General features: G+C 64.1%; 436 protein-coding genes, 9 tRNA genes, 7 pseudogenes and 1 riboswitch (1 of these 453 only partly in view). Of the genes and pseudogenes, 168 read left to right on the top strand and 284 right to left on the bottom strand.

Going from position 1 to position 454,580, the window contains the following annotated elements:
* The 3 genes in view from DW352_RS04850 to mazG are tightly spaced (at most 36 nt apart) and all read left to right on the top strand, a layout consistent with a single transcriptional unit that may run on beyond the window.
* A protein-coding gene (locus DW352_RS04850) for a bifunctional salicylyl-CoA 5-hydroxylase/oxidoreductase (RefSeq protein ID WP_115689038.1) crosses the window boundary here: on the top strand, positions 1-432 show its 3' end. The gene continues 1,887 nt to the left of window position 1, outside the view; the window shows 432 of its 2,319 coding nt (coding positions 1,888-2,319); the start codon falls outside the window, past its left edge; it ends in the stop codon at positions 430-432.
* Positions 433-455: 23 nt separating this feature from the next.
* On the top strand, positions 456-896 hold the full coding sequence (locus tag DW352_RS04845) for an acyl-CoA thioesterase (RefSeq protein WP_115689036.1): 441 nt from the start codon (positions 456-458) through the stop codon (positions 894-896).
* Between the two features lie 36 nt (positions 897-932).
* Complete coding sequence (gene mazG, locus DW352_RS04840; RefSeq protein WP_115689034.1) at positions 933-1,742, top strand: nucleoside triphosphate pyrophosphohydrolase; 810 nt, start codon at positions 933-935, stop codon at positions 1,740-1,742.
* A gap of 240 nt (positions 1,743-1,982) precedes the next feature.
* On the opposite strand, the gene hflX is transcribed toward mazG, so the two are convergent.
* The 9 genes from hflX to dusB all read right to left on the bottom strand — a co-directional run bounded on the left by hflX (position 1,983) and on the right by dusB (position 13,503).
* Positions 1,983-3,356 (bottom strand): GTPase HflX, encoded by a 1,374-nt coding sequence (hflX, locus tag DW352_RS04835; protein WP_115689032.1) that lies wholly within the window; start codon positions 3,354-3,356, stop codon positions 1,983-1,985.
* Positions 3,357-3,614: an RNA chaperone Hfq gene (hfq, locus tag DW352_RS04830; protein ID WP_115689030.1), complete on the bottom strand. Its 258-nt coding sequence runs from the start codon at positions 3,612-3,614 to the stop codon at positions 3,357-3,359.
* A 252-nt stretch (positions 3,615-3,866) separates the two neighbouring features.
* A complete protein-coding gene (locus DW352_RS04825; RefSeq protein ID WP_115689028.1) occupies positions 3,867-4,724 on the bottom strand; it encodes a D-amino-acid transaminase in 858 nt (285 codons plus the stop codon).
* Between the two features lie 137 nt (positions 4,725-4,861).
* Complete coding sequence (gene ntrX / locus DW352_RS04820; RefSeq protein ID WP_115689026.1) at positions 4,862-6,232, bottom strand: nitrogen assimilation response regulator NtrX; 1,371 nt, start codon at positions 6,230-6,232, stop codon at positions 4,862-4,864.
* 4 nt (positions 6,233-6,236) lie between these two features.
* Complete coding sequence (locus tag DW352_RS04815) at positions 6,237-8,474, bottom strand: sensor histidine kinase NtrY-like (protein WP_115689024.1); 2,238 nt, start codon at positions 8,472-8,474, stop codon at positions 6,237-6,239.
* 174 nt (positions 8,475-8,648) lie between these two features.
* On the bottom strand, positions 8,649-9,680 hold the full coding sequence (locus DW352_RS04810; RefSeq protein WP_115689022.1) for an LLM class flavin-dependent oxidoreductase: 1,032 nt from the start codon (positions 9,678-9,680) through the stop codon (positions 8,649-8,651).
* 193 nt (positions 9,681-9,873) lie between these two features.
* Positions 9,874-11,316 (bottom strand): nitrogen regulation protein NR(I), encoded by a 1,443-nt coding sequence (gene ntrC, locus DW352_RS04805; protein WP_115689020.1) that lies wholly within the window; start codon positions 11,314-11,316, stop codon positions 9,874-9,876.
* A 7-nt stretch (positions 11,317-11,323) separates the two neighbouring features.
* Positions 11,324-12,475, bottom strand: a complete 1,152-nt coding sequence (locus DW352_RS04800; RefSeq protein WP_115689018.1) for a two-component system sensor histidine kinase NtrB — start codon at positions 12,473-12,475, stop codon at positions 11,324-11,326.
* Entirely contained in the window at positions 12,472-13,503 is a 1,032-nt protein-coding gene (dusB, locus tag DW352_RS04795; RefSeq protein ID WP_115689016.1) for a tRNA dihydrouridine synthase DusB, read from the bottom strand. The genes DW352_RS04800 and dusB overlap by 4 nt, the downstream gene beginning before the upstream one ends.
* Before the next feature lie 184 nt (positions 13,504-13,687).
* Here dusB and DW352_RS04790 point away from each other — a divergent pair, with 184 nt between their 5' ends.
* Positions 13,688-14,866 carry a bifunctional 2-C-methyl-D-erythritol 4-phosphate cytidylyltransferase/2-C-methyl-D-erythritol 2,4-cyclodiphosphate synthase gene (locus DW352_RS04790; protein WP_115694240.1) on the top strand — a complete coding sequence of 393 codons (1,179 nt, stop codon included), beginning with the start codon at positions 13,688-13,690 and terminating at the stop codon, positions 14,864-14,866.
* Between the two features lie 2 nt (positions 14,867-14,868).
* On the top strand, positions 14,869-15,393 hold the full coding sequence (locus DW352_RS04785; RefSeq protein WP_115689014.1) for a CinA family protein: 525 nt from the start codon (positions 14,869-14,871) through the stop codon (positions 15,391-15,393).
* A 12-nt stretch (positions 15,394-15,405) separates the two neighbouring features.
* On the opposite strand, the gene DW352_RS04780 is transcribed toward DW352_RS04785, so the two are convergent.
* The 3 genes from DW352_RS04780 to DW352_RS04770 all read right to left on the bottom strand — a co-directional run bounded on the left by DW352_RS04780 (position 15,406) and on the right by DW352_RS04770 (position 18,202).
* Positions 15,406-16,194, bottom strand: a complete 789-nt coding sequence (locus tag DW352_RS04780; protein ID WP_115689012.1) for a hypothetical protein — start codon at positions 16,192-16,194, stop codon at positions 15,406-15,408.
* A gap of 80 nt (positions 16,195-16,274) precedes the next feature.
* Positions 16,275-17,462 (bottom strand): globin-coupled sensor protein, encoded by a 1,188-nt coding sequence (locus tag DW352_RS27150; protein ID WP_210209931.1) that lies wholly within the window; start codon positions 17,460-17,462, stop codon positions 16,275-16,277.
* Positions 17,463-17,743: 281 nt separating this feature from the next.
* A complete protein-coding gene (locus tag DW352_RS04770; protein WP_115689008.1) occupies positions 17,744-18,202 on the bottom strand; it encodes a hypothetical protein in 459 nt (152 codons plus the stop codon).
* Positions 18,203-18,216: 14 nt separating this feature from the next.
* On the opposite strand from DW352_RS04770, the gene DW352_RS04765 reads away from it, so the two are divergent.
* The gene (locus tag DW352_RS04765; protein ID WP_342634895.1) at positions 18,217-18,879 is read left to right on the top strand and encodes a TspO/MBR family protein; all 663 of its coding nucleotides are present in this window, start codon (positions 18,217-18,219) and stop codon (positions 18,877-18,879) included.
* Between the two features lie 50 nt (positions 18,880-18,929).
* On the opposite strand, the gene dctP is transcribed toward DW352_RS04765, so the two are convergent.
* The 10 genes from dctP to DW352_RS04715 all read right to left on the bottom strand — a co-directional run bounded on the left by dctP (position 18,930) and on the right by DW352_RS04715 (position 27,890).
* Positions 18,930-20,063 (bottom strand): TRAP transporter substrate-binding protein DctP, encoded by a 1,134-nt coding sequence (gene dctP, locus DW352_RS04760; RefSeq protein WP_115689006.1) that lies wholly within the window; start codon positions 20,061-20,063, stop codon positions 18,930-18,932.
* Positions 20,064-20,068: 5 nt separating this feature from the next.
* Positions 20,069-21,046 carry a Bug family tripartite tricarboxylate transporter substrate binding protein gene (locus DW352_RS04755; RefSeq protein ID WP_115689004.1) on the bottom strand — a complete coding sequence of 326 codons (978 nt, stop codon included), beginning with the start codon at positions 21,044-21,046 and terminating at the stop codon, positions 20,069-20,071.
* 46 nt (positions 21,047-21,092) lie between these two features.
* Complete coding sequence (locus tag DW352_RS04750) at positions 21,093-21,440, bottom strand: cupin domain-containing protein (protein WP_115689002.1); 348 nt, start codon at positions 21,438-21,440, stop codon at positions 21,093-21,095.
* Between the two features lie 94 nt (positions 21,441-21,534).
* Positions 21,535-21,996, bottom strand: a complete 462-nt coding sequence (locus tag DW352_RS04745) for a type II toxin-antitoxin system RatA family toxin (protein WP_115689000.1) — start codon at positions 21,994-21,996, stop codon at positions 21,535-21,537.
* Positions 21,996-22,946, bottom strand: coding sequence for a lipoyl synthase (gene lipA / locus DW352_RS04740; protein WP_115694238.1), 951 nt, complete (start codon positions 22,944-22,946; stop codon positions 21,996-21,998). Before lipA ends, DW352_RS04745 begins: the two co-directional genes overlap by 1 nt.
* An 80-nt stretch (positions 22,947-23,026) precedes the next feature.
* Entirely contained in the window at positions 23,027-23,824 is a 798-nt protein-coding gene (locus DW352_RS04735) for an ABC transporter permease (protein WP_115688998.1), read from the bottom strand.
* 4 nt (positions 23,825-23,828) lie between these two features.
* The gene (locus DW352_RS04730; RefSeq protein WP_115688996.1) at positions 23,829-24,689 is read right to left on the bottom strand and encodes an ABC transporter permease; all 861 of its coding nucleotides are present in this window, start codon (positions 24,687-24,689) and stop codon (positions 23,829-23,831) included.
* A gap of 25 nt (positions 24,690-24,714) precedes the next feature.
* The gene (locus tag DW352_RS04725) at positions 24,715-25,779 is read right to left on the bottom strand and encodes an ABC transporter ATP-binding protein (RefSeq protein ID WP_162826780.1); all 1,065 of its coding nucleotides are present in this window, start codon (positions 25,777-25,779) and stop codon (positions 24,715-24,717) included.
* 23 nt (positions 25,780-25,802) lie between these two features.
* Complete coding sequence (locus DW352_RS04720) at positions 25,803-26,840, bottom strand: ABC transporter substrate-binding protein (protein ID WP_115688994.1); 1,038 nt, start codon at positions 26,838-26,840, stop codon at positions 25,803-25,805.
* A 66-nt stretch (positions 26,841-26,906) separates the two neighbouring features.
* The gene (locus DW352_RS04715; protein ID WP_115688992.1) at positions 26,907-27,890 is read right to left on the bottom strand and encodes an isopenicillin N synthase family dioxygenase; all 984 of its coding nucleotides are present in this window, start codon (positions 27,888-27,890) and stop codon (positions 26,907-26,909) included.
* On the opposite strand from DW352_RS04715, the gene DW352_RS26680 reads away from it, so the two are divergent.
* Positions 27,853-28,734, top strand: a complete 882-nt coding sequence (locus DW352_RS26680) for a GntR family transcriptional regulator (RefSeq protein WP_210209930.1) — start codon at positions 27,853-27,855, stop codon at positions 28,732-28,734. The two genes, DW352_RS04715 and DW352_RS26680, sit on opposite strands and share 38 nt — an antisense overlap.
* A gap of 2 nt (positions 28,735-28,736) precedes the next feature.
* Here the strand turns inward: DW352_RS26680 and DW352_RS04700 are convergent, their stop codons facing one another.
* The 9 genes from DW352_RS04700 to eno all read right to left on the bottom strand — a co-directional run bounded on the left by DW352_RS04700 (position 28,737) and on the right by eno (position 38,553).
* Positions 28,737-28,979, bottom strand: coding sequence for a GlsB/YeaQ/YmgE family stress response membrane protein (locus DW352_RS04700; RefSeq protein ID WP_115688988.1), 243 nt, complete (start codon positions 28,977-28,979; stop codon positions 28,737-28,739).
* A 12-nt stretch (positions 28,980-28,991) separates the two neighbouring features.
* Positions 28,992-30,044, bottom strand: coding sequence for a cysteine synthase A (gene cysK / locus DW352_RS04695; RefSeq protein WP_115688986.1), 1,053 nt, complete (start codon positions 30,042-30,044; stop codon positions 28,992-28,994).
* Positions 30,045-30,165: 121 nt separating this feature from the next.
* Complete coding sequence (gene lpdA / locus DW352_RS04690) at positions 30,166-31,593, bottom strand: dihydrolipoyl dehydrogenase (protein ID WP_115688984.1); 1,428 nt, start codon at positions 31,591-31,593, stop codon at positions 30,166-30,168.
* Between the two features lie 166 nt (positions 31,594-31,759).
* Positions 31,760-33,124, bottom strand: a complete 1,365-nt coding sequence (locus DW352_RS04685) for a pyruvate dehydrogenase complex dihydrolipoamide acetyltransferase (protein WP_115688982.1) — start codon at positions 33,122-33,124, stop codon at positions 31,760-31,762.
* Positions 33,125-33,133: 9 nt separating this feature from the next.
* Positions 33,134-34,549, bottom strand: coding sequence for a pyruvate dehydrogenase complex E1 component subunit beta (locus DW352_RS04680; RefSeq protein WP_115688980.1), 1,416 nt, complete (start codon positions 34,547-34,549; stop codon positions 33,134-33,136).
* A 54-nt stretch (positions 34,550-34,603) separates the two neighbouring features.
* A complete protein-coding gene (gene pdhA, locus DW352_RS04675; RefSeq protein WP_425374650.1) occupies positions 34,604-35,524 on the bottom strand; it encodes a pyruvate dehydrogenase (acetyl-transferring) E1 component subunit alpha in 921 nt (306 codons plus the stop codon).
* A gap of 396 nt (positions 35,525-35,920) precedes the next feature.
* Complete coding sequence (locus tag DW352_RS04670; RefSeq protein WP_115688976.1) at positions 35,921-36,238, bottom strand: FtsB family cell division protein; 318 nt, start codon at positions 36,236-36,238, stop codon at positions 35,921-35,923.
* Positions 36,239-36,352: 114 nt separating this feature from the next.
* On the bottom strand, positions 36,353-37,156 hold the full coding sequence (locus DW352_RS04665) for a hypothetical protein (protein ID WP_115688974.1): 804 nt from the start codon (positions 37,154-37,156) through the stop codon (positions 36,353-36,355).
* Positions 37,157-37,269: 113 nt separating this feature from the next.
* Positions 37,270-38,553, bottom strand: coding sequence for a phosphopyruvate hydratase (gene eno, locus DW352_RS04660; RefSeq protein WP_115688972.1), 1,284 nt, complete (start codon positions 38,551-38,553; stop codon positions 37,270-37,272).
* A 155-nt stretch (positions 38,554-38,708) separates the two neighbouring features.
* On the opposite strand from eno, the gene queF reads away from it, so the two are divergent.
* Positions 38,709-39,167: a preQ(1) synthase gene (gene queF / locus DW352_RS04655; protein ID WP_115688971.1), complete on the top strand. Its 459-nt coding sequence runs from the start codon at positions 38,709-38,711 to the stop codon at positions 39,165-39,167.
* Here queF and DW352_RS04650 read toward each other — a convergent pair.
* Genes DW352_RS04650 through DW352_RS04640 form a run of 3 tightly spaced genes read right to left on the bottom strand, consistent with a single transcriptional unit; the run spans position 39,164 to position 42,112 of the window.
* Positions 39,164-40,321, bottom strand: a complete 1,158-nt coding sequence (locus tag DW352_RS04650) for an MFS transporter (RefSeq protein ID WP_115688969.1) — start codon at positions 40,319-40,321, stop codon at positions 39,164-39,166. The two genes, queF and DW352_RS04650, sit on opposite strands and share 4 nt — an antisense overlap.
* 17 nt (positions 40,322-40,338) lie before the next feature.
* Positions 40,339-41,217, bottom strand: coding sequence for a 3-deoxy-8-phosphooctulonate synthase (gene kdsA, locus DW352_RS04645; RefSeq protein ID WP_115688967.1), 879 nt, complete (start codon positions 41,215-41,217; stop codon positions 40,339-40,341).
* Positions 41,218-41,251: 34 nt separating this feature from the next.
* Positions 41,252-42,112: a VOC family protein gene (locus DW352_RS04640; RefSeq protein WP_115688965.1), complete on the bottom strand. Its 861-nt coding sequence runs from the start codon at positions 42,110-42,112 to the stop codon at positions 41,252-41,254.
* Positions 42,113-42,267: 155 nt separating this feature from the next.
* On the opposite strand from DW352_RS04640, the gene DW352_RS04635 reads away from it, so the two are divergent.
* On the top strand, positions 42,268-42,981 hold the full coding sequence (locus tag DW352_RS04635; protein WP_115688963.1) for an MIP family channel protein: 714 nt from the start codon (positions 42,268-42,270) through the stop codon (positions 42,979-42,981).
* Between the two features lie 66 nt (positions 42,982-43,047).
* Here DW352_RS04635 and DW352_RS04630 read toward each other — a convergent pair whose 3' ends face one another.
* From DW352_RS04630 to tpiA, 3 genes are all read right to left on the bottom strand, one after another.
* Positions 43,048-44,676, bottom strand: a complete 1,629-nt coding sequence (locus tag DW352_RS04630; protein ID WP_115688961.1) for a CTP synthase — start codon at positions 44,674-44,676, stop codon at positions 43,048-43,050.
* Between the two features lie 181 nt (positions 44,677-44,857).
* The gene (gene secG, locus DW352_RS04625) at positions 44,858-45,256 is read right to left on the bottom strand and encodes a preprotein translocase subunit SecG (protein ID WP_115688959.1); all 399 of its coding nucleotides are present in this window, start codon (positions 45,254-45,256) and stop codon (positions 44,858-44,860) included.
* A gap of 122 nt (positions 45,257-45,378) precedes the next feature.
* Positions 45,379-46,131: a triose-phosphate isomerase gene (gene tpiA / locus DW352_RS04620; protein ID WP_115688957.1), complete on the bottom strand. Its 753-nt coding sequence runs from the start codon at positions 46,129-46,131 to the stop codon at positions 45,379-45,381.
* Between the two features lie 187 nt (positions 46,132-46,318).
* Between tpiA and DW352_RS04615 the strand changes: the two genes are divergently transcribed.
* The 10 genes from DW352_RS04615 (at position 46,319) to DW352_RS04570 (ending at position 56,956) form a co-directional block, all read left to right on the top strand.
* On the top strand, positions 46,319-48,229 hold the full coding sequence (locus tag DW352_RS04615; protein WP_115688955.1) for a SurA N-terminal domain-containing protein: 1,911 nt from the start codon (positions 46,319-46,321) through the stop codon (positions 48,227-48,229).
* A gap of 13 nt (positions 48,230-48,242) precedes the next feature.
* Complete coding sequence (gene trpE / locus DW352_RS04610; RefSeq protein ID WP_115688953.1) at positions 48,243-49,760, top strand: anthranilate synthase component I; 1,518 nt, start codon at positions 48,243-48,245, stop codon at positions 49,758-49,760.
* A gap of 54 nt (positions 49,761-49,814) precedes the next feature.
* Positions 49,815-50,321: a cupin domain-containing protein gene (locus DW352_RS04605; RefSeq protein ID WP_115688951.1), complete on the top strand. Its 507-nt coding sequence runs from the start codon at positions 49,815-49,817 to the stop codon at positions 50,319-50,321.
* Between the two features lie 67 nt (positions 50,322-50,388).
* Positions 50,389-51,033, top strand: a complete 645-nt coding sequence (locus DW352_RS04600; protein ID WP_115688949.1) for an anthranilate synthase component II — start codon at positions 50,389-50,391, stop codon at positions 51,031-51,033.
* Positions 51,034-51,043: 10 nt separating this feature from the next.
* Positions 51,044-52,072, top strand: a complete 1,029-nt coding sequence (trpD, locus tag DW352_RS04595; protein ID WP_115688947.1) for an anthranilate phosphoribosyltransferase — start codon at positions 51,044-51,046, stop codon at positions 52,070-52,072.
* Between the two features lie 54 nt (positions 52,073-52,126).
* A complete protein-coding gene (gene trpC / locus DW352_RS04590; protein WP_115688945.1) occupies positions 52,127-52,939 on the top strand; it encodes an indole-3-glycerol phosphate synthase TrpC in 813 nt (270 codons plus the stop codon).
* Between the two features lie 164 nt (positions 52,940-53,103).
* A complete protein-coding gene (gene moaC, locus DW352_RS04585; protein ID WP_245434452.1) occupies positions 53,104-53,541 on the top strand; it encodes a cyclic pyranopterin monophosphate synthase MoaC in 438 nt (145 codons plus the stop codon).
* Positions 53,542-53,723: 182 nt separating this feature from the next.
* The gene (locus tag DW352_RS04580; RefSeq protein ID WP_115688941.1) at positions 53,724-54,932 is read left to right on the top strand and encodes a molybdopterin molybdotransferase MoeA; all 1,209 of its coding nucleotides are present in this window, start codon (positions 53,724-53,726) and stop codon (positions 54,930-54,932) included.
* A 138-nt stretch (positions 54,933-55,070) separates the two neighbouring features.
* Positions 55,071-55,778, top strand: a complete 708-nt coding sequence (gene lexA, locus DW352_RS04575; protein ID WP_115688939.1) for a transcriptional repressor LexA — start codon at positions 55,071-55,073, stop codon at positions 55,776-55,778.
* 191 nt (positions 55,779-55,969) lie between these two features.
* Positions 55,970-56,956 (top strand): SphA family protein, encoded by a 987-nt coding sequence (locus tag DW352_RS04570; RefSeq protein ID WP_115688937.1) that lies wholly within the window; start codon positions 55,970-55,972, stop codon positions 56,954-56,956.
* Positions 56,957-56,992: 36 nt separating this feature from the next.
* Here DW352_RS04570 and DW352_RS04565 read toward each other — a convergent pair whose 3' ends face one another.
* The gene (locus tag DW352_RS04565; protein WP_342634894.1) at positions 56,993-59,230 is read right to left on the bottom strand and encodes a ComEC/Rec2 family competence protein; all 2,238 of its coding nucleotides are present in this window, start codon (positions 59,228-59,230) and stop codon (positions 56,993-56,995) included.
* A gap of 276 nt (positions 59,231-59,506) precedes the next feature.
* Positions 59,507-61,204, bottom strand: coding sequence for a glutamine--tRNA ligase/YqeY domain fusion protein (locus tag DW352_RS04560; RefSeq protein ID WP_115688933.1), 1,698 nt, complete (start codon positions 61,202-61,204; stop codon positions 59,507-59,509).
* Positions 61,205-61,332: 128 nt separating this feature from the next.
* Between DW352_RS04560 and gltX the strand changes: the two genes are divergently transcribed.
* From gltX to DW352_RS04535, 5 genes are all read left to right on the top strand, one after another.
* On the top strand, positions 61,333-62,754 hold the full coding sequence (gene gltX, locus DW352_RS04555) for a glutamate--tRNA ligase (RefSeq protein ID WP_115688931.1): 1,422 nt from the start codon (positions 61,333-61,335) through the stop codon (positions 62,752-62,754).
* 204 nt (positions 62,755-62,958) lie between these two features.
* On the top strand, positions 62,959-64,263 hold the full coding sequence (gene gltA / locus DW352_RS04550) for a citrate synthase (protein ID WP_115688929.1): 1,305 nt from the start codon (positions 62,959-62,961) through the stop codon (positions 64,261-64,263).
* A 318-nt stretch (positions 64,264-64,581) separates the two neighbouring features.
* Positions 64,582-66,765: a TonB-dependent siderophore receptor gene (locus DW352_RS04545; RefSeq protein WP_245434322.1), complete on the top strand. Its 2,184-nt coding sequence runs from the start codon at positions 64,582-64,584 to the stop codon at positions 66,763-66,765.
* Positions 66,766-66,795: 30 nt separating this feature from the next.
* The gene (locus DW352_RS04540; RefSeq protein ID WP_115688925.1) at positions 66,796-67,947 is read left to right on the top strand and encodes a PepSY-associated TM helix domain-containing protein; all 1,152 of its coding nucleotides are present in this window, start codon (positions 66,796-66,798) and stop codon (positions 67,945-67,947) included.
* Complete coding sequence (locus DW352_RS04535) at positions 67,944-68,132, top strand: hypothetical protein (RefSeq protein WP_115688923.1); 189 nt, start codon at positions 67,944-67,946, stop codon at positions 68,130-68,132. Before DW352_RS04540 ends, DW352_RS04535 begins: the two co-directional genes overlap by 4 nt.
* Before the next feature lie 152 nt (positions 68,133-68,284).
* Here the strand turns inward: DW352_RS04535 and DW352_RS04530 are convergent, their stop codons facing one another.
* The 19 genes from DW352_RS04530 to ilvD form a co-directional block, all read right to left on the bottom strand.
* On the bottom strand, positions 68,285-69,262 hold the full coding sequence (locus DW352_RS04530; protein ID WP_210209929.1) for a Bug family tripartite tricarboxylate transporter substrate binding protein: 978 nt from the start codon (positions 69,260-69,262) through the stop codon (positions 68,285-68,287).
* Positions 69,263-69,652: 390 nt separating this feature from the next.
* Positions 69,653-70,699 (bottom strand): beta-ketoacyl-ACP synthase III, encoded by a 1,047-nt coding sequence (locus DW352_RS04525; protein ID WP_245434321.1) that lies wholly within the window; start codon positions 70,697-70,699, stop codon positions 69,653-69,655.
* A gap of 87 nt (positions 70,700-70,786) precedes the next feature.
* Complete coding sequence (gene lpxB, locus DW352_RS04520) at positions 70,787-71,977, bottom strand: lipid-A-disaccharide synthase (protein ID WP_115688921.1); 1,191 nt, start codon at positions 71,975-71,977, stop codon at positions 70,787-70,789.
* The gene (locus DW352_RS04515; RefSeq protein ID WP_115688919.1) at positions 71,974-72,843 is read right to left on the bottom strand and encodes an LpxI family protein; all 870 of its coding nucleotides are present in this window, start codon (positions 72,841-72,843) and stop codon (positions 71,974-71,976) included. The genes lpxB and DW352_RS04515 overlap by 4 nt, the downstream gene beginning before the upstream one ends.
* A complete protein-coding gene (gene lpxA, locus DW352_RS04510) occupies positions 72,840-73,655 on the bottom strand; it encodes an acyl-ACP--UDP-N-acetylglucosamine O-acyltransferase (protein ID WP_115688917.1) in 816 nt (271 codons plus the stop codon). Before lpxA ends, DW352_RS04515 begins: the two co-directional genes overlap by 4 nt.
* Positions 73,652-74,110 carry a 3-hydroxyacyl-ACP dehydratase FabZ gene (gene fabZ / locus DW352_RS04505; protein ID WP_115688915.1) on the bottom strand — a complete coding sequence of 153 codons (459 nt, stop codon included), beginning with the start codon at positions 74,108-74,110 and terminating at the stop codon, positions 73,652-73,654. Before fabZ ends, lpxA begins: the two co-directional genes overlap by 4 nt.
* Before the next feature lie 13 nt (positions 74,111-74,123).
* Positions 74,124-75,179: a UDP-3-O-(3-hydroxymyristoyl)glucosamine N-acyltransferase gene (gene lpxD, locus DW352_RS04500; RefSeq protein WP_115688913.1), complete on the bottom strand. Its 1,056-nt coding sequence runs from the start codon at positions 75,177-75,179 to the stop codon at positions 74,124-74,126.
* Between the two features lie 37 nt (positions 75,180-75,216).
* Entirely contained in the window at positions 75,217-77,637 is a 2,421-nt protein-coding gene (gene bamA / locus DW352_RS04495; protein ID WP_115688911.1) for an outer membrane protein assembly factor BamA, read from the bottom strand.
* A 161-nt stretch (positions 77,638-77,798) separates the two neighbouring features.
* Entirely contained in the window at positions 77,799-78,944 is a 1,146-nt protein-coding gene (gene rseP, locus DW352_RS04490) for an RIP metalloprotease RseP (RefSeq protein ID WP_115688909.1), read from the bottom strand.
* A gap of 53 nt (positions 78,945-78,997) precedes the next feature.
* Positions 78,998-80,224 carry a 1-deoxy-D-xylulose-5-phosphate reductoisomerase gene (gene dxr, locus DW352_RS04485; protein ID WP_115688907.1) on the bottom strand — a complete coding sequence of 409 codons (1,227 nt, stop codon included), beginning with the start codon at positions 80,222-80,224 and terminating at the stop codon, positions 78,998-79,000.
* A gap of 8 nt (positions 80,225-80,232) precedes the next feature.
* Positions 80,233-81,075 (bottom strand): phosphatidate cytidylyltransferase, encoded by an 843-nt coding sequence (locus DW352_RS04480; RefSeq protein WP_245434320.1) that lies wholly within the window; start codon positions 81,073-81,075, stop codon positions 80,233-80,235.
* Between the two features lie 16 nt (positions 81,076-81,091).
* Entirely contained in the window at positions 81,092-81,847 is a 756-nt protein-coding gene (locus DW352_RS04475; RefSeq protein ID WP_115688903.1) for an isoprenyl transferase, read from the bottom strand.
* A gap of 9 nt (positions 81,848-81,856) precedes the next feature.
* Entirely contained in the window at positions 81,857-82,420 is a 564-nt protein-coding gene (frr, locus tag DW352_RS04470) for a ribosome recycling factor (RefSeq protein ID WP_115688901.1), read from the bottom strand.
* A gap of 66 nt (positions 82,421-82,486) precedes the next feature.
* Positions 82,487-83,200, bottom strand: a complete 714-nt coding sequence (gene pyrH / locus DW352_RS04465; RefSeq protein WP_115688899.1) for a UMP kinase — start codon at positions 83,198-83,200, stop codon at positions 82,487-82,489.
* 51 nt (positions 83,201-83,251) lie between these two features.
* Entirely contained in the window at positions 83,252-84,175 is a 924-nt protein-coding gene (tsf, locus tag DW352_RS04460; protein WP_115688897.1) for a translation elongation factor Ts, read from the bottom strand.
* A 78-nt stretch (positions 84,176-84,253) separates the two neighbouring features.
* Positions 84,254-85,243 carry a 30S ribosomal protein S2 gene (locus DW352_RS04455; RefSeq protein ID WP_115688895.1) on the bottom strand — a complete coding sequence of 330 codons (990 nt, stop codon included), beginning with the start codon at positions 85,241-85,243 and terminating at the stop codon, positions 84,254-84,256.
* A 257-nt stretch (positions 85,244-85,500) separates the two neighbouring features.
* Complete coding sequence (locus DW352_RS04450) at positions 85,501-87,198, bottom strand: methyl-accepting chemotaxis protein (protein ID WP_115688893.1); 1,698 nt, start codon at positions 87,196-87,198, stop codon at positions 85,501-85,503.
* Between the two features lie 169 nt (positions 87,199-87,367).
* Positions 87,368-88,192: a tetratricopeptide repeat protein gene (locus DW352_RS04445; protein WP_115688891.1), complete on the bottom strand. Its 825-nt coding sequence runs from the start codon at positions 88,190-88,192 to the stop codon at positions 87,368-87,370.
* Positions 88,179-89,903 (bottom strand): dihydroxy-acid dehydratase, encoded by a 1,725-nt coding sequence (gene ilvD / locus DW352_RS04440; RefSeq protein WP_115688889.1) that lies wholly within the window; start codon positions 89,901-89,903, stop codon positions 88,179-88,181. The genes DW352_RS04445 and ilvD overlap by 14 nt, the downstream gene beginning before the upstream one ends.
* A gap of 380 nt (positions 89,904-90,283) precedes the next feature.
* On the opposite strand from ilvD, the gene DW352_RS04435 reads away from it, so the two are divergent.
* Positions 90,284-90,865, top strand: coding sequence for a DNA-3-methyladenine glycosylase (locus tag DW352_RS04435; protein WP_115688888.1), 582 nt, complete (start codon positions 90,284-90,286; stop codon positions 90,863-90,865).
* A 92-nt stretch (positions 90,866-90,957) separates the two neighbouring features.
* Here the strand turns inward: DW352_RS04435 and DW352_RS04430 are convergent, their stop codons facing one another.
* Positions 90,958-91,668 carry an NAD-dependent epimerase/dehydratase family protein gene (locus DW352_RS04430; protein ID WP_115688886.1) on the bottom strand — a complete coding sequence of 237 codons (711 nt, stop codon included), beginning with the start codon at positions 91,666-91,668 and terminating at the stop codon, positions 90,958-90,960.
* A gap of 181 nt (positions 91,669-91,849) precedes the next feature.
* Entirely contained in the window at positions 91,850-94,714 is a 2,865-nt protein-coding gene (locus tag DW352_RS04425; protein WP_115688884.1) for a valine--tRNA ligase, read from the bottom strand.
* Positions 94,715-94,978: 264 nt separating this feature from the next.
* Here DW352_RS04425 and DW352_RS04420 point away from each other — a divergent pair, with 264 nt between their 5' ends.
* The gene (locus DW352_RS04420) at positions 94,979-96,178 is read left to right on the top strand and encodes an MFS transporter (RefSeq protein WP_162826778.1); all 1,200 of its coding nucleotides are present in this window, start codon (positions 94,979-94,981) and stop codon (positions 96,176-96,178) included.
* Between the two features lie 65 nt (positions 96,179-96,243).
* Here the strand turns inward: DW352_RS04420 and DW352_RS04415 are convergent, their stop codons facing one another.
* From DW352_RS04415 to DW352_RS04405, 3 genes are all read right to left on the bottom strand, one after another.
* Positions 96,244-96,957 (bottom strand): PopZ family protein, encoded by a 714-nt coding sequence (locus tag DW352_RS04415; protein WP_115688880.1) that lies wholly within the window; start codon positions 96,955-96,957, stop codon positions 96,244-96,246.
* Between the two features lie 200 nt (positions 96,958-97,157).
* Entirely contained in the window at positions 97,158-98,594 is a 1,437-nt protein-coding gene (locus DW352_RS04410) for a TolC family outer membrane protein (RefSeq protein WP_115688878.1), read from the bottom strand.
* A gap of 178 nt (positions 98,595-98,772) precedes the next feature.
* Positions 98,773-99,423 carry a protein-L-isoaspartate O-methyltransferase family protein gene (locus tag DW352_RS04405; protein WP_115688876.1) on the bottom strand — a complete coding sequence of 217 codons (651 nt, stop codon included), beginning with the start codon at positions 99,421-99,423 and terminating at the stop codon, positions 98,773-98,775.
* Between the two features lie 152 nt (positions 99,424-99,575).
* Between DW352_RS04405 and DW352_RS04400 the strand changes: the two genes are divergently transcribed.
* The 4 genes from DW352_RS04400 (at position 99,576) to DW352_RS04385 (ending at position 102,921) form a co-directional block, all read left to right on the top strand.
* Positions 99,576-99,649, top strand: a tRNA-Cys gene (locus tag DW352_RS04400).
* Between the two features lie 186 nt (positions 99,650-99,835).
* A tRNA-Asn gene (locus tag DW352_RS04395) sits at positions 99,836-99,910 on the top strand.
* Between the two features lie 349 nt (positions 99,911-100,259).
* Positions 100,260-101,852 carry a carboxylesterase/lipase family protein gene (locus DW352_RS04390; RefSeq protein WP_162826777.1) on the top strand — a complete coding sequence of 531 codons (1,593 nt, stop codon included), beginning with the start codon at positions 100,260-100,262 and terminating at the stop codon, positions 101,850-101,852.
* 226 nt (positions 101,853-102,078) lie between these two features.
* Complete coding sequence (locus tag DW352_RS04385) at positions 102,079-102,921, top strand: DUF3313 domain-containing protein (protein WP_245434451.1); 843 nt, start codon at positions 102,079-102,081, stop codon at positions 102,919-102,921.
* A gap of 19 nt (positions 102,922-102,940) precedes the next feature.
* Here DW352_RS04385 and DW352_RS04380 read toward each other — a convergent pair whose 3' ends face one another.
* The 3 genes from DW352_RS04380 to DW352_RS04370 form a co-directional block, all read right to left on the bottom strand.
* Positions 102,941-103,177, bottom strand: coding sequence for a hypothetical protein (locus DW352_RS04380; protein WP_245434318.1), 237 nt, complete (start codon positions 103,175-103,177; stop codon positions 102,941-102,943).
* A gap of 127 nt (positions 103,178-103,304) precedes the next feature.
* Complete coding sequence (locus tag DW352_RS04375; protein ID WP_115688870.1) at positions 103,305-103,592, bottom strand: GCG_CRPN prefix-to-repeats domain-containing protein; 288 nt, start codon at positions 103,590-103,592, stop codon at positions 103,305-103,307.
* 102 nt (positions 103,593-103,694) lie between these two features.
* Complete coding sequence (locus tag DW352_RS04370; RefSeq protein WP_115694234.1) at positions 103,695-104,030, bottom strand: hypothetical protein; 336 nt, start codon at positions 104,028-104,030, stop codon at positions 103,695-103,697.
* Positions 104,031-104,207: 177 nt separating this feature from the next.
* Between DW352_RS04370 and DW352_RS04365 the strand changes: the two genes are divergently transcribed.
* Together DW352_RS04365 and DW352_RS04360 are read left to right on the top strand one after the other, a co-directional pair.
* Positions 104,208-104,918 (top strand): response regulator, encoded by a 711-nt coding sequence (locus DW352_RS04365; RefSeq protein WP_115688868.1) that lies wholly within the window; start codon positions 104,208-104,210, stop codon positions 104,916-104,918.
* 11 nt (positions 104,919-104,929) lie between these two features.
* Complete coding sequence (locus DW352_RS04360; protein WP_115688866.1) at positions 104,930-106,270, top strand: ATP-binding protein; 1,341 nt, start codon at positions 104,930-104,932, stop codon at positions 106,268-106,270.
* Positions 106,271-106,305: 35 nt separating this feature from the next.
* On the opposite strand, the gene DW352_RS04355 is transcribed toward DW352_RS04360, so the two are convergent.
* Together DW352_RS04355 and DW352_RS04350 are read right to left on the bottom strand one after the other, a co-directional pair.
* Positions 106,306-107,028 (bottom strand): OmpW/AlkL family protein, encoded by a 723-nt coding sequence (locus DW352_RS04355; protein ID WP_115688864.1) that lies wholly within the window; start codon positions 107,026-107,028, stop codon positions 106,306-106,308.
* 142 nt (positions 107,029-107,170) lie between these two features.
* The gene (locus DW352_RS04350; protein WP_115688862.1) at positions 107,171-107,797 is read right to left on the bottom strand and encodes a helix-turn-helix domain-containing protein; all 627 of its coding nucleotides are present in this window, start codon (positions 107,795-107,797) and stop codon (positions 107,171-107,173) included.
* A 301-nt stretch (positions 107,798-108,098) separates the two neighbouring features.
* Between DW352_RS04350 and DW352_RS04345 the strand changes: the two genes are divergently transcribed.
* Positions 108,099-109,433 carry a nicotinate phosphoribosyltransferase gene (locus tag DW352_RS04345; protein ID WP_115688860.1) on the top strand — a complete coding sequence of 445 codons (1,335 nt, stop codon included), beginning with the start codon at positions 108,099-108,101 and terminating at the stop codon, positions 109,431-109,433.
* A gap of 112 nt (positions 109,434-109,545) precedes the next feature.
* On the opposite strand, the gene DW352_RS04340 is transcribed toward DW352_RS04345, so the two are convergent.
* The 8 genes from DW352_RS04340 to DW352_RS04305 all read right to left on the bottom strand — a co-directional run bounded on the left by DW352_RS04340 (position 109,546) and on the right by DW352_RS04305 (position 118,354).
* Complete coding sequence (locus tag DW352_RS04340) at positions 109,546-110,733, bottom strand: M24 family metallopeptidase (RefSeq protein WP_115688858.1); 1,188 nt, start codon at positions 110,731-110,733, stop codon at positions 109,546-109,548.
* 94 nt (positions 110,734-110,827) lie between these two features.
* Positions 110,828-112,009 carry a cobalamin-independent methionine synthase II family protein gene (locus DW352_RS04335; protein ID WP_115688856.1) on the bottom strand — a complete coding sequence of 394 codons (1,182 nt, stop codon included), beginning with the start codon at positions 112,007-112,009 and terminating at the stop codon, positions 110,828-110,830.
* 144 nt (positions 112,010-112,153) lie between these two features.
* On the bottom strand, positions 112,154-112,864 hold the full coding sequence (locus tag DW352_RS04330; RefSeq protein WP_115688854.1) for an ABC transporter ATP-binding protein: 711 nt from the start codon (positions 112,862-112,864) through the stop codon (positions 112,154-112,156).
* Complete coding sequence (locus DW352_RS04325) at positions 112,857-113,630, bottom strand: ABC transporter ATP-binding protein (RefSeq protein WP_115688852.1); 774 nt, start codon at positions 113,628-113,630, stop codon at positions 112,857-112,859. The genes DW352_RS04330 and DW352_RS04325 overlap by 8 nt, the downstream gene beginning before the upstream one ends.
* Positions 113,627-114,664 carry a branched-chain amino acid ABC transporter permease gene (locus DW352_RS04320; RefSeq protein WP_210209927.1) on the bottom strand — a complete coding sequence of 346 codons (1,038 nt, stop codon included), beginning with the start codon at positions 114,662-114,664 and terminating at the stop codon, positions 113,627-113,629. Before DW352_RS04320 ends, DW352_RS04325 begins: the two co-directional genes overlap by 4 nt.
* Positions 114,657-115,523 (bottom strand): branched-chain amino acid ABC transporter permease, encoded by an 867-nt coding sequence (locus tag DW352_RS04315; protein ID WP_342634893.1) that lies wholly within the window; start codon positions 115,521-115,523, stop codon positions 114,657-114,659. The genes DW352_RS04320 and DW352_RS04315 overlap by 8 nt, the downstream gene beginning before the upstream one ends.
* Before the next feature lie 187 nt (positions 115,524-115,710).
* On the bottom strand, positions 115,711-116,922 hold the full coding sequence (locus DW352_RS04310) for an ABC transporter substrate-binding protein (RefSeq protein ID WP_115688848.1): 1,212 nt from the start codon (positions 116,920-116,922) through the stop codon (positions 115,711-115,713).
* Positions 116,923-117,118: 196 nt separating this feature from the next.
* A complete protein-coding gene (locus DW352_RS04305; RefSeq protein WP_115688846.1) occupies positions 117,119-118,354 on the bottom strand; it encodes a GGDEF domain-containing protein in 1,236 nt (411 codons plus the stop codon).
* 315 nt (positions 118,355-118,669) lie between these two features.
* Between DW352_RS04305 and DW352_RS04300 the strand changes: the two genes are divergently transcribed.
* The 3 genes from DW352_RS04300 (at position 118,670) to sseA (ending at position 121,355) form a co-directional block, all read left to right on the top strand.
* Positions 118,670-119,704: a cysteine synthase A gene (locus DW352_RS04300; RefSeq protein ID WP_115688844.1), complete on the top strand. Its 1,035-nt coding sequence runs from the start codon at positions 118,670-118,672 to the stop codon at positions 119,702-119,704.
* 13 nt (positions 119,705-119,717) lie between these two features.
* Positions 119,718-120,434 carry an alanyl-tRNA editing protein gene (locus DW352_RS04295; RefSeq protein WP_115688842.1) on the top strand — a complete coding sequence of 239 codons (717 nt, stop codon included), beginning with the start codon at positions 119,718-119,720 and terminating at the stop codon, positions 120,432-120,434.
* A 66-nt stretch (positions 120,435-120,500) separates the two neighbouring features.
* Positions 120,501-121,355, top strand: coding sequence for a 3-mercaptopyruvate sulfurtransferase (sseA, locus tag DW352_RS04290; protein WP_115688840.1), 855 nt, complete (start codon positions 120,501-120,503; stop codon positions 121,353-121,355).
* Between the two features lie 94 nt (positions 121,356-121,449).
* Here sseA and DW352_RS04285 read toward each other — a convergent pair whose 3' ends face one another.
* The 6 genes from DW352_RS04285 to DW352_RS04260 form a co-directional block, all read right to left on the bottom strand.
* The gene (locus tag DW352_RS04285; RefSeq protein ID WP_115688838.1) at positions 121,450-121,671 is read right to left on the bottom strand and encodes a ribbon-helix-helix domain-containing protein; all 222 of its coding nucleotides are present in this window, start codon (positions 121,669-121,671) and stop codon (positions 121,450-121,452) included.
* Positions 121,672-121,767: 96 nt separating this feature from the next.
* Positions 121,768-122,094 carry a helix-turn-helix domain-containing protein gene (locus DW352_RS04280; RefSeq protein WP_115688836.1) on the bottom strand — a complete coding sequence of 109 codons (327 nt, stop codon included), beginning with the start codon at positions 122,092-122,094 and terminating at the stop codon, positions 121,768-121,770.
* A gap of 269 nt (positions 122,095-122,363) precedes the next feature.
* Complete coding sequence (locus tag DW352_RS04275; RefSeq protein WP_115694232.1) at positions 122,364-123,149, bottom strand: amino acid ABC transporter ATP-binding protein; 786 nt, start codon at positions 123,147-123,149, stop codon at positions 122,364-122,366.
* 11 nt (positions 123,150-123,160) lie between these two features.
* Positions 123,161-124,321 (bottom strand): amino acid ABC transporter permease, encoded by a 1,161-nt coding sequence (locus DW352_RS04270; RefSeq protein WP_115688834.1) that lies wholly within the window; start codon positions 124,319-124,321, stop codon positions 123,161-123,163.
* Between the two features lie 17 nt (positions 124,322-124,338).
* The gene (locus DW352_RS04265) at positions 124,339-125,532 is read right to left on the bottom strand and encodes an amino acid ABC transporter permease (RefSeq protein WP_115688832.1); all 1,194 of its coding nucleotides are present in this window, start codon (positions 125,530-125,532) and stop codon (positions 124,339-124,341) included.
* An 80-nt stretch (positions 125,533-125,612) separates the two neighbouring features.
* Entirely contained in the window at positions 125,613-126,623 is a 1,011-nt protein-coding gene (locus tag DW352_RS04260; protein WP_115688830.1) for an amino acid ABC transporter substrate-binding protein, read from the bottom strand.
* 232 nt (positions 126,624-126,855) lie between these two features.
* Here DW352_RS04260 and metC point away from each other — a divergent pair, with 232 nt between their 5' ends.
* Complete coding sequence (gene metC, locus DW352_RS04255) at positions 126,856-128,040, top strand: cystathionine beta-lyase (protein WP_115694231.1); 1,185 nt, start codon at positions 126,856-126,858, stop codon at positions 128,038-128,040.
* Positions 128,041-128,058: 18 nt separating this feature from the next.
* Here the strand turns inward: metC and DW352_RS04250 are convergent, their stop codons facing one another.
* From DW352_RS04250 to DW352_RS04225, 6 genes are all read right to left on the bottom strand, one after another.
* On the bottom strand, positions 128,059-128,388 hold the full coding sequence (locus DW352_RS04250; RefSeq protein ID WP_115688828.1) for a lipid-A-disaccharide synthase N-terminal domain-containing protein: 330 nt from the start codon (positions 128,386-128,388) through the stop codon (positions 128,059-128,061).
* 66 nt (positions 128,389-128,454) lie between these two features.
* Positions 128,455-129,186, bottom strand: coding sequence for a glycosyltransferase family 2 protein (locus DW352_RS04245; RefSeq protein ID WP_115688826.1), 732 nt, complete (start codon positions 129,184-129,186; stop codon positions 128,455-128,457).
* Positions 129,187-129,230: 44 nt separating this feature from the next.
* The gene (locus DW352_RS04240; protein WP_115688824.1) at positions 129,231-130,085 is read right to left on the bottom strand and encodes a phosphatase PAP2 family protein; all 855 of its coding nucleotides are present in this window, start codon (positions 130,083-130,085) and stop codon (positions 129,231-129,233) included.
* The gene (locus tag DW352_RS04235) at positions 130,082-131,806 is read right to left on the bottom strand and encodes an ArnT family glycosyltransferase (protein ID WP_115688822.1); all 1,725 of its coding nucleotides are present in this window, start codon (positions 131,804-131,806) and stop codon (positions 130,082-130,084) included. The genes DW352_RS04240 and DW352_RS04235 overlap by 4 nt, the downstream gene beginning before the upstream one ends.
* A gap of 75 nt (positions 131,807-131,881) precedes the next feature.
* Positions 131,882-133,936 (bottom strand): penicillin-binding protein 1C, encoded by a 2,055-nt coding sequence (gene pbpC, locus DW352_RS04230; RefSeq protein WP_115688820.1) that lies wholly within the window; start codon positions 133,934-133,936, stop codon positions 131,882-131,884.
* Positions 133,933-139,128, bottom strand: coding sequence for an alpha-2-macroglobulin (locus DW352_RS04225; protein WP_115688818.1), 5,196 nt, complete (start codon positions 139,126-139,128; stop codon positions 133,933-133,935). The genes pbpC and DW352_RS04225 overlap by 4 nt, the downstream gene beginning before the upstream one ends.
* A 384-nt stretch (positions 139,129-139,512) precedes the next feature.
* Here DW352_RS04225 and DW352_RS04220 point away from each other — a divergent pair.
* Positions 139,513-139,589, top strand: a tRNA-Arg gene (locus DW352_RS04220).
* Positions 139,590-139,765: 176 nt separating this feature from the next.
* Entirely contained in the window at positions 139,766-140,137 is a 372-nt protein-coding gene (locus DW352_RS04215) for a hypothetical protein (RefSeq protein WP_115688816.1), read from the top strand.
* Between the two features lie 23 nt (positions 140,138-140,160).
* Here DW352_RS04215 and DW352_RS04210 read toward each other — a convergent pair whose 3' ends face one another.
* The 5 genes from DW352_RS04210 to DW352_RS04190 all read right to left on the bottom strand — a co-directional run bounded on the left by DW352_RS04210 (position 140,161) and on the right by DW352_RS04190 (position 144,857).
* The gene (locus tag DW352_RS04210) at positions 140,161-141,783 is read right to left on the bottom strand and encodes an ABC-F family ATP-binding cassette domain-containing protein (RefSeq protein WP_115688814.1); all 1,623 of its coding nucleotides are present in this window, start codon (positions 141,781-141,783) and stop codon (positions 140,161-140,163) included.
* A gap of 109 nt (positions 141,784-141,892) precedes the next feature.
* Positions 141,893-142,198, bottom strand: coding sequence for an ETC complex I subunit (locus DW352_RS04205; protein ID WP_115688812.1), 306 nt, complete (start codon positions 142,196-142,198; stop codon positions 141,893-141,895).
* Between the two features lie 112 nt (positions 142,199-142,310).
* The gene (locus tag DW352_RS04200) at positions 142,311-142,673 is read right to left on the bottom strand and encodes a helix-turn-helix transcriptional regulator (protein WP_115688810.1); all 363 of its coding nucleotides are present in this window, start codon (positions 142,671-142,673) and stop codon (positions 142,311-142,313) included.
* Positions 142,674-142,762: 89 nt separating this feature from the next.
* Positions 142,763-144,151 (bottom strand): porin, encoded by a 1,389-nt coding sequence (locus DW352_RS04195; protein ID WP_115688808.1) that lies wholly within the window; start codon positions 144,149-144,151, stop codon positions 142,763-142,765.
* A gap of 612 nt (positions 144,152-144,763) precedes the next feature.
* Positions 144,764-144,857 (bottom strand) — tRNA-Ser (locus DW352_RS04190).
* Between the two features lie 148 nt (positions 144,858-145,005).
* Between DW352_RS04190 and DW352_RS04185 the strand changes: the two genes are divergently transcribed.
* The 3 genes from DW352_RS04185 to DW352_RS04175 all read left to right on the top strand — a co-directional run bounded on the left by DW352_RS04185 (position 145,006) and on the right by DW352_RS04175 (position 148,814).
* The gene (locus DW352_RS04185; protein ID WP_115688806.1) at positions 145,006-146,739 is read left to right on the top strand and encodes a class I SAM-dependent methyltransferase; all 1,734 of its coding nucleotides are present in this window, start codon (positions 145,006-145,008) and stop codon (positions 146,737-146,739) included.
* A gap of 80 nt (positions 146,740-146,819) precedes the next feature.
* Positions 146,820-147,077 (top strand): DUF3551 domain-containing protein, encoded by a 258-nt coding sequence (locus tag DW352_RS04180; protein WP_115688805.1) that lies wholly within the window; start codon positions 146,820-146,822, stop codon positions 147,075-147,077.
* A 60-nt stretch (positions 147,078-147,137) separates the two neighbouring features.
* Positions 147,138-148,814 (top strand): tetratricopeptide repeat protein, encoded by a 1,677-nt coding sequence (locus DW352_RS04175; RefSeq protein WP_115688804.1) that lies wholly within the window; start codon positions 147,138-147,140, stop codon positions 148,812-148,814.
* On the opposite strand, the gene DW352_RS04170 is transcribed toward DW352_RS04175, so the two are convergent.
* The gene (locus DW352_RS04170; protein ID WP_115688803.1) at positions 148,811-149,110 is read right to left on the bottom strand and encodes an SEL1-like repeat protein; all 300 of its coding nucleotides are present in this window, start codon (positions 149,108-149,110) and stop codon (positions 148,811-148,813) included. The two genes, DW352_RS04175 and DW352_RS04170, sit on opposite strands and share 4 nt — an antisense overlap.
* A gap of 339 nt (positions 149,111-149,449) precedes the next feature.
* The gene (locus DW352_RS04165; RefSeq protein ID WP_245434449.1) at positions 149,450-150,091 is read right to left on the bottom strand and encodes a glutathione S-transferase family protein; all 642 of its coding nucleotides are present in this window, start codon (positions 150,089-150,091) and stop codon (positions 149,450-149,452) included.
* A 367-nt stretch (positions 150,092-150,458) separates the two neighbouring features.
* On the opposite strand from DW352_RS04165, the gene DW352_RS04160 reads away from it, so the two are divergent.
* Positions 150,459-150,734 (top strand): hypothetical protein, encoded by a 276-nt coding sequence (locus DW352_RS04160; RefSeq protein ID WP_115688801.1) that lies wholly within the window; start codon positions 150,459-150,461, stop codon positions 150,732-150,734.
* 848 nt (positions 150,735-151,582) lie between these two features.
* Here DW352_RS04160 and gatB read toward each other — a convergent pair.
* Positions 151,583-153,052 (bottom strand): Asp-tRNA(Asn)/Glu-tRNA(Gln) amidotransferase subunit GatB, encoded by a 1,470-nt coding sequence (gatB, locus tag DW352_RS04155; protein ID WP_115688800.1) that lies wholly within the window; start codon positions 153,050-153,052, stop codon positions 151,583-151,585.
* Positions 153,053-153,260: 208 nt separating this feature from the next.
* On the opposite strand from gatB, the gene DW352_RS26675 reads away from it, so the two are divergent.
* Complete coding sequence (locus DW352_RS26675; protein ID WP_162826776.1) at positions 153,261-153,410, top strand: hypothetical protein; 150 nt, start codon at positions 153,261-153,263, stop codon at positions 153,408-153,410.
* A gap of 22 nt (positions 153,411-153,432) precedes the next feature.
* Here DW352_RS26675 and DW352_RS04150 read toward each other — a convergent pair whose 3' ends face one another.
* A complete protein-coding gene (locus tag DW352_RS04150) occupies positions 153,433-154,335 on the bottom strand; it encodes a LysR family transcriptional regulator (protein ID WP_115694230.1) in 903 nt (300 codons plus the stop codon).
* A gap of 117 nt (positions 154,336-154,452) precedes the next feature.
* Between DW352_RS04150 and DW352_RS04145 the strand changes: the two genes are divergently transcribed.
* Positions 154,453-155,895, top strand: coding sequence for an MFS transporter (locus tag DW352_RS04145; RefSeq protein ID WP_115688799.1), 1,443 nt, complete (start codon positions 154,453-154,455; stop codon positions 155,893-155,895).
* A 1-nt stretch (position 155,896) separates the two neighbouring features.
* Here the strand turns inward: DW352_RS04145 and gatA are convergent, their stop codons facing one another.
* The 4 genes from gatA to dmeF form a co-directional block, all read right to left on the bottom strand.
* The gene (gatA, locus tag DW352_RS04140) at positions 155,897-157,372 is read right to left on the bottom strand and encodes an Asp-tRNA(Asn)/Glu-tRNA(Gln) amidotransferase subunit GatA (protein ID WP_115688798.1); all 1,476 of its coding nucleotides are present in this window, start codon (positions 157,370-157,372) and stop codon (positions 155,897-155,899) included.
* Entirely contained in the window at positions 157,365-157,670 is a 306-nt protein-coding gene (locus tag DW352_RS04135; RefSeq protein WP_210209926.1) for a hypothetical protein, read from the bottom strand. The genes gatA and DW352_RS04135 overlap by 8 nt, the downstream gene beginning before the upstream one ends.
* Before the next feature lie 3 nt (positions 157,671-157,673).
* Positions 157,674-157,961: an Asp-tRNA(Asn)/Glu-tRNA(Gln) amidotransferase subunit GatC gene (gene gatC / locus DW352_RS04130; protein WP_115688796.1), complete on the bottom strand. Its 288-nt coding sequence runs from the start codon at positions 157,959-157,961 to the stop codon at positions 157,674-157,676.
* 69 nt (positions 157,962-158,030) lie between these two features.
* Complete coding sequence (dmeF, locus tag DW352_RS04125; protein ID WP_115688795.1) at positions 158,031-159,062, bottom strand: CDF family Co(II)/Ni(II) efflux transporter DmeF; 1,032 nt, start codon at positions 159,060-159,062, stop codon at positions 158,031-158,033.
* Between the two features lie 159 nt (positions 159,063-159,221).
* Between dmeF and DW352_RS04120 the strand changes: the two genes are divergently transcribed.
* Positions 159,222-159,800, top strand: coding sequence for a DoxX family protein (locus DW352_RS04120; protein ID WP_245434316.1), 579 nt, complete (start codon positions 159,222-159,224; stop codon positions 159,798-159,800).
* A 36-nt stretch (positions 159,801-159,836) separates the two neighbouring features.
* On the opposite strand, the gene DW352_RS04115 is transcribed toward DW352_RS04120, so the two are convergent.
* Positions 159,837-160,913 (bottom strand): NAD(P)H-dependent flavin oxidoreductase, encoded by a 1,077-nt coding sequence (locus DW352_RS04115; RefSeq protein WP_115688792.1) that lies wholly within the window; start codon positions 160,911-160,913, stop codon positions 159,837-159,839.
* A 190-nt stretch (positions 160,914-161,103) separates the two neighbouring features.
* Here DW352_RS04115 and DW352_RS04110 point away from each other — a divergent pair, with 190 nt between their 5' ends.
* Together DW352_RS04110 and ruvX are read left to right on the top strand one after the other, a co-directional pair.
* Complete coding sequence (locus DW352_RS04110; RefSeq protein WP_162826775.1) at positions 161,104-161,505, top strand: hypothetical protein; 402 nt, start codon at positions 161,104-161,106, stop codon at positions 161,503-161,505.
* 2 nt (positions 161,506-161,507) lie between these two features.
* Positions 161,508-161,972 carry a Holliday junction resolvase RuvX gene (gene ruvX, locus DW352_RS04105; protein ID WP_115688788.1) on the top strand — a complete coding sequence of 155 codons (465 nt, stop codon included), beginning with the start codon at positions 161,508-161,510 and terminating at the stop codon, positions 161,970-161,972.
* Positions 161,973-162,039: 67 nt separating this feature from the next.
* Here the strand turns inward: ruvX and DW352_RS04100 are convergent, their stop codons facing one another.
* Positions 162,040-162,480 carry a hypothetical protein gene (locus DW352_RS04100; protein ID WP_115688786.1) on the bottom strand — a complete coding sequence of 147 codons (441 nt, stop codon included), beginning with the start codon at positions 162,478-162,480 and terminating at the stop codon, positions 162,040-162,042.
* A gap of 240 nt (positions 162,481-162,720) precedes the next feature.
* Here DW352_RS04100 and DW352_RS04095 point away from each other — a divergent pair, with 240 nt between their 5' ends.
* From DW352_RS04095 to rpmG, 11 genes are all read left to right on the top strand, one after another.
* Positions 162,721-163,674, top strand: coding sequence for an aspartate carbamoyltransferase catalytic subunit (locus tag DW352_RS04095; RefSeq protein WP_115688784.1), 954 nt, complete (start codon positions 162,721-162,723; stop codon positions 163,672-163,674).
* A 9-nt stretch (positions 163,675-163,683) separates the two neighbouring features.
* Positions 163,684-164,985 carry a dihydroorotase gene (locus DW352_RS04090; RefSeq protein WP_115688782.1) on the top strand — a complete coding sequence of 434 codons (1,302 nt, stop codon included), beginning with the start codon at positions 163,684-163,686 and terminating at the stop codon, positions 164,983-164,985.
* Positions 164,982-165,566 (top strand): glycerol-3-phosphate 1-O-acyltransferase PlsY, encoded by a 585-nt coding sequence (gene plsY, locus DW352_RS04085; RefSeq protein WP_115688780.1) that lies wholly within the window; start codon positions 164,982-164,984, stop codon positions 165,564-165,566. Before DW352_RS04090 ends, plsY begins: the two co-directional genes overlap by 4 nt.
* A gap of 57 nt (positions 165,567-165,623) precedes the next feature.
* Entirely contained in the window at positions 165,624-166,760 is a 1,137-nt protein-coding gene (dprA, locus tag DW352_RS04080; RefSeq protein WP_115694229.1) for a DNA-processing protein DprA, read from the top strand.
* Positions 166,761-166,787: 27 nt separating this feature from the next.
* Positions 166,788-167,963, top strand: coding sequence for a lytic murein transglycosylase (locus tag DW352_RS04075; RefSeq protein ID WP_115688778.1), 1,176 nt, complete (start codon positions 166,788-166,790; stop codon positions 167,961-167,963).
* Positions 167,964-168,428: 465 nt separating this feature from the next.
* Positions 168,429-171,161 carry a type I DNA topoisomerase gene (topA, locus tag DW352_RS04065; protein ID WP_115688777.1) on the top strand — a complete coding sequence of 911 codons (2,733 nt, stop codon included), beginning with the start codon at positions 168,429-168,431 and terminating at the stop codon, positions 171,159-171,161.
* 149 nt (positions 171,162-171,310) lie between these two features.
* A complete protein-coding gene (locus DW352_RS04060; protein ID WP_115688775.1) occupies positions 171,311-171,652 on the top strand; it encodes a type II toxin-antitoxin system PrlF family antitoxin in 342 nt (113 codons plus the stop codon).
* On the top strand, positions 171,649-172,170 hold the full coding sequence (locus DW352_RS04055) for a type II toxin-antitoxin system YhaV family toxin (RefSeq protein ID WP_210209925.1): 522 nt from the start codon (positions 171,649-171,651) through the stop codon (positions 172,168-172,170). Before DW352_RS04060 ends, DW352_RS04055 begins: the two co-directional genes overlap by 4 nt.
* Before the next feature lie 113 nt (positions 172,171-172,283).
* A complete protein-coding gene (gene rnr, locus DW352_RS04050; protein WP_115688773.1) occupies positions 172,284-174,581 on the top strand; it encodes a ribonuclease R in 2,298 nt (765 codons plus the stop codon).
* Positions 174,578-175,336 carry an NUDIX hydrolase gene (locus DW352_RS04045; protein ID WP_115688771.1) on the top strand — a complete coding sequence of 253 codons (759 nt, stop codon included), beginning with the start codon at positions 174,578-174,580 and terminating at the stop codon, positions 175,334-175,336. Before rnr ends, DW352_RS04045 begins: the two co-directional genes overlap by 4 nt.
* Before the next feature lie 139 nt (positions 175,337-175,475).
* A complete protein-coding gene (rpmG, locus tag DW352_RS04040; protein WP_115688769.1) occupies positions 175,476-175,643 on the top strand; it encodes a 50S ribosomal protein L33 in 168 nt (55 codons plus the stop codon).
* A 449-nt stretch (positions 175,644-176,092) separates the two neighbouring features.
* Here rpmG and DW352_RS04035 read toward each other — a convergent pair whose 3' ends face one another.
* The gene (locus DW352_RS04035; RefSeq protein WP_115688767.1) at positions 176,093-177,466 is read right to left on the bottom strand and encodes a PleD family two-component system response regulator; all 1,374 of its coding nucleotides are present in this window, start codon (positions 177,464-177,466) and stop codon (positions 176,093-176,095) included.
* Positions 177,467-177,485: 19 nt separating this feature from the next.
* Positions 177,486-177,857, bottom strand: coding sequence for a response regulator (locus tag DW352_RS04030; protein WP_115688765.1), 372 nt, complete (start codon positions 177,855-177,857; stop codon positions 177,486-177,488).
* A gap of 120 nt (positions 177,858-177,977) precedes the next feature.
* On the opposite strand from DW352_RS04030, the gene DW352_RS04025 reads away from it, so the two are divergent.
* On the top strand, positions 177,978-178,280 hold the full coding sequence (locus DW352_RS04025; protein ID WP_162826774.1) for a DUF3572 domain-containing protein: 303 nt from the start codon (positions 177,978-177,980) through the stop codon (positions 178,278-178,280).
* On the top strand, positions 178,277-179,524 hold the full coding sequence (locus DW352_RS04020) for a DNA polymerase IV (RefSeq protein ID WP_245434315.1): 1,248 nt from the start codon (positions 178,277-178,279) through the stop codon (positions 179,522-179,524). The genes DW352_RS04025 and DW352_RS04020 overlap by 4 nt, the downstream gene beginning before the upstream one ends.
* Positions 179,525-179,768: 244 nt before the next feature.
* Here DW352_RS04020 and fabF read toward each other — a convergent pair whose 3' ends face one another.
* Together fabF and DW352_RS04010 are read right to left on the bottom strand one after the other, a co-directional pair.
* Complete coding sequence (gene fabF, locus DW352_RS04015; RefSeq protein WP_115688759.1) at positions 179,769-181,034, bottom strand: beta-ketoacyl-ACP synthase II; 1,266 nt, start codon at positions 181,032-181,034, stop codon at positions 179,769-179,771.
* A 208-nt stretch (positions 181,035-181,242) separates the two neighbouring features.
* Positions 181,243-182,106: a cell envelope integrity EipB family protein gene (locus tag DW352_RS04010; RefSeq protein ID WP_115688757.1), complete on the bottom strand. Its 864-nt coding sequence runs from the start codon at positions 182,104-182,106 to the stop codon at positions 181,243-181,245.
* Between the two features lie 166 nt (positions 182,107-182,272).
* On the opposite strand from DW352_RS04010, the gene DW352_RS04005 reads away from it, so the two are divergent.
* From DW352_RS04005 to DW352_RS03985, 5 genes are all read left to right on the top strand, one after another.
* On the top strand, positions 182,273-182,740 hold the full coding sequence (locus DW352_RS04005; RefSeq protein ID WP_115688756.1) for a RidA family protein: 468 nt from the start codon (positions 182,273-182,275) through the stop codon (positions 182,738-182,740).
* Positions 182,741-182,747: 7 nt separating this feature from the next.
* Positions 182,748-183,503 carry a glycerophosphodiester phosphodiesterase family protein gene (locus tag DW352_RS04000; protein ID WP_115688754.1) on the top strand — a complete coding sequence of 252 codons (756 nt, stop codon included), beginning with the start codon at positions 182,748-182,750 and terminating at the stop codon, positions 183,501-183,503.
* 88 nt (positions 183,504-183,591) lie between these two features.
* On the top strand, positions 183,592-184,815 hold the full coding sequence (locus DW352_RS03995; protein WP_115688752.1) for a GNAT family N-acetyltransferase: 1,224 nt from the start codon (positions 183,592-183,594) through the stop codon (positions 184,813-184,815).
* A gap of 137 nt (positions 184,816-184,952) precedes the next feature.
* Entirely contained in the window at positions 184,953-185,381 is a 429-nt protein-coding gene (locus DW352_RS03990; protein ID WP_115688750.1) for an HIT family protein, read from the top strand.
* A gap of 51 nt (positions 185,382-185,432) precedes the next feature.
* A complete protein-coding gene (locus DW352_RS03985; RefSeq protein ID WP_115688748.1) occupies positions 185,433-186,149 on the top strand; it encodes an MgtC/SapB family protein in 717 nt (238 codons plus the stop codon).
* A gap of 145 nt (positions 186,150-186,294) precedes the next feature.
* Here the strand turns inward: DW352_RS03985 and DW352_RS03980 are convergent, their stop codons facing one another.
* From DW352_RS03980 to clpS, 5 genes are all read right to left on the bottom strand, one after another.
* Entirely contained in the window at positions 186,295-187,233 is a 939-nt protein-coding gene (locus tag DW352_RS03980) for a D-2-hydroxyacid dehydrogenase (protein WP_115688746.1), read from the bottom strand.
* Between the two features lie 16 nt (positions 187,234-187,249).
* On the bottom strand, positions 187,250-187,594 hold the full coding sequence (locus DW352_RS03975) for an AzlD domain-containing protein (protein WP_115688744.1): 345 nt from the start codon (positions 187,592-187,594) through the stop codon (positions 187,250-187,252).
* Positions 187,591-188,319: an AzlC family ABC transporter permease gene (locus DW352_RS03970; protein WP_115688742.1), complete on the bottom strand. Its 729-nt coding sequence runs from the start codon at positions 188,317-188,319 to the stop codon at positions 187,591-187,593. Before DW352_RS03970 ends, DW352_RS03975 begins: the two co-directional genes overlap by 4 nt.
* A gap of 302 nt (positions 188,320-188,621) precedes the next feature.
* The gene (clpA, locus tag DW352_RS03965; RefSeq protein ID WP_115688740.1) at positions 188,622-191,033 is read right to left on the bottom strand and encodes an ATP-dependent Clp protease ATP-binding subunit ClpA; all 2,412 of its coding nucleotides are present in this window, start codon (positions 191,031-191,033) and stop codon (positions 188,622-188,624) included.
* 47 nt (positions 191,034-191,080) lie between these two features.
* Positions 191,081-191,416, bottom strand: a complete 336-nt coding sequence (gene clpS, locus DW352_RS03960) for an ATP-dependent Clp protease adapter ClpS (protein WP_245434448.1) — start codon at positions 191,414-191,416, stop codon at positions 191,081-191,083.
* Positions 191,417-191,789: 373 nt separating this feature from the next.
* Here clpS and DW352_RS03955 point away from each other — a divergent pair, with 373 nt between their 5' ends.
* The 3 genes from DW352_RS03955 to DW352_RS03945 all read left to right on the top strand — a co-directional run bounded on the left by DW352_RS03955 (position 191,790) and on the right by DW352_RS03945 (position 196,414).
* On the top strand, positions 191,790-193,085 hold the full coding sequence (locus DW352_RS03955) for a pilus assembly protein (protein ID WP_115688738.1): 1,296 nt from the start codon (positions 191,790-191,792) through the stop codon (positions 193,083-193,085).
* A 198-nt stretch (positions 193,086-193,283) separates the two neighbouring features.
* The gene (locus DW352_RS03950; protein WP_115688736.1) at positions 193,284-194,654 is read left to right on the top strand and encodes a TadE/TadG family type IV pilus assembly protein; all 1,371 of its coding nucleotides are present in this window, start codon (positions 193,284-193,286) and stop codon (positions 194,652-194,654) included.
* Positions 194,655-194,923: 269 nt separating this feature from the next.
* Complete coding sequence (locus DW352_RS03945) at positions 194,924-196,414, top strand: TadE/TadG family type IV pilus assembly protein (RefSeq protein WP_115688734.1); 1,491 nt, start codon at positions 194,924-194,926, stop codon at positions 196,412-196,414.
* Between the two features lie 78 nt (positions 196,415-196,492).
* Here the strand turns inward: DW352_RS03945 and DW352_RS03940 are convergent, their stop codons facing one another.
* Positions 196,493-196,822 (bottom strand): phasin family protein, encoded by a 330-nt coding sequence (locus DW352_RS03940; protein ID WP_115688733.1) that lies wholly within the window; start codon positions 196,820-196,822, stop codon positions 196,493-196,495.
* A 271-nt stretch (positions 196,823-197,093) separates the two neighbouring features.
* On the opposite strand from DW352_RS03940, the gene DW352_RS03935 reads away from it, so the two are divergent.
* Positions 197,094-198,767, top strand: a complete 1,674-nt coding sequence (locus DW352_RS03935; protein WP_115688731.1) for a D-alanyl-D-alanine carboxypeptidase — start codon at positions 197,094-197,096, stop codon at positions 198,765-198,767.
* 143 nt (positions 198,768-198,910) lie between these two features.
* Here the strand turns inward: DW352_RS03935 and DW352_RS03930 are convergent, their stop codons facing one another.
* The 3 genes from DW352_RS03930 to DW352_RS03920 form a co-directional block, all read right to left on the bottom strand.
* Positions 198,911-199,615, bottom strand: a complete 705-nt coding sequence (locus DW352_RS03930) for a DnaJ domain-containing protein (protein WP_115688729.1) — start codon at positions 199,613-199,615, stop codon at positions 198,911-198,913.
* A 3-nt stretch (positions 199,616-199,618) separates the two neighbouring features.
* Entirely contained in the window at positions 199,619-200,320 is a 702-nt protein-coding gene (locus DW352_RS03925) for a vWA domain-containing protein (protein WP_115688727.1), read from the bottom strand.
* 139 nt (positions 200,321-200,459) lie between these two features.
* On the bottom strand, positions 200,460-201,380 hold the full coding sequence (locus DW352_RS03920) for a division plane positioning ATPase MipZ (RefSeq protein ID WP_115688726.1): 921 nt from the start codon (positions 201,378-201,380) through the stop codon (positions 200,460-200,462).
* Between the two features lie 149 nt (positions 201,381-201,529).
* On the opposite strand from DW352_RS03920, the gene panC reads away from it, so the two are divergent.
* Positions 201,530-202,381 (top strand): pantoate--beta-alanine ligase, encoded by an 852-nt coding sequence (gene panC, locus DW352_RS03915; protein WP_115688724.1) that lies wholly within the window; start codon positions 201,530-201,532, stop codon positions 202,379-202,381.
* Between the two features lie 106 nt (positions 202,382-202,487).
* Here the strand turns inward: panC and DW352_RS03910 are convergent, their stop codons facing one another.
* The 6 genes from DW352_RS03910 to DW352_RS03885 all read right to left on the bottom strand — a co-directional run bounded on the left by DW352_RS03910 (position 202,488) and on the right by DW352_RS03885 (position 207,717).
* The gene (locus tag DW352_RS03910) at positions 202,488-202,925 is read right to left on the bottom strand and encodes a DUF1489 family protein (protein WP_115688722.1); all 438 of its coding nucleotides are present in this window, start codon (positions 202,923-202,925) and stop codon (positions 202,488-202,490) included.
* 11 nt (positions 202,926-202,936) lie between these two features.
* Positions 202,937-204,880, bottom strand: coding sequence for an acetyl/propionyl/methylcrotonyl-CoA carboxylase subunit alpha (locus DW352_RS03905; protein ID WP_115688720.1), 1,944 nt, complete (start codon positions 204,878-204,880; stop codon positions 202,937-202,939).
* A gap of 219 nt (positions 204,881-205,099) precedes the next feature.
* A complete protein-coding gene (locus tag DW352_RS03900) occupies positions 205,100-205,945 on the bottom strand; it encodes a hypothetical protein (protein ID WP_162826773.1) in 846 nt (281 codons plus the stop codon).
* Between the two features lie 19 nt (positions 205,946-205,964).
* Positions 205,965-206,927, bottom strand: a complete 963-nt coding sequence (locus DW352_RS03895; RefSeq protein WP_115688716.1) for a Bug family tripartite tricarboxylate transporter substrate binding protein — start codon at positions 206,925-206,927, stop codon at positions 205,965-205,967.
* A 115-nt stretch (positions 206,928-207,042) separates the two neighbouring features.
* Complete coding sequence (locus DW352_RS03890) at positions 207,043-207,378, bottom strand: GYD domain-containing protein (protein ID WP_115688715.1); 336 nt, start codon at positions 207,376-207,378, stop codon at positions 207,043-207,045.
* Positions 207,379-207,516: 138 nt separating this feature from the next.
* Complete coding sequence (locus DW352_RS03885; RefSeq protein ID WP_115694225.1) at positions 207,517-207,717, bottom strand: hypothetical protein; 201 nt, start codon at positions 207,715-207,717, stop codon at positions 207,517-207,519.
* Between the two features lie 534 nt (positions 207,718-208,251).
* Between DW352_RS03885 and DW352_RS03880 the strand changes: the two genes are divergently transcribed.
* Positions 208,252-208,455, top strand: a complete 204-nt coding sequence (locus DW352_RS03880; RefSeq protein WP_115688713.1) for a hypothetical protein — start codon at positions 208,252-208,254, stop codon at positions 208,453-208,455.
* A 23-nt stretch (positions 208,456-208,478) separates the two neighbouring features.
* On the opposite strand, the gene DW352_RS03875 is transcribed toward DW352_RS03880, so the two are convergent.
* From DW352_RS03875 to DW352_RS03865, 3 genes are all read right to left on the bottom strand, one after another.
* On the bottom strand, positions 208,479-208,715 hold the full coding sequence (locus DW352_RS03875; RefSeq protein ID WP_115688711.1) for a hypothetical protein: 237 nt from the start codon (positions 208,713-208,715) through the stop codon (positions 208,479-208,481).
* A 153-nt stretch (positions 208,716-208,868) separates the two neighbouring features.
* On the bottom strand, positions 208,869-209,597 hold the full coding sequence (locus DW352_RS03870) for a transporter substrate-binding domain-containing protein (RefSeq protein WP_115688709.1): 729 nt from the start codon (positions 209,595-209,597) through the stop codon (positions 208,869-208,871).
* A 50-nt stretch (positions 209,598-209,647) separates the two neighbouring features.
* On the bottom strand, positions 209,648-210,343 hold the full coding sequence (locus DW352_RS03865) for an SDR family NAD(P)-dependent oxidoreductase (protein WP_115694224.1): 696 nt from the start codon (positions 210,341-210,343) through the stop codon (positions 209,648-209,650).
* A 202-nt stretch (positions 210,344-210,545) separates the two neighbouring features.
* On the opposite strand from DW352_RS03865, the gene DW352_RS03860 reads away from it, so the two are divergent.
* The 3 genes from DW352_RS03860 to DW352_RS03850 all read left to right on the top strand — a co-directional run bounded on the left by DW352_RS03860 (position 210,546) and on the right by DW352_RS03850 (position 212,261).
* Entirely contained in the window at positions 210,546-211,022 is a 477-nt protein-coding gene (locus tag DW352_RS03860) for a RidA family protein (protein ID WP_115688707.1), read from the top strand.
* 669 nt (positions 211,023-211,691) lie between these two features.
* Positions 211,692-211,871 (top strand): BrnT family toxin, encoded by a 180-nt coding sequence (locus tag DW352_RS27560; RefSeq protein WP_342634892.1) that lies wholly within the window; start codon positions 211,692-211,694, stop codon positions 211,869-211,871.
* A gap of 57 nt (positions 211,872-211,928) precedes the next feature.
* Entirely contained in the window at positions 211,929-212,261 is a 333-nt protein-coding gene (locus tag DW352_RS03850; RefSeq protein WP_245434314.1) for a BrnA antitoxin family protein, read from the top strand.
* A 131-nt stretch (positions 212,262-212,392) separates the two neighbouring features.
* Here the strand turns inward: DW352_RS03850 and DW352_RS03845 are convergent, their stop codons facing one another.
* Both DW352_RS03845 and DW352_RS03840 read right to left on the bottom strand, forming a co-directional pair.
* Positions 212,393-212,611: a hypothetical protein gene (locus DW352_RS03845; protein WP_115688703.1), complete on the bottom strand. Its 219-nt coding sequence runs from the start codon at positions 212,609-212,611 to the stop codon at positions 212,393-212,395.
* Positions 212,612-213,763: 1,152 nt separating this feature from the next.
* The gene (locus DW352_RS03840) at positions 213,764-215,371 is read right to left on the bottom strand and encodes a carboxyl transferase domain-containing protein (RefSeq protein WP_210209924.1); all 1,608 of its coding nucleotides are present in this window, start codon (positions 215,369-215,371) and stop codon (positions 213,764-213,766) included.
* 157 nt (positions 215,372-215,528) lie between these two features.
* Between DW352_RS03840 and DW352_RS03835 the strand changes: the two genes are divergently transcribed.
* Both DW352_RS03835 and DW352_RS03830 read left to right on the top strand, forming a co-directional pair.
* The gene (locus DW352_RS03835; RefSeq protein WP_115688701.1) at positions 215,529-216,263 is read left to right on the top strand and encodes a DUF1236 domain-containing protein; all 735 of its coding nucleotides are present in this window, start codon (positions 215,529-215,531) and stop codon (positions 216,261-216,263) included.
* A gap of 172 nt (positions 216,264-216,435) precedes the next feature.
* The gene (locus DW352_RS03830) at positions 216,436-216,618 is read left to right on the top strand and encodes a CsbD family protein (RefSeq protein ID WP_115688699.1); all 183 of its coding nucleotides are present in this window, start codon (positions 216,436-216,438) and stop codon (positions 216,616-216,618) included.
* 77 nt (positions 216,619-216,695) lie between these two features.
* Here DW352_RS03830 and DW352_RS03825 read toward each other — a convergent pair whose 3' ends face one another.
* Both DW352_RS03825 and DW352_RS03820 read right to left on the bottom strand, forming a co-directional pair.
* Complete coding sequence (locus DW352_RS03825) at positions 216,696-217,400, bottom strand: endonuclease/exonuclease/phosphatase family protein (RefSeq protein ID WP_245434313.1); 705 nt, start codon at positions 217,398-217,400, stop codon at positions 216,696-216,698.
* Complete coding sequence (locus DW352_RS03820; protein ID WP_245434312.1) at positions 217,397-219,469, bottom strand: VTT domain-containing protein; 2,073 nt, start codon at positions 219,467-219,469, stop codon at positions 217,397-217,399. The genes DW352_RS03825 and DW352_RS03820 overlap by 4 nt, the downstream gene beginning before the upstream one ends.
* Before the next feature lie 238 nt (positions 219,470-219,707).
* Here DW352_RS03820 and DW352_RS03815 point away from each other — a divergent pair, with 238 nt between their 5' ends.
* The gene (locus DW352_RS03815; protein ID WP_115688695.1) at positions 219,708-220,190 is read left to right on the top strand and encodes an NUDIX hydrolase; all 483 of its coding nucleotides are present in this window, start codon (positions 219,708-219,710) and stop codon (positions 220,188-220,190) included.
* Here the strand turns inward: DW352_RS03815 and DW352_RS03810 are convergent.
* On the bottom strand, positions 220,187-221,860 hold the full coding sequence (locus DW352_RS03810) for an MFS transporter (RefSeq protein ID WP_210209923.1): 1,674 nt from the start codon (positions 221,858-221,860) through the stop codon (positions 220,187-220,189). The genes DW352_RS03815 and DW352_RS03810 overlap by 4 nt on opposite strands.
* A 185-nt stretch (positions 221,861-222,045) precedes the next feature.
* Here DW352_RS03810 and DW352_RS03805 point away from each other — a divergent pair, with 185 nt between their 5' ends.
* Positions 222,046-222,510, top strand: a complete 465-nt coding sequence (locus tag DW352_RS03805) for a MarR family winged helix-turn-helix transcriptional regulator (protein ID WP_162826772.1) — start codon at positions 222,046-222,048, stop codon at positions 222,508-222,510.
* 91 nt (positions 222,511-222,601) lie between these two features.
* Here DW352_RS03805 and DW352_RS03800 read toward each other — a convergent pair whose 3' ends face one another.
* The 5 genes from DW352_RS03800 to DW352_RS03780 form a co-directional block, all read right to left on the bottom strand.
* A complete protein-coding gene (locus tag DW352_RS03800) occupies positions 222,602-223,540 on the bottom strand; it encodes an ABC transporter permease (RefSeq protein ID WP_115688689.1) in 939 nt (312 codons plus the stop codon).
* The gene (locus DW352_RS03795; protein WP_115688687.1) at positions 223,530-224,492 is read right to left on the bottom strand and encodes an ABC transporter ATP-binding protein; all 963 of its coding nucleotides are present in this window, start codon (positions 224,490-224,492) and stop codon (positions 223,530-223,532) included. Before DW352_RS03795 ends, DW352_RS03800 begins: the two co-directional genes overlap by 11 nt.
* Before the next feature lie 7 nt (positions 224,493-224,499).
* Positions 224,500-225,666, bottom strand: a complete 1,167-nt coding sequence (locus DW352_RS03790) for a COG1470 family protein (protein ID WP_115688685.1) — start codon at positions 225,664-225,666, stop codon at positions 224,500-224,502.
* Positions 225,667-225,962: 296 nt separating this feature from the next.
* Positions 225,963-226,649 carry a glutathione S-transferase family protein gene (locus DW352_RS03785; protein ID WP_115688683.1) on the bottom strand — a complete coding sequence of 229 codons (687 nt, stop codon included), beginning with the start codon at positions 226,647-226,649 and terminating at the stop codon, positions 225,963-225,965.
* 224 nt (positions 226,650-226,873) lie between these two features.
* Positions 226,874-227,284, bottom strand: a complete 411-nt coding sequence (locus DW352_RS03780) for a rhodanese-like domain-containing protein (protein ID WP_115688681.1) — start codon at positions 227,282-227,284, stop codon at positions 226,874-226,876.
* A 133-nt stretch (positions 227,285-227,417) separates the two neighbouring features.
* Here DW352_RS03780 and DW352_RS03775 point away from each other — a divergent pair, with 133 nt between their 5' ends.
* Together DW352_RS03775 and DW352_RS03770 are read left to right on the top strand one after the other, a co-directional pair.
* Entirely contained in the window at positions 227,418-227,834 is a 417-nt protein-coding gene (locus DW352_RS03775; protein WP_115688679.1) for a YccF domain-containing protein, read from the top strand.
* 80 nt (positions 227,835-227,914) lie between these two features.
* A complete protein-coding gene (locus DW352_RS03770; RefSeq protein WP_115688677.1) occupies positions 227,915-228,607 on the top strand; it encodes a DUF599 domain-containing protein in 693 nt (230 codons plus the stop codon).
* A 3-nt stretch (positions 228,608-228,610) separates the two neighbouring features.
* Here DW352_RS03770 and DW352_RS26670 read toward each other — a convergent pair whose 3' ends face one another.
* Positions 228,611-228,781, bottom strand: coding sequence for a hypothetical protein (locus DW352_RS26670; protein WP_162826771.1), 171 nt, complete (start codon positions 228,779-228,781; stop codon positions 228,611-228,613).
* Positions 228,782-229,015: 234 nt separating this feature from the next.
* Here DW352_RS26670 and DW352_RS03765 point away from each other — a divergent pair, with 234 nt between their 5' ends.
* Complete coding sequence (locus tag DW352_RS03765; RefSeq protein WP_115688675.1) at positions 229,016-230,944, top strand: hypothetical protein; 1,929 nt, start codon at positions 229,016-229,018, stop codon at positions 230,942-230,944.
* A 12-nt stretch (positions 230,945-230,956) separates the two neighbouring features.
* Positions 230,957-232,531 (top strand): pyruvate, phosphate dikinase, encoded by a 1,575-nt coding sequence (locus DW352_RS03760; protein WP_115688673.1) that lies wholly within the window; start codon positions 230,957-230,959, stop codon positions 232,529-232,531.
* Here the strand turns inward: DW352_RS03760 and DW352_RS03755 are convergent.
* Positions 232,528-233,445, bottom strand: coding sequence for a LysR family transcriptional regulator (locus DW352_RS03755; protein ID WP_115688671.1), 918 nt, complete (start codon positions 233,443-233,445; stop codon positions 232,528-232,530). The two genes, DW352_RS03760 and DW352_RS03755, sit on opposite strands and share 4 nt — an antisense overlap.
* Positions 233,446-233,551: 106 nt before the next feature.
* Here DW352_RS03755 and DW352_RS03750 point away from each other — a divergent pair, with 106 nt between their 5' ends.
* Complete coding sequence (locus tag DW352_RS03750; RefSeq protein ID WP_115688669.1) at positions 233,552-233,980, top strand: DoxX family protein; 429 nt, start codon at positions 233,552-233,554, stop codon at positions 233,978-233,980.
* Between the two features lie 31 nt (positions 233,981-234,011).
* A complete protein-coding gene (locus DW352_RS03745; protein ID WP_115688667.1) occupies positions 234,012-234,830 on the top strand; it encodes a DODA-type extradiol aromatic ring-opening family dioxygenase in 819 nt (272 codons plus the stop codon).
* A gap of 4 nt (positions 234,831-234,834) precedes the next feature.
* On the opposite strand, the gene DW352_RS03740 is transcribed toward DW352_RS03745, so the two are convergent.
* Positions 234,835-235,557 (bottom strand): class II aldolase/adducin family protein, encoded by a 723-nt coding sequence (locus DW352_RS03740; RefSeq protein WP_162826770.1) that lies wholly within the window; start codon positions 235,555-235,557, stop codon positions 234,835-234,837.
* 163 nt (positions 235,558-235,720) lie between these two features.
* Here DW352_RS03740 and DW352_RS03735 point away from each other — a divergent pair, with 163 nt between their 5' ends.
* On the top strand, positions 235,721-237,334 hold the full coding sequence (locus DW352_RS03735) for an FAD-dependent monooxygenase (RefSeq protein ID WP_115688663.1): 1,614 nt from the start codon (positions 235,721-235,723) through the stop codon (positions 237,332-237,334).
* A gap of 6 nt (positions 237,335-237,340) precedes the next feature.
* On the opposite strand, the gene DW352_RS03730 is transcribed toward DW352_RS03735, so the two are convergent.
* The 6 genes from DW352_RS03730 to DW352_RS03700 form a co-directional block, all read right to left on the bottom strand.
* Positions 237,341-238,660 (bottom strand): MFS transporter, encoded by a 1,320-nt coding sequence (locus DW352_RS03730; RefSeq protein WP_162826769.1) that lies wholly within the window; start codon positions 238,658-238,660, stop codon positions 237,341-237,343.
* A 639-nt stretch (positions 238,661-239,299) separates the two neighbouring features.
* The gene (gene recJ / locus DW352_RS03720) at positions 239,300-241,117 is read right to left on the bottom strand and encodes a single-stranded-DNA-specific exonuclease RecJ (RefSeq protein ID WP_115688657.1); all 1,818 of its coding nucleotides are present in this window, start codon (positions 241,115-241,117) and stop codon (positions 239,300-239,302) included.
* A gap of 325 nt (positions 241,118-241,442) precedes the next feature.
* Positions 241,443-242,435: a class II fructose-bisphosphatase gene (gene glpX / locus DW352_RS03715; protein WP_115688655.1), complete on the bottom strand. Its 993-nt coding sequence runs from the start codon at positions 242,433-242,435 to the stop codon at positions 241,443-241,445.
* A 66-nt stretch (positions 242,436-242,501) separates the two neighbouring features.
* Entirely contained in the window at positions 242,502-243,815 is a 1,314-nt protein-coding gene (locus DW352_RS03710; RefSeq protein ID WP_115688653.1) for a homoserine dehydrogenase, read from the bottom strand.
* A 9-nt stretch (positions 243,816-243,824) separates the two neighbouring features.
* Positions 243,825-245,042, bottom strand: a complete 1,218-nt coding sequence (locus DW352_RS03705; protein ID WP_115688651.1) for an LL-diaminopimelate aminotransferase — start codon at positions 245,040-245,042, stop codon at positions 243,825-243,827.
* A gap of 194 nt (positions 245,043-245,236) precedes the next feature.
* Entirely contained in the window at positions 245,237-245,578 is a 342-nt protein-coding gene (locus DW352_RS03700; RefSeq protein WP_210209922.1) for a hypothetical protein, read from the bottom strand.
* A gap of 209 nt (positions 245,579-245,787) precedes the next feature.
* On the opposite strand from DW352_RS03700, the gene phaC reads away from it, so the two are divergent.
* From phaC to DW352_RS03685, 3 genes are all read left to right on the top strand, one after another.
* A complete protein-coding gene (gene phaC, locus DW352_RS03695) occupies positions 245,788-247,620 on the top strand; it encodes a class I poly(R)-hydroxyalkanoic acid synthase (protein WP_115688649.1) in 1,833 nt (610 codons plus the stop codon).
* 72 nt (positions 247,621-247,692) lie between these two features.
* Positions 247,693-247,926, top strand: a complete 234-nt coding sequence (locus DW352_RS03690) for a type II toxin-antitoxin system Phd/YefM family antitoxin (protein WP_115688647.1) — start codon at positions 247,693-247,695, stop codon at positions 247,924-247,926.
* Positions 247,923-248,324 carry a type II toxin-antitoxin system VapC family toxin gene (locus tag DW352_RS03685; protein WP_162826768.1) on the top strand — a complete coding sequence of 134 codons (402 nt, stop codon included), beginning with the start codon at positions 247,923-247,925 and terminating at the stop codon, positions 248,322-248,324. Before DW352_RS03690 ends, DW352_RS03685 begins: the two co-directional genes overlap by 4 nt.
* Positions 248,325-248,342: 18 nt before the next feature.
* On the opposite strand, the gene DW352_RS03680 is transcribed toward DW352_RS03685, so the two are convergent.
* Complete coding sequence (locus tag DW352_RS03680; protein WP_115688643.1) at positions 248,343-249,218, bottom strand: MBL fold metallo-hydrolase; 876 nt, start codon at positions 249,216-249,218, stop codon at positions 248,343-248,345.
* A gap of 99 nt (positions 249,219-249,317) precedes the next feature.
* On the opposite strand from DW352_RS03680, the gene DW352_RS03675 reads away from it, so the two are divergent.
* The 8 genes from DW352_RS03675 (at position 249,318) to DW352_RS03640 (ending at position 255,941) form a co-directional block, all read left to right on the top strand.
* On the top strand, positions 249,318-249,656 hold the full coding sequence (locus DW352_RS03675) for an ArsR/SmtB family transcription factor (RefSeq protein WP_245434311.1): 339 nt from the start codon (positions 249,318-249,320) through the stop codon (positions 249,654-249,656).
* 44 nt (positions 249,657-249,700) lie between these two features.
* Positions 249,701-250,240, top strand: a complete 540-nt coding sequence (locus DW352_RS03670) for a rhodanese family protein (protein ID WP_115688641.1) — start codon at positions 249,701-249,703, stop codon at positions 250,238-250,240.
* The gene (locus DW352_RS03665) at positions 250,237-251,022 is read left to right on the top strand and encodes a sulfite exporter TauE/SafE family protein (protein WP_115688639.1); all 786 of its coding nucleotides are present in this window, start codon (positions 250,237-250,239) and stop codon (positions 251,020-251,022) included. The genes DW352_RS03670 and DW352_RS03665 overlap by 4 nt, the downstream gene beginning before the upstream one ends.
* A 444-nt stretch (positions 251,023-251,466) precedes the next feature.
* The gene (locus tag DW352_RS03660; RefSeq protein WP_115688637.1) at positions 251,467-252,390 is read left to right on the top strand and encodes a formylglycine-generating enzyme family protein; all 924 of its coding nucleotides are present in this window, start codon (positions 251,467-251,469) and stop codon (positions 252,388-252,390) included.
* Positions 252,387-252,698 carry an HdeA/HdeB family chaperone gene (locus DW352_RS03655; protein WP_162826767.1) on the top strand — a complete coding sequence of 104 codons (312 nt, stop codon included), beginning with the start codon at positions 252,387-252,389 and terminating at the stop codon, positions 252,696-252,698. Before DW352_RS03660 ends, DW352_RS03655 begins: the two co-directional genes overlap by 4 nt.
* An 11-nt stretch (positions 252,699-252,709) precedes the next feature.
* Positions 252,710-253,003, top strand: a complete 294-nt coding sequence (locus DW352_RS26665) for an HdeA/HdeB family chaperone (protein ID WP_162826766.1) — start codon at positions 252,710-252,712, stop codon at positions 253,001-253,003.
* Positions 253,004-253,069: 66 nt separating this feature from the next.
* Positions 253,070-254,863, top strand: a complete 1,794-nt coding sequence (locus tag DW352_RS03645) for an arylsulfatase (protein ID WP_115688632.1) — start codon at positions 253,070-253,072, stop codon at positions 254,861-254,863.
* Between the two features lie 70 nt (positions 254,864-254,933).
* The gene (locus tag DW352_RS03640; protein ID WP_115688630.1) at positions 254,934-255,941 is read left to right on the top strand and encodes an HAD family hydrolase; all 1,008 of its coding nucleotides are present in this window, start codon (positions 254,934-254,936) and stop codon (positions 255,939-255,941) included.
* Positions 255,942-256,240: 299 nt separating this feature from the next.
* On the opposite strand, the gene DW352_RS27270 is transcribed toward DW352_RS03640, so the two are convergent.
* The 7 genes from DW352_RS27270 to DW352_RS03605 form a co-directional block, all read right to left on the bottom strand.
* Positions 256,241-256,378 (bottom strand): DUF3768 domain-containing protein, encoded by a 138-nt coding sequence (locus DW352_RS27270; RefSeq protein ID WP_245434310.1) that lies wholly within the window; start codon positions 256,376-256,378, stop codon positions 256,241-256,243.
* A gap of 163 nt (positions 256,379-256,541) precedes the next feature.
* Entirely contained in the window at positions 256,542-257,807 is a 1,266-nt protein-coding gene (locus tag DW352_RS03630; RefSeq protein ID WP_115688626.1) for a PepSY-associated TM helix domain-containing protein, read from the bottom strand.
* Positions 257,808-257,898: 91 nt separating this feature from the next.
* Positions 257,899-260,073 (bottom strand): TonB-dependent siderophore receptor, encoded by a 2,175-nt coding sequence (locus DW352_RS03625; RefSeq protein ID WP_425374649.1) that lies wholly within the window; start codon positions 260,071-260,073, stop codon positions 257,899-257,901.
* A gap of 431 nt (positions 260,074-260,504) precedes the next feature.
* Positions 260,505-261,437, bottom strand: coding sequence for a FecR family protein (locus tag DW352_RS03620; protein ID WP_115688622.1), 933 nt, complete (start codon positions 261,435-261,437; stop codon positions 260,505-260,507).
* An 80-nt stretch (positions 261,438-261,517) separates the two neighbouring features.
* Positions 261,518-262,030, bottom strand: a complete 513-nt coding sequence (locus DW352_RS03615) for an RNA polymerase sigma factor (protein ID WP_115688620.1) — start codon at positions 262,028-262,030, stop codon at positions 261,518-261,520.
* A gap of 359 nt (positions 262,031-262,389) precedes the next feature.
* Complete coding sequence (locus tag DW352_RS03610; protein WP_115688618.1) at positions 262,390-262,728, bottom strand: DUF3768 domain-containing protein; 339 nt, start codon at positions 262,726-262,728, stop codon at positions 262,390-262,392.
* A 219-nt stretch (positions 262,729-262,947) separates the two neighbouring features.
* Positions 262,948-264,177, bottom strand: a complete 1,230-nt coding sequence (locus tag DW352_RS03605; protein WP_115688616.1) for a tyrosine-type recombinase/integrase — start codon at positions 264,175-264,177, stop codon at positions 262,948-262,950.
* Positions 264,178-264,822: 645 nt separating this feature from the next.
* Between DW352_RS03605 and DW352_RS03600 the strand changes: the two genes are divergently transcribed.
* Positions 264,823-266,175, top strand: a complete 1,353-nt coding sequence (locus DW352_RS03600; protein WP_115688614.1) for a zinc metalloprotease — start codon at positions 264,823-264,825, stop codon at positions 266,173-266,175.
* A 1-nt stretch (position 266,176) separates the two neighbouring features.
* Here the strand turns inward: DW352_RS03600 and DW352_RS03595 are convergent, their stop codons facing one another.
* On the bottom strand, positions 266,177-267,511 hold the full coding sequence (locus DW352_RS03595; protein ID WP_162826765.1) for a hypothetical protein: 1,335 nt from the start codon (positions 267,509-267,511) through the stop codon (positions 266,177-266,179).
* Between the two features lie 1,053 nt (positions 267,512-268,564).
* Here DW352_RS03595 and DW352_RS03590 point away from each other — a divergent pair.
* Both DW352_RS03590 and DW352_RS03585 read left to right on the top strand, forming a co-directional pair.
* Positions 268,565-268,846 (top strand): ribbon-helix-helix domain-containing protein, encoded by a 282-nt coding sequence (locus DW352_RS03590; protein WP_115688610.1) that lies wholly within the window; start codon positions 268,565-268,567, stop codon positions 268,844-268,846.
* The gene (locus DW352_RS03585; protein ID WP_115688608.1) at positions 268,846-269,157 is read left to right on the top strand and encodes a type II toxin-antitoxin system RelE/ParE family toxin; all 312 of its coding nucleotides are present in this window, start codon (positions 268,846-268,848) and stop codon (positions 269,155-269,157) included. Before DW352_RS03590 ends, DW352_RS03585 begins: the two co-directional genes overlap by 1 nt.
* A 126-nt stretch (positions 269,158-269,283) precedes the next feature.
* Here the strand turns inward: DW352_RS03585 and DW352_RS03580 are convergent, their stop codons facing one another.
* The 3 genes from DW352_RS03580 to DW352_RS26660 form a co-directional block, all read right to left on the bottom strand.
* Complete coding sequence (locus DW352_RS03580) at positions 269,284-270,207, bottom strand: DUF6236 family protein (protein WP_115688607.1); 924 nt, start codon at positions 270,205-270,207, stop codon at positions 269,284-269,286.
* 870 nt (positions 270,208-271,077) lie between these two features.
* Complete coding sequence (locus tag DW352_RS03575; protein ID WP_115688605.1) at positions 271,078-271,293, bottom strand: hypothetical protein; 216 nt, start codon at positions 271,291-271,293, stop codon at positions 271,078-271,080.
* 114 nt (positions 271,294-271,407) lie between these two features.
* Positions 271,408-271,596 (bottom strand): hypothetical protein, encoded by a 189-nt coding sequence (locus tag DW352_RS26660; RefSeq protein WP_162826663.1) that lies wholly within the window; start codon positions 271,594-271,596, stop codon positions 271,408-271,410.
* A gap of 78 nt (positions 271,597-271,674) precedes the next feature.
* Between DW352_RS26660 and DW352_RS03570 the strand changes: the two genes are divergently transcribed.
* Entirely contained in the window at positions 271,675-272,364 is a 690-nt protein-coding gene (locus tag DW352_RS03570) for a S1 family peptidase (protein ID WP_245434309.1), read from the top strand.
* A gap of 52 nt (positions 272,365-272,416) precedes the next feature.
* Here the strand turns inward: DW352_RS03570 and DW352_RS03565 are convergent, their stop codons facing one another.
* Entirely contained in the window at positions 272,417-273,574 is a 1,158-nt protein-coding gene (locus DW352_RS03565) for a recombinase family protein (protein WP_162826764.1), read from the bottom strand.
* 231 nt (positions 273,575-273,805) lie between these two features.
* Here DW352_RS03565 and DW352_RS03560 point away from each other — a divergent pair, with 231 nt between their 5' ends.
* Positions 273,806-274,480, top strand: coding sequence for a nitroreductase (locus DW352_RS03560; RefSeq protein ID WP_115688599.1), 675 nt, complete (start codon positions 273,806-273,808; stop codon positions 274,478-274,480).
* A gap of 97 nt (positions 274,481-274,577) precedes the next feature.
* Here the strand turns inward: DW352_RS03560 and DW352_RS03555 are convergent, their stop codons facing one another.
* On the bottom strand, positions 274,578-275,207 hold the full coding sequence (locus DW352_RS03555; RefSeq protein ID WP_245434308.1) for a DUF4142 domain-containing protein: 630 nt from the start codon (positions 275,205-275,207) through the stop codon (positions 274,578-274,580).
* Between the two features lie 253 nt (positions 275,208-275,460).
* Here DW352_RS03555 and DW352_RS03550 point away from each other — a divergent pair, with 253 nt between their 5' ends.
* On the top strand, positions 275,461-276,027 hold the full coding sequence (locus DW352_RS03550; RefSeq protein ID WP_115688597.1) for a hypothetical protein: 567 nt from the start codon (positions 275,461-275,463) through the stop codon (positions 276,025-276,027).
* 222 nt (positions 276,028-276,249) lie between these two features.
* On the opposite strand, the gene DW352_RS03545 is transcribed toward DW352_RS03550, so the two are convergent.
* Positions 276,250-276,591, bottom strand: a complete 342-nt coding sequence (locus DW352_RS03545) for a hypothetical protein (RefSeq protein WP_245434307.1) — start codon at positions 276,589-276,591, stop codon at positions 276,250-276,252.
* A 303-nt stretch (positions 276,592-276,894) separates the two neighbouring features.
* On the opposite strand from DW352_RS03545, the gene DW352_RS27265 reads away from it, so the two are divergent.
* Positions 276,895-277,215: a hypothetical protein gene (locus DW352_RS27265; protein WP_245434306.1), complete on the top strand. Its 321-nt coding sequence runs from the start codon at positions 276,895-276,897 to the stop codon at positions 277,213-277,215.
* A 17-nt stretch (positions 277,216-277,232) separates the two neighbouring features.
* Here the strand turns inward: DW352_RS27265 and DW352_RS03535 are convergent, their stop codons facing one another.
* The 5 genes from DW352_RS03535 to DW352_RS03515 form a co-directional block, all read right to left on the bottom strand.
* Positions 277,233-277,529: a hypothetical protein gene (locus tag DW352_RS03535; RefSeq protein ID WP_115688593.1), complete on the bottom strand. Its 297-nt coding sequence runs from the start codon at positions 277,527-277,529 to the stop codon at positions 277,233-277,235.
* Positions 277,510-278,178 (bottom strand): acyl-homoserine-lactone synthase, encoded by a 669-nt coding sequence (locus DW352_RS03530; RefSeq protein WP_115688591.1) that lies wholly within the window; start codon positions 278,176-278,178, stop codon positions 277,510-277,512. Before DW352_RS03530 ends, DW352_RS03535 begins: the two co-directional genes overlap by 20 nt.
* 85 nt (positions 278,179-278,263) lie before the next feature.
* Positions 278,264-279,001 (bottom strand): LuxR family transcriptional regulator, encoded by a 738-nt coding sequence (locus DW352_RS03525; RefSeq protein ID WP_115688589.1) that lies wholly within the window; start codon positions 278,999-279,001, stop codon positions 278,264-278,266.
* A 13-nt stretch (positions 279,002-279,014) separates the two neighbouring features.
* Complete coding sequence (locus DW352_RS03520; RefSeq protein ID WP_115688587.1) at positions 279,015-279,431, bottom strand: helix-turn-helix domain-containing protein; 417 nt, start codon at positions 279,429-279,431, stop codon at positions 279,015-279,017.
* A 105-nt stretch (positions 279,432-279,536) separates the two neighbouring features.
* The gene (locus DW352_RS03515; protein WP_115688585.1) at positions 279,537-280,094 is read right to left on the bottom strand and encodes a recombinase family protein; all 558 of its coding nucleotides are present in this window, start codon (positions 280,092-280,094) and stop codon (positions 279,537-279,539) included.
* Positions 280,095-280,357: 263 nt separating this feature from the next.
* Here DW352_RS03515 and DW352_RS03510 point away from each other — a divergent pair, with 263 nt between their 5' ends.
* Both DW352_RS03510 and DW352_RS03505 read left to right on the top strand, forming a co-directional pair.
* Positions 280,358-280,921: a hypothetical protein gene (locus DW352_RS03510; RefSeq protein ID WP_115688583.1), complete on the top strand. Its 564-nt coding sequence runs from the start codon at positions 280,358-280,360 to the stop codon at positions 280,919-280,921.
* A 32-nt stretch (positions 280,922-280,953) separates the two neighbouring features.
* Positions 280,954-281,277, top strand: coding sequence for a hypothetical protein (locus DW352_RS03505; RefSeq protein ID WP_115688581.1), 324 nt, complete (start codon positions 280,954-280,956; stop codon positions 281,275-281,277).
* Positions 281,278-281,289: 12 nt separating this feature from the next.
* Here DW352_RS03505 and DW352_RS03500 read toward each other — a convergent pair whose 3' ends face one another.
* Positions 281,290-282,237, bottom strand: a complete 948-nt coding sequence (locus DW352_RS03500) for a MobA/MobL family protein (RefSeq protein WP_115688579.1) — start codon at positions 282,235-282,237, stop codon at positions 281,290-281,292.
* A gap of 269 nt (positions 282,238-282,506) precedes the next feature.
* On the opposite strand from DW352_RS03500, the gene DW352_RS03495 reads away from it, so the two are divergent.
* Positions 282,507-284,486, top strand: coding sequence for a type IV secretory system conjugative DNA transfer family protein (locus DW352_RS03495; RefSeq protein ID WP_115688577.1), 1,980 nt, complete (start codon positions 282,507-282,509; stop codon positions 284,484-284,486).
* A 143-nt stretch (positions 284,487-284,629) separates the two neighbouring features.
* Positions 284,630-285,892 (top strand): annotated as a pseudogene (locus tag DW352_RS03490) (type IV secretory system conjugative DNA transfer family protein); the annotation flags it as partial.
* A gap of 34 nt (positions 285,893-285,926) precedes the next feature.
* On the opposite strand, the gene mobQ (DW352_RS27260) reads toward DW352_RS03490, so the two are convergent.
* Entirely contained in the window at positions 285,927-287,186 is a 1,260-nt protein-coding gene (gene mobQ, locus DW352_RS27260) for a MobQ family relaxase (RefSeq protein ID WP_115688573.1), read from the bottom strand.
* Between the two features lie 242 nt (positions 287,187-287,428).
* Between mobQ (DW352_RS27260) and DW352_RS03480 the strand changes: the two genes are divergently transcribed.
* The 3 genes from DW352_RS03480 to DW352_RS03470 are packed head-to-tail and all read left to right on the top strand — an operon-like array spanning position 287,429 to position 289,606.
* Positions 287,429-288,208: a 2OG-Fe(II)-dependent halogenase WelO5 family protein gene (locus DW352_RS03480; RefSeq protein ID WP_115688571.1), complete on the top strand. Its 780-nt coding sequence runs from the start codon at positions 287,429-287,431 to the stop codon at positions 288,206-288,208.
* 18 nt (positions 288,209-288,226) lie between these two features.
* The gene (locus DW352_RS03475; RefSeq protein WP_115688569.1) at positions 288,227-288,862 is read left to right on the top strand and encodes an alanyl-tRNA editing protein; all 636 of its coding nucleotides are present in this window, start codon (positions 288,227-288,229) and stop codon (positions 288,860-288,862) included.
* Between the two features lie 12 nt (positions 288,863-288,874).
* Positions 288,875-289,606, top strand: a complete 732-nt coding sequence (locus DW352_RS03470; RefSeq protein WP_115688567.1) for an alanine--tRNA ligase-related protein — start codon at positions 288,875-288,877, stop codon at positions 289,604-289,606.
* A gap of 32 nt (positions 289,607-289,638) precedes the next feature.
* Here the strand turns inward: DW352_RS03470 and DW352_RS03465 are convergent, their stop codons facing one another.
* The 8 genes from DW352_RS03465 to DW352_RS03425 all read right to left on the bottom strand — a co-directional run bounded on the left by DW352_RS03465 (position 289,639) and on the right by DW352_RS03425 (position 297,076).
* Positions 289,639-290,409 (bottom strand): response regulator transcription factor, encoded by a 771-nt coding sequence (locus DW352_RS03465; protein ID WP_162826761.1) that lies wholly within the window; start codon positions 290,407-290,409, stop codon positions 289,639-289,641.
* Positions 290,410-290,474: 65 nt separating this feature from the next.
* Positions 290,475-291,176, bottom strand: coding sequence for a DNA methyltransferase (locus DW352_RS03460; RefSeq protein WP_115688563.1), 702 nt, complete (start codon positions 291,174-291,176; stop codon positions 290,475-290,477).
* Complete coding sequence (locus DW352_RS03455; RefSeq protein ID WP_115688561.1) at positions 291,173-291,385, bottom strand: hypothetical protein; 213 nt, start codon at positions 291,383-291,385, stop codon at positions 291,173-291,175. The genes DW352_RS03460 and DW352_RS03455 overlap by 4 nt, the downstream gene beginning before the upstream one ends.
* Positions 291,382-291,573: a hypothetical protein gene (locus DW352_RS03450; RefSeq protein WP_115688559.1), complete on the bottom strand. Its 192-nt coding sequence runs from the start codon at positions 291,571-291,573 to the stop codon at positions 291,382-291,384. The genes DW352_RS03455 and DW352_RS03450 overlap by 4 nt, the downstream gene beginning before the upstream one ends.
* Before the next feature lie 230 nt (positions 291,574-291,803).
* Entirely contained in the window at positions 291,804-292,115 is a 312-nt protein-coding gene (locus DW352_RS27610) for a hypothetical protein (RefSeq protein WP_425374648.1), read from the bottom strand.
* A gap of 756 nt (positions 292,116-292,871) precedes the next feature.
* A complete protein-coding gene (locus tag DW352_RS03440) occupies positions 292,872-294,710 on the bottom strand; it encodes a Z1 domain-containing protein (RefSeq protein WP_115688555.1) in 1,839 nt (612 codons plus the stop codon).
* Positions 294,711-294,733: 23 nt separating this feature from the next.
* Positions 294,734-295,870: a site-specific DNA-methyltransferase gene (locus DW352_RS03435; RefSeq protein ID WP_245434305.1), complete on the bottom strand. Its 1,137-nt coding sequence runs from the start codon at positions 295,868-295,870 to the stop codon at positions 294,734-294,736.
* Between the two features lie 402 nt (positions 295,871-296,272).
* Positions 296,273-297,076 (bottom strand): hypothetical protein, encoded by an 804-nt coding sequence (locus DW352_RS03425; RefSeq protein WP_162826759.1) that lies wholly within the window; start codon positions 297,074-297,076, stop codon positions 296,273-296,275.
* Between the two features lie 314 nt (positions 297,077-297,390).
* Between DW352_RS03425 and DW352_RS03420 the strand changes: the two genes are divergently transcribed.
* Complete coding sequence (locus tag DW352_RS03420; protein WP_115688549.1) at positions 297,391-298,473, top strand: tyrosine-type recombinase/integrase; 1,083 nt, start codon at positions 297,391-297,393, stop codon at positions 298,471-298,473.
* A gap of 22 nt (positions 298,474-298,495) precedes the next feature.
* On the opposite strand, the gene DW352_RS03415 is transcribed toward DW352_RS03420, so the two are convergent.
* A tRNA-Leu gene (locus DW352_RS03415) sits at positions 298,496-298,580 on the bottom strand.
* Positions 298,581-298,756: 176 nt separating this feature from the next.
* Positions 298,757-298,999 (bottom strand): FliM/FliN family flagellar motor switch protein, encoded by a 243-nt coding sequence (locus tag DW352_RS03410; protein WP_115688547.1) that lies wholly within the window; start codon positions 298,997-298,999, stop codon positions 298,757-298,759.
* Between the two features lie 70 nt (positions 299,000-299,069).
* Here DW352_RS03410 and lipB point away from each other — a divergent pair, with 70 nt between their 5' ends.
* Positions 299,070-299,807 (top strand): lipoyl(octanoyl) transferase LipB, encoded by a 738-nt coding sequence (lipB, locus tag DW352_RS03405; protein ID WP_210209921.1) that lies wholly within the window; start codon positions 299,070-299,072, stop codon positions 299,805-299,807.
* Here lipB and DW352_RS03400 read toward each other — a convergent pair.
* A complete protein-coding gene (locus DW352_RS03400) occupies positions 299,774-300,199 on the bottom strand; it encodes a tautomerase family protein (protein ID WP_115688543.1) in 426 nt (141 codons plus the stop codon). The genes lipB and DW352_RS03400 overlap by 34 nt on opposite strands.
* Positions 300,200-300,278: 79 nt before the next feature.
* On the opposite strand from DW352_RS03400, the gene DW352_RS03395 reads away from it, so the two are divergent.
* The gene (locus tag DW352_RS03395) at positions 300,279-301,148 is read left to right on the top strand and encodes a LysR family transcriptional regulator (RefSeq protein WP_245434304.1); all 870 of its coding nucleotides are present in this window, start codon (positions 300,279-300,281) and stop codon (positions 301,146-301,148) included.
* A 10-nt stretch (positions 301,149-301,158) separates the two neighbouring features.
* On the opposite strand, the gene DW352_RS03390 is transcribed toward DW352_RS03395, so the two are convergent.
* The 6 genes from DW352_RS03390 to DW352_RS03365 all read right to left on the bottom strand — a co-directional run bounded on the left by DW352_RS03390 (position 301,159) and on the right by DW352_RS03365 (position 308,056).
* Complete coding sequence (locus tag DW352_RS03390; protein WP_115688541.1) at positions 301,159-301,458, bottom strand: acylphosphatase; 300 nt, start codon at positions 301,456-301,458, stop codon at positions 301,159-301,161.
* Positions 301,455-301,919, bottom strand: coding sequence for a gamma-glutamylcyclotransferase family protein (locus DW352_RS03385; RefSeq protein WP_115688539.1), 465 nt, complete (start codon positions 301,917-301,919; stop codon positions 301,455-301,457). Before DW352_RS03385 ends, DW352_RS03390 begins: the two co-directional genes overlap by 4 nt.
* 288 nt (positions 301,920-302,207) lie before the next feature.
* Positions 302,208-303,059 (bottom strand): SDR family oxidoreductase, encoded by an 852-nt coding sequence (locus DW352_RS03380; RefSeq protein ID WP_115688537.1) that lies wholly within the window; start codon positions 303,057-303,059, stop codon positions 302,208-302,210.
* Positions 303,060-303,123: 64 nt separating this feature from the next.
* A complete protein-coding gene (locus DW352_RS03375) occupies positions 303,124-305,127 on the bottom strand; it encodes an acetyl-CoA carboxylase biotin carboxylase subunit (protein WP_115688535.1) in 2,004 nt (667 codons plus the stop codon).
* A gap of 58 nt (positions 305,128-305,185) precedes the next feature.
* Complete coding sequence (locus DW352_RS03370) at positions 305,186-306,481, bottom strand: MgtC/SapB family protein (RefSeq protein WP_115688533.1); 1,296 nt, start codon at positions 306,479-306,481, stop codon at positions 305,186-305,188.
* A gap of 54 nt (positions 306,482-306,535) precedes the next feature.
* Entirely contained in the window at positions 306,536-308,056 is a 1,521-nt protein-coding gene (locus tag DW352_RS03365) for an acid phosphatase (protein ID WP_115688531.1), read from the bottom strand.
* A gap of 228 nt (positions 308,057-308,284) precedes the next feature.
* Here DW352_RS03365 and DW352_RS03360 point away from each other — a divergent pair, with 228 nt between their 5' ends.
* From DW352_RS03360 to DW352_RS03350, 3 genes are all read left to right on the top strand, one after another.
* Positions 308,285-309,448 (top strand): cytochrome-c peroxidase, encoded by a 1,164-nt coding sequence (locus tag DW352_RS03360; RefSeq protein ID WP_115688529.1) that lies wholly within the window; start codon positions 308,285-308,287, stop codon positions 309,446-309,448.
* A gap of 167 nt (positions 309,449-309,615) precedes the next feature.
* A complete protein-coding gene (locus DW352_RS03355; RefSeq protein WP_115688527.1) occupies positions 309,616-310,275 on the top strand; it encodes a peroxiredoxin in 660 nt (219 codons plus the stop codon).
* A 135-nt stretch (positions 310,276-310,410) separates the two neighbouring features.
* Positions 310,411-310,818, top strand: a complete 408-nt coding sequence (locus DW352_RS03350; protein WP_115688525.1) for a PaaI family thioesterase — start codon at positions 310,411-310,413, stop codon at positions 310,816-310,818.
* A gap of 2 nt (positions 310,819-310,820) precedes the next feature.
* Here the strand turns inward: DW352_RS03350 and DW352_RS03345 are convergent, their stop codons facing one another.
* On the bottom strand, positions 310,821-311,714 hold the full coding sequence (locus tag DW352_RS03345; RefSeq protein ID WP_115688523.1) for a DMT family transporter: 894 nt from the start codon (positions 311,712-311,714) through the stop codon (positions 310,821-310,823).
* A gap of 157 nt (positions 311,715-311,871) precedes the next feature.
* On the opposite strand from DW352_RS03345, the gene DW352_RS26655 reads away from it, so the two are divergent.
* The 3 genes from DW352_RS26655 to DW352_RS03335 all read left to right on the top strand — a co-directional run bounded on the left by DW352_RS26655 (position 311,872) and on the right by DW352_RS03335 (position 313,015).
* Positions 311,872-312,042 (top strand): hypothetical protein, encoded by a 171-nt coding sequence (locus DW352_RS26655; protein WP_162826758.1) that lies wholly within the window; start codon positions 311,872-311,874, stop codon positions 312,040-312,042.
* Between the two features lie 114 nt (positions 312,043-312,156).
* A complete protein-coding gene (locus tag DW352_RS03340; RefSeq protein ID WP_115688521.1) occupies positions 312,157-312,447 on the top strand; it encodes a hypothetical protein in 291 nt (96 codons plus the stop codon).
* A gap of 82 nt (positions 312,448-312,529) precedes the next feature.
* Entirely contained in the window at positions 312,530-313,015 is a 486-nt protein-coding gene (locus tag DW352_RS03335) for a hypothetical protein (protein WP_162826757.1), read from the top strand.
* 24 nt (positions 313,016-313,039) lie between these two features.
* On the opposite strand, the gene DW352_RS03330 is transcribed toward DW352_RS03335, so the two are convergent.
* Both DW352_RS03330 and DW352_RS03325 read right to left on the bottom strand, forming a co-directional pair.
* Positions 313,040-313,222 carry a hypothetical protein gene (locus DW352_RS03330; RefSeq protein WP_115688517.1) on the bottom strand — a complete coding sequence of 61 codons (183 nt, stop codon included), beginning with the start codon at positions 313,220-313,222 and terminating at the stop codon, positions 313,040-313,042.
* A 71-nt stretch (positions 313,223-313,293) separates the two neighbouring features.
* Positions 313,294-313,683 carry a carboxymuconolactone decarboxylase family protein gene (locus tag DW352_RS03325; RefSeq protein ID WP_115688515.1) on the bottom strand — a complete coding sequence of 130 codons (390 nt, stop codon included), beginning with the start codon at positions 313,681-313,683 and terminating at the stop codon, positions 313,294-313,296.
* A 137-nt stretch (positions 313,684-313,820) separates the two neighbouring features.
* Here DW352_RS03325 and DW352_RS03320 point away from each other — a divergent pair, with 137 nt between their 5' ends.
* A complete protein-coding gene (locus DW352_RS03320) occupies positions 313,821-314,510 on the top strand; it encodes an aspartyl/asparaginyl beta-hydroxylase domain-containing protein (protein WP_115688513.1) in 690 nt (229 codons plus the stop codon).
* A gap of 11 nt (positions 314,511-314,521) precedes the next feature.
* Here the strand turns inward: DW352_RS03320 and DW352_RS03315 are convergent, their stop codons facing one another.
* Entirely contained in the window at positions 314,522-314,944 is a 423-nt protein-coding gene (locus DW352_RS03315) for a hypothetical protein (RefSeq protein ID WP_115688511.1), read from the bottom strand.
* Positions 314,945-315,226: 282 nt separating this feature from the next.
* Here DW352_RS03315 and DW352_RS03310 point away from each other — a divergent pair, with 282 nt between their 5' ends.
* Entirely contained in the window at positions 315,227-316,099 is an 873-nt protein-coding gene (locus DW352_RS03310; protein ID WP_115688509.1) for a hypothetical protein, read from the top strand.
* A 57-nt stretch (positions 316,100-316,156) separates the two neighbouring features.
* Here DW352_RS03310 and DW352_RS26650 read toward each other — a convergent pair whose 3' ends face one another.
* Complete coding sequence (locus DW352_RS26650) at positions 316,157-317,122, bottom strand: Bug family tripartite tricarboxylate transporter substrate binding protein (RefSeq protein WP_162826756.1); 966 nt, start codon at positions 317,120-317,122, stop codon at positions 316,157-316,159.
* Positions 317,123-317,347: 225 nt separating this feature from the next.
* On the opposite strand from DW352_RS26650, the gene DW352_RS26645 reads away from it, so the two are divergent.
* Positions 317,348-317,698 (top strand): hypothetical protein, encoded by a 351-nt coding sequence (locus tag DW352_RS26645; protein WP_162826755.1) that lies wholly within the window; start codon positions 317,348-317,350, stop codon positions 317,696-317,698.
* Between the two features lie 252 nt (positions 317,699-317,950).
* On the opposite strand, the gene DW352_RS03300 is transcribed toward DW352_RS26645, so the two are convergent.
* From DW352_RS03300 to DW352_RS03250, 12 genes and pseudogenes are all read right to left on the bottom strand, one after another.
* Positions 317,951-318,937, bottom strand: a complete 987-nt coding sequence (locus tag DW352_RS03300) for a Tle-like phospholipase domain-containing protein (protein WP_115688505.1) — start codon at positions 318,935-318,937, stop codon at positions 317,951-317,953.
* A gap of 158 nt (positions 318,938-319,095) precedes the next feature.
* Positions 319,096-320,187 (bottom strand): M23 family metallopeptidase, encoded by a 1,092-nt coding sequence (locus tag DW352_RS03295; RefSeq protein WP_115688503.1) that lies wholly within the window; start codon positions 320,185-320,187, stop codon positions 319,096-319,098.
* Positions 320,099-320,455, bottom strand: a complete 357-nt coding sequence (locus tag DW352_RS26640; protein WP_162826754.1) for a hypothetical protein — start codon at positions 320,453-320,455, stop codon at positions 320,099-320,101. Before DW352_RS26640 ends, DW352_RS03295 begins: the two co-directional genes overlap by 89 nt.
* Positions 320,456-320,701: 246 nt before the next feature.
* Positions 320,702-320,854 (bottom strand): PIN domain-containing protein, encoded by a 153-nt coding sequence (locus tag DW352_RS27140; RefSeq protein WP_210209920.1) that lies wholly within the window; start codon positions 320,852-320,854, stop codon positions 320,702-320,704.
* Positions 320,855-321,145: 291 nt separating this feature from the next.
* Positions 321,146-321,424, bottom strand: a complete 279-nt coding sequence (locus DW352_RS03280) for a ribbon-helix-helix domain-containing protein (protein WP_162826753.1) — start codon at positions 321,422-321,424, stop codon at positions 321,146-321,148.
* A gap of 117 nt (positions 321,425-321,541) precedes the next feature.
* Positions 321,542-321,679: pseudogene (locus tag DW352_RS03275) on the bottom strand (carboxyl transferase domain-containing protein); the annotation flags it as partial.
* 18 nt (positions 321,680-321,697) lie between these two features.
* Positions 321,698-321,997, bottom strand: coding sequence for a hypothetical protein (locus DW352_RS03270; RefSeq protein WP_115688497.1), 300 nt, complete (start codon positions 321,995-321,997; stop codon positions 321,698-321,700).
* Between the two features lie 358 nt (positions 321,998-322,355).
* Positions 322,356-322,550: pseudogene (locus DW352_RS03265) on the bottom strand (carboxyl transferase domain-containing protein); the annotation flags it as partial.
* A gap of 39 nt (positions 322,551-322,589) precedes the next feature.
* A pseudogene (locus DW352_RS27670) lies at positions 322,590-322,706 on the bottom strand (hypothetical protein); the annotation flags it as partial.
* A 50-nt stretch (positions 322,707-322,756) separates the two neighbouring features.
* Entirely contained in the window at positions 322,757-323,800 is a 1,044-nt protein-coding gene (locus DW352_RS03260; RefSeq protein ID WP_115688495.1) for an SIR2 family protein, read from the bottom strand.
* A 25-nt stretch (positions 323,801-323,825) separates the two neighbouring features.
* Positions 323,826-324,119 (bottom strand): hypothetical protein, encoded by a 294-nt coding sequence (locus DW352_RS03255; RefSeq protein WP_115688493.1) that lies wholly within the window; start codon positions 324,117-324,119, stop codon positions 323,826-323,828.
* Between the two features lie 178 nt (positions 324,120-324,297).
* Positions 324,298-325,824: an acyl-CoA carboxylase subunit beta gene (locus tag DW352_RS03250; RefSeq protein ID WP_115688491.1), complete on the bottom strand. Its 1,527-nt coding sequence runs from the start codon at positions 325,822-325,824 to the stop codon at positions 324,298-324,300.
* Positions 325,825-326,052: 228 nt separating this feature from the next.
* On the opposite strand from DW352_RS03250, the gene DW352_RS03245 reads away from it, so the two are divergent.
* The 4 genes from DW352_RS03245 (at position 326,053) to DW352_RS03230 (ending at position 329,635) form a co-directional block, all read left to right on the top strand.
* The gene (locus DW352_RS03245) at positions 326,053-327,738 is read left to right on the top strand and encodes a tetratricopeptide repeat protein (RefSeq protein ID WP_115688489.1); all 1,686 of its coding nucleotides are present in this window, start codon (positions 326,053-326,055) and stop codon (positions 327,736-327,738) included.
* Between the two features lie 119 nt (positions 327,739-327,857).
* Positions 327,858-328,379 (top strand): Dps family protein, encoded by a 522-nt coding sequence (locus tag DW352_RS03240; RefSeq protein WP_115688487.1) that lies wholly within the window; start codon positions 327,858-327,860, stop codon positions 328,377-328,379.
* Positions 328,380-328,401: 22 nt separating this feature from the next.
* On the top strand, positions 328,402-328,800 hold the full coding sequence (locus DW352_RS03235; RefSeq protein WP_115688485.1) for a DUF4260 domain-containing protein: 399 nt from the start codon (positions 328,402-328,404) through the stop codon (positions 328,798-328,800).
* A gap of 181 nt (positions 328,801-328,981) precedes the next feature.
* Entirely contained in the window at positions 328,982-329,635 is a 654-nt protein-coding gene (locus DW352_RS03230) for a PilZ domain-containing protein (protein WP_115688483.1), read from the top strand.
* A 9-nt stretch (positions 329,636-329,644) separates the two neighbouring features.
* Here the strand turns inward: DW352_RS03230 and DW352_RS03225 are convergent, their stop codons facing one another.
* The 3 genes from DW352_RS03225 to DW352_RS03215 form a co-directional block, all read right to left on the bottom strand.
* Positions 329,645-329,941: a hypothetical protein gene (locus tag DW352_RS03225; protein WP_210209919.1), complete on the bottom strand. Its 297-nt coding sequence runs from the start codon at positions 329,939-329,941 to the stop codon at positions 329,645-329,647.
* A 185-nt stretch (positions 329,942-330,126) separates the two neighbouring features.
* Entirely contained in the window at positions 330,127-330,774 is a 648-nt protein-coding gene (locus DW352_RS03220) for a nitroreductase family protein (protein WP_245434302.1), read from the bottom strand.
* Between the two features lie 70 nt (positions 330,775-330,844).
* A complete protein-coding gene (locus tag DW352_RS03215; RefSeq protein ID WP_115688479.1) occupies positions 330,845-331,804 on the bottom strand; it encodes a hypothetical protein in 960 nt (319 codons plus the stop codon).
* 107 nt (positions 331,805-331,911) lie between these two features.
* Positions 331,912-332,059, top strand: a riboswitch (FMN riboswitch).
* Between the two features lie 81 nt (positions 332,060-332,140).
* On the opposite strand from DW352_RS03215, the gene DW352_RS03210 reads away from it, so the two are divergent.
* Entirely contained in the window at positions 332,141-332,608 is a 468-nt protein-coding gene (locus tag DW352_RS03210; RefSeq protein WP_115688477.1) for a 6,7-dimethyl-8-ribityllumazine synthase, read from the top strand.
* Positions 332,609-332,720: 112 nt separating this feature from the next.
* On the opposite strand, the gene DW352_RS03205 is transcribed toward DW352_RS03210, so the two are convergent.
* Complete coding sequence (locus DW352_RS03205; RefSeq protein ID WP_115688475.1) at positions 332,721-333,506, bottom strand: ATP12 family chaperone protein; 786 nt, start codon at positions 333,504-333,506, stop codon at positions 332,721-332,723.
* Between the two features lie 227 nt (positions 333,507-333,733).
* Between DW352_RS03205 and DW352_RS03200 the strand changes: the two genes are divergently transcribed.
* A complete protein-coding gene (locus tag DW352_RS03200; RefSeq protein ID WP_115694215.1) occupies positions 333,734-334,120 on the top strand; it encodes a hypothetical protein in 387 nt (128 codons plus the stop codon).
* Positions 334,121-334,126: 6 nt separating this feature from the next.
* Here the strand turns inward: DW352_RS03200 and DW352_RS03195 are convergent, their stop codons facing one another.
* On the bottom strand, positions 334,127-334,822 hold the full coding sequence (locus DW352_RS03195) for an HAD-IA family hydrolase (protein WP_115688473.1): 696 nt from the start codon (positions 334,820-334,822) through the stop codon (positions 334,127-334,129).
* A 109-nt stretch (positions 334,823-334,931) separates the two neighbouring features.
* On the opposite strand from DW352_RS03195, the gene DW352_RS27135 reads away from it, so the two are divergent.
* The 4 genes from DW352_RS27135 (at position 334,932) to DW352_RS03170 (ending at position 340,658) form a co-directional block, all read left to right on the top strand.
* A complete protein-coding gene (locus DW352_RS27135) occupies positions 334,932-335,477 on the top strand; it encodes a hypothetical protein (RefSeq protein WP_162826752.1) in 546 nt (181 codons plus the stop codon).
* A 371-nt stretch (positions 335,478-335,848) separates the two neighbouring features.
* Positions 335,849-337,654, top strand: coding sequence for an FAD-dependent oxidoreductase (locus tag DW352_RS03180; protein ID WP_115688469.1), 1,806 nt, complete (start codon positions 335,849-335,851; stop codon positions 337,652-337,654).
* Positions 337,624-339,468, top strand: coding sequence for a 2-oxoacid:acceptor oxidoreductase subunit alpha (locus DW352_RS03175; RefSeq protein WP_162826751.1), 1,845 nt, complete (start codon positions 337,624-337,626; stop codon positions 339,466-339,468). The genes DW352_RS03180 and DW352_RS03175 overlap by 31 nt, the downstream gene beginning before the upstream one ends.
* 134 nt (positions 339,469-339,602) lie before the next feature.
* The gene (locus DW352_RS03170) at positions 339,603-340,658 is read left to right on the top strand and encodes a 2-oxoacid:ferredoxin oxidoreductase subunit beta (RefSeq protein WP_115688466.1); all 1,056 of its coding nucleotides are present in this window, start codon (positions 339,603-339,605) and stop codon (positions 340,656-340,658) included.
* An 8-nt stretch (positions 340,659-340,666) separates the two neighbouring features.
* Here DW352_RS03170 and DW352_RS03165 read toward each other — a convergent pair whose 3' ends face one another.
* Positions 340,667-341,149 (bottom strand): hypothetical protein, encoded by a 483-nt coding sequence (locus DW352_RS03165; RefSeq protein WP_115688464.1) that lies wholly within the window; start codon positions 341,147-341,149, stop codon positions 340,667-340,669.
* Positions 341,150-341,250: 101 nt separating this feature from the next.
* Here DW352_RS03165 and DW352_RS03160 point away from each other — a divergent pair, with 101 nt between their 5' ends.
* Positions 341,251-342,198: an aldo/keto reductase gene (locus DW352_RS03160; protein ID WP_115688462.1), complete on the top strand. Its 948-nt coding sequence runs from the start codon at positions 341,251-341,253 to the stop codon at positions 342,196-342,198.
* Between the two features lie 44 nt (positions 342,199-342,242).
* Here the strand turns inward: DW352_RS03160 and DW352_RS03155 are convergent, their stop codons facing one another.
* From DW352_RS03155 to DW352_RS03140, 4 genes are all read right to left on the bottom strand, one after another.
* Positions 342,243-343,427: a GGDEF domain-containing protein gene (locus DW352_RS03155; protein ID WP_210209918.1), complete on the bottom strand. Its 1,185-nt coding sequence runs from the start codon at positions 343,425-343,427 to the stop codon at positions 342,243-342,245.
* 128 nt (positions 343,428-343,555) lie between these two features.
* A complete protein-coding gene (locus DW352_RS03150) occupies positions 343,556-344,086 on the bottom strand; it encodes an SRPBCC family protein (RefSeq protein ID WP_115688460.1) in 531 nt (176 codons plus the stop codon).
* 204 nt (positions 344,087-344,290) lie between these two features.
* Complete coding sequence (locus DW352_RS03145) at positions 344,291-344,752, bottom strand: SRPBCC family protein (RefSeq protein ID WP_115694213.1); 462 nt, start codon at positions 344,750-344,752, stop codon at positions 344,291-344,293.
* Positions 344,745-345,074 carry an ArsR/SmtB family transcription factor gene (locus DW352_RS03140; protein ID WP_115688458.1) on the bottom strand — a complete coding sequence of 110 codons (330 nt, stop codon included), beginning with the start codon at positions 345,072-345,074 and terminating at the stop codon, positions 344,745-344,747. The genes DW352_RS03145 and DW352_RS03140 overlap by 8 nt, the downstream gene beginning before the upstream one ends.
* 72 nt (positions 345,075-345,146) lie before the next feature.
* Between DW352_RS03140 and DW352_RS03135 the strand changes: the two genes are divergently transcribed.
* On the top strand, positions 345,147-346,022 hold the full coding sequence (locus DW352_RS03135; protein ID WP_245434301.1) for a formate/nitrite transporter family protein: 876 nt from the start codon (positions 345,147-345,149) through the stop codon (positions 346,020-346,022).
* 54 nt (positions 346,023-346,076) lie between these two features.
* On the opposite strand, the gene DW352_RS03130 is transcribed toward DW352_RS03135, so the two are convergent.
* The 7 genes and pseudogenes from DW352_RS03130 to DW352_RS03100 all read right to left on the bottom strand — a co-directional run bounded on the left by DW352_RS03130 (position 346,077) and on the right by DW352_RS03100 (position 352,302).
* Entirely contained in the window at positions 346,077-346,538 is a 462-nt protein-coding gene (locus DW352_RS03130; protein WP_162826750.1) for a hypothetical protein, read from the bottom strand.
* Positions 346,539-346,580: 42 nt separating this feature from the next.
* Positions 346,581-347,660 (bottom strand): annotated as a pseudogene (locus DW352_RS27255) (RluA family pseudouridine synthase); the annotation flags it as partial.
* 676 nt (positions 347,661-348,336) lie between these two features.
* Positions 348,337-348,696 carry a hypothetical protein gene (locus tag DW352_RS03120; protein ID WP_162826749.1) on the bottom strand — a complete coding sequence of 120 codons (360 nt, stop codon included), beginning with the start codon at positions 348,694-348,696 and terminating at the stop codon, positions 348,337-348,339.
* Positions 348,693-350,018: a replication-associated recombination protein A gene (locus DW352_RS03115; protein WP_115688448.1), complete on the bottom strand. Its 1,326-nt coding sequence runs from the start codon at positions 350,016-350,018 to the stop codon at positions 348,693-348,695. The genes DW352_RS03120 and DW352_RS03115 overlap by 4 nt, the downstream gene beginning before the upstream one ends.
* A gap of 37 nt (positions 350,019-350,055) precedes the next feature.
* On the bottom strand, positions 350,056-350,430 hold the full coding sequence (locus DW352_RS03110; protein WP_210209917.1) for a hypothetical protein: 375 nt from the start codon (positions 350,428-350,430) through the stop codon (positions 350,056-350,058).
* 5 nt (positions 350,431-350,435) lie between these two features.
* Positions 350,436-351,830, bottom strand: coding sequence for a DegQ family serine endoprotease (locus tag DW352_RS03105; protein ID WP_425374632.1), 1,395 nt, complete (start codon positions 351,828-351,830; stop codon positions 350,436-350,438).
* A 58-nt stretch (positions 351,831-351,888) separates the two neighbouring features.
* Positions 351,889-352,302, bottom strand: coding sequence for a winged helix-turn-helix transcriptional regulator (locus DW352_RS03100; protein ID WP_115688442.1), 414 nt, complete (start codon positions 352,300-352,302; stop codon positions 351,889-351,891).
* A 128-nt stretch (positions 352,303-352,430) separates the two neighbouring features.
* Between DW352_RS03100 and DW352_RS03095 the strand changes: the two genes are divergently transcribed.
* Positions 352,431-353,447 (top strand): zinc-binding alcohol dehydrogenase family protein, encoded by a 1,017-nt coding sequence (locus tag DW352_RS03095; protein ID WP_115694212.1) that lies wholly within the window; start codon positions 352,431-352,433, stop codon positions 353,445-353,447.
* Positions 353,448-353,496: 49 nt separating this feature from the next.
* Here DW352_RS03095 and DW352_RS03090 read toward each other — a convergent pair whose 3' ends face one another.
* The 46 genes and pseudogenes from DW352_RS03090 to DW352_RS02865 form a co-directional block, all read right to left on the bottom strand.
* The gene (locus DW352_RS03090) at positions 353,497-354,348 is read right to left on the bottom strand and encodes a c-type cytochrome (protein ID WP_170153514.1); all 852 of its coding nucleotides are present in this window, start codon (positions 354,346-354,348) and stop codon (positions 353,497-353,499) included.
* Positions 354,349-354,545: 197 nt separating this feature from the next.
* Entirely contained in the window at positions 354,546-355,661 is a 1,116-nt protein-coding gene (locus DW352_RS03085; protein ID WP_115688440.1) for a cache domain-containing protein, read from the bottom strand.
* 227 nt (positions 355,662-355,888) lie between these two features.
* Positions 355,889-356,317: a 50S ribosomal protein L17 gene (rplQ, locus tag DW352_RS03080; protein WP_115688438.1), complete on the bottom strand. Its 429-nt coding sequence runs from the start codon at positions 356,315-356,317 to the stop codon at positions 355,889-355,891.
* A gap of 149 nt (positions 356,318-356,466) precedes the next feature.
* Positions 356,467-357,483, bottom strand: coding sequence for a DNA-directed RNA polymerase subunit alpha (locus DW352_RS03075; protein ID WP_115688436.1), 1,017 nt, complete (start codon positions 357,481-357,483; stop codon positions 356,467-356,469).
* A gap of 121 nt (positions 357,484-357,604) precedes the next feature.
* Positions 357,605-357,994 (bottom strand): 30S ribosomal protein S11, encoded by a 390-nt coding sequence (gene rpsK, locus DW352_RS03070; protein ID WP_115688434.1) that lies wholly within the window; start codon positions 357,992-357,994, stop codon positions 357,605-357,607.
* Between the two features lie 56 nt (positions 357,995-358,050).
* Positions 358,051-358,425, bottom strand: a complete 375-nt coding sequence (gene rpsM / locus DW352_RS03065) for a 30S ribosomal protein S13 (RefSeq protein ID WP_115688432.1) — start codon at positions 358,423-358,425, stop codon at positions 358,051-358,053.
* 335 nt (positions 358,426-358,760) lie between these two features.
* Positions 358,761-359,328, bottom strand: a pseudogene (locus DW352_RS03060) (adenylate kinase); the annotation flags it as partial.
* Positions 359,325-360,656: a preprotein translocase subunit SecY gene (gene secY, locus DW352_RS03055; protein WP_115688428.1), complete on the bottom strand. Its 1,332-nt coding sequence runs from the start codon at positions 360,654-360,656 to the stop codon at positions 359,325-359,327. The pseudogene DW352_RS03060 and the gene secY, both read right to left, overlap by 4 nt.
* Positions 360,657-360,823: 167 nt before the next feature.
* On the bottom strand, positions 360,824-361,357 hold the full coding sequence (gene rplO, locus DW352_RS03050) for a 50S ribosomal protein L15 (protein WP_115694210.1): 534 nt from the start codon (positions 361,355-361,357) through the stop codon (positions 360,824-360,826).
* Positions 361,358-361,480: 123 nt separating this feature from the next.
* The gene (gene rpmD / locus DW352_RS03045; protein WP_115688426.1) at positions 361,481-361,675 is read right to left on the bottom strand and encodes a 50S ribosomal protein L30; all 195 of its coding nucleotides are present in this window, start codon (positions 361,673-361,675) and stop codon (positions 361,481-361,483) included.
* 6 nt (positions 361,676-361,681) lie between these two features.
* The gene (rpsE, locus tag DW352_RS03040; RefSeq protein WP_115688424.1) at positions 361,682-362,260 is read right to left on the bottom strand and encodes a 30S ribosomal protein S5; all 579 of its coding nucleotides are present in this window, start codon (positions 362,258-362,260) and stop codon (positions 361,682-361,684) included.
* A 12-nt stretch (positions 362,261-362,272) separates the two neighbouring features.
* The gene (gene rplR / locus DW352_RS03035; RefSeq protein WP_115688422.1) at positions 362,273-362,641 is read right to left on the bottom strand and encodes a 50S ribosomal protein L18; all 369 of its coding nucleotides are present in this window, start codon (positions 362,639-362,641) and stop codon (positions 362,273-362,275) included.
* A 12-nt stretch (positions 362,642-362,653) separates the two neighbouring features.
* Positions 362,654-363,187: a 50S ribosomal protein L6 gene (gene rplF / locus DW352_RS03030; RefSeq protein WP_115688420.1), complete on the bottom strand. Its 534-nt coding sequence runs from the start codon at positions 363,185-363,187 to the stop codon at positions 362,654-362,656.
* A complete protein-coding gene (gene rpsH / locus DW352_RS03025; RefSeq protein ID WP_115688418.1) occupies positions 363,187-363,585 on the bottom strand; it encodes a 30S ribosomal protein S8 in 399 nt (132 codons plus the stop codon). Before rpsH ends, rplF begins: the two co-directional genes overlap by 1 nt.
* 13 nt (positions 363,586-363,598) lie before the next feature.
* The gene (gene rpsN / locus DW352_RS03020) at positions 363,599-363,904 is read right to left on the bottom strand and encodes a 30S ribosomal protein S14 (RefSeq protein ID WP_115688416.1); all 306 of its coding nucleotides are present in this window, start codon (positions 363,902-363,904) and stop codon (positions 363,599-363,601) included.
* A gap of 47 nt (positions 363,905-363,951) precedes the next feature.
* Positions 363,952-364,617, bottom strand: coding sequence for a 50S ribosomal protein L5 (rplE, locus tag DW352_RS03015; protein WP_115688414.1), 666 nt, complete (start codon positions 364,615-364,617; stop codon positions 363,952-363,954).
* A complete protein-coding gene (rplX, locus tag DW352_RS03010; RefSeq protein ID WP_115688412.1) occupies positions 364,610-364,936 on the bottom strand; it encodes a 50S ribosomal protein L24 in 327 nt (108 codons plus the stop codon). Before rplX ends, rplE begins: the two co-directional genes overlap by 8 nt.
* On the bottom strand, positions 364,936-365,304 hold the full coding sequence (rplN, locus tag DW352_RS03005; protein WP_115688410.1) for a 50S ribosomal protein L14: 369 nt from the start codon (positions 365,302-365,304) through the stop codon (positions 364,936-364,938). The genes rplX and rplN overlap by 1 nt, the downstream gene beginning before the upstream one ends.
* Positions 365,305-365,359: 55 nt before the next feature.
* The gene (rpsQ, locus tag DW352_RS03000) at positions 365,360-365,611 is read right to left on the bottom strand and encodes a 30S ribosomal protein S17 (protein ID WP_115688408.1); all 252 of its coding nucleotides are present in this window, start codon (positions 365,609-365,611) and stop codon (positions 365,360-365,362) included.
* Positions 365,612-365,621: 10 nt separating this feature from the next.
* Positions 365,622-365,834 carry a 50S ribosomal protein L29 gene (rpmC, locus tag DW352_RS02995; protein ID WP_115688406.1) on the bottom strand — a complete coding sequence of 71 codons (213 nt, stop codon included), beginning with the start codon at positions 365,832-365,834 and terminating at the stop codon, positions 365,622-365,624.
* A gap of 4 nt (positions 365,835-365,838) precedes the next feature.
* Complete coding sequence (rplP, locus tag DW352_RS02990; protein ID WP_115688404.1) at positions 365,839-366,252, bottom strand: 50S ribosomal protein L16; 414 nt, start codon at positions 366,250-366,252, stop codon at positions 365,839-365,841.
* 18 nt (positions 366,253-366,270) lie between these two features.
* Positions 366,271-366,975 (bottom strand): 30S ribosomal protein S3, encoded by a 705-nt coding sequence (rpsC, locus tag DW352_RS02985; protein ID WP_115688402.1) that lies wholly within the window; start codon positions 366,973-366,975, stop codon positions 366,271-366,273.
* Positions 366,976-366,985: 10 nt separating this feature from the next.
* Positions 366,986-367,372 carry a 50S ribosomal protein L22 gene (gene rplV, locus DW352_RS02980; RefSeq protein WP_115688400.1) on the bottom strand — a complete coding sequence of 129 codons (387 nt, stop codon included), beginning with the start codon at positions 367,370-367,372 and terminating at the stop codon, positions 366,986-366,988.
* A 25-nt stretch (positions 367,373-367,397) separates the two neighbouring features.
* Positions 367,398-367,676 (bottom strand): 30S ribosomal protein S19, encoded by a 279-nt coding sequence (rpsS, locus tag DW352_RS02975; RefSeq protein WP_115688398.1) that lies wholly within the window; start codon positions 367,674-367,676, stop codon positions 367,398-367,400.
* Positions 367,677-367,686: 10 nt separating this feature from the next.
* Complete coding sequence (gene rplB, locus DW352_RS02970; protein WP_115688396.1) at positions 367,687-368,520, bottom strand: 50S ribosomal protein L2; 834 nt, start codon at positions 368,518-368,520, stop codon at positions 367,687-367,689.
* A gap of 12 nt (positions 368,521-368,532) precedes the next feature.
* Positions 368,533-368,832, bottom strand: coding sequence for a 50S ribosomal protein L23 (locus DW352_RS02965; protein ID WP_115688394.1), 300 nt, complete (start codon positions 368,830-368,832; stop codon positions 368,533-368,535).
* Entirely contained in the window at positions 368,829-369,449 is a 621-nt protein-coding gene (rplD, locus tag DW352_RS02960; protein WP_115688392.1) for a 50S ribosomal protein L4, read from the bottom strand. The genes DW352_RS02965 and rplD overlap by 4 nt, the downstream gene beginning before the upstream one ends.
* Position 369,450: 1 nt before the next feature.
* Positions 369,451-370,185 carry a 50S ribosomal protein L3 gene (gene rplC / locus DW352_RS02955; RefSeq protein ID WP_115688390.1) on the bottom strand — a complete coding sequence of 245 codons (735 nt, stop codon included), beginning with the start codon at positions 370,183-370,185 and terminating at the stop codon, positions 369,451-369,453.
* A 16-nt stretch (positions 370,186-370,201) separates the two neighbouring features.
* Positions 370,202-370,510: a 30S ribosomal protein S10 gene (gene rpsJ, locus DW352_RS02950; protein ID WP_115688388.1), complete on the bottom strand. Its 309-nt coding sequence runs from the start codon at positions 370,508-370,510 to the stop codon at positions 370,202-370,204.
* 133 nt (positions 370,511-370,643) lie between these two features.
* Complete coding sequence (gene tuf / locus DW352_RS02945) at positions 370,644-371,834, bottom strand: elongation factor Tu (RefSeq protein WP_115688386.1); 1,191 nt, start codon at positions 371,832-371,834, stop codon at positions 370,644-370,646.
* A gap of 41 nt (positions 371,835-371,875) precedes the next feature.
* Positions 371,876-373,954 (bottom strand): elongation factor G, encoded by a 2,079-nt coding sequence (gene fusA, locus DW352_RS02940; RefSeq protein WP_115688384.1) that lies wholly within the window; start codon positions 373,952-373,954, stop codon positions 371,876-371,878.
* A gap of 30 nt (positions 373,955-373,984) precedes the next feature.
* Positions 373,985-374,455 carry a 30S ribosomal protein S7 gene (rpsG, locus tag DW352_RS02935; protein ID WP_115688382.1) on the bottom strand — a complete coding sequence of 157 codons (471 nt, stop codon included), beginning with the start codon at positions 374,453-374,455 and terminating at the stop codon, positions 373,985-373,987.
* A gap of 11 nt (positions 374,456-374,466) precedes the next feature.
* Positions 374,467-374,838 carry a 30S ribosomal protein S12 gene (rpsL, locus tag DW352_RS02930; RefSeq protein ID WP_115688380.1) on the bottom strand — a complete coding sequence of 124 codons (372 nt, stop codon included), beginning with the start codon at positions 374,836-374,838 and terminating at the stop codon, positions 374,467-374,469.
* Positions 374,839-375,340: 502 nt separating this feature from the next.
* Positions 375,341-376,924, bottom strand: coding sequence for an alpha-amylase family glycosyl hydrolase (locus DW352_RS02925; protein WP_115688378.1), 1,584 nt, complete (start codon positions 376,922-376,924; stop codon positions 375,341-375,343).
* 343 nt (positions 376,925-377,267) lie between these two features.
* Positions 377,268-381,470 carry a DNA-directed RNA polymerase subunit beta' gene (gene rpoC / locus DW352_RS02920; RefSeq protein WP_115688376.1) on the bottom strand — a complete coding sequence of 1,401 codons (4,203 nt, stop codon included), beginning with the start codon at positions 381,468-381,470 and terminating at the stop codon, positions 377,268-377,270.
* A 165-nt stretch (positions 381,471-381,635) separates the two neighbouring features.
* Positions 381,636-385,754: a DNA-directed RNA polymerase subunit beta gene (rpoB, locus tag DW352_RS02915; RefSeq protein WP_115688374.1), complete on the bottom strand. Its 4,119-nt coding sequence runs from the start codon at positions 385,752-385,754 to the stop codon at positions 381,636-381,638.
* A gap of 460 nt (positions 385,755-386,214) precedes the next feature.
* Entirely contained in the window at positions 386,215-386,595 is a 381-nt protein-coding gene (gene rplL / locus DW352_RS02910; RefSeq protein ID WP_115688372.1) for a 50S ribosomal protein L7/L12, read from the bottom strand.
* A 45-nt stretch (positions 386,596-386,640) separates the two neighbouring features.
* Positions 386,641-387,159, bottom strand: a complete 519-nt coding sequence (rplJ, locus tag DW352_RS02905) for a 50S ribosomal protein L10 (protein WP_115688370.1) — start codon at positions 387,157-387,159, stop codon at positions 386,641-386,643.
* Between the two features lie 630 nt (positions 387,160-387,789).
* A complete protein-coding gene (locus DW352_RS02900) occupies positions 387,790-389,955 on the bottom strand; it encodes a xanthine dehydrogenase family protein molybdopterin-binding subunit (RefSeq protein ID WP_115688368.1) in 2,166 nt (721 codons plus the stop codon).
* Between the two features lie 4 nt (positions 389,956-389,959).
* The gene (locus DW352_RS02895) at positions 389,960-390,424 is read right to left on the bottom strand and encodes a (2Fe-2S)-binding protein (protein ID WP_245434300.1); all 465 of its coding nucleotides are present in this window, start codon (positions 390,422-390,424) and stop codon (positions 389,960-389,962) included.
* Positions 390,425-390,707: 283 nt separating this feature from the next.
* Entirely contained in the window at positions 390,708-394,232 is a 3,525-nt protein-coding gene (locus tag DW352_RS02890; protein WP_162826748.1) for an autotransporter domain-containing protein, read from the bottom strand.
* Positions 394,233-394,501: 269 nt separating this feature from the next.
* The gene (gene rplA / locus DW352_RS02885; protein ID WP_115688362.1) at positions 394,502-395,203 is read right to left on the bottom strand and encodes a 50S ribosomal protein L1; all 702 of its coding nucleotides are present in this window, start codon (positions 395,201-395,203) and stop codon (positions 394,502-394,504) included.
* A gap of 6 nt (positions 395,204-395,209) precedes the next feature.
* Complete coding sequence (rplK, locus tag DW352_RS02880; RefSeq protein ID WP_115688360.1) at positions 395,210-395,638, bottom strand: 50S ribosomal protein L11; 429 nt, start codon at positions 395,636-395,638, stop codon at positions 395,210-395,212.
* Between the two features lie 104 nt (positions 395,639-395,742).
* The gene (gene nusG, locus DW352_RS02875) at positions 395,743-396,300 is read right to left on the bottom strand and encodes a transcription termination/antitermination protein NusG (protein WP_115688358.1); all 558 of its coding nucleotides are present in this window, start codon (positions 396,298-396,300) and stop codon (positions 395,743-395,745) included.
* 11 nt (positions 396,301-396,311) lie between these two features.
* Complete coding sequence (secE, locus tag DW352_RS02870) at positions 396,312-396,506, bottom strand: preprotein translocase subunit SecE (protein WP_115688356.1); 195 nt, start codon at positions 396,504-396,506, stop codon at positions 396,312-396,314.
* Between the two features lie 113 nt (positions 396,507-396,619).
* A tRNA-Trp gene (locus DW352_RS02865) sits at positions 396,620-396,695 on the bottom strand.
* 257 nt (positions 396,696-396,952) lie between these two features.
* Between DW352_RS02865 and DW352_RS02860 the strand changes: the two genes are divergently transcribed.
* Together DW352_RS02860 and DW352_RS02855 are read left to right on the top strand one after the other, a co-directional pair.
* Positions 396,953-397,753, top strand: a complete 801-nt coding sequence (locus tag DW352_RS02860) for a siderophore-interacting protein (protein ID WP_115688354.1) — start codon at positions 396,953-396,955, stop codon at positions 397,751-397,753.
* Between the two features lie 251 nt (positions 397,754-398,004).
* Positions 398,005-399,810, top strand: a complete 1,806-nt coding sequence (locus DW352_RS02855) for an ABC-F family ATP-binding cassette domain-containing protein (RefSeq protein WP_115688352.1) — start codon at positions 398,005-398,007, stop codon at positions 399,808-399,810.
* 73 nt (positions 399,811-399,883) lie between these two features.
* On the opposite strand, the gene DW352_RS02850 is transcribed toward DW352_RS02855, so the two are convergent.
* The 6 genes from DW352_RS02850 to DW352_RS02825 all read right to left on the bottom strand — a co-directional run bounded on the left by DW352_RS02850 (position 399,884) and on the right by DW352_RS02825 (position 414,895).
* Complete coding sequence (locus tag DW352_RS02850) at positions 399,884-400,756, bottom strand: FkbM family methyltransferase (protein ID WP_115688350.1); 873 nt, start codon at positions 400,754-400,756, stop codon at positions 399,884-399,886.
* A 57-nt stretch (positions 400,757-400,813) separates the two neighbouring features.
* A complete protein-coding gene (locus DW352_RS02845) occupies positions 400,814-402,874 on the bottom strand; it encodes an O-linked N-acetylglucosamine transferase, SPINDLY family protein (protein ID WP_115688348.1) in 2,061 nt (686 codons plus the stop codon).
* Between the two features lie 164 nt (positions 402,875-403,038).
* Positions 403,039-411,132 (bottom strand): beta strand repeat-containing protein, encoded by an 8,094-nt coding sequence (locus DW352_RS02840; RefSeq protein ID WP_115688346.1) that lies wholly within the window; start codon positions 411,130-411,132, stop codon positions 403,039-403,041.
* Positions 411,133-411,576: 444 nt separating this feature from the next.
* Positions 411,577-412,302, bottom strand: a complete 726-nt coding sequence (locus tag DW352_RS02835; protein WP_115688344.1) for a hypothetical protein — start codon at positions 412,300-412,302, stop codon at positions 411,577-411,579.
* A 77-nt stretch (positions 412,303-412,379) separates the two neighbouring features.
* Positions 412,380-413,615 (bottom strand): tyrosine-type recombinase/integrase, encoded by a 1,236-nt coding sequence (locus DW352_RS02830; protein ID WP_115688342.1) that lies wholly within the window; start codon positions 413,613-413,615, stop codon positions 412,380-412,382.
* 1,061 nt (positions 413,616-414,676) lie between these two features.
* A complete protein-coding gene (locus DW352_RS02825) occupies positions 414,677-414,895 on the bottom strand; it encodes a hypothetical protein (protein ID WP_115688340.1) in 219 nt (72 codons plus the stop codon).
* 488 nt (positions 414,896-415,383) lie between these two features.
* On the opposite strand from DW352_RS02825, the gene DW352_RS02820 reads away from it, so the two are divergent.
* Together DW352_RS02820 and DW352_RS02815 are read left to right on the top strand one after the other, a co-directional pair.
* Positions 415,384-415,644: a type II toxin-antitoxin system ParD family antitoxin gene (locus DW352_RS02820; RefSeq protein ID WP_115694209.1), complete on the top strand. Its 261-nt coding sequence runs from the start codon at positions 415,384-415,386 to the stop codon at positions 415,642-415,644.
* Entirely contained in the window at positions 415,641-415,940 is a 300-nt protein-coding gene (locus DW352_RS02815; protein ID WP_115688338.1) for a type II toxin-antitoxin system RelE/ParE family toxin, read from the top strand. Before DW352_RS02820 ends, DW352_RS02815 begins: the two co-directional genes overlap by 4 nt.
* Positions 415,941-415,971: 31 nt before the next feature.
* On the opposite strand, the gene DW352_RS02810 is transcribed toward DW352_RS02815, so the two are convergent.
* A complete protein-coding gene (locus DW352_RS02810) occupies positions 415,972-421,584 on the bottom strand; it encodes a DUF3320 domain-containing protein (protein ID WP_170153513.1) in 5,613 nt (1,870 codons plus the stop codon).
* Between the two features lie 185 nt (positions 421,585-421,769).
* Between DW352_RS02810 and DW352_RS02805 the strand changes: the two genes are divergently transcribed.
* Both DW352_RS02805 and DW352_RS02800 read left to right on the top strand, forming a co-directional pair.
* Positions 421,770-424,427 (top strand): PD-(D/E)XK nuclease family protein, encoded by a 2,658-nt coding sequence (locus tag DW352_RS02805; RefSeq protein WP_115688336.1) that lies wholly within the window; start codon positions 421,770-421,772, stop codon positions 424,425-424,427.
* A complete protein-coding gene (locus DW352_RS02800; RefSeq protein ID WP_115688334.1) occupies positions 424,428-427,601 on the top strand; it encodes a UvrD-helicase domain-containing protein in 3,174 nt (1,057 codons plus the stop codon).
* 53 nt (positions 427,602-427,654) lie between these two features.
* On the opposite strand, the gene DW352_RS02795 is transcribed toward DW352_RS02800, so the two are convergent.
* Positions 427,655-428,152 (bottom strand): hypothetical protein, encoded by a 498-nt coding sequence (locus tag DW352_RS02795; protein WP_115688332.1) that lies wholly within the window; start codon positions 428,150-428,152, stop codon positions 427,655-427,657.
* Positions 428,153-428,178: 26 nt separating this feature from the next.
* Positions 428,179-428,835 carry an SOS response-associated peptidase gene (locus DW352_RS02790; protein ID WP_162826747.1) on the bottom strand — a complete coding sequence of 219 codons (657 nt, stop codon included), beginning with the start codon at positions 428,833-428,835 and terminating at the stop codon, positions 428,179-428,181.
* Between the two features lie 91 nt (positions 428,836-428,926).
* On the opposite strand from DW352_RS02790, the gene DW352_RS02785 reads away from it, so the two are divergent.
* The 3 genes from DW352_RS02785 to DW352_RS02775 all read left to right on the top strand — a co-directional run bounded on the left by DW352_RS02785 (position 428,927) and on the right by DW352_RS02775 (position 430,022).
* On the top strand, positions 428,927-429,145 hold the full coding sequence (locus DW352_RS02785; protein ID WP_162826746.1) for a hypothetical protein: 219 nt from the start codon (positions 428,927-428,929) through the stop codon (positions 429,143-429,145).
* A 309-nt stretch (positions 429,146-429,454) separates the two neighbouring features.
* Positions 429,455-429,640 (top strand): hypothetical protein, encoded by a 186-nt coding sequence (locus DW352_RS02780; protein WP_162826745.1) that lies wholly within the window; start codon positions 429,455-429,457, stop codon positions 429,638-429,640.
* Between the two features lie 103 nt (positions 429,641-429,743).
* Positions 429,744-430,022: a helix-turn-helix transcriptional regulator gene (locus DW352_RS02775; RefSeq protein WP_115688324.1), complete on the top strand. Its 279-nt coding sequence runs from the start codon at positions 429,744-429,746 to the stop codon at positions 430,020-430,022.
* Here the strand turns inward: DW352_RS02775 and DW352_RS02770 are convergent.
* On the bottom strand, positions 429,991-430,536 hold the full coding sequence (locus DW352_RS02770) for a recombinase family protein (RefSeq protein ID WP_115688322.1): 546 nt from the start codon (positions 430,534-430,536) through the stop codon (positions 429,991-429,993). The genes DW352_RS02775 and DW352_RS02770 overlap by 32 nt on opposite strands.
* Positions 430,537-430,805: 269 nt before the next feature.
* Between DW352_RS02770 and DW352_RS02765 the strand changes: the two genes are divergently transcribed.
* From DW352_RS02765 to DW352_RS27605, 4 genes and pseudogenes are all read left to right on the top strand, one after another.
* The gene (locus DW352_RS02765; RefSeq protein ID WP_115688320.1) at positions 430,806-431,096 is read left to right on the top strand and encodes a hypothetical protein; all 291 of its coding nucleotides are present in this window, start codon (positions 430,806-430,808) and stop codon (positions 431,094-431,096) included.
* Positions 431,093-431,239 carry a hypothetical protein gene (locus DW352_RS26630; RefSeq protein WP_162826744.1) on the top strand — a complete coding sequence of 49 codons (147 nt, stop codon included), beginning with the start codon at positions 431,093-431,095 and terminating at the stop codon, positions 431,237-431,239. The genes DW352_RS02765 and DW352_RS26630 overlap by 4 nt, the downstream gene beginning before the upstream one ends.
* A gap of 20 nt (positions 431,240-431,259) precedes the next feature.
* On the top strand, positions 431,260-431,622 hold the full coding sequence (locus DW352_RS02760) for a hypothetical protein (protein WP_115688318.1): 363 nt from the start codon (positions 431,260-431,262) through the stop codon (positions 431,620-431,622).
* 114 nt (positions 431,623-431,736) lie between these two features.
* A pseudogene (locus DW352_RS27605) lies at positions 431,737-433,238 on the top strand (type IV secretory system conjugative DNA transfer family protein).
* Here DW352_RS27605 and mobQ (DW352_RS02750) read toward each other — a convergent pair.
* Positions 433,132-434,379: a MobQ family relaxase gene (gene mobQ, locus DW352_RS02750; protein ID WP_115688314.1), complete on the bottom strand. Its 1,248-nt coding sequence runs from the start codon at positions 434,377-434,379 to the stop codon at positions 433,132-433,134. The pseudogene DW352_RS27605 and the gene mobQ (DW352_RS02750) sit on opposite strands and share 107 nt — an antisense overlap.
* A gap of 335 nt (positions 434,380-434,714) precedes the next feature.
* Here mobQ (DW352_RS02750) and DW352_RS02745 point away from each other — a divergent pair, with 335 nt between their 5' ends.
* Genes DW352_RS02745 through DW352_RS02735 form a run of 3 tightly spaced genes read left to right on the top strand, consistent with a single transcriptional unit; the run spans position 434,715 to position 437,327 of the window.
* A complete protein-coding gene (locus DW352_RS02745; RefSeq protein WP_115688312.1) occupies positions 434,715-436,436 on the top strand; it encodes a metallophosphoesterase in 1,722 nt (573 codons plus the stop codon).
* A 23-nt stretch (positions 436,437-436,459) separates the two neighbouring features.
* On the top strand, positions 436,460-436,840 hold the full coding sequence (locus DW352_RS02740) for a hypothetical protein (protein WP_115688310.1): 381 nt from the start codon (positions 436,460-436,462) through the stop codon (positions 436,838-436,840).
* Complete coding sequence (locus DW352_RS02735) at positions 436,827-437,327, top strand: hypothetical protein (RefSeq protein ID WP_115688308.1); 501 nt, start codon at positions 436,827-436,829, stop codon at positions 437,325-437,327. Before DW352_RS02740 ends, DW352_RS02735 begins: the two co-directional genes overlap by 14 nt.
* Before the next feature lie 68 nt (positions 437,328-437,395).
* On the opposite strand, the gene DW352_RS02730 is transcribed toward DW352_RS02735, so the two are convergent.
* Both DW352_RS02730 and DW352_RS02725 read right to left on the bottom strand, forming a co-directional pair.
* On the bottom strand, positions 437,396-438,061 hold the full coding sequence (locus DW352_RS02730) for a DNA methyltransferase (RefSeq protein WP_115688306.1): 666 nt from the start codon (positions 438,059-438,061) through the stop codon (positions 437,396-437,398).
* Positions 438,058-438,252 (bottom strand): hypothetical protein, encoded by a 195-nt coding sequence (locus DW352_RS02725; protein WP_115688304.1) that lies wholly within the window; start codon positions 438,250-438,252, stop codon positions 438,058-438,060. Before DW352_RS02725 ends, DW352_RS02730 begins: the two co-directional genes overlap by 4 nt.
* Positions 438,253-438,424: 172 nt before the next feature.
* On the opposite strand from DW352_RS02725, the gene DW352_RS02720 reads away from it, so the two are divergent.
* Entirely contained in the window at positions 438,425-439,981 is a 1,557-nt protein-coding gene (locus tag DW352_RS02720; protein WP_115688302.1) for a hypothetical protein, read from the top strand.
* Positions 439,982-440,009: 28 nt separating this feature from the next.
* Here the strand turns inward: DW352_RS02720 and DW352_RS02715 are convergent, their stop codons facing one another.
* Positions 440,010-440,561, bottom strand: a complete 552-nt coding sequence (locus DW352_RS02715; protein ID WP_162826741.1) for a hypothetical protein — start codon at positions 440,559-440,561, stop codon at positions 440,010-440,012.
* A gap of 238 nt (positions 440,562-440,799) precedes the next feature.
* Here DW352_RS02715 and DW352_RS02710 point away from each other — a divergent pair, with 238 nt between their 5' ends.
* The 8 genes from DW352_RS02710 to DW352_RS02680 all read left to right on the top strand — a co-directional run bounded on the left by DW352_RS02710 (position 440,800) and on the right by DW352_RS02680 (position 445,548).
* Positions 440,800-441,000, top strand: coding sequence for a hypothetical protein (locus DW352_RS02710; RefSeq protein WP_115688298.1), 201 nt, complete (start codon positions 440,800-440,802; stop codon positions 440,998-441,000).
* Positions 441,001-441,024: 24 nt separating this feature from the next.
* Complete coding sequence (locus DW352_RS02705) at positions 441,025-442,077, top strand: protein rep (protein WP_115688296.1); 1,053 nt, start codon at positions 441,025-441,027, stop codon at positions 442,075-442,077.
* Between the two features lie 49 nt (positions 442,078-442,126).
* On the top strand, positions 442,127-442,432 hold the full coding sequence (locus tag DW352_RS02700) for a hypothetical protein (RefSeq protein ID WP_162826740.1): 306 nt from the start codon (positions 442,127-442,129) through the stop codon (positions 442,430-442,432).
* 55 nt (positions 442,433-442,487) lie between these two features.
* Positions 442,488-442,808, top strand: a complete 321-nt coding sequence (locus DW352_RS02695; protein WP_115688292.1) for a copper transporter family protein — start codon at positions 442,488-442,490, stop codon at positions 442,806-442,808.
* A 2-nt stretch (positions 442,809-442,810) separates the two neighbouring features.
* Positions 442,811-443,368: a hypothetical protein gene (locus tag DW352_RS02690; RefSeq protein WP_115688290.1), complete on the top strand. Its 558-nt coding sequence runs from the start codon at positions 442,811-442,813 to the stop codon at positions 443,366-443,368.
* A complete protein-coding gene (locus DW352_RS02685) occupies positions 443,365-444,096 on the top strand; it encodes an FtsK/SpoIIIE domain-containing protein (protein ID WP_115688288.1) in 732 nt (243 codons plus the stop codon). Before DW352_RS02690 ends, DW352_RS02685 begins: the two co-directional genes overlap by 4 nt.
* Before the next feature lie 141 nt (positions 444,097-444,237).
* A complete protein-coding gene (locus DW352_RS26620; RefSeq protein ID WP_162826739.1) occupies positions 444,238-444,429 on the top strand; it encodes a hypothetical protein in 192 nt (63 codons plus the stop codon).
* Between the two features lie 72 nt (positions 444,430-444,501).
* On the top strand, positions 444,502-445,548 hold the full coding sequence (locus DW352_RS02680) for a tyrosine-type recombinase/integrase (protein ID WP_162826738.1): 1,047 nt from the start codon (positions 444,502-444,504) through the stop codon (positions 445,546-445,548).
* Positions 445,549-445,570: 22 nt separating this feature from the next.
* Here the strand turns inward: DW352_RS02680 and DW352_RS02675 are convergent.
* Positions 445,571-445,644: transfer RNA gene (locus DW352_RS02675), tRNA-Gly, on the bottom strand.
* 88 nt (positions 445,645-445,732) lie between these two features.
* Positions 445,733-445,817, bottom strand: a tRNA-Tyr gene (locus DW352_RS02670).
* Between the two features lie 158 nt (positions 445,818-445,975).
* Between DW352_RS02670 and rlmB the strand changes: the two genes are divergently transcribed.
* The gene (rlmB, locus tag DW352_RS02665; RefSeq protein ID WP_115688284.1) at positions 445,976-446,836 is read left to right on the top strand and encodes a 23S rRNA (guanosine(2251)-2'-O)-methyltransferase RlmB; all 861 of its coding nucleotides are present in this window, start codon (positions 445,976-445,978) and stop codon (positions 446,834-446,836) included.
* Here the strand turns inward: rlmB and DW352_RS02660 are convergent.
* A complete protein-coding gene (locus DW352_RS02660; protein ID WP_115688282.1) occupies positions 446,833-447,411 on the bottom strand; it encodes a TetR/AcrR family transcriptional regulator in 579 nt (192 codons plus the stop codon). The two genes, rlmB and DW352_RS02660, sit on opposite strands and share 4 nt — an antisense overlap.
* 140 nt (positions 447,412-447,551) lie before the next feature.
* Between DW352_RS02660 and DW352_RS02655 the strand changes: the two genes are divergently transcribed.
* On the top strand, positions 447,552-448,109 hold the full coding sequence (locus tag DW352_RS02655) for a DUF308 domain-containing protein (RefSeq protein WP_115688280.1): 558 nt from the start codon (positions 447,552-447,554) through the stop codon (positions 448,107-448,109).
* A gap of 127 nt (positions 448,110-448,236) precedes the next feature.
* Here DW352_RS02655 and DW352_RS02650 read toward each other — a convergent pair whose 3' ends face one another.
* Both DW352_RS02650 and DW352_RS02645 read right to left on the bottom strand, forming a co-directional pair.
* Complete coding sequence (locus DW352_RS02650; RefSeq protein WP_162826737.1) at positions 448,237-448,872, bottom strand: hypothetical protein; 636 nt, start codon at positions 448,870-448,872, stop codon at positions 448,237-448,239.
* Between the two features lie 2 nt (positions 448,873-448,874).
* Positions 448,875-449,258 (bottom strand): hypothetical protein, encoded by a 384-nt coding sequence (locus tag DW352_RS02645; RefSeq protein ID WP_115688276.1) that lies wholly within the window; start codon positions 449,256-449,258, stop codon positions 448,875-448,877.
* 181 nt (positions 449,259-449,439) lie between these two features.
* On the opposite strand from DW352_RS02645, the gene DW352_RS02640 reads away from it, so the two are divergent.
* The 4 genes from DW352_RS02640 to DW352_RS02625 all read left to right on the top strand — a co-directional run bounded on the left by DW352_RS02640 (position 449,440) and on the right by DW352_RS02625 (position 452,230).
* Positions 449,440-449,718, top strand: coding sequence for a hypothetical protein (locus DW352_RS02640; RefSeq protein WP_162826736.1), 279 nt, complete (start codon positions 449,440-449,442; stop codon positions 449,716-449,718).
* Positions 449,719-450,020: 302 nt separating this feature from the next.
* Positions 450,021-451,610: an MFS transporter gene (locus DW352_RS02635; protein WP_115688272.1), complete on the top strand. Its 1,590-nt coding sequence runs from the start codon at positions 450,021-450,023 to the stop codon at positions 451,608-451,610.
* Positions 451,611-451,773: 163 nt separating this feature from the next.
* Positions 451,774-451,845: transfer RNA gene (locus tag DW352_RS02630), tRNA-Thr, on the top strand.
* A gap of 181 nt (positions 451,846-452,026) precedes the next feature.
* The gene (locus DW352_RS02625) at positions 452,027-452,230 is read left to right on the top strand and encodes a cold-shock protein (protein WP_115688270.1); all 204 of its coding nucleotides are present in this window, start codon (positions 452,027-452,029) and stop codon (positions 452,228-452,230) included.
* A gap of 116 nt (positions 452,231-452,346) precedes the next feature.
* On the opposite strand, the gene DW352_RS02620 is transcribed toward DW352_RS02625, so the two are convergent.
* Positions 452,347-452,772: a hypothetical protein gene (locus tag DW352_RS02620; RefSeq protein ID WP_115688268.1), complete on the bottom strand. Its 426-nt coding sequence runs from the start codon at positions 452,770-452,772 to the stop codon at positions 452,347-452,349.
* Between the two features lie 170 nt (positions 452,773-452,942).
* Between DW352_RS02620 and DW352_RS02615 the strand changes: the two genes are divergently transcribed.
* A complete protein-coding gene (locus tag DW352_RS02615) occupies positions 452,943-453,911 on the top strand; it encodes an MBL fold metallo-hydrolase (RefSeq protein WP_115688266.1) in 969 nt (322 codons plus the stop codon).
* A 57-nt stretch (positions 453,912-453,968) separates the two neighbouring features.
* On the opposite strand, the gene DW352_RS02610 is transcribed toward DW352_RS02615, so the two are convergent.
* Positions 453,969-454,439 (bottom strand): DUF992 domain-containing protein, encoded by a 471-nt coding sequence (locus tag DW352_RS02610; protein WP_115688264.1) that lies wholly within the window; start codon positions 454,437-454,439, stop codon positions 453,969-453,971.
* Positions 454,440-454,580 lie beyond the last annotated feature (141 nt).

Below are 454,580 nucleotides of genomic sequence, written 5' to 3'. Positions count from 1 at the left end.
CGCCTATCGTGCCACGACTGGACCGAAGGCGGTAACACGCCGGAAGACGCCGCGATCTTCTCGCAGATGTTCAAGGATGCCGGCGCCGATCTGGTCGACTGCTCGTCGGGTCAGGTCGACAAGGCCGAGCAACCGGTCTACGGCCGTCTGTTCCAGACACCGTTCGCCGACAAGATCCGCAACGAGATCGGCATCGCCACCATCGCCGTCGGCGCCATCTTCGAGGCCGATCACGCCAACTCGATCATCGCCGCCGGCCGTGCCGACCTGTGCGCTGTCGCACGGCCGCATCTCGCCGATCCGGCATGGACATTGCACGAAGCGGCCAAGATCGGCGTCAAGACGGTGCCGTGGCCGAAGCAATACTATTCGGGCAAGGCGCAGTACGAGACCAACATCGAGCGCGCGGCCGCCACGCAGCCGCAACGATGACGGTCCACGCGTAAGGAGCCCTGGTGGCCAAATTTCGCGTCAAGCGGCTGGTGCGGTTCGGACATTGCGATCCGGCCGGGATCGCTTATTTCCCGGCCTATATCGACATGCTGGTCGGCGTGGTCGAGGATTTCTGGATCGCGCTCGGCTTTCCCTGGACCGACCAGCTCGGCCACCGCAACATCGCCAATCCGACGGCGCATCTGTCCTGCGACTTCATCCGCGCTTCGCGGCAGGGCGACGTGCTCACCTTCACGATGACGCTGGAGCGCATCGGCAATTCCTCGCTCGCGCTCGGTCACAATGTGACGCGCGGCGAGGAAGTGGTGTGGACCTGCAAGCAGGTGCTGGTCGCCATGGACACCAAGTCCGGCACGGCGATGCGCTGGCCGGACGATATCCGCGCGGCCCTGAAGAACTTTGCCGAGGCGCCCGACGTTCCTGGGGACCCCACGGGCGCCTAGAGCGACAACGACAGGCCGCGGGTGTAGCGTCGCGCCATGAAGCCCTCCCGCGACATTTCCCGTCTCATCGAGATCATGGCCGCGCTGCGCACGCCGGTGACCGGCTGCCCGTGGGACCTCGAGCAGACCTTCGACACCATCGCGCCCTACACGCTCGAGGAAGCCTATGAGGTCGCGGACGCCATCGCGCGTGGCGACATCGAGCACCTCAAGGATGAGCTCGGCGATCTCCTGCTGCAGGTCGTGTTCCACGCGCGGATGGCGCAGGAGCAGGGTCTGTTCGCCTTTGACGATGTCGTCGAGGCCATCACCACCAAGATGATCCGCCGCCACCCGCACATCTTCGCCGATGCAGACGGCAAGACCGCCGAGGCGGTGAAAGGCCTGTGGGAGCAGATCAAAGCGGAAGAGAGAGCCGCGCGCGGCGAGAAGGCGCCGACCGGCGCGCTCGCCGGCGTACCGGTCGGCCTGCCCGCCCTCACCCGCGCCTTGAAGCTGCAGAACAAGGCCGGTCAGGTCGGTTTCGACTGGAACGATCCGCGCGCGGTGCTCGACAAGATCCGCGAGGAAGCCGACGAGATCGAAGCCGCGCTCGACGAGAACGACGAGGCGCATGCCGCGACGGAAGTCGGCGACCTGTTGTTCGCCGTGGTCAACCTCGCGCGCCACCTCAAGGCCGACCCAGAAGGCGTCCTGCGCGGCACCAATCTCAAATTCGAGCGGCGCTTCGGCTCTATCGAAAAGGCGCTGGCGGCGCAGGGCAAAGCCCCGCAGGACGCGACTTTGGCGGAAATGGATGCGCTGTGGGATGCGGCGAAGGCAGCGGAGAAGGCGGCCGAGAAGTAGCGGCCTGATCGAAGGCCGCACTGCCAATCGCTGTGTTCTCGTCGCTCGATTCCATTCCCGCGGTCATTGCCGGGCTCGACCCGGCAATCCATGAGGTCGTGCGGCAAAACGAGACGAACGTATGCCCTCATGCGGAGGCAATTCATCATGGATGCCCGGGTCAAGCCCGGGCATGACCGGAGCGGATGGCACCCGTCGAATGGTTCGGTCGAGCGATAGCATCGCCGGATCAATGCCGTTTTAGGCCGCCGTCACCGCGTACCTCCGGCGCACCATCTCGGCGTTCTTCGGGTCGGCGCGCACGGTCACGGCAAGGCGGCCGTCCTCGCCCATGTCCTTCGACAGCACTTCGGAATGGCGGTAGAGCCAGCTCAAACCGGCGCCGTCGGCCGGATCAAGCGAGAGCGAGAGCGTCTGACGTCCTTCGCCGAGCCGCGCTTCGATCGCGTCGGTCAGATGGTCGATGCCCTCGCCGGTGACGGCCGACACGACGATCGGCTGGCGGTCCGGCGGCTGCCGTTCGGCAAGATTGATCAGCCGGTCGCGGCCCTCGGCATCGAGGCGATCGACTTTATTCCAAACCTCGATCATGCGCGGATCGTTCGGCGCAATGCCCAGCTCTTCGAGCACCTTCGCCACGTCGAGCGACTGCGCCGCCGCATCCTCGTGCGACATGTCGCGCACATGCAGGATGACGTCGGCCTCGATTACCTCTTCCAAGGTGGCGCGGAACGCCGCGACCAACATGGTCGGCAGATCGGAGATGAAGCCGACCGTGTCCGACAGGATCACACGGTTGCCATGGGGTAGATCGACCGCGCGCAAAGTCGGATCGAGCGTCGCGAACAGCATGTCGGCCGACAGCACCGTCGCCTGCGTCATGCGGTTGAACAAGGTCGACTTGCCGGCATTGGTGTAGCCGACGAGCGCCACGATCGGATACGGCACGCGCTTGCGGCTTTCCCGATGCAGCGTGCGCGTGCGCTTGACCTTCTCAAGCTCCTGCTCGATGCGCGAGATGCGCTCGTCGAGCATGCGTCGATCCGCTTCGATCTGCGTCTCGCCCGGACCGCCGAGGAAGCCGAAGCCGCCACGCTGGCGTTCGAGATGCGTCCACGCGCGCACGAGCCGCGTCTTCTGATAGCTCAGATGCGCAAGTTCGACCTGCAGCGAACCTTCCTTGGTGCGCGCGCGGCGGCCGAAGATTTCGAGGATGAGACCGGTCCGGTCGATGACCTTGGTATTCCAGGCCTTCTCGAGGTTGCGCTGCTGGACCGGCGAGACCGGACAGTCCATCACCACGACGGACGCCTCCAGGCTCTTCACCAGGCCGGCGATCTCGTCGACTTTGCCTTTCCCGATATAGGTCGCTGGCCGGATCTCGTTGAGCGTCACGAGACCCGCCTCGACGACATTGAGATCGATGGCGTGCGCGAGACCGACCGCTTCGGCGAGGCGTGCTTCGGGCGTGCGCACGTCCGCAGCCGCGCGGCTGGTATCGCCGCGCGGGCTCGCCTTCAGCCACGGCTCGATCACGATAGCGCGGCCCGTCTCCTCGCCCGTCGTTGTCGGGCTTAGACGGTCGGCACGCTGATCACGACGACGTGGTTCCAATTACGCCTTGTCCCCGGCCCCTTCCTCACCGCCTTCGAACAGCGAGATCGGATGGCCCGGCATGATGGTCGAGATGGCATGCTTGTAGACGAGTTGGGAATGTCCGTCCCGTCGCAGCAGCACGCAGAAGTTATCGAACCATGTAACAACGCCCTGAAGCTTCACACCGTTCACAAGAAAGATGGTGAGCGGGATTTTTGCTTTGCGGACGTGATTGAGAAAAGTGTCTTGCAAGTTCTGCGCACGTTCGGCGGCCATGGCCGTTGTTCCATTTTTTCGCTCGCGTCTTGGGGCGCGAGACGTTTCGTTGCCCGGATCACTTTGCGTGCGCAACATTGCGCACGTCGCCTTTGCCCCACGCAAAAGCGGTTCAAGTTCCGGGGATTGCTATTAGATGGCAGGAGCGCGCGGGGCGCAAGCACAAGTTGGCAATCGGTCGATCAAGTCTCTGAATTAATTAGAAATCTTCTCTTTCTCCGTGAGAGGCAAGGGCTGCTCGCGCGCGTCGCCTTACACAATTTCGGCGTACCGGTGGTAATCTTTTCGCAGCGCGGTTGCGACCAGACCGGGCGCACCGTTGCCGACCGGCTTGCCGTCAATGCTGACCACCGGCATGACGATCTGGCTCGCCGATGTCACGAAAGCCTCACGCGCGGCATAGGCCTCCTCGACTGTGAAGGCCCGTTCCTCGAACTTGAGGCCCTGCGCCTTCACCAGATCGAGCACCACCGAGCGGGTGATGCCGGGCAAAATGTCGCGGCCGAGCGGACGGGTGATGAGTACGCCGTCACGGCTAACGATCCACGCATTGGACGAAGCGCCCTCGGTGACGTTGCCCCGCGCGTCGACGAGCCAGGCCTCGCGTGCGCCCTGGTCGCGCGCCGCCTGTTTGGCGAGCACGTTCGGCAGCAGCGCCACCGACTTGATATCGACCCGCTGCCAGCGGATGTCCGGCGCGGTGACGACCGCGATGCCCTCTTCCGCGACACGCTCCAGGCGCGACAGATCGTTGCTGCGCGCGGTCACGACCACCGACGGCCGCGTCCCATCCGGCGGAAACGGAAAGTCGCGCGGCGCGACGCCGCGGGTGACCTGCAGATAAACGATACCGTCGTGTACCCGATTACGACGGACCGTCTCGCGCATCACCAGACTGAGCGCGGCCGCCGACATCGGGCGCGCAATGCGCAGTTCGCTCAGCGAGCGATCGAGCCGGGCCATGTGGCGGCGCTCGTCCACGAGGCGCCCGCCGCGCACTTCGCAGACCTCGTAGACCCCGTCGGCAAACTGATAGCCGCGGTCCTCGATCGAGACGGCGGCTTCCTCGCGCGGCAGATAACGCCCGTTGACATAGGCGATGCGGGACATGGTGACTTACTTCCGTGACGTATTTGTCCGATGCGGCCCTTCACCACGCGCGTCTCCGCGCAAGTGGGGACCCAGCGCTGGAGTCCCGCTTGCGCGGGAATGAGCGGAGTTCGTGGCAATGCCGCGCATACTTACAATTATCCGATTCCGAGCGCCTTGAGCTTGCGGTGCAGGGCCGAGCGCTCCATGCCGACGAATTCGGCGGTGCGCGAAATGTTGCCGCCGAAGCGGGAAATCTGTGCCACCAGATATTCGCGCTCGAACACCTCGCGCGCGTCGCGCAGCGGCAGGCCCATGAGCTGCTCGCCGCCATTGCCGTTCGGCATCGACGGCACCATGGAGCCGACATCCGGCGGCAACATGCCGGCATCGAGCACGGCGTCGGGATCGCCGCCGGCCAGGATCATCAGACGCTCGATGTTGTTGCGGAGCTGGCGCACATTGCCCGGCCAGTTGTGCGACTGCAGCACCGCCATGGCATCGTCGCCGATGCGCCGCTTCGGCAGGCCGGTCGCCTGCGAGATCTGGTCCATGAAGTAGTCGACGAGGTCCGGAATGTCCTCGCGCCGCTCGGCCAGAGGCGGCACGCGGACCGGCACCACCGACAGCCGGTGATAGAGGTCCTCGCGGAATTTGCCCTCCCCGATCAGCGCCTCGAGATTGCGCGAGGTCGACGACACGACGCGCACGTCGACCGCGATCTTTGCGTTGCCGCCGACGCGCTGGAAGGTCTGATCGACCAGCACGCGCAAGATCTTGTTCTGCGTCTCGCGCGGCAGGTCGGCGACGTCGTCGATGAACAAGGTGCCGCCATGCGCCTCTTCCAGCGCGCCGGTCTTGCGGCCTTCCGAGCCGTTGGTCTGATCGACGCCGAACAGCTCGACCTCCATGCGCTCCGGCGTGATCGCGGCGGCGTTGATGACGATGAACGGCCCGCCGGCGCGCGCGGAGAGCTGATGAATGGTGCGCGCCGCGAGCTCCTTGCCGGCGCCGGAGGGGCCGACGATCAGGATGCGGCTGTTGGTCGGCGCCACGCGTTCGATCGCCTGGCGCAGCTGCGAGATCGACGCCGAACGGCCGACCAGCGAACTCGGCCCCGGCGCCAGTTGCTTGAGCTGCTTGACCTCGCGCTTGAGCCGCGACGTCTCCAGCGCGCGCTCGGCGACCAGCAGCAGCCGGTCCGCCTTGAACGGCTTCTCGATGAAGTCGTAGGCGCCGTGCTTGATGGCGGCGACCGCGGTCTCGATGTTGCCGTGGCCCGAAATCATGACGATCGGCAGTTCCGGGTGCTCCTGCTTGATGGCATCGAGGAGCTGCAGACCGTCGAGCTTGGAGCCCTGCAGCCAGATATCGAGAAAGACAAGGCTCGGCCGCCGCGTCGCGACCGCGGCCAGCGCCTCGTCGCTGTTGCGGGCCGTACGGGTCGCATAACCCTCGTCCTGCAGAATGCCGGCGACCAGGTCGCGGATATCGGCTTCGTCGTCGACGATCAGAATTTCAGCGGACATATCGTCACTCGTTCACGGTCTTCTGTCGTTCAGGCTCTTCCGCCTTGTCGGCGGCTGCGAATTGCACGCGCACCCAAGCACCGCGCTGGCCGGGAATTTTGTCGGCGGCATCCCGCAATTCGATGATGCCGCCATGCTCTTCGACAATGCGGCCAACAATGGCGAGACCGAGGCCGGTGCCCTTCTCGCGCGTCGTCACATAGGGTTCGAGCAGGCGCGAGCGGTTTTCCTTCGGCAAACCGATGCCGTTATCCACAACGTCGATGACGATGTTGTCGCCTTCGCGCGCGGCATAGACCCGAATGGAGCCCTTGCCAAGCTCCTCCGGCGGCACTGCCGCAATGGCCTCGGTCGCGTTCTTGATGATGTTGGTCAGCGCCTGCGAGATCAGCCGGCGATCGAAGCGCGCGGGCATCTGCTCCTCGGCGATCTCGGCCTCGATGTCGATATCGGCATTGCCGACGCGCATCAGGAACACCGCCTCGCGCACCGTATCGGCGACGTCCTCGGCGGCGATCACCGGCTTGGGCATGCGCGCGAAGCGGGAGAACTCGTCGACCATGCGGCGGATGTCGTCGACCTGCCGCACGATGGTGTCGGTGCACTGGTCGAATATCGCGCGGTCCTCGGTGATCAGCTTGCCGTATTTGCGTTTGATGCGCTCGGCCGACAGCTGGATCGGCGTCAGCGGGTTCTTGATCTCGTGCGCGATGCGGCGGGCAACGTCCGCCCAGGCCGAAGTGCGCTGCGCTGCCACCAGATCGGTGATGTCGTCGAGCGTGACGACGTAGCCGTGATGCGCCTCGCTCGATTGTTCGCTGGTCACGCGCACCGAGAGATTGCGCTCGCGGCCGTGGCGCGTGATGGTGAAATGATCCTGCGCCGGCCCGCCGACCTGCGCCGCCTCCATGATCGTGGCAAGCTCCGGCAGCACCTCCGACAGCGGCCGGCCGAGCACTTCCGCCTCGCTGCGGCCGATCAGCCTTTCGGCCGACCGGTTGAGAATGCTGATATGGCCTTCGGCATCGACGCCGATGACGCCCGCGCTGGCGCCGGCGAGCACGGCCTCGGTGAACCGGCGGCGGCTGTCGATCTGATCGCGCGCGCGCATGATGTCGTCATGCTGCGTGCGCAGCTCCTGCGTCATGCGGTTGAAGGTCTCGCCGAGTTGCGCGAGATCGCCCTCGGACTGACGCACCGGCACGCGCACGAACAGATTGCCGGTGGAGACCGCATTGGCCGCGCCGATCAGACGCCGGATCGGCGCCACCAGCCGGTTGGCGAAGTTCAAACCGATCCACACCGCCGACAACAGCACGATGAGCGCAATCACGGTGTACATCAACGCGAAGGCCACCTGCACGCCGACCCGGCGCGCCTCGATCGCGGCATATTCGGTGACGCTGGCGCGCGTCGCCTGCAGCTGCGGCACCACGCGCGGGTCCAAGAGACGCGTCACGTAGAGCCAGCGGTTCTCGTATTTGTCCACCTTGATGACGGCGGCGACATAATTCGTATCCGGCAGCAGCACGATCTGCGGATCGGTGGTGCCGATCTTCGGCAGCGCGTCGCGCGGCGGCAGCGCGAACGTCTGCGTCGTGCTCACGTCGGCGCGCGCGACGACATCGAGGTCCTGATCGAGCATGATGACGGCGGCCAGTCCGCGCACCTGCGCCTGGAAGGTCAGAAACTGGCGCAACTTGTCCGGATCCTGATCGAACAGCGGCTTGGTGCGCGCCACGTCGAAGGCCAGCACCATGATGTCGGAGCGCACGATCTGCGCGTGGTCGCGCAAATAGGCCTCGGCGACGATCAGCGAGTTTTCGATCGCCGCGCGGGTCCGCGTCGAGAACAGCCGGTCGAGGCCGCGGTCGAGCGTCACGCTCGCCACGATCGCCACCAGGATCGCCGGTGCCGCAGCGATGATCGAGAACAGGCCGACGATGCGCACGTGCAGCCGCGCCGCCGCGCGCCCCGTGCGCCGCGCCTGAACAACCTGCCAGACTTCCTTGATGATGACGCCGAGGAGCAGCAGCACCGTCGCCGCGTTGACGAGGAGCAGCGTCACGACAACGTTGTGCGTCGGCGAGATCGGCGTCAGGTCGGCGAGAACGATGAAGGTGATGAAGGCCGACAGCAGCGCGAGGCCGACCGCCAACGGACCCAGCAGACGGCCCTCGCCTTTCCGCGCGGCATTACCGGCGAGCGCATTGTCGGCGGAGGCAGCCTGTTCGACGCTCATGGACAGCCTTTGGACACCCGGCGGAAATGACGGGCCCACGGCCCAAAGGGATCGCGCCGTCGGGGATTCCCGGCCCCGCCGACACTGAGGCATTTATACAACAATGTTGCCGAATTGAGACGATTCCGCGGCGCCCCACAACAACCAACCCACGGCAGTAGTTCGTGAAAAGAACTACCCGAGCATGTCCCGCACCAGCGGGATGACTTTGCGGCCGTAAAGCTCGATGGATCGCATCATTTTCTCATGGGACAGCGGCCCGGCGCTGTATTTCATGTCGAAACGGGCGGCACCGAGCGCCTTTGCCGTCGCGGCGATCTTGCGGGCCACGGTCTCCGGCGATCCGACGTACAGCGAGCCGTGCTCGATCTCCCGCTCGAACTCGGGCCGGCCCATCGGCGGCCAGCCGCGTTCGGCGCCGATCTTGTCGCGCATGCGCTTGTAGAAGGGGAAGAGCGCATCCTTCGCCTCAGCATCGGTCTCGCCGACGAAGCCATGCGAGTGCACGCCGACGGCCAAGTCCGGCTTGCCCGTCTCCTTGAGCGCGCGGCGAAAGAGGTCGGCATAAGGCACGAAGCGCTTGGGGTCGCCGCCGATGATGGCCAGCATCATCGGCATGCCGTAGTGGGCCGCGCGCATCACGGATTCCGGCGTGCCGCCCACACCGATCCAGGTGGTCAAATGGCCGGACTCGGTCTTGGGAAAGACGCTCTGGTTCGCGAGCGGCGCGCGCAGCTTGCCCTGCCACGTGACCGGCTTCTCGGTGAGGACAGCGGCGTACAGATCGAGCTTCTCGTTGAACAGCGCCTCGTAATCATCGAGGTCGAAGCCGAACAACGGAAAGGACTCGATGAAGGAGCCGCGGCCGAGGATGACCTCCGCACGCCCATTCGACAGGGCGTCGAGCGTGGAAAAGCGCTGAAAGACCCGGATCGGATCGTCCGACGACAGCACCGTCACTGCCGAACCGAGCCGGATGCGCTTGGTGCGGCTCGCAATCGCGGCAAGCACCATCTCGGGTGATGATACGGCGAAGTCACCGCGATGATGCTCACCGACGCCGATGAAATCGACGCCCACCTCGTCGGCGAGCACGGCCTCGTCGACCAGATTGCGGATCACCTGCGCGGCGGAAAGCGGCTTGCCGTCAGGACCGTCGGTGATATCGCCGAAAGTATCGAGGCCGAGTTCGATCGGTGTCGTCATAGGCGTTCATCCTGCCTGCGTGGGCCGCATTCGACGCGCCCACGGCGTCACGGCCGGGCATAGCCCGTCAAAGACGGGCATGCACGCCCTTATGTCCCGGGCATCTACGCCTTCCTTGTATCAAAGACGTGGATGCCCGGCACAAGGCCGGGCATGACGAGAAATAGACCAAGGATGGCGCCGCGATGATAGATCAGGTTCCGCCGCGATACACTTGAATGTCGAGATCGCGGATTTTCTTGCGCAGCGTGTTGCGGTTGACCCCGAGCAGGTCCGCCGCGCGGATCTGATTGCCGCGCGTCGCGGCCAAAGCCGCCGTCAACAACGGATATTCGATCTCGCGCAACACGCGATGATAGAGACCCGCCGGCGGCAAGCCGTCCTCGAAGCCGGAGAAGTAGGTCGACAGATGCCGCTCGACCGCGGCGCCCAAGCTCTCGTCCGGCCGCGGCTCGTCGCTGCCCACCGGCAGCACCGGCTGGGCCAGCTCGGAGTCGATCACCGCAGCCGTGATCGTCTCCTGCGGATAGAGCGCCGCCAGACGGCGGGCGAGGTTCTCCAGTTCGCGCACATTGCCCGGCCAGCGGTGACGCTTAAGCCGGTCGAGCGCGGCCTGGTCGATCTGCTTGGGCGGCAGCCCCTCGCGTTCGGCCTGGGCGAAGAAGTGGCGAATGAGATCCGGAACGTCCTCCGTGCGCTCGCGCAGAGGCGGCAGCCGCAGCGGCACGACGTTGAGGCGGAAGAACAGGTCTTCGCGGAACAACCCCTGCTGGATGAGCTGGCGCAGGTCTTTGTTCGTCGCGGCGACGATGCGCACATCGCTCTTGATCGGCGTGCGGCCGCCGACGGTCGTGTACTCGCCCTGCTGCAAGACGCGCAGAAGGCGCGTCTGCGCCTCCATCGGCATGTCGCCGATTTCGTCGAGGAACAACGTGCCGCCTTCGGCCTGCTCGAAGCGGCCGGCGCTGCGCGTGTTGGCGCCGGTGAAAGCCCCCTTCTCGTGACCGAATAGTTCGGACTCGATGAGATCGCGTGGGATCGCCGCCATGTTGATGGCGACGAAGGTGCCGGCGCGGCGCTTGCCGTAATCGTGCAGCGCGCGCGCCACTAGTTCCTTACCGGTGCCGGACTCGCCGGAGATCATCACCGTCAGATCGGTCTGCATCAGCCGCGCCAGCACGCGGTAGATTTCCTGCATCGCCGGCGAGCGGCCGACCAACGGAATGGAATCGAAATCCTCGCTCTTGGGTGCCGGCGCCCGTTTGTCCTTCGGCTCCGAAAGCGCGCGGCCGACGATGCCGATCAACTCCTTCAGATCGAAGGGCTTCGGCAGATACTCATAGGCGCCGCGCTCGGACGCGCGAATAGCCGTCATGAAGGTGTTCTGCGCGCTCATGACGATGATCGGCAGATCGGGTCGCGCCTTGCGGATGCGCGGGATCAGGTCGAAGGCATTCTCGTCCGGCATCACCACGTCGGTGATGACGAGATCGCCATCGCCTTGCGTCACCCAGCGCCACAAGGTGGCGGCGTTACCGGTCGAGCGCACTTCATAACCGGCGCGCGACAAGGCTTGATTGAGGACGGTGCGGATCGCGGCATCGTCATCGGCAACGAGAATGCTTCCCGTCGGCATGGTCGTGTTACCTCACGGGCTCTGAACCGGCCGGAACGTCGTCGGATGCGCCGCCCTCCCCGGTGTAAATGGGCATCAAAACGCGGAAGACGGTGCGGCGCGGCTGCGATTCACATTCGATGATGCCGCCATGGTCGTTCACGATCTTGGCGACCAAGGCGAGGCCCAGCCCGCTGCCGGTGCGCTTGGTGGTCACGAACGGATCGAACAGATGCGGCATGAGATCGTCGGGCACGCCGGGGCCGTTGTCCTTGACGCAGAACTCGAGCGGCAACGACACGCGGGCACGGCTGCCCGGCACCGACAGGCGCACGCCCGGCCGGAACGCGGTGGTGAGTTGGATCTCGCCGTCGGTCGCGGTCTCGCCGATCGCCTCGGCGGCATTCTTTACGAGATTGAGGAAGACCTGCACCAGTTGATCGCGGTTGGCGAGCACCGGCGGCAGCGACGGGTCGTATTCCTCGACGAATTTGATGTGGCGGGCAAAGCCCGTCTGCGCCAGCCGCTTCACGTGATCGAGCACGACGTGGATGTTGACCGGCTCGCGCTCGACCGGCCGCTCGTCGGCGAACACTTCCATGCGGTCGACCAGCTTCACGATGCGATCGGTCTCGTCGCAGATCAGCTTGGTGAGCGAACGATCGTCGTCGGCCGCCGACTGTTCGAGCAGTTGCGCCGCGCCGCGGATGCCGGACAGCGGATTCTTGATCTCGTGCGCCAGCATGGCGGCGAGCGCGATCACCGAACGCGCGGCGCCGCGATGGGTGAGCTGCCGGTCCATTTTGTCGGCGATGGTGCGCTCCTGCAGCATCACCACGACGTGGTCGACATATTCCGGCAGCGGCGCGACATGCAGGTCGACCAGACGCTCGCCGGGATTACGCGGTGTGGCGAGATCGACCTTGTATTCGTTCACGGCGGCGCCGCGTTGGCGCACCTGCTCGACCAAGGTGAGCAGCGGCGAGCCGAACGGCACCAGGTCGCGCAGCAGATGGCGCCGCAGCACCGCGACCGAGCTGTCGAAAAACTGCTCGGCGGCGACATTGGCGTCGGCGATCTTGCCGTCGGGCGCGACGGTGATCACCGGATGCGGCAGCGCGTTGAGCATGGCGTCGGCCGGGGAGCCGACGGCGGGAGACAAGGCATGGGCGCGGCTCATGCGGCGGCCCTCCAGGAAAAGTCGTCATAGGCTTCGGCGAGGAGCCCGCGTGCCTGTGCCGGTTCCTCGGCGGTAAGCACGCGGGATCGATGATGCTTGAGAACGTCGGCGGCGGCGCCGGCGCTGGCGGCGGCACAGTCAAGCGCCCACCCCAGATGCTTGCGCGCATGACGGCGGCCGATGCGCACGCCGTGATGCGTGATCATTTCGTCGTACAGCGTCTGGATCAGGTTGAGTTGCTCGGACAGCGACGGGTCGTCGCCGCGTTCGCCGGTGGCGAGAAAGCGCGCGACCTGCCCCGGAACCCAGGGCCGGCCCTGCGCCGCCCGGCCGATCATCACGGCATCGGCGCCGGATGACTCCAGGGCCGCGACTGCATCGTCGAACGAACGGATGTCGCCATTGACCACGACCGGCACGCCGACGGCTTCCTTGACCGCGCGCACGGCGGACCAGTCGGCGCTGCCGGTATAGAACTGGCAACGGGTGCGGCCATGCACGGTGATCATCTGCACGCCGGCGGCTTCCGCACGGCGCGCCAGGTCCGGCGCGTTGAGCGAGGAGGCGTCCCAGCCGAGCCGCATCTTCAGCGTCACCGGGACTTTGACCGCGCCGACAGTCGCCTCGATCAGCGTCAGGGCATGGTCGAGATCGCGCATGAGCGCCGAGCCGGAGGCACCGTTGGTGACCTGCTTCGACGGACAGCCCATGTTGATATCTATGATGTGCGCGCCCTGCGCTTCGGCGATGCGGGCGCCTTCGGCCATCCAGTGCGCCTCGCAGCCGGCAAGCTGGACGACGTGGATGGCAACGCCCCGCCCTTCGCTGCGGACCGCCGCCTCACGCTCGCCGCGGGCCAGACCTCCGCAGGCGGTCATTTCGGATACCACCAATCCGGCCCCCAGCCCTTCGGCCAGGCGGCGGAACGGAGCATCGGTAATGCCGGACATCGGCGCCAAAACGACCGGGTTTGGCACCGGAATAGTTCCGATTTGCAACGGCGACGCACAATTCAAGGTTGTTTTCATCCAAATCCCATACTTGCACACAGTTTAGGCGCAAGCGCTACGATGCCCAGAGTTTAGCCATTTTCCTGGGGTGCGCAAGTGTTGCACTGCGAAAAAATGTTCATGCTTAAGAATCAAGCAGTCACGCATTCGGTTTGCGTCAGAACAAGATCAGGGTAAAGCCTTGGCCGAAAAGGAGTACGGCATGGCGCGAATAGCGGCTGTGGTGGTGGCTGCCGGCAGCGGGATACGGGCCGGCGGCGACAAACCCAAGCAGTTTCGAACGATCGGTGGCGAAACCGTGCTGCGGCGCACGCTATCCGCCCTGCTCGACGTTGCGGCGATCGACGTCATCCAACCTGTGATCCGGCTTGAAGACACGAGCCTCTTTAAGGCGGCGACCGAGGCGTTGCCGCCCGCGAAATTCAACGCCCCTGTCGGCGGCGGTGCCACGCGCCAAGAGTCCGTCCGCGCCGGCCTCGAAGCGCTGGCGTCACAGGCGCCGGATGTCGTGCTGATCCACGACGCCGCCCGCCCCTTCGCAAGCCGCGCGCTCATCGAACGCGCCATCGCCGCGGCGGAGAAGACCGGCGCCGCCATTCCTGGCCTCGCCGTCACCGACACCATCAAGAGCGTCGACTCCCATAGCCTCGTCGGCGAGACGCTCGACCGCTCGTCCTTGCGCGCCATCCAGACGCCCCAGGCCTTCGCCTTCGCCCCGCTCCTCGAAGCACATCGGCGCGCGCACCGCGAGGGCCGCAACGACTTCACCGACGATGCCGCCCTCGCCGAATGGGTCGGCATGCAGGTCGTCGTCTTCGACGGCGAAGCCGGCAACATCAAGATCACGCATCCGGAGGATTTTATGCGCGCGGAGTCCATGCAAGCGGCCCAGCTCAGCGACGTGCGCACCGGCACCGGCGTCGACGTGCACGCCTTCGGCCCTGGCGATCACGTCATGATCGGCGGCGTCAAGATCGCCCATACGCAAGCGCTCACCGGCCACTCCGATGCCGACGTCGGCCTGCATGCGCTGGTCGACGCCATTCTCGGCGCACTCGCCGACGGCGATATCGGCTCGCATTTTCCGCCCAGCGATCCGCAGTGGAAGGGCGCTTCCTCCGACCGCTTCTTCACCTTCGCGGTCGACCGCGTGAAGGCGCGCGGCGGCATGATCGCGCATCTCGACCTCACCATCGTCTGCGAGGCGCCGAAGATCGGCCCGCACCGCGACGCCATCCGTGCGACTGTCGCCAACCTCGCCGGCATTGACCTGTCCCGCGTGGCGGTGAAGGCGACTACCAGCGAAGCGCTCGGCTTTACAGGCCGCCGTGAAGGTATCGTCGCCTATGCGACGGCGACGGTGCGTCTGCCCTGGAGCTGACGATGATCGACGACGAGATGCGCCAAGCGGCGATCGCCCTGCTCGACTTGTGCAAGCAGAAGCAGCTGACGGTCGCCACGGCGGAGTCCTGCACCGGCGGCCTTGTCGCCGCCGCGCTCAGCGAGATCGCCGGCTCGTCGGCTGTCCTCGACCGCGGCTTCGTCACCTACTCGAACGAAGCCAAGCAGCAGATGCTCGGTGTCACGCCCGCGACGATTGACGTCTACGGCGCCGTAAGCACCGAGTGCGCCGCCGAGATGGCCAACGGCGCGCTCGCACATGCGCAGGTCGACCTTGCCGTATCGATCACCGGCATTGCCGGTCCGACCGGCGCGACACCGGGCAAGCCTATCGGCCTCGTCTATTTCTGCGCGGCTTCTCGCAGCGGCCGCGTTATCGCCCATGACCGCAAGTTCGGCGACATCGGCCGCTCCAACGTGCGCCACGCTTCGGTGCTGCAGGCCTTGGCAATGCTGCATGAGCTCGCAGAAAAGGAAGAGCCGCGACCGCCGGCCGGCGCCAGTTAATTGCCGCCCCGGCTACTTCGACACTCTGGCGAGGCGGCCCATCTCGTTGCGCAGCATGTTGCCGAGCCGTTTGCCCCGATTGCGCAGCATGCGCAGCAGACCGCTGTCGACGAAATATTGCAGGATGATCAGGTCGCGCGTTTCGACCTCCGGCCCGACCGGATCGACCGAATGCCACGTGTTGTCGCCGACGGCGAAAGCCATGCCGCTATTGGGCGCAAAGCGCCCCTGCCCGGCCCGACGAAAACTGCCATCCGCCATCTTCTCATGAACCACTGTGCCGATGTGCTGCAGCGTGTCGTCCGGCGGCAGATAAATGAGAACGGTGATGCCCTTCCAATGGGTATCCGTATGTGGCGGGATCGAATACCCCGACACGTCGCGCGTCAGCACCGGCACGGGAAACATGCCGACGTCGGCGAAATCCTCGCCGAAGCGCCTTTCAAGGCCGGGCGCCAGGCGCCGCATGAAGGCATCCTGCAACGCGCTCGAGCATAGGCTCCGACCGACCAGATCCCATAGCGCACGATCTTCGCGCGGCAGAAGCCGCGTGTATTCAGGAAACAGATCGATCTTCACCCGCGTCGGGCTGCCGTCCGCCCGGTTGCTGTCCTTGCTGCGCCCCGACATCGGCCGATATTCGGTCAAGGACGGCAAGCTGGCGACGATCTGCTGATAGATGTCGTCGGGAAAGAAGCGATCCAATTCTAAATGCAAGAACGGGTCATCGACCGCCCGTGCTTCATTCACCCGCTCGACCGCAAACGCAGTAACGCGATCGAGCTGCCGCTGGTCCGCCATCGCTTCTCCTCCAACTCCACCCGGGAGTTAGGGGAGGCGTGCCGGCGGAAACATTGACGCACGTCAATGAAGGCGCGGCTCTAGCCCCAGGCCATCCGGCGCACTGGACGCTGTGCCGTGCGGGTCTCGCGCCGCCGTACGGACTTGCGCTCGTCCTGCTGATGCGACACCTCGTCCATCCGGGACAAGGTCGACGCCACCTGCTGCAGGCCTTCCGCCTGCTGCGTACCCGCCGTTGCAATCGCCGAGATGACCGCAGCAACTTCCTTGATGGAGTCGACAATCTCATTGAGCGCCGCGCCGGCGCCATTGACGAGCGTGACGCCGTCTTTCACCTGGCTGTTGCTCTTGCTGATCAGATCCTTGATGTCCTTGGCCGCGTCCGAAGAGCGTTGCGCGAGACTGCGCACTTCCGACGCCACGACGGCGAAGCCCTGCCCCGCCTCTCCCGCACGCGCCGCCTCGACGGCCGCGTTGAGCGCCAGAAGATTGGTCTGCCGGGCGATCTCGTCGATGACTCCGATAATATCGGAAATCTGCCGCGATGACCCCTCGATCAACGACATGGCCTCGACCGCCTTGCCGACGACCTTGCCACCGCGGTCCGCCGCCTCGCGGGTCCCGCGTGCCAATTCATTCGCCTGCTGGGCGTTGCCTGCCGTTTCCTTGACGGCGCCGGATATCTCGCCGAGCAGGCGATCGACCTCCGCGGCGTGGTTCTGCAAGGCGGCGGCGCTGCGCGCCTCGCTCTCGCGGCGCAACTCCTCGAGGTTCTCGATATAGGTCGAGATCGCCAGATCCATGTCGAGCATCACGGCCTTCATCAAGACGCCGACCGCCGCGGCGGTGCTTTCCGTCTTCTTCCGGCCACCCAGGAATCCGGACGGCCTGGTATCGGCCCAAATCGCGTTGATCAGATGTTCGACGAGCAACCCGTAACCGCCGATGTACCAGCTTGGCTTGATGCCGAGATGCGCATGGGTTCGCCCGATCTGCTGCGCGCTCTGAAGATAGGCATCGCCGAGGCGGCCGCCGCTGATGTTGCCCCAATGGGCGATCTGCGCCTGCTTGGCCCGCTCCATCTGCGCGGCATCGGCGAAGAAGCGCTTCAGCTCCGGAAACCGCGCCATGTGCTGATAGAAGGCATCGAGCGCCTGCGGCAGATGCCTGTCGACCGAGGGCTTGAGCGTGCGCAACGCCGCGAGCGCTTCTTCATCGAGTTTGAGAAAGTTGAGGCGATCGTTGATCGAATCGACCTTGGCTCGCATTGCACGAAGTCCCATGACCCTAAATTGCTGGGCTATGCAATGGGCCAGTCGTGGTATGCGATTGGTTAATTCGCCTCGTGCGGCGTGGAAATTAAGCGCTTGCGATCTCCCGCGGATAGATTCGTGCCGCCGCCACACGCGGACGGACAGGCGGACATCCGGCAAGGCGTGACGTCCACGCCTTGCGCTTAGCGGGAGGCCCCCGGGCATGGCGTGGGCGCGCACGAGGCCAGCGCGACGCGATTCGGATCGCGCGCGTTGACCGCGCTCTGCCGCCGCGCTCAGGCGCTGAGCTGCGACTGCTCTTTCTGTTCGGCGGCCGGCCTCTCCCGGGTAACCTCGGGATGCGCCTCGCGCTCGGCATGGGCACCGGCCGGCAACTGCAGCACGGTCGCGCGCTGCCCAAGGCACAGGCGTGTCACCAATACTACCTTACCGTTGGGAAATTCGAGCGCGTCATGATGCGTGTCGGGCCGATCCATCTGCACCTGACGGAAGCGTGCCACGCGTTGCCCCGTATTGCCGAAACCGAACCGCGGCAGCAGCCTGCGGAAAACGTGTTCGATCTGCACGTCATCTTCAAAGGCGAGCTCGGTACCAGGACGCAGACATACCGCCACGAGCGGTTCTTCTTTGGCAGTAAAGCCCCGCGTGAACGAGCCGGTGAAGGCGGTCGAAACCAACTTGTCGCCAACGCTTGCGGGGCGGCTGGCGACACCATGGAGACTGTAGTCGCACATCGAAGGCACTCCTCTTGCTGCATGCAGCAGAGCTGTTGCCCCCCGAGATGTGCGAGTTGAGTGCGGCATATTGGCGTTCTTATGTCGCAGGTCTTGAATCTTTTGCGCACAAGAAGGAACCATCGCGCCATGGCCCACGTTGTCAGAAACGCCCCATGACGATGTTATCCGCCGAACAGAATGCACGCCCGCCCAAGCCGTCGTACGGCAAAAACATTGCCTACGGCGTATTGGCCTTGGCAGTGGTCGCGGCAACGTCGATCGCCGGTCAGATTGCGACGTACCCCAATATCGCGGGGTGGTATGCCGGTCTTACGAAGCCGGCGTTCAACCCGCCAAATTGGGTCTTCGCGCCGGTATGGACCGCGCTCTACGTATTGATGGCCTTCGCGTTTTGGCGCGTTCTCCGTCTGCCGGCTTCGGCCCAACGGACCGCGGCCATCGTGCTGTTCCTTATTCAGCTGGTGCTAAACGCGGCCTGGTCATGGATGTTCTTCGCGGCGCACAGCCCCTTGCTGGGGCTCATCAACATCGTCGCGCAATGGCTGTTCATCGTCGCGACGATCAGCGCATTTCGAAAAGTCGATGCCGTCGCAGCGCTGTGCCTCGTGCCGCTTGCCGCGTGGGTCGCCTTCGCGTTCTTGCTCAATAGCGCGGTGTGGTGGCTCAACGGGTAGCACCCTAGGTCACAATTCAGTCTCGCGATCGCGACGATCGAGGCTATGGCCTAGCGGTTGATGCCCTGCACCGGCGACGCGATCGCTGCGTGCATGAGATCGTTCGGTGTTTTACCGCGATACTGATTCGCCAGCCGCGCAATGTCGGCAATCATTGCTCGCGCCGGCCGGCCCGCGGCCTCCTCCCGATCGATAAAGGCAGAGACGACGGGACGTGTCGCCACGACCACCCGCTCGTGCTCCACGGGATCGAGATAGATAAACCGCAGACCGTTTGCCTTGAAACGCTCGCGGGCCCGCGCGCCCGCGACGCCATAGAATACCTGCGTTTCCGCCTGCGCCTCGGCGCGTAGCCAGGCGTTCACGACGGTCCGCAGATCCTGCGGCATCGCGTCCCAGAAGGACGCGCTCATGCCGAACTCCAAATTCTGGCGCACCAGACCGAGCGCGGTTCGATAGCGGGCCACGGCGCCAATGCCGAAAACCTCGGCCGAGCCGTCGGCGAGATGCATGGCATCGATGCGTCCCTCGCTGAGCGCCGGGTTCATCTCGAGCGAGGACAGCGTGACCGGTTCGGCGCCAAGCGCCCACATGACATCCGCCTCGACGCCTTCGGTCGTGCCGACGCGCAGCCCCTTGAAGTCGTCGCGCGAGCGGATCGGCGCCATGCTGAACAGGTGATAGGCGCCGGACGCCTTCATGCGCCCCATGAGGATGCCCTGCCGCTCGACGTCCGGCCGGAAGTAACGGTCGTAAAGCTGCTCCGCGATGAGCGTCGCCGTCTCGGAGTCGTCGAACAGACTGGGCAGTTGCAGCCCCTGCGCCATCGGATAGGCCGCCGCGTCCCAACCGGAATAGATCGGCGCCAGATGGCTGCGGCCATCGTTCAAGGCGGCGACGCCATCGCGGTCGCGATGCACACTGGCGCCCCAATGATCCTCGATCACGATCTTGCCTCGGGTCATCGCCTCGAGGACGCGGAAGGATGGCTTGAGTACATCGACCACGGCCGACGCCATCGCCGGCGGATGGCCTGTGACGATCATGCGGATCGGCGGACCGGCGTAGCGGATCGGATAATCGACCGTGTCGACAAAGTCGCCGTTCAGCCAGGCGCGCGCCACGCTCGCTTGGTCGCGCGCTTCCTCAAACGTCGGCTCGCTCTTGGCCGTGATCGGTTGCATGCGCGTCAGTTCTGGCCAATGCCGAGCTTCTTGACCAACGGCGCCATCACCTTGGCCTCGGTCCCGAGAGATGCCTGCAGCGCGGCGCCGGTCGAGCTCTGCGGCTCGAGCCCGGCCGCTTCCAGCCGCTTGATCACGTCCGGATCGCGCAACGACGTCAGCATCTCGCGATGCAGATAATCGAGCACGGCCGGCGGCGTGCCTTTGGGCGCGAACAAGGCCAAAGTCGGCGCATAGGCATATCCCTTGACGCCAGCCTCATCGACGGTCGGTACATCGGGTAGCGTCTTCGTGCGCTCAAGATCGCCGACCGCGAGCGCGCGAACCTTGTTGGACTGGATGAACGGCAAGGCCACCGAGGTGGCGATCCAGAAAGCATTCACCTCATTGGTCGAGACCGCCTGCGTCGCCTGCGCACCGCCGCGATAAGGCACATGCAGCAAATCGATGCCGGCGGCGGCCTTGAGCTGTTCCATGGCGAGATGCTGCGGACTGCCGACGCCGACCGACGCATAAGTCAGCTTGCCCGGCTGCTTCTTGGCGAGCGCAATGAACTCGGCCAGCGACTTGACCGGCAGATCCGGATTGACGATCAGCACACTCGGAAAGCGCGCCAGCAGCGTCACCGGCGCGAAATCCTCGAACGGGTCGAAGCCCAGTTTGGTGCCCATCGCCGGCAGAATCGTGTGCACGCCGTTGTTGAACGCGCCCACCGTATAGCCGTCCGCCGGCGCACGCGCGACGCGATGCGCACCGATGCCGCCGCCGCCGCCGGCGACGTTCTCGACCACCATCGACTTGCCAGTGCGGGCGGAGAAGTTCTGCGCGATAACGCGTGCGACGAGGTCGGACGCCGTCGCCGCCTGTAGCGGCACGATGAGCGTGATGGGCCTCGTCGGAAAATCGGATTGCGCCCAAGCCGGGCCGCCGATCAGGACGACCGCGCTCAACGCAAGAACAAGTCTGCGGCAGAAGCGACGCATGGCATTTCCCCCTTTCGCGTGCGGACACTGACGGTCGCGCTACTCGTTATTTCTGTGCGATCTTCTGCTTGTACCAGCTGAAGTCCTGGCGGCCGGGCGCGAACACATCGAGGTACTCCGCGTCCTCCAGCACCTCACCGCCGTGCACGACACCGGCCGGCATCAAGAGCACGTCGCCGGGGCCGACGACGCGCGGCTCCTCGCCGTCGATTTCCCAGCGCATCTTGCCGGCAAGGATGTGCGTGATCTGGTCGAAGTCGTGCTTGTGCATGTTGATCGGCCCTTTCGGAGCCTTGATGCGCGCAAGCATGGCGTTGGGGACTTCGACGACGCGGCCCGTGATGAGCGGGTTGAGCGGGACCTCTTCAAGGTCCGCCCAGCGATACATCGGCATGGCGTTCTTCCCGTAATTTTCTTGGCGTTTATGCCGCCAAGGTTAGGGCAAAACGAACGCGCGTGCTTTCACGATGGCAAATTGAATGTGCGGCTCAAGCGCGCTTGCGGCCGTACACCTGGTCGGCGCGCGCCTCGAAGGCCGCGGCGAAACGGCGGAAAGCGGTGTCGAACATCGCCCCCATCAGCATCGCCAACGTGCGACTCTTGAACTCGTAATCGATGAAGAACGTCACTTCACACGAGTCGTCGCCCGTCGGCGCGAAAGTCCAGCGGTTCTGCATGCGGCTGAACGGGCCGTTGAGATATTCGACCAGGATCGTAAGGTTCGGTCGGTCGAGCGTCACGCGGCTGGTGAAGGTCTGCCGCACGAGCTTGTAGGCTACCGTCATGTCGGCGACCAACACCTGGACGCCCTCGCCTTTGTCGGTCCGGGTCTTCACGCGTAGGCTGGTGCACAACGGCACGAACTGCGGATATTTCTCCACGTCGGCGACGAGGTCGAACATGTCCGACGCCGCATGGCGCACACGGCGCCTGGTCGAAAATTGCGGCATCAGGCTTTGGCCAGCCGCGCCGCCTTCAGCCGCGCGAAGTCCTCGCCCGCATGATGCGACGAACGGGTCAGCGGCGACGCCGACACCATCAGGAAGCCCTTGGCGTAGGCGATCTTCTCCAGCGCCTTGAACTCGTCCGGCGGCACGAAGCGCTTCACTTCGGCGTGCTTACGCGTCGGCTGCAGATACTGACCGATGGTGAGGAAATCGACGTCGGCCGAGCGCAGGTCGTCCATCACCTGCAGGATCTCGTTCCGCTCTTCACCGAGGCCGACCATGATGCCCGATTTGGTGAACATCGTCGGGTCGAGTTCCTTCACCCGCTGCAACAGACGCAGCGAGTGGAAATAGCGCGCTCCCGGCCGCACCGACAGGTAGAGCGAGGGCACGGTCTCAAGATTGTGGTTGAACACGTCGGGCTTGGCCGCGACCACGACCTCGACCGCGCCGTCCTTGCGCAGGAAGTCCGGCGTCAGGATCTCGATGGTGGTCGAAGGCGCGTGCCGGCGAATGGCGGTGATAGTGTCGGCGAAGTGCTGCGCGCCGCCGTCGGCAAGATCGTCGCGGTCGACCGAGGTGACGACGATATGCGACAGGCCAAGCTTGGCGGTCGCCTCGCCGACATGCTGCGGCTCGCTGGCATCGAGCGCCGCCGGCAGGCCGGTCTTCACGTTGCAGAAGGCGCAGGCCCGCGTGCAGGTGTCGCCCATGATCATGAAGGTGGCGTGCTTCTTGTCCCAGCACTCGCCGATGTTGGGGCAGCCGGCCTCCTCGCACACCGTGTGCAGGCCGTTGGCGCGCATCAGGGCATGCGTTTCCGCATAGCCGCGGGACACCGGCGCCTTGACCCGGATCCAGTCCGGTTTCGGCAGCACGGCGGAATCGGGCTTGTGCGCCTTTTCCGGGTGGCGCGGGCGCGGATTGTTGATCAGATCGAGAACGACGGCCATGGCGATGCCTTGCAAGGACAACCGCTATTTACGGATTTGGGACCGCCGGCGCAATGCCGCGCCATCCTCCTGGAATCGCTTCAAAAAGCCCGCCTGAGGCCGACGGTCTTCTCGACCAGCAGCACCACCACCAGGGCGAATCCGACGCTGAGCGTCGCCGCGGCCGCCGCCATCGGGTCGAAGTCGTACTTGAGATAGTCGAACACGGCGAGCGGCAGCGTATTGCCGCCGACCGGCTTGAGCAGGAACGACATCGTGAACATGTCGAAGGAGACGATGAAGGCGAACAGCGCGCCGGTGAAGACGCCCGGCCGGATCAGCGGCCAGACGACGCGGCCGAAGGTCGCGAGTGGCCCCGCCCCGAGGCTCGCCGAGGCCTCCTCCAGCGCGGGCTCGATCTGCTGCAGCGAAGCGAGCACCGACAGGAAGGCGAAGGGCAGCGTCACGACGATATGCCCGATCTGCAGCCCCAAGGCCGAACTGCCGAGCCCGACGCGGTAGAGGAAGAACAGGAGGCCGATCGCGGTCAATATCTCCGGCAGCAACAGCGGCATGAGCACCAGCACGCGGAACGGCTCGCGCCACCGCCCCGGCAATTGCCGGTAGAACAAGGCGGCCAAGGTGGCCAGCACCGAGACGGCGAGCGCGCTGATCAAAGCCAGCCGCAGCGACAGCATCAGCGCGGCTAGGAACGACTCATTGGCGAAGAAGCGCGCGTACCATTTCAGCGAGAAGCCCTCCGGCGGAAAGCGCAGCACCTCACCGCCACTGAAGGAGGCCAGCGCCACGACGACGAGCGGCAGCAGCAGGAAGCCGTACAGCACGGCCAGTCCCAAACCCGCGAGATAACGGAACGGCCGGCGCGGCGAACGGCTCATGGTGTCAGCTCCACCGTGCGGTGCGGCGGGTCAGCGGCCGCGCGATCAACGTCAGCAGTACGATGATGGCGATGCTCGCAACGCTCATCGAGATCGCCAGCGCCGCGCCGAAGGGCCAGGCGAAGACCCCGATCAACTGCTGGATGATAATGATGGACATCATCATGACAGTCTGGCCGCCGAGCAGCACCGGCGTGACGAAGGCGCTGATCGACAGCACGAAGACGAGGATCACGCCGGCGAGCACGCCCGGCAGGCTGAGCGGCAGCGTCACGCGAAGGAAGGTCTCCCAGCCACGTGCGCCGAGCGAAGCCGATGCGTCATAGAGCGCGGGCTCGACCGCCCCGAGCGCATTCGCAATCGGCAGCACCATGAACGGCACGAAGACGTGCACCAGCGCCACCGCCACGATCGGCAGATTGAACAGAAGGCGCAGCGGACGGTCGATCAGCCCGAGCGCAAGCAGCACCTGATTGAGCGGACCTTCGAATGAGACGACGATCATCCAACCGAAATTGCGCACCAGCACGCCGACCAGGAGCGGCGACACGACGAAGGCGTAGAACACCACGTGCCAGCGATCGCTGACGCGCGAAAGGTGCATCGCAAGGGGATAGGACAGAACGAGCGTCAGACCGGTGATGAGCGCGCCGAGGCCGAGCGTCCGCGACAGCACCGACAGGAAGAAAGGATCGCCGATCACCTTGCCGTAATTGGCAAGGGTCCAGGCTTCGCCATAAGGCGCACCGCTCGCCGTCGCGCGAAAGCTCATGGCGACCATCTCGCCATAAGGGAGCACGAAGAACACGAACAGCAACGCCAGCACCGGCGCGCCGATCAGGGCTGTGCGCCAGGGCGACCTCATCGGAAACCTTCCCGCCGATGCGCGCTCATGCCGCATCCTCCGCCATCAGCCACGCCTGCTCGGGATCGATCGTCAGCGTCAGCGCGCTGCCGACGGCGACCTCGGTCTGCACCGGCAGTTGCAGCACCAGCTTCTCCCGCTGTTCGGTCACCATTTCGCAGCGCAGCCCGGCGCCGACATAGACGACCGCCTCAACGCGAACCGCGAAACCGCCCTTCCCGGCCGCGGCAAGCGACAGGCTTTCCGGCCGCGCCAGCAGCCGGCGCTCGGTGCCGGTGGCAAGTCCTGGCGGGCCGCCGGCAATCAACTCGCTGCCTGCGACCATGACGCGGTAGCGGCCTGGCCCGATCTCGCCGATCACCTTTGCGGCGAGCGTATTGGTCTCGCCGGTGAAGGCCGCCACATAGGTTTCAGTCGGCCGCTGATAGATCTCGCGCGGCGTGCCGATCTGCGCGATCTGGCCCTGCCGCATGACCGCGATGCGGTCCGACAACGACATCGCCTCGGCGTGATCGTGAGTCACGTAAATGGCCGTGATGCCTTGCGCACGCTGCACGTCGCGGATCAGCCAGCGCAGCTCATGCCGCAGCTTGGCATCGAGATTGGCAAGCGGCTCGTCGAGCAGCAACAGCCGCGGCCTTATGACGATCGCGCGGGCGAGCGCGACACGCTGCTGCTGGCCGCCGCTCAATTCGCGCGGCAACCGGTCCTTGAGGCCGAAGAGCTGCACCATCGCGAGTGCTTCGCCGACGCGGCGGCGCGCCTCCTCGCCGCGAATGCGCCTGGCTTGCAGGCCGTAGCCGACATTCTCCGCGACGGTCAGGTGCGGAAACAACGCATAGTTCTGAAAGACCACGCCGAAGTCGCGCCGCTCCGGCGGCACGGCGAGGACGCTGCTGCCATCCACCTGGATGTCGCCCGCGTCCGGCGCAATGAAACCGGCGACGCAACGCAAAGTCGTCGTCTTGCCGCAGCCGCTTGGGCCCAGCAACGTGAAGAACTCGCCGGAGGCGACCGCCAGATCGACTCCGGCGATCACCTGCACCGGACCGTGCGCCTTGCGCAGGCCGGCGATGTTAAGATGCGCCATGCTGTTTCGCCGCGAGCGTCCGCTCAGAGCTCCTTGGCCCAGCGGTCGAGCATAACCTGCCGGTTCTTGGCGACGAAGTCCCAGTCGAACGTGACGATCTTGGAAATGTCGTCGCCGGATACCGGGATGGCTTCCTTGAGCTCGTCGGGCACTTTCACCTTGCGGTTGGTCGGCGCGGTGAAAAACTCCTTCGCCAACAGCAACTGCACCTCGGGGCTCAGCATATAGTCGATGTACTTATAAGAAGCCTCCTTGTCGGCGGCGTTAGCCGCGACATTGAAGCTCTGATCGAACATCAGCACGCCATCTTCAGGCACCACGGTGCCGATCGGCACGCCCTTCTTCTGCAAGGCGACGGCTTCGGCGAAGTCGATCGGCGCGACGGCGACCTGCCCCTGCGTCAGGAGCGGAGCCATCGCCCCGCTGAAGTCGACCTGCGGGAACGGCCTGAGCTCGGCGATCTTCTTGAGGCCGGTATCGATATCGTACTGATCCTTGCCGAACATCTTGCCGGCCAGCATCAGGAACATCACGGCGAGCGAGTTGTTGACCGAATAGAAGCCGAGTTGCCCCTTGTATTTCGGATCCCACAGATCGCGCCACGCCTTCGGCGGCGTTTTGACGAGATCGGTGCGATAGGCGATGCCGATCGGCGAGACGATGCCGGTGACCGCCGCGTCGTCCTTGTAGCGCGCGATCGGATACACGTCGGCGAGATTGGCGACCTTACCGGCCGGCATCGGCGCGAAGAATCCTTCGGCGCGCAACATGACGGCGTAGCGTTCGTTGGTCATCAGCACATCGAACGGCGGCTTCTCCTTGCCGGCGGCGCGGAACGTCGTGACCCAGCTGTTGCCGAGGCCGATATCAAGCTTGGTCGGACGCCCGGCGGTCTTTTCGAAATTGGGCAGCAGTTGCGAGCGCCAAAACTTTTCCCAGCGGCCGCCATAGGTATTGATGACGTAAGGCGTGGTGTCGGCGTAAGCCGCGCGACCGAAACTTCCTAAAGCAGCAGTGCCAGCCAGTCCCGCGATCAGTCCCCGGCGCGTCAACTGAAACATGTCACAGTCCCCTGTTTTTGTTTGATTGCCTGCCTTCACGCGTCCTCGCGCCAGACCGTTCGGCGGTCAGCTTGCTTTTTTGCGGTAGTCGTAATTCCGGTTCAGCCGCTCCATCAGATAGTCGCCGTAACGCACGGGCGGGAAGCGCGGCGGATTGTTCGGCCCGACGCAGCTCGGCAGCGCGCCGATGACGGCATCCATGTCGGGATCGAAGAAGAACGGGCAGGAATAACGGTCGCCACCCGACACGTTGCGCACGAGATGCGGCGTCGACTGCCAGCGACCGTTGGTCCAGCGCGCGAGCATGTCGCCGACGTTGACGACATAGCTGCCGGGAATCGGCGTCGCCTGCAGCCAGGTGCCGTCGGTGTTGCGCACCGCCAGACCACCCGACATGTCCTGCATCAGGATGGTGAGGAAGCCGTAATCGGTGTGCGGCGCCGAGCCGAAGGTTTCGTTGTCGGCGGTCGGCGGCTGCGGCGGGTAGTGCAGCAGCCGCAGGAAGGTCGTCGGATGCTTGAAGTAAGGTTCGAGCGCATCGGGCGGCAGATCGAGCGCGATGGCGATCACACGCAACAACGCAACGCCGAAGGCGTTCAGCGCCCCGACGTAAGCTTCGACGTCGACGCGGAAATCCGGCAATTCGGACGGCCACTGGTTCGGGCCGTTCAGCGGCGAGCCGAAGCGCGGATCGTTTTCCGGCACCTCATGCATGTGCATGAAGGACTCGCTGTAGTTCGGCCGCGTCACCTTGGCCACCGACGAGGTTTCGATCAGCGAGGTGTTGGGCGCCATATAGCCGCGGTGGAATTCGTTGATGGCGAGCGCGGCCTTGCGCTCCTGCGGCAGCGCGTGGAAGCGCTTCGAGGCCGCGAACAGCCGGTCCATCAGCGCCTGCGGCACGCCGGTATTGACGAAGTAGCAGAAGCCAACGCCGCGGAAGGCGTCGTCGATCGCCTTGGCGATGGCGCCGTGCCGGCCGGGGTCGGACAGCCCGCCGCCGAAATCGACGATGGGCAACTGGACCGGGGGAAGCGGTGCATTCGTCATCAGGGACACCTCACATTTGCCGGCGGCGGGTCCGCTCCTGTATATTGTCGATTGTATCCAAGACCGGTCCGGCCACAACGGGCGGCCCTGCACAAATTGTAGCCCTGCTAAAACCATGACCCTGTTGAAGGCCGACCTTCTTGCAACCGACTTCGCCCAACCTCCGTCGCTGGGAGCGGAAATCGTGCAGCGGCTGGAGGCCGAGATCATCCTGTTGCGCCGCGAACCGGGCAGCCGCATCGGTGAAGAAGAGGTCAGCGCCCGTTACGGCGTCAGCCGCTCGCCTGTTCGCGAGGCACTTCGGGCGCTCGAATCGGATGGGCTCGTCGCGCGCTCGCCGCGTCGCGGCGGCATCGTCACGCCGCTATCGCTGGAGAATCTGGACGCGATCTGCACTTGCCGTGTGCCGCTCGAAGGCCTGGCCGCCGCGAATGTCGCCGCCGCCGCGGAGGCGGCAACGCTGAGCGCCTTGCAGGACACGATCGACCGCATGGAGGCCGCGCATCAGCGCCACGATGCCGAGGCCGCGTTCTGGGCGAACGCCGCCCTCACCGACGTCCTGCATAACAACTGCGGCAATCCGGTGCTGCGGCGGCTGCTCGACAGCGTCAACAAGCAGGCGCTGCGCTATCGCTATTACGCCTACCGGGAAACGACCGACATCATCGCCGCGTCGATCGCCGACAATCGTGAGATGCTGGCAGCCATTCGCCGCGCCGATCCGGACGCCGCGCGCATGGTGACCGAGCAACTGGTGCGCAAGAGCTGGCAGCTCACGCACGATCATCTGGCCGCGCGGCTGGCGCGGCCCAAGGTCGTCGACAAGGCTGCGGACGAGGCGTGAGTTCAGGCGCGCCGGATCGCGCGCCAGATGAACAGGAAAACCACCGCGCCGATGGTGGCACTGATCAGGTTGCCGATGAAGTCGGGCCGGATCATGATGTTGAGCCGCGGCAGAATGGCGCCCGCGACGATGGCCCCGATCAGGCCGACGGCAAGATTGCCGAACAGGCCGCCGCGGCCGCCGAGAATGATATGCGCCAGCCAGCCGGCGACGAGCCCGACGATAATCCAAGCGATAATGCCCATAATGCCCCCCTTTTACGCCTTCGGCGGCAGGCGGTTGCTCGGCGTCGAATTGGAAATCTTCAGCTCGTCTTCCGACATGTCAGCGCCGACATCGCCGAACAGCGGCGTCGACAGATAGCGCTCGCCCGTGTCGGGCAGCATGCACAGGATGGTCGAGCCAGGCTCGGCCTGTCTCGCGACTTCCAGCGCGCCGGCAAAGGTCGCGCCGGAGGTGATGCCGACGAAGATGCCTTCCTGCTGCGCCAACGCCTTGGCGCACTTCATCGCCTCGGGGCCGGCGATCGACAGAAGCTTGTCGAACGCCTTCGCGTCGACGGCTTCGCCGGTGATGCGCGGGATGAAGTCCGGGCTCCAGCCCTGCATCGGATGCGGCTTGAAGGCAGGATGGGGCTTGGCCGGCGTGCCGTCGGCATTGCGCTCCTGCGCGACGCCGGAGGCGAGCATCGGCGCGTCGGACGGCTCGCAGACGATGATCTTGGTCTCGGGCCGCTCCTTGCGCAGCACGCGCGAGACGCCGGTCAGCGTGCCGCCGGTGCCGAAGCCGGTGACCCAGTAATCGAGCCGCTCGCCGGCGAAATCGTCGACGATCTCGCGCCCCGTGGTGCGCTCGTGCATGTCCGGATTGGCTTCGTTCTCGAACTGGCGCGTCATGAACCAGCCATGCGTCTTGGCCAGTTCCTGCGCCTTGTTGACCATGCCGAAGGCACGCTCGGCCGCCGGGGTCAGCACCACCTTGGCGCCGAGGAAGCGCATCAGCTTGCGGCGCTCGACCGAGAAGCTTTCCGCCATGGTGATGACCAGCGGATAGCCCTTGGCGGCGCAGACCATGGCAAGACCGATGCCGGTGTTGCCGGAGGTCGCTTCCACCACCGTCATGCCGGGCTTGAGCTCGCCCGACTTCTCCGCCGCCTCGATAACGCCGAGCGCGAGACGATCCTTCACCGAGCCGAGCGGGTTGAAGGCCTCGACCTTGACGTAGAGATTGACTCCGGCCGGAGCCAGCTTGTTGATCTTGACGACCGGCGTGCGGCCGACGGTGTCGAGAATGCTGTCGAACTTGGCCATGTGTCTTCCAGTCCTTTCCGCATCGTCATGGCCGGGCTTGTCCCGGCCATCCACGCCTTACCTTGCAGCGATGCCCTAAGACGTGGATGCCCGGCGCAAGGCCGGGCATGACGCAGCAAAGCTACATGTTCAGCACGCGCCCATAAGCATCCAGCACCGCTTCCTTCATCGTCTCCGAAATCGTCGGATGGGGGAAGATCGTGTGCATCAATTCTTCTTCGGTCGTCTCGAGATTCATCGCCACGACGAAGCCCTGAATGAGCTCGGTGACCTCCGAACCGACCATATGCGCGCCGAGGAGCTGGCCGGTCTTCTTGTCGAAGATGACCTTGACCAGGCCTTGATCCTCGCCCTGCGCGATCGCCTTGCCGTTGCCGACGAACGGGAAGCGGCCGACGCGAATGTCGCGGCCGCCCTCCTTCGCCTTGGCCTCGGTGAGCCCGACCGAGGCGATCTGCGGATGGCAATAGGTGCAGCCCGGGATCTTCAGCTTGTCCATCGGGTGCGGATGCAGGCCCTTGATGGCTTCGACGCAGATGATGCCTTCGTGCTCGGCCTTGTGCGCCAGCATCGGCGGGCCCGCGACGTCGCCAATGGCGTAGATGCCCGGCACGTTGGTCTTGCAGAAGTCGTCGATCTTGATGGTGCCGCGCTCGGTCTTCACGCCGAGCTTCTCCAGGCCGAGGTTCTCGACATTGCCGACGACGCCGACCGCGGCGATGACGCGATCGACCGTGATCTGCTGCGTCTTGCCGTCCGCCTCGATGGTGGCGGTGACGCTGTCGGCCTTCTTGTCGAGCTTGGTGACCTTCGCGCCGGCGATGATCTTCATGCCCTGCTTCTCGAACTGCTTGCGGGCGACGCCGGCGATCTCGGCATCCTCCACCGGCAGGATCTGCGGCAGCACCTCGACCACGGTCACCTCGGCACCCATGGTGCGATAGAACGAGGCGAATTCGATGCCGATGGCGCCGGAGCCGACCACCAGCAGCGACTTCGGAAACTTGGTGGCGGCGAGCGCGTCGAAATAGGTCCAGACCAGCTTGCCGTCCGGCTCGAGGCCCGGCAGCGTGCGCGGCCGCGCGCCGGTGGCGACAATGATGTGCTTGGCCTGATAGGTGCCGGCGCCGAGCGCGTCCTTCGGCATGTTCACGAGCGGCGAGTCGTAGTTTTTCACCGTGATCTTGCCCGGCGCGTCGATCACCGCCTCGCCCTTGATCGTGGTGATCTTGTTCTTCTTGAACAGGAAGCCGACGCCGGTATTGAGCCGGTTCACGACGCCGCGCGAGCGGGCGATCACCGCCGCCGGATCGGCTTTCACGTTCTCCGCCGCCAGGCCGTAGTCCTTGGCATGCGTCATGTAGTGATAGATCTCGGCCGAGCGCAGCAGCGCCTTGGTCGGAATGCAGCCCCAGTTGTTGCAGATGCCGCCGAGGAATTGGCGCTCCACCACCGCGACCTTGAAACCGAGTTGCGCGGCGCGGATGGCGGTGACGTAACCGCCGGGACCGGCGCCGATGATGATGATGTCGAAAGATGTGTCGGCCATGCTTCTTCTCTTTCCCCTCTCCCCTTGAGGGAGAGGGTGGCTCCGAGCGAAGCGAGGAGCCGGGTGAGGGGTCCTGCTATCGCGTGACGAACTAAGCACCCCTCACCCGGCTTCGCGCCTGCGGCGCTCAGCCACCCTCTCCCTCAAGGGGAGAGGGTAAGAAAGCTCACACCACCATCATCACCGGGTTTTCGATCAAGGTCTTGAACGCGGTGATCAGCTCGGCGCCCAGCGCGCCGTCGATGGCGCGGTGATCGCACGACAAAGTGCAGGACATGATGGTCGCCGGCACGATCTGGCCGCCCCGCACCACCGCCCGCTCCTCGCCGGTGCCGACCGCCAGGATCGACGCCTGCGGCGGATTGATCACCGCGGTGAAGTCCTTGATGCCGTACATGCCGAGGTTCGACACCGACGACGTGCCACCCTGGTACTCGTTCGGCTTGAGCTTGCGCGCCCGCGCCCGCGCGGCGAGATCGCGCATCGCATTGGAGATGGCCGACAGCGACAAGGTTTCGGCCTTATGGATGATCGGCGTGATCAGGCCGCCCGGCAGCGCCACAGCGACGCCGATGTCGGAATGCTTGTGCTTGAGCATGCCGCTCTCGGCCCAGGAGACGTTGGCCTCCGGAATCCGTTGCAGGGCAAGCGCCAGCGCCTTGATGACGAAGTCATTGACCGAAAGCTTGAACAACGGCTTGCCGTCCGCGCCCTTGGGCGCCGACGCGTTGATCTCCTCGCGCGCGGCGGTGAGCTTGCCGATGTCGCAGTCGATAGTGAGGTAGAAGGTCGGCATCGACTGCGTCGCGGCGGTGAGCCGCTGTGCGATCGTGCGACGCATGCCGTCATGCGGCACGAAGTCGTAGGAGCCTTCTTCGTACAGCGCGCGGATCTGGGTGTCGGACAGGGCCGGTGCCGGAGCGCCGGCGGCAGGTGCCGCCGCTGCGCCAGCAACGGGCGCGGCGCGCAGGCCCTTGCCGGACTTTGCCTCTTCGATGTCGCGCGCAACCACACGGCCATGCGGACCCGAGCCGTCGACCCGCGACAGATCGATGCCCGCGTCCTTGGCGAGCCGGCGCGCCAGCGGCGAAGCGAAAACGCGGCCAGTCGTGGTGGGCTTCGGCGCCGCCGCTTGCGGTGCGGCAGCCGCAGCCACCGGTGCCGCAGGCGCGGGCTTGGCTTCAGCAGGCTTGGCTTCAACGGACTTGGGAGCGGCCGCTGCGGGAGCAGCAGCCGCCTGCGGCTTGGCCGCAGCAGCTCCTGACGACGCCGCGGCCTTCACATCCTCGCCGTCGGCAGCGAGCACGGCGATGACCGCGTTCACGGCGACGTCCTGCGTGCCTTCCGGCACCACGATCTTGGCGATGGTGCCTTCGTCCACCGCCTCGTATTCCATCGTCGCCTTGTCGGTCTCGATCTCGGCGATCACGTCGCCGGATTTGACCTTGTCGCCTTCCTTCTTCAGCCACTTGGCAAGGTTTCCCTTTTCCATCGTGGGCGACAGCGCGGGCATGAGAATGTTAGTGGGCATGGGCGACGGTTACCGGTAGCAGACGGCTTTGGCTGCTTCGACCACCTCGGCGGCGGACGGCAGCGCGAGCTTTTCGAGATTGGCGGCGTAAGGCATCGGCACCTCCTTGCCCGACACGCGCGCGACCGGCGCATCGAGATAGTCGAAGGCGTTCTCCATGAGGCGCGCGGCGATCTCGGCGCCGACGCCGGACTGGGCCCAGCCCTCTTCCACCGTTACGGCGCGGCCGGTCTTCTTCACCGACTCGACGATCGTTTCCGTATCCATCGGCTTGAGCGTGCGCAGGTCGATCACCTCGGCGTCGATGCCCTGGCCCGCCAGCTCCTCGGCCGCCTTGAGCGCGTAACTCATGCCCATGGACCAGGAGATGATGGTCACGTCCTTGCCCGGACGCGCGATCTTGGCCTTGCCGATCGGCAGCACGAAGTCATCGAGCTTCGGCACCGGCGACGAATGGCCGTAGAGAAGCTCGTTCTCCAGGAAGATCACCGGGTTCGGATCGCGGATCGCGGCCTTAAGCAGCCCCTTGGCGTCGGCGGCGGTCGATGGCGACACCACCTTCAAGCCGGGGATGTGTGAATACCAGGATGAGTAATCCTGACTGTGCTGCGCGGCCACACGCGCGGCCGGACCGTTCGGGCCGCGGAACACGATCGAGCAGCCCATCTGACCGCCGGACATGTACAGAGTCTTGGCCGCCGAGTTGATGATCTGATCGATCGCCTGCATGGCGAAGTTGAACGTCATGAACTCGACGATCGGCTTGAGGCCGGCAAGCGCGGCGCCGACGCCGAGACCGGCAAAGCCCTGCTCGGTGATCGGCGTGTCGATCACGCGCGCGGCGCTGAACTCCTGCAACAGGCCCTGGGTCACCTTGTAGGCGCCCTGATATTCGGCGACCTCTTCGCCCATCACGAAGACGTCCTTGTCGCGCCGCATCTCCTCGGCCATCGCGTCGCGCAAGGCTTCGCGCATGGTCATGGTGACCATCTCGGTGCCTTCGGGAATGCTGGGATCGGCGGCGGCTTTGACGAGGGGCGCTTCAGGCGCCTTCTGCTCTTGGTTGGGCGCCGGTGCGGCGGGCGCCTTGGCTTCGGTCGTTTCGGATTTAGCGGGAGGAGCGGATTCGGCGGCTTTCTGCTGGGCTGCGGGTGCGGCGGCTTTAATGGCGCCTTTGTCCTCGCCCTCGCCGAGAATGACGGCGATCGGCGTGTTCACCGCGACGTCCGCGGTACCCTCAGGAACGAGGATCTTGCCGAGCGTCCCTTCGTCGGCAGCCTCCACTTCCATGGTGGCCTTGTCGGTTTCGATCTCGGCGATCACATCGCCGGATTTGACGGTGTCGCCTTCTTTCTTAAGCCACTTGGCGAGGTTGCCCTTCTCCATCGTGGGCGAAAGCGCGGGCATCAATACTTCGGTCGGCATGGGCTATTCTGTTTCCTCGGGGCCCGGCTATCGGCCTTCAACGGACACTTGAACTCAGCGGTAGATGTCGGTGTAGAGCTCGGCGACATCCGGCTCGGGATCGTGCGTGGCGAACTCCGCCGCCTCGTTGATCAGATCGCGCACCTGGGCGTCGATCTTCTTCAACTCGTCTTCCTTGGCGAACTTCTTCTCCAGGATACGCGCCCGGGCCATATCGATCGGATCGTGCGCGGTGCGCACCTTGTCGACTTCCTCGCGCGTGCGGTACTTCGCCGGGTCGGACATCGAATGGCCGCGATAGCGGTAGGTCAGCATTTCGAGGATGAACGGCCCCTTGCCGCTCCGGCACCATTCCGCGGCGCGCTCGCCGGCGGCCTTCACGGCGCGCACGTCCATGCCGTCGACCTGCTCGCCCGGAATGTTGAAAGAAGCGCCACGCTTGGAGAAGTCGGTCTGCGCTGAAGCCCGGTTGACCGCCGTGCCCATGGCGTAGCGGTTGTTTTCGATGATGTAGATGACCGGCAGCTTCCACAGCTCGGCCATATTGAAGCTCTCGTACACCTGGCCCTGGTTGGCGGCGCCGTCGCCGAAGTACGTGAGCGAGATGTTGTCGTTGCCGCGATAACGGTTGGCGAAGGCAAGGCCGGTACCGAGCGGCACCTGCGCGCCGACGATGCCGTGCCCGCCGTAGAAATTTTTCTCGCGGCTGAACATGTGCATCGAGCCGCCCTTGCCGCGCGAATAGCCGTGGGCGCGGCCGGTCAACTCCGCCATCACGCCTTTGGCTTCCATGCCGCAGGCGATCATGTGGCCGTGATCGCGGTAGCCGGTGATCACCTGGTCACCGTCCTTCAGCGCCATCTGCATGCCGACGACGACGGCTTCCTGTCCGATATAGAGATGGCAGAAACCACCGATCAGACCCATGCCGTACATCTGACCCGCCTTCTCCTCGAAGCGGCGGATGGTCAGCATCGTACGATAAGCGTCGAGCTCCTGCTGCTTGCTGAAGTCGGCGACGGCCCCTTGCGGGACCGGTTCCTTCTCATCTGTGCTCTGGGATTTCTTAGCGACCGCCATGGGCACTCCTTACGACGAATGGCGCAACCGGCTTCGTTCCGTCCCATAGCGTACTTCGCGTAACGGCGGAAGCGCGACACTGCGCGACTATATGCGTCGACATCATCAAAAATTCATGGGCCTGCGCCACCGCCGCATAGCGATAACGCCCAATCCTCCAAAAGGATTCTGCGGCGATTTTGCAGTGCCACCGGCGCGGCCATTTGCTTGCGCGCTAACGTAGGCCGACGCAATTTCCTGTCAGCAGAACGCGCCAGCGCGCAATGCGCTATGCTGCACTGCAATCAAATGTCAGCGGGGCGGCAGGAGAAGCGTCAAGTCACGCGGGTCGGCGAATCCGAGCAGCTTGCGAGCCCGCTCATCGAGCATATCAGGGTCGATGCGATCAGATCGCAGAAGAGCGACTCGCCGGTCCCAGTCGGTGCGTTCGGCCCTCAGCGTTTGCAGCTCCTGCTGCATGGAGGCGAGCTGCTGCTCGAGGTCCTTCTGCGCGCGCAGGCCATGGTTGCCGCTATAGGCGTTCATGCCAAAATAGCCGATGAAGGCACCGGCAAAGAGATAGAGACCGAGCGCGGTCAGAATGGCGCGGCGGCGACGATGGGAAACCATGCAGCCAAAATGCCGCACGGCCGTTAAGGCGGCTTTAATGTCCCACCGCGCCCTGGAGATTATCGAGCGCCGGCCCGCCTTCCCGGCCGTGGCACACTGCCGCTCCCGGCGGCGCTACACCCGCTGCCGGATCTCGTTGAGGACGAAGTTGCCCAGCCGCTTGCCGCGGTTGCGGAGCACCTTCAGCACGCCCTGGTCCACGAAGTAAGTAAGCAGAATCGAGTCGCGGGTCTTCACCCGGTCATGAACCGCGTCCGCCGAATGCCAGGTGTCGCTGCCCACGGCAAAGGCGTAGCCGGTGTTGGGCGCAAACCGCATCTGCGAATGCTTGGGCTTGGAGCCGTCCGGCAGCACGTCGTGGAAGATCGTGCCGATGTCGGTGTTGGCGTCATCCGCCGGCAAGTAGAGCTGGACGGTGATTCCCTTCCAGCGCGTGTCGGTGTGCGGCGTGATCAGATAGCCCGGGATGTCGCGGGTCAGAATCGGAATCGGATACATGCCGACCTTGGCGAAATCCGCCCCGAACCGCTTCGACAGGCCCGGTCCGAGCCGCCGGATGAAGGCCTGCTTGACCTTTTCCGAGCAAAGGGCACGGCCCACCACATCCCACAGCGCCTTCTTTTCCGGCGGCAGATTGCGGATGTATTCGGGGAACAGGTCGATCTTCACCCGGGTATGGGTACCGTCGTCCAGGTCGTGTCCCTTGCTGCGCCCGTGCATCGGCCGGTAGTCGCGCGACTCCGGCATCAACGCCAGGATCTTGGCGTACATGTCCGGCGGGAACACGTGATCGAACTCGAGATGAAAAAATGGCTTCTCGACCGCCCGGGCGGTGTCGATAGAGCGAACGACGTAGTCCGCGAGCTGATCGACGACTCGCGCCCGGTCGTTGCGGGCCAGCGATACGGTCTGATCCATGCGGGGCCTCTCGGTGAAACCGACTATAACGGCCCCGCAATCTGGTGTGATTTGGCGCCCGTGACAAGCGGCCACGTGCGTAACGTTGCCGCTTGGAGGTACTTTAAAGAGCGTCAGCGCGCCGCCTTGACCACGCTCCGGCCGGCATATTTGGCTTGTTCGCCAAGCTGTTCCTCGATGCGCAGCAGCTGATTGTACTTGGCCGTGCGATCCGAACGCGCCAGCGACCCCGTCTTGATCTGGCCGCAATTGGTCGCGACCGCGAGATCGGCAATGGTAGAGTCTTCCGTCTCGCCGGAGCGATGCGACATCACGGCCGTGTAGGCGGCTTTATGCGCCATCTCGACCGCGGCCAAGGTCTCGGTCAGCGTGCCGATCTGGTTCACCTTGACCAGGATCGAGTTGGCGAGCCCATCCTTGATGCCCTGCGACAGGCGCGTGACATTGGTGACGAACAGATCGTCGCCGACGAGCTGGCACTTCTTGCCGATGAGATCGGTGACGAGCTTCCAGCCTTCGAAATCGTCCTCGGCCATGCCGTCCTCGATCGAGATGATCGGATAGGCGCCGACGAGCTTGGCGAGATACTCGGCCTGCTCCTTCTTCGAGCGGGTCTTGCCCTCGCCTTCGTAGACATAAGCGCCGTTCTTGAAGAACTCGGTCGAGGCGCAGTCGAGCGCCAGCATGACGTCCTGACCCGGCTTGTAGCCCGCCTTCTCGATCGCCTTCATGACGAAGTCGAGCGCGTCCTCGGCCGACTTCAGGTTCGGCGCGAAGCCGCCCTCGTCGCCGACATTGGTGTTGTGACCCGCCGCCTTCAGCTCGCTTTTGAGCGTCTGGAAGACTTCAACGCCGGCGCGCAGGCCTTCGCTGAAGCTCTCGGCGCCCACCGGCATGATCATGAATTCCTGGAAGTCGATCGGGTTGTCGGCATGCGCGCCACCGTTGACGATGTTCATCATCGGCACCGGCAGGAGGCGCGCGGCCGTGCCGCCGACATAGCGGTAGAGCGGCAGGTTGGCGGCATTGGCCGCCGCCTTGGCTACCGCCAGCGACACGCCGAGGATGGCGTTGGCGCCGAGGCGAGCCTTGTTCGCCGTGCCGTCGAGCTCGATCAGCGTCTCGTCGATCTGCGCCTGGGTTTCCGCCTCCATGCCGCCGATGGCATCGAAGATCTCGCCGTTGACGGCATCCACGGCCTTGGTCACGCCCTTGCCGAGATAGCGCTTCTTGTCGCCGTCCCGCAGCTCGACCGCCTCGTGCGCGCCGGTCGAGGCGCCCGACGGGACCGCGGCGCGGCCGAGCGAACCGTCCTCCAGGAGCACATCGACTTCGACGGTGGGATTGCCGCGGCTGTCGAGGATTTCGCGGCCGATGATGTCAACAATGGCGGTCATGGGTTACTTCGGTTCCGGCGGTAGGGAGAACGGGGAATATGCCGGGCTTCTACAGGATGGCGCGGCCCCTCGCCAAGGGGCGCCGGCGCGGCGGCTGTCATCCCGTCGTCACCCGCCCTTGACCGGCGTGGCGCAATCGGTGAAAGGCTGCCGCCATGGCCAAGAAGACTACGCCCCTGCAACTCGGCCGGCCGGCCGTCATCCCCGCCTCGCCGGACGAGGCCGTGCTCGACCGCGTGCCGAACCCGCACCGCGACACCAACTATCTCGCGCGCTTTACCGCGCCGGAGTTCACGACGCTCTGCCCGGTCACCGGCCAGCCGGATTTCGCGCACCTCGTCATCGACTATGTGCCGAACAAATACCTGGTCGAGTCGAAGTCGCTGAAGCTCTATCTGGTCAGCTTCCGCAATCACGGCGACTTCCACGAAGGCTGCACGGTCGCCATCGGCAAACGGCTGTTCAAGCTGCTCGAGCCCAAATGGCTGCGCATCGGCGGCTATTGGTATCCGCGCGGCGGCATACCGATCGACGTGTTCTGGCAGGCCGGCAAGTTGCCGAAGGACATGTGGGTGCCCGACCAGGGCGTCGCGCCCTATCGCGGGCGCGGTTAGACGATCGGCGGCCGCCGCAGCTTGGCCGCGCAGACAAGGCCCGTGACGGCCAAGATCACCGCACCGACAATGAGGCTCGGCCCCACACCGGCGAAGGCAAAACCGACGTTGTAGATCGCCGGTCCCGCCGCTTGGCCTAAGAAAAAGAAGAACGAGTGCAGCGCCAGCGCCGAGCCGCGCGCGGCCGGCGCGAGCTCGCTGGCATAGACCTGGATCACCGCATGCAGCACGTAGAAGGCAAGGCCGAGCGCCATGAAGTTCGCGAATTCGAACGGCCACGGCAAACGGAGCGCAATGACAACCAGGCAGGCCCCCATCGCCATGCCGCCGGAGCGCATCATCCACGTCTCGCCGACGCGCGAGAGCAGCCATCGGACGATGAAGGCATAAGCGGCGCCGCCAATGCCGAAACCGCCGATCACCAGACCGGCGATCGAGGCGCGCGTCTCGCCGGCCTGATGCAGCAGTTCCGCCATATGCGGGAACACGCCGTACATGAAGGCGCCTTCGAGCAGGACCGCGCCGAAGCAAATCTTGGCCAGCGGATGCGAGAAGATGGTCCGGTAGTTCGGCCCGATGCTGCTGAGGTCGAACTTGCCGCCCGCTTTGCCGACGCCGCGGAGCCCCGGAACCGCGACCGCGAGTGTCGCGAAACCGAGCCCCGCCATGACGATGAAAACCGCGCGCCAGTCGAACAGGTCGGCCAAGGCGCCGGCGCCGAAAGCGCCCAATAGGTTGCCAGTCATCAAGGCGAACAGCACGCGGCTGATCGCGAGTTGCCGGCCGGCGACGGGCACCAGATCGCCGACGAAAGCGAGTGCGATCGGCACCGTGCCGCCCGAGGCGAGGCCCGCCACGACGCGGGCCGCGATCAGCATCTCGAAGCTCGTCGACAGCGCGCACACCAGCGACGCCAAGGCCAGCACGGCCAGGCAGATCAGCATCAGGCGGGCCTTGCTGAACATATCGGCGAGCACACCGAGGACGGGCTGCACCAGCGCGTAAGGCAGCGCGTAGGCGGTTGACAGCAGCGCCGCCGTCGCGGGCTCGACATGCAAGCCCGCGGCGATCTGCGGAATGATCGGGTCGGCCGTGCGCGTGAACAGCGAACTGGCAAAGCCGATGAGCGCAATAAGATTGAGAACGCGATTCATGAACCGTCCAGCCCCGCCTAGCGCTTGGCGAGGCGGTCGAAGTCGACGAGCGTGCGCAAGAGACCTTCCATCTCTTTCAGCGGCACCATGTTGGGGCCGTCGGAAGGCGCCTTGTCGGGATCCTGATGCGTTTCGATGAACACGCCGGCGACACCGACGGCAACCGCCGCGCGCGCCAGCACCGGCACGAATTCGCGCTCGCCGCCTGACGACGTCCCCTGCCCGCCCGGCTGTTGCACCGAATGCGTGGCGTCGAAGATGACGGGTGCGCCGGTTGTGCGCTTGAGGATCGGCAAGGCGCGCATGTCCGAGACCAGCGCATTGTAGCCGAAGGACACGCCACGCTCCGTCACCATCACGTTGCGGTTGCCCGCGCCGGTGATCTTGGCGACCACGTTCTGCATGTCCCAGGGCGCGAGGAACTGGCCCTTTTTCACATTCACCGTCTTGCCGGTGTTGGCGGCAGCGATCAGCAGATCGGTCTGCCGGCACAGGAACGCCGGGATCTGCAGCACGTCGACCGCCTGCGCGGCGCGCGCGCATTGTTCGGCCTCGTGCACGTCGGTGAGCACCGGCAGGCCGAGGCTGTCACGGATCTCGGCGAAGATCGGCAGCGCCGCATCGAGCCCGAGGCCGCGCTTGGCTTTCGCCGACGTGCGGTTGGCCTTGTCGAAGGACGTCTTGTAGACGAGGCCCACGCCGACCTTGGCAGCGATCTCCTTGAGCGCGGAGGCCATTTCCAGCGCGTGCGCGCGGCTCTCGAGCTGGCACGGGCCGGCAATCAGCGCCAGCGGCAGATCGTTACCGAAGCGCGCCGCGCCAACGGTCACAATAGCGTTCGGAATGAGGGTCTGGTCCAAAGACTTGTCCAAGAGTCGTGCTCGCGGCCGGACCATGGAGCGGCCGGACCGCCCGGTCAACCAACCAACGTCAGCCAGGCTCGAATACCAGGACCGCCCCCATCGCATCCTCGGCCCCGACGACGGCTGGATTGCCGGCATAGAGGCCGCCGAGGCCGGCCAGCTCCGGCAGCGCCTGCAACGGCGCGGCATCGGCAACGAAGAACCGAAGGGCCGCGAGCCACAGCCCGCCGCGCATCTCCGGCGCTTTGACGCCGAAGCGATGCAGGAAAGCGGCCGCCGTCAGAACGTCAACGACACCGCGCGGTGTGACAATCGAAAAGCCGCCGTCGATCGAGGTCGCCGGCGCGCCGGTGAAATCTTCAAAGAAGCGCCGATGCACATCCTGATCGCGCGCGACCGCGACGACACCGGCCACGGCCTTCACTCCATTGGCGTGCTGCTGAAACGCCGGATTCCAGAAGTTCTCCGGAAAATGCTGCTGACAGGTCGCGAAGTGAATATCGGGTGCGGCTTGGTCGTCGGCGAAGGCAAGCGAGAAGCCGACCTTCACCGTCGTGCCGTCGGGTCGCTTGCCTTCGCGTTCGAAGCGCATGGCGGGCGAGCCGGCAATTCCGGCCTTGCGGAATGCGGCTTCGTCCGCCGCCGCGTCGGCCGACTCCAGGATCAACAGCGAAAGGCCGTCACCGCGCGCGATGAAGTCACGATTATGGGCGGCGAACAGTTTGGAGAAGCCGTCGTCGCCGAGTTTGTCCGGCTCGGCGAAAGTCACCAGTTCGATGAAAAAGCCCGGCGTCTGCACGATGTGATTGTGCGTGCCCCAAGGGTGCTTGTTGCGCGCACCGACGGTGAAACCGAGGCTGCGATAGAGCGCGGCCGCGGCGTCAAGGTCGCGCACGGCATGAACGATATGATCGAGACCGCGGGGCATGACGCCGACCTTAAGCCGCGGGCCTCCCGCGATCCAGAGCCGTGCCGATACGCGCCCGCGCGCCGGCGATTGCTGTTGAGGGCGAACGCGCAGCCAAGGACATTATCCACATTTAGGCGCAAATTAGGCCATTAGAATCAACTGGGAATACCTCAATGCAAAAACCACTCGCGGAGTTCATCGGCACGTTCACCTTGGTGCTCTTCGGTTGCGGCGCGGCCGTCATTGCCGGCATGGGCAAAGGTCCAACGGCAATCGACGTTCTCGGCATCGCCTTCGCGTTCGGATTGGCGATCGTCGCGATGGCTTACGGCATCGGTCCGGTCTCCGGCTGTCACGTCAATCCCGCCGTCAGCTTCGGCGTGTTCGTCGCGGGCCGGATGTCGTTCGGCGAACTCATCGTCTACGTGATCGCGCAAGTGCTCGGCGCCATCGCCGGCGCGGCGGTGCTCTATCTGATCCTGTCGGGCAAAGCATCCGGATGGAATGGCGGCCTCGGCCAGAATGGCTGGGGCGCAGGCTATCTCGGCGAGTACAACACGACGTCGGCCTTCGTCTTCGAAGCGGTGGCGACGTTCCTGTTCCTCGTCTGCATCCTCGGCGTCACGCAGAAGAGCAACCCGCTTCATATCAAAGGCCTTGCGGGCCTCGCGATCGGCCTGACGCTGACGGTGATCCACATCGTCGGCATCAACGTCACCGGCGTTTCGGTGAACCCGGCGCGCTCGCTCGGACCGGCGATCATCGGCGCCGCGACCAACCCGACGGCGCTCGCGCAGATCTGGCTGTTCATCGTCGCGCCGCTGATCGGCGCCGGCGTCGCCGGCTTGCTGTTCGCGAGCGGCGCGCTTGAAGTGAAAGAGTCCTGATCGCTTCTGAAAACAAAAAGGCCACGGAGCGAAGCTCCGTGGCCAACCATGTCGATCGCGTGTGCGTTAGACCAGACGGCTGCGCACCACCGCGGCTTCGATGAACGAGGCGAACAGCGGATGCGGCTCGAACGGCCGCGATTTGAGCTCGGGATGGAATTGCACGCCGATGAACCACGGATGATCCGCGTACTCGACGATCTCCGGCAGGATGCCGTCCGGCGACATCCCTGAGAAACGCATGCCGTGCTGCTCGAGGCGGCCTTTGTAGGCCGTGTTGACCTCGTAGCGATGGCGGTGGCGCTCCCAGATGTCGGTCGAGCCGTAGATCTCCGCCACACGGCTGCCGCGCGTCAGGTGCGCTTCATAAGCCCCCAGCCGCATGGTGCCGCCGAGATCGCCGCCGGCCGCGCGCTTCTGCAATTCGTTGCCCCGGAGCCATTCGGTCATCAGGCCGACGACCGGCTCGTTCGTCGCGCCGAACTCGGTCGAATTGGCCTCGGCGATGCCGCACAGGTTACGGGCGGCTTCGATGCAAGCCATCTGCATGCCGAAGCAGATGCCGAAATACGGCACCTCGCGCTCGCGCGCGAACTGCGCCGCGCGGATCTTGCCCTCGGCGCCGCGTTGGCCGAAGCCGCCGGGCACGAGGATGCCGTTGACGTGTTCAAGGAACGGCGCCGGGTCTTCGTTCTCGAACACCTCGGACTCGATCCAGTCGAGATTGACCTTCACCTTGTTGGCGATGCCGCCGTGCGAGAGCGCCTCGATCAGCGACTTATAGGCGTCCTTCATGCCGGTGTACTTGCCGACAATGGCGATGGTGACGTCGCCTTCCGGATTGCGGACACGCTCGTTGATCTCGCGCCAGCGCTCGAGATGCGGCGCCTGCTTCGGCTCCATGCCGAAAGCGGCCAGCACTTCGTGGTCGAGCCCTTCGGCCGAATAGGCTTCCGGCACGGCATAGATGTTGTCGACGTCGCGCGCCTCGATCACGGCGCTTTCGCGCACGTTGCAGAACAGCGCCAGCTTGCGCCGCTCGCCCTCCGGGATCGGCCGGTCGGTGCGGCACAGAAGGATGTCGGGCTGAATGCCGATCGAACGCAACTCCTTCACGGAGTGCTGGGTCGGCTTGGTCTTCAGTTCGCCCGCGCTCGGGATGTAAGGCAGCAAGGTCAGGTGGACATAGACGGCGTGGTTGCGCGGCAGGTCGTTGCCGAGCTGCCGGATCGCCTCGAAGAACGGCAGACCCTCGATGTCGCCGACGGTGCCCCCCACCTCGACCAGCACGAAGTCGTAGCCTTCGTTGCCCTCGCGGACGAAGTCCTTGATGGCATTGGTGACGTGCGGGATGACCTGGATGGTCGCGCCGAGATAGTCGCCGCGGCGTTCCTTGGTCAGGATGTCCTGGTAGATGCGGCCGGTGGTGATGTTGTCCTGGCGGCTCGCCGGGCGGCCGGTGAAGCGCTCGTAGTGGCCGAGGTCGAGATCGGTCTCGGCGCCGTCATCGGTGACGAAGACCTCGCCGTGCTGATACGGCGACATCGTCCCGGGATCGACGTTGAGATAAGGGTCGAGCTTGCGCAGGCGGACCTTGTAGCCGCGCGCCTGCAAGACCGCGCCAAGTGCTGCGGATGCGAGACCCTTACCGAGTGAAGAGACCACGCCGCCGGTGATGAAAATGTACCGCGCCATGGGACCTAACCTTTAGTCCCCCCGAATCGATTCGACGAGCGCGAAAAGCGAATGACCGCCTCGCGCCTGTGCGCAGCCTGTGAACTCTCAAATTTTACCGGCGCTTGCATCACTCTCTTCACGCTCTCGCTTACCCCATAACGCCGAAGGGCCGGATTTCCCGGCCCTTCGTTGAACCCGCTTACTGCGACTGCGGCACTTGTGGGCCGGACGGCGCCGCTGGCGCCGATGGAGCCGATGGCGCCCCCTGAAGCTGGTTGAGCAGGCCCCCCTGGCCGCCGAGCGGCGGCACGGCGCCGCCGGGAATCGGCGCGGTCGGGCCGCTCTGGCCACCCTGCAAGATCGAGGTCGGCCTGCGGTCCATACCCGCCAGGATCGACAAGATCAGGCTGGTCGCAAAGAACAGTCCCGCCAGGATGGCGGTCGCCCGCGTCAGCACGTTGGCCGTGCCGCGGCTGCTCATGAAGCCGCCGCCACCGCCGCCAATACCGAGGCCGCCGCCTTCCGAGCGCTGCAACAGCACCACGCCGATGAGCGCCAGAACGAGCATCAGATGAATGACGATGATGACGTGCTGCATAAGACCAAATCCGTTCAAAAGCCGCGCGGGCCCGCCCCGGCAAGCCGGCGTCCACGCGCTCCATATAGGAATTCGCGGCGGTGTCTACACGATCACCTTGGCGTTTTCCACCCCACCGGCGGTCAGCGGTAAACCGCCGCAATCCCGAGGAAATCCTCGGCCTTGAGGCTGGCGCCGCCGACCAGGGCGCCGTTCACGTCGGCGATGGTGAGCAATTCGCCGGCATTCGACGGCTTGACCGAGCCGCCATAGAGGATGCGGACGGCGCCGCCCTCCTCGCCGAAACGCTCCGTCAGCCGCTTGCGGATAAAGCCGTGGACCTCGGCGACATCCGCCGGCGTCGGCGTCAGGCCCGTGCCGATGGCCCAGACCGGCTCATAGGCGACCACCAGGTTCGTCGCCGCCGCGCCATCAGGCAGCGAGCCGGCGAGTTGCCCCCCGACCACGTCGAGCGTCTTGCCGGCCTCGCGCTCAGCCCGGGTCTCACCCACGCAAACGATAGCCATCAGTCCCGCCCGCCAGGCCGCCAAGGCCTTGGCCTTCACCTGGGCATCGGTTTCATGGTGATCGGTGCGGCGTTCGGAATGACCGACGATAACGGCCGTCGCCCCGGCATCCGCCAGCATTTCCGCGGCGATATCGCCGGTATGGGCACCGGAAGCCGCGGCGTGACAGTCCTGGCCGCCAATGGCGATGGGCGAGCCCTGGGCCGCCTTGGCAAAGGCCGCGATCAGGGTCGCGGGCGGACAAATCATGAGGTCCGCATGCAACCCGCCGACACCCGCCGCCATCTTGCTCAGCTCACCGACGGAGGCCGTGAGCCCGTTCATCTTCCAATTGCCCGCAACCAGCGGACGTATCTTGTGAACTGCCATCTTTTCTTGAACCCCTCTGGGCGCTGCGGTTACCAGACCCGTCCCGCATGCGCCAGGGCTTCCCCCGAGCGCCCGTTGGTCGCAGCCGATCCATGTTGAGTTGCAACGAGTTGACCCCGGCCTTAAAAGGGCCCGCTCCACCCTCCTTCTGGTTCATCGACATCTAAGCCTGGGAAGAAACGCGCGCATGCTCCGCGGTATCCAAAAAGTCTCCTCGACTTGGGTCGGCAAAGCCATCATGGCGACCGTCATGGGCGTGCTGGTCATCAGCTTCGCCATCTGGGGCATCGGCGACATCTTCCGTGGCTTCGGCCGCAATGCGGTCGCCAAGGTCGGCGGCACCGAAATCTCGATCGAGCAGTTCCGGCAGTACTACACGGACCGCCTGCAGCAGATCGGCCGGCAGATGGGACGTGCGGTTACGCCCGATCAGGCCCGCGCGCTCGGTCTCGACCGCCAGATCCTCGGCCAGATGGTCGCGGAAACAACGTTGGATGAGGAAACCCGCACGTTGCGCCTTGGCCTGTCCGACGCCGAGATCGCGCGCCGCATCATGGACGATCCGAACTTCAAGGCGCCGAACGGCCAGTTCGACCGCGCCCGCTTCGAGGCGCTCATCCGCAATGCCGGCTACACCGAAACGCGGTTCGTGGACGAACAGCGTCGCGTGTTGCTGCGCCGGCAGATCGCCCAGAGCGTCAGCGGCGACCTGCGCACGCCGTCGGCGATGTTGCAGGCGATCAACCAGTTTCAGAACGAGCGGCGCGATATCGACTATCTCGCACTCGGCGCGGCGCAGGCCGGCGACGTGCCGCAGCCCTCGCCCGAACAGCTCAGCGCCTATTTCGACGAGCGCAAGGTGCTCTTCCGCGCGCCGGAATATCGCAAGCTGACGCTGGTCACGCTGTCGCCGGCCGAACTGGCCAAGCCGAACGAAGTGTCCGATGCCGACGCCAAGGCCTATTACGAGCAGAACAGGAGCTCGTTCGGTAAGCCGGAGAAGCGCGAGTTGCGGCAAATCGTATTCCCGAACGAGGCCGATGCCGCCGCGGCGCGCGAGAAGATCGAAAAAGGCGCGACGTTCGACGACATCGCCAAGGAGCGCGAGCTCAAGGCCTCCGACACCGATCTCGGCATGGTCGAGAAGACAGGCATCATCGACCCCGCGGTCGCCAACGCCGCCTTCGCGCTCAAGCCGGGCGAGGTCAGCCAGCCGGTCAAAGGCCGCTTCGGCACCGTATTGCTCACCGTCGGCAAGATCGAGCCCGGCGAACAGAAGAGCTACGAAGACGTCGCCGCGGAGATCAAGCAGCAGCTCGCGGAAAGCCGCGCGCGCTCGACCATCAGCGAGTTGCGCGACAAGATCGAAGACGAACGCGCCGGCGGTGCGACGCTCGCCGAAGCGGCCAAGAAGCTTGGCCTGAAATCGATCGACATCGCGGCGATCGACCGCTCCGGCCGAGGCCCCGACGGCAAGCCGGTCGAGGGGCTGCCGAATGTCGCGAACGTCGTGAACACCGCGTTCGGCACCGATGTCGGCGCCGACACCGAGGCGTTGCAACTGCCCAACGGTGGTTTTCTCTATTACGACGTGACCGGCGTCACGCCGGCTCATGACCGCCCGCTCGACGAAGTCCGCGAGCAGGTCGCCACCCGCTGGCGCGACGATGAGATCGCCAAGCGGCTGCAGGCCAAGTCCGACGAACTGCTCGGTAAGCTCAAGGCCGGAACACCGATCGCCGAGCTCGCGACGGAGAGCGGCGTGACCGTGCAGAACGCGAAGGACCTGCAACGCGGCCGCCCCACCCCGAACGTTTCGGCGAAGCTGCTCGATGCCGCGTTCACGACGGCGAAGGGCAGCGCCGGCACGGCCGAAGGCGACGACGCGACGCAGCGCTTCGTCTTCCGCGTCGTGGAAGTGACGCAGCCGACCTTCGATGCGACCGCGCCTCAGACGCAGGCTCTCACCAGCACGTTGCAGAACGCCTATTCCGACGACGTCATCGGCGAATACGTGACCGGCCTCGAAAAGAGCCTTGGCGTGAGCATCAACCAAGAGGCCCTGAATCAGGTCATCGGCGGCGCCGCCGAACAGTGAACCGAACAGGGCCATGCAGACCGAACCATCCGAACGAGCCTTCGCGGAGCGTTACGATCGCGGGCAAGCGCAGGTGGTTTGGACGACCTTGGTCGCCGACCTCGAAACGCCGGTCTCGGCCTTCCTGAAGCTCGGCGGCGGCAAGCCGCTGAGCTTCCTGCTCGAGTCGGTCGAAGGCGGCGCCGTGCGCGGGCGCTACTCGATCATCGGCCTCGACCCCGATCTGATCTGGCGCGCCAACGGCGGCAAGGCCGAGATCAATCGCGCGGCCCGCAGCAAGCCGGACAGTTTCACCGCGGTTGCCGAGCCGCCGCTCGCCGCCCTGCGCGCGCTGATCGCCGAGAGCCGCATCGCCTTGCCGGACGATCTGCCGCCGATGGCCGCCGGCGTGTTCGGCTATCTCGGCTACGACATGGTGCGGCAGATGGAGGATTTGCCGTCCGCCAAGCCCGACCCGATCGGCGTGCCGGACGCGATCATGGTGCGGCCGACGCTGATCGTGGTGTTCGACGCGGTGAAGGATTCGATCATCGTCGTGACGCCCGTGCGGCCCGAGCCCGGCGTCGACGCCAAAGCCGCCCTCGCCCGCGCGTCCGAGCGCCTCGCCGGCGTCGTCGATGCGCTCGACCGGCCGCTCGACAAGGCGCTGTCCGGCTATGCCGAAGGCCCGCTCGATGTGCCGGCCAAGTCCAACACCACGCCGGCCGAATATCGGGCGATGGTCGCGCGCGCCAAGGACTATATCGCCGCCGGCGACGCCTTCCAGATCGTGCTGGCGCAGCGCTTCGAGGCGCCGTTCACATTGCCGCCCTTCGCGCTCTATCGCGCGTTGCGACGCATCAACCCGGCGCCGTTCCTGTACTTCCTCGACTTCGGCGGCTTCGCCGTCGCCGGCTCCAGCCCGGAAATTCTGGTGCGCGTGCGCGACGACGTCGTCACCATCCGGCCGATCGCCGGCACAAGGCCGCGCGGCGCGACGCCGCATGAAGACAAAGCGCTCGAGGAAGAGTTGCTCGCCGACCCGAAGGAATGCGCCGAGCACCTGATGCTGCTCGATCTCGGCCGCAACGATGTCGGCCGCGTCGCCGCCATCGGCTCGGTCACGGTGACCGACAAGTTCTTCATCGAGCGCTACAGCCAGGTGATGCACATCGTCTCCAATGTCGAAGGCAAGCTCGACACCAAGCACGATGCGCTCGACGCCCTCGCCGCCGGCTTTCCCGCCGGCACCGTCTCCGGCGCGCCGAAGGTGCGGGCGATGCAGATCATCGACGAACTGGAGAAGGAGAAGCGCGGCCTCTACGCCGGCTGCGTCGGCTACTTCTCCGCCGCCGGCGAGATGGACACCTGCATCGTGCTGCGCACCGCGCTGGTGAAGGACGGCAAGATGTACGTGCAGGCCGGCGCCGGCATCGTCGCCGACTCCAATCCGGACGCGGAACAGCAAGAGTGCATCAACAAGGCGAAAGCCTTGTTCCGCGCCGCTGAGGAAGCACGGCGATTTGCGAGCGCCGCCAAACGCGGGCAGTAGTCTGTCGAATAACAAAGCCTATACTCAAAGGCCAAGACAAACGGGAGTGACGCCATGGGTTCGGATCACGATCACCACCATCACGACCACGATCACCCGGACGACCACGAGCCGAAGTGGAAGCACGACGGCGTGCGCGTGATCCCGGGCAACTCGCTCGACCCCAACACGGCGCAGACGCCGGGCATGGACCGCAAGGCGGCCATCAATTACGCCCGCGTCGGCGCGCAGAAGATCTGGGCCGGCACCGTTCACATCCATCCCAATGCCAAGACCGGCGCGCATCATCACGGCGCGCTCGAGAGCGTGATCTACGTGCTGCGCGGCAAGGCGCGCATGCGCTGGGGCGAGAACCTCGAGTTCACCGCCGAAGCGGGCCCCGGCGACTTCATCTACGTGCCGCCTTACGTGCCACATCAGGAAATCAACGCGAGCCCCGACGAAGTGCTCGAATGCGTCTTGGTGCGCTCGGACAACGAGGCGGTCGTGGTCAATCTCGACATCGAGCCGGTCGAAAAACCGGAAAACGTCGCCTGGATCGACCCGATCCATAAGGGCTGAGGCCCGTCGGCCGCCCTGCTTGACCCCCTAGCGGACGCGGCCTAAGACCGCTCCGCTGGGCAGAAAAATGATCATCCTGATCGACAACTACGACAGTTTCACCTTCAACCTCGTCCATTATCTGGGCGGGCTGGGCGCCGACGTTGTCGTGCATCGCAACGACAAGATCAGCGCCGATGAGGTGGTCGCGGCCGATCCGGATGCGATCGTGCTCTCGCCCGGGCCGTGCACGCCGAACGAAGCCGGCATCTGCCTCGAACTGATCGACGCGGCGGCGGAGAGCATTCCGCTGCTCGGCGTATGCCTCGGCCATCAGGCGATCGGCCAGGCTTTCGGCGGCAAGGTGGTGCGCGCGCCGGTGCCGGTGCACGGCAAGCTTTCCGAGCTGCGACATAGCAACAGCGGCGTGTTCCGCGGCATCAACGGTTCGTTCAAAGCGACGCGCTATCACTCGCTGGTGGTAGAACGCGCGAGTCTGCCGCCCACGCTCACCGTCAATGCCGAAACCGACGATCACCTCATCATGGGCATGATGCACAAGGATCTGCCGGTGCACGGCGTGCAATTCCATCCCGAGAGCATCGCCTCCGAGCACGGCCACCTGATGCTCAAGAACTTCCTCGATCTCGCCGCCGACTGGAATGCCGAGCGCGGGCGGCGGGCACGCGCCGCGCCTCCGCAGGCGACGGCGGCACAATCCATCGCACGTTGAAGGAGCGCCTATGGCGGACGAATTCAAGGCGCTTATCGCCAAGGTCGCGACCGGTGCGAGCCTCACGCGTGAGGAATCGGCTTCCGCGTTCGACCGCATGATGTCGGGCGAAGCCACGCCCTCGCAGATGGGCGGCCTGTTGATGGCGCTGCGCGTGCGCGGCGAAACCGTCGACGAGATCACCGGCGCGGTCACCACCATGCGCGCCAAGATGCTCGGCGTGAAGGCGCCGGCCGACGCCGTCGACGTCGTCGGCACCGGCGGCGATGCGTCGGGCTCCTACAACATCTCCACCTGCGCGGCCTTCATCGTGGCGGGCGCGGGCGTGCCGGTCGCCAAGCACGGCAACCGCGCTTTGTCGTCGAAATCGGGCGCGGCCGACGTGCTGCAGGCGCTCGGCGTGAAGATCGATCTCAATGCCGATCAGGTCGCTCACTGCATCCGCGCGGCCGGCATCGGCTTCATGTTCGCACCGGCGCATCATCCGGCCATGAAGAACGTCGGCCCGACCCGCGTCGAGATCGGCACACGCACCATCTTCAATCTGCTCGGCCCCCTGTCGAACCCGGCCGGCGTGAAGCGGCAGATGGTCGGCACCTTCTCCAAGCATTGGACCGAGCCGATGGCGCAGGTGCTCAATAACCTGGGCTCGGAAAGCGTCTGGGTCGTGCACGGCTCGGATGGGCTCGACGAGATCACCACCGCCGGCCCGACCAGCGTGGCGGAACTCAAGGACGGCAAGGTACGCTCGTTCGAGATTTCGCCCGAGGACGCCGGCCTCAAGCGCGTGAAGCCCGACGCCCTGCGCGGCGGCGATGCCGATCACAACGCCAAGGCGCTGCTCGCCGTGCTACAAGGCAAGGACGGCCCGTTCCGCGAGGTGGCCGTGCTCAATGCCGCCGCAGCCCTGGTCGTCGCCGGCAAGGCCGAAACGCTGAAGGACGGCGCGGCGCTTGCCGCCAAGGCGATCGACAGCGGCGAGGCGGAAGGCCGGCTGGACCGGTTGATTGCGGTATCGTGCGCGCTCGAAGGCGCATGATCCCACAAGAGCCGGCGCCGGTTTTCGGCTAAGCTCGCGCGCCAAGGAAAGCTGATGTCCGATATCCTGACCAAGATCGAGGCCTATAAGCGCGAGGAGATCGCGGCGGCCAAGCGCGCCAAGCCGCTTTCGGTGCTCGAGGCCGAAGCGAAGGCGATGGCCCGGCCGCGCGGGTTCCTCAAGGCGATCGAGCGGCGCGTCGCCGCCGGCGACTACGCCCTGATCGCCGAGATCAAGAAGGCGAGCCCCTCGAAGGGCCTGATCCGCGCCGACTTCGATCCGCCGTCGCTTGCCAAAGCCTACGAGGCCGGCGGCGCGACCTGCCTCTCCGTGCTGACCGATGCGCCCTCCTTCCAGGGCCGCCCGGAATTCCTCGGGCAGGCCCGCGAAGCAACCAAATTACCCATACTTCGTAAGGACTTCCTCTACGATCCTTACCAAGTCGTTGAGGCACGCGCCTGGGGCGCCGACTGCATCCTCATCATCATGGCCGGCGTCGACGACGCGACCGCCAAGGACCTTGAAGAGACAGCCATTGCCAATGGCTTAGACGTGCTTATTGAAGTTCATCAAGAAGACGAATTGGAGCGCGCATTAAAGCTACGATCGCGAATGATCGGCATCAACAACCGGGACTTGCGCACCTTCGTCACGTCACTGGATGTCAGCGAGCGCCTCGCCCCGCAGGTGCCGCGCGACCGCATCATCGTCGGCGAGAGCGGCATCTTCACCCCGGTCGACCTTGCCCGCCTCTCCCGCTCCGGGATCAACGCGTTCCTCATCGGCGAGAGCCTGATGCGGCAGGCCGACGTCACCGCCGCCACCCGCGCGCTCCTTGCCCGCCAACACGCCCCGGCGGCGGAGTAGCGGCCATGGCGTCACGCCCGAAGACCGCCGCGCGAGGCGCCAAGAACGGTACCGAGAACGGGACCAAGAACGGGACCAAGGGTGGCGCCAAGAAGGCGCTAGCGAAGGCGGCAGCCCCCCTCGCCAATAAGCTTAGCCACATCGATCAGCGTGGCGAGGCGCACATGGTCGACGTCTCCGCCAAACCGCAGACGGAGCGCGTCGCGGTCGCCGAGGGCAAGATCATCATGCAGGCGGAGACGCTGGACATGGTGATCGCCGGCAATGCGCTGAAGGGTGACGTGCTGGGGGCCGCCCGCCTCGCCGGCATCATGGCCGCCAAGCGCACGCACAGCCTGATCCCGCTCTGCCACCCGCTGCCGATCACCAAGGTGACGATCGAGATCAATCCGGAGCACGCGCTGCCCGGCTTCGAGGTGCAGGCGACGGTGAAGGTCACGGGCCAGACCGGTGTCGAGATGGAGGCGCTGACCGCCGTCTCGGTCGCGCTGCTGACGATCTACGACATGGTCAAGGCGGTCGAACGCGGCATGCGCATCGAAGGCATCCGCGTCCTGGAAAAGAGCGGCGGCCGCTCCGGCCATTACCGCGCGGAGAAATAGCGCATGGCGGACCCCAAACTCCGCTCATTCCCGCGAGCGGACATCGGGCTTACCCGATATCTGGCACTTAAAGTGTGCAAGTCGGCTACAGCCGACTTGCAGCGGGAATCCCGCGCGAGATTCTTGAAGCTTTCCATTCATGACTTTGGGGCCCCGCTTTCGCGGGGACGAGCGGAGCTCGCATGGCGCTGATGCCGGTTGCTGAAGCGCTGCGCCAGGTCCTTGCCGAAGCCGCGCCGCTCCCCGCCGAAACGGTCGCACTCCCCGCGGCGCTCGCGCGCGTGCTGGCCGCAGACATCGCCGCGACGCGCACGCAGCCACCCGCTGACGTTTCCGCGATGGACGGCTACGCCGTCCGCGGCGCCGACGTGGCCGAAGCGCCGGCCACGCTGACCGTCGTCGGCGAAGTCGCGGCCGGCCACCCGTTCGAAGGCGAGGTGGCACCCGGTCAGGCGGCGCGCATCTTCACCGGCGGCGTCATGCCCCGCGGCGCCGACACGGTCGTCATCCAGGAGCTCGCCCAGCGCGATGGCGACAAGGTGACCTTCGGCAAGCCGACGGCGAAGGGCCGCAACGTGCGCGCCAAAGGCATCGACTTCTCCGAGGGCGAAGCGCTGCTTCACAAAGGACGTCGGCTGAGCGACCGCGACCTGATGCTGGCGGCCGCGATGAACTATCCGAGCGTGCCGGTCCATCGCCGACCGAAGATCGCCATCATCGGCACCGGCGACGAATTGGTCATGCCGGGTAGCAAACCGGGCGCCGGCGAGATCGTCTATTCCAATGGCTACGCGCTGACCGCTCTCGCGCAGGCCGAAGGCGCGGAGTCGCGCGACTTCGGCATCGTGCGCGATCGTCTGGAAGACATCGTCGCCGCGCTGCGCGAGGCACGCGCCTGGGGCGCCGACGTGCTCGTTACCACCGGCGGCGCGTCGGTTGGCGAGCACGATCTGGTGCAGCGTGCGCTGAAAGCCGAAGGTCTCGACCTCTCGTTCTGGCGGGTCGCGCTGCGCCCCGGCAAGCCGATGATGCACGGACGGCTCGGTGGCCTGCAGGTGCTCGGCCTGCCCGGCAATCCGGTCTCGTCCTACGTCTGCGCCTTCCTGTTTCTGGTGCCGCTGATCCGCCGACTCACCGGCCGCACCGTGATCGACCATGTGCCCGATCGAGCCCTGTTGGGCCGCGATCTGCCGGAGAACGACGAGCGCGCCGATTATATGCGCGCGCTGCTGACGCCGGGGCCTGATGGGCCCATCGCCACCCCGGTACCGTCGCAGGACAGTTCCCTGATGGCACCGTTGGCCGCGGCGGATTGCCTTGTGATTCGGGAACCTTACGCGCCTTTTGCGCAAGCCGGTTCACCCTGCGTCATCCTTAAGCTAGGCCTATAGCGGTCGTTTGCATTGTTCACCCGAAATTAAATCCTTGCGGAACACATATCGAACAGATAGTGTCCGTTCATGATTTGTTTCGAGCCGGCTGCCCATTCGCCGTAAGGGCTGGGCCTGGCCGGGCGACGGGAGAAACAGATGCTGACCCGCAAGCAGTTCGAGCTTTTGCGCTTCATCCACGAGCGGCTGACCGAGGCCGGCGTTCCGCCCTCTTTCGACGAGATGAAGGACGCGCTCGACCTGCGCTCCAAATCCGGGATCCACCGGCTGATCACCGCCCTCGAGGAGCGCGGCTTCATCCGCCGACTGCCCAACCGGGCGCGCGCCATTGAGGTCATCAAGCTTCCCGACTCGGTCGGGCACGGCGTGGGCAACGGCCGCGCCCGCAAATTTACGCCGAGCGTCATCGAGGGCGACCTCGGCCGCGTCCGTCAGGTGGCAGCGGAGGACGATACCAGCGGCCGGCCGATCGCCGTACCGGTGATGGGCCGTATCGCCGCCGGTACGCCGATCGAGGCGATCCAGACCAAGAGCCATGTCATCAACATGCCGCCGGACCTGTTGTCGACCGGGGAGCATTTCGCGCTCGAAGTGCGCGGCGACTCGATGATCGAGGCCGGCATCCTCGATGGCGACATCGCCCTCATCCGCCGCTCGGAAGTCGCCGACACCGGCGACATCGTGGTCGCACTGATCGACGACGAGGAGGCGACGCTCAAGCGCTTCCGCCGCCGCGGTGCCTCCATCGCGCTCGAGCCGGCCAACGCGGCCTACGAGGTGCGCATCCTGCCGCCCAACCGCGTGCGCATTCAGGGCAAGCTGGTCGGGCTTTTCCGGCGCTACTGAAGATAACTCCCCTCTCCGATCTGCCCTCGTCACCCTGAGGTGCCGGCCGCCAACCGGTCCCTAAGCGCGACGGCCGATGCGCTGTGTGCGGTATGTCTCGATTCCCGTGGAGCGCCCCGGCACGGGCGAAACTGCGCCTAGGCAAGTTGGTAAGCAAACTCTACGGTGCCCGGTATTATTGAACGGGGACTGTGGACGTCGTGAAAGCGGCATTGCGCGTCGTGCTCGGAGTGTGCTGCCTCGCGCTTGGTGCCGCGCCGTCGCTCGCCGCCGAAGGCAGTACGGTCGCCGGGCCTATCGGCGGCACCGACATCCGTTCGGCCTTTCTGCCGACGCCGGGCCTCTACGGCGCCGCCATCCTGGGCGGTGCCTCGGCCTACCAGCTCAGAGATGGCACGGGCCAGACCCGTCCCGGCCTGGATGCCGTCGGCATCGACTCCAAAAGCGCCGCCGGCGTCCTGTTGTATGTGCCGAATTTCAAGCTATTCGACGGCTCGGTCGGATTGCTGGGCGTCGCCGGCGTCGGCGAGGTGTGCGGACAGATCACGTCGGCCAATGCAGAGCGTTGCAAGTCGGGCTTCGGCGACATCTACATCGAAGGGTCCTGGTCGCGCTTTTTCGGCTTCACGCGGCCATCGCACGAGAAAGGCGCCGCGCCCATCCGCGAAGGCCTCGCCGTTCGCGCTGGCCTCGGCGCGGTGCTCCCGACCGGCCTCTACGACGCCCGCATTCAGGCCAGCAACGGCGTTACCGTCGGCAGCAACACCGTCATCGTCGCCCCCTCGCTCGCCTTCACTTATACGACGCCGCCGCTGCTTGCGGACGGCACGGAGTTCAGCAGCAAGATCTACCTGAACTCTTATGGCCGGAATTCCGATACCGATTACGTCAGCGGCAAGAACATCAATATCGACTTCGCCGTCTCGGAGCACATCGGACGCTGGCAGGTGGGTGTCGCCGGTTATTATTTGCGCCAAATCACCGACGATACGCGCGGCGACGTCGCCGTGGCGCCCGATGGCCGCCGTGCGGAAGTTCTGAGCCTCGGCGGCGTCCTCAACTACGACATTCCCGATCTCGGTGCGGCCATCAAGTTCAAGGCGCGCACGTCGGTGTTCGCCTACAACACGGCGATGACGACGGCGTTTTATCTGACCCTCGCCAAGAAGCTCTACTAGCGGCAGTGCCGTCATCACCCGCGCATGCGGGTAATCTCAATCGCTCGCCTCCAGATCTTCCATGCGCGGCGTCGCGTCCTGCGGTGTCGGACGGCTGGTTGTGCTTTGAGATAGCGCAACGGTTTGCGGTGCCGGCGCCCACGGCCGCCCGTAGCCGGCCGGACGCGCGGCGATCGTCTCGAACGCATCGCCAGTCCAGCGCAAGGTCATGGCGCCGTGCGCGCGCCAGCGCGCGCGGTCGAACAGCAGCGCATTGCAGGCGCCCGGCGCTTGCCGCGGACTGACGACGATCGCCGCGCGCATACAATCCTCCGCGAAGGCTTCGGCTGCCAACGACGCAGCGATCAGCCGGCCGTTGCCGAGGGTGGCGACGCAGCCGACGGCGTCGCAACGCACGCCCTCCTTCAACGTCTTGTCCGTCGGCGTGCGGTCGTCGCCATCGGCCGCCAGCCACTCCTTGAGGGCGAAGGTGTCGCGGCCGCTGTGCAGCACCGACAAGCGGCCGCTGGCATTGCGGATGGCCGCCGTCTGTCCATCGGCGGCAATGAGCACGTCGGGGCGCGGCGTCGCCAGGACCCACAACATGGCGATCGTACAGAAGACCGCCCCGCTCCAGCGCAGCGGTGACCGCAACAGGCAGACCAGCAGCAATCCGGCGGTGCCGATGAGCAGCGGCCCAACACCGAAGGCATGGATGTGCCCGACCGCGCCTGGCAGGCTCGCCACCCACAATGCGACGCTGGTCATCCAGTCGATGCCGGCGCCCATCAGTCGCCAGAACGCCGCGTCGAAGCCGAACGGCATCAGCACGAGCGCCAGAATGCCCATCGGCATCACCAGCACCGACACGACCGGCATGGCGAAGAGATTCGCGAGCACGCCATAGGGCGCCATGCGATGGAAATGGAAGGCTGCGTAGAGCGTGGTGGCGAAACCCGCGACCAGGGAGGCGAGGATGAGTCCGGCGACTTCGCGCCCGCCCCACAATGCGACGCGGGCGCCGATCGACGTGTCGGCATCCGGCCGCCATGGCAGGCCGTATTGATACGCAGCGACGAGCGCGAGCGTCGCGGCGAACGACATCTGGAAGCTCGGATGCACCACGGCCTGCGGCGACCAGGCGAGCACGCACAGCGCGGCGACGGTCAGCGTGCGAAAGGTGATCGCCGGCCGGTCGGCCATCACGCCGATGAGGACGATCGCCACCATGATGAAGGAACGCTGCGTCGCGACTTCCGCTCCGGACAAGAGCAGATAGAAGAACGCAGCGACGAGCGCCGCGCACGCCGCCCATTTCTTGATGGGCCGGCGGACCGCGAGCGACGGCGACAGCGCTAGCCCGGCGCGGATGACGAAGAACACGATGCCGGCGACCACCGCCATGTGATAGCCGGAGATCGACAGCACATGCGCCAGGCTCGACACGTACATCGCGTCGTTGACCGGCGTCGAGATGGCGTCGCGCTTGCCGGTGATGAGCGCGGAGGCGATGGCGCCGCGATCGCCCGGCAGGATGGCGCGGATGCGGTCGTCGATCGTCTCGCGAATGCCCTCGACCACTTCGGCGTAGCGCAGCCAGAAGCCGCGCGCCACGGGCGCCGGTGCCGGCACGGTCTTGATGGCGCCGAGGGCGTAGCCGGAGGCGCCGATGCGCTGGAAGTACATGTCGCGGGCGAAGTCGTAGCCACCGGGCCGGAGCGGCTGCAGCGGCGGCGACAGATGCGCCTTGAGTTCGACGAAGGCGCCGACCGGCGGCGCCGTGTCCTTGCGCACGGCGACGCGCACGCGCTCGGGCTTCTCGGCGACGCGCGCCGCCTCGAAGCGATGCAGGGCAATGACGACGCGGTCGCTGCGCTCGCGCTCTTCGCGCACCTCGACGAAGCCGGACAATGTCGCCGTTGCCACCGGATACTGCAGCACCGGATGCGCGATCCGCACGGTCTGGAGCGTCGCGACTGCAAATCCCATGGCCGTGGCGGCGAGACCGAGCGACAGCGGGAAGCCGACGGCGCTCCGGCGCAGACCCCAGGCAAAGGCCACCAGCACCCCCGCTGCGGCGGTGGGAGCCCACAGCGCCGGCTCGCGGTCGGCGGTGAAGTACAAGACGATGCCGAAGCCGAAAGCGACCGGCAGCCACGGCAAGAGCCGGCCTGGCGCGACCTCGGCCAGCGCCCATTGCGCCAGAAGCCGGCGCAGAGGGTCGGCGCGGACGGCCAGGCCGTCCGGCAAGGCCGCTCCCGCACGGCGGCCCGCGGCGGCGATCGCGCCGGCCACGGCCCGCGTCCGTGCTCGCCCCTCCTCACCCCAGGCCATGACGCCCCGCCCACGCGTTACGCGTGCAGCAATGCTACTGCGGCCCTAAGTTGTGACTAGAAGAACGGTTGTGAACGCTGGCTCTTGACCCGTCACCCTGAGGTGGCCGCCCAACGGGTCCGCGCAAAGCGCGGCCCGATGGTAAACTCCGGCGGCCCTCGAAGGGCGACGGCCGAGACGTTGCCGCCATCCTTCGAGGCTCGCTTCGCTCGCGCCTCAGGATGACGGCTAATCAGTCTACTTCCCCACTTCCTTCGCGAAGGTATCGCGCAAGCCCACGGTGCGGTTGAACACGAGCTTGCCCGGCGCCGATTCCTTGTCGCGGCAGAAATAGCCGTTGCGCTCGAACTGGATCGCATCCTCGACGTTCATGGCGGCCAATGACGGCTCCAGCCGCGCGTCGCTCAGCACCTCGAGCGAGTTCGCGTTGAGATCCTTCTCGAAGCCTTCGCCGCCGGTCGGATCCGGCTTGGTGAAGAGCGGATTATAGAGCCGCACTTCTGCCGCGACCGAATCCCTGGCCGACACCCAGTGAATGGTCGCCTTCACCTTGCGCCCATCGGGCGCGTTGCCGCCCTTGGTCGCCGGATCGTAGGTGCAGCGCAGCTCGATGACGTTGCCGGCCGCGTCCTTCACCACTTCCTTGCAGGTGATGAAATAGGCGTAGCGCAGCCGCACTTCGGTCCCCGGAGACAGCCGGAAGAACTTCTTCGGCGGGTTCTCCATGAAATCGTCCTGCTCGATGAAGAGCTCGCGGCCGAACTTGATCTTGCGCGTGCCGGCGGCCGGATCGTCGGGATGATTGACCGCTTCAAGTTCCTCGCTCTGGCCTTCCGGATAGTTCTCGATCACCACCTTCAGCGGCTTGAGCACAGCCATGCGCCGCTGCGCGGTCTTGTTCAGCACCTCGCGGATCGAGAACTCGAACATGCCGACATCGACCGTGCTGTTGGCCTTGGCGACACCGATGCGCTTGACGAAGTCGCGCAACGCCGCGGGCGGCACGCCGCGCCGGCGCAAACCCGCCAGCGTCGGCATCCGCGGATCGTCCCACCCGGAGACGTGCTTGTCGCGCACCAGCATCGTCAGCACGCGCTTGGACAGCACAGTATAGGTGAGGTTCAACCGCGCGAACTCGTACTGATGCGGCGTCGACGGCACCGTCAGATTGGCGATGAACCAGTCGTAAAGCGGCCGGTGGTCCTCGAACTCCAAGGTGCAGATCGAATGCGTGATGTGTTCGATCGCGTCCGACTGGCCGTGGGCGTAGTCGTAGCTCGGATAGATCTTCCACGCGGTGCCGGTACGCGGGTGATGCGCATGCAGGATGCGGTACATCACCGGGTCACGCAGGTTGATGTTGCCCGAGGCCATGTCGATCTTGGCGCGCAGCACACGCGCACCGTTCGGGAACTCGCCGGCGCGCATGCGGCGGAACAGGTCGAGGTTTTCCTCGACCGAGCGGTCGCGGAACGGCGAGTTCCGGCCCGGCTCGGTCAACGTGCCGCGGTTGACACGCATCTCCTCCGGCGTCTGATCGTCGACGTAAGCCTTACCGGCGCGGATCAGGTCCTCGGCCCAGGCGTAGAGCTGCTCGAAGTAGTCGGACGCGTGGTGGAGATGCTCGCCCCAATCGAAGCCGAGCCACTGCACGTCGCGCTTGATGGCGTCGATATATTCCTGCTCTTCCTTGACCGGATTGGTATCGTCGAATCGCAGATGGCAACGTCCGCCGAAGTCCTCGGCGATGCCGAAATTCAGGCAGATCGACTTGGCGTGGCCGATGTGCAGATAGCCGTTCGGCTCTGGCGGAAAGCGCGTAACGACGCCTTTGACGCGGCCGGCATCGAGGTCGGCCTTAACGATGTCGCGGATGAAATCGCGACCGGGCTCGACCGCCGCTTCTTTACCGCTTGCCTTCTCGTCGATCGCCATTATTCCTCGATCCCTCGTAAGCTTTCGATCACCCGCGCCGCTCCAGGCGGCCTATGCCATGTCGGGACGCCCGGCTCAATGTCAATCGCCCTCTCGCCCTGCCCGACAACTGTGCTAGATGGCCGCCGATGAGCGAGACCGTCGTCACCCGTTTTGCACCGTCCCCCACCGGCTTCCTCCATATCGGAGGCGGCCGCACCGCGCTATTCAACTGGCTCTACGCGCGCCGCCACGGCGGCAAGATGCTGCTGCGAATCGAGGATACCGATCGCGAGCGCTCGACCGAAGCCGCCATCGCCGCCATCATCGATGGGCTTTCCTGGCTTGGTCTCTCCTGGGACGGCGACGTCGTCTATCAGTTCTCGCGTGCCGCCCGGCACCGCGAAGTGGCCGAGAAGCTCCTGGCCGAGGGCAAGGCCTATCATTGCTACGCCAGCCAGCAGGAGCTGACGGCGATGCGCGAGGCAGCCCGTAAGGAGGGCCGCTCCAAGCTATATAATGGCCTCTGGCGCGACCGCGACCCGTCGGAAGCCCCGGCCGGGGTCAAACCGGTGATCCGGCTGAAGGCGCCGCAGACCGGCGAAACCGTCATCGACGACCAGGTCCAGGGCCGCGTGACGTGGCAGAACGCGGATCTCGACGATCTGGTGCTGCTGCGTTCCGACGGCACGCCGACCTACATGCTGGCCGTGGTGGTGGACGATCACGATATGGGCGTCACCCACATCATCCGTGGCGACGATCATCTCACCAACGGCGCCCGCCAAAAGCATATCTACGACGCGCTCGGCTGGAGCGTGCCGACGATGGCCCACATTCCGCTCATCCACGGGCCGGACGGCTCCAAGCTGTCCAAGCGCCACGGCGCGTTGGGTGTCGACGCCTATCGTGCCATGGGCTACCTGCCGGCGGCGATGCGCAACTATCTGGTCCGGCTCGGCTGGAGTCATGGCGACCAGGAAATATTCACCGAACAAGAAATGATCGCCGCCTTCGATCTGGCCCACATCGGCCGTTCGCCGGCGCGTTTCGATTTCGCGAAACTCGAGAATCTCAACGGTCATTACATTCGCGGATCGGCCGACGCCGATCTGATCGCGGCGCTGGAACAGTTGCTGCCGCACATCGCCGGCGGCGAGCAACTCGCCAATGCGATGTCGCCGGCGCTGCGCGACAAGTTGCTTGCGGCCATGCCGGGCCTCAAGGAGCGCGCCAAGACGTTGGTCGAGTTGTTCGAGGCGTCGCGCTTCGTCTGGGCAAGCCGGCCGATCGACATCGCCGACCAGGCCAAGGCGCTCCTAACCCCTGAGGCGAGGACGGTGCTCAAATCCCTGGTGCCGGAGTTGGAAGCCCTGTCCGATTGGAATGCCGCCGCGGTCGAAGGCGTGGTGCGTGCCTTTGCTGAGCGTCAAAATTTAAAGCTGGGTGCCGTCGCGCAACCTTTGCGCGCCGCCTTGACCGGGCGGACCACGTCGCCACCCATTTTTGACGTGCTTGCCGTGCTCGGCCGGATCGAAAGCCTCGGCCGGTTGCGGGATCAGGCCGGCTGATAGAGCAAGAATTTCACACCCGGCAAGCGCCGCCGCGAGGCATGCCAAAATCGCCGGAACAGGCTCGCGGGGTGCGATCTTGCAGCGCACACTTTATTAGGTTACGCAAACGGGGCCGGAACCTGCTGCGCCGTATCCTGGCGTCTCACCTCCCGGCCGCCTACATCTCGCGCATTCGTTCGCCGTCAAATCGAGGGCCCGACCATGGACGCCAAAACAGACAACAAGACCGGCACGCTCACGGTCGGCAATAAAAACTACGACCTTCCGATTTATAATGGGACCGTCGGTCCGGATGTGATCGACATCGCCAAGCTCTACGGTCAGGCTGGCATCTTCACTTACGATCCCGGTTTCACCTCGACCGCGAGCTGCGAGTCCAAGATCACCTACATCGATGGCGATGAAGGCGTCTTGATGTACCGCGGCTATCCGATCGAGCAGCTCGCCGAGCACGGCGACTTCCTCGAGACCTGCTATCTGCTGCTGTACGGGGAGTTGCCGACGCCGTCGCAGAAGGCCGACTTCGACTACCGGGTCACGCGCCACACGATGGTGCATGAGCAGATGAGCCGGTTCTTCCAGGGCTTCCGCCGCGACGCTCACCCGATGGCGGTGATGACCGGCTCGATCGGCGCTCTCTCGGCGTTCTATCACGATTCGACCGACATCTCGGATCCGCACCAGCGTATGGTCGCTTCGATCCGCATGATCGCCAAGGTGCCGACGCTGGCGGCGATGGCGTACAAGTATTCGGTCGGGCAGCCCTTCGTCTATCCGAAGAACGAGCTCGATTACGCGTCGAACTTCCTGCACATGTGCTTCGCCGTGCCGGCGGAAGAGTACAAGCCGAACCCGGTCCTGGCGCGCGCCATGGATCGCATCTTCATCCTGCATGCCGATCACGAGCAGAATGCGTCGACCTCGACCGTGCGTCTCGCCGGCTCGTCGGGCGCCAACCCGTTCGCCTGCATCGCGGCCGGTTGCGCCTGTCTGTGGGGTCCGGCGCATGGCGGCGCCAACGAAGCGGCGCTCAACATGCTCGCCGAGATCGGCTCGGTCGACCGCATCCCAGAGTTCGTGAAGCGCGCCAAGGACAAGAACGACCCGTTCCGTCTGATGGGCTTCGGCCACCGCGTCTACAAGAACTACGATCCGCGCGCCAAGATCATGCAGAAGACCTGTCACGAGGTCCTCTCGGAGCTCGGCATCAAGGACGATCCGCTGCTCGACGTCGCCATGGAGCTCGAAAAGATCGCGTTGCACGACGAGTACTTCATCGAAAAGAAGCTCTACCCGAACATCGACTTCTATTCGGGCATCACGCTCAAGGCGATGGGTTTCCCCACGACGATGTTCACCGTGCTGTTCGCCGTCGCGCGCACGGTCGGCTGGATCGCGCAGTGGAAGGAAATGATCGAGGACCCGAAGCAGAAGATCGGCCGTCCGCGCCAGCTCTACACCGGCGAAACGCGTCGCGACTACATCCCGATCTCGCGGCGCAAGTAAGCGTCCCGCCTCTCACACGAAGACATTCAACGCCCGGCGCTTGCAGAAATGCGACGCCGGGCGTTTCGCATTTGCAGACCCACGATCGATATGTGGCAAAAAGTCGTGTGCGTGTGTGGCCGGAAGATCACGCAACGTCATTGAGGGCTTGAGCGCGACTTTTCGTTTGGGCTCATGAACTTGTTCGAATTGTTAAAACTACTCCAAACAATGTTTCGTCTAGAACCATTTTAAACTATTGATTTTACGTCTTATTTTTAGTTGCAGATGTTTTTCATCGCGGGCTAAAGGCCTCCAATCGCAAGAAGGGGCCTATCCGTGCGCATACCGATCCGAGACTCCGAGAGCCAGATTGCTTCCACGGACATCAAGTTAAACGTCGGTCGTCTGGCCCCGCATACGCTGCTGGCGACGATCGCCCTCACCTTGCTGAGCGGCGCCGCGCACGCGCAATCCGAACAGATCACGCTACCGACCATCCAGGTCGAAGGCACGGCGAGCAACGAGCAAGGCTATGTCGCCCCGCGCAACACCACGGCGACCAAGACGAACACACCGTGGGTCGAGACGCCGCAGTCGGTCAGCACCATCACCGCCGAGCAGATGCGCGACCAGAAGCCGATGCAGTTCAACGAGATCTTTCGTTACTCGCCCAGCATCAAAGGCGAGACCTTCGGTCAAGACGCGCGCAATGACTGGTTCTTGCTGCGGGGCTTTCCGGCGCAGAACGAAGCGCGCTTTCTCGACGGTCTGCAGCTTTTCTATACCGCGTATGCGACGTGGAAGCTTTTTCCCTTTGCGCTCGACCGCATCGACGTTCTGCGCGGCCCATCGTCGGCCCTCTATGGTGGCGGTAGCCCGGGTGGCGTCGTTAACGCGACCAGCAAGACACCGCCGATGGAGCCGCTGCGCTATGTCGAAGTGGGCGTGAACAACTACGGCAACCGTTATTTCGGCTTCGATCTCGGCGGCCCGCTTGCCATACGGTCGGACTACGGCAGCTTCTACTATCGCCTGACCGGATGGGCCCAAGCCGGCGACACGCAAGTCGATCACACGCGGAACGACGTATACTTCATCAATCCGGCATTGACGTGGAAGCCCAATCTCGAGACGACACTGACCATCCTGTCGTCGGTTTCGCACAGCAAAGCCAACGGCATCAATTTCCTGCCTTATGTCGGCAGCGTGACGGCCGCTCCTTACGGCCGCATCTCGACCAGCCTTTTCACGAGCGAGCCCAGCCTCGACCGGTTCGACCGCGATCAGCAGATGATCGGCTACCAGTTCGAGACCGCCGTGTCCGACACGGTGACGTTTCGGCAGAAGGCGCGCTTTGCGCACGTCAATGTGAACGGCGCCACCGCCTACGGTCTCGGCTATGCCACGACGGCCGCGGCGGCGAACCTCGCGCGGGCGAAGTTCTACACGACACCGGACTCGACGCAGTCCAACATGGACAACCAGTTGGAGTTCAAGTTCAACACCGGCCCGGTGTCCCATACGGCCTTGACCGGCCTCGACTTCAAATACTTCACGATCAACGACTACGGCGCCTTCTCGAGCGCTACGCCACTCAATCTGATCAATCCGGTCTATACCGCGACGTCCGTGCCGACGGGCGCGCCTTATACCAACGCCTTCCTGACGCAGAAGTCGGCCGGCGCCTATGCCCAGGATGAACTCAAGTTCGATCGCTGGATCCTCCTGCTCAGCGGCCGCTACGACCTGACCCGAACCGAAAACGACAACCGCATCGGTCCCGATCAGAACCGCTCCGACGGCAAGTTCACCGGCCGCGCCGGGCTTTCCTATCAGTTGCCTTTCGGTGTCGCGCCCTACGTCAGCTACTCGACGAGCTTCAACCCTGTCATCGGCACCAATTCCGCGACCGGCCTCCTGCTGGAGCCCGAGACCGGCAAGCAATACGAGTTCGGCGTCAAATATGAGCCGAACGGTTTCAACGGCCACTTCAGCGCCGCCTATTTCGACCTGCGCCGGCAGAACGTCCTGACCACGGATCCGAACAATCCCCTGTTGACGACACAGACCGGCGAAATGCGATCGCGCGGCTTCGAATTTGAAGCCGTGGCCAATCCGTTGCCGGGCCTGAAAACGACGGCCGCCTACACGATCTACGACATCGAAACCACGGCGGACCTCAATCCGGCCAACATCGGCAAAGTGCCGACGGCGACGCCGCAACAATTCGGCTCCGTTTGGGCCGACTACACATTCCAGAGCGGTCCTTTGGCGGGCTTCGGTTTCGGCGGCGGCGTTCGGTACGTCGGCGAGTCCTATGCGGATAACGCCAACAGTCTCACCGTACCGTCCGCCACCTTGGTCGACGCCACCATCCATTATGAGATCAAGGGTTGGCGCGCGGCGCTCAACGTCGCCAACCTGTTCGACAAAACCTATGTCGCATCGTGCTCGTCGCCGACCGCTTGCTATTACGGCGACCGGCTGCGCACGACCGCGAGCCTTTCCTACAAGTGGTGATGTCGAGCCGGACGACGCCCAGGGAGATCGATCGTGCACGCTAAGACAATTCGCAGGTGGTCGTGGGTCCACAAGTGGTCGAGCCTCGTCTGCACGGCCTTCATGCTGCTGCTGTGCATTACGGGCCTGCCGCTCATCTTCCACGAGGAGATCGACGACCATCTGCATGAGAGCGTACCGGCGGCGCAGGTGCCCGCCGGTACGCCGACGGCCAATCTCGACCGTGTCGTGGCGGCCGGCATGGCCCACGCACCCGGCGAGTACCCGCAGTTCCTCATCTGGGACCGCGACGATCCGAACGTCGTCTTCCTCAGCGTCGCCAAGGCGCCGGACGCGCCGTCCGAGAACAATCGCGCGCTGCGCATCGATGCGCACACGGCGCAATTCCTCGACGCGCCGGACATGTTCGGACACCTGACCTATTATCTGTTCAAACTGCACGTCGACCTGTTCGCCGGCCTGCCGGGCAAGCTGTTTCTCGGCTTCATGGGGCTCTTGTTTGTCGTCGCCATCATTTCCGGCGTCGTTCTTTACGCGCCATCGATGCGCAAGCTCGACTTCGGCACGGTGCGCAACAAACGCTCGCGCCTGATCCGCTGGCTCGATCTGCACAACCTGCTCGGCGCCGTGACCATCGTCTGGGCAACGGTCGTCGGATTCACCGGCGTCATTAACACTTGGGCCGATCTCGTCCTGAAGATGTGGCAGTACGGACAGCTCACCGAGATGGTCGGCCCGTTCAAAGGCGCGCCCATTCCGCAACGGATGGTGTCGGTGCATCAGGCTGTCGAAACGGCAACCGCCAAGCTCCCCGACATGACGCCGTCGTTCATCGCTTACCCGGGAACGGCTTTCACCAGCACCGCGCATTATGCGGTCTTCATGCGTGGCAACACGCCGTTGACGTCCCGGCTGCTCCAGCCGGTGCTCATCGATGCCCGTGATGGCAGCTTCACCGACACGCGCACCATGCCCTGGTACGTACAGACGCTTCTGCTCTCGCAGCCGCTGCATTTCGGGGACTATGGCGGCATGCCCTTGAAAATCATCTGGGCGCTGCTCGACGTCATCACGATCGTGGTGCTGGGCAGCGGGCTCTATCTGTGGCTCGCGCGTCGCAATCCCGTCCGGAAAACAGCACCAGCCTCCGTCGCCACCTCAGCAAAGGCCACAGCCTCGTGACACCGCTTCAAAGACCCGCAGCGCGGCCGCTACCGCAGATCTTCGTCATCCCGATCGTCCTCGGCGTGGTGAGCGCGATTGGCCTTGCCGTCGCCCTCGTCGGCGACGACGTCTGGGACGCGATCGGCTGGATCGGCCTCGGCATTCCGCTTGCGGTCACGGCTTGGTACGCGCGGCCGAAGTGAGAACGGTGGGTCGCAGGCGCTGCGATTGAATGGCACGCAGTCACCCCCCCAAAAAAAGGGGCACCAAACCGGCGCCCCTTCCTCATCAGTCCGTCATACGACAAACCGAACATCGACTTAATCGCTATGCGCGGGCTGTCGCCGCCGCGCGCTTACTGCTCCGGACGGATGCCCGCCTCTTCGGCAACACGCGCCGAGCGCTCGACCTCGCCGGCGATAAAGCGCGCGAAGTCGGCCGGGTCTTCGGTGACGGGATCGACGCCGAGAGCCGCCAAGCGTTCGACAAGCGCCGGATCCTTCGAGGCGGTCTTCACCGCGGGGCTGACCTGCTTGACGATATCCTCGGGCAGGCCCTTTGGCGCCCACAGGGCATACCAGAGCATGAAATCGAGGCCCGAAAGTCCGGCCGCCTCGGAGATCGTCGGCACATCGGGAACGTTCGGGTGCCGCTTCGGGCCCATGATGGCGAAAGCGCGCAGTTGTCCGGCCTTGATGTAAGGCAGCGCTGACCCGAGCGGCGCCACCATCAGTGCGGTCTGGCCGCCGATCACATCATTGAGCGCCGGCGCCGTGCCGCGATAGGTCACCACCAGCGCGTCCACGCCGATGCGACGCTTGAAGCTCTCGGTAGCGAGATGGCCCATGGCGCCGAGCGCGGAGTTTGCAAAGGCGAACTGCGTGGGCTGCGCCTTCATTGCCGCGATGAGTTCGGATGCCGTCGCCGGCGTCTTCGCCGCATTGCCGATGAGCACCATCGGCGACGTGCCGAACCGCGAGATCGGCGTAAAGTCGGCAACCGGGTCGTAGGAAACCGACTTCATGACGTAGCGCGCCATGATTTGAATGTCGGCATTTGTCAGGAAGGTGCCGCCATCGGCAGGCGCACGGGCGACGAAGGCGGCGCCGAGCGTATTGTTCGCCCCTGCCTTGTTTTCAACGACCCACGTCTGGCTCAGAATCTCGGACATGCGCTGCGCATAAAGGCGGCCGATCACATCGATGGCTCCGCCCGGCGCAGCGGGCACGACCAGCCGCACGGCATTGCGCTGCGCCAGTGCGGATGACATCTGCGTGCCGAGTGCGGCAGCGGTGAGCCCGAGAACAGCCTGACGACGGTCGATGATTGTCATGTAAAACCCTCCTGATGGCCGGGGCTTATGACGGCCCTGCCTTACGTCTTCTTGTTGAGATTCGATCGCAGTCCGCGCCGGCTCAGCGTTCTGCATATATTCAGCGTACGTTCAATTTTCATACGATCAATGAGATGAAGCATACGTTAAACACAGGGCCGGAACGGGTTTTCGCGAATATGCGGCAACAGCGTTGAGGCCTGATGACATGCGCCGAAGGGCAGCAGGAAATTTTTCACTGCTTCGGCGATCAAGAACGATTGCTATTTTTAGGATGCGGACGCATGGGCTGCCCCCGGCGCTCGGACCGGGTGTCAACGCGTTCAAGAATTGGAAACCAAGTTGCGCCGACTTTAGTTGAGGGGGGTCGCGCGCTGCTGGGCGCGGCGATCAGGACAGGCGCTGGGGCGCGTTGCCGTTGAGCTTGGCTGCCTTCGCGCCATCATAGGCCCAGGTCAGATAGACGCCCGCCCAGGTGAACCCGCCGCCGAACGCCGCCAGCACCATGCGGTTGCCGGCTTTGAGCTGCGGCTCATAGTCCCACAGCGACAACGGGATCGTCGCGTTCGTGGTGTTGCCGTATTTGTTGATGGTCACCATCACGCGTTCCATCGGCATGCCCATGCGCTCGGCCGTGGATTCGATGATGCGCTTGTTGGCCTGGTGCGGCACTAGCCAGTCGATCATCTCGCCGCGCAGATTATTGCGGCTCATGATCTCGCCGGCGACTTCGGCCATCTTGGCGATGGCGAACTTGTACACCGCGGCACCTTCCTGATGCACGTAGTGCAGACGCTTGGACACCGTCTCGGCAGTGGCGGGCATGCGCGAGCCGCCGGCCTTCTGATGCAGATGGATCATGCCCGACCCGTCGGAACGGATCAGCGCATCCATGATGCCGTAGCCGTTGTTCTGCGCCTCGATCAGCACGGCGCCGGCACCATCGCCGAAGAGCACGCAGGTGGCGCGGTCGGTGTAATCGATGATCGACGACATCTTGTCCGCGCCGACGACGATGACCTTGCGCGCGGTGCCGGCGGCAATGAACTGGTTGGCGATGGTCAGCGAGTAGAGGAAGCCCGAGCACGCCGCCTGCACGTCGAACGAGCCGACGTTCTTGATGCCGACCATGTCGCAGATCAGGTTGGCCGTCGACGGGAACTGCATGTCCGGCGTGGTGGTCGCGCAGATCAACAGGTCGACTTCTTCGGGCTTCGTGCCGGTCTTGGCCAGCAGGCCGCGCACGGCTTCGGCGCCCATATGCGACGTGCCGAGCCCCTCACCTCTTTGAATGTGCCGCTCTTTGATACCGGTGCGTTCGGTGATCCAGGTATCGGTCGTATCCACCAGGCGCGCGAGGTCGGCATTGGTGAGCACATCCGGCGGCACGTAGCCGTGGACGGCAGTGATGGTCGCGCGCGGCAGGGGCAGGGTCAAAGGGTGAAATCCCGACGGTCTACGGAACCTCGTGGACATACGCCTCACGGAGAGGTGGGGCAAGTTACGCTGTGTTTCGGAAATAAGCTATTCGATCACGTTTTCCGTGGTTAAGGCGCCCAGACAGGCAAGGACCTCCGTGGCCGCCCGCTCGCTGGGGGCGGCCCTGCCGATCTCCATGATCGCGTCAAGGCGCGCGAAGCCTTCGACCTGACGCCGCCGCTCCGGCGTGTCCGCCAGCAGCGGCAAAAGCGCGCCGGCAAGGCTCTCGGGGGTGCAGGCCCGCTGCAGGAGCTCCGGGACAACGTTCTCGCCGACCACCAGATTGGACAGGACGACGCTCTCGACCTTGATCAGCAGGCGGGCCGCCACCTCCTCGACCAGCGGCACCTGGTAGGCGGCGACCATCGGGATGCCGGACACGGCCAGCTCCAGAGTCGAGGTTCCCGACTTGGTCAGGGCCGCCCGTGCGCCGCGGAAGGCGGCATCCTTGTCGGCCGGGTCGACGACAAGCCGCGCCGACACCGGCCAAGCGGCCACCGCGGCCCGCACGGTCTCGACGAGACGGGGCACAGCCGGCACGACGATCTCCAGCGGCCCGTGCCGCTTCGCCAGGAGACCCAAAGCCTGACCGAACACCGGCGCCATACGCCGCACCTCACCTGAGCGGCTGCCGGGCATGGCGAGGATCAGCGGCGGCTCGCTCTGGCGCCGCTCGGCCTCCTCGGCGCTTGGACGCAGGCGAGAGGCGCGCTCGCTCAGCGGATGGCCGACGAACACCGTCTTCGGTCCGCCCAGGCGCTGCATGGTGGCCGGCTCGAACGGCAGCAACGCCAGCACCCGGTCGACATAGGCGCGCATGGCGCGGGCGCGGCCGGGACGCCAGGCCCATACCGACGGGCACACATAGTCGACGATCGGGATATGGGGCGCCTTGGCCCGCACGCGCCTGGCGACGCGGTGGGTGAACTCCGGGCTGTCGATGATCACCAGCAGGTCCGGCTTGGCGGCGATCACGGCGTCGGCCGCTTCGCGGATGCGCGCGAGGATCTTCGGCAGGCTGGCGACGATCGCCGCAAAGCCGATGATCGCCAGATCGCCGAGCGGAAACAGGCTCGGCACGCCTTCCGCCGCCATGTGCGTGCCGCCGATGCCGGAAAAGCGCACCTTGCCGCCGGTCGCGCGCTTGAGCGCCCCGATGAGCGCCGCGCCGAGCCGGTCGCCCGACTCCTCGCCCGCAACGAGATAGATATGCGGCACCTTCTCCGGCGCGGTCATGACGCCGGACCGCGCACGCCGACGACGAAGAGCCCCGCCTTGTCGGCGGCAACCGTCATCGCCGCCGGCTCGGCGATGACCGTCTCACCGGCGATAACAGCGATACCGGCGAGGCCGGCCCTCGCCGCCCCTTCGACAGTCGTCGGTCCGACCGACGGCAAATCGAACCGCCGATCCTGATGCGGCTTCGGCGCCTTCACCAGCACACCGGCGCCGCGCGGTGCGCGCACGCGGCCATTGGCACGCATCTCGGCCATTCGCGCCAGCATGCCGTCTGTGCCTTCAGCCGCTTCGACCGCGAGTATGTGCCGGCCGGCGACGATCACCGCTTGGCCTACATCGAACGGCCCTGCGGCGTGCAGGTAATCGAGACCCAAGGCAATGTCGGCGCGGTCGCGCTCGGTCATCTGCACGCGGCCGAGCACGCCGTCCGGCACCAATATCTGCGGCGCGACTTCATGCGCGCCGCGCAGCCGCAGCCCCTCGCCTTCCAGCAGCTTGCCCATGCCGGAGAGGAGGTGATTGTCGCCGCCGCGGAACGCTCTCAATACCTTCGGCAGGAAGCTCAAGCCGACGAGATCGGGGTGCACCTGCCAGATCGACGGCCGCACCAAGGCGCCGATGAACACCACCTCACGGCACCCTTCGGCGCGTGCGAGCCGCAGGAACTTGCCGATCTGACCGACATAAATCCAATGATGGCTGTGGCGCTCGACCGGCGTGCCCTCGGCCGCCCCCCGCAACGGAAACAGCACAACGCGCCGACCACGCGCCGCGACCGCATCGGCCACCGCCAGCGGCAGGCTGCCGCCGCCGCAAATCATGGCGAGCGGGCCTTCGCCGGGCGCGGCGGCGGTGACGGTCATGTGTCCTCGCCGGCCTCGTTACGATGTACAGCCATGGTCAGCGGACGCTTGCCCGCGCGAATAAAGGCGATGATGCGCTTGACGAGATCGTCGCTCGCATAGGACGCCTCGACCTTGTCGAGCCGCACGCGGAATTCGCCCTCGCCGAAGAACAAGGCCTGATAGGCTTCGCGCACGCGGTGCACATCGCTCTTGCTCAAACCACGCCGACGCATGCCGACGACATTCAGGCCGACGAGATTCGCGAGCGGCCCATGCGCCATGCCGAAGGGAATGACGTCGGCGCGCACCCCCGACAGACCGACGATCATCGCGCCCTCACCGATCCGCACGAACTGGCGCACCGCGACGCCGCCGCCGAACACGACATTATCGCCGATCTGCGAGTGGCCGCCGAGCAGCACATTGTTGGCGAAGATCACCTTGTTGCCGACGACGCAATCATGCGCGACGTGACTGCCGACCATGAAGAAGCAGCTATTGCCGACGATGGTGACGCCACGATCCGCGACCGTGCCGGTGTTCATCGTCACGTGCTCGCGGATGTCGTTATCGGCGCCGATCTCGAGCCGCGTCGGCTCACCCTTATAGCCGAGCGACTGCGGCGGCGTGCCGAGCGACGCGAACGGATAGATAACCGTGCGCGCGCCAATGCTCGTGTGGCCCGTGACGTTAACGTGGCTGACGAGACGGCAGCCGTCGCCGATCTTCGCGTTCGGACCGATGGTGCAGAAGGGGCCGATGGTGACGCCTTCGCCGATCACCGCGCCGGCTTCAACCCGCGCCGAGGGATCGATCACGGATGTGCTCATGCGTCGGAGATCATGGCGCCGACTTCGGCCTCGGCGACCATCGTGCCGCGCACCATGGCCTCGCCGCGATACCACCACATCGTGCGGCGGTGAGCGATACGGGTCATGCGATACTCGATGGTGTCGCCCGGCAGCACCGGCTTGCGAAACTTGGCTTTGTCGATCGTCATGAAGAACACGTTCTTCGGCTTCGACGACATCGTCATCGCGATGCACATCACACCGGCCGTCTGCGCCATGCCCTCGATCATCAGCACGCCCGGAAACACCGGATTGCCGGGGAAATGCCCCATGAACTGCGGCTCGTTGACGGTAACGTTCTTGATGCCGATACCGAACTCGTCGCCGCGAATGTCGGTGACGCGGTCGATCATCAAAAACGGATAACGGTGCGGCAGATATTTGAGCACCGCCGCGATGTCGGCCGCTTCCAGCCGCGTGACCTTTTCGTCCATCTCAAAGCTCGCTTTATTCTTCCGCTGACGTTTCGGCGGGACTCTTGCGCCGCGCCATCTGCTCGAGCAGCATAATCTCGCGGAACCAGATCTTAACGGGTTTGGCCGGCGTGCCGCCCCAGCGCGCGCCGGCCGGCACATCGCCATGAACCACGCTGACCGCCGCGATCTGCGCACCCTCGCCGACCGTGACGTTGTTGTTCAGCCCGACACGCGCCCCCAGGACGACGTAATCTTCCAGCGTCGAGGAGCCGGCAATGCCGGTCTGCGCCACCAGGATGCAATGACGTCCAATGCTGACATTGTGACCCACCTGCACCAGGTTGTCGATCTTGGTGCCCTCGCCGATCACGGTGTCACGGATGGCACCGCGGTCGATGGTGGTCCCGGCGCCGATCTCGACGTCGTCCTGAATGATCACGCGACCGACTTGCGGAATCTTGATGTGCTTGGCGCCCATCGCGTAGCCGAAGCCGTCCTGACCGATGTTGCAGCCGGGGTGCACGATCACGCGGTCGCCGACCAGCGTGTGGCTAAGCGTTGCCCCTGCGCCGATCGCACAGTCGCGGCCGATGCGCACGCCGGCGCCGATCACCGCGTTGGCGCCGATCAAGGTGCCGCTGCCGATCTCGACCTCCGGCCCGATCACGGCGCCCGGCTCGATGGTGACGCCGTCTTCCAGGCGCGCCGACTTGTCGACATGCGCCCCTTCGACGCCACCCGCCGCTGTCAGCGAGGACGGCCGCAGCGCATGCGGAAACATCGCGCGCGCGACGGTGACGAAAGCCCGATACGGCTCGCGCACGACGAGCGCAGCCACATGCGCGGGCAACTCCTTCGCCAGGGCGGCCGAGGTTAGGCAGGCGCCGGCATGGGTCGACCGCGCAGCGTCGATGAAGTTGCGGTTGTCGAAGAAGGTCAGGTCGGACGGCGACGCGCGATCGAGCGGACCGATGCCCGAGATCAAACGCGCATGCGGCGCGGCGGCGGGAGCCGTCGCGCCGGCAAGGCCGGCGATCTCATCAATGCTGAGACCGCTGGCATGTCTTAGGAATACCGGCTCGCTCATCCTGCCAGTGCCGCACCGCCCAGCGCGGCCGTCATCATCAGAACTTGCCGCCGCCGCTGAAGCGGAAGACCTGCGTGCGGTCGTAGCTTTCCTTGCTCAGAGGATAGGCAAGGTCGAAGCGCAGCGGTCCGAGCGGCGAATCCCACAGGAAGCCGATACCCGCCGACGAACGCACCGCATTGGAGTCCGCGAGCTGCACGGTTTCGCCGGTCTGCGCCCAGTAGGTCGGGCCCTTGTAATCCCAAACCGAACCGGCGTCGACGAAGGCCGCGAGCTTGATGCCGATCTCCTTCGGCAGGAAGTACAGCGGCGTCTGCGCCTCCACACTCGCACCCCAGTAGAGCGAACCACCGAGCGCGTCTTGCGTCGTGTTCGGATTGAGGTCACGCGGACCGATACCGGCCGGCGCAAAGCCGCGCACCAGGTTCGGACCCATCTTGAAGTGGTCGAGCATGCGCAGGTCTTTGCCGCCCCAGCCGGCAATGTGACCGCCCTGCAATTTGAGCACGCCGACGACGTCCGGAAGGACTTCGTAGTAGTTGCGCGCTTCGACCTGCGAACGGATGAAGTTCACATCGCCACCGACGCCGGCGAAGTCCTGCCGCAGTTCGGCATAGAGACCGCTGGTCGGCGACTTCAGATTGTCGACGGTGTTGTAGGACAGCGTGTAGCCGACAAGCGACGTCGTGACCGGACCGTTCGCCAGCTCCATGCGGACCGGAAGCGAAGCCTCGCCGTTGGAGTAACAGTTAGGGCCCGTGTACTGCGGGTTACCCGGCACCGTAGTCGGCGAACAGTCGTTATACTCGTTCGGCAGCGTGATCTTCTGCTGGTAGATCGAGTAGCGGGGCTGGAACGCGATCTCTTCGGTCAGCGCAAAGCCGAGACGCAGGTTCGTACCGATCGTCTGGCTGTCGTAGGACACGTAGCTCGAGGCGAGGTTCTGACGCGCATAGAGATCGATGCCGCCGGCCATACGATAGCCGAGCAGATAGGGCTCGACGAACGACAGGTCAAAGCCGCGCGTACGCTCGCCGTAGGTCACGGTTGCCTTGGCGAGCTGGCCGCGGCCCATCAGGTTGCGGTCGGCAACGCTGACCTCGCCGATGAAGCCGTCCGCGGTCGAATAGCCGCCGGACACCGAGAACTCGCCCGTGGGCATTTCTTCGACATCGACGTTGACCACGACGCGGTCGGGCGCGGAACCCGGCTCGTTGGTAATGCGGACGGTCTTGAAGAAGTTGAGGTTCTTCAGGCGGCGCTCGGCGCGATCGATGAGCGCGCGGTTATAGGCATCGCCCTCGCCGAGATCGAACTCGCGGCGGATGACATAGTCGCGGGTGCGCGTATTGCCGCGGATGTTGATGCGCTCGATGTAGGCGCGCGCGCCCTCCTCCACCAGGAAGGAGAGATTGATGGTGTGATTGGTGGCGTTGCGATCGCCACGCGGCCGCACGTTGGCGAAGGCAAAGCCCTGCTTGGCCGCCTCGATGGTCATCGCCTCGACGCTCTTCTCGACGAGGTCGGCGTTGTAGACGCTGCCCGCGGAGATCTTCAGCCGACCGCGCAGCTGCGCAGGATTGATCGCCTGCACATTGGACACGACGTCGACGGTGCCGACCTTGTACTGCGGACCTTCGTCGATCGTGAAGGTGACGATGAAGCCCTTCTTGGCCGGATCGTACTCGCCGACAGCCGAGACGATACGCACGTCGGCGTAGCCGTACTTCAGATAGAAGCGGCGCAACAGGTCGCGATCGGCTTCGACGCGATCCGGGTCGTAAATGTCGGTCGTCTGCAGGAAGCTGAGCCAGTTGCTCTCGGTCGTCTTGATGACGTCCTTCAGCCGGCTGCGCGAGAACGCCTTGTTGCCGACGAAGTTGATTTCCTTCACGCCGGTCTTATCGCCTTCCTTGATTTCGAAGACGAGGTCGACGCGATTGTTCGGCAGCTCGATGATCTTCGGCGTGACCTGCACGTCGAAGCGGCCGCTGCGGTGATAGATTTCGATGATGCGCTGCACGTCGGCCTGAACGGTCGGCTTCGACAACGTGCCACGCGCCTTCGACTGCACCTCGATTCGGAGCTGCTCGTCCTTGGCCTTCTTGTTGCCCTCGAAGGCGACGCGGTTGATCACCGGGTTCTCGATCACGGTGACGACCAGACGGCCGCCGGCATGATTGACGTGGACGTCGGCGAACAGACCGGTCGCATACAGCGACTTCAGGCCTTCGTCGATCTCGACCGGACCGAGACGGCCGCCGGGGCCGGGACGGAAATAGGAGCGCACAGTGTCGGCTTCGACACGGCGGTTACCTTGAACGGCAATGGAGCTGGCAGTCTGCGCAAACGCGACGCCCGACGCCGCGACGTTAATGGCCCCGGCACCAATAAGGATACCGCAGAGGACCAAACAGCTGAGGGTCAGTCCCCGAACCAACCGCACACAAAGTCTCATGCGTAACGCGCCCTTATGATCCTTGCGACCGCCCCCAAGCTCACGGAATCGAAGACCTCGGGCTGGTATTCGATGCTTTGTACAGCGTTTTGCCCGCATGGCAAATGAAACTGCCAGGTCGAGTTTCCCTTTCCCCTCAAAAAGTTGCCTTAGGGCAACGGTCACGAGGTGGCCAGGTGCAGGATGTCATTAAAGGTTGCAAAAATCATCAGCATCACAACGATCGCGAGCCCAATCCGGAACCCGACCTCCTGCGCACGCTCGGACAACGGCCGGCCGCGGGCGGCCTCGATCGCGTAGAACAAAAGATGACCGCCATCGAGAAGCGGAATCGGGAAAAGGTTAAGAAGGCCGATCGACACCGACAGCACGGCCGTGAGGTGTAACAGCGCCACGAAACCCGCGGTCGCGACCTGCCCGGACACCTGCGCGATGCGGATCGGACCGCCCAGCTGATCGGCCGCTTCCCGGCCGGCGAAAATACCGCCGATGTAGGACAAGGTCCGGTCGACGACGAACCAGGTCTCCTGGGCACCGGCGATCACTGCCCCGACCGGGCTGTAAGTTTGCGTTTTCACATCGCCCGGCGCCATCGACCGGCTGATGCCGAGCACACCCACGCGGTGCACATTGCCGAAGTTGTCCTTGATTTCACGCAGCTCGGGCGTCGCCTTGAGCGTTACCTGGGTACCGCCACGCTCGACCTGGACCTCCAGGGGTTCGCCGGCACTGATGCTGACGATGCGCTGCATGTCGGAGAAGCTGTCGATCTTCTCCTTGCCGATGGCCACCACGAGGTCGCCGGGCTGGAAGCCCGCGGCGGCGGCGGCACTGTTGGGCTGGACCTGATCGACCCGCGCGCTGGTGATCTGCTTGCCGGCCGTCATGAAGATGCCCGCGAAAATCAGAATCGCGAGAATGAAGTTGGCGATCGGGCCCGCGGCGACCACGGCCGCGCGCGAACCGACCGGTTTATGGATGAACGAGACCTTTTTTTCGTCGTCCGACATGGTCGCCGCAGCGTCATGGTCGGGCACACTCGCGGCGTTGTCGTCGCCGAGGAATTTCACATAGCCGCCAAGCGGAATGGCGGAGAGCTTCCAGCGGGTGCCGTGACGGTCGTTGAAGCCCGCCACCTCGGGGCCGAAGCCGATCGAGAAGGCAATCACCTTCACACCCCGCCACCGCGCCACCAGGAAGTGCCCAAGCTCATGAAAGAAGACGACAATCGTCAGGACGAACAGAAACGGCACCAAGTAGCCGATGAGGCCGCCGCCAAACGCAGAAAGGCTTGCCATGATGTCCATGTGATCGTCCAATTCATCCCGGGAGCCGCGGCCCCCACAATACGCAACTTTTACTAGGATGCCTTTACGGCAAATTCGGGCAAGAGGTCGCGGGCCAACGACCTTGCATCATGGTCAATGGCGAGGGCCATTTCGACGGTGGTGGGTTCCGCCAGCAATCCCCGCTTTTCCGCCGCGCCCAAGGTCGCCTCGACCAGGGCCGGAATATCCAGGAACGCAATCCGGCCGGCGATGAACTCGGCCACCGCCACCTCGTCGGCGGCGTTGAGGACGGTCGGCGCCGCCCCGCCCCGCTCCATCGCCCACCGCGCCAGCCCGAGCGCCGGAAAGCGGACGAGATCCGGTTCTTCGAAGGTCAGTTCGCGCACCTTGGCGAGATCCAGACGCGGCGCCGGCCAATCCAGCCGATGCGGCCAGGCCAGGCAGTGCGCGATCGGGATGCGCATATCGGGCGCGCCGAGCTGCGCCACCACCGAGCCGTCGGTGTATTCGACCATGCTGTGAATGACCGACTGCGGATGCACGAGCACGTCGATCTCGCTTGGCGGCAGCGTGAACAGATGATGCGCCTCGATTAGTTCGAGACCCTTGTTCATCAGGCTCGCGGAATCGATGGTGACCTTCTGACCCATCGACCAGTTGGGATGCTTGAGCGCCTGCTGCGGCGTCGCGGCGCGGATCGCCTCGAGGCTCCATGTGCGGAACGGCCCGCCCGAGGCGGTGAGGATGACACGGCGCACGCCTTCGCGGGGACCGGCGGTGAGCGCCTGGAAGATGGCGTTGTGTTCGGAATCGACCGGCAGCACGGTCGCGCCCGAGGTCGCCGCGCGGCGCATGAACAACGCGCCGGCGCACACCATGCATTCCTTGTTGGCGAGCGCGACGGTGGCGCCGCGCTCGATCGCCGCCAAGGTCGGCCGCAAGCCAACCGCGCCGGCGATCGCGGCCATCACCCAATCGGCCGGCTGCTCGGCCGCTTCGACCAGCGCATCGGCGCCGGCGGCGGCTTCGATGCCGGAGCCGGACAAGGCATCCTTGAGATCGCGATACGCGTCGGCATCGGCGACGACGGCAACGCGGGCGCCGACCGCGCGCGCGATCTGCGCGAGCTGGCCGGCATTGCGGCCGGCCGTGATCGCCTGCACGCGATAGCGGCCGGGCTCGCGCTTGATCAAGTCGAGCGTGCTCGAGCCGATCGAGCCGGTCGCACCGAGAACAGTAATGCTGCGCTCGGCATCCGCGCTCAGCGGCCGCGCGGGCAAACGTCCAAGCGCGCTCATAACCTTACTCATCGCGACCATTCCAACAGACCATGCGCGGCGTGATCGAAGCCGCCGCGCGCAAGACCGATCAAACAAGCGACGACCGCCGCTGCCCAGAAACTATCGAGCCGATCCATCACGCCGCCATGGCCGGGGATGAGATGGCTCGCATCCTTGGCGCCGAAGTGACGCTTGACCGAGGATTCCAAAAGGTCGCCGACTTGCGACACCATGGAAAGCACCAACGCGAGAAGACCGATCGCGATCCAGTCGGGCGAACCGAAATAACGCGCAACGCCGAAGGCGATCAGCACCGCCCCGAGCGTACCGGCAATAGCGCCCGACCAAGTCTTCTTCGGACTGATAGCCGGACACAATTTCGGTCCGCCAAACGTGCGGCCGGCGAAATAAGCGAAGATGTCCGTGCTCCAAACGACCGCGAACAACAGCACGATCGCGAACAGACCATACTCCTCATCGTCGCGCAGCAACACCGGGGCGAGAAGCATCATCCCGGCATAGCCAACCCCGGCGATGACCCAACCGCGACGCAACCGCGGTGCAAAAATCGCTGCGGCGAAAGCGCCCAATCCCACGAGCAGGAGCGCGGCGATCGGCCGGTGCAGCCAGGCAACGAAGGTCGCGATCGCGAGCGCGGCTGCCGCGCTGACGAACATCCCGCGATGACCTGCACCGGCAACGAGAGTCGTCCATTCCCACAGGATCGCGACGGCCGCCAAGCCCCAGAACAGAGCGAACAGCCAACCGCCGAAATAAGCCGCGGCGACGGCCACCGGGGCCAGCACCACAGCGGACGCAATGCGCAATACAAGATTGCTCGCTGCGACGCGGGGGGCCGTGTCGGACACGGGACCAGACACCGGCTCAGGATCCGGTCTTGGCGACAAGGCCGCCAAAACGCCGTTCACGCTGACGGAATTCGCCGATCGCCGACTCGAGCGTGGCGCGATCGAAATCGGGCCAGTTGGTCGGCACGAACACGAGTTCACTGTAAGCCGATTGCCACAGCAGGAAGTTCGACAAACGTTGCTCGCCGCTCGTGCGGATGATGAGATCGGGATCGGGCAGATCGGGCGCATCGAGGAATGCGCTGAGCGCCTCCATCGTCACTTCCGTCGGCTTCATGCGGCCAGCGGCTACTTGCTCGGCCATGCGGCGCGCGGCGCGCGTGATCTCCTGGCGTGCGCCGTAATTGAACGCGACAACCAGGACGAGCCCGGTGTTGTTGCGCGTCAATTCTTCGGCTTCCGTCAGCAGACGATCAATGTCGGGCTCGAGCCCTTCGCGCTCGCCGATGATGCGCACACGCACATTGCTCTTGTGCAGTTCGGCGAGGTCGTTGCGGATGAAGCGGCGCAGCAGGCCCATCAACTCGCCGACCTCGGAGGCCGGGCGCGACCAGTTTTCCGCGCTGAACGAAAAAATGGTGATGATCTGAATGCCGATCTCGCCCGCCGCGCGGATCGTCCGGCGCAACGCCTCGACACCGCGTCTGTGGCCTTCGACGCGCGGCAACCCGCGCGCCGCCGCCCAGCGGCCATTGCCGTCCATGATGATGGCGACATGACGGGGCGCAGCGAATGCCGCAGAAGCGGCTTGCGGTTTGTCGGCCTCGGACATCAAGCGACCTCAGACCGTGAGGATCTCCTTTTCCTTCGCAGCGAGCAGCTGATCGATCTCGACGATACCGGCATCGGTCGCTTTCTGGATCTCGCCCGAATAGCGCTCGTGATCGTCCTTGCTGATCGCGTGGTCCTTCTCGAGCTTCTTGATCAGGTCCATCGCGTCGCGACGCACATGACGCACGGCGACGCGGGCGGTCTCGGCGTATTTATGCGCGATCTTGACGAGCTCCTTGCGGCGCTCCTCGTTCAACTCCGGGATACGTAGGCGAATGGTCTGGCCCTCGGTCGCCGGCGACAGGCCGAGATTGGAATCGACGATCGCCTTCTCGACGGCCTTCACCAGGGACTTGTCCCAGACGCTGACCGCGATCAGGCGCGGCTCCGGTACCGTGACGCTCGCGCATTGGACCAGCGGCATCTGAGAGCCGTAAGCGTCGACCATCACCGGATCGAGCAGGTGGGACGACGCGCGGCCGGTGCGCAGACCGGACAATTCGGTCTTGAGCGAAGCGCTCGCGCCCTGCATGCGGCGCTTGATGTCGTTGATGTCGTAGTTAGCAGTCGCCATGGCGATCCCTCGAATTCAGCGCCGCCATCTGAACCGATGGCCGGGCGTTTTTAAGTCCGCCGGCGCCTAGCCGACGACGGTCGCGCGGCCCTTGCCGCGCAGAACGGATTCGATGGCGCCTTTCTCGTCGATCGAGAACACGATGATAGGCATCCGGTTTTCCCGGGCAAGCGCGAAGGCGGCGCCATCCATAACCCGTAAGTCCTTCGCGAGCGCCTCCTGGTGGCTCAGGCGCTCGTAACGCTTGGCATTGGGGTCTTTCTTGGGGTCGGCGGTGTAGACGCCGTCGACATTGGTCGCCTTCAGCACGGCCTGGGCTTCCAGCTCCGCCCCGCGCAGCACGGCCGTGGTGTCGGTCGTGAAGAACGGGTTGCCGGTACCGGCGGCGAGCAGAACGACCCGGCCTTTGCCGAGGTTCTTCATCGCCCGCTTGCGGTTGTACATCTCGCAGACAGCCGGCATGGCCAGCGCCGACAACGTGCGCGCCTCGCAGCCGGCACGCTCGATCGCCGCCTCGAGCACCAAGCAGTTCATCACCGTGGCCAGCATGCCCATGGTGTCGCCGACTGGGCGCGGCACGCCGCGCTCGGACACCTCGACACCGCGGAAGATGTTGCCGCCGCCGACGACGACGCCGAGTTCGACGCCGAGCCTGGCGGTCGCGACGAGGTCGGCGGCGAGCCGCTCGACCGTGGCCTGTTCGATACCGAAATCGCCGGAACCGGTGAGCGCCTCGCCCGAAAGCTTGACGATGACGCGTCGGTAGATCGGATCACTCATGCTGGTTGCGATCCTTCCTTCTTCCGCCGATGCCGTGGCGGCGCCGTACGATCAGCCCTGCCCCGCAGCAGCCGCGACTTCAGCAGCGAAGTCGTTTTCCTGCTTCTCGATGCCCTCACCGAGCGCATAGCGCACGAAACCGGTGACCTTGATCGGACCGCCTACCTTGCCTTCGGCATCCTTCACCGCCTGCGCGACGCTCTTGCCCGTGTCGTGCACGTAGACCTGCTCGAGCAGGCAGACTTCCTTGTAGAAGGTCTTCAGGCCCGACTCGACGATCTTTTCGATCACGTTCTCGGGCTTGCCCTGCTGACGGAACTTGTCGGCAAGCACATCCTTCTCGCGCTTGACGACTTCCGGATCGAGACCCGACGCGTCGAGCGCCTGCGGATTGGCGGCGGCAATGTGCATCGCAATCATACGGCCGAGCGCGACGAGTTCGTCCTTGTTGCCCGACGACTCGAGGCCGACCAACACACCGATCTTGCCGAGGCCGTCGGTCACCGAGGAATGCACGTACTGGCCGACGGCGCCCTGCTTCACTTCGAGCAGAGCGGCGCGGCGCAAGGTCATGTTCTCACCGATCTTGGCGACGGTGTCGGAGATCGCGTCGGCAACGGTGATGCTGCCGACCTTGGTCGCCTTGATGACTTCGACATCGGTGCCGGCGGTGAGCGCGACATCCGCGATCATCTTCACGAGGCCCTGGAACAGGTCGTTGCGGGCAACGAAGTCGGTCTCGGAGTTCACCTCGACCGCGACGCCCTTGACGCCTTCAACCTTCACGCCGATGAGGCCCTCGGCCGCGACGCGGCCGGCCTTCTTGGCGGCTTTCGACAGGCCCTTCTTGCGCAGCCAGTCCTGCGCCGCCGTCATGTCGCCGGCGGACTCGTTGAGCGCAGCCTTGCAATCCATCATGCCGGCGCCGGTCGACTCGCGCAGCTCTTTGACCATCTGGGCGGTGATATTTGCCATCGAACTATTCCTTCATGCGTAAACGGCGGCGCCGTTGCCGGCGCCGCTCGAAATTACAGAGCTGAAACGACAGCCCGATTACTCGGCCGTCAGTTCCTTGGCCTTGGCGATCCAGCCCGGCACGCGCGCCGGCAGACCCACTTCTTCGCCGACGAAATGCGCGGCCTTGTCGTTCAGGCCGGCGATCTGGTCGTAGTGGAAGATGCCCAGATCGTTGAGCTGCTTCTCGATCGCGCCCGACACGCCGGGCAGCTTCTTGAGGTCGTCGGCGACGCCGCGCGGACCCGGCAGCTGCTCGAAGCCAACGTCCTGCGACGGGATCTGCTCGGAGATAACCGGCTTTTCCTGCGCGCCGATGTCGACGCCGCGCTCGCCCTGGCTGCGCGCAATGCCGTCGATGGCGGCCTTGGCGATCAGTTCGCAATACATCGAGACGGCGCGGCTCGCGTCGTCATTGCCCGGGACGACATAGGTGATGCCGGCCGGATCGCAATTCGTATCGACGATCGCCGCGACCGGGATGTTGAGGCGCTGGGCCTCCTTGATCGCGATGTCTTCCTTGTTCGTGTCGATCACGAAGATCATGTCCGGCACGCCGCCCATGTCCTTGATGCCGCCGAGCGCGCGGTCGAGCTTGTCGCGCTCGCGCTGCATCGTCAGGCGCTCTTTCTTGGTGTAGCCGCCGGCTTCACCCGAAGAGAGCATCTCGTCGAGCTTGCGCAGGCGCGAGATCGAACCCGAAATGGTCTTCCAGTTGGTCAGCGTGCCGCCGAGCCAGCGCGAGTTCACGTAGTACTGCGCGCAACGCTTGGCCGCATCGGCGATCGCGTCCTGCGCCTGGCGCTTGGTGCCGACGAACAGGATACGGCCGCCCTTGGCGACGGTATCGGACACCGCCTGCAGCGCCTGGTGCAGCATCGGCACGGTCTGCGCGAGGTCGATGATGTGAATGTTGTTGCGGGTGCCGAAGATGTACTGATCCATCTTCGGGTTCCAGCGGTGGGCCTGATGGCCGAAGTGCACGCCAGCCTCCAAAAGCTGACGCATTGAAAAGTCAGGAAGCGCCATAATCTTCTCCGGTTGATCCGCCGCGGACGGTTGTGAGCCCCGGATGGGGCCACCGGACGGCCAATTGGCCCAGTTGTTGGGGCCAGAGCCATGCGTCCGCGTGAGTGATGTCGGGGCTTATATAGGGCGGATTCCGCAGAAGCAAGGCGGGATTGGCCGTTCCGGGGCCTCGAAGCGCCTCAAAACGGGCCGGTACGCGCCCAAACGCTGTCATGCAGCCCCGGTCTCGAAGGCGTCTGGGCGCGCGAGCCGGTCTATCAGGCCGCGGCCCGGCGCCTGTTTTCGGCCGCCGCCTCGGGAGTGGCGATGACGGCCTCCGCCGCGGGCTCGCCCGTCTCGTCGACCTGAGGCGCGGCCTCACCGAGGCGGAAGAACGCGATCTGCTCGTCCATCGTCTTGGCCTGATGCTCGAGCGCCTTGGCGGTCGCGGCGTTCTCCTCGACCAGCGCGGCGTTCTGCTGCGTGGCGTCGTCCATCTGCGTCAGCGCCTTGTTGATCTCTTCAATGCCGGTCGCCTGTTCGCCGCTGGCACTGGCGATCTCGGCGACGATGTCGGCGACTTGCCGGATCGACCCGACGATCTCGCTGAGCGCTTCGCCGGCTTTGTTGACGAGATCGACACCGTCTTTCACCTGGCTGCCGGAACTGGTGATCAGGTCCTTGATGTCCTTCGCCGCTTGCGCGGAGCGCTGGGCCAGTCCGCGCACTTCGGTTGCGACCACGGCGAAGCCGCGACCGGCTTCGCCGGCTCGCGCGGCTTCGACGGCTGCGTTGAGCGCGAGCAAGTTCGTCTGACGGGCGATCTCGTCGATGACGCCGATGATGTCCGATATCCTGCGCGAGGACTCCTCGATCTTGGCCATGGCCTCGACCGCATCGGCAACGACGCGGCTGCCGCGGTCGGCGACATCGCGCGTACCGGTGGCAAATCGACTGGCTTGCTGCGCATTCTCGGCGTTCTTCTTCACCGTTGCGGCAAGTTCCTCCATCGCCGCCGTGGTCTCTTCGAGGCTCGCGGCCTGCTCCTCCGTGCGCTGCGACAGATCGGTGGTGCTGGTCGAGATTTCCGCCGATGCCGTCGCGACTTCCTGTCCCGACACCTTGATATCCGCCAACGTCTTGCTCACCTGCGCGGTCATGCGCACGACGGCGTCGGCGATCTCGCCCACTTCGTCCCTGCGACCGACACCGGGCACGGAGACGTTGAAGTTGCCGCCGGCGGCCTCGTTCAATGGCCGCCGCAAGGCGCGAATGGGCCGGGCGATCGACAGCGCGCCGAACACCGCCGAACCGATCAGGATGACAATGGCGCCGAGACCGACCGCAAGCCCGATGCGCTCGGCGAAATTCATCGTTTCGCGCGCGCCCGCCAGGCCGCTTTCGGACTCCGTTCCCACCGATTGAACCAGCTTGCCGGTGCCGTCCTCGATCTGGCGCACCGTGGGGGTCAAGACTTCCAGTCCGATCCGCTCGATCTCCAGCGCCAGGCCCTCGGCTTCGGCCTCTGCCTGGAGGCCACCCTGCAAACGCAGCGCGAGCGCTTCCGCCTTGATGCGCGACAACTTCTGCACTTCGACCGCATAGGTATCGATGAGCTTCTTGATGGTCGCGATCGCTTCCCGGCGCTCGGGAACGGCGAACAGGGCGACCATCGGATCGATCCGCGCGTGAGCCGCTTGCCGCTCGGCATCCAACAACTTGAGCGACTGTTGCAAGGCGATCTCGTGAGGCGCCAGGCTGACGTCGCGCGCGGCGATCTGCATGCCACGCTCGGCGGCCTTGATCGCCTCGAGATCGCGTGTGCTGACCACGCCCGTGTTCGATTTCTCCACGGCCTCGCGGACCAAGCTGTTTCCGACAATCAACGTGGCCAGCATGCAGGCCACCAGCACGATGGCGAAGCCGGACATCACGGCAAGCTTGGTACCGATGCGAATATTCGACAGTCGGAGCATTTGGTCCCCCGTAAGATCAATCGAAAAGGCGAGGAAACAACCCGGCGCACGCAACAAGGGAGAAAAGTTATGCGAAAGTGATAAGCAAAGGTTTAATCCGCGCCGGAACGGCGTGGATTGGGCAATTGCGGGAATATGAAAGGGGCCGCCGGAGGCGGATGCCGCAGACCTAGTCCCGGCGAGTCTCAAGCCAGCGCTTGAGATAGACCAGCGCCAGCGCGCGCTCGTCCTCGGTCGCCTGCTCGAAGGCGCTGTCGTAGAGCTTGGCGATCCAGACCTGCTGCTCGGGGCGAGCCGAATCCTTGGCGAGGGTCAGCCACATCAGACCGCGCGCGGCCTGCCGCGGCACGTGATCGCCGGCAAAGAGCATGGCGCCCAGCATCGCCTGCGCCTCACACTGGCCTTTCTGCGCCGACAGGCCGAACCAACGCGCCGCCTGGCGCGGATCGCGCGGCGCGCCGGTGCCGTCGAGATAGAGCCGCGCCAGATAATATTGGGCATCCGGATCGCGGAAATACGAGGCCGCATAGCTGAACATTTCGCGCGCGCGCGACGGGTCGCGCTTCACGGCGCTGTTCGGAATGCCGTCGAGATAGTAGTGGCCGAGCGCGACGAAAGCGTTGGCGACGAAGCGCGACTGCGGCGTGTCGGGATTGTCGTCGGCGTGACGATCGGCAATGCGGCGGAAGTAGTCGAAAGCCTTGAGATCGTTCTGCGTGACGCCGTCGCCTTCGGCATACATGCGCCCGAGCTTCCATTGCGCCAGCGCATGACCCTTCTCGGCGGCGTATTCAAGCGAGTTCACCGCCTTGGCCGGCTCACCGGCTTTCAGGTAGTGCGCGCCGGAACGGAACGCCTCCATGGCCGACATCGGTGCGGCGGCCATGGCATCGCTGGCGTCGGACTTGCTGCCGTCGAAAGCAAAGACCGGTGTCGCGGCCAAAAGGCCGACACCGAATGCCACGACGCGCAACAAGGTATCAGCTGTCCGCATAGCACTCTTTCTCAGCCGAAGCGCCTGGATGAGTCACCGCGCCGTCGCGCGCATTGCCGACCTGCTGGGCGTACTTCCACAGCGCGCCCGATCCGAAGTGGATGTCGCGCGGCTGGAACGACTTCTTGCGCTCGGCGAGCTCCGCATCGGAGAGCTTCACGTCGAGCGTGCCATTCTCGGCATCGATCTCGATGATGTCGCCGTCCTTGAGCAGCGCGATCGGGCCGCCGACCGCGGCTTCCGGACCGACATGGCCGATGCAGAAACCGCGCGTTGCGCCCGAGAACCGGCCGTCGGTGATGAGCGCGACTTTGCCGCCCATGCCCTGACCGTAAAGCGCCGCCGTGGTGGCCAGCATCTCGCGCATGCCGGGGCCGCCGCGCGGTCCCTCGTAGCGGATCACGAGAACGTCGCCTTCCTTGTACTGCTTTTTGCGAACGGCTTCGAAGCAAGCCTCTTCGCCGTCGAAGCAGCGCGCCGGGCCGGAGAACTTGAGGTTGGACATGCCCGCGACCTTCACGATCGCCCCCTCCGGGGCAAGGTTGCCCTTGAGACCGACCACACCGCCCGTCGGCGTCATCGGCTTGTTCGCCGGTCGCACGACATCCTGCTGGTCGTTCCACTTAACCTTGGCCATGTTTTCCGCCATCGTCCGCCCGGTGACGGTGAGGCAGTCGCCATGCATGTAGCCGTGGTCGAGCAGCGTCTTCATCAGCAGCGGAATGCCGCCAACTTCAAACATGTCTTTGGCGACATAACGGCCGCCCGGTTTCAAATCTGCGATATACGGTGTCCTTTTGAAGACTTCCGCGACATCGAACAGATCGAATTTGATACCGCATTCGTTGGCGATCGCCGGCAAGTGCAATGCGGCATTGGTCGAGCCACCGGATGCCGCCACCACCGCCGCCGCGTTCTCCAGCGCCTTACGAGTGACGATGTCACGCGGACGGATGCCGAGCTTGATCAGCTCCAACACCATCTCGCCGGCTGTCATGCAGAACCGGTCGCGAATTTCGTAGGGCGCGGGCGCGCCGGCCGAGTAAGGCAGCGCCAGACCGATCGCTTCGGACACGGTCGCCATCGTGTTGGCGGTGAACTGCGCGCCGCAGGCGCCGGCCGACGGGCAAGCCACCTGCTCCATCTCGTCGAGGTCCTCGTCCGACAAGCTGCCGACCGAATTGCGGCCGACCGCCTCGAACATATCCTGCACGGTGATGGTCTGGCCGCGGAAATTGCCCGGCAGGATCGAACCGCCATAGATGAAGATCGACGGCACGTTGAGCCGGCACATGGCCATCATCATGCCGGGCAGCGACTTGTCGCAGCCGGCGAGCCCGACGAGCGCGTCATAGGCGTGGCCGCGCATGGTCAACTCGACGGAGTCGGCGATGACTTCGCGCGAGGGCAGTGACGAGTACATGCCGGCATGGCCCATGGCGATGCCGTCGGTGACGGTGATGGTGCAGAATTCGCGCGGCGTGCCGCCCGCGGCCGCAACGCCCTTCTTAACGGCCTGAGCCTGGCGCATCAGCGCGATGTTGCAGGGCGCGGCCTCGTTCCAGCACGACGCGACGCCGACGAACGGCTGGTGGATCTGCTCTTTGGTCAGACCCATCGCGTAGTAGTACGAGCGGTGCGGAGCGCGCTCCGGCCCTTCGGTAACGTGCCGGCTCGGCAGCTTCGATTTCAGATTGGTCTTAGCATCCATCACGCGACTTGGGCCCCCCGCCCTATGCACTTTCAAATTCCACGGCCCCCCACGCCCTGGTCCCGGGCGGGACCTTGTCCGCGGTGTTGCGGCCGCGTGACCGGTGGTTGAGTGCCGTCGCCTTAGGCCGCGTTAGGAGCCGCCGTTGGCTGTCCTTCGATCTCGTTGAAGGGTATGGCCAAATCGCGGCGCAAGCAGCCAACATGCGGCGCCGTCATTTAAATGTTCTAAAGTGTTGCTGACCAGACACAGAAATACCGCTCGTTCGCAGTGCAACAAGAGGCCTGCCTGCACGCCAACTCCCACCAAGCGGTAAGGTCGGTGGACATTACGACGGACCGGTGTCGACACCCGGTCGAGAACGCGGCAACAAAACCCGCATGGCCCTGCCCCCTCGCCTTCGCCGCTCGTTCTTTGCCCGCTCGGTACACGACGTCGCACCTGATCTGATCGGGGCGACTCTTTTGGTCGATGGCGTCGGGGGCACCGTCGTCGAGGTCGAGGCCTATCACCACACTGATCCCGCCGCGCACTCGTACATCGGCAGGACCGAACGCAACGCGGTGATGTTCGGACCGCCCGGCTCTCTTTACGTCTACCGGTCCTACGGCATCCACTGGTGCCTGAATTTCGTCTGTGAGGAAGAAGGCTCGGCCAGCGCCGTCCTGGTGCGTGCCTTGGAGCCGACGCAAGGCCTGGCGGCGATGCGCCGAAGACGCGGGCTCACCGAGGCACGCGACCTTTGCTCAGGCCCGGGCAAACTGTGCGAGGCGCTTGGCGTCACCATCGCGCACAACGGGCTCCCGCTCGACAAGCCCCCGTTCGAATTGCGCGCGCGCACCGAGGAGCCGGCGATCGTCACGGGACCGCGCATCGGCATCACCAAGGCGGTCGACCATCCGTGGCGCTATGGGCTGAAGGGGTCGAAGTTCTTGAGCAAGCCGTTTCGGCCGTCATCCTGAGGTGCGAGAGAGCGAAGCGAACGAGCCTCAAAGGATGGCGGCCGTCGCCCTTCGAGGCTCGCGCTAACGCGCTCGCACCTCAGGGTGACGAATCAAGCTCTGAAACGGGCGTCGAATCCGAGATCGCTTTTGGCTTTTTCGCTCGAGCAGTAACCGTCGTCTTCGGCGAGGTTGTAGATGCCGGGCTTGCCCTTGGTGAGCGCGAGAAGGCACGCCTGCGCCGCAGCGTCGACATGGACCGCCGGTGGTTTGAGCGGCTTGTCGGGCGACCAGGTGCCGGGCCCGTAGAGCAAGCCATAGCGCAACACGACGCCCTCGGGCATTGCCAGCACGGTGTCCTCAAGCACGCGCACGGCCTCGACGGTCGGCGCCATCGCCGGATCGTCGTTCAGCGGATCGCCTTCGATGCGCAGGCCCGGCGCCGGCTTGTAGATGAAGGCGATGCTCTGCGCGATCAGCCGGCGCACGCCGGCGGCCTGTGCCGCCGCTGCGAGATTGCGCGTGCCCTCGATGCGCAGGCGCGCATTGCGCCTGAGACCCTCGGCGTATTGCGGCGTCCCCGGCGCGAAAGCGAGATCGGTGAGCTGGTGAATAACGACGTCCGGCCGGGCCGCCATCACCGCCGCTTTGAGCGCCTGCGCGTCGAACACGTCAACCACCGCCGGCGTCGCGCCAAGCGCGGCGACCGCGTCGGCCCTCTCAGCCGAACGCGTGGTGCCAATGACGTTATGGCCGGCTTTAACCAGGAGCGGCGTCAGCGAACGGCCGATGACGCCACCGGCACCGGCGAGAAAGACGTTCATCGGAACACACCTCCTCCTCCGTCCGTCATCCTGAGGTGCGAGCGCGCAGCGCGAGCCTCGAAGGATGACAGCCACCGCAAGCCGGCTTGCTTTAATTCAAGCGCTGATGTCGGGTAAACTCGACATCAGTAGCCGTCGCCCTTCGAGGCGCGGCTTCGCCGCGCACCTCAGGGTGACGGCTCTACTCCGCTCCCTTAAGCCGCTCCAGCGCTTCGGCGATCTTGGCCTTGCGGGCGACCGCCTCGTCGCGCTTTTCCTTCTCTTCCTCGACAACCTCCTCCGCCGCGCGGGCGACGAAGTTCGGATTGTTGAGCTTGTTGTCGGAGCGCGCGATGTCGGCTTCCGCCTTCTGCATCTCCTTGGCAAGCCGCGCGCGTTCGGCGCCGAGATCGATCACGCCCTTGAGCGGCAGCGCGGCGACTTCACCGCGCACGACGAGCTGCACCGAGCCCTCCGGCGCGGTCGCCGACGACGAGATCTCAGACACGCGCGCAAGGCGCTTGATGAACTCGGCCCAGCGCTCCGCGCGCGCCTGGGTCTCGACGGACGCACCCGCCAGCACGATCGGAATGTTGACGTTGATGTTCATCTCGGCCCGGATCGACCGGATGGCGGTGATCAGGTCGATCACCCAGCCAATCTCGGCCTCGGCCTTATCGTCGGCGAGGCCTTCGAGCGCTGGCCAATCGGACAGAGCGAGCACCGCTTGGCGCTTCGGCCCCTCTTCCGCCGTCACCGCCCAGAGTTCTTCGGTGATAAATGGCATGAATGGGTGCAGCAGCTTAAGGATTTCGTCCAGCGCCCAGGCCGCCGTCGCGCGGGTCTCGTCCTTGGCCGGTCCGTCCGGCCCCGTCAGCAACGGCTTCGACAGCTCGACGTACCAATCGCAATAGACGTTCCAGACGAAACGATAGGCGGCGCCGGCCGCGTCGGCGAAGGCATACACTTCGAGCGCTTGCGTGATTTCGGCCGCGGCTTTTTGCGTCTCGTGCGCGATCCAGCGGTTGAGCGCTTCCTTGGCCGACTTCGGATCGAAACCCTCGACGCGCTTGGCGCCGTTGAACTCGACGAAGCGCGCCGCATTCCAAAGCTTGGTCGCGAAGTTGCGGTTGTTCTCGACGTCCTGCGGGCCGAGCCTGATGTCGTGGCTCGGCGCGACGTTGCGCGCCAGCGTGAAGCGCAGCGCGTCAGCGCCGAACTGGTCGATGATGCCGAGCGGATCGACGACGTTGCCCTTCGACTTCGACATCTTGGCGCCGGAGGCGTCGCGCACCAGGCGATGGATGTAGACGTCCTTGAACGGCACGATCTCGTCGGCCGGTGCGTCTGGGCGTTCCTTCTTCATGAAGTGCAGACCCATCATCATCATGCGGGCGACCCAGAAGAAGATAATGTCGAAGCCGGTGACGAGCGTCGACGTCGGATAGAAGCGCGCGAGCTCGCGCGTCTTCTCGGGCCAGCCCAGCGTCGAGAACGGCCACAGCGCCGAGGAGAACCAAGTGTCGAGGACGTCCTCGTCGCGCCGAATCCAGACCTCACTTAGCGGCCTGTTCCTTTTTATTGCGTCCGTCTGCGCTAGATATGGATGAACAAATTCACTTGTCGTTTCGACCGACGACAGATCTGCCTTCGGCTGAATGATCGCTCGGCATCCGTAATGCTGGGTCGCAGCTTGCAGAGCCTCGCCCTCGGACTCCGCAACGAATATTTTGCCATCCGGCCCATACCAGGCCGGGATCTGATGGCCCCACCAGAGCTGCCGCGAGATGCACCACGGCTGGATATTTTCCATCCAGTTGAAATAGGTCGCTTCCCAGTTCTTCGGCACGAAGGTCGTCTTGCCCTCGCGCACCATGGCGATGGCCGGCTTCGCCAGCTCCGCAGCGTTGACGTACCACTGGTCGGTCAGGAACGGCTCGATGACGACGTTCGAGCGGTCGCCGTGCGGCACGACGTGGCCATGCGGCTCGATCTTCGCGACCAGCCCCATCTCCTCCAGCCGCGCGACGATCGCCTTGCGGGCGGCAAAGCGGTCGAGGCCTTCGAGCTTCTTCGTCTCGGCGAAATCCGCCGACGTTTCGCCGGCCGCGTTGAAAGCCTCGTCGGCGAAGGTGATCTTCGCTTCGATGGTCAGGACGTTGATCTGCGGCAGCCCGTGCCGCTTGCCGACTTCGAAGTCGTTGAAGTCGTGCGCCGGCGTGATCTTCACCGCACCGGAGCCCTTCTCCGGATCGGAATATTCATCGCCGACGATTGGTATCTTGCGACCGACCAAAGGCAGGATCACGTGCTTGCCGATCAGCGCCTTGTAACGTTCGTCGTCCGGATGCACCGCAACGGCCGTGTCGCCCAGCATCGTCTCGGGCCGCGTCGTCGCGACCACGATGAAGGTCGATGGGTCTTCCGGATTGAAGGTCTTGCCCTCGATCGGATAGCGCAGGTGCCAAAGGTTGCCCTTGGTCTCGACCGGCATCACCTCGAGATCGGAGATGGCGGTCAGCAGCTTCGGGTCCCAGTTGACCAGCCGCTTGTCCTTGTAGATGAGCCCTTCGCGATAAAGCTCCACGAAAACTTTAAGAACGGCCTTGGACAGCCCCTCGTCCATGGTGAAGCGCTCGCGAGACCAGTCGCACGAGGCGCCGAGCCGCTTGAGCTGGTTGACGATGGTGCCGCCCGACTCGGCCTTCCAGGCCCACACCTTCTCCAGGAACTTGTCGCGGCCGATCTCGCGGCGCGACGGCTCCTGCCGCTCCATCATCTGCCGCTCGACCACCATCTGCGTCGCGATGCCGGCATGGTCGGTGCCCGGCTGCCAAAGCACGTCCTTGCCGCGCATGCGCTCGAAGCGGACGAGGATGTCCTGCAGCGTGTTGTTGAGCGCATGGCCCATATGCAGCGAGCCGGTGACGTTCGGCGGCGGAATGACGATAGAGTATGTTGCGGCCTGAGCACGCTCCGGCCGGCCCGCCTTGAACGCACCCGCCTGTTCCCATGCCTGGTAAATGCGGCCCTCAACTTCCGAGGGCTGGTAGGTTTTTTCGATCATTATGGTCTTGCTTGACTTCGCGCGCTCAAGGATACGATCTGCTCTGCAACCCACTCCGCTCATTCCCGCGCAAGCGGGAATCCAGCATCAAGATCGCAACGCTGCGGAATTTCTGCCCTGGGTCCCCGCGCAAACCAGCAATAGCTGACTTGCGCAGTTAATGTGGCAGACATCGGGTATACCCGATGTCTGCGCGCGAGAACCAGCGGTTGAAATCCCGGTTTGGCGGGCTACAAAGCCCGCGACGATGAAAAGAGTCAACTTGTGCCGGAAACCACCTCCCGCGGTAGCGCCACCAGCGCCATCTTGCTGCTCGCCATCGCCGCCTTTGCCGCCCAGGCCATGGTGCGCGTCACCGATTCCCTGCTGCCGCAGATCGCCGCCGATCTGAACGTCACCGTCGGCGCCACCTCGATCATCGTCACGCTGTATCTGCTGGCGCACGGCTCGGCGCAGCTCGTCGCCGGCCCGGTCAGCGACCGCTTCGGCAAGTACCGCTGCACGGCGATCGCCGCCACCTTCGCGACCATCATGGTTCTCGCCTGCGGCCTCGCCTCCTCGCTGCCCATGCTCGTCGCGGCGCGTCTCGGCAGCGGCCTCGCCACCGGCTGGATCATCCCGCTCGCGCTCGCCTTCGTCGGCGACGTCATTCCCTACGAACGACGCCAGCAAGTCATTGGTTCGTTTCTGTCCGGACAGATCGGCGGCCAGTTGTTCGGTCAGGCGGCCGGCGGCGTGCTCGGCGATCTTTTCGGATGGCGCAATGTCTTCTTCCTGCTCGCCGCCATGCTCGCGGTGGCGACCGTCGGCCTCTATGTCGAGCTCTGGCGCAACCCGCTGACCCGCGAGAAGTCGCATGACTCGCGTCGACAGGGCTTCATCGCCAGCTACGCGACCGTACTGCGCTCGCCTTGGGCCCGCGTCGTGATCGTGATGGGCTTCATCGAGTTCGGCATGATGTTCGGCGCCTTCACCTTCGTCGGCGCCGACTTGCATCTGCGCTTCGGTGTGAGCTTCACATTGGTCGGCTTGTCCGTCGGCTTCTTCGCTGTCGGCGGCCTCATGTACAGCTTCTTCGTGCGCTCGCTGGTCAGCCGGCTCGGACAAGCGGGATTGGCCACCGGCGGCGGCGCGCTGGCGGCTGTCGCTTTCGCGGCGCTGGCTGTCATGCCCACCCCCTGGGTCGCGCCATTCGCCACGGTCGCGATCGGCTTCGGCTTCTACATGTTGCACAACACCTTGCAGACCAACGCGACGCAGATGACGCCGGAAGCGCGGGGCACCGCGCTCGGCGCATTCTCATCGGCGCTCTATCTTGGACAGACGGCCGGCGTCGCCGCGGGAGCCGTCGTGTTCGACCGTCACGGCGCGGTGCCAGTGTTCGCGAGCGCATCCATCGCGCTGCTCGCGCTCGGTCTGTGGTGCGGCCATCGCATCAAGCAACGGCAGGCGCTGCCGGCCTGAGCCGGCCGACCGCGAGAAGCCGGACCTGTCCGGCTTCCGCCTCAATGGATTGTCGTGAGAGCCGCTTAGCGACCGCGCGAGACGCGCTCGATCTCGGCGCGCACGATCCGTTCGACGAGGCCCGGCAGGTTGTCGTCAAGCCACGACTTCAACAGCGGCCGCAGCATCTCCTTGACGAGATCCTCAAGGGTACGGGCGTTGCTGCCGAGCACCGTATGCGCGAGCGAATTGAACGCGTTGTCGACCGCGGCGACGGTCGCATTTGAAATGAGGCCCTGGTCATAGACCGGCGGCGTCGCCACGCGCGGCGGCTCGGGCGTGCGCATCGGCTGCGGCTCGGCAGCGCGGTCGCTGAACACCACGTCCGACGCACCGTCGATGGTCCGGAAGCTCGGCGACGCAGGCTGCGGCGACGCGAGCGCCTGTGCCATCGCCTCGGTCAGGTCGAGAACGTCCGCGGCCGGCCGCGTCGGCTGCGGCGCGGGTGCCGGCTGCATAACGGGCCGCGGCGCGACTTTCGGCGGCGCATCGAGATCCGCAAGCATTGCGTCGATGTCTTCCTGCTTGTTCGCCGCAGGTGGCGCGGACGGCGCACGCGGGGCCGGCGGCGCAGGTGTCGGGCGCGGCGGCACAGCCTGAACGGGCGGCGGCGGCGGCGCCATCTTCGGCGGCTCCGGCGGCTTGGGATTCTTGCTCGCGTCGTCGTCGGCAATGATGCGCCGGATGGAGGCCAGAATCTCCTCCATCGATGGCTCTTGTGCCTTCGCCGGTTGCGTCATTCCTGAGTTTCCCGAACGCAAATTTTGCTGAATGCAAGCCAGTCTCGCGCGCCGACGCGAGAAGCCTGACAGGCCTCAAAGCGAATCGTCGCCACTACCCTTTTATACGCCAGACGCAGCTGACTTGGGCAGACGAACCAGCGATTTCGTTGCAAGAATTGTGGACATAAGGCGGCCGTGTGACGGCCGCCTTATGTCGCTTAACGTCCGTCGGGCGTGCGCACGCCGGCCCAGCTGTCACGCACCTGCTCGTAATGGACCTGCGCCTGATACACAGGCACGCGCAGGCCGAGCACTTCCGGCACCAGTTTGCCGACAGCCGACAGCAACGTGTAGGACGCGACCACGCGGTCGCGCTGCGCCGTGACAAGCGACACGCGCGCGTTGACCAGCGTCTGCTGCGCCGTCAACACGTCGAACGTGGTGCGCTGACCGACGCGCGCTTCTTCGCGCACGCCGTTGAGCGCGATCTCGGAGGCCTGCACCGAAGCTTGAGTCGCTTCGATGTTCGCCTTCGCCGCCTCGAGCTGACCCCAAGCGGCTAGAATGCTCTGCCGCACCGAATCGCGCGTCGTGTCGAGATCGAGCCGGCGCTGACCGAGCGTCTCCTTCGCCTGACGAATCGCCGAATACTCGGCGCCGCCTTGATAGATCGGCACGCTGAGCGTGCCGAGCACCGACGCGTTGTAACTCTCCATGATCGAGAGAGATTGCTGGCTCAGCCAATTTTTCTGGAACGAACCCTGCACCGACAAGGTCGGATAGAGGGCGCCCTCCGCGACCTTCACGGCCTGTAGCGCGACATCGACGTTGTATTGCGCGGCCGCGATGGACGGATGGCTGCCCGTGCCGAGCGAAACCGCCTGATCGACGGTGCCCGGTGAGAAGCGATCGACGGGCGTACCGGCCGATAGCTTGTTAGGCTGAACGCCGATGACCTGGCGATAAGTCGCGACCGAAGCCGTGTAGTTCGCCTGTGCGACCAGCACCTGCGAGCGGCCGGTAGCGAGGCTCGATTCAGCCTGCGCGACGTCGGTTCGCGTCACCTCACCGACATTGAAGCGGTCACGCGTCTGCCGCAGTTGCTCCTGCAGCACTTCGACGTTGCGCTTCTGCAGATCGAGAATGGCGCCGTCACGCAGCACGTTCATGTAGGCCGTGACGGCGTTCAGCAGCACAGTCTGCGTGCTCGCATACAATGTGGCGCGCGCAGACAGCACCTGCGCCTCGGCTTGGCGCGTGCGGTTAGCCGTCTGGAACCCGTTGAATATCGTCTGGGTGATCGTCGCGCCGACCGACACCGGCGAATTGTAGCCGCTCAGTGTCGCATAGGTGGACGGCAGATTCGGCGAGACGGTCGAAGGTGACTTGCTCGTCGACGAACTCGACTGTTCGCCGCCGGCCGCCGTGACGGTGATACGGGGCCGATAGCCGGCGAGCGCCTGTGGCACGTTTTCGTCCGTGGCACGTACGCCCGCTCGCTGTGAATTGAGACTCGGATTGTTCTGGTACGCAAGAATGAGGGCCGAATCGAGCGTCTCCGCCAGGGCCGGAACCGTCGAGAGCGGAGCTAGCGCGCACATTAGCGCAGTCCCCGCAACACCCCCCATCCACAAGCTACGATTAAGGAACGCCATGCAATACCTAACCTTGCACGCAATCGCCCCGATCGATTGCATTGCGCCATATCAAAGTGCTGGAACAATAGGCGGCCGGACGGTGCGTTGAAACCCCTAGCCGCCGATCCGCCCACAGAAAGCCGACCCGCTGGGACTTTTCGGCCACGTTTGGAACTAGATCAGGCCGACCCTTGGCTCAAAAGGCGAATTCCGTGGCCTTGGCAAATCCGGGCAGCAGAGGCGCTGCAGCGTCGAAGAGCGAACGGTACCCGATCTCATCGCCGCTACGGCGGTAAATGACCGCTTTGGCGTCGGGGCCGGAGCCTAGGACGAATACGAGTCGTCCGCCGTCCTTGAGCTGCCGGCAAAGCGCTTCCGGCGCCACGTCGGCCGAGCCCTCTAGCAAAATCACGTCATAAGGCGCGCCCTGGGCCCAGCCTTGGGCCAGCGGACCGGTCACGACTTTGACATTCGCTTGCGAGCCGAGCGCCGCGCGCGCGGTCTCGGCGAATCCAGCGTCATCCTCGAGCGCCACGACCTCAGGCACGAATCGCGCGAGAATCGCCGCCGCGTAGCCCGTGGCGCAACCGACGTCGAGCACCCGGTCGGCAGCGCCGATTTCGGCGGCCTGCAGAAGCTTGCTCAAGACCATGGGCCGAAGCAGGCAGCGGCCACCCCGCCCCAGCGGTAGATCGAGGTCGAGATAGGCCAGACCGGCCGCCGATGCCGGGACGAATCGCTCCCGCGGCACGTCCTGCATCGCCTGCAGAATGCGCAGATCGGTCACATCCGAAGTCCGAACCTGGCCATCGACCATATGACGGCGCGCCGTGGAGAAATCGGTCATCTGCGTTCTCGAGCCGGTTAACGATGCGCGACTTTTCTGGGGCAAGGTCTTGGAAAAGGCAAGAGAAGTAGCGTTGTGGAGCCGCGCTGTCTCCTATATAGGCTGAGGACGAAGGGGAGCGGCCGCCCGCGACGGCGAACGCATCTTTTCGGGGCCACGTGGCGGAGTGGTGACGCAGCGGACTGCAAATCCGTGCACGCCGGTTCGATTCCGGCCGTGGCCTCCAACCCTCACCCATCTCGTATGGGCTGGGGTTGGTGGGCCAGCCTTCTTCCGTGGAATCTGCCTCGCCAAACGACTTGCGCCCGCGGGAATTCCTCCCAAATTTTCAGTGCGGGCAGGTTGTCATCCGGGCTTTGCAAAGTGGATGAGCTTTGTTATTAGGCGCCACCGAAACGGCGCAAGCGCCTGTTCCCGAGTAGCTCAGCGGTAGAGCATTCGACTGTTAATCGAATGGTCGCTGGTTCGATCCCAGCCTCGGGAGCCATTTCCTTTCAAACCGACAGACACCGACCGCTCCTTAGAGTCCGTTTCCCCCGATACCTTGCCGCGTGCCGCCTCGAGAGCCGCGCCGCAGCCCTAGGACGCGGGAGCCGTCATCCACGGTGAAAGCGCTTGCGGCTGCCGCCGCCAGCGCGCCGCACGGCTCTCGCCGACTTCCGCTTCGCCCTCCCACCCTGATCGTTGCTTTGAGCTTCAGCCGAACCGCCCGCGCCGCCCTCCCCGGCACGGATGAAGCCGCGCGCTCGCCTGCGTCACCCACTTGGTGCGGACCGTCGGATTGTAATACAGTATGACGAGACCGCTTCGTCATAAGAAAGCCGGGAGGAAACAGCGTGCCGAAATCAATCGTCTTGCGCGGCATGAGAGCTGCCGCCGCCGTCCTTGCGTTGGCCACGGGCGCCGCCCTTAGCAACGCCTCCACTCAGCAAGCCCCGGTGATCCGCGTGGAGAACGGTGCGCTGCGCGGCAAGGTCGTCAACGACGGCGGACAGTTTCTGGGCATCCCCTTCGCCGCGCCGCCGGTCGGCAAGCTGCGCTGGATGCCTCCCGCCGAAGCCGAGCCTTGGACGGGCGTTCGCGACGCGTCGAAGTTCGCGAACCACTGCGCTCAGATGGACCGCGGCATCTTCACTATGCCGAGCGACACGGAGGACTGTCTCTACTTGAACGTCTTCACGCCCAAGGCCGACGTGACGGCCGGGGCGAAGCTGCCCGTCATGGTCTGGTTTTACGGCGGCGGTCTCTTCAGCGGCGAGAGCGACGACTACGACGGAAGCAAGCTCGCAAAGCGCGGCAATGTCATCGTCGTCACCTTCAACTATCGCGTCGGCGCGCTCGGTTTCCTTTCGCACCCGGCCATCAACGCGGAAGGTCATCCCTACGCGAATTACGGGATCATGGACCAGCAGGCGGCGCTTCGCTGGGTCAACCGGAACATCGCGGCATTCGGCGGCGACGCGGGAAACGTCACCCTCTTCGGCCAATCCGGCGGCGGCACCAGCGTGATGGCGAATTTAGCTTCGCCTACCGCAAAGGGGCTATTTCATCGCGTCATCAATCAAAGCGGAACGCGCATCAAGATCACCTCGCCCGAAACGGCGCTGCACGCCGGCGAAGAATTCGCCAAGAAGGCGGGCTGCGAAAATCAGACCGCCGACTGCCTGCGGAAGCTCTCGGTCGCGGACGTGATCAAGTTTCAAGACCCGATCCTGAAATACGTTACCGAGTATCCTTCCGTGGATGGGACGATCATCACCCAGCCGGCGGTCACCTCATACGAGTCCGGCAACTTCAACCGCGTCCCCATCATGACCGGGCTTGTCCAGGACGAGCAGTCTTTCTTCATGAGCGAGGTCAGAGGCGGCAAACCGATGACCGCAGACGGCTACGCCAAATATGTCCTCACCTACGGTTCAGGGAATAAGGCTGCAATCGAAGCCGCCTATCCGCTCGATAAATACGCGAGCCCCAGTCTCGCTGTCATCGGTATCGCTCAGGGAGCCAAAGTCAGCACGGCGCGCATGCTCGCGCGGGAATGGTCCAAATATGTGCCGGTCTATGTCTATGAGTTCCGCGACCGCACCGTTCCCTCTTATTACCCGCCGATGAGCTTCCCGATGCGGGCCTATCACACGGCCGAGCTGCTCTATCTCTTCCCCGGCTTTCGGGGCGCACGGGGCTCAGAACAAACGCTCGATGCTGAACAGAACAAGCTGTCCGATCTGATGATCGACTATTGGACGTCGTTTGCCCGCACCGGCACGCCGAGCGCCCCCGTCGACGGCAAATACGTCGAAGCCGCGTGGTCGAAATATTCGGCCGACAAAGACAACGCTCAGTATCTCGATCTAAAAGGAGCTCACCAAAAGACGGGATATGGCGCGGATTATCACGCCGATCTTTGGGACACGACGTCCGTGCATTGAGGCGCACCGCCAAATTCAAAGCGAGTGGATCCGACGGGCTTCCGATATTCGACGTCCCCAGTGCGTGGATAGCGACGCAAACACGCCACAAATCAGCCACGAGGTATTATTCTATGTACCCGTAGAATACGGGAGACGGCGTTTGCAGAATATCAGGATTGCCAGATCGGCTGCTCGACGGCGCCGTCTTGCTTCAGGCGTCGCCTCCGAACCCTCGACGGCGCGTTTGCGTTGGTCGGCAGCGATATTGCTCAGCGCTCTTGTAGGAGGCTGCGCGAGCGCGCCACTGGATCGCGCCGGATCGCTCCAATCCTATGACGACCTGAAGCCGTCGGACGGCATACTCACCCGCTCTCTTTTGAAGGTGAATAAGGACGACTTGCTGGCGGCCAAGACCGTCAGAATCATTCCGACCTCATTTTCCGACCCAGCCGGCGCAACGCCCTTCACGCCGCACCAGCGCAGCCTCGTGACGAATGCCGTCGACAGATCGCTGTGCACGGGGTTGAGCGAGCGTTTTCAGGTGGTCAGCGCATGGGCGCCGGCGGATCTGACCGTTCACGCGGTCGTCACCCATATCAAAGCGACCGATCCCGTCGCTGCCGGCCTGTCCAAAGGCGCCTCGGTGGCGAAATCCGTCGTTCTTCCCGGCGTGCCCGTTCCGGTCCCGCGTATCCCGATCGGTTTGGGAAGTCTGTCGCTCGAAGCCGAAGCGCGCAATCCTGAAGGGCAGCAGAAAGCGGCTATGATCTGGGGCCGCGGCGCCAATGCATTTCTCGGTACGGGACGGGTCTCCGAGGAAGGAGATGCCTATGGCCTTGCCGCGGAGTTCGGCGCCGACTTCAGCAAGCTCATGGTGACTGGAGAGACGCCCTTCGGCGGGCTGCCATCGGCGCCCTCCTTTGAGCGGATCGGCATGTTGCTTGGTGGCGCGCCCAAATATCCGGCTTGCGCAGCCTTCGGCAGGCATCCCGGCGTTGCCGGCCTGATCGGAGAAGGCATCGGCCTGCCACCGGACTGGACCGACAAAGGCGCCACCGACCAGCGCCCGACCGCGACGTCCCACTAATCGCTAACGCGGCAAACGCTTATTTGCCGGGCGCATTCCGCGCGGCAACCAAGGCGCTTCGGCATCCTTCGGAAAGCTGATCGCGCTTTTCGAGCATGCATTGCTTGATGCGTCCGCCGCCTGGCATCACACCCGCGCAGAGCGCATACACGTCGGCTTTACAGGCCTGCCGCACCCGCGCATTCGGCTCGGCGCCGGATTGCGCCTGCGCCGCGCCGCCGGTCATGATTGCCATGACCAGCGCGCTCAGCAGCATGATGCGGATCCGCCGGGTCAAATGCCCGGCATGGATTGTCGATGCCGCCCGCACCGCAAGGTTTCGTTGCATGTCATTCTCTCTCAGGGATGGGATGGTTCGGTGAATGCCAGCCGGTGCGCTCGCATCACCGCGCGCAGACGCGGCGAGGTCCCCACGCGGTCTCGACCCACCAACAACGGCCGGGATACGGTGGCGGCGCATAGCCAACATAGGGGCCGTACACATAGGGTCTGCCGTTCGGGTGGCAGACGCCCCACGGTCCGCGATGCCAGCCGACACCGCAGCCGTTGCGCACCTGAATAACGACAGCATCCGCGCTTTGCGGTTGCGCCGCCGCGGGGAACGCCTGCGCGGCGGAAACGGAGAACATGGTGCTGGCGGCAATGGCGACGCCGCAAAAGAGTTTGCGCATGGATGGCCTCTCATTCGATGGTCGAAGGGAAGGATGCGGCGCGCCGGACCGAAGCATTGGGGGCGAAGGATCGGTCCGGCGGCCGCGTGGAGCCGCTACGGATCAGTAGCGGGAGTAGCGGGCCCAATAGGGATAGGTCGCGACCGAGCCGCTGCGCGTGACGCTGTTGCCGTTTGGCCCGGTCGTCGTGCGCGAATAGCTATAGCGATACGGTCCCGTGCGGCTGACGCTGCCGGAGCGCGAGACCGTGTTGCCGTACGGCCCCGTGACGGAACGAGTGCGCGAACAGGTGCCGCCGGCACAGCCACCCGACGCACTGCCGGTGTAGGTTCCCCGCGCGGTCGTGACCGTGCCGCTGCGGGTCCAGGCATCGGCCTGGGAAACCGCACCGACACTGATCAGCACGGCGAGCGAAGCGGATATCGTCTTGAGCTTCATCGGCTCCTCCTTCGTGGTGTGCCGCGCAAGCCGCAGCAACATCGTTGGAGGAGACTTTCGCGGCCGCCCTTTGCTGACGGATTTCAGGCTCGCGGGGATTTGTAACGTTTTGTTGCAGGAATGCCGCCCCGGCGCGTGCGGTTGCCCGCACCCGCCGGCGCCTTACAGTGCCGCCGCATGTCCGAACGCACCATCATGATTGTCGAGGACGATCGCGATATCCGCTCGCTGCTCGCTGATTTCCTCGCGCGCGAAGGCTACATCACGGTGTGCGCCGAGGACGCCCCCGCGATGGACCGCGCGCTCGCCAAGATGCGGCCCGACCTGATCGTGCTCGATCTGATGCTGCCCGGCGAGGACGGGCTGTCGATTTGCCGCCGCCTGCGCGCGCAAGGCGGCACGCCCATCCTGATGCTCACCGCCAAAGCCGACGATGTGGATCGTATCGTCGGGCTCGAAATCGGTGCCGACGACTATCTGCCGAAGCCGTTCAATCCGCGCGAACTGCTCGCGCGCATCCGCGCTGTGTTGCGCCGGACCGAGGGCGAGCCGACGCCATCCAACGCACGTCGCTTGGCATTCGGCGCCCTGGTGGCCGACCTCGACGCCCGCAGCGTCACGAACGCGGACGCAAGCGCGGTCGATCTCACGTCGGCGGAATTCGATCTTCTGGCCTGCTTCCTGCAACGGCCTAAGCGGGTCCTCTCGCGCGATCTCCTGCTCGATTGGACGCGAGGCCGCACCGCCGACCCCTTCGATCGCACGATCGACGTATCGATCAGCCGGCTGCGCAAGAAGCTGACCGCCGCCGATCCGGATGCGGCCAACTCGATCAAGACGGTGCGCAACGGCGGCTATCTGTTCGTCGTCAACGTGCGGCCGGTCTGAGCGAGCATCCCATGGGCCGTATCCGGATCGCGAGCCGTCTGGCGCTCATCGTGGTCGGAGCCATCGTGCTGGCGCAGCTGCTGCTGGCCGCCACCTATTTCATCGAGAGCCGCGAGGGCGGCGCGCCGCGGATCGAACCGCTGATTCAGCAGACCGCGGCATTGGCGCTGCTGCTCGACCGCCTGCCGGAAGCCGAGCGGCCGCTGGCCCTGCGCGCGGCCAGCGGCTTCGGTTTCAATCCCAGCATTCGTACCGACCGTCCTGAGGAACGACACGCCGCGATCTTACGCAAGGCGGAGGATCGCCTGCGCAACCTCCTCGGCGCGCAGAACGACGACCGCTATGTCGCGCTGTCGCTCATCAGCAATGAGCGCCGCGGCAGCCAGCCGGTGACGCGTCTGCGCTATCTCATAGGCGCCCAGATTCACGGCGTCGTCGCCCTCACCTCCGGCGGCTATCTCGCGATCGAAGCCCGCGGCGGTCTGACCTTGCGGCTCCTCGGCATTCCGATCGGCCTGCTCGCCGGCATCTTGGGCTTCGTCGTCGCCTTGGCCGCGCTGATCGCTGTGCGCCGCGAAACCAAGCCCCTCTCCAACCTTGCGACGGCCGTCGAACGATTCGGTTCGGCGATCGAACCGCAGCCGGTCACCGAGCACGGCGCGCCCGACGTCCGCGCGCTCATCCGCGCCGTCAACGCCATGCAGGTGCGTATCGCCGAGCTCGTCCGCAGTCGCACGTTGGTGCTCGGCGCCATCAGCCACGATCTGCGCACCTATGTGACGCGGTTACGCCTACGGCTCGAGTTGATGCCGGAGAGCGAACAGCGTCAGAAGGTGACCGCCGACCTCGACGCCATGCAGGCGCTCATGGACGACGCGCTTGCCTTCGCGCGGGCGTCGTTCAACGGCGGCCCGGAAGAGACGATAGACCTCGCACGGATCGTCAAAGCCGAATGCGATACGCGCGCCGCGCAAGGGCTGCCGATCTCATTTGAGGCCCCCGCTCGGCCTCTGCCGGTGCGCGGCTCGCCGGCGGGTGTTGCGCGGCTCACCGCCAACCTCATCGACAACGCGCTTGCCTATGGGCACTCCGCCGACGTCTCCCTGCACGAGGGCAAGGACACAGTCGAATTGTGGGTCGAAGATCGCGGCCCGGGTATCCCGCCGCGCGAACGCACGCGGGTGTTCGAGCCGTTCTACCGGCTCGAGACATCGCGCAATCGCGAGCGCGGCGGCGCCGGACTCGGCCTCACCATCGTCCGGCAGATCGTCGAAAATCAGCATGGCACGGTGGCGATCGACGACCGCCCCGGCGGCGGCCTGCGGCTGCGCGTAACGCTGCCGCGGGCTTAAACCGTCGGGGCGGTTCGGCCCCCACCGATGACCGCTTAGAACTTGTACGTCACGCCCGCGCCGATCAGCCACGGATCGAGGTTCACCTTGCCCGTGAGCGGGCCGACATTGCTGTCGCCGTCCCAGCTCGGCCGCAGCCACAGCTTCTTGACGTCGACGTTGAAGCCCCAGTGCTTGTCGATCATGTAGTCGAAACCGATCTGCAACGCAGGCGCCCAGGCGTTGTGCAGATGGCTGCGCGTGATGATCACGCCTGCCCCGTTCGGCGTGTTGCCGGCCGACTGGCTGTAGAACCACGTGTAGTTCACGCCGGCGCCGATATAGGGCTTGAAGGCGCCGAAATCGGTGAAGTGATATTGCAGCGTCAGGGTCGGCGGCAGCAGCCACGCCTTACCGACGTCGAGGCCGTTGGTCGCCGCGACACCGGTGCCCGTCACATGATGCCGCGTAGTGCCGAGAATCAGTTCGGCGGCGATGTTCTTGGTGAAGAAGTAGGTGATATCGAGTTCGGGCACGATGGCGTCGCTGGTCGACAGACCGGAGCCCGGCACCTGATCCACGGAGCCGGAATTGCGCGTCACGACGCCGAGCGCACGCAAGCGGATCATCCACGGATTGAACGGCTCGATGACCGGTGCCTTGTAGACCGGCTTCGGCGCAGCCACATCCGCCGCTTCAGCCGCCACCGTCGTCAACGCAACCGCGCCGAATGCCGCCGCGGCAATCAACGACCGCAGCACGCTCCTCATTTTCTTCATTAAACGCCCCTGTCCAATGTGCGCCGCGCAACGAACGCTGCCAGCCCGCGCAACAAAACGACGCGCTGGCGTCAATAAACTTGACGCAGGTCAAATTCGGACGGTGGGACACAGCTTGTTGCGTGCGAGCAACAGTCGGGCGTCAGTTGAGCAGACGCGGCGGCGAGCCCGTATCGCCGCCCGCGTCGGCGATGGCGCGCAAGGCGGCGCGATCGACCAGTCGAACACCACGGCGCCCACGCAACGTAATGAAGCCGAGGCGCTTGAACCCGGTGAAGACACGCGACACCGTTTCCAGGCTAAGCCCGAGATAATCGGCGATATCGGCGCGCGACATCGGCAATGACAGCGTACCGAATCCGTCGCTCGGCAGGGACCGGCCCGCGACGCTGAGGAGAAAGGCCGCCACGCTGCCATCGGCACCGCGCTGACCGACGCTCACCGCCTGCTCCTGGGTGCGCGCGAGATCGCTGGCGACCGCCTCGTAAAGCCTGAGCATGAACCGGGAATTCAGGGCTGCCGCGGCGTGAAATACAACGGTCTGGAAACTGCGCAGCTCGGTCGCTCCGATGGACTCGGCGCAGCAGCGATAGCGCTGTTCGGAGCCGAGCGCGATGAACTCGCCCGGCAACTTGAAGCCGACCACCTGGCGACGGCCGTTGCGCAGCATCCTGTAGAGGCAAACCGCGCCGGCCTTTACCAGGTAGACGTGAGTCTGGGCGTCGCCTTCCATGAACAGCTGCTGGCGCGCCCGCAGCACCCGGCGCATGCAGCAAACCCGGCGACTGTGCTCGCTGCAGTCCACCTTTCCGCAAGGCGGCGGGTTATCCGTTCCGACGTTCTGGATGCAGGGAGGTAGGTCGTCCACGATCGTTCACCGGCAATTTAACTAAGACCTGACGCCAGCCGCGACGGCGAGGCATTGATCTTTGTCATGAAACGGCCATCAAAAGCCAGCTCCGCGGTGGATGGGAAACGTTAATCGCGCCCCGCTAACCGTCGTCCGCATCGCTCCCCGAGCGCGACAAGCTTGCTATAGTGCCGCGCTATTGTCCTTCGTGAGACCCGCAATGATCAGTCCCCTCCTCACCGACCTCTACGAACTCAACATGGTCCAGGCCTATCTGGATCGCGGCGAGGACAAGGAAGCCGTGTTCGAGTTCTTCGTGCGGCGGCTGCCGCCCCGGCGCGGCTTTCTGCTGGCCGCCGGGCTGGAGGAGGCGCTGACCTATCTCGAGACCCTCGCCTATTCGGCGCAGGACATCGACTGGCTCAAGCACACCGGCCGCTTCCACGACAACCTGCTCGACTATCTGAAGGCCTTCCGTTTCACGGGCGACGTCGACGCCATTCCCGAAGGCACCGTATGCTTTCCGGGCGAACCGCTGTTGCGGATCACCGCGCCGCTGCCGATGGCGCAACTCATCGAGACGCGCATCATCAACCTGATGCACTTCAACACGCTGATCGCCTCGAAGGCGGCGCGCATGGTCTTGGCCGCGCCGGGCAAGATCCTGTCCGATTTCGGCTTGCGCAGCGCCCACGGCGCCGAGGCCGGATTGTTCTCGGCGCGGGCGAGCTACATCGCCGGCTTCTCCAGCGCGGCGAACGTGCTCGCCGGCGTGCGCTACGGCATACCGGTGGCCGGCACCATGGCGCATTCCTACATCCAGGTGCACACCGACGAGGCGCAGGCCTTCGAAGACTTTGCACGCACGCGTCCGAACGGCGTCATTCTGCTGATCGACACCTACGACACCGAGCAAGGCGCGCGTAAGGTCGTCGACCTCGCGCCCAAACTCAAAGCCGACGGCATCTCCATCTTCGGCGTGCGTATCGACTCCGGCGACCTCATCGCTCATGCGCGCAAGGTGCGAAAGATCCTCGACGACGGCGGCCTGAAGGATGTCATCATCCTGGTCAGCGGCGGCATCAACGAGGACGTACTTCTTCAGATGAAGGCGGAGAACGCGCCGATCGACGGCTTCGGCATCGGCGTCAATCTCGACTCCTCGATCGACGCGCCCTCGCTCGATTGCGCCTACAAGCTCCAGGAATATGCCGGCATCCCGCGCCGCAAACGCTCGGAGGGCAAGGCGACATGGCCCGGGCGCAAGCAGGTGTGGCGCGCTTACGATCTCGATGGCCGCATGGCCGGTGACGTGCTGTCGGTCGAAACCGACAAGCATCCGGGCGAAACATTGATCGTGCCGGTGATGCGCGGCGGCCGGCGCCTCGCGCCGGCGCCAAGCTTGGATGAGATCCGCGCCCGCGCCGCGCGCGATCTCGCGCGATTGCCGGAGCCGCTGCGGCGTCTGGAGCAAGGCGTGACCTACCCGGTGCAGGTCGCGGACGCCTTGGTGAAGCTTGCCGACGAGGCGGATCGGCACACGGCGGGGAAGTAGTTTTCTGTCGTCCCCGCGAAGGCGGGGACCCATACGCTGTGCTCTCTCGATACGCCTCGGCGTATGGGTCCCGGGCCTTCCTCGCTAACGCTCGGTCGCCCGGGACGACAGACTACGGGCCCGCCCTATTCCAGCCGCGCGCGCCTTCGCCATAGACCTCGTGGCCCGCGTCGGTGACGACGACGGTGTCCTCGAGCTTGATGAAGCCGCGCGTCGGATGCATCAGCGTCGTCTCGACCGACACGACCATGCCCGCTTCCAACGGCTCGTCGGCGTAATCGCCGGGATACGGCACCGGCCCATGGCTGGTGAGCCGCGGCGCCTCGTGGCTGACGAGCCCCATGCCGTGCGCCAGGAAGTCGAGATGGTTGTGATGCGGCGAGCGCGCGCAGAGGGGCTCGCCGGCGGCGTAGATCTCCTTGCCAAGCGTGCCGGCGCGGATCGGCTTCATTGCCGCGCGCTGGATGGTTTCGATCTCGGCAAGCAGATCTTGCAACTCGGCATCCGGCTCGCCTTGGATCGCCATGCGGCAGACGTCGCCGATATAGCCCTGATAGTTGCCGCCGGAGTCGATCGACATGATGTCGCCCTTCTCCCAGCGCTGCTCGGACGGCGCGCGGTTGAAGCTCGTGCCGGCGGTGATGAGGCAGTACTCGAACGTCAGGCCGCGGTTGGTTTCCTCGCGGCGCAAGGCTTCGACCACGTCGGCTTTGGTCGTGCCGGGCGTCGATGACGCGATCACCGCCTTCATCGACTCGATGACCGCCTCCGAGGCAATCTTGATCAGTTCGAGTTCGCGTGCCGACTTCTTGGCGCGCTGGCGCTCGAGCACGTAGAGCGCATCGACCCATTCTGCGTCGGGAAATGCCGAGCGCAGCACGTTGGCGGCATCGTATGGCAGGAAGCCATACTCGGCCGCGATGCGTTTAGGCGCGATGCCCGCCTTGCGCATGTAGTCGACCGCCTTCTGCATGGCGTCGACCGAGCCGGCGCTCGCCGTCTGCGTCTCCGGCGTCCACATCGGCTTCACCTCACGCTGGAACTTCTCCAGGCGATGGCCGATATAGGCGGCCTTTTCCGGCCGTCCCTTGGGATAAACGAGCACCGGCAGATAGCGCGTGATGCCGGTCGCATCCATGTAATCGAAGAAATCCGCCCGGTGCCCGCCGAGCAGATACTGCACATTGTGTTTGGAGGTCGCGATCACGACGTCGATCCCGGCCGCCTCCATGAGGCGGTCGAGCCGGGCGTGATCGAAGGGGATGGCGAGGCCGTTTGACGCGGACGCGTTGACGTTCATGGGCGCTGGCTCCCTGGTGACGGCGGGGTCGTTGCATCGCCCCGCCTGTCAATTCCTGGAAGCCTAGCGCCGTTCCTGGGCCCTGTGAACGCCCTTACGCCGCAGCCTTGGCCCAGAGTTCCTTGCTGGCGATCCGCGCGCCTTCGGCCAGCGCCTCGAGCTTCGCCCACATGATCTGCGGATGCACACGGCGATAGAACGGGCCCTGTGCGAAGCCGCAGTCGGTGCCGGCGATGACGTTCTCGCGGCCGACCAGATTGGCCAGGCGCACGATGCGCTCGGCCACCAGTTCCGGATGCTCGACCACGTTGGTGGCGTGGCTGATGACGCCTGGGATCAGAACCTGACCCGGCGCCAGCTTGGCGTTCCGCCACACCTGCCATTCGTGCTCGTGGCGCGGATTGGCGCCCTCGATCACATAGGCGCCGACCTTGATCTTCAGAATGAGGTCGACCACGTCCTTGAGCGGCACGTCGCTGGTGTGCGGGCCCGGCCACGAGCCCCAGCACACGTGATAGCGGATGCGATCGGCCGGCAGGCCCTCGATGGCGTGGTTGATGATGTCGACCTGCCGCGCCAGCCACTTACGGTAATCCTCGAACGAGGCCGGCGGCACCATGCGGTCGTAGGTGACCGCGAGCCGCGCGTCGTCGAGTTGCACCAGGAAGCCGGCATCGATGATCTGCCGGTATTCGTCGCGCATCGCTGCGGCAATCGCCGTCTGCAGTTCCTCGTCGTTCTTGTAATACTCGTTCTTGCGGTCCGGGATGACGCTCGCCGGCGCAGCGACCGGCATGAAGGCGTCTTCGACCTTCACGTTCTTGAGCGCCGCCTTGAAGTTGTCGATGTCGGTCTGCAGCTCGGCGTGGCCGGTATATTTGATCGGCCCGACGCAGATTGCCTCCATCGTCGTCGAGACGGCTTCCTTGGCGTCCAGCTCTTCATAGAACGCGGCGAACTTGGTGCGGTCGGCGCCGCGCTTGAACGGGTTCGCCCCTTCGGACTTGATCGGCCGCCGCTCGAAACCGGACAAGCGCGTCAGCGCATATTGCGCCCACGAGATCGATTTGCCGAACTCGCCGTCGCTCGGCACGTCGATGCCGGCCTCGGCCTGATGCCGCACCACCTCGGCCACGCTGTCGGCGAGACACTTCTTGTAGCCCGCCTCGTCGTACGGCTTGCCGGACTGCTTGGCGCGGATGAAAACCTGCAAGTCGTCCGGACGGATCAGACTGCCGACATGGGTGGTGAGGATGCGATCTGTGCTGTGTTTCATCGGACGTTCCCTCGGTTATTCCGCTGCCCGCTATGCCCCCGCCGTGCGTTAAACGCAATGAGGGAAAACGTGGAAACTTTGGGCGCCCGCCCACTCAGGGACGTCGATCCGTCCTCCTGAGGTGCGAGCGGAGCAGGCGCTCGGCTACGCTTTCGCGACACCGATGAGCTGCTCCAGCTTGGCGGGATCGTTGCGCAGGGTCTCGCTGGCGCCGTCGTAGATGACGTGCCCTCGGTCCATCACGATCGCGCGCGGCGAGAGCGACAGCGCCAGGCGCGAGTTCTGTTCGACCACGATCGTGGTCAGGCCGCCGTCCTGCGTCAGCCGCTTGATGGCACGCGCCAACTCCTCGACGATCACCGGCGCGAGGCCTTCGGAAGGCTCGTCCATCAGCACGACGCTCGGATTGCCGATCAGCGCGCGCCCGATCGCCAGCATCTGCTGCTCGCCGCCGGACAGTTGATTGCCCATGTTGGTGATGCGCTCGGACAGCCGCGGGAACAACTCGAAAACCGTCTTGACCGTCCAGCGCCCGGGGCGCGCCGCCACTTCGAGATTTTCCCGCACCGTCAGCGACGGAAAAATCTCGCGCTCCTGCGGCACATAACCGAGGCCCGCGGCGACACGCCGATAGGTGGCGAGGCGCGAGATGTCCTTGCCCTGCAGCACAATGCGGCCGCCGTGCAGCGTCGTATGACCCATGATGGTCGCGAGCAGCGTCGACTTGCCGACGCCGTTGCGGCCGATGACCGAGAGCGTCTCGCCCGGTGCGATCTTGAGCCGGATATCCTCCAGCACCACCGTCTCGCCGTAGCCGGCGCGAACATTGTCGAGTTCGAGCGCGGACTCAGCCATGCGCCGCCCCCGCAACCTTATGGCCTTCCTCACCCAGATAAACCGCCCGCACCTGCTCGTCGGCCATGATCTGCTGCGGCGTGCCGTGCGTGAAGACCGCGCCCTGCACCAGCACGGTGATCTCCTTGGCGAAACGGAACACCACGTCCATGTCGTGCTCGATGATCAGCACGGCGATGTCGGGATCGAGCGCGGCGACGACGTCGAGGATCAGATGGCTCTCGGAGGACGGCACACCGGCCGCCGGCTCGTCGAGCAGCAGCACGCGCGGCTTCTGCGCGAGCGCGATGGCGATCTCGACCAGACGCTGGCGGCCATAGGGCAGCTCGCGCACCAGCCGCAGCGCGTCATCGACGAGGCGCAGGGATTCGAGATGGTCCAGCGCCTCCTCGATGATCGACGGCTTGGCGCCGGCGGCACGCCACAGATTGTTGCACTCCCCGTCCCGCTCGCCGATCGTCATCGTCAGGTTTTCGAGCACGGTCAGGCCGCGGAACAGCTGATTGATCTGGAAGGTGCGCGCGAGCCCGCGCCGCGCGCGCGCGGCCTGGCTCGTCTGGGTGACGTCGTCACCGTTGAGCAGCACGCGGCCGGATTGCGGCCGCAGCACGCCGGTGATGAGATTGACGAGCGTCGTCTTGCCGGCGCCGTTCGGCCCAATCAGGGCGTGACGCGCGCCGCGCTCGAGCGTCAGATCGACGTCTCGGGTGACGGCCAACGCGCCAAAGGAGCGATTGAGCTTTTCGACCTGGAGAGCGGCGGTCATGCGTTGCCTCCCCGGCGGAACAACTTGATCGCGTCCTCCAAGAGACCGAGCAAACCGCGGCGCGCGAACAATACGGTGAGCACGAGCAGGAGGCCGATGCCGAACTGCCAGAAGGTCGGGCTGAGCTTCGACAGATTGTCCTCCAGCACCAGATACACGGCGGCGCCGATGAAGGCGCCATAGAGCCGCCCGGTGCCGCCGAGGATCAGCATCACCATCACCTTGGCCGAGTTGTCGAAGTCGAACACGCCGAGCGTCGTATAGGCCGTCGATTGTGCGAACAGCGCGCCCGCCATGCCGGCAAGGCCGGCGGCGAGCGTATAGGCGGTGACGAGACGCCGGTGCACCGGCGAGCCGATGGCGTGCATGCGCCGCACGTTCTCGCGAATGCCAGTCAGCGCCGCGCCGTACGGCGAATAAACGATCCGCCGGACGACGTACCAGACGATAAACAGGAGAACGCCGACATAGACGTAATAGGTGCGCCCATAGAGGTCGTTTTCGAAGACCCCGAACAGCTTCCAGATCTCCATGCCCGGCACGCCGTCATAGCCGCCCGTGATGTCCGAGCGGTAGTTGCCGGCCTCCTGCACCAGGATGGCGGCGGCCAGCGTCAGCATCAGCAACGTCAGACCGCGATAGCGCAGCAGGAACCAGCCCGACACGAGGCCCGCGGCCGCCGACAGCACGATCGCCAGCAGCATCGCCGAAATCGGCTCGCCCCAGTTCCAGCGCGCCGTCAGCAGCGCCACCGTGTAAGCGCCGATACCGAAGAACAGCGCATGGCCGAGCGTGACGATGCCGGCATAGCCCAGGATCAGATCGAGCGAGAGCGCGAACATGATGCCGATCAGCACCTGCGTGCCGAAGGTCAGCCGGTCGGGGAAGACGAAATAGGCCGCGATGATCAGGAGCCACGGCAGCGCTTCCCACCAGCGCAGGTAATGGCGTTTGACGACAAAATCGGCGGCGCGGATGCGCGCCGCGGTGGTCGAAGCGTCACGAACCGGCGCGGCCGTCTGGATATCACTCACGGCCATAGAGTCCCGCTGGCTTGATCAGGAGAACGAGCACCGTCAGCACGTAGATGAAGAAGCCGCCGGCATCCGAGTAAAGATATTTGCCGCCGATATCGAACACGCCGAGCAGGATCGACGCGATCAATGTGCCTTTCAGGCTGCCGAGGCCGCCCACGGAGACGATGATCAGGAAGAATACGAGATAAAGCACCGCGAAGCTCGGCGTCAGACCGAAGGTCTGAATGGCGAGGCCGCCGCCGAAGGCCGCGAGCCCCGAGCCGAGCGCGAAGGTCAGCGTGAACAGACGATCGACATTGATGCCGACCGACTGCGCCATGCGGCGGTTATCCACCGCGGCACGGATCTTGGCGCCGATATTGGTGCGCTCGAAGCCGTACCACAGCAGTGCGATCAGCACCGCGCCGACGACAATGGTGAAAGCGCGATAGGTCGGCACCGTGCGCACGCCGATGTCGATCTGCCCCGTCAGGAACGACGGCAGCGGCACGGTGAGCGGCGACGGGCCGTAGAAATAGGTGTAGCTGGCGATCGCCATGAAGGCCAAGCCGATGGTCAGCAGCACCTGGTCGAGCTCGGTCGCCTTGTAGAGCCTCGAATACAAGAGGCGCTCGAATGGGATGCTGGCGACGCCGACCACCACCGCGGCAATCAGCAAGGACGGCAGAAACGGCACACCCCAACTGCGTGTCAGCGTGACGACGAGATAGCCGCCCGCCATGGCGAAAGCGCCATGCGCCAGATTGACGAAGCCCATGAGGCCCATGGTGATCGACAGGCCGACCGAGATGATGAACAGCACCATCGCGTAGGCGAGCCCGTCGAACAAAATACTGACGATCGCACTGGCGGACACGGCGTTTCTCTAGTCCCCTCGCATGTTCCGCCGCGCCGAGCGGCGCGGCCTTCCCTCAAATGCACACGTCCTGCGGTCCCTCTGTCGAGGGGTACGCCACGGTGTCTTTCTGACGCCTTGATAAAAGATGCCGCCGCGCTTGGCTAGCGCGGCGGCATCTGTTGGTGCCGATGGACCGTAAAGGGGCTTACTTGCCCTGCCCGCAACGGCCGACCTTGAGCTCCTTGCACTCGTCCTTGACGCCCTTGATGCTGCCGAGGACCTTGGTGCCGAGCTTGCCGTCGGGCTTCTTGATGACTTCAAGCGCCCACTCGTCGTTGACGACGTCGCGGGTTTCCGGATCGATCGAAACCTTGCCGCGCGGACCGTCGGTGGACCAGCCCTTGAGCGCGGCCATCACCTTTTCCGGATCGTCGAGATTGCCGTCGAGCTTCTTGATCACGGCGAAGGTCGCGGCCATCGCGTCCCAGGCCGCGGCTGACATGAAGTCCGGATTGGAGTTGGCGCCATAGGCTTCATGCCAAGCCTTCACGAACTCCTTGTTCGGCGCGTTGTCGAGATCGGCGGCGTAGTTGCTCATGACGATGGTGCCGATCGCGGCATCACCCATATCCTGCAACTTCGTGTCCGGCACGACGTCCTTCGGGCCGATCAGCTTGATGCCGGCCTGCTTGAGGCCGACTTCGCCATAGGCCTTCACCACCGCCGAGGCGTGGCTGCCCGACGGAATGAAGACATAGAAGCAGTCCGGCTTCTTGTCCTTCACGCGCTGGAAGAACGGCGTCATGTCCGGCACCTGCGCCGGATTGCCCATCGGGATCGCGTCGATGACCTGACCGCCGGCCTTCTCGAAGCCGGTCTTGAAGGCTTCGGTCGAGTCCTTGCCCGGCGGGAAATCGGTGTAGCCCATCGCCGCGGTCTTACACTTGAGATCCTTCGCCGCGTAGGTGCCCATCGGATAGCCGTCGTGCCACATGCTGAAGGACACGCGCGCAATGTACGGCGACAGATTGGTAATCCAGGCCGTGCCGGCGTTCGAAATCAGAAGCGGCACCTTGGCCTGCGTGATGACGGGCGCCATGGCGATCGCCGACGGCGAGAACACCACGCCGACGATCATCTTCACCTTATCGTTGGTGATGAGCTCGGTCGCCACCGTCTTGGCGGCGGCGCCCGACGGCGGGCCTTCATCGCGCTTGATGACTTCGATCGTGTGCGGCGCAATATCCTTGGCGTGGAGCTTCAGATAAAGATCCATGCCCTTGATGTTGGCGTCGCCGAGATCGGCGTTCACGCCGGAAAACGGCAACATGATGCCAATTTTTACGTTGGCCGCCTGAGCACCGGTGCTCAGCGCCAAGCCGAGCGCGGCCGTGCCGAGCCATTTGAACGGCTGCATCGTATCCTCCTCCCTCACGTCGATTCGTGATTAGTTTGGAATCCCACTAATCGGTTGGGCCGACATTGCGGAACCTTCGCGCTAAACTGGCCCAATTCGCCGACCAAGGTCAATCGCGATCAAAGTCGCGGTCCACCATGCGGTCGGCTCGTGCGGCGCTGCAGCATATGTGTTCGAAAGGTGGGAAACAGCGGCGTTAAGCCGCGGACTTGGTCGCGAGGCCAGCCGCGCCGACCGAGGTCCGCGCGTCCTCGCTGCCACGCGCGACGAAGGCTTCCAGCGACGCAACCTCGACGCGATTCCGGCCGTTCTCTTTGGCGAAATAGAGCGCCTGATCGGCCTGCGCCAGATGCTCGGGAACGTCGAGCGCCGCCTCCTGACAGACCACGACGCCGATCGACACCGTCGCGCAGACCGGGCGGCCATCGACTTCCTGTGCCGCCTGCGCAAAACGTTCACGCAAACGTTCCGCCGTGGCCACCGCCTCGTCGCAGGAAACGCCGTACATGATCGCGGCGAACTCCTCACCGCCGAGACGCCCGATCAGGTCCGACACCCGGAAGGACTGCCGTGCCGCCTCGGTGAAAACCTCGAGGACGCGGTCGCCCAGGGCGTGACCGAAGCGGTCATTGATCGACTTGAAGTTATCGAGGTCGATGAGCAGCACGGCCGTCGGGCGCGGCTTGGCGAGATGACGCTTGGTAAGCTCTTCGGCTTCCTGCAGGAAGGCGCGGCGGTTGGCGATGCCGGTGAGCGGGTCGACCATGGCCGCGGTCCGGTGACGCAGTTCGGTGCGCTCCTTCGCCATCGCCAGCAGGATGAAGGCAACGGAAATCGTGAACAGCAGCGCCTCGAAGGACAGCACGGTCAGCCACACGCTGCCATACATGCTGGCGTCGGACGGCGACCATGGCAGCATCGCCACCAGCGGCGTGCGCAGCAGATACAGCGCGCCATGCGCGAACAGCATGAAGATCGCCGGCCAGCGCGAACCGAGTTGCTCGCTGCGGCCGCGCCAGAACTCATAGGCGGTGAGCCAGGTGTAGGTCGTGATGATGCCGGATGCGACCAAGGCGCGGGTGTTGATCGCGTCGGACAATACCGGCAAGCGGCATACCAGGAGCCACACGACGGCGCCTGTGACCAGATAGACCGGCTCCACCGGACGGCCGTCGAACACGCGGGCGCCGGTCCAGGTCACGGCGAAGGCCGTGAAGAGAAGCGCATTGGCGAGGTCGATGGTAATAAGATCGGGTACCGTTCCGTACATGCCGAACAGCATGACCGACGCGGCGCGGATCAGATGCGCAAAGCCCCACCAGCAGACGGCGTGAATCGCGGTGTTCTGGGCCCAGGCAAAAAGCAGCAGCAGGCCAAGAATGGCCTCGACGTAGATCGTCACGACAAACAAGGTGTTGACGTCGAGACTCATCGGCCTGAGGCGCCCATGTCAAAACGGGGCTTTCAATGCGCTTGGTATCCCCCGAAGCATCCACATACGCCTGCCGGTGTAAGAAGTCGTGAATGCGTATGCAGGGGCGAAATGAATGCCGGGACATGGTTTCAAGTGTCTTTCCCGGACGGCGACAATTGTTGGCGGGCAGCCGGCCCTCCCTCTTGCACCTTCGGCGCAAGAGGCTGAGATATCAGGATGAACGGACGCGATGCGGCGCAGAAGCCGGCCTTGTGACACCGGCGACGGTCCACTAGGTTCGCCTAAGAAATTACCAGTACGCCGGGACCGGGTATGACATTTCGCGACGGCCTTGTGGACGCCATCGGCCACACCCCCTTGATCAAGCTTCAGTACGCGTCCGAGCTGACGGGCTGCACCATCCTCGGCAAGGCCGAGTTCATGAACCCGGGCGGTTCGGTGAAGGACCGCGCCGGTAAGCAGATGATCCTGGAAGCCGAAGCGCGGGGCGAGCTCGAGCCCGGAGGCCTGGTCGTGGAGTCGACCGCCGGCAATACCGGCATCGGTCTCGCGATCGTGGCGAATGCGCGCGGCTACCGCACCATCATCGTCATCCCCGAAACGCAGAGCCAGGAGAAGAAGGACTTCCTGCGGCTATGCGGTGCCGAATTGGTCGAGGTGCCGGCGCTCGCTTATTCGAACCCCAACAACTATCAGCATGTCGGACGGCGCCTCGCGGAAGAACTGAAGAAGACGGAGAAGCACGGCGTCATCTTCGCCGACCAGTGGAACAACCTCGACAACAGCAAGGCGCATTACGTATCGACCGGCCCCGAGATCTGGGCCGACACCGACGGAAAGGTCGATGGCTTCATCTGTTCGGTCGGCAGCGGCGGCACCCTGGCCGGCGTCTCGCGCTATCTCAAGGAAAAGAACCCGAAGATCGTGACCGGCGTCGCCGATCCCCGCGGCGCCGCGATGTACAATCTGTTCGCGCACGGCAAGGCGGAGGCAAGCGAAGGCGGCTCGATCACCGAAGGCATCGGTCTCGGCCGCGTCACAGCCATTGTCGAGCAGATGATCGTCGATAAGGCTTATCTCATTCCCGACGAGGAAGCCGTGCCGCTGATCTTCGATCTGCTCGCGCACGAGGGCCTGTGCCTTGGCGGATCGACCGGCGTCAATGTCGCCGGCGCCATCAGGCTCGCCAAGGAGCTCGGTCCCGGCCACACCATCGTGACCATCCTCGCCGACGGCGGCGCGCGCTATCAATCCAAGCTGTTCAATCCGGACTTCCTGCGCGCCAAGAACCTGCCCGTGCCGACGTGGCTCGAGCGCCAATCGAACATCAAGCCGCCTTTCGTCTGACAGCGAGGCCTAGATGGCGACGGACTGCCTGTTTCGCGACGACTCGTATCGCCAAGCCTGCGACGCCCGCGTGCTGGCGATCACCGAACAAGGCGGGCTCGTGCTCGACCGCACCGTGTTCTACGCCACGTCCGGCGGCCAGCCGGGCGACACGGGCGCGCTGATCACGGCTTCCGGCGCGCGCATCCCGATCGCGACCGCGGTCTATACCGATGCCGCGAAGACCGAGATCGCGCATGTCCCGGCGGATGGCGCGTCGGCCATCGCCGTCGGCGACACGGTCACCGCCGCGATCGACTGGGACAAGCGCTATGCCCGCATGCGCATGCATACGGCGCTGCATCTGCTGTCGGCCGTGCTGCCTTACGCGGTGACGGGCGGCTCCGTCGGCGACACCGACGGCCGCCTCGATTTCGACATTCCCGAGGCCGGCCTCGACAAGGACGACATCGCCGCCAAGCTCGCGGCGATGATCGCCTCCGGAGCGGCGGTCACCAGCCGCTGGATCACCGATGCCGAACTCGAAGCCAATCCGGGGCTGGTCAAGACCATGTCGGTGAAGCCACCGATGGGCACCGGACGCGTGCGGCTGATCGAGATCGCCGGGCTCGACCTACAGCCCTGCGGCGGCACGCATGTCCGCAAGGTCGACGAGATCGGTGCGGTGCAGATCACCGGCATCGAGAAGAAGGGCAAGCAGAACCGCCGCGTGCGGCTCGCCTTCGCCTGACGTTGCGCGCACGGAACGATTGAGGAATGGCGCGCATTACCAACTCTGATCCAACCCGGCAGTGACATGACAAACACAAAACCAGCGAGCCAATGGCTCCGATCCCCCGAATGGCTCGCGGCCGAGCTCGGCAAAGACAACCTCGTTGTGGTCGACGGCTCTTTCTATCTGCCGACGCAGAACCGCAACGCCAAGGCCGAGTATCTCGCCAAGCACATTCCCGGCGCCGTCTTCTTCGATATCGACGCCGTCGCCGACCATTCCACCGACCTGCCGCATATGCTGCCGGGCCCAACGGAGTTCGCGAAAGCCGTCGGCGCGCTCGGCATCGGCGAGCAAGACACGATCGTCGTCTATGATGGCCTTGGCCTGTTTTCGGCGCCGCGCGTGTGGTGGACCTTCCGCATCTTCGGCGCGAAGAACGTCTTCATCCTCGACGGCGGCCTGCCGGCCTGGATCGCCGAGGGGCGTCCGACCGAAGCCGGCGAGGTGAAACGCCCGGCGCGGCCCTTCAACGCCGAGATGGAAACCAGCGCCGTCGCCATGCAGGCCGACGTCCAAATGGCGCTCAACGACGGCAGCGTCCAGGTTGTCGATGCCCGGTCCGCCGGCCGCTTTGCCGGCCGCGATCCGGAACCGAGGCCGGGCCTGCGCGGCGGCCATATGCCGGGGGCGCTGAACGTGCCCTCCTCCGAGCTCGTGGAGAATGGGCGGCTGATTGCCCCGGACCGCATCGCGCAGGTCTTTGCCAAGGCCGGCGTCGACGCGGACAAGCCCGTCATCACCACCTGCGGATCCGGCGTTTCCGCCGTGATCCTGGCATTGGGGCTCGACGCGCTCGGCAAGAAGCCGGCCCGGATCTATGACGGCTCGTGGTCGGAATGGGGGGCGAGGCCCGATCTCCCCGTCGAACGGGACTAGTCCGCCGACGGCTTACGGGCCGCGACGTGCGCACGCGAAAGAAGACTTGGACGCCACCAATGAGGGCGGCGCCCAAGCGGATGGCACGAAAGTGTCAGGCCGCGCGCGAGCGATAGTGATCGAGGACGAACAGACGGATGTGCGACGACAGATTGGTCGCCTGACGACCGACATTGATCTCGTTGAGCAATGCCGACATCGATACGCGCCGATGGTCCGCGATTTCCCGCAGCGCATGCCAAAACATGTCTTCCAGCGTGATGCTGGTTCGGTGCCCTCCGATTGTTACCGAACGTTTCACAATTAGCGACTTCATCAGTGGCTCCCCGATGCCATTCGATTCAGCTCAGTCAGAAAAAATATGAAAGTGAAATTCCAAACGCGAAACTGTGATTTATATCGGCGTACTCGCTTAGATTGTAATAACGCGATCTCGTATTGCGAGTGCAACCGCATGGGTGCGATTGACGGCCCCCATCTTGCGCACCGCGGTCTGAACGTGCTCGTCGACCGTGCGCTTGGCTATGTCGAGAATCTCACCTATCTCCCAGGCGGACTTGCCCCGTGCGACCCAAGTCAGCACTTCGATTTCTCGTGCCGTTAGCGAATAGAGTTTGGCGCCGAGCGCGCGCCGGGAGTTCGCGGGCATGTCGGTCAGCTCAAGGCCGTTACCAGATCGATCGTCGTCCGGCTCAAGTAGATCGTCCGCTGAAGCGAGTAAGATCGCGTGTCGTGTCATGGCCGATTACGGCATTGTCACAGTGGCTGGTACTGTGATTTGTGACGGTGGTCGCCCGCGCAAAGGCTGAGCGGCCGATTTTTATTGCTTCTTGCTGAACTACGCCGCCGAATACACGTCGCGCTTATTCTGCATTTATAATCTAGATTGCGTGCAGCGCCGTTTGTCGCCACTGCGCGTCTCGTTGAGACTGAGTGACGTCCAAACGCGGCGGAATTGCGCCTCGGAACGGTAATCCCAGAGGCCTCACATAAAATGCGCGTAAAGAATCAACGCAGTATTTGGCTGAGGAACAACTTGGTCCGTTCGTGCTGAGGATGCGAGAAGAATTCCTCAGGCGCGTTGGCTTCAACGATCTGCCCTTGATCCATGAACACGATACGGTTGGCGACCTGGCGGGCAAACCCCATCTCGTGTGTAACCACCAACATCGTCATACCGTCTTCGGCGAGGCTCACCATCGTGTCGAGCACCTCCTTGACCATTTCCGGATCGAGCGCAGAGGTCGGCTCGTCGAACAGCATGATCTTAGGATTCATGCAGAGCGCGCGCGCGATCGCGACCCGCTGCTGCTGGCCGCCCGACAGCTGACCGGGATATTTGTTGGCCTGCTCGGGGATCTTCACGCGGCGCAGATAGCTTAGCGCCACCTCCTCCGCCTCTTTCTTCGGCATCTTGCGCACCCAGATCGGCGCCAGCGTGCAGTTCTCCAGCACGGTGAGATGGGGAAACAAATTGAAATGCTGGAAGACCATGCCGACCTCGCGGCGCACCTCGTCGATCTTCTTGAGATCGTTGGTCAGTTCCACGCCGTCGACGAAGACGCGGCCGCTTTGATGTTCCTCCAGCTTGTTGATGCAGCGGATCATCGTCGATTTGCCGGAGCCGGACGGTCCACAGATCACGATGCGCTCGCCGCCCATGACCTTGAGGTTGATGTCGCGCAGAACGTGGAAATCCCCGTACCACTTGTTCATGCCGACGATCTCCACCGCGACCGGCGTCTTGAGACGGCTTGGCTTGGTGGATACGGCCGCATTGGTCGTGAAAGCCATGAGCATGAACCTCAGCGCTTGTCGCCGGTCGCGAGGCGGGCCTCGACGGCACGGGCGTAACGGGACATTCCGTAGCAGAACACGAGGTAGAAAATCGCCGCCACGGCGTAGCCCGTCGTGCTGGTCACCGGCGTCGCCCATTTCGGGTCGATGCGCGCCACTTCGATGGTGCGCAGCAGGTCGAAAATGCCGACGATGAACACCAGCGTCGTATCTTTGAACAGCGCCACGTAGTTGTTGACGATGTTCGGAATGGTGACCCTGAGCGCCTGCGGCAGGATGATGAGGCGCATGCGCTGCGGATAGTTGAGACCGACCGCCATCGCCCCTTCGAACTGGCCTTTGGGAATCGCTTGCAGGCCGGCGCGCACCACCTCCGCCATGTAGGCCGACGCGAAGAGCGCGATGCCGATCAGCGCTCGCAGAAGCTTGTCCGGCTCGAAGTTCGGCGGCACGAATAAGGGCAGCATCACGCTCGCCATGAACAGCACGGTGACGAGCGGCACGCCACGCACGAACTCGATGAAGATGACGGAGAAGAGCCGTACCGCCGGCATCTGCGATCGGCGGCCGAGTGCAAGGGCGATCCCGAACGGCAGCGACACGACGATGCCCACCGAGGCGACCACGATGGTCACCAGCACGCCGCCCCAGAGAACGGTATCGACCACCGGCAGGCCGATCGCCTCAAAGCCGTGCAGCAGGATGAACGAGACGACCGGCAGCACAGCGAAAGAATAGATCATGCCGAGGTCACGGCGCGGCGCACTGAGCCAGAGCATCCAGACGACGCCGAGAGCCAGCAGGGCGAAGAACAAGTCCACGCGCCAACGCTCCGGGATCGGATAGGAGCCATAGATGAAATACGGCAACCGCTCCCACACGAACGGCCAGCACGCGCCAATCGCGTGTCCCTGCACAGCCTCGTGGCAGGCCTCGCGGTCGGCGCCTGTCCACACCGCGTCGATGAACAGGAACCTGACGATCTCCGGCACCACCCAGGCCAGCAACAACGCGATGAGGATGGTGAGCACGATGTTGAACGCACTGGAGAACAGGTTCTCGCGCATCCAGCCGAACGCGCCGGTCATCCGCACCGGCGGCGGCTGCGCCGGTAAGAATTCGCGCCGTACGAAGGCAGGGCCGGTCGGAACGAGTTCGGTGTCGGACATAGCCATGCTGCCGATCCTCACCGTTCGACCAGCGCGACGCGCTTGTTGTAGATGTTCATCGCCAGCGAGGTCGTAAGGCTGATGAAGAGATAGACCAGCATGGTGATGGCGACGACCTCGACCGCCTGGCCGGTCTGGTTGAGCACCGTACCCGTGAACACCTGCACCAGGTCGGGATAACCGATCGCCACCGCCAGCGTGGAGTTCTTGGTCAGGTTCAAATACTGATTGGTGAGCGGCGGCACGATCACGCGCATGGCCTGCGGGATGACGACCAGCCGCAGCGTCGGCCGCGGCTGCAGGCCGAGCGAATAGGCCGCCTCCACCTGCCCGCGCGACACCGCGAGCAGCCCCGCCCGCACCACCTCGGCGATGAAGGCAGCCGTATAGATCGACAGGCCGAACAGCAGCGCCACGAATTCCGGCAGCACTTCGACGCCGCCGGAGATGTTGAAGCGGCCGGCCTGCGGCGATTGAAACAGCAATGGCGCGCCGGCGAGGAGAAAGACGGCGAGCGGCGCGCCGACGACCAGTGCCAGCGTCACCCAGGCGACGGGCGCCTGGCGTCCGGTGCGCTCCTGCCGGCGGTGCGCCCACAGGCGGAACGCGATCGCCGCGATGATGCCCGCGACCAGGGCGATCTGCACCCATCCGAAGCCCTCCAAGGGCGACGGCTTGGGCAAAAACAAACCGCGATTGTTGAGATAGACGGCGCCGCCGAGCGTGAAGCTGTCGCGGATGTCCGGCAGCGTCTTGAGCACCGCGTTGTACCAGAACAGCAATTGCAGCAGCAGCGGCAGATTGCGGATGGTCTCGACATAGCAGCCGGCGGCCTTGGCCAAGAGCCAGTTCTTGGACAGGCGGGAAATGCCGATGATGAAGCCGAGAATGGTCGCGAAGAATATGCCGAGACCGGCGACCAGCAGGGTGTTCAGCAGTCCCACCCAGAAGGCGCGGCCATAGGTCGACGCCTGCGAGGAATAAGGGATCAGCGTCTGGCTGATGTCGAAGCCGGCATTGTTGTCCCAGAAGCCGAAACCGGAGGCGATGTTGGCGCGGCGCAGGTTCTCGATCGCGTTGCTCGCCGCGCCATAGACCAAGAGGCCGATGATCACGCAGAGGCCGACTTGATAGACGGCGCTTCTGACCTTCGGGTTGTTATAGAGCGCAACGCGCGGCGGGGGCGATTCCGTCCTCAGGTCGGTCGACATCTATCCCCTCGCGCGCGTGCTGGTTCGGCCCACACGTCTCCCGTCAAACGAACCTGCGCCCGGCGCGCCGATCGTCCGCGTCAGCGGACCGGCGGCGCGTATTGGATGCCGCCCTTGTTCCACAGGCGGTTCAGCCCGCGGTCGATCTTGAGCGGCGAGCCCTGCCCCACATTGCGCTCGAAGCTTTCGCCGTAGTTGCCGACCTGCTTCACGATGCGCACGACCCAATCCTTGGTCAGCCCGAGCTGCTCGCCGAAATTGCCTTCGGTGCCCAACAGCCGCTTGATCTCGGGGTTGTCGGACTTGAGCATCTCGTCGACGTTCTTGGAATTGACGTTGAGTTCTTCCGCGTCGAGCATCGCGAACAACGTCCACTTGACCACGTCGAACCATTGGTCGTCGCCATGGCGGACCGCCGGCCCGAGCGGCTCCTTGGAAATGATCTCCGGCAGGATGATGTGGTCGGCCGGATTGGCCAACCGCAACCGCTCGGCGTAGAGCGCCGAAGCGTCCGTGGTGTAGGCATCGCAACGGCCCGCGTCATAGGCCTTCACGGCCTCATTGGCGGTAGCGAAGGTCACCGATTTCATCTGCATGTTGTGCGAGCGGAAGTAATCCGCGAGGTTGAGCTCGGTGGTCGTGCCCTGCTGCACGCAGATCGACGCGCCATTGAGCTCGAGCGCCGAATTGACCTTCAGCGCCTTGCGCACCACGAAGCCCTGGCCGTCATAGTAGTTGACGCCGGTAAAGTTGAGGCCCAGCGAGGTATCGCGCGACGACGTCCAGGTCGTGTTGCGGGCCAGAACGTCGACCTCGCCGGACTGCAAGGCCGTGAAGCGATCCTTAGCCGAGAGCGGGACGAACTTGACCTTCTTGGGATCGTTGAGGACCGCCGCCGCGATCGCGCGGCAGAAGTCGACGTCGAGGCCGGTCCAGTTGCCCTGCGCGTCCGGCAAGCCGAACCCGGCCAAGGTGCCATTGGCACCGCAATTGAGCGTGCCGCGCTCTTTGACGGTCTTCAGCACTTGCGCCGAGGCGTCTTGCGCGACGGCAAAGACGGCAAGCGCGAATAATGCGGCAATTTTTTTCATCGAATATGGCCCCTCTGGCGCAGACGCGACACTCACACCCTCGAGCAGGCCGAATCTCGCGACCGGCCAAGCCTGGCGCGGCGCGAAACGAATCCAGCCTGTCCTCAAGATCCCTCGGTGCGCCGCATTCCAGAACGAACGGGTTGCAACGTCAAGGGGTTGACGCCTCCTGCCGATGCAGCGGTATATGACTTTCGCGGTTCCGCACCGCTTTAAAGCCCTGCCGTGGATCATGAGCAAGAAACCGAGCACACCGATTAAGCCGGATACCCTGCTGGTCAATGCCGGACGCGACACCAAAATGTCGCACGGCTTCATCAACCCGCCGGTCTACCACGCCTCCACCCTGCTCTATCCGACGGCCGAGGATCAGGTCGCGCACCGATCGCGCTATCAGTACGGCCGCCGCGGCACCCCGACCAGCGAGGCCCTGGAAGACGCGCTGCAGGCGATCGAGGGTGAGAGCTGCGCCGGCGTGGCATTGCTGCCGTCGGGCCTTGCGGCGATCACCAGCGCCCTGCTCGCGGTCGTCGGTGCCGGCGATCACATTCTTGTCACCGACAGCGTCTACCGGCCGACGCGCACGTTTTGCGACACGATCCTCAAACGCATGGGGGTCGAGACCACCTATTACGACCCCTCGATCGGCGCCGGCATCGCCGCGTTGTTCAAGCCGAACACCAAGGCGGTGTTCACCGAAGCGCCCGGCTCGCAAAGCTTCGAGGTCCAGGATATCCCGGCCATCGCCAAGGTCGCGCACGAGAAAGGCGCGCTGGTATTGACCGACAACACCTGGGCCTCGCCGCTCTACTTCCGCGCCCTCGACAAGGGCGTGGATCTGTCGATCCAGGCCGGCACCAAATATATCGGCGGCCATTCCGACATCATGTTCGGCTGCGTGTCGGCGAGTGCAAAGGCGGTCAAGCAACTCAAGGACTACGTCTACACCACGGGCCTGTGCGTCGGGCCTGACGACATGTTTCTTGCGTTGCGCGGCCTGCGCACCCTGAGCGTGCGCATGAAGCGGCATTTCGAATCCGGGCTCGAAATCGCGCGCTGGTTCGAGCAGCGGCCGGAGGTCCTGCGCGTCATGCATCCGGCGCTCGCGAGCGACCCGGGACACGTCTTGTGGAAGCGCGACTTCACCGGCGGCTGCGGTCTGTTCAGCATCGCGCTCAAGCCGGTCGATCAGAAAGCGGTCTACGCCTTCATGAACGAGCTTCAGTTGTTCGGCATCGGCTATTCGTGGGGCGGCTTCGAAAGCTTGGTGATCTCGTTCGACTGCGACGAGTATCGCACCGCGACCAAGTGGTCGCCTGGCGGCCCGACCTTACGCTTCCATATCGGCCTGGAAGACCCTGCCGACCTGATCGCCGATCTCGAACGCGGCTTCGCCGCATTGAAAGCCGCCGGCTGAGTGACGCCGGCGCGCTTTTTAGGCCGGCGCGCCTTGGCCGCCGCTGCGCAGGACGAACTGCAGATTGCGCAGATAGACGAACACGCCGAAGGCCTGGCCGAGGATGAAGACCGGGTCTTTGCGATAGAGCGCGTAGCCGAGCAGCATGAAGCCGCCGCCGATCGAGAATACCCAGAACGCGGTCGGCACGACGCTCTTGCCCGCCCGTTCCGACGCGATCCATTGCACGACGAAGCGCATGGCGAACATGGCCTGCGCAAAATAGCCGATCAGGATGCCCCAATCGATGTTGCCGACGAACACGTCGTGCAGATAACCGCCGACGGCGTTTGAGATGTCGACCAGCATAGATGTCTTCCTTTAGTGGCGTGTGATCTTGTCCGAAAACCGGTTCCCGCTTTTCGGGATCACGCGCTAACTCTCCGCAATTTCCGGCACCCGTTTGCGGCGGCGGATCAGCCACCACACGCCGGCGAGATCGAGGATGCCGACCCAGAGACGGTCCCACATCCCGTAATTCGACACGCCGGCATGACGCGGCCTGTCGACGACATCGACGTAACCGACCGTCTTGCCTTCGCGTCGCACCAGCGCCGGCAGGAAGCGGTGCAAGCCATCGAAATAAGGCAGGCTCAAGAACACGTCACGGCGGAAGCCCTTCAATCCACAACCGGTATCGCGCGTGCCGTCACGCAGCACGGTGCCGCGCACCTTATTGGCAATACGCGACTGCATCTTCTTGAACGCCGTCGCCTTGCGTCCGACGCGCTGGCCAGCGACCAAGCCCATCGCCTCGCCGCCCTTCTCCAGCGTCTCGATCACCGCAGGAATGAAGGCCGGATCGTTCTGACCGTCGCCATCCAGCGTGACCACGATCGGCGCACGCGCGGCCTTCACCCCCGAGCGCACGGCCGCCGACTGGCCACAAGATTGTTTGTGGCGCACACGGCGCAGCCAGCTATGCTGCGCCATCAAGCGCTGCAGCTCGTCCTCGGTGCCATCGCTCGAGCCGTCGTTGACGTAGACCACCTCGAACGGCCAGCGGCCGTCGAGCGCGGCGGCGATTTCCGCCACCAGCGGCGCGATATTGCCGGCCTCATTGCGCACCGGCACGACGACGGAAACCGCCGCATTGTTCGTGATCATAGGCAAATTCAGGTCCTGCCGGCCATCACGGCCGCCGGGGGTTCTTATGGGGCCAGAAGGTCGCGGGCAACTGATTTGATCCGCCGCACGGAGGGGCCGGGATACTGGTGCGGCACGCCATCCGGACCGACCGAGAAACCGAGCCGGCGCAGCGCAAAATAGCGCCGCACCAAGAGCGCGCCGCCGATGCCCACCAGCGCGCCGCCGGCGACGTCGGTCGGGTAATGTGCGGTGACCACCACCCGGCTGACCGCGATCAAGAACGCATAAATCAACAGGACCGTGCGTGCCCGCGGAAAGAGCGTGCCGAAGGCCACCAGCACCGCGAAGGCCGTGGTCGAATGGCCGGACGGGAAGCTGGCATAGTCGGCGCGCCAGATGAACGGGCTGAACACGTAAGGGTCCGCCGACCCCGTCACGAACGGCCTCGCACGGCCGATCATGCGCTTGACGATGGTCACGAACAGGCCCGGCACCGCGATCGCCAGAAAGAGGAAGCCGACGCGCACCATGATCGCGGCGAGGACGCGTTGGCTGATACGGTTGGTCAGCGGCGGCAGCGCGGCGAGGCCGAGAAACAGCAGCCCGAGCGGCCACAGGAAGTAGCCCGATTTGCCGTAGTCGGTGATGTTGTCGAAGAAATCGATCAGCCAGCGCGGCATGCGGCCTGCCGCGGCGCTGGCGCGCGCGTCGAAGACGACCATCACCACGACAAAGAATACGAGCGTCACAAGCGCCGCGATCAGCAGATGACGCGTCGGCAACAGCCATCGCTCCGCCGGACGGATGCGCGCCGGCCGCGCCAATACCGTGACGGCGGCGACCACGTTGTCGGCGCAGCGCCGCCAAGCAGGCGCATCGCCGCGCGGACCGCGGTCCACGCCGTTGGCCATCGTCATGGCGTTTCCATCGACCGGAAGATGGTCAACACGACCGGCTTGCCGATGCTGATGTTGAAGCCTTCGATCCGCTGGCTGAGCGCGTAGCGTAGGCCGATGGCGTTGGCGCGTTGCACGAAACTGCGCTCGCTGCGCGGATCGACCAGCGCGAAATGGCACGCGCCCTGGCGCAGGAATTCGGCCGCGCCGGCGCCGTCCGTGAAGCGCGTATCGGTGCCGACCGAGAACACAAGACTCGGCTCCTGATAGGCGTAAGTCGATGCGACATGCGGATTCTCGCACCCCGCCGCGTGCAGTTCACGCGCGATGACCGCGCTTGGAAACAGCATCGGCAACAGGGGGAAGGTCACCGCATAGACCGTGAAAGCCACGAACACCGAGGCCACCATGCCGCGCAGCAGCGCGCGTTCGGCGCCATCGACGTCGTACAACCACCACGCAAAAAGGCCGAGGATCGCGGCCACCGCGGCCGAAGGCCACGCAGCCAATCCGAGGTCGCGGCCGAAGACGATGAAGATCGCGACCACGGCAACGGCAATGACCGCCGGAAACAAGAACCAGCCGACCGTGCCGCGCACCATCCAAGGCTTCTTGGCAAGCGCGTCGCGTTCGAGAATGCCGGCGATCAGGATGGCAATGGCCGGATAAAGCGGCAGCACGTAATGCGGCAGCTTGGTCATCACCACTTCGAAGACGATCCACGACGGGACCAGCCACGCCAGCAGGAACTGCGCGCCGGGCTCCTTGCGCGCGCGCCACACCGTCGGCGCGGCGAGCCCCGCCAGCACCGAACCCGGCCAGAAGGTCACCCAGAACAACAGAAAGTAATAGCCCGGCGGCGCGCCATGGGCCTCCTGCCCGCTGGTCACCTTGCTCAGCATGTCCTGGCCGACCGCCTGGACGAAGAAGCTCTCGCCGGACTTGAGGGCGATGGCGATGAACCAGGGCGACACCAGCAGCAGCATCCAGATGAAGCCGGCAATCGGCTTGAGTTTCCACAGCCAACGCGCCGAACGGTCGACGATCGACAAGGCGCCCGCGGTCAGCACCACGAACATCAGCACCAGCGGTCCCTTGACCAGCGCGCCGGCGGCGATCGCCGTCCACATCAAGCCGGGCATTTGCCAGCCGACCGGCTTTTCAGGCGTGCGCCGCTCGTTGAGATAGATGCGCGCCATCGCGCCCATCGCCAGCACGGACGTAAACAACAGCACCGCGTCGGTCTTGGCGAGGCGCGCCTCGACGCCGAGCAGCACCGCGCTCGCCATCATCAGGGCCGCCACCAAGGCGGAGCGGCGCGCCACGAAGGCGAGCGCAACCCAATAGGTCAGCAGCACCGCGCCGATGGCGCCGAATAGCGACGGCAAGCGATAGAGCCAGATCGTCGTGTGCGCTTCGGACACGCCGAGCGCACTGCCCACCTTCACGGCCGCCGATTGCAGCCAATAAATGCCGACGGGCTTTTTGTAACGGACCTCGTCCTGGAAGCGGATGTCGACATAGTCGCCGCTCTCCAGCATCTGCTTGGTCGCTTGGGCGAAACGGGCCTCGTCGCGGTCGACCGCCGGGATCTGGAAGAAGCCGGGGATGAAGGCCAGGAGCGCGAATGCCAGCAGAAGGACCGCGGCGCGCTTGTGCGAGGTCGTGGCCCAGTCGAGCGCGGTGGCAAGTCCCCGCGGTGGGGCCAGAGATCGGCGCTCGTCGTTAATGGTCGTGCTCATCGGTGTCGGGCGCGTTCTGAACCAGTAACGCCCTGAGAACAATATGCTTCCAGAGAGAGACGTGTCATTCCCGCACTACTGCAACCTTACGGTCACACTGTCGGTGGCGCCGCGCGCGTCCATGACCGTCAGGCGCACGAAACCGGGGCCATCGGGGCGGAAAAACAGGGTCCGGCGCGCACCCGGCGGGGCCAGCGGGACACCATTGACCATGACCGTCAGCGGCGTGCGGCCGCCGGCGATCTTGAGGGCCACCGGATCCGGTGCACCGAGGGCCGACAGCTCCAACCGCGCGCCGTCGGGTGGGAACATGATGCGCGGCGCCTCCACCGCCTGCCCCGGGCTGCCGGCCGGACTGAATTTCTGCAGCGGCGGCGGCAGCTTGGCGTTGGTGGCGAACATGACGCCTTTGGGCGGCTTCGGCAGCGACACTGGCGTATGGCCGGCGCGGGCGAAGGCATCGAACAGAATCGGGGCGGCGGTCACGCGGCCGATGATCCCGGGAACGGGATTGCCGTCGGGCCGGCCGACCCACACGCCGATGGTCATGCGGCCGTCGAGGCCGACCGACCAGGCGTCGCGATAGCCGTATGAGGTGCCGGTCTTGAAGGCGAGCCGGCCGAACGGTGCGTTTTCCGGCGGCGGCGCGCCTAACAGCACGTTCGTGACATACCAGGCCGCGGCCGGCGCCAGCAGGCGACCCGGACTCGCGGCGGCTGCGCCGGCGCGCTCGGTCAGCGGCACGACCTCGCCGAGCCGCGCCAGCCCGACATAGAGCATCGTCAGATCGGCCAGCTTCACGCCGACGCCGCCGAGACCCATCGCGAGGCCCGGCGCCTCGCCCTTCGGCAGCACCAGGGCCGCCCCGGTCTGCGTCAGCCGCGCGCTCAGCCGGTTGATGCCGACCCTGCCGAGCACGGCGATGGCCGGGCCGTTGAGCGACAGTTGCAGCGCCTTGCGAATGCTGACCGTGCCCTGAAAGGTCAGGTCGAAGTTCTCCGGGACGTAATTGCCGTAGCGTTGCGGCTGGTCGTCGATCAACGTCTCGGGGTGGATGAGCCCGTCTTCGAAGCCGAGGCCGTAGATGAACGGCTTGAGCGTCGAGCCCGGTGAGCGCAACGCTTGCGTCATGTCGACCTGCCCGGCCCTGCGGGCGTCGAAATAGTCGGCCGAGCCGACATGGGCCAGCACCTGACCCGTCGCATTGTCGACGGCGAGGATCGCCACCGAAATTTCAGGGCCGAGGGCCCGGGCCCGCTCCCGCGCCAGATCCTCGAGCGACTTCTGCAACGTGGCGTCAATGGTGAGACGGTGCACGCGCACATCCGGCTCGGCCAACAGCACCGAGTCGGCGGCGTGCGGCGCGAGCGTCGGCAGCTGCTTGCGCTCCGTCGGCACCGGCCCCGCCTTGGCACGAAGGACTTCGTCCGGGGGGATCAGCCCCTGGGCGGCGACGCGGTCGAGCACGCCGTCGCGGGCGGCCTGGGCGGCTTCCGGATGCCGGTCCGGCCGGCGGCGCTCAGGCGCTTGCGGCAAAGCAACCAAAAGTCCGGATTCGGAGAGGGTTAGACGCTTTGGCTCTTTTGAAAAGTAAGCCAGCGAGGCGGCCCGGATGCCTTCCAGATTGCCGCCATAGGGTGCGAGCGTCAGATAGAGCGAGAGAACATCCCGCTTGCTAAGGTGCCACTCGAGCTCGAGGGCGCGGACGATCTGACGGGCCTTGGCACTGAAACTCCGTTTCTCACGGGGTTCCAAAAGCCTCGCCACCTGCATTGATAAAGTACTTCCGCCAGAGACGATATGTCCTTTTGTTATCAACTGAAATGCCGCCCGCACGAGCGCGTATAAGTCGACGCCGTCATGCTCGTAGAAGCGCCGATCCTCGTAGCCGAGCAGCACCTTGATCAGGCGCGGATCGACGTCGTCCGGGGTCGCCGGCAGGCGCCAGCGGCCGTCGGGCGTCGCATAGGCGCGCAGGAGCTTGCCGTCGCGGTCGACGACGATGTGCGACAACGCCAGGTCGTTGCCGAGCGGGGCCGGCCCCAGCGACCAGACCCACAAGCCGAGGGCGAGCGCGCTCGCCATGAGCGCGCCGCCCAGACTAATGAGATAGGTCCGGTACCGCTTCATCGGCCCGCCGCGATCTCCACGGTTCCGGTTCCGGTGCGGCCGAAGCGGTCGGGCCGGTACATGTCCTCGACCTTAGCCTGCGGCAGCACGTAGCGGCCGGGCGACACCGCCCGCACCACATAGGCCACCGTGAACACCGGCGGCGATTCCGACGTGCGGTCGAATGCCGCCGTGAAGCGATCATCGCGGAACTCGCTGCTGACCGGTTCGGCGGCGTCGGCGATCCAGGTCAGCACGCCGGTGTTGCCCGACGAGACCAGCCGCGGATTGTCGATCTCGAACCCGGCCGGCACGTAGTCAGCGACGATGACACGGCCAAACTGCGGCTGCGGCTCGGTCGAGGTCAGCACCACGACGAAGCGGTCGTTCTGCTTCGCCTTGCTGGCATCGGCCGGTTCGCCGTCGAGCGTGAAGAACTTGCGCTCGATCTTGAAGCCCCGCTCGGCCGCAGGCTCCGGCGTCGTCGGCGCGCCGCTCACGGAGACGACCGCCTGCACAGTCCCCTCGCCGCTGTTGGTGACAGCGAAGGGCGCCGCGAGTTGGTCTTCCTTGAGCGTGCGGTAGAACGCGCCCTTCTGCGTCTCGCCATTCGCGGTCAGCGAGACGGTGCTGAGCTGCTTGGCCAAGGCGCGGGCGGCCAGCACCAGCCAGGCGTCCTCCTGCGTCGAGGTGTTGTTGAACAGTTTGCGCGCGGCATCGACGCGCAGCACCGCCTGATCGATCGTGGCCTGCGGCGCCCGCCCTTCCGAGGCGAGCGTCACCAGCGCCGCGGCATCGCGCAGCGCCGAGCCGAAATCGGCGCGGCTCACATCGATCTTCGGCTGTGCCGGCAGCGCCGTGAGCGCCGCGAGATACGCGCGGTCGGCGCGCTCCTTGTCGCCGATCATCGACAGCGCCGCGGCGAGTTGCGCTTTGGCGATCGGCGTCGCCAGATCGCCGATCTTGACGTCGGCGAGATAGCGCAAGTCGCCGATCGGCGCCGCGCCGTTGCGGGCCAGCACATACAGCGCATAGGCCAGCTCCCGGCCGCCGTCCTTGGCCGGTTCAGGCGCGCTGGCCGCGTAATTACGCAGCCGATCGATGGCCAAGGTGAAGGCCGTCTGCGGCACCTCGAAGCCCTTCTCCTTCGCCCGCGTCAGGAAATCGGTGACATAGGCGTCGAGCCAGGGATCGTCGCCGCCGACGGACCACAGGCCGAACGAGCCGTTAGATCCCTGCCGTGCCAGCAACCGCGGAATGGCGTCGCGGATGCGGGTGTCGATCTCGCCATCGGGCGCGAGGCGCGCCTGCGCGGCGAGTTCATTGACGTAGAGCATCGCTATGGCGCGGCTCGCGATCTGCTCGGAGCAGCCATAGGGGTAGCGGTCGAGCGCGTTCAGCAACGTCGCCGCATCGAGCGAGGTCGAGACCGCGACCGACAGCGCCACCCTGCCCGTTCCCGGCACCAGGTCGGCGAACATGTCTTTGTTGAGCGTCAGCGTCTCACCCTTGGCCAGCGGCCGTATGGTGCGGCGGGTGAGGATTTGCGTCGCCGCGCGCACGTCGAGCGCATAAGCGCGCGCGAGCGCGAAGTTGTTCGGGCCGGTGACGTTGACCGTTACCGTGGTGGCGCCGGCGCCCGACGCCGATACCGGCACGGACACCTTGCCGCGCGCCTTCTGCGCCAAGGTCAACTTCTGCGGCACGGCACCGTCGACCTTCGCGGCCCCGTCCGTGGTCACCGCGATGCTGTAGTCGCCCGCGGCACCTTCGACGTTATCCAACTCGAGCTGGATCGCGCCGCGATCGCCAGTGCGCAGGAAGCGCGGCAAGGTCGTGGTCAGCACGACGGGATCGCGCACGATCACGTCACCCGATGCTTTGCCGACCTTCTCCTTCGACCACGCCACCGCCATCACGCGGACCGTGCCGGCGAATGCCGGGATGTCGAAGGTCACATTGGCCGTGCCGTCGGGACCGACAGTGATAATGCCGGAGTAGAGCGCGAGCGGCGCTTGCGTCGGCGGCGCGCCGGTGAGCTCGCCGCCCATGTCGCCGCCGGAGCGGATGGCGCCGCGCGCGCCTTGCATGCCGTCGATCAGTTGCCCGTAGAGGTCGCGGATCTCGGCGGTCAGGCGGCGCTGGCCAAGATAATACTCGTCCGGCGCCGGCGGCTTGTAGTTGGTGAGGTTGAGGATGCCGACGTCGACCGCGGCGAGCACCACCCGCGCCTCTTCGTTCGGGTTGAGGCCGCTGATGCGGACCGGCACCGTGAGCGTTGCATTCGGCCGCATCGCCGGCGGCATATTGAGCGCGACGCCGAGCGTGTGCGTCGCCTTGTCGATGCCGAACCACTGCACGCCGATGGCGCGGCCGGGCATGCGCTGCGCCGGCGCATCGAGCGGCCGGCGCAACGTCGCGACCATGTAGGCGCCGGTGCCCCAATCGCGGCCGACGATCATCTGCATCTTGGCCATGCCGGGCTGCACGTCGAGCGACTGCGTCGCGACCAGACGATCGGTGAACACGTTCAGCGTCAGGCGGCCGGCAGTGCGCGCCGTGACGGCGATGTTCATCGTTTCGGCGGCGGCGTAAGTCGGCTTGTCGAGCGCCAGCTCGAGCAGATCGGGCGTGTCAGCGCTGGACTCGGCATAGAAGCCGGCATCGAAGGCGTAGGAGGTGATGACGCCGGACGCGTCCGACACTTCCAGCCGGTAGCGGCCCCACTTCACCGGCGCGGAAATGCGGCCGGGTTTGTCGGCGGCCGCGTCAACGGTGCCGTTCGCCACGCGCGCGGTGCGCTTGATCGGCTCGAACTCCCATTGATTGCCCTGCTTGTACCACTGGTACGAAGTCTCGATGCGCAGCAGTTCGTAACGCAGTCCACTCTTGGCCTGCGTCTTGCCGTCGGGTGCGACCCAGACGACGTCGAAATCGGCATTGGCGCCGTCGTCGAGCGAGCGGCCGGAGAATGCCGGCTTGATGCCGATCATCGGCGCATTGGCGGCGATCGGCAGCGTCAGCTGACGCTCGACCGCGCGGCCGCCCGACTCCGCCATCGCGACGGTGATCTGCGCCTGCAGCGGGCGCATGCTGTCCGGGAGCTTCTCGGGCGTGAACGCGAGCTTGGCCTTGCCGCTCGCATCGGTCTGCGGCGTATCGGTCAATTCCTGCCGCAGCGGCGTCGCGTCATCGTCGGCGAGACCGAACACATAACCTGCGAAGCCGGCCCGGTCGCGCGCCGTCGAGATCGTGACGCTACCCGACAAATCGAGGCTGGAGGCCGGCGCGCCATAGAGGAAGCGGCCGTCGACATTGAGTTCGACCGGCGCGTCGCGCGGCACCACCTTGGCATCCGTCGTCAGGTCGAACTCGATACGGTCGGGCACGTAGTCCTCGACCATGAAGGTGGTCTCACCGACCGCCGGCCGCTTCGGGTCCGTATAGGCGCGCACGCGCCACGTGCCGGTCATCGCCGAGGTAACGATCGGCACGCTCAACGAGCGGCCACCGAGCCCCTGGTCCTGCACCACCTGCCGCCGGTAGCTGACGCCGTCCGGCCGCTCGACGACCAAAGTCATCGGCACATCGAGCGCGGCCGCGCCGCGCGCGTCGCGCAGCAACGCCGTGATCTCCACTGTCTCGCCGGTGCGGTAGACGCCACGCTCGGTGTAGACGAACGCATCGAGGCCGACCGGGATCGGCCGGCCGGCCACGCCGCGATCCGACAGGTCGAAGGCGGCGCCCTTCAAATTGAGGAACGCGTAGTCGCTCTTATCGCTCACCACGATCGCCGCCGGCGACTGGCCGCCCTCGCCGCGCGCCAGCCCCGCTTCGAAATGGACGAAGCCGTCCTTGTCGGTCTGCTTGGTCGCCAGCACCTCATTGTTGCGCGCGACCAAACGCACCTCGGTCTGCGGCTTGGGCTGCGCGCTCGCCAGCGAATGGATGAAGACATCGACGCCGTCATGCGTCGTATAGGCCGTGAGCCCGAGGTCCGAGACGATGAACCACTGCGTCGCAAGTTGGTCGTAGTCTTCGGTGACCTGTTCCTTGGGTGACGCGGTCATGGCGTAGACGCCGGGGCCGATCGACTTGAGCGCCTCCTCGACCGGAAAAGCCGTCGTCACCTCGGCGTTGAGCTGCGGCGTCACGGTAAGCTCGCCGCTCCAAACCTTGGCGCCGCGTTCGCTGGCGATGTTCTCGGCCTGATAGCGGCTCAAATTGCGCTGGAAGTCGTAGCCCAGCATGGTCTCGATCAGATTGCGGTCGCCGATGCGGTAGACCGAGAGAACGACCGTCGCGGTGTTGACGCTCAGCACCGGAATGCCGCGCTGGCCCGTCTTCGGCAGGACATAAGCGCGACCGGAGAAACGCACGAAAGGCTTACGGTCGCGCACAAAGATCGTGAAGGTCGCGGTCTTGGCCAAAGTCTCCTTGACGGTCGACGGCAGCCCGGCGCGCAACGTCACTTCGTAGCGCTCGCCGTGCTTGAGGCCTTCGACGCAAAGCTGCCTGTCGGTGGCCGAGACGGCCGGCTTGTCCTGGCCGGCGACGGCCACGTAAGGCGAGAAGTCGGTGCGCTTGCCGGGCAGTTCTTCCGAGAACTGGAAACAGACGCGCGGCGACACGGCATCCGAGTCGACGCTGTAGTCCAGCATGCGGAATCCGTGCTCGACGCGCAGCCGCTCGTAGACGCCGCGCAGCTCGGCGCTCTCGCGCAATTCGAGCGCCAGCCGCATCGAATCGAGCGCCGGGCGCCATTGCTGACGATCGGCGAGGCTGCGGCCGAGCAACGCCAGGCTGTCGGCCTGCGTCGGCGTGTCGCTTGCACGCTGATAGGCGATGTAAGCGGCAGTGCTGGCGCGGTCCTGGAGCAGCGCCTTTTCCTTGTCGTCGCGCGGCCGGATCTGGCGCACGGTGCGCGCCAATCGCAACCAGCTCTGCGCATCGTTCGGAGCGGCCGCGATCAATTGGCCAAGCACCACCATGCCGGTGCGGAAGTCGTTCTTCTGAAAGGCGGCGTCGGCGTCCTTGCGCAGTTGCGCGACCGACTTGGTCACCGCCCCGGCGTCGGTTTTGATTTGCTCCTCGAGCTTGAGGCCGGCGGCGTCGAGATCCTCGCGCGTGAAGGCCTTCTCTTGGGCAAACGCGGAGATCGAAGCGAGAGCGAGCAGCGCGGCGGCAATACCGGCGCGAACGAGCATGCGCATGTTGGACAAACCTCCCGAAGCAGCCAACGACAATATTCCAGCGCCCGATGGTGTCGAGGTCGTGACCGGCTGCGACGGTTTGTCGTCGACGGTCGCGTTAGGTTCAATCAAAGCCTAGATCGGCCACGCCGCTGTTGATTCTCGACAATATTATCGCGTGGCGGTGACGATCCGTGCACCGCGGGAAAACGCGGTTAAAAACGCGAGGAAGCCGGTATAAGCATTTGTAACGACTGGCGGATATAACGGGCCTCGGTCTGCGGAGCTCACTGGCGCCGCGGCGTCGGTTACCGCTTGTGACTGGCCTTGGCTCGTAAACGGTCCCGGCGTGCAAACACTTTCAATGCGCCGGCGGTGCGGGTAAACCCTGACGTCGTGCGAAACGGCCCCGTAGCTCAGTTGGATAGAGCATCAGCCTTCTAAGCTGAGGGTCGCTGGTTCGAATCCAGCCGGGGTCGCCAGTTTCTCCATCGATATTCCGGCATTTCTCTCTCCCTCACGTATTCGATCGCGGGAACGTCTGTGGCCCCAAAGCCGCTATGACGTAAACGTTATGGTGCATTGCACCATTCGGCTTGCTGCCATACCGCACACGGGGCATAAGGAGCCGACAAATCGCGTCTGAGACTTGAAATTTATGAGCAAAAACAACAACCAGCCCTGGGATACCAAGTTCGGCCCCCGCCGCGTCCGCCATGAAGCGCCGACGCTGGAGGAAGCTATTTTCGCCGCCCAGGGTTTGTCGGACGATCTCGACCACCAGGCAGAGATCGCGGCCTCGTTGATGGGGCTGCCGGTCGATCAGGTGCGGAATAGTCCGCTGCTCAAAGTCCGGCCGCCGCGCGAGACCTTCGTTATGCCCGCCGCCCCCGCGAGCCCGGCCGGCACGCCGACGCGCGCCTTCGTGGTGGAACGCAAGTTCGCCGTTGAGCGAAAAGCTACGGTCGAGCGCAAAGTCGTGGTCGAGCGCAAGCCGACGCGCCGCCTGATCACAACGGCCAGCCGCTAACTCAAACGCTCATAGGCCTGCCGTCAGCTCCGCAGGCCTGGCGCTTCGTAGCCGGTGCGGTCGACGTATTCCGTATAGCCGCCGCCGTAGGTGTGCACGCCTTCCGGCGTCACCTCCAGCACGCGATTGGACAGCGCGGCCAGGAAATGCCGGTCGTGCGATACGAACAGCATCGTGCCTTCGTATTGCGCCAGCGCGGCGATGAGCATCTCCTTCGTCGCCATGTCGAGATGGTTGGTGGGCTCGTCCAACACCAGGAAGTTCGGCGGGTCGAAGAGCATCAAAGCCATCACCAGGCGCGCCTTCTCGCCACCCGATAGAACGCGGCATTTCTTCTCGACGTCATCGCCGGAGAAGCCAAAGCATCCGGCAAGCGTGCGCAGCGAGCCCTGCCCGGCCTGCGGGAACGCATATTCAAGCTCTTCGAACACGGTGCGTTCGCCGTCGAGCAGATCCATGGCGTGCTGGGCGAAATAGCCCATCTTCACACTGCTGCCGACCGTCACCGAACCATCGTCCGGCTCCGTCGCGCCCGCGACCAGCTTGAGCAGCGTCGACTTGCCCGCGCCGTTGATGCCCATCACGCACCAACGCTCCTTGCGTCGCACAGAGAAATCCAAACCGCTGTAGATGCTGCGATTGCCGTAGCCTTTGTGCACGTCCTTGAGGATGACCACGTCGTCGCCCGAACGCGGCGCCGGCGGAAAATCGAACGCCACCGTCTGGCGCCGCCGCGGCGGCTCGACGCGCTCGATCTTGTCGAGCTTCTTGACGCGGCTCTGCACCTGCGCGGCGTGCGAGGCGCGCGCCTTGAAGCGTTCGATGAATTTGATTTCCTTGGCGAGCATCGCCTGCTGACGCTCGAACTGCGCCTGCTGCTGCTGCTCGGCGAGCGCACGCTGCTTCTCGTAAAAGGCGTAGTCGCCCGAGTAAGTGGTGAGCGTGCCGCCGTCGATTTCGATGATCTTGTTGACGATGCGGTTCATGAACTCGCGGTCGTGCGAGGTCATCAGCAGCGCGCCGTCGTAGTCTTTGAGGAAGGCCTCGAGCCAGATGAGGCTTTCCAGATCGAGATGGTTGCTCGGCTCGTCGAGCAGCATCACGTCGGGCCGCATCAACAGAATGCGCGCCAAGGCCACGCGCATCTTCCAGCCGCCGGACAACTTGCCGACGTCGCCGTCCATCATTTCCTGACTGAAGCTCAGGCCGGCGAGAACTTCGCGGGCGCGCCCCTCCAGGGCATAGCCGTCCAATTCCTGGAAACGGTGCTGCACCTCGCCGTAACGCTCGATGATGGCTTCCATCTCGTCGGCGCGTTCCGGATCGGCCATGGCCGTCTCCAGCTCTTTCAACTCGGCGGCGACGATGCTGACCGGCCCCGCGCCGTCCATCACTTCGGCGACAGAACTGCGCCCGGCCATCTCGCCGACGTCCTGGCTGAAATACCCGATGGTCACGCCGCGATCGACGGCGACCTGGCCTTCATCGGGCAACTCGCGGCCGGTGATCATGCGGAACAGCGTCGTCTTGCCGGCGCCGTTCGGGCCGACCAAACCGACTTTCTCGCCTTTGTTGAGAACGGCGGACGCCTCGATGAAGAGGATCTGGTGGCCGTTCTGCTTGCTGATGTTGTCGAGACGGATCATGTGCGCATGGGCCCAAAAACATTGCGATGCCCGTGAGGGCATCGCCGTGGCCTAATCGTTCAGGTGGTATGCCGGATGCCGCCACGCGGCCCGCCGACGCCCGTTGGCGTCAGTGGGTCCAGGCGTCGCGGCGCTTGAAGGCGAAGTTGTCGGCGTAGGAGATCGTCCGCCGGTGCGGCGGGGTCGCCTCGAAGACCTGATAGGCGATGCCGTGACGCTCGCAATAAGCGATCGCGTCTTCCTTGCTGGGAAAGCGCAGCCGCACCTGCTGTTGCATGTCGCCCGAGGAGGTCCATCCCATCAGCGGCTCGACCTGGCGCGGCTGTGCCGGCTCGAAATCCAGTACCCAGGCCTTGGTGTTGGCAAAGCCGGATTGCATGGCGGTCTTGGACGGCTTGTAGATGCGCGCAGTCATGAGTCGCGGTCCGGTTGGCTGTTTCAGCCGCTCTATAAAGCCTGGGCTCGACCGAGGCAATCGCCGACGGCTCGCCTCTCCCGGGCCCGATACGACCGTGAAAATTCGGAATTCAGCTCCGATAGGCGACCGAGGTCACCCCAAGCTGGGTGCGGGCGGCATGGGAACGCGGGTCCTCGCGATCGAAAACACCTGTCCTTACCGTCACGCGGAAGCCGCCTTCCGGCAGGTCCTCGAACTCGATGCCTTCCGCGCGCCACAAATCCTCGATGGCGCGGACGGTCGCGCGGCGGGGCTCGGTATCGCCCTGCTCCAGCTTATGGATCGCACGTTGGGTCAGGCCGACGCTGGCGCCGAAGTCGCTCTGGCTCAGGCCAAGAACCGCCCGGGCCATACGCACCTTGGCGGCAAAAGCGCGACGCTCGAGCCGCACCAGCTCAAGAAGATCGCGGGATACGCGCGGCTCGATCAGCATGAGCTCGCCTCAACAAACAACACAACCACTCAAGGAAAGAACCCCCGGCGGTTTCCCGCCGGAGGTCTTTTCAGATCCCGATCAGACGATCAGGGATAGAAGTCTTTGTGCGCACGGAGGCGAACGCCCCAGTTGTCCACGTCCTTGACGCTGGTCGCGCCGACCGCACCCGTCGGGACGAGACCCGCCGGCAGCGTTGCGCTCTGCAGCTTCGAGTACATGACGTCGACGCCGAGGTAGAAGTCACGCGTGACGTTCCACTGCGTACGCGAACCGATCCACCAGGACTTCCAGTTCATGTTGCAGCCGGCAAGCGCGCCGCACATCAGAGCGTTGGCGGTGTCGCCGTAGTTGACGGCCGCGTAGCCGCCATACAGCGAGGTCTTCCAACGGGCGTTCCAGAAGTGCTCGTAGGCCGCGTTGACGTTCCAGGCGGTGGTCAGGTTCAGGTCGCTGCCCGTGGTGCCGAACACGGCATCGCTCAGGATGCCGAAGCCAACGCCTTGACCGTCGACCTTGCCCCAGTTGCCGTTCGGCGTCATGAACGCATAACGCAGAGCGCCCTGGGTGTAGTTGACTTGGGCTTGCAGGTAGTCGCCCTTGCCGATCATCGGCGCGTTCAGCTTGATGCCGGCGCCGACCGCGAAGCCCCACTTGTCGCCCGGGTGACCCGAGGCAACGGCGGTCGAGCCACCGTAGTAGGTCGCGTTGACCTGGTGCAGGGCGCCCATGATCTGGGCCGAACCCCAAGCCTGGTCGATGCGCAGGTTGGCAACGATGTCCGGCGACTGGAGACCGCCGTAGCCGCCGCCCGGGAAGCCCGTGCCGCCGATCGCGGTCGAGCCGACGCCCGGTCCGATGATCTGCGTCATGCGACGCTCTTCGGCCGAGATCGTGGCCGACAGACCGTTGCCGAACTGCGCGGTGTAGCCCCAGACCAGCCAGCCCGGATCGCCGCTGTCCGACGACGGGAACGCACCCCAGTACGAGGTCGCCGGCGACGAGTAGAAGTCGTAGAACGACTGCGCGCGGCCGAAGGTGAAGCCGGCCCACTGGATGAAGGCGCGGTTGGCGCTGAACGTGTTCGACGAGGTGTTCGCACCCGTGTCGTTTTCCGAAACGCCGACCGCCAAGTAAGCGCGGACGGTGCCGTATTCGGTCTGGTTGCGCGCGTCGGCGGTGATGTAACCGCGGGCGCGGAACACGCTGTTGTTGGTCGTACGGTTGTTGACGTTACCGTTCGCCCAGCCCCACGCGAAGTTGCCGTTGCCGCCGTACGAATATTCCGAACGGACCCAGCCACCAATCTTCACGCACATGTCGGTGCCGGGGATGTAGTAGAACCCGACGCCGTACAGGCTGCAAATCTTCACGTACTGGACCGGTTTGGCCTTAACGGGAAGATCGGCGGCCTGCGCCCCAGCAACCGCGACGAGACCCGCCGCCGAGCCGAGGAGAAGGCTTTTCACCATCTTCATCTTGAACCTCCAAAACAGTGTTTATCGTGAGAGGGTTCCGTATCCGCCCAGTGCGACAGCACCGAAGGAACTTCCCCTTGCTCCCCGCTAACCGGTCACCTCGCACCACGGTGAGTAGCCGACCGAATAGCGCGACATGGGGATGCCCCCCTCCGTCGCAGGGATCACATTACTGGATGAGCCCTCGCAGGCAACGAAGAAGCACCGTTCCCACAGCCGCTGCGGCCGCTTTCTGACCGACTGTTGCGCAAAAAACACGCAGGCTGGAGGGGCCGTTAACCACGTCCGAAAGCCGTCCCTATTTCACCGTTTTATCATTTTAACTCAGATACTTAGTTAAGAGTAGGGAGTCGGCCGATACGTCCCATAAACGGACCGATTGCTTACCCGGAAGCCGTCGCCGGCGCGGTTCGAGCAAAAGGTGCACAGCCGAATAAAACGCGCATGGCGCGAAAAAATGCGAGCCGCCAAGCGAATCTCGCCATTCGATTCGTAATAGCTGGGTTGCGCCGGAAGGCGGACCACATGCGGTTCCGTTGGAACTGCCGCGCGCCAAATCGGCGCGGAAACCCGCGCACGTCGGTCGTCTGGTGATGGTGGAAAGGGGGAATCTGGCGGAGCCGGAGGGATTCGAACCCTCGATACGCCTTTACAAGCGTATAACGGTTTAGCAAACCGCCGCCTTCAGCCACTCGGCCACAGCTCCTCGTAAGCGCGGATATGCCCGACGCTTGGTGCAATAGCAAGGAGCGCGGCCGAGGATTGACGTCGACGCAACCGCTTGTCCCCGCCTTCGCTTGCGGAGCGCGCCGGAAGGCGGCATGTGAGCCTCCGCACGAGGAACGCCCCAGCTCATGAACCGAAAGCAGCGCCGCGCCACAGCAAAGCAGGCACCGGCCGCTTCCGGCCGTCCATCGATGCCGGCAGGCGATCCGGGTGTGCAATTGCTCGCCGCCGGCCTGCGCCACGAACAGCAACGGCAATTCGCCGAGGCCGCCGCGGCCTATCAGCGCCTCCTCGCGGCCGATCCGACGCATGCGGAGGCCGCCAACAATCTCGGCCGCGTGCTGCAGGCGCAAGGCAAGACGCGGGAGGCGTCGGCCGCCTATGCGCAGGCGTTGCAACTGATGCCGCAGTTGCTCGACCAATACGGCGGCATCTTCGGCACGCTCGTCGCGCTCCGGCCCGCGCTCGGCGAAGCCCTGCGCCAAGCGACGACCGCTTGGCCGCAGCGGCTCGGCATCGACGCGCTGTTCGGCAAGGACGCGTTCGAGGCGCTCGCCGCCGATCCCCTGCTCCAGTGCCTGCTCGCGGCCACGCCGGTGCGCGACATCGCCTTCGAGCGGCTGCTGACAATGGTGCGCGCCGATTTGCTCGCGCAGGCGACAGCCGCCGGCACGGCCGACAGCGATACGCTCGCTCTGGCCTGTGCATTGGCACGCCAATGCTTCATCAATGACTACATCTTCGTCACCGCGCCGGACGAAGACGCGCACGTCGCCGGCCTGAAGGCGCTCGCACCTCCGCAAATCACGCCGTTACAGCTGGCCGCGCTCGCGATGTACGCGCCGCTGGCCGGGCTCGACCAGGCAGACGCCCTGCTCGCGCGGACTTGGCCGGTGCCCGTTGAAGCCGTCGTGACCCAGCAACTGCGCGAGCCGGCGGCCGAACGCGCGCTGCGCGAGACGATGCCAAGACTGACCGCGATCGACGACGAAACGTCTGTCCGCGTCCGTGCCCAGTATGAGGAAAACCCCTATCCGCGCTGGGTTTTCCCGCCGGGTCGGACGACGCCTGTCGGCCTCGACGACTATCTGCGCGCGCAGTTTCCGGGCGTCGCTTTCGCCACGACGGGCAAGTCCGAAGATCTCGACATCCTGGTCGCCGGCTGCGGCACCGGCTGGCACGCGATCAGCGTCGCGCAGACCTATCTCGGCGCGCGGCTGCTCGCCGTCGATCTCAGTCTGAGCAGCTTGGCCTACGCCAAACGTGGCACCCCGCCCCGTATCGCCAGCCGGATCGAATACGCCCAGGCCGATATTCTCAAACTCGGCGCGCTGTCGCGGCGCTTCGATGTGATCGAAGTGAGCGGCGTCCTGCACCATATGGCCGATCTGTTCGAAGGCTGGCGTCTTCTGCTGCCGTTGCTGCGACCGAACGGTCTCATGCATGTCGGGCTCTACAGCGAGGCGGCCCGCCGCGACGTCGTCGCGGCGCGCGCCTTCATCGCCGACGGCGGCTATCGCGCGACGCCGGAGGACATCCGCCGCTGCCGTCAGGATCTGATGGCGACGCCATTGCGCAGCGTCGCGCGCTTCTCGGACTTCTTCACCGCCAGCGAATGCCGCGACCTCCTCTTCCATACGCAGGAAGCCCGCGTCACCATTCCGCAGATCAAGCGCTTCCTGGCCGAGAACGACCTGCGCTTCCTCGGCTTCGAATTCGACCTCGGCACGCAGCAACGGCTGCGCACGCTCTTTGCCGAGCAAGGCGCCTCACCGACCGATCTCGACCGCTGGCACGCGTTGGAAGAGGCCGAGCCGGACCTTTTTGCCGGCATGTACCAATTCTGGGTGCAGAAGCGCTGACCGGCGAAATAGGCCGCGCCAACCGCGAACGATCCGGCCTCGCGCGGTGTTAGTCGTCCAGGGGCTGCAAGGAGATACCGATGTTCCGCCGATTGGTCCTGCCCGCGCTTCTCGCGCTTTGCGCTTTCGTCCTGGCGCCGAACAGCAGCCGCGCCGTCGAATATCCCTGGTGCGCCCAATACAGCGGCGATGGCGGCGGCGGCCGCAATTGCGGCTTCTCGACGCTGCAACAATGCGAGGCCACGGTGAGCGGCATCGGCGGGTTCTGCGAGCGCAATTCGTTCTACACCGGGCCGGAACGCACCCAGCCGAAACCGCGCAAGCGCAATTCACGATAACCCGCCTCGCTCGGCTGCGGGCCGATTGACTGGCTGTGCCGGTCATGCGATTGGCGCGCCGTGCCGCCGCAACCTTTCGACCTTGGACAGACGCTGCAACAAGCGCTCGCCCTGCATCAGCAGGGCAAGCTGCGCGACGCCGAGAAGCTTTATGCGCGCGTGCTGAAGGCGGCGCCGGGCAATTTCGACGCGTTGCATCTGCTGGGCCTTGTGAAGGCGCAGAGCGGCCAGATGGGCGAGGCCTATCGGCTGATGGCCTCCGCCGTGCGGATCAATGCCCAATCGCCCGACGCTTGGAGCAATCTCGCCAACGTTCTGCAGTCGCTCAAGCGCCATGACGAAGCGCTCGAGGCCACCGACCGCGCGTTGCAGCTTCGCCCCGGCGACCCCAGCGTTCTGCAGCAGCGCGGCAATATCCTGCTCTCGCTCGCGCGCCCCGCCGATGCGATCGCCAGCTTCGACGCTGTGCTCAGGGCCAATCCGCGCCAAGGCGAGGCGCTGTTCAACCGCGGCACGGCGAAAGCCGCGCTGGGCAACCCCGCCGAGGCGCTCGCCGATTTCGATGCTGCGCTCAAGCTGATGCCGCAACATCCCAACGCGCTCTACAACCGCGGCAACGCGCTGCTCGACCTTGGCCGACCGGCCGACGCGATCGTCGCTTTCGACCAGGCCCTCGCCCGTGCGCCGCAGCACGTCAAAGCGCTCAACAATCGCGGCCGCGCCCTGCAGGCGCTCAACCGCCACGCGGAGGCGCTCGCTGCGTTCGACAAGGCCGTCGTCGTCGACAAAGACTACGCCGACGCCCACTTCAACCGGTCACATGCGCTGCTGACGCTTGGCGAACTGCGCAAAGGCTTTGCCGAATACGAATGGCGCTGGAAGCGTTCAGGCATGGAAGGCGCGGCGCGCAAGCTCGGCCGTCCGCTCTGGCTCGGCGAATATCCGCTCGGCGGCAAGACGATCCTGCTGCACGCCGAGCAAGGGCTGGGCGACACCATCCAGTTCGTCCGCTACGCGCCGTTGCTGGCCAAAGCCGGCGCCAAGGTGGTGCTGGAGGTGCAGCCGGAGCTGAAGGCGCTATTGAGCGGTCTCGAGGGCATCCAGGCCTGCGTCGCACGCGGCGAGACTTTGCCCGCATTCGACGTGCACTGCCCGCTGCTGAGCCTGCCGCTGGCGATGAAAACCGATCTGGAAAGCGTGCCCGCGCCGATCCCTTATCTGCATGCCAATGCGGAACGGATCGAGCGCTGGAAGCCGCGCCTCGAAGCCTTGCCGGGCAAGCGCGTGGCCATCGCCTGGGCCGGCCATACGCGACACGTGAATGACCGCAACCGCTCGCTGGCGCTCGAACAGCTTGCGCCGCTCTTTGCGCGCGACGGCGTATCGTTTGTCAGCATCCAGCGCGAACTGCGCGACGGCGACGCCGAAATCCTGGCGCGCTACGGCAACGTCACCCATGTGGGCGACGCGCTCACCGACATGGCCGACACGGCCGCCATCGCGGCCCTCGCCGATCTGACGCTCGCGGTCGACACGTCGGTCGTGCATCTTGCGGGCGCGCTCGGACGCCCGGTCTGGATCATGCTGCCGTTCGTGCCCGACTGGCGCTGGGGCCTGACCCAGGAAACCAGCCCCTGGTATCCGCAGGCCCGGTTGTTTCGCCAACCGGCCTTGGCCGATTGGGCGCAAGTCGTCGCCGCAGTCGGCGGCGCCCTCACCCGCTTCGCCGCAGATTAGGCGGCGACGAGCATCGGCATCGACTGCACCGCCGGCATCTGCGGATGCGTCTTGAGCCAATCGCGCGCGGCGCGTTGCGCGTAACCGATCTCACTGTCGCTCATCAGCTCGGCGATCTCGCGACGCAAGCGCGCGGCATCCTGATGACCGCGCGAAGCGGCGATGTTGAACCACTTGTGTGCCGCGATCAGATCGATCGGTACACCGGCGCCGGCGGAGTAGATCATGCCAAGACCAAAGCAGTCTTCCACCCCAGCCGGCTCCGGATTTGACGCCACGATTTCGATGTCAGCCATTTCGGCCTCCCGTTTTTTGTGAAGCGACGTCCCCCAAGACGTTCGCCTCTTCGTCCCTGTTGTCCGGCTCACGTCCGAACAGGGGCGATCTTCGGGAGAAAATTTGAATGACAGTTTAAATGGTTGGATGAATCGAAAGTGAAGACGGATGGAACAAAAATCCAAAACCGCTGCAAAAACGCAGTAAAATCGCGCTTTTCGTGCGGCGGTCACCATCCGGTAACCGAGCCGGTTCAGCCCCGGCTAACCAGTTCGCGCGGTCGACCCCGTGCGACGTGGCACCGCATCGGTCGATGCCCGGCTCAGCACGGGCATGGCGATCTCATCGTGTCGGTTGATTTACGCCACCCGCGCACGTTGACCGAACAACACCGATTGCACTTTCGGATCCTTCATATCGACGTTGTTGCGCATGTCCTTGCCGAGCGCCATGCCGCGCTGGACCGCGGGCCGCTCCTTCACCGTGGCGAGCCAACGCTTCAGATGCGGGAACTCGTCGATGTCGATGCTCTGGCGTCCCCACAGATTGACCCAGCCGACGCATGCCATGTCGGCGATCGAATATTTGCCGGCGAGGAAGTCGCGATCCGCCAGCCGCGTGTTCATCACGCCGTAAAGGCGGTGCACTTCGTCCTCGTAGCGCTTGATCGCGTAAGGCAGCGTCTCCTTGGCGTAATGCTTGAAGTGGTTGAGTTGCCCGGCCATCGGCCCGAGGCCGCCCATCTGCCAGAACAGCCACTGATCGACTTCGAGGCGGCCGCGTTCGTCCTTGGGATAGAACTTGCCGACCTTGCGGCCGAGATACTGGAGAATGGCGCCCGACTCGAAGATCGAGATCGGCCGCCCGCCCGGCCCTTGCGGATCGACGATGGCCGGCATGCGGTTGTTGGGCGAGATCGCGAGAAAGTCGGGCTTGAACTGCTCGCCCGCCGAGATGTTCACCGGGATCATGGTGTAGGGCAGCTTGCACTCTTCCAGCATGATCGAGACCTTGAAGCCATTCGGTGTCGGCCAGTAGTAGAGCTCGATCGGCTTGGGCTTCGCCGCAGCCTTCCCGGCCACGGTCTTCGCGGCCGATGCTTTCTTGGCCGACGTCTTCGCCTTCCCCGGCTTTGCCTTGCGCGCCATCGTTTCCAACCCCGTTATAGGTCCGCCGTCCGGACTGTAACGAGACCTAGGTCCGCCGTATGAACCGCGCAATGGGGCGCTAATCGCGTCCGAAGGCCGTCGTAGCGGCATCAAACTACCCGTACGCTGGACGGTTTCAACTTTTGATTGTTATATCTCACCGCCGGGTTGCAGACGGGCATGCCGCCCGTGGCGTCCTGCAAAGCAAATGGGGGAGTTGATGTACCGACGTATCCTGACGGCCGTGACCGCCGTCGCCTTGCTCGCCGCGCCGTTGCCGAGCCTTGCCCAAACCTCGACCGCGCCGGCGACGACCACGACGGAAGCGAAGAAACCGAAACGCGAGCCGACGCCCGGTCAGTTGGCCGCCCGCGAGCGGCAGAAGAAGTGCGCCGCCGAATGGAAGCAGGCGAAAGCGGACGGCAAGGTGGAGAAGGGAATGAAGTGGCCTCAGTACTGGAGCGCCTGCAACAAGCGCCTGAAGGCCGGGACCTGAAGACGCGTTCGCGTCATCCCTGAAAAGACCGAGGGCGTCGGCGAGACTTCAAATCTCGCCGACGCCCTCTGATGTCATCCGGAACCGGGGCGCCCGAAAGCGATGGCCAATCGCTCACCTGCCCTCTGACGCGCACCGGCCCGTATGACGCAATCTCCAGCACTTACGTGCGAAGATCGGGAAGTACGATCAGGCTAGATGCGCTTCTTCTTGCGCTTCGCCTTCTTCGCGGTCTTCACAGCCTTCTTACGACGTTTAGCCATTTGCTGCCCTCCTAGCCATGAAAGTCATGGCGGTGTCGCATCAGTGCGGTCGGGAATCGACGCGCACTGCTATTGCGTTTACTACAACACAACGAAAAAAACAGCGTTCGACTTAAGGAAGTGTGTATAGCGCGCGCGTTCGCCGCATCTTGACGAAGCAATGCAGCGCGAAGATCGCGATCCGACATCTTGCAGCGCTCGTCTCTTCCGTTTCAGGCAACGCTGCATCATCGATTCAAAAAATCGCGATGAAATATGGATTTTTTGCATCAAGTATAGCGCGCGCTCTTTACAGAAGAGACGTCGGAAACGGCGCGTGCAAGGGCGATGATGCTTGGTTAACGACGCGCGCGACGAACGCGATCGCGCTGCGAAAAAATTTTTGCACAGAACGCTCTGACGACGCTTTCGCGCGACCTGAATCGATCAAAAACGAGCGAATCGGCGTCCGCTGATTCGCGTATGCGGCCGCGTTGCGTGGTGCGTGAGACGCATCGTCGGCGTCCAAAGACGCACGCGAACGGTGCCGACGTCACCGTACGACGCGGCCGACGCAACGCGCGTTCGCTTGTGCGATGCCGAAAGTCAGAGACCGAGCTTCTGCTTGAGCAGATCGTTGACCGCTTGCGGGCTTGCTTTACCGCCGGACGACTTCATCACCTGTCCGACGAACCAACCGATCGCCTTTGGATTGGTCTTGGCGTCGGCGACCTTGTCCGGATTCTTGGCGATGATCTCGTCGACCGCCTTCTCGATCGCGCCGAGATCGGTCACCTGCTTCATGCCGCGCGCTTCGACGATGGCGCGCGGGTCGCCATCCTCCGTCCAAAGAATTTCAAATAAGTCTTTGGCAATCTTGCCGGAAATCGTTTTGTCGGCGATCAGATCGAGCAGCGCGCCGAGACGCTCCGCGCTCACCGGCGACGCCGCGATGTCCTTGCCTTCCTTGTTGAGGCGGCCGAACAGATCGTTGATCACCCAGTTGGCGGCGACCTTGGTGTCGCGTCCCTTCGCCACCGCTTCGAAGTACTCCGCCGTCTCCCGTTCGCCGACCAGCACGCCGGCATCGTAAGCCGACAGCCCGAAGTCGCGCACGAAGCGCGCCTTCTTCTCGTCCGGCAGCTCGGGCAGGTGCTGCGCAAGGTCCGCGACGTAATCTTCGCTCAGTTCGAGCGGCAACAGATCGGGATCGGGGAAGTAACGGTAATCATGCGCCTCCTCTTTGGAGCGCATCGACCGTGTCATGCCCTTGCCGGGATCGAACAGGCGCGTTTCCTGTTCGATCTTACCGCCGTCTTCGAGGATCTCGATCTGCCGGCGCGCCTCGTAGTCGACCGCCTGGCCGATGAAACGGATCGAGTTGACGTTCTTGATCTCGCAGCGCGTGCCGAAGGGTTCGCCGGGCCGCCGCACCGAGACGTTGACGTCCGCGCGCAGCGAGCCCTGCTCCATGTTGCCGTCGCAGGTACCGAGATAGCGCAGGATCGAGCGCAGCTTGGATACGTAGGCCTTCGCCTCCTCCGACGAGCGCAGGTCGGGCTTCGACACGATCTCCATCAGCGCGACGCCGGAGCGGTTGAGATCGACGAAGGACATACTCGGATGCCGGTCGTGCACGCTCTTGCCGGCGTCCTGCTCGAGATGAACGCGCTCGATGCCGACGGTTGCGGTCTCGCCGCCTTCGAGATCGACGACGACCTCGCCCTCGCCGACGATTGGCGACTTGTACTGGCTGATCTGATAGCCCTGCGGCAGATCCGGATAGAAATAATTCTTCCGGTCGAACACCGACTTCAGATTGATCTTGGCCTTGAGGCCGAGGCCGGTCCGCACCGCCTGCGCCACGCACTCGGCGTTGATCACCGGCAACATGCCGGGCATCGCCGCATCGACGAGCGAGACGTGACTGTTCGGGCTACCGCCGAACTCCGTCGAGGCGCCGGAGAACAGCTTCGACTTCGAGGTGACCTGGGCATGGACTTCCATGCCGATGACGACTTCCCAGTCGCCGGTGGCGCCACGGATCAACTTGTCGGATTTGCTCTGCGCGTTCATGGGCCTACCCGTAGCCGCCGGAACCGGAACGGGCAAGATGGTCGCCGCCGCACCGGCTCGGCGTTGCAAATTTGCATCTGTCGGGCGCGATACCGGCGGCTCTTGCCATGTCATCGCCCGCCCCCCGCCTCACCACGGCCACAGCGCAAGCGTTACACGGAACACCAGTGGCGCAGGGACGTTCGCCTCCAAGAACATGGATGACGTCATGAACAACAACACTGGCACCTTCGGGATCCTGATCGGCGGCGTCGTGGCCGTCATCGCCGTGCTGTTTCTCCTCAGCGGCGGAGAACTCGGCGGCAAGAAGACGGTGGAAGGCGACCAAGACCTGCCGCCCGTCGCCACCGCCGAATAGGCGCGGCCGGAACGGACGGTCATCAGCGCACGCGTTTCCCGGCGCAGACGTCGCGGACGCAGGTCCGCAGCCAGCGGTGCGCCGGATCGGCATCCAGTCGGGGATGCCACAGCAAAGAAATGGTAATCTCAGGCACCGCGACCGGGAGCGCAAAGCTGTGCATCCCGGCGCGGAGATTTTCAGTGTGCCGCTCCGGAACGCAGGCGATCAGGTCGGAGGCGCGCGCCAGCACCAGCGCCGCCGAAAAGCCGCTGACGATGGTGACGATCTTCCGTTCAAGCCCCAGCGCTTCCAAGGCTTCGTCCAGCGGTCCGCGCTTGAACGCGCGCCGTCCGACCAGGATGTGCTTGCCGGCGGCATAACGGGCGGGCGTGATCTTGCCCTTGCTCAGCGGATGTCCTTTGCGCACGACGCCGATGAAGCGATCCCGGAATAAGGCCTGCGCCCGCACTTCCGGACCGGTCGCATCGCCCACCACGCCCACTTCCAGATCGACACTGCCCTCGCGCAAGGGGGCGCTGTCTTTGTCCAGCTTCTCCGCAAAGCGCAGGCACACGCCGGGCGCTTCCTTGCCGATCCGCGCAATGATCCCGGCGCCGAAGCTTTCGACGAAGCCTTCCCTGACCCGCAACGTGAACGTTCGATCGAGCCGCTTGAGATCGAGCGTCTCGGCCGGACGCAACACCGCTTCGCTGTCCTGCACGAGCTGACCGACCCGCCCGCGCAGCTCGAGCGCGCGCGGCGTCGCAACGAGACCCCGCCCCGCCCGCACCAGCAGCGGATCGCCGGTCGCGTCGCGCAGGCGTGCCAAAGCGCGGCTCATGGCCGATGGGCTCAGGCGCAGCCGCTGCGCCGCGCGCGCGACACTGCCTTCGGCGAGCAGCACGTCGAGCGTGACGAGCAAATTGAGGTCGGGTCTGGGCATGGGCGCGACCATAGGCGGTTTTGACATGGCGTCAAACGCACGAATGAAGTGCAAACGATGCGCGTTCCGCCATGCCGCCCAACGGGCTAGCTCTGTCGTATTCAAGGAGCCGCCAGCATGTCCACGTTGACCTCATCGCCGTCCGCCCGAGCCGACGCCCAAACCACGTCGGCCGCCAACACCGCATCGGCTCGCTGGGCCCTCGTCAGCCTCGCCCTCTGCACGCTGTTGTCCTCGCTCGCCACCAGCATCGCCAATGTAGGCCTGCCGGCGCTGACGGTGGCCTTCAATGCGTCGTTTCAGCAGGCCCAGTGGGTCGTGCTCGCTTATCTTCTCGCCGTCACCACATTGATCGTCAGCGTCGGCCGGCTCGGCGACATCGTCGGCCGCCGGCGCCTGCTCCTCGTTGGCATCATCGTGTTCACCGCGTCGTCGGTCTTGTGCGGCCTCGCGCCCGCGCTCTGGCTGCTGATCGCGGCGCGCGCGGCGCAGGGCCTGGGCGCGGCCGTGATGCTCGCGCTCGCCATGGCGTCCGTCGGCGAGACCGTATCGAAGGAAAGAACCGGCAGCGCCATGGGCATGCTGGGGACCATGTCGGCGATCGGCACGGCGCTCGGCCCGTCGGTCGGCGGCATATTGATCGCGGCGTTCGGCTGGCGATCGATGTTCCTGGCGATCGTACCGCTCGCGCTCGTGACTTTCATTCTGGCGCAGCGCTATCTTCCCGCGGATCGTCGGAAGCCGGACGCAACGCGGCCCCGCTTCGACAATGTCGGCACGCTACTTCTCGCATCGACCCTGGCGGCTTACGCGCTTGCCATGACGATAGGACGCGGCCAGTTCGGCCCACTCAACATCGTGCTGCTGTCCGCGGCCATCCTCGGCGCCGGCGTATTCGTGCTCGCCGAGGCAAGAGCGGAGTCGCCGTTGATCCGGCTGACAATGTTCCGCGGCTCTGCCTTGGCGCCGAGCCTTGTCATGAGCATCCTCGTCGCGACGGTGGTGATGACGACCTTCGTGGTCGGGCCGTTCTACCTCGCGCGCGGGCTCGGCTTGAACGAGGCGCTGGTCGGCATGGTAATGGCCGTCGGCCCGATCATCTCCATCGCCACTGGTATTCCGTCGGGACGCATTGTGGACCGCCTGGGCGCGCCGTCGATGGTCGTGATCGGCCTCGCCCTGATGACAGTGGGATCGTTGACGCTCGCCGCGATGCCGGCATCGTTCGGCGCCGTCGGCTACCTCGTGGGCATCGCCGTCCTGAGCCCGGGCTATCAGCTCTTCCAGGCGGCCAACAACACGGTGGTCATGGCGGATGTCCGTGCCGACCAGCGGGGCTTGACGTCCGGCATTCTCAATCTGTCGCGCAATCTCGGGCTGATCACCGGCGCCTCCGTGATGGGCGCCGTATTCGCCACCGCCTCGGCGGCGCGCGACATCACAACCGCATCGGCGGAGGCCGTCGCGCACGGTATGCATGTCACCTTCGCCGTTGCCGGCGGACTGATCGCAATCGCACTCGTTATGGCGATTGCCAGCCGGGCACGGGCGCGCCGCTAGCTCACCACCACGGCTGCGGCGTAAAGCGCCCGGCCGCCTGCTCGATCACCTCGCCAAGCGCGAACAAGGTCTCTTCATCGAATGGGCGGCCGATGAGTTGCAGGCCGAGCGGCAGACCTTGCGAGTCGAGGCCGGCCGGCACGGCGATGCCCGGCAGGCCCGCCATGTTCACCGTCACCGTGAACACGTCATTGAGATACATTTCGACCGGATCGGCACCGCCCTTCTCGCCAAGCCCGAACGCGGCCGACGGCGTTGCCGGCGTCAGCATCGCGTGCACGCCCGCCTCGAAGCAGGCCTCGAAGTCGCGCTTGATCAAGGTGCGCAGCTTCTGCGCCCGCAGATAGTAAGCGTCGTAATAACCGGCCGAGAGCACATAGGTGCCGATCATCACGCGGCGGCGCACCTCGGCGCCGAAACCTTCGGCGCGCGTCTGCTCATAGAGATCGGTGATGTCCTTGCCCGGCACGCGCAGGCCGTACCGCACGCCGTCGTAGCGCGCGAGATTGGACGAGGCTTCCGCCGGCGCGACGATGTAATACGCCGGCAGCGCATATTTGGTGTGTGGCAGCGACACGTCCACGAGTTCGGCGCCGGCTGCTTTCAGCCAGGCGCGGCCCTGCTCCCAGATCTTCTCGATCTCGGCCGGCATGCCGTCGAGCCGGTACTCCTTCGGAATGCCGATGCGCAGGCCCTTCACCGAACGGCCGACCGCGGCCTCATAATCCGGCACCGGCAGATCGACGCAGGTCGAGTCCTTCGGATCGTGTCCGGTCATCGAGCGCGTGAGGATCGCCGCGTCCCGCACCGTCTTCGCGAAAGGCCCCGCCTGATCGAGCGACGACGCAAAGGCGACGATGCCCCAGCGCGACACGCGACCGTAAGTCGGCTTGATGCCGACAGTGCCGGTGAAGGCCGCCGGCTGGCGGATCGAACCGCCGGTGTCGGTGCCCGTCGCGCCAAGGCAGAGCTGCGCCGCGACCGCGGCAGCCGAACCGCCCGACGATCCGCCCGGCGTCAACGGCGTGTTCGAGCCCTTGCGCCGCCACGGCGAATGCACCGGACCGAAGTACGACGTCTCGTTCGCCGAACCCATGGCGAACTCGTCGTTGTTGGTTTTGCCGAGCATGACGGCGCCGTCGCGCCAGAGCTGCGACGTCACGGTCGACTCGTAGGTCGGCACGAAGTTGTCGAGGATGTGCGAGCAGGCGGTGGTGCGCACGCCCGCGGTGCAGAACATGTCCTTCACCGCAAGCGGGATGCCCTCGAGCGGCCCCGCCTCGCCTTTGGCGATGCGCGCGTCCGACGCCTTGGCCATCTCCGCCGCATGCTCCGGCGTCTCCAGCACATAGGCGTTGAGCGCACGCGCCTTCTCGACGGCCGCAACATGGGCAGCGGTCAGCTCGGCGGCGGAGAAGCTTTTCTTGCGCAGGCCGTCGCGTGCATCGGCCAGCGTCAACGATGTCAGATCAGTCACGGCCACGCTCGCTTTTCATTCCACGGTTGGCGGCGTTGAGCATGCCGCCGCGCATCAGCGGCTTGGCCGGATCCGGCGTATCGCAGACGAAAGGCGCCGCGGCGAGCTTGGACGGCGCCACCTGCTTGATGAGGACGGTGCCATCCGGCTGGGTCTCCCGCTCGACCTCGCCCGGCAGCGGCAGGCCCATGTCGCGCAGTTCGCTGGCCGTGTACCCTTCCGGCATCCGGCCCTGCGAGATGATCTCGACCAGCTCCCAACGCTGCTGCAGATCCATTTCCTCACAAGCAAGGCACATCGGCTATTCCACCACTTTAGGGACGAGGAAGAAGTGGTCTTCGGTCGCCGGCGCGTTCTTGACGATGTCATCGGCGATGCCGCCGTCGGTGACTTCATCCACGCGCTTCTTCATCGCCATCGGCGTGACCGAGGTCATCGGCTCGACGCCCGCGACGTCCACCTCGGACAACTGCTCGACGAAGGCCAGCATGGCGTTGAGCTCGCCCTTGAGGTGCTCGACCTCCTCCTCCTTGATCGCAATGCGCGCCAGATGCGCGATGCGGCGGACGGTGTCGGCGTCGACGGACATGAAACCTCGGCTCGGGGTGAAGCGGCGTCCCGCCTATAGCAGACCGTCAAAGGCCATCGCAATGCACCCTCAGGCCGCGGCCCGGTGGGGGTGTTCGCCCTCGCAAGCATGCACCTCGATGGTCACGTGCGACAGCCCCTCCACCCCGCTCAGCCGCTCTTTATAAGCAGCCGGCGGCTGCGGGCGGTCGGAGACGACCGACGCGATCAGGCCGGCATGGCCGGGCCCCAGCCGCCACAAATGCAGGTCGCTCACCCGGTCGCCGTCCAGCTCCAGGCGCCGGCGCACCGTGCCGGCGAGTCGCCGGTCGGGCACCATGTCGAGCAGCACGGCACCCGCGGCACGCAACAGCCCTGCGGACCAACTCAGGATCACCACGACCCCCACCAGCGCCATCAGCGGGTCCATCCACACCCAGCCGTTGAACCGGCCGGCCAGGAGCGCGGCGATGGCGAGCACGGAGGTCATGGCGTCGGCGAGCACATGCACGTAGGCCGCGCGCAGGTTGGTGTCGTGGTGACCGTGATGCGCGTGATGGTCATGATCGTGATGGTCTTCATGCGCATGATCGTGATCATGGTCATGGTCGTGGTCGTGGGTGTGTTGATGGCCATGGCCATGGCCGTGCCCATGATCGTGATGATGATCATCGGCCAGCAGCCACGCGCTTCCGAGGTTCACCATCAGACCGACCACCGCCAGCCAGGTTGCCTGCGCGAAATCGATCGGCACCGGCTCGCGCAGACGCATGATGGCCTCGTAGCCGATCGCGAGTGCGATCAACGCCAACACCACCGCGCTGGTGAAAGCGGCGAGTTCGCCGACCTTGCCCGTGCCGAACGTGAAGCGCGGATCGTGCGCATGACGCCGCGCGAAGCGGTAAGCGAAAGCGGCGATGGCGAGTGCCCCGGCATGGGTCGCCATGTGCCACCCATCCGCGACCACCGCCATCGACCCAAACATGCTGCCGCCGACGATCTCGGCGACCATCATGGCCGCTGTCAGCGCCACCACGAACCAGGTTCGCCGCTCGTGACGGTCGTGCTTGGCACCCAGGAAGACATGGCCGTGTTGCCAGGACTCGATCGTATGACTGTGCATGATCTGTGACCTTATCGGTGCGCGCATTCACATCTATCGGGCGCACATTAATCCGCTGGGATAATCGATCAACTGGGTTGGAGTTGATCATTCGCAAAGCGCTTTACCGCCCTCGCCGCTACATTAGTGACGTAATGCTCACAAGTAAGGCGAATGACGATGACCGATCTATTTCACAATCCCCGCGAGAAGATGATTCTGCCCTTCATGGGCGCGTTCTACGACAAGGTGGCACAGCCGCTCGCCTGGGCCGGCTTCCGCGTGATGATCGGCCTCGCCCTCGTCTACGAAGGTTGGCCGAAAATTCAGGCGCCGCTTGCCCAAGTGGCCTTCGTCGAAAATCTTCATTTCTATCCCGGCTGGCTCTGGTCGCCGCTGTTGGCGGTGATGCAGTTCGTCGGCGGCTTCGCCATCGCCGTCGGCCTGTTGACGCGGCCGATCGCGCTCGCCAACACGGTTATGCTTGCGATCACCTGGTGGTTCCACCACAGCCATCCCTACGGCGCGGCGATCCTGACGCCGGAAGGCCTCGCCTTCCTCAAGAGCGGCGGCCAGGCGAACTTCACCCCTGCTGGCATTGCCAAGGTCGCCGTTGACGGCGGCAGCGCTTTCCTCGTGCAAGTGCAGGAGAAGGCGGAAATGCTGTCGATCATCTGGACCGGCGGCGCCGGCCTCTATGCCGCCTTCGGCGGCGGCTCCTGGTCGGTCGACCGCTGCATGCTCAAGAAGGAATTCTGAACACTGTCCGCCGGCCGTCTCCGGACGGCCGGCACCTCACCGCGCGGCCATGCGCGCCATCAACGCTTGCGCTTCGCTCCACAATGTCCGCGTCAGGTCAGCCGCGGGCATTTCTCGCGCCAGCGCGGCGGCCTGCCCGGCCCACATCGACGAAAAGTCGCCTGAGCCTTGGGCCTGCGCCTTGGCATGCAGCGGCGCGAGCGCCCCGCCGGCGAGCGGGAATGCCGGTGAGAGGTCGCTGATTGGCCCCAGTTCGCGCATCACCCGGTTGATGAAACCGCGCGCCGGCCGTCCCGTCATTACATTGGTGACGGCGGTCTCCTCGGTCTTCGCCTTCAGCAAAGCGCGGTGCGGCGGCAGGATCTTCGACTCCGGACTCGGCAGATAGGCCGTGCCGATCTGCACGCCGTCGGCGCCCAATGCCAGGGCCGCGACGATCCCCCGCGCGTCGGTAATGCCGCCCGCGGCGATCACCGGCACCTTCACCGCATCGGCAACCTGCGGCACCAGCGCGAAAGTGCCGACCTGTGTCGCCAGATCGTCGGTAAGGAAGATGCCGCGATGGCCACCCGCTTCGTAGCCTTGTGCGATGATCGCATCGCAGCCGCGCTCCTCCAGCCAGCGCGCTTCGGCCACCGTCGTCGCGGAGGCAATGACCGTGCAACCGGCAGCCTTTCCCCGCTCGACCAGCGACGGCTCCGGCAGGCCGAAATGGAAGCTCACAACGCCGGGCTTCACCTCTTCGACCACCGCGCAGAACGCATCGTCGAACGGCGCGCGGTTGCTGGTCGGCACCGGCGCATTCGGATCGATGCCGTACGCGGCGTAATATGGTTTGAGCGCCTCACGCCAGGCGTGCTCACGCGCGTTGTTCGGCACCGGCGGCGTGTGCGCGAAGAAGTTCAAATTGATCGGCGCGTCGACCGCCGCGCGGAATGCCGCGACCTGCGCCCGCAACTGGTCGGCCGAGAGCATGGCCGCCGGCAGCGAGCCGAGCCCGCCGGCCTTGGCGACTTCGATTGCGAGCGCAACATCCATGGCGCCCGCCATCGGCGCGAGCAGGATGGGCAATTCGATATGAAACAGATCGGTCAAACGCCGCTTGACGCTCATCGCACGCCCTTCCCGGTCAGGAGCACCACCGCATTATAACGAGCACCGAAGATAGTGCGTTCGGCGGCCGGGGGGAATTCGTGAGCGCCGAACCGAGCGTTCGCCATCGGCAATGGCCGCCGCCCGCACGGCCCGCCGGGCGTGCTACAATGGAAACTGTCGGGAACGTATGCGGCAGGAGGATTGGACCATGCTTGGCCTGTTCAATTTGCCCGGCGCCGCCGGCAACTGGCAGGAGATCATGACGCGCTGGTGGTCGCCGAACATCTCGGTGAATTTCGCCGGCAATGCCGATGTCGAGCGCGCCGTCAACGAGGACGTCGCCAGCTACGGCACGCAGATCGGCTGGCTGAACGAGGTGGTGATGGCGCTCGCCACCACCATGCCGGTGGACGGCGACCCGAAAGCCAAAAGCGCGCTTGAAAAGATCAAGGAGGCGGACAAGAAGATCACGGAGATCATCAAGTGGCGCAAAGGCAATGCCATGACCAAGGCGCGTGAGGCCCTCGCGGAATTGCAGAAGACCGATGCCGACGGCTACCGCCGGCTCGTGCGGTCGCTCGAACACGAACCGGCACGGCCCGCCTCCTGATCATGGGAATTGGGCCGCTCATCGATCTCGCACCGGCACTGCCCGCGCGCGGCGCGCTGATCGGGCTGGACCTCGGCACCAAGACGATCGGCGTCGCCGTGAGCGATCCCGATCGCCGGCTGGCGACGGGGATCGAGACCATCGCGCGGAAGAATTTTACCACCGACGCGCAACGCGTTCTCTCGCTCGCCGCCGAGCGTAAGGTCGTGGGGTTCGTGCTCGGCCTGCCCATCAACATGGACGGCTCGGAAGGTCCGCGCGCGCAATCCACCCGCGCCTTCGCGCGCAATTTCGGCAAGCTCACGGCTTTGCCGATCATGTTCTGGGACGAGCGGCTATCGACCGCCGCGGTCGAGCGAGAATTGATTGCCGCCGATGTCAGCCGCGCCAAGCGAGCGGCCGTCATCGACGAACACGCCGCCATCTTCATTTTGCAGGGCGCGCTGGATCGCCTCGCGCGGCTGTAGGCCGCCTTAGCGCTGTCTCGTCCGCAAAAAAAGAGGGAGGCTTTCGCCTCCCTCTTGCCATCCGCGGTTAGCGGATCAGCGATTTGTTGGGTCGCGCCTGACCCAAGGCTGCGTCGGTGTCGGAGTTGCGCGACGCGCAAGAGCCGTAATAACCGTAGCCGCGGGAATCATCGGTGCTCACCCAGCAACGGCCGGGGCTCACGCGCGGCGCGTAGGCATACGAGTCGGTGGCATAATAGCCGCCGCGATAGGCCGGAGCGGCCTCATAGGCGTAGTCCTGGTCCTCGACATAGCCCGGCTGATAGGCGTAGCCGGAGTCATAGTAACCCGGCCCATTGTAGTAGCCGTTGTTGGCGCTCGCCGCAGCCGCACCAACCAGCGCGCCCGCGCCGAAACCGATCGCGGCCGCCGCGTTGCGGCCGTCCCGCGCCTGGCTCGGGCTCACCGCCGCCACCGCCATCGCGCCCGTCAAAGCGGCCGCAGCCGCGATTTTCAGAACCATCTTCATAAGCGTGCCTCCTCTGTCGCCTCATTCGAGGCCGATGTTTCCTGCCCGGCGCCGCCTGCGCCGGTACCAATGCCGCGTCAACCCAGAATCAACGCCGGTGGTTCCGGGGCGCCTAACGGCAATGATCACAATGACGTAGGGGAACAATTAGCCATCTTGCGCCCCGCGGCGCGGCGACTTGTGGATCGGGCGTCCCCGCCCTTGCCGCGTCCGGCCGCCGCGCCTATAGACATGGCTTTAATGAACAGCCCCGCGAAAACCTCATTCGTCCTCAGCCAGAAGCATTTGCTGGGGATCGAAGGGCTTACCGTCGAAGACATCACCGGTCTTCTCGACCTCGCCGAAGAATTCGTCATTCTCAATCGCCAGATCGAGAAGAAACGAACCACGCTGCGCGGCCGCACGCAGATCAATCTGTTCTTCGAGGTTTCGACCCGCACGCAATCGTCGTTCGAGCTGGCCGGCAAACGCCTCGGCGCCGATGTCATGAACATGTCCGCCTCGTCGTCGTCGATGCGCAAGGGCGAGACGCTGATGGATACCGCCGTCACGCTCAACGCCATGCATCCCGACCTGATCGTCGTGCGCCACCACGCCTCTGGCGCGGTCGCGCTGCTGGCGCGCAAGGTCGACTGCTCGGTGATCAATGCCGGTGACGGCGCGCACGAGCACCCGACGCAGGCGCTGCTCGACGCGCTCACCATCCGCCGCAACAAAGGCCGCATCGAAGGTCTCACCGTGGCGATTTGCGGCGACGTCCTGCATTCGCGGGTCGCCCGCTCCAACATCATCCTCTTGGGCGCCATGGGCGCGCGGGTGCGCGTGGTCGCGCCGTCGACCTTGCTGCCGCCCGGCATCGAGCGCATGGGCGTCGAGGTCGCGCGCGACATGCGCGAGGGTTTGAACGGCGCCGACATCGTCATGATGCTGCGCCTGCAGCGCGAGCGCATGAACGGCTCCTACGTGCCGTCGGTGTCGGAGTATTTCCACTATTTCGGCCTCGACGAGAAGAAGCTGTCCTACGCCAAGCCCGACGCGCTGGTGATGCATCCCGGACCGATGAACCGCGGCGTCGAGATCGACTCCATCGTCGCCGACGGCGCGCATTCCCTCATCCGCGAACAGGTCGAGATGGGCGTCGCCGTGCGCATGGCGGTGCTGGAAGCGCTCTCCCGCAATTTGCCGAACGCATGAAGTCGCAAGATGCTTTCTGACCGCCGCCCGATCCTGCTCGCCAATGCTCGCGTGGTCGATCCTTCGCGGGATTTCGACGGCATCGCCGACGTGCTGATGGCCGACGGCGTGATCCGCGAGGCCAAGAAAGGCATCGGCGCGGCCGGCGTGCCCGAAGGCACCGACGTCATCGATTGCCGCGGCAAGGTCGTGGCGCCGGGTCTCGTCGACATGCGCGCCTTTGTCGGCGAACCGGGCGCGGCGAGCCGCGAGTCTCTGGCCTCGGCAAGCCAAGCGGCTGCCGCCGGCGGCGTCACCACCATCATCTGCCAGCCCGACACCTCGCCGGTGATCGACAATCCGGCGACGGTCGATTACGTGCTGCGGCGTGCCCGCGACACGGCCATCGTGCACGTGCATCCGATGGCGGCCCTGACCAAGGGCCTCGAAGGCAAGGAGATGACCGAGATCGGCCTGCTCAAGGCGGCCGGCGCGGTCGCCTTCACCGACGGCGCGAGAAGCGTGACCAACGCACAGGTGATGCGCCGCGCGCTCACTTATGCCGGCGACTTCGATGCGCTCATCGTGCATCACACCGAGGATCCGGATCTCACCGGTGATGGCGTGATGAACGAAGGCGAGTTCGCCGCCCGCCTCGGCCTGCTCGGCGTCCCGAAAGCCGCCGAGACGATCATGCTCGAGCGCGACCTCCGCCTCGTCGGGCTCACGCGCGGGCGTTACCACGCCGCGTCCGTCACCTGCCCGGAGTCGCTGGAGGTGCTGCGCCGCGCCCGCGATGAGGGGCTCGCCGTCACCGCCTCAGCCTCGATCAATCACGTCACGCTCAACGAGAATGACATCGGGCCCTACCGCACCTTCCTGAAGGTCTCGCCGCCGCTCCGCGAGGAACCCGATCGCGTCGCGCTGGTGCAGGCGCTGCGCGCCGGTCTCATCGACGTCATCATGTCGGATCACAATCCGCAGGACGTCGAAACCAAGCGGCTGCCCTTCGCCGAAGCGGCGCCGGGCGCCATCGGGATCGAGACCATGCTGATCGCAGGCCTCCGGCTCGTGCACAGTGGCGAGATCGATCTGCCGACGCTGCTACGGGCGACTTCGACGCGGCCGGCCGAACTGCTCGGCCTGCCGGGCGGCAGCTTGCGCGCCGGCGCGCCCGCCGACGTGATCGTGATCGACCTGGATCAGCCCTGGGTCGTCAATCCGGACGAACTCAAGTCGAAGTGCAAGAACACGCCGTTCGACGAGGCGCGCATGCAGGGCCGCGTGGTGCGTACCATCGTCTCCGGCCGCACCGTCTACGAAGTCGTATGACGCTCCTTCTCGCCGCGCTGTTCGGATATTTGCTCGGATCGATTCCGTTCGGGCTCGTGATCACGCGCGCCGCCGGCGGCCCGGACGTGCGCACCATCGGCTCCGGCAATATCGGCGCCACCAATGTGCTGCGCACCGGCCGCAAAGGGCTTGCCGCCGCAACGCTCCTCTGCGACGCGCTCAAGGGCACCGCGGCGGTTCTGCTTGCAGGCTATTACGCCGGCCACGAAGCGGCGCTCGCCGCCGGTCTCGGCGCTTTCCTCGGCCATTTGTTTCCGGTGTGGCTCAAGTTCAAAGGCGGCAAAGGCGTTGCCACCTATATCGGCCTGCTGATCGGTCTTTATTGGCCGGCCGCTCTCATCTTCTGTGGTCTGTGGCTCGTCGTCGCCTTCATCGGCCGCTACTCGTCGCTGTCGGCGTTGATCGCCAGCGCACTCACGCCGTTGGCGCTCTATCTGCTCGGCCAGCCGACCACCGCGCTGCTGTTCCTCGTCCTCACGGTCCTGCTCTGGATCATGCACCGCGCCAACATCGCGCGCCTGCTCGCGGGCACCGAAGGCAAGATCGGCGCCAAGGGCTGAGCAACCGGGCCACAACCCGCTCTAAACTTCTGATTGTACCGCGCCGCGCCCTGGGCGATGCTGTCCTCGGGGTTGGGGGCGAGTGTGACCGAGCGTATTAGACTGACCGATGAGCAGCGGATCGACTGGCTGCGCCTGATCCGTTCCGACAATGTCGGGCCGCGCACCTTCCGCGAGTTGATCAATCATTTCGGCGGCGCGCGGCCCGCGCTCGACGCACTGCCCAGCCTCGCCCGCCGCGGCGGCGCCGCGGGCGCGCGCATCTGCACGCACGAAGATGCGGCGGCCGAACTGAAAGCCTCCCGTTCGCTCGGCATCGAGCTCGTCGCTTTGGGCGAGGCCGATTATCCGATGCGCCTGCAGACGATCGACGATGCCCCGCCTTTGCTCGCCGTGCGCGGACAGCGGGCCACGCTCGCACGGCCCTTGGTCGCCATTGTCGGTTCGCGCAATGCCTCGGCGGTCGGCATGAAGTTCGCCGCCAAACTGGCGCGCGACATCGGCGCGGCCGGCTACGGCATCGTCTCGGGCCTTGCGCGCGGCATCGATGCCGCCGCCCATCGCGCAAGCTTGGACACCGGCACGGTCGCCGTGCTGGCCGGTGGGCACGAGCGCATCTACCCCGCCGAGCATGTCGAACTGGCGCAGCAGATCCTGCCGCAAGGCGCGGCGGTGTCGGAGATGCCGCTCACCTGGGAGCCGCGCGCGCGCGACTTCCCGCGCCGCAACCGCCTGATCTCGGGCCTTGCCGTCGGCGTCGTCATCGTCGAGGCCGCGCGCCGTTCCGGCTCATTGATCACCGCGCGCATGGCCGGCGAACAAGGCCGCGAGGTCTTTGCCGTGCCGGGCTCGCCGCTCGATCCACGCTCGGAGGGCACCAACGGCCTGCTGAAGCAAGGCGCGATCCTCATCACCGAAGCCGCCGATGTGCTCTCGGTCATCGAGCCGATCCTCGGCCGCGGCTTCGATCTGCCGGCACAAGAACCGGAGCGCGAGCCACCGTTACATAATACCGAGCCGGGCGACGACGAGCGCAACCGCATCGTCGCTTTGCTCGGCCCGACGCCAACGACAATCGACGATCTCGTGCGGCTGTCGCGCGCCTCGCCCGCTATCGTGCGCATGGTGCTCCTGGAGTTGGAGCTGGCCGGGCGGCTCGAACGTCACGGCGGAAGCTTCGTCTCGCTGGTGTAAACTCGTCCAACGATTCGAGAGGCAACCATGCTCATGCGCTTTGCAGCGTTCTGCGTGCTGTTCCTCACGGCCGCGCCGGCCCTCGCGCAGGACAACTTCGACACCTTCGTGCGGCAGGCCTGGCCCGACGCGCAGGCAAAAGGCATCACGCGCGCGACCTTCGACACGGCGATGAAGGGCGTCACACCGGACCAACGGGTGATCGAGGCGACGCGCCGGCAACCCGAATACGGCAAGCCGGTCGGCGACTACGTCAACGGCGTCGCCTCCAAGAACCGCATCGCGCGCGGCCAGGCGAAAGAGCGCGAATGGCGCAAGACATTCGATGCGGTCGAACAGCGCTTCCGCGTCGAGCGATGGATATTGACGGCGTTGTGGGCCATCGAAAGCGATTACGGCGCGGCCAAGGACAAATGGGACATCTTCCGCTCCCTCGCGACGCTCGGTTACGTGAAATATCGCGACCCCTACTTCCGCAACGAACTGTTCGTGGCGATGAAGATCATGCAGGACAATAAGTTTCCGCGGGAGAAGATGCTGTCCTCGTGGGCCGGCGCCATCGGCCAGTCGCAATTCATGCCGTCGAACGTCGTCGACTACGCGATCGACTTCTCCGGCGACGGCAAAGTCGACCTTTGGGACAACGTGCCCGACGTGCTCGGCTCCACGGGCAACTACTTGCGCCAGGGCAACTGGGTTTATGGCCTGCCCTGGGGCTTCGAGGTCACGGTGCCGCGCAACTTCGACTACATGCTCAGCCGCGGCAGCTTCGCCGAATGGACGCAACGCGGCGTGCGCCGGGCCAACGGCCAGCCGTTCCCGTCGAGCGGCAGCGGCATCTTGTTCTTTCCGAGCGGCTACAAAGGTCCCGGCTTCATCGTCACCGAGAACTTCGATGTGCTGAAGGAGTACAATAACTCCGACGCCTATGCGATCGCGGTCGGCCATCTCGCCGATCGCATGCAAGGCGGCCCGCCGATCGCCGCGAAGTGGCCGACGGACGACCGGCCGCTGCCGCGCGACGCCCGCATCGCTTTACAGCGCAAGCTCGCCTCGCTCGGCTACAAGGTGAACGAATTCGAAGGTCACGTGGATTTCGATCTGCGCGACAACATCCGCGCCGAGCAAAAGAAGCTCGGCATGGTGCCGGACGGCAACCCGACGCCGCTGCTGCTGGAAAAACTCGGGGTGAAGGTTAACTGATCACGGACGGCCGTTCGGCCGGGACACGCTCTCGGCCTCGAGCCGGACCATTTCCAGGAGGTAGCCAACGGTATCGAGCCCATTGCGGCGCGCGAGGCTCGCTAGATCCGCAGACAGGGAGGCGACATAGCTGGCTACCGCCGACCGTCCTTCCAAGTCTTCCGGTTTTGATCTTTCAGCCATTTTCGTGCCGTTCCCGACCACCGCCGTGCCCGTCCCGGCACCAAATTACACGGTTGCATCGGGCTAGTAATCCTAAAAATCAACTTAATTAAAAAATACATCCATAGGTTGTATTCGGATATGCGACCGGCCCCTTTCCCGCCCGATTTGGCTGGTCTGAGGTGCGCGCGGCAGGGGCCCTGATTTGACACCCGGGGTCGCCTTCCCCATGTTCCCGGCGACACACGAAGCTCGATTCCGGCCCTTCGGTCATGAAGCGCCGAGCTAAACTGTTGGATTTTCATGAATATTGTCGTTGTCGAGTCGCCGGCCAAGGCGAAGACGATCAATAAGTACCTGGGACCCGGCTACGAGGTTCTGGCGTCGTTCGGCCACGTCCGCGACCTGCCGGCCAAGGATGGGTCGGTCGATCCCGAGCACGATTTCCGCATGCTCTGGGAAGTCGACGCCAAGTCCAACCAGCGCATCAACGACATCGCCCGCGCGCTCAAGGGCGCCGACAAGCTCATCCTCGCAACCGACCCTGATCGCGAAGGCGAGGCCATCTCCTGGCACGTGCTCGAGGTGCTGAAGGAAAAGAAGGCGCTCAAGAGCCAGCCGGTCGAGCGCGTCGTCTTCAACGCGATCACCAAGCAGTCGATCCTCGAGGCGATGAAGAACCCGCGCAAGATCGACACCGCGCTGGTCGACGCCTATCTCGCCCGCCGCGCCCTCGATTATCTCGTCGGCTTCACCCTCTCCCCGGTGCTGTGGCGCAAGCTGCCCGGCGCCCGCTCCGCCGGCCGCGTGCAGTCGGTGGCCTTACGCCTCGTCTGCGACCGCGAGCTCGAGATCGAGAAGTTCGTCGCCCGCGAATACTGGTCGATCGTCGCCAAGCTCGCGACGCCGCGCAACGAAGTGTTCGAAGCGCGCCTCGTCGGCGCCGACGGCAAGAAGATCACGCGCCTCGACATCGGTTCGGGCGCGGAGGCGGAAGCCTTCACCCGCGATCTCGAAAGCGCGCAGTTCAAGGTCGCCTCGGTCGAGGCCAAGCCGGCGCGGCGCAATCCGCCGCCGCCCTTCACCACCTCGACCATGCAGCAGGAAGCCTCGCGCAAGCTCGGCTTCTCGCCGGCGCACACGATGCGTCTCGCCCAGCGTCTCTATGAGGGCATCGACATCGGCGGCGAGACCGTCGGTCTCATTACTTATATGCGTACGGACGGCATCGACATGGCGCCGGAGGCGATCAGCGCCGTCCGCGGCATGATCGGCAAGCAGTACGGCAAGGACTACGTCCCCGACGCGCCGCGCCAGTACCAGAACAAGTCGAAGAACGCGCAGGAAGCGCACGAAGCCGTGCGCCCGACCGATCCCAATCGCCTGCCCGCCGAGGTCGCCAAATATGTCGACCGCGACCAGGCCCGCCTCTACGAGCTGATCTGGAATCGCGCGGTCGCCAGCCAGATGCAGTCGGCCGAACTCGAGCGCACCACCGTCGACATCGAGGCGAAGGTCGGCGCCCGCGTGCTCGAGCTGCGCGCCACGGGCCAGGTCGTCAAGTTCGACGGCTTCCTCACGCTCTACCAGGAAGGCATGGACGAGCCGAGCGACGACGACGAGTCGCGCCGCCTGCCCGCCATGAGCCAGAACGAACTGCTCGCCAAGCAGGCGATCAATTCGAGCCAGCACTTCACCGAGCCGCCGCCGCGCTATTCGGAGGCCGCGCTGGTCAAGCGCATGGAAGAACTCGGCATCGGCCGGCCGTCGACCTACGCCGCCATCCTGCAGGTGCTGCAGGACCGCGGTTATGTGCGCATCGACAAGAAGCGCCTGATGCCGGAAGACAAAGGCCGCGTCGTCGTCGGCTTCCTGGAAAGCTTCTTCCAGCGTTACGTCGAATACGACTTCACCGCCAATCTGGAAGAGCAGCTCGACCGCATCTCGAACAACGAGATCGACTGGAAGAAGGTGCTGCAGGACTTCTGGGTCGACTTCATCGGCGCGGTGAACGACATCAAGGAATTGCGCGTCACGCACGTGCTCGATGCGCTCAACGACCTTCTGGCGCCGCACATCTTCCCGCCGCGCGAGGATGGCCTCGACCCGCGCACCTGCCCGAACTGCGCCAACGGCAAGCTGTCGCTCAAGCTCGGCCGCTTCGGCGCCTTCATCGGCTGCTCGAACTATCCCGAGTGCAACTACACCCGGCAGATGTCGCAGGGTGCGCAAGGCGGCGTCTCCGGCACCAAGGTGCTGGGCGAAGATCCCGAGACGGGTCTCGAAGTCACGCTGCGCGGCGGCCGCTTCGGGCCTTACCTGCAGCTCGGCGAGGCCGCCAAGGAAAAGGATGCGCCGAAGCCCAAGCGCGCCGGCATTCCGAAGGGCGTGTCGCCGGACGACATCGACCTGGAAAAGGCGCTGGGTCTGTTGGCCCTGCCGCGCGACGTCGGTCCCCATCCGGAAGACGGCGAGATGATCATCGCCGGCATTGGCCGCTTCGGGCCATACGTGAAGCACGGCAAGACCTACGCCAATCTGGAAGACGGCGACGAGGTGATGAGCATCGGCCTCAACCGTGCTGTCACGCTGATCGCCGAGAAGAAGCTCAAGCCCGGCAAGGGCCGCCGCTTCGGCGCCGACCCGGGCAAGGAGCTCGGTCAGCATCCCGACAAGGGCGGACCGATCGTGCTCAAGAAGGGGCGCTATGGCCCCTATGTCAGCCATGACGGCGTCAACGCGACGCTGACCGGCGACGTCACGCCGGAGAACATCACGCTCGAACAGGCGGTGTCCCTGATCGACGCGCGCGCCGCGGCCGGCGGCGGCAAAGGCAAGGCAAAGAAGACGGCAAAGGCGAAAGCGCCCGCCAAGGCCAAGGCCAAGAAAGTGGCCGACGGCGAAGCCAAGCCCGACGCGGCGGCGTCAACCGCGCGCCGGCCGGTCGCCCGCACCACGACCGCCAAGGCTCCGGCCAAGGCTGCCGCGCCAAAGAAGGCCGCGGCCAAGGCGAAGAAGGCCAAGGCAGCGGATTAGCGGCCCTTGCTGCAAGCTCAGCGCCGTCACCTGGGGTGCCCGCCGAATGCAAGCTTCTCGGGGACGGTGGTGCCATAGGTGTCACCATCCCACCGGTTGACATGTAAGGAATATTCCTTACATTTGACTGCGAGCGCGAGGAGAACGCCATGCCCACCACAGCGCCAGTCGAGGACTTCGAGGAAGTCAGCACGATCACCGACAAGGGACAAACAACGGTCCCCCGCGCGGTGCGCAAGGCGCTCGGCCTCGGAGCGGGCGACAAAATTGCCTTTCGGGTCGGCCGCACTGGCGTGTCGGTGCGCCGGGCTGAGCCTGAAGAAGATGACCCCGCTATCGGGGCTTTCTTGACCTTTCTCGCCAACGATATTGCGCGCGATCCCGGCAACCTGAAAAGTCTCTCGCCTGCCTTGGCGGACCGGGTGAAAGCGCTCGTGGACGATATGGACGTTGATCCCGATACCGAAATCGACGGCGATGTGGCCCTTTGAATGAAGGCCTGATCATTAATGGGTGGACGCTCTACGCCCACCCTCTTTTTCTCGATCAGGTCGAGAGACTTGCTCTCGCTGTCGAGCGAGACAAAAAGACCGACCCGCATAATTACAGATCGAAGGCGAACGCCAAGTTGCTCGCCGCAATCTGGAAGATCGCCTTCAAACAGATCCCGCAAGACCCCGGCCTGGCGCGGTATCGACAGGGCATCACGTTAGGCGATGCTTACAAGCATTGGTTTCGCGAGAAGTTCGGCAATGGCCGGTTTCGTCTGTTCTTTCGGTTCGACTCCCGGTCAAAGATCATCGTCTATGCCTGGGTGAACGATGAAAACAGTAAGCGGACCTATGGCTCACGGACGGACGCCTACGCGGTCTTCCGTGACATGTTGGCCCAAGGAAATCCGCCGGACGACTGGGCAACGCTTCTGAAGGCGTGCTCCGATAAGGACGTCGCACTCCGCTTTGCCGCGACGCAGTCAAATCCCGGCGCCCCCCAGGACGAGGCAGGTTAGGACGCGGAATCCCCCGCTTTCGCCGGGACGAGCGGCAATCATTGGCTGGCGAACCTACCCATCCCTCATTACATTAATCTCGTTAAGCGCCTCACCGGCGCAGGATATCCCGATTGAACACATCGAAAAACAAAGCTTCCTCCCTCCCCTCCAAGTCCGACCTCCTCGCCTTCATCGGCAGCCAGCGCGGCAAGGTCGGCACCCGCGAAATCGCCCGCGCCTTCAATCTCAAAAACAATCTGCGCGCCGAGCTCAAGACGATGCTGCGCGAGCTCGCCGACGAAGGCGCGATCGAGAAGCGACACAAGAAGCTGCACCACCCCGGCGCTCTGCCCTCGACCATCCTCGCCGACGTCACCGCGCGTGACCGCGACGGCGATCTCATCGCCACGCCCGACGAATGGGACGAAGAAAAGAGCGGCCCCGCGCCCAAGGTCCGCATCCACGTGCCGCGCAAGGCGCGCCCCGGCGAAGCCGCCGGCCTCGGCGACCGCGTCATCCTCCGCGTCGAAGAGACCGGGGAAGAAGACGGCATCCGCTACCGCGGCCGCATCATCAAAGTGCTCGACCGGCCGAAGTCGCGCGTGCTCGGCATCTTCCGTAAGGGCCCGAACGGTACCGGCCGGCTCGAGCCGGTCGACAAGAAGATGCTCGGTAAGGAAGTCGCCATCCCGATGGGCGCCACCGGCGATGCCGAAGACGGCGACCTGGTCGCGGTCGAGACGCAACGCGTCGCCCGCTTCGGCCTGCCGACGGGCCGCGTCGTCGAAAAGCTCGGCTCGCTGGCTTCCGAGAAGGCCGTCAGCCTCATCGCCATCCACGCGCATTCGATCCCGCATGTGTTCCGCAACGAGACGATGGCCGAGGCGCAAGCCGCCAAGCCCGCGTCGCTGTCGGGCCGCGAGGATTGGCGCCATGTGCCGTTCATCACCATCGATCCGGCCGACGCCAAGGATCACGACGACGCCGTGCATGCGGAACACGACGGCAACGGCGGCTTCATCATCAATGTCGCCATCGCCGACGTCGCGCATTATGTGCGCCCCGGCTCCGCCCTCGACCGCGAAGCGCTGGTGCGCGGCAACTCGGTCTATTTCCCCGACCGCGTCGTGCCGATGCTGCCCGAGCGCATCTCCAACGATCTGTGCTCGTTGCGGGCGAACGAAGACCGCGCCGCGCTCGCGGTGCGGATGCTGATCGGACCCGACGGCCGCAAGCGGTCGCACACCTTCCATCGCATCATGATGCGGTCGGCCGCGAAGCTCTCCTACGATCAGGCGCAGCTTGCCGTCTCCGGCCGCGGCGATGAAGAAAGCGAGCCGCTGGTCGAGCCGATCCTCAAGCCGCTTTATGCCGCCTACGAAGCGCTGGTGCGCGCGCGCAACGAACGCTCGCCGCTCGATCTCGACCTGCCGGAGCGCAAGATATTGCTGAAGGCCGACGGCACGGTCGACCGCGTGATCGTGCCGGAGCGTCTGGAAGCGCATCGGCTGATCGAAGAATTCATGATCCTGTCCAACGTCGCCGCGGCGGAAACGCTGGAGCGCGCGCGTGTGCCGCTGATCTATCGCGTGCATGACGAACCGGGCCTGGAGAAGGTGAACGCGCTGCGCGAATTCCTGGCGACGCTCGACATCAACTTCGCCAAGACCGGGGCGCTGCGGCCCGAAGCCTTCAACCGCGTGCTGCGTCTGATGAAGGGCCGCGACGCGGAGCCCTTGGTCAACGAGATGATCCTGCGCACGCAGGCGCAGGCCGAATACGCCGCCGAGAACTACGGCCACTTCGGGCTCAACCTGCGCCGCTACGCGCATTTCACCTCGCCGATCCGCCGCTATTCCGATCTGATCGTGCATCGCGGGCTGATCCGCGCGCTCAAGCTCGGCAATGACGGATTGGCCGAGAACACGGAAGTCAAAGACCTCGCCGAGATCGCCGCCGAAATCTCTGCCACCGAACGGCGCGCGATGCTGGCCGAGCGCGAGACCAAAGACCGGCTGATCGCGCATCATCTCGCCGATCGCGTCGGAGCAACCTTCGACGGCCGCATCTCCGGCGTCACCCGTTCCGGCCTGTTCGTGAAGCTGGCGGAAACCGGCGCCGATGGCTTCATACCGGCGCGCACCATCGGCGACGAATATTTCGCTCACGATGAAAAGGCGCACGCCATGGTCGGGCGCCATTCCGGCGAAACCTATCGGCTTGGCGACAGTGTCACCGTGAAGCTCGTCGAAGCCGCGCCGGTTGCCGGCGCGCTGCGCTTCGAACTGCTCTCGGAAGGCCGCGCCGGCCGACCCGCGCGCGGACCACGCCGCCCCCGCTCTGGACAAGAGCCCCGCCCATCGGGCAAGCACCGCCCCAAAGTTCGCCACAGAGACCGCAAGAACAAAGGGAAGCGGAAGGCACGATGACGAAAGACAAGACCGGTGATTTGGCCAAGGTCTGGTCGGAGCGCATGACCAAGGTCGAGCGCGACCAATCCTTCCCCGACAGCGAGCCGAAAGACGCCGCGACCTTGATGCTGATCGATCGCGCCGGCCCGGTGCCGACAGTGCTGCTCGGCCGCCGTCATCACGGCCACAAATTCATGCCTGGCAAATTCGTGTTTCCCGGCGGCCGCCTCGAGCCGCACGACGCGGCAATGAGTTCGGTCAGCGATCTGCATCCCGACACCGAGAAGAAGCTGCTGGAGCGCGTCGCGACGCCGAGTGCGGATCTGCCGCGCGCGCTCGCGCTCACCGCCGTGCGTGAGGTCGCGGAAGAGACGGGTCTTCTGCTGGGCGTTCAGGGCGACGTGCCGCCGAAGACGCCGGGCGAATTGTGGACCGAGTTCGAGAAGGCGCAGGTGCATCCCGATCTCGGCCAGTTGCACTTCGTCGCGCGCGCCATCACGCCGCCGAAGCGGCCCAAGCGCTTCGACACGCGCTTCTTCACGGCCGATGCGACGGCCATCGCCCATACCATCGAGGGCGTGGTCGGCCCCGATTCGGAGCTGGTGGAACTGGTGTGGATCCCGATCGCCGAGGCCGCGACGCTCGATATGCCGACCATCACCGGCATCGTCCTCGAGGAACTTCTGGCCCGCGTCGAGGCCGGCATGGCGCACGGCCTGCCGGTGCCGTTCTACTTCATGGAAAACCAGATTTTTCAGCGGGAACTGCTGTAGCCCCCGCGCCGTTCCGGGTTCGGCGTTCGGGCGGTTCCGGAACGACGGCGCTTTCCTTGACATTTGGGTGTCAGACGCTAGTTTCCGCGCCCAAAGCACCCCTGACATCGCTTCGAGACGCTTTAAGGACTAATATCCCATGGCCAAAGCCATCAATCTCAAGATCAAGCTCGTGTCGAGCGCCGGCACCGGCCACTACTACGTGACCACCAAGAACTCGCGCACGCAGACCGACAAGCTGAAGAAGAAGAAGTACGACCCGGTCGCGAAGAAGCACGTCGAGTACTCGGAATCCAAGATCAAGTAAGCGCGGCTTTCAACGCTGCGGCTGCACAAGGGCGCCCTCGCGGCGCCCTTTTTGCTTTTAGGACTGTTTAGGACTGTGTGACGCGCGCGGCCGGTGCCCCGGCGCGGGTCAGGCCCGGCAATGACGGTGTGGCGGGGCAAGTCCCGCAATGGCAGCGTGGAAGATTGTCTCTGAACAATAAGGTGGCCGGCCGGCCGCGGTGACACGAGGAGGCCACTCGCACCGCAGCCAGCCGGCCGAACCCCACGGACCCCGGAGATGCGGCGGACCGGAGCACTCCGTAGGGCATTCACAGGGCACGGCACCCGCCAAGCGGCAGGGCCCGCGCCGTCGGGGACAAGGTTAGACCAAGCGCCCCGCCCGGCCAAACCCTTTTTAAGCCTCTGACGAAACTGGGCTATTTCGTGGCGCCGCGAATCGGCGCGGGAACATTGCGCGAATCTGTCGCCTCAGGCGGCGTCCGCCACCACCCGGTTGCGGCCGTCGCGCTTGGCGCGATAGAGCGCCTGGTCGGCCCGCTTCAGCATGGCCGCGACATCGTCGCCGGGACCGCCGAAGGCGGCGATGCCGATCGACAGCGTGACCGTGAGCTGCCCGGCGCCGCCTTGGATCGAGAACGGCTCGCTCGCCACTTTGCGCCGCAGCCGCTCGGCCACCATGGCGGCGACGGCCATGTCGGTCTCCGGCATCACCACCACGAACTCCTCGCCGCCGTAGCGGCAGGCAAGATCGATGTTGCGGATCGACTTGCGCACGCGCAGTGCGAACTCGCGCAACACGTCGTCGCCCGCGTCGTGGCCGTGCGTATCGTTGACCGACTTGAAGAAGTCGATGTCGAGAACGAGCACCGACAAGGGCTTGGCGCGCGAGGCCGCCTGCTCGGCCAGGGCGCCGAGATGCGTTTCCATGTAGCGGCGGTTATGCAGGCCCGTCAGTCCGTCGGTGATCGCCATCTCGATCGAGGCCTGCACGTTGTCGCGCAGGCGCTCGGTGTAACGCTTCTTCTTGATCTGCGTGCGCACGCGCGCGAGCAGCTCGTTCTTGTCGACCGGGCGGATGAGATAGTCGTTGACGCCGATCTCGAGGCCGCGCACCAGGCGCTGATTGTTGTCCGGCTCGGCAATGGCGAGGATCGGCAGCCCGCGCGTGCGCTCGAGCGAGCGCACCTGGCTGCACAGGCGCAGGCCGTCGAAATCCTGAAGCCCCAGCGACACGATCATCAGGTCGTAATCGCCCTCCGCGGCATGGAACATGGCGTCGGACGGATTGGTCTCGATGTCGATCGTATGCTCGGCCGCGAGCGTCTGGGCGATGCGCTCGTAGGAGCTCTTGCGGTCGTCCACGATCAGGATACGGCCGTTGCGGCCGGTCTCGTTGATCGCGTCGCGCTCGGCGCTCTGAATGCCGATTTCACGCGTGGTGAGCGCGCGCATGCGCAACTCGTCCGTCACCATCTTCAGGCGCGACAGCGAGCGCACGCGCGAGATCAGCGCGACGTCGCTGACCGGCTTGGTGAGAAAATCATCGGCGCCGGCTTCGAGGCCGCGCACGCGATCGGACGGCTGGTCGAGCGCCGTGACGATCACGACCGGGATGTGATGGGTGGCCGGGTTGGACTTGAGCCGGCGGCACACCTCGAAACCGTCCATGTCGGGCATCATGACGTCGAGCAGCACGATGTCGCATTCGGCGCGCTCGCACATGGCCAGCGCTTCGGTGCCGTTATAGGCGGTCGCCACATCGAAATACTCGGCGGACAGCCGCGCCTCGAGCAGCTTCACATTCGCCGGAATGTCATCGACGACGAGGATACGCGCACTCATTGCAGCACCACACTTTTCATCACGCCGGCCCGAGGAAGTGCCGCACCGTCTCGATGAACTTGCCGACCGAGATCGGCTTCGACAGATAGGCCTCGCAACCGCCTTCGCGGATGCGCTCTTCGTCGCCCTTCATGGCGAAGGCGGTGACGGCCACCACCGGGATCGCCTTCAGTTCGGCGTCGTCCTTGAGCCACTTCGTGACTTCGAGGCCGGAGACTTCCGGCAACTGGATGTCCATGAGGATCAGATCGGGCCGGTGCTGGCGCGCCAGATCGAGCGCCTCGATACCGTTGCGGGTACCGATGGTCCGATAGCCGTGCGCTTCCAAAAGATCGTGGAAGAGCTTCATATTGAGCTCGTTGTCCTCGACGATCAGGACGGTTTTCGCCATCGCCCGTTTGTCCCCAACGCTTCCACGAGGCCGGCCCCACCTGCCGTCGCCAGCCCGCGCGTCCTCGGGCATGATCGGCTAGAACCGTAATGCCGATGTGTTGAGAAAAGGCAAATCCAATTGAAGAAACAGGCCCCTAGAGCAGCCCACGAGGCCGCAGAAGCTTTGGCGATTCAGGCGTTTACCTATATCGCGGGCGATCCCGAACGGCTCGGCCGGTTCCTCGCGACCACCGGCGTCGGCCCGGCCGAGATTCGCGCGGCCAGCGCCGAACCGGGCTTCCTGCGCGGTCTGCTCGAATATCTGGTCTCCGACGAGGCTTTGCTGACCGGTTTTGCCGCCGAGGCGGGCTTCCGGCCCGAAGATCCGGTCAAAGCGCTGGTCGTGCTCGGCGGCAGCCATTGGGAGCGCGACGTGCCGTGAGCTTCTGCCGCGATTGCCTGGCCGATGCGCCGCCGACGGCCACGCGCTGCCGCGCCTGCGGCTCGCCGCGGCTGATGCGGCACGCGGCGGCGGACAAGCTGACGATCGCCCATATCGACTGCGACGCCTTCTACGCCACCATCGAGAAGCGCGACGACCCTTCCCTCGCCGACAAGCCGCTGATCATCGGCGGCGGCAAGCGCGGCGTGGTGTCGACCGCCTGTTACATTGCGCGGACCTATGGCGTGCGCTCGGCGATGCCGATGTTCGAGGCCATGAGCCGCTGCCCGCATGCGGTCGTCGTCAAACCGAACATGGCGAAATACGTCGACGTCGGCCGCGAGGTGCGCCGGCGCATGCTGGCGCTGACGCCCTTGGTCGAGCCGTTGTCGATCGACGAAGCGTTCCTCGATCTCACCGGCACCGAACGTCTGCACGGCATGAGCGCGGCGAAGGTGCTGGCGCGTTTTGCCATGGAGGTCGAGCGCGAGATCGGCATCACGGTGTCGGTCGGCCTGTCGGCCAACAAGTTCCTGGCCAAGATCGCGTCCGATCTCGACAAGCCGCGTGGCTTTGCCGTCATCGCACCCGAAGAAGCGCCCGCCTTCCTCGCGCCCCGGCCGGTCGGCTTCATCTACGGCGTCGGCGCGGTGAGCGCGGCCAAGCTGGCGCAAGACGGCTTCCGCACCATCGCCGACCTGCAACGCGCCGAGGAGCGCGACCTGATGCGCCGTTACGGCGAGGAAGGCATGCGGCTGTGGCGCCTCGCGCGCGGCATCGACACGCGCCGTGTCGATCCCGAGCGCGAGACCAAGAGCGTTTCGGCGGAGACGACGTTCGACCGCGACATCGGCGAATTCCGTCCGCTCGAACAGACCTTGTGGGAATTGACCGAGAAGGTGTCCGGCCGCCTGAAGAAGCAGGCGTTGGCCGGTTCGACCGTGACGCTCAAGCTCAAGAGCGCGGACTTCAAGATCCGCACGCGGGCGCGTTCTCTGAATGGGCCGACGCAGCTTGCCGCCACCATCTTCGCCGCCGGGCGCGATCTGCTGAAGAACGAGGTGGGCGGCACGCGCTACCGGCTGATCGGCATCGGCGTCAGCCATCTGGAAGAAGTCAGCGGCGAGGAGCTTTCCGACCTGCTCAACCGCCGCGAAGCGCAGGCCGAACACGCGATCGACCGACTGCGCGAGAAGTTCGGCAAGGCCGCGGTGGTGAAGGGCTTGGCGATCGAGGAAGAGTAGATTTTGTTGTCATTGCCGGGCATAGCCCGTCGAAGACGGGCGTGAACGCCCTTATGCCCCGGCAATCCATGACGCCGTGCATCCTGGCAGAACCGAACGTATGGCTGTCGTGCGTGGAGACTCATCATGGATGCCCGGGCCGAGCCCGGACATGACGCCGAGTGCGTAGCCGAGCCGCCGCGCTGCGCGCTGCGGCTCAGGATGAGGCTCACATCTGCTGCGGCCGATGCAATGCGCAGCTCAATCAGTTGACCCAGCGCTTCAGCAGCACGGACGCGTTCACGCCGCCGAAGCCGAAGCCATTGACCATCGCGTAATCGACGGCACGCGCGCGCGGCTCACGTCCAATCAGATTGAGATCACTGAACGCATCGTCGGCCGTTTCCAGATTGAGCGTCGGCGGCAGAATGCCCGAACACAGTGCGCGGACCGTGAAGATGACACCGGCCGCACCAGCCGCGCCGAGCAGATGGCCCGTAGATGACTTCGTCGAGGAGACAGCAACGCCCGCGCCATTGAACACGCTGCGGATCGCCGACAACTCGGCGGCGTCGCCGAACGGCGTCGATGTCGCGTGCGCGTTGATGTAACCCACATCGCGGGCATCGATCCCGGCGGCGTTGATGGCGAGCCGCATGCAGCGCTGGAGGCCGGCGCCATCCTGCGGCGCCGCGACCATGTGATAGGCGTCGGACGTGGTGCCATAGCCGACCAACTCGGCGAGCGGCACGGCGCCGCGCGCGAGCGCATGATCGAGTTCTTCGACGACCACCGCGGCTGCGCCCTCGCTCATGACGAAGCCGTCGCGATCGGCGTCGAAGGGGCGCGACGCGCGTTCCGGCGTGTCATTGAAGCGCGTCGACAGCGCGCGCGCGGCCGCGAAGCTGCCAAGGCTGACGCGCTCGATACAACTTTCGGCGCCGCCGCAGATCGCGACGTCGATCTCGCCGCTGCGGATCATGCGCGCGCCGTCGCCGATCGCCTGCAGGCTCGCGGCGCAAGCCGTGACGGGCGCGCCGATGGGACCGCGAAAACCGTAACGGATCGACACCTGCCCGGCCGCGAGATTGACCAGGAACGACGGCACGGTGAACGGCGACAGCCGGCGCGAGCCATGTTGATCGGTGGTGTGCACGGCCTGCTTCATCGTCGCGAAGCCGCCGATGCCGGAGCCGATGATGGTCGCGGTGCGTTCGCGCTCCGCATCGCAGTCGGGCTTCCACGCGGACTGGGCGATGGCCTCGTCCGCGGCCGCGAGCGCGAACTGGATGAAGCGATCCATGCGCTTCTGGTCTTTGGCGCTGACGATGCGCTGCGGATCGAAGCCGCCTTCGGCGTCCTCGGACGTGTCGGACACGACACCGGCGATCTTCGCCGCGACGTCCCCGACAAGATTATCGGACATCCGGCGAACGCCCGACCGGCCGGCCAAAAGCCGTTGCCAAACGAGATCCGTGCCACAACCAAGCGGGGAGACGATACCGGAGCCGGTAACAACGATACGGCGCATTGTGCTCCTTCCGAGCGATGAGACGATCACCGCTCGCAAGGAAAAATGCGGCCGGCCTTGGGCACCCAGGGTTCGGGCTCTGTGGAGGGACCACGCCCGTTAGACCTAAGAAACACTTCTATTACGGCATCAAGACAGCAAACCGGGCGGCCCGACAACACAAATATGATCGCTCACACCGCTCGGCGCTCATTCCGATACCACGGGCTCATCGGCAGGGTTTCGCCTGCTTCACGTCCAGCGAGGTCATCTCGCCGGCAATGGTGAAATCGCTGTAGTCGAGCACCAGCGCACGCGAAATACCATTTTCATAGAGTTCAAAACTGATCGCATAGACCGGCGTCTGCTCGCCGGTCTGCTCCTGCTTCTGCGACTCCTGCACGAAATAGCTGATGGTGACCGGCCAGCGCGTGAGCTTGGCGAGCTCCGGCACCTTGGCCGCGGCATCGTTCACCGGCTTTTCGCCGGGCTTGATCGGGCGGCCGATGACGGTGAGCGTGTTGTAGAGCTTCTCGCCGGTTTCCGAGCCGTCATAGACCGGGAATTCGAGAATGGTTTTACCGGCGCGCGCGGCAGCGATGATCCGCCGCATATGCTCGGTCGGGAAAACGGCGCCCGCCGGCATGGTCAGCTTCTTCTCCTGTGGCTTGCTCAGCGCCACCGCAACCGCCTTCGCGTCGCGTTCGGCGCGGCCGTTCACCGAGTCGGTCGGCGTATCGTTGAGCAGGTTCTCGGAGTTGAAGCGGAACTTCGTGGCCTCACCGTCTTCCCAGGTGGTCGAGCGCAAATCGTTGACCGCCGCCTTGCCCTCGCCCGAGTCTAGCTCGGACACCTGGCGGAACTTCAGCTCGTAGCCGTCGCAGGCATTGCCGGAGAAATCGTACAGGATGCGGCCGCGCACGGTCTCGATGCCGCGGTTGCCGCGCGTCTTGGTGAGCTTGAGATCGTAGACAGCCCGATGCGGCGTCAGCACCACCCCGTCCGTCGGCGGCGCCGCCGCGGCGGGTCCCAGCACAGCCAGGGCGACGACGGCCGGCAGGCTCAGGCGTTGCACGTTCGCGAGAAAGGTCATCGGCGGCTCTCCAGGGCGGCGAATCCCGCCTCTCGCCCCAGCAAGACGGGAACATCCGGGCAAGATAGAGGCCGCCCCACTGCGCCGCAACGCCGCCGCGCGCGGCGCTTGCGTCCATTACCGCCTTCGGCCAAGGATGCCCGCGCAGTCGTTGAGGAGACAGGACATGGCCGGCACGGTTGAACAGAAGCTCGCAAGTCTCGGCATCACCTTGCCGACCCCGGCCGCGCCAGTGGCCAATTACGTGCCGTTCGTCCGCACCGGCAATCAGCTCGTCGTGTCCGGTCAACTCTGCTTCGGCCCCGACGGGAAGCTTGTGGTGACCGGTCAGCTCGGCGGCGGCGTCTCGCTCGAGGACGGACAGAAGGCCGCACGCGCCTGCGCCATCAATCTCATCGCTCAGGTGAAAGCGGCTGTCGGCGACCTCGACAAGGTCGTTCGCGTGGTACGCCTCGGCGGCTTCATCAACTCCGCACCGGGTTATGGCGACGGCCCGAAGGTCATGAACGGCGCCTCCGACCTGATGGTCGAGGTGTTCGGCGACAAGGGCCGCCACGCCCGCTCGACCGTCGGCGTCGCGGCGCTGCCGGCGCAGGCGGCCGTCGAGGTCGAAGGCCTATTCGAGATCGCATAGCCGAACCATGCCGGGGCTCGATTGGCTGACCGCACGGCCGATCGCCCATCGCGGGCTGCATGACGCCGCGCACGGCGTCATCGAGAACACACCGTCGGCCTTTCGCGCCGCCATCGACGGCACCTACGGCATCGAATGCGATGTCCAGTTGAGCGGCGACGGCGAAGCCGTCGTGCATCATGACGACGTGCTCGGCCGCCTCACGGAGGGCGGCGGCCGTCTCGCCGATATGACCACCGCCGCGCTCAAGGCGCTACCGTTCAAGCAGACGGCGGACCGCATGATCACCTTGGGCGAGCTGTGCGATCTCGTCGCCGGCCGCGTCACCTTGGTGGTCGAGATCAAGAGCCACTTCGACGGCGACACGCGGCTCGCCCGCCGCGCCGCCGAGCTGCTGCAAGGCTACGCCGGGCCGGTCGCGGTGATGTCGTTCGACCCGCAGATGATCGTGGCCATCCGCGATGTCGCGCCGGGACTGCCGCGCGGCATTGTCGCCGAGCGGCACTACACCCATGACGAATGGAAAGGTCTCTCCGCCGGGCAGCGCCGCTCGCTGGCGCATCTCCTGCACGCGCCCCGCACCCGGCCGCATTTCCTCGCCTATCACGTCAAGGACCTGCCGGCGGCCGCGCCGCTGATCGCCCGCGCCATCTTCGGGCTGCCGCTGCTGACCTGGACCGTCCGCACCGAGGACGACCGCCGTAGAGCCGCGCGCTGGGCCGACCAGGCCATCTTCGAAGGCTGGCGGCCGCGAGCGGCATAGCTGGCCTGTCCTTTGCTCCTTTTTCGCGGAGCCACTCACTTTCGGACCAATTCGGCCTTAAATGACAAGGTGCCACGGCCCCTTTCCAATGACCGACATCCGCATCCGCCTCATCCAATCCTTGAAAGAAGTCCCCGCCGCCGCGTGGAACGCCTGTGCGGCCGGACCCACACTTAAAGTCCCACCTGAGGATAACTTATCCCCGCAATATCCAACACGAGGACAAGTCGATAACCCTTTCATTTCTTATGAGTTTCTATCCAGTCTTGAACAATCACATTCAGTCGGCGGCCGCACTGGATGGCAGAGCCGGCACCTGCTCGCCGAGACCCTGGACGGCCGCCTGATCGGCGCCGCGCCCTGCTACGTGAAGGCCCACTCGCGCGGCGAATACGTGTTCGACCATGGCTGGGCGGACGCCTATGAGCGCGCCGGCGGCAGCTACTACCCCAAGCTCCAGGTCGCCGTGCCTTTCACGCCGGTGACCGGGCCGCGGCTGCTCGCCGCCCCCGGTCCGCTCGCCGAAGCCGTGTCCGGCGCCCTCGCCGACGCCCTGGCCAAGATCACCAAGGACAACGACCTGTCCTCGGCCAACATCACCTTCCTCACCGAGACGGAATGGACGGCTCTCGGCGAGCGCGGTTTCCTGCAGCGCACCGACCAGCAGTTCCATTGGGAGAACGAAGGCTACGCCACCTTCGACGACTTCCTGGCGCGGCTCGCCTCGCGCAAGCGCAAGACCATCAAGCGCGAGCGCAAGGATGCGCTGTCACCGGGCATCGACGTGCACTGGCTCACCGGCTCGGACCTGACCGAGAGCGTGTGGGACGCCTTCTTCGCGTTCTACATCGACACCGGCTCGCGCAAATGGGGCAGCCCGTACCTGACGCGCGAGTTCTTCTCGCTCATCGGCGAGACCATGGCCGACCGCGTCCTGCTGGTGATGGCCAAGCGCAACGGCCGCTACATCGCCGGCGCCATCAACTTCATCGGCCACGACACCTTGTTCGGCCGCAACTGGGGCGCGATCGAGCACCACCCCTTCCTGCATTTCGAGGTTTGCTACTACCAGGCGATCGACTACGCGATCCAGAACAAGCTCCAGCGCGTCGAAGCCGGCGCGCAAGGCGAGCACAAGCTGGCGCGCGGATACATGCCGCACACGACCTACTCGGCGCACTTCATCGCGCATCCGGGGCTGCGGCGCGCCATCGCCGACTATCTCGAGCGCGAACGCGCGTATGTGGAGGCGGCGGGCGAAGAGCTTGCGGCGGCCGCGCCGTTCCGTAAGGATTTGGTCGAGCAGGAATGAGTTGGTTTGTCATTTCGGGACGGCGCGAAGCGCCGGATCCGGAAACCAGCCAAAGTGCCAAAGCCTGCCGTTGGATTCCGGGTTCGCGCCTTCGGCGCGCCCCGGAATGACCAAATGTAGAAGACCGGGGACCGACAATGCCGAGCTACGATCAAAACAACATCTTCGCCAAGATCCTGCGCGGCGAACTGCCCTGTCACAAAGTCTACGAGGACGACAAGGCGCTGGCCTTCCTCGACATCATGCCGCGCGCGCCCGGCCACACGCTCGTGCTGCCGAAGGCGCCGGCCCGCAACATCCTCGACTGCCCGCCGGACGACCTCGCCCACGTCCACAAGGTGGCGCAGAAGATCGCCAAGGCAGCCATCGGCGCGTTCGGCGCCGACGGGATCACCGTGCAGCAGTTCAACGAGAGCGCCGGCGGCCAGGTCGTGTTCCACCTCCACGTTCACGTGATCCCGCGCAAGGCCGGTGAAATGATGAAGCCGCCGGCCGAGTTCAAGGAAAAGCCGGAGGTGCTCGCCGAGCAGGCCAAGAAGCTCGCCGCCGCGCTCGCATCGGATTAAGACACCTTCCCTGCCCTCTCCGGGCGACGGACCACCGACAAAGGCGCGCCGATGGCCCTCGTGAACTCGTTCGCAACGAGCAACTTCCTCGACTCGCTCGCCAGCTTCTTCATCGCCTTCGTGCTCGGCACGTTGATCGGTGCCGAGCGCCAGTACCGCCAGCGCAGCGGCGGGCTGCGGACCAATGTTCTTGTTGCCGTCGGCGCCGCCGCCTTCGTCGATATCGCCATGCGGCTGTCCGGCAATGACGGCGCGGTGCGGGTGATCGCCTATGTCGTGTCCGGCGTCGGCTTTCTCGGCGCCGGCGTGATCATGAAGGAAGGCAAGAACGTCTGGGGCCTCAACACCGCCGCGACTTTGTGGTGCTCGGCCGCGGTCGGCGCCTGCGCCGGCTCCGACCTCGCCGCCGAGGCGGTCGCCCTCACCGTCTTCGTGCTGGCCGGCAACACGCTGCTGCGGCCGCTGGTCAACGCCATCAACCGCGCGCCGATCAGCGAGAAGGGCACCGAGGCCGTCTACGAGGTGCGCGCCACCACCGACCTCGACCGGCTCGAGGCCGCGCGCGAGCTGATCGAGAGCAAGCTCGAGGCCGCGCATTACCCGCTGCGCGGCGTCGCCGTCGAAGGCCGCGACGAGGGCAGCGTCGAACTGATCGCGACGCTCATCGCCAGCGCGGCGAACTCCGAGGAGCTCGACGACATCGTCGTGCAATTGGAGCGCAGCCCGTCCTTCGACCACGCGAGTTGGACGGTCCGAAGCCCCGAATAGCGCGGCCTGAGCGGTATGAACTCAGGTTGAACCGCCTCGCGCTCCGTTCATTCGCGCGTAAGCGGGAATGCAGCGCTCCCCGCTTACGCGGGGACGAACGGGCAGATGCTGTGCCTCGAAAATTAAAAGCCAGCCTCATCCCATCCTAGCCGCGCAGGATGTTCTTCATCTCGCTTGGGCGGCCGTCCAGGAAGCAGCGCAAATTGTGCACGACCAGCGGCAGGACCTGCTGCGCGTAGACGTCGCTCATGCCGCCGATGCGCGGCGTGATGATGACGTTCGGCATGTCCCAGAGCGGATTATCCTCAACCGGCGGCTCGGTCTCGAACACGTCGAGCGCGGCGCCGCCGATGCGCTTTTCCTGCAGCGCCTTGATCAGCGCCTGCTCGTCGATCACCGGCCCGCGCGCCAGATTGACGATGATGCCGGTCGGCTTCATCGCGGCGAGCACCTCGGCGTCGATCATGTGCCGCGTTTTATCGGACAAGGGCACCAGAACGATCATGAAGTCCGCCAGGGCCGCCGCCTCCTTGAGCCGGCTGCGCGGATAAAGGGCCGCGAAATGCGGCGCTTCCTTGCGGGCGTCGCTGACGCCGAGGACGCGCAGGCCGAAGGCTTCGCAGCGCAAGGCGAGTTCTTCCGCGATCGGGCCGATGCCGACCAGCAGCACCGTCTTGCCGAACAGCAGCTTCTGCGGCCAGCGCTCCCATCGGCGCGCCCGCTGGTTCTGCTGCATGCGCGGAAACTCGCGCGACAGCGCGATCATGCCGAGAAAGGCCAGTTCCGACATTTGCGGCCCGTGAATGCCCCGCCCCGAGGTGATGCGCACATCGGCTTTGAGGTTCTTCAAGGTGTCGAGCCGGTCGGTGCCGGCGGACATGGCGCAGATGTATTTGAGCCGTGGCATGGCGCCGACCAGTTCGTCGGTCACGTCGTGCGCCATCGCCACCAGCACCTCGCAGTCGGCGCAGACGCCGAGCGCCTCGGCGGCGTCCCGCGCATCGCGCACCGTCTCCTGCGGAAACGCCTTTCGCACCTCACCGGCATCGATATGCAGACCGCGATCCATCACCATAATTGGCATCGATTATCTCCGCTGATCATCGCGCGAAAAAGAAACCGCCGAGCAGCAGCACCGCTTCGCCGACGAGAACGCCGGTGAAGATGGAGCGCCTGATGGCGAGAAAAGCGACAAAGCCGGCGCCGGTCGCACCGATCCGGACCGCGAGCGGAATGGCGGCCAGCGCACCGGCCGAGAAAAGCACCAGCTTGGCAATGACGCCGGCCAGAATGGCGGTCGCCACCGCGCGCGACCACACCACCCATTCGGAATCCTCGTTCAGCCCGCGCGCCAGCACGAGGCCGAGCAAACGCCAGACTTCGTTCGGCAAAAAGCCGACGAGGATCAGCACCAGATAGGGCGACAGATCACCGAGCGCGCTCACGAGGCTGCCTCGCGCATCCGATGCACGGCATAGGCCAGCGTACCGCCGACGATGCCGGTCCACATCAAGTCGAGTTCCACATGATACCAGGCCAGCACTGGCCCGATGACCAGGCCGAGCAGCAAGGCCCCTCGGTCGACCATCGCCCGCGCCCCGCGCGCGGTCGACAACAGGAACGACATCGGGGTCAGGAACAACAGCGCGCCGGCAAGCAGAGTCGGTAGACCGGCGGCGAGATAGAAGCCGACAAAGCCGAACGCGACGGCGGTCGACAGGTAGCCGACCGAGAGGCCGTTGCAGAAGGCCAGCCGCCACTCACGCGGCAACGCCGGCAACAGCCGCAGCGACTCGACCCACATGCTGACCGATGTGAAATGCGTCGGTAGCAGCAGATGCGACAACCGCCGCTTTTCGTCGCGCAGCAGCGGCAGCAGCGCGACGACCATTGGAAACAGCCGGATCGCGCTAAGCGTCACCGCGATTGCCGCCTCGAACAGCGCCGAGCCTGCGCCCAGCGCCGAAAGCAGAATGACCTGCGCCGGCGCCGCCCACACCAGCACGGTCGATAGCGCCAGCCACCACGCCGAGAAGCCGAAGTCATGCGCGAGCGCGCCGATGCCGATATAGGTGCCGCCGAGCACCAGCAAGAACACCGATGTCAAAGCCGATCGCACGCCGCCGAGAAAGGCGGCCCGTGCCGACGAAAAGGTGGAGGGTTCGGCCATGCGCGCCGTCTACCTCTCACAGCGCCGCCGGAGTCGCAACGGCCGCCAAGCGCTGACCCGGCATGCAGGCGGTGCAAAAAGCAAAGGCCAGGCTTTGGCCCACCCCGGCGCTTCCCACAAAGCCGTTGCGGGCTCGCCGAAGGCGTGAGCCCGCAATCCAGCATCATCGAATTTCTTGGCGTCGCTGGATTCCGGATCGCCGCGACGCGGGCGTCCGGCGTGACGGCAGATCGTCTATCAACAAAAAGGCCGGGCTTTTGGCCCGGCCTTTGTCGTCTCATGATGCGGTACGTCGGAGCTCGTCAGACTTTGGCGAGCGGCACCTTCGGCACCGAGCCCTTCTTGCCGTCGCCCTTCGGCTTCGGCGGGCGCGGTGAGCGGCGCTTGGCCTTCGGCTTGTCGGCCGGCAGCTTCTCCGGCTTCGGCGTGATCGGGCCCTCGAGGAATTCGAAGCCGATCTTGTCGCGGCCGTTCTCGTCCTTCGTGACGATGACGCGGACATGCCCGCCATTCTTCAGGTTGCCGAACAGCACCTCGTCCGCCAGCGGCTTCTTGATGTACTCCTGGATGACACGCGCCATCGGCCGCGCACCCATGAGCTCGTCGTAGCCGTTGGCGATGAGCCAGCGCGACGCCTCCTCCGACAATTCGATCGTGACGTTGCGGTCGCCGAGCTGAGCCTCGAGCTGCAGCACGAACTTCTCGACCACCTGGGCGATGACCTCCTGCGGCAGATGGCCGAAGGTGATGGTCGCGTCGAGGCGGTTGCGGAATTCCGGCGTGAACAGGCGGTTGATCGCCTCCTGGTCCTCGCCTTCCCGCTTCGACCGCGTGAAGCCGTACGCCGCCTTGGCCATGTCGGACGCGCCCGCATTCGTGGTCATGATCAGGATCACGTTGCGGAAGTCGACCTGCTTGCCGTTGTGGTCGGTCAGCTTGCCATGGTCCATGACCTGCAGCAGCACGTTGTACAGATCGGGATGCGCCTTTTCGATTTCGTCGAGCAGCAGCACAGAATGCGGATGCTGGTCGACGGCATCGGTCAACAGGCCGCCCTGGTCGAAGCCGACATAGCCCGGAGGCGCGCCGATCAGACGCGACACCGTGTGCCGCTCCATGTACTCGGACATGTCGAAGCGCGTGAGCTCGACACCGAGCGACTTGGCAAGCTGCTTGGCGACTTCGGTCTTGCCGACGCCGGTCGGACCCGAGAACAGGTAGCAGCCGATCGGCTTCTCCGGTTCGCGCAGGCCGGCGCGGGCCAGCTTGATCGACGCCGCGAGCGACTCGATCGCCTTGTCCTGGCCGTACACCGTGGTCTTGAGCGTCTGCTCGAGATGCTGGAGCACCTCGGCATCGTCCTTCGACACGGTCTTGGGGGGAATGCGCGCCATCGTCGAGATCGTGGTCTCGATCTCCTTGACGCCGATCGTCTTCTTACGCCGGCTCTCCGGCAGCAACATCTGCGCCGCGCCCGACTCGTCGATCACGTCGATCGCCTTGTCCGGCAGCTTGCGGTCGTGGATGTAGCGCGAGGACAGCTCCACCGCCGCCTTGATGGCGTCGTTGGTATACTTGAGCTTGTGGTACTCCTCGAAATAGGGCTTGAGGCCCTTGAGGATCTCGATCGCATCCGGCACCGACGGCTCATTGACGTCGATCTTCTGGAAGCGACGCACCAGCGCGCGGTCCTTCTCGAAGTACTGACGGTACTCCTTGTAGGTGGTCGAGCCGATGCAGCGGATCGAGCCGCCCGACAGCGCCGGCTTAAGCAGGTTCGACGCGTCCATCGCGCCGCCGGATGTCGCGCCGGCGCCGATCACGGTGTGGATCTCGTCGATGAACATGATCGCGCCCGGATAGGCCTCGATCTCCTTGATCACCTGCTTCAGGCGCTCTTCGAAGTCGCCGCGATAGCGCGTGCCGGCGAGCAGCGTGCCCATGTCGAGCGCGAACACGGTCGCGCCCTTGAGCACGTCCGGCACCTCGCCATGAACGATGCGGCGGGCAAGGCCTTCCGCGATCGCGGTCTTGCCGACGCCGGCATCACCGACGAACAGCGGGTTGTTTTTCGACCGGCGGCAGAGCACCTGGATGGTGCGGCTGATCTCGCTGTCGCGGCCGATCAACGGATCGATCTTGCCGTCCTTGGCCTTCTTGTTGAGATTGACGCAATAAGCCTCGAGCGCGTCGCCCTTCTTCTTGGGCTCCTCGCCGCCTTTGCTCTCGGCTTCCTCGTCAGCGCCGCGCACGGGGCGCGACTCGGTCATGCCCGGCCGCTTGGCGATGCCATGGCTGATGTAGTTGACCGCGTCGTAGCGCGTCATGTCCTGCTCCTGCAGGAAGTACGCGGCGTGGCTCTCGCGTTCGGCGAAGATCGCGACCAGCACATTGGCGCCGGTCACCTCTTCCCGCCCCGAGGACTGGACGTGAATCACCGCGCGCTGGATCACGCGCTGGAAGCCGGCGGTTGGCTTGGAATCTTCCGCGCCGTCGGTGATGAGGTTTTCGAGTTCGGATTCGAGATAGGCCGTGAGGCTGCGGCGCAGTTTGTCGAGATCGACATTACAGGCGCGCATGACGGCGGAAGCGTCTTGATCGTCGATCAGCGCGAGCAGCAGATGCTCGAGCGTGGCGTATTCGTGGTGCCGCTCATTGGCCAAAGCGAGGGCCCTGTGAAGCGACTGCTCGAGGCTGCGCGAGAATGTTGGCATCAGATTCCCATCGTTTGTATTGGACGCCCCCCAAAGTCGTACTTGGCTTATTTTTTCTCCATCACGCACTGTAGAGGATGTTGGTGTTTACGGGCGAAGTCCATGACCTGCGTCACTTTGGTCTCGGCGACTTCATACGTGTAGATGCCGCACTCGCCGATGCCGTGGTGATGCACATGCAACATAATCCTTGTGGCGGCTTCGTGATCCTTGCTGAAGAAGCGCTCGATCACGTGCACCACGAATTCCATCGGCGTGTAGTCATCGTTGAGGATGAGCACGCGGTACATGTTGGGCCGCTTGGTCTGCGGCTTGGTCTTGGTGATGACCGCGGTGCCGGGTCCGCCCGGCTCGCCCTTCTTCTTGCGGTCGTCGTCCGCCATCCGCGGCGCGCGCTGCTGAGAAGCGCGGGGCGCCGCCTGGCGTGAGTTCTCGTTGTCTGTCGTGGGCCTCATGATCGTCGCCGAAGCAAGCCGCATGCCTGAGTGTGTCCGCGCCTGGGTGAGACTGGGCGCCTCGGCATCATAAAGACCCCCGCCCCACCATTCCAAGCCGACAATTCGCCCGTCCCCACCTGCAATCGGAGCTGGCGACGGTGCCGGCCTCTTCCGTCAGATAGCCATTGGTTAAGCAATAACAACCCGGTAGCCGATCCATTGCCGGCGAATTTGGAGCCAATTGGAGCGTTTGGGGTCATCAGTTCGCAAGGCGCCCCCGGCCACAGTGGAACCCGGCTTCGACAGGAACCCCGCCGCCATGGCTCGCTGGAACACGCTCTGGGCACGTTTTCGCAAGGACTGCCGCGCGGGAGTCGCCCCCCTGTTCGGCCTCTCCATCCTGCCGCTGATGGGCGCGGCCGGCATTGCCATCGACTATACCCAGATAAGTGCGACCCGGACCGCCTTCCAGTCCGCGCTCGACGCGACCGCGCTCATGATGGCCAAGGCGGCGGCCGGCCAGTCCGACGCCGAGCGGCAGGCAAACGCCACCAACTACTTCAACGCCCTGTTCAGCCGGTCGAACACGACCAACGTCCAGATCACGCCCGTCTATGACGGCACCGGCGGCTCGAAGCTCTCGCTCAACGCCACCGCGACGGTCAACACCACGTTCCTCAACCTCATCGGCCTGCCGAACCAGACCGGTATCGCGGCGACGGCACAGTCGACCTGGGGCAATGCGCGGCTGCGCGTCGCGCTGGTGCTCGACAACACCGGCTCGATGTCGAGCAGCGGCAAGATGACCGCGCTGAAGACCGCATCGAAGAACCTGCTGACGCAGCTGCAGACGGCCGCCAATGTGCCGGAGGACGTCTACGTCTCGGTCGTGCCGTTCAGCAAAGACGTCAATGTCGGCGCCGCGAACTACACCGCGTCCTGGCTGCGCTGGGATCTGTGGGACGCGGCCAACGGCGCCTGCAGCATCAGCAAGTATACCAGCCAGAGTTCTTGCACGTCGCACAGCGGCACCTGGAAGCCGAAGGATCATTCGACCTGGAACGGCTGCGTGACCGATCGCGACCAGAATTACGACACCACCAACGATGCGCCGCTTACCGGCGGCACCTTGTATCCGGCGGAGCAATATTCATCGTGCCCGGCCGCACTGCTCGGCCTGTCGAACGACTGGACGGCGCTGTCCAGCAAGATCGACGACATGCAGCCGAACGGCAACACCAACCAGGCGATCGGTCTGCAGATGGGCTGGCAATCGCTCACCGCCTCGCCGTTCACGGTGCCGGCGCGCGACCCGAATTACACCTACACCGATGTGATTATTCTTCTGACCGACGGCCTGAACACCGAGGACCGCTGGTATACGAACGCGTCCTCGATCGACACGCGCCAGGCGAAGACCTGCGCCAACATTAAAGCCGCGGGCATCGTGCTCTATACGGTGCAGGTCAACACCGGCAACGATCCGACGTCGACGCTGCTGCAGAACTGCGCCAGCGACAAGAACAAGTTCTTCCTGCTGACGTCGGCGAACCAGATCGTCGCCACCTTCAACCAGATCGGCACCGCGCTTTCGAGCCTGCGCCTGTCGATGTGACGCCGGCACGGAAAAGTTGTGCCCTCCAAGCGGATGAACAGACGCATTGCTGGCGATTAAGTAGCCGATATCACTATACTTTTTGATGTATCCCGCGCCCGTCTTCGCGGCGAGCGCCGCCAGTCCCCTCATCCCATTATACCGGATATTTAACTTCTGATTGTATCAAGTCCGCGGCTCGTAGGATTGGGGGATCCGATGCCGCAGACCTTACACGCGCTCCGCCGTTGGCTTGCGGCATTCGGTAGCGACACGTCGGGCAATATCGCGACCATCTTCGCGCTCGCGTCGCTGCCGCTTGTCGGCTTCGTCGGCGCCGCCGTGGATTACAGCCGTGCCAATTCCGTCAAGACGTCGTTGCAGACGGCGCTCGATGCCACGGCCCTGATGCTGTCGCGCGATGCGGCGACGCTCAACAGCGCCGACCTTCAAAGCAAGGCGAGCAACTACTTCAAGGCGATGTTCACCCGCGCGGATGTCGCGAACGTCGCGATATCGGCGTCTTACACGACCAGTGGCGGCTCCGCCGTCACGGTCAACGGCTCGGCAACGGTGCCCACCGAGATCATGACCATCATGGGCTATAACGCGATGACGGTGAGCGGATCATCCACGGCGAAATGGGGATCGACGCGGCTGCGTGTGGCGCTGGCGCTCGACGTGACCGGCTCGATGGCCTCCGACGGCAAGATGACCGCACTCAAGTCGGCCACCAAGAACCTGCTGACGCAGCTCAAGGCCGCCGCCACGCAGAACGGCGACGTCTACGTGGCGATCGTGCCGTTCAACAAGGACGTCAATGTCGGTCGGAGCAATTACGCGGCGACCTGGATCGATTGGTCGGACTGGGACGACGACAATGGCAGCGACGTCTCGTCGACGACCTGCACCACGACAAAAACCGGCAAGAACGGTCAGTCGACGAAGAAATGCTCGACCTCGACCACCTGGGTTCCCGACAACCACAACACCTGGAACGGCTGCATCACCGACCGCGATCAGAACTACGACCAATTGGTGGACGTGCCGACCTCCACATCCGTGACGGCGCCGTCGAAACTCTGGCCGGCCGAGCAATTCGACAGTTGTCCGGCGCAGATGATGGGTCTGAGCTACAATTGGACGTCGCTGAACAGCCTGGTCGACGGCCTTCAGCCCGTGGGCAATACAAATCAGGGCATCGGCCTGGTCTGGGCATGGCAGGCGCTGGTCGGCGGCGGCCCCCTCACCGCTCCGTCCAAGGACGCGAACTACAAATATCAGGAGATCATCATCCTGATGTCGGATGGCATGAACACCGAAAACCGCTACTCGACGAGCCAGACGCAGATCGACAAGCGGATGTACGATTCCAGCAAGAGCGGCAGCGGCACCTGCGCCAACATCAAGTCGTCGGGCGTGACCATCTACTCGGTGCAGGTCAATACGGGCGGCGACCCGACCTCGACCGTGATGCGCAATTGCGCAAGCTCGACCGACAAGTTCTGGATGATCACGTCGGCCACCGCGCTGAACGGCGTGTTTCAGGCCATCGGCACCAACCTGACGCAACTGCGTGTCGCGAAGTAGCCGGGCCGGTGGCCGCCGACGGCATCCGGCCACCACTGTCGCCGGAGCGGGCAAGGTCTCAGTTACCGTATCCTTGCGTGCATGACGGGCATTCGCCGCATCGGCCGCAGCCGTTGTTAACGATCTAAGTGCCGCCACGGCTTAACGATACCGGCCGCATTGGCGCCAAAGCCTTACCGGAACGGTCAATTTTTCGACGATCGGCTGCACGCTCCCTTTAAGGAGAAAATGTAGGCAAGCAGCGGATCAACAGCTTGCGATGCCACGCCATGCGTCCCGCTCTTTCGTCGTCCCTCCGCTCCATCGCCCGTTTGCTCGCCCGCTTTGGGCGCGCCCGCGACGGCAACGTCGCGATCATCTTCGGCATGGCGGCCGTGCCGCTCGTGCTCGGCGTGGGTGCCGCGGTCGACTACAGCCGCGCCAATTCGGTCAAGACCTCGTTGCAGACCGCGCTCGACGCCACGGCCTTGATGCTGTCGCGCAACGCCGCGTCCCTTTCCGCGAGCGACCTCCAGAGCAAGGCCGACAGCTACTTCAAGGCGATGTTCACGCGCGGCGACGTCAGCAACATCAACGTGACGGCGACTTACTCGGCGCAGAACGGCTCCAACGTCGTCGTCAACGGCTCCGTGCAAATGCCGAACACGTTCATGAGCATCGCCGGGCCGAGTTTCGCTTCGACGACGATTTCGGGCAGTTCGACCACGACATGGGGCTCGACGCGGCTGCGCGTCGCGCTCGTGCTCGACAACACCGGATCGATGGCGCAGGCCGGCAAGATGACCGCGCTCAAGAGCGCGACAAAGACCCTGCTGACGACTTTGCAAGCGGCGGCCAGCACGCCGGCCGACGTCTATGTGTCGATCATTCCCTTCGTCAAAGACGTCAATCTCGGCACCTCCTATACGTCGAACTGGATTTACTGGGGCACCAAGGCGCAGGATCCGAGCCTCACCGACAATACCTCGTGGGACGCCAACAACGGCACCTGCAGCCGCGGCTCTTCGTTCTCGAACCGCGGCGACTGTGTCGCTAAGCCGGTCTGTTCGATCTCCTGGGCGACATCAAAGAACACATGTCAGTCCTATGGTGGCACTTGGTATACCTCGGCCGGCACCTGGACGCCCAAGGCCCACTCGACCTGGACCGGCTGCGTCGTCGACCGCGGCTACCCGGCATCGCCGAGCACGCTGAATGGCAAAAGCGGTCCCGACTCGACCAACAATTACGACACCAATGCCGCCGCGCCGGATGCGACGAAGCCATCGTCGCTCTATGCGGCCGAGCAATACAGCAGCTGCCCCCAGGCATCGCTGCCCCTGAGCAACAACTGGACGGCGATGAATACGCTCGTCGACAACATGGTCTCGTCGGGCAATACCAACCAAGCCATCGGCTTGCAGGTCGGTTGGCTGTCGCTCGTCGGCGGCGGACCGTTCACGGTCCCGGCACAGGACCCGAACTATACCTACCAGCAGATCATCATCCTGCTGACCGACGGCCTGAACACCGAGAACCGCTGGTACTCGGACCAGGCCTCGATCGACGCGCGCCAGCAGTTGACCTGCAACAACATCAAGGCCGCGAAGATCACGCTCTACACGATCCAGGTGAACACCGGCGGCGATCCGACCTCGACGCTGCTGCAGAACTGCGCGTCGAGCTCCGACAAATTCTTCCTCTCGACATCGGCAAGCGGCATCGCCACAGCCTTCAATCAGATCGGCTCGGCACTCACCCAGTTGCGCGTGGCCAAGTAGCCCGCGCGCACCAAGCCGCCAACAAAAAAGCCCGGCCATACGGCCGGGCTTTTCTCTAACCAACGCGACGCGACGAAATTACTTCGGCTTCGCCATCATGGCTTCGAACGGCTTGTAGGTCTCCTTGGCGAGATCGGCGTACAGTTCGCTGATCTTGGTCGCCTTGGCGACGAAGCCTTCGTAGGCCGTCTTGGCGTATTCGGTCTGCACTTCGATCGCCTTGTCCAGCGACTTCACCCCGAACATCTTCTCGAGCGCGGCCGTGCCGTCCTCGAAAGCCTTCTTGGAGTAATCGGCTACTTCCACAGCGATCGCCTGGGCGCTCTTGGAGAGCGCACCCATGGACTTCAGGGCGATGTCGACATTCTCTTTGCTGACCTGCTGGAGGTCCTCGAAATTCTTGACCATCGTTTCGTCCCTTTCCCGGCCCGCTTAGCGGCGCCAAACGTGCGATTTACCTCCCAGGGTACTCACCCCAGTTGCCTAAACTTATATTGCACTGCACAAAAAGTCAACCCCGTCGCTGCACTGCAAAATTTGCTTAAAATTTAAGGCGGATTGTTAACGTCCCGTAAACCACGGACCCATACGGTTATAAGTTGTCGCGGCGCAACAGCGCTATAAATTGGCCACGATGCGGGCCTAGGGACACCATTCAAACCGGGGTTGGGGAGAGCGAATGTTGCGTCGGGGAGCCTTTGTCCGCAGTGGACTTCGTTGGGGCGCCCTGGGCCTCATTACCCTCACCGCACTGACCGCTTTTTCCAGCACCGACGCCGACGCGCGCAGCCGTCGCAAGTCGCACCATCGGCCTGCGGCCACGCACAGCCGTTATGAGCCGCCCTACTCGTCGATCGTCGTCGACGCCAATTCCGGCCAGGTGATGCAGGCGACCAATGCCGACGCGCCGCGGCATCCGGCCTCGCTCACCAAGATCATGACGCTCTACCTTTTGTTCGAGCGGCTCGATCAAGGCAAGACCAGCCTGTCCAGCGAAATCCCGATCTCGGCGCATGCGGCGGCACAGGCGCCCTCCAAGCTCGGTCTCAAGCCCGGCGACAGCATCCGCGTCGAAAACGCCATTCGCGCGATCGTCACCCGCAGCGCCAACGATATCGCCGTCGCCGTCGGCGAGTATCTCGGCGGCGACGAGCCGAGCTTCGGTCGCATGATGACGGCGAAAGCGCGCGCGCTCGGCATGAACAACACGACCTACCGCAACGCGTCCGGTCTGCCGAATGACGAGCAGATCACCACCGCGCGCGATCAGGCCCTGCTAGGCCGCGCCATTCAGGACCGCTTCCCCGAGTACTACAAGTTCTTCTCGACGCGCAGCTTCGCGTTCCGCGGCAACACTATCCGCAGCCACAATCACCTGCTCGGCCGCATCGAAGGCGTTGACGGCATCAAGACCGGTTACATCCGCGCCTCCGGCTTCAACATCGTTACGTCCGCACGCCGCGGCGGTCGTCACGTGATCGCCGTCGTGTTCGGCGGCAGCACGGCCAAATCGCGCGATGCGCGCGTCGTCGGCCTCATCGAGAACAACATCAACGTTGCCTCCGTGAGACGCACCGCGCCGGCGATCGCCGAAGCGTCGGAGCGGGCGAAGGAGATCAAGGAAGCCAAGGCCGAGCCGAAGCGCGATATGCCTCTGCCGACCCCCGCCCCGCAGCGTGAGCCGGTTGTCGTTGCGTCGGCCGGTCCGGTCGCCGGGCCGCTGGCGACGACGCCGCAGGCGTTGCCGCGCGAGCAGCTCGCCGCCGTGGCCGCCGCGGCGGCGGAAGCGCCGAATGTCGGCTCCACCGATCCAATCAAGCCGAATGCGGTCAAGACCGTCACCGTTCACGCCGGCAACATGCGCACGGCTTCGCTGTCGCCGATGCCGAGCGACAGCCGCAAGCTGACGCCGACCCCGGCGGGCACCACGGCCAGCGTGACCACCGTCAGCACCGTCAAAGGTGAAGTGCCGCAGCCGCCGCCGGGCTCGCGCCCGGGTATTCTCGGGGTTCTGCCGGTCAGCGGCGCCAAGGTCGCTTCCGCCGGCGCCGATGTGCCGGTCCCCGCCGCCGCGACCAGCGAGGCCGCCGCCAAGGCGCGCGCGACCGCGGGCGGTTGGATGATCCAGGTCGGCGCCTTCGACGACGAGAAAGACGCCAAGCAGCGGCTCGATGTCTGTCAGAGCAAGATCAAGGACGTGCTCGCCAAGGCCGATCCGTTCACCGAAAAGGTGAGCAAGGGCGAGAAATCGCTCTACCGCGCCCGCTTCGCCGGTCTCGACAAGGATCAGGCCGAGCGCGCCTGCAAGCAGCTCAAGCACGGCGACATTCCGTGCATGCTCCTGAAGAACTGACCCGCGACTGGTTGCCGTCACCGCCCCGCCGGTGACGATTCAGAAACCAGTTCGAGACAAGATCGCGGGCAAACAACAAACTGAATCGATAACAGGAATGGCGCCAAGCAGCAGGAGCCTGATGACAGTTGCGTCAGGAGTGCTTAGCGATGGCGGCGAAGAAGGACGTCCTTGGCTTCATTGACCCGGGCCGCGAGATAAGTCGATCCTCCCTGATCAGGGTGCAGTTTCTTCATGAGCGCGCGGTGCGCGCGGCCGATGGCGTCCGCGCCCGCGCCGGCCTGCAAGCCAAGGATCTGATAGGCCTCCTCTTCGGTCATTTTGCCGGTGGACGCAGCATGACCGCGCCCCGTTGCCGCGTCACCCTGCGCGTTTTCACGCCAGCCGGGCGCGCGGCGGTCAAGATACGCCATCAATAGCGCGCGGCTCTCTTCGTCGACCTCGCTCATCAGGCCAAGCAGCGTCGTGACGTCGAGCGCCTCCAGCGTCACGCCTTGATACTTGCCCGCGAGCACGCGGCCGCGCATGGCGCCCGTGTCGTGATCGAGCTCCATCTCGAAGAACGACGAGCGCACGCGCGACGTCTGCCCCCTGCTCTTCCGCGTGCGCTGGGAAAAGCCGGCCGGGCCGAACGGCAGCCAGCCCAGCAGGCCGAGCCCGAACGCGCCCAGCGGAAGGGCGACGCCGATTTCGCCACGTAGGCCGAGGAAGACCGCAAGGCCGAGCGACACCAAGCCGCCGCTCGCCTTGAGCACGCGCGCGGCAAGCTTGGGATCGACCTTGGAGATGACGTTGAGCACCCACAGGCCGAGCACCAGCGCCAGAATACCGAAAACGAGAACGGGCATGTGTCAGCTCAACTGCGCCAGCAACTTGCGCGCCGTGGCCGAACCTTGTGCCGCCAGCGCCTTACGACCACCCGCCGCGTAAGCGGCCACCGCGCGCAGCAGTTCGCCGAGTTCGTGCGCGGCACCGGCGTCGAAACGGCAATAGGCGCCGCGCGACAGCCGCGCAATCTCGCGATAGGCGTTCTCCGCAACGGCGTCGTGCCCCTCCTGAAACATGAAGACCGGCACGCCGAGCATGCCCAGTTCGCCGGCTGCGGCGCAGAGGTCGTCGACCTTCTCCTCCATGGCGTCGCCGACGAAAACCAGCGCCTGCACCGGCTTGCCGGCGTGCTCCTTGCGGGCATGCGAGAGCACCTTGCCGATTTGCGTATGGCCGCCACGGCAATCGATACGCGACATCAAAGTGGCGAGCTTGCCGCTGTCGGCGATCCAGGCGGACGCGCCGCATTCGGCAAGGCCGCGGAAATAGACGAGCTGGATGTCGAGCCCGCCCACGGATGCCGCCTCGCGGAACATGTCGGCCTGCAGAGTGCACGCGGTATCCCAGGTCGGCTGGCGACTCATGGTCGCATCGAGCGCGAAGATCAGCCGCCCGCGCCCGCCTGCCGTCGTTGCAGGCCCAAGCGCCCGCACTTTCTCCAGGAAGGCGGCGATCTCAGGCTTCGACGAGGTCGGCGCCGGGGTTTGGGTTCGGTCTTTCGGCATGGACGCAGTGTACACCGAATTGGGTGCGAACAGCGACGCGGCAAGGCGCCTGTCCCGTCATCCCAAGGTGCAAGCGTGCAAAGCACGCGAGCCTCGAAAGAGGAATGGCCCTGGAATCGGTGAGAGGCTGTGTATTTGGCTACGCCAGCACGTCGTGGACCTGCAGCGGCTGATCCATGACCGAGTACCACTCGGCGCGGGCCGCGGCGCGGCGCTTGCCGTTCTCGCACAGCGGCAGATGCAGCGTGTTGAGGAGCCCGATGACTTCCTCGCGCGCGGTCACGTGCGACATGCTGGGCCGCGTGCCCAGCGTCGCCTCGTCGAGGTTGTCCAGCGCGGTCAGGCCGCGCGGAAAGAACTCACGGAAGACGACGCGTTCGGCGAAGCCGTCGACGCTGCGAAAGCCCATCCGCCGCGCCAGTTCGCCGATGCCCTCGCCGACCAGGCGCTTGTTGCGTGAACCGAGCTGCGACAGCCGGTTGCGCACCACGATCCAGTCGAGCAGCCGGCCGTCGATCAGACGGCGTTGCCGGCGCGCCTCGCGCACCATCCGGGCGTAGTGGCTTTCGCCGGTGACGGAGAAGTCGGTTTGATCCAGCGTCCCCAGCACGTCGAAATCGACGAAGGAATCGTTGAGCGGCGTCACCAGCGTATCGGCCATCGAATGCGCGAGGCGCATCAGGTAGCTGTCGCTGCCCGGCGTATCGATGACGACGACGTCGTGGCTGTGCTCGATCTTGGCGATTGCCTGCGAGAAGCTGGCGAACTCGCGCGCCTCGTTGGCCTCGACCGACGGACCGTCGGCGCGCTCGATGCAGAAATGCGTCGGCAGTTCGAGGCGGAGCCCCGCCCGCTCGGCCCACGCCTTTCGGTTCTCGATGTAATGGGTGAAGCTCTTCTGGCGGGAGTCGAGATCAATGGTCGCCACGCGCTGGCCCGCCTTGAGCAGCGCGACCGCGATATGCAGGGCCGTCGTGGATTTACCGGAGCCGCCCTTCTCGTTTCCGAGCACGACGACATGCGCGGACTGCGGAGACTCCTGGATCGCCTGGACCAGCATGTTGCCCTCGATCGATCCCCAATCTTCAATTTATCCGTTCATTTTAGTCAAGCTGCTCGCGGCTTAACTATTAATCGCATGGCCCGGCTTAACCACATTTGCTAGGTGCTAGCCCGCTTTCGTGACAGCCGCCCGACAGGTCCACCGCCATGCCCCGACGACCGATCATCGCCCGCACCGTCCCCGTGCTGCGCAAGACGCTGTCGCCCTTCCGCCGCAAGGGCGAGCGCATTGCCCTCGTGCCGACCATGGGCGCGCTGCATCAGGGCCACCTCACCTTGGTAAAGGAGGCCAGGAAGCGGGCCGATCGCGTGGTCGTATCGATCTTCGTCAACCCGACGCAGTTCGCGCCCAACGAGGACTTCGGCAGCTACCCCAGGACCTTCGACACCGACGTCAAAGCCCTGGCCGAGGCCAAGGCCGACGTCGTCTGGGCGCCAACGCCCCAGGCGATGTATCCGGAGGGCTTCGCCACACGGATCGCGCCGGAGGGCGCGGCGCTCACGGGCCTCGAAGACAAATTCCGCCCGCATTTCTTCGGCGGCGTGGCGACCGTCGTCGCCAAGCTGTTCACCCAAGTTCAGCCCGACGTCGCGTTGTTCGGCCAGAAGGACTATCAGCAGCTCCAGGTCGTCACGCAGATGGCCAAGGACCTCGACTTGGCCGTGAAAGTCGTCGGCATTCCGACCGTGCGCGAGAAGGATGGCCTCGCTCTCTCTTCGCGCAACGCTTATCTGTCGGCGGCAGAGCGCGCGGTGGCGCCGGTGCTGGCGCGCGTGTTGAAGGCGGCCGCCCAGCGCATCAAGCAGGGCGAGCCGTCCGAGATGGTGCTGGAAGAAGGCCGCGCCGAGATCGCGCGCGCCGGCTTCGCGGTCGATTATCTGGAGGCGCGGCACGCGGTGACGCTCGCACCGATCGCCTCGCTGAAGGACGGCCCGATCCGCCTCCTGGTGGCGGCCAAGATCGGCAAGACGCGGCTGATCGATAATCTGGGGGTGTGACCGCCGCGGTCATCGCCCGCGCGCGATCCCGTACGCCTTAGCAAAATAGATCACTGCGTACTGGATCCGGGCTCGCCAAAGGCAGGGGCGCCCGGATGACAGCCGGTTAAAGCAGCCCCAGTTCCTGCAATTCCCGCCGCATTGCCTCAGGCATGCTGGCGGCGCCGGGCGCGGCGCGGGCGAGATCGCGCGGCGCTTCCTTGTCCTCGAGGTAGCGCCAGCCCTGGAAAGCCTGGCGCGGTCGCGGCTCGACCAACGTCACCTTGCCGTCGAGCACGACCTGGCAGCGCTTGATGCCGTCCTTGCCCGTGGTCTGGCGGATGTCGAGGATCTTCTCGCGGCAGGTGATCTGGCCCTTGATCACCCAGTAGAGCGAGCCGCCGGCGGTCAGTTCGTCCGCACGCTTGGGATACATGCGTGTCGTATGGATGTGCTCCGGCTTCTGGCCGCGCCGCTTCTTCTCCTTGGCCTTGAGCTTGATCCACTCTTCGAGGTCGGCGACGGAGTCGCAGCCGACACAGAGCTTGATGAGATGAAGCGGCATTCCAGTTCCAGTTACGCTTGAGCTTCGATGACTAAGATCTTGGCGCCTTCGGCGACCTGCGCATCCCTTAGCGCCGAAACGTCGGTCACGACACCGTCGATCGGCGCGGTGAGCGTATGCTCCATCTTCATGGCCTCGATGATGGCGACACGTTGGCCGCGCGTGACGGTCGCGCCCTTCTCCACCAGAACCGCCAGCACCTTGCCGTGCATCGGCGCACGCACGAGACCGCCGCCGCCGCCATCGGCCCCTTCGTCGAGCACATGGTCGCGCAACGTCACTTTGGTCTGGCGGCCGGCGCGCAGCACATAGACCGCGTCCTCGGCCATGATCGTTTCGGCGTCGCGCGCAGGTGCTTCATCGCCGATCATGACACGCGGCCCATCCGCCTCGTAAGCCACATGCGCGGTGACGGTTTCGCCTTCGGCGATCACCGGCAATGACAACGTGCGCGGGCCGGACAATTGGAAGGCATCGCCCGCGTCCCAGGGCGAGGCCGGCCGGTCCGACACCGCGAAGCGGGCGCGTTCCTTCGCCAGCAGGGCCTGCGCGCCACGCGCCGTGGCGGCGCGGTCGAGACCGTGCGGCACTGCGCCGAGCGACCCCATATGCGTATCGATGAAGCTCGTGTCGAACGCGCCCTGGCGGAAGTCGTCGGCACGCGCGAGCGCCGCCAGGAAGCCGGCATTGCTACGGGGCCCGGCGACGACGGTGTGCTCGAGCGCGTCGGCCAGCTTGTCGAGCGCCTCGTCGCGCGTCGCGCCATGCGCGATCACTTTGGCAATCATCGGATCGTAGAACGGCGTCACGCTGTCGCCGGCTTCGACGCCGCTGTCGATGCGGAGGCCTTGGCCGCGCGGGAATTGCAGCGCGACGAGTGTGCCGGTCGACGGCAGGAAGCCGCGTTCCGGGTCCTCGGCATAGAGCCGCGCCTCCACGGCGTGGCCGTCGACGCCGACCTGATCTTGCGCCAACGGCAACGGTTCACCGGCGGCGATGCGGAATTGCCATTCGACGAGATCGAGACCGGTGATCGCTTCCGTCACCGGATGTTCGACCTGAAGCCGCGTGTTCATCTCCATGAACCAGAAGCCATCGTCCTTGAGGCCACCCGTGCCGTCGGCGATGAACTCGACCGTGCCCGCGCCGCGATAGCCGACGGCAAGCGCGGCGGCCGTCGCCGCCTGTCCCATCTTGGCGCGCAGCGCCGCGCTCATGCCCGGCGCCGGCGCTTCCTCGATCACCTTCTGATGGCGGCGCTGCAAGGAGCAATCGCGTTCATTGAGGTGAATCGCGTTGCCATGCGCGTCGGCGAAGACCTGCACCTCGATGTGCCGCGGGCTCGTCACGTATTTCTCGATCAGCACGCGCGCGTCGCCGAAGGCCGACTGCGCCTCGCGTTGCGCCGCCTCGAGCGCGGCGTCGAAATCGGCATGACGCTCGACACGCCGCATGCCTTTGCCGCCGCCGCCGGCCACCGCCTTGATCAGCACCGGATAGCCGATCTCATAGGCCTTGCGCTTGAGGAACGCCGGGTCCTGCTTGTCACCGTGGAAGCCGGGCACCACCGGCACGCCGGCCTGCTCCATCAGCGCCTTGGCGCGGTCCTTGAGGCCCATGGCGCGGATCGCGCCCGGCGGCGGGCCGACGAAGACGATGCCGGCCGCCGCACAGGCCTCGGAGAAGGCCGCGTTCTCGGACAGGAAGCCGTAGCCGGGATGGATGCAGTCGGCGCCGGCGCCTTGCGCGGCGGCTATGATCTTCTCGATCACCAGATAGCTCTGCGCCGCCGCCGCCGGGCCGATCGCATAGGCCTCATCGCAGACGCGGACATGCAATGCATTGGCGTCGGCCTCCGAGTAGACGGCAATGGTCCGCAGCCCCAGGCGTTTGGCCGTGCGGGCGATGCGGCAGGCGATCTCGCCGCGATTGGCAATCAGGACGGATGAGAACATCAGGCGGGTCCGGCGTTACGTCCTTGAATACTAGCGCGTGATCGGTGGACGCTGAAACACATCCCGTTCATTCCCGCACGCAGACATCGGGTTTACCCGATGTCCGCCAATTATTGTGGGCAAGCCGGCGAAAGCCGCCTTGCGGACCAGAAGCACACTGCAACGACGCATTTTGCGCCGGGGCCCCGCTTTCGCGGGGGCGAACGGAGAGTGAAGATACTAGCGCGGCTGCGTGGCGGTTGGCGCCTGGGCCTGTGGACGTTTCGGCGGCACCGGCGGCGCGCCGCCCTCGGCTGCGGTATGGGCCGCCGCTCCCTCCTTGAGCTTCGGACGCGGCGGCTCGGAATTCATGATGCTGACAGCGGGGATCGAATCCGAGGATGGGAAATCCCATTTCGGATCGACGGGATGGCCGGTGGCCGCCGGCGGCTGTGCCCCCTCCGCGGCCATGGCAGCCGGGTCCGGCGTCACAGGAATGACTGGCGGCAGGCTGGCCTGCGGCCCTGGGGACGGCGCTGCCGCGGCGGCCGGCGCACGGCCCCACTCGGCGGCATAGCGCGAGACGTATTGTTCGTAGACGCGCGCCTTCATGTTGGCCTTGATCGCACCGGTCTCGCCGACCAGCGCGAAGGCGGCGCAACGCTCCGGCGTGCAGCCGTCGCGGTCCGCAAGCACCTGCGCGGCGAGGCCGAAGCGATCGAGTTCGATCGCCCGGCGATCGCCGGTCAAAGCGGTGGTCACAGCGGCATCGCCGAGCCGTGCGGCCTCCTGCAACAGCAGCAGCCGCGCCGCCGTGAAGGACAAAGCGGCCGACGCCGAGGCGGCGTCCGCAAACACCGCCTTCTCGCAGGCATTGCCGACCGTCTCCCCCGCGCCGCCGGCAAGGCACGCGAGCGGCGAGCCGGGCGCAAGGGCGCGCCCGGTCAACTCGGTTTGCCGCGCGAGCAGCGCGCGCCGCTCCGCCGCATGCTCGCCGGCCATCATGCGATCGACGATTGCGAACGCGCCGAGCGCGACGGTGGCGATCGCCACCACCGCCAGCAGAACTGTTGCTACGCCCTTCACGCTCGCCCTCGTCCTCCGCTTACTGCACCTTCGCGCCCGAGACCTTCACGACCTCGGCCCACTTCTCGATATCCTTGCGCAGATAGGCATCGAACTCCTCCGGCGTCTTCACCAGCGGAATCGCGCCCTGCTTCAACCACGCCGCTTTCACGTCGTCGCGATTGATCACCTTATTGATGGCGGCATTGAGGTACGCAATGACCTCTTTCGGCGTGCCCTTTGGCGCCATCACGCCGAGCCAGATGGTGGCCTCGTAACCGGGGACCGTTTCCGCCACCGTCGGCAGGTCGGGCGTCAGCGGGTTGCGGGTGGCACCGGTGGTGGCGAGCGCGCGCACCTGGCCGCCTTCCGAAAGCGCCTTCATGGTGGTGACGGCGTCGAGCATCATCTGCACGGTGCCGGAGACGACGCTGTTGCGCGCGTCGCCGGACGCCTTGTGCGGCACGTGCACGACGTCGGTGTGGCTCATGGCTTTGAACAGCTCGCCGGCCATGTGATACGGCGTGCCCGGACCGGACGAGGCGTAATTGAGTTTACCCGGCTCTTTCTTCGCCAGATCGATGAACTCTTTCACCGTCTTGGCCGGGACCGAGGGATTCACCACCATCAACAAGTCCGAGTAGTTGATCGTCGCCACCGGCACGAAGTCGCGCATCAACTGGTACGGCTTGTTGGCCAGCAAGGACTCGTTGGTGGTGTGCGTGTTCGACATGACCAGCAGCGTGTAGCCGTCCGGCGTCGCCTTGGCGACGGCGTCGGTGCCGATCACCGCGCCGGCGCCGGGACGGTTCTCGATCACGAAAGACTGCTTGGTCTCTTCGGTCAGATACTGTGCCAGAACGCGCGCATAGACGTCGGCCGGTCCGCCCGCGCCGAACGGCACGACCATCTTCACGACACGGTTCGGATAGTTCTGCGCGCCCGCGGCGCTCGCGATCACAAGCGGCACCAGCAGAGCCGCCAGACGAATGAATGTACGCATGATCCTCCCTTTCACGTTCAGCTTTGTTCGAAGTTTGTATCTTTGACGTTTGTATCGTTGTCGCGTGTCGCCGCGGCGAATTATAACCGCCGCCTTGTTTGGTTTATTCCCCCGTTCAGCCACCTCCCGCGGACTTGAAGCTTGGCGCGAGGTCAGCCGCGGCGGCGAAAGCCCCCTTGGCTTCGATCGATGTCAACGCCACCGTGGTGCGCAGATCGGTGACGCCGCCGCCCGCGCCGGCAGCGAACAAAGCCGCCGCCATCTGCACGTCGTCAGGCGCTTCAGCGATGGCGAGAAAATCATATTCGCCGAAGGTAACGTAATAGGCGACGAGCCGCCCGCCGACCTTGGAGATCAGCCGCGCCACCTGATCGGCGCGGTCTTCCGGGCGCACGATCATGCCTTTGATCGCGTCGCGGCTGTAACGGCCTTGTGTGATGTAGGTGGGCATCCGATCCCTTCCTCCGCGTCAGCGAAGCAGCGCGCGTTTCTAGCGCATGCTCCGCCACGAACGAAGAGCCTCGCACCGGCGCGCATGTCGCGCCGGCGCGGCAACGAGAGTTTCGAGGCGTCGAAGACCAGCCGCGGATCAGGCGCGGTCGAGCTGGCTTTCCTTGGCCACGCGCTCGAACGCCTCGCCCGAACTCTTGATCCGGTACTGGTAGTCGTCGCCGTCGGACGGCAGCAGCTTCACGACGGTGTAGCTGCCTGTCGCCGCGGCGCGGCCGAAGCTCGGCGAGGTGTAATAGACCGTTTCGCCGACGGTGTATTTGTGCGCGCGTACCGGCACCTCCGGCACCACGATCGGCTGCACCGGCGGGCTGATCGTGTGGACGATCGGCATGGCCGGCGCCGTCGGCGCAAGCGTCGCATCGGAATGGTCCGGCTTACGCGCCGGCGCGGCTTTTGCGGTCGCTTTGACGGCGGCTTTCACGACGCTCTTGGCTGTTGCGCGTTTGGCCGAGGTTTTGCTCGGCGCCTTACCGACAGGCTGACGCGCCGCTTTTGTCGCAGTCTTGACCGAACCGCGTGCCGACTTCGTCGCTGCCTTGGTGGTCTTCTTCGCGGAAGTCCGGGCCGTTTTGGTGGACCGCCCGGCCGACTTTGCTGAATGTCTGCTCATAAGCGGCAATATAGCAGCTTATTTCGCTTGAGTGCGAAGTTTTTTCAGCAGAAACATCATTGATATCAATGCGTTATAATATACATATCAGCCCTGTCATATTGTTTCCACAGTCTGGACCGGCGGGCTCCAGCCCCGGCCCCGGCGGGACGGAACCCGGTCCGGCCGACCGGCGTTTGCCTGCGCACATGGAGGTGGACAATGCGACTTCTGGTTGGCCTCATCCTCGGCGCTCTGCTGACGGTTGGCGGCGCCTATATCTACGACTCCCAGCATAATGCCACAACCGCCACGCTCGAACGGCCGCTGGTGAACTGGGACGTCGTCAACACCAAGCTGGACCACCTCGGGGCCAAGGCGCGCGCCGAATGGAACCGTTTGCGGGCGGGCTCGCGCGAGACCTGACGTCTCGCGCCAGCCACAGCCGGTTAGCGGCCGATCTGCTCGCGCGCGCCGACGCCCAAGGCGTTGCCGATATCGCGCCGGTCCATGCGCGTGCCGTCATCGCCCTCGATCAGCAGCGGCACGCGGCCGCTCCGCTCGACGTGGCGCGCCCAGGCCAGCGCGTCATCGAGCGCGCTGAACTGTTTGAACAACGCTTGCGATTTGGCGATCGGGGAAATGTTCGGCGACCCCGGCGGGCCGCTGTAAACGCGGTAGGTCATCGTGTACCTCTCACTGATCGTTCATCGGCGGGACATGCCGGGGCAACGCCTCGCATCGATCGCGAAAGGCGCCCCGGCAAAGACCACGCGTCCCGATGTCGTTGTGGGAGGGACAACGTTTGAACGGCGCCGCCGTTCCGGACTTCGCCAGGCTTACGGCGCTGCCGGCGCATCCTTGAACCCGGCGGCATCGAGCGCGCGGCGCACCAGACCCGACGCCTTCGCATCGGCCAGCAATTCGCCGACGAGATGCAGCGCATCGGGCCGGCCCTTCGGCACCGCCACGGCAACGCCGACCTGCTGGAAATGGCCGGGCAGCACGCGCGCCCCGGGCAGCTTCGGCAACAGGCCGACGAAGGAGTCGTGCGACAGCGCGAAGGCATCGCCGCCGCCGTTCCTCGCCAATGCCGTAATGTCGTCGACGCTCGGCACTTCCGTCACCGTCGCGTTCGGCGCGGTGCGGCGTGCGCTGCGCATCGTCGTGGTGTTGGCGATGGCGATGATGCGCACGCCCGGTTTGTTCACTTCACCGATGCTTTGGATGGCCGAACCGGCCGGCACCAGATAGGTGCTCTCGATGAGATAATACGGCGGCCCGAAGTCCACCTTCTTCATGCGCTCGGCGTCCTGCGGCATGAAGGCGACGTCGCATGTGCCGCTCGCCACCGCATCGGTGAGCTGGCCGGAATTCTCATACACCTGCAACGCCAGCGGCACCTTGAGCATGGCCGCGAAGCCGCCCAGCAGATCGACGGTGACGCCGTGCGGCGCGCCGTTCGCGTCCTTGGTGCAGAAGAAGGCCGATGGCGCCGGCGAGATAACGATGCCGCCGCGCAGCGTGCCGGTGGGAGCGAGTTCTTTGACAGCGTCGTGATGAATCATGGCCTCCGTTCTAGCATGCGCGGCGAGCCCAGACCATGCGACCGCGCCGCTCAGAACTTCTCCACCCAGGGCCGCACCTCGATCTCCCAGCTCCAGGCGCTGCGCGACTGCCGCAGCATGTGCAGATAGGTCTCGGCAATGGCGTCCGGATCGAGCAGCGAGTCCGGCGCCTCGGCCGGCACGGGCCGGCGCGCGCTCTTGATGCCGCCATCGACCACGATATGGCCGACATGGATGCCCTTGGGCTGCAGCTCGCGCGCCATGCTCTGCGCGAGGCCGCGCAGCGCGAACTTGCCCATGGCGAAAGGCGCCGACTGCGCATAGCCCTTCACGCTGGCCGAAGCGCCGGTGAACAAAATGGCGCCCTGCGCCTTGGGCAGCATGCGCTTGACCGCCGCCTGCGCCACGAGAAACGCGCCATAGGCGGTGATCTCCAAGGTCTTATGAACTTCCTCGGGATCGAGATCGACGAACGGCCCGCGCGTGCGATAGCTCGGATTGTACACGACCACATCCGGCGTCGCGCCCGCCGCATCGAGATCGGCGAACAGCTTGTCGACCTCGTCGCGCTTGGCGGCGTCGCAGTTGTAGGTCGCGGCGCCGGTCGCTTCGACGAACTCGGCGAGCTTGGCCGGCGAGCGCGCCGCGAGCGCCACCCGCATGCCCTCCTTGGTGAACACACGCGCGAGCGAGGCCGAGAGGCCCGAACCCGCGCCGACGATCAGAGCCGAGGTGTATGCGTTCATGGTGTCCTTCGACGTTGGCGCAAGCGACATGCGCGCGGGCACTTTCACGTCAGTATCCACCCGCCGAAATACAAGCGCCAGCGCCGCACGTCAGGCATGATGGCGTCGGCCGCGCTCAGCCATGCTGGCATGGGCCTTGCTTCACAAACGGCCCCACTCAAAACGAGCGGTCCACTTGAACGATCCTTCCAGGAGTCTCTGAATGTTTAAACATCTATCGGTTGCCGCGATGTTGGTGGCGGGTTTGGCGGCGACGTCCGCGTCGGCGCAGCAATTCGAAAAGAAGAATTTCACCTACAACAAATTCGCCGCCGGCGCCTTCTCCGAGGCCGCGACCGTCACCGGTCCGTCCAAACTGATTTTCCTCGCCGGCATCGGCTCGGAAGATCCAGACAACGGCTCGGTGCGCCACAAGGACGACTTCCTCGAGCAATGCCGCTTCGCCTGGAGCAAGATCAAGCAGGCGCTCGCCGCCAACGGCGCGACGGTGTCCGACATCGTCAAGGCGACGACCTATGTCACCGACATCCGTTACCGTGACGAGATGCGCAAATGCCGCCAGGAGACCTTCACCCAGGGCATTCCGCTGCCGCCGCACACCTTCCTCAACGTCGTCGCGCTGGCGCGCCCGGGCATGATGATCGAGATCGACGTCGTCGCCGCCGTCGCGGCGAAGTAGAGCGCATTGCAAAGCGAGGCCCGTGGCGCGCGGCGGACATGCGTGATCGTCCCTGTTCTCGTCGGCGCGGGCACGCCGTTCGGCAACGCACGCTCCTAAAGGGGAGCGGAGCGCCGGGAAACGCGGAGGTTTGCGAAACCTCCCGAGCGGCTGGCGCAGCCGCCCGACACGCCTTTTTGGAGGCGTGTCCTTTCTCCTTGCGATCGGAGAAAGGCGCCTCCCGGCGCTCCACTGGCGGCGATTTCTGTTCCCGGGTCCGCGCTTCAGGCCCCGTTGCGTCGTCCGCCCGACACGCAAAGACCTCTCGGCCTTCGGTGTCGTGGCTCCCGCAGCGCCAGTTCGGCTCATCGCCTTGTCGCGCCGCGGGCTGCGGCCGTCATCAACGGCGGCTTGCTAGCAGGCTCCCTGCGCAGGAGTCGTAATGCTCCCAGGGCGGGGTCCCGAGACCTCCCGAGTCCCGGCTTACGAGGCCGGTCCGCGGGCGCCGCATCCCGCTCCGCCTTCGGCACGTCTCCGGAAGACGCCCCTTCGATGAGCAGGATGAAAGGACTATAGTCTTCGTACGAAAGAGGTCAATAGTCCTATCGCGCTTTTTTTGCGCAATTGATCGGCTGCAACCCTGCCGATAGCCTCGACTCTTGATGTCCCTATTTTTTGTATATACATTAAATGGCTTGGAAGATCACCTTCGATCCGGCCAAGCGCGAGTGGACGCTGCGTGAACGCGGTCTGGACTTTTTGGACGCGTCGCTGGTTTTCAACGGCCTAAAGCTGGAACATCCGGACGACCGCCACGACTATGGCGAACTGAGGATGATTACCGTGGGTATCTGCGGCGGCGCATGGTGATCGTTGGCTGGACGCCGCGCGGCGATGTACGACATGTCTTTACGATGAGGAAGGCCAATGACCGCGAAAGGAAAAAGTACGCCGCGCAAATCGAAGCCCGTCGGTAGCGACATGAAGAAGGTTGACGCCCACGTGCTTGGCCCGAAGGACTACGAGGAAATCCCGGAGCTGACCGAGGAATGGTTCGAGCGCGCCGATCTCTACAAGGGCGGCAAGCTGATCAAGCGTGGCCGACCGCCGTCACCACAGCCAAAGGAAGCGCTCAGCCTGCGTCTCGACCGCGATGTCCTCGCTCATTACAGGGGCACCGGCCGCGGCTGGCAGAGCCGCATCAACGCGGCGCTGCGCAAGGCGGCAAAGCTACCGGCGCCGACACGGAAGAAAGCGTAGCGCGATGAGCCTCTCTCCGCCCTCATCCTGAGGAGCGGCCGAAGGCCGCGTCTCGAAGGATCGAGGGCGGCACCATGCTTCGAGACGCGCTGCTTCGCAGCGCTCCTCAGCATGAGGTCGAGAAAGGCAGCCTAAATCTCCGCGTCGCTGCGGATGACCGCGACGATCTCAAATTGATCCTTCTCGTCGTCGCTTTTGGCATAGGCGTTCAGCGCATCGCGCGCCTTGGCGATGGCCTCCTCCGGCGTCCAGCAGCTGGTCACCTGCATGCTGTCGTCCTCACCGTCCTCGAGATAGACGAAGAAGACTTCCCAATCGTGGCCGGGTGGTTTTTTGGGTTTGGAAGGCATGAGGCACTATGGCGGCGCACGCAGGGAAAGTGCAATGGCGCCGCCGTCTCCCCACGGTCATTGCCGGGCTTGACCCGGCAATCCATGAGGTGTGTCCACAACGATTGCGGTACGTACGGCTCTCACGCGCGGAAAGTCATCATGGATGCGCGGGTCAAGCCCGCGCATGACGCCGCGGATGCGGCAACGTCGTCGCGTCCACTGCGCGTGGGCACGGCGCGTAAGTGCGCATGAGCCGAGGATGCGGCAATGCAATCCTCACCTACGCTTCGCTCCGCCGCCGCACGGGCCGACCTCTCCCCACGGTCATTGCCGGGCTGGACCCGGCAATCCATGAGGTGTGTCCACAACGATTGCGGTACGACGGCTCTCACGCGCGGAGAGTCATCATGGATGCGCGGGTCAAGCCCGCGCATGACGCCGAGGATGCGGCAATGCAATCCTCACCGACGCTTCTCCGCCGCATGGGCCGACCTCTCCCCACCGTCATTGCCGGGCTCGACCCGGCAATCCATGAGGTGTGGCCACAACGATTGCGGTACGTACGGCTCTCACGCGCGGAGAGTCATCATGGATGCGCGGGTCAAGCCCGCGCATGACGCCGAGGATGCGGTGATGTTATCGCGTCAAACAGCCATGCACACGGCGCGCGAGCGCGCGCCTTTGCCTACCCTACGGTTACTTAGTATGGACCGCCGCAAGCAATCTCCCTCAATTGATATCCGAGAGATCTTGGCGGCAGATACTGAGCAGGTTGAGGGGTCCATACTCCGGCCCTCCCGATTAAGTATGGGTCGTCGCAATCGTAGTCATACCAGCCAGCATTCGATAAATTGAGTGACATTCCATCGTCGAAATAAATCAGTACCCGCGCTATCTTGCCTACTTTGCCGTTCTCGTCGGAGTATGGCGGCACCAAGTCCCTGCGGTACGCGATCGACGCAAGGTCAACATAAACCTCTTGTCCATTGTCAGCTTCAATTTTGAACCAATCAGGAGGTGGCATATGGCAGCCTGGTGTCCGATCATTACAACCGAATAGGCCACGTGACATCGGCCTCGCCATTGCAGCAGAGGCTGCTGCGAAAAGCACGACGAGCCCCACAACTGCCAGGCGCAATCTGGCCTCCATCTCCCCCGAGCACTCGCCCATCACATCCTAAACACCCCGAACCTCGTCTCCGGCACCGGCGCATTCAGCGCTGCGCTGAACGCCAATGCCAACACGCGCCGCGTCTCGCTCGGCGCGATGATGCCGTCGTCCCACAGCCGCGCCGTCGCGTAATAAGGATTGCCCTCGGTCTCGTACTGGTCGCGGATCGGCGCCTTGAACTCGGCCTCCTCGATCTCGCTCCATTTGCCGCCCGAGGCTTCGATGTTGTCGCGCTTGACCGTGGCGAGCACCGACGAGGCCTGCTCGCCGCCCATCACCGAGATGCGCGCGTTCGGCCACATGAACAGGAAGCGCGGCGAATAAGCCCGGCCGCACATGCCGTAATTGCCGGCGCCGTAGGAGCCGCCGACGATCACCGTGATCTTCGGCACCTGGGCGTTGGCCACCGCCGTCACCATCTTGGCGCCGTCCTTGGCGATACCGCCTGCTTCGTATTCGCGGCCGACCATGAAGCCGACGATGTTCTGGAGGAACAGCAGCGGAATACGCCGCTGGCAGCACAGCTCGATGAAGTGCGCTGCCTTGAGCGCGCTCTCCGAGAACAGGATGCCGTTGTTGCCGAGGATGCCCACCGGCATGCCGTGGAGATGCGCGAAGCCGGTGACCAGCGTCGTGCCGTACAGCGCCTTGAACTCGTCGAACTCCGAGCCGTCGACGAGGCGCGCGATCACCTCGCGGATGTCGTACTGCTTCTTGAGGTCGACCGGCACCAGCCCGTCGAGCTCGGCCGGATCGCGCGCGGGATCGCGCGGATCGCGCAGGGCGATGTCGACTGTCTTGTTCGTGTTGAGCGTTGCGACGATGCGGCGCGCGATCGACAGCGCGTGGTGGTCGTCCTGCGCCAGATGATCGGCGACGCCGGACTTGCGCGCATGCACGTCGCCGCCCCCTAAGTCCTCCGCGCTCACCACCTCCCCCGTCGCGGCCTTCACCAAAGGCGGGCCGCCGAGGAAGATCGTGCCCTGGTTCCTGACGATGATGGTCTCGTCCGACATCGCCGGCACGTAAGCGCCGCCCGCGGTGCACGAGCCCATGACGACGGCGATCTGCGGAATGCGCAGCGCCGACATCGTCGCTTGATTGTAGAAGATGCGGCCGAAGTGCTCGCGGTCGGGAAAGACGTCGGTCTGATGCGGCAGGTTGGCGCCGCCGGAATCGACGAGATAGATGCACGGCAGGCGGTTCTCGCGCGCGATCTCCTGCGCGCGCAGATGCTTCTTCACCGTCATCGGGTAATACGTTCCGCCTTTGATCGTACTGTCGTTGCACACGATCATGCATTCGCGGCCTTCGACGCGGCCGATGCCGGTGATGAGGCCGGCGCCGTGGATGGCGTCCTCGTACATGCCGTTGGCGGCGAGCGGCGACAATTCGAGAAACGGCGAACCCGGATCGATGAGGTTGGTCACGCGCTCGCGCGGCAACAGCTTGCCGCGCGCGACGTGGCGCTCGCGCGCGCGCGGCGGACCGCCCAGCGCGGCTTCGCCGCGTCGCGTCTGCAACTCTTCGACCAGCGCGCGCATGCGCGCCGTGTTGGTGCGGAATTCCGCCGAGCCGGCCTCGACGGACGAACCGAGAATCGCCAATGCGCCCTCCCCTCAACCAGAAGCGGAAGTTGCCTTGCCGGAACCGGGAACGCAATGGCGCGCGGCACGCCCGCACGAATTGAGGAACCGTCGTAACAGCTATGACGTTTCAGAGGAGCACGTGTCGTGCCGGGGAGTAGGCTAGAGGAGGCAAAGTATGAAGACACGTCTGTTATCCACCGTCGCCGCAACGTTGCTTATCGGTACGGGCATCGCCTACGCGCAGTCGCCCGGTTCGCAGTCGGCACCCGAACGCGCGCCCGCGGCACAACAGAAAGCGCCGGCCGAAAAGGTCGCGCCGCCGATGAATGCCGGCCAGCACAAAGCACCGGAAACATCGGGCCAGGCGTCCCCGGACAGTAAAGCGTCCCCGGACAGCAAGATGGACCGCGGCTCGTCCGGCACGATGAACCGGTCGTCCGATACCAACAAAGCGCCGGAGACAGCCGCGCCGAAGGCCGGCGATCATGACAAGTCCGGCGCCGGCATGAAGAGTTCGTCCGAGCGCGACAGCAAGTCGGACATGAACAAGAGCGCGACGGACAGCACCAAGTCGCCGAACCAGAACAATGCGCAGGGCGCGAAGTCCGGTCAGTCGACAACGGGCCAAGGCGCCGCGGCGGGCCAGGCGAAGCTCTCGACCGAGCAGCGCACCAAGATCACGACGGCATTCAAATCGGACAAGAGCCTGAAGAGCGTGTCGAAGTCGGAGATCAACGTGAATATCTCGGTCGGCACCAAGATCCCAACGCACGTGCACGTCTATCCGGTCCCGCAGGAGGTCGTCACCGTGTACCCGCAGTGGCGCGGCTATGACGTCATCCTGGTGGACGGCGAGTATCTCATCATCGATCCGCGCACGCACGAGATCGTTTTCATCATCGAAACCTAACGCCGATGACGCGGCGTCAAGCGGCCGGGATGATCCCGGCCGCTTATGTCTTTTGCTGCATTGTGTCTTTTGACGCATCGCCGACGTGTTCGACAGCGACGGACGGAACATCATGCGGGCCCAGACGTTGTTATCGCGACACATCGATCTGCAAAGACAGAGAGGGAACGTGATGAACAAAGACCGCATTGAGGGCAGCTTCGAACAGGCCAAGGGCAAAGTGAAGGAAGTCGCCGGCAAGGCGACGGGCGACACCAAGCTCGAGGCCGAAGGCAAGACGCAGAAGGTCGCCGGCAAGATTCAAAATACGGTCGGCGGCATGAAGGACGCAGCGAAGGAAGCCGTCGACGATTGACGGTGGGCGGACCGCGCGCGTCCTTCACATGAACAGAACCCGGTGCGCCTAACCGCGCGCCGGGTTTTGCTTTTCGGTCAAGAGGAAACGTCTCCCGCGCGCAGATCGGCGATCACCGGCAGATGATCCGACAGCGCGCGCGCCGCCGGATCGACGCCGCTCTTCATCAAGAGGGTGCCCGGACAGCAATAGACCCGATCGAAGCGGAACAGCGGAAACCGCGACGGATACGTGCGATAGCGCGTGCGGCCGCCGAGCACGCGCGTCAGCGCCTTGCGCACCGACCCGGGCCAGAACCAGTCGTTGAAGTCGCCGACCATCACCAAGGGCGCCCTGCCCGCGGCGAGGTCGATCAGCTTGCGCACCTGGTCACGCCGCTCGCGGATGCTGAGGCCAAGATGCGTGGCGATCACCGTCAAAGGCCCGATGGGCGTCGTCAGCAGCGCGCGGATGGCGCGGCGCGGCTCGCGCTCGGGAATGGAGATGTCGTGGACGTCGTGCGCGACGATCGGAAAGCGGCTGATCAGCATCTGGCCATAGTCGCCGTCGGCGCCGGTGATGGAGCGCGCGCCGATCGCGTGGATCCCCAATGCCCGCGGCAGATAGTCGAACGGGTTGGCGGCGCCGGCGAGCGCGCGGCGCGAGTCGACTTCCTGCAGCGCGACGATGTCGGGATCCCACCGCCGGATCAGCGCGACGACGCGTTCGAGGTCGAAGCGCGGGTTGTGCCCCACCGCGCCGTGGATGTTCCACGTCATCACGCGCACCGTCGGCGCGGTCACCGGCTGGCGCTCCAGTAACGCGACACCAGCGCCTGCACGCCGATGGACAGCGCGATCCAACCGGCGACCGCGGCGGCGAGCCACGCGAAATCGGCCGCGCTCGGTGCCGTGAGGATGCGCGCGAACTGATGACCGACCGCGGATATCATGATCAGGCCCGGCAGCATGCCGATCAGCGTGCCGGCGGCATAGGCAAAGACCGGGATCGAGCTTGCGCCGGCGACGAGATTGATCACCGTGAACGGCGCGATCGGCACCATGCGCAACGCCGCCACCGTGATGACGCCGCGCTTGGCCGCGCGCTGGCGGATGCGATTGAGGCGCGGTCCGAGCAGATCGCGCAGCGTCCGTTTGCCGACCGCCGCGCCGATGGCATAGGTCGCGAGCGCACTGGCCAGCGCGCCGGTCGCCGCATAGGCGAAGCCGAGCCAGGGTCCGAACGCCGCGGCTGTCGCCGCGATCAGCACCGTCACCGGAAACAGAACCAGTCCGCCGATAAGGAAGGCGCCGACCACCAGGAACGGCGCCGCGTGGCTTTCGGCGACCGACGAAAACAACGCCTTCATCGCCGCGGGCTTTGCCAGCGGCACGTACTGCCAGAGCAGCGCCAGCGCGACGACCAGCGCCCCGCCGACGATGAACTTCACCAAGGTCGAGACGTGGCGCGACGACACCGGGCCGCCGACCATGCGCTCGACGAACTCTTCCGCGCCGAGCGGACGCTCCGGATCGGCGACGCCGTTGATCAAACCGACCAGTTCGGCACTTGCCACCGGCACATCCTCGATCGGCTTGAGGGCATGGCCGTTACGGCTCAGCGTCCGCGCCACCTTGATGAGCGAGCCGCCTTCGGACTCCAGCGCCGCCGCCACCTCCTCCGCCGTGGCGCCGCAATGGTCGCCGAGAAGCCGGTGCCGGATGTCGAGAATGCGTTCGCGTTGGGCATCGTTCTGGGCGACGACGACGAGATCGCATTCGGTATCCGTGCCCATGGAGCGGTTATTGAGGTTCGACGAGCCGATCCGCAGGATCGTGTCGTCGACGATCATCACCTTGGCGTGCACCATGGTCGTGGTGGATCGATCGCCCTCCGCCACTTCCGGATAAACGAAATGGACGCGATCGGCGGCCGCCGCCCGCAGGATCTGCGCGAACCGGATGCGCCCGGCCTGCATGCTGTGCGACTCCAGCCAGGAGTCGTGCACCTTCGGCGTCACCATCAGCACTTCGAGCGCGGGCTTGGCACGCAAGCGCTCGGCAATGCGCGTGGCGACCGCGGGCGCCGTCAGGAACTGGTTCTCGATGTAGATCGTACGCTCGGCGGCGTCGACGCAGTCGAGATACAACCGCTCGATCTCGCGCACCTCCTGCTGTTCTTCGTAATGCGGCTGCGTGCGCGCGATGCCGACCGCGACATCGGCGAAGTCGGGACGAATGTGGTCCGGCCAACAATCCCCGGTCGGCGCGACGGGCGGAAGGTCCTCGCAGGTCGCGCAGGACCACCGCCCGCGCGCCAGCGCTCCGAGCGCGGCGGCCGCCTCGCCGTCGACCATCATCTGCACGTCGTGGAAGGGCCGATAGGCCTTGCCGACCGGATCGACCCGCTTCGGCTCGTCGAGCCGATGCGCGCTCGTATCCCACCGGCGGATGGTGATATCCAGGCCGCCGGTAAAGGCGAGCGCGTCGTCGATGGTCACCAGTTTCTGGTGTTGCGAGGAGCCGAGCGGCACGCAGTCGTCGAGGCAAAAGCGGATGCGGCTCGGCGTCTGCCAGCCAAGCTTCAGCCCCGGAAACGGGTCGCGATCGACCGCGTAGAGAACCGAGAAGTCCCACAGCAGCAGGCAGACCTCGAGCGCCGGCTTGGCTTCCACCAACGCCGCCAGAAAGCCGGCAAACGTCTCCGGATAACCGTCGTCCGCCTCGCCCGTCGGCCCGACCAACGGGGTCTGGCTATGGATGTCCCAGCCGGCGATGATGATGGAACGCTCGGCCTTGAGCATGGCCGCGCGCAAAGCCGCGAAATAATTGGCGCCGTCGACGAGCACAGCCGCGCGGTCGGCCCTGGCCACGCGCCACACATTTCGATCGGGCTTGAGCAGCATACGGAGAAATGGGATCCATTGGCAGTGAGTTGCTCTGGGTCAACGCCTGGATGGAACATTGGTTCGATGCCACCGTTCCGGGGCGCCTCAGCCGATCGCGCCACCAAACAGCCGCGGCCGCCGGCCCGCCCCTCATGGCTGCAATCACATTTTCGCGTTTCCACAAGCCGGCGCGGCCGTGCTTTGATGATCGCCGAGCCGATTCATGTCCCGCCGAAACGAAGTCAGTGCCGGCATTCTCGCCTTCCGCCGCAACCGGGGCGTCGAGGTGTTGTTGGCGCATCCGGGCGGCCCCTACTGGCGCAAGAAGGACGAAGGCGCCTGGTCGATCCCCAAGGGCACCGTCATCTCGGGCGACGTGCTCGCCTGCGCCAAGCGTGAATTCAACGAAGAAACGGGGCTGGTCGCCGAAGGGCCTCTCGCCACGCTGACGCCGCTGCGTCAGAAGAGCGGCAAGCTCATCCACGCCTTCGCGCTGGAGGCGGACTTCGACATCAAGGTTTTCTCCAGCAACACCTTCGAGATGGAATGGCCGCCGCGCTCGGGCAAGATGCAGAACTTCCCCGAGATCGACCGCATCGCCTATTTCGACATCGCCACCGCCAAGCGGAAGATCCTGCCCGGCCAGCGCCCCTTCATCGACGAGTTGCTGAAGCAGCTCGCCGAGAGTTCGTCTGAACAAGGTTAGTGTGCCGCCTCGGGCTTGCCGACGGCGCGCCATGACGCCGCCGCCGAGATCAGGTTGAGCAGCATCGAGAAGGTGAAGGCGAACTTCAGCCCTTCCATGAACGGCGCCGACATCAGCGTCGGGAAGAAGGTCTTGCCCGTGATCGTCGCCGCGTTGACCGCCGGGATCGCCGACAAGGCCGAGGCCGGGATGAGCTCGCCCATCGGATTGTAGCCGAGGAAGGCCGCGAACAGGCTCGCCACCGGCGGCGCCGATGCGACCTGACGCGCGATATCGGCCGGCATGCCCTGCGCCACGAGGCCCGCCTGCATGCTCTGCGGCAGCATCTGGGCAAGGCCGACCAGCATCAGCGAGAAGAACACGCCGATCGAGAGCACGGTGCCGGCATTGACCGCCGTGGCACGCATGCCCGAGGCCTGGCCGCGTTCCTGCGCCGGCACGGCATTCATGATCTGCGTCGCGTTCGGCGCGATGAAGAGGCCGGTGCCGAGGCCGTTGAGCAGCAGCAGGAACGCAAAGAGCGCGTAATTGAAATCGGCCGGCAGCAGCATCAGCCCGATGAAAGCCGCCGCGCCGACCAGCATGCCGCCGATGGCGAAGGGCCGCTCGCCGAACCGGTCGGACAGATAACCGGCGACCGGCGCGGCCGCGAGCATGCCGACCGTCAGCGGCACCATGAAGATCGCCGACCACAGCGGCGTCTCCTCGAAGGAATAGCCGTGCAGCGGCAGCCAGATGCCCTGCAGCCAGATGATCAGCATGAACTGCAGACCGCCGCGCGCCATCGAGGCGAGCAGACCGGCGAGGTTGCCGTAGGCGAAGGGCTTGAGGCGGAACAGCTTGAAATCGAACATCGGCCGCTCGATGCGGCGCTCGTACATGTAGAATGCGACGAGCGCGAACAGGCCGACGGCGAAGCAGGTCACGACCATCGGGCTGGTCCAAGCCATCACGTGGCCCTCATAGGGCTGAATGCCTTCGGTGATGGCGGTCAGCACCAGGATGAGGCCGACCGCGAAGGTGACATTGCCCCACACGTCGATCTTGTGGCTGACCCGCGAACGGTGATCGCGCAGGTTATAAAAGCCCCACACGGTGCCGATGATGCCGATCGGCACGTTGATCCAGAACACCAGACGCCAGTTGGCGTCGGCCAGCAGGCCGCCGATGATGAGGCCGATGAACTGCCCGCCGACCGTCGCCACCATGTTGACGGCGAGCGCGATGCCGCGCTGATGCGGCGGAAACACGTCGGTGAGGATGGCCGTGGCATTGGCCATGATCAGCGCGCCGCCGACGCCCTGGATGATGCGGACGATGATGAGATAGAGCGCGGCGCTGCCGCCCTCCCCGGGCATCAGGCTGAGCGCGACCGATGCCGCGGTGAAAATGGCGAAGCCGATATTGTACATGCGGGCGCGGCCGAACTGGTCGCCGAGGCGGCCGAAGGCGACGACCAGCACCGCGATGACGATCAGGTAGCCGATGATCGCCCAGAGCAAATAATCGATGTTGCCGGGATCGAGCGCCTTGAGGCCGATGCCGCGGAACACGGCCGGCAGGCTGATCAAGAGAATCGAGCTGTTGATGGCCGCGGCCAGCATGCCGAGCGTGGTGTTGCTCAGCACCATCCATTTATAGCCGGGACCCGGCTTCTTCGGTGTTGTCACGGAACTCTCCAGCGGCGGCCCCGCCCCCGACGGCGGGCCAACCCTATTTAATTGTATGATACAGGTATCTCTGGAGGTCCCGGCCAACAAGGTGTATGATACACATATAGCCATGCGTCCCGCGTATGGCTAAGAAAGCGCAAAGAGCGCCGTCGGGCGCCGTCTCCGGGACCGGGAATGCCGAGATGATCACTGCCGCTGAAGACCAGGCCGCCGCCGAGACCAACGTCGAGACCATCGAACGGGAAATCGGCGAGCTCGCGCGCGTGCTCGAAGCCATGCAGCGGCGGCGGAACTATCCGCTCGACCGGGCGCAATTCCTGCTGCTGCGCGTGCTCGAAGCGCGCGGCCCGACGCCGACCGCGACCCTGGCCGACCTGCTGCTGCTCGACGACTCCACCGTGACGCGTCAGATCGCGGCCATGGAAGACGCCGAACTGGTCGCGCGCGAGCCCAATCCGAACGACCGCCGCTCGAGCCTGATCCACGCCACCCGCCACGGCCTGACCGTGATGCGCAAGATGCGCCGCATGCGGCTGGAGCGTATCGATCGGCTGGTCGCGGACTGGACGGCGGACGAGCGCGATACGCTCGCCGGCCTGCTGACGAAACTCAATGGGACACTGAAGCGGTCACTGAAAGACGCTTAGACTGTCATGCGCCTTCGCGAAGTTGCGATCAGAAAGACGTGGATGGCCGGGACAAGCCCGGCCATGACGACGTTCGACAGGCGGTCCTCGCTCACGCCCTCACCTCCTGCCGCTGGAACGCGACGTAGCCGCCGACGAACAGGATGATGGACGCGGCGATCAGGCCGACGATCTGCGGCCAAGCCACCATGACGCTGTCCCAGAGCGGCAGCGGCGTGCCCATCACCGCGCCCTGGAGCTGGCTTAAGTAGACCGGCCCCAAGGTGCGCGTGGTCGGATCGAGCAGCGCCAGCACGCATTCGCCGAACAAGGTCGACGGCGACAGCCGCGCCAGCATCTGCCCGGTCATCAGGAACGTTGCCTGGTTCTCGGGCGAGACGAACGCCTCGGTCACCGCCGGCGCGAGCGCGGGCCAGATCACCGTGAGGAACAGCCACAGGCCGAGCGTCACCAACGCCGCCGTCGCCGCCGAACGGAACAGCACCGAGGCGAGCATCGCCAGCGCCAGCCACACGCCGGCATAGGCGATGGTCACCAGCAGGAAGAGGAAGGCGCGCGCCATCTCCTCCCCGCCCGGCGGCACGCCCAGCATGATGAGCCCGAGCCCGATCACCAGCAGCCACAACGCGATCAGGCTCACCGACAAGGTGACGAGCGCGGCGATGAACTTCCCGAACAGCAACGCGTCGCGATAGATCGGCTGCGACAGGATGCGCGAGAGCGTGCGCCGGTTGTGTTCGCCGTTGACGGCGTCGAAGCCGAGACCGATCGCCATCAGCGGCACCAGGAAGCTCAGGAACGCGACGAAGGACGGCAGCGGCTCGCGCGCGGTGGTGAACAGGCGCAGGAACAGGAAGGGATCTTCCGCCGTGACGTCGCGCACCTGGGTGATGGCGCCGTAGACCGCGGCGAGCGCGGTCAACACCACTAGCCACTCCAGGATACGCATGCGCATGCTGCCGAAGTGATCCGACAGCTCCTTGAGCACGACGACGCCGAGGCCTTGGAAAGCCGAGCCTTCACGCTGCATGACGCACCTCCGCCTGGGCCTTCTGGAAGTAGCGCGTGTAGATGGTCTCGAGACTCGGCTGATCGAGCGAGAGCTGGTTGAGGCGCGCGCCGGCCGCCACGGCCTCCGCCGCCGCCTCGGCGCGCAGATCGCGGTCGCAGGTCAGCCGCCAGCGGCCGGGCGCCGGCTGCTCGACACTGCGCACGCCCGGCAAGGCCGCCAGCCTTTCGCGCACGCCGTTGCCGCCGCTCGCTTCGACTTCCACCGTGTAGCCGCCGCCGAGCACCTGCCGGCCCAGCTCCTCGACCGTGCCCATGAGCGCGATCTTGCCGGCGTTGAACAGCGCAACGCGATCGCACACCGTCTGCACGCGATCCAAGAGGTGCGACGACAACAGGATGCTGACGCCCTGTGCCTTCAACGCGCGGATGAGATCGAGCAGTTCGAGGCTCGCCTGCGGATCGAGACCGTTGGTCGGCTCGTCGAGGATAGCGACGCGCGCATCCTTCATCACGATCTCGGCGAGGCCCAGCCGCTGGCGCATGCCGCGCGAGAAGGCGCCGACTTTCTTGCCGGCGACGTCGGCCAGCCCGACGCGGGCCAGCGCCTCCGGAATGCGCCGCTTGCGCTCGCCGAGGCTCATGCCCATCAGCCGCGCCGTGTAGTGCAGATTGTCGGCGGCCGAGAGCTGATCGTAGAAACCGACGAGGTCGGGCAGATAGCCGACCCGCCGTTTCACCGCGAGCGGCTCGCGCATCGGATCGTGACCGAAGACGCGCGCCGTGCCGGCGCTGATGTCGCTGAGGCCGAGCAACATCAGGATGGTGGTGGTCTTGCCGGCGCCGTTCGGACCGAGAAGGCCGAAGATCTCGCCGGCGGCGACGCTGAAGTTCACGCTGTCGACGGCGGTCGCCGTGTCATAGCGCTTGGTGAGGCCTTTGGCCTCGATGACGGTTTCGCGCTTTTCGCTCATGGCGCACCTACCGGCGGCCGAAGCGGGCAACGGCGCCGACCATGATCAGCAAGGCCGCACCGATGATGCCGACGCCGGCGACGCCCCACATGGTCGAGGTGGTGACGGTGACGCGGAAGTTGCCGTTGCCGCTCGCGCCTTTGCTCGAGGCGGTGAGCGTCGTCACATAGTCGCCGGCGATCGCCTTGTCCGGCGGCGTGATCAAGGCCTGCACATCGGCATGCTGATTGGGCGCGATGCGTTCGATGGTCTTCGGCTCGAACGTCACCTTCCAGCCGCCGGGCGCATTGCCGGAAAGCTGTACGTTCTCGGCCGGCGCGGTGCCGGTGTTGCTGATGGTCACCGGCACGCTGCTTTCCTTGCCGGCGGTGGCGCGCGCCGACAGCAGCCCTTCCCGGCCCGCCAGCGTCAGCTTCGGCTCGCCGGTGATGTCGAGCGCGACCTTGGCGCTGGCCTTGGCGTCCTCGGCGGCGATATGTGCGGTCACCGGATAACGGCCGGCGTCGACCGAGTCGGGCGGCGTCACTTTAAGTTTGACGTCCTTGGTCTTGCCGGCGTCGACCGGAATGGCGGTCAGTTGCTGCGTGCCATAGGCCTCGGTGAACGCGGTGTCGAAGTTGCGCGGCGCGTCGGCGGCAAGACTGACCAGCAGCTTCTTGCCGCTGTCGTTCTTGATGGTCATCGTGTATTCGAAATTCGATCGGGTCGAGCCGCGCAGATCGGGCAGTTGCGGCGTCAAGGTCAGCTTCGCCGGCAACTCCTTGGCCAGCGACACCTGCACCGGCAGCGACACGTGCCCGGTCGCGCCATCGGCGTTGATGGTGATGGTCTGCGCGCCGATCTGCGCATCCTTCGGCACATCCAATCTGAGATCGAGCGACACGCTGTCGTCCGTCGCCGGCATCGCGGCGGCGATCGGCTGGCCGCCGCCGAGCAAGGTCGCGGTCCAGCCCTTCGGCACGCCATTGACCGAGAGCGACAGCCGCTCCGGCGCGAGGCCGTAATTGCGCAGCTTGAGGCTGACCGTGGATGTCGTGCCCGGCTGCACGGTGACCGCCGGATAGTCGGTCAGAAGATAGAGCCCCTTGATATCCGGATTGTTATCGACAGCTAAGGCGGGCGCGGACAAAGCGAATAGGACGGCAGCAATAGTGAGCGAGCGATAGCGAGCCATAGCAGGACCCCACCCGGCGCGACATCGTGCGCCGGCCTTGGAAGCGTCTCCCCCAAACGACGTTCTCGCCGGCATAAACGCCGCGAAAACTCAGGCGGATCGTCCGCGCAATTTTGACAGAATTGGGATGCGCGACGCTGCCTATCGCCGCATAGCGAGATTGTCCGCTATCGCACCCGTGCAGCATTAATCACGGCAGCGCGGTCACTTGCGCGGGACGCTTACGTCTCGCCGCGCGCAATTCACCTTGCCAAAAATTAACGTAAGAAGATGGCGGCGGACTTGTCCGGCCGCGCTCACTCGACCTTGACGCCGCGCACCAGCGGCCAGTCCGGTTCGTTGTGCTTCATGACCCAGGTCTCTTTCATGGCGGCGTCGGTCCATTCCCGCCAGGCCGGCAATGCCATCACCGCATCCATGTAGGCGCGCGTGTCGGTGGCAACCGGCAGGCCATAAGTGTGGAAGCGCGAGACGACAGGCGCATACATCGCGTCCGCCGCGCCGAAGCGGCCGAACAAAAACGGCCCGCCGTTCGCGCCGAACCGCGCGCGGCACTCGCGCCAAAGCTCTTCGATGCGGCGCATGTTGGCCAGCACCTCTTCGCTCTGCGGCCGCGCCTTCACCGGCAGCCATAGATTCATGGTGCAGTCGCGCCGCAGCGGCTGGAAGCCGGCATGCATCTCGGTCGCGACCACGCGCGCGTGGCTGCGCGCGCGGCGATCCTGCGGCCAGAGGCCGGCATCGGGAAAGCGCTCGGCGAGATGCTCGAGGATGGCGAGCGACTCCCACACATGTTCGTCGCCGTCGATCAGGATCGGCACTTTGCCGGCGGGCGAATATTTCAGCATCTCCTCGCGGCTGCCGGGCTCGTAGAGCGGGATCACGATCTCCGCGAACGGAATGCCGGCGACTTTCATCGCGATCCACGGCCGCAGCGACCAGGAGGAGTAGTTCTTGTTGCCGATGACGAGTGTGAGAGACATGGACTTTTCAACTTGCTCCAGAGATGACCCGTCATTCTGAGGTGGCCGCGCGAAGTGCGGCCCTCGAAGGATGAACGGGCACAGAGACCTCGGCCGTCGTCCTTCGAGGCGCGCCTTCGGCGCGCACCTCAGGATGACGGCACTAAGTTAGCGAATGTGGACAGCTTTCTAAACCGCGCCAACAAAGTCTGCTGATACTTACGAGCAACGGCCCGAATAGCCACTCACGCTTTCTTCCCCTCCACCGCCTCGACCGGCCCGCCCGCTTTCTTCCAGGCGCCGAAGCCGCCTTTGATGTGCGCGACCGGCCTCAGCCCCATGCGGTGCGCCGTCTGCGCCGCGAGCGCCGAGCGCATGCCACCGGCACAGAAGAACACAAACGTCTTGTCCTGCGCGAACACCGGCTTGTGGTACGGGCTCTCCGGATCGATCCAGAACTCGAGCATGCCGCGCGGGCAATGGAAGGCGCCCGGCACCTTGCCCTCGCGCTGCAATTCACGGATGTCGCGAATATCGACCAGCACCACGTCGTCGCGGCCGGCGAGCTTCACCGCCTCCTCCGTCGCCAGGGTCTCAATTTCGCGTTCGGCGGCTTCGCATAGGGCTTTGTAGCCGGTGGTGATCGTCTGCGGCATGGGTCCTTTGCCTCGTCTGGCGCTTACGGTCGCGCCCTGGGCGCGGACGGTTCATATCATAATTTACGCGCCCGGCCCTCGACGAAACCCCGCCGGCACGCCATCTCAGAAAGAGGCCACGAGGGGAACATCGATGTCGCCGGTCAGTCTGCTTTTGAACGTGCTCTGGATCGTCTGCGGCGGCATTTGGCTGGCGGCCGGCTGGGTCGTCGCCGCGATCATCATGGCGATCACCATCATCGGGCTTCCCTGGGCCAAGGCGGCGCTGAACATCGCCGTCTATACGCTCCTGCCCTTCGGCTACACCGTGGTCGACAAGCCGCCCGGCACGTTCGGCGGGTTGTTCGCGCTGATCGGCAACATCATCTGGCTGGTCCTCGCCGGCTGGTGGCTGGCGCTCGGCCATCTGATCGCGGCGATCCTCCTCGCCATCACCATCATCGGCGTGCCCTTCGCCTGGGCGCATCTCAAGCTCGCCGGCATCTCGCTCTGGCCGCTCGGCCGGGAGATCGTGCCGATCGAAGACGCGCGACGCCTGGTCGCACGCTGACCCTGCTACCGGCACGAAAGTTCGCCCGGCGCGGTTGAAGCTTCCGCGCCGAGAGGGCATCGTCGCGCCGGAGCATTTTCATGACGGCCCTCACCACGCTCGATCTTCTCGCCCTCGCCTGGTTCCTGGCCGTCTGGCTCGGCTACTCGGTCGTGCTCGAACGCACGGCGCGGGGCCGCATGAGCCTCAACGCGCTGATGAACGGCTACCGCGACGACTGGATGGAGCGGCTGCTGGCGCGCGAGGTGCGTATCGTCGACTCGCAGGTGACCGCCGCGCTGCAGAATGGCACCGCGTTCTTCGCCTCGACCAGCCTGATTGCCATCGGCGGCGCGCTGAGCCTGCTGCGCTCGACCGATCAGATTCTGCCGGTGATGTCGCTCTTGCCGTTCGGACCGAAGCCGACGCCGGAAGCGTGGGAGCTGAAGATGCTCGGCCTGACGATCATCTTCGTCTACGCGTTCTTCAAATTCGCTTGGTCGTACCGGCTGTTCAATTACTTCGCCATCATGGTGGGCGCGGCGCCGCTCCCCGAGGAGAAGGACACGCCGGCGGCGCAGGCCTTCGCTCATCGCGCCAGCAAACTCTGCGCCGAGGCCGGCCGGCATTTCAATCGCGGCCAGCGCGCCTTCTTCTTCGCGCTCGGCTATCTCGGCTGGTTCCTCGGTCCGATCCCGCTCGCGGTGAGCACCGCCGGCATCATGGTCGTGATGTGGCGGCGGCAGTTCGCCTCCGACGCGCGCCGGGCCTTCGACGGCGTCGTGCCGCCGTAAGCGTCAGCCGACGCCGATCACCACCGCGACCGCCGCGACGATCAGAACGCCGACCACCATCGCGACGGCGGCGATGACGCGCTCGGGCCAATCGCCACGACCGGTCTCGACATCGGACAGAAGCGACGGATCGACCGAGACGGTCTCCGACGCCGAATATGTTTCTGGCGGCATGTTGACGATCCCCTGAATGGCCTCACACGCACGGGCCTTGACGAGCCACGCTGAACGCGCACCCGGACCGACAGGAATCGCTCAAAACTATTAAAGAATACGCCTCATACCCCGCGACCACAATTCGACGGCCAACAGCGGGCCGCCGTCGCAATGTGACAGCGGCATGAATGATCTGGCTCAATGCTGCAGCCGGACATGGGCCGTACAAAAGCACCAACGTTCAGGTGCTGCATGAAATCACGTATCGTCGCCGAACTCGGCCAAGCCGGAATTCTTCTGCCCTCGTTGATCGCGGATGGGCTCGCCGCCAACGACCGCGTCAAGGCGCGGCTGAGCGTACTGCAGGCCGCCACCCGCCACGCCCATGACCCGCACGCGGCCGGCTTCGACCTCGCCGACGAATGCCGCGCCGCCTCGCTCGATCCGATGCCTCTGGAAGCGCTCGTGCGCGGCGCGGCCCAGGCGCCGGGCGAACGCGTCGTGGCGCCCGGCCTCGATCAGCTTGAAAGCGCGATCTGGGCCGACGTCGAAACGATGCTCTCGGCCGTGCAGGCCGGCGAGGACGCGCACGCCGCCGCGATGGCCGATCGTCTCGCGCACCTCAAGGCGGCGAACCCGCCGGAAGGCAGCGACAGCATGGCGCTGGCGCGCATCGCCCGGCTGACCGCGGTCTCGCATCAGCGCGGCGACAGCCTGCATCGCCTGATCATGGATCTGCACAAGGCGCTCAACCGCCTCTCCGCGGCGCATGCCGAGGAAGTGCTGGCCGGCGCGCATGTCTACGGCTTGCTGCCGCAGGACCGCCCGATGGTCGAGGCCTTCATGTGCGGCCTGGAGTCGACGCGCAAACTCAAATTCGATCATCCCGGCCTCGGCACCACCGCGACACGAAGCGCCGCGCGCCTCACCATCCAGAACGACATCGGCGAAACCGACGCGCATGTCGTGGTGATCGCCGTCGAAGGCAGCGTCGTCACCGTGACCTACACCGACGTGCATCTGGCCCGCGCCAAGTTCTTCACCAACCTGCTGCGCGATTTTCCGGTGCAGTGGAGCGGCCTCGACCGCAAGAGCGCCGCCGGCCTCGGCGATGACGGCGTGTTCTATCTCGTCACCGGCCGCTTGCAGGCCGACGACGACAAACAACGCGACGGTTTCCTGGCCGCTATCGGCGCCTCGCTCGTCTTCCTCATCGACTGGAACAAAGCGCGCAAAGTGTTGCGCAACTGGGTTGCCAAGAGCGACGCAATCGTCATCCTCGACTGGGCCGCGCGGCATCGCTACGGCCATCGCGGCTTCCTCGCGCTCGGCGGCGGCGAACTGGTCGCCGGCGCCGTCCAGCATGCGACGCCGACGCGCATCGGTTTCGGCGAACGCCTCGACCACGCGCTCGGCCGCGCCGGCGCCATCGACTTCGTCAAGACCGTGCTGCGCGTCTCGGCCGAGGCGCTGCTCGGCGGCAGCTCGGCGCGGCTGGCGCGCGACCGCATCGAAGCCGATCTCATACGCCACCTGCAGGGTGTCGAGACCGGGCTCCTCGCCATCGTCGTGCGCCAGGCGGGGCTTGCCCGCGACATCGCAACCGATCTCGCGCAGCTCGTCGCCGAGCAGCAGGCACGGCGCCCCTTCGATCGACACGCGTTCGCGGCGCGCGCGAGCCATATCGAACAGAAGGCGGACCGCATCGTTATCGAGGCGCGCAACGACATCGCGCGCTTCGACGCCGACGGCGACATCGCGCAATTGGTCAACAGCATCGAGGATGCCATCGACCTGTTCGAACAGGCGGCGTTCATCGCCTCGCTCGCGCCGGACCAGATGGCGGAGAGCCTGTTGCCGCCGCTCGCCGAGCTGTGTGCGGCGGCCGTAGCCGGCACGGAGGCGGCCGCAACCGGCACGACAGCGGCCGCCGATGTGCCGAACGGCCAGCGCGTCGATGTCGACGATACGCTCGCCGCGGTGGCGCGGCTGATCGATGCCGAGCACACGGCCGATACGGCCGAACGCGCGGTGACCGCGATCGTGCTCAAGGGCGACTTCGATCTCAAAAGCGGCCTCGCGGCGCTTGAATTCGCACGCGCCATCGAACGCGCCACCGACCGGCTGGCCGCCTTCGGCCACCTGTTGCGCGCGCGCGTGCTCGCCGATCTCTCCGCCTAATCAGGAAGTGTCATGACGATCGTTCGCATTGGAGACGGATCGAAGGCCGAGCCGGCCGAGGTGATCGGCGCCAAGGCCGCCAATCTCGCGCAGATGGCCGCCATCGGCATCCCGGTGCCGCCGGCTTTCGTGCTGCCGATCGAGCTGTGCGCCGCGTTGGCCGAAGGCGATCCGCGCGCGCAGCGCGAGCTCAATGACGGCCTCGCCGAAGGCATCGCTTACCTGGAGGAGAAGACCGGCAGAACGTTCGGCGACGCGCGCACGCCATTGCTGGTGTCGGTGCGCTCCGGCGCGGCCCGGTCGATGCCCGGCATGCTCGAGACGGTGCTCGACGTCGGCTGTACTCACGCCGCGGTACACGGTCTCACCCGCATGACCGGCAATCCGCACTTCGCCTGGGACTGCCGCCGCCGCTTCCTCGAAAGCTTCGGCGAGGTGGTGCTCGGCACGGGCCGCGCATCCTTCGCGCAGCGCTTGACGACATTGACGGCCAGCGAAGCCATGGCCGAACAGGCGCTCGATTCCGAAGCGCTCGAACGGCTGGCAAGCGCCTATCAGCAACTGATCGAAGACGAAGACCTTGTCGTCCCCGACGATCCGATGGAGCAATTGTCGGCGGCGGCGCAGGCGGTCTATCGCTCGTGGACCAGCGAACGCGCGCGAACCTATCGCCGTCTCCAAGGGCTCGAGGATCTGCGCGGCACGGCCGTCACCGTGCAAGCGATGGTGTTCGGCAATCGCGGCGCGGCCTCCGGCGCCGGCGTCGCCTTCTCGCGCGATCCCTCCACCGGCGCGAAGGAGCCGGTCATCGACGTCGCCTTCGGCTGCCAGGGCGAGGATGTCGTCTCCGGCAACCGCACGCCGGACACCGAAGCCGCCATTGCGCGCACGATGCCGGCGATCGCCGCGCAATTGCACGCGACATTGACGCGGCTCGAACGCGTCTTCGGCGACGTGCAGGACATCGAGTTCACCATCGAGAACGGCCAGCTCTGGATCCTGCAAACGCGCGCCGCCAAACGCACGCCGCAGGCGGCGCTGCGCTTCGCCATCGACCTGGTGCATGAGCATTTGATCACGCCGGCCGAGGGCTTGAAGCGCCTGCACGGCCTCGATCTCCACGCGCTCGCCAGCACGCATCTCGTCGGCGCGCCCGATCCCGTCGCGCTGGGCACAGGCGCGGCGCTGGGCATCGCCGTCGGCCGCGCCGCCTTCACGTCGGACAGTGCCACAAAGTTCAACGATGGCGGCGATCCTGTCATCTTGCTGCGACCGGAGACGAACACGGCGGATGTTGCCGGCTTCGCCGCCGCCGCCGGTATCGTCACCGCCGTCGGCGGGCGCACGGCGCATGCGGCGCTGGTGGCGCGGCAGATGGGCAAGCCCTGCATCGTCGGCTGTGGCGCATTGGTCATCGACGGCCATGGCGCCAGAATCGGCGCAACCGCCCTCAAGGAAGGCGACTGGCTGTCGATCGATGGCGAAACCGGCGCCATCTATCTCGGCCGCTGCGAGACCGTGACCGAACGTCCCGAGGCCGAGCTGCGCGAAATCGAAAGCTGGCGGGCCGCGACGGCCGCCGCCTAGCGCGGCAGATCGCGGTCCCATGGCGGCTCCGGCGCGAAGCGGCCGGCGAGGAAGTCGATGAAAGCACGCACCTTCGCCGGCGGATTCCGCTCCGGCAGATAAACGGCATAGATGCCGCCGAACTCGACGGTCGGATGATCGAGCGCGACCGGCACGAGGGTGCCGGCGCGCAGATCGTCGGCGACCACGAAGGTCGGCTGATAGATGATGCCCTGCCCCGCCACGGCCGCGGCGCGCAACGCGTCGCCATTGTTGGCGCGCAGGCTCCCGGCGACCTTGACCGCTTTGTCGCCGGCGAAGGTCCAGATATCGGCGCCGACGAGACGCGACAATGTGTAGCCCATGCAGTCGTGCGCCTTGAGATCGTCGATCGTGCGCGGTGTGCCGCGCGCGGCGAGATAAGACGGCGCCGCGCACACCACCGCACGGCACGGTGCGATACGGCGCGCGATGAGGCTGGAGCTCGCCAATGTGCCGATCCGGATGGCGAGGTCCCAGCCCTCCTCGGCAAGATCGACGAGGCGATCGTTGAGACCGAGATCGACCTGCACCTGGTGATAGCGCGCATGAAACTCCGAGAGCAGCGGCGCCAACTGATGCGCGCCGAAGGAGACCGGCGCGTTCACCCGCAGCACGCCGCGCGGCTCGAAGCGATCGGCGGCCACCGCGGCGTCCGCTGCGTCCATCTCGCTCAGGATGCTCTGCGCCGACTCCAGATAGCCGCGGCCGGCCTCCGTGAGCGTCAGCCGACGCGTGGTCCGGTGAAACAGCTTGATGCCGAGCCGCTCCTCCAGAGCCGCAATGTGCTTGGTCACCATGGTCTGCGACAGGCCCACGGCCCGGCCGGCGGCCGAAAAGCTGCCGATTTCGGCCACTTTGGCGAAGACCTCCAGACTGGTCAGGCGGTCAAGCATCGGTCCGCAACCTCACACCTATAGTGTGTAATGTAATTCATAGGCGATAGATTATCACACCTATAGGAATGAGCCATATCGGACCTATCATGTTCCGGAGGTCCCGATGATCGATACCCGTACCGCCCCCTACGCCGCCCTGCTCCTACGCCTGACGCTCGGCGGCCTGTTTCTTGTCCACGCCGCCCTCAAGCTGTTCGTCTTCACCCCCGCCGGCACCGCGGCCTTCTTCGGCTCGGTCGGTCTGCCGCCGGCGCTCGCTTACGTCACCATGACCGTGGAGGTCCTCGGTGGCCTCGCACTGATCCTTGGCGTATGGACCCGTGTCGTCGCGATCCTGCTCATCCCCATCCTGCTCGGCGCTATCTTCAGCGTGCACGGCGCCGCCGGCTTCTTCTTCAACAACCCGAATGGCGGCTGGGAATACCCGGCGTTCTGGGCGGTTGCCCTGCTCGTGCAGGCACTGCTCGGCGATGGCGCCTATGCCTTGCGTCCGATCAGCGGCCGCAGCGGCGAACTGGCGCTCGCGCGTTAAGCTCTAACCCCGGCTTCAAAGGAGACGTGTCATGACTTTGCCCAGCCTGTTCCTGTCCCACGGCGCCCCGACGTTGCCGTTGACCGACACGCCGGCGCGCACGTTTCTGCGCGAAGCCGGGGCTCTCTTGCCGCGCCCGCGCGCGATCGTCGTCGTCTCCGCGCATTGGGAGACTGCGGCGCCGATGGTGAACGCTGTCACCAGCAACGAGACCATTCACGACTTCTACGGCTTCCCGCGCGCGCTCTACGATCTGCGCTATCCCGCGCCCGGCGCACCGGACGTCGCCAACCGCGTCGTCGAACTGCTGCAGGCCGATGGCCTCACCTGCGGCATTGACAACAAGCGCGGTCTCGACCATGGCGCCTGGGTGCCGTTGCTGCTGATGTATCCGCAGGCCGATATCCCGGTGGTGCAGCTTTCGGTGCAACCGCATCTCGGCCCGGCGCATGCGCTGCGCGTCGGCCGCGCCATCGCCAAGCTGCGCGAGGACGATGTGCTCGTCATCGGCAGCGGCAGCTATACCCACGATCTGTCGGAATTCCGCGGCCAGGACGTCAACGGCAAGGCGCCGGACTGGGTGAACGGCTTCGCCGACTGGTTCGACGAGCGTCTGCGCAGCCAGCGGATCGCCGACCTCGTCGACTATCGCCGGAACGCGCCCTTCGCCACCAAGAACCATCCGACGGAAGAGCACCTCTTGCCGCTCTACACGGCCTTGGGTGCGGCGGGCGAGCATCCGCAGGCGACGCGTCTGCACACCAGCGCGACCTACAGCATCCTGCGCATGGACGTGTACGCCTTCACCGCTCCTGGCGAAGAACTGCCGAGCCGCGCCAAGGCGGCCTGACCCCTCAGGCGCCGCCTTCGACTTCCGCCTTCCACACCTCCCAAGCGTCGTCGAGGCGCTTGGGATCCTGCGCTTCGTCCGGCGATACGAAGGTGATCGGTCGCTTAAAGGACAGCGCAGTAGCGAGCTGCTGCGCATTGACTTCGGCATAAAGGGCGCGCTGCACCGCGATTTTGATATCGCCGGCCACCACGACATTGCCGTGGCCGCGCATCAGGCAGACCGGCCCCTTGCCCAGCCTGTTGGCAAGCGAGGCGCCCTGCGCGCTGTTGGCCACCAAGAGACCGTTGACGATGCCGACGTCGCGGATTTCCCAGACCGGCACCTCCTCGCACATGAACGAAGCAATGTGCGAAATGGCGCGCAACGGCTCACCGGTGACGCTGAACGGGATCATCGTCGGCGAATGGCTATGGACGATCGCGTGCACGTCCGGCCGCGCCCTGTACACTTCGCCGTGGATGTAGCGCTCGAGGAAGATGCGGCGCCCGCGCTGATCGACCGGATTGGAGCCGAGGTCGAACTCCATGATGTCTTCGGCCGACACCAAAGCCGGCGCCCGCGCCCGCGACAGCAGATAGCGCTCCGCGTTGCCGGGATGACGGATGCTCACATGACCCCAGGCATCCAGCACACCATGGTGCGCGAGAATGCGGCTCGCGAGCACGAAATTTTCGATGAGCGCGGGATCGACCGCGCCAGCGGAGGCGATGACAGGTTCCGGCAAATAAGCACCTGGCTTTTCGGCGGCGCAGGGTTGCGCACGCCACGTGTTGGCGAGAGCATCAGCTTCGCATATTGGAGTCTGCTGTGCGAGCGCCGCAAGCCATTGCACCGCGCCGTATCACGATGTGAAATAAAAAGACGGGGATGAGGGAGAGAAGAGCGGCATGGATACGGAAGTCATCGTCGTCGGCGCGGGCCCGGTCGGACTGACCCTGGCGATCGATCTTGGGCGGCGCGGTATCAAATGCACGTTGATCGAGAAGAAGGACGCGCCGCAGTTCCTGCCGAAGATGGAACGCTGCAACGCACGGACGATGGAACTGTACCGGCGCATCGGCCTCGCCGACAAAATCCGCGCGGCCGGTTTGCGCGGCGACGTGCCGATGGACGTGTACATCGTTCTCGGCATGACCGAGCCGCCTCTCCTGCACCTGCCCTACCCGTCGGCCGATGACGCCCGGCGCGATATCGCCAAGATCGACGACGGCAGCGCGCCGTGCGAGCCCTATCAGCTCATCTCGCAATATACGCTCGAGCCGCTGTTGAAATCGGTGGCCGAGACGCTGCCGAGCGTGACCGTGCGCTACGGCTGCGAGTTCGTCTCGCTTGCGCAGGACGCGCGCAGCGTGACCGCCACGGTGCAGACCACCGACGGCAAAACCGAAACCTTGAGCGCGCAATATCTCGGCGGCTGCGACGGCGGCGCGAGCCCCGTGCGCAAGCAGCTCGGCATTTCTCTGCGCGGCGAAGGCAATCTGCTGGAGCTGCGGCAGGCGCTTTATCGCTGCGACGAGCTGTTCGACAAGATCCCGATCGGCAACGGTCCCGGCAAAGGCCGCCACTATCACGTCGCGGACAACCGCGCCTCGTTCCTGATCATGCAAGACTCGACCAAGCACTTCACGCTGCACGCGACCGTCGGCAGCGACGAGGAAATGAAGACCCAGTTCGAGACGGTGGTCGGCATCCCGGTCAAGTACGAGATGCTGTCATGTCAATCCTGGCGGCAGAATCTGCTGCTCGCCGACCGCTATCGCGATCGCCGCGTCTTTCTCGCAGGCGATGCCGTGCATCTCGTCATCCCGACCGGCGGCCTCGGCATGAACACCGGCGTCGGCGACGCCTTCGACCTGTCGTGGAAGCTGGCAGCGACGTTGCGCGGCTGGGGCGGCGACAACCTGCTCAATTCCTATGAGATCGAGCGCCGGCAGATCGGCGAACGCAATGTCGGCGCCTCGCGTTATGCCTCGCTCGGCCGGCGCAAATGGCGCTCGCAATACCGGCCGGAAATCGCGGACGACACGGCTGCCGGCCAGGCCGCGCGCGACAACCTCATCCGCATCGCCGATGTCGAACAGCGCAAGACCAACGAGATGATCGGCGCGGAGCTCGGCTATCGCTATGTCGACTCGCCGATCATCGACAACATCCCCGGCGGGCCCGAGCATCTCTTCCGCGAGTATCATCCGACGACATGGCCGGGCGCGCGGCTGCCGCATGTCTGGATGGACAGCGGCGAACCGATCCAAGACCGCATCCCGATCGACGGCTTCACCTTGCTCAAGCTCGGCCGCAGCAAGGCCGACACGCGTGCGCTCGAAAGCGCGATCGGCGGCCATGGCGCGCCGATGACCGTGCTCGACATCGCGGACGACGCCGCCCGCGATGTCTATGGCCACGACCTCATCCTGCTGCGGCCCGACATGCACGTCGTCTGGCGCGGCAACACGCCGCCGAGCGACGCCGCGGCCTTGGCCGCGACGGCGACGGGGCATTAGCGCCGTTCAGTCCTGCGCTTTCGGCCGCGGCATCAGCAGACACGCCACCGCGCCGATCAGGATGGATCCGGCAACCACAGCGAAGATGGTCTGCACGCCCCAATGCGCGCCGACCAAGGTGCCGACGACGAGCGGGCCGACGAAGGAGCCGAAGCGCCCCATCGCGGTGGCCCAGCCGACGCCGGTCGAGCGCACGGCGCTGGGGTAATAGATCGCCGCCAGCGCGATGAGGCCCGAACTCGCGCAGCCGAGCAGCACGCCGAACGCCGTCTGCGCGATGGTGATGCCGACGATCGACGGCGCCGCCCAGCCGACGCCGGCATAGGCTACGGCGCCGCCGAGCAGCGTCAGCGACAGCACACCGGCAGGTCCGAGCGCGGCAACGAGCGCACCGGCGACGCCGGAGCCGAACAGCGAACCGAAGTTGAACAACGCCAGCGCCACGGCCGATTGCTCGACCGGCACATTGAGACTGCGCAGCAGGCTCGGCGTCCACGACGAGTTGGTCACCAGGATCATGAAGGCGAAGAAGAAGGCGATCCACAACAGGATCGTGCCAAGCGCCCGCCCCCCGGCGAACAACTGCGAGACGGAGGCGTTGCTGGTTTCCGCGCGACGCGTGAACCGCGCGTCATCCGCGATTGTTTTCTCGGGGTAGATGCGCCGCAGGATGCCGACGATCTGCTCGCGCGGCCGACCGCGATTGATCAGGAAGGCCACGGATTCGGGCAGCGCAGCGATCAAGGCGAAAGCGATCACGATCGGCACGATGCCGCCGACGATGAAGATCGAATGCCAGCCGTAAGCCGGGATGATCCACGAACCAAGGAAGCCGCCGACGACGCCGCCAAGCGGAAAGCCCGCCCATAACAGGCTGACGATCGTCGCGCGCTTATTGGCCGGCACGTATTCCGAGGCGAGACTAATGAAGCTCGGCATGGCGCCGCCGAGGCCAAGCCCGGCGAGGAAGCGGCAGGCCAGCAGCACCGGGAAGCTGTTGGCGAAAGCCGTCGCCACCGTGAAGACACCGAAGCACAAGGTGGCACCGATCAGCACGCCCTTGCGGCCGACGCGATCGGCCAGCGGCCCAAGACTGAAGGCGCCGAGCATCAAGCCCGCCAGGGCCGCGCTGAACACGGCACCGAGCGACTGCGGCGGGATATGAAGCTGTGCCACGATACCGGGCGCCGCAAGTCCGATCGATTGCAGATCGAGACCGTCGAGCAGCGCGACCAGCCCGCACAGCGCGATGATGGTCCACTGCGCGCGGCCGATCCCTTCGGCGTCGATCAGGGCGCCGACGTCGACCGTGTTTTCCGATGACATAAGAATTTCCTCATTTCCTGGCGCCGGGGTGAACGCCATCTTTGTCGCGGTCCTGCAGACCGATTTTTTATGGAACTCGGGTTGGACGAGAGTTCGCTTGCGCGGTGCCTTACCGCGTTACGGTGGCGGGCCGCAATCTGCCATCATTGATGAACACGCGAATTTCGCTAGCCGGTGCGGGACTTTGTAACGTCATACGCGCCGCGCCCCATTCCCGCGCCTCCCCAAGACTGGGTAGACCGCACGCAATGACAGCGTTTCATGGTGCCGCGAGCGCTTGTCGCCCTGCATCTAGCGCTTGCCCCGTCTCCACCGCTTGGCTTAGTACTGTCGCTCAACCCGCTGCAACTTATAATCATTGGCTCCTTGCGCACACGAGCCGTCAGGCGGAACATCAGTGACCTATCAATATACCGTTGCACAGTGCGACGTTGCGGCTGACGAGGGACCCCTCGGCGAACTGCTCGCCGTTTTCCGACGCGTATGTGAGAGGCTCGACCTGGATGCCGATGACGGGCCGCGGGCGCGCCTCGTCGCGCGCGCCGTCATCGAAGCGGGCCTAGCCGGCGAGGACGATCCGGACCGGCTTTTCGAACACGCAGTGCAGGCGGCGCGGGCGTCGTAAGCAAGCGCCGCGTTTCAAGTCAGCGCGATATCGCTGACGCGCATCTGCACGCGCTCTTCTCCCTGCCATCGATCGATGGTGAGACAGCCCGCGACATGCACGGCGCGGCCGCGGTTCTCCAACAGCGCATTACCGAGCGGCTGACCGACGCTGCGGAAAGCAATGGCGTTGACGAACTTGCCGTCACCGGAGCGGAAGCGCGCGCGCACATGGTTCTCACCGACTTTATCGGCGTAAGCGATGACATGCGCGGGCAAGGCCAACACCGGCTCGGGATTGCCGGCGCCAAAAGGCCCCGCGCGATTGAGCATATCGGCGAGTGCGAGATTGAAGCCGCCGGCGCTCACCGCGCCGTCGATCTTGAGCGCTGAGTCACGCCGCGCCTGCTCGACCGACGTGGCCAGAGACTCTTCCAGAAAGCCACGGAAAGCGCCGAGCGCATCCTTCTTGAGCGTGATGCCGGCGGCCATCGCGTGCCCGCCGCCCTTCACCAGCAAGCCTTCGTGCACCGCGCGGCGCACCGCCGAACCAAGGTCGACGCCCGGGATGGAACGGCCCGAGCCGGTGCCGACGCCGCCCGCTTCCATCGCGATCGCAAAAGCCGGACGGCCATAGCGCTCCTTCAAACGCGCGGCGACGAGACCGACGACGCCCGGATGCCAGCCCTGCCCCGCCGTCACCACCACGGCGCCCTTCTCTTCGAGCCCGAGCGCCGCCAGCGCCTCGGCTTCAGCCTGTGACAGAGTCTGTTGTTCGATGAGCTGGCGCTCGCGATTGAGCCGGTCGAGCTCGGCAGCGATGCGCGCCGCTTCCGTCGGGTCTTCCTCGAGCAGCAGGCGCACGCCGAGATCGGCACGGCCGATGCGGCCACCGGCATTGATGCGCGGCCCGAGCATGAAGCCGAGATGCCACGGCTCCGGCGGACCCGACAGACGCGCGGCGTCCATCAGCGCCGTTTGTCCGATGTGTTCGCGCCGGCGCAGCGCGATCAGCCCCTTGGCGACGAAAGCGCGGTTGAGGCCTTTCAACGGCACGACGTCGGCGACGGTGCCGAGCGCGACCAGATGCAGCAGCGACAACAGATCGGGCACCGGCCGCGAGCCGGTCCAGAAATTCTGTTCGCGCAAGGTGCGGGTCAACGCGACCAAGGCGAGGAAGACGATGCCGACCGCGGCGAGATGGCCGAGGCCGGAAAGATCGTCGGCGCGGTTGGGATTGACGATCGCGAGAGCCGGCGGCAACGCCTCGTCGGCCTGGTGATGATCGAGCACGATCACATCGAGGCCGAGCTTCCTGGCTTCGGCGAGCGGCTCGTGGCTGGTCGTGCCGCAATCGACCGTCACCAGCAGTTTCACGCCGCGCTCGGCGAAGGAACGGATGGCGTCGACGTTCGGGCCATAGCCTTCGAAGATGCGGTCGGGAATATGCACCACCGGATCGAGCCCGCAGGCGCGCAGATAGCCGGCCAGCAGCGCCGACGCCGTGGCGCCGTCGACGTCGTAGTCGCCGAAGATGGCGACGCTCTCGCCGCGCGTAACGGCATAAGCAAGGCGCTCGGCCGCGCGCTCCATGTCGGTCAGCGTGTGCGGGTCCGGCATCAGCCGCTTGATGGTCGGGTCGAGAAACGTCTCGACCTCGTCGGGCTCGACGCCCCGGCCCGCCAGGATCCGCGCCAAAAGCTCGGGTAGCGCATGCCGCTGCGCGATCATCAGCGCGCGCGCTTGCCCGCGCGCGTCGAGGCGGTCCTTCCAGGCGCGGCCGCACACCGACTTCTCGACACCGAGGAAGTAGTGTTCAGGCTCCTGCAAACTGAATGCGGGCAGAGCCGCCATAAGCATAAGCCTTCATGCGGGCTGTTCGGCCCACAGAGATCGGGATTGTCGGGGACTTACGCACGCGACTAAGCCCAGAAGCTATGCCGCCACGCCCCAAACGCAAGCGGCGCCTGTGCACAGCGGTGCAAAACCCATCTACTCGGCGGTTGAAGGAGACTGACATCCGTGCCGCAAGTACGGCGGGCCTCCCTCTCCCCTTTGGGGAGAGGGTTGGAGTGAGGGGGTTCTTGACTTTCGCGCTTTGTAACCCCTCACCCGGCGCGCTCGCGCGCGCCGACCTCTCCCTATGGGAGAGGTGAAGTAAGCGTGCAGCAACCACCGCTCAGTCGAGGTGGAATTTCTCGAACTGACGGTGCTCGGCGCGCACGCGCCGCACCGTCCCGGTGACCGAGCGCATGACGACGGTATCGGTCTCGATCACGTCCTTGCCGAACTTGACGCCGTCGAGCATCGCGCCGGTCGTGACGCCCGTGGCGGCGAACAGGCAGTCGCCCTTCACCATGTCCTCGATCTCGTACTTCTTCTTCGGGTCCTTGATGCCCATCTTGATGGTGCGCTCACGCAGCTCTTCGGTGTCGATGATGAGCCGCGTCTGCATCTGGCCGCCGATGCAGCGCAGAGCCGCCGCCGACAACACGCCTTCCGGCGCGCCGCCGATGCCGAGATAGACGTCGATGCCGGTCTTCGGCTCGGCGCAATGGATGACGCCGGCGACGTCGCCGTCCGAAATCAGCGACACTGCGGCGCCAACTTTGCGCACGCCGGCGATCAGGTCGGCATGGCGCGGACGATCGAGCAGGATCGCGGTGATCTCGCTCGGCTTCACGCCCTTGGCCTTGGCGAGGTTGAGGATGATCTCCTCGGCCGGCGCATCGAGGTCGATGATGCCCTTCGGATAGCCGGGGCCGATGGCGATCTTTTCCATGTAGCAGTCGGGCGCGTGCAGCAGCGTGCCGCCATTGGCCATGGCGATGGTGGCGATGGCGCCGGGCATGTTCTTGGCGCACAGCGTCGTGCCCTCGAGCGGATCGACGGCGATGTCGACCTTCGGGCCCTGCTTGGTGCCGACCTGCTCGCCGATGAACAGCATCGGCGCTTCGTCGATCTCGCCCTCGCCGATCACCACCGTGCCGTCGATCGGCAGCTTGTTGAGCTCGCGCCGCATCGCGTCGACCGCGGCCTGATCGGAGGCCTTGTCCTTGCCGTGGCCGCGCAGGCGCGCCGACGATACCGCGGCGCGCTCCGTCACACGCGCGATCTCCAGCGTCAGAATGCGCTCCAGCAACAGTTCCGGCTGGACGGTAATCGACGACATCGTGTCACTCCCCTCAACAATGGCAGGTCACCGTCTCTCGGTCGGTGGCCGCTGCTATCTCACAACTCAGTTCTTCTCGATCCGGATGACCTGCGGGCGACCGGAAATGACCTTATCGCGCCCGACCGCCGCAAGCGCTTTGCGCACCGCATCCTCGGACGTCGCGTAAGTGATGAGGATAACCGGGACGGAGCCGCCCTTCACCTCGCTTTCGGGCGCGCCCTTGCGGTGCCGCTGGACGATGGACTCCAGCGAAATCTCCTGCTGCGCGAGCCGCTTGGCGATGGTCGCCGCGGTTCCCGGCTTGTCGCGCGCCTGCAGGCGGATGTAATAGCCGCCCTCGTGGCGCTGCATCGGCGCCTTGCGGACGCTGGCGAGCTTGGCCGTCGGCCGCCCGAACGGCATGACGCGCAAGCCGCGCGCGACGTCGGCGATGTCCGACAGCACGGCGGAGGCGGTGGCGGCGCCGCCGGCGCCCGGCCCGATCAAGGTGATCGGATTGATACCGGATGCATCGACGGTCACGGCATTGGTCACGCCCATCACCTGCGCGATGGCCGAGTCCTTGCGCACCATGGTCGGGTGCACGCGCTGCTCGATGCCCTGCGGCGTCTTCACAGCGACGCCGAGAAGCTTCACGCGATAGCCGAGTTCGTCGGCGGCGGCGAGATCGGCCGGCGCAATCGACGAAATGCCTTCGACATAGATCGCGCTCTCGTCGACCTTGGTGCCGAAGGCGAGCGAAGCCAGGATCGAAAGCTTCTGCGCGGTGTCGTGGCCTTCGATGTCGAAGGTCGGATCGGCCTCGGCATAACCGAGCCGTTGCGCGTCCTTCAGGCAGTCGGCGAAGGACAGCCCCTCCTGCTCCATGCGCGTCAGGATGTAATTGCAGGTGCCGTTGAGGATGCCGTAGATGCGCGCAATCTCGTTGCCGGCGAGACCTTCGCGCAACGTCTTCACGATCGGAATGGCCGCGCCGACCGCCGCCTCGTAATTGAGCGCGACATTGTTTTTCTCGGCGAGCGCGGCGAGTTTGACGCCGTGCTTGGCGAGCAATGCCTTGTTGGCCGTCACCACCGACTTGCCGGCGGCGAGCGCGGCTTCCACGGCTGCTTTGGCAACGCCGCCGGAGCCGCCCATCAGTTCGACGAAGACGTCGATCGACGCATCGCGCGCGAGCGCGACCGGATCGTCGAACCACTTCATCTTCTTGAGGTCGAAGCCGCGGTCTTTGCCGCGCGACCGCGCCGAAACGGCGACGACCTCGATGCCGCGGCCGCAGCGGGCCGTGAGCGCCTCGCGCCGATGTGCAACTTGGGAGATCAGGGCGGCGCCGACCGTTCCGAGACCGGCGACGCCCACGCGGAGGGCTTGTGACATTGTCTTAAATTAACGGCGGTTCGCGAGCGGGACGACGTTGTGAAGCTGCGTCGGCGCATTTTCGAGGAAGCGGCGGATGTTGCGGGCGGCCTGGCGGATGCGCTGCTCGTTCTCCACGAGCGCGATGCGCACGAAGCCCTCGCCGCGCTCGCCGAAGCCGGTGCCCGGCGCGACCGCGACCTCGGCCTTCTCGACCAGCAGCTTGGCGAATTCGACCGAGCCCATCTCGCGGAACGGCTCCGGAATGGGCGACCAGGCGAACATCGAAGCGCGCGGCGCCGGAATGTCCCAGCCGGCGCGGCTGAAGCTCTCCACCATCACCTCGCGGCGGCGCGTATAGACCTCGCGCATCTCCGAGATGCATTCCTGCGGGCCGTTGAGCGCGGCCGTCGCCGCCACCTGCACCGGGGTGAAGGCGCCGTAATCGAGATACGATTTCACGCGCGCGAGCGCCGCGATGATGCGCTCGTTGCCGACGGCGAAGCCCATGCGCCAGCCTGCCATCGAGAATGTCTTCGACATCGACGTGAACTCGACGGTGACGTCGATCGCGCCTGGCACCTGCAGCACGGAGGGCGGCGGATTGCCGTCGAAATAGACCTCGGCATAAGCGAGGTCGGACAGGATGAAGATGTCGTGCTTCTTCGCGAAGGCGACGAGGTCTTTGTAGAAATCGAGATCGGCCGTGAACGCGGTCGGGTTCGACGGATAGCAGACCACGATGGCGATCGGTTTCGGGATCGAATGCCGGATGGCGCGCTCGACCTGCAGGAAGAAATCCGGCGTCGGGTCGGACGAGACGGAACGGATGACGCCGCCGGCCATCAGGAAGCCGAAAGCGTGAATCGGATAGCTCGGATCGGGAACGATGATGACGTCGCCCGGCGCGGTGATCGCCTGGGCGACGTTGGCGAAGCCCTCTTTCGAACCGAGCGTCGCGACGATCTGCGTCTCGGGGTTGAGCTTCACGCCAAAGCGGCGCTCGTAATAGGCGGCCTGGGCGCGGCGCAGGCCCGGAATACCGCGCGAGGACGAATAGCGGTCGGTGCGCGGCTTGCCCAAGGTCTCCTTGAGCTTGTCGATGACGTGTTGCGGGGCCGGCAGGTCGGGGTTGCCCATACCGAGGTCGATGATGTCCGCGCCGGCGTTGCGGGCTTTGGCCTTGGCCCGGTTCACCTCTTCAAACACGTAGGGTGGCAAGCGGCGGATGCGGTAAAATTCTTCCATCGGTTGAGACCTTCAGTCGCCTTCGTCCTGCCTGCGCCTGCCTATTGACCGTTCCCGTTTGGACACCACGGCCCGGACGGGCCGTCCGGGATCAGGCGATGGCTGCCCTCGCCAGCCGACAGGGGTTACCCCGGCTGGCTTTTATCACGGGTTCGCTTTGGCGCCAGTATTAACGCCGCTTTTGGCACCGTATTCTATCTCGTCTTGCCCGCCTTGGCCCCCGTGGCCGGCTTTTTCGCCACCGCCGGCTGCTCCTCGTCGGCCGCCGCGTCGTCGCCGGCCTGGGCCGCCTGACGATCGCGCGTCGCCTGCAGTTCCTTTTCGAGCTTTGCCTGATCTTCGTCGCTGAGCGGCTTGGTGTCGCGCGGCGGCGGCATGTCATGAACGGCGGGGTATTGATAGGGCGTGGCCGGCCGCGCCGGCGCCCCGGCCGGAAGGCCGCCCGCCGCCTCCGGCAGATGGTCGCCGATCACCGGCCCGGCCGCGCAGCCGACGAGCCCGAGCAGCATCGCTGCGGCCAGCAGACTGGCCCCCATTACCGCTCCACTCTTCGCCTGTCGCATACCTATCGGAAACCTGTGGGATCGTCGCAAAATCGATGCAGACTCAAGGAATTATAGCATAAGCCGGGTAAGGGGCTAATATGGCCGCAGCAAGGACGGGCCGGCCTGCGCCATGATGGCACGTAGCTTGCGAGGGAGGACCGCCGCCGCCACTTTGGGAGGTGGTAAGCGACGGAACGAGGATGGACCAATCTGTGAAAGAACCGGGCGCAGTCCCGGGCCGGGAAACGCCTGCTCTGACGTCGGCCGACATCGAGGCCTTCGCCCGCAATGCCGCGCGCATGGTGGAGGAAGGCGGCAAGGCCCTCGCGGCCTATCTGCGGCCGCGCGAGGAAGGCAAGATCAAGCCGGAGCTCGCCGACGACATCAGCGACGTGGTCCGCACCATCGGCCAGGTGATCGAATACTGGCTGTCGGACCCGCAGCGCGCCACGGAACTGCAGGCGAGCCTCGGCCACGCCTTTCTCGGGTTATGGGCGCAGACAGCCAAACGCCTCGCCGGCGAGACGGCCGAGCCAGTCATCGCGCCCGATCCCAAGGACAAGCGCTTCGCCGACCCGGAATGGTCGCGCAACCAGTTCTACGATTTCCTCAAGCAGGTCTATCTGCTCACCACGCAGTGGGCCGAGCGCCTGGTCAAGGACGCCGAGCTCGACGAGCGCACGCGCAAGAAGGCCGAGTTCTACATCCGGCAGATCGCCAACGCGATTTCGCCGTCGAACTTCGTGCTGACCAATCCCGAGCTGATGCGCGAGACGTTGTCCTCGCACGGCGAGAACCTCGTGCGCGGCATGCAACTCCTCTCGGAGGATATCCAGGCCGGCGAAGGCTATCTGAAGATCCGCCAGTCGGACCCCTCGCTGTTCGAGGTCGGCCGCAATCTCGCGGTCACGCCCGGCAAGGTGATCTTCCAGAACGAGCTGATGCAGCTCATTCAGTACCAGGCGACGACCACCGAGGTCTTGAAGACACCGCTGCTCATCGTGCCGCCGTGGATCAACAAGTTCTACATCCTCGATCTCAACCCGGAGAAGTCCTTCATCAAGTGGTGCGTCGACCAGGGCATCACGGTGTTCACGATCTCCTGGGTCAATCCGGACGGACGGCTCGCCGAAAAGAGCTTCGAGCAGTACATGCGCGACGGCGTGATCGCGGCGATGGACGCGGTCAAGGAAATCACCGGCGAGCCGCAGCTCAACGCCATCGGCTACTGCGTCGGCGGCACGCTCCTGTCGATCACCCTCGCTTACCTCGCGGCCAAGAAGCAGGACCGCGTCAAATCGGCGACGTTCTTCGCGGCGCAGGTCGACTTCACCTATGCCGGCGACCTGTTGGTTTTCGTCGACGAGGCGCAGATCAAGCACCTCGAAGGCCACATGAAGGCCCAAGGCTATCTGGAGGCGTCGCGCATGGCGAACGCCTTCAACATGCTGCGCTCGAACGACCTCGTATGGCCGTACATCGTCAACAACTACCTGCGCGGCAAGAAGCCCCTGCCCTTCGACATTCTTTATTGGAACTCCGACGCCACGCGCATGCCGGCGGCCAACCACTCGTTCTACCTGCGCAACTGCTACCTCGATAACAAGCTGACCAAGGGCAAGATGGAGCTCGGCCGCACCAAGCTCGACCTGCGCAAGGTGAAGATTCCGGTCTACGATCTCGCCACGCGCGAGGATCACATCGCCCCGGCGAAGTCGGTGCTGCACGGCGCCCACTATTTCGGCGGCCCGGTCCGGTTCGTTCTGGCCGGCTCAGGACACATTGCCGGCGTGATCAATCCGCCGGCGAAGCCGAAGTATCAATACTGGACCGGCGACAAGCCGAAGGGCAGCGACGTCGACGCCTGGCTCAAGACCGCCACGGAGCATCCGGGCTCCTGGTGGCCCGATTGGCTCGATTGGTTGAAAGCGGTCGACGCCGAAACGGTGCCGGCGCGCGAGATCGGCGGCGGCAAGCTCAAGGCCATCGAGGACGCGCCCGGCTCCTACGTGAAGGTGAAGAGCTGGGCGTGAGCCGCCTTGTGGTTGTAGGGGCGCATTGCTATATCGAACGGACACCATCTTCGGTCACGTTGGGAAGCACCCATGACGAAGACCATGAAAGCATCGGAGTTCGAGGCAAACTGCCTCGCGGTCGTCGAGGAAGTGGCTGCGACCGGTGAAACCGTCGTCGTGACCAAAGACGGCAAGCCCGTCGTCGAGTTGGTGCCTCACAAAAAGGAAAAGAAAAAGGGATTGATCGGCGCCTTGAAGGACGATCTGGTGATCAAAGGCGACATCATTTCGCCGGTCGATGTCGAATGGAATGCGATGAAGTGATCGTGATCGACACTCACGTCGCAATCTGGCTCACCACCGAGAATCCGCGTCTCGGGATTCGAAGCCGAACAATTTGCGAGCAAGCTCTCAATGACGGAGAGCTTGCAATCAGTGCGATCAGCTTCTGGGAAATGGCCATGTTGACCGCCAAGGGACGGCTTGGCGCGGCAACGTCGCCCGCTCAGCACCGTCGCGTTATCATCGACGGCGGCGCCCAAGAGTTGCCGGTGTCCGGAGACATCGCAATATTGGGCGCAGAGATCGACGGGCTGCCCGGCGATCCGGCCGACCGCCTCATCGCAGCAACGGCGATCCATCATAATGCCACGCTGCTCACAGCGGATCGCGCGTTGCTGAGTTGGGACAATCCTCTGCGGCGCCAGGACGCCGCCAGATGACGACGTCAAGTATTCAGACTACGACGCCAGCTTCACCGGCACCTTGAGATAGCGCACGCCGTTGGCCTCGGCCGGCGGAAACTTGCCGGCGCGGATATTCACTTGGATCGACGGCAAGAGCAGCAGCGGCGCCGCGAGCGTCGCATCGCGCGTCTCGCGCATCTTGACGAAGTCGTCCTCGCTGACGCCCTCATGCACGTGCACATTGCGCGCGCGCTCCTCGCCGACCGTGGTCTCCCACGCATATTGATCGCGGCCGGGCGCCTTATAGTCGTGACACATGAACAGACGCGTCTCGGAAGGCAGCGACAGCACACGCTGGATCGAACGATAGAGCTGGCGCGCATCGCCGCCGGGGAAGTCGGCACGCGCCGTGCCGTAGTCCGGCATGAACATCGTGTCGCCGACGAATACGGCGTCGCCGATCTTGTAGGAGACGCAGGCGGGCGTGTGGCCGGGTGTATAGATCACCTCGCCGTCGAGGCTGCCGACTTTGAAGCGCTCGCCATCCTTGAACAGATGATCGAACTCCGAGCCTTCGCCTGAGACGTCCATGGCATTGAACACCGGACGGAAGATGCGCTGCACGTCCTTGATGTGCTCGCCGATCGCGATCTTGGCGCCGGTCTTGAGCTTGATATAGGGCGCGCCGGACAAGTGGTCGGCATGCGCGTGCGTCTCGAGAATCTGCGTGATCGTGAGCCCGAGCCGCTCCGCCTCCTCCAGCATGGCGTCGGCCGAATGCACGGTCGCCTCGCCGCTGCGATGATCGAAGTTCAGCACGGGATCGACCACCGCGGCTTCCTTGGTCGCGGGGTCCCACACCAGATAGCTGACGGTATTGGTGGGTTCGTCGAAGAAGGCCTTGATCTCTGCCTTGCTGGTGGCGGGCATGGCGCGCACTCCTTGTTGATCCTCGTTTCGTCCGGCTTCGGACTTGACTTATATATTAGACTACACTAATTTAGCAATATCTAATTTACAGAGGCCTCCATGGCTCCTCACAGCGCAAAACGCACCAAAGCGCCGGACGATACCGGCATGGCGGAACTCGAACGCAAGGCGGCGGAGGCGGCGGCGCTGCTCAAGTTGCTCGCGAACGAGAACCGTTTGCTCATTCTGTGCCGCCTGGCGCTCAAAGGCGAGATGGCGGTCGGCGACCTCGTCAGCGCCGTCGGCCTCAGCCAGTCGGCGCTGTCGCAGCATCTCGCCAAGATGCGCGAGGAAGGGCTGTTGGCGACACGGCGTGAGGCGCAGACGGTGTTTTACCGCATCGCCGATCAGAACGCCGCGCGCCTGCTGATGCTGCTGAAGGACATCTACTGCCCCTGAACTCCGCCAAGACCGGTGGCAAAACCAAGAAAGAAGAGCGAACCATGACTGACATGAAAACCATCTCCCCTGCGCGCGCCGCCGAGCTCATGCGGCAAGGCGCCGTGCTGATCGATATCCGCGAGCGCGACGAATATGCGCGCGAGAACATTCCAGGCGCACGCCATCACGCCTTGAGCCAGTTGGGCCAAGGTAGCGTTGCGCGCGATGGCGACGACATTTTGGTCTTTCACTGCCGGTCCGGCGCGCGCACCAAAGGCAATGTCGCGCGGCTCGCTTCAGCCGCCGGTGCCTGCGAGACTTATGTGCTCGAGGGCGGTATCGACGCCTGGAAGAAGGCCGGGCTGCCGGTCACGCTCGACCGCAACCAGCCGATCGACATCATGCGGCAGGTTCAGATCGGCGCCGGCTCGCTGGTGCTCATCGGCGTGCTGCTCGGTGCTTTCGTCAATCCCGGCTTCTATGCCTTGTCGGGCTTCGTCGGCGCGGGTCTGCTCGTAGCCGGCACCACCGGCTTCTGCGGCATGGCGCGCATCCTCGCCGTGATGCCCTGGAACAAGCGCACCTACGCGCCGGCGAAATGACGCTGCTGCAGACAGCGCTGGCGATCGCCTCGGGTGGTGTCGTCGGCTTCTCGCTCGGCCTCGTCGGCGGCGGCGGCTCGATCCTCGCCGTGCCGCTGCTCGTCTATGTCGTCGGCGTGCCGAACGCCCATGTCGCCATCGGCACGAGCGCCGTCGCGGTCGCGGCGAACGCCGCTGTCAGCCTCTTCGGTCATGCCCGCGCCCGCACCGTAAAGTGGCCCTGTGCGCTGGCCTTCGCCGTGTCCGGCATGATCGGCGCCGCCGGCGGCGCGCAGATCGGCAAGATGGTCGATGGCACGCGCCTGCTCGCGGCCTTCGGTGCCCTGATGATCGTCATTGGCCTGTTGCTGCTGCGGCCGCGCAAGTCCGGCGACAACCCGCACGTCAAACTCTCGAGCGCCAATGTCGCGCACCTGCTGCCGTGGCTCGTCGGCATCGGCTTGCTGGTCGGCCTGTTGTCCGGCTTCTTCGGTATCGGCGGCGGCTTTCTGGTCGTACCGGGCCTGATCGCCGCGACGGCAATGCCGCTGATCAACGCCATCGGCTCGTCGCTCGTATCGGTAACCGCCCTCGGTATGACCACCGCTGCGAGCTACGCGGTGTCCGGCTTTGTCGACTGGCCGCTCGCCGGCCTCTTCATCGCTGGCGGCGCGGCCGGGGGCGTCCTCGGCATCCGCCTCGCCCGCCACCTGTCGGGCCACAAACATGCGCTCTCGCGCATCTTCGCCGGTATCGTGATCGCGGTCGGCGTGTATGTCGTCACGCGATCGATTTGGATCTAGCGCGCAAAGGCGCCGCGCCGAAGACCCTTGCCCCCCGAAGCCGATACCGCCCTGCGGGCGCACAGGTGCCTTTTCTATTGGCCACCTCACCTTGGCGCCCACCCGTCTTCTTTGTCAGCGCGAAAAAGTGACGACACGTAATCGTCGGCGGCCGTGTAAGCGCGAATATTTCATGCGCTGCGACTGACCTGCGCAGGGTTTTACCACTTAGGCCACGCTTCAATGTGCGACCTATTCGAACGAAATGGTTCGCAGTGTTGACCGGTATGAGTCAGCATTCGTTGCGTACGTCGCGATATCACGCCTTCGTCAGTTGAAAGCGCTCGTTGGCGGCGCGACGCTTTGACGAATGCCGTGACGGTCGCGTCATGGGGGACAGCGGTGTCGTTGTTGCGTGCGACGGTAGAGGCTGCGAGCGCTCCCAGCGAGGAGCGCGGCGACGTTATGATCGACATTCCCGGCGGAACATTCCGCATGGGATCGGACCATCATTATACCGAAGAAGCTCCGGTCCATCGCGTGACCGTCGATAGCTTCTGGATTGATCGATACCCTGTTACCAACAGTGCCTTCGCTGCGTTCGTGCAAGCCACCGGCCATGTCACGGTGGCCGAGGCCGTCCCAGATGCGAAGGATTATCCCGGCGCGCTGCCGCACATGCTGTATGCGGGCTCGCTGGTGTTTGTCCCGCCGCGCCATCGCGTCGAACTTGATGACATAAGCCAGTGGTGGACCTTCCTTAAGGGCGCCGACTGGCGCCACCCTTACGGACCGGACAGCTCCATCGACGACATCATGGATCATCCGGTCGTGCACGTCGCGCATGCCGACGCGCTCGCTTATGCGCGCTGGGCCGGCAAGGACTTACCGACCGAAGCCGAATGGGAGTTCGCCGCGCGCGGCGGCCTCGACGGCGCCGAGTTCGCCTGGGGCGCCGAATTCACGCCGCACGGCCACGCCATGGCGAACACCTGGGTCGGGGAATTCCCGCGCAAGCGCCGCAAGTGGCGAGGCTTCGAGCGCACCACGCCGGTCGGCAGCTTTCCGGCGAACGGCTACGGCCTCCACGACATGATCGGTAACGTCTGGGAATGGACCGGCGATTGGTACGCCCCGCGCCATCAGGCCGATGCGGCAAAAGCCTGCTGCATTCCTGACAATCCACGCGGCGGCCGAGAACAGGACAGCTACGATCCGCGCCAGCCGGCGATCCGGATTCCCCGCAAGGTGCTCAAAGGCGGCTCTCATCTATGCGCACCGAATTATTGCCGCCGCTACCGCCCGGCCGCGCGCCACGCGCAGCCGATCGATACATCCACCAGTCACATCGGATTCCGTTGCGTCATCCGGGAGGCGAAGACATCATGAAATATTCACGTGCAATACTGCTTGCAGCAGCGTTGGCTCTCGCTGCCGGAGGGCTTTCATCGACCGCGCACGCGCAACTGACCGTGCGCATGGGCGACATCAAATGCGAGCAATACCTCGCAATGTCGCCGGAGCAGTCGCGCAATTTCTCGTCATGGCTGAGCGGCTGGTACAGCTACCAGACCGGCAAGACGACGATCGACCTCGTCACGCATCAAAAGAACATCGCCAAGATCAAGGACTGGTGCAAATTCAACCGCCGGGAAACCGTCATGTCCGGTCTCGATCGGGCGACCGGCGCGCAATGAGGAGAAGAGCCATGCTGCGAACGATACTCATCGCTGGCGCCGTGATGGCGGGAGCCGTTTCCATGCCGGCAACCGCCCAGGTCAATCTCGACATGAACCAGATCACCTGCGGTGACTGGCTCGGCTACGACCAGACCAGCCGCGAATTCGTCGGCTATTGGATGAGCGGATATTACAGCGCGACCAGAAACGACAACGTGCTCGATTTCCGCCGCTTGAAGCAGAACGCGGAAAAGGTCGCGGCCTATTGCAAGAAACATAAGTCGGAGCCGCTGCCGAAAGCAATCAACAGGCTGAAGACCTGAGCGCCCGCGCAGAAGGGCGAAAGCAACGGAGAAAATGCAAGTTCGGGGAGCGTCAAGGAGGAAGCCATGGCCAATGGCGACGAACCACGATCGAACAGCACGCTGAGCCGGCGCAACATTCTGATGGCCGGCACGACATTGATGGCCGTATCGGCCCTCACCTCGCCGTCACCGGCCCGGGCGCAAGCCCAGCAACGACCCGCGCCGGCGCCGGCCGCCCCGTCGGGCGCCAAGCCGAACATCCTCGTCATCTTCGGCGACGACATCGGCACGACCAACCTCAGCACCTATTCGCAAGGGCTGATGGGATACGAGACCCCGAACATCGATCGCATCGCACGCGACGGTCTCAAGTTCCTCCACTACTATGGCGAGCAGTCCTGCACCGCCGGGCGCTCGGCCTTTCTCACCGGCCAGCACATCATCCGCACGGGTCTGTCCAAGGTCGGCTTTCCCGGCGCGCCGATGGGCATGAGTCAGCTCGATCCCTCGATCGGCGGGCTGCTGAAGAACCTCGGCTATGCCAGCGGCCAGTTCGGCAAGAACCACGTCGGCGATCGCAATGAAGCGCTGCCGACGGTGAACGGCTTCGACGAGTTCTTCGGGAATCTCTACCATCTCAATGCCGAGGAAGAGCCCGAACTGCCCGATTATCCCAAAGACCCGGCCTATCGCGCCAAATATGGCCCGCGCGGCGTCCTGCGCTGCAAGGCCAGCGACCGCGACGATCCCACCGTCGATCCGCGCTTCGGCAAGATCGGCAAGCAGACCATCGAGGACACCGGGCCGCTCACCAAGAAGCGCATGGAGACCATCGACGACGAGACCTCGGCCGCCGCGATCGACTTCATGCAGCGGCAGGTCCGCGCCAGCAAGCCGTTCTTCTGCTGGTTCAACTCCACGCGCATGCATCTACGCACGCATGTGCGGCCATCGCATCGCGGCCGCTACACGCACGGCGACAGCGAATATATCGACGGCATGATCGAGCACGACGAGACCGTCGGCGCGCTGCTCAAGACACTCGACGATCTCGGCGTCGCCAACAACACCGTCGTCGTCTACACGACCGACAACGGTCCGCACATGAACACCTGGCCCGACGGCGCCATGACCTGGTTCCGCTCGGAAAAGAACACCAACTGGGAAGGCGCCTTCCGCGTACCGTGCCTGGTGCGCTGGCCAGGCGTGGTCCAGCCCGGCACCATCACCAACGAGATCATGAGCCACAACGACTGGGTTCCGACCTTGTGCGCCATCGCCGGCGAGCCGGACATCATCAATAAGCTCAAGGCCGGCTACACCGCGAACGGCATCAACTACAAGGTCCACCTCGACGGTCACGACCAGTCGCAATTCCTGCGCGGCGTGCGCGGTTCGGTGACAAACAACAACAATCTGAAGAGCGCACGGTCGACATTCTTCTACTCCGACGACGACGGCTTGCTGGTCGCCATGCGCAAGGGCGATTACAAGTACGTCTTTTCCGAGCAACGTTCGCCGGGCACCTTGGAAGTCTGGGCCGAGCCCTTCACGACATTGCGCCTGCAGAAGATATACAACCTATTCCAGGACCCGTTCGAGCGCGCCGACATCACCTCCAATACCTTCTGGGACTGGCAGCTCAACCACGTCCAACTGATGTACGGCCTGATCGACGACATCTTCGAGTTCGTGTCCACGTTCAAGGACTTTCCGCCGCGCTCGTTCCCGCCGAGTTTCAATCCAGCGAGCATCATGGAAAGCACGATGGAGGGCTTTAAGGACCGGGCCCGCCTCAGGGAGCAGATCGATCCCGAACGCATACGCGCGCGCCTGAATGAGATGATCCAACAGCAGATTCAGCAACGGGCGCGGTAGCTCGCCTCGGCGGCGTCCGGCCCCGCGCTACGGGCCGGCGCCTCCACCCGATCATTGCGCGGAGCGTGTCATGCGTCGTCAGCCGGCTCTGATCCTGCGCGGGCTCGCTGCTGCCCTGTCCCTGCTTTTGCTGGCCTGTCATGTCGCGCTGGCGCAGAACGACCCTCTGCCCTCCTGGAACGACGGCGCCGTCAAGACGGCCGTCACCGCCTTCGTCGAACGAGTCACAGCCGACGGTTCGTCCGATTTCGTGCCGGCGCCGGAGCGCATCGCCGTCTTCGACAATGACGGCACGCTATGGTGCGAACAGCCGGTCTATTTCCAGGTCGCCTTCGCCTTCGACCGCGTGAGCGCCCTGGCGCCGCAACATCCCGAATGGAAGACCGAAGAGCCCTTTCGCTCGCTTCTGGCAAAGGACATGAAGACCTTCACCGCCAACGGTGAAAAGAGCGTGCTGGCTGTGATCGCCGCGACGCACGCCGGCATGACGACGGACGATTTCCGCCAGGCCGTGCTGGATTGGATCGCGACCGCAAAGCATCCGCGCTTCAATCGACTTTACACCGATCTCGTCTACCAGCCGATGCTCGAGCTTCTCGGTTATCTGCGCGCGAACGGCTTCAAGACCTTCATCGTCTCCGGCGGCGGCATCGAGTTCATGCGGCCCTGGACCGAGAAGATCTATGGCATCCCGCCGGAACAGGTGGTCGGCTCGTCCGCCGTAACGCAATTCGACATGGGTGCCGATGGCAAACCCGTTCTGATGAAGCTCGCCAAGACCGAGTTCGTCGACGACGGCTCGGGCAAGCCCGTTGGCATCAATCGCTTCATCGGCCGGCGGCCGATATTCGCCTTCGGCAATTCCGACGGCGATCTACAGATGCTGCAATGGACCGCGGCCGGTGCCGGCGCCCGCTTCATGGGTCTCGTGCATCATACCGACGCCGAACGCGAATACGCCTATGACCGGCAATCGTCCGTCGGCCGGCTCGACAAGGCGCTCGACGAGGCCGCAGCGAGGGGCTGGACCATCGTCGACATCAAGCGCGATTGGGGCCGCGTGTTCGCCTGGGAGTGACAGGCGTCTGGCCGGTGGGCCAACGCCTATCCACCTGAAAAACATACAACAAAACAGATTGGTGCGGTCGAGAGAGGTGGCAAACTGGGGCCCTGCAAGCACTTAGCCGAAGGTGAGGGCCAAAACGGGCCTTTGAATGTTAAAAGGAATTCTGGGCCGCACCCCCACCTACTCGGCCACGAGACGCAGCCTGCGCCCACAGCCACGGGACGCGAAATGTCAGATTCTCGGCCGGCTCCCGAACTCAGAAAGCGAGGAGGCCCGAACGGGCCTCCACTTTTTGAAGGACAACGGCCGTCTCAATATCCGTCCGCCCGCGTGATCGTCAGACCACGATGGGTGGCGGTCGGGTCGACGGCATCCGGCAAAGCGTAACGATGCAGGAGGTCGTAGTAGTCGATCTTCCAGAAATAACAGACGCCAGCCTGTTCAATCACGCCGAAGTCGTGTTCGCCATGAGGCCGCAGGCGGGACGCGGCACCCACTGCCCCCGGGACGGCTCTCCACGCGCGCAGCATGCTAGGCGGTATGCCCCCCCAAATGGGGCGGATCGCCGACAGCCTACAAAACTTGGACTAAGCGTCCGTAGTGCCACACGGCTTAAACAACCGCTACCTGGCGATTTAGCCGCTCGCGCTCAGCAATGCGGACACGGATGCGTGCCCGACGCTTACGATACCAAATCACGACGCCTGTGACCGCCAGTGCCGCGCAAGCAAGACCGAGCAGCGAAATCGCGATCCGGCCTGGCAAGCCAAGGATGCGTCCAGAGTGCAAGGGGAACTGTGCCTGCAAGAAGATATCGGCCGCTGTACCCTCCCATGGAATGCGTCGACCGAGATACCTTCCATCCTCCTGGTCGAATGTCAGAAGGGCTGGCCCGACGCCACCGGAGCCGTGATCGTCGCCGGACTTGAAGAACAACACACCGTAGACGCCCCACTGCGTCGCGTAGAACACTCCGCCGGGCGGCTCCTTGATGCCTTGTCTGCTGGCTTCGATCTCGCCTTTGGCAAGAACCGCGTCGAATGTGAGCTTGGGCGTAATGGGCTTGCCGATGGGCGTAGGCTCGCGGGTCATGAAGATATCCGGTGTCACTTGCGACACCATCGACATCATCGGGTAAAAAACCTCCCGATAAAGGTTCAATGAAAAGCCGGTAAAGGCCACAATGAAGAGAAGCACCCAGAACCACAATCCGAAAGCGCGGTGGACATCGAAATTGATCCGATAAGCGCTACCGCTTGTCTTGATCTGCCAAGCCGGCTTCCAGCGCGCCCAATAGCCCTTGCTTGGAGTCGCCTCGCGCTCCTTCCGCCGTAATGGCAGCGTCAGATAAAAGCCTACGAAACAATCTAGAGTCCACACCAGTGCGACGATGCCGAGGAGCCAATAGCCCCATCGGTCCGTCCCCCACATTTCGGGTATGTGGTACATATAATGAAGCTTATAGAGAAAGGAGACAAACGTCTCTCGGGTAATGGGCCACGCGGCGCCCCAGTTACGCCGCCCAACCTCCGCTCCGGTGACGGAATCATAGTAGATGCGGTTGAAATCGAGATTGTAGAGCTTGCCGGTGGCCGGATCGACCTTCGGCTCAAGCATGACTTCGTAGTTGCGACCCGGCTCCGGATCGAGGGCCATATAGACGACAAAAGCCCGTGGCTCAGACGTCTCCGCGTGGCTGATAATATCAAGCGGCGGCACTCTCGCACCCACATGCGGGCTAAGCAGCAGGTGCGGATTGATCAGTTCATCGAGTTCGTGATCCCAGGATATGACCGCGCCGGTCAGTCCACTCACAACAATGAACGTGGCAATGGCCAGTCCAATCCACCGGTGGATGAGGGTGAACAGCCCACGCATATTCCACTCCAACTTCTTTCCCAGGCGAATACGCAATGACATCGACATAAGCCGCGCGTGCCCGTCACGCGCGGCCCGGACTGTCTCACGCCTACCAATTGTATTTCAGGCTTGCGATGACCGTGCGGCCCGGATCGAGATAGCAGTAACCCGATGTGCACGTAGTGTCGCGGCGGTCGAAGACGTTAGTGGCATTGACCTGCAGACTCGTGCCCTTCAGCTTCGGATCAAGGGCAGCGAGGTCGTAGCGCAACGAAGCATCGATAAGAACGCGGGCACTGTTCACGATCGTGTTCTGGTCATCGCCATAGCTCGTTCCGATCAAGCGAGTGCCGCCGCCTACGCTGAAGCCATAGAAAGCGCCGGCCGGCAGTTTGTAGTTCGCCCAAAGCGCCGCCGTGTGGAACGGCACGCTCGACACGTATTTGCCGACTGTGGTGGAAGGCCCCTCCAGGATCTTAAGATCAGTATAGGTATAGGAGCCGGACAGTGAGAGACCGTTATCGAGGCTCGCCACCGCTTCGAGCTCGACGCCCTGCGAACGAAGCTTGCCGCGCTGCACCTGCGTGTTGACGCCGTTGATGACTTCGTAGAAGAGGCCGTTTTCCTGATCGATGTTGAATACGGCGGCGGTCAGCATCACGTTGGCGTTTGGAAGCAGATACTTGACGCCGGCCTCCTGCTGCGTGCTTGTCGTCGGCTTGAAGGGCGCGTTCGTCGTCTTATTCCAGCCGACGTTCGGCGAGAACGCGGTTGAATAGCTTATATAGGGGACAACGCCGAATGCTGTTTTGTAAGACAATCCGACGCGGCCGGAAAACTGTTTGTCCGTCTGATCCAGCGATGACGCGGCACCGTTGGTGAGATCGGTGCTGTCCGTCTTGGTCGAGACCCAATCATGGCGACCGCCCACGGTCAGGGTCCATGCCTCGTAGCGGATCTGATCCTGCGTATAGACACCCGTCTGGAACTGACGCTGATCGGTACGGGAGGTGAGATCGGGTGTTGCGATCGCCTGCCCATAATTGAGGTTGCGCGTGTTCAGAGGCGCCACACTGCCGGATCCGGCCAACGCCCGATACTTCGCCCAGGTGATATCCACCCCGTTTACAACAGTATGGTTCAGCGCGCCTGTCGAGAACTTCGCCTCGATCTGATCGTCGATAACGAAGGCCTCAAGCCGCTGGACGTCATAGCCTGAGCCTCGATCTACAAGCGTCGGATCGAGAGCGTGCTGCGCGCCATTATACGCATAGACGTACTTGGCATCGATATCTTGTATCGAATAACGCGCGTTCTGCCGGAATGTGAATACATCGCTGAGCCGCCGCTCGAACTCCCAGCCGACGCGTCCTTGCTCGTGCACCAGATCCCCAAAAGCTGGGTCGCCGGCCTCGAACGGGCTCACGTGCCCGTAGTAGTCGTTGTAGTACGCGGGATTGCCCCCACTCTTGGAGCGGGAATACTCGCTGAGAAAAGTGAACTTGGTGTCCGAATCCGGCCTCCACGTAAGAGCCGGCGCGATATAGACCCGGTCGTCTGGCACGGATGCAAATTCCGTATCCGACAGGCGCCCGAGCCCCGTTAAACGATAGTAAAAGGAGTCCGTGCCTGGAACCGGACCGGATAGATCGAACTGCGCCTGCCTCCGATCGTGCGTGCCGTACTGAACCTCGACTTCGCGCAGCGGCGTCATGGTCGGCCGCTTGGTGATCACATTGTAGAGTCCCCCCGCACCGGTTGCGCCGTAAAGCGCCGAAGATGGGCCGCGCAGGATCGAGATGCCCTCGATGCCGTATGGCTCCGTCAGAAAGATGCCGTATCCGGCGGCGGGCTGACGGAGATTGTCGCGAAAGACGCCCGTATTGGTTACATTGAAGCCGCGCACGAAGAAGGAATCGTAGCGCGGATCCGTTCCGTAGGCGTTGACGCGAACGCCCGGCGTATAGGCGATGGCGTCGAGCAGCGACTGAGGCTTGCGATCCTCCAGTTGCGCTTCGGTCACAGAAGATATCGACTGAGGCGTCTCAATGAAGGGAGTGTCTGTCTTAGTGCCTGTGGCACTGCTCTTTCCGACGTAACCGTCCGCGGTGATGACGCCGCCGCTCCCGCCGGTCACTTCAATCACATCCAGGACAATGCTTCCATCCGTCGGCGGCTGCTGCGCATTCGCTGCCGAGCGAATGGTAACCGTGGTAGCATTTGTGAACTTGTACTCGAGTCCTGATCCCGAGAGGATGCGCTTGAGGGCCTCCCTCCGGCTCAACCGCCCTCGCACGCCGGGCGATTGAATATCGCGGGCGATATCGACGTTGAAGAACAGCTGCAGGCCGGCTGCATTCGAGAAGCTTACGAGCGCCTGCGAAAGTGGTTGGGGATTGATATCAAAATCGATGGCTCCAGCGTCGGTCGCGGAAGTCTGAGCGCGTGCGATGGACACGGCTTCTGGGCCGGATAGAAGCGTCACGACAACGGCGGCCGTACAAAGCAATGCCGATTTTGTCAGCAGGCGGTGCGACCGGATGCCGAACGAAAACCCACAGTCCGTATTTGACATATACTGTCTTGCCTCACTTACGAGCCGATCCCGTGCGGCGGATCAGCGGTCATGAGGGCACCCCCCGCGCCCCCTCATGTAATTGACACCGGGGGGCACGCAGCAAATGAATGTCTTTTTAAAAAAATCGGTCGCCTTGGCTAGCCTGCGGCGGACACGAGAGTGAGGTAGTCTGTCGCATGAAATATCCGGACCGGCAGTGTGTCCGCTATGGTCCTAAGGGCCGCGTCCACCTGCTTGGTATCGAAAATAGCGGTCACAGCTATTTTCCCGACCTGATTGTCCAGCAGCACGATCCGCCCACGACGATAGCGATCGAGCTCAGCCAAGACTCTTCGAAGCGGTACGTCATCAAACACCAGCCGATCCCGCCGCCAAGCTTCGACAGATTCCAAATTCGCGGGCGAGGGCTTGCTCAAACGCGCTTTATCGTAACAGACCTGCCAACCCTTATCGATCATCAAGATCGGCGACGAAGCCGCTTCGACCGTAACGGCGTGCTCGATGACAGCGACGTTTACGACGTTGTCGACATACTTGATGTCGAAACGTGTCCCGAGCGCTTTGGTGCTTCCGCCAGCCGCAAGGACGATAAAGGGACGCTGCCCGTCCGGCGCCACGTCGAAAAAGCCTTCTCCACGGTGAAGGACGACCTCACGGCGCTCAGCGGTAAACGCGAGCGACAATGCCGAATTGCTGCCGAGTTCGACCGTACTTTGGTCAGCGAGGGAGATCGTCCGGCGCTCTCCAATGGCGGTTCGATGATCCACGAAGACATCAGGGCCATAGACGGCATAAAAACCAGCGCTCCCAGCGGCAATCGCGAGGGAGCCCAGCAAGAGGTTGCGGCGGGAAAGAGACGAAGGATGGCGAAGCTTGTCGAACTCCGGCTGAGCGATGTCGAAACGCTTCCAGAGCGCCTCTGCGTGTCGCAGAGCTGCATCGTGGGCCTCGTCCTTCGCGAGCCACGCCTCAAATGCCCGGCGGTCGGACTCGCTAAGTTTGGCATCACGCAGCCGCACGAACCAATTGAGGGCCTCGGTGATTACGGGATCGTCCACATCCTGCGTCATTCGATTTACTCACCTCCTCGTCCCTGCATACCGGAGTAAAACAGCCGGCACCAATTTCGAAGAAGACCTCGTCGTTAAAGCTAGGCCGTCACACCGGCAACCCGGCGATTAAGATCGGTCAATGCAAGAACGATGTGCGTGATCACCGTATTGCGCGACACGCCCAACCGGGCCGCGATCTCATCGTACGACATTCCTTCGAATTTATTGAGGACGAACGCTTCGCGACGACGTGGCGGAAGAGCCGCTACGGCTGAGAGCACCCACCGAAGTTCACATCGGTAGATTGCGGAGGTTTCGGGAGATGGACTCTCGTCGGCTGTGGCACTGAGATTGGCGTCGGAGACCAAAACCTCCGAACGGCGTGCCTCGTTGCGAAGATGATTGAAGGCAAGATTGCGGGCGGTGCACGTCAGATAGGCCGGACAATTTTCGATACCGCTTCCAGACGCGGCATTGAGCAGCTTTTCGAATGCCTGCTGCACAAGATCGTCGGCGGTCGTTCTGTTGCCGACGAGGCGATGAATGAGCCGGCGTAGCCGCCCCCGCTCGGCGGAATACAGACCAGCGATATCAATCGTGCGGACACTCATTTTCGAAGTACTCGACGCCAAACACTCAATATCCGACTATTTTGACGGTAGCCCGAGCCTTAGCATGAGTACGATTTCCGTCGCAATTCCAATAGTTTACATGAGTTCTAAGCTAGAGGGCGTGGGCTAGATGTTGAGAAGTGGCAAAATGTGGCCCTGCTAGCACTTAGCCAGCGTGCGGGCCAAAACGGGCCATTGAGTAGCAAAAGGAATTTTAGGCAGCACCCGCACCTGCGCGGCCACGAGACGCAGCCTCTCCAAAGCTCCGGCACGCGGAATGTCAGATTCCCGGACGGCTCCCGAAATCAGAAAGCGAGGAGGCCCGAACGGGCCTCCTCTTTTGATGGACGACGGCCGTCTCAGTACTCGTCCGCCCGCATTATTGTCAGAACACGATGGGTGACACTCGGGTCAGCGGCATCTGGCGAAGCGTAACGATGCTGGAGGTCGTAATAGTCGATCTTCCAGAAAAAACGGACGCCAGCCTGTTCGATCGCGCCGAAGTCGTGTTCGCCATGCGGATCGTTGTCCGCTGTGAAGCTGTCGAACCGGCGCACGGCCTCGAACAGGGCCTGCCTTCCGGAATCTGACAACGACTGAACCCCAGGCGTCATCAAGACGGTGCCGCCGAAAATTAGGCTCCGGCGAAAACCGTCGTTGAGCTGGCGGATTTTGTCGGTTGCTGTGCTTGTAGGCATGTGTGGTCTCCCTTCTTACTTCGGCTGCATCATCGCGGCCGACGGGAGTCCTTTGGCCCTGCCGCCATCAGCGGCCGGGCAAGGAGGCTCCGAACGAGGGGCCCCCCAGGGGAAACGTTTGGATGCCTTGCCGGGCCGCGCGGCTGGGCCATCTTCCGTCGAATGGCCGCATGCATGGCCGTGGCCACGGGAGTGCAACGCAGGGCGAAAGTGCCGCCGCTAAGCCGCCTCCTCCGCGCCGTCGCCGCTATCGTCATTCGCGGCCACCAATCCAGGCCTACCGCTCGCATTCGTGGCTCCCCTGCGCATGTTAATCGCGGACGCATCAAGCCTCGTCTTGATGTGAGCAGCGTAGTGTTTCTCGATCATGTCGACGCTGGTCCGGCAGTTCCAGGCCAGTTGCAGCAGGTGCGCTCCTTCCAGAAGCCGGAACGATATGTAAGTGTGACGCAGGCTGTAGAACGTGCGTACCCGCCCCTCCCGGTCGTGCTTGAGATTCAACTGCGCCAAGGCAGTGTTGAACTGCTCACGTGGCAGCTTTGGAAAAATAAGGTCTGTCGGCGAAGGTTGGTTGCGTTTCTGCAACCGCCGAAAGACCGGCACCGCGTTGGCTGTGCTCTTACAAGGTCCGTAGCCGCGCTTCCCACGGCATTCGATTTCAAGGATGGTTTCACCGCTGCGGTCGTCTTCCACGACGCTAACGTCCCGATATTGAAGGCGAGCCGCCTCATCGGGCCGTATGCCGGTGTTCGCCATGAAGAGGATCAGGTCATGAAGTTGCACGTACTGTGAGGCGCATCTCGCGATCGGCGGGTTCTTCGCCCACTTCTGGGTGAACGTGTAGAGCGCGCGGTACTCATCCGGCGAGAACCAGGCCCGGTGCGATATCTTGCCGTTCATTTGGTAGGGCTGCGAGAGGTCGGGCAGGCCCGCGATCCACTGCCGGCGCAAGGCAGTTTTGAGGACCTGCCTGATGACGACGATTTCTTGAATGACCGTACCACGGGCCGGCGGACGACCGAGCTTTTCCTTCGTCGTCTCCACCCGCCAAAGCCGGTATTCCTGAATGAGACCCGAGTTCACTTGCGATATCGGCTTGTCGCCCATGAACGGCAGCAGATGCCGGCGGGCGATCCATTCCTTGCGTTTCACATACCCGACGCGGCGCTGGCCCTCTGTAAGAGCCGCAAACTCTCGCAAGAACAGTTCCGTGACCTCGGCAAAGGTCTTCTCAACCTCAGTCGGTTTTACAAGCTCGCCACGCTTGAACATTCCGCGCAGCTCGTAATACCAGTTCTCGGCGACATCCTCGGCTTGGGCGAGTTCGTCCTTGCCTGTACTTTCCCGATACTGCTTGCCGTTGACGGTGGCCGCACATTGCCAGAAGCGGCCATCTTCGCGTTTGTATAGATGGACCTTGCCACCGAGGATTTTGTGGCGCGCAGCCATCCCTGTTCTTTCACTTAATTGCTCTGAAACGTGCTAAGAGCGTGCTAGAGAAAACTGTATACGTCAATCAAACCAACTCATTGTTTTATTTATAGATAGCCGGCGAAATCGGCGCGTAATTTGGTTTGGTGCGCGAATTTCATTCGCATGTGGCATAACGAATGTTGGCGGATTTATTAGCGTTTTCTGCTAGTGACTAAACGGTTGTGCTAAAACATGTGCTAAAATATTCCAACATGCTCCGCACTTCTGCTGCGTGCACTTTGCAGGACAAATAGTGGTCGCGACAACGGTCTTGCCGCGATTGCGGCAATCGTATGTTGCGTCTTTATCCCTTGCGCAATGTCGACGAACAGTTTGACGAACAGTCGACATCATTCCTGCGCACGAAGTGCCCGAGCGGACAGGCGCCGAGTTGGTGCCGCGCTCGCTCGACCGCGTCGTGGTTCTCCGCCGTAAAATGCTGCTCAAGCGCGATCTGGTGGCCAGATCTTGTCGATGACTGCGGCGGATAATTCTCCTTGACGTTTCATGCTCAAATGAACAAAACGCGAACATCGAGTCGGGCCTTCAAAGATGGCCCCTTCCGTCCACAATCATAGGTGGTGTAGCCTAATCGCTCCAGGCGAATTGTTGGGGGCAACAATGAAAATCCTTATTCTCAGGTCGATGCTTTTGAGCTGCGCGTTTCTTCTCGCGAACATTGGTCTCGCCTACGCGCAGAATGCAGGTTCAGGCAAAACGTACGACCTGTGCGTAATGAAGTTCGCCAAGATTGATTTCACCGAGAGCGAACTGGATCAGGTCCTCGCGCGAGCCACCCAAATCCTCTCTCAGGCCTCAAGCGACGCACCGTCCTGTGATAAACTAGCGGTGCGCAGAGTCGGGCCGATAACATCCTATGATGATGACTTGCCGCGCAGCGTGGCCACCGGCCTTGACTTTGAGAAGTTAACTTCGGTGCCGTGCGTCAAGGTGGTGCAGCGTATTAGCTGGTGCTCCGGACCGATCTTGCGAGGCGGAGCGCTCGGTTGTTCCCCGGTGCCCGGCACCAGCATGGTCGTGGTGCGAACCTTTCCAGGGCTAGACCATACTTTCAACCAGGGAGTTGAGCCTGTCACCTGGCTGCATGAACTCGGCCATACACTTGGATTGCCACACAATGACGCCGATAACCTTGACGTCATGGCGCCGGGTATCTCACCCGCTACCGTGCGCGTCGCCATCGAAGAATGTGAAGTTTACGCGGGTCTTCGGCCGGGCGCATTGATGGTCGCGGGCGCCGCTTCGCCGAACGACGGCAACAATAGTGCGGCAATGGCTGTACCGAGAATTATGCCCGCAGAGAGCGCATCCCCCGCGGATAAGAACGCCTCACCCGTTCCACTGGAAGAGTTTGTGAAGAAGCCGTTCGGCGTAGAACAGATCTCTGCTGCCGAAGCCTACAAAGATCAGGTAAGGACAGCGGAAACCCTTCTGTTTGACCCCAGCTATCTCAACTTTAAGAACAACATCGTTGCGCTATTGGCCGTAATCGGCACGCCCGAGACGATTCCGGTGCTGGAGAAGCTCATTCGCACGCCGATTGTCGACGGAGTGGACAGCCCCGATGCGTTGGCCCATTTCGCGGCCCTCACCTCGATTGGCACCATCGCCAATCGCTACAAGCTCAACGACGACAAGGTAACGGTCTTGAAGACCGCGCAGGACCCGCAATTCTGGCAGCGCCTGATGCCGGCAAAAACATCTGCACAAACGCCGCTCGACGAGGGCGATATCCAGTCGCTCACCCGCGACCTCGCTATCCAATCACTGCAGGGCTATGCCCTCACTGGCAGCAAGCAGGCGGAGGACTTTCTCAAGAGCGAGAAAAACGCCCTTCCGCATGCGGCGCTGCCGGAGCCCGTAAAAAAGGACCGCGATCAGCTTCTCGATCAGGCTCTCAAGGTGAACAGTCTGAGCAAAACACAAGGCGCATTGAAGGTCTTCGACCGATAATTCACTTGCCGTTGGTGGCCAGCAGTCCCTTAAGCTGCTGGGTGTAGTTGATGTTGTCAATTTGTGCCTTTAGGGCAGCGTTTTCGTTCTGCAGCCGCGTGGTGTCTGGGTCCATGGCCACGGCCGCATTGCGGCTCTCGCTCGCTATCGAGTTGGCGGTGTTTGCCACATTGGAAAAGAGCGTCGACGCAGCCAAGCCCGTCGCTTTACTTGTGAACTGGCTGTCGGTTATTTCGCCAGTGTCCAAAAAGGTCAGGCTCCAGGTCATCTGCTCGAACAGTCCCGCGGTCTGTGGCAGACTTCGGGGCGCGCCAAACTGGCCGAAGGGCAACGTCTTCTTGAGCACCGGTTTCGCTGCCTCACTGCGGTGGTAGGCCTCAACCGGAATGTACGCTACCTCCCGGAACAGGGTGCCTTTGGGAGCCTCTACCCGATCAAGCATGCATTTGCGTTCATCGCTGCATTGGAGCGCTGCCTTCAACGCATCTGCTGGAAATGCCTCTCGCAAGTTGAGGAAGACATCGATACGCAGGTCGCGGCTGGACTTGAAGGCTTGCTTTGCGATTGCGGCAGTCGCAAACCACTTGGATTGTTCGAGTTGAGTCAAAGTCGGCCGCAGTGACCCAAGCGGTGCCAAACCGGTCTTGACATCTATTTGGACGGGGCGCCGACCGGGGTCGAATTGACTTTGCACAGTAATGGTGAGCGCGCTCTGCAAGGATGCAATTTGCGGCGGGACGTTCTTGATATCCTCCGGCGTCACCTTCGGATCGACGAGCTTATCCTGCAGTGTTTTTACCTGCGCGATGACCGCCTTCGCAGGACCACATTTCAAATCATTGACGGGAACTGCCGCCACTGCCGGTACCCCTAATCCGATGGCCGCGAACTTGGCGGCAGTACCGACCAGCGTCCCGAGGATTGGACCTACTTGGTTCGTGGGTTGCGCACCGAGATAGGACAGAATGTGGGTCGCCGAACTCGTTTTGACGGTGAAGTTATTATCTCGCCAGAACGACTTGTAGTCCTCCGGCCGGATGGAGATCACGCCGTCAGGAAAGTCCGGGCCAAGATTGATGTCGGGCGCTGACGTATTACTGATCGTGACCGCGGGTGAGATGGACCAGCCGGTGGCATCGTTGCAGTCAGTCAACGTGTAAACTGCTGTCACATTGACCAGCGTTCTCGGCAACATCCAACTGTATTTCGCCGGTGTCGGCGCAAATGCGAGGGATGTTTCCGCTTCATCACTCACGGGTACCGATGAGCACGCACCTGCCAGAACAACCAAGCTTGAAATAGCACAAACACAAAAAGCTCCACGAACGGCACGCATATCGCCCCCCTAAAACCGTCCCTAACCCATGGGCGATACTACCGCGAATGCCCGCCACAGTTGAAGAGCATTCTTGCGGACTTAAATCTCAAAGACCTACTACCGCCCAAACCAAGAGATGGTTGAGCGACTGACGTTGTAAGCCGCGCAACTTGGCGCGCCGTATCAGCCCAGTTTCAGCTCAGCCCAGTTTCACCATGGAAATCGTCGACCGGCTGACATTGTCATCTCGCTCTATCAGTTCGAGGGAATTCGGCAACAGCTCCCATTATCGTGATAACGAGCCTGCCTGTATTGTCGTGGTGTGTGCCACACATCGCCAAGCGAACGAAAACGTGCGCCCTTCCGTGCAAGCTTCGCTAAGATGTTCAGCAGGTCTCTTGCAGAGCGGGCCACAGCGCGTGACCAGCACCGTGCCTCCCGCACCGGCCAAACGTAAATGCTTTTTGAGTTGAGAGGCACCGTCTGGAATGCCGCAGATTTATTGGTGTTTTTGGCTGTCGACGATTCAGCGTGCCAAAACCCGTGCCAAAAATGCTCTTTCCCCTTCTAATAAGAATCCTAGCATCCATCTCTTGCCTGTCTAACGAACTGAAGCATCTTTGCCGCGCACTTGTTGCAAGAGTGATTCAACAGGGCATGCAGTCGCGTGTTGACGTCGAGACGTGATGGACTCATATTGACGCCATCGCTCCGAGAGCGGTTATTCAACAAGCAAGGGGCCGTGCTAGCGGCCCCTTGTTGCTTTATCGGCTGAGGCTGATTGAGAGAAACACCCTCAAACGCCCAACCCATAAGGCAAGTACGCCACGAAGGCTCATGGGCGTCGCTCCTTATTCTGGTTATTCAACGTAGCGACCCGTGGGCCATGCGGCGCTCTGTTCCTAGCACGCACGCAGCCCTTCAAAACCCAAGCTGCCCACGGACTATGCGTCGCCGAATGTCCGATGAACCCTGGCAGCAGCGCCCGGAAGCTAGGACAGTAGGCCTATCCCATTTGCCTACGGTGTCAAAAAGTAGTATTACTTACCACCATAAGATTCGAGGAGGTACATGATGGCCATCGAAAAAGTCAGCGTCGCCCTGACCGGCGAGCAGATTGCGGCCCTCAAGGCGGCCGTGGACGCGGGCGAATACGCGACCACCAGCGAGATCGTCCGCGAGGCGGTCCGGGACTGGCAGTTGAAGCGCGAGCTTCGCCAGGAGGATGTCCGGCGGCTGCGCCATCTCTGGGACCAAGGCGTGGAGAGCGGTACCGCTGGCGAAGTGGATATGCCGAAGCTGCGTGGCGAAGCCCGCAAGCGGCTTGAAGGTGCCAAGAAAAGCTCCCGTTGATGGCTCCCAGGCTTTATTGGACGAACCAGGCGCGCGAAGACCTGCTTGATATCTACGTCCTCATCGGCCTTGAGCAGCCAGCCGCAGCGGAGCGCTACTTCGACCGAATCGAAGCCAGGGCTGCCTTACTGGTTTCCCAGCCACGCATGGGCGTCCGGCGTCCGGATATCCGCCAAGCCATGCGCATGCTGGTGGAAGCGCCCTACCTTATCCTCTACCGCACCGAGCCAGACACCGACGACGGCCCCGTCGAAATGATCGAAATCGTGCGCGTGGTGGATGGCCGCCGCGAGCTGTCGCACATCTTCTGACAGAGGTTGCCTCGCAAGCATTCCCCTCTGGCGCAGATGGAATGGAGAACAGCTTCTCGCAATGCGCGGCACGAGTTCGGCTTCTTCCAGTGGCAGACGTTTGCGCGTGGCGGGTCCCTATTGCGCCTAGAGCGATCTCGGCGGATGACCGTGAGCAAAGTCATGGATCAGGAACGCGTATTGCAAGGGACCGGAGCCAACCGCTTTCACAAGACCACTCGCGGACTCAATTTCCACCTTTGGAATTACGTTCACGACCGCTGGCAGCGCCAGAGCACTGGCAATAGCCGCCTCGAGGCCAAAGTGCGCGCCTATTCCGGCGCCTGCCGTGGCGTTGAAGGGATCGAACGTCCACTTGGCTGGATCCATCTCCCACTTAACCTTCGCCTGAAGACCGAATATCCGAAACCGCAACTGTCGCTCCTCCATGGAATCTATGAGGTCGGTGATGCTCCTGGCTAGGTTTTCGAACTCGACCAAAAATGACATCTGAGCGTCGGCTGACGAGCCGATTTTTAGAAAGAGTTGGTCGGCGTGATGGCGGAATGCCAGCAGCTCGGGGCGTCGTTTCTCCCGGAATTCAAGTATCTCCTCGATCTTGACGGTCATGTCAGGGATCGGCACGGCGCGATGCAGCTTGACGAGAAGCGCACGCCCGCGATCAGGCAAAACCAAGGGGGACTGCTCGCTTTCGGCCACGGCCCAACGGCCCGGGTTCTCCGCCTCCAAATGCGTAAAGACGTGATATTGCCCAGCTTTCGAACGTAGTTTGGCTTTGGCGTCCGCACGCGCGGCGGGATCGTCAAACCCTCGCCGCAGCCCCTTCGACGGGAATAGATGGTGCTTAAACTCGATTCGAGTTTGAAGACGGTGCCCGTGAGAAAAGATGTCGTAGTCGCTGTATGAGGGATTGCTGTCGGGCGTAAGCGGCCGGCTAACCACATTCTCTATGACCAGTCGCTCCCAGAAGAAAAGAAAGCCACGCAACTCCTGAGGGGTAATGTCCGCGCCTCTCTGTTCGAAAGCATTATCGAACGCCTTGCCCTCCAATCGAGCGGGTAGAACGATGCCACGCCAGTCGCTCGGCCCATCTCCTACTGTCGTATAGTGAAAGGTCTGCCAGGGAGCCCCCCGGCTCCGCTTTGATCTCCGTTTGAATCTGGACCGATTGGTCACCACAGCGATGGCTCGGGCGGCATGGTGGAATGGATGAGGCAATGCAAGCAGCCGATATTCTGATTAATGTCCCGATTATCGCAAGTGGCCATGTCATCCGTCCGTGTGTTGATCGAAGGGCCCACGGGGGCCGTGGGCCTTTCTTTAGGCTGCACGCGGCAGCTTCGGCTTTTCGTATGACGGCCCGCGCAATTGCTCCGGCAACCATCCCGTCATGGCGACGCACCATTCGCCAGGGTCGCGTTCGTTCTCATGTGCAGAGTTTTCTTGCTGTTTGCTCGGACCCCTGCCTTCGCAGGCCATGGCGTCCCGCCATGCGCCCTGCCGCTCTGGCGAAGAGCGGGGGTAGCAACCGCAAGCCGAGGGGGATCACCCGGTCTGCACAAGCGAAGCGCGGAAGACGGGGGACACGGCTTGCGCACGCGAGGGGCAGAGCCCCTTAGTTCAGTCCTCGCGGCTGCAATCGGCATTGAGACGGATGCGACAACGGCGTCTGGCAGCAGTGTAGCTGCGCCATTCGCCAGCCCCGAGACCGGTCAGCAGGGCAGCCGCAGGAGCGTCAGCATAGCGCCGCCGCAGGCGGGACGCGGGACCGACTGCCCCCGGCGAGGGGTGCAATATCGCGCAAGGGATCGTCACCGAAAGGCCGAGACGCAACGCGGCTCGGGGCACTGCCTAGAGCCCGGTCCGGCAAAGCCGGAGGCGCAAAACAAGCGCCGGCACTTTACGTGCCGGCGGTCGCTCTCACTTCTTGGATTGCGGCGTCTTACCCTCTGCGGGCTCACGTTCTTTGGGCACGCGCAACGCAATTCGTCCATTAACGGGCAACGCGGTGAGTTGGACGTTGTAGCCCTTGCCGTCTTCATGAGGCCACGCAGCCCCGATTTTCGTCCAGAACGCATCCTCTCCGTCGCCATCAACGACAAACGCGTCGAAGGCAGGCCTTGGATTCTTCGCCATGAGTTTCTCCGTGGGTTGTCCGCATGAGCGGTCCACGGAGTTGAAAAGGAAACCCGCCGGACCAGTTGCCCAGCGGCGTTCACCTCGGAATGATCGCCATCCTCCGACAAATGGTCAAAGGACCGTCACGCCCAGCCGCGCAATTTCGCCCAACACCGCAGGACTGAAAACGAACCGCTGTGCGAAATCGGCCGCAATCGTCGGACATAACTCGCGGCGGTGGTTGATTTCCGGCATTAATTGCCTGATACGAGCGTGATCGCGGTACTCCTTATCTGCAAAAGCGGCCCAGGGATTCGTCAACTCAGCATGTTACGAGCACGTATTGCTGCACCGGCGCTTGCCTTCACTTTCATACACCTACTGACGCCGGCCAGCGCCATGACCGGCAACGCCCCGCCAGCAACCGGCTGGGCTGCACGGCCCATCGTCATGCTCGTCGATGAGCGGGAAGACCTCTGTACTGGCACAGCCCTGGCACGCGACCTTGTCCTCACCGCCGCGCATTGCGTCACCCGGCCCGTCCGATATGAGGTGAAGGCCTACCAGGGCGGACAACCCATCCCGGTCCGGTCGATCGCCCGCCATCCAAATTTCGACCCCGCCAGCTACGCGGCAAGCCGTGCCACCGCCGACATCGCGTTATTGAAACTCGCCGCACCGCTACCAGACATCGTCGTGCCAGCGGCACTGGCGAGGCCGCGTAGGGTCAATGCCGGCGAGACCCTGACCATCGCCGGCTTTGGCGTCACCATCGCCGGCACGCCACGCGGACTGGGAATTCCGCGCATGGCCAAGTTGACGGTAACCGGCAAGCCCGGGTCGCTTCAGGTCCGCTTGGTTGACGCGCGCACGCGGAACGTAAGCGCCGGCCTCGGCGGCTGTACCGGCGATAGCGGCGCGCCCGCATTCGACGGCGAGGGACCGCTGGTCATCGGCGTGGTGAGCTGGTCGACAGCGCCGCAGGACAACGAGGGCTGCGGTGGACTCACCGGCGTGACGCCGTTGTTAAATTATCGGAGCTGGATCGTCGAGACCGCCAGGAAGTTCAATTCGCGCATCAGCGAGTGACCAAAGAGGATGGTGCACCCCTAACGCCACCTTGGCGCTCCATCGGAGAGACCTACGGCCTATAGCGGAACTGATCATGCGTCCAAGGCGCCTCGGACACTTTCTCCGTGCCCGCCGGCATGGGCCGATACAGCGGATCGGAGACCCGCGTACGGGCTTTGTAACCAATCATGAGGTAAGCGTTGGAGAGCTTTCCGAAGCGGTAATAGCAGGTCGTAATTGACGGACCAAAAGATTCATCGCGCAGGATTTTTGAACTGAGATGGCCATACCGGCACAATGCGGCGCTGAGGTAGTCAAGAATCTCATTGTCGGAGTACGTCCAGGATTGCGTCAACAGTTTCTGTGCCGCATCAAACATCGCAGGGTCAACAATAGCCTTGAATGCACCCTCCTTCCGAATCCATAGGGGGCGCGGATTGCGCTTGGGCTTACTTAGCAACTTCTGGGTTCTTTGGTTGTACACATAATTGCCGATGTAGTTTTCATTCTTCAGCAGCTTGAAGACATTGTTTGTCGTCCACGGGTTTCCCCACGCATTGGCAATGCCCCGCTCATTTAATCTTCTAGCGATATGTGCGACCGGCGTGTGATCTATCGCAAACATCCGGAATATCTCGCGCACGGCCCGGATTTCCTTTGGCGGCCCCGGCACGAGAATGACGCGATCGGTTTGTAGGTGCTTATGCTGCCCGTGTTTGAGCATGCCCTTCGGCTTGCCGTTCTCATCAATGAGAAGCCGACGCAGGCCGTAACCCGGCGTCGCTCCCTGGCGAAAGCCGAGACCAGCGAGCAATTTTTGTCCTTCAAGGACCTTGCGGGAGAGCTCGCGGCTGAACTCGGCGGCCATGGCCCGTTTCATACCCTTCACGATGGTGGTGAGGAGGCTCCCATCGTTTTCGAACTCTTCCGCGCAATAACGCACCTTAATCCCGGCTTGCTTGCAGATGAATTCGTAGTGCGCCGCTTCGTCCGCGTCTTGGAACCGGCCCCAGCGGCTAACGTCGTAGACAAGGATGGTGCCGAAATCCGCCCGCTCGGATTGAACATCGTCAATGAGGCGGCGAAGCGCGTCGCGCCCTTCGACACGCAGGCCACTCCTCCCGGCGTCCGAATAAGTGCGCACGATCGTGAGGTTATGGATGGCGGCATAGGCGGCGTTGACACTTGACTGATTGTCGATGGAGTACCGCTGGTGATCGGTCGACATCCGCACGTATTGCGCGGCCCGTCGCGTGTCGACCTCGTGCAAACCTGACGACTGTTTGGGTCGCCAGGTGAGAAGCGACAGTGTTCTCGTGGCTGGGCGCATGGCCGATACCCGTGGGCGCGGCAAAGCTTGCCAATTCCGCGTTTACGAACGTTAAGGCGTCTGCACGCATTTCTATGGAAATTGGCGTGGTATCCTTCCTACATTCGATGAGAAAGTGGAGCAGTTTAGATGGATATCCGTGATGCGGTTGGATCCCGATATTCTTGCAGGGCTTTCATCAATAAGCCTGTGCCGGAGCAGGTCATGCGGGAGATACTCGAAGGCGCAGCCCGGGCCCCATCGGCTGGCAACATGCAGCCATGGCGAGTATATTGTATGATGGGGCTGAAGTTGCAGGCGCTAAAAGCAGAACTCGCGTCGCGCGAATCCGAACTGCCCCGGGGCGAGGGCTGGGAATATCAAATCTATCCCGACCCGATGAAGGAGCCGTACCGGTCCCGCCGGTTTCAGGTCGGTGAGCTGCTTTACGAGTCGATTGGCGTGCCACGGCAAGACAAGCCCGCCCGTTATCGTCAATACGCCCGCAATTACCAGCTTTTCAGCGCGCCGGTCGCGGTTTTCTTCGCACTTGAACGCTCGTTTGGCGTGGCGCAATGGGCTGACCTCGGCGGGTACCTGCAAACAGTTGCCTTGCTCGCCCGCGCGTACGCCCTAGATACCTGCCCGCAGCAGGCATGGGTCGCGTTTTACAAGACAGTGCGGACATACCTGAATTTGCCATCAAACTTGATAGTTTATTCGGGCATGAGCGTCGGCTACGCGGACGATGCGGCTCCCATCAATAAGTGGCGTTCGCCGAGGGAGCCGTTGGACAACTATGCCTCGTTCATCGGCTTTGAATAGGCCAGCGTTACAAGAAGAAAGCCCGCCACGATAGACCGCGACGGGCTTTGTCATCATGCTTCAACCGCGCAAAGAACTTACAGTGCCTCCATTGACGTCAGCGGCTCGTCCCGCCGCCGCTGCCGCCGCGGCCCATGCCGCCGCTGCCGGTCGTCGGCGCCGGCTTGCTCAGATCCTCCGCCATCTGCAGATGATGCTGCAGCGTCGGAACCGTCTGCTTCGCCATGTCGCCGATCGGGCCGCTCTTCTTGGCCTCGGCTTGATACTTGCTGATGTCTTTGCGGTGGTCCTCGACCATATGCTTGGCGAACGCACGATCGAACTGCGCACCCGAGAGACGGCTCAAACGATCATGATCGGCCTTCTGCCGCGCGCTCGGCTCGGACGGCAGCGACATGCCCATCTGCTGGCCGAGTTGCTGCAGCTTCTGCGAATGATCGCCATGGTCCTTCGCCAGGGTCTGGCCGAATTCCTTGACCCGATCGTTGCCGCCCTTCTGCTGCGCAAGCTCGCCCATCTGCACTTCGGCGAGGTCGCCTTGCATCGCTTCGGTGAGGAAGCGCTCGTCGGCTTTGCTCATCTTGTTCCCGGCAGTATTGGCTTGATTGCCTTGCGCCGCCGGACGCCCGGTTCCACCTTGTTGCGGTGACATCTGTGCGTAAGCTGCTGGCGCCGCGAGCGCAAAAGCTGTCGCGAGGCCGATGGCGAGCATCGGTGTTCTGGTCATCTCATCACCTCGGGGTTCCAAGTTGCACGCCGCGCCTTGCGCGGTCTGACGCAGAACGGCAGGTGGCGGCGCTTGGTTCCTTGCTGCGGTAAGGTAGAGGCAGTTGGCTCCGGAATTGGGCTACGCGGAGGCAGATTTCTCGATGGAACTCGGTCACATTGGGGCGTAACCGCGCCTCGGGAACGGCCCGCCCACGAGTGGACTGGTGCGGACGCGAATGTAGAGCCTCTATTTCTTCGTCAGGGGGAAATTGATGTATTCCGATCAGTATAAAGCGGCAACACCCGCGCACATAAAAGTGCTTATCGCGAATCTTCGTAACCGAAGAGAAGCAGAAGAAAATTGGAAGTCGTTCGAGGTAATCGTCCAAGCAAATCTAAGCTGGATTGTTGACGACTTCTCCTCGCGTTGGCTGGTTTCGATATGTGACACTTATGCCGATTACGGCAGCCAAACGTCGCGCCGAAACGCGCTGCTTATTTCTCTTTTCATCAACATGATGCGGCTGTCCGACAGCCTCTATGAGGACAAGGACATTCGTTTAGAGCGCATCCAGCAAATCAAGACAGGATGGCCACCTTTCTACAGTGAGATGCATGCGCTCCATATTGATCAGCAGGACACATTGCTCAATTTAATGAAGCGACTGACACGCGCCCTTCAAGATGACGATGTCTTACACCCCATCTTCCTGGCGCTCCTCCGTCGCGCCAAAGCGAATGATAATTTGCTGCAACGATTCATGAAGCACTCGGCAAATCCCGATTGGGTGTTCCCTGAGAATGCGCTGGAGATTGCCGACCAATACGGCGTGAAGTAGCGGAGAAGCACAAACTGAGGGGGACTAACAATGCAGCCGCATGAGACAGCCAGACATATCCGGGAACGACTCGTTGAATTAGAGCGCATGGCCACTAAGGACGGCGGCCTCGGTCCACTCGCGCTGGTCCTTCATCTTGCCATCCTTGAAGCCGACAACGCTCTTGGCAAACCACCGACGCCTTTAGATCTCCGAGGCGTCCGTCATTGATGCATCGCCGCGTTATTCGCGCCGCAGCAAGGCGGACGACTGCGGCCCTGCCTTCCATTCCCACCAACGGTCTCCCCGACCCCGGTCCTTCGGGTCGAACCGTTCACCTTTGAATTTCTGCATAAAGATGTCGGCATTGATCGGGTCTGAAAAGCAGTAGACCACGAATCCAACTTCGCCCCGCCGGACGCTATGCCCGCGCGGACAGGCCCCGAGGTTATGTCTCGCCTGCTCGATCAGTTCGTAGTTTTTGCCGACCACGAAGTCCGCCCGCAGCGCCACCTGGTATGGCCAGCCACGGTCGATCGCGGCAGGCGATAGCTCGCCCTTGCGCCTCATATCTGTAAAGAACAAAACAAGAACGTAGAGTCAAGCCACGCCCCGCTGGACAACTTTGGCGGGATGTTGAGAATTCCCGCTGGGGTTGTTAGGGGCGGTAGCGCTGGATAAGGCTCAGCCGGAAGGCTCGTGCCTAGCTCAGCGCGTAATCAAACGATGTCTGCCGGCCGGGTCATTCTAGTCATCGGGCTCGCCGTCGCGGGCTACGCCTATCTTTCGCCCAGCAAACCATCGGCGCCACCGGCGCCAGCACCGAAGCCCGACTTTTCGAGATACGCGATAGTCGAACCGCCGCGCTCGCCGGAAACAACGGTCGACGTGCCCCTGCCTCGCGCGCGCCCAAGCGTGCCGCAGGCGCAGGAGCCAAAGCGCGAGAAGACGGCCGAGGCGATCCTGACCGCCGCCGCCATCGCGGCGCTCATCGTGCAGGCGAGCCGGCAAAATTACTACGCCACCGGCCGGCCCTGCGCCTGCCCTGACGACACCATGCGCAACGGCAGGCGTTGCGGGGGCAATAGCGCCTACAGCAGGCCGGGCGGCGCCCAGCCGCTCTGCTACCCGACCGATGTCACGCCCGCTATGATCGAGGCACACCGTGCGCGCATAAAGGACAGCAACGACGCGCGGCTCACGCGCTAGTGCTGCCTCGCTGTCATCTATCCCGCCCTTTGCAGCGGCTGCGGGTCCCGTTCAAGCCGCAACGTGCCCGGCCCCACCTCCTGCACGCGAAACCGCGAAGGCGCTCCATGTTGCTCGAAGAACCGCAGCAGCTTCGCGCGCTCCTCATCCGGCAAGGCCGTCACGCACCTTATGACCTCAAACAGGTCCGGCTCCTGCATCATGTAATGGACCTCCAGCAGGCGCGGCAGCGTACCGGCGCGCGCGAGAATGTCGCGCACGAGATCAATCGTATGCATCTCAATATCGTTACCCTCAGGCGACGGCTGGGACATGGCTCGCCCCCGGGATGAATGGACGCACCGGACCGCGCTGAACCAGCGCTGAGCGATGTTCAAGGCCACGATCATGGCGGATGCCGGCAAGTGCCTCGGGCGTTACGTCGATCAGCACGGCAACCAGCCATTCGCCCTCATGTACGTCGGGCATGCCGAGAGGACGCACGCGCCAGCCGTACTTCAAGAACTTGGGCAGCCAGAAGGTATTCATCAGCACGGAGATGCCCGACAGTCCTTCGCGCAACCCATAATCGATCATCGAGGCAATCACCGTGCTGCCGATCTTGGATCCGGTGTGCTCCTCCCGCCGTTCGGGCACGACGAATATCCGCGTCCACTCAGCAATATCAGGGGCGCGCGGCACGCCTTTCTGCTCGGCGAAGCGCGAAAACACGTCCCCGATAAGATGCGGTCCCGTCGTCGGCATCAACCGCAGACCGCCCACCACGCGCCCCGCCTCGAGGCCCAACAGGTACACCGTGTCGTTGGTGTCGAACTGGTCGTATTCGCGGTCGTCGCTACGCGGCGTCAGCCCCGGCCAGCGCAGCTCTTCGATGTAGATGCGGTGGCGTATCTGGTGGTGCTCATCCAGCTCCCGCTGGTAAAGATGCCGGTTGGCACCCGTGATGATGTGCACGTCGAGCATGCTGTCCCCCGATGACGAAACTCCCCGGGGGGATGCTCGACTAGCTTGCCGCCGAGCCGTAACCCTCAAAATTGAGGGGTTGACGCTAGAGCGATATCTCGCCGCGCCGGAGCGCCCTGACCACCGCCGCGAGGCGGTTCGGCGCCGCGAACTTCACGCAGGCCGCCTTGATGTGCCCGGTAACCGTCGCCTCGGAGATGTTCAGTATCTGCGAGATCTCCCACGAGGTCTTGCCGGCGGCGGTCCATTGCAGCACTTCACGCTCGCGGCCCGTCAACACCTTTAGCGGAGGCAGCACCGCCGGCACGGACAACGCCACCGCCTTGTCCTGCATGTAGATCGCCATCAGGTGCAAGGCGCGCTTGACCGGCGCTTCCAGGTCGACCTTGTCGCCCGCCATGGTCACCACCGACTGGAAGCGGTCGGCCGAATAGATCGGCACGCAGAACCCGCGCCGCATGTGAAAGTCCGTGGCGCGATCCATCACCGCCTTGGCTTTGAGATTCGTCAGCGGATCGAAAGGCGTGTCACGCCATTCGAACGGCACGGTCGAGCGGAAGCAGTGCGCGACCACCGGATCATCCTGGACAAAGTCAGCCTTGGTATAGAGCTCGGTCCAGCCCTTTGGCCAACCGTTGAGCAGCATCAGCGGATCAATGCGGCTACCCGGGTTGGGCAACCCCGTCACCAGCCAGGCGTGGAAGCCATAATCGGCAAGCTGCTTGCCGAACCGCGCCATCAGCAAAGTACGGTCGGTCATCCGCTCGATCTCGTCGACGAAATCGAACGCCGCACGGCTGATTTTACTCACGGTATGAGGCATGGCCTCACCTGCGCTACCGCCTCCCAGCGACCCTGGGCTCCTTGGTTTCGCTCGCGATGATCTCTTCCAGCAAGTCGGCGATGCTCCGCCGAAGTTTCAGGTCGGCAATGCGGGAAAGCGACGCGGCGATACGCACGCCTTCCTTGGTGCTCAGGGCCTCGTGGATCGCTTCCATCTCCGTGGCCGCCGTAGACGCCACGGACTTCGAGCCTTCAAAGAAATAGGACACTGGAACCCCGAGCGCCTCGGCCATCGCATGAAGCCGCCCGGTCCCGATGCGGTTCCGGCCGGTCTCGTACTTCTGGATTTGTTGGAAGGTCAGGCCGACGGCATCGGCCAACTTTTCTTGGGTCACGCCTTTGGTCATGCGGGCCATCTTCAGCCGCTGGCCAACCAGCACGTCCACGGCGGTTAATGAACGGTCTGCCATTACAAGCCCCCGGCATCGAGGTTGCGGCCCATACAAGCACAATTTTGGCGCGATTCAACCAAAAGGTGACGTCTATCCAAAGCGAGAAGGGGCACCAAAACCAGTTCACCGCCCGTCATGGACAATCCTGCCAATTGTCCAGCGGCTGACATTGAAGGACCTGGCAATGCGCCCCGCATTCTCGCCGGCAAGGCATCGCGCAATAGCTTCCGCGCGTTGCAACGGCGATAGCTTCGGCGGGCGCCCGAACTTCACGCCGTTGGCCCTCGCCCGCGCGCGGCCGGCGGCGGTCCGCACAAGAATGTCCTGGCGAGTTTTGCGCGCGATATAACCAACCAATGCCGCCAACACTTCGCCAAGCTCGTGAGTGGTGTCAGCCCAGGGCTCGGCAAGGGACTTGTAAGTGGCGCCGCGCGAGGTGATCTCCTGGAGAACGCAAAGCGTCTTATAGGGACCGCCGCGCGTCAGCCGATCCAGCGCCGTGACGACAACCAGATCTCCAGGGCCAATGGCGCGTAGCAGCCGGCGCAGTTCGCGGCGGTCATCTTTTGCGCCGCTGTCCTTCTCCCAAAAGACCTTCTCACAGTTTGCCGCGCCTAGCTGCGTAAGCTGCAGGTCCAATTCCTGACCGCAACTCGATACCCGCGCATACCCGAAGATCACCGCTGACCTCCGTGCAAAACTCTTGATTTATGCAAGGGGCTTTTGAGCGGCCACTGCAGCGGCGAGATACCGCCTGGAACATGCAGGCAAGTCGGGAATTGAAAAGCCGAAAGAGATTCCACGAGCGAGCTTAGTGAATTTCCGCAAAGACCGGCAACTCCTCTGCCCGCTCATAAATCAACATTTTCGCTACGCTCTCGAAACTCTGTCGCCATTTGAGGCAGCGCATTAACGCCGCGCGCCTCGCATTCGGGGGCGCCTCCATGCTCTTTACGTCGTGCGCGCGGCTTTGCCTGGCCGCGTTCATCTGGATTCTTGTGGCCACAACGCAAAGTCACGCCGCGTCTCCAGAACCCACTGTCATTCAGACACAAGCAGCACCACCCGCACCCGCCGGCGCCCAAGAGCAACAGATCGGCCAGTGGCGCATCGCAACCCAGAACGGCCGCCTGACCGCGATCGCCAAATCCGAGAAGCCCTATAGCGATAAACTCGCCGGGCTCTGGATCGAATGCGCGCCGGGCGGCCGCTTGGAATACGTCGCGATATCGCTTGGCGCGATGTTCAAAGATATACGCGCGCTCTGGATCGACTCGGCCGGCGACGTTTACACGATCCCGCTTCAAAAAGGCCGGGCCACCGGTCAGGCAGCTATCAACATCGCCAAGCAACTGCTCGCGGAAGAACGCGCGTACCTGTCGCAGGGCCAGGGCGACAAATGGTCGATGCAGATGAGCATCGACAGCGCGAGCGGCCCGATGTCGGACATGCAACTCGGCGGGTTCTCGAAGGCCCGGGCCTACATGCTCGCCAACTGCAAATCGTAAAGGGCAATCGCGGAATTGATATCGAGGGATCGATGAAGAAGATTCGCATTCTGACCTGCTTGGCGTCTGCTACCCTCTTGGCGGCCTGGGGCGAACCGCCTCTGGAAGGCAAATGGGAAGTCGACAGCGACAACCAAATGGCACTTGAGTTCGTGAAGGGTGGCACCCTCATCATGTCCAATCATGGAAGGAATGCCGCCGGCAGCTGGGAAAAGCTGGATGCCACACGGCTGCTGCTTAGGATGACCGCTCCCCTCCTGGGTAATGTGAGCCAGGTTTGTAATTTCAGGATCGCGTCGAACGTCCTCGAAATCTCCGCCTGCGACTACGCCGCGAGACTGAACAGGAAACCTTAAGGCCGACGCCCGTCACCGCTCGCGGTCGCGCTCCTGTTCGCGCTTCCACCGCGCCAGCGTCTTCTGGCGTTCGCGGGCCTTCCATCCAGGATCGCGGACCTCGGCTGCACGATTTAATGCGAGCTTCTGGCTGAACGACAGCCTATCCCTCGGCGGAGGCACTTCCCGCGCCCTTTGCTCGTCCTGGGCCCGCCAGTCCCTGGCGATGCGGTCGGCATCGATGGCCGCCCAATAATCGGCCTCTGTCTCGCGAAGGTGGTCGTTGTATCCAGGCCGAGACCTACCCTGGTCCACTTTCCGGTAGTCCACCGACCTCGCCCCGGACCTTGCTCCCACGCCGTTGCGGACGGTCCGGACCCTGGATCGAACGGCCTTGCCGTCCTTCTCCATGTCGCGCGCGCTCAGGCCTTCATGGATGGTCGGCCGACGCTTGATGCCCTGGGCCTTCAACGTGCGGCGGTCGATCCGGTCGTCCCGGCCCGCCCGTTCGAGTGCCGCGTTGGCATGCCGTTCCCAGAGCAGGCGAAGCCGGTCGGTCGAGCCCCGCTCGCTCATGCTGCAGACCCTCTTGCCGGTCTCCACATCGCGGTCCCTTATGACGAGATGGCAGTGCGGGTTATGTGCATCCTTGCCCTTGGCATGGAACGCCGCGAGCCATGATGCCCGGCCGCGCGTCACCTCCTCGGCGAAGGCACGCACCAGTTCGGCATTCTGGTCGGCGGTCAGCTCACGCGGCAAAGCCAGCAGCACCTTGTCGCAGATGCGCGCGTTCTTCCGGTCCGCTTGCTCCTGTTCGCGAAGCCACGCCTGTGCTTTGGCGCTGGTCGCCGGCATGCGCGCCCCAAACAACCGCGTGCATGCACGCTTGCGGGCGATGTAGCGGACGTGTGCGGCCGCCGTGTTCGTCCTCGGCTGCGTTGCCTTCCCGATAGCGGAATGGTGCAGGCTGTAGATCGCCACGACACGAACTCACGCAACGGCACGGTCGGGGTTTTCCGTGAAAACCCATAAGTGCGCTCTCACCGGCGGCGACAGGTTAGCAGCGTCTCGGCTGGGTTCAAAGCGGGACGCGTAACCCGGCCGGCCGCTGCCTGCGCCGCCGCGCGCGACCGCGTGGCCACCCCTCCGCAAGGCACGGGGTGAGCCCAAGGGCGCGCCAGGGTGCTTGACGCCATGCTTGCCCCAACACGAAGATACCCCCGCCGGTTGTAATGCGTTTGGGGGCTGTAATGCAGGACATTCCGCAGGAGTTCGTGGTCGTTCTCGTCGTTGGCGCGCTGCTGGTGGTGCTTTTGCTCCTCCGGCAGTTTGCGCCCCCGCCGGCACAGCTGCCGCCAGAGGTCCCGCCCGAAGAGAAAGCCGGGCCCCCGAAGGCGGAACTTCTCGCGGCCGTCGACGCCTTCCATGACAACGAGCTGAACGCGTTGGAGGTCGCGATCGCCGAATGCGATGTCGCCTGGCGGGACTTCGGCGAGGCCAAGCACGCGGTCCAGGACAAGACCCAGAAGGGCCAGGTGCATGTGGCCATCCCGGTGAAGGGGGTCAACGTCGGCCTGGCTGTCGGCAACGCCTTTAACGCCACGGTCCATCGGCACCTGGCCGCCAGGGCAATCGAAGGTGCCGTCCTGCGCAAGACCCTGCGGGACCTCGACGACGCCGACCGCGCCATTCTCCGGCTGGCGGACATCCTGCACGTCCTCGGCATGATCGACCGGACGCGCCTGCGCCGCATCCAGGCGCCCATCGTCTGGAACGGCGGCCGGTGCATAGTGAGCTACGCGAAGAACCATTCGGCGAGGGACCGGTCCGCCCTGGATGGTGGCTTGCGCATTTTCATGAGCAGCAACTTCGGCGACGCCGGCACAGCGCATGAGCACGTCCAGGAAGTCCTTCGCGCGGCTTTGGACGAAGAGTCGCCCCTGGACGACACGGACCGGCATATCCTCGAGAAGTACCTCTTCGCCGGCAGCCGATGGCTGTCACCGTCGGAAGCGCCGCGTTCGTCCTCACCCTACGCGCTGTCCCTGGGCGCCTTCGAGGGCACCGAGCGGCGCTTCGAGTACGACCGCCGTGAAAGCCTGATCACCATCGCCCCGCCGGGCGCCGGCAAGAGCCAGGCCCACGTGATCCCGAACCTGCTGTCCATGCGCGGTCCGGCCGTCGTGCTCGATATCAAGACCGAGGCGTTCAAGAAGACGGCCCGCTGGCGCAAGGAGAACGTCGGCAGCATCTTCGCGTTTGCGCCGGGCCTGCCGAACGTGACGAACCACTATAACCCGCTGGACGGCATCCAGCCCGGCGACGATGCCTGGGACGACGCCCGCAAGCTCGCCGATCTGCTTATCGTCCCGATCAACTCGGATGCTTATTTCGAGAACCGGGGCCGGGATCTGCTCACCACCGCGCTGCTCGATGTCGCGCTGCACGAACCACCCGAACTGCGGAACATGGGCGCGGTCATCGACCGGCTGTACCTGAGCGACGAGGAGTTCGAGAACTGGCTCTCGTCCCTGAGGGATTCCGGGGTGCCGATGCTGCGGCGGCAGTCCAACGCCCTCCGTTCGATGCCGCGCAAGCAAAGGGAGGCGATCCTCGACAGCGCGCGCAACCACCTCGAATGCTGGCAGTCGCCGACACTCGCGCGCATCACCCGGCACAGCGACTGGCACGCGGACATGCTGCGCCAGCAAAACGCGACATTGTATCTTTGCGTCAAACTCGAAGACCTCAAGAAGTATGCGCCGGTCTTGCGGGTCATCCTCGGCCAGACCATCATGGCCCTGTGCAGGACCGAAGCGGAAGCGGACGTGCCGCTGGTCACGTTCTTCCTGGACGAATTCCCGCGGCTGGGCCGCATGGACGTGATCGAGGAGGGACTGGACTACGCCCGTGGCCACGGCGTGCGCTTCTGGATGTTCTGCCAGAACTACGGGCAGTTGAAGTCCGCCTACCGCAATGCCGAGGGCATCCTCGGCAACTGCGCGATCCGCTGCTACATGGACCCCGACGACGATACGGCGGAGGAGCTGTCGCGCTACCTTGGCGAACGCAACGGCCTGATCGACGGCAGAAAGAAGCCGCTCGCCAAGGCCGCCGAACTCAAAGGCCCGGAGTTCTCGGACAAGGTAATCGTATTCCAGCGCGGCAAGCCGCCGGCCAAGCTTGTCAGACGTATGGCATTTGAACGCGGGCTGATCGCCGCCGAGTAGCCTTCCGGCCGCTTATCGCCGCCGCGACAGGCAGATTGTTTGACGCGCCATGCGTCAACCGGAAGCCTGTCGCGGTGTTCGTGTTGGAAGTTACCTGGTGGGCGGCCCGCCGTCTGTTCGCGCTCGCCCGCCGGCTGGTGCGTATGCTCATCCGGCTTTGCCGGCGCCGCACCAGCCACGGCAGCGCGCGCTGGGCTTCCTGGCTCCGCATGCTCCGCGCTCGCACCTGGGGCTCGCGGCAAGGCATCATCGTCGCCAAGGCCTGGCTCGGGTTCATCCGCTATCGCGGCGACGGCGCGGTGCTGGTCTATGCGCCGATGGGCTCGGGCAAGACCTCGGGCCTGGTGCTGCCGGCGCTGCTCGATAACTCACCCCGCGCCATCGTTTGCACCGACCCCAAGGGCGAGTGCCTTGCCGTCGCCGGCCGCTGGCGCTCAACGCTCGGCCCGGTCTGGCGGCTTGACGCGCTCAACCCGGCCACCTCGCATCGCCTTAACCCGTTGGACATGATCCGCACCGGCACGCACCACGAGGCGGACGACGCGGCGATGATCGCCGACCTGCTGGTGATCTCGGAGAGTAGCGAGGCCCATTGGGACTCCAGCGCCAAGCAGCTCATCACCGCGCTCATCCGCCACCTCATCAACGCCTACCCCAAACCCGGGCGCACGCTCGCCACCCTGCGCGAGCTGATCGCGGCCGAGGGCGAAGCCCTGACAGGCCTGTTCACCGCCATGGCGGAAAGCTCCATCCCCTCCGTGGCGGAGGAAGGCCGGATCACGCTCGCCAGCCTCGGCTCACTGGAAATGACCTCAATCATCAAGAACGCCGCCAAGTGCCTCGCGTTCTGGTCCAAGGACCGCATCGGCGGCATGCTCACCTCGGCGTCGGATTTCAGTTTCCTCAACATCCACGCGCGCACCAAGACGGTGTTCATCTGCGTGCCCGAGGACAAGCTCACGGTGTACCGGCCGTTCCTGCGCATGATGATGGGCTGCGCGCTCGCCGCCGCCGTGCGCGGCAAGGAGTATCCGAACCGCAAACACAAGCCGCTGCTGCTGATCGACGAGTGCCCCGCCCTCGGCTACCTCGAAGCGCTGGCCAGCGGTCTGGGTTATCTCCGGGCCTACGCGCAAACGCTGCTGGTCTTCCAGGACCTCGGCCAGCTCAAGCGCATCTACGGCGAACACGGCGCACGCACCTTCATGGCGGCCTCGGGCTGCCAGGTGGCGTTCAACGTCAACGACAACGACACCGCGCGCGAACTCGCCGACAGCATCGGCATGACCACGGTGCTGTCCAGATCCGAAGACACCAACGACCGCGAGAGCCGTACCGAGACGCGGCGCTACCTGATGGACCCCAGCGAAGTGCGGCGCCTGCCACTGCATCGCTGCCTGGTCCTGCTCACCGGACTCCCGCCGCTGCTCGCGCGCAAGGTCAGGCACTACCGGGAACGGAGGTGGAAGGGGCGATGGGATACCTGGCCCGCATCCGCCCCGCCCGCTTATGCCCTCGGGGGTTGTTCGACTGAAGGAGAAGGGGCGTCCTACGCGCCGCCGACTGACTAAGAAGCAACCGCGCGAGGGTGCGGTCCACCTCGGCCATCAGGACATCAAGCTGTCCCCGCCTTCGCTTGACATGCGCCAACCTGCGCGCCGCGTCCTCCACTTGGACCTGCAACGAGTGCGGTCTCTCCTTCCGCTCAAGCCAGCGATAATCGACGCCCTCATGCAGGCGGCGGAAGTTGACCAGCAAGACAGACTCCAGCCGCGTCATTCTCTCTTTGCGCAGGCGCAGCCGCGCCGACCTCGCCTGCCAGCGCCGCACCCCTTCAAACATCGACAGCGACCGTTGCCGCGCGACCTTCACGCCATGGGCAACCCGCGAGCCCTTATCGATCGCGGGATAACGCACCATCCGCCGCACCGGCCTCGCCTCACCATCACGGCGCCGCCAAGGCCCCCGCTCGCGCACAACGCTTCGCGGGACCAGACGCCGCTCAACAATCTTCCTGGCTTTCGGGCCGATGTGCACCTGTGGCCGACGGTTCAACAAAGCCGCCGAGGCCCAATCCCGTCGCCTTAACGCTTCCTGGCGCTGGACCACAAGCGTGCGGTGGTCGAGCCGCGCCAGGAGGCCCGCGCGTTCCAGCGCGCGGTTGGCATGCAGGCTCCATAACGCCCGCCAATGCTTCAATAGCTCGGCGCTATTCCACTCCCGCGTCTTGACCCGATGCAGGCCGTCCTTGGTTGCCCGCCTGAGCGTCAGCATGATGTGCGCATGGTGGTTGCGCGGGTCGTCACCTTTCTCGACAACGGGCGCATGGATCGCGACATCAGCGACCATGCCCCGGTCCACGAAAGCCTCGTGGACGAATTTAAGGAGTGTTTCGCGACGCTGGACGACATCCAGCTCATGCGGAAGGGCTAAATTGATCTCACGGGCGAGCTGCGCATCGTCGCGGCGCTCCATGCGGGCAGCAAGATTCCAAAGGGTCTGCCGATCGCGCAAAGATTCTGGAGCGCCCGCAGGAAGCAATATCTCACTGGAAACAACACCGCGCCGCCGGCTGAAATCGTGATGGCACTTACCGGCTTCATCATACAAACGCGATCCGGACCTGTAGGCCGCAGCGGCAATCGCCGACTTACCCTTGCTGCGCTGAATGACTTGCGCGCTCAAATGGTACGAGGCCATCGGCCGCCATTAGGCCGACTTGCTCTCGCTGTCTATCTCTTTGATTTGTCGTACCTATGTTTGCGAAGCAAATGTATAAGTGCGCTGTTAGTGCACTGAATCAGACACCGCGTATCTGCCCGGAGTTCATTTTCCGCGATTTTTCCCTTTTTCTTAGAATCTTCAGAGATCGACTTCGCGCCTGGAACGGCTACTTTCACACCACTGGCTAACGGTCGCTGACCTAGAAAAGGAACGCCCCTATGTTAGTCGTCGAAAGAAATGAAGTAACGCGAGGCGACCTTAGCGAACTCTTCAATGGCACACTTACAGCCATCCGGATTCCAGATTTCTATTCGCCAGATGCCGCCGCTGCAATTTCGCGGGCACTGCTGAAAAGTGACCTACACGGGACGTACGAAAACGCCCCCGCAATCGGTCGCATCGGCCAGTCATTTTTCGAAACTCAGGCAAGTGACGACGCCGCACGTCGATACAAGAAAAACTCAATTAAGTGGATCAGAGAGTTGCGCGCCGGACTCCATCCGCATCTGACTCCAATTGATCGCATAAGGCTTGAGATGGAAGAGCTATGGCCCGCGGGCGCACAGCTAGGGACGATGAACGGCACAAAAATGTTCGCGGGCTTGGCGCGCACATTCGCCGAAGGCAGCTATGCAGAGCCGCACCAAGACATCTTAGCTTGGGACGCTCCGACCCAGCCAGAAGCACGCGAGATAACGTCCCAAGTGGCCATGAATGTCTACCTCACCATGCCTGAGGCCGGCGGCTCCCTGACACTCTGGGACATCTCCTACGACCAACAGGAATACGACCGCCGCAGAATCAAGGACAGCTATGGATTGCGGCGTGAAGAACTGCCGGTACCCACGGCAACGCTTCAGCCACGTGTAGGCGAACTAATCCTGTTCAATGCAACCAAAGTCCATGCGGTCGAAATCATCCAAAGGGGCCAACGCGTGACCTGGTCCTGCTTTATTGGATACCGCAATGACCAGTCTCCCCTCATGCTTTGGAGCTAGATTACTGTGACGAATTTGATGTTTCTGTTCGACAACGCGATTTCGATGCCGGCGCGCATTGTGGGGATGATCGAGGCAGACGTTCCAATTGTGCACCTCGATCGCACTATCTTTCATCCAACGACCGGAAGCCAACGTGCAGATCGCGGCTGTATTGGATCGGCGCAAGTCTTGGCGGTTGCCTTCGACGGCGGAGAAATTAGCCACTACGTTAACTCTTCCAACGGCTTGGAGGTCGGCGCCGAAATCACGCTGCAACTTGATCAGGACTGGAGACACCTTCAGTCAGCATATCATTCTGCTGGACATCTGATTGCATCAGCGATGAGGCAAATAGATCAACGTTGCACTGTGTTATTTGGCCAACACTATCCAGATCAGGCCGCCCTCACGTTACACTCGGCCAATCAAATAAAAGAGGGCCATATCAAAGAGTTGAACGACCTGTTGCAACACTTCATCGAACAGAATCTCATAGTGGATATCGGACTCGAAAGCGGCACTCGTTACGTTCGCTTTGGCGGCTTAGAAGCCATCCCATGCAATGGCACGCACGTAGATACCACAGGCGAACTCGAAAAGATTGACGTCATTAGGCACGAATATGACGGCGAACGCCTCCGCCTGTACTATGTCACATACAACCGCACATGAAAGGATGGAGCAATGACAAAACTCTCATATCTGGATGATACTTACACTTTCGAAGACACGGGGACGGTTCAAGAGCTTGGCCGAGATGAAAAAGGAGGATACCTCATTCTTGATCAAACAATTTTCTATCCGCAAGGTGGCGGGCAGCCTGCCGACAAGGGTTTCATTAGGATATCCGGCGACGATGTGCCGGTTTCTTTTGTCGGGTTTCATGATGGGCGCGTGCGACACTATATTCCAGACACATATTTCAACCAAAAATATATTGGCCAGCTAGGAGCTCTGTCCGTAGACCAGCAACAAAGAGAACTGAATGCTCGGCTTCATACTGCAGGTCACCTCGTTAGCCACGTTATTGAAAACCTGAACGAGAATTTGATTCCCGTTAAGGGTTATCATTTTAACGACGGCCCATACGTCGAGTTCTTGAACGAGCGCGGGGTTGACGTTACCGCCCTTATCAACGGCTCCAACCAGCAAATGGCAACGGATATAGCCAATACACACGCCGTCTCGGCGACGCTGTCCGACTTTCCAACAATTTCCCAACTGCGCCCGCAGCTCGCGCCGTTCATCCCCAAGGACAAGCCGTCACGAATTGTAACTGTCGGCTCCTATCGATCGTTACCGTGCGGCGGCACCCACGTCGATAACCTGAAACGGCTTGGGTCGGTCAAAATCACGAAAGCAAAGAAACAAAAGGAGAATGTGCGCATTAGCTACGTACTTACCGAGCCCCTTTAACCGACATTGGGCCTATCCTGAAGGCCTTCGCGCTATAGAAGCGCGTCGGAGGAGCGTTCAATATCTTTCATTATGGCCTCCACTTGCTGATGAATTTTCCTGGCCTGAGTCCGAATTTCATCGCGATAGTCTGCCTTCCATTTCTCCTCGGACAGCCCGTCGCCGATACGCCAATATAAAACGTATGAAGAAAGGTCGTGAAAGGAGGCCTTTATCTCGATCAAGTCGCTAGGTTTTGCGGTTGTTGATGAGAGTATACGTATGATATCCCACAACATGGAATTTAGAATCTTGAATTTCTGAAGCGAGAAATCAATTTTGAAGGCTATATATTGAAGTCCATTTTGACAGGTAATCAATGGCATATCGTTAGCATGACGGATGCAGTCCGAGACTACGTTGTCAAGCATATCCAGAAACTCGTGTGACTTCTGAATCCGAATTTCCGATGGCGGCCTTGTCCAGCCCTCGCCAACAATATAGCCAGCGCTTCGCACATTCTTGATAAGGCCATGAAGATCGTGGCTATGTTTCAACTCTGCGCGAAGTTGGGCGATGAATTTACCAGACCTCGAATTGGGAGCGTCGTTCTTATTGCCCTGACCAGACTTGTCAAGAATAGCAACGATCTCAGCGTGAGTTACAACGCGGCCAAGGGATTGCAATAGCAGCCAAATGGCCTGCTTTTGTGAGGCATGACGCAGCGTCACCCGTTGCATATCCAAGTAAATTACGTCCGCCCCATACTCGTAAGTGAGCTTTTTCCCCTCGCGATTAATCAAGACAATTCTATTGTCCGTCATGCTCTCCGCCCCCAGTGCCGAGATTAACCCAGGGTTACCTCCTATAGCTAGGCCAAAAGTCCCTATCAATGCACGCCAATGCTCGAAGGGAAAACCGCGCGGCTCGGGCTGTCGCGCGTCGGCGCACTCACTCGCATGCTGGCCTTGTGGTAGTGACCACGATCAAGCTCAATGCCGACATACCCGCGCTCAAGCTCGCGCGCGGCAACGAGCGTCGAGCCCGACCCGCAGAACGGGTCGAGCACTAAACCGCCGGCAGGGCAGAACGCCGCGATCAACGGCTTGAGCATCGCAGCCGACTTCTGCGTCGGATGCAGCCGGTTGCCGGTGTAGACCCACTCGATCACATCGGATGGCGCATCCTCGGGCATTTGCACGTTGCCCTTGGCGAGCAGGTACGCGCACTCGTGCTCGTAGCGCAGGAAGCGCACAGACGAAGCATAGCGCTTGCGGAACACGATGTGCCCGACGATGCGGAATCCGGCCGCGCGCCACGCCGCGATGAACTTGTCGGCGACGTTCCAGCCGTAGAAGGTCACGGCGAACGAGCCCGGCTTGAGCACGCGGTGCATTTCCGCGAAGGCCGGCTCAAGCCAGGCATCGTTATCGTCATTGCAGACGGTCCGGCCGTCACGCGAGCGATAGCGGACCAGGTACGGCGGGTCGGTGAGGATGAAGTCCGCCGAAGCGGACGCCATCCGACGCATGACCTCCACGCAATCACCGTGGATCACGGTGTTACGCGGGCGCGAGACCAGGGGGCTCATCGGACCACCTCCGGCACCAGCTCGAAGGCTTCCCAATCGATGCTGCGGTCGAAATGCACGAAGGCGTCGGTGTTGCCGAACCCGTCGGTCGCGTACATCGACTTCGCCTTTGCAAGCGCGTCCTCGCGGTCCTTGGCCACGACCACGACCTGCCAGAGGTCGTAGTCGTGGGCGCGAACCACAAAGTGGTTCGAGCCGGCGGGGCTCATTGCCCCGCCTCCTTCTTGGCCTTAGGCTTGCGGACCACCAGGCGGCCGTTCAAAGGCACAGCCGACAGTTGGATGTTGAAGCCCTCGCCGTCTTCGTGCGGCCACGCGGCGCCGATCTTGGTCCAGAAGGCATCGCCCTCTCCCTCGACAACGTACACAGCGTAAGGCTTGGATTGTTTGTGGTTCATGTGGGTTACTCCCGTTAGTTTCTCCGGCCACGCCCATCGCGGCCGGTCGGGAGTTCTCAAGGCTCAGCAGCCTTGAGCGGGCACGCAAGCCGAGGGGCATCACCTGCCTGCACAAGGGCAGCGCGGAAGGTGGGGATACGGCTTGCGTGAATGCGCTGCGGGCCTAACTCACCGCCCCATAAGGCCGCGTTGGGAGTCCTGGCCGGGCAACGGGAGACCCGCCAAACCGCTTACAAGCCGTTTAAACCGCGTCTTGATGATCGAGACGAAGCAAATGCTCTGCGTGTATCTAGCTTCGCAAGCTCCGGATTGGAGCAAATGGCCACCTCGTCCGGCGCTCGCGCCTTTGTGCAATCGAAGCTTGGCTGAGATGCCGTCTGATTTGCCGTTCCGTTCTGGTTGGGGCTTACACAACATTCAATGAACGGCTTCCCACCAATTCGGCTCAGAGCCCACCCCTCTTGTCCGGTGGCAAGTATCCGTACCAGCCACCATCCATCGCTCCTCTGGCGCAGCACGGTCAAACGGGTGCCATTAGGCATAGTCGCGACACGGTACCCGTAGGACGTACTCGGCTCGCTCCTCAATGACAGGAAAGCATCAGGCGGGGTGGTGTTTGCCACCACATAGACTCGCCCGGGGTCGCCCACTGCCTCCGAAAGAGCTGCAGCACAGGCAAGCCGAATATTGGACAATCGTTCATCGGCAGGCGTGACCCCGGCGTTAATGGCAGCGCCAACGCTAGTGCCGGCACGCCGAAGCGACTGATCTATGCAGGCAAGTTCGGCCTGGGAGAGCTTTTGCCATTCCGCGCGGGCGGCCTCGCGCATTGCCGGCTGAAGCATGCCCCCGAAAAGGCGCATCACGTCGCCAACGTTCTGCGCCGCGCTCGGCACCACCGACAAAAACAGGGCAAAAAGCCCGGCACATATCCTAAAGCACATGCCCCCAGCCGCCACCCGCTCACAACCCCGGCATGTACAATGCCTTGAGGGCAGCCTGGACGCAATCCAGATCAACCCCCAAGAACTCAATCCCAGGCAGGCCGACGACTAAGACCATCTGCCAAACCGAGTAACAAGTTCATGACGAGTGAGGCATTCCGCATGCACATACGGAGATCTGAAGCTCCATCGCGCTTGCTGGCGAAGTGGGCGCACAAACTCACTATGTCCAAACCGATTTTGGACGCTGGATGCGGGTGCGAACGAAACGCCCCCGGAACCTGCGCGGCTATCGAAGTCGACAATCATCAACACCCGATGCATTCGACGGAGAACCGCCGCATCGCCGCGCCCTCAAACGGGGTTGTTCTGCGTAAACTGAATACTTCCTTCGCTCTTATAGAACAGACGAGCTTTGTTCTGTCCGTTAAAGAAGATTTTGATGTGATGAAGCGCCTTCGGAAATTTATCAAGCTCTCGCTGAGGAGTACCCATTACGCCCTTAGCACGCGAGATCGCGGCCTGATCGTACGTCTTTCCTTTTGAGATGCGCGATGATTTGTGAATTGCTAACGACCCATCGCCATTTGGCTGCACTGCCTCAATATAGCCAATTAGAAAATCCGGCAATGATTGCTTGCCAATCTTCTTTTGGAGCTCACGCAATGTTTTGACATCCGTAGGCGCCTGCTGAATGAGAGAATCCAGCGCCGGATCATAGTCAAACATTTGGTAAGACATCTCACCCTTGTCCAAGACAACAGTGGCATTGTTGATGCTGGCCTTAGAAGCCACAGAAATACGGCCGTCACCGACCCAGACAGGGGACCCGAACTTACTCACAATTGTTTCCAATGCGAGCTTGTGAAACACAAAACAACGGTGCCAGTTAGCGTACAGCTGCTTGGGTATTGTAAGCTCAAAATGCTTGAGATACTCGCCTCGAGCCCCGAACATGCGGGCACGCTGGATATATGTATCTTGCTGCAACTTATTTGCGACATCTCTTGTAAAAAACATCGCCAGCAGATTTGGGAAGGTCACGCCTCTCGAAACGATGTTCCCTCCAATAATTATTGTAAAAGGAGAAGTCGGGTCCGTCGCAGAGTCCCCAGCGGCAATTCGATCCCGCTCACTATTGAGAACGACGATCGAGGCCCTCGTGATATTCTCAACTACATAGTCAGTGATTTTGTCAGCGCTGGCGTTCGCATACAGGGCCTCCGCATTCTTATGTACCTCAGCGACTAGCCGCGCAAACGCCTTGTCTTCGGGAGCACTAAGAGACTGAACCACGCCTTCGATAACGGCCCGATCCACTTCGTGATCTTGCTTTTTGCCGCTGGTGTGAACGAGCAACGTGTAGTTTTTTTCGGCCTTATTTTCATTGAGATTCAAGTGCGCGGCGGTCACCAGGAAACGGATAAGAGCTTGCTCGGCGTCCTTTGCGTTTCCGCCCTGCTCTAAAAGCTTGAGTCGATAAGCAATTTTCTTCTGATCAAGTGGGAAAAACGTGTCTTGCCCTGTATATTTGGCATGAGCCGGAAAATTCACCCACTTTTCGGTGTCATTTTGAAAGGTATTATTCAGATCGAGGCGAGCCGGCGTCGCCGTAACACCAACATAATAGCCTTTCGGTCCAATAAGGTCCCCGACCAACTTATTGATTTTTGTTTTTGTTCCCTTGTTAATCTTACCGTTTGGGCTCGCGTAGTCGGCTTCATCGTCGATGACAACGACAGATGAAACGCCCTTCAACCGATCTATTAGCTTGGGTAAGTCCTTCGCGTTTTTCTTGCAGAAAATGACTGATTCCTGCGCTTTAAGATTTTTGCTAGCCCCAAGCACCTCAGACGAATTTTGCGCAGCGGGAGCCAATCCAGAAGACTTAAAGCGTCGCAAATTTTGCGAGAGCAAGTCCACGCTATCATTCATTAAATGGATGATTGTCTTATGGCCGCTATCCAAAAGCTTTGCAGTAAGACAAATCATCATCTCTGTCTTGCCACTTTGGGGCTCACCATAGATGATTAATGAGGACTGCTTTGCGGTTTTGAGATTTTCAGTTGCGCCTTTGACGGCCTGTTCTATGCAGTCGGTTTGTATTTTGGCGTTGGTCAGACGCGCAATTTGTTTTTCGTAGCGCCCCTTGAGTTTAGCCTTGACCTTAAGCCCCTCGACATCGACCGCCATTGATCCCCCCAAAAAAAATGTTTCTATTTCTTAAATGTCAAAACCGTTTCGGTACGCATTCTCAAACTAAGCGCACCGCTTGAGAGCGGCAGGTACCGATTCCGCTCGGGCAGTTTTCTTACTGTCTTCTTCACAACGCGCAGACCGACTTTTTTTCCGGCACAAGCCACCGCCTCCGAGTTTCGAACGAAGGTGCCTTTCAAACATGAATTCCCAACAACGAAAATCGCCGTTCCGCCGGGCTTCAATACTCGGGAAACCTCAATCATCATTTTGCAAACGTCTTGCGCGTAACGATTGATCATTGCGCGGTGACGCGGCTGCATCTCCTTTACACGTCCCATCGCGGCTACGACCGCATCCACACCGGGCGTATTGCTTTCGTCTGGCGCGCGCTCTGCGCCAATGCTTGTCGACCTGACGCCGCTCAACTCGGCAAGCGGAAATCCAAACCAAACCAGAGCTAGTCGGTGGCCACGCATATAGTCGATAGCGTTCAAATATGGTGGCGACGTAATAACCGCGTCGACGCTTTTTGCCTTGAGCTTGACGCTGCGCGCGTCCCCAATTTGTATTTTGGCATTTCCTTTCGGGGGAGCGCTTTCCAAAAGTCGACAAACATAGCTCACCGAGCGCTCAAAGCCTAATAGAACGTCGTAATTGGATTTTGTTGCGACCCTATGCGGACGGCTGTGCGAGGTATCGCGAGCCAACGAGGCCCCTTGCTCCTTAGTAATGATTATTCGGCTCAACGAAATTTTTAAAACATCTAGCACAGCGACGTCACCGCGCCTCTTAGCTTTCTTTTCCATCAGATGCAGCACAAAGCATAGCCGGCGGAGCTGGCCTCGCTGTTTGCGACCAAACCAATAGGTGACAAATTTCTTGGTTTCCTGGTCTTTATCAATCCATGGGAGCGCAATATCCCCTGCGCTAAGAGCGCGCGCCTGCGCCAAGACTTTTAGAGCCGTTGCCTCGACAAGTTTTGTATCAACAGGAGTGGTCCAGGCGCGTGACATGAGTACCGCCAGTGGGTCCATGTCGAAGCCGAAAGCGCGTAACCCTAATTCCGAGGCGTGACGAATCACCGTTCCTGAACCGGACATCGGATCAAGAACGATGCTGTTCGGCTTCAGGCGTGTAAGTTCTGCAATCGCCAATTCCGGCGCCATTCGAGCAGGGAAAGGGTGAATGGGCCTAATCATCGTGCAACGTCACTTTCATTTTAGAAAACTGCCTCACCTATAAAGACAGTAGGGCCTTAGTATAGCAGCTGGCCGCCACTACACGTAAAGGGTGCACATTGGTTCGACAGAAATATCTGGTGGAAGACTGTCATCAATATGCTGATACAAGTTCTGGTGCGGGCGGCCGGACTCGAACCGGCACGGGCTTACGCCCGACGGATTTTCGTTCCTTTGCCGCTTAGGATTTTATATCGCTTTTCAGGGGCTTGCTCAAGGCGATGGCACCTGTGTGCTAGTTCTTGTGTTAATGCCACAATCAACAAGCCGGATCGCTACGCAAGGGCTCACTGGACTGCACTGGGGCGATGCGGGGGATTAGGCCGAGCCCGAAGGAGAAGCGCGGGCATTGTCCGGCCGATATCGCTCCACCAAGTCCCAGCCGGGATACCTCATCGCATCCTCCTCAAGTCGCTTAAGGTCGGCCTCGATCTGGAAGTAGAAGTTTTCAACGTCTTCCGACGGCTCATAGGTCCAGATGGTCTTGTACCTGGACGTCGCCGCAAGGGTATGCCGTATCCACAATTCGCCGTCCGTCATGATAGCCGTATACGGCAACAGCAAATGAACGCCGATAAGGCGGATCAACATGTTGCCGGCGACCGAGGTCTTCACCTTGTCCCAATGATCGCGCCCAACGTGGTGCACGATCGACTCTAGCCGACGGTCGCGGTTTGGCTCCGGCTTGAAATCCGGATGGGGCGTAATGATCCGGCTCGGCATGCTTTTGCCGAGCCTGTCCCGCAGCGCGTCGTAAAGGATAATTGGATCGGACAACCAGCCAAAATCTTCGCCGACCACCGTCACGTACCTGGACATGCCCACCAGCCCAATAAGCTCACTTTCGTGCTGAGCCCCGAATTGGATGATGGACTTCAGCCCAAAGGCTGCCGCAAAAGTCAAAGCCCGTTTGGTCTTCCTGGCTTGAATAGCCTCCCACGCCTCATCGATGAGGCGGAGGATGGTGGCCGACTTGTTCGGCACGTTCTTTTTATTCAGCAGGCCAAAGTGCATCGCACATTCGACGAAACGCCGACGGTGCGCGGCACTAACAAGATTGCCATCAACGCCTGCGACTGCGGCCATGGCCCGTTTTATCTCGTCCTCGGAAAGAGATGTCATCCGCCCCACCCCGCTTCGGAAAATAGCCCCCATTATTCCGGATCCATCCGGAAAAAACAGCGGATTGCTTCTGGTCTGCGACAGCGGAAAGCTCCAACGCCGCATAAAGCGCAGCGAGAGCCGACATGCCGCGAACCCGCGCCCGTCCGACAAAAGCCGACGTGGTACGTGCGATCCGTGCCGCTAAGCAGGAAGGAGCAAGTGCGGTCGAGGTGAGGCCCGACGGCACGCTGGTTATTCGACTTGTCCAGCTGACTCAGGAGGGCTTAGACTCTGCAACCGCGACTGAGGAATTAATCGTGTTGTGAGCGCAGATGCCTCGACCCCGCCCGCCACACCTCCAATTGCAAACCACCCGCCACGGCAAGCGGGTTTGGTATGTACGCATCGGGAAGGGGCCGCGCACGCGCATCCGCGCTGAATTCGGCACGCCCGAGTTCGACACCGAATATCAAGCCGCCATCACAGGCAATCCGCGCCCACAAAAGGATACTCCTTCCGCCCACTCGTTGGCCTGGCTCATCACTCGTTACCGCGAAACCACCCCCTGGTTTGCATTATCGATGGCGACGCGGCGCCAGCGCGAGAATATCTTCGAGAACGTGCTCAAGACGGCGGGTAGTCAGCCATTCGCCAAGATCACGAAGGCCACCATCGTTGCCGGCCGCGAACGCCGCGCCTCAACGCCCGCTCAATCCCGGAATTTCCTCGACGCCATGCGCGGCCTCTTCCGGTGGGCGCAGGAGGCTGGTCACGTGAAGGTCGACCCCACCGACGGCGTCGGCAACCCGCCCCGCAAGAAGGGCGACGGCTTCGTCCCTTGGACCGAAGAGCATGTCGCGCTTTTCCAGAAGCGCTGGCCGCTCGGGACCCGTCAGAGGGTCTGGCTCGATGTCCTGCTCTACAGCGGGCTACGCCGGGGCGATGCCGTGCGCTACGGCCGCCAACATGTACGCAACGGCGTCGGCCGCATCCCCACGGAGAAGAGTGGCCTCCAGGTTACCGCCGTGGTGCCGGTCCTGCCAATTCTCGCCAAGACGCTGGAGGCTGGCCCCACTGGCGAGGTGACCTTCATCTGCGGCGCCAACGGCAAACCGCTCACCAAGGAGAGCTTCGGCAACCTCTTCCGGGAAGCCTGCGACGAGGCAGGTGTCCCGGGTTCGGCGCACGGCGTGCGCAAGATCGCGGCCACCACCGCCGCCAACAACGGCGCCACGGTGTCCCAGCTCAAGGCCCTGTTCGGCTGGACCAGCGACAGCATGGCGGCGCTCTATACCAAGAGCGCCGACCGCGACCGCCTCGCCCGCGAGGCCGGGCATCTGCTGGCGAACGCCGAGCGAACATCTATTCCCTCACCTAAGAGCCAGGTGAGGGCCGGGGCCAAAAAAGCCCCATAGAATCAATATCAAAAAAGAAGATTGGTGCGGTCGAGAGGACTCGAACCTCCACGGTTTTACCCGCTGCCACCTCAAGGCAGTGCGTCTACCAATTCCGCCACGACCGCATGGAAGATTGGACACAAAGGCCCGCGAGGGCTTTGCGTCCTGAAGACGGCGGACCATCTAGCAAATAGGGTCCGGGGGGACAAGAGCGCCGAAGCGTCCAATGCGAATTATCCGCCCGCTATTTCCGACAGCCGATCAAGCCGTTAGGGTGCCGGCCGGCGGGCGGCCGGAGTCCTCACCGCATGTCCTGCGGGCGCGGCAGAAGTTCGTTGACCTCGACGGCGATCTTGTTGCCGTTGACGACGACGGTGCCTTTGGCGACGCCGAGGTTGTTGGCGAGGATCTTGACGGCGTCGTCTTCCGAGGCATCCAGTTCGATGATGGCGCCGCGGCCGAGCCGCAGCACCTGGTGGATCGGCATGGTGGTGGTGCCCAGCACCACGGTGATATCGACGGCGACTTTATCGAGCGTGGCCACGTGTTCTTCCCTGTTGCGCCCGGCGCGCGGCGGCGGGCTGGAACCGAGGTCACCATGGTATGGTGAATGAGTGGTTAACGTACGTGACGAGCTGACGGTCGGCTTCCCCGCGGCGCCCGGAATGGCGCCGGTCGAGTGGCGCGCGACCGATGCGTTGGTGGCCTACGAGGCCGCCGTTGCTGCCATGGAAGCACGGGTCGAGGCCATCGCGGCCGGCCAGGCGTCCGAGCTGGTCTGGCTGCTTGAACACCCGCCGCTCTACACCGCCGGCACCAGCGCGCACCGCGAGGATGTGCTCGACGCCCGATTCCCGGTGTTCGATTCGGGCCGCGGCGGGCAGATGACCTATCACGGCCCCGGCCAGCGTGTGGCCTATGTCATGCTCAACCTGCGCCGGCGCGGACCGGACGTGCGCCGCTTCGTGGCCACGCTCGAGGAGTGGATCATCCGCACCCTGGCCGCCTTCAACGTGCGCGGCGAGCGGCGCGAGGACCGAGTCGGCGTCTGGGTGCGCCGCCCGGACAAAGGTGAAGGCTACGAGGACAAGATCGCCGCCATCGGCATCCGTGTGAAGCAATGGGTGACGCTGCACGGCATCGCGCTCAACGTCGAGCCGGACCTGTCGCACTTCACGGGCATCGTGCCCTGCGGCGTGCAGGAGCAGCGCTACGGCGTCACCAGCCTCGCCGATCTCGGCCATCTCGTCTCGATGGCCGAGGTGGACATGGCGATGCGCACCGCGTTCGAGGAGCTGTTCGGCGCGACCGCGGCGGCTCAGGCCGCCGCCGAGGCCGGTACCGCGAGCTGACGCGCGATATAGCGCCGCCCCTGCGTGAGGCCGCCGAAGCCGTAGGCGTCGTCGCGCACATCGTGGACGTGCACATAGCTTTCCTCGTGCAGCGGTCCGAGCAGCCGTCCGAACGCCGCGTAGGTTTCCGCGATGAAGGCCGCCTTCTCGTCCTTGGTGTTGGTGCCGTCGGTAATGTGGATGTCGAGCCATACGCTGGCGCGTTGCGCTTCGGCCAGCGACCGGCCGCCGCAGAACCAGTCTTCCGGCGGCACCGTCGAGACGATGATCGCGGTCACGTTCGGGTCCTTGTGCAGGATGCTCGATGACAGGCGGCTGACTTCCGCCGCGATCGCGGCCTTTGCCGGCATCTGAGGATGCGGGCTGGAAACGGTAACGGTGATGAGGGGCATGACATGTCTCCATCGAAAGCGATGGACACCTTTCTAGGCCCCGGGCTATGATTTCACTATCTCATGATTAGTGATATCAGTGATAACAACTACAAATCTCTCCCCGGCCCTCGACATCGATGCGGTGCGCGCCTTCGCCCTGGTGGCGGACCTCGCCAGTTTCACCCGGGCGGCGCAGACGGTCGGCGTGACGCAATCGGCGATCAGCCTGAAGATCAAGCGGCTGGAACAGCGCCTCGATGCGCGTCTCGTCGAACGCACGCCGCGCTCGGTGCGCCTCACCGATGCGGGCGCCGCCTTTCTCGCCCGCGCGCGCGATCTGCTGGCCGCGCACGATCGCGCTTTGGCACCCGACGACGCGCCGCGACGGCTGACCGTCGGCTTCAGCGACCACGTCGCCGGTCCGGACCTCGCGCCGCTGCTCGCGCGGATGGCCGGCTTCGACCCGGCGCTGCGGCTCGATGTCCGCATCGGCCTGTCCGGCGATCTCATCGCGGCATTCGACGCCGGCGCTCTCGATGCCGTGGTCGTGCGGCGTGAGCGTCATCGCCGTGGCGGCGAGACATTGTTCGAAGACGGTTTCGGCTGGTTTGCCGCGCCGGGTTATCGGCAATCGTCACACGAACCGCTGCGGCTCGCCATGCTGGCGGCGCCCTGCGGCGTGCGCGCCCATGCGATCCGCACCCTGGAAAAGGCCAAGCGTGAGTGGGTGGAAGCGTTCACCGGCGGCGGTGTCACGGCCATCGCCGCCGCGATCGCCGCGGGTCTCGCCGTGGCGCCGCTTGCGCAACGCATCGCGCCGCCCGGCGTCATCGATGTGGGGCCGCAGTTCGGTCTGCCGTCTCTCGGAAGCTCCAGCGCGGTGCTTCACAGCCGCGTATCCGATCCGCGCGCCCGCGCCGCTTTGCGCGCGCTGGCGGCCGCCTTCCGCGGCACCGTTGCACGCTAACGTTCGGCGCTCAGACCGTCGGCAACACGGAGAATACGTCGCCCGGCCGACATAGGTCGATCTCTTCCGCGAGCGCATCGCGCTCTTCCAGCGCATCGACTCGCGACGGCGGCGAGCCGCGGCGGCATAGCTCGATCATCGCCTGCACCTTCTCAGCCGCGCCGACGAACAGCGCCTCGACCGAACCGTCGCGCCGGTTGCGCACCCATCCCTGCACGCCGCGTTTGAGCGCCTCCTCTTCGACGAAGGCGCGGAAATAGACGCCCTGCACCCGCCCCCGCACCACGACATGCCGGCACATGCGGCTCATGACGCCTCCCGCACATCGATCGCGCGCGCCCGCGCCCCGCGCGACGGCGACCACCGCTGCAAGGATCGAACATAACGCTCAGGCAGCGCCCAACTACGCGCGGCGGCGACGCAAGCCTCGACATAGCCGGGACGCGCGCGGCCGTCCTGCCGCCGCCTCAACTGATAGATCAGCGCCGACACCCGTCTTGCGCCGACGCGCACCGGCACATGGCGGACCTCATAGACGCCTTTGTGCAACAGTTCGTAGGCATTCAGCACGGCAAGATCGCGCGGCGTGAGACGCCATAGGACGCCATGCACCCGCGCGCCCGGCGCCGTTCGCACCGAGCCCCACCCGGCCAGACCGATAAAGAAGCGATGGCGTTCGAGCACGGCGGGACCAAGCGCGATCGCGCCCGGGCAGCGTTGCCGCATGCCGGCGCGGTCCATGTTCAGGCCATAGGCGAAATAGAGCGTCATCGCCCATCGATAGCAGAGCGCGGCGCGCCTCGACAGCTAGTGACGCGTGCTCGTCGCAGCGTCCAGCCGGTCCAGTTCCCGCTCGTATTCGCTCGTGCGTCTGTCGTCCTCGTCGCCGGCTGCATCCAACGACAGCGTTTCCTCCGGTGCCTGGCGCCGATCGTCGCCGCGTCTTTGGCGCGGGGGCGTATTCGTTTCGGGATCGCGCGCTGTGGGTCGCTTCCGTCGCGGAGACATCGTTCGCCCTCCTCTTGTCGGACACCAAAACAACCTTAGGCCGTCCCGTTGTTAAGACCCGACGACGTTGCCGCCGTTCGGATGCAGGACCTGCCCGCTGATGTATGAAGCGTCGTCGCTCGCCAGGAAGACGTAGCAAGGCGCCACCTCGTTCGGTTGGCCGGCGCGCTGCATCGGCACGCTGGTGCCGTGCTTGGCGACATGCTCGGGATCGAACGATGCCGGGATGAGCGGCGTCCAGATCGGACCCGGGGCCACGGCATTGACGCGAATGCCCTTCTCGCTCAACGCTTCCGACAACGAGCGCGTCAGCGACACGATGGCGCCCTTGGTCGCCGCATAATCGATGAGCGTCTTATGGCCCTGGTAAGCGGTGATCGACGTCGTGTTGAGGATCACACCGCCTTTAGGCATGTGCCGCAATGCGTGTTTCGTCATGTAGAAAAAGCTGAACACGTTGGTGCGGAAGGTGCGCTCGACTTGGTCGGCATCGATCTCGCGCACGTCCTCGGTCTCGTGTTGTTCGGCGGCGTTGTTGACGAGGATATCGAGCCGCCCGAACTGCTCGATCGTTGCGTCGACCGCGGCCTCGCAGAATATCTCGTCGCCGACATCGCCCGGCAGCAATAACGCGTCGCTGCCTTCCTGCCGCACGGCGGCCTGCGTCTTGTTGGCGTCTTTGTGCTCGTCGAGATAGACGATCGCGATCTTCGCGCCCTCGCGCGCCATGGCCACCGCGACGGCGCGGCCGATGCCGCTGTCGCCACCCGTGATCAGCGCGACCTTACCCGTCAGCTTGCCGACGCCGGAATACTTCGGCGTATACTCCGGCTCGGGCCACATCTTGTCTTCGCGGCCCGGCTGGCGCTGCTGCTCCTGGGCGGGCAGTTCCTGTACCGACATGGAACCTCTCCGTAAGTCTCTTTACTTACGGAGCGAACGTCTTGCGGCGTAAGGGGTTCCTAAATCAGGCAAACTCCAGAATGACCGCGTCCACCGCCAGGCTGTCGCCGGGCTTGGCGTTGATCTTCTTGACCGTGCCGTCGATCTCGGCGCGCAGCACGTTCTCCATCTTCATAGCCTCGACCACCGCGACGGTCTCGCCGGCTTTGACTTCCTGGCCTTCCTTGACCGCGATGGAGACAACGAGGCCCGGCATCGGGCACAGCACGAGCTTGCCGGTGTCGGCGGCCTGCTTCACCGGCATCAGCCGCGCGTAAGCCGCCTCGCGTTCGGTATAGACGTAAGCCTTCGTCTCGACACCGCGATAAGCCAGCACGAAACCGTTCGGGATCGGCCGCACCTGCACCGCGACCGCTTTGCCGTCGATGGCACCGTTCCAGATCGGATCGCCCGGCTTCCAATCCGATGCGAGATGCCGCCACGCGCCCTGCCCGCCTAGCTGCACGGCGATGGTGCCGTTCTCGCGCTTCACTTCGAGACGCACTTCGTGCTCGCCGAGCCATACCGCGCGCTGACTCTCGCGCGTGACGGCCTTGCCGGCGATCTGGCCGGAGATCTGGCGCTTGCGTTCGCCCAGCACATGATCGACCGCGGCCGCGACGGCGGCGATCACGTCGGCACGCTCGCCTTCCGGCGGATGCGGATGGAAGCCTTGCGGGAATTCCTCGGCGATGAAGCCGGTCGAGAGCTTGCCCGATTGCCAGCGCGGATGCGCCATCAACGCCGACAGGAACGGAATGTTGTGACGGATGCCGTCGATGACGAAAGCATCGAGCGCGTCGGCCTGCGCTTCGATGGCGGCGAGACGCGTCGGCGCATGGGTGACGAGCTTGGCGATCATCGGATCGTAGTAGAGCGAGATCTCGCCGCCTTCGTAGACGCCGGTGTCGTTGCGCACGGTGACGCCGGCCTCGACGCGCTCGGCCGGCGGCCGGTAGCGCGTCAGGCGTCCCGTCGACGGCAGGAAGTTGCGGTACGGGTCTTCCGCATAAACGCGGCTCTCGACCGCCCAGCCGCTGAGCTTCACGTCGCTCTGCGTGATCGACAGCTTCTCGCCGGCGGCGACGCGGATCATCTGCTCGACGAGATCGATGCCGGTGACGAGTTCGGTTACCGGATGCTCGACCTGCAGGCGCGTGTTCATCTCGAGGAAGAAGAAGCTCTTGTCCTGACCGGCGACGAATTCGACGGTGCCGGCGCTGTCGTAGCCGACGGCCTTCGCCAGAGAGACAGCCTGCTCGCCCATCTTCTTGCGCGTCGCTTCATCGAGCAGCGGCGACGGCGCCTCCTCGATGACCTTCTGGTTGCGGCGCTGGATCGAGCATTCGCGCTCGCCGAGATAGATGACGTTGCCGTGCTTGTCGCCGAGCACCTGGATTTCGATGTGGCGCGGGTCGACGATGAATTTCTCGATGAACACGCGGTCGTCGCCGAAGGACGACTTCGCCTCCGAGCGGGCGCGCGCGAAACCTTCCGCCACTTCCGCCTTGCTGTGGGCGATGCGCATGCCCTTGCCGCCGCCGCCGGCGGAGGCCTTGATCATCACCGGGTAGCCGATCTGTTCGGCGATCGCGATCGCCTCGTTGTCGTCTTCGATGACGCCGAGGTGGCCCGGCACCGTGGAGACTTTCGCCGCGGCCGCCGCCTTCTTGGACTCGATCTTATCGCCCATGGCCGCGATGGCCTTGGGGTTCGGACCGATGAAGACGATGCCGTTGGCGGCGAGCGCGGTCGGAAACGCCTCGCGCTCGGACAGGAAGCCGTAGCCGGGATGGACCGCCTCGGCGCCGGTCGCCTTACAGGCGGCGATGATCTTGTCGATGATCAGGTAGCTTTCCGCCGCGGGCGGCGGGCCGATGTGGACGGCGGCATCCGCCATCTCGACGTGCAGGGCATCCTTGTCGGCGTCGGAATAGACCGCGACCGTCTCGATTCCCATCTTGCGGGCGGTTTTGATGATCCGGCAGGCGATTTCGCCGCGATTGGCGATCAGAATGCGCTTGAACATGCCGAATTTTCACCCCTCGACCGGACTTCGTCAGGCTTGCGGCGTTGCAACGAAAATGTCAACGGCCGGTCATAAGGGCGGCACCCCAGAGCCCGACCAGGGCCGCCGCGTAGCAGAGCGCGGTCACGATGGTGAGTTCGACCGCGAAGCGGTGACGGCCGATGGCGGCGCCGGCGACAAGCTTGGCCATCATGTTGCTGGCCACGGCGGCCAGGATCGCCTGCGTCGCGTCGAGTGCGCTCAACGGTTGCGGCACGAGCCGCGACAGCGAGACGGTGATGGAATCGACATCGGCAAGGCCGACCGCGAGCGCGCCCAACAAAGCGCCCTGCGCGCCGTATCTCTCACCGACCACGCGCCCAAGCACGATGACCGCACCGAGAAAAAGCGCGAAGCCGACCACCGGCCAGAAGCTGAACGGATTCTTGAACTCTGCCGGACGCTGCGCCCGGCCATCGCCCTCCTTGACTCTCCATGTGGCGGTGATGGCGGCATAGACGCAGGCCGCGACAGTCGCGGCGACGAGCGGCGCCGCGAGCAGCGCGACAAGGTCCGGCTTGATCGCCGCCGCGATCGCCAACACCCGCAAAAACGAGACGGCGCTGGCGATGGCGACTCCCGCCGTGAGCAGTTCGGCGCTGCCCTCGCCCGCGGCGGCACGCCGCGCGCTGGTCATGGTCACCGCGGTCGACGACACGAGACCACCGGCCAGCGCCGCCAGCAAAACGCCGCGCTCGGCGCCAAACATCTTCACCGCGCCGTAGCCGACGAAGGAGACGCCCGCGAGCACGATGGCGATCAGCCAGACGTCGCGCGCATTGACGCTGCCGGCCGGCCCGATCGGCGTATCGGGCAGCAACGGCAGCACGATCAGCGTCATCGCCAGCAGCACCAAGGTCGAGCGCAGTTCGGGCCAGGTGAGACGCGCGACCAGACTATGCATGTCCTCGCGTGCCGCGAGGATGCCGGTCACCGCCACCGCGGCCGCGGCGGCGACGCGTGTGTCGCCCAGCACGGCATAGGCGCCGAGGATGTAGGTGAGCAGCGCGGCCACCAAAGTCGTGGCGGAATAAGTGTCGGCCGCGCGGTTGGCCTCGCGCTGGAACAACGCTACCACCGCCGCGTAAGCGGCAAAGCCGATGCCGAGCACCAGCGCCGTGCCTTCGGCCGAGCCGGTCGCCTGCCCGAGCGCCGCCGTCAGCCCGCCCAGCACGCCGCACAGCGCGAAGGTCCGGATGCCGGCCGCACGCGAACCGGGCATCGCCTCGCGCGTCTGCCAGCCGCGTTCGAGACCGGTCAACAGACCGATGCCGAGCGCGACCGCGAGCCGATAGAGAAGTTGGTCGATGTCCATGCGTCACACCCGCCGGCCCTACGCCGGCAGGTGTGAAGTATACCGCGCGCGATCCTATTGCGGCAGATCAAGCGCCGCGGTGAGATCGCCCAGCGCGGCCTGGCCGTTGGCTTTCAGCGCGGCGTCGCGCGCGGTCAATCCGGCCAGCACCGGCAACTCGAAACGCTTGGTGATGAAGCGCAGGATCGACGTCGTATCGTACTGCGTGTGATCGACCGTGCCCTTCTTGGCGAAGGGCGAGATGATGAAGGCCGGAATGCGCGAGCCCGGGCCCCAACGATCGGCCTTCGGCGGCGCGACGTGATCCCAGAAACCGCCGTTCTCGTCGTAGGTGATGACCACCAACATGTGGCCCCATTGCGGGCTCTTCTCGAGATGCGCGACGACATCGGCGATGTGCTTATCGCCGGATTCCACGTCGGTGTAGCCGGCATGTTCGTTGAGGTTGCCCTGCGGCTTGTAGAAGGTGACCGGCGGCAGCTTGCCGGCGTCGATGTCCTTGATAAAGGCTTCGCCGTTCATGCCGCCGTCCTTGAGATGCTCGGCGCGCGCCGCCGTGCCCGGCGCGTACTGGACGAAGTAATTGAACGGCTGATGGTGGAATTGGAAATTCGGCACCGGCGCGCCGCCTTTGCCGTCGAGCGCCGCCTGCCAGGCGCCGGCATACCAGGCCCACTGCACGCCCTTCTCGCTGAGAAGATCGCCGATCGTCTTTTCCGTCTGCGGCGGCAGCGTCGTCGCGAGCTTGGGATCGGCCAGGCGCGCGTCGCCGCCCTCGGCCGGCTTGTTGTTGCTCGGCTGATACGGCGGTTGCATCGTGTTGATGGCGTAGAAGTCGGGCGTCAGGTTGCTGCTGTTGACGAATTTCGGCGGCCCTTCCATCGCCGACTTCGGCGAATTGGACGCCAGCGTCAGCGTGACGCCGTCGGCCTCGACCACCGAGATGAGGCCTTTCGCGGGGCTCTTGTCGGCATCGGGATAGAAAGGCGTGCACGCGCAGACGAGCTGGAAATGGTTGCTGAACGAGCCGCCGAACGATCCCTGGAAGAAATTGTCGGCGAGCACGTATTTCTGCGCCACGCTCCACAGCGGCAGCTTGGAGCCGTCGTAGTAGCCCATCACCAGACCGCCGGCGTCGGCATAGGCGACGAACTTGTCGTTCTTGCCGCCGTCGATCTGCATCTGGTTCTCGTAGAAGCGATGCCAGAGGTCGCGCGTGGTGACGCTGAGCGGCGCATTGAAGCCGTTCGGATCGTCGATGGCGAACACCTTGTTGGGCAGATGCTCGCTCTGCGCCTGCGTGATCGGCGGCGTCACGCCCTTGGCGGTCAGCCCGCCCCACGCCGGCGGCAGTTCGGCCAGCACCGCGCCGTCGCGGTCGTGCTGCACGGCCATCTCCGGCGTCACGTTCTGCAGGCCGTTGGCGCCGGGAAAGTGTCCGTAGAGGTTATCGAAGCTGCGGTTCTCGGCGTAGATGACCACCACGGTATCGATGGCCTTCACCCCCTGCGCCTGTGCATACGCGCTTGTCAGCGCCGTGCTCGCCAGCGCCAAAGCCAGAACCGATCGCTTCATAATGTCTCCTCGAAATAAACGAATGGACCGCCCCGAGGCGCGATGATAGGTCGCGTTGTGTGGCAGGCGGATGAACCCGCAGCGGGGCACCGCCCCGCGCTGTCAATTTAGTGTCATGGTGCCGTTCCAGGTTGGGCCCTCCGGCCGAACGGTCCTTCATCCGTGCTCCGCCCCTTCTATTCGACCAAGGTCGCATGTGTTGCGTTGGTTCTGGCGCTTGGCCTCGGTATGGCCGGCGCCGAGGACGCCGGCCTGACGCGCCACCAAGCCTATGCGCGCGCGGCGGCGCTCGAAGCGCTCGGGCGCAGGATGTTCTTCGATCCCAGCCTCTCCGCTTCGGGGCAGATGGCTTGCGCGAGCTGCCACGATCCGGCGCACGGCTTTGCGCCGGCGAATGCGTTGCCCGTCCAGCGCGGCGGCCAAGACATGCGGCAGCCAGGCTTACGCGCGGCACCCTCCCTCAAATACCTGCAGGCGGTGCCGCCGTTCACCGAGCATTATTTCGAAGCGGACGACGAAGGCGACGGCAGCGTCGACAACGGCCCGACCGGCGGCCTGACGTGGGACGGCCGCATGGACCAGCGCCGCGACCAAGCGCTGTTTCCCTTATTCTCCGCGGTGGAGATGGCAAATGAGAACGCCGATGCGCTCGCCGCGCGCGCCCGGCAGGCAGGCTTTGCCGACGACATGCGCGCGCTTTACGGCAGCGACATCTTCAACGACGGCAAGAAGGCGGCCGCCGCGATCGGTCACGCGCTCGACGTCTTCCAACAGTCGTGGCGCGACTTCTACCCGTACAGCAGCAAGTACGACGCTTACCTTGCCGGCCGCGCGCAGCTCTCCCCGCAAGAAGCGCGTGGCCTCGCCCTCTTCAACGATCCGGCCAAAGGCAATTGCGGCAATTGCCACCGCAGCAGTCCCGGCAATGACGGCACGCCGCCGCAGTTCACCGACTACGGTCTGATTGCGATCGGCGTGCCGCGCAACGCGGCCATCCCGGCCAATGCCGATCCCAAATTCTTCGATCTCGGCGTGTGCGGTCCCTTACGCACCGATCTCGCCGGGAAGCCCGAATACTGCGGGCTGTTCAAGACGCCGTCGCTGCGCAACGTCGCCTTGCGGCAGAGCTTCTTCCATAACGGCAAGATGCACAGCCTGCGCGATGCCGTCGCCTTCTACGTCGAGCGCGACACCGATCCGGGCAAGTGGTACCCGCGCGACGCCGCCGGGCACGTGCGCAAGTTCGACGACCTGCCGGCCCAATACCAAGGCAACGTCAACGACGAGCCGCCGTTCGGCGGCAAGCCGGGGAACACGCCCCGGCTGTCGGCGCAGGAGATCGGCGATATCGTCGCTTTCCTCGGCACCTTAACCGATGGCTATGCGCGGTGATGCGGGGATAATGTTTCGCGGGAACGAAGGGTGACCGAAGGCGTGTTCTCTCAGCCTGGTAAACCATAGTGCCCCGGTACTCTTTGCCGGCAGCCTATTCCCACCCACCGCGCCGGCCTATATTAAGCGTGGGAACTCACAGCAGATAAGCGATTGGAGGATTGGTCATGACGCTTGCGATTGGCGATACCGCACCGGATTTCGAGGCCGAAACCACGGAAGGCAAAATCCGCTTCCACGACTGGCTCGGCAATTCCTGGGGCGTGCTGTTCTCGCACCCGAAGGATTTCACCCCGGTCTGCACGACCGAACTCGGCACGATGGCCCGCCTCAAGCCGGAGTTCGACAAGCGCAACACCAAGATCATCGGCCTGTCGGTCGACCCGGTCACCAACCACGCCAAGTGGGCGGACGACATCAAGGACGTGGTCGGCTTCGCGCCGAACTATCCGATGATCGGCGACACCGATCTCAAGGTCGCCAAGGCCTATGGCATGCTGCCGGCCGCGACCGCCGGTTCGTCGGAAGGCCGCACCGCCGCCGATAACCAGACCGTCCGCACCGTGTTCATCGTCGGCCCGGACAAGAAGATCAAATTGATCCTCGTCTACCCGATGACCACCGGCCGCAACTTCGATGAGATCCTGCGCGTGCTCGACTCGCTGCAGCTCACCGCCAAGCACCGCGTGGCGACGCCCGCCAACTGGAAGCAGGGCGAAGACGTCATCATCGCCGGCTCGGTCAGCGACGACGAGGCCAAGAAGATCTGGCCGCAGGGCTTCAAGGCGCCGCGGCCCTATATCCGCATCGTGCCGCAGCCGCAGTAAGAGCGACGGCGACAGGCTCGCTTCAGAAGGGCGCGGACGGCAACGTCGGCGCCCTTCTCGTTAACGCCCCCTGCTCTTGCTTTTCACCTCGCCTGCCGTAATGGTGCGCGCCGCATTCACGTCGGAGCCTTTGCAATGAGCGAATTCAACGAGGCCGCGAAGCTGCAGCCGCCTTTCGCCGAATTTCTCGGCCTCAAAATCACGCATGTCTCGTCCGATCGCGTCGCCGCCGAACTGCCGGTGCGCGACCAGCTCAACAACCGTTTCAACATCATGCATGGCGGCGCGATCATGGCGCTCGCCGACAATCTCGGCGGCACGGCCGCGACGGCCAACCTCAAGCCCGGCCAGAGCACGACCACGATCGAGAGCAAGACCAATTTCTTCGCCGGCGTGCCGATCGGCGACGTCGCTTACGCCGAATGCACGGCCCTGCACAAAGGCCGCACCACCATGGTCTGGCAGACGCGCATCACGCGTCGCGACGGCCGGCTCTGCGCCTTGGTGACGCAGACGCAACTCGTGCTCGATCCCAAGAAATAGGCTCAGCGCCTGGCGCCAGCCTTGCCGGCGTCGCCGCGGTTGGCGAGCACGACGCCGACCGCGCAGATGAGCATGCCGGCGATCGAGATCGCATCGAGCTTTTCGCCGAACAGCAGGAAAGCCATCAGCGCGGTGGTCGCCGGCACCAGATAGAACAGACTGGCAAAGCCGGTCGCCGCCGAGCGGCGGATAAGCCAGTACATCAGCGCGACGGCGGCGATCGAGAGAACGATCACCAGGTAAGCGAGCGCGAACACCAGTTCGCCGTTCCAATGGATGACGCGCGTCTCGAAGGCGAAAGCGCCGATCGCGAACAGCACCGTGGCGCCGGCATATTGCACCGTGTTGCCCGGCCGCCAGTCGATGCCGCCGCAGAAGCGCTTCTGATAGAGCGTGCCGAGGGAAATGCCGAGCAGCGAAGTCACGCTCGCGCACCAACCGAGCACCGAGCCGGCGGCAACGATGCTGCGGTCGTGCAGCACCAGCAGCACGCCGAGAAGACCGAGCGTGAGGCCGAGCCATTGCCGGCCGGTCACCGGCTCGCCCATGAACCTGTTGGCGATGGTCGCGATAAGGACGGGCTGGAGACCGGGAATGAGCGCCGAGATGCCGGCCGGCACGCCTTGATCGATGGCGACGAAGACGCCGCCGAGATAAAGCCCATGCACCAGCGCGCCGGCGACCAGACTGTGACCCATCTCCGTCGCCGTGAGCCAACGCACGCGCGCGATGAGCGTGAGCACGATGAGAATGGCCACCACCAACGCCATGCGCAGCGTCAGAAAGGTCATCGGCTCGATATAGGGCATGCCGAGACGCGCACCGATGAAGCCCGTGCTCCACAGAAACACGAACAACAGGGGCGCCGCGGCGATGGCGGCACGACTCAAGGGCATGTTGAGACCGGCATGAAGCTTCAGTGACGTCGCAGAAGGTGGGAACCGCGCTATAGCATCTTCGGTCCCCCCTGCCTCCTTTTTTACACATTCGTTAGGCCTCGCGCGGCGGCCCGGGTGCTAGCGTCGCAGCGTCTGCACAGGGGGGATAGCAGCCATGAAATTGCTCGCGGTCTACGCAGTCTTCGTCGCCATCGGCGAAGTAATCGCCTACGGCATCGGCCGCAGCGTCGAAACATGGTCGCCAACGGCCAGTTTGCCCGTGTTTCTGGCGTGTTTCTTCCTGATCTTCTGGGTCGCTTGGCGCGCGGCAATCCGCGTCGCCTGACGTCCACAGCGGGTTCCCTCCTCGTTTCCCTGCGTCGTCTCGGAACCGTGGTCGTCACTCGTGGGTTGCCCCGCGACAGGACGACCACACGTCCGCGAACCCAGGGAGGCCGAGATGACTGACCCGCGTTATACCGATCCCGACCCGCGCCTGAGCGATCCGGTGCTGCGGCGCGATGAAAGCAGCAGCGGCATTTGGGGCTGGATTGCGGGTATCGCCGTGATTGCCTTGATTGCTTTCGTCGTGATCGCCGGTTGGACCGGCAATCAGAACACGGCGAGCAACAGCGCCTCGCCGCCGGTTACGACCGGCCAGGCCACGCCCGGCACAACGCCGAGCGCGACGCCGCCCAGCACGACAGGCTCCGGCACGACATCGCCCCAGCCGCCAGCCAACCGCCAGTAACGCCTTCGCGACGAACCCGGCTCCGGCCTTCACGCCGGAGCCGGCACTTGCGGTGAAAGCACACGTCAAAGGACAGCGCGCGATGACCATGCAGGACCCCGAGCGCGGCCAAGCCGAACCCGAAATCATCGATAGCGGCGTGCATGTCCGCGACAGCGAGCGCGGCAAGGCAAGCACCGGTCAGATCGCCCTCACCGCCTGCGCCATCATCGCCATTCTCGCGGTTTTCTTTTGGGGCGTGAGCAATCAGCGCACCGAGATCGCCGGCTCTGAATCGACGCAAGCGACCACGGCTCCGGCCGCCAATGGCGACACCAGCGGCACGCAGGCGCCGGCCCAGCAATCGCAGGCGGCGCAGCAACAGTCGCAGAAGGAAGCCAACCAGCAGCAAGGCAAAGCCGCGCCGCGAAGCAATGTGCCGGAAACGACGGGCCAGGCCGTCAATCGGCCAGCGGCGGCGCCCGCCCCCGGCAATGCCCAGCCGACCGATCAGCGTCCGGCCGGCACGAGTGAGAATGCGCAGCCGCCGGGCAACCAGCCGGTCCAACCGCACGGCGCCGGTAAATAAGATCGCCGGCGCGCCACACCGGCGTCAGACCAGAAGAGCCGACAGGCCGTAGCCGACCGCGGCGCTGAACACGGCCTCGAGCGCCTGGAACTGTACGCCATCGAGCGCGGTGCTGACATAAGGAAACACAAACGTGCCGAAGGGCACCATCACGCCCGCGACCACGGCGACGCACACCAGTCGCGTCACAAGATAACGATCCCACATCTTCCACTCTCCCCCGCGCGTTGCCGCGCTTTGCCCTGATATTGCACGGGGCACCCTGCCGTCACAATGCTTCAATCCTGGAACATGGGGTCGATCGGAACCCGGTAACCGTTGGCCAGGCGATTGGTCTCGTTGGCCATGCCGGTGACCGCCATCACCTCGGCGAACATGGCCTCGCTCATACCGGCCTTGCGGGCGGCGGCCGTGTGCGAAGCGATGCAATACCCGCAGCCATTGGTGACGGAGACAGCGAGGTAGATCATCTCCTTGGTGAGCGGATCGAGCGCCCCCGGCGCCATAATCTCCTTGATGCTCTCCCAGGTGCGCTTGAGCGTCGCCGGATCGTGCGCGAGATACTTCCAGAAATTGTTCACGTCGGGCACGCCGCGCGACTGCTTGATGTCGTCGTAGACGGCACGCACTTGCGGCGAGGCATCGGCGTATTCGATCGGCTTGGGCATCGCGGCCTCCGGACTGTTTGGCGGTATCAATCGGCCGCCGCCGGGCTCCGCGGCGCGGCCATAATGAATTTATACCTTTTTTGCGCCCCGAACAGATAGTCTTGCCTGGGGGCCTCAGAATCGAAGGGGCATTTTCCGTGCAGTTCTACGACCGCGCCGCGGACGTCGTGCGCGCCTATTACGACCGCCGCATCGATACGCCGGCCACGCTCGACACCGACCGCTATTTCCCCGAGGCAAGCCGCTTCACGGGCGCCTACCCGGCGATCCGCCGCGAGGCGCTCGCCGTTCTCGACACGCTGCATCGCGTGCCGCGCTTCCACGACCTGATGCCGCAGCAGGCCGACATCTCGGCCGGCGACGGCCGCGACTGGCGCATGTTTATCCTGAAGGCCTATGGCGTCGCGGTCGAGGAGAACCTGCAACGCTGCCCGACTTTGGACGCGCTGCTCGCGGAGACGCCGGACGTCGTGTCCTGCGTCGTCTCGTTTCTCGCGCCGCGCAAACATATCCCGGCGCATCGCGGCCCGTTTCGCGGCATCCTGCGCTTTCATCTGATGTTGTCCATGCCGCTGGCCGACGACGGACTCCCTGCCTGCGAACTCAACATCGACGGCGTGCCCTATCGCCTGGCCGACGGCGATACGCTGTTATGGGACGACACCTATCCGCACGAAGTGTGGAATCGCAGCGACGAGGTCCGCATCGCGTTGCTCCTCGACATATGGCGCAAGGACATGCCGGCCGACGCCGCGCTGGTGTCTGCGGCATTGATGGCGGCGACGCGGGCCTGGATCAGGAAACGCGGCATGTCCTATGGCGGCTAACCGGTACGCGGTTATTTCTTCTGCAGGCTCCTGAGCATCTCCTGGCTCTTCTTCTGCATCTCGTCGGCGAGCTTCTCGTCGTCGTCCGCGTCGTCATCCTTTTCCTGCGCCAGCGGCTTGATGCATTCCGAATTGCTGTCGCTGGAAACGCGTACATAGGCGCCGTTCTCGCGCGTGCGCGTGCACAACTCGAACTCCTTGGCGCCGGCCGGCACGGTCTTGGCGCAGCTGATGCTCTCGCTGCGAATGCCTTCTCCCGGCAGGATGAGATGGCAGTTGACCGTGCAATGCGTCTCCTGCGCATAAGGATTGCTGACCAGCACGGCGACCGTCTTGCGATCGGACGAAAGTTTGCAGACGTGCAGATCGGCGGCCCGCACCACGGACGTGAATGCCGTCGCCGACGTCACAACGGCAATACAATACAAGCGCATGATGTCTCCCCCGAGAACCGGGGGAGATTAGCGTGGCATCCGGCGCGACGGAAAGCACCATGCGCGGCGGGAGGCAGGACCCGGCTCTATGGCGACACGGCTCTGGGCAGACCGGGCGCGTCGCCGTCGGACGATGACCGCCTTATGACAAACCGGCCGCAGCCAAACGCCGCAGCGTGAATATCGCGGTTGGACTGGCGGATTTATCGCTCTGTCACATCCGCAGGCGACACGCAGCATCTTGCCGGTTCCGGCAGTCTCCGAGGAAAGGATGCTCAACCCATGTCCACCCGCCGCATGATGCTCCGCACCTGCGCCGCCGCCTTCACGGCCGCCGCGCTCGCGCTGCCCGCCGCCGCGCAGACGATCGACAACAGCGCCCTCAATGCGTCCGGCTTTCGCCCGCACGCGCGTACCTTCGGCCTCGTCTACACGCTGCCGGCGGAGGTCAACGCCACGCTCGCCGCAACCATCGGCGGCCCGCTGAAGGAAAAGCTGATCAACGCCGGCCTCGCCACCGAAGCGGTGATGTACAACATCCCGCACGTCACCGTGGTGCATGTGCACAACGCCGACCCGACAACACCGGAGAAGATGCTCAAGGCGCTGCCGAAGCTGCCGCCGGTGCTGAACGTCACCTTGAAGAACTTCTATACGACGGAAGCCGCCAAAGGCGCCGGTCATCCGTGGTGGCTCGATCTCGGCATCGTCAAGGAAGGCGACAGCTTCGAGGCGATGATGGCGTTCAACACCACAGCGACGGCGGCGCTGGCCCCGCTCCGCGACGGTCCGCTGCCGCGTTGCACCGGCCCGGTCTATGCCGCGATGGGCGATGCCGCCAAGGACCTCGTGAAGACGATGGGCGTGTCCGGCGTCAACATCGTCAAGGACGGCAAGGAAGTGCGCGCGCACAATCCGCACAACACGCTCGTCTACAGCATGGCGAAGTTCACGCCGGACGTTCAGGCGGCGATGAACCAGACGGCGAAGGAGTTCAACCAGATCCTGCCCGACGGCATCGCCACGACGTTCAAGACCGTGTCGATCGTCGAGCTGGGCTTTGCCGGCAACGTGCTGCGGGAGATCTATCGCATCGATCTCGAGACCGGCAAGGTGCTCACCGTCGCCACCGGCAAGATGGCATCGCTGAACTGACGGAAACAGCAACGGCCGGCGCGCAAAGCGCCGGCCGTTCGTCTTCGAACGCCGCGGCTATTGACCGATGCCGGCGGCCTGCACCGCCGCCTTCCACTTCGCCAGTTCCTCGGTCTGCAGCCGTGCGAAATCGTCCGGGCTGCCGCCGATCGGATCGAAGCCCTGCGCGGTGAGCAGCGCCTGCGCCTCCGGCGACTTGAGCCCTTCATTGCCGGTGCGCGACAACAGATCGACCACCGCGCGCGGCGTGCCGGCCGGCGCCCAGATGGCGAACCACACGGTGGCATCGAGATCGACGCCGGCCTCCTTCAAGGTCGGCACCTGCGGCGCGGCCGCCGTGCGCTTGGCCGAAGACACCGCCAGCGCCTTCAGCGTGCCGGCCTGGATGTGCGGCAGCACCGCCGTCGCCGGCGAGAACATCAGCTCGATGCGGCCGGCGAGCAGATCGGTCGTCGCCTGCGGCGAGCCCTGATACGGCACATGCGTCATCTTGATGCCGGTGCGCTGCGCGAACAATTCGGTGAACAGATGCGGCGTCGCGCCGATGCCGGTCGAGCCGTAGGACAAAGCGCCGGGTTTCGACTTGGCGAGCGCGATGAACTCCGCCAGCGTGTTGACGCCGAGCGAGGGATGCACGGCGAGGATCATCGGCTGGCCGGCGACCGCGATCACCGGCGAGAAGTCGCGCACGATGTCGAAGGCCTGCTTGCTGTTGATGAGCCCGGTCGAGACGTTCACCGTGCCGCCGGTGAGCAGCGTGTAGCCGTCCTTCGGCGCGCGCGCGACGATGTCGGCGGCGATCGCCGAGGCCGCGCCGGGCCGGTTCTCGACCACGAACTGGCCCTTGAGCCTTTGGCTCCATTCGTTGGCCATCAGCCGCGCCACCGCGTCCATCGACGAGCCCGGCACGAAGCCGACCACGATGCGGACCGGCTTGCTGGGGTAGTGATCCTGCGCGATGGCGGACGGCGGCGCGACGGCGGCAAGCACGGCCGCCACGGCGGCGGCATGAGCGAACTTCATGGCGGACGTTTCCCTTCCCTGGCTGGCCCGCTTCAAGGGCCTTGGCCGAGGCATAGCAGAACCCGGCGCGCGAGGCGTACAACCTGCGGCGGCGGCAGGCCTAAGGTGATTGCCGGACTTGACGCCGGCGCGTCCGGCGACGCGCGCGCACCGATCGATCGCTTTGACGTGCATCAACGCGCCGCCACCCTGCCGATGCCGATATAAGCGCAACAGGAGGGTCCGATGTCGAAGCATCTCGCGTTGGTGGCAGCGCTTGTTCTGGCCACGTCGCTGCCCGCCTTGGGCCAAGAGCAGCCGAAAAGAACACCGAGCGTAAGCGCGCCGGCGCAGCCGCAACGCGCGGTCACGTTGCCGACGACCGTGCAGTGTCCGAGTTCGATCAGCGCCACCGTGAGCCCCGGCGGCGGATGGACCGGCGGCAGCTATACCGGCACGCTGTTCAACGTGTCGGCCATGGACGGCTCGCGCACCGACTGCATCTACAAGATCGACTATGTGACGATCACCAAGCCCGCGCCCGCCGGCCAGAAATGCGCCGTCGCCGCGGACAAGAAGTCGTTCAGCTGTCAGTGATGTGGGTGCGACGCGCGGGCCAAGCCCGCGCATGACGGCCTGCGTAAGGTGGCGCCTCGCAAGGTTGCGCAGGTACGCTGGCTAGAGCGCCAGCGAAACCCACGCTAAGCCCTTCCCACGGTCATTGCCGGGCTTGACCCGGCAATCCATGAGGTCCCGCCGCGGCGAGGGCCGAACGTACGGCTCTCATGCGTTGCGTCTCATCATGGATGCGCGGGCCAAGCCCGCGCATAACGGTGTGCGCGCAAGCCCCTACTCGCCCCACTTATCCGGCTGCACGAAATCGCATTCCCTCGCGTGCTTGAATCCGATGCGTCCTTTGTCGGACTGCGTCGCGCTGCCGGCGAGCTTGGTCAGTCCCTCGGTCAGATAGCGGATGTTGTGGCGCTCCAGGATGCTCGGCACCGTCACCGTGTGGAAGCGCACGATGCGCACGCGCGGCCGGCATTGCGAACTCGGAAACACGCCGGACGCGAGCGCGCGCGGCACCGCCAAGATCTCGCCGGCCTCGTAGACGCGGTCGATGCCGAGCTGTTCCGTCCCGGCGCTGCGCTCGGGAAACGGAATGCCGAAGAACGCCGTCACCGGCGAGGGATTGAAGGCGTAGACATAACCGATGCGCTTGTCGGCGTAGGCGGCGTGCTGCGCCAGGCCGCCGCCGAGCGAATGGCCGGTGGCGATGATCGTGCGCGGGCGGCAGCCTTCGTCGTACAGCGCCTTGATGATGCCGGGCACCGCCACCTGCGTCTGATCGTAGAAATCGAAGAAGCGCCCCCCGAGAAACCAGCGGAAGTTCGTCAGCCAGTCATCGACCGCATTGAAGTCGGTGCCACGGAAGGCGATCGCCGCCGTGGCGCAATCGCGCCGGCGCCACACATGGTATTCGAGGCCTTCGAGACAGCGCGGCGTGCCCGGCGTGCAGCCGTAAGGGCCGATATGCCCGAAGCGGCACGCCCAGCCCGCGCGTCCAAGATCGTCGACCATATTGGCCGCGGCGACGTCGTCGTCCGTGCCGCTTGCGCGCAGCTTGGCCGCGTCCGGACACGTCCGCTCGTTGAGATACGACGTGTCGGTGTAAGCGAGCGCTGCCATCGCGGCGTAAGGCTTATAGAGCACGGCATAAGGCTTGGCCTGCTGCCGCACATAGGGCGCGGTGCCGACGCCGACGGCGACCTTGGTTTCCGGCTGGCTGGCGCAGCCGGCCAAGGCCGTCGCCATGGCGAGCGTCATGAGCGCCATAAACGGCAAACTCAGCGGCCCTGCCCGCATCCGCACCATGACGCCTCGCCCTCGCCCCCGCGCGCGCGGCCTGTATCAGAGCAAGCGCCGCAACTGGGGGCAAGAGGGCCTGCGCGGCCAGGGACAACCCCGGCCGCCGATCGCAAGCGCCGTCGGCATCAATGCGCGCGCGGTTGGGCGGCCGCCGTGCCCGCAGACGGCCGCGCCTTTTGCGCGCCCGTGGCTTTCTTCGCTTTCGAAGCGGCTTTCTTCGCCGGCTTCGCCTTGGCGAACTGCTTCTGATGCTCCGCGATCACTTCGGCGACCTTCTTCGCGACGATCTGCCGTTTCATGTCGCTGAGCATCGACGGCACGAAGCTCTTCACCATGTCGCCCTTGTAGGGGTCGACATAATGAATGTCGCTGGACCAATCGATGATCTTGCGGAATTGCGCCGGCGTCATCTTGGCGACTTCGTCGTAGGTGTATTTGCGCGGCTTGTAGTCCGTGAACAGGCCCTCGACGGCGCTCTTGTCCTCGGCTTGCGCGGCGAGCTTGTCCTTCAGCTTGAGCGCGCCTTCACCTTTGACGGAAAGGACGCCGTCTTTGTAGCTGACGGCATCGCCGAAATCGGCGGCCTTGAAGCCCTTCTTCATGGCCACCTTCACCGACGCCTCCGGCGGCTTTATGGCGTAGCCCATCTTCAGATCGACATGCTTGCCGCTGGCCTTGCCTTTGTCCGACACTTCCGCGACCGCCTGGCCGCCTTCCAGCACATCGCCTTCCTTCACGAAGGTGCGGTTGTGATGGCAGGTCTGCACCAGGCAGGCGCTGCCGTCATCGGCCGGCACGACCATGCGCACCGTGTTGCCACCGCTCTCAGTCTTGGTCACGGTCTGCACTTTGCCGACAGTCGGCGCGTGCGAGATCACGCCGGGCACGCCGATCGTGTTCATATCGATGCCGGTGTGATTTTCCTTCTTGCCTTTGTAAACGCGCGGACCGAACGGGCTGCTGATGAGCACGTCGTAATCGTCGTTACCGCGCTCCTTGCGGTAATTTTCGATGGTCGACATGGTGTCCTCGGCGCGCTTCTTGTCGCCATAGAGCATCGTCCAGAACGTCTTGTTCTCATACACCACGTCGAGCGGCAGCGCGTTGGTCAGCACCGGCATGTATGCGTCAGCGAGCTTGCCGATGAAGGCGTTCTGCGTCAGTCCTTTCGCCGCCTTGGAGACGGTTTCGAAAGCGCCCCACAGCGCATCGCTCATGGCCTTGATGGCGGGATCGCCCAGCTTTTCCAGGTACTCCTTTTGCTTTCGCCTTGTCCGCGTCGCTGAGGCCGGGATCGTTCGCCAGCCCGTTGTACAGCGGATTGCCGAAGTCCTTGCCGTCCGCGCTCATCTTCGGCACGGGAAAGACCTCCGCCAACGCGTCGCGGGTGACCTTCTCATATTCGCCGGACGTTACGTTCAGGCCGGCGCTGCGCGGCCCGAAGCCGCAATTGCATCCGGCGGAATGGTTCTTGGCATTGCACATGACAATCTCCTTCCCTGCATACCGTTCAGGTTGCAGCGTAGGAGATTTGCACGCATCAACATTGACCTAAATCAGACCGAGATTTTCCATCCGTCGACGTTGCGTCCAATTGCACGGATGGAATGACGCGACGGTAACAAATCTCGGCGCGTCATCTCTATCGCGCCAGCGCACCGTGGTGTTTACCGCGCGCAACAGGTGAGCCGCCCCTTCTCTCGGCATGACGGCCCATCGCTCGCCGGCATTTCAAGTGCGTTCGCTTGTCAACACGACCAGATGCCGCGGCTCGGCGCGCCGCACGGCGCCGAGCGTGATCGAACGGTCGAACGTGACAAGCCGGCCATCGTTCTTGACGGCGAGCGCGAGCAGGTAGGCGTCGGTGATCTGGTTTGGACCCAACACCCGCTCGTGGTCAAACCATGCCGGATCGCTGATCGAAATGTCATCCGGCCAGAAGACGTGTCCGGCTTCAGCTGTTGCGCCCGAAGCAATCTTATCGCTTCGACACAGGCAGCGACTGACGATAAGCGGGCGTTGATATGACGCGGACGAAGCCGTTCTGCGTCAGCGGGCAACTGGCCCATTCTTGCGCCTGTTCACTCGCCCACCACGAAATGGCAGAAGCGTTATGCGGATGATCCCGATCGAAAAGCGCCAGCAAGACATTGACGTCAAGCAGCGCTCGCACGCCTAGCCACTCCTGCCGGGCAGATTGTCTTCCAGTTCCGTGTCTTCAATGAGCTGCTTGATGGCCTCAGCGCTCATCGGCAGACTGCCGCGGCTCGGCAGGACGTACCAGCCGTTCGTAAGAACGGACCCTGCCGGCCCCCTCTCTTCAGTCGTGACGTGCCCAGCTAGCACCTTGCGCGCCGCCTCGGAGATAACTTCGCCAGGCGAGACGCCACGCTCGGCGGCGATCTTCTCGGCCGCGCGCATCACGTCGTCGTCGATCTGGACCGTCTTGCCCATGGTCCTAAATGTAGTCGCCAAGGACGATTTAGACAACCTGCGCGCGACAGGCACACCGCCGCGCCCGCCCGCCATGGCCAGACATCTCGCTGCGCGCGGGATCAGCCGACGGCAGAGCTACACCGGCAAATTATCATGCTTCCGTCGCAGCACTTCGACGTGCTTGTTGGCGAGCATCGCCAGCCCGCGCGCGATGCGGCGGCGCGTCGAGTGCGGCATGATCACGTCGTCGATATAGCCGCGCTCGGCGGCGACGGACGCGCCCACAAGCTCCTACTTCTTGAACAGGGCAACTACACTCTTGCGGGTGTAGAACCACTGCAAACCCACATCAAACAAAGGCGACACGATCAGACCAACGAGTAAAAAAATTGGGTAGAACCAGCGCTCCCGACCCGTCATAGGCGCAAAAAGCGGTATGAAACTGACTGCCGACGATGCAATTGCGATCACTACCTTTGCATATGCCTTATCTGCGCCTTTTGTATTTCTGTCGTCATTTACAAACCATCCAATCAATAAGCCAACGAACAGTCCGAACGAACTGAAACCTGCTACGCCCAGAGGGTCCATTGAGGCTTCTCCATACTCTTCGCCGCAGGATAATCTATTGCTTTGTCGCCTTGCCCGCACTAGGCACAATCGATCAACTTCAACCATCAGTTTATAAAGACGTGGATGGCCGGGACAAGCCCGGCCATGACGATGCGGCGATGTAATGAGCAAGACCCGTCACCCTGAGGTGCGAGGCCGTTAGGCCGAGCCTCGAAGGGCGACGGCCCGAAGTAAGCGCCCTGCCGCTCATCCTTCGAGGCGGGCAAGAGCGCGCACCTCAGGATGACGGGTTAAGGTTGGCGCGCAATCGCAGGTACCCCCACCCCGGCGCGCGAAGCGCGCCGACCCTCCCCACAAGGGGGAGGGTTAAGACAGATCACACCGGCAAATTATCGTGCTTCCGTCGCGGCACTTCGACGTGCTTGTTGGCGAGCATCGCCAGGCCGCGCGCGATGCGGCGGCGCGTCGAGTGCGGCATGATCACGTCGTCGATATAGCCGCGCTCGGCGGCGACGAAGGGCGACAGAAAGCGGTCTTCGTATTGCTTGGTCTGCGCCGCGATCTGCGCCGGCTTGAACCGCGCCTGGTTGCTGATCACGACGCCGGTGCGGCGCTGGCACTCCGGGCGATGACACTCCGGGCGACGACACATCGACACCCGCGCCGGCTCTCCTTCGATAGCGAGATGGAGGTGTCCGCAGTTGCAGGTGGCGTGGCGCGTGGTCATGGGGTGGCCTTTACATAAAAATTGCGCCAGCCGGACGCGCGCAGCGCACTCTATTGGAACATTCGAAGCATCTGCGACCGCTGGATTTGATTGAAAGTCTGCAAATCAGGAAATGTTCTAATCCGATCATCCGAAACGGAAAACCGGCCTTGTATGCGATGCCGGATCGCCATCGAGTCCGGATTCACAATTACAATGTATGGATCAACCCTGCGAGTTGCCAATGTCGACCGCAAAATGGACGCAAAATATAGATCCGACGACGGGAATGAATATCCTATGAATACCCACGCCTTCGCCTCGCGCATCTCTCGTTCCATGGCCGCCCAAACATCAGGAATCTGGGCAGCCTGATTTAAATATCCAATTCCCGTTCTAACACCATCATCACCAGGCTCTCCGACGCCAACAAACTTCAAATGCGTTGGAGCAATGACCGTAGGATGCTCAGGGTATTGAGAGGGCTTCCGCCGACAGACAATTTCTTTTTCAATTTCCTCCCAGTTTATCGAACCATGCGGCTTCAATATTCGAAGCGACTGCGACTCATGATCATTTTCGATACCTTCATAGTACCACTTCGTGCTGTTCGGCAACGATCCCTCAAAGACAACATCATAATTAAACGAAACAATAGTATCCCTTGAACGAAGATGCTGACGTTTAAATCGTTGATATACACTGCGAGTACGCTTGTTTGCAGGAAACCGACCAAATACTTGGCCAATCTCCTCAATTAGCGCATCCCATATTTTTGTTGTTCTCGATCGAAGCTGAGGACTGACACCCGGCGCATTGTTTCGCTCAGACAGGAACGTGAAGACCTCTTCAACGTCTATCGGGCTTAACTGCTTTCTACGAGCGAGCGCCTTCGTGCGGTTAGGCGTTTTCTGGTAATTCAAAAAATATCGAAACAAAAAATTTTCTATATCCTGCCTGTTCTTAGTCTTCTTTACGAAGCGCAGAAATATCTCCCAAAAAGTTACCTGAGTCGGAATCGCGACGGCGCCGCCGCCTTGGATTTTGGCGACCGCACCAGCGCCGAGCGAGGCGCCCGCTCCGAGAAAATATACAATCCGCCGTTCTCCAGACATAACTAGGACTCAAGCGGGCTCGGTCTTATTCATACCGCTCTTCAATTACAATTTTTCGGCCGCGCGTCAGTAGCGCAAACAAACCCAAGATGATCGCGCCGCACGTCCACATGCTAAGAATAAGTCCGGTGCCCATTGTCGCGCCGATCGCACTTCCTGCCTGCGCAGCGGCACTGCCTTCACTCATCCGTGGTCCGATGGCAATCCAGTAGCTCGCAAGCCAGACCAACATCAGGACATTGAAGGCGACAAAAAGAAGAAGGAATAGCCAGCCGAAAAAACCTCTTTTTCTTCTTTCAATCCGAACGAATTGTCCCATATCAGCCCCCCAGCCGCTAAGTCACCTTATCTCGCTATAGTTGCAGAACAAATTGAAGCTTACAACTTCGAAAATAAACGGCCGGGACAAGCCCGGCCAAACGCATGGGGGCGATCACTCCCCACCCGATCGCGTGCGACGATCGAGCCTCCCCATAAGGGGAAGGGTAAGAGAGAAGCTACACCGGCAAATTATCGTGCTTCCGTCGCGGCACTTCGACGTGCTTGTTGGCGAGCATCGCCAGTCCGCGCGCGATGCGGCGGCGCGTCGAGTGCGGCATGATCACGTCGTCGATATAGCCCCGCTCGGCGGCGACGAAGGGCGACAGGAAGCGGTCTTCGTATTGCTTGGTCTGCGCCGCGATCTCGTCCGGCGTGCCGCCGCGGAAGATGATCTCGACCGCGCCCTTGGCGCCCATCACCGCGATCTGCGCCGTCGGCCAAGCATAATTCAAATCGCCGCCGACATGCTTTGACGCCATCACGTCATAAGCGCCGCCGAAGGCCTTGCGCGTGATGACGGTGATGAGCGGCACCGTGCATTGCGAGTAAGCGAACAACAGCTTGGCGCCATGCTTGATGAGACCGCCATATTCCTGGTCGGTGCCGGGCAGGAAGCCGGGCACGTCGACGAAGGTGACGATCGGAATGTTGAAGGCGTCGCAGAAGCGCACGAAGCGCGCCGCCTTGCGGCTCGCGTCGCTGTCGAGCACGCCGGCCAGCACCATCGGCTGGTTGGCGACGAAGCCGACGGTCTTACCGGCGATGCGGCCGAAGCCGGTGACGATGTTCTTGGCGTAGCCGGCGGAGATCTCGAAGAAATCGCCCTCGTCCACGACCTTCAGGATCAGCTCCTTGATGTCGTACGGTTTGTTCGGATTGTCCGGGATCAGCGTGTCGAGCGAGTCGTCCAGGCGGTCGGCGGCATCGAGCGTCGGCCATTGCGGCACGCCGCTTTCGTTGTTCGACGGCAGGAAGTCGATCAGCCGGCGCATCTGCAGCAGGCATTCGACGTCGTTCTCGAAGGCGCCGTCGGCGACGCCCGACTTCGCCGTATGCACCGAGGCGCCGCCGAGTTCCTCCGCCGTGACGACCTCGTTGGTCACGGTCTTCACGACGTCGGGACCGGTGACGAACATGTAGCTCGTGTCGCGCACCATGAAGATGAAGTCGGTCATGGCCGGCGAATAGACGTCGCCGCCGGCGCACGGGCCCATGATGACGCTGATCTGCGGGATGACGCCCGAGGCGAGCACGTTGCGCTTGAACACTTCGCCGTAGCCGCCGAGCGCGGCGACGCCTTCCTGGATGCGCGCGCCGCCGGCGTCGAACAGGCCGATGACGGGGCAGCGCGCCTTCATCGCCATGTCCTGCACCTTGATGATCTTCTGCGCATGCGTCTCGGATAGCGAGCCGCCGAACACGGTGAAGTCCTTGGAGAACAGGTAGACGGTGCGGCCATTGACCGTGCCCCAGCCGGTGACGACGCCGTCGCCGGGGATCTTGGTCTTCTCCATGCCGAAGTCGTTGGAGCGGTGCTCGACGAACATGTCGAACTCCTCGAACGAGCCTTTGTCGAGGAACAGCTCGATGCGCTCGCGCGCGGTCAGCTTGCCGCGCTTGTGCTGGGCCTCGATGCGCTTCTCACCGCCCCCGAGCCGGGCCTCCGCCCGCCGCTCTTCCAGCCTGTCGAGGATGTCTTTCATGCCCGTCCCTGTCGGTGTCGTCCGGATTCCAGCAAGAGCCATACCATGAGCGAATTGCGCCTGTCGTCCCGGGAGACCGAGCATGAGCGAGGGAGGAACGGGCCCCATACGCCGTGCCCTATCGTCGCGCCGTGGCGTCTGGGTCCCCGCCGGCGCGGGGACGACCGCGGACGGGCTTTGCCCTGACAGGCTTGGCGCGGCCCCAAATCCCCCTTAGAAGCGCCTCCGATGACCGAAACCACCGCGCACAAGTCCGCCGCCCAGCTCCTGCAACAGGGCCTCTTCCACCATCGCCAGGGCCAGATCGGCCTGGCCATGGAGCGGTACACCGAGGTGCTCAAGAACGATCCGGACAACGGCGAGGCGCTTTATTACGTCGCCGTGGTCTGCTGCCAGGAGGGTCAGTACACGCAGGGCGCCGAGCTTGCCCGCAAGGCGATCGCCAACGGCCTCAACACCGCCAAGGTGCACAACCTGCTCGGCCAGGCGCTCGACCGGCTCGGCGAGCCGCTGGAGGCGATCAAGAGCTTCGACAAGGCGATCGCCGTCGATCCGGACTTCGCCGATGCGCATGGCAACCGCGCCAACATCCTGGTCGAGGCCGGCCTTGCCGAGGAGGCGCTGAAGAGCTTCGCGCGCGCGCTGGCGCTCAATCCCAATTCGCCGAGCGACCTCGTCAACCGCGGCGCGTTCCTGCAGGACCTCGGACGGCACGAGGAGGCGCTCGCCGACTACGACAAGGCGCTGACGGTGGCGCCGGGCGCGCCGAACATTCTCGTCAACAAGGCCAACGCGCTGTCGATGCTCGGGCGTTTCGCGGAAGCGGAAGCCGTCTACGACGCCGTGCTCAAGGCGCAGCCGAAGAACGCGCTCGCCATGGCGCACCGGGGCCTCGCCATCAAGCACCAGGGCCGCTACGCCGAAGCGCTGGCCGCGCTCGAGCAATCGATCGCGCTCGAGCCCGCGGACGCCAACACGGCCGTCGCGCTCGGGCACCTGCTCATGCTGCTCGGCGACTGGCGCAAGGGCTTTCCGTATTACGAGCAGCGCGTGGACATGGTGCAGCCGCCTTACGCGCCGATCGCCGAACCGAAGTGGCAGGGCGAGCCGCCGCGCGATTTCCGCCTGGTGCTGGTCTGCGAGCAAGGTCTCGGCGACAACGTGCAGATGGCGCGTTACGCCTCGCTGCTGGCCGGGCGCGGTTATCCGGTCTGGCTGCTCACCCGCGAGGCGCTGGCGCCGCTGATGCGCACCTTGCCGGGGGTCGAGCGCGTCATCACCTCGGCGGACGAACTGAAGTCCGATCCGCGCCGCGTGCTGTGGGCGCCGCTGATGTCCTTGCCGCGCCTGTTGCATCTGACGCCGAACGCCGTGCCGGCGCAGGAGCCCTATCTGCACGCCGAGCCGGAGCGGGTCGCGCGCTGGGCGGAGAAGCTGAAGACCACGGGCGACGACAAAGCCCTCAAGGTCGGCATCGTCTGGCAAGGCGTCACCGCCGGCAGCGCCGCCCCCCTCGCCGCGCTGGCGCCGCTCGCCGGCATCGACGGCGTGCGCCTGATCTCGCTGCAGAAGCAGCCGGACCCGTCGATCGCCCAGGTGCCCTTCGCGAGCAAGATCGAGCGCGTCCTCGACGAAACCGACCTCGGCGCCGAAGGCCTGCTCGAGACCGCGGCGCTGATGGCCAATCTGGACGTGGTGGTCAGCATCGACTCGATGCCGGCGCATCTGGCCGGCGCGCTCGGCAAGCGTGTTTTGCTGGCGCTGCCCTATGTGCCCGACTGGCGCTGGCTGCTCGACCGCGCCGACACGCCCTGGTATCCAGGCACCACAATCTTCCGCCAGGGCGCCGACCGGCAGTGGCAGCCTGTATTCGCGGCCATTGCCGCCAGACTTCAGGATAGCGTCACGCGCTAAAGTTTTAGATGATCATCTGAAAGTTCAATCTCAGAACCGTGGTCATGGAACCATAATAGCGGCACGGTATTCCCTGGCTGCAGGGGGAACCCTGATCAATTGACAGAGGACATGAGACGATGAACGACACGCGCACCAGCACCCCCCGCCTGAAGACGCCGACCGACCTCGGCTCCAATGCCACCAAGGACATCGCCGGCGCGCTGAATGCCCTGCTGGCCGACGTCTTCGTGCTCTACATGAAGACGAAGAACTTCCACTGGCACGTCAGCGGCCCGCACTTCCGCGACTATCACCTGCTGCTCGACGAGCACGGCGACCAGATCTTCGCCATGACCGACGTCATCGCCGAACGCGTGCGCAAGACCGGCGGCAACACCCTGCGCTCGATCGGCGACATCGCCCGCCACCAGCGCCTGTCGGACAACGACGCCGCCTATGTCACCCCCGACGACATGATCGCCGAGCTGCGTGAGGACAACCAGCGCCTGGTCGCCAGCATGCGCGAAGCGCACGACGTGTGCGACGAGCACAACGACGTCGCCAGCGCGAGCCTCCTGGAGAACTTCATCGACGAGACCGAGCGCCGCGTGTGGTTCCTGTACGAGATCAGCCGCCGCGGCGATCCGACCGGCCACTGAGCGACGCACACGCGAGGGACTATTGAAAGCCACCTCGCACGTCACCGGTGTGCCGCGAGTGGTGTTACGCGCCGAAGGCGCGGCACTGCTCGCGGCCGCCACTTTCATCTACTGGCAAACGGGCGCCGCATGGTGGCTGTTTGCCGCTCTCTTCTTCGCGCCGGACCTGAGCTTCCTCGGCTATGTCGGCGGCCCGCGCGTCGGCGCCATCGTCTACAACACGGCGCATACGCTGATCGGACCGCTGGTCCTGGCCTTGGCGGGCCTGCTCCTGCCGGCCCCCACCCTCACCGCCATCGCGCTGATCTGGATCGCGCATATCGGCTTCGATCGGCTGCTCGGCTATGGCCTCAAATACGGCGCCGGCTTTGGCTATACGCATCTCGGCCCGATCGGGCGCAGGCCGGCGGACGAGACGTAACGCGGCTGTTGTCGCCGCCGGCGGCGCCCTGATGGTGAATGGACCGTTAGCCGCGGCTACCAAAAATTGTGACAAACGCCGATTCGCCAGCAGACGAGGCTGAAACCGACATCGCGTAAACAGTTCTTAAAAAGATTCATTGTTATGGGAGTTTATTACGCTCGGCAGGGCCCCTCTTAAAATGCCGCAAGCCCGTTTGGACATTCATGACATTGCCTTTCTCGACGACGTCGCTTTTGTCGACCGCCGGAGCGAGCCGCGCATCATCGTCAGCATCGCCGCGCGCTATGCGTTGGCCAACCGCATCGACCCGCGCGGCAACCGCCGCGAGTTCTCCTGCCGCATCGTCAACGTCTCGCCTTCCGCGATGACGCTCGTGGTGCCGGTCCTCGGCACCGTCGGCGAGCGCGTCATCGTTCGCTGCGATGAGTTCGGCAAACAGGAAGGCTCGATCCTGCGCACGCTCGACCGCAGCTTCGTCATGAAGATGACGGCCGGCGACGAAGAGCGCGCGAAGTTCGGTGCCAAGATCGAATGGTACGAAAAAAATAAGAACCACGACATTCACGACAGCCGCGCGCACAAGCGCATCATTCCGAACGACCCGCGCTCCGTCCTGATCCTGGCCGACGGCACGCAGATGGAATGCTTCGTCATCGACATGTCGATATCGGGTGTCGCCGTCTCCGCCGACATCAAACCCGCCATCGGCACGCCGCTCGCTGTCGGCAAGGTCGTCGGCCGCGTCGTCCGCCATCGCCAGGATGGCTTCGCCGTGCAGTTCATTCACCTGCAGGACTACGACGCCCTCGAGGCCCGGCTCATTCAGTCGTAGCGGAAGCGGCTACTTCTGCCCGCCCAACGGCCGCGTCAGCGACAATCCGACGAACGGCACCAGCGGCTCCTTGCGGATGAGCGGCAGCCCGCCCTGCATGTCCGCCGCGCTGGGGTTTCGGTCGGTCTTCAGGTCGAACACCATGTCGGTGCGGCCTTTGTCGTCGCGCCAGACGCCGAGCGGCGGCAACGCGATCTGGTCGGCCGCGGCGACCGGCAAGGACGCGCCGCCGAGCGCGAACACCACCACCAAGCTCAGCGACAGCAAGGTTACGCCGCGCCACGCGACACTGGCTAACGCTCTCATCGGCCCCGATACGCCCCTGACCTCAGGAGCGCATATCCTTCGCCCCTGCCCGACGATTTCGTACCAGCAGCAAAGCGTCCTTGAAAAGCAATTGTTGCGACGGTTCCCCTGTTGGGAGACCGAGCGCACATCATCGCACCGCGGAGCCGCCGCCGCGATGCGGACCGGGTCTTGTATGCACCGTCTTACCCGCGCGGGTAGCCGACCGACTGCGCGAACGTGACGAAGTCGTCGCGGGCCAATCCCATCGCCGATTTCAGCTTCTCGTAATCGATCGACGCACGGAACACGGTCGCCAGCCCCTCGGACGCACAACAGAGATAGACGTTCTGGCCGATGAAGCCGGTGTCGACACCGGCAAAGAGGCGCCTGGCTTCCGCCGGCACCTCGCGCATGCGGTCGCCATGCGCGACATAGACGAGATTAAGCGGCGCCTGCGCGACGAACTCCTGCAACCCGGTTTCCTTGCGCAGATCGGACGATGAGCGCCGCACGAGAAGATGCCGCTTGGGATCGTAGAGCCAGAGACCGTCGGCCATCGCGGCATAGACATCGATCGCCATGATGTGCCGCCAGTACGGCGCCGTGCGGTCGCCGCTCGGCCGGTTGATGCCATAAGCGGCCCACAACAGGTTGGACAGCACCTGATCGGGCAACGCGCGGTCGGCGTATTCACGCGTCGAGTGCCGCAACTTGAGTGCCTCCATCAGCGGCTTGCCGCCATCGGTCTGCGGCGGCGGCAACGTCCGTTCGGTCTCGGCACCAAGCGCGGGCGCGGCCGCGAGCAAAGCCGCGCCGATCAAGCCGCTATTGGCCATGCGACGGGTCAGCATGAGCATCTCCGAAGGTCGGTGTTGGTATGGCAACACTGACCCGGACGCGCATTTGACGCTTTGATCCAGGTCAGGCGGCCGGGACCGCCGCAGCCCAGCGGCGGTTGAATGTCCAGAGCGCCAGGGCGATGACCAGCAGCAGCAGGCCGCCGAGCAAGACCGACAGCGGCGAGGCGCCCAGCCGTTCGAACCACTGCGTGTAGAAATGGATGGCGCCGAACACGGCGACCACATTCACCAGCCAGCGCCGGTTGACCCGCGTCGCCCAGACGCCGGCGCCGATCAGCACGATCGCCCAACCCGCGATGAAGGCGACGGGCGGCACGATGACCTCGTCGAAGCGCGCTGTCGTGTAGCCGTCCATCCGGCGCAGCAGCAGCAAGGGATCGCCCCACAGCGAACCGACCCAGAAGCCGAAATTGACGAGGAAGATCGATGTCCGCGCCGCCGCGAGCGCGACCCGCTCATAATCCGCCGGCAGCCGCTTGGCGGCGAGATAAGTCGCGAGCGCCAGCGCCGCGAACAGCACAATGGTCAGCGTCGGCTCGAAGATGGCCAGAGAGTACGTCGCATAGCTGTAGCCGGTGCGCGCGCCAAGGCAGCCGGACGCGGCGAGAACCGCCAGCGCCGACAGGAGACTGGAACGCGCGACGATGGCGGCCGCGGCAAGGGCCGCGGTGGTGATCAGCATCGAAGCCAGCGAGCCTTCGCCGTAGACGATCACGCCGCCGCAGAACATCAAGGCGCCGATCACCAAGACGATCTGTCCGAGCACGCTCCATTGCTCGATGCGGTTGAGCACCAGCGCACAGCCGATGACGAACAAGACCACGCCGAGCAGCATGGCCGTGAGCGGTGTCGGCACCAGCGCCACCGCGCCCACGGCGACCGCCACGACGCCGAAGCCGATCAGGATATTGATGCCGAGCGAGCCGGTGTCGTGCGACGCCAAAGTCTTGAGCCGCTCGGCCTCGGCCGCCGTGAGCTTTCCTTCTTCCACCAGCTTGGAGATGTCGAGTGTGATCTTCATGGCCCGCCCCTCTCGGCATGAGGCTATCACGAGTCGACAATCGACGGGCCGTCGAGGGCCCCCGACGCTCGATTGACACGCCAGGCAATCCGCCGATAGATCGCCACGACAGTTCTCAGGGCGGGGTGAAAGTCCCCACCGGCGGTAAGGGAGCGTTTCCCAAGCCCGCGAGCGCCCGCCATGCCAATGGCGGGGTCAGCAGATCCGGTGCGACTCCGGAGCCGACGGTTACAGTCCGGATGAAAGAGAACGCAGAGCAAGGCTTCCGCCATGAGGGCGGCGGCCTGCGCTTTGCTTTGCGCCCTGATTCCGTCGGCAGGTAAAGGAACAGGGCAGATGAACCAGCAGATCTTTCAGGGAATTGGCGCCATCGCGGTGGTACGCGCGCGCTGGCACGCCGATATCGTCGACGAGTGCGTGACGCAGTTTCAGGCGGAGCTCGCGACCATCGGCGAGCGTCCGATCAATATCGCCGTCTTCGACGTACCCGGCGCCTATGAGATTCCGCTCTTCGTCAAACGCCTCGCGCAGACACGGCGCTATGCCGCGATCCTCGGCTGCGCCTTCGTCGTCGACGGCGGCATCTACCGGCACGATTTCGTCGCCACCGCCGTCCTCAATGGCATGATGACGGTGCAACTCGAAACCGGCGTCCCCGTCCTGTCGGCCGTGCTGACACCGCATCACTTCCACGACACGGACGAGCACCGAACGTTTTTCCGCGAGCACTTCAAGGTGAAGGGCAAGGAAGCGGCGACCGCCTGCGTCGAGATCTTGACGGCGCGCGCGGCGATGGCGGCGTAACCGTCAGCGCCCGGCCCGCAGGCAGCCAACGGGCCGGCGCGGAGTCACAACTCGTCCCCGCTTTCGCGGGACGAACGGAGATGACGGTGCAATTGCCCGGGTTTCGCTGCGCTCACCCGGGCGGCGGCAGCTCCAGCACCTTGGCCGCTGCCTGCATCTCGACGTGACGATAGGCACGCCGCTCGAGCGCCAGCGCGTCCTCGCCCCATTGCGCCATCTGCCAATCCTCGTCGACATGCGCGGCGGCCCAGGCCTGTTCGGCATCGATGGCACGGTGGGCCAGCGCGAGCGCCAGCAACGCCGAACCGGTGAGCGTCGTGATCACGGACACCGCGCCGAGCCGCCAGATATCGGAGGGGATCGCGGCGCGCGCCGCGGCGATGGCCTCCTGCGACTGCTCGGCATGCATCACGCCCTGCACCTGCATGAACAACGCGCCGAGCTCATCGCGCGCCCACGACAACACCGGGTCCCACATCTGCGCTTCGCGCGCGACCAGGCCTTCCGGCCCGTCGGCGCGGTAGAGCAGAAGATCGCTGTCGAGATATTTCGCGATATCATCGGCCACCGGCGCGGACCGCTCGGCCACCGCATCGATCACCGCATTGGCAAGGCGCGTGAGCGGCATGCGCGCCGGGTCGATCACGTCTACTTGCGCATTCCATTCGTCGGCGATGGCCTGCGCCAATGCGGGCGACGGCGCCGCCAGCGGCCGTCGCAACGGCGTGCGCACGGGCTTGCCGTCGAGCAACACCGCAAAGCCGCCCTCGCCCGCCGTCTCGCTCGCGCTTGCGCTTTCATAGAAACGCTTGCGCAAATTCGGACGCGCGTTGCGGCGCGCGGACTCGACAGGATCGTGCGATTGCTTGGTGAAGATGTCGTCGAAGATATCACGCATATGTTTTCGACTGTGCCGGAACGGCGATCGATCGCGCACGTTCGTTGTTGGAATGGTTATGGACGACCTGCCGTCGAACGCACCAGCGCCCCATGCCGATCGACACGAAGAGCAAGAGCGCTGCCATGAAGGCAATTTCGAACAACTGCGACGTCCAACCTCGGCGCGCTTGTAGCAGCCGCGGGCGCGGAATCCCAGCGGGGCGACGCAACGGAATGGAGCGCTATATGAACTTCAAGAAGCTCGTCACTGTCGCCGGAGCTGCGTTGCTCGCGATCGGCCTCGCCGGCACACCGGCGCTGGCACGCGGCGGCGGCTTCCATGGTGGCGGTGGTTTCCACGGTGGCGGTTTCCATGGTGGTGGATTCCATGGCGGTGGTTTCCTCGGCGGCGGCTTTCATGGCGGCGGCTTTCATGGCGGTGGATTTCACGGTGGCTTCGCTCACCGCGGCTTCGGCCATCGTCGCTTCGTCGCCGGCGGCTTCGGCTACGGCTTCTACGACCCGTTCTATGACGATTGGCCGTACGGCTACGACACCTACGCTTACGACGATTGCTACGTGCGCGTCGTGCGCGTGCATGGCCATTGGGTGCGCCGCACTTACTGCGGCTGACACCCACTAGGCCGGTGACGCCGCGTTGATGGTCCGCGGCGTCGCCGGCCACAGTTTCTCGACCGCGGGCGCCAGCGCGTCGAACGTGTCGATCACCTGGCCCGCGCCGGCGGCGTACAGATCGGCGATCGGATGATAACCCCACGACACGCCGACGGCCGTCGCTCCGGCCGCGCGCGCCATGGCCATATCGAAAGCGGTATCGCCGATCATGACGGTATCGTCGGCATCGACGCCGGTTTCCCGCATGGCCTGCAGCACCATGGCCGGATCGGGCTTCGACGGCGCGGTGTCCGAGGTCTGCACCGTGACGAAAATGCCTTGCAGATCGTGCTGCTCCACCATCGCCGCCACACCGCGCCGCGATTTGCCGGTGGCGAGGCCGAGGACGATGTCGTCGCGCCCACGCAGCGCGTCGATGGCCGCGCGGGCACCCGGATAGAGCGGCGACGGCTCCGTGCCGGCCGCCCGCAGCGCGAAGAACGCCTCCTTGTAGCGGGCCGCCAGGCTGTCGATCGGATGGTCGGCATCGCCGGCGAGGCGACGGAAAGCATGCTCGAGCGACAGGCCGACGATGGACAGCACCTGGGGCACCGGCGGACAGACCATGCCGTGGTCCTCATAAGCCTGGCGCATGGCGGCGCAGATGATGCGCTGACTGTCGATCAGCGTACCGTCGACGTCGAAAAGAACGAGCTTCATTTTGAGCTATTTCAAAGCGTGGTTGGCGCGGCTGCGGAACGGTCGCCGGGCGGTGGGTGTTCCTTATATGGGCGCGCCCGGCGCGTCCGTCCACCGAAAGGATACCACCATGGCTCGCCCCTTCTTTCTCGGATCTCTCGCGGCGGCGCTGGTCGCCGGCACCCTGCTCGCCCTGCCGGCCTTCGGCCAGGCCATCGTCCCCAGTGGCGGCGGTGGCGGTGGTGGCGGCGGCGGTGGCGGCGCGCCCAGCATGGGCAGCGGCGGCGGCGGAACTTTTAGAAGTTCGGGTGGTGGCGGCGGCGGAGCCGTGGCCCCGCGCGGCGGTGGCGGCGGTGCGCCGGTCATGGGCAGCGGCCGGAGCACATTCCGGAGTTCTGGCGGCGGCGGTGGCGGCGGCGGCGGCGCTGCCATCGTCCGGCGCGGCGGCGCCGGCGGCTATTATGGCGGGCGCGGTTACGCCGGACGCGGATACCATCACGGCCACAGGCGCTACTACGGCGGCCCGGCCATCGTCGGCGGCTGGGGTTGGGGCGCACCGTTTTACTACAACGACTACTCCTACTCCGATCCCTACTATTACGGTTATGAGCGCTGCTACACCCGGCGTGTGAAAGTGCGCGGACACTGGGTGCGCCGCCGCTACTGCGAATACTGACACATCGCACGCATCAGCTGCGCCGGTCCGCCATGCGGGCCGGCGCTCTGCCGTGAAGACGCGACACTCCCAACGCGCCGCATCACGAAAGCATTGTGCGCCGCAACGCATCGGGCGTGCACTGCGGCGAAATCAAAGCGGGACCATGGCGACGCCGCCAAAGCTTTCAAGCGACGAAATGGCGTGCGAACTCGCGGTTAATTGCGCAGCTGTCGTCGCAAGGATGTGTAGCTTTGAACGCTTCCAATGCATAATATCGGTGCATCGGAGTGGTTGTCGCGACATGCAACGCGACGGAAGCCCAGCCCGCGTGATGGCTGGACGCGACCGCACAGACAGTAGCCGTTGCGGGACGCGTTACGAGGAGTTCGATGAAGAACACGGACACGTCCGCGCCCGAGTACTTTCATAAAGTCGTCGATTGCCAATATGCGTGCCCGGCGCACACGCCCGTTCCCGAATACATTCGTTTGATCGCACACGGGCGTTACTCGGACGCCTATATGATCAATTGGCAATCCAATGTGTTTCCCGGCATTCTCGGACGCACCTGCGACCGTCCCTGCGAGCCCGCCTGCAGGCGCGACCGCGTCGAGAACGAACCGGTCGCGATTTGCCGGTTGAAGCGCGTTGCCGCGGATTACAAAGACGACATTCGTTCGCGATTGCCGAAGCCGGCCGCCATGAAGAACGGCAAGCGCGTCGCGCTGGTCGGCGGCGGCCCCTCCTCGCTGACCGTCGCGCGCGATCTCGCGCCGCTCGGCTACAGCGTCACCGTGTTCGACGCCGACAAAAAAGCCGGCGGCATGATCCGCACGCAAATTCCGAAATTCCGCTTGCCGGATTCGGTGATCGACGAAGAGACCGGCTACATCCTCGATCTCGGCGTCGACTTCCGGGCCGGCACGCGCATCGACAGCATGAAAGCGCTGCTCGCCGAAGGCTGGGACGCGATTTTCGTCGGCTCCGGTGCACCGCGCGGCCGCGATCTCGATATTCCCGGCCGCACGGAAGCGGCCGCCAACATCCATATCGGCATCGACTGGTTGTCGTCGGTGTCGTTCGGGCACATCGACAAGATCGGCAAGCGCGTCGTCGTGCTCGGCGGCGGCAACACCGCCATGGACTGCTGCCGCTCCGCCCGCCGTCTCGGCGGCGAACAGGTCGATGTCGTCGTGCGTTCCGGCTTCGAGGAGATGAAGGCGTCGCCTTGGGAAAAGGAAGACGCCATGCACGAAGGCATCCCGATCCACAATTACCTCGTGCCGAAGGCATTCACCCACGACAACGGCAAACTCACCGGCATCACCTTCGAGAAGGTGAAGGCCGAATACGACGCCAAGGGCCGGCGCAAGCTGGTGCCGGCGGGCGAGCCGGACCAGCACTTCCCCTGCGACGATGTGCTCGTCGCGGTCGGCCAGGAGAACGCCTTTCCCTGGATCGAGCGCGACATCGGCATCGAGTTCGACGACAAGTGGGACATGCCGGTGGTCGACGAGAAGACCATGCGGTCGACGCATCCGAAGATCTTCTTCGGCGGCGACGCCGCCTTTGGTCCGAAGAACATCATCTGGGCTGTGGCGCATGGCCACGAGGCCGCCGTCTCCATCGACAAGCTGCTCAACGGCGAAGACATCGCCGACCGCCCCGCGCCGGCGGTCGAGTTGATCAGCCAGAAGATGGGCATCCACGAGTGGTCCTACGACAACGACATCGCGCTCGACCAGCGCTACAAGGTGCCGCACCGCGACACTGTCGTGGCGCTCAAGGACATCAAGGCCGAGGTCGAGCTCGGCTTCGATCTGCAGCTCGCCGTGAAGGAAGCCCACCGCTGCCTCAACTGCGACGTCGAGACGGTGTTCACGTCGAAGCTCTGCATCGAATGCGATGCCTGCGTCGACATCTGCCCGATGGACTGCATCACCTTCACGCCGAACGGCGAGGAAGCCGAGCTGCGCACGCGGCTCAACGCACCGGCCAAGAACCTGTCTCAGGACCTTTACGTGCAGGACGGTCTTAAGACCGGGCGCGTGATGGTGAAAGACGAGGACGTGTGCCTGCACTGCGGCCTATGCGCCGAGCGCTGCCCCACCGGGGCCTGGGACATGCAGAAATTCTTGCTGGAAATGACTCACGCAGGACCGTCATGCCGACCGCAACGCCGATCAGCCGCGTAAACGACTTCGTCATCCGCTTCGCCAACGTCAACGGCTCCGGCTCGGCAAGCGCCAACGAGATGTTCGCCCGCGCCGTCATGCGCATGGGCGTGCCGGTCGCGCCGCGCAACATATTCCCGTCCAACATCCAGGGCCTGCCGACCTGGTACGAAGTGCGCGTCTCCGAAGCCGGCCATATGGGCGCGCGCGGCGGCACCGACTTCATGGTGGCGATGAACCCGCAGACTTTCGACAAGGACATCGCCGGCATCGAGCCGGGCGGCTATCTGTTCTACGACTCGACCAAGCCGTATCCGCCGTCGAAATTCCGCGACGACATCACCGTCATCGGCATGCCGCTGACCGCCATCTGCAACCGCGAATACACCGACCCGCGGCAACGGCAACTGTTCAAGAACATCATCTATATCGGCGCGCTGACGGCGCTGCTCGATATGGACGTCGCCGTGGTCGAGAAGCTGATCGGCGAACAGTACAAGGGCAAGGAAAAACTGATCGAGCCGAACCTCAAGGCGCTGCATATCGGCCGCGATTACGCGACCTTGAACCTCGACTGTCCGATCGGATTGCGCATCCGCAAGGCCGACAAGATCGGCGACCGCATTTTCGTCGAGGGCAACGCCGCGGCGGCGCTCGGCGCCGTCTATGGTGGCGCCACGGTCTGCGCCTGGTATCCGATCACGCCCTCCTCCTCGCTGGCCGACGCCTTCACGCGGCACTGTGCGCGGCTGCGCGTCGATCCCGAGACCAACGAGGCCAAGTACGCCATCATCCAGGCCGAGGACGAACTCGCTTCGATCGGCATGGTGATCGGCGCCGGCTGGAACGGCGCCCGCGCCTTCACCGCGACCTCCGGCCCCGGCATTTCGCTGATGCAGGAATTCATCGGGCTCGCTTATTTTGCCGAGATCCCGGCGGTGCTGTTCGACGTGCAGCGCGCCGGCCCCTCCACCGGCATGCCGACGCGCACGCAGCAGTGCGACATCATCTCCTGCGCCTATGCCTCGCATGGCGACACCAAGCACGTGCTGCTGTTCCCGGAAGATCCCAACGAGGCGTTCGAGTTCGGTGCACAGGCCTTCGACCTCGCCGACCGGCTGCAGACGCCGATCTTCGTCATGCTCGACCTCGACATCGGCATGAACACGCATCTGTGCAAACCCTTCGCCTGGGACGACAGCAAGGTCTACGACCGCGGCAAGGTCATGACCGCCGAAGAGTTGGAGGCCGGCAGGGAGTTCGGCCGCTATCTCGACGTCGACGGCGACGGCATTCCCTACCGCACCTATCCCGGCACGCATCCGACCAAGGGCTCGTTCTTCACCCGCGGCACCTCGCGCGATCGCTACGCGCGCTATACCGAGGAAGGGGCGCCTTATGTCGACAACATGCAGCGCCTCTTGCGCAAGTTCGAGACGGCCAAGGACCTGGTGCCGCGGCCGCTGATCGCCAACGCGGCCAAGCCGAGCAAATACGGCGTCATCTATTACGGCTCGACCGCGCCGGCGATGGACGAAGCGATCCACATGATCGAGGCCAAGGGCCATGCACTCGACCGCATGCGCGTCCGCGGCTTCCCGTTCCACTCGTCGGTCAATTCCTTCGTCGCCGATCACGACTTCATCTTCGTCGTCGAGCAGAACCGCGACGCGCAACTGCGTTCGCTCATCGTCAACGAATGCGGCATCGACCCGGTGCGGCTGGTGCCGATCCTGCATTACGACGGCACGCCGATCACCGCCCGCTTCATCGCCAAGGCCATCGGCGATCACCTCGATACGTTGAAGGTGAAGCAGGTGAAGGTGACGTCGTGAGACAGTTTTTGAGCGTCATCGTCCGCGAAAGCGGACGATCCAGTAATCACGGTAGCCGGCGAATACGACCGGCGCTGCGGCGTACTGGATGCCCGCTTTCGCGGGCATGACGGCAGAGAGAGAGCGGCAATCCCATGACCTACATCGCCAAGCCGAAATTCCATCACCCCGACCTGCCGAAGAACGCGCTCGGCTACACCCACCGCGACTACGAAGGCTCGGTGTCGACCTTGTGCGCCGGCTGCGGTCACGACTCCATCACCGCCGCCATCATCCAGGCCTGCTTCGAGCTGTCGATCGAGCCGCACCGCGTGGCGAAGATCTCCGGCATCGGCTGTTCGTCGAAGACCCCGACCTACTTCCTCGGCAATTCGCACGGCTTCAACTCGGTGCACGGCCGCATGCCGTCGGTGCTGACCGGGGCCAATCTCGCCAACCGGGACCTCATCTATCTCGGCGTCTCCGGCGACGGCGACAGCGCCTCCATCGGCCTCGGCCAGTTCGCGCACTGCCTGCGCCGCGGCGTCAACATGGTCTACATCGTCGAGAACAACGGCGTGTATGGCCTGACCAAAGGCCAGTTCTCGGCCACCGCCGACCGGGGCTCGAAGTCCAAGCGCGGCGTGATCAACACCGACAACTCCATCGACCTCGTCGCCATGGCGCTGCAGCTCGGTGCCTCGTTCGTCGCCCGCTCCTTCTCCGGCGACAAACAGCAGCTCGTGCCGATCATCAAGGCGGCCATTGCCCACAAGGGCGCGGCTTTCATCGACGTCATCTCGCCCTGCGTCGCCTTCAACAACCATGCCGGCTCGACCAAGAGCTTCGATTTCGTGCGCGAGCACAACGAGGCGGTGAACCGCCTCGATTTCATTTCCTCGCGCATGCCGATCGAGGTGAAGCAGGAGCCCGGCACGGTGGAGATCGTCGAGCAGCACGACGGCTCTCGCCTCGCGCTGCGCAAGCTCGCGGCCGACTACGACCTGCACGACCGCACCGCCGCGCTCGGCTTCCTGCAGCATCACGCGTCGAAGGGGCAGATCGTCACGGGCCTGCTCTACGTCGAAGAAGAGCCGCAGGATTTGCATGAGCATCTGCGCACCGTGAGGGCGCCGCTCAATACGCTCAATGCGAAAGAGCTGTGCCCGGGTCAATCGGCGCTCGACAAGATCAACGCGTCCTTGCGCTGAGCGGCAACTCAGCGCCGGAAGTCGAGCCGCCCATGCGGAAAGCGCCCGTCGATGCGCGTCGCATCGACGATAAGCCCAACCCACGGCCGCGTGATTTTCGGATCGGTGAGATTGATGTATTTGCCGACCAGGCGAGTCTCACTCTCGCGGTGCGCGTCGATCAATCCGTGCCGTCGGCCGCCGTCCCAATCGAAACGTAAGTAAACGCGCTCGCCGATAGCGCGGACTTCCGCCCTGCCTTGCTTCCATTTCTCCGGCGTATCGCCGGCAATGGTCGGATCGGCTCCGCCGTTCCAGCGGCTTGCCCATGCGCCATCGAGCGGATCGGCCGGCGCAAGCGCCTGTGCCCACGAGCCGGCATTGGCGTCGCCTGCATCGCCCGGCAATCTTGCCGTTGCGGCAAAGTCCAACACGTCCCTGTCATTTGGCGTGGGAACATCCATGGTGCCGAACGGATTGCGAGTAATGATGTGTGTGTTTTCTTGCTGCATTGCGAGGTCTCGGGTTAGGACTGCACCTTCTCCTATCGACACCGACCGCTGGCGCCGACCCGATTTCTGACGACCACCGAACGCCGCGAAAAAGGACAACCATGCAACTTCGCCCGCTCGGCCGCTCTGGCCTTCAAATCGCCCCGCTCATGCTCGGCGGCAACGTGTTCGGCTGGAGCGCCGACGAAAAGACGTCGTTTGCCATCCTCGATGCGTTTGTCGATGCCGGCTTCAACGCCGTCGACACCGCCGACAGCTATTCGCGCTGGGCGCCGGGGCATAGCGGCGGCGAGTCGGAGACCGTCATCGGCCGCTGGTTCAAGCAAAGCGGCAAGCGCGACAAGGTGGTCATCGCCACCAAGGTCGGCTCCGACATGGGCGAAGGCAAATGCGTGCGCAAGGACTACATCCTGCGATCGACCGAAGCCTCGCTCAAGCGGCTTCAGGTCGACTGCATCGACCTCTACCAGACGCATTTCGACAACGAAGAGACGCCGGTCGAGGAGACGCTCGAGGCCTACGCGCAACTCATCAAGGCCGGCAAGGTGCGCGCCATCGGCGCCTCGAACCTCACGCCGGCACGGCTGACCGCGTCGCTCGCGGCCAGCGCCAAACTCGGCGTGCCGCGCTACGAGACGCTGCAGCCGCTCTATAATCTCGTCGAACGCAGCGGCTTCGAGACCGACTATTTGCCGATCGTCCGCGAGCACGGGCTCGGCGTGATCCCCTTCTATGCGCTGGCCGCCGGCTTCCTCACCGGCAAGTACCGCACCGAAGCCGACGCGCGGAAGAATGCCGCCCGCGGCGGTAAGGTGAAGGGCTATCTCAACCCGCGCGGCGTCGCGATCCTCGACGCGCTCGATCAGGTGGCGAGCCGGCAGCATGCGACGCCGGCGCAGATCGCTCTCGCCTGGTTGCTCGCAAAGCCCGGCGTCACAGCGCCGATCGCCAGCGCCACGAGCCTTGAGCAGCTCAAGGACATATTGAAGGCGCCGGCGCTCAAACTGTCGGCGGAGGACATCGCGGCGCTCGATCAAGCGAGCGCGTGATTGCATCGCTGCGACGGGCGATTCTCAATCAAGCGGCTTAGGCACTACAACACGCCGGTCACGACCTGGTCGCGGCCGGCGCGCTTGGCGCAGTAGAGCAGTTTATCGGCGAGCGCGACCAGCGCGCCCGGACTGTGCAAGGCGACCTCGTGGCCGGTGGCAGCGCCGATGCTGATGGTCAGCTTCGCCGCTGCCGGCAAGCCCGCATGCGGAATGGCCGCGCGCGCGATCGCCATCATGCACTTCGCGGCGACGGCGCGGGCGCCCTCCTCGGCGATTTCGGGCAGCAGACAGACGAACTCCTCGCCGCCATAGCGGGCGACCAGATCGGCCGGTCGGCCGACGCTCTCCACCAACAGCTTGGCGACCTGGCGAAGACACTCATCGCCCTGCAGGTGGCCGTGATGATCGTTGTAGGCTTTGAAGTGATCGACGTCGATCATCAGCAAGGACAGCGGCTTGCCGGAGCGGCTGCAGCGGCGCCATTCGCGCTCGAGTGCGTCGTCGAACCGGCGGCGATTGCCGATGCCGGTCATCGCGTCGGTCGACAAGAGCTCCTTCAGCAGAAGGCTTTGCGCATAGCGCTCCCGCTGGGCACGCTGGATGGAGTTCGCGGCGAGAAAGCCGAGTGCGTTGGCGAAGACCAGCCATACCGAGGCCCGCAGCATCTGCTCCAACGGCAGCGTCGTGCCGGCGACGAAGAACCACCATGCCGGCGCAACGACCGAGAACGCCGCCGCCAGCGCGGCTGCGACGAAGAAGCGGATCGGCAAGTAGACATAGATGATGAAGACAATGCTGACGATGAGCGTCGGCCACAAGAAGGCCGTCACCGGATAGACCGTCATAATCGTCATCCGCGACACCATGCCAACGACGATGAAGACCGCCATCAACGCTTCGAGCAGGCCGGGCCTGCGGACGCGGGAGACGATGCCGAACGCAATCAATGGCAGGAATACGGGCGCCGCGGCCGGGATCAGGCTGACCACCACGCCGCCGCGAGTCCAGAACTCGTGAAATTGGAAACCGAAGTTGAACGCGCTGACCGCCGATGCCAGCAGCAGCAGCAACATCACGCGCCGGCGATCCTCGGCAAACCGATCGATCCGGAAATCCTGCTCGACCTGCGGATCCGCAAGCTGAGCGCTCCAGCGCGTCACCGCGACTGGCCGCGGCTCCGCCGCCATATGCCGGTATCCAAGATAAGTGTCGGCGCGCGTGTCCATCAAAGGGCTGCGACTCAAGGTGGCGAGTCACCGCCACGAAGCGTCAGCCTTTAGCAGATCGTGGAACTCGGCACAGCAGCGCACGCCAGATGTCCAAACTTTTCGTGCGGATTGGAGGCATCCGGACACTACCTGGATCTAAGCCACGGCTTCTCCGCCACCGCGCGCGCGACTGCCTCGATGAAGTCCGGTGGGGGCGCCATCGCGATCGCGAGTGCGTTGCCGGTCTCGAGCAGGCTCTTGAGGCTGGACAATATCGCCGGCCAGCCGGCGCGGCCGCCGGCCAGGATAGCCTCTGGCACGTCCCAGGAATGAGACTCGGTCATGGTCAGCTTGCAGCTGCCACCCGCCTGCTCGATCTCGTACGTCACGATGCATTCGGGCAATTCGTCAAAACCTTGCATGCCCTCTACCACCCACGTGCAGGAAAATCGTCGCGGCGGTGACCATTCAAGTACACGGCCGGCGATATGAACGCGACCGTCGGGATACAGCAGGCCGAAGTGGCCATCGGCGCGCGGCTCGACGTCGACGGCGAAGCCACTGAAATAGTGCCGCGTGAATGCGGGATCCGTCAGCGCCTGCCAAATCTGTTCGGGGGCGGCTGCGATATAGGTGACGTAAACGGTCTTCGGTACGAACGAGGCTGCGTCTGTCATTGGGCCTCCGCTGCCGCTCGTTTGGCCGCCTCTTCATCCCACGACGGTTGTAGACCGCAGCCTGTTTCCAGATACGACTTCAGGCTCGATAACGCCGCAGGCCATCCCTTGCTGACCAAGCCGAAGATCTTGCGACCGTCGCCGAACTCGTTGTGCACGACGGTCAGCCGAGGTGACACAGACGAATGTGGCCTGGTCATCGGCTTACTCCTTGAACGCCACGTCGCCGGTCTCGAGCAGAGACTTGAGATTCGACAAAACCTTCGGCCAACCGCCGGAAACCGCTTCGATGAACTTGCCGCCCTCGCCTTCGATCTCGTGACGAATGGTGAGCTTGGCCGCCTTGCCGCCGAAATCAGGGTAGTAGTCGGCCATCTCAATCTGCATCGTGCAGCGCGAGTACCCTTCCGCTTTGAGCTCCGGCCTGAACTCGTTGCGCCAGCGGATTACAAGGCGGCGAGGCGGATCTGCCTCCAGTATCTCGCCTGCGTCAGCGACGCGGCCGTCATCGAGCTTGAGCCGCCACGGCGAGCCGGCCTTGAAGTCGCTTTCGGCCGACATGCCGAACCAATATCTGCGGATCGTACGCGGATCGGTCAGCGCGGCCCAGAGCTCCTCGGGTGTTGTGCGGATGTAAGTGACGTAGACAAAACTTGGTTTACTCATCATGCGCCTCCAGGTCCTTTTTCAGGTCACTCAGCGCCTGTAGCCGCGAACGTTCGAACTTGCCGATCCAGCGTTCTGCGATCTCGTGGATCGGCACTGGATTGAGATAGTGCAGCTTCTCGCGGCCACGCTTGACCGCCGCGACCAGATTGGCCTCCTCGAGGATCGCGAGATGCTTGCTCACCGCCTGCCGCGTCATCGGTGAGCCCGATTTGGCAAGCCGCTCGCACAGCTGGCCCAGAGTGAGGCCGTTCTCGGCGCGCAAACGGTCGAGCAATTCCCGGCGGCTTGCATCCGCGAGCGCTTTGAAGACCGCGTCCATCGCCGCCTAATATGCAACCATCTAGTTGCCTGTCAAGAGCAGTCATCGAAGGCCAGGCGGGAACCCGGCGCCGTGGGCAACGTTCACGTCTCCATGACCGAGCGCCGCTCCAGCAAGCAGCAATCCACCGGCAAACGCCGCGCCGCACGCGGCATCTCGCAGCGCGAAGTTGAAGATGTCGAGGAGATGTCGACGCCGCGCACGCCAGTCATCTACGAGGTGGTACGACGGCTGGGCGACGAAGAGATGGAGCGCCCGGCTTTCTCTCTCTGGTGGTCGGGCGTGGCAGCGGGCCTCTCGATCAGCTTTTCGCTTCTCGCCCAGGCGGTGTTGCACACACACCTTCCCGACGCGCCGTGGCGCGACCTCATCGCGGCTTTCGGCTACTCGATCGGCTTTCTCATCGTCGTGCTCGGTCGGCAGCAACTCTTCACCGAGAGCACCATCACGGTGGTGCTGCCGGTGCTGAACGATCTCTCGCTCGAGAATCTCTGGCGGATGTTGCGGCTATGGGCCATCGTTCTGCTTGCCAATATCGCCGGCACGCTTTTCGCCGCTATCTTCTGCACCTACCTCCCGGCAGTGCCTGAGGATATCCATCAAGGAATGATGGAGCTCAGCCGCATTCTGACGAACATCGGGTGGTGGCAGATGCTCCTGCGCGGCATCGCGTCCGGCTTCCTCATCGCCGCCATGGTTTGGATGCTGCCGAGCGCCGAGACCTCGAAACTCGCCGTCATCACCATCATGACTTGGCTGATTGCGGTCGGCGGCTTCACCCACATCATCGCCGGCAGCATGGAAGCGTGGTTGCTGGTGCTCGCCGGCGATTGGACGCTGTGGCACATGGTCGGCAATTTCGCCGTGCCGGTTCTCATCGGCAACGTGGTGGGCGGCACGGCGCTGTTTGCGCTGATCTCCTACGCCCAGGTCGTGGAGGAGATTTGAGGCAGCCGCCCCCTCGAGGCTTGCAACACCTCGCACCTCCGGGAACGGACTAGGTCACTGATTAATGCAATTGTTGATATAGGTGTTGCGGTCGCCGGCATTGGCGCCATAGGCGCCGGCCTGATGTGCACAGCGCGCCGCGCGATCCTGATACGTCTCGCGCCCGCCAGGCCCCGACGGCGAAATGGTTCGCATGTTAGGCAATGCGACGCCCGTCTGCGGATTGATGATCGGCGGCGGCGGTTCGCTCGCGCCGTGACGCGGCACGCGCAGTGGCTTGACCGGCCGCACCTGCTCTACCGTGCCGCGCGGCGACTGATAGGCCGGCGGCAGCCCGGGTTGAGGCCCCGGCGGACCAAGCGGTAATGGCGCGACGTGAACGATGTTGGGGTCCGCCGTTTGCGCATGCGCCAGCGTCACGGCGGACACCGCGAACGCAACAACGACAACTGCTCGTAACAAACCCTGCATCCGGCTCGCCTTCACCCCTCCGCGACAGATGGCGACGCCGAGCACGCAAGACGAGAGGCTGCGACGTCCCGCAGCCTGACAATCGCGTTACTCTTCTTCCGGCGCATCCTCGATCGGATCGTACCGCTTTACGTCGAAGCCGAGCAGGTTCCACGACTGCTCCATGTGCGGCGGCAGCGGCGCCGATACATCGATCGTACCGCCGCGCGGATGCGGCACGGCAATGCGGCGCGCCAACAGATGCAGCTTGTTCTGGATACCGCCCGGCAATTCCCAATTCTCGATGTTAAAGTATTTGGGATCGCCGACGATCGGATTGCCGACATGCGCCATGTGCGCGCGCAGTTGATGCGTGCGGCCGGTGACTGGCTTCAGAGACAGCCAGGCGAGTTTCTGCGCCGAAGTGTCCACCACGGCGTAATACGTGACGGCGTGCACAGCATCCTTCTCGCCATGCTCGGCGACGCGCATGAAGGAGTCTTCCTCGACCTCCTGCTTGGTGAGATAGGTCGAGATGCGGCCCTGACGCGGCTTCGGCACGCCGGCGACCAGTGCCCAGTAGATCTTGCGCGCCGAACGCGAGCGGAAGGTCTTGGCAAGTGCGGCCGCGGCAAAGCGCGTTTTCGCGACGAGCAGACAGCCGGCAGTATCCTTATCGAGACGGTGCACAAGGCGCGGCCGTTGCGCGTCGGGATGCGGCCCGCGCAACGAGCCCAGGAGGCCGTCGATGTGGCGCGTCGTGCCGGAGCCGCCCTGCACGGCGAGGCCCATGGGCTTGTTGAGCACCATCACGTCGTCGTCTTCGTAAAGCGTGATCGACTTGATGAAAGCCCGGTCGTGTTGCGCTTGTGGAGCATCGGGACGCGGCGGCGGTGCCTCGACCTTCAGCGGCGGAATGCGGAGCTGCTGGCCGACGCTGAGCCGCGCCTTCGGTTCGGTGCGCTTGCCGTCGAGACGCACCTCGCCTTTGCGAACGATGCGCTGGATGTGGCTGAACGACAGGCCGGGAAAGCGCGCTTCGAAGAAGCGGTCGACGCGCATGCCGTCCTCGTCACGCGAGACCGTGACAGTCTGCACCTTGGTGGCTTCGGCGAGCGCCGGCGAAACTGCCACGGCGGGCTCCATGCTCTCGTCCTGCGCCGGCCGGCGCGGTCGGCCCTCGAAGGCCGACGGCTTCGCCGGCCGATGCGGCTTGGCATAAGTCTCGCGCCGTTCCTCGGCGCCGCGTCCAAAGGAACGCCCACCCTCGCGCTTGGGCCCGCGACGGGACGGCCCGCGGCTGCTTTCCTCGGCCAACCCGCGGCCGCGTCCCCCGCCGTTCCGGCCCTCGGCGTGACGGCCTGCGGGCCGCTCATCGTCCCGCCAGCGGGGCGGACGGCGCTCGTCGTCGCGATCGTGCCGCCGAAGCGGCCGTTCGTCGTTGAATCGCGGCGGCCGCCGATCCTCGCCAAACCGTGCCGGCTTTCGTTCGCCCTGCGGGCGGCCGCGGCCCTCGCCACGGCCCTCGTCACGCCGGTCAGGAGAGCGCCCTTCGCCGAACCCACGGCCAGCTCCTCCGGACTTGCGGAAGAAAGAGGGCCCGCCCTCGCCCTGGGCGGCGCGTGGGGGCCGTCCGCGGCCGGCGCCGTGCCCAGATGAGCCGCGTCCTGGACGCCCCGCAGGGCGCTCATCGCCGTGCCGCAGCGGACGCCCCTCGTCGTCGCGTGAACGCGGCCGACCGCCGCCACCGAGACGCGCGGCGCCGCGTGTGCCCCGCTGCTGCTGCCGGGGGCCCGCCTCGCGCCGTCCACCGCCCGGCTGCCTGGGGCCGCCGCCTTTACCGCGTTTCATTGGCTATTCTTTCTCATTCGCAGCGCTTGAGATCGCCGGAGTTCACCCGGTCCCAGCGCAATAACAGTTTGCCGGCATGCGGCGTGAGCGATACCGGCACCGAGCGCTCGCCCGCCTCGCCCCAGCACAGGGCCTGGATGTGCACGTCGTGACCGGTTTTGTACATACGCGCGATGCGGCAGGAATCGCCCCGCCAGCGCACCGCATAATCCGTCACCACCAGCGGCATGCGTTCGGCCGAAAGGGAAAAGCCCGAGCAGGCGTCCTGATCGACAGCCCAACGGCCGGTCACCTTCTCGTCCGGCTGCGCCGCGAGTGCCTGGCACGACATCAGCGCCATCGCGGCCGCTGCCGCCCCCCGCCTGAGGCTCATGCCCCGCCCCGTTCCTTCCTCAGCTTCGCCCAGTAATCCAGTCGCTTTCTGATTTCACGTTCGAATCCGCGTTCGACCGGATTGTAGAACTGTTGACGCGGCAGCGCTTCGGGGAAGTAGCTCTGTCCCGAGAAAGCTTCTTCCTGATCGTGGTCGTAGGCATAACCGCGACCGTAGCCTTCGTCCTTCATCAGGCCCGTGGGCGCATTGAGGATGTGCTTGGGCGGTAAGAGCGACCCGCCGCGCTTGGCGACCTCCATCGCGGTATTGTAGGCGACATAGCCGGCGTTCGACTTCGGCGCGGTGGCGCAATAGATCACCGCCTGTGCGATGGCGAGTTCGCCCTCGGGCGAGCCGAGAAAGTCGTAAGTCTCCTTGGCGGCGTTGGCGATGATCATCGCCTGCGGATCGGCGAGCCCTATGTCCTCGATCGCCATGCGCACGACGCGGCGCGCGATGTAGAGCGGCGGTTCGCCCGCGTCCAACATACGGCAGAGATAATAGAGCGCCGCATCGGGATCGGAGCCGCGGACCGATTTGTGCAGCGCGGAGATGAGATTGTAATGGCCATCCTGGCTCTTGTCGTAGAGCGGCGCGCGCCGCTGCACGATCTCCTGCAGCTTGACGCCATCGAATATCTCGCCCGGGCGTGCAGCGCGCCAGACTTCTTCGGCGAGGGTGAGCGAGGCGCGGCCATCGCCATCGGCCATGCCGGCCAGCATCAGACGCGCATTCCCGTCGAGCGGAAGCGGCTTGCCTTCGATCTGCTCGGCGCGTTTGAGCAGTTGCTCGACCGCATCTGCGCCGAGCGACTTGAACACCAGCACACGCGCGCGCGACAGAAGCGCCGCATTGAGCTCGAAGGACGGATTCTCCGTCGTCGCGCCGATCAGCACGATGGTGCCGTCTTCCATCACCGGCAGGAAGCTGTCCTGCTGCGCTCTGTTGAAGCGATGCACCTCGTCGACGAACAGCAGCGTGCCCTGCCCCATCTCGCGGCGGCGGCGCGCCTCCTCGAACACGCGCTTGAGATCGGCAACACCGGTGAAGATCGCCGAGATCTGTTCGAAATGCAGATCGGTGGCCTGTGCCAATAACCGCGCCACGGTGGTCTTGCCGGTGCCTGGCGGTCCCCAGAAGATCAGCGAGCCGAGCGAACGCGTCTCTAGCATGCGCGTGAGCACGCCGTCAGGACCGAGCAAGTGGTCCTGCCCCACGACCTCGGACAACTTTTGCGGCCGCAGCTTGTCGGCAAGCGGACGCGGCGCGTCCGCATCCAGCCCGGCGGCGGCGAACAAATTGGGCGCGGGATTTTTAGCCATCGCGATCAAGGTGGGGCATGCCGAACGCCATCGCAAGTCAGCCCTGAGCGACCGGCTGAGCCAACCCGAACAGCAGCGCGATCACGGCGAAGCCTATCAAAGTCACCAAAATCCCGACCCCTGCGAGCGCCCGCCTGTCCCCCCGCCGCAGCAAACCGGCCACGCCCGTCAAAAGACTCGCCAGAAAAAGAACAGGCGCCGCAAATGTCAGCCAGAACGGTAGTACCACGCTGGCGAAGGACCGGACGCGACCGCCGAATGACGGCTCGCCGGCATCCACATAGGCCTCAACGAGCGGCTTGGCGTACACGGCCGCCAGCACCACCGTGACAACGAGCGTCGCGAGCGAAATCCAGAAAGACCAGGCGCCGAGCCGCCGCCTCTCGCTCAGCCCGACGACATGCGCTCCCATGGCGCTCATCCACCGAACACCGCGGAAATCTTCTGCCCGCCGCGCAGAAGCTGGATACGCCATGTCCGGCTCTGCCGATCGCTGGCGCGCGCGAGATCGCCGGTCTTGGCGATCTTCTCGCCGTTGACCTCGAGGATCACGTCGCCGCGCTGGAAACCGAGATTGCTCGCATACGAGCCTTGATCGACGTCGAGGATGACGACGCCCTCGTCGCTGTTGAGACGCAATTCATCGGCGAGCGCCGGCGACAAATTCGCGACCTTGGCGCCGAAGAACGGCGAGCGCGAGCGGATGGTGATCTCCTCGCGCGGCGTGTCCGGTGCGGTTATCAGCGCGACCGAGACGGATTGCGGCTTGCCACCGCGCTCGATGCCGAGCTGCGCTTTGCCGCCGAGCGGCTTGGTGGCGAAGCGGTAGTCGAAGGCATTGGGGTCGTCGACGTCCTGGCCGTCCACCGAGACGATGATGTCGCCCGCCTTCAGTCCCCCCTGCGCCGCCGGTCCGCCGGGCAGCACATTGGCGACGAGCGCGCCGGCCGGACGTTTGAGGCCCATGCTCTCGGCAATATCGGGGGTGATCACCTGCAGCTTGGCGCCGAGCCACGGCCGTTTCACCGCGCCGCCGCCGCTCTTGGCCGAGGCGACGACAACACGCACCATGTTGGCGGGAATGGCAAAGCCGACACCCTGCGAGCCGCCGGAGCGTGAGAAGATCGCTGTATTGATGCCGACGAGCTTGCCCGCGAGATCGACCAGCGCGCCGCCCGAATTGCCCGGATTGATCGCAGCGTCGGTCTGGATGAAGAACTGATAGTCGGTGATACCGACCTGCGTGCGCGCCAGCGCCGAGACGATGCCGTGCGTTACCGTCTGGCCGACGCCGAACGGGTTACCGATGGCCAATACGACATCGCCGACTTGCAGCGCGTCGGAGTTGGCGAAATCGAGGAACGGAAAATGCGTGTTGCCGTCCTTGATGCGCAGCACGGCGAGATCGGTGCGCTGATCCTTGAGCACGACGCTCGCTTCGAACTCACGCTTGTCGGCGAGCGAGACTTTCACCTCGTCGGCGCCTTCGATCACATGGTTGTTGGTGACAATGAGCCCCGAACTGTCGACGATAACGCCGGACCCCAGCGAGCGCTGCAACTGGCTGGGACCGCCTCCCGGGCCGCCGAAGAAGCGCCGGAAGATCGGATCGTCGAACAACGGATTGCGCTGCTGCACCACGCGCGCGGCATAAACGTTGACCACGGCCGGCGACACGCGCTGCACGACCGGCGCATAGGACAGGACGAGCTCGGGCTGGGTCGGTACCCGCCGCTCCTGCGCCAGCAGCGGCGGCGCGGACAGCGCGACCAGACCGCAGGCCAGAACAAGGAGCCGCATCATCGATGGCATGGACTTTTCTCCTCAAGTTCCGCTGATATAAGTCGGGCTTCGGGCCGAATGAAGACAATCAACCCCGCGCCCGCCGAGACACCGCCGTCGTGCCAGGCCGCTGGTCCCGCTCCTGCAGATAGGTTTCACCCCAGTCCTGCAGCATCGTCAGCACAGGCCGCAGGCTCTCGCCCAGGGATGACAGGCGGTACTCAACCCGGGGCGGCACCTCGGCAAAGACCGTGCGCACGATCAGGCCGGACTGCTCCAGCTCGCGCAGTTGCTTGGTCAGCATGCGCTGGGTGATGCCGGTCAATCGCTTGCGCAGCACGTTGAAACGCAGCGAGCCGTCCTGCAGGTGGTAGAGGATGACGCCCTTCCATTTGCCGTCGATGAGGTCCAGCACGGCCTCGACCGGGCAGCCGATCGCGCAGTCATAGCTGCGGAGAGTCTTCCTCCGGACGGAGCTCTTAACGGCGGCCGGCGATGGCATTTCAGGGCCCTATCCCTTTGATTCGTCGCAATAGTACCCTTTTGGGTACTAGATACAGAAATAATCCGTACTTGCGGCTAAGGTCGGTATTCGGACATGTGGGAGACTTCATGACCGAGGAAGCGCCCATGAAAGCCGTCGCCTATTCCAAGTCACTGCCGATCAGCGCCGAGGACTCTCTCGTCGACCTCGTCGTCGACAAGCCGGAGCCCGGCCCGCGCGACCTGCGCGTCGCGGTCCGCGCCATCTCCGTCAATCCGGTCGATACCAAAGTCCGGCTGCGCGCCCAGCCGGCCCCTGGCGAACCGCCGAAGATCCTCGGCTATGACGCCGCCGGCGTTGTTGACGCCGTCGGTACCGCCGTCACTCTGTTCAAGCCGGGCGACGAGGTGTTCTACGCCGGGTCGATCAAGCGCCCGGGCACCAACTCCGAATTCCACCTGGTCGACGAGCGCATTGTCGGACACAAGCCCAAGACCCTGTCGTTCGCGCAGGCAGCCGCCCTGCCCCTCACCAGCATCACCGCCTGGGAACTGCTGTTCGACCGGCTTGGCGTCCTGCCCGGCAAGACGCCGGACGACCGCGCCCTGCTCGTCATCGGCGGCGCCGGCGGCGTCGGCTCGATCCTCATCCAGCTGGCGCGGCGGCTGACGGCGCTCACCGTCATCGCCACCGCCTCGCGGCCCGAAACGCAGGATTGGTGCCGCAAGCTCGGCGCGCACCACGTCATCAACCATCGCCAGCCGATGCCCGAACAGCTCAAGGCGATCGGCCACGCCAATGTCGCCCTGATCGCTGGACTGACCAACACCGAACAGCACTATCCGGCCATCGCCGAGATCATCGCGCCGCAAGGCAAATTCGCGCTGATCGACAATCCGACGACGCTCGACGCCAACTTGCTCAAGAGCAAGGCCGCGTCGATCCACTGGGAGCTGATGTTCACGCGCCCGAGCTTTGAGACGCCGGACATGATCGCGCAACACCGCTTGCTCGACGACGTTTCGTCGCTGGTCGACAGCGGCGTGCTGATCACCACCCTTGCGAACGAGATCACCCCGATCAACGCCGCCAATCTCAGGCGCGCGCACGAGATGATTGAAAGCGAACGCAGCATCGGCAAGGTCGTGCTGCACGGCTGGTGAGATGACCACGGCGGCGAGCCAGCCGATCGGGCCGCCGCCACGGGTAACGCTAGTCCTGCGCCGGCACGGTGCGCAGATAAGCGATGACGGCGTCGAGATCCTCGCCCGTCATCTTGCTGTAGTAATGATAGCCCATCGGCGGCTTCAGCGGCTTGCCGTCCTTATCCTTGCCGGTGGTGATCGCCGTTTTGATTTCGGCATCCGTCCAGGCGCCGATGCCTTTCGTCTTGCTTGGCGTGATGTTGCGCGACACCGACTTGCCCCACGGTCCGGGGAATTCCATGCCGCCTTTGCCGAGATCGCCGACGAAGTCCTTGCCGCCGCCCGCCTTGAACGGCGTGTGACACTCCATGCAATGGCCGATGGTCGCGAGATAGAAGCCCTTTTTGAGCTTGTCGCCGTTGATCGTCGCTTCCGTATACGGCTTTTCCGATCCCGGATACGCGTGATGCGGAAGCTGCATCCTGTAGATCGGGTCCGGCACCTTGTTGCTGATCGGCTTGATCGTGCGCAGATAAGCGACGATGGCATTCATGTCGCGATCGCTGATGATGCCGTAGAACGCCGTCGGCATCACTTCGGCGATCTGCACGCCGTTCGGCCGCTTGCCGGTTCGCAGCAACATCTTGATCTGCGCGTCGGTCCACGAACCGATGCCGGTCTCCTTGTCCTGCGTGATGTTGGAAGCGGTCACCTTGAACGGCGGCTCGTCCCAGGAAAGGCCGCCGGAGAACGCCTTCTCCGCGATGTCGCCGGTGGGACCCTTCGGCGTGTGGCAGTTGGCGCAAGTCATGATCGTATTGACGAGATAATCGCCGCGCTTGACCAGATCCGATTGCGCGTAGGCAGACGTCATCAGCGCGGCGCCGAAGGCGCACGCCAGTCCTAATTTGCGAAACATGTCGTTTTCCCCCTGCCCGCCGCCGTTGAGGTCGTGCGGGTCTAGCCACACGCAAATTTAGCGCGTCACGGCGGCACGAGCCACGGGATTCGAATCTTGTCCAGCTGACCTGATTTTTTACGGTCGGAAATAAGACCACGCGCAACCATTAACGGCATGATGAAGCGCCGCCGTCCCCGGCACCCAACAAACAGGCATCAGGCTGCGACCGGGCCCGAGCTGGTGGTTTGCACGGAAGACTCTCTCGCCGCCGGGCCCTGCGCACGACGCACGATCACACCGTACCAGCCGAGCCCCTTATAGGTCTCGTAGCCGGGCGTGACGTGGAAAGCCACGACCGCGCCGGATGCATCTTGATAGTAACCGCTGCTTCGCTTCGCGGCGGCCAGCGGAAAGCGTTCGGTCAAAAGCCCCTGACCGTCCGACGACGCGATGACGCGGAAGTCGGCATCGACCAGCAGCACACGCGCGGCGTCGTCATTGACGCGCACGCCTTGGACGATGGCTCTCGCCTGCGTCTCCCAATCGAAGTGGATCGCGAGAATGCCCAGCGGCTTGCCGCGGGACTGCCCCTTGCTCCGCACACTCGCGCAGTAAGTCGCAACTTGTGCATTGTTGAGCAGCGACTGCCGTTCGACATCGCCCGCCACGTATTCATCGCCGGACTTCAAGGCCAGCGCATCGCGAAACCAGGCCGCGCCGGAAACGTTGCGCCCTTTAACCTTGAACTTGTCGGGCCGGCCATTGGCCAGGATCGTGCCGTCGAGGCTGCACAGCCAGAGATCGAGATAAACCGTATAGGCACCGAGGATCACGCCAAGACGCTCGCTCGCATGCGCGCCGTTCGCCGGATCAGGTGCGGTCGCGCAATCGACCACGGCCGAATCCGTCGCCCACCAACGTACGTCGCAGGTGCGTTCGTAGAGGTTGCGATCCATCAGCTCGATGGCATTGAGCGACAGATCGACCATGCGCTCGCCGGTCGAACGGTCCGCCATCTGGCCGATCGACTTCATCAAGGCGCCGGTGCGCTTGACCAGTTCGGATTCAAGTTCGCGCGCGATGGTCTCGATGCGGTGGCCGACGTCGCTCACTTCCTTCGCCACCACGGCAAAGCCGCGGCCCTGCTCGCCGGCGCGCGCACTTTCGACCAGCGCGTTGAGCGACAGCATCTTCATGTCCGCGGTGATGCCGCGGATCGCCGAGGCCTTATCGCAGGCAATCTGGTTCACCTCCGCGGTCAGACGCGCGGTGAGCGCGGACACGTCCGAAGAGTCTTCACCTGCCGCCCCCGCGTGATCGAGCTGTGCCATTGAAGCCGCCGGAATTGCCACAGAGCACCATCATGAATTGTCGCACGCAGTCCGTGCCGGTGCGTTAACTCGCCGCCAACGGCCATACCGCGCCGTCCGCTGACGTTACGGGCAAAAGCTTGTCCGACGCTGTCTTGAGCTTTGAGCCTGGCCGCGCGCGGCAACCCCAAAAACGAAAAAAGCGGCGCCGAAGCGCCGCTTTCGTATTTCTCAGAACTTCGCCGTGGTTAGGCGGCGACCGTCTCGGCTTCCGCGGTCTGGCCCTGCACCGGGCCCGAGTCCTGGCCCTTGGCATCGACGTCGCGGTCGACGAATTCGATCACCGCCACCGGGGCGGAGTCGCCGTAGCGGAAGCCCGCCTTCATGATGCGGGTGTAGCCGCCGTTGCGCTCTTTGTAGCGCGGGCCGAGCACCTCGAAGAGCTTCTTGACCATGTCGACGTCGCGGACCTGCGAAATCGCCTGGCGGCGGGCATGCAGGCCGCCCTTCTTGGCCAGCGTCACCAGCTTCTCCACCACCGGGCGAAGTTCCTTCGCCTTCGGCAGCGTGGTCATGATCTGCTCGTGCTTGATGAGCGAGGCCGACATGTTGGCGAACATCGCCTTGCGGTGAGCCGGCTTCTTGCCCAGCTTGCGGTGAACCTTACCGTGACGCATCGAACTAATCCTTCTCTCTTCTCTGTGTCACGACGGCTCGTCGGACCTTTCGCTCGGGTGGGCTTCCCGCGTTCGCCCTGGCCTTATGGCCGTTATGATCCCGGGCCTGCAGCGCACCACGCGCGTGCCGCGCTGCGCCCGGGAGGAACTCAGTAATGATCCTCGAAGCGCTTGGCCAGCTCTTCGATGTTTTCCGGCGGCCAGCCCGGCACTTCCATGCCGAGGTGCAGGCCCATCTGCGCCAGCACTTCCTTGATCTCGTTGAGCGACTTGCGGCCGAAGTTCGGCGTGCGCAGCATCTCGGCTTCGGTCTTCTGCACGAGGTCGCCGATGTAGACGATGTTGTCGTTCTTGAGACAGTTGGCCGAACGCACCGACAGCTCGAGCTCGTCCACCTTCTTGAGGAAGGACGGGTTGAAAGCGAGCTCGGGGATCGCCTCGGCGGCCTGCTCCTTGCGCGGCTCCTCGAAGGTGACGAACACGCTGAGCTGGTCCTGCAGGATGCGCGCGGCGAAAGCGAGCGCGTCCTCCGGCGTGACGGCGCCGTTGGTCTCGATCGTCATGGTCAGCTTGTCGTAGTCGAGGATCTGGCCCTCGCGGGTGTTCTCGACCTTGTACGAAACCTTCTTGACCGGCGAATACAGCGAGTCGACCGGGATCAGGCCGATCGGCGCGTCCTCGGGACGGTTACGCTCGGCCGGGACATAGCCCTTGCCGGTGTTGACGGTGAACTCCATGCGGATCTCGGCGCCCTCGTCGAGGGTGCACAGCACGAGGTCCGGATTGAGCACGGTCACGTCGCCGACGGTCTGGATGTCGCCCGCGGTCACGGTGCCCGGGCCCTGCTTCTTCACCACCATGCGCTTGGGGCCTTCGCCCTGCATCTTGATGGCGATGTCCTTGATGTTCAGCACCAGATCGGTCACGTCCTCGCGCACGCCGGCGATCGAGGAGAACTCGTGCAGCACGCCGTCGATATGCACCGACTGCACGGCCGCGCCCTGGAGTGAAGACAGAAGAATGCGGCGCAGCGCGTTGCCGAGCGTCACGCCGAAGCCGCGCTCGAGCGGCTCGGCAACCACGGTGGCGACGCGCGCGGCGTCGTGACCCTGGGTGACCTGGAGCTTGTTCGGCCTGATCAATTCCTGCCAATTCTTTTGGATCACGTTTTCACCTTTTGAGCGGCTGAGGCGTCAAGGGCCTCGCCCATCCCACCCCGCCCAGTGGGGAAAATGTCTCGGCGGTTAAACAGTGGCGCGGGCCCGAGGCCCGCGCACATAAACGCAATCAGACGCGACGACGCTTGCGCGGACGGCAACCATTATGCGGGATCGACGTCACGTCGCGGATCGACGTCACGGTGAAACCCGCCGCCTGCAGCGCGCGCAGCGCCGACTCACGGCCCGAACCCGGACCCGACACCTCGACCTCGAGCGTGCGCATGCCGTGCTCCTGCGCCTTCTTGGCGGCGTCCTCGGCCGCGACCTGCGCGGCGTAAGGCGTCGACTTGCGGGAGCCCTTGAAGCCCATGGTGCCAGCCGACGACCAGGCAATCGCGTTGCCCTGCGCGTCGGTGATGGTGATCATGGTGTTGTTGAACGACGCATTCACATGCGCCACGCCGGAGGCGATGTTCTTGCGTTCGCGCCGGCGGACGCGGGTGGCTTCCTTGGCCATCTAAGTAGTCCTTTCGCGGCCCGCCAGCCTCATCCGGCGCGGGCGATTAAATGTGATCAGGCGGTCTTCTTCTTGCCGGCGATGGTCTTGGCCGGACCCTTGCGGGTGCGCGCGTTGGTGTGCGTGCGCTGGCCACGGACCGGCAGACCCTTGCGGTGACGCAGGCCGCGGTAGCACCCGAGGTCCATCAGCCGCTTGATGTTCATCGCCACGTCACGGCGAAGATCGCCCTCGACCATATAGTCGCGATCGATCAGCTCGCGGATCTGCAACACCTCGGCGTCGGTGAGCTGCGATACGCGGCGCTCCTCCGAGAGGTTCAAAGCCTTGACGATATCCTTGGCGATCTTCGGTCCGATGCCATGAATGTACTGCAGCGCGATGATCACGCGCTTGTTGGTGGGTAGGTTGACACCCGCGATACGAGCCACGAATTGCTCTCCTGTTACCGGCCAAGCGCGCGGCGCGCGCCAAATTCTTGTGCACCCTCAACGGGATAACACAAAACATAACACGACACCCGGCCCAGCCGCCCTGGGACCCGGCGTCGCGTCAAACTCCTGGATTCGATGTCTATTAAGGGATTCATCGCGCCCTCGTCAACCTCCGCTTGACGTGGGCTTCGACAACCCGCGCTTCAGCCGCGTGCGCGGGACGTGGCGTTCCGCCATTTCCGAATTCGCACCCGCAAAGGTTGAAATAACTTCAGAGCGCACCTTAGCCACCAGCCGGCTGGCCGCCGCCTGGACCTTGCCCGGCTTCAGCAGGCCATCGATGGCGCCCGTCACCGCGTCGATCGGCGCCATGCCGTCCACGGTCTTGAGCTGGCCCTTTTGGGCATAGAAAGCCGCCAATGGCGCCGTCTGGACCCGATAGGCCTCGAGGCGGCCCTTGAGCACCTCAGGCTTGTCGTCGGCACGGACCTTCTCGCCCCGGGCGGTCATTTCGGCGACCCGGTTCTCGATGCGCTTGAGGAGAATGCCCTCGTCGACCTTGAGCTCGATCACGGCATCGAGCTTGAGGCCGCGGTCGGCCAGGAGCTTATCGAGCGCCTCGGCCTGCGGCACCGTCCTCGGGAACCCGTCGAGCACAAAACCGCGCTTGGCGTCCGGCTGGTCGATCCGGTCGGCGATGATCGCCACCACGACCTCGTCCGGCACAAGCTGGCCGGCTTCCATGATTGCCTTCGCCCGCTGGCCGACCGGCGTACCGGCAGCCACGGCCGCACGCAGCATGTCACCGGTCGAAAGCTGTACGATCTTGTGCTTTTCGACCAGCCGCTGCGCTTGTGTGCCCTTCCCCGCCCCCGGCGGGCCGAGCAGGATCAGTCTCATCGATTGCGCCCCCGCAATTTCGACCGCTTGATCAAGCCTTCGTATTGATGGGCCAGCAAGTAGCCCTGGATCTGCGCCACGGTATCCATGGTGACGCTGACGACGATCAGCAGCGACGTGCCGCCGAAATAGAACGGCACCGCCGCGTAGGAGATCAGGATCTCCGGAATCAAACACACGATCGACAGATAAAGCGCGCCGATCACGGTGATGCGCGACAGCACATAGTCGATGTATTCGGCCGTGCGCTCGCCCGGACGAATGCCCGGAATGAAGCCGCCATGCTTCTTGAGATTGTCCGCGGTCTCGGTCGGGTTGAAGACGATCGCGGTGTAGAAGAAGGCGAAGAAGATGATGAGCGCGATGTAGAGCACCAGGAACAGCGGCCGGCCATGGCCGAGCAGCGTGGTGATCGTGGTGAGCCAGTTCGGACCGCTGCCGGCGTTGAAGTTCGCCACCGTGGTCGGCAGCAACAGCAGCGACGATGCGAAGATCGGCGGAATGACGCCCGACGTGTTCAGCTTGAGCGGCAGATGCGAGGACTGCCCCTCGAACATGCGGTTGCCGACCTGGCGCTTGGGATACTGGATCAGCAGCCGGCGCTGGGCGCGCTCCATGAACACGATGAAGGCGATAACCGCGACCGCCATCACGATGATCACCAGAATAAGGCCGGTCGAGATCGCGCCCTGGCGGCCGAGTTCGAGCGTGCCGGCGATCGCGGACGGCAGCTCGGCGACGATGCCGGAGAGAATGATCAGCGAGATGCCGTTGCCGATGCCGCGGGCGGTGATCTGCTCACCGAGCCACATCAGGAACATCGTGCCGCCGGTCAGCGTGATCGTGGTCGAGATCAGGAAGAACAGGCCGGGATTGGCCACGACATTGCCCGAGCCCTGCAAGCCGACGGCGATGCCGTAGGACTGGAAAGCCGCCAGCACCACGGTCAGATACCGCGTGTACTGGTTCATGATCTTGCGGCCCTGCTCGCCCTCTTTCTTGAGCGCTTCGAGCGTCGGCGAGACCGTGGTCAGTAGCTGAACGATAATCGATGCCGAGATGTACGGCATGATATTCAACGCGAAGATCGCCATGCGGTGGATGCCACCGCCGGAGAACATGTTGAACATGCCGAGGATGCCGCCGGACTGCGTCTGGAAGAGCTGCTCCCAGGCGGCCGGGTCGATGCCGGGCAACGGAATATAGGTGCCGAGGCGGTAGACGAGCAGCGCGCCGACCGTGAACCAAATACGCTTCTTGAGCTCTTCGGCTTTGGCGAGCGCCGAGAAATTGAGATTGGCCGCCAGTTGTTCCGCCGCCGAAACCATCAGTCCGCTCCTGCCGCCGCGCCCTGTCGCTGCCAGCGCCTGAATGGCCTTGAGGCCGTCAGGATAGTCCGTTCTGGCAAAGCCTTAGATAGGCATTGCCGTCAGTTCTTGTAGCCGGTCGCCGCCGGCGACACCCGGTGCCGGATGCCGCACCGCCGCCAGGCCAATTACGCCTTGGCGGCTTCCTTCGCCTTGCGCGCGTTCTTGCCCTTCGGCTCCTCGTCGGTCTCTTCGACCGCCGGCGCCAGGATCTTGACGCTGCCGCCGGCCTTCTCGACCGCCGCCACCGCCGACTTCGACGCCCCGAAGACCTCGAACGCAACCTTGGCCTTCAGCTCGCCCTGGCCGAGCAGCTTCACGCCGTCCTTGGCGCGGCGCATCAGGCCAGCCTTGACCAGCGCCTCGGCGTTCACCGGGCTCTTGGCATCGAGCGTGCCCGCGTCGATCGCCGCCTGGACCTTGCCGAGATTGATCTCGTTGAGGCTCAGCTGGAACGACGTGTTGCGGAAGCCGCGCTTCGGCAGGCGGCGATGCAGCGGCATCTGGCCGCCCTCGAAGCCCTTGATGCGCACGCCCGTACGCGCGGTCTGACCCTTGCCGCCGCGGCCGCCGGTCTTGCCCTTGCCGGAGCCGATGCCGCGGCCGAGGCGCGTGCGCTTCTGGCGCGCGCCGGCATTGTCGGCGATCTGGTTCAGTTTCATCGTCTTGTCCTCGACCCTGTCGATTGTCATGGCCGGGCTCGTGCCGGCCATCTCGCTTAGGAAGGCAAAGCCCTGCCCGCCTTATCGGGGTCACCGGGACGAACCCGGTGACGACAGAATTTATTACTTCGCCTCGCCGACCACGCGGACGAGGTGCTGCACCTTGCGGATCATGCCGCGCGTCGCCGGATTGTCCGGCAGATCCTTGACGCGACCGATCTTGTTGAGACCGAGCCCGATGAGGGTCGCACGCTGGTCGTTGCTACGACGCAGCGGGCTGCCCACCTGCTCCACCTTGATGGTCTTGCTTTGAGCCATGACCGATTACTCCGCCGTCGCCTCGGCCTCGCCGCCTTCGCGACGACGCGACTGCAGCGTGGACACCTTGATGTTGCGGCGCGCCGCGACCGAACGCGGCGAGTCCTGGTTCTTCAGCGCATCGAACGTGGCGCGCACGACGTTGTACGGGTTCGACGAACCGAGCGACTTCGCCACCACGTCCTGCATGCCGAGCGTTTCGAACACGGCGCGCATCGGACCGCCGGCGATGATGCCGGTGCCCGGAGGGGCCGCGCGCAGGAACACCTTGCCCGCGCCGTGACGGCCGAGCACGTCGTGATGCAGCGTACGGCCTTCGCGCAGCGGCACGCGGGTCAGCGAGCGCTTGGCGCCTTCGGTCGCCTTGCGGATCGCTTCCGGCACTTCGCGCGCCTTGCCGTGGCCGAAGCCGACGCGGCCCTTCTGATCGCCGACGACGACGAGCGCCGCGAAACCGAAGCGCTTGCCGCCCTTCACCACCTTGGCGACGCGGTTGATGTGGACGAGCTTGTCCGTGAACTCGCTGTCGCGCTCTTCACGATCGCGACCACCGCGCTCACGATCTCGTCGAGGTTCATGTGCCATGGGTTCGTTCCGTTAGAAGTTGAGACCGCCCTCACGGGCGGCATCGGCCAGCGCCTTGACGCGGCCGTGATAGATGTAGCCGCCGCGATCGAACACGACGTCCTTGAAGCCCTTGGCGGTCGCGCGCTCGGCCAGCAGCTTGCCGACGGTCTTGGCCGCCTCGATGTTGGCCCCCGTCTTGCTCGCCTCACGCAGCGACTTTTCCAGCGACGAAGCAGCGGCGACGGTCTCGCCCTTGAGATCGTCGATGAGCTGGGCGTGGATGTGCTTGGACGAACGGAACACCGAAAGGCGCAGACGTCCGCTGGTGATGCCGGCAAGCTTGACCTTGCGTCGCACCGACGCAGTCCGCCGCGCGGCCCGGTCTTTGATTTTCGACATGCGAGGTCCCTCTTACTTCTTCTTGCCTTCCTTGCGGAAGATGTACTCGTTGGCGTACTTGACGCCCTTGCCCTTGTACGGCTCCGGCGGACGGTAGCCACGGATCTCCGCCGCCACCTGCCCGACCTGCTGCTTGTCGATGCCGGCAATGACGATTTCCGTCGGCTTCGGCGTCGCGATCGTGATGCCGGTCGGGATCGGATAGTTCACGTCGTGCGAGAAGCCGAGCTGCAGGTTGAGCTGCTTGCCCTGCACCGCCGCGCGATAACCGACGCCGGTGATCTCGAGCTTCTCTTCGAAGCCCTTGGTGACGCCGGTGACGAGGTTCGACACCAGCGTGCGCGACGTGCCCCACAGCGAACGGGCGCGCTTGCTCTCGTCGCGCGGCGCGACCTTGATCGCCGCCTTGTCCATGGACACGACGACGTCGTCGTGCAGCACGAGCTGCAACGCCCCCTTGGGGCCTTTCATCTTGACGGTCTGGCCTTCCACGTTGGCGGTGACGCCAGACGGGATGCTAACCGCGCGTTTGCCGATACGAGACATCAGAACACCGTGCAGAGAATTTCGCCGCCGACGTTCGCATCGCGAGCGTCGTGGTCGGCCATCACGCCCTTCGGCGTCGAGACGATGGCGACGCCAAGGCCGTTGTTGATGCGCGGCAGCGCCTTGACCGAAGCGTAGACGCGGCGGCCGGGCTTGGAGACACGCTCGATCTCGCGGATCACGGGCGTGCCGTCGAAATACTTGAGCTCGATCTCGAGCTCGCTGCGGCCGTTGGCATGCGCGACGCTGGTATAGCCGCGGATGTAGCCTTCGGTCTTGAGCACCTCGGCGACGCGCTCGCGCTGCCGGGAACCCGGCATCGAGACCTTCGACTTGTTCCGCAGCTGCGCGTTGCGGATGCGGGTGATCATATCACCGATCGGATCGTTCACGGACATATCGCGTCCCTCCTCACCAGCTCGACTTCACGAGGCCAGGAATGAGGCCGTTGGAGCCGAGGTCGCGCAGCGCGATACGGCTGAGCTTCAGCTTCCGGTAGAAGGCGCGCGGGCGCCCGGTGAGCTCGCAGCGATTGCGAATGCGGGTGCGCGAGGAGTTGCGCGGCAGCTCGGCGAGCTTGAGCGACGCGGCGAAACGCTCCTCGAGGTCCACGTTCTTGTCCTGCACGATCTTCTTGAGCTTCGCGCGGCGGTTCGCGAAAGACTTGGCCATCTTCCGCCGCCGGTTGTTCTTCTCAATCGAACTCTTCTTCGCCATACGTTATCGCTCCTTGCGGTTCCGCGTATGAGGTGCCGAAGCGGCCCTCACTGCCGGAACGGGAAGTTGAATGCCGCCAGCAGCGCGCGCGCTTCGTCGTCGGTTTGCGCGGTGGTGCAGACGGTGATGTCCATGCCCCAGGAATCGGTGACCTTGTCGAAGTCGATTTCCGGGAACACGATGTGTTCCTTGATGCCCAGCGAGTAGTTGCCGCGGCCGTCGAAGCTCTTCGGGTTCAGTCCGCGGAAGTCGCGGATGCGCGGCAGCGCCACGTTCACGAGGCGGTCGAGAAAGTCGTACATGCGCTTCTTGCGCAGCGTGACCTTGGTGCCGATCGCCTGGCCGTCGCGCAGCTTGTAGTTCGCGATCGACTTGCGCGACTTGGTGATGACCGACTTCTGGCCGGCGATCTGCGTGAGATCGGCCGACGCGTTGTCCACCTTCTTGCGGTCGGCCACGCCCTCGCCGATGCCCATGTTGATCACGACCTTCGTGATCTGCGGCACCTGCATGACGTTCTTGTAGCCGAACTTCTCGGTCATCTCCTGACGCACGACCTTGTCGTAGTGCGTGCGCAGACGCGCGACGTAATCCGACTTCTCGCGCGGTGCCTTGGCCTTGGCCTCGCCCGCTTCCTTCGGCGCGCCCTTCGGAGCCTTGGCGGCCGCCTTCGGCGCCTTGGCCTTCTTGGTTTCGGTCTGCGTATCAGCCATCGATTTCAACTCCGGAGCGCTTCGCGACGCGCACCTTCTTGCGGGCATCGCCTTCGCCGACGATCTTGAAGCCGACGCGGGTCGGCTTGCCGTCCTTCGGGTCGGCGACCGCCAGGTTGGAGAGATGGATCGGCCCCTCCTTGGAGATGATCCCGCCCTCCTGCTGCGCCGTCTGGCGCTGGTGGCGCTTGACCATGTTGACGCCGCGCACGAGCGCGCGTCCTTCGGTCGGACGAACTTCGATCACCTCGCCGGAGCGACCTTTGTCGCGGCCGGTGAGCACGACCACCTTGTCGCCTTTGCGGATCTTGGCGGCCATTACAGCACCTCCGGCGCGAGCGAGATGATCTTCATGTGGTTCTTGGCGCGCAGTTCGCGCGGCACGGGCCCGAAGATACGGGTGCCGACCGGCTCGGACTGATTGTTGATCAGCACGGCGGCGTTGCGGTCGAAGCGGATGACCGAACCGTCCGCGCGCTTGATGTCCTTCGAAATACGCACGACGACGGCCTTCATGACGTCGCCCTTCTTCACGCGGCCGCGCGGGATCGCTTCCTTCACGGAAACGACGATCACGTCGCCGATGGTGGCGTATTTGCGCTTGGAGCCGCCGAGCACCTTGATGCACATGACACGGCGCGCGCCGGAATTGTCCGCCACGTCGAGGTTGGTTTGCATCTGGATCATGATGCGGCTCTCATCTTCGTTATGCGCGTTGCGTGAAAATCGTTACGCATGGCGCTTACTGCACTTTCTGCTTCTTCTCGCCCCGGATCACTTCCCAGCATTTCTGCTTGGAAATCGGGCGGCGCTCCTCGATCCACACCAGGTCGCCGACGGCGTACTGATTGGCCTCGTCGTGCGCGTGATACTTCTTCGAGCGGCGAATAACCTTCTTCATCGTCGCGTGAGCAAAGCGGCGGTCCACGCGGACGACCACGGTCTTGTCCTGCTTGTCGCTGACGACCACGCCCTGGAGGGTACGTTTCGGCATCTCTTACCCCTTACTTCTTCGCAGCGGCGCCTTCGGCGGCGCGCTTCTGGGCGGCAATGGTCTTCATCCGCGCAATGTCCTTGCGGATCGTGCGCACGCGCGAGGTGTTCTCGAGCTGGCCGGTCGCCCGCTGGAAGCGCAGGTTGAACTGCTCCTTCTTCAGCTTGAGGACTTCGTCATCGAGCTGATCGAGCGTCATCGCTCTGACATCTACGGCTTTCATGGTCTCACTCGGCGATGCGTTCAATGAAACGGGTCTTGATCGGCAGCTTGGCCGCCGCGAGCGTCAGAGCCTCACGAGCGGTCTCGTGCGGAATGCCGTCGACCTCGAACAGGATGCGGCCCGGCTTGACGCGCACGACCCAAAGCTCCGGCGAACCCTTGCCTTTGCCCATGCGCACTTCGATCGGCTTCTTCGACACCGGAACGTCCGGGAACACGCGGATCCAGACGCGGCCCGCGCGCTTCATGAAGCGCGTGAGGGCACGACGGGCCGCCTCGATCTGACGCGCGGTGACGCGCTCCGGCTCCAGCGCCTTCAGACCGTATTGGCCGAAAGCGAGCGTGGTGCCGCTGGACGCGATACCGTGAATACGGCCCTTGAAGGCCTTGCGGAACTTGGTGCGCTTGGGTTGCAGCATGACTTAACTCTTTTCAGATCACGCGCCGGCGGCGTCGCGGCGCGGACGGCCGCTATCGCCTTCGGCGAGCTTCTTGTCCTGCGCCATCGGATCGTGCTCGAGGATCTCGCCCTTGAAGATCCAGACCTTCACGCCGCAGGTGCCGAAGGTGGTGAAAGCGGTGGCAGTGCCGTAATCGACGTCGGCGCGCAGCGTGTGCAGCGGCACCCGCCCCTCGCGGTACCACTCGAGACGCGCGATTTCCGCGCCGCCGAGACGGCCCGAGCAGTTGATACGGATGCCTTCGGCGCCGAGACGCATCGCCGACTGAACGGCGCGCTTCATGGCGCGGCGGAACGCGACGCGGCGCTCGAGCTGCTGCGCGATCGACTCGGCGACCAGCTTGGCGTCGAGCTCCGGCTTGCGGATTTCGACGATGTTGATGACCACGTCGCTGTCGGTGAGCTTGGCCACCGACTTACGCAGCTTCTCGATGTCCGCGCCCTTCTTGCCGATGACCACGCCCGGACGCGCCGAGTGAATGGTGACGCGGCACTTCTTATGCGGACGCTCGATCACGATATGCGACACCGCGGCCTGCTTGAGCTGCTTCATCAGCTCTTCGCGGATCTTGATGTCTTCGTGCAGCAGGTTGCCGTAGTCGTTCTTGCCGGCGAACCAACGCGAATCCCAGGTGCGGTTGATGCCGAGACGCAGGCCGACCGGATTGATTTTTTGACCCATCGCTAACTCCTCAGGCGCTCGCCTGCGCCTCGACCTGACGAACCACGATCGTCAGGTGCGAGAACGGCTTGAGAATCTTACCCACGCGGCCACGGCCGCGCGGAGAGAAACGCTTGATCACGAGGCCCTTGCCGACATGCGCCTCGGCGACGATCAAATCGTCGACATCGAGGTCATGATTGTTCTCGGCATTGGCGATCGCGGATTCCAGGCACTTGCGCACGTCCCTGGCGATGCGCTTGCGCGAGAACTCGAGATCGGCGAGCGCGCTCGCGACCTTCTTCCCGCGGATCAACTGCGCGACAAGGTTGAGCTTCTGCGGCGAAACCCGCAGCATCTTGCTCACAGCCTTGGCCTCGTTGTCGGCGAGGTCTCTTTCGCGTGCGCGCTTGCCCATGACTAATCTCTATCCCAGTAAATACTTACGAGCGCTTGGCTTTTTTATCGGCCGTGTGACCGTGGAAGATGCGGGTCGGCGAGAACTCGCCGAACTTGTGGCCCACCATCTCTTCGGTCACCGTCACCGGCACGTGCTTCTGGCCGTTGTATACGCCGAAGCTCAGGCCGACGAACTGCGGCAGGATCGTCGAGCGACGGCTCCAGATCTTGATCACATCGTGACGGCCCGACGCGCGTCCGGCTTCTGCCTTCTTGAGCAGATAGCCGTCGACAAAGGGACCTTTCCAAACAGAACGCGTCATCGTTCTCGTCCTACTGCTGCTTCTTCTTGCGGTCGTGTCGGCTGACCACAATGAACTTGTTGGTGCGCTTGTTCTTGCGCGTCTTCATGCCCTTGGTCGGCTGGCCCCACGGGGTGACCCAGTGCTTGCCGCCCTTGGTACGACCGCCGTGCGGATGGTCGACCGGGTTCATCACGATGCCGCGGTTGTGCGGCATGCGACCCTTCCAGCGCTGACGGCCGGCCTTGCCGATCGTCGTGTTCATGTTGTCCGGGTTGGACACCGCGCCGACGGTCGCCATGCAACGGCCGTGCACGAGGCGCTGCTCCGACGTCGACAGACGCAGGATCACGTAGTCCTGGTCGCGGCCGACGATCTGCACGTAGGTGCCGGCCGAGCGGGCGAGCTGACCGCCCTTCCCGATCTTCAGCTCGACGTTGTGCACGATCGTGCCGACCGGAATGCTGCCCAGCGGCAGCGCGTTGCCCGGCTTGATGTCGGCCTTGTCCGACGAGATCACGGTGTCGCCCGGCGCCAGGCGCTGCGGCGCCAGGATGTAGGCGAGCTCGCCGTCCTCGTACTTGATCAGCGCGATGAACGCCGTGCGGTTCGGGTCGTACTCGAGGCGCTCCACCTTCGCCGGCACGTCCTTCTTGGCGCGACGGAAGTCGATGATGCGGTAGGCCTGCTTGTGGCCGCCGCCGCGGAAGCGCGTCGTGATGCGGCCGTGGTTGTTGCGGCCGCCGGTCGAGTGCTGACCTTCGGTGAGCGTCTTGACCGGCGGGCCCTTGTGGAGGCCCGAACGGTCGACGATCACCAGATGGCGCTGGCTCGGCGTCGTGGGATTGTAAGTCTTCAATGCCATAGCGAGGACCTCTTACAACCCGGTGGTCACGTCGATGCGGTGACCCTCTTCGAGAGTCACGATCGCGCGCTTCACATCGGACTGCTGCCCGAGTCTGTTCTTGAAGGTCTTGATCTTGCCTTCGCGGATCAGCGTGTTGACGCTCTTGACCTTGACGTCGAAGAGCCTCTCCACCGCTTCCTTGATCTGCGGCTTGGTGGCGGTGCGCGCCACCTTGAACATGACCTTGTTGTGCTCCGAAGCCATCGTCGCCTTTTCGGTGATCACCGGCGCGATGATGACGTCGTAATGACGGGGATCGCTGGTGCTCATTTGAACCGCGCCTCCAGCGCTTCAACCGCGGCCTTGGTCAGCACCAAAGTCTTGCGCCGCAGGATGTCGTAGACGTTGATGCCCTGGATCGGCAGCACGTCGATGTTCGGAATGTTGCGCGCGGCGGTGCGGAAGTTGTTCTCGATCTCCGCCCCGTCGATGATCAGCGCATTCTCGACGCCAAGCTTGCCGAAGTGGCCGGCCAGCGCCTTGGTCTTGGGATCGTTCAGCGAGGCCTTGTCGAGCACGACGATGCCGCCGTCCTTCGCCTTCGACGACAGAGCATGCTTGAGCGCGAGCGCCCGCACCTTCTTCGGCAGATCGATGGCGTGGCTGCGCACGATCGGACCGAAGGCGCGACCGCCGCCGCGGAACTGCGGCACGCGGGCCGAGCCGTGACGCGCGCCGCCGGTGCCCTTCTGCGCGTACATCTTCTTGCCGGTACGCCAGATCTCGGAGCGATCCTTGGCCTTGTGCGTACCACGCTGGCGCTTCGCCAGCTGCCAGTTGATGCAGCGCTGGATGATGTCGGCGCGCGGCTCGAGGCCGAAGATCGCGTCGGACAGGCTCACCGAGCCGGCTTCCTTGCCTTCAAGAGTGGTGATCTTCAGTTCCATATCACGCACCCTCCTGCTGGGTCGGCGCTTCCGCGGCCGGCGCCTCCGCAGCAGCCTGGTCGGCCACGCGGAACTTGCCCGGCTTCGGGGCATCCTTCGGCAGCGCCTTCTTCACCGCGTCGCGCACGGTGATCCAGCCGCCCTTGTGGCCCGGCACAGCACCCTCGACCAGGATGAGGCCGCGCTCGACGTCGAGCTGCACGACCTTGAGGTTGAGCGTGGTGACACGATCGACGCCCATATGGCCCGGCATCTTCTTGTTCTTGAAGGTCTTGCCCGGATCCTGACGGCCGCCGGTCGAACCGATCGAACGGTGCGAGATCGACACACCGTGCGAGGCACGCAGACCGCCGAAGTTCCAGCGCTTCATGGCGCCGGCAAAACCCTTACCGACGGTGATGCCGGCAACGTCGACATACTGACCCGGCACGAAATGATCGGCCGTGATCTCGGCGCCGACGGGCAGCACCGCATCGTCGCTGACGCGGAACTCGACCAGCTTGCGCTTCGGCTCGACATTCGCCTTGCCGAAATAGCCGCGGTCGGCCTTGTTCATGTTGTTGGTGCGGCGCGGCCCGGCGCCGAGCTGCAGCGCGACGTAGCCGTTCTTATCCTTGGTGCGGTGAGCAATCACCTGGCACCCGGCAAGCTGCAGGACCGTCACCGGTACGTGCTCACCGGCTTCGGTGAACACCCGGGTCATCCCGACTTTCTGCGCGATCACTCCAGAACGCATGGCTTCCTCGCGCGGCTCAGAGTTTGATCTCGACGTCGACGCCGGCGGCCAGGTCGAGCTTCATCAGCGCGTCCACGGTCTGCGGCGTCGGGTCGACGATGTCGAGAAGGCGCTTGTGCGTGCGCATCTCGAACTGTTCGCGGCTCTTCTTGTCGACGTGGGGCGAGCGGTTCACCGTGAACTTCTCGATCTTCGTCGGCAGCGGGATGGGACCACGCACCTGCGCACCCGTGCGCTTGGCCGTGTTCACGATCTCGCGCGTCGACGCATCGAGGATGCGGTGATCGAACGCCTTGAGCCGGATCCGGATATTCTGGCCGTTCATTGTCGTTTCTCTTCTCGACTGTCATCGTCCGTTCAAGAGGACGATCCAGTATGCGATAGCTACTCAGCTTGTCCGCCGTTGCCGGCGGAAACTGGATGCCCCCGCCCGTTAGAGCGGGGGCACAACAGCCGTCTTACTCGATGATGCTCGCCACGACGCCGGCGCCGACGGTGCGGCCACCTTCGCGAATGGCGAAGCGGAGCTTCTCTTCCATCGCGATCGGCACGATCAGGTGCACTTCCATCGCGATGTTGTCGCCCGGCATCACCATTTCCGTGCCCTGCGGCAGATGCACGACACCGGTCACGTCGGTGGTGCGGAAATAGAACTGCGGACGGTAGTTGGTGAAGAACGGCGTGTGGCGGCCGCCCTCTTCCTTGGTGAGGATGTAAGCCTCAGCCTTGAACTTGGTGTGCGGCTTGACCGAACCCGGCTTGCAGAGCACCTGGCCGCGCTCGACTTCCTCACGCTTGGTGCCGCGCAGCAGCGCGCCGATGTTGTCGCCAGCCTGACCCTGATCGAGCAGCTTGCGGAACATTTCCACGCCGGTGACGGTCGTCTTGGTGGTCGGCTTGATGCCGACGATTTCGACTTCCTCGCCGACCTTGACGATGCCGCGCTCGACGCGACCGGTCACGACGGTGCCGCGGCCCGAGATCGAGAACACGTCTTCGACCGGCATCAGGAACGGCTGGTCGATCGGACGCTCCGGCTGCGGGATGTAGGCGTCGACTTCCTTCATCAGCTCGAGGATGGCTTCCTTGCCGAGCTTCGGATCCTTGTCTTCCAGCGCCATCAGGGCCGAGCCCTTGATGATCGGAATCTTGTCGCCCGGGAAGTTGTACTTCGACAGGAGCTCACGAACTTCGAGCTCGACGAGCTCGAGCAGCTCCGGGTCGTCGACCATGTCGCACTTGTTGAGGAACACGACGATCGCCGGCACGCCGACCTGGCGGGCGAGCAGGATGTGCTCGCGGGTCTGCGGCATCGGGCCGTCGGCGGCCGACACGACGAGGATCGCGCCGTCCATCTGCGCGGCGCCCGTGATCATGTTCTTCACGTAGTCGGCGTGGCCTGGGCAGTCGACGTGCGCGTAGTGACGGTTGGTCGTCTCGTACTCGACGTGCGCGGTCGAAATGGTGATGCCGCGCGCCTTCTCTTCCGGCGCCTTGTCGATCTGGTCATAGGCGGTGAACGTCGCACCGCCGGTCTCGGCGAGCACCTTGGTGATCGCCGCCGTCAACGACGTCTTGCCATGGTCGACGTGACCGATGGTGCCGATGTTGCAGTGCGGCTTCGTACGGTTGAATTTCTCTTTGGCCATGGAACTCTCCGTTCAAGTCCTTCAGTTTACGATCGCTACGCTTACGCGAACTTCTTCTGCACTTCGGCAGAAACGTTGGCGGGCAATTCAGCGTAGTGATCGAATTGCATGGTGAATGTGGCGCGGCCCTGAGACATGGACCGCAGGTTATTGACGTAGCCGAACATGTTCATCAGCGGCACCATCGCGTTGATCACGTTGGCGTTGCCGCGCATGTCCTGACCCTGGATCTGACCGCGCCGCGAGTTCAGGTCGCCGATGACCGAACCGGTGTAGTCTTCCGGCGTCACCACCTCGACCTTCATGATCGGCTCGAGCAGCACCGGCTTGCCCTTCTGCAGGGCCTCGCGGAGCGCCGCGCGCGACGCGATTTCGAAGGCCAGCGCCGACGAGTCGACGTCGTGATACGCACCGTCAACCAGCCGCACCTTCAAATCCACCACCGGGAAGCCGGCGAGAACGCCCGAGTTGAGCACCGACTCGAGGCCCTTCTCGACGCCCGGGATGAATTCCTTCGGCACCGCGCCGCCGACGATCTCGTTCTCGAACTCGAATGGCGCACCCGGCTCGGACGGCTCGGCGATGATCTTCACGCGCGCGAACTGGCCGGAACCGCCGGTCTGCTTCTTGTGGGTGTAATCCACTTCGGCCGACTTGGTGATCTTCTCGCGGAACGCCACCTGCGGCGCGCCGATGTTGGCGTCGACCTTGTAGGTACGCTTCAGGATGTCGACTTTGATGTCGAGATGCAGTTCGCCCATGCCCTTGAGAATGGTCTGGCCGCTCTCGGCGTCGGTCGACACACGGAAGGACGGATCCTCCGCGGCGAGCTTCGCCAGCGCAACGCCCAGCTTCTCCTGGTCGGCCTTCGACTTCGGCTCGATCGCGAGCTCGATGACCGGCTCCGGGAATTCCATCTTCTCGAGGATCACCGGGTGATCCGGATCGCACAAAGTGTCGCCGGTCCGCGTTTCCTTCAGCCCCGCCAGCGCGACGATGTCGCCGGCATAGGCTTCCTTGATGTCTTCGCGGTTGTTCGCATGCATCAGGAGCATGCGGCCGATACGTTCCTTGCGCTCCTTCGTCGAGTTGATCACGCCGGTGCCGCTCGACAGAACGCCGGAGTAGATGCGGCAGAAAGTGATGGTGCCGACGAAGGGGTCGTCCATGATCTTGAAGGCGAGCAGCGACAGCGGCGCGTCATCCTTCGGCTCGCGGCTCGTCTCTTCGTTGTTCTTGTCCGGGTCGATGCCCTTGATCGCCGGCACGTCGAGCGGCGACGGCAGATAGTCGACGACCGCGTCGAGCAGCGGCTGCACGCCCTTGTTCTTGAAGGCCGAGCCGCACAGCACGGGATAGAAAGCGCCGGTGAGCACGGCCTTACGGATGAGACGCTTCAGCGTCGCCTCGTCCGGCTCCTTGCCATCGAGGAACGCGGTCAGCGCATCGTCGTCGAGCTCGACAGCGGCTTCGACGAGCTTCTCGCGATATTCCTTCGCCTTGTCGGCGAGATCGGCCGGAATGTCGACGGTCTCGAACTTGGCGCCGAGCGCCTCGTTGTTCCAGACATACGCCTTCATGATCACCAGATCGACCATGCCGGTGAAGTTGTTTTCCGCGCCGATCGGCAGCTGGATCGCGACGGGCTTGGCACCCAGACGATCAACGATGTCGTCCAGGCACTTGAAGAAGTCGGCGCCCGTCTTGTCCATCTTGTTGGCGAACACGATGCGCGGCACGCGGTACTTGTCGCCCTGGCGCCAGACGGTCTCGGTCTGCGGTTCGACGCCCTGGTTGCCGTCGAGCACGACGACGGCGCCGTCGAGCACGCGCAGCGAGCGCTCGACTTCAATGGTGAAGTCGACGTGGCCGGGGGTGTCGATGATGTTCAGGCGCTTGCCGTTCCAGAACGCGGTCGTCGCGGCCGACGTAATGGTGATGCCGCGCTCCTGCTCCTGCTCCATCCAATCCATCGTCGCGGCGCCTTCATGCACCTCGCCGATCTTGTGGGACTTGCCGGTGTAATAGAGAATCCGCTCGGTCGTCGTCGTCTTGCCCGCATCGATGTGGGCCATGATGCCGAAGTTGCGGTAGTTCTCAATTGCGTGAGCGCGAGCCATACTGGTCGTTCCTGAATTCGTTCGCCGCCGTTACCAGCGGTAGTGCGAGAACGCGCGGTTGGCTTCCGCCATCTTGTGCGTGTCTTCGCGCTTCTTGACGGCATTGCCGCGATTGTTCGACGCATCGAGCAGCTCGGCCGAGAGACGCTCGGTCATGGTGCGCTCGTTGCGGTCGCGGGCCGCGTTGATGATCCAGCGGATGCCGAGAGCCTGACGACGGGTCGTGCGGACTTCGACCGGAACCTGATAGGTGGCGCCGCCGACGCGCCGCGAACGCACCTCGATCGAGGGCATCACGTTGTCGAGCGCCTGCTGGAAGACGTTGATCGGGTTCTGCTTGGTCTTGTTCTCGATGGTCTCGAGCGCACCGTAGACGATGCCTTCCGCGACGGACTTCTTGCCGTCGTACATGATGGCATTCATGAACTTCGATACGACGATGTTGCCGAACTTCGGGTCCGGAATGATCTCGCGCTTCTCTGCAGCGTGACGACGGGACATGACGCTTATCCTTACTTCGGACGCTTCGCGCCGTACTTCGAACGGCGCTGCTTACGGTTCTTGACGCCCTGCGTGTCGAGCACGCCGCGCAGGATGTGGTAACGCACGCCCGGCAAGTCCTTCACGCGGCCGCCGCGGATCATGACCACCGAGTGCTCCTGAAGGTTATGACCTTCGCCCGGGATGTAGCCGATGACTTCGAAGCCATTCGTCAGACGCACCTTGGCGACCTTACGAAGCGCCGAGTTCGGCTTCTTCGGCGTGGTCGTGTAGACGCGCGTGCAGACGCCGCGCTTCTGCGGGCTCGCCTGCAGCGCGGGCACCTTGTTACGCGCCTTGAGCGGGTGCCGCGGCTTCGCAATCAGCTGGTTAATCGTCGGCATCGTAAAGCCTTCGCTACCTCGTGTGGGCCTGAAAGCCCGGACTGTCGGGCTTGCGCCCGGCTCATTCGCGGGCAAGCCCGCCAGTTCATTCGTTGGGCGTGGAGCCCGGCATCGTTTGCGCGGTCACGCCCGCGCGCGTTCGCGCACCGTCTCCGGCACGCAAAACGGAAACGCGCCATCCGCGTTCGCGCGGCGGGCGCTTTTCCGTGTGTGACGGCCCCGGCGCGGTTAAGCACCCTGGCCCATCAATCCAAACCTGACATCGGCTGTCAGAGGCAGCGTTTGAGCTTCATTGGTCGAGGCGTAGTGCCCAGCGCGAAGCCTTCAAGAAATTTCAGCGTTTCCAGAAGGTTGGCCGGGCGGCCGTTCCGAACAAGCGAAGCTCACCGCCTGCCGTAAAGTGTGGCGTATGTATCGGTGAGAATCGGCCAAGTCAAGGCGAAAGCGCGCGAAACATCGCGGTTTTGGCCACCTCGGCGCCACCGCGCCGGGCATTGGCGGCCTACCCGACCACCACCGCCTCGTCGCCGTGAAGCGTCAGGTGGCGATCGCAGCGCTCGCCCTCTCGACCGCTCGTCGACGATATAAGCACTTTTTGGCCCAATACAGCCTCCGGTACAGCGATTGCCACAGAATTTGGGCTCATATTCACCGCCACCAGCACCCGATCATCGTCAGTCTCCCGCAGGTAGGCCAGTGACCCAGCCGTGGCCTCCAGCGGCCGGTAACCACCCTGCGTCAGAGCCGGGCGACTGCGACGCAACATAATGAGTCGGCGGTAAAGGCTCAGCAGCGAATCCGAGTCGTCTCGCTCACGGGCGACGTTGACGACAGCGGCATCGGCGCCACGCGGCAGCCAGGGTGCGACTCGCGAGAAGCCGGCATGGAGGCTGGCGTCCCACTGCATCGGCGTCCGGCAGCCATCGCGGCCGAAGCCAAAGCCGGGCACATTCTTCTCGAACGGGTCCTGCACTTGTTCCGGCCGGATGGGAACCTGCGACATGCCGAGTTCGTCGCCGTAATAGAGCGTCGGCGTGCCGCGCAAAGTGAGCAGCAGCACCGCGGCCACCCTCGCCTGCGCCGCGCCGACGCGGCTGACGACGCGCGGCCGGTCGTGGTTGCCGAGAACCCAGTTGGGCCAGGCGCCGGGCGGCAGCGCCGCCTCGTAACGATCGATGAGGGCGCCGACCGCCCCCGCCTGCCACGGTGTCTCGAGCAGGCTGAAATTAAACGGCATATGCGCGCCGGAGAGGTCGCGGCCGTAATAGGCAACCAGCTTCTCGATCGGCAGGTAGATCTCGCCGATCAGCACCCGCGCGGGAAACTCGTCGATCACGGCGCGCAGGCCGCGGATGACGTCGTGCACCTCGGGCCGGTCGGTGGAGTAGATCGGCAGGACCCGGCGGTATGGCGAATCGCCGTCGCGATAGTCCGGGTTCGGCGGATTGTCGCGGAACGCCTCGTCCTTGATCAGATGCCAGATCACGTCGACGCGGAAGCCGTCGACGCCGCGTCGCAGCCAAAAGCGCATGACCTCGTGCATCGCCGCCATGACCGCGGGATTGCGCCAGTTGAGGTCCGGCTGCGCCGCGAGAAACGCGTGGTAATAGTACTGCCCGGTGACCGCATCGAAGGCCCAGGCGGAGCCGCCGAACTCCGAGAGCCAGTTATTGGGCGGACCGCCGTCCGGCGCCGGATCGCGCCAGATGTACCAATCCCGCTTGGCGTTATCGCGCGAGGCGCGGCTTTGCTCGAACCACGGATGGCGCTCCGAGGTGTGGTTGGGCACGAGGTCGAGCAGAACCTTGAGGCCGCGTGCATGCGCGGCTTCGACCAGCGTATCGAAATCCGCCATCGTGCCGAACAGCGGATCGATCGCGGTGTAGTCGGCGATGTCGTAGCCGAAGTCGGTCATCGGCGAGACGAAGATCGGCGACAGCCAGAGGGCATCGACGCCGAGGTCGCTCAGGTACGGCAGACGTTCGACGATGCCCTTGAGATCGCCGACGCCGTCGCCATCGCTGTCCTGAAACGAGCGCGGATAGATCTGATAGAGGACCGCAGACTTCCACCAAGCGTCGTTCATCGAAGGCCTCGCCTTTCTTGAGCGCCAGCAAGCCTGAGTCCGCACGACAATCTGATGACTTGAGCGCTCAAGGGAGCGGAAGTCCGACCGTCGCCGGCGTCGCCATGGCCGGGCATAGCCCGTCAAAGACGGGCGTAAACGCCCTTATGTCCCGGGCCATCCGCGCTTTCTCGGCTTCGCGGCTGCGTCAGATCGTGGATGCCTGGCACACGGCCGGGCATGACGAGCGGAAAGCCCAGCGCAGTCATTGAACGACTTCACCCGCCTACTTTCAGGCTCCGCTGAAAAGAAAAAGGGCCGCCCAATGGGCGGCCCTTCGATGTCGTGGCAGTCAGCCTTTGGCTTACTCGGCTGGCGGCAGCGCCGGAGCCTCGGCGGGCGCAGGCGCGGTCTTGGTCGCGTCCTTCTCCCGCTCTTCCAGGATGAGCGCATCGCGCTTGGTCGCAACCTCGCGCAGCTGGTTCATCATGGCGCCGGTGCCGGCCGGGATCAGGCGGCCGACGATGACGTTCTCCTTGAGGCCGTCGAGCGTGTCCGCCTTGCCGTTGACCGCGGCTTCGGTGAGGACGCGCGTGGTCTCCTGGAACGAGGCCGCCGAGATGAACGAGCGGGTCTGCAGCGAGGCCTTGGTGATGCCGAGCAGCACGGGGTGACCCGTCGCCGGCTTCTTGCCCTCTTCCGCAGCGCGTTCGTTGACCTCCTCGAGCTCGCTCTTGTCGACCTGCTCACCTTGCAACAGCTCGGTTTCGCCGGCGTCGTCGATCTCGACCTTCTGCAGCATCTGGCGAACGATCACCTCGATGTGCTTGTCGTTGATCATAACGCCCTGCAGCCGGTAGACCTCCTGGATCTCGTTCGTCAGGTACGAAGCGAGCTCCTCGACGCCGCGGATGGCGAGAATGTCGTGCGGGGCGGGATTGCCCTCGACGATATAATCGCCCTTCTCGATGACGTCGCCGTCCTGAAGGTGGATGTGCTTGCCCTTCGGGATCAGGTACTCGCGAGGCTCCTCGCTCTTGTCGGTCGGCTCGATCGTGAGCCGGCGCTTGTTCTTGTAGTCCTTGCCGAACCGAACGCTGCCGCTGGTCTCGGCGATGATCGCCGCGTCCTTCGGTTTGCGGGCTTCGAACAGCTCAGCCACCCGCGGCAGACCGCCGGTGATGTCACGCGTCTTGGCGCTTTCGGTCGGGATACGCGCGATGACGTCGCCCGCCTTCACCTTGGAGCCCGGGTCGACCGAGATAACGGCGTCGACGGCGAGCAGGTAACGCGCTTCGCCGCCACGGGCGAGCTTGAGCACCTTGCCGTCCGCACCCTTGATCACGATCGCCGGACGCAGGTCGGCCTGGTTACGGGACGAACCCGTACGCCAGTCGATGACCACGCGCTTGGCGATGCCGGTCGACTCGTCGAGCTGTTCGGACATCGACAGACCGTCGACCATGTCCTCGAACTCGATCGTGCCTTCCACCTCGGTCAGCATCGGCCGGGTGTACGGATCCCACTCGGCGATACGCGTGCCGCGCTTGATCATCTGGCCGTCCTCGATGCGCAGACGCGCACCGTAGGGGATGCGGTGATGCGCGCGCTCGGTGCCGTCGGGGTCGACGACCGCGACGACCATGTTGCGCACCATCGTCACCACGTCGCCGTCCGAGTTCTTGGCGACGTTGAGACCGCGGATCTGGATCTTGCCGTCGAAGTTCGACTCGATGAACGACTGCTCGTTGATCTGAGCGGCGCCGCCGATGTGGAACGTACGCATGGTGAGCTGGGTGCCCGGCTCGCCGATGGACTGCGCCGCGATGACGCCGACAGCCTCGCCCATGTTCACGGGCGTGCCGCGGGCAAGATCGCGTCCGTAGCAGGCGCCGCAAACGCCGACTTTGCTTTCGCAGGTCAGCACCGAGCGGATCTTGAGCTCCTGCACGCCGGCTTGCGTGATCTTCTCGACCTCCGGCTCCTGCAGCAGCGTGCCGGCGGGCATGATGACCGCGCTCGACGTCGGGTCCTTCACGTCCTCGGCCGTGGTGCGGCCAAGGATGCGCACGGCCAGCGAAGCGACGACCGTGCCGGCATCGATGATCGCGCGGACCTTGATGCCGTTCGTCGTGCCGCAATCCGGCTCGGTGATGATGCAGTCCTGGGCGACGTCGACGAGACGACGCGTCAGGTAACCCGAGTTCGCCGTCTTCAAGGCGGTGTCGGCCAGACCCTTACGGGCACCGTGCGTGGAGTTGAAGTACTCCATAACGGTGAGGCCTTCCTTGAAGTTCGACACGATCGGCGTCTCGATGATCGAGCCGTCCGGCTTGGCCATCAGGCCGCGCATGCCGGCGAGCTGACGCATCTGGGCCGGCGACCCGCGCGCGCCCGAGTGAGCCATCATGTAGATCGAGTTGATCTGCAGATCGCGGCCCTTGTCGTCCTTCTTGGTGGCCGAGATCTCGCGCATCATCTCTTCGGCGATCTTGTCGGTCGACTTGGACCAGGCATCGACCACCTTGTTGTACTTCTCGCCCTGGGTGATCAGGCCGTCGTTGTACTGCTGCTCGAAGTCCTTGGCTTCCTCGCGGGTCTTCTCGACGATGTCCCACTTCTTCTTCGGCACGACCATGTCGTCCTTGCCGAACGAAATGCCGGCCTTGAACGCGTGGTAGAAGCCGAGCGCCATGATGCGGTCGCAGAAGATCACCGTCTCCTTCTGACCGCAGTGACGGTACACCGCGTCGATCATCCCGGAGATTTCGCGCTTCGTCATCAGCTTGTTGACGAGGTCGAACGGCGCCTTGACGTTCTTCGGCAGCACGTTGCCGAGAACGACGCGACCGGGGGTCGTGTCGTACCAGCGCGTGAACGTGTTTCCGTTCTCGTCGATGCCTTCCCAGCGATACTTGATCTTCGAGTGCAGCGTGATCGCCTTCTCATGCAACGCATGATCGATCGTCGCGAGATCGCCGAACACCTTGCCCTCGCCCGGCTGCCCCTCGCTCATCAAAGAGAGATAGTAGAGGCCGAGCACGATGTCCTGCGACGGCACGATGATCGGCTGACCGTTCGCCGGATGCAGGATGTTGTTGGTCGACATCATCAGGACGCGCGCTTCCAGCTGCGCTTCGAGCGACAGCGGGACGTGCACGGCCATCTGGTCGCCGTCGAAGTCGGCGTTGAACGCGGCGCAGACCAGCGGATGCAGCTGGATCGCCTTGCCCTCGATCAGCACCGGCTCGAAAGCCTGGATGCCGAGGCGGTGCAAGGTCGGCGCGCGGTTCAGAAGCACCGGGTGTTCGCGGATCACCTCGTCGAGGATGTCCCAAACCTCCGGCTTCTCCTTCTCCACCAGCTTCTTGGCCTGCTTCACGGTCGTCGACAGGCCCTTGGCGTCGAGCCGCGAGTAGATGAACGGCTTGAACAGCTCGAGCGCCATCTTCTTCGGCAAGCCGCACTGATGCAGCTTGAGCTCGGGACCGACCACGATCACCGAACGGCCCGAATAGTCGACGCGCTTGCCGAGCAGGTTCTGGCGGAAGCGGCCCTGCTTGCCCTTGAGCATGTCGGCGAGCGACTTCAGCGGACGCTTGTTGGCGCCGGTGATGACGCGGCCGCGGCGGCCGTTGTCGAACAGCGCATCCACCGCTTCCTGAAGCATGCGCTTCTCGTTGCGGATGATGATGTCCGGCGCGCGCAGCTCGATCAGCCGCTTCAGACGGTTGTTGCGGTTGATGACGCGGCGATAGAGGTCGTTGAGATCGGACGTGGCGAAGCGGCCGCCGTCGAGCGGAACGAGCGGACGCAGATCCGGCGGGATCACCGGCACCACGGTCAGAATCATCCACTCCGGCTTGTTGCCCGAGGCGATGAAGGCCTCGATCAGCTTCAGCCGCTTGGCGATCTTCTTCTTCTTGATGTCGCTGTCGGTCTCGCCCATCTCGGCGCGCAGTTCGACCTGCAGCCGGTCGAGATCCATCCCCTTGAGCATCTCGCGGATCGCTTCCGCGCCGATCAAAGCGGTGAACGAATCCTGGCCGAACTCGTCCTGCGCCTTGAGGTACTCCTCTTCGGACAGCAGCTGACGATCCTTAAGCGGGGTGAGGCCCGGCTCAAGCACGACGTAGTATTCGAAGTACAGGATGCGCTCGAGGTCCTTGAGCGTCATGTCGAGCAGCAGACCGATGCGGCTCGGCAGCGACTTCAGGAACCAGATGTGCGCGACCGGCGCCGCGAGCTCGATGTGGCCCATGCGCTCGCGCCGCACGCGGCTGAGCGTGACTTCCACCGAGCACTTTTCGCAGATGATGCCCTTGTACTTCATGCGCTTGTACTTGCCGCACAAGCACTCGTAGTCCTTGATGGGCCCGAAGATGCGCGCGCAGAACAGACCGTCGCGCTCGGGCTTGAAGGTACGGTAGTTGATGGTTTCCGGCTTTTTGATCTCGCCGTAGGACCAGGACAGAATCTTCTCCGGGCTCGCGATCGAGATCCGGATCTGGTCGAAGACCTGCGCCGGCGCCTGCGGGCTGAAGAGATTCATAATTTCTTGGTTCATCGTATTCTCCTTGGCCGCTGCCGCGGCCCGAAAAATCTGTCCGTTGCCATGCCCCGCGAAGGCCGGGCATCCAGTAATCACCGCCGGGGCGGGCTACTGGATCGTCCGCTCACGCGAACGATGACATCTGCGGGGGAGCGGCTCGCGCCGTTCCCCCGTTCAATCTTACTCGGCCGCTTCCGCGGTCGGCTCGGCCGGCCGCTGCTTGGAATTGTGCAAGTCGACGTTGAGGCCGAGCGAGCGCATTTCCTTGACCAGCACGTTGAACGACTCCGGGATGCCCGCTTCGAACGTGTCGTCGCCGCGCACGATCGCCTCGTACACCTTGGTACGACCGGCGACGTCGTCCGACTTCACGGTGAGCATCTCCTGCAGCGTGTAGGCCGCGCCGTAAGCTTCGAGCGCCCACACCTCCATTTCGCCGAAGCGCTGGCCGCCGAACTGCGCCTTGCCACCGAGCGGCTGCTGGGTGACCAGCGAGTACGGACCGATCGAACGCGCGTGGATCTTGTCGTCCACGAGGTGGTGCAGCTTGAGCATGTAGATGTAGCCCACCGTCACCTTGCGATCGAACGGCTCGCCCGTGCGCCCGTCATAGACGGTCGACTGACCGGAGTGGTCGAGGCCCGCGAGATCGAGCATCTGCTCGATGTCCTTCTCCTTGGCACCGTCGAACACCGGCGTCGCGATCGGCACGCCGCGCCGGAGGTTGGAGCCGAGCTCGACGAGCTCGTCCTCTTCCAGCGTCTTGATGGTCTCGTCCTCGCCGTAGACCTTGCGCAGCATCTCCTTCAGCGGCTTGGAGTCGTGCTTCTGGTTATAGACATCGACCGCCTGACCGATCTTGAGACCGAGGCCGGCGCAAGCCCAGCCAAGATGCGTCTCGAGAATCTGACCGACGTTCATGCGCGACGGCACGCCGAGCGGATTGAGCACGATGTCGGCGTGCGTACCGTCGGCGAGGAACGGCATGTCCTCGATCGGAACGATGCGCGAGACCACGCCCTTGTTGCCGTGACGGCCGGCCATCTTGTCGCCCGGCTGGATCTTACGCTTCACCGCGACGAAGACCTTGACCATCTTCATCACGCCGGGCGGCAGTTCGTCGCCGCGCTGCAGCTTCTCGACCTTGTCGAGGAAACGCTGCTCGAGCAGCTTCTTCGACTCGTCGTACTGCTTCCGGATCGCTTCGATCTCGGCCATCAGCTTGTCGTTCGGCGAGGCGAACAGCCACCACTGCGAGCGCGGATACTCATCCAGCACGGCGCGGGTGATCTTGCTGTCCTTCTTGAAGCCCTTCGGACCGGCGACGCCCTGGCGGCCTTCGAGCAGCTCCGCGAGACGGCCGTAGACGTTACGGTCGAGGATCGCCTGCTCGTCGTCGCGGTCCTTGGCGAGACGCTCGATCTCCTCACGCTCGATGGCGAGCGCGCGCTCGTCCTTCTCGACACCGTGACGGTTGAACACGCGCACTTCGACGACGGTGCCCTGAACGCCCGGCGGCACGCGCAGCGAGGTGTCGCGAACGTCCGAGGCCTTTTCACCGAAGATCGCGCGCAGCAGCTTCTCTTCCGGCGTCATCGGGCTTTCGCCCTTCGGCGTGATCTTGCCGACCAGGATGTCGCCGGCGTGGACTTCCGCGCCGATGTAGACGATGCCCGCTTCGTCGAGATTCTTGAGCGCCTCTTCCGAGACGTTCGGGATGTCGCGGGTGATTTCTTCGGGGCCGAGCTTGGTGTCGCGCGCCATCACCTCGAATTCCTCGATGTGAATGGACGTGAACACGTCTTCCTTCACGATCCGCTCGGAGAGCAGGATCGAGTCCTCGAAGTTGTAGCCATTCCACGGCATGAACGCGACGAGCACGTTACGGCCGAGGGCGAGTTCGCCGAGATCGGTCGACGGACCGTCCGCGATGATGTCGCCCTTCTCGACCTTGTCACCGACCTTCACCAGCGGACGCTGGTTGATGCAGGTGTTCTGGTTCGAGCGCTGGTACTTCATCAGCCGGTAGATATCGACGCCCGGCTTGGTCGGATCGGTCTCGCCGGTGGCGCGGATAACGATACGCGTGGCGTCCACCTGGTCGATGATGCCCGCCCGGCGGGCCGCGATCGCGGCGCCGGAGTCGCGCGCCACGACGCTTTCCATGCCGGTGCCGACGAACGGCGCGTCCGCCTTCACGAGCGGCACGGCCTGACGCTGCATGTTCGAGCCCATGAGCGCGCGGTTGGCGTCGTCGTTCTCGAGGAACGGGATGAGCGCCGCGGCCACCGACACGAGCTGCTTCGGCGACACGTCCATGTAGTCGACCTTGTCACGCGGCACGAGATGCACGTCGCCGGCCTGACGGCAGACGATGAGGTCTTCCGTGAAGCGGCCCTTGGCGTCCATCTCGGCGTTCGCCTGCGCGACCGCGTGGCGGCTCTCTTCCATCGCGGAGAGATAGACCACCTCGTCGGTGACACGGCCTTCCTTGACCTTGCGGTAAGGCGTTTCGACAAAGCCGTACTTGTTCACGCGCGCGTAGGTCGCGAGCGAGTTGATCAGACCGATGTTCGGACCTTCCGGCGTCTCGATCGGGCAGATACGGCCGTAGTGTGTCGGGTGCACGTCGCGCACCTCGAAGCCGGCGCGTTCGCGCGTCAGACCGCCAGGGCCCAGCGCCGAGAGACGACGCTTGTGCGTGATCTCGGACAGCGGGTTGGTCTGGTCCATGAACTGCGAGAGCTGCGACGAACCGAAGAACTCGCGCACCGCGGCGGCCGCCGGCTTCGCGTTGATCAGGTCCTGCGGCATGACGGTGTCGATATCGACCGACGACATGCGCTCCTTGATCGCGCGCTCCATGCGCAGGAGGCCGATGCGGTACTGGTTCTCCATGAGCTCGCCGACCGAACGCACGCGGCGGTTGCCGAGATTGTCGATGTCGTCGATCTCGCCCTTGCCGTCGCGCAGGTCGACCAGCGTCTTGATGACCGCGAGGATGTCCTCCCGGCGCAGCACGCGCATGGTGTCGGGCGCGTCGAGGTCGAGACGCATGTTCATCTTCACGCGGCCGACCGCCGAGAGATCGTAGCGCTCGCTGTCGAAGAACAGCGAACGGAACATCGCTTCGGCCGTTTCCACGGTCGGCGGCTCACCCGGACGCATGACGCGGTAGATGTCGAACAACGCGTCCTCGCGCGTCATGTTCTTGTCGACCGACAGCGTGTTGCGGATGTAGGCGCCGACATTGACGTGGTCGATGTCGAGGAGCGGCAGCTCCTTGTAGCCCTGCTCGATCAGAACCTTCAGGTTCTTCTCGGTGATCTCCTCGCCGGCTTCCATGTAGATTTCGCCGGACTTCGGATTGACGAGGTCCTCGGCAACGTAATGGCCGATGAGCTCCTCGTCGGCCATGCGCAGCGCCTTGAGGCCCTTTTCGGCGAGCTGGCGCGCCTGACGCACGGACAGCTTCTTGCCGGCCTCGACCACCACCTTGCCGGTGTCGGCGTCGACGAGATCGTTGATTGCCTTGTAGCCCTTCATGCGGTTGGCATCGAAGGGCACGCGCCAGCCTTCCTTCGCGCGCTTGTAGGGCACGTGCTTGTAGAAGGTCGACAGGATCTCTTCGCCGTCGAGGCCGAGGGCGAACAGCAGCGACGTCACCGGAATCTTACGGCGACGGTCGATACGCGCATAGACGATGTCCTTGGCGTCGAACTCGATGTCGAGCCAGGAGCCGCGATACGGAATGATGCGGGCGGCGAACAGCAACTTGCCGGACGAGTGCGTCTTGCCCTTGTCGTGATCGAAGAACACGCCGGGCGAACGGTGCATCTGCGAGACGATGACGCGCTCGGTGCCATTGACGATGAAGGTGCCGTTGTTGGTCATGAGCGGGATGTCGCCCATGTAGACATCCTGCTCCTTGATGTCCTTGACCGAACGGGCACCCGTCTCTTCGTCGATATCGAACACGATGAGGCGCAGCGTCACCTTGAGCGGCGCAGCGAAAGTCATGCCGCGCTGACGGCACTCGTCGACGTCATACTTCGGCGGTTCGAACTCGTACTTGACGAATTCCAGCATCGAGGAGTTCGAAAAATCGGAGATCGGGAATACCGATTTGAAAACGGCCTGCAGGCCTTCGTCGGGACGGCCGCCATGCGGCTCATCCACCAGCAGGAATTGGTCGTAGGACGCCTTCTGAACCTCGATGAGGTTCGGCATCTCCGCGACTTCTTTGATTGAGCCAAAAAACTTCCGTACGCGCTTGCGACCGGTAAACGTCTGCGCCATCGTGTTCTCTCTCGATTCTATTGCGATTGGCAGCGCGGGCGCCTCTCCGAACAGCCGCATTCCATCGCGACCATCGGGACAGGCGTCGGGGCCGTCCGGTTCTATGTGATTCGGGACTTGCCCGAACCGCCGCATTTTCAAGTCATCGCGAACGAACGCCGCCCGCGGCAGTCTTGGGTCGGTACGCGACGCGGCGCGCCCTTCCCCTCTCTCCCTGTCCGAGACCCCCGAGGCGGCAAGGCCCCGGGGATTTCGTTAGCGTGTGGTCCGGATTTGACGCCGGACCGGTATCTTGGCGGCCATCCCCGGGCCTCGCGAGCGCTCGCCCGGGGATTTCGCTCTTTCTCTCTCCGTCATGGCCGGGCTCGTCCCGGCCATCCACGTCTTAAGTCAGAGCAGTTGGCGATCCCCGGGTCTCGCAAGCGCTCGCCCGGGGATTTCGCTCAAGTAAGCCTTCGGCTTACTTGAGCTCAACCTTGGCGCCCACCTTCTCGAGGGTCGCCTTGATCTTCTCGGCTTCGTCCTTGGCAACGCCTTCCTTGACGGTCTTCGGCGCGCCTTCGACGAGGTCCTTCGCTTCCTTGAGGCCCAGGCCGGTCAGGGCGCGGACTTCCTTAATCACTTCGATCTTCTTGTCGCCGGCCGAAGCGAGAACGACCGTGAACTCGGTCTTCTCTTCAGCAGCAGCAGCGCCACCCGCGGCGCCGGCCGGGCCAGCGGCCACGGCAACGGCGGCAGCAGCCGACACGCCCCACTTCTCTTCCAGCATCTTCGCCAGATCCGCCGCTTCGAGGACGGTCAGGCTCGACAATTCGTCGACGATCTTCTGCAGGTCAGCCATTTTCAGTTCCTATTGGTTCGAACCAGTTGATTTGCTTGTGAGCCGTCAGGCCGCAGCGCCCTTGGAGGCATACGCTTGGACCACGCGCGCGACCTTGGCCGCGGGAGCGTTGGAGAGCTGAGCGATCTTGGTCGCCGGCGCCACGAGGAGGCCGACGATCTTGCCGCGCAGTTCGTCCAGGGACGGCAGCGAGGCCAGAGCCTTCACGCCGTTCGGATCCAGAGCTGTTTTGCCCATCGAGCCGCCGAGAATGACGAACTGTTCGTTCGCCTTGGCGAAGTCGATGGCAACCTTCGGTGCCGCGATCGGGTCGCCCGAATAGGCGAGAACCGTCGGCCCCTTAAGAAGGGGCGCAATCGAGGCAGCGTCGGTGTCCTTGAGTGCGATCTTGGCGAGACGGTTTTTCGCGACTTTCACCTTGGCGCCCGCCTGCTTCATCTGCTGACGCAGAGTCTGCATTTGAGCAACGGTGAGGCCGCTATAGTGAGCCACCACCACGACGTTCGAGGTCTTAAAGACCCCGCTCAGTTCGGCGATGGACTCCTGCTTAGCCGCTCGATCCACTGCAAGCTCTTTCCGGTTTGACGGCTGCCCGCGTTATCCGAGGGAGCCGCCGGGTTGCTACCAGCCGTCCCACCCCTGTCACGCATCAGCAACCAGGGCAGGACGACATCTCAGCCTGCCCACCCGCTTTGGCCTTATGGCCACCGCGGGCATCCGAGGTTCGAACCAAACCAACACCTTCATGACCGAAGGTCATAAAAGCGCGAATCCCGTTCGCTTCCCCGTCTGTGCTGGCCCCTCGCGAGGGATTAAGCGTCCGCCCGAAGGCGTCGGCGCCGGCAGTCTTGGACAGGTGGCCAGCCGTTTGACGGGCCGACCTTGCGCGTCACGACAGCGCAACAGAATCGGTGTTTTCCTCTCAGATGTCCCGCCGGGATGTCCAAAAGGATTGTGTTCCGATCACCATTGGTTTGCAGAGACGCGCAAAGGCGTGCCGACAAACGATGGTCGGCACGCCCAATGCGCCTCATTTAGACCGCCTCGGCCGGTTTGCCAAGGGCCTTGTGGGGGCAAATCCCGAACGTTTTGCGGCGTCCGCCCTTCCCCCACCCCGTTCGGGCCGGGTTCCGACCTGAAACCCAGGTTCCCGGGGCGCTGCCAAGCGACCGCGCCCCGGTTCTAAGCGCTCCGTCAGGCCGACGCCCGCACAAACGGCAGCTGGCGCGGCCGGGTCAGGCCGAGCCGGGCCATGGCGTTGGCGACGGCGGGCCCGATTGGCGGCACGCCCGGCTCGCCCACACCTGTCGGCTTTTCAGTCGACTTGACGATGGTGACCTCGATCTCCGGCATCTCGTTGATGCGCAACGAGCGGTAGCTGTCGAAGTTCTTCGGCACCGGCCGGCCGTCGTTGATCGGCACCTCGGCGAACAGGATGTGGCCGAGACCGAAGCCGATGCCGCCCTCCATCTGCGCCCGGATGATGTCCGGGTTGACCGCGACGCCACAGTCGACCGCACACCAGACCTTGTGCACCTTCGGACCGTCGCCATCGCCCGCCGAGACTTCGGCGATCTGCGCGATATAGCTGCCGAAGCTCTCGACCACCGCCACGCCGCGGGCCCGGCCATTGACCGGCTCCGGCCCGGACCATTTCGCCAGCGCCGCGACCGCACGCAAAACACCGGCCGGCCGCGGGCTGTTGACCATCAGCTCCAGGCGTCCGGCAACCGGATCCTTGCCCGCCGCCTGCAGCAGTTCGTCGACGAAGGCCTCGACGGCATAGCCGGTATGGGTGTGACCGACCGAACGCCACCACAAGGTCGGAATGCCGACCTCCGTCGTATGCAGATCGCACTGGAAGTTGGCGATGTCATACGGCAGTTCGTTCGAACCCTCGACCTGGGTCGGGTCGATGCCGTTCTTGATCATGCCCGCGAACGCCGAGTTGGCCATGAAGGACTGACCGACCACGGTATCGCTCCAGGCGACGATCTTGCCGTTCTCGACGGCGCCGCGCATGCGGTGAACGAACATCGGCCGGTAGTAACCACCTTGGATGTCGTCCTCGCGCGTCCAGACAAGCTTCACCGGCTTGCCCGGCCCGATCGCCTTCGCGGCTTGCGCCAGCTCAGCGACGAGTTGCGCATTCGCCTGCGCGCGGCGGCCGAAGCTGCCGCCGGCGAGCAACATGTCGATCTTCACCTGCTCCGGCTTGATGCCGAGCACGCCGGCGATGGTCGCCTGATCGACGGTCTGGAACTGACAGCCGTAGCGCGCATGCACCTGCTGACCGTCCCACAGCATGTAGGCATCGAGCGGCTCCATCGGCGCATGCGCGAGGTACGGAAACACGAACTCCGCCTCGATCACCTTGCCGGCCTTCGCCAGCGTGCCGGCGGCATCGCCTTTCGATCCCGCAACGATGCCCTGCTTCTGGGCCAGCGCGCGATAATCGGCGAGCAGCTCGGCACTGCCGCGCTTCTCGGTGCCCGACTCGTCCCAGTCGATCTTCAGGGCCTCGCGGCCCTTGATCGCCGACCACATGTGGTTCGCATAAACCGCGACACCGGTCGGCAACGTCTTTACGTCGACGACGCCGGGGATCTTGCGGGCCGCGCTATCGTCGACCTTGGCCACCTTGGCGCCGAAGCGCGTCGGATGCGCCACCACCACCGTGAGCATGTTGGGCTCATGGATGTCGATGGTGAACTGCGCCGTGCCGTTGGTCTTCTGCGGAATGTCGAGCCGCTTGACCACGCCTTCGCTGCCGATGAGCTTGAAGTCGTCCGGCTTCTTCAGCGTGACGTTCTGCGGCGCGGGCAGCTTCGCGGCGGCAGCGGCCAACTGGCCGAACGTCGCCTGACGGCCGGAGCCCGCGTGGCGCACGGCACCGCGCGAGACCGTGATCTCACCCGCCGGGACCTTCCAGCTCTGCGCGGCCGCCTGCACCAGCAGCGCGCGCGCGGTGGCACCCGCTTGGCGCAGTTGCTCATAGGAGTTGGCGATCGCGGTCGAACCGCCGGTGCCCTGGATGCCGAAAGCAAGATTGGCATAGAGCGCTTTGTCGGCCGGCGCGCCTTCGACGCGCATTTGCGACCAATCGGCGTCGAGTTCTTCCGCCACGATCGTCGTGAGACCGGTGTAAGGCCCCTGCCCCATCTCGATATGCTTGGCCAGCACCGTGACGGTGTTGTCCTCGCGGATGCGGATGAAGGCATTCGGCGCGAATGGCGCGGCCTTGTCGGCCGATGGCGCGGCCTGAGCCTTGCCCAGCGGCGACAGATAGAAGGCGACGAGGAGACCCGCCGAGCCTTGCAGCATCGAACGGCGCGAGAGCGTCTTGTCGTGGATGGTCATGCGATTAGCCCTCCAGCGACTTGGCGGCATCGTGGATGGCCGCGCGGATGCGTACATAGGTCGCGCAACGGCAGAGATTGCCACTCATCGCGTCGTCGATGTCCTTGTCGGTCGGCTTCTTGTTGTCGGTCAGCAGCGCCACGGCGCTCATGATCTGACCGGACTGGCAATAGCCACACTGCGGCACTTCGCGCGCGATCCAGGCGGCGCGCACGGCCTCCGCTTCCTTGCTGGAAGCGCCTTCAATTGTGGTGATCTTGCTGTTGCCGACGTCCGAAATCGCCATCTGGCAAGAGCGGGCGGGCTGACCGTCGACGTGCACGGTGCACGCGCCGCACTGCGCGATGCCGCAGCCGAACTTGGTGCCCGTGAACTTGAGGGTGTCGCGGATGACCCAAAGCAGGGGGGTGTCCGGCAGCGCATCGACTTGATGCGTCTGGCCGTTCACAGAGATTCTGTAATTTGCCATTGCACTTCCTTCTCGGCGCTTTCGCCAAAGCAACCGTGTTCGCACCGCGCCATGGCCCGACAGCCGTGACGCAGCGTTCGCCCCGACGCCTTCCATCGAAGGCATCTTGGAGCCGATCTAAGGTGTAGGCCGAGCGGTACAAGAGTAGATATTGTTTGTTCTTGCTCTTACGTCGTCGCAATCGAGCAAAAATCGAAACGTTCCGCACGCGCGTGCGGTCGAGAAGGACAACTGCTGAAAAATTAGGCCGTCGCGCGCCTGGGTGCGACGGCCGACGTCGCTCTCACCACGTATAGGCGACGGTGCCGCGGCCGGCGTAGCTCGCCGTGGTGTTTGAGAATTCGCCGTCGAAATTGGCGCTGACGGAGAAGCCGTTGGCCCACACCATCTTGGCGCCGGCGGAGAGCAGCGCGCCATTTGCCGCAGGCTTGGCGCCGTTCACCGTGAAGGTCGCCCCCGGCAATGTTTGCAAGGTCGGGGTCGCCGAGCGGTCGGTGTTGCTGTCGTGAGCCCAGGCGGCGCGGCCGTTGAGGGCAAACACGCCATCGGCGAGCACGAACGACTTGTCGACGCGCAGGCCGAGCTCGGTGCGCAGGTTGGTCGTGTTTTGCGAGCCATAAGACAACGCGAACTGGTTGCTGCCGCTCACCGCGCCCTCGGCATAAGACGGCAGGAAGATGCTGGTCGATTGCAGCGCGCCATACGGCGTCAACCCGGCCCAGAGCGTGGCGAAGCGGTACCCCCCTTCGAGCCGCGCCGCGAAGGTCTGCGCGTCGAAGCTCGCTTCGAGCTTGTCCGTACCCGACACCGTCACGGTGCGGTCCGTGGTGACGCGCTGCCAGCCATAGGCCAACGCGCCGGCGACATAAGCCGCGCCGAAATGATGGCGGGCGTAAGCGCCGGCCTGGAAGACATCGGCGCGGCCGCTGCCGCCATTAACACCGAAATTCGTGCCGGCGCCGCCGAGCGCGAAACCCGCGACCGTGTCGCGCGAGAATGTGTATTGCGCGCCGGCGGCCATGCCATAGACGCGGCTCGTTGAATCGGTCGAACCGGTGCCGGCATCGCCCTTCACCGTCGCCGAGCCGCCATAGCCCGAGGCCCAAACGCCCCAACGCGAGGTGAAGTCCGGCGCGGGCGCGCGGCGATCACGCGGCGTCACCGCGGCGTAGGCTTCGGCGGCTTTCGGATCGAGTTTCTTCTCCGCGGCGTAGCTCGTCGCACCGAAGCTTCCGCCGCCGAAGGCCGATCCGCCCTGGCCATTGAGGATATCCACGAACTGGTTGGTCGCGGTGAACGCCGCCTGCGTCGGCGTCGTGCCGATCTCGCCGGACATCTGCGTCAGTGCCCCGAGCAGTCCATCCCCACTCATGAAGTAGAGATTTTCGAAGCCTGACGGCGGCGTAGCGCCGCTATTCATGACATTGTCGATCGCCTGCGCGACATTGCGCTGGTTCGTGTTCGCATTGTTCGGCAACAGCGACGACAGCAGCATCGCGTCGACGGTGAGCAGGACGTCGCCTGTCGTGTAGGTGAGAACCGGATTACGCAGCAGCGGATCGTAGGTGACGGTGCTGAAGGCCGAGCCGCCAAGTGAGGCGCTATGGATCAGCGTATAGGTCGTCCGTGCGATGTTGCGGCCGGTGACGACAAGCGCCCCATCGAGCGTCGCGGTGCCGCTGCCGAGATTGATCTGACCGGACGATGAGCCGCGCAACCCGAACGTCGTTGTTGCCGTACCGCTCAGGCTGAAGCTGCCGGCATTCATGACGCTGCCGGCACCGACGGTTATGCGCCCATCGCTCGTCACGCCGTTGCCGACGTCGACCAGACCGCCATCGAGAATGGTCAGCACACCGCCATCGAATCCATAGCCGACGACAAGACTGTTGCTGATCGTCAACTTCGAACCGGCCCCCGTCACATTGACCGTGCCCAACGAAGCGCCGGGATTGAACCCGAGAATGGCGTCACCGGCGGTCACCGAAGCGCCGTCCTGCACCGTCAGCGCCCCGGTGGCGGCGAGGCCCACGAACAATCCGCCGCCAACACTGACGTTCGAGCCCTGCCCGCTCACGATCATGGTGCCGTTGCCGAAATTGCCAACGTACAGATCGCTACCGACGTTGAGCTTCGAACCGCCGCTGACGCTCGCCGTACCGGAAGAGCAAGCACACTCGCCAATGGACATTGAACCGGACGCATTGACGACGCCGCCGTCGGCGACGTTGACCGCGCCCGTGCCGGAATAGCCGACATAAATGTTGGCGGCATTCCAGGTCGAACCCACGCCCGTCACATTCACCGTGCCGGCAGCCAATTCGGTGGTGTCGAGACCCAGCGCCGCATCGTTGGTGTTGAAGGTGCCGCCGTTGCGAACCGTGACAACACCCGTGCCTCCAGGCCCGGTGAAATCGTTACCGCCGATGACAGTAACGGGGCCGTTCGACGTCCACGTCGAGCCAGCGCCGTCGATGGTCACGGTGCCAAGTGATCCTTGCGCGTAGCCGACATAAGCATAGCCGTCGTTCGTAACCTGCGCGCCGCCGCTGATGTTGAGCGCACCGATGCCGGTGTAGCCGATGAAGAGCGAATCGCTGGCGGTCGTAAGAGACACGCTCGATCCAACGCCGCTGACGTTCAAAGTACCGTTGCCGCCCGAAGAGCCGCGACCAAGATAGATCGCGCCTTGCATGTTCAACGCACCGCCGTCGAGCACGTTCACGATACCCGTGCCGCCGGCGGGAGCGAAACCACCAGGGTTTCCGCCAACATACATGTCGCCGGCAGCACTGGCGTCCCAGAGCGAGCCTGCGCCGCTGATGGTCAGCGTACCCGTAGCGCCCGGAAAAAGTCCGAGATTGACGATCGCATTATTATCGACCGTCACGGTGGCCCCGCTCGTGACGTTGAACTGGCCGGTGCCGCCGTCCTTGAACCCGATCACGACCTGGTTATGCGCCACGTAGCTGCCGCCATCGGACACATTGATCGTGCCGTGTCCGCCGTCCGACAGTGTATTGCCGCCGAGCAACGTGATGTTCGACGCCGTCCAGGTCGAACCAATACCCGAGATGTTGATTGTGCCGGTGCCCGTTGGCGACGCACCGACGATCGTGCCGGCCTCGACGGTGACCATCGCCCCGTTGAGAACGTTGAATGTGCCGTTGCCCTCGTTACCGACGATGTTCTGGCCGTTGCCCCCGCCATCGCTATTGGTCCAGGTCGTGCCGGCGCCGGTCACCGTCACGGTGCCGGTTGTGCCCAGCAAATGGCCGACATAGCTGTCGACCGTGCTGACCGTCGCGCCGTTCTGTACGGTGAAGGAGCCGGTGCCGCTGGCGCCGACAAAGATCGTGCCGCTGGTCGCCGGCGTGCCGGTGACACTCAAGCTGGAGGCGTCGAGGACGACGGTGCCGTTAGCGCTCGTAGCCACACCCGAGAGATCGCCGCCAATGACGAAATTGTTGTTGGAGATGGTGACGCTGGCGCCGTTCTTGATGGCCAGACTGCCGGTGCCGATAAAGCCGACATTCAAGCCACTGAGGTCGACCGGGGAATAGCCGCCTGCAGTGCCGTCGACGACGGTCGGATTGGGCGTGACAGTATCAAGCGTCGCGCTGTCGCCGGTCGCCGGAACGGTGGTGCTGTCCCAATTCGTGCCGGTGAACCAATCGGTGCTGCTATTGCCGTTCCAGGTCTGCGCAGTCTGTGCCGCGACCGGAGATGCGAGGAGCGTCAGCGCCGTGCCGGCCAAAAGCGCAACGCGCAGCCGTCGCGCCGCGACGCCGCACGCAAACAACTTCACCAGCCCTTGCCCGGCCCCCGCCACCCCAAACGCCCTCGGCCAGGGGCGCGGTCATCCACGCGGCGACCGTGAACGGCCGCGTTAAATTACCCTGGCACCGCATTTGTGCCACGGACAAGCGGACGAGGAGAAGGGCCGCTGCTGCGACGATCCTCACTAAACGTTTGATTTCAGAACAATTTCAGAAATTCAGAACGCGCCGCGTCGCACCCGAAACGAAAAAGGCCGGGCTTTCGGCCCGGCCCTTCAATGGTTTAGCGCCTGCGTGCTTACTGCGCGGTACCGAACAGCGAGTTCGGCTCCACCTTCACGCCCGGGCCCATGGTCGAGGAGATCGCGACCCGGTTGATGTAGGTGCCCTTGGCGCCGGCGGGCTTCGCCTTCTGCACCGCATCGGCGAACGCCTTGATGTTCTCGACCAGCTTGTCCTCGGCGAACGAGGCCTTGCCGACGCCGGCCTGCACGATGCCGGCCTTCTCGACGCGGAACTCGACCGCGCCGCCCTTGGCCGCCTTCACCGCGCCGGCGACGTCCATGGTCACGGTGCCGACCTTCGGGTTCGGCATCATGCCGCGCGGGCCGAGCACCTTACCGAGACGGCCGACCAGCGGCATCATGTCCGGGGTGGCGATGCAGCGGTCGAAGTCGATCTTGCCGCCGTTGACGATCTCGAAGAGATCTTCCGCGCCGACGACATCGGCGCCCGCCGCCTTGGCCTCATCGGCCTTGGCGCCGCGGGCGAACACGCCGACGCGCACCGCGCGGCCCGAGCCGTTCGGCAGGTTGCACACGCCGCGCACCATCTGGTCCGCATGCTTGGGATCGACGCCGAGGTTCATGGCGATCTCGATGGTTTCATCGAACTTCGCCTTGGCGCGCGCCTTCACCAGCTTCACGGCTTCGTCGATCGAATAGGTCTTTTCGCGATCGATGCCTTCGCGGGCGGCCTTCACTCGTTTTGCGATTGCCATGACCGCTTACTCCTTCACCGCCAGGCCCATCGAACGGGCCGAACCTTCGATCATCTTCATCGCCGCATCGATATCGTTGGCGTTGAGGTCCTTCATCTTCTGCTCGGCGATCTCTTTGATCTGAGCCTTGGTGACGGAACCGGCGCCCGTGATGCCCGGCGTCTTCGAGCCGGACTCGATCTGCGCCGCCTTCTTGAGGAAGTACGACACCGGCGGGGTCTTCAGTTCGAAGGTGAACGAGCGATCCTGATAGGTGGTGATGACCACCGGGATCGGCATGTTCTTTTCCATCTTCTGGGTCTGCGCGTTGAACGCCTTGCAAAACTCCATGATGTTCAGGCCGCGCTGACCCAGCGCCGGACCGATCGGCGGCGACGGGTTAGCGGCGCCGGCCGGCACCTGCAATTTGAGGAATCCAGTTACTTTCTTTGCCATCTCTCACTCCGTTAGTGGTGCGGATTTCGACGGTTGGCGACCGCCTCACCTCCCACGTTCTGGATTGTCGCGGCCGGGCACATCCCAACCGCCTCGCGAAACGATCAGATCTTCTCGACCTGACCGAATTCCAATTCGACCGGCGTCGCGCGGCCGAAGATGGACACGGCCACCTTCACGCGCGAGCGCGCTTCGTCGACTTCTTCCACCACGCCGTTGAACGAGGCGAACGGACCGTCCGACACGCGCACGTTCTCGCCGACCTCGAACGACACCGACGGCTTCGGCCGCTCGATGCCTTCCTGCACCTGCTGCAGCAGGCGGTTGGCTTCGGCTTCCGAAATCGGCATCGGCTTGTTGTCGGCGCCGAGGAAGCCGGTGACCTTCGGGGTGTTCTTGATGAGATGGAAGACCTCGTCGGTCAGATCCATCTTCACCAGCACGTAGCCCGGGAAGAACTTGCGCTCGGCATTGACCTTGCGGCCGCGGCGCACTTCGGTGACGGTCTCGGTCGGCACCAGCACCTGCTCGAAATGATCCTCGAGGCCCCGCTGCTTGGCCTGCTCGCGGATCGATTCGGCGACCTTCTTCTCGAAATTCGAATAAGCGTGGACGATGTACCAGCGCTTGGGGCGGGTCGAGATCGCAGCAGTGTCGGTCATCGCTTAAAGCCTTAGCTGCCGATGCCGAGCACGAAGGTCACGGCAAGGCGGAGGATTTGATCGGCCACCAGGAAGAACACCGACGCAACGGCCACCATCACGAACACCATGGCGGTCGTGATCATGGTCTCCTTGCGCGAAGGCCACGTCACTTTGCGCGTTTCCTCGCGCACCTCCTGCAGAAACTTGAAGGGAGACGTCGCCATTCAGTGAAGCCCTGATTCCATACCCAGTTATCGAAACGCAGACCCAATCTAGTCATCGCCGCGGGACTTTGCCCGGGGCTTAAAACCGCTACCGAAACTGCCGGGTCACCGCCTGGCAGGAGCGGAGGGTCTCGAACCCCCAACCCCCGGTTTTGGAGACCGGTGCTCTACCAATTGAGCTACGCTCCTCCGGAAGCGGATGCGGCGGACCATACATGGCCCGCCGCGGCGCTGTCATGCATTATAGAGCGCTGTAATGCAAGGGCGATTACAAAGCCCGGTTGCGGCCTTTGGTCCCCCGAAACAGCAGGTTCGGAGGGATTAGGCCACCGGATCGGCTTGGCCCGGCGATTGGCCATCCACATATTAACGGTATCGGCCGGGCGCCACGGGGGCGAGGCGCGGCGCGATGCCTCGTCGATTTTCCAGCCAGGAGCTCCGTTTCCATGACTTCTTCCGCTGCGCCGACGGCCGGAGCCGCCGATCCGCGCCTACCCTCCCGTGTCCGTCATGAAGCGCGCCGTCGCGAACTGACGGTCCAGGCGGTCGAGAAATTGACCCCCAGCATGGTCCGCGTGACCGTCGGCGGCCCCGATCTCGCCGGTTTCACCAGCCTGGGGTTCGACGACCACGTCAAACTGTTCTTCCCGGTTCCGGGCGCCGAGGCCGGCGCCGAACCACAGATGGCGGGACGGAATTACACGCCGCGCCGGTACGATCCGGTGGCCGGCACGCTGATCATCGACTTCGCCCTGCATGACGCAGGCCCCGCCACCCAATGGGCCGAGCAGGCCAAACCCGGCCAGACGCTGACCGTCGGCGGGCCGCGCGGCTCCTTCGTCATCCCGGTCGATTACGACTGGCACCTGCTCGTCGGCGACGACACCGCCCTGCCCGCCATCGCGCGGCGGCTGGAGGAACTGCCGGCCGGGGCCAAGGCCGTCGTTCTCATCGAGGTCGATTCCGCCGCCGACGAAATCGCCCTCACCACCAAGGCCGATGCCGACATCCGTTGGGTGCATCGCAAGGGTGCACCGGCGGGCGATGCCGCCTTGTTGTCGCAGGCGTTGCGCGCCAGCCCGTTGCCGAAGGGCGACTATTACGCCTGGGTCGCCTGTGAGAGCAGCGCCGCCAAGGCGCTGCGGACCCAGCTCCTCGCCGAATGCGGCGCCCGCCCGCAATGGACACGGGCCTCGGGCTATTGGCGGCGCGGGACGGCCGACGTGCACGACAACTACAACGACTGAGCGGTTGTTAAAGGTCATTCCGGGGCGCTCGCGGAACGCGAGCGAACCCGGAATCCAGCAATATGCTCTGCTCGATTTTCTGGATTCCGGATCGCCGTCTACGGGGCCGCGCGGCCCCGTAGACGGCGTCCGGAATGACAGCAGCTTGTAAACGGCGACGGACCATGCGCGTGCCCGCCGCCAAACTTTGACGTGGAGGCACACCACCTGTACCGGTGCGCCTCCACGCGGCGGCGCAACAACGAGGCGACATGGCTCCCCCTCTTCTTCAGCTCAAGGACATCGCACTGACCTTCGGCGGCACGCCGCTGCTGACGGGGGCGGAGTTGTCGGTCTCGACCGGCGAGCGCGTGTCGCTGGTTGGGCGCAACGGCTCGGGCAAGTCGACCTTGCTGCGCATGGCGGCCAGGCTCCTCGAGCCCGACCGTGGCTCGGTGTTCGTGCAGCCGGGCGCGCTCGTCCGCTATCTGCCGCAGGAGGCGGACTTCTCCGGCTACGAGACCACGCTCGCTTATGTCGAGGCCGGCCTGAAGCCGACCGACGATGCTTACATCGCGCGCTACCTGCTCGAGCAGCTCGGCCTCACCGGCCAGGAAGATCCGGCGCACCTGTCCGGCGGCGAAGCGCGACGCGCCTCGCTCGCCCGCGTGCTCGCGCCCGATCCCGACATCCTGCTGCTCGACGAGCCGACCAACCATCTCGACCTGACGACGATCGAATGGCTCGAGCGCGACCTCGCAAGCCGCCGCACCGCCCTTGTCATCATCAGCCACGACCGGCGCTTTCTCTCCAACCTCACCCGCTCGACCGTCTGGCTCGACCGCGGCACGACGCGGCGCATCGAACGCGGCTTTGCCCATTTCGAGGAATGGCGCGATCAGCTGCTCGCCGAAGAGGAGCGCGAGCAGCACAAGCTCGACCGCAAGATCGTCGCCGAAGAGCACTGGATGCGCTACGGCGTCACCGCCCGGCGCAAGCGCAACATGCGCCGCGTCGGCGAACTTGCAAGCTTGCGCGAGCAGCGCCGCACCTATCGCGGCGTCACCGGCGCCGCCACCATCACCGCAAGTTCAGCCGAACAATCCGGCGTGCTGGTGATCGAGGCCAAGGGCATCGGCAAGATCTATGGCGATCGCGCCGTCGTCTCCGACTTCTCCATTCGCGTCCAGCGCGGCGACCGTATCGGCATCGTCGGCCCGAACGGCAGCGGCAAGACGACGTTGATCAGCATGCTGACCGGCGCGCTCGAACCCGACACCGGCACGGTGCGGCTCGGCGCCAATCTCGCGGTGGCGACCCTCGATCAGCACCGCGACAGTCTCAATCCCGAAACCACCGTGCGCGATGCGCTGACCGGCGGCCACGGCGACACCGTCATGGTCAACGGCGCCGGCAAACATGTCGTCTCCTACATGAAGGACTTCCTGTTCGCCGCCGAACAGGCGCGCACGCCGCTCGGCAAACTCTCGGGCGGCGAGCGCGGCCGGCTGATGCTGGCACAGGCTTTGGCGAAGCCGTCGAACCTCTTGGTGCTCGACGAGCCGACCAACGATCTCGACATGGAAACGCTGGACGTGCTCGAGGACATGCTCGCCGATTATCCCGGCACGGTGCTCTTGATCAGCCACGACCGCGACTTCCTCGACCGCCTGGTGAGTGCCGTCGTCGTGCCGGAAGGCGATGGGCGCTGGATCGAATATGCCGGCGGCTATTCCGACATGCTGACGCAACGCGGCGCCGATCTCGCGCGCGAGGCACCGAAGACGGAAGCGCTCAAGGCTGGGAAAGAAGGCGCGGCGTCAGAACCAGCCGCCGCCAAGAAGCGCATGTCGTTCAAGGACAAGCACGCGCTGGAGACGCTGCCGAAGAGCATCGCCGCCTGGCAGGCCGAAGCGGCGAAGCTGCAGTCAAAGCTCGACGATCCGAGCCTCTACACGCGCGATCGCCCCGGCTTCGAGAAGATCACCGCCGTGCTCGGCGAGTTGCAGCAGAAGATCGCTGCCGCCGAGGAACAGTGGTTGGAGCTGGAGATCATGCGCGAGGACCTGACGGGGTAAGGCGCGTCAATCAAGCGCCCTCGCCGCTTGCGCGCTTCACCCTCCCCTGGAGGGAAGGGTGAAGCGGAGCGTTCTACGCCGCCGCGGCGGCCGCGGACGCCCGCAGAATCTCGAGATAACGCCCCACCGCGTCGGCCGGCAGCGCGTTGCGCCCAACGAGATTGTGGATGCAATTCGCCGCGAGATCGTACGACGCGTAGCAGTGGTGCGCCACCATCGCGAGATGCTTGAGCTGTTCGAGCGACATCTTCTCCGGCTGCGTGAAATCCCGCACGTAGACGATGTCGGCCTCGAGCAGCTGGTTCATCGCCGCGAAGATGTTGTCGGCGTAATGGATCGGCAGGATCATGCGCTTGTTGATCTTGTCGAACATGTGCGGGATGAAGCCGAGCGCCCGCAAGGCCGTGTCGATCTGACCGAACACCGGCTCGTTGAGATAGAGCGGCACGAACGAGATTTCGGTCTGAATGGCGATGGCGTTGATCAGCCGCGCGCTGCCGTGGCGGAAGATCGCCAGTTCGCTGCCCTGCACGTCGATCTTGAGGAAGTCGAGGTTGGGGATCTCGCTGATGCTGTCCAGCGTGCGCGTCTCGACCGGGATCTCCTTCACCACGCGGCCGAACTGCGCGAAACCCGGGAAGCAGTTGAGCACGCGCGGATTGGGCGTGTGCAGGCTGGTCATGCCCGGCGCCTGGCAGATCTTGAGCGTGCCCGGCGTGCCGTCGCCGACGGCGTAAGGCAGATAGGTTTCGAGGTCGCTCTTGCGCGTGTTGAGCGCGGCCAAGCCCTCGGCCTGCGGCTCGAAGCCGACCAGCGTGCAGAGCCGGTTCGCCAGCATCCGCTTGTACGGCGGATCGGTGTCGATCGGATTGGCGCCGATGTCGACCACGGCGGTGAGACGCTCCGGCTGCAGCAGCGCGGCGAGCGGATCAGAAGTGAAAGTCATAGGAAACCCTCTGGGAATTGTTGCGGTGACGAACGCACGCCTTGAACGCGGTTTGCCTCACGCAACGGCCCGGGGGCCCGTACGCTTAGCGTTTTCCTGCCTCGCCTCGCGCCACAGGCGCTCGTCGAACGGAATGGGATAGGCGCTGTGCCATTCGGCCAGCTTCTCCTGATAGAGCGCGAGGAAGGCCTCGTCGCTCAGCATCTCGGCGCTCTCGATATCGAGACCGAGGCCGATCTCGTGATAGACGTCGAGATTGCGCAGGTCCGGCACCGGCAGGTTGCCGCCCTTATAGTCGCTCCACATCTGCTGATAGAGCTCTTCCAGGCCGCGCACGAGCGCCGGCGTGTTGAACAGGGTGCAGGTGTCGCGGCCGGCCGCGAGCTTGGCCTTGATCGCCGCGAGACGCTCCGGATTGCGCGCGAGTTCGACCGCCAGCGCGACGTATTCGTCGGCCGAGCCGCAGGCGAGTTCGGGCACACCGGCGGCGCGCACGAGGCTGGCGCAGACGCGCGCGGCGAAGCTGCGGCCGGGCCAAGTCACGATCGGCACGTTCATCCACAGCGAGTCCGCCGCAGTGGTGTGCGCGCCATACGGCATCGAGTCGAGGAACAGGTCGGCGAGCGGATAGCGCGCGAGATGGTCGGGGTTCGCCATCTTGTCGGCGAAGATGATGCGGTCGGGCGCGACGCCCTGCTCCGCCGCCGCGCGGCGCAGCCGCTCATTGGCGTCCGCGGTGCCGGTCAGCAGCCACAGCACGCTGTTCGGCACCTGGCGCAGCACCGCCATCCAGCGCTGGAACACGCGCGGCGTGGTCTTCTGCGTGCCGTTGAACGAGCAGAAGACGAAGGCGTCTTCCGGCAGGCCGACCTGCATGCGCGTCGGGCGGTTGGCCGAGACGGTGCGCTTGCGGTCGTTCGGCTGATAGCACGGCAGCCGCAGCACCTTCTCCGAATAATAGAGCTCGTGGCTCTCCGGGATGATGGTCTCGTCGGCGATGATGTAGTGGTGATAGGGCGTCCCCATCGTGCCGGGGAAGCCGAACCAGTTCACCGCGATCGGCGCCGGACGGCGCGCGAACACCTTGGTGCGCGCATCCTTCGTATAGCCGTTGAGGTCGATGATGATATCGACGCCGTCAGCAGCGATCTTCTCGGCCGCCTGATCCTCGGTCATGCCGTTGATGTCGGTCCACTGCGTGACCGCGTTCTTGATGCGCGCCTGCGTCGCATCGGCACGGTTGATGCCGCAGTAGTAGGCGTAGATCTCGAACTTGTCCTTGTCGTGCAACTCCATGACGTCGGTCATGGCGAAGCCCACGGCGTGCTCGCGCAGATCGGACGAAATGTATCCGATACGCAGCTTGTCGTGGCGCGCGCCCTGCGGCCGCGCGACGGTCTTCGGCATGCCGATCGCCTTCTTGGCGTAGGCATAGGCCTTGGCGAGCTGGAACACCGGCTCGTCGGCCAGACACGCCAGCGACAGCGACGAGATGCCGTTGTGCATGTCCTTGCGGGTCGCCCGTTCCCACGGCTCGATCGCCGGCCACTTGCACTGGCGCTGACGCAGCGAGATCCAGTGCTGCATCACTTCCGTTTGGTTGACGTTGATGTCGAGGCTCTGCTTAAGCGCATCCTCGGCGGCGGCGTCGTTGTTGGCGCCCTCGAGCACCCGGCCGATCTGCTGCAACGCTGTGGTCTTGTGCGACACCGACTCGCCGTTAATGGCGGCCAGGTTATTCACCAGCGTCAGCCACTGTGCGACGGCGGTGCCGCTCTGCCCGCTGTCTTCCAGCGCGCGGCCGAGGTTGATGTGGGCGGGGCCGAAATCCGGCTTGATGCGCAGGCATTCGCGCAGCGCGTTGATGGCGCCGACATTGTCGCGAACCGCCATCAGCGAAGCGCCGTAGTTGAAGTAGACGGCGTACAGGAGCGCGTCGTCGCCGTTATAGGCAATCCAAGTCCGGTAGAGGTCGACAGTCGCCTGCGGCTGTCCGGCCTCGGACAGTGCGACGGCCGCACCGAAAAGATCGACCACCGGCATTTGGCGCGATGCGGCGCGCTTGACGGCGTCATTGTAGAAATCGGTAGCGGCAGTCAGTCCGAGCGGCTCGGTCATGGTGGCGTCCTATAGGCGTTGATGATGCAATACGCGCCGGTCGGCCCCAGCCCGGAGCCGCCTCGGTTACGCAACAAAACGCAGTACGGTACGCCTTACTGTATCCGTTAGCCGCCGCCGGCCGGGCCCTGGGTTACCCCAGGGCCGCCCGGCGGTATGGCCGATCAGGCCACGAGCGCCACGAGCGCGCTCGCCTGTTCGGCCGACATGACCGCGATCTGGGCACTTGTAAACGCGTTCCCCTGAGTCGTGGTCAAGGAATTGATCTGCTGAGTCGTGAGGCCCGCGATCGCCGCCGTGCTCAGAGACTTGATGCCGGTGGTGCTCGACAAAGACTTGAAGTTGGTCGTCGTCATGCCGGCGACCTGGGCGGCCGTCAGTGCCCCAGCCTGCGTTGTATTGAGCGCGCCGAGTTCGGTCGTCGTCAGCGCGTTCACCTGGTTCACCGTGAGTGCGGCGACCTGGGTACCAGCCAGGTTGCCGACCTGCGTGGTGGTCAGGGTGCCGATCGAGGTCGTGCTCAGACCCGAGATTTGGGCGGTCTTGAGGTCGACGATGTCGATCGCCTTCAGGTTGGCCGCCGACAACCCGTTGAGCTGGGTCGAGGTCAGCGCCTGCGCCTGCGTCGTCGACAGCGCGCCAACCTGGGTCGTGGTCAGGTTGTTGAGCACCGTCGTCGTCAGGCCGCCGACCTGCGCCGCCGTCAAGGCATTCGCCTGCGTCGTGGTCAGACCTTGCAGCTCGGTCGTGGTCAGGGCGCCGATCTGGCTGGCCGACAGGCTCGACACCTGCGTCGACGTCAGCGCGGAGACCTGCGTGGTCGTCAGGTTGCCGATCGCCGTGGTCGACAGACCGCCGATCTGCGCCGTCGACAGCTTGCCAATGCTCACCGCGTCGAGGTTGGTGGTCGACAGACCGTTGAGCTGCGTGGTCGTGAGACCCTGCACCTGCGTCGTCGAGAGCGCACCGACCTGCGTCGTGCTCAGGTTGTTCAGCACCGTCGTGGTCAGGCCGCCGATCTGCGCCGAGGTCAGCGCGTTGGCCTGGGTCGTGGTCAGACCCTGCAGCTCGGTCGAGGTCAGGGCGCCGATCTGCGTCGCGGCCAGCTTCGCCACCTGCGTCGACGTCAGGCTCGAGACCTGCGTCGTCGTCAGGTTGCCGATCGCCGTCGTGGTCAGGCCGCCGATCTGAGCGGTCGACAACTTGCCGATGCTCACCGCGTCGAGGTTGGTGGTCGACAGACCGTTGAGCTGCGTGGTCGTGAGGCCCTGCACCTGCGTCGTCGTCAGCGCGCCAACCTGCGTGGTGGTCAGGTTGTTGAGCACCGTCGTGGTCAGGCCGCCGATCTGCGAGGCCGTCAGGGCACCTGCCTGCGTCGTGGTCAGGCCCTGCAACTCGGTCGAGGTCAGCGCACCGATCTGCGATGCCGACAGCTTCGCCACCTGCGTCGAGGTCAGGTTGGAGACCTGCGTCGTCGTCAGGTTGCCGATGGCCGTCGTGGTCAGACCGCCGATCTGGGCAGTCGAGAGCTTGGCGACACTGATGGCGTCGAGGTTCGCCGTCGAGATGCCGTTGAGCTGCGTCGTCGTCAGACCCTGGACCTGCGTGGTGCTGAGAGCACCGACTTGCGTCGTGCTGAAGTTGTTCAACACCGTGGTCGTCAGGCCGGCGATCTGCGCCGAGGTCAGCGCATCCGCTTGCGTGGTTGTCAGACCGCGCAATTCGGTCGACGTCAGCGCACCGATCTGCGACGCGCTCAGCTTCGCCACCTGCGTCGAGGTCAGGTTCGAGACCTGCGTCGTCGTCAGGTTGGTGATGGCGGTGGTCGAGAGGCCACCCACCTGGGCGGTCGACAGCTTCGCCACGCTGATGGCGTCAAGGTTCGCCGTCGAGATGCCGTTGAGCTGCGTCGTCGTCAGGCCCTGCACCTGCGTCGTCGACAGCGCGCCAACCTGCGTCGTGGTCAGGTTGTTGAGCACGGTCGTGCTCAAGCCCGCGATCTGCGTCGCCGTCAGAGCATTCGCCTGGGTCGTGGTGAGACCCTGGAGTTCGGTCGAGGTCAGTGCGCCGATCTGCGCCGCGCTCAGCTTCGCCACCTGCGTCGAGGTCAGGTTGGAAACCTGCGTCGTCGTCAGGTTGCCGATGGCTGTCGTGGTCAGACCGCCGATCTGCGCGGTCGACAGCTTCGCGACGCTGATGGCGTCGAGGTTCGCCGTCGCGATGCCGTTGAGCTGCGTCGTCGTCAGGCCCTGCACCTGCGTGGTCGACAGCGCCCCAACCTGCGTGGTTGTCAGGTTATTGAGCACGGTCGTGGTCAGGCCAGCGATCTGCGTGGCGGTCAACGCATCCGCTTGCGTGGTTGTCAGACCCCGCAATTCGGTCGACGTCAGCGCGCCGATCTGCGACGCGCTCAGTTTCGCCACCTGGGTCGAGGTCAGGTTCGAGACCTGCGTCGTCGTCAGATTGGTAATCGCGGTGGTCGAGAGGCCACCCACCTGCGCGGTCGAGAGCTTCGCGACGCTGATCGCGTCGAGGTTCGCGGTCGAGATGCCGTTCAGCTGCGTCGTCGTCAGCCCCTGCACCTGCGTCGTCGACAGCGCACCGACCTGTGTCGTGCTCAGGTTGTTGAGCACGGTCGTGGTCAGGCCACCGATCTGTGTCGCCGTCAGCGCGCCCGCCTGCGTAGTGGTGAGACCCTGCAGCTCGGTCGAGGTCAGAGCGCCGATCTGCGAGGCGGAGAGCTTCGCCACCTGCGTCGAGGTCAGGTTGGAGACCTGGGTCGTCGTCAGGTTGCCGATGGCGGTCGTCGTCAGGCCGCCGATCTGCGCCGTCGACAGCTTGGCAACGCTCACCGCATCGAGGTTGGCGGTGGACAGGCCATTGAGCTGCGTCGTGGTCAGACCCTGCACCTGCGTGGTCGACAGCGCGCCAACCTGCGTGGTCGTCAGGTTATTGAGCACGGTCGTGCTCAGGCCCGCGATCTGCGTCGCCGTCAGCGCATTCGCCTGCGTGGTCGTCAGACCCTGCAATTCAGTCGAGGTGAGCGCGCCGATCTGCGAAGCGCTCAGCTTCGCGACCTGGGTCGAGGTCAGGTTCGAGACCTGCGTCGTCGTCAGATTGCTGACCGCCGTCGTCGTCAGGCCACCGATCTGCGCGGTCGAGAGCTTGGCAACACTGATGGCATCGAGGTTGGTCGTCGAGATGCCGTTGAGCTGGGTCGTCGTCAGGCCCTGCACTTGCGTCGTCGACAGCGCCCCCACCTGCGTGGTTGTCAGGTTATTGAGCACGGTCGTCGTCAAGCCGGCGATCTGCGTCGCCGTCAGCGCATTGGCCTGCGTGGTCGTCAGGCCATGCAACTCGGTCGAGGTCAGCGCGCCGATCTGCGACGCGCTCAGCTTCGCGACCTGCGTCGAGGTCAGGTTCGAGACCTGCGTCGTCGTCAGGTTGGTGATGGCGGTGGTCGAGAGGCCACCAATCTGCGCCGTCGAGAGCTTGCCGACGTTCACCGCGTCGAGATTGGCGGTGGACAGGCCATTGAGCTGCGTGGTCGTCAGGCCCTGCACCTGCGTGGTGCTGAGGGCGCCGACCTGCGTCGTGGTCAGATTATTGAGCACGGTCGTCGTCAGCGAACCAAGCTGGGTCGCCGTGAGCGCATTCGCCTGGGTCGTGGTCAGGCCCTGCAACTCGGTTGTCGTCAGCGCGCCGATCTGCGTCGCCGTCAGGCGCGAGATCTGCGTCGAGGTGATGCCGCTGACCTGCGTCGTCGTCAGGTTGCCGAACGAGGTCGACGTCAAGCCGGCGAGCTGTTGGGTCGTGAACTTCGTGATATCGAGCGCATCGAGGTTCGCCGTCGAGATGCCGTTGAGCTGGGTCGTCGTCAGACCCTGCACCTGCGTCGTCGACAGCGCCCCCACCTGCGTCGTCGTCAGGTTGTTGAGCACGGTCGTCGTCAGGCCGGCGATCTGCGTCGCCGTCAGCGCATTCGCCTGCGTGGTGGTCAGCCCATGCAGCTCGGTCGAGGTCAGCGCGCCGATCTGCGAGGCGGAGAGCTTCGCCACCTGCGTCGAGGTCAGGTTCGAGACCTGCGTCGTCGTCAGGTTGGTGATGGCGCTGGTCGAAAGGCCACCGATCTGCGCGGTCGAGAGCTTGGCAACGCTCACCGCGTCGAGATTGGCGGTGGACAGACCGTTGAGCTGCGTGGTCGTCAGGCCCTGCACCTGCGTCGTGCTGAGGGCACCGACCTGCGTTGTGGTCAGGTTGTTGAGCACGGTCGTGGTCAGGCCGCCGATCTGTGTCGCCGTCAGCGCATTCGCCTGGGTGGTGGTCAGGCCCTGGAGCTCGGTCGAGGTCAAGGCACCGATCTGCGCCGCGGTCAGCTTGGCGACCTGGGTAGCGTTCAGGGCCGCGACCTGATTCGTGGTCAGGTTGGTGATCGAGGTGGTGCTGAGGCCACCGACCTGCGTCGCCGACAGCTTGGTGGGATCAAGCGTGGCGATGTTGGACGCCGAGAGGCCGTTGAGCTGGGTCGTGCTCAGACCCTGCGCCTGCGTCGACGTCAGGCCCGCAAGCTGGACCGCGGACAGGTTGTTGAGCACCGTCGTGGTCAGCGAGCCGATCTGCGTCGCCGTGAGCGCAGCGTTCTGCGTCGTCGTCAGACCCTGCAGCTCAGTGGTCGTGAGAGCACCGATCTGCGCCGCGCTCAGCTTGGCAACCTGAGTCGAGGTCAGGTTCGACACCTGCGTCGTGGACAGGTTGCTGATCGAGGTAGTGCTGAGGCCAGCGACCTGCGCGGTCGACAGCTTGGCGACGCTGATGGCGTCAAGGCTCGTCGTCGAGATGCCGTTGAGCTGCGTCGTGGTCAGGCCCTGCACCTGGGTGGTGCTGAGAGCCCCGATCTGCGTGGTCGTCAGGTTGTTGAGCACCGTCGTCGTCAGGCCAGCGATCTGCGTCGCCGTCAGCGCATTGGCCTGCGTCGTCGTAAGCCCATGCAGCTCGGTCGAGGTGAGCGCGCCGATCTGCGACGCGCTCAGCTTCGCCACCTGCGTCGAGGTCAGGTTCGAGACCTGCGTGGTGGACAGGTTGCCGATCGACGTCGTGGTCAGACCACCGATCTGAGCCGTCGACAGCTTCGCGACGTTGATGGCGTCAAGGTTCGCCGTCGAAATCCCGTTCAGCTGCGTGGTCGTCAGCCCTTGCACCTGCGTGGTGCTGAGCGCGCCGACCTGGGTCGTCGTCAGGTTATTGAGGACGGTCGTGGTCAGACCACCGATCTGCGTCGCCGTCAGGGCGCCCGCTTGCGTCGTCGTCAGACCCTGCAATTCGGTCGAGGTGAGCGCGCCGATCTGCGAAGCCGACAGCTTCGCCACCTGCGACGTCGTCAGGTTCGAGACCTGCGTCGTGGTCAGGTTGCCGATGGCCGTCGTGGTCAAACCGCCGACCTGCGCCGTCGATAGCTTGGCGACACTGATCGCGTCGAGGTTCGCGGTCGAGATGCCGTTCAGCTGCGTCGTCGTCAGCCCTTGCACCTGCGTGGTGCTGAGCGCGCCGACCTGCGTGGTCGTCAGGTTGTTGAGGACGGTCGTGGTCAGACCGCCGATCTGCGTCGCCGTCAACGCATTGGCCTGCGTGGTGGTCAGGCCCTGCAATTCGGTCGAGGTCAGCGCGCCGATCTGGGTGGCGGTTAGCTTCGCCACCTGCGTCGAGGTCAGGTTCGAGACCTGCGTGGTCGACAGGTTGCCGATCGACGTCGTGGTCAGACCACCGATCTGTGCCGTCGACAGCTTGGCGACACTGATGGCGTCAAGGTTCGCCGTCGAGATGCCGTTGAGCTGGGTCGTCGTCAGCCCCTGCACCTGCGCGGTGCTGAGCGCACCGACTTGCGTTGTGGTCAGGTTGTTGAGGACGGTCGTGGTCAGGCCGGCGATCTGCGTCGCCGTCAGCGCATTCGCCTGGGTCGTGGTCAGGCCGTGCAGCTCGGTCGAGGTGAGCGCGCCGATCTGCGAAGCCGACAACTTCGCCACCTGCGACGTCGTCAGGTTCGAGACCTGCGTCGTCGTCAGGTTCGTGATAGCGGTGGTCGAGAGACCGCCGATCTGCGCGGTCGACAGCTTGGCGACGTTCACCGCGTCGAGGTTGGCGGTGGACAGGCCATTGAGCTGCGTGGTCGTCAGGCCCTGCACCTGCGTGGTGCTGAGCGCGCCGACTTGCGTGGTCGTCAGGTTATTGAGGACGGTCGTGGTGAGGCCCGCAATCTGCGTTGCCGTCAGCGCGCCCGCCTGCGTGGTGGTCAGGCCCTGAAGCTCAGTCGAGGTCAGCGCGCCAATCTGCGAAGCGGACAGCTTCGCCACCTGCGTCGAGGTCAGGTTCGAGACCTGCGTCGTCGTCAGGTTGCCGATGGTCGTCGTGGTCAGGCCGCCGACCTGCGCGGTCGAGAGCTTCGCGACACTGATCGCGTCGAGGTTCGCCGTCGAGATGCCGTTGAGCTGGGTCGAGGTCAGAGCCTGCGCCTGCGTGGTCGACAGCGCGCCGACTTGCGTGGTCGTCAGGTTATTGAGGACGGTCGTGGTGAGGCCCGCAATCTGCGTTGCCGTCAGGGCGCCCGCCTGGGTGGTGGTCAGGCCCTGCAGCTCAGTCGAGGTCAGCGCGCCGAGTTGCGCGGCGCTCAGCTTCGCCACCTGCGTCGAGGTCAGGTTCGAGACCTGCGTCGTGGTGAGGTTGCCGATCGCCGTCGTGGACAAACCGCCCACTTGGGCGGTCGAGAGCTTCGCAACGTTCACCGCGTCGAGGTTGGCGGTGGACAGGCCGTTGAGCTGCGCCGTGGTGAGACCCTGGACCTGGGTCGTCGACAGCGCGCCGACTTGCGTGGTCGTCAGGTTATTGAGGACCGTCGTGGTCAGGCCCGCGATCTGCGTCGCCGTCAGCGCATTCGCCTGCGTGGTCGTCAGACCGCGCAATTCGGTCGACGTCAGCGCACCGATCTGCGAGGCCGACAGCTTCGCCACCTGCGTCGAGGTCAGGTTCGACACCTGCGTCGTCGTCAGGTTGGTGATGGCCGTCGTGGTCAGACCGCCGACCTGCGCCGTCGACAGATTGCCGACATTGATGGCGTCGAGGTTTGCGGTCGAGATGCCGTTCAGCTGCGTCGTCGTCAGACCCTGCACCTGCGTGGTGCTGAGGGCGCCGACTTGCGTGGTCGTCAGGTTATTGAGGACGGTCGTGGTCAGGCCGGCAATCTGCGTCGCCGTCAGCGCGTTCGCCTGGGTGGTGGTCAGGCCCTGCAGTTCGGTCGACGTCAGCGAACCGATCTGTGCGGCGCTCAGCTTCGCGACCTGCGTCGAAGTCAGATTCGAGACCTGCGTCGTCGTCAGGTTGCCGATCGCGGTTGTAGAAAGACCGCCCACTTGGGCGGTCGAGAGCTTGGCGACATTGACGGCATCGAGATTGGCCGTCGACAGGCCGTTGAGTTGCGCCGTTGTCAGAGCCTGGACTTGCGTCGTCGACAGCGCGCCAACCTGCGTCGTCGACAGATTGTTGAGCGTCGTCGTCGTCAGGCCGCCGATCTGCGTCGCGGTCAGCGCGCCGGCCTGGGTCGTGGTCAGGCCACGCAGTTCGGTCGAGGTCAGCGCACCAAGCTGGGCGGCGCTGAGCTTCGCGATCTGCGTCGAGGTCAGGTTCGAAACCTGCGTCGTGCTGAGGTTGCCGACCGCGGTCGTCGTCAACCCGCCGATCTGCGCGGTCGAGAGCCTCGCGACGTTGATCGCGTCGAGGTTGGTCGTCGAGATGCCGTTGAGCTGGGTCGTCGTCAGACCCTGCACCTGCGTGGTCGAGAGCGCGCCAACCTGTGTCGTCGTCAGGTTGTTGAGCACCGTCGTCGTCAGACTGCCGATCTGCGTCGCCGTCAGCGCATTGGCCTGCGTGGTGGTCAGGCCCTGCAATTCGGTTGTGGTGAAGGCGCCGATCTCGGCGGCCGTCAGCACGCTCATTTGCGTGGTGGTGAGGCTCGAGACTTGCGTGGTGGTGAAGGCGTCGAATTGGGCGGTCAGCAGCGCGCGCATCGTTGCCGATGACAGCGCGGCGACCTGCGTGCCGTAGAGCGCCTGCAGGTTCGTCGTCGAGATGACGTTGACCTGCGTCGCGGTGAGCGCCGCGACCTGCGTGGTCGAGAGCGCTTGGAGGTCTGTGCTGGTGAGGGAAGAGATCGCGGTAGTGGTGAGGCCCGCAATTTGCGTCGCGGACAAAGACGTAACAATCGACGACATCTAAAGGTACTCCATCCCGACGGTACTGTCGCGTGGCCCCATCTGGGGCGAATGAGAAATGCGGGCGGAGCTTCACATCTAAGTGTTAATTGACTCTCACTTTTCGACGCATGCGATACGAAATTACCTCAAGCCAAGATAAGAAATGTCGCTAATTTGCAGGCGTTTGGCGTGTTATCGCGCGTTCGAACGGCCGGTCGCCGGCATCGGCTGCATAAGATTCAGCAGTCCTTAATCTTCGTTACTTCGATCGCGCGCGCGGCCGCGATGACCAGGAACGGCGACGGCGCCGTACGGCATGGGAGTATGAGAAGATCAGGAAGGGTTGGAGCGGGTGAAGGAAGTACCATTCCAGGACAATACAGGCACTTAGCTCCAGGTGCGGGCCAAAACCGGCCTTTGATGCACAAAGACAAATAGTGGCGGCCCCCGCACTACCCCGAATCAAGGACCGGGGCTTGGCAACCCGGCCTCTGCCGCATCCGAGTTCAGCGCCGACGCAATGAACCCGCCGGGGCTGTGCATCCAGCTTTGGTATTCAGCCATCCTCATCGGCGGGAAGTTCGCCGACTCGGGGTCCTCCCGCCGCATCCGCCGTATTTCGCCGCAAATGGCGTGCACCTGGGCGGCAGATATCCCAAGCGCCTCGGCCACGTAGACTTCGGCCTCGGTCGAGGGACCTCTGAGCCCTTGCGCTTTCGCACGGGCATACTCTCCCCGGTACAGGGCTTCAACGTGGTGGGGCCACCAGGGCCACTGTTTGACCGCCTTCAGCCGCTCGCCCGGAGAGGCGTCGCCACTCACAAGCGGGCTGATCGTCCCCAGCTTGCCCAGGATTTCCTCGTGAAGCGCCCTTGGCTGCTTGACCACCGGACGGCCTCGGCCGGAAAGCCGCTGCATGCGCTTTTCGGCGGCAGAGTTGACGCCCAATGCTCTCAGGTGTGGAAGGTCGGCCTTCTTCCAGTCATGCCGCCGCCGGTAGGCGTCCCGAAGCTGCCGCCGGTGGAAGCGCCGCTCCTGGTCATCCGCCCAGGCGACAATGGACTGCCAAGCAAACGCCGCGCACAGCACAAGCACCGCGCCGACGCCCAACTTGAGGGCATCGGGCTCCAGATGCTGTCCAGAATGAACGTCTGCCATGGCCAATCTGGTGGGCTGGGATTCATTCATCACCGATCTCCTATCAGTTCTGCGGTGATGCTGCCCAGGATGATAACCCAAGGCACGATAAATAAAGTCGGCAGCTGCTAGGCAGCCAGCTCCTCCCCCTCCTCGGCGTTGTCGTTGGCCGCGATCACCCCAGGCTTGCCGCTCTCAGTGGTGGCCCCGCTGCGCACGTTGATCGCCGATGCATCGAGCCGCGTCTTGATGTGGGCGGCGTAGTACTTCTCGATCATGTCCACGCTGGTGCGGCAGTTCCAGGCGATCTGCAGCACGTTGGCGCCTTCCAGCAGCCGGAAGGAGATGTAGGTGTGCCGGAGGCTGTAGAACGTCCTCGGCCTGCCCTCCCGGTCGTACTTGAGCTTGAGCTTTTCCAGGATGCGGTTGAACAGGTCCCGCTGCAGCGAAGGGAATATGCGATCTGTCGGCTGAGGCTGGTTGCGTTTCTGCAACCGCCGAAAGATCGGCACCGCGTTGGCGGTGCTCTTGCAGGGTCCGTAGCCGCGCTTCCCGCGGCATTCGATCACAAGAATGGTTTCACCGCTTCGGTCGTCATCCACGACGCTCACGTCCCGATATTCGAGGCGCGCCGCCTCATCGGGACGTAAGCCGGTGTTCGCCATGAACAGGATGAAGTCATGCAGCTGAGCGTATTCCCGCGCGTAGCGGCGATGGGGCGGTTTTTTCGCCATCGCCTGGGTCTCGGTATACAGCGCCCGGTACTCCTCGGGCGAGAACCAGGCGCGGTGCGATACCTTGGTGTTCAACCGGTAAGGCTCCGACAGGTCCGGCAGTCCGGCAATCCATTGGTGCCGCAGCGCCGTCTTCAACACTTGCCGAATGACCACAATCTCCTGGTGGATCGTGTTGCGGGCCGGTGCCTTGCCTCCGGCTGCCTTGCACTGCTCGACACGATGAACCCGGTATTCCTGCACGAGCCCGGAGGTGATTTGCGAGATCGGCTTGTCGCCCATGAACGGGTTCAGGTGCTTTTTGACCCTGCGTTCATGCCCGCCGACGTATATGGGACTACGGTGCCCCTCGGTCAGGGCCTTAAACTCACGCAGAAAGAGCTCGGCGACTTCCCTGAAGGTTTTCTCTTTGTTGACCTGCTTCAGCTCGCCCAGCTCGCCGCGCTTAAACTTGCTTCGCAGCTCTAAGTACCATTCCTCAGCCGCATCTTCGGCTTGCGATAGTTCGTCCTTCTTCGTGCTGTCGCGGAAGCGGACGCCGCCGACGGTGGTCGAGCACTGCCAGAAACGAGCATCTGGCCGCTTATAGAGGTGAACTTTGCCACCGAGGATGGTGTGGCGCGCTGTCATTCTTCTTCTTTCTTTGAGCGTGCCAAAAGCGTGTCACGAGTTTTTGAATACAGCAAGCATGATGATCGCGATGTAAGTGTTTGAATTATTGGTGCCCGTGGCTGGACTCGAACCAGCACTGGAAGGATTTTAAGTTGAGACGCACAAGCCGGAGTGCCGCAGATTTCCTGGTGTTTTTGGACGTTGGTAATTCAGCGTGCCAAATACCGTGCCAAAAATGCGCTCCCCGCATCTAGCAAACAGACTAGCATTCGCCGCGCACCTGTCTAACGAACTGCGTCCTCTTTGCCGCTCACTGTTGCAGGAATGAATCAAGGCCGTATGCGGTCATCTGTTGACGCGGGCGCTCGATGGACTCATATTGCGGCCATCGCTCCGAGAGCGGTTATTCAACAAGCAAGGGGCCGTGCTAGCGGCCCCTTGTTGCTTTACCGGCTCAGGCTGATCGAGAGAAATACTCTCAACCGCCCGACCCATAGGGCAAGCACGCCACGAAGGCTCATAGGCGTCGCTCCTTATTTTGGTTATTCAACGCAGCGACCCATGGACCTTGCGGCGCACCGTTCTAGCACGCGCCGACTACGCCAAAGCCCAAGCTGCCCAAGGGCTGTGCGCCTGCGAATGTCCGATGTCCGCTGAAACCCGCTATCTTTCTGAGGGGTCATGGTCCTCCATGACCCCTGCCCCTCTGGCGAAGAGCGGGGGTAAGCAAGCGCAAGAGGTCTTGGTGCGGCCGCAGCGCAGCGAGGCTCGGCCTCTTGCGCGAGCGAGGGGCAGCGCCCCTTAGCAAACCACGCGAAAAAGCGGCGTACGGACCAAAGCGCAGCGGGTCCGTTCGCCAGCCCCGAGACCGGTTAAAAGGGCAGCCGCAGGAGCGTCAGCATAGCGCCGCCGCAGGCGGGACGCGGGACCGACTGCCCCCGGCGAGGGGTGCCATACCGCGCAAGGGATCGTCACCGCAGGCCGAGACGCGAAGCGGCTCGGGGCGAAGCCTAGAGCCCGGTCCGGCACAGCCGGATGCGCAAACAAAACGCCGGCACACAAGGTGCCGGCGATCGCTTTCATTTCTTGGGTTCTCGCGCTTTGCCTTCGGGCGCTGCTTCTCTAACCTTAGGCGTGCGCAAGACGATGCGCCCACTGACCGGGAACGCATTGAGCTGGACATTATAGCCCTTCCCGTCTTCATGCGCCCAGGCCGCTCCGATTTTCGACCAGAACGCATCATCTCCATCGCCGTCGACAACAAACGCATCGAAGGCAGGCTTCGCCTTTTTCGACAAGTGGTTCTCCGTGAGGTTTGCCGCGTGAGCGGTCCACGGAGTTGAAAAGGAATCCGCTGGACCTGGCGCCCGGCGGCGTTGACCCGGAAATCATCACAGGCAGCCACTACACCGTCAAAGCCGTTGGAGCGCCGCAGCTCAAATTCAAGGCTATTCGCCAGTTTCTCGAGGAACAGCCGCAGCAGTCGGGCCGCAAGTATCAGACATCATGTCAGGTGAGATCCCGCCGATCACGGAGGGAACCGGCAATCTTGCGCGGCTCAATCCGGACAAGTCATTGGAATGACGAATATCCAACCGGCAAAAGAACCGGCAGTCCGATGCCTTCTCCGCACCCGATGCGGAGATTGACGGCTTTATTCTCAGCAGGCACGGAATTTCCCATCGGGCGCCCTCCCGCTTGGCCAATTCGTTGCTAAAACAATGACTTATACGATGTTGATAACTATTATTAAGCCATGGCATACTGAACTATGGAGGACAAGCACATGATCAGTGGCGAATTGGGCAGTCAGTTGGAGGCCTACGTAAACGAGCTGGTGAAGTCTGGCCGCTATCACTCGAAGAGCGAAGTGCTGCGCGAAGGCGTGCGCCTGGTGCAGGAACGCGAGGCACGCCTCGCCGCGCTGGACGCGTCGCTTGCGCGTGGCATCGCCGACGCCAACGCTGGCCGCACAAAGCCCGCCAGTGATGTCTTTGACCGGCTCGAAGCCAAGTACCAGGGCCAGGCGAAAGACAAGGGCCGGTGATCGTCGTCGTAACCGACGAGGCTGCGTTCGATCTCGAACGGATCGGCGATGCCATTGCCCAGGATAATCCCACGCGGGCCATCACCTTCGTCCGCGAACTGCGCCTAAGCTGCGAAAGCCTCGGCGAATTCCCGAAAGCCTATCCCCTGGTGCCGCGCTACGAGGACTCCGGCGTGCGGCGTCGCGTCCACGGAAATTACCTGATCTTCTACCGCATCGGCATCGACACCGTCGACGTGCTGCATGTACTTCACGGCGCGATGGACTACGCGGCCCTGCTTTTTCCAGAAGGCTAAGAACGTCGGTGCACGGTGCTCTTGCGCACTATTACGCTCGCGCATCCAGGAGCGGCTCCAAGCTACTGGGCATCCGGTCTTCAGCAGCTAAAAGCAGCCCATCCTGAGACTTCAACGTTTGGGCGGTTATCAAGTCCGAAACGGCGGCAGAGATGAGCGACTTTAACTGCGCGCTGGTGGCCTTGAACCCAAGCATTCGGGCAACTCCTAAGACAATCTCCTCTTCGGTAGCACCGAGATTCGAGGTGACGATCTCGATCACGCCTTGCGCAAGCTCCTCCTGAGCGATCATCTCTGGTCTGCGCAACCCGGGCGACATAACTTGGCTTCGGTCGCGGAGCGTGATCGCCGCCCCGGGTTTGAAGCAGAACTCACCACGCCGAGCCACCGAGCCGCGACTCTCAGCTACGAGCAATCCTCGCTCTACCGCCTCTTGTATCCTTCCACCGGCGCGCTGGAGGCCCCAGGCATCTCGGATTCGTGACACGATCTCATCGAGATGGATCGGGCTTTCGACCGCGACAACCTTTTCGACCAGCCCCGCCATCAGGCCAGTTGGTGTTTCGTGAAGGTCAAAGGCGCCGGGTCGTTCCAATTCGGCCTCAACATAAGCCCTTTGCTGCTCATCGTCCTCAGTTTCGGTCAGACCAATTTCGGTCACGTCACCACGATCGACGGTAACGACCTCGACAGTCACAGCACGCTCTCTGGTGCTCCCCAGCTCAAGTCGAGCATCGAGTTCTTTTCGGGCCGCCTCGATCGCCGCAATAGCGCGCTCCAACTGCTCGCGCGGGCGCTGGAACCAGTCGGTACTCCACACACGGTGGATGATCCAGCCGTGGTCCTCTAGGACCGCCTGCCGCAGACGATCACGATCCCTCGCGGACCGCGACGAATGATATCCGGCGCCATCGCACTCGATGCCAAGTATGTAGCGGCCCGGCCTGTCCGGATCAGCAATGGCAAGATCAATGAAGAAGCCTGCAATTCCGACCTGTGCGTGAACTTGGTAGCCCCTCTCGATCAGCGCATTGGCCACCTGCTCCTCGAAGACCGAATCCATCTCGCGCACGCTACGCTGCGCCAGCGACAGCCGTCCGGTCCGCGCATAGTGCAAGAACAGCTTGAACGCGAACACGCCCTTGCCCTTGCCACGCTCAAGGTCGATGTCTTCGTCAGTGATGGACGCGAAGACCTCGCAGCGACGCTTGGCGCGGCTGATAAGCACGTTGAGACGCCGTTCCCCGCCCTCGGCGCCAAGGGGGCCGAAGCGCATGGCCATATACCCCTGGGCGTTTTTCGCGTAGCCCACCGAGATCATGATTACATCGCGCTCGTCACCCTGCACGTTCTCTAGATTCTTGACAAAGAACGGCTCGTTGGGGTGGGCATGGAAAAATTCTTCGCTGTCAGGATTAAGCCGACGGAGAGCCTCAAGCTCGTCTTGGATCGCGCGGCGCTGGCTGACCGAGAAGGTCGCGACGCCAAGCGATTCGTGCGGAGCTGTCTTCGCATGGCGAATGATGGCTTCTGCGACGGCGCGAGCCTCGATGGGATTTGTGCCGGTGCCCCCGGAATCGAAGACGCCATCTGGTATATGGCGGAAGACCAAGCCCATTCCGGCCTCTTGCGTATATGGGCTGGGAACGATGAAGAGGCGGTTCTCATAGAACTGGCTGTTCGAGACCGCGATCAAGGATTGATGGCGGCTTCGGTAATGCCAACGGAGCATCCGTTGTGGCAGGCCGCGCGCCGCAAATAGCCCAAGTATGCTCTCGATGTCGGCAACTTGCGCTCCGTCGTCCGCATCGTCTTCGGACTGAGAACCGGTCATCTTGGCGAAGAAGGTAGTGGGCGGGAGCTGCCTTTCATCACCGACCACGACCACCTGCTTAGCTCGGGCAATGGCCCCGAGTGCATCGACGGGCTGAATTTGTGAGGCCTCATCCATGACCAGTAGGTCGAACGACATCCGGCCTGGCGAAAGGAATTGCGCCACCGACAACGGACTCATCATGAACACAGGCTTAAGTGCCTGAATGGCCAGGCCGGCCTTCTGCATTAATTGCCGTATCGGCATGTGGCCACGCTTGCGTGCCATTTCCGAGCGCAGCAAGCCGACGGGACCGGCTCCTCCGTTTTTGAGAGGAATCTTCCGATGATGGGCGGTGACGACCTCGACGGCCGCCGCCTTGATCCGTTGCCCATCTAATTCCGCAAAATCGCGGACTGCTCTTGAGTGCAGTTCTCCATCGAACCGCGCAAACTCCGGTTCAGTCTTAGCCATGACCTTCAAGATGCACTCGTAATACGCGATATCGAATGTCGGCAGAGCCGTTTCGGCCGCCATCTTGCCTTCTGCAAGGCAGTCCACCAGGTCAGTCATGCCAGCCTTGCGCGCGGCGGCCGCCCGCTCGCGGTAAACGACCCATTTGGAAAGCTGTTCTTGGTGAGAGAGCCAGGAGTCGAACCGAGCGATTAATTCAGCGATCTCCACCTTCGGAAAGTCCGCCATACCGAATAGTGAAGTGGCATCGGCATCGAGCTCCTTCGCCAGATCCTCCAGTTCGCCAAGGACCCGCTGCGTAGCCTCTTGCGCCACACGCGCCGAAGCAGCGATCTCCGCTCTTTCGGGCAGCCGTGCGGCGAGGTGCCGAAGGTCGCCATTCTGGCGGACCCATGTTTCACCTTGAGCCAAGACGGTCCAGTCAGACCCGCGCCCGGCCCACAGGGAGCCAAATACAGCTTCTCCAAGAGGCTGGCCGGTGTCGATGGCGCGGGCAAGTTCTTGCAAACGTCCCAAACGTCGAACAAGGGACAAGCGTTCATTGACTGTGCTGGGAGGCGACGTGAAGACCTGCTTGGAAAGCCCGTCCGCCGTGAACAGCGCCTTTGCCTTGGCCTCCATCATGTCCAGGGGCGCGCGCGCGGCCGATGCCGCGTTGCCCAGATCGCGTGACGCTACATGCCCGAGGTCGTTCCAGAAGGCATCGATAATAGGTCCGCCGATTTCAATGATTTTGCGAACACGCGCGGCGCGCGCTCCTGCCTCGGAACGGTCCGCCAAACGCCCAGCGATAAGCCGAGGCTCTGCGCCCAGCCCCCGCAGCGTTCGCATCCACTCGACCAACGCCAAAAGCGGCGCAGAACGAGACCGTTCACCGCGCCAGTCGGCACCGAAGGCCGCTCGGCCAAACGCATCGCCGTCGCGGACTCTTGCCGCAGCCGACTGTCCCTTAATCAAAATGTCGAGTAGCCGGACCTGGTCTGCTGTGGAAGCTTTGGTATCAACCAGCACGGAGCGCATAAGCGCCCTGGCGCGCCGGTAGTCACCATTGAATGCTCTTAAGAGGCCGGTATGAGTCGCGAGAGCCTGTCGCGCCGCAGTGACATTCGTCGTCCATGCGGATTCGGTGACGGCCCCTTCGAGTTGCGTGCGCGAGGACTCAAATACGGCGACACTCTCGGCCAGATCTCCGGCCTGCTCAACTCCGGAATCCCATACGGTTGCAGCAAAAGCGTCCGGGCTCGCCTCGGGAGCGGCAGCCACACGCTCGCCGGTCACCACCAGCTTGAGGAGTCCTGTGAGCGTGTCAGGTAGCGCCGCCGCTCCCAATTCCTGACATAAGCGTTCAGCTTCGACCTTTAACCGCGGCAGGACGACGGTAAGCTGCGCAGCGCGCACGAAGCCGTCCTGCGGAAACTCTGCGGGCAACTTTGCAAGCTCGGCTTCGAGATCATCGATTGCTGTATCGACGGCATTCGGCAACAGATCGCCGGAAATCTCGCCAAGTAGACCCGCGAAGTCCGCACCGGCTGAGAGCAGGGAGGATATATCGGTTGGCCGCTCATCCCAGGCTGGCGAAGTAAGTGCTTCGGCCGGGTACGGCGGCGCGGCCGCGAGGCGCTCGGCGCGAGCAAGCACATGACCGGTGCTTTCGAAAGCCAGTGGAGCTTCCGCTTCAGTCTTTGCAGCGATCGCTGTCCACTGCCCCTGCAGTGCCTTCACTTCCGCAGCTAGTGCGCCAATGCGAGCAACCAATCTTTCCAAAGCTGTAGGAAGAATGATTTCGAGATTTACGCCTCTCCACGGATGATGAATGGGAAGCCCGATCTCCTCGATCCGCCGGGAAATCTCCTCTAGCAGGCCACGTCGCATCGCAACGCCGTCAGGCGTCCAATTCTCTGCACCTTCGAGCTGGACCTCGACCGGCCGCTGTCCGCGTTGCCTAAGGCGCGTGAGCTGCCCTAACACTTGATAGGGTGTAAGGCCGCATGGCTGATGCAACGCATGCATGCGTACCGCGTGGGCATTGAGCTTATCGCGGGCCTCAAGAAGGCGATCGGTCAGCCCTGATGAAAATTGGCCTCGCGGCGAGCCGAGCTCCCAGGTGCGGCGCAGCTCTTCCAACATCATCCGCTTGTTGGCCTTGTTGCTATGAAGTTCAAGGCAAATGTCTCCCACACCCGCTTGATCAAGGCGGCGCTTGACCACTTCCAACGCGGCCATCTTCTCGGCTACGAACAGAACGGACTTTCCGTCCGCAACTGCCGAGGCGATAACGTTGGCAATCGTTTGCGACTTCCCGGTCCCCGGAGGGCCCTGAATCACGAGGTCGCGGCCCTTGCGGACATCGTGGATGGCGAGCGTCTGCGAACTGTCGCTGTCGACGATATGCAGCATATCGGCCGGAGCGATGTGGGGATCAATGGGGATGTCATCGGACATTAACGGCTCCTTCACGTCGAAGCCGTCTGAAAGAAGAGCCCGTATCTTCTGTTGATCGATAATCTTCGCGCCTTCCGGCCAGTTGTCCGGATCGAGATCACGGTACATCAGGAATTTCGCGAACGAGAAGAATGCCAACACAATGTCGTCGCGCAGAACCTCCCATCCCTGCTCGGCCGAGACGGCAGCCGCGACGTCATCCAGATAAGCTGCAGGGTCGAAATCTTCGCCGCCGTCGAAGGCGGGCAAACTAATCTTGCGGACGCGGTCGAGATAGGCCTCCAAAGACAAGTTCGCTGTACGATCATCCGGCCGCGCCCTCAGCCGGAATTTCTGTTCCGCCGTGCCCCGTTCGAGCCGTACCGGCACGAGAATGAGCGGCGCATGACGGATGTTCTCCTTATTGTTCGGGTCTATCCATTTCAACATTCCGAGGGCGAGGAAAAGGATATTGACGCCCTGTTCCTCTTCGAGCGTTCTGGCGTCGTAATAGAGATCGAGGAGCCGCCGCTGGAGACCGGTCGGCGTCATTCGCGTCTGTAGATTTGTATCGGTGTGCCTTCGTGAAAATCCTCTCTCGTCGGCTTCATCGTCCTCGGGCTGCGGAAGAGCGATCGGCGAATAGTCGATGTCGTCATCCGCAGAAGTGTCGTTTTCACCCGATTTCGACTTGTCGGGCTTGCCAGGTAGGAAAGTGAACGCCTTTCCTTCGTTCACGAGGAGCCGGTAGACTTCGGTGGTCCGCTCGCCCACCACATCAATTGTTTTCGCGCTCTTCGAAAAACGCGGCACATTGAGCAGCCGGTTACGAGCGGACAGGTCCAGGAGTTCGGTCCTCGCGCGCTCGAGCTTTTCCTTTAAAGGCAGATCGCTCTGGAAGATGGATTTTTCGACGTCTGTCACAGCTCCCCCCATTCCGAGAGCAAATAGAGCTTATGCAACTCTTGCCTGCAACACCTGGGAATAAATCTGTGAAAGCCAACTCACGCACGCTTTATTTCCTATCTGCTCTGCCCTAGAGCACCGAAGAGCGCGGTTGTTTCAATGAGGAGCGACAACCTGAACGAGGCGCGTTATGCTTTGGTTCATGGGGGGCGCAAATGCCGCAACAACTTAATCTGGTGTTTGGCTGGTGGGCCGACGGGATCACGTGGCCGGAAATGCCGGGCACGGCCGATGCATACTTGGGTGAGACCGTCGTCGGCCCGGCAGGACTGCTGGACGTGCTGGAAACAGCGCTTGGGACCGGCGCTCCTCCACAATCACACGCATGCCGCATCGCCGAGTGGCAAGCGAAAATGCGCGCCGCAGATGACGGAGCGCGTGTCTGGTCGCAATCTTACAAGATCGATCCATGGGGCACTGCACGCCTGGTGTTAGGCTGGCGGGACGAGCTTGTGGAGGCTGGATGGACGCCAGACGTCGTTGGGTCTCCACGGCTCAAGGATATCGCTGCAATTGAAAACGCGGCACCTATGCTCTCTCCGGGAGTCAGCGACCGCCTCCAAGCACTGATAGACGCTATCAAAGGGCGCTCGATCCCGCTTCACGCTATCCGGCTGATAGACGCACGCAATACTCTGCCAACCGGCTGGCGCCTCCTGCTCGACACTTTGGAAGCACGTGGTGTTCGTATCGAGGCCGTACCCCAAATTGCGGATAATGCTTCGGGCGATCTCAAAGTTCTGCGGACGCCCGGCAAGACGAACGCTTTGTCGGGAGACGGCTCTGTCTTCGTATTGTTTGCCAACACTGAAATTGTCGCAGCGGAGTGTCTCGCGTCATGGCTGGCCGCCGCGCAAGATAACCAGGAAACAATTGTTGTTGCAGGGCGCCCGACGGGTTTGCTGGATTCATTTCTCGCCGACCGAGGACTCCCGCGCATAGGCGACAGCGACCGTTCGCCGTTTCGGGGCGCCATTCAGGTGCTTTCTCTTGCATTCGCGACCTCATGGCTGCCATTCGATCCAAGACCCCTAATCGATCTTCTGCTGTTGCCGCGTCCGCCGTTTCCGCGCCGTATCGCGAGAGAATTCGCTCGCACGCTTAGTGAAAGGCCGGGACAGGGTCATTCGGGCTGGAACGAGGCCTGGAAATTCGCCGCACATTGGCTCGAAGATCACAGGGATGCGGATGACAACGATGACGCTGCCTCTCGGCTTCAAGAATGGCGTGATTGGATCGAACCGACGCTGTTCCCCGCAGAACCGGGCATGCCCTCAGATGCCGCTGCGCGGATATGCGCGCGCGTTCAGCAGTGGGCGTACAAACTTGATCGAGGGAATGCCGACCCGGTCCTCACCAAGGTTGCACAGTTGTCGGGAGAACTGGCGCAAGCGATCTCGGCGATCGGGCTAGCTGAGCTGCCTCGCCACCTGCTTGAGCGAATGATCGATCAGGTGGTGATGGAGGGCATGGAGAATCCCATCGCAGCAGCCGAGGCGTCAGAGTGGACAGCGGTCGCACACCCAGGAGCAGTGTGGGGTCCTGCGCGTAGACTGATCTGGTGGGGCTTTGAGCAGCCTGAAGCCCTGCCAAAAGCCGGACCCTGGGACGAAGCAGAACGGGCCATACTCAAGTCTGCTGGTTGCCCCATCGATGATATTGATGTGGCTCTCGAAAGGCATAGCATCTCGTGGAGGCGCGCTATCCAGGCGCCGCAGCAAGAGCTGATATTGGTTAGGACGCGAGGAAGTGACAACGGAGTGCACCCCGTCTGGCATGAACTAAGCGCTAAATTCGATAACGCATCGGTGAATGTTATCGGCTCGGCTGAAGACATCCTGGAAGGTCGAAACCCACGTGTTGCGTTTCGCCTCCTTGCGAGGACCGCTGTCGCCATAGAGGCATTGCCGCCGAAGCGACGGTGCTGGCATATGCCAAATGGGGTCATCAAACCTGAGGCGACATCACCGAGCGCCATTGAAGACCTGCTGTCATGCCCATTGCGATGGACACTTTCGCGACTTTTAAGGATTCGACGAGGCGCTTTGCAGGGTCTCCCCCGCGAAGAACAACTATTAGGCAATCTAGCTCATGAGATCGCGCGGGCCGTATTTGTGACCGGAGATGCGCCAGAGCGGGATGATGCCAGACGACTAGCAGAGCAGCTCTTTGGCAAGCTGGTATCTGAAATTGCGGCCCCTCTCGCGTTGCCTGGCTATGCCGCGCTTTACGAAGAAGCCCGGCAGCAGATCCCCCATGCCATTGGTGAACTTGCAGGCCAACTGCGGCAAAGCGGGCTGACCATTGAAGGATGCGAGATCGAGCTTGCCAAAGAGTTGCCCGACGGCACATTGATGAATGGGCGAATTGATCTCCTTGCTCGCGACAGTCAAAAGCGCCCGGTGATCTTTGACCTGAAATGGGCACGAAGAGAAAAGCTTTATCGCCAGAAGCTCGAATCCGGTGAGGCCGTGCAGCTTGCCGCGTATAGCTATTTAACGACAGATGTTCCGAGCGGCGCGCCAGCTGGATACTTCCTCATCCGGCAGTCCGCCCTTCTCGGCTCGAGCGATAGCCCTTTCGCCCCCCAGGTGCGAGTGCAAGGCCCGGACATGGCGGCCACGTGGCAGAATGTCACTGCGGCCTGGCAATCCCGAATGGAGGCCATCTCGGCCGGGAGAGCCGTAGCTTTAGGTGTGCCCCTCGGTGAAGGCGAACAAGACGTCGACCAAGCGCCTTCGCTGTCGCTCCAGCCGCCATGCCACTATTGCGAATATCACGGACTTTGCGGCGGTTCGCGCGAGGAGGCATGAATGAGCAACAATAATCTCTCCGCCGTCGATGTGGTGCTCGCGTCTGCTGGCACCGGGAAGACAACCAGGCTGGTTAAGTTGATCAAAGAGGCTCTGCAGGACGGCCTTCAGCCGCATCAAGTATTGGCGACAACATTCACAAACGCAGCGGCGGAAGAGCTTCGAGAACGAACGCGATCGCAGTTAATTGCTTCTCTTATGCTCTCGGAGGCGACTGGCCTACTCGGCGCGCGAATGGGAACCGTCCACAGTGTGTGTGGCGGCCTTATCAGCGAGTTCTCCCTGGAAGCAGGAAGATCGCCCAACGCTGAAGTTCTCGCGGAAGAGACCGCTCTCAGGGTCTTTTCGATAGCGGCTGACGCGGTGATTGCTCGGCTCGCACCAGCTGTCAATCCAATCGCGAGGCGAGCGGGATTGCTTGATAGCTGGTCCGCACAGGCTAGAAGGATTGCCGAGCTTGCAAGGCAGAACGGTATTGATGCCACCCAACTGGCAGACTGCGCTGACCGGTCGTGGGCCGGGTTATCTGGCCTTCTTGAGCAACAGGTCGCCGGCGAAACATCTGAACTATTGGATCAGGCCCTCCAGTCAAGCATAGACAACGTGCTCAAACAACTTCCCGGACCTGGCGATGAGACCGCTAAGACAGCGCAGGGGATGGATGTCCTGCGCGAAGCGGCGTTAAGGCTGGCGCGGGGATACGATCTGAGCTGGCAGGACTGGGTCCGGTTATCCAAGCTGGATGTTGGCGCCAGAAGCAAGCAGATCGTCCAGCCGGTAATTATAGCGGCAAGAGCACATGGACGTCATCCGAGGTTACATGCCGACCTGGAAGCGCTGCTTCGTGGGATATTCCGATGCGCTTCGGATGCGCTAGTCAGTTACCAACAGGTCAAGAAGAGTCAAGGATGGCTCGACTTTACCGACCAAGAGCAGGAGGCGCTGACCCTTCTTCGAAGGCCGGACGTAGTACGCGTCCTAAAAGAGCGAATTGGACGCGTTTATATTGATGAATTCCAGGATACGAGTCCCATTCAGCTCGCAATATTCACCGAACTCGCCAGAATCGCCCAAAGATCAACCTGGGTCGGTGATCCTAAACAGGCGATTTACGGATTTCGAGGTACCGATCCGGAATTGATGGTCATTGCATCCCAGGATGTTCTCAAAGCTGGCGGCGGTGAGTTAACTGTCCTCGACAAATCCTTCCGCTCACGCCCTTCGCTCGTTGATTTCATCAACGAGGTTTTCGTGAGGGCAGCAGGGATTCTCGGGCTTCCCCCGGAAGAGATAAAAATTGCAAACAAGGATCGGGTAGAACCTGCTAACGCACCGCCCTCGTTGGCGGTATGGCGCGTGCCGGGGAACAAGGATGAAGGCTGGCTCGGATTGGCAGCGGCTCTCAAGCGCGTACTTGATGCCCCGGATGATTGGCCTGTTGTGCCCAAGGGCGAACAGGATGCCCGCGCGATCCGTCCTGCGGACATAGCGATATTGTGTGGCACGAATGCGAATGCGCGCAAGATCGCGGATGCGTTGGCGAGCCAAGGGATAAAGGCATCCGTAGGACGCTCCGATCTCCTCGGTACCTTGGAGTGCCGTCTTCTGATCGCGGCAATGCGTTGGACGGCGGACGCTAACGATCGGCTCGCCCTAGTTGAAATGGCTCATCTCCTGGATACCAGCGGACAACAACCCGCGTGGTTTGCCGAAGGGCTTAATGGGGAGCAGGCCTCACTTGAGGCACTCGTGCCGTTTTCAAGTCATCTACGGGCACTGAGGGACAACATTCTGCACTTAACCCCTCGCGAGATTGTAGATGCAATCTTAGGTGACGCCGGAGTTGCTTCGGCCGTCTACCGCTGGGGCCACCCGCTTAGCAGAACCGAAAATCTCGAAGCCGTGAGGGCTCTCGCGGTCAATTACGAAGACACCTGTCGTCAAAGGCGTAGTCCTGCGACTTTGACCGGTTTGCTTGTCTGGCTTGACGAACAAGCAGAATCCGACAGGCCGCCTGAACAACCGGCAAGCAATGATGTCGATGCGATACAAATTCTGACCTATCACCGGGCAAAAGGACTGGAATGGCCGATGGTAGTGTTGGCGGACCTCGACCGACAGTCAGTACCTGATGTCTTTGAACCGGCGGTTTCGACCAGTGGTCAGGCTATGGACTGGACCGACCCACTCGCCGGCCGCTGGGTTCGGTACTGGCCCTGGCCATACGGAGCAAATCAATTTCGCCAGAAGACAAAGGATACCGGGCTGGACACCCGTGCTCAGCGGGCGCCGGAGTGGAAAGATTTGAACCGCAGGACGTTTCGCGAGAGCGCTCGGCTGCTTTATGTCGGCATGACCCGAGCGCGCGACTATATGGTATTCGCCCTTACAGGCAAGCGCCCCACCAACTGGCTCAATATGCTTGCGGATGATGAAGGCGTGCCGTTCATTGGCATGCCTGGGTCCACAGATAGCGACATTCTCGTCGGCACGGACAAGCGATACTCTGCACGGGTAGAGGAGATTGCTCCACCGGCCGAACTACATGCAATTCAGCCGCCCGATGCATACGGGCCTGAAGCGGCGGCTCGTGCAACACATCCTCCGTTCCGCATTTTGCCGAGCAAGATTGTTCACGCCGAGTCCAATGCGACGACGTACAGGAAGATCGACGTCGGTGGCCGCTTGGCGCTAAGCGGCAATGTCGACATGGGCTCTCTCGGGGCAGCGATCCATCAGTTTCTCGCTGCTGATGTTGGACCAACAGATGCTGCTGACAAACGAAGTCAAATGGCCGGGGAGGTTCTAGCCCGCTGGGGGATCACGGCTCTAGGAGCAGATGAACTAATCTTGGCGAGCAACCGCCTACATGATCACATCACGAAACAGTGGCCAGGCGCGGACATCCTTCGCGAGGTTCCCGTAATGGGCCGACAGGGCTTGCAACGGGTTTCGGGTCGCATCGATTTCTTGGTGAACAGTGACGACGGCATAGCGATTATCGACCATAAATCTTTTCCTGGCACAGAAAAGGATTGGCCTGCGCGCGTTCAAAACTATAGCAGTCAGCTGGCCGCTTACGCGGATTTGACCAGGAGAGCAACGGGCAAATCAATACTAGGGCTGTATGTCTACCTACCTATCGCGGGTACCATTCTCGATTTGAGAGATTAGGCCTAGGCGTCTTCCACTGTTCCATCTTCAGGGACTCACCCACAATTTCTCTTCTACTCCTTTGTAGCCGCTTCGAGCAGATCCCATCTGTCCTTGTACGGATCGAGCCAGCCCAGAGAGAATTCCGGAAGGAAGTTTTCATGATCGTAGGACTCGCATAACCGGCGCATGTCGTTTTCTTTGTGGGCCTGACCGTTTTTTCCCGGTTGCGCCAGCCAATGTGCGTGGGAACGTTTAAGAACATCCGCAACCACGTCGCTTGGCATTATCCAACAGCCGGGAGGCTGTGTCTCGAACCCGACAAAGCAATAATAAATGTTTGGCGAGATAATCCTCTCGTGTTTGACGCTCATATGCCAGCCCTTGTCAGAGCCTGGCTTCAAACGGGTCTTCACCTGTACTGCGCAAAGCTTGTCACCAATTTCGTCGGTTACAATGATGTCAGCGTTAGGCACTCCTGTTGGAGCCAATGCCGCGATCAAACCCCGCCTGAGCAGTTGGCACATCACGTAATGCTCGCCAGCGGCTCCCGTAGTACTTGTGTTCGCCATCCCCCCTCCTACTAGCTTATGCCGACCTAAGTTTTGACCGGGTCAATTAAAGTACCGTCCTCATCCAGCGCCCGGAAACTGTTGACCCGTGGTGACACCCGCACCTTCCGCAAGACGTTGTCATTCGCGGGCAGCAAAGCCTCTTTGCCGCTCTCGCCATGCAGCCACGGCCCGAACTGCTCCGGCTGCAACAGCACCGGCATGCGGTCGTGGATCTCAGCCGCCAGCTTGTTCGGCTCCGTAATCAGCATGGCGCAGCTTTTAAGCGCTTTCCCGGTTTCCTTGTCGGTCCACTCGTCCCAAATTCCCGCGATGCTTAAAATCGGCTCTTGGGTTGGCGTGAAGTACCACGGCAGCTTCTGCTTCCCGGCGGTCTGCCACTCGTAATAGCCCGACGCCGGGATGATGCAGCGGTTCTTCTTGAACGCCGACCTGAACATCGGCTTGGTGTCGACGGTCTCGGCGCGCGCGTTGAATGTCGCCAGCTTCATGTCGTTGAGCGGCTTCGACCACCACGCGGGAATGAGCCCCCACCGCATCGGCACGAGCTGACGGTTGCCGTTCACTTCCACCACGGTATCGACCGTGGTGGTCGGGCAGATGTTATAGCGGGGCTGCAGGTTGGAAATCATGTAGGGATCGGTCAGCCGGTAAAGCCGGACCAACTCTTCCCACGTGTACATCCGGGTAAATCTGCCGCACATGCTCCCGCCGATGTTACTTCCGGCGCGGCCACAACCGGCATACACTCATACCGTGCATCCGGGGGCGGGCATGGCGCGCGAAACGGTCGAGTACGTGCGGGAGCATCTCATCGAGCTTGAGCGCATGGTGCGGGACGACGGCCACCACCCGCTGGCCGCGCTCATCAACCTGGCCGTCATGGAAACCGAGGAAATCCTGAAATTCCAGCGGGCGCCCGAGCTTGTAACCGCCCTGCTCAGGCACAATCCAGCCGCCGTCCTACCGTTTCCCCCCGGCAAAAAGCCGTAGCGGCCTCGGTGGAAAATCAGGCCGGTGCCTGGGCGGCATGTCCGGCAAGTAGATACCGCACCCCTTCACCTCCAAGGCCTTATCACTCCGCCAGGGGCAGTCCCGCGTCATGCGCTCGCAGAGCTGATCGAGCGTGGTTTCGCAGCCGTATTTGTCGGCCAGCCTGGCGAGCCGTGACTGTCCCGACCGCCTGCACAGGTCGCAGCGGAACCTGACCAGCACGTAGGGATAGTCGACCAGCCGCATCCGTTGACTCTGAGTTCTTGGTTTGTTCTTATGATCCGGCTTCCGGTTATTCAAGGATTTCCCGTGTCTATCGACGACGACATCCGCCAGGTCCTGGAGATCTGCAAAGGCGACCTGAAAGCTGCCCTCAGGATGGTCCTCGTCGCCAACGCCTACTACGAAGAAGAGATCGCCCGGCTTAAACAAGAAGCGTCGACCGGCTACGGCCGCGGAAAGGTCCGGAAACCGGCCCAAAAACAAGCTGGCTAAGTCGCATCCGTCTCCAAAAAATCCACCCACACGCGGAAAGCGCATGGGGATGGGGAGCCCGGGGCGATTGTAATTGTGTGCGGGTTCGCCAGACTGGCGGCAAATGACCCCCGGCGAACATCTCCGGCTCGAACTCAAGAGACTGGCCCTCAACCAAGGCGAGTTGGCGGCGGCGCTCGGCGTCTCGCGCCAGACCATCAATAACGTCATCAACGGCCGCCAGCCGGTATCCCGCGCGCTGGCCCGCAAGCTTGGGCCGATAACCGGCAAGGCGGGCGATTACTGGCTGCGCGACAGCTACCCGGAGCCGCCCGGCGCCAAAGCCGCGAGCAAGCCGGTGAACGAAGCGCTCAGGCCAGCCGCGAAATCGTCGACCGGCTGACATCGAAGTCCCGCGCAATCACGTCAAGCGGCTCCCCCGCCAACTTGCGTTGTAAAGCCGTCCGTCGCGCATCCAGCGCAAGCTTCGGCTTCCGGCCCATCCTCACCCCGTTTGCAATGGCGCGCGCCCGCCCCTCCGCCGTCCGCCGCAGGATGTCTTCGCGTGTCTTCCGTGCGATGTAACCCACCAACGCGGCCAGGACCTCGCCTAGTTCGTGCGTCGTGTCGGCCCATGGCTCCGCGAGTGAGCGATAGCTCGCGCCTCGCGACGTGATCTCCTGCAGGACGCAAAGCATCTTGTAAGGCCCACCCCGCGTGAGCCTGTCGAGCGCTGTGATGATCACAATGTCACCGGCACGCAATGTCCTGAGCATCCGCGCCAACTCGCGGCGCTCGTCTTTCATGCCGCTCTGTTTTTCGCAAAAGACCTTCGCACATCCCGAAGCGCGCAGTTGCTCAAGCTGAATACTCAGCTCCTGGCCGCCACTGCTCACGCGCGCATACCCAAAGATCACGGCCGCGCTCCGCGCATAATCCTTGAATTATGCAAGTTGCTTTTGCGCTGCCTGAGTATCGGCCAATAAACCATTGAGAGGTAATCGAAGATGCCGATGCCGAATGCGCAATAGGATTCCACGTCGAGATTTAGTAATTTTCCGCGTGATCCGGCAAACGCATTGCCCGGTCAGAAATCAAAATTTTTGCCTAGGGTCCGCTTCGTCCAACGGGACAGCCGCGTGATTGGCGGTTTTCCCGCGTTCAACGATTCCGGCCCTTACATCCTATGTTCGATACCGATGTCCTTCGTGAGGAGCATGAGCGCTGTTATGCGCAACGCACCCGTAACACGGTCGTCACCGCCCTCGCCTGCGTAACCATTGGCGCTCTACTCACTTATCTCACGGCGCTCGCGCTGCCGTTGATGGGCCTGCTGGTTGGTCTCGCCACCCTGGGCCTCACCCTCATCATTTCAATGATTGTTTATGCGCTCAGCGAGCCACCTGGCGAAACCTTCGAGGAGTTTGCCGAGATCATGTACGGCCATGAGGCCCGCACCTTCGATATGCACCGATGACCAGCCGCACGGTCTTCCTCTCGATACCCGATCTCCTGTTCTTCGCCGTCTGGTGCGTCGGAACCCTTCTCGGCGCGCTCGCGCTTCTCGCCGCATGGCACTGGCTGTTTGAGCGCCACCGCCGTCGCCTTCCCAACCGCTAAGTCCTCCAACGGAGTCCCACATGAGGAAGTTGATCGTCATCGGTGCTCTCGCATTCGCATACCCGGCCGCCGCGCAAAACCAGCTTCAACTGGATGCCCAGCACGCCCAATACGCCATCAGCCACTATGGCGAACTTCTCTACTTCCAGAAGAACTGCCCCGAACTGAACGTGAGGACCGACGCCATGCGAACCTCGCTGATCAACGGCGGTGTACGCGTGGACCGGAGCCTGGAGGCGCAGAACGCGGTGAACATCGCGTTCAACACCCTCGCGTTGAGCTACCAATCCCATGGCGCCGACAAGGCCCGGATTTGCCAGGACGCCCTCAAGTTCTACGGCGACAACGGCACCATCCTGCGCGGCTGGGTACAGCGGAGATAGAACTCAGCCGCTGCCCCTCCATCCGACATACGGCAACGCGTAAGCCACACCCCATGCGGCGCCGCGCGCGCTCACCGCGCCCGCGCGTGACCCTGGCGTTGACCGTCTCCCCTCATGCCGCACCTTGGCGGCATGATCCTTCGATTGTTCGTGCGACTGTCGTGGTGGCTGCTGCGGACCTCCGTCCGCATCTCACTGCGCTTGATGGCTTACGGCCTCAAACGCGCCCGCACCACCCACGGCAGCGCACGCTGGGCGTCCTGGATCGCGCTCCTCAAAGCCGGTGTCCTCGGCGATAAGGGCCTCATCGTCGCGCGGACGCGCTGGTCATTTATCCGCTATCGCGGCGATGGCGCAGTGCTCGCCTATGCCCCCATGGGCAGCGGCAAAACCTCCGGCCTCGTGCTTCCGGCCCTGCTTGAGCGCAGCCGCCGCAGCATCATCTGCACCGATCCCAAGGGTGAACTGCTGGCAATCGCGGGGCGCTGGCGCGCCCGCCTCGGGCCGGTATGGCGTCTGGACGCCCTGCACCCGGAAACCTCCCACCGCCTGAACCCGCTCGATATGATCCGTGTCGGAACGCACCATGAAGCCGACGACGCGGCGATGATCGCGGACCTGCTGGTGCTGTCGGAGTCGCGGGAGCAGCATTGGGATTCCAGCGCCAAGCAGCTCATCACCGCACTCATCCGCCATACCCTCCACAGTTTCCCGCCGGAACTGCGCACGCTCTCCACCATCCGCGAACTCATCGCCAATGAAGGCGACAGCCTTGTCGAACTCCTGCAATCCATGGCGCAAAGCCCGCTCGCCTCGGTGGCGGAGGAAGGACGCGTCACCCTGGCCAGCCTGGGTACGCCCGAGATGACCTCGGTGCTCAAGAACGCCGCCAAAGCCATGGCCTTCTGGTCCAGGGACCGCGTCGGCGGCCTGCTCACCTCGCGCTCGGATTTCACCTTGCTCAACATGCACACCACCACCAAACGGTGTTCATCTGCGTGCCGGAGGACAAACTCGCGGTCTACCGGCCGTTCCTGCGCGTGATGATGGGTTGCGCTCTGGCCGCCGCAGTACGCGGCAAGGAATTCCCCAAACCCAAATGCAAGCCCCTCCTGCTGCTCGATGAGTGCCCCGCGCTCGGCTACCTCGAAGCCCTCGCCTCCGGGCTCGGCTATCTTCGCGCTTACGCCCGCGTGTTGCTGATCTTCCAGGACCTCGGCCAGCTCAAGCGCATCTATGGCCCGCACGGCGCGCGCACCTTCATGGCCGCCGCAGGCTGTCAGGTCGCCTTCAACGTCAATGATAATGAGACCGCCCACGAGCTCGCGGAAAGTATCGGCAAGACCACCGTGCTCAACACGTCGCGCACTGTCGCTCAATCGGGGCCGATGCCTTGGCAAGCACGCGTGCAGCAAGGTCAATCCGAGACCAGCCGCTATTTGGTCGATCCAGCCGAGATCCGCCGCCTCCCTCCGACGCGTTGCATCGTGCTTATCACCGGCTGCCTGCCTATCCTGGCCTGGAAGGTCCGGCATTTCCGGGTGTGGCGCTGGAAACGTCGCTGGGATGCTTGGCGCGAGCGTGGTCTAGGACCCGCCCTGCTGACCTCGTCCTGACCGCACTCCTGACCTCCAGCCGCGCCAACGTACGGTCCAGCTCAGCAATGACACGCTCGATCAACTTGCCCCGGTCTTGCCGATGCGCCAGCCGCCGCGCCATGTCGCGCACCGCCTCATCCAGTCCTGCCCTGCGCTCGCGCCCTTCCAGCCACCGGTAATTCTGCCGCGACTGCACCAGCCGCCGCAGCTCAGCCTGCAACCTCATCTCATCGCGCAACAGCCGCACCTTGCGCTCACGCAGCCGCATCGCCTTCACCTGCAGCCGCTGCATCTTGCGGCTCCGTTCAACCTTCGTCCTCTGCAGCAATACCGCGCGCCACGCCAAACGGCTGCCCGCATCCAGGCGCGGATAGGTCACGACGCGGCGAACGGCTTTGGCCATTCCCGGCCGCTTTCTTGGGGGGCCAACCTCGCGCACACGGCTCACCGGCATGCGCTTCATCGCCGCACGCGTGGCCCTCGGCCCCACATGAATTTGCGGCAACCGATCGAGCACTAACGCGGCCGCGCGATCACCCCGCCGCAGCGCCTCGTCCCGTTGGGCCACCAGCGTCCGGTGATCGACCCGTTCACGCACCCCGGCCCGCTCCAGCGCGCGGTTCTGGTGCACGGCCCATAACGCCCGCCACTCCTTCAGCAGTTCCCGGGAATTCCATTCCCGCGTCTTGACCCGGTGCAGTCCCGCCCGCGTGACCCGCCGCATGGCCAGCATGATATGGCCGTGATGGTTATCCGGACTCGCGTTCTTGCCCGGCACCGGCTCATGGATGGCCACATCCGCCGCCATGCCGCGGTTCACAAAGGCCTCCTGAACGAAGTTTAAAAGCAGTTCTTTCCGTCGGACGGCATCGAGTTCTTTGGGCAGAGCTAAATTGATTTCGCGGGCAAGCTGTGCGTCGCCACGCGCCTCCATGGCCTCCGCCTTCGACCATAACACTTGCCGCTCTTTCAACTCCTCCGGCGCACCGTCGGGAAGCAGGATGCCGCTCCACACCACACCCCGGCGGCTCTGATAATCGTGGCTCTTGCCGGTACGCTCATCCCTCAACAGCGATGCCGAGCGATAGGCCGCCGCCGCGATGGCGGAGTGCCCTTTGCTCCGCTTCAATATCTGCACGCTGAAATGATAGATCGCCACGCTGCCTTTCTCAGGCGCGGGCGCTCATGTCGCTTCTGCGCACCTATGTTTGCGCAGCAAATGTATAAGTGCGCTGTTATCCTGCTCAATCTTTCTTGGAATTTTTTGTGTCAGTCAGGCCACTACGGCCTCAATGCTACACTGATGTTGCTCTTGCGCTGCCGTACATCGGACGGCGCGCGCAGGGGTTTCGCCCCCGCCCCCCCGGCATAGACCTCCGTTCAGATAGGCAATCCGGGCTAGCGACCAGTTAGATTTCTGGTTGAAACGGCAAAGAAAACACTTCTCGGGAGGGTTGCATATCCTATAGTACCCGCGGGGACTGGGGATGCGAAATGACCGATACGCTTCTTTCCAACTACAAAAAATATCCTCGAATGGCCCGTTGGTTCAGCCCGTGGCTCCTTGCCCGACTGTTAAACAACGTCATCTTGTCTTCGATCTTTGGACAGTACGCGGATCGCCGCTTGATGATTGCGGCATTGGATACGGTCGGCCCCGAAACCCACCTCGCACGCGCGAAAGAGATAAGACCGCTGCTTAAGCCCGACGCGGACGGCGCAGTCTGGATCGATTGGGTGGCCGATCTCGGCGACGGTTTCGATAGCACTTATGCGGTGGCCAGTTTGCTGGCAAGAAAACAACTCGTTGTTGACGGCCAGACATTGCCGAGGGGCCAAGCCCTTATAATGGGCGGAGACGAAGTCTACCCGGCCGCCAGCGCCCAGGCATATCAGAATCAGCTTCGCCAGCCTTATGCATGGGCGTTTCCCGATCATGACAAGAAATCAGACGATGGCGTGCCCGTCTACGCTATTCCCGGGAATCACGATTGGTACGATGGCCTGGTTCTATTCCTTGCCTTCTTTTGCAGCGAGAAACGCTGGCATCTCGGAAACTGGCGCGCACATCAGAGAAGAAGCTATTTCGCGCTGCAGCTGACGGATGAATGGTGGCTTTGGGCAACCGATATCCAGCTTCAGGATGATATGGATGCACCCCAGGCGTCTTACTTCAACACCATCGCCAGAGGTATGCCGCCGAATTCCAAGATCATTCTTTGCAGCGCAGAACCCGGCTGGCTGTATACCCATACGAACAGCAAATCATGGTCAATCATGGACTACGCGATTGGAATCGCGGAGGCCGCCGACCGCAATTTGACCATCCCGGTTCTGCTATCCGGCGATACTCATCACTACAGCCGATATTCTGCCGAAGACGGAAAGCAGTTTATCACTTCCGGTGGCGGCGGCGCTTTCCTTCATCCGACCCATCACCTTGCTGACAAGGTAACGGTCAAGTGGACGGGGCAGAACAAGCACCTGTCTCTAACCACTTCACCAGAAGCCGGGCACGCCGAGGTGCCCGATGCGGTCTGCTACCCGCGCAAAAGCGACAGCGTCCAGATGCTTTGGCGCAACCTGCTCTTCGCCTTCAAGAATTGGGATTTCTCGCTTCTGATGGGTGGGATTTATTGGGTGTTCGGCGTGGCGATTGGGTTACGGAATCAATGGGACACCTACGCTGTCATAGCCGCGATTTTTGCGACCGCGATTATGCGGTACACCTGCGTGCAAGAGAAATCGACACGAACTACGGTACTGGTCACTAGCGCGCTGCACGCTGCTGCTCACGTGGTAACGGTCCTCTACTTCGCGACATTCTTTGCTCAGTGGAACGCCACACACTTTGTTCTCAGCGGCGAATGGTACAGCGTTTGGAAGTGGCTGGGCCTCCTCCTTCTAGAAATGGGCGCCGTTGGCTTCTTCATCGGCAGCACCATTTTTGGTCTGAACCTGCTTATCACATGCGCTTTCTTCCGCATGAATTACAACGACGCCTTCAGCGCGTTTCGTATGGGGCGCTACAACAACTTTCTGCGCCTCAAGATCAAAGGCGGCTCCCTGGAAATCTTTGCGGTCGGCCTGACGGAGGTACCCAAGCGCAAAGACTGGGCGCCGAATCCGCGAGCTACGCGCGGAAATCCCGAGGAGCCCGTATTCATCCCGACGAAGCCTCTGACGCCGCATATCATCGAGAAAGTCACTGTTTAAACCGACCAATTTCGAGCCAAGCCATGACCACCAAACTCGAAAGCCTAAGACTCTTTTTCCCGGCTGAGGTGACGGCCGCTTACGTCGGCATCCAAAACCTGCTCGCCGCCAACGGCGTCAAGAAGACCGAATACATGTTGTTTATGGTGACCGTAGCCGCTTTGTTGGCGATCATAAACGCCGTGCTCTACTGGCAGAAGCACAAGACACGAAGCATACCCTGGCAGATCGTTCTTGCCGTGGGCTTCTTCGTTTGGGTGGCCAACATCGACCTCGAGCGTTTCAAGGACCTTCCGCTCCTTGGAGCGAATATCGAGATTACGGCCCCGGTGGCAGTGATCTTTTACACTCTACTGACTTCCATGTTTGATCTCCCGAAAGGGCAAGCCGATGCGCATGGCTAGCGCTGTACTTTGCTTATTGAGCATTCTCATTGCGGCCTGTCCGACCATAGCCGCAGAACTTGGCCGATCTTTCGATAGCTACAGAGATCTCCACAGAGACACCCAGTATGGAAGTGTCTTGTTCAATGAGGGATCGATCCGCCTCCGCGAAAGCCGGTCAAAGAAGCGCTTCAGGGAAATCGTGGGCAGTGGCGAAATACGCCTTCCCTCCCAGGAGGGCTACTGTTTCGTGATCAATCACTATGACAGCCCGAATGGAAAAAATGGCTCAGATCAAAAATATCGAGCGAAGATATCGAAAGAATTTGCCGATGGACGAACCACAGAAGAGCCGCTGGAACGCACGTTCTCGCCAACGGATGAGCTTGTTTCGGCGAATCTGCCTGATCTTTGCGTCGCCGGTATCGTAAACGCTTCTAAGGTAACGATCGCCTTCAGCTCGGATGATGGCTACTTCGATCGCACTATATTCTTCTCGCTGAAATAGTGGCCGTCGCCACGTCATAAAGATGTCGTTTGTGCGAGGAGAAAGCTAGCCCGCAAAGACGCAGTCTTTCAGGCTGCGTCCACGAATGTGCTCACGCGCATGCACGCCGTGTGGTGGTGCTCGCGGTCAAGCTCAACGCCGACATACCCGCGCCCAAGCTCGCGCGCCGCGACGAGCGTGGACCCCGACCCGCAGAACGGGTCGAGCACCACGCCACCGGGCGCGCAGAAAGCCTCGATGAGAGGCTTCAGCATCGCCGCCGACTTCTGCGTGGGATGCAGACGGTTGCCGGTGTAAACCCAGTCGACCACATCAGAGGGCGCGTTCCCAGGCAGCTCGGCATGGCCCTTGGCGAGAAGATACGCGCACTCATGCTCGTAGCGCAGGAACCGCACCGAGGACGCATAGCGTTTGCGGAACACCACGTGCCCGACAATGCGGAAGCCCGCCGCCCGCCACGCAGCAATGAACTTGTCGGCGACGGTCCAGCCGTAGAAGCTCAACGCCAGCGAGCCCGGCTTCAGCACGCGGTACATTGCCGCGAAGGCTGGCTCAAGCCAGTCGGCATTGTCATCGTTGCGGATGGTCTGGCCGTCACGCGAGCGATAGCGGCAGACATACGGCGGATCAGTAAGGATGAAGTCCACCGAGGCGGACTCCATCCGGCGCATCACCTCAACGCAGTCACCTTCGATGACCTCGTTGCGCGGGTGCGCGAAGGAAACGGGGCTCATTGCCCCGCCTCCTTGTCGGCCTTCGGCTTGCGGACCACCAGTCGGCCGTTCAGCGGCACGGCGGTGAGCACGATGTTAAATCCGGCCCCGTCTTCATGCTGGAAGGCACTGCCGATGCGGGTCCAGTAGGCGCTATCGCCCTCTCCCTCGACAACGTACACAGCGTACGGCTTGGATTGTTTGCGGTTCATTTGAGGTTCTCCCGTTGGTTTCTCCGGCCAAGCCCATCTCGGCCGGTCGCGGGAGTTCTCAGGCACGGCAGAACTGAGCGGGCACGCAACGGAGGGTCCGACCGAGGGACCCGTTCACGGGAGACGGTTGGATGCCTTGCGGGCACGCGCTGCGGGCCTAACTCACCGACCCATGACGGCCGTGAGGGAATTGGCCGGGCAACGGGAGGCCCATAGAACCGCTTCCAAGCCGTTTAAAACGCGTTTTGTTGTTGGGACTACGATCCCCCTGCTGGTCAGCCAAGATCTGGCGATTGAGCCGAGAGCTGATAACCTTAGGGCGGAAACGTTTGGTGCGGCTATGCCAGCAAGCTCGACTGATCCGACCACGACCGAAATGATCGAGGCCTTAGGCGAACGCTTTCAAAGCGGTCGATTCCGATTCTTTGCGGTAGCTAGGGACATCTTGGCGCGCTTCCGCAAGCTTGGTAGTCAGGTGACGGCAAGCAAACTCTTGCGCGTTGGACACGACGGCCATTCAATCTATGAGCCGTTCCATAAGTTCTTTGGCAGCCTAGATAATGCTCGCCCCACTTTCGCGGCCAAAGGCATTCTCTCCAAGAGTCAGCTGAAAGCATTCCAGGATATCATCGACTCACAGCGGCGTAGCTTGGCCAGATCGTTGCGCACGTCAGAAAGTGCCGTTCTAAGTGATCGAGAAGTTGGGGAGTTGTGGAAGATCGCCGAAACCGACCTGGTAGGCGAGATGAAATATTTCGATGGTCGCGGAGACGGAGAGTTATCGCTCAAAAAAGCGGGCAAGCATTTTCGGAATCTCTTGCGCGGGGATTCAAATACTGATGCGTGGCGCCTCGCCGATCTCAGCGAGCTTGGCAATGTGGAGAAGTTTGTAAATGAGGCTATAGTCCGCCCCCGCCTGAACAATGAGTTCGCGGCAGCGATAAAAAATGCTTTTGCAATCATAATCGGGTTAGACAGCAACAAGTCATCCATTGGGGCCTCGGACAGCGACCATTTTCTTTCCATAGGTATCGCCGCCTTCGAAGGCGCCTATGCCGCAAACCAAACGGAGCAAGTGGTCCTCCTGAATTTCTTTATCGACTTTCTGCATGCTTTAGAGCTGGATTATCCCGGCGAACCGTTTTTCGATATCGCGTACAGCCGCGCCCTTTGTTTCAAGGCCAAGATTTTATCGCGTCAATCGGGTTCCTACAGCCACAGTCTTTCCGAGCGCTCATTGGTGGTCGCAAACAGGACTTCAGACCATCGGCTCATCAGCCGGGATTCAATGAAGGCGACTCTCGGCTCAAGCGCTTCGAATGAAGGCCTGTGGAAGCTGAACTGGCTTAATAGGCGCGAGCTGCCGACAATTGACGGGAGGTCTTTGCTCTACTGGACCCTCAATAGCCGCGACCTAGCGGAGAAGATCGGCAATCACGAGCGCTGGATTAGAGCCGAGACGGTGCGCGGAATAATTCTGCTCTATGAAGGCGACCTGGACGGAGCGATGGACTGCGTTCTCGCGTGTTTGAAGAAGCAAGGCGCACATAGCATTTCGGACCCCGCTATCGCGGAGGTTTACCAGCTACAGGGCCGCATTTGGAAAGCGGTTGGGAACGGCCAAGCGGCCCATCGGGACTTGGATTATGCGTACGAGCTTTTCGAGAGGGTCGGCGCGTACTCCTTCGCCGAGGAAGCCGCCGCCTATAAGGAGGAAAGAATGGCATGAAGCCCCCGAAGGGGCTTCATGTTCGTTCTCACCGACTCTTCTCCCGCCTCTTGTCGGCTTGCATCCACGATAGCAGTGAACGCCTTGCTCTCCGCTCAACGCCCATTCGGCTACCGCGTTCAGGAGTAGTCGATGCCACCGAGATCGCGGTTAGATATCCGGAATAGGCATTGAGAAATCCCCGAAGGCCGAGCCGATTGAGGAATTTATAAGAGCGCCGTTCAGTCTCGACTCTCCGTCCCTGCGTTTGAGCAATAACCACCATTCCGGTGTAGTCAAAGTCCACATCCCGACGAACCGCCGTGAGATAAGGCCAAACAAGGCCGCGTATCTTGCCGTAGAGATTCGGTTGGCAGGATTCGACCAACATTTGTTGGCGTTTCCAGCCGCAGGTGGTGGACGCGTATTGGATAGCCTCCGTCAGTCTCGGCTCGCAGCAACTGAGAACCCGGCGCTTTGGATCGAACCGGGGATTTTGGAAGTAACTGCGCCTTTCGATGCGGAAGGCGCGGTAGGCCAGCTTATAGTTTTCGCGCGAGGGCGCGAGCAGAGAGCCCTCGGGTACGGGTAAACGCTTCATGATATCCCCCATGGAGTGGTGGATTCATGATGGGATATTGTTCCTATTTATCAAGCCCGGCACGGCACTTGCATCCGCTTGAGATTATTGAGATCGAGAAAATCAATAACGAAGCTGTCGAAGATTCCGGCCCAACTGCCCGGTCACAACTCCGACAGGTTGCTTTCCCGAAGCAGCCGGTGATGCGCTAACTAAGAAGCCCTCCGACGAACGGTTCGTCGATCAGGAGGGCAAAGCGATGACAGTACGTGATGCGCTGATCCGGTCCGAAAGCCCCGCAGAAATCAGCGCGCGGCCAAAACCAAAACCCGAAGACCTCACTTCAGAGGACATCGCCAAGATGTCCCTAAAGGACCTCGCCGACATCGCGGGCTCCATGGAGCCGGAGTGGGCCAGCTTCGGCAATTTTGGTGGCGGGTGCTCTGGCGAATGTCGCTAGACCCCGAGCCTCTAGGTCATCGCCATGTCCGGCGCGGAAGCGGAAGGACAACCGCTCGACGATCTCTTCGACGAGCGCCGCTACCTGCCGCGCCTGGCCAAGCGTGCCTCGCTCGCGATTGCCGACGCATTCGAGAACCAGGGCGGCGACTACACCAGGATCGCGCTCAGGATGCGCGAGTGCGGCTCCATCCTGGAGTTCGCGTGCTACCGCGTCGGCGACGACGAGGAGATCACGCGCAAGCTGGTGCGCTGCAGTTGGTGCCGCATCCGTCTTTGTTTTCTTTGCGAACGCGCCCGCGCCCGCAAACGCCACCTGAACCTCTGGCAGTTGCTCAGGGCCTGGCTCGCCAAGCGCCCGCGCGACCAGGCCATCCTGCTCACGCTGACCATCAGGTCCGTGAGCCACAGCGAACTGCTCGATGCCATCGACCGTCTAATGGCGTCGCTTCGCCGCCTCGCCCGCTGCCGCCGGTTCAAGGGCGCGGTGCTGGCCTGGTACCGAACCCTGGAGGTCACGCGCGACGACGAGACCGGTCTCTGGCACCCGCACCTGCATGTGCTGCTCATCGTGCCGCCGGGCTACTTCCGACGCTCGACCAATGGCTACATCACCCAAGAGGAATGGGCCGAGCTGTGGCGCAAGTTCGCGCGCCTCGACTACGACCCCGTCGTGGACATCCGCGCCCTCCAGGGCGTCGGCGGCGGCCCGCTCGACGAAGTCGGCCGCAAGAGCCTCTTAGAGGTCACCAAATACTGCACCAAGCCCAGCGACCTGGTGCAGTTCGACGACGACGGCCAGCCCTACCCGGTCGACCCGCTGGTCCTCACCACCCTTTACGACGCCCTGCACGGCCGTCGCCTCGTCGGCATGTCGAAGGCGCTGCGCGATCTCGCCAAGCAGCTCAACCTCGCCGATCCCGAGGCCGACGACGCCGACCTCACCGATTCCATCCCCTACAACGCGGTCTATCTCGGCCGCGAGTTCTACCGCTGGCACGGCGGACACGCCGACTACGTCCTCGTGCCGCGCGCGATCTGGTCCAGCCCACAGGAGGAGCAAGCGATGCCGCCGTGATCCCAACGCCACGTAAGCAAAGCCCCAACATCATAACACGGAGATTCCTATGCCTCCCTACTGGAGAGGGACGATTACCGGCATTCGCGTCATCGAATGGGCAAAAGTGCCGGGTGGCCCGCTCACAAAGATCGCATCACTGCAATTCCTGGAGAGATCCGAGAAGCAGGGCGATGACTCGGTGAGATTCTTCGAGATCGGTTTGCCGGAAGGCGACGACGGTTCGGCCTACAAGGTCGGCCAGGCCGTCGAGATGCCGGTGCGCATCACCGCCAGGGACAAGAAGATCTACTACCGGGCCGAAAGCGCTCCGGTGGCCAACGCGGCACCACGTGCCTCGGCCAAGGCCCAGTAACCGCTGCCCGGCGCGCCACCGCGCGCCGGGACTTCTCCGCAAGCCGGGCAACCCCATGCACTGGTATCAATGGCTGATCGTCGGCGTAGTGGCCCTGGTCCTCATGTACCGGTGGCTTACGCATGTCGCAGAGCGACTTGAACGGGAAGCCGCCGCCGAACGCGCACAGGCGCAACTCCGGAGCAAGCGGGAGCGCGAAGAGGCGCGCCGCCGCAGCGCCGCCCTCGATCAAGCACGCGCGGAGGACTACCGCCAGCGTCAACGGGAAGCGGCGGCACGCCGCGAGGAAGCCGCGCGCCAGCATGCGCTCACGGTCGCGCGCCAGCGCCAGCTCGCCAACCCCACACAGCATTTCTACGACTGGATGCGGAGCTGACCATGTCCGCGCTCCAGCCCCTCAACTTCGCCCCCTTCAAGATAGATGACAGAGGCCTGTGCGAACGCACCGCCCTCTTCGAGTGCACCGAGCGCAGCCATACCTGGTCTCTGGCCGACAGGGACAAGGCCTCCGCGCTCCTGCGCATCATCTTCGCCCATCGCGCCAATCAGCACGCGCTGCTGCTGAGCGGCGCGAACCGTAAAATGTATCAGGCCCTCGTCGGCCCCTGGTGCCGCATCACCGGCATCGACGGCGAGGTGGTCTATCCCGAGCTGCGCTGGTGCGACTTCTCCAACGGGATCGTCTGCTACCGCGCCGGACTGGACTCGCCGCTCAGCACGCACCAGTTCGAGCGCCACCGCGAACAGCTTGAAGAGCTGTGGCAGGGCCCCGTCGCCATCGCCACCGGCGCCTCGGTCGGCGCCGCACCCGGTGCCGTGGTGGTGCGCCCCGCGCCCGCACAGATCGCGCCCCCCGGCCCGATCCCGCCCGCGCCCCGCGCGCCCGTCGCACTGCCCGACTGCATTCCGCTCATCAACGCGGGCGTGAAGCCATGACCGCGATCACCCTCGGCACCGACATCTTCACCGGCGAAGTGGTGCAACAACCCCTTAGCCGGTTCACCCACATGCTGGTCGCCGGATCGACCGGGTTCGGCAAGTCGGTATTCCTCCTGCAGCTCATCAGTCAGATGGTGCGCCATCCCGACATCGACGCGGTGCACCTCGTCGATCTCAAGGAAGGCGTGGAGTTCAACGCCTTCGAGCACCACCCCAACGTGACCATCGCCTGGGAGCTGGAAGACCTCGCCATCCTCATCGGCCGACTCGCCGATACCGTGCGAGAACGCCAGCAGCACCTGCGCAAGCAGCGCCAGCGCCGCTGGTCCGGCCCGCGCACGGTCCTGGTCATCGATGAGTATTCGGAAATCCAGTGGCGCGCCGCCGACAAGGCCACGCGCATGCAGCTCCTCGACACCCTCAACCGCCTCGCGGCGGGCAGCCGCAGCGCCGGTCTGATCCTCATAGCGGCAACGCAGAAGCCGACGGTCGACGCCATGGACAGTGCGTTCAGCGCCAATCTGCCCACCCGCGTCTGTTTCAAGGTCGCCAGCAACCTCGTCGCCGCGATGGTGCTCGGCACCCTCGACGATCTGCGCCGCGAGCCGGGGCTTGATCCCGCCACGCTACGGCGCGGCTGGTGCGTCATGCGCGATGGCCTGACCGGCGAAGCGCGCTACCTGCAACCGCATGTCGCGCCGGAAGCGGAGGAGACGCGCGCATGACATGGCTCATCAGGATGACGTCGGCCAGCGCGAGCACGGCCCGCCTCAAGCGGGCCGCGCGCAGCGCGGCCATTTACGTCCATACAGTAGAAACAGCAGTCCAAACGACTCGTCACGGTGGCATTGCGTGAGTCAGCAGCCATGAGTGGCATCACACCCAGAAGCCGTGCACGCCCTACCAAAGCCGCTGTGGCGCGCGTGATCCGCGCCGCCAAGCAGGAAGGCGCAAGCGCCGTGGAAGTGCGACCTGACGGCACGCTGGTTATTCGACTTGAACCGCTGAATCACGAGAGCTTAGAATCCGAAACGCCTGAGGACTCCATCGTGTTGTGAGTAGACATGCCGCGCCCTCGCCCCCCGCATCTGCAGTTTGAAACCACCCGCCACGGCAGGCGGGTTTGGTATGTGCGCATCGGCAAAGGCCCGCGCATCCGCATCCGCGCCGACTTCGGTACAGCCGAATTCGACGCCGAGTATCAAGCCGCCATCACCGGCAACCCGCGCCCACGCAAAGACAGTCCATCGTCCAACTCGCTGACGTGGCTCGTCGCGCGCTACCGCGAAACAACGGCCTGGCATGCGTTGTCGATGGCAACGCGGCGCCAGCGCGAGAACATCTTCAAGAATGTCCTTGAAACGGCGGGTGACAAGCCGTTCGCCAAGATCACCAAGGCCACCATCGTTGCCGGACGCGAGCGCCGCGCCTCAACCCCGGCCCAGGCCCGGAATTTCCTCGACGCCATGCGCGGCCTGTTCCGCTGGGCGGTTGAGGCGCAGCATGTGAAGGTCGATCCGACCGAAGGCGTCGCCAACCCGCCGCGCAAGAAAGGCGACGGATTCATTCCCTGGACCGAAGAGCATGTCGAGGCCTACCGCAAAAAGTGGCCGCTCGGCACCCGTCAACGCGTCTGGATGGAGGTTCTGCTGGCGAGCGGCCTGCGGCGCGGCGACGCCGTGACGTTCGGGCGCCAGCATATCAAGACGGTCGATCTGCCGGACGGGCGCAAGCTCAAGCTCGGCATCCTCAACACCGAAAAAAGCCGGCGCAGCGTTCCGGCGATCTTCCCGGTCACTCCCGAGTTCGAGCAGATACTGGAGGGAGGTCCCTGCGGCGACCTGACCTTCATCTGTACCGAACGCCGCCAGCCGTTCGGCTCTAAGGACTCGTTCGGCAATGAGTTCAGTGTCGCGTGCGACCAGGCGGGCGTGCCGGGCTCGGCTCACGGACTGCGCAAGCTGGCCGCCATTCGGGCGGTGCACAGGGGCGCCACCACGGCGCAGTTGCGCGCCCTTTTCGCCTGGACCAACGACTCTATGCCCGCCCTGTACACCAGGGCTGCTGACCGGCAGCGTTTGGCGATCGAGGCCGCCCTGCTGCTGTCGAACGATCCGGCAACATCTATTCCCGCACCTAGCCCGCAGGTGCGGGCGGGAACGCAAAAAGCCGAATGAAATCAGCGGCGAGTTCTGGGATTGGAGCGGGTGAAGGGAATCGAACCCTCGTCATCAGCTTGGAAGGCTGTTGCTCTACCATTGAGCTACACCCGCGCCGGGCCTGCTCTAGCAAAATCCCCACCGCCGCTAAAGACGCAACGGACTAAGGTTCACAGCCGAGCGAGACCGAAGATGCGCGAAATGGTGGGAGAGGTAGGACTCGAACCTACGAAGGCATAGCCAGCGGATTTACAGTCCGCCCCCTTTGCCGCTCGGGACACTCTCCCCCATGGACAGCACACCGCATTGATCGCTTGACACAATCGGCGGCGGCCGGGAGTGGCGGTCTTATGGGGAGAGCCTCGTCCGAAGTCAATGGAGGCTGTTCGCCTCCGGCCGGATCAGCTAGAGCGGGAGCCGGTTTTCCCCGGCCAGACCAGGAACTATGTCCCGACCACCCGAGAATCGCCCTCGCCCGGGCGCGAAACCTAGCGCTAAGCCCGGCGCCAAGCTTGGCGCCAAGCCCGGCGCCACCCGCGAGCAGATCGAGCGGCGCGAGCGCTTCGAGCGCGCCCGCCGCGAGGATTTACGCGCCGAGGCCGACGGGCCGGTCATCATGTACGGCTGGCACACGGTCACGGCCGCCCTGCAGAACCCGGCGCGGCGGATCCGCAGGCTGCTCGCGACCGAGAACGCCGCCCGCCGCCTGACCGAGGAAGGCATCCCCGCGCCGCCGCAGCTCGAGGTCGTGCGCCCCGGCGCCATCGCCGAGCGGCTGCTGCCCGACGCCGTGCACCAGGGCCTCTATCTCGAAACCGAGCCCCTGCCCGCGCCGGCGATCGAAGACCTGCCGGCCCGCGGCCTGGTGCTCGTGCTCGACCAGATCACCGACCCGCATAATGTCGGCGCGATCTTCCGCTCGGCCGCCGCCTTTGCCGCCGCGGCCATCGTCACCACGCAGCGCCACAGCCCCGATGCCACCGGCGCACTCGCCAAAGCCGCCTCAGGCGCACTCGAGCATGTGCCGCTCATCAACGTGCAGAATCTCGCGCGCGGGCTCGCCGCGCTCAAGGCCAGCGGCTTCACGATCGTCGGGCTCGATAGCGACGGCGAGGCCGATCTTGCCGCGCTTACGCTGCGCGCGCCGCTGGCGCTCGTGCTCGGCGCCGAAGGCAAAGGTCTGCGTCAGCTGACCAAGGAGACCTGCGATCACCTCGCGCGCATCGACGTGCCCGGCGCGATCAAAAGCCTGAACGTCTCGAACGCGGCGGCGCTCGCGCTCTACGTCGCGCGCAGCAAGATTTAACGATCGAGCGCCAGCAGCCGCGTCATCTGCGGGTTGACGATGGCGCCGAACAGGCCGGGATCGTTGAAGGCCCGTGCGGAGAGCATGGCGCCGTGCACCGATGCCATGAGGATTTGGGCTTCCTCTTCCGGTCGATTGTCCAGCCGCAGACGGCCCTGTTCGGCGCCGGCCTGGAGCACCGCCGTCAGCCAGCGCGCGAGATTCTGGAAATGGCCGCGAACGCGCGTGGCGACTTCTTCCGGCAGCATCTGCATCTCACCGGCAAGCATCGCGCAGACGCAGAAGGGCAGCGAGGCGTCGCGAATGCACGTCTGCCAATAGTCCAGATAGGCCTGAAGCCGCTCGGCAGGATTTGAAACGTGGTCGCGAAGAGACGCTAATCCCGCATCCGTCTGCTTCCTGTAGCGGTCCACCAGCGCCGCGACCAACTCGGCCTTGGTCGGGAAGTGATGGTGGATGCTCGCCTTCCGGATGCCGATGGCAGCCGAGACGTCCGAGTAGCTGAAGCCGTTATAGCCTCCCGCTATGATGAGAGACTGCGCGACGTCGAGAATTCTTTCTGAGGTCGTGGTCATGACCTTGGATTACCTACCTTCTAATAGATAGTCGATCAAGGCTCCGCTTTCCCCGTCCATCTCACAATAAGGTGTCCACCGGCAGATTGACGGCCTGAATTCATCTACCTATTAGTAGGTAGACACACAAGGAGCTATCCATGCAAAACCAATCCGCCCTCACCGCCAGCTGGTTGAAATCGTACTACTTCACGCGCGCGTTGTTCTCGATCGTCTGGATCGCGGCCGCCGTGCTCTTCCGCGGACATCTCGGCGCCACCGCGTTTCTGCTTGTGCTCTATCCAGCCTGGGACGCCTTCGCCAATCTGATCGACGCCCGGATGAATGGCGGCTTGCAGGCCAACCCGTCACAAACGTTGAATGTCGCGGTCAGCGTGCTGACGGCGCTCGCGGTCGCCGCGGCGGTCAGCGACAGCGCCTATACCGTTCTCGCCGTGTTTGGCGTTTGGGCGATCCTGGCGGGTCTGCTGCAACTGTACACGGGGGTCAGGCGCTGGCGTCTCTATGGCGCGCAATGGGCGATGATCCTGAGTGGAGCGCAGTCGGCACTCGCCGGCGGCTTCATGATCAGCCGAGCATTCGGGCCGGTTTCGCCGACGATCCTCGACATCGCCCCCTACGCGGGATTCGGCGCGTTCTACTTCCTGGTGTCCGCGATCTGGCTTGTCTTCGGAGATTATCGCAAAGCACATGCGTAGTGCCGTTTGCGATCAGCGGCTCCCGCCCCTGTTCATTCTGGTGAATTGCAAACCGACATTTCGGGACGCGCGTATCACGCGCGGACCCGGAATGACGCAGGAGCCTTGGGCAGCTTCTCGCTTGAGATCACTCGTCGGCTTCGGCGCTCGCCTTGGCCTGCGCGCCGCGTTTGCGGAACAGGCGAATGCTCATGCGGTCGGGCCCGATAATCGTTACTTCGGCATCGGCCTCGATCACACGCTTCTTGTTGTCGGCGCGTGCCGGGCCTTCCCCCTTCGCCTCGTCCTCGATCGTCACCTTCTGCTTGCCGCCGGCAATCGACGCGGTCGTATCGTCGACGTAGCGCTTGCGCACGATCACCTTCGGCGGATCGTCGACCACGCGCGTGGTCTCGATGACGATCGGCTTGCCGTGCACGATCTTCTTGGTGTTGACCACCTCGGTCGGGATCTTCTGCTTACCGGCATGGCGCTGCTGCAACTCTTCGATCACAGCGCGATCGTTGCGCGTCGCCTTCCGCTTGTCGGCAGCCCGAACACGATGCGCGCGCGCGGCCTGTGGATAGGTCTGCGCATCGGAAGGCCGCCGGATCACATAAGTCCCGGGCGCCACTTCGATCGCATAAGGACGGCTGGTGTCGACCGCGTAGGGATAGAGCGGCGCCCCCGGCGGCGGCGCACCGTAATATTGCGCCTGCGCGTCAAGCGGCAGCGAGACGGCCGCGGCAATCGCCAAGGCGGCCAATGAGCGTGAGGCGGGCATCGTCACCATCGACCGCGCGGCTGGATCAGAATATCGGGCGAAAGATTCACAGGGGGAGTGAGGGGCATGCCGGGATTCGCCGAGGTCGCCGACCACGAGCGGCCAAAGCTTTGCGCCCGGTTCGGCACACTGCGCTTCGACAGGTCTTCGTCGCGACCGACTTCGGGCATTTCGCCATTGCTGGGGAAATAGTGGCGATTGCGCCAGGGCGGCAACCAATAGGCGCGCGTGACGATGCCTGGCTGCGCGTCCCAGACCACGATTTGGCCGGCCGTGACGCCGCCATAGCCACCGTATCCCTCCGCTCCGACCGACAGATCGGCTGCGCTAGCGGCCGCGGCTGCAAGGCCGCCGACAAGTCCAACGATGGCACCAACAATACGCATACAACGCCCCTCGAGCGCCCTATGTATCCAGAACATTCTATACGAAGCCTTTACTCTCCTCGCTCTCTATCGCCCGGTAAGATTAATCGTCCGCGGCGGGCGACTCGCATGATCCGGCCGCGGAACGAATATGCGCCAATGCCGTTGCACGCTGAAGCTAATCGCCATAGTTAGTCGACGCATGATCTCTCGCCGCCCACCCGCCTCCAACCCGAACGTGTCGGACCCCGTCCGTGGCACCTTTCGCCAGCGCTACGACGAGTTGGAGACCCGGCGCGAGGCCTTGGTGGCGCGCTTGCGCGGCCTCGGCGGCGCTACCGCGCAACACCCCGGCTATAAGCGCGCGCTGAAACTGCTCAACGACACCTTCCGCAAATCGAAGCTCGCGCAGCGCCTGGCGGTGCTCGAAGCGGCCGCCTGGCTGATCGATATTCTGGAAAAGCTGTCGACCACGCTGTAAGCCCGGGCGGTTTTTGCAGTGCCGAAGAGCGCTCGCTGCGTACAGCTTTAGCGCAGCATTTCAATACCTTGTGGCGCACCCTACGACTTTACGGCGAACATCTTCGACTTTCGACTTAAGACCTGTTGCGCACAGACGCCGCGCTCGGCGCAGACGTAGCCTGTCACGGGGATGGCAATTTCGTGACGGTGGTATCGACGGCTCGCTACGGAGCGCTGTCCCCAAATAACAAAGTTGCGCGCAACCCTGGGGACGAAACGCTCATGTCAACAACAACTGCGACTGAATTTAGGTCGCGGGGAATGACCGCCGAAGAACGGAAGGTCATCTTCGCGTCTTCACTCGGCACCGTGTTCGAGTGGTACGACTTCTACATCTACGGCACGCTCGGCGTGTTTCTGGCGAAGTACTTCTTCGCCAATGTGCCGCCGAACGTGGGCTTCATCTTCGCCCTTCTCGCCTTCGCCGCCGGCTTCGCGGTGCGCCCGTTCGGCGCGCTGATCTTCGGCCGCCTCGGCGACATGATCGGCCGCAAATACACCTTCCTCGTCACCATGACGCTCATGGGCGTCGGCACGTTCTTCATCGGTCTGCTGCCGGGCTACGCCACCCTCGGCATCATGGCGCCAGTGCTGCTGATTGCCTTCCGCCTCATTCAGGGCCTGGCGCTCGGCGGCGAGTATGGCGGCGCGGCGATCTACGTCGCCGAGCACGCCCCTCCCGGCAAGCGCGGCTATTACACGTCGTGGATTCAGACGACCGCGACGCTCGGCCTGTTCATGGCGCTGCTGCTGATTCTCGGCATCCGCACCGTGATGGGCGAACAGGCCTTCGGCGACTGGGGCTGGCGTCTGCCGTTCCTGCTCTCGGCCATTCTGCTGATCGTGTCGATCTGGATCCGGCTCTCGCTCAATGAGTCGCCGCTCTTTCAGAAGATGAAAGAGGAAGGCAAGGCCTCGAAGCGCCCGCTGTCGGAAGCCTTCGGTCAGTGGTCGAACGCCAAGATCGCGATCCTCGCGCTGCTCGGCGCCACCGCCGGTGAAGCGGTCGTGTGGTACGGCGGACAGTTCTACTCGCTGTTCTTCCTGACCCAGACCATCAAGGTCCCGGCGGTCACCGCGCAGATCATGATCGTCATCGCGCTCGCGATCGGCACGCCGTGCTTCATCTTCTTCGGCTGGCTGTCGGACAAGATCGGTCGCAAGCCGATCATGCTCGCGGGCTTTGCCCTGGCGGTCATCACCTACTTCCCGCTGTTCCAGGGCATCACCCACTTCGCCAACCCGAAGCTGGAAGCGGCGCTCGCGGCCTCGCCCGTCACCGTGACGGCCGATCCCAAGCAGTGCTCGTTCCAGTTCAAGGCGACCGGCACCGAGACGTTCACCACGGCTTGCGACATCATCAAGTCGACGCTGGTCAACCTGTCTGTGAACTACGCCAACGTGGCAGCCCCGGCCGGCACCCGCGCCAGCGTGAAGATCGGCGACACCGAACTGACAGCCGACACGCCGAACCTGCCCGCGGCGATCACCGCGGCGATCAAGGCGCACGGCTATCCGGCCAGCGCCGACCCGAACGACATCAACTATCCGATGACGGTGCTTCTGCTGGCGATCCTGGTCGTCTACGTGACCATGGTCTACGGCCCGATCGCCGCTTGGCTGGTTGAGCTGTTCCCGACCCGGATCCGCTATTCGGGCCTGTCGCTGCCCTACCACATCGGCAACGGCTGGTTCGGCGGCTTCCTGCCGGCCACCGTGTTCGCCATCGTGGCGGCCACCGGCAACATCTACTCCGGCCTCTGGTACCCGATCGCGGTCGCGGCGATGAGCTTCGTCGTCGCCCTGATCTTCCTGCCGGAGACCAAGGACCGCGACATCACCCAGATGTAGCGCATCCGGCGGCCGGCGACGGCCGCTTTGGTGGCAAGACAGAAGCGCCCCGCACCCGCGTGCGGGGCGCTTTCGTTTGGCAAAACGACATTATCGACGGCATGCGACCCGGACGTACCGCTTGTCGCGACGGGTCGACGCTGCTAGCTCTTGCCGCCCGGAAGCCGGCTTAGCTCAGCGGTAGAGCAGCGGTTTTGTAAACCGAAGGTCGGGGGTTCAATCCCCTCAGCCGGCACCGTCCTCCCGCATTGGCGCTCGTGCGTTCAAACAGCGCAGCCCGCCGGCCAGGAACGAAACTGTTTCTGCACGCACAAAAAATACCCGCCGTCACGGCTCCGGGAGCCCGACAGGACCTTGTTCGCAGGTTGAGGAGTGTGCCAGACTAAACGCGTTGGTAATACTTCGGAGATCTAGCAATGCCTCAGGGCACCGTTAAGTGGTTCAATCCGACGAAGGGCTATGGCTTCATCCAACCGCAAGAAGGCGGGAAGGATGTATTCGTGCACATTTCGGCGGTGGAACGTGCAGGCCTTAGCACACTGAACGAAGGACAGAGCGTTCAGTACGAACTCGTCGAGAACCGCGGAAAGACATCCGCCGAGAACCTGAAGGTCAAGTGACGTCACGACGCCTTAACTGACTTCCAGCTTTTCTGACTGAACTTGTCGCCGCCGGGATGATGCTCGGCGGTGGGTCAAAGCGCTCTACCGCCAGCGTGGCGGTTATACCGCGCGCATCAGCGCGTCAGCTTTTCGAGTTCCGGGAACGGTCCGAAAGCCGCGTCTTTGCACATCTCGCGCAGCTCCCGCTGACTGTCGACGAAACGGTCGAGCTTGCCCGACACGTAGATCGCCGCTCCGTCCTTCGAGCCCATGTATTTGCCATCGGTGTTGCGCGCGTTGTAGCGCACGCAGACGATGTAGCGGTCGCCCGGTCCGACGAATTTCAAAAACGGCGCGGTGACGGAAGCGCTGCGCACATGCGTCGGATCGTTGAGATAGGTGCGCATATAGGCCAACAGGTCGGCCTTGTAGTTCGCCGGCATGACGTTCTGGGCGTCCCAGCGCGCCTTCAGATCGGCGGCGCTCGGTTCCAGATTGTCACGCGCGCAGCCGTTGAGGAGAAGCGCGGCCATCGCCGCGCCGAGTGCCAACCACCGCATTCCCAACCCCTGTGTCCTCGCCTCGCCCCGCATTCCCGGCGCCGCTTGCGGCACCCGAACCGCTGTGTGCCTGATCCGGGCGGTACCGATCAATGGGACCGGACGGCACAATGATGACGTGCCGCAGCCGGCAGCCGGAATAGTCGCTCGCCACAAGGTGTTCGTCGACCATGCCCAACCTTGACCGCCGCACGCTCCTGACCGGCGCCGCGCTCACCGCCGGCATGGCCGGCATCGCCCCTTTGGCGCCGGCCCGCGCGGGTGCTCCGATGGCCACAGCGCAGGCGCCGAGCGCCTACCGCTACAAGCTCGGCGATTATCAGATCACCGCCGTCTACGACGGCATCTGGTATCTGCCCATCGACGACACGTTCGTGCGCAACGCCGGGAAAGGCGAGGTCAATGCGGCACTGACGGCGGCCTTTCTGGCCCCGAACGTGCTGCCAATCTCGTTCACGGCGCTGCTCGTCAACACCGGGCGGCAGCTCGTGCTGATCGACACCGGCACCGCCGGCCAGATCGTCGATTCGGCCGGCAGCATGATCGGCAATCTGGCGGCGGCCGGTGTCAGGCCGGATGAGATCGACACGATCGTGATCTCGCATTTCCATCCCGACCACATCAACGGCATCCGCGACAAAGACGGCGGCAGGATTTTTCCCAATGCCGAAATCCTGGTGCCGGAGCCGGAATGGTCCTTCTGGATGGACGACGGCAATCAGAGCCGCGCCGAAGGCGCCGTGCTGCGCTATTTCCGCAACGCGCGGCGCATCTTCAAGGACGTCGAGGTGCGGCGCTTCAGGCCCGGTGCGGAAGTGGCGCCCGGCATCGTCTCGATCGCCGCCTATGGCCACACGCCGGGCCACACGGCCTTCGCGATCCACTCCGGCGGTGCCTCCATGCTCGCCATGAGCGATACCGTGCGCAATCCGTATCTGTTCGCCCGGCATCCTGATTGGCAGCCGTCGTTCGACATGGACGGCCCGATGGCGGTGGCCGCCCGCCGACGCATGCTCGACCAGGCCACCGCCGACCGCATGCTGGTCGAGGCGTACCACTTCCCCTTCCCGGCCTGCGGCCACATCAGCCGCACCGTCACCGGCTACGAGTTGGTGCCGGTCGAATGGGCGCCGCTGTAGCCAAACGAAAAAAGGCCGCCTCGCGGGCGGCCTTTTGCGATGTGCGCAGACGTCGCCTTAGTGGCGGCGGCCGGCGTATTCGAGATCAAGGCCGGTCACGGCGACAGCCAGATTCACGCCCGTCTGCGTGCCGACCGACAGCGGCTGCAACGCAATCGACCGCCGGAAACCACCGACGAGCGCATTGGCGCCAAGACCGGCCGCCAGCGATACTTCCGCCGTGGCGCCGACGTAGTTGCCTGCGAGCGCGCCGCGGCCGGGGCGGGCCGACGCGAAGACCGCCCACACGACCTGTTGGCCAGAGGTGAAGCCGATATCCAGCCCAATGCGGTTGACCTGGCCGGTATAGCGCTCGCGGAGCCGCCGTGACTTGAACTGACATTCCAGCGTGCGCTGCGAACCGACGATCAGACCGACACCAGGCGCGACCTGACAGGTTAGCGTGCCGGCGCGCACGCGGGCTTCGGCCGGAACGGCGGCCAGGGTCGCCGCAGCGACGGCGGCGAGAGCGAGCAGAGATTTCTTCATGGCACTTCTCCTCAAGGGGATACCCGCCGGCTGCGGGCCAGGAACTTTGTAGAGGCGAGAGTTCCGCCCTTCTTGATCTAGATCACGCGCGCTTCTTCCAGATGACAGCCTGTTGCCCGCGCGGGGCCGTCGTGGCGGCAG

This window comes from Pseudolabrys taiwanensis, from assembly GCF_003367395.1.
GTDB classification, from domain to species: Bacteria; Pseudomonadota; Alphaproteobacteria; order Rhizobiales; family Xanthobacteraceae; genus Pseudolabrys; species Pseudolabrys taiwanensis.
Note: the sequence above shows the minus strand (reverse complement) of the source record. Positions and strands in the feature narration are given on the sequence as shown.

Coding starts and splice junctions, on each gene's coding strand:
- dctP (WP_115689006.1), bottom strand. CDS start 20,063: ATGCAACCGATCACGGCCAAGAGCGAGCCGACGTTTGAGGAAGCGCGC.
- DW352_RS03525 (WP_115688589.1), bottom strand. CDS start 279,001: ATGCCTCATACCGTGAGTAAAATCAGCCGTGCGGCGTTCGATTTCGTC.
- DW352_RS04205 (WP_115688812.1), bottom strand. CDS start 142,198: ATGACTGCGCGCATCTACAAGCCGTCCAAGACCGCCATGCAATCCGGC.
- DW352_RS04285 (WP_115688838.1), bottom strand. CDS start 121,671: ATGAAGTCGCTAATTGTGAAACGTTCGGTAACAATCGGAGGGCACCGA.
- rpsG (WP_115688382.1), bottom strand. CDS start 374,455: ATGTCCCGTCGTCACGCTGCAGAGAAGCGCGAGATCATTCCGGACCCG.
- DW352_RS03655 (WP_162826767.1), top strand. CDS start 252,387: ATGAAATATTCACGTGCAATACTGCTTGCAGCAGCGTTGGCTCTCGCT.
- DW352_RS03470 (WP_115688567.1), top strand. CDS start 288,875: ATGACAAAACTCTCATATCTGGATGATACTTACACTTTCGAAGACACG.
- lpxB (WP_115688921.1), bottom strand. CDS start 71,977: ATGACCGCGCCGGAGAAGGTGCCGCATATCTATCTCGTTGCGGGCGAG.
- DW352_RS02805 (WP_115688336.1), top strand. CDS start 421,770: ATGCCGCAACAACTTAATCTGGTGTTTGGCTGGTGGGCCGACGGGATC.
- DW352_RS03145 (WP_115694213.1), bottom strand. CDS start 344,752: ATGAGTAAACCAAGTTTTGTCTACGTCACTTACATCCGCACAACACCC.
- DW352_RS04810 (WP_115689022.1), bottom strand. CDS start 9,680: ATGACGACACCGATCGAACTCGGCCTCGATACTTTCGGCGATATCACC.
- rplC (WP_115688390.1), bottom strand. CDS start 370,185: ATGCGTTCTGGAGTGATCGCGCAGAAAGTCGGGATGACCCGGGTGTTC.
- DW352_RS03085 (WP_115688440.1), bottom strand. CDS start 355,661: ATGGCACAGCTCGATCACGCGGGGGCGGCAGGTGAAGACTCTTCGGAC.
- DW352_RS03095 (WP_115694212.1), top strand. CDS start 352,431: ATGAAAGCCGTCGCCTATTCCAAGTCACTGCCGATCAGCGCCGAGGAC.
- DW352_RS04770 (WP_115689008.1), bottom strand. CDS start 18,202: ATGTGCGACTACAGTCTCCATGGTGTCGCCAGCCGCCCCGCAAGCGTT.
- DW352_RS02785 (WP_162826746.1), top strand. CDS start 428,927: ATGGCGCGCGAAACGGTCGAGTACGTGCGGGAGCATCTCATCGAGCTT.
- lpdA (WP_115688984.1), bottom strand. CDS start 31,593: ATGGCCGACACATCTTTCGACATCATCATCATCGGCGCCGGTCCCGGC.
- DW352_RS02720 (WP_115688302.1), top strand. CDS start 438,425: ATGACGGCCGTGAGGGAATTGGCCGGGCAACGGGAGGCCCATAGAACC.
- metC (WP_115694231.1), top strand. CDS start 126,856: ATGAGCAAGAAACCGAGCACACCGATTAAGCCGGATACCCTGCTGGTC.
- DW352_RS02640 (WP_162826736.1), top strand. CDS start 449,440: ATGATCTCTCGCCGCCCACCCGCCTCCAACCCGAACGTGTCGGACCCC.
- DW352_RS03365 (WP_115688531.1), bottom strand. CDS start 308,056: ATGAAGCGATCGGTTCTGGCTTTGGCGCTGGCGAGCACGGCGCTGACA.
- DW352_RS03555 (WP_245434308.1), bottom strand. CDS start 275,207: ATGACCAGAACACCGATGCTCGCCATCGGCCTCGCGACAGCTTTTGCG.
- rplP (WP_115688404.1), bottom strand. CDS start 366,252: ATGCTGCAACCCAAGCGCACCAAGTTCCGCAAGGCCTTCAAGGGCCGT.
- DW352_RS03115 (WP_115688448.1), bottom strand. CDS start 350,018: ATGGCTAAAAATCCCGCGCCCAATTTGTTCGCCGCCGCCGGGCTGGAT.
- DW352_RS02740 (WP_115688310.1), top strand. CDS start 436,460: ATGACCACCAAACTCGAAAGCCTAAGACTCTTTTTCCCGGCTGAGGTG.
- DW352_RS04000 (WP_115688754.1), top strand. CDS start 182,748: ATGCCGGGGCTCGATTGGCTGACCGCACGGCCGATCGCCCATCGCGGG.
- DW352_RS03455 (WP_115688561.1), bottom strand. CDS start 291,385: ATGAGCCCCGCCGGCTCGAACCACTTTGTGGTTCGCGCCCACGACTAC.
- DW352_RS04680 (WP_115688980.1), bottom strand. CDS start 34,549: ATGCCGACCGAAGTATTGATGCCCGCGCTTTCGCCCACGATGGAGAAG.
- DW352_RS04435 (WP_115688888.1), top strand. CDS start 90,284: ATGGCCCTGCCCCCTCGCCTTCGCCGCTCGTTCTTTGCCCGCTCGGTA.
- DW352_RS03140 (WP_115688458.1), bottom strand. CDS start 345,074: ATGGACGCGGTCTTCAAAGCGCTCGCGGATGCAAGCCGCCGGGAATTG.
- DW352_RS04405 (WP_115688876.1), bottom strand. CDS start 99,423: ATGACCGATTTCTCCACGGCGCGCCGTCATATGGTCGATGGCCAGGTT.
- DW352_RS03890 (WP_115688715.1), bottom strand. CDS start 207,378: ATGCCCACCTACATCACACAAGGCCGTTACAGCCGCGACGCGATCAAA.
- DW352_RS04030 (WP_115688765.1), bottom strand. CDS start 177,857: ATGGCGAAAACCGTCCTGATCGTCGAGGACAACGAGCTCAATATGAAG.
- DW352_RS04310 (WP_115688848.1), bottom strand. CDS start 116,922: ATGCAGCCGTTCAAATGGCTCGGCACGGCCGCGCTCGGCTTGGCGCTG.
- DW352_RS02765 (WP_115688320.1), top strand. CDS start 430,806: ATGTTCGATACCGATGTCCTTCGTGAGGAGCATGAGCGCTGTTATGCG.
- DW352_RS03225 (WP_210209919.1), bottom strand. CDS start 329,941: ATGAGAGCGTTAGCCAGTGTCGCGTGGCGCGGCGTAACCTTGCTGTCG.
- DW352_RS03160 (WP_115688462.1), top strand. CDS start 341,251: ATGCAACTTCGCCCGCTCGGCCGCTCTGGCCTTCAAATCGCCCCGCTC.
- DW352_RS04150 (WP_115694230.1), bottom strand. CDS start 154,335: ATGCCCAGACCCGACCTCAATTTGCTCGTCACGCTCGACGTGCTGCTC.
- lexA (WP_115688939.1), top strand. CDS start 55,071: ATGCTGACCCGCAAGCAGTTCGAGCTTTTGCGCTTCATCCACGAGCGG.
- topA (WP_115688777.1), top strand. CDS start 168,429: ATGAATATTGTCGTTGTCGAGTCGCCGGCCAAGGCGAAGACGATCAAT.
- DW352_RS03505 (WP_115688581.1), top strand. CDS start 280,954: ATGAAGAAGATTCGCATTCTGACCTGCTTGGCGTCTGCTACCCTCTTG.
- DW352_RS03205 (WP_115688475.1), bottom strand. CDS start 333,506: ATGCGTGATATCTTCGACGACATCTTCACCAAGCAATCGCACGATCCT.
- DW352_RS03780 (WP_115688681.1), bottom strand. CDS start 227,284: ATGCCGCAGACGATCACCACCGGCTACAAAGCCCTATGCGAAGCCGCC.
- DW352_RS04110 (WP_162826775.1), top strand. CDS start 161,104: ATGCTTGGCCTGTTCAATTTGCCCGGCGCCGCCGGCAACTGGCAGGAG.
- DW352_RS03595 (WP_162826765.1), bottom strand. CDS start 267,511: ATGCGTGCCGTTCGTGGAGCTTTTTGTGTTTGTGCTATTTCAAGCTTG.
- DW352_RS03180 (WP_115688469.1), top strand. CDS start 335,849: ATGAAGAACACGGACACGTCCGCGCCCGAGTACTTTCATAAAGTCGTC.
- DW352_RS02795 (WP_115688332.1), bottom strand. CDS start 428,152: ATGGCGAACACAAGTACTACGGGAGCCGCTGGCGAGCATTACGTGATG.
- DW352_RS03570 (WP_245434309.1), top strand. CDS start 271,675: ATGACCGGCAACGCCCCGCCAGCAACCGGCTGGGCTGCACGGCCCATC.
- DW352_RS03560 (WP_115688599.1), top strand. CDS start 273,806: ATGGATATCCGTGATGCGGTTGGATCCCGATATTCTTGCAGGGCTTTC.
- DW352_RS04700 (WP_115688988.1), bottom strand. CDS start 28,979: ATGGGCATTATCGCTTGGATTATCGTCGGGCTCGTCGCCGGCTGGCTG.
- DW352_RS02685 (WP_115688288.1), top strand. CDS start 443,365: ATGACCGCGATCACCCTCGGCACCGACATCTTCACCGGCGAAGTGGTG.
- gatB (WP_115688800.1), bottom strand. CDS start 153,052: ATGAACGCGCAGAGCAAATCCGACAAGTTGATCCGTGGCGCCACCGGC.
- DW352_RS02705 (WP_115688296.1), top strand. CDS start 441,025: ATGTCCGGCGCGGAAGCGGAAGGACAACCGCTCGACGATCTCTTCGAC.
- DW352_RS03755 (WP_115688671.1), bottom strand. CDS start 233,445: ATGCTTGACCGCCTGACCAGTCTGGAGGTCTTCGCCAAAGTGGCCGAA.
- DW352_RS03325 (WP_115688515.1), bottom strand. CDS start 313,683: ATGCCCAAGCCGATCGAATACGCCGATGCCTCGCCGCAAGTGCGTGCC.
- DW352_RS04670 (WP_115688976.1), bottom strand. CDS start 36,238: ATGGTTTCCCATCGTCGCCGCCGCGCCATTCTGACCGCGCTCGGTCTC.
- DW352_RS04370 (WP_115694234.1), bottom strand. CDS start 104,030: ATGAAGCTCAAGACGATATCCGCTTCGCTCGCCGTGCTGATCAGTGTC.
- DW352_RS04200 (WP_115688810.1), bottom strand. CDS start 142,673: ATGCTGATCGAGCCGCGCGTATCCCGCGATCTTCTTGAGCTGGTGCGG.
- DW352_RS02760 (WP_115688318.1), top strand. CDS start 431,260: ATGAGGAAGTTGATCGTCATCGGTGCTCTCGCATTCGCATACCCGGCC.
- dxr (WP_115688907.1), bottom strand. CDS start 80,224: ATGAGCGCGCTTGGACGTTTGCCCGCGCGGCCGCTGAGCGCGGATGCC.
- eno (WP_115688972.1), bottom strand. CDS start 38,553: ATGACCGCCATTGTTGACATCATCGGCCGCGAAATCCTCGACAGCCGC.
- DW352_RS04280 (WP_115688836.1), bottom strand. CDS start 122,094: ATGACACGACACGCGATCTTACTCGCTTCAGCGGACGATCTACTTGAG.
- DW352_RS03340 (WP_115688521.1), top strand. CDS start 312,157: ATGACTGACCCGCGTTATACCGATCCCGACCCGCGCCTGAGCGATCCG.
- DW352_RS04265 (WP_115688832.1), bottom strand. CDS start 125,532: ATGTCGACCGACCTGAGGACGGAATCGCCCCCGCCGCGCGTTGCGCTC.
- DW352_RS02820 (WP_115694209.1), top strand. CDS start 415,384: ATGATCAGTGGCGAATTGGGCAGTCAGTTGGAGGCCTACGTAAACGAG.
- DW352_RS02775 (WP_115688324.1), top strand. CDS start 429,744: ATGACCCCCGGCGAACATCTCCGGCTCGAACTCAAGAGACTGGCCCTC.
- DW352_RS03620 (WP_115688622.1), bottom strand. CDS start 261,437: ATGACGCAGGATGTGGACGATCCCGTAATCACCGAGGCCCTCAATTGG.
- lipA (WP_115694238.1), bottom strand. CDS start 22,946: ATGGCCGTCGTTCTCGATCTGATCAACAATCCGCGCCCGCGCCACCCG.
- trpD (WP_115688947.1), top strand. CDS start 51,044: ATGGCGGACGAATTCAAGGCGCTTATCGCCAAGGTCGCGACCGGTGCG.
- DW352_RS27150 (WP_210209931.1), bottom strand. CDS start 17,462: ATGCGAGCCAAGGTCGATTCGATCAACGATCGCCTCAACTTTCTCAAA.
- DW352_RS03945 (WP_115688734.1), top strand. CDS start 194,924: ATGCGTCCCGCTCTTTCGTCGTCCCTCCGCTCCATCGCCCGTTTGCTC.
- DW352_RS03710 (WP_115688653.1), bottom strand. CDS start 243,815: ATGTCACAAGCCCTCCGCGTGGGCGTCGCCGGTCTCGGAACGGTCGGC.
- DW352_RS04090 (WP_115688782.1), top strand. CDS start 163,684: ATGCTTTCTGACCGCCGCCCGATCCTGCTCGCCAATGCTCGCGTGGTC.
- DW352_RS03280 (WP_162826753.1), bottom strand. CDS start 321,424: ATGGGCAAGACGGTCCAGATCGACGACGACGTGATGCGCGCGGCCGAG.
- fabF (WP_115688759.1), bottom strand. CDS start 181,034: ATGCGCCGTATCGTTGTTACCGGCTCCGGTATCGTCTCCCCGCTTGGT.
- DW352_RS03775 (WP_115688679.1), top strand. CDS start 227,418: ATGTCGCCGGTCAGTCTGCTTTTGAACGTGCTCTGGATCGTCTGCGGC.
- DW352_RS02710 (WP_115688298.1), top strand. CDS start 440,800: ATGACAGTACGTGATGCGCTGATCCGGTCCGAAAGCCCCGCAGAAATC.
- DW352_RS03385 (WP_115688539.1), bottom strand. CDS start 301,919: ATGACGCTCTATTTCGCCTATGGCCTGAACATGGACCGCGCCGGCATG.
- DW352_RS02850 (WP_115688350.1), bottom strand. CDS start 400,756: ATGACTTTCACTTCTGATCCGCTCGCCGCGCTGCTGCAGCCGGAGCGT.
- DW352_RS04580 (WP_115688941.1), top strand. CDS start 53,724: ATGGCGCTGATGCCGGTTGCTGAAGCGCTGCGCCAGGTCCTTGCCGAA.
- DW352_RS04365 (WP_115688868.1), top strand. CDS start 104,208: ATGTCCGAACGCACCATCATGATTGTCGAGGACGATCGCGATATCCGC.
- DW352_RS04445 (WP_115688891.1), bottom strand. CDS start 88,192: ATGCGGACAGCTGATACCTTGTTGCGCGTCGTGGCATTCGGTGTCGGC.
- DW352_RS02735 (WP_115688308.1), top strand. CDS start 436,827: ATGCGCATGGCTAGCGCTGTACTTTGCTTATTGAGCATTCTCATTGCG.
- DW352_RS03860 (WP_115688707.1), top strand. CDS start 210,546: ATGTTTAAACATCTATCGGTTGCCGCGATGTTGGTGGCGGGTTTGGCG.
- DW352_RS04135 (WP_210209926.1), bottom strand. CDS start 157,670: ATGTGCCTTGCTTGTGAGGAAATGGATCTGCAGCAGCGTTGGGAGCTG.
- rseP (WP_115688909.1), bottom strand. CDS start 78,944: ATGGACATCATGGCAAGCCTTTCTGCGTTTGGCGGCGGCCTCATCGGC.
- DW352_RS04685 (WP_115688982.1), bottom strand. CDS start 33,124: ATGCCCACTAACATTCTCATGCCCGCGCTGTCGCCCACGATGGAAAAG.
- DW352_RS03630 (WP_115688626.1), bottom strand. CDS start 257,807: ATGCGTGGGCTGTTCACCCTCATCCACCGGTGGATTGGACTGGCCATT.
- DW352_RS03200 (WP_115694215.1), top strand. CDS start 333,734: ATGAACTTCAAGAAGCTCGTCACTGTCGCCGGAGCTGCGTTGCTCGCG.
- DW352_RS04430 (WP_115688886.1), bottom strand. CDS start 91,668: ATGAACGTCTTTCTCGCCGGTGCCGGTGGCGTCATCGGCCGTTCGCTG.
- DW352_RS02715 (WP_162826741.1), bottom strand. CDS start 440,561: ATGAAGCGTTTACCCGTACCCGAGGGCTCTCTGCTCGCGCCCTCGCGC.
- cysK (WP_115688986.1), bottom strand. CDS start 30,044: ATGGCCAAGTTCGACAGCATTCTCGACACCGTCGGCCGCACGCCGGTC.
- rpmC (WP_115688406.1), bottom strand. CDS start 365,834: ATGAAAGCCGTAGATGTCAGAGCGATGACGCTCGATCAGCTCGATGAC.
- DW352_RS04635 (WP_115688963.1), top strand. CDS start 42,268: ATGCAAAAACCACTCGCGGAGTTCATCGGCACGTTCACCTTGGTGCTC.
- trpE (WP_115688953.1), top strand. CDS start 48,243: ATGCAGACCGAACCATCCGAACGAGCCTTCGCGGAGCGTTACGATCGC.
- DW352_RS04185 (WP_115688806.1), top strand. CDS start 145,006: ATGAACCGAAAGCAGCGCCGCGCCACAGCAAAGCAGGCACCGGCCGCT.
- rplO (WP_115694210.1), bottom strand. CDS start 361,357: ATGAAACTGAACCAGATCGCCGACAATGCCGGCGCGCGCCAGAAGCGC.
- rpsK (WP_115688434.1), bottom strand. CDS start 357,994: ATGGCCAAGGAAGCCACCCGCGTCCGCCGGCGCGAACGCAAGAACATC.
- DW352_RS02810 (WP_170153513.1), bottom strand. CDS start 421,584: ATGGGGGGAGCTGTGACAGACGTCGAAAAATCCATCTTCCAGAGCGAT.
- DW352_RS02695 (WP_115688292.1), top strand. CDS start 442,488: ATGCACTGGTATCAATGGCTGATCGTCGGCGTAGTGGCCCTGGTCCTC.
- mobQ (WP_115688573.1), bottom strand. CDS start 287,186: ATGGCCTCGTACCATTTGAGCGCGCAAGTCATTCAGCGCAGCAAGGGT.
- pbpC (WP_115688820.1), bottom strand. CDS start 133,936: ATGAAGCGGTACCGGACCTATCTCATTAGTCTGGGCGGCGCGCTCATG.
- ntrX (WP_115689026.1), bottom strand. CDS start 6,232: ATGTCCGCTGAAATTCTGATCGTCGACGACGAAGCCGATATCCGCGAC.
- DW352_RS02700 (WP_162826740.1), top strand. CDS start 442,127: ATGCCTCCCTACTGGAGAGGGACGATTACCGGCATTCGCGTCATCGAA.
- DW352_RS04045 (WP_115688771.1), top strand. CDS start 174,578: ATGACGAAAGACAAGACCGGTGATTTGGCCAAGGTCTGGTCGGAGCGC.
- DW352_RS04260 (WP_115688830.1), bottom strand. CDS start 126,623: ATGAAAAAAATTGCCGCATTATTCGCGCTTGCCGTCTTTGCCGTCGCG.
- DW352_RS04425 (WP_115688884.1), bottom strand. CDS start 94,714: ATGATCGAAAAAACCTACCAGCCCTCGGAAGTTGAGGGCCGCATTTAC.
- DW352_RS04640 (WP_115688965.1), bottom strand. CDS start 42,112: ATGCCCCGCGGTCTCGATCATATCGTTCATGCCGTGCGCGACCTTGAC.
- bamA (WP_115688911.1), bottom strand. CDS start 77,637: ATGAGACTTTGTGTGCGGTTGGTTCGGGGACTGACCCTCAGCTGTTTG.
- DW352_RS03335 (WP_162826757.1), top strand. CDS start 312,530: ATGACCATGCAGGACCCCGAGCGCGGCCAAGCCGAACCCGAAATCATC.
- DW352_RS03920 (WP_115688726.1), bottom strand. CDS start 201,380: ATGCTGGTCCAGGCGATCCAGGAGTCTCCGCAGTCCGCGCATGTCGTC.
- DW352_RS26675 (WP_162826776.1), top strand. CDS start 153,261: ATGAACAACAACACTGGCACCTTCGGGATCCTGATCGGCGGCGTCGTG.
- sseA (WP_115688840.1), top strand. CDS start 120,501: ATGACAAACACAAAACCAGCGAGCCAATGGCTCCGATCCCCCGAATGG.
- DW352_RS03360 (WP_115688529.1), top strand. CDS start 308,285: ATGGCCGGCGCCGAGGACGCCGGCCTGACGCGCCACCAAGCCTATGCG.
- rpmG (WP_115688769.1), top strand. CDS start 175,476: ATGGCCAAAGCCATCAATCTCAAGATCAAGCTCGTGTCGAGCGCCGGC.
- DW352_RS03880 (WP_115688713.1), top strand. CDS start 208,252: ATGCGACTTCTGGTTGGCCTCATCCTCGGCGCTCTGCTGACGGTTGGC.
- DW352_RS03330 (WP_115688517.1), bottom strand. CDS start 313,222: ATGTGGGATCGTTATCTTGTGACGCGACTGGTGTGCGTCGCCGTGGTC.
- DW352_RS26665 (WP_162826766.1), top strand. CDS start 252,710: ATGCTGCGAACGATACTCATCGCTGGCGCCGTGATGGCGGGAGCCGTT.
- DW352_RS03795 (WP_115688687.1), bottom strand. CDS start 224,492: ATGAGCGAAAAGCGCGAAACCGTCATCGAGGCCAAAGGCCTCACCAAG.
- DW352_RS03675 (WP_245434311.1), top strand. CDS start 249,318: ATGGCTCCTCACAGCGCAAAACGCACCAAAGCGCCGGACGATACCGGC.
- DW352_RS04060 (WP_115688775.1), top strand. CDS start 171,311: ATGCCCACCACAGCGCCAGTCGAGGACTTCGAGGAAGTCAGCACGATC.
- rpoC (WP_115688376.1), bottom strand. CDS start 381,470: ATGAACCAAGAAATTATGAATCTCTTCAGCCCGCAGGCGCCGGCGCAG.
- DW352_RS03770 (WP_115688677.1), top strand. CDS start 227,915: ATGACGGCCCTCACCACGCTCGATCTTCTCGCCCTCGCCTGGTTCCTG.
- DW352_RS03910 (WP_115688722.1), bottom strand. CDS start 202,925: ATGCCGCTTCATCTCATCAAGCTCTGTGTCGGCTGCGACTCCGTCGCC.
- DW352_RS03615 (WP_115688620.1), bottom strand. CDS start 262,030: ATGAGTGTCCGCACGATTGATATCGCTGGTCTGTATTCCGCCGAGCGG.
- DW352_RS03845 (WP_115688703.1), bottom strand. CDS start 212,611: ATGCCTTCCAAACCCAAAAAACCACCCGGCCACGATTGGGAAGTCTTC.
- DW352_RS03930 (WP_115688729.1), bottom strand. CDS start 199,615: ATGCCCGTTCTCGTTTTCGGTATTCTGGCGCTGGTGCTCGGCCTGTGG.
- DW352_RS03585 (WP_115688608.1), top strand. CDS start 268,846: ATGGCTCCCAGGCTTTATTGGACGAACCAGGCGCGCGAAGACCTGCTT.
- gatC (WP_115688796.1), bottom strand. CDS start 157,961: ATGTCCGTCGACGCCGACACCGTCCGCCGCATCGCGCATCTGGCGCGC.
- DW352_RS04600 (WP_115688949.1), top strand. CDS start 50,389: ATGATCATCCTGATCGACAACTACGACAGTTTCACCTTCAACCTCGTC.
- DW352_RS04650 (WP_115688969.1), bottom strand. CDS start 40,321: ATGAATCGCGTTCTCAATCTTATTGCGCTCATCGGCTTTGCCAGTTCG.
- DW352_RS03245 (WP_115688489.1), top strand. CDS start 326,053: ATGACCGAAACCACCGCGCACAAGTCCGCCGCCCAGCTCCTGCAACAG.
- rpsJ (WP_115688388.1), bottom strand. CDS start 370,510: ATGAACGGCCAGAATATCCGGATCCGGCTCAAGGCGTTCGATCACCGC.
- DW352_RS03310 (WP_115688509.1), top strand. CDS start 315,227: ATGTCCACCCGCCGCATGATGCTCCGCACCTGCGCCGCCGCCTTCACG.
- rplN (WP_115688410.1), bottom strand. CDS start 365,304: ATGATCCAGATGCAAACCAACCTCGACGTGGCGGACAATTCCGGCGCG.
- DW352_RS03450 (WP_115688559.1), bottom strand. CDS start 291,573: ATGAACCACAAACAATCCAAGCCTTACGCTGTGTACGTTGTCGAGGGA.
- DW352_RS03150 (WP_115688460.1), bottom strand. CDS start 344,086: ATGACAGACGCAGCCTCGTTCGTACCGAAGACCGTTTACGTCACCTAT.
- DW352_RS04165 (WP_245434449.1), bottom strand. CDS start 150,091: ATGCTGGAAGAGTGCAAGCTGCCCTACACCATGATCCCGGTGAACATC.
- DW352_RS03120 (WP_162826749.1), bottom strand. CDS start 348,696: ATGAGCCTCAGGCGGGGGGCGGCAGCGGCCGCGATGGCGCTGATGTCG.
- rpsN (WP_115688416.1), bottom strand. CDS start 363,904: ATGGCGAAGAAGAGTTCGATTGAGAAGAACAACCGGCGGCGGAAGATG.
- DW352_RS04325 (WP_115688852.1), bottom strand. CDS start 113,630: ATGACCGCCGCTCTCCAGGTCGAAAAGCTCAATCGCTCCTTTGGCGCG.
- DW352_RS03660 (WP_115688637.1), top strand. CDS start 251,467: ATGATCGACATTCCCGGCGGAACATTCCGCATGGGATCGGACCATCAT.
- DW352_RS04095 (WP_115688784.1), top strand. CDS start 162,721: ATGAACAGCCCCGCGAAAACCTCATTCGTCCTCAGCCAGAAGCATTTG.
- gltX (WP_115688931.1), top strand. CDS start 61,333: ATGAGCGAGACCGTCGTCACCCGTTTTGCACCGTCCCCCACCGGCTTC.
- DW352_RS03350 (WP_115688525.1), top strand. CDS start 310,411: ATGAGCGAATTCAACGAGGCCGCGAAGCTGCAGCCGCCTTTCGCCGAA.
- DW352_RS04715 (WP_115688992.1), bottom strand. CDS start 27,890: ATGACGAATGCACCGCTTCCCCCGGTCCAGTTGCCCATCGTCGATTTC.
- DW352_RS04100 (WP_115688786.1), bottom strand. CDS start 162,480: ATGAAGATGGTTCTGAAAATCGCGGCTGCGGCCGCTTTGACGGGCGCG.
- DW352_RS03565 (WP_162826764.1), bottom strand. CDS start 273,574: ATGTCGACCGATCACCAGCGGTACTCCATCGACAATCAGTCAAGTGTC.
- rplX (WP_115688412.1), bottom strand. CDS start 364,936: ATGGCCGCCAAGATCCGCAAAGGCGACAAGGTGGTCGTGCTCACCGGC.
- DW352_RS02790 (WP_162826747.1), bottom strand. CDS start 428,835: ATGTACACGTGGGAAGAGTTGGTCCGGCTTTACCGGCTGACCGATCCC.
- DW352_RS04380 (WP_245434318.1), bottom strand. CDS start 103,177: ATGCTGCTGAGCGCGCTGGTCATGGCAATCATGACCGGCGGCGCGGCG.
- DW352_RS26630 (WP_162826744.1), top strand. CDS start 431,093: ATGACCAGCCGCACGGTCTTCCTCTCGATACCCGATCTCCTGTTCTTC.
- DW352_RS03400 (WP_115688543.1), bottom strand. CDS start 300,199: ATGCCCCTCATCACCGTTACCGTTTCCAGCCCGCATCCTCAGATGCCG.
- DW352_RS03345 (WP_115688523.1), bottom strand. CDS start 311,714: ATGCCCTTGAGTCGTGCCGCCATCGCCGCGGCGCCCCTGTTGTTCGTG.
- DW352_RS04210 (WP_115688814.1), bottom strand. CDS start 141,783: ATGATCCGTCTCGACAACATCAGCAAGCAGAACGGCCACCAGATCCTC.
- DW352_RS03690 (WP_115688647.1), top strand. CDS start 247,693: ATGACGAAGACCATGAAAGCATCGGAGTTCGAGGCAAACTGCCTCGCG.
- rplK (WP_115688360.1), bottom strand. CDS start 395,638: ATGGCAAAGAAAGTAACTGGATTCCTCAAATTGCAGGTGCCGGCCGGC.
- glpX (WP_115688655.1), bottom strand. CDS start 242,435: ATGTCGTCGATTACCGTCCAGCCGGAACTGTTGCTGGAGCGCATTCTG.
- DW352_RS04450 (WP_115688893.1), bottom strand. CDS start 87,198: ATGCTCCGACTGTCGAATATTCGCATCGGTACCAAGCTTGCCGTGATG.
- trpC (WP_115688945.1), top strand. CDS start 52,127: ATGTCCGATATCCTGACCAAGATCGAGGCCTATAAGCGCGAGGAGATC.
- DW352_RS03600 (WP_115688614.1), top strand. CDS start 264,823: ATGAAAATCCTTATTCTCAGGTCGATGCTTTTGAGCTGCGCGTTTCTT.
- DW352_RS03220 (WP_245434302.1), bottom strand. CDS start 330,774: ATGCTGACCCGTCGCATGGCCAATAGCGGCTTGATCGGCGCGGCTTTG.
- clpS (WP_245434448.1), bottom strand. CDS start 191,416: ATGGCGGACGACGACCGCAAGAAGAAGGGCGAGCCGGGCGGACCCGGC.
- recJ (WP_115688657.1), bottom strand. CDS start 241,117: ATGGCGGCTCTGCCCGCATTCAGTTTGCAGGAGCCTGAACACTACTTC.
- DW352_RS03940 (WP_115688733.1), bottom strand. CDS start 196,822: ATGGTCAAGAATTTCGAGGACCTCCAGCAGGTCAGCAAAGAGAATGTC.
- DW352_RS03835 (WP_115688701.1), top strand. CDS start 215,529: ATGAAGACACGTCTGTTATCCACCGTCGCCGCAACGTTGCTTATCGGT.
- DW352_RS27610 (WP_425374648.1), bottom strand. CDS start 292,115: ATGCCTAATGGCACCCGTTTGACCGTGCTGCGCCAGAGGAGCGATGGA.
- DW352_RS03830 (WP_115688699.1), top strand. CDS start 216,436: ATGAACAAAGACCGCATTGAGGGCAGCTTCGAACAGGCCAAGGGCAAA.
- DW352_RS04735 (WP_115688998.1), bottom strand. CDS start 23,824: ATGAGCCGTTCGCCGCGCCGGCCGTTCCGTTATCTCGCGGGTTTGGGA.
- DW352_RS04750 (WP_115689002.1), bottom strand. CDS start 21,440: ATGCCGATGTATCGCTGGGCGGACCTTGAAGAGGTCCCGCTCAACCCG.
- DW352_RS04790 (WP_115694240.1), top strand. CDS start 13,688: ATGGCGCGAATAGCGGCTGTGGTGGTGGCTGCCGGCAGCGGGATACGG.
- DW352_RS04605 (WP_115688951.1), top strand. CDS start 49,815: ATGGGTTCGGATCACGATCACCACCATCACGACCACGATCACCCGGAC.
- dusB (WP_115689016.1), bottom strand. CDS start 13,503: ATGAAAACAACCTTGAATTGTGCGTCGCCGTTGCAAATCGGAACTATT.
- rplR (WP_115688422.1), bottom strand. CDS start 362,641: ATGTCGAAAATCAAAGACCGGGCCGCGCGGCGGACTGCGTCGGTGCGA.
- rpoB (WP_115688374.1), bottom strand. CDS start 385,754: ATGGCGCAGACGTTTACCGGTCGCAAGCGCGTACGGAAGTTTTTTGGC.
- DW352_RS26640 (WP_162826754.1), bottom strand. CDS start 320,455: ATGTGCAATGCCAAGAACCATTCCGCCGGATGCAATTGCGGCTTCGGG.
- panC (WP_115688724.1), top strand. CDS start 201,530: ATGCCCCGACGACCGATCATCGCCCGCACCGTCCCCGTGCTGCGCAAG.
- ilvD (WP_115688889.1), bottom strand. CDS start 89,903: ATGGATGCTAAGACCAATCTGAAATCGAAGCTGCCGAGCCGGCACGTT.
- DW352_RS04745 (WP_115689000.1), bottom strand. CDS start 21,996: ATGCCGCAATTTTCGACCAGGCGCCGTGTGCGCCATGCGGCGTCGGAC.
- DW352_RS03300 (WP_115688505.1), bottom strand. CDS start 318,937: ATGGCGCTCATGACGCTCGCCATGGCGACGGCCTTGGCCGGCTGCGCC.
- DW352_RS04350 (WP_115688862.1), bottom strand. CDS start 107,797: ATGCGCCGGGTGCTGCGGGCGCGCCAGCAGCTGTTCATGGAAGGCGAC.
- hfq (WP_115689030.1), bottom strand. CDS start 3,614: ATGGCCGCCGAACGTGCGCAGAACTTGCAAGACACTTTTCTCAATCAC.
- DW352_RS04730 (WP_115688996.1), bottom strand. CDS start 24,689: ATGAGGTCGCCCTGGCGCACAGCCCTGATCGGCGCGCCGGTGCTGGCG.
- DW352_RS04245 (WP_115688826.1), bottom strand. CDS start 129,186: ATGATCACGAACAATGCGGCGGTTTCCGTCGTCGTGCCGGTGCGCAAT.
- DW352_RS03090 (WP_170153514.1), bottom strand. CDS start 354,348: ATGTTTCGCAAATTAGGACTGGCGTGCGCCTTCGGCGCCGCGCTGATG.
- DW352_RS04115 (WP_115688792.1), bottom strand. CDS start 160,913: ATGAGCGTCAAGCGGCGTTTGACCGATCTGTTTCATATCGAATTGCCC.
- DW352_RS04345 (WP_115688860.1), top strand. CDS start 108,099: ATGATCAGTCCCCTCCTCACCGACCTCTACGAACTCAACATGGTCCAG.
- rplB (WP_115688396.1), bottom strand. CDS start 368,520: ATGGCATTGAAGACTTACAATCCCACGACGCCGAGCCAGCGCCATCTG.
- DW352_RS04455 (WP_115688895.1), bottom strand. CDS start 85,243: ATGGCGCTTCCTGACTTTTCAATGCGTCAGCTTTTGGAGGCTGGCGTG.
- DW352_RS04225 (WP_115688818.1), bottom strand. CDS start 139,128: ATGCGCATGCTCGTTCGCGCCGGTATTGCCGCCGCGCTGCTCGCTCTC.
- DW352_RS04515 (WP_115688919.1), bottom strand. CDS start 72,843: ATGACCGTCACCGCCGCCGCGCCCGGCGAAGGCCCGCTCGCCATGATT.
- DW352_RS04075 (WP_115688778.1), top strand. CDS start 166,788: ATGCTCATGCGCTTTGCAGCGTTCTGCGTGCTGTTCCTCACGGCCGCG.
- DW352_RS03475 (WP_115688569.1), top strand. CDS start 288,227: ATGTTTCTGTTCGACAACGCGATTTCGATGCCGGCGCGCATTGTGGGG.
- DW352_RS03440 (WP_115688555.1), bottom strand. CDS start 294,710: ATGGCGGTCGATGTCGAGGGGCTTAAGGTCAAGGCTAAACTCAAGGGG.
- DW352_RS02745 (WP_115688312.1), top strand. CDS start 434,715: ATGACCGATACGCTTCTTTCCAACTACAAAAAATATCCTCGAATGGCC.
- DW352_RS03785 (WP_115688683.1), bottom strand. CDS start 226,649: ATGTCTCTCACACTCGTCATCGGCAACAAGAACTACTCCTCCTGGTCG.
- rplQ (WP_115688438.1), bottom strand. CDS start 356,317: ATGCGTCACGGTAAGGTTCACCGCAAGCTGGGCAAGAAGCCGGCTCAC.
- DW352_RS04630 (WP_115688961.1), bottom strand. CDS start 44,676: ATGGCGCGGTACATTTTCATCACCGGCGGCGTGGTCTCTTCACTCGGT.
- DW352_RS03990 (WP_115688750.1), top strand. CDS start 184,953: ATGCCGAGCTACGATCAAAACAACATCTTCGCCAAGATCCTGCGCGGC.
- DW352_RS03815 (WP_115688695.1), top strand. CDS start 219,708: ATGTCCCGCCGAAACGAAGTCAGTGCCGGCATTCTCGCCTTCCGCCGC.
- rplF (WP_115688420.1), bottom strand. CDS start 363,187: ATGTCTCGTATCGGCAAACGCGCGGTTAGCATCCCGTCTGGCGTCACC.
- kdsA (WP_115688967.1), bottom strand. CDS start 41,217: ATGGTCCGGCCGCGAGCACGACTCTTGGACAAGTCTTTGGACCAGACC.
- DW352_RS02610 (WP_115688264.1), bottom strand. CDS start 454,439: ATGAAGAAATCTCTGCTCGCTCTCGCCGCCGTCGCTGCGGCGACCCTG.
- DW352_RS03645 (WP_115688632.1), top strand. CDS start 253,070: ATGGCCAATGGCGACGAACCACGATCGAACAGCACGCTGAGCCGGCGC.
- DW352_RS03260 (WP_115688495.1), bottom strand. CDS start 323,800: ATGTCTGGAGAACGGCGGATTGTATATTTTCTCGGAGCGGGCGCCTCG.
- DW352_RS03865 (WP_115694224.1), bottom strand. CDS start 210,343: ATGAACGCATACACCTCGGCTCTGATCGTCGGCGCGGGTTCGGGCCTC.
- DW352_RS03640 (WP_115688630.1), top strand. CDS start 254,934: ATGCGTCGTCAGCCGGCTCTGATCCTGCGCGGGCTCGCTGCTGCCCTG.
- DW352_RS04010 (WP_115688757.1), bottom strand. CDS start 182,106: ATGACCTTTCTCGCGAACGTGCAACGCCTGAGCCTGCCGGCCGTCGTC.
- DW352_RS04250 (WP_115688828.1), bottom strand. CDS start 128,388: ATGCTGGTCGACATCTCAAACGCCGTCGGCGGTTATCTGCACGACGTG.
- DW352_RS03250 (WP_115688491.1), bottom strand. CDS start 325,824: ATGAAAGACATCCTCGACAGGCTGGAAGAGCGGCGGGCGGAGGCCCGG.
- DW352_RS03315 (WP_115688511.1), bottom strand. CDS start 314,944: ATGCGCTTGTATTGTATTGCCGTTGTGACGTCGGCGACGGCATTCACG.
- DW352_RS03295 (WP_115688503.1), bottom strand. CDS start 320,187: ATGAGCGATGCGCTGTGGGGCGCTTTCGAAACCGTCTCCAAGGCGGCG.
- DW352_RS04240 (WP_115688824.1), bottom strand. CDS start 130,085: ATGACGATGGCCAACGGCGTGGACCGCGGTCCGCGCGGCGATGCGCCT.
- DW352_RS04410 (WP_115688878.1), bottom strand. CDS start 98,594: ATGGCGTTCCTTAATCGTAGCTTGTGGATGGGGGGTGTTGCGGGGACT.
- DW352_RS03805 (WP_162826772.1), top strand. CDS start 222,046: ATGATCACTGCCGCTGAAGACCAGGCCGCCGCCGAGACCAACGTCGAG.
- rpsS (WP_115688398.1), bottom strand. CDS start 367,676: ATGACGCGTTCTGTTTGGAAAGGTCCCTTTGTCGACGGCTATCTGCTC.
- tpiA (WP_115688957.1), bottom strand. CDS start 46,131: ATGGCAGTTCACAAGATACGTCCGCTGGTTGCGGGCAATTGGAAGATG.
- DW352_RS03985 (WP_115688748.1), top strand. CDS start 185,433: ATGGCCCTCGTGAACTCGTTCGCAACGAGCAACTTCCTCGACTCGCTC.
- DW352_RS04305 (WP_115688846.1), bottom strand. CDS start 118,354: ATGAGTCTCGACGTCAACACCTTGTTTGTCGTGACGATCTACGTCGAG.
- DW352_RS04235 (WP_115688822.1), bottom strand. CDS start 131,806: ATGAGCACGACCATTAACGACGAGCGCCGATCTCTGGCCCCACCGCGG.
- DW352_RS04275 (WP_115694232.1), bottom strand. CDS start 123,149: ATGGCTTTCACGACCAATGCGGCCGTATCCACCAAGCCAAGCCGTCTC.
- secY (WP_115688428.1), bottom strand. CDS start 360,656: ATGGTTTCGGCGGCGGAACAACTGGCGGCCAATCTCAATTTCTCGGCG.
- DW352_RS03745 (WP_115688667.1), top strand. CDS start 234,012: ATGACTTTGCCCAGCCTGTTCCTGTCCCACGGCGCCCCGACGTTGCCG.
- frr (WP_115688901.1), bottom strand. CDS start 82,420: ATGGCGACTGCTAACTACGACATCAACGACATCAAGCGCCGCATGCAG.
- DW352_RS03495 (WP_115688577.1), top strand. CDS start 282,507: ATGCAGGACATTCCGCAGGAGTTCGTGGTCGTTCTCGTCGTTGGCGCG.
- rplE (WP_115688414.1), bottom strand. CDS start 364,617: ATGGCTGATACGCAGACCGAAACCAAGAAGGCCAAGGCGCCGAAGGCG.
- DW352_RS03460 (WP_115688563.1), bottom strand. CDS start 291,176: ATGAGCCCCCTGGTCTCGCGCCCGCGTAACACCGTGATCCACGGTGAT.
- DW352_RS03530 (WP_115688591.1), bottom strand. CDS start 278,178: ATGCTCGACGTGCACATCATCACGGGTGCCAACCGGCATCTTTACCAG.
- DW352_RS03170 (WP_115688466.1), top strand. CDS start 339,603: ATGACCTACATCGCCAAGCCGAAATTCCATCACCCCGACCTGCCGAAG.
- DW352_RS03550 (WP_115688597.1), top strand. CDS start 275,461: ATGTATTCCGATCAGTATAAAGCGGCAACACCCGCGCACATAAAAGTG.
- DW352_RS02895 (WP_245434300.1), bottom strand. CDS start 390,424: ATGGCAAATTACAGAATCTCTGTGAACGGCCAGACGCATCAAGTCGAT.
- DW352_RS02900 (WP_115688368.1), bottom strand. CDS start 389,955: ATGACCATCCACGACAAGACGCTCTCGCGCCGTTCGATGCTGCAAGGC.
- DW352_RS03875 (WP_115688711.1), bottom strand. CDS start 208,715: ATGACCTACCGCGTTTACAGCGGCCCGCCGGGGTCGCCGAACATTTCC.
- rplL (WP_115688372.1), bottom strand. CDS start 386,595: ATGGCTGACCTGCAGAAGATCGTCGACGAATTGTCGAGCCTGACCGTC.
- DW352_RS04270 (WP_115688834.1), bottom strand. CDS start 124,321: ATGTCCGACACCGAACTCGTTCCGACCGGCCCTGCCTTCGTACGGCGC.
- DW352_RS03995 (WP_115688752.1), top strand. CDS start 183,592: ATGACCGACATCCGCATCCGCCTCATCCAATCCTTGAAAGAAGTCCCC.
- DW352_RS04720 (WP_115688994.1), bottom strand. CDS start 26,840: ATGTTTCAGTTGACGCGCCGGGGACTGATCGCGGGACTGGCTGGCACT.
- DW352_RS04415 (WP_115688880.1), bottom strand. CDS start 96,957: ATGACGCAACCGGCGAAGGCACAAGAGCCATCGATGGAGGAGATTCTG.
- pyrH (WP_115688899.1), bottom strand. CDS start 83,200: ATGAGTGATCCGATCTACCGACGCGTCATCGTCAAGCTTTCGGGCGAG.
- DW352_RS03925 (WP_115688727.1), bottom strand. CDS start 200,320: ATGCCGAAAGACCGAACCCAAACCCCGGCGCCGACCTCGTCGAAGCCT.
- mazG (WP_115689034.1), top strand. CDS start 933: ATGAAGCCCTCCCGCGACATTTCCCGTCTCATCGAGATCATGGCCGCG.
- DW352_RS02800 (WP_115688334.1), top strand. CDS start 424,428: ATGAGCAACAATAATCTCTCCGCCGTCGATGTGGTGCTCGCGTCTGCT.
- DW352_RS26645 (WP_162826755.1), top strand. CDS start 317,348: ATGTCGAAGCATCTCGCGTTGGTGGCAGCGCTTGTTCTGGCCACGTCG.
- DW352_RS03970 (WP_115688742.1), bottom strand. CDS start 188,319: ATGGCCGAACCCTCCACCTTTTCGTCGGCACGGGCCGCCTTTCTCGGC.
- DW352_RS04780 (WP_115689012.1), bottom strand. CDS start 16,194: ATGGCGGACCAGCGGCAGCTCGATCGCGTTACTGCGTTTGCGGTCGAG.
- tsf (WP_115688897.1), bottom strand. CDS start 84,175: ATGGCAAATATCACCGCCCAGATGGTCAAAGAGCTGCGCGAGTCGACC.
- secE (WP_115688356.1), bottom strand. CDS start 396,506: ATGGCGACGTCTCCCTTCAAGTTTCTGCAGGAGGTGCGCGAGGAAACG.
- DW352_RS03895 (WP_115688716.1), bottom strand. CDS start 206,927: ATGCGTACATTCATTCGTCTGGCGGCTCTGCTGGTGCCGCTTGTGATC.
- DW352_RS03255 (WP_115688493.1), bottom strand. CDS start 324,119: ATGGGACAATTCGTTCGGATTGAAAGAAGAAAAAGAGGTTTTTTCGGC.
- DW352_RS03700 (WP_210209922.1), bottom strand. CDS start 245,578: ATGGGGGCCAGTCTGCTGGCCGCAGCGATGCTGCTCGGGCTCGTCGGC.
- rlmB (WP_115688284.1), top strand. CDS start 445,976: ATGTCCCGACCACCCGAGAATCGCCCTCGCCCGGGCGCGAAACCTAGC.
- DW352_RS04195 (WP_115688808.1), bottom strand. CDS start 144,151: ATGAAGATGGTGAAAAGCCTTCTCCTCGGCTCGGCGGCGGGTCTCGTC.
- DW352_RS04475 (WP_115688903.1), bottom strand. CDS start 81,847: ATGTCCGAGGCCGACAAACCGCAAGCCGCTTCTGCGGCATTCGCTGCG.
- DW352_RS03790 (WP_115688685.1), bottom strand. CDS start 225,666: ATGGCTCGCTATCGCTCGCTCACTATTGCTGCCGTCCTATTCGCTTTG.
- DW352_RS03800 (WP_115688689.1), bottom strand. CDS start 223,540: ATGCAGCGTGAAGGCTCGGCTTTCCAAGGCCTCGGCGTCGTCGTGCTC.
- DW352_RS02645 (WP_115688276.1), bottom strand. CDS start 449,258: ATGCGTATTGTTGGTGCCATCGTTGGACTTGTCGGCGGCCTTGCAGCC.
- DW352_RS03980 (WP_115688746.1), bottom strand. CDS start 187,233: ATGCCAATTATGGTGATGGATCGCGGTCTGCATATCGATGCCGGTGAG.
- DW352_RS02620 (WP_115688268.1), bottom strand. CDS start 452,772: ATGCGGTGGTTGGCACTCGGCGCGGCGATGGCCGCGCTTCTCCTCAAC.
- rplD (WP_115688392.1), bottom strand. CDS start 369,449: ATGGAACTGAAGATCACCACTCTTGAAGGCAAGGAAGCCGGCTCGGTG.
- DW352_RS03575 (WP_115688605.1), bottom strand. CDS start 271,293: ATGGCGAAGAATCCAAGGCCTGCCTTCGACGCGTTTGTCGTTGATGGC.
- DW352_RS03850 (WP_245434314.1), top strand. CDS start 211,929: ATGACCGCGAAAGGAAAAAGTACGCCGCGCAAATCGAAGCCCGTCGGT.
- ruvX (WP_115688788.1), top strand. CDS start 161,508: ATGGGAATTGGGCCGCTCATCGATCTCGCACCGGCACTGCCCGCGCGC.
- DW352_RS04725 (WP_162826780.1), bottom strand. CDS start 25,779: ATGGCGCATCTTAACATCGCCGGCCTGCGCAAGGCGCACGGTCCGGTG.
- nusG (WP_115688358.1), bottom strand. CDS start 396,300: ATGACCGACACTGCTGCGATCTCGACCCGCCCCAAGCGCTGGTACATC.
- DW352_RS02615 (WP_115688266.1), top strand. CDS start 452,943: ATGCCCAACCTTGACCGCCGCACGCTCCTGACCGGCGCCGCGCTCACC.
- DW352_RS03905 (WP_115688720.1), bottom strand. CDS start 204,880: ATGTTCTCATCCGTCCTGATTGCCAATCGCGGCGAGATCGCCTGCCGC.
- DW352_RS26650 (WP_162826756.1), bottom strand. CDS start 317,122: ATGAAGTTCGCTCATGCCGCCGCCGTGGCGGCCGTGCTTGCCGCCGTC.
- DW352_RS04160 (WP_115688801.1), top strand. CDS start 150,459: ATGTACCGACGTATCCTGACGGCCGTGACCGCCGTCGCCTTGCTCGCC.
- DW352_RS03105 (WP_425374632.1), bottom strand. CDS start 351,830: ATGCCATCGATGATGCGGCTCCTTGTTCTGGCCTGCGGTCTGGTCGCG.
- rpsL (WP_115688380.1), bottom strand. CDS start 374,838: ATGCCGACGATTAACCAGCTGATTGCGAAGCCGCGGCACCCGCTCAAG.
- queF (WP_115688971.1), top strand. CDS start 38,709: ATGGCCAAGAAGACTACGCCCCTGCAACTCGGCCGGCCGGCCGTCATC.
- DW352_RS04825 (WP_115689028.1), bottom strand. CDS start 4,724: ATGTCCCGCATCGCCTATGTCAACGGGCGTTATCTGCCGCGCGAGGAA.
- DW352_RS03230 (WP_115688483.1), top strand. CDS start 328,982: ATGCCGCAAGCCCGTTTGGACATTCATGACATTGCCTTTCTCGACGAC.
- DW352_RS03765 (WP_115688675.1), top strand. CDS start 229,016: ATGAAATCACGTATCGTCGCCGAACTCGGCCAAGCCGGAATTCTTCTG.
- fabZ (WP_115688915.1), bottom strand. CDS start 74,110: ATGGACGAAAAGGTCACGCGGCTGGAAGCGGCCGACATCGCGGCGGTG.
- DW352_RS03950 (WP_115688736.1), top strand. CDS start 193,284: ATGCCGCAGACCTTACACGCGCTCCGCCGTTGGCTTGCGGCATTCGGT.
- gltA (WP_115688929.1), top strand. CDS start 62,959: ATGGACGCCAAAACAGACAACAAGACCGGCACGCTCACGGTCGGCAAT.
- DW352_RS02845 (WP_115688348.1), bottom strand. CDS start 402,874: ATGACCGAGCCGCTCGGACTGACTGCCGCTACCGATTTCTACAATGAC.
- clpA (WP_115688740.1), bottom strand. CDS start 191,033: ATGCCAACATTCTCGCGCAGCCTCGAGCAGTCGCTTCACAGGGCCCTC.
- DW352_RS03680 (WP_115688643.1), bottom strand. CDS start 249,218: ATGCCCGCCACCAGCAAGGCAGAGATCAAGGCCTTCTTCGACGAACCC.
- DW352_RS02840 (WP_115688346.1), bottom strand. CDS start 411,132: ATGTCGTCGATTGTTACGTCTTTGTCCGCGACGCAAATTGCGGGCCTC.
- rplV (WP_115688400.1), bottom strand. CDS start 367,372: ATGGGCAAGCGCGCACGCGAAAGAGACCTCGCCGACAACGAGGCCAAG.
- pdhA (WP_425374650.1), bottom strand. CDS start 35,524: ATGCTGACCATCCGCCGCTTCGAGGAGAAGGCGGGTCAGATGTACGGC.
- DW352_RS02650 (WP_162826737.1), bottom strand. CDS start 448,872: ATGCCCGCCTCACGCTCATTGGCCGCCTTGGCGATTGCCGCGGCCGTC.
- rpmD (WP_115688426.1), bottom strand. CDS start 361,675: ATGGCTCAAAGCAAGACCATCAAGGTGGAGCAGGTGGGCAGCCCGCTG.
- DW352_RS04530 (WP_210209929.1), bottom strand. CDS start 69,262: ATGACAATCATCGACCGTCGTCAGGCTGTTCTCGGGCTCACCGCTGCC.
- DW352_RS03210 (WP_115688477.1), top strand. CDS start 332,141: ATGAACCAGCAGATCTTTCAGGGAATTGGCGCCATCGCGGTGGTACGC.
- DW352_RS03730 (WP_162826769.1), bottom strand. CDS start 238,660: ATGTCATCGGAAAACACGGTCGACGTCGGCGCCCTGATCGACGCCGAA.
- lpxD (WP_115688913.1), bottom strand. CDS start 75,179: ATGAGCGAGCCGGTATTCCTAAGACATGCCAGCGGTCTCAGCATTGAT.
- DW352_RS03355 (WP_115688527.1), top strand. CDS start 309,616: ATGACGCTTGCGATTGGCGATACCGCACCGGATTTCGAGGCCGAAACC.
- DW352_RS03590 (WP_115688610.1), top strand. CDS start 268,565: ATGATGGCCATCGAAAAAGTCAGCGTCGCCCTGACCGGCGAGCAGATT.
- DW352_RS04180 (WP_115688805.1), top strand. CDS start 146,820: ATGTTCCGCCGATTGGTCCTGCCCGCGCTTCTCGCGCTTTGCGCTTTC.
- DW352_RS03665 (WP_115688639.1), top strand. CDS start 250,237: ATGACGCTGCTGCAGACAGCGCTGGCGATCGCCTCGGGTGGTGTCGTC.
- DW352_RS27560 (WP_342634892.1), top strand. CDS start 211,692: ATGGCTTGGAAGATCACCTTCGATCCGGCCAAGCGCGAGTGGACGCTG.
- rplA (WP_115688362.1), bottom strand. CDS start 395,203: ATGGCAATCGCAAAACGAGTGAAGGCCGCCCGCGAAGGCATCGATCGC.
- DW352_RS03955 (WP_115688738.1), top strand. CDS start 191,790: ATGGCTCGCTGGAACACGCTCTGGGCACGTTTTCGCAAGGACTGCCGC.
- DW352_RS03215 (WP_115688479.1), bottom strand. CDS start 331,804: ATGAAGATCACACTCGACATCTCCAAGCTGGTGGAAGAAGGAAAGCTC.
- DW352_RS02730 (WP_115688306.1), bottom strand. CDS start 438,061: ATGAGCCCCGTTTCCTTCGCGCACCCGCGCAACGAGGTCATCGAAGGT.
- secG (WP_115688959.1), bottom strand. CDS start 45,256: ATGCAGCACGTCATCATCGTCATTCATCTGATGCTCGTTCTGGCGCTC.
- DW352_RS03510 (WP_115688583.1), top strand. CDS start 280,358: ATGCTCTTTACGTCGTGCGCGCGGCTTTGCCTGGCCGCGTTCATCTGG.
- DW352_RS04145 (WP_115688799.1), top strand. CDS start 154,453: ATGTCCACGTTGACCTCATCGCCGTCCGCCCGAGCCGACGCCCAAACC.
- rpsE (WP_115688424.1), bottom strand. CDS start 362,260: ATGGCACATGAACCTCGACGAGATCGTGAGCGCGGTGGTCGCGATCGT.
- DW352_RS02660 (WP_115688282.1), bottom strand. CDS start 447,411: ATGACCACGACCTCAGAAAGAATTCTCGACGTCGCGCAGTCTCTCATC.
- fusA (WP_115688384.1), bottom strand. CDS start 373,954: ATGGCTCGCGCTCACGCAATTGAGAACTACCGCAACTTCGGCATCATG.
- DW352_RS03480 (WP_115688571.1), top strand. CDS start 287,429: ATGTTAGTCGTCGAAAGAAATGAAGTAACGCGAGGCGACCTTAGCGAA.
- DW352_RS04815 (WP_115689024.1), bottom strand. CDS start 8,474: ATGAGCGTCGAACAGGCTGCCTCCGCCGACAATGCGCTCGCCGGTAAT.
- DW352_RS02855 (WP_115688352.1), top strand. CDS start 398,005: ATGGCTCCCCCTCTTCTTCAGCTCAAGGACATCGCACTGACCTTCGGC.
- DW352_RS03670 (WP_115688641.1), top strand. CDS start 249,701: ATGACTGACATGAAAACCATCTCCCCTGCGCGCGCCGCCGAGCTCATG.
- DW352_RS02655 (WP_115688280.1), top strand. CDS start 447,552: ATGCAAAACCAATCCGCCCTCACCGCCAGCTGGTTGAAATCGTACTAC.
- DW352_RS26670 (WP_162826771.1), bottom strand. CDS start 228,781: ATGCCGCCAGAAACATATTCGGCGTCGGAGACCGTCTCGGTCGATCCG.
- DW352_RS03465 (WP_162826761.1), bottom strand. CDS start 290,409: ATGACGGACAATAGAATTGTCTTGATTAATCGCGAGGGGAAAAAGCTC.
- DW352_RS04615 (WP_115688955.1), top strand. CDS start 46,319: ATGCTCCGCGGTATCCAAAAAGTCTCCTCGACTTGGGTCGGCAAAGCC.
- DW352_RS04120 (WP_245434316.1), top strand. CDS start 159,222: ATGACCGATCTATTTCACAATCCCCGCGAGAAGATGATTCTGCCCTTC.
- DW352_RS02835 (WP_115688344.1), bottom strand. CDS start 412,302: ATGAATGAATCCCAGCCCACCAGATTGGCCATGGCAGACGTTCATTCT.
- dprA (WP_115694229.1), top strand. CDS start 165,624: ATGCTGTCCTCGGGGTTGGGGGCGAGTGTGACCGAGCGTATTAGACTG.
- DW352_RS26655 (WP_162826758.1), top strand. CDS start 311,872: ATGAAATTGCTCGCGGTCTACGCAGTCTTCGTCGCCATCGGCGAAGTA.
- DW352_RS04785 (WP_115689014.1), top strand. CDS start 14,869: ATGATCGACGACGAGATGCGCCAAGCGGCGATCGCCCTGCTCGACTTG.
- DW352_RS03375 (WP_115688535.1), bottom strand. CDS start 305,127: ATGTTCAAGCGCATTCTGATCGCCAATCGCGGCGAAATCGCCTGCCGG.
- DW352_RS03195 (WP_115688473.1), bottom strand. CDS start 334,822: ATGAAGCTCGTTCTTTTCGACGTCGACGGTACGCTGATCGACAGTCAG.
- DW352_RS04215 (WP_115688816.1), top strand. CDS start 139,766: ATGAGCAAAAACAACAACCAGCCCTGGGATACCAAGTTCGGCCCCCGC.
- DW352_RS02965 (WP_115688394.1), bottom strand. CDS start 368,832: ATGAGCACCAGCGATCCCCGTCATTACGACGTCATCATCGCGCCGGTG.
- moaC (WP_245434452.1), top strand. CDS start 53,104: ATGGTCGACGTCTCCGCCAAACCGCAGACGGAGCGCGTCGCGGTCGCC.
- DW352_RS04800 (WP_115689018.1), bottom strand. CDS start 12,475: ATGAGCCGCGCCCATGCCTTGTCTCCCGCCGTCGGCTCCCCGGCCGAC.
- DW352_RS03935 (WP_115688731.1), top strand. CDS start 197,094: ATGTTGCGTCGGGGAGCCTTTGTCCGCAGTGGACTTCGTTGGGGCGCC.
- rpsH (WP_115688418.1), bottom strand. CDS start 363,585: ATGTCCGTGAACGATCCGATCGGTGATATGATCACCCGCATCCGCAAC.
- DW352_RS04300 (WP_115688844.1), top strand. CDS start 118,670: ATGACATTTCGCGACGGCCTTGTGGACGCCATCGGCCACACCCCCTTG.
- DW352_RS04360 (WP_115688866.1), top strand. CDS start 104,930: ATGGGCCGTATCCGGATCGCGAGCCGTCTGGCGCTCATCGTGGTCGGA.
- DW352_RS03610 (WP_115688618.1), bottom strand. CDS start 262,728: ATGCCTACAAGCACAGCAACCGACAAAATCCGCCAGCTCAACGACGGT.
- rpsC (WP_115688402.1), bottom strand. CDS start 366,975: ATGGGTCAAAAAATCAATCCGGTCGGCCTGCGTCTCGGCATCAACCGC.
- DW352_RS02635 (WP_115688272.1), top strand. CDS start 450,021: ATGACCGCCGAAGAACGGAAGGTCATCTTCGCGTCTTCACTCGGCACC.
- DW352_RS03425 (WP_162826759.1), bottom strand. CDS start 297,076: ATGACATCTCTTTCCGAGGACGAGATAAAACGGGCCATGGCCGCAGTC.
- DW352_RS03705 (WP_115688651.1), bottom strand. CDS start 245,042: ATGGAAGAATTTTACCGCATCCGCCGCTTGCCACCCTACGTGTTTGAA.
- DW352_RS04560 (WP_115688933.1), bottom strand. CDS start 61,204: ATGGCGATCGACGAGAAGGCAAGCGGTAAAGAAGCGGCGGTCGAGCCC.
- DW352_RS03535 (WP_115688593.1), bottom strand. CDS start 277,529: ATGTCCCAGCCGTCGCCTGAGGGTAACGATATTGAGATGCATACGATT.
- DW352_RS03380 (WP_115688537.1), bottom strand. CDS start 303,059: ATGTCGGTACAGGAACTGCCCGCCCAGGAGCAGCAGCGCCAGCCGGGC.
- DW352_RS04355 (WP_115688864.1), bottom strand. CDS start 107,028: ATGAAGAAAATGAGGAGCGTGCTGCGGTCGTTGATTGCCGCGGCGGCA.
- DW352_RS03605 (WP_115688616.1), bottom strand. CDS start 264,177: ATGGCTGCGCGCCACAAAATCCTCGGTGGCAAGGTCCATCTATACAAA.
- DW352_RS04005 (WP_115688756.1), top strand. CDS start 182,273: ATGGCCGGCACGGTTGAACAGAAGCTCGCAAGTCTCGGCATCACCTTG.
- DW352_RS03270 (WP_115688497.1), bottom strand. CDS start 321,997: ATGGACCCTCTGGGCGTAGCAGGTTTCAGTTCGTTCGGACTGTTCGTT.
- DW352_RS04665 (WP_115688974.1), bottom strand. CDS start 37,156: ATGGATCAGACCGTATCGCTGGCCCGCAACGACCGGGCGCGAGTCGTC.
- DW352_RS03155 (WP_210209918.1), bottom strand. CDS start 343,427: ATGGACACGCGCGCCGACACTTATCTTGGATACCGGCATATGGCGGCG.
- DW352_RS03760 (WP_115688673.1), top strand. CDS start 230,957: ATGACGATCGTTCGCATTGGAGACGGATCGAAGGCCGAGCCGGCCGAG.
- DW352_RS03240 (WP_115688487.1), top strand. CDS start 327,858: ATGAACGACACGCGCACCAGCACCCCCCGCCTGAAGACGCCGACCGAC.
- DW352_RS02925 (WP_115688378.1), bottom strand. CDS start 376,924: ATGAACGACGCTTGGTGGAAGTCTGCGGTCCTCTATCAGATCTATCCG.
- DW352_RS03100 (WP_115688442.1), bottom strand. CDS start 352,302: ATGCCATCGCCGGCCGCCGTTAAGAGCTCCGTCCGGAGGAAGACTCTC.
- DW352_RS04340 (WP_115688858.1), bottom strand. CDS start 110,733: ATGAACGTCAACGCGTCCGCGTCAAACGGCCTCGCCATCCCCTTCGAT.
- DW352_RS03110 (WP_210209917.1), bottom strand. CDS start 350,430: ATGGGAGCGCATGTCGTCGGGCTGAGCGAGAGGCGGCGGCTCGGCGCC.
- rpsQ (WP_115688408.1), bottom strand. CDS start 365,611: ATGCCGAAACGTACCCTCCAGGGCGTGGTCGTCAGCGACAAGCAGGAC.
- lpxA (WP_115688917.1), bottom strand. CDS start 73,655: ATGAGCACATCCGTGATCGATCCCTCGGCGCGGGTTGAAGCCGGCGCG.
- DW352_RS04335 (WP_115688856.1), bottom strand. CDS start 112,009: ATGAAACACAGCACAGATCGCATCCTCACCACCCATGTCGGCAGTCTG.
- DW352_RS03735 (WP_115688663.1), top strand. CDS start 235,721: ATGGATACGGAAGTCATCGTCGTCGGCGCGGGCCCGGTCGGACTGACC.
- phaC (WP_115688649.1), top strand. CDS start 245,788: ATGGACCAATCTGTGAAAGAACCGGGCGCAGTCCCGGGCCGGGAAACG.
- DW352_RS02830 (WP_115688342.1), bottom strand. CDS start 413,615: ATGACAGCGCGCCACACCATCCTCGGTGGCAAAGTTCACCTCTATAAG.
- DW352_RS04295 (WP_115688842.1), top strand. CDS start 119,718: ATGGCGACGGACTGCCTGTTTCGCGACGACTCGTATCGCCAAGCCTGC.
- DW352_RS26620 (WP_162826739.1), top strand. CDS start 444,238: ATGAGTGGCATCACACCCAGAAGCCGTGCACGCCCTACCAAAGCCGCT.
- DW352_RS04755 (WP_115689004.1), bottom strand. CDS start 21,046: ATGCGTCGCTTCTGCCGCAGACTTGTTCTTGCGTTGAGCGCGGTCGTC.
- DW352_RS03390 (WP_115688541.1), bottom strand. CDS start 301,458: ATGAGCCGCATGTGCCGGCATGTCGTGGTGCGGGGGCGGGTGCAGGGC.
- DW352_RS04330 (WP_115688854.1), bottom strand. CDS start 112,864: ATGGCTGAGTCCGCGCTCGAACTCGACAATGTTCGCGCCGGCTACGGC.
- DW352_RS02625 (WP_115688270.1), top strand. CDS start 452,027: ATGCCTCAGGGCACCGTTAAGTGGTTCAATCCGACGAAGGGCTATGGC.
- DW352_RS03175 (WP_162826751.1), top strand. CDS start 337,624: ATGCCGACCGCAACGCCGATCAGCCGCGTAAACGACTTCGTCATCCGC.
- DW352_RS04035 (WP_115688767.1), bottom strand. CDS start 177,466: ATGAGTGCGCGTATCCTCGTCGTCGATGACATTCCGGCGAATGTGAAG.
- DW352_RS03370 (WP_115688533.1), bottom strand. CDS start 306,481: ATGGACATCGACCAACTTCTCTATCGGCTCGCGGTCGCGCTCGGCATC.
- dmeF (WP_115688795.1), bottom strand. CDS start 159,062: ATGCACAGTCATACGATCGAGTCCTGGCAACACGGCCATGTCTTCCTG.
- DW352_RS02860 (WP_115688354.1), top strand. CDS start 396,953: ATGACTTCTTCCGCTGCGCCGACGGCCGGAGCCGCCGATCCGCGCCTA.
- ntrC (WP_115689020.1), bottom strand. CDS start 11,316: ATGCCGACGGGAAGCATTCTCGTTGCCGATGACGATGCCGCGATCCGC.
- plsY (WP_115688780.1), top strand. CDS start 164,982: ATGACGCTCCTTCTCGCCGCGCTGTTCGGATATTTGCTCGGATCGATT.
- DW352_RS02725 (WP_115688304.1), bottom strand. CDS start 438,252: ATGAACCGCAAACAATCCAAGCCGTACGCTGTGTACGTTGTCGAGGGA.
- DW352_RS03750 (WP_115688669.1), top strand. CDS start 233,552: ATGATCGATACCCGTACCGCCCCCTACGCCGCCCTGCTCCTACGCCTG.
- tuf (WP_115688386.1), bottom strand. CDS start 371,834: ATGGCCAAAGAGAAATTCAACCGTACGAAGCCGCACTGCAACATCGGC.
- DW352_RS04375 (WP_115688870.1), bottom strand. CDS start 103,592: ATGCGCAAACTCTTTTGCGGCGTCGCCATTGCCGCCAGCACCATGTTC.
- DW352_RS26680 (WP_210209930.1), top strand. CDS start 27,853: ATGGGCAACTGGACCGGGGGAAGCGGTGCATTCGTCATCAGGGACACC.
- DW352_RS02690 (WP_115688290.1), top strand. CDS start 442,811: ATGTCCGCGCTCCAGCCCCTCAACTTCGCCCCCTTCAAGATAGATGAC.
- DW352_RS03420 (WP_115688549.1), top strand. CDS start 297,391: ATGCCTCGACCCCGCCCGCCACACCTCCAATTGCAAACCACCCGCCAC.
- DW352_RS03165 (WP_115688464.1), bottom strand. CDS start 341,149: ATGCAGCAAGAAAACACACACATCATTACTCGCAATCCGTTCGGCACC.
- DW352_RS04170 (WP_115688803.1), bottom strand. CDS start 149,110: ATGGCTGACATCGAAATCGTGGCGTCAAATCCGGAGCCGGCTGGGGTG.
- DW352_RS03870 (WP_115688709.1), bottom strand. CDS start 209,597: ATGATTCATCACGACGCTGTCAAAGAACTCGCTCCCACCGGCACGCTG.
- DW352_RS03520 (WP_115688587.1), bottom strand. CDS start 279,431: ATGGCAGACCGTTCATTAACCGCCGTGGACGTGCTGGTTGGCCAGCGG.
- DW352_RS27135 (WP_162826752.1), top strand. CDS start 334,932: ATGGCTCGCCCCTTCTTTCTCGGATCTCTCGCGGCGGCGCTGGTCGCC.